We start from the raw sequence: 461,373 nt of genomic DNA, 5'->3' as shown, positions 1-461,373 counted from the left end.
TTAACCCACTTCAAAAATTAAAGCGTAATCTTATCGATTCGTTTGTTAAATTAGACTCAGCTGGTCATATGCTTGTGTTAAAGACATTGCCAGGTAACGCAAATGCTCTTGGTGCACTTATTGATCATTTAGAATGGGATGAAATTATTGGCACAATTTGCGGTGATGATACGTGTTTAATTATTTGCCGTACATCTGAAGATACAGGAGTTGTATCGAATCGTTTTTTAAATATGCTGTAACAAAAAGAATCTTGTTTACTTTATTGCTCAGAAGAGTGAAAAGTAAGCAAGATATTTTTGTTATGAAGAAATATAAAGTGAAACTTCCATCAATGGGGAAGGCTTATTGCCTGTTAATGTGGGATAAAAATCCAAAATTGCACGTGAAAATGCACATCTCCATATCAAAATATCATTATTGTTACATTGACCGTAAAAACAAATGTTTGGTACAATGAAGCAGGTTACATGACATATTCTTCATTAAGAAGAGAATCAACAGAAGAATGTATGTGAGAATAGTTTAAGCCTCCAGTGCGGAGTGTGAATTAGATAACGAGGTGAATGAGGCATTGTTATCAGAATTATCGATTAGAAACTTTGCTATTATTGAATCATTGAATATTTCTTTTCAAAAAGGGCTGACTGTTTTAAGTGGTGAAACGGGTGCAGGGAAATCCATTATTATTGATGCGATTAGTCTTCTTGTTGGAGGACGCGGTTCTGCGGAATTTGTTCGCTATGGGACAGAGAAAGCTGAAATTGAAGGGTTATTTTATATTGAGGATGAAAATCATCCTTGCGTTATGAAAGCAGAAGAACTTGATATTGAAATTGAAGATGGCATGATGATTTTAAAACGAGATATTTCTGTGAATGGGAAAAGTGTATGCCGCGTAAACGGAAAGTTGGTTACATTAAGTGTATTAAAGGAAATTGGGAAAACGCTTGTTGATATTCATGGGCAACATGAAACGCAAGATTTAATGAATGAAGACCGTCATTTATTTATGCTTGATCATTTTGATGGGGACCATATCTTAGTTCAGTTAGAAAAGTATCAAAATGTTTATAGAGAATACGAGCAATTAAAAAAACAATTGCTCTCTTTAACGGAGAACGAGCAACAAATGGCGCATCGTTTAGATTTGATTCAATTTCAACATGAAGAGATTCGGAATGCAGACTTGAAAATAGATGAAGAACAAAACTTATTAGAAGAACGATTGAAGATTTCAAACTTCGAAAAGATTTATAAGGCGCTGGGTGATTCGTATCGTTCTTTAACTGAAGACCGTTCTGGTTTAGATCATGTTCGAAATGCAATGAATCAAATGGAGAGCATTACGGATTTAGATATTGCATATCAAGAAAACTATGATGCAATTGCAAATAGTTATTATTTATTGGAAGAGGTCGCTTATCACCTGCGTGAAAAGTTAGATATGATGGAGTATGATCCTAATCGTTTAGATGAAATTGAAACGCGTTTAAATGAAATTCGTATGTTAAAACGTAAATATGGAAATACTGTAGAAGAGATTTTAGCGTATGCGGATGAAATTGAACAAGAAATATTTACCATTGAAAATAAAGATGTACACATTGAAACGACAAGAAAGAAATTAAAAGAAATAGAACAGCTTATATTAAAAGAAGCAAAATCCTTAAGTGATATGCGCCACAATCTTGCGAACCGATTAACAACGGCAATTCATCAAGAGTTAAAAGAGCTGTACATGGAAAAGACAAAATTCGAAGTAATGATAAAGAAAAAAGAAGGGACAATTGACGATCCTCTTGTCGAAGGAGCTCCTGTAAAAATGAACCAAGATGGATATGACTGTGTGGAATTTTATATTTCTACAAATCCAGGAGAACCGCTAAAGCCGCTTTCTAAAGTAGCTTCAGGGGGAGAATTATCCCGTATTATATTAGCGTTAAAGAGTATTTTCTCTAAACATCAAGGTGTTGCTTCTGTCATTTTTGATGAGGTAGACACTGGGGTAAGTGGGCGTGTTGCACAGGCAATTGCTGAAAAGATTTATCGTGTTTCTGTCAATTCACAAGTGCTATGTATTACGCATTTACCGCAAGTTGCGTCTATGGCAGATTCTCATTTGTTTATTCGTAAACAAATTGTCAATGAGCGAACAGTTACATCTGTTACTGTACTGAATCAGGAAGAAAAAGTAACAGAAATTGCTCGTATGATCTCTGGTGTGGAAATTACTGATTTAACAACAGAGCATGCAAGAGAGCTGCTCTCGCAAGCGCATCGTTTTAAACAAGCAGCAGAGGCTATCCAATAATGGATAGCTTTTTTGGTAACAATAATGATTTCTTAATTCTTCCGGTTATAAAGAAAGGGTAGCAAGGAGAGATTAAAAAGTGAAGCCGCATGGCTGAATGTGGGTTAGGAGCGAGGAGAGTGAAAAGATTGAAATTAGAGCAATTTCGAAAAATCATAGGAATCTGTCTCCTTGTTTCGCTTGTCTTTATTGGGTGTTATAAACCGCTCCGTGAGTTTATTTCACTTCCAAAGCAACTTGTTATGTTTCAAAATCAAGATTCACAAGTATCTTCTTTACCTGTATTTCAAACAAAATCAACAGATGAAGCGATTTTTACAATTGCTTCTCAATATGCTGGCGAAAAAACAATTGCAGTAAATCCTCATCAAAGTGGAGAAGCTGATATGGTTTATGAGCTTGCAGGATTGCCGGTGAAAAAAGTAAATGTAAAAGTACTAAAAGATTTTAGGGTGGTTCCAGGCGGACAATCAATAGGAGTAAAGTTAAATGCAAAAGGGGTACTTGTTGTAGGGCATCATTTAATACAAACAGAAAAAGGAAAAGTATCTCCGGGTGAACTTGCAGGTGTACAAGTAGGAGATATGATTACTGAAATAAATGGTAAGACAATTGAAAGAATGAGTGACATTGCACCATTTATTCATGATAGCGGGAAAACAGGAGAATCGCTTAATCTTGTTTTATTGCGAGATGGAAAATATATTCGAACAAAATTAACGCCACAAAAAGATGGGGGAGAACAGTCGTATCGAATTGGATTGTATATTCGTGACTCAGCTGCAGGCATTGGAACGATGACATTTATTCATCCAGAGTCAATGAAATACGGTGCACTTGGTCATGTTATTTCTGACAATGATACGAAGAAACCAATTCAAGTTGAAGATGGACAAATTGTCCGTTCGACGGTAACATCCATTGAACGTGGTAGTAATGGTGATCCCGGGGAAAAACTAGCAAGATTTTCACCAGATCATGAAATTATTGGTAATATCACAACAAATAGTCCATTTGGTATTTTTGGTAAATTAAATACAGGAATGAAAAATGGAATTATGGATGAAGCAATTCCGATTGCCCTTTCGTATCAAGTAAAAGAAGGACCTGCAAAAATTTTGACAGTTATTGATCAAGATAAAGTGGAAGCGTTCGATATAGAAATCGTAAGCACAGTTCCGCAAAAATTCCCTGCAACAAAAGGAATGGTTGTTAAGATTACAGATAAACGTCTATTAGAAAAAACAGGTGGAATTGTACAAGGAATGAGTGGTAGTCCTATTATACAAGATGGGAAATTAGTTGGTGCTGTAACACACGTATTTGTCAATGATCCAACATCTGGATATGGTGTTCATATTGAGTGGATGCTACATGAAGCGGGTATTAATATTTATGCCGATCAGAAAAAAGCAAGCTGAATAAGTTCAGCTTGTTTTTTTCTGATCTATTCCGCTATTCGCGGACAGTAAGAGCCTGATTGGTTCAACTAACTTTTCATGAAAAGAGCATTCATGAAAGGAAGTTTCAATTTACCCCGCTCAAACGGTTGGTAAGAAGTATAAGCAAGAAGAAGTTCAAACCACCCGTAAGAGCCCGATTGGTTCAACTAACCTTTCATGAAAAAAAGCGTTCATAAAAGGAAGTTTCACTTTATAAAGTCGTTGAAAATTTACAAAAGTTTCGCAATGGTTGTTTTTTGTTGTAAAATAAAAGTAAAGTATGTATATTCGGTTGTAATCATATGATGGAATATGTAAAAGAAAACTAAGAAATGAACGATAAAGATGTTTTTTTTGTGATTTTTTCGGAATTTAAGAAAGTTTTAAAGGGGATTTTCACATAATTGTCGAACAATTCATGTAGTCTAGAAGCTAATACTTTATGTCGGGAGAAATCATTAGTAGGGAGGAAAAGTTGTGGAGAAAATTAAAGTGTGTCTCGTGGATGATAATAAAGAACTTGTATCTATGTTAGAGAGTTATGTTGCCGCTCAAGATGATATGGAAGTGATTGGTGTAGCTTACAATGGTCAAGAGTGCTTAAATTTATTAAAAGAGAGACAACCGGATGTGCTCGTGCTCGATATTATTATGCCACATTTAGATGGACTTGCAGTGCTAGAAAAAATGCGTCATATTGACCGTTTCAAACAGCCGAATGTTATTATGCTAACAGCGTTTGGACAAGAGGATGTGACAAAAAAGGCTGTTGATTTAGGTGCATCATATTTTATTTTGAAACCATTTGATATGGAAAACTTAACTAGTCATATTCGTCAAGTGAGCGGAAAATCAAGCGCTACAATTAAACGTCCACTGCCAGCTTTTCGTTCTGCCACAATGTCTGATGGGAAACCAAAAAATTTAGATGCGAGCATTACGAGTATCATTCATGAAATTGGTGTACCAGCTCATATTAAAGGGTATATGTATTTGCGAGAAGCAATTTCTATGGTATATAACGATATTGAATTGCTTGGTTCAATTACCAAAGTACTATATCCAGATATCGCAAAGAAATATAATACAACAGCAAGTCGTGTAGAACGTGCAATTCGTCATGCGATTGAAGTTGCATGGAGCCGAGGTAATATTGAATCCATCTCTTCTTTATTTGGTTATACGGTATCTATGTCAAAAGCGAAGCCTACAAATAGTGAGTTCATCGCGATGGTGGCAGATAAGTTGAGATTGGAACATAAAGCTTCGTAAAGATTGATATTGTAAGTTTTTTAATGCTTGGCGGTAATGTAAAGTTATCAACAAACTTCTTTTTGTACTAATAAATAACGTTAATTTTAATAAGAGCCGTCTTTTATTGGTTTGTGAAAATACAAATTAATGGAAGGTGGTTTTTATTTTTGACGAATTTAACATTATCGCCTGGAAAATCCTAAAAATTAAATATATAGTCGGAAACCTTTTGTTTAATAAATGAATCCCAAGTTATGTCTAAAAAGATTGGTCGCTACAATAGATGAATGCGAAAGATGAGCATAAGTTGCTTGTTAACGAATAAGTCATTCATATATAAAGTGAACCTTCTATCAATGGAATTTTTGTTATTTCAGTGGTGGTATCGGAGGTTTTCTTTGAGTAGATAGAATACTTAAGTGTTACATGTCATTTTGGTAATAAAAGAGAGATAAGATGTGTTAGTGGATTGGAACCTTATAAGAAAAGTCCTGTACACAACAGGACTGTCTATTCTTTATCTTGATTTTGTTTTTCTAATTCAACAAGTTTTTGGATTAAAATATGCTGAGGCATATGCATAAGCTGTTCAAGTGGAACACCGAGAGCTTTAGATAACTTAATAGCTGTTTCTGGTGAAAGTTGTAATGGTTTCATAAAAGTACCTCCTTTTTGTATAGTATAACATAAAGTGGAGCATCCATCGGTGGAGACTTGCTGATGGCAGCAACTCGTAAGGTTAGTAACTTGTAATGATTTCTTGCTAGCCAATAGAGCAGATAAGATTTGAGGTGATAAGATGACGCTTATTTTTGGGCATCGCGGGGCTGCGGGAGCATATCCGGAAAATACAATGGTTTCTTTTCAAGCGGCGGAGCAGTTTGGAGCCGATGGAATTGAATTGGATGTTCAGTTCACAAAAGATAGCAAAATTGTTGTCATTCATGATGAAACAGTAAATCGAACGACGAATGGAAAAGGAGCAGTCCGGAGTTATTTATATAAAGATTTGCGTGTATTGGATGCCAGTTATACATTTTATAATAAGGTTGGTGTGTGCCGCATTCCTTTATTAGAAGAGGTGTTAGAATGGCTAGGAACAAACAATCTTTTTCTTAATATTGAATTAAAGAATAATAAGGTGCCGTATCGAGGTTTAGAAGAAGAGGTGATTACACTTATTCGGAAATATCGTATGGAGGACCGAATTATTCTATCTTCTTTTAATCATCATAGTATGAAAAGGTGTCATATGATGGCTCCTGATATTGAAACAGCGATTTTATATAAAGAAGGGTTGCATAGTCCTTGGGCTTATGCGAAAAAGATGGGCGCCAGTGCCATTCATCCGAACTATCGTTATATTTCGGATGGGATTATAGAATTAACAATGATAAATGGTGTAGCGGTGCGTCCATATACGATTAATGATGAAGAAGTGATGAGAAAGTTTTTGGAGATGAATGTGACCGCTATTATTACAGATTTTCCAGAGCTTGCAAAAAGGCTATTGCAAGGTGAAAAATGAGACCTTTCTTCAGAGAAGGTCTCATTTTTGTGTGAACGTTTGATATTGTGGAGTGTTTCAAGTTGAAGAATTCTATCTCGCTATTTGCGAGTAGTAAGAGCCCGCTGATGGAAGTTTCACTTTATCCCGCTATTCACGGGCAGTGAGCCCCCGCCTAAAGATGGAGAGAGAAGCGAAGAAGATAGGTGGGGGCTTACTGCTGGCATGCGCTTGATTGATTTAACTAATCCTCAACGGGAAAATCGTTCGTTGAGGAAAGTTTCATTTTATCTTCGAAATCGAGCTTGTACTTTATTTCGCTTTCGATCACGATATAAAACGAAGCCGCCAAAAATATAAAAACCAATCGCAAAACAGAGTGCTCCAATTAAAAATTGCAACCATAATGTAGGGATTGGAGAGAAAAGAATGCCGAAAACGGTATCTCTCATCAGTTTAATGCCTACTACAGCTAGTAAAATAGGGATAACTGCTAAAAGAAGAGCGAGGTAACGCTGCATGCAGAAAACTCCTTTTCAGACAATTTAGTATATATAAAATGATGTTATAATTTGTATTCATTTGTCAAGGGGTTTTGTAAGAAGTAAGATAGAAGTGTGAAAAATTTTGCAGACTTGCTGCGGAAGGAGTGATGACATATGAGACAAAGAGCATTAATTATTGGAGCAGGTGCTGGAGGCAGTGCGATTCTAAGTCTGTTGCAAAAATCGAATATATTTGAAGTGGTTGCAATTGTGGATATTAATGAAAACGCAAAAGGTATACAACTTGCAAAGGGTCTTTATATTTCTACAGGGAGTGACTGGGAAGCCTTTATACGAGAGGATATTGATGTCATTTTTGATATGACAGGTGATTACAGTGTGTATGAAAAGGTTTTGGTGAAGAAAAAAGAAGATGTACTGCTTGTCCCGGGGGATGTTGCGAATATTGTTGTTAAGCTTGCACATGAAAAAGAAATGTTGATTGGGCAGTTAAAAGAACAAACGCAGCAGCGTGATCTGATTTTAAATTCAACGCACGACGGTATGATTGTTGTTAATAAAGATGGGAATGTACTGTTATTCAATAAAAGTGCGGAAAGAATGATAGGGTATAAAAGTGAAGATGTTGTTAATAAATACATATTAGAAGTAATTCCAACAAGTAAGTTGCTTCGTATTATTCGTACGAAGCAAATTGAGATTAATCAAGAATTAACATTACACAATGGAAAGAAAATTATTTCAACGCGCATTCCGATATTAAATGAAGTTGGAGAAGTGCAAGGGGCGTTTGCGGTTTTCAAAGATATTACCGAAATTGTAAATTTAGCTGAAGAAGTAACGGATTTAAAAGAAATTCAAATGTTGTTAGAAGCGATTATCCATTCTTCTGAAGAAGCGATTTCCGTTGTTGATGAACAAGGGCGAGGGCTTGTTATTAATCCAGCCTATACAAAATTAACGGGCCTTTCTGAAGAAGATATTATTGGTAAACCAGCGACAACGGATATTGTAGAAGGGGAAAGTATGCATATGAAGGTGCTTCGGACGCGCAGAGCGGTGCGTGGTATTCATATGAAGATTGGTCAAAAAAAGAGAGATGTTATTGTAAACGTAGCTCCGGTTATTGTTGATGGGATTTTAAAGGGAAGTGTTGGTGTCATCCGTGATGTATCCGAAATTCAAAAGTTAACAAATGAACTAAATAGGGCGAGACAAATTATTCGTACGTTGGAGGCAAAATATTCATTCGATGATATTGTTGGAACGTCTGAAGGGATTGTAGCGGCAATTGAACAAGCGAAACTAGGAGCGAATACACCAGCGACGGTACTCCTGCGCGGAGAGTCAGGAACTGGAAAGGAATTATTTGCACACGCCATTCATAATGGCAGCAATCGGAAGTACAATAAGTTTGTTCGGGTAAATTGCGCGGCAATTTCCGAATCGTTATTAGAAAGTGAACTATTTGGTTACGAAGAAGGGGCATTCTCCGGTGCGCGCCGCGGAGGGAAGCGAGGTTTTTTTGAGGAAGCAAATAATGGAAGTATTTTCTTAGATGAAATAGGCGAATTGTCTGCGAATACACAGGCGAAATTACTCCGTGTTTTGCAAGAGAAAGAAATCGTGAGGGTGGGAGGTACAAAGCCGATTCCTATTAATGTTCGAGTCATTGCCGCAACGCATGTAAATCTAGAAAAAGCAATTTTGGATGGTAATTTTCGGGAAGATTTATATTATCGTTTAAATAAAATTCCCATCTATATTCCATCACTCGGCCAGCGCAAAGGGGATATTGCTGAAATTGCTGATCGGTTGATTCAAAAAATTAATCAAGATTATGGGCGTAATGTTGAAGGGCTAACGGAATCGGCCGTACAGTATTTGCAGTCGTATGATTGGCCTGGAAATGTTCGTGAGCTTGAAAACATTTTAGGACGAGCAATTATTTTTATGAATTATAATGAAATGTATATTGATGTACATCATTTACCTCCGTTACATCCAGAGGATCAATCTGAACTGAAGGGGAGTAATTTACTTCCTGAATTAGAAGAAAAGCCTCTTGAGGATTTAGTAGCTGAATTTGAAGGGAATATTATACATGAGTATTTATCTAGATTTGATGGGAATAAAACAAAAACAGCTCAAGCATTAGGGGTTTCAGTTCGGAATTTGTATTACAAGCTAGAAAAATACGAACGTGCAAAAAATAGCATGCAATAAATTTCATACCGTGCAATAAATTGCACGGTAAATATAATGCGACAGAATTAGACAGAATTTTTTATTTAGTTACAAAATGTTGATTTTTCTACGTTTTGAAGGCGTTTTCAAAAATATTTAAAAGGAATTTAAAAGTTGGCACGATATTTGCTTTAATATATAAGCGAGGGACGACGAGGAAGGGTTGATTACAAAATATGAAGTTACAAACTTTAATTGATCAGGCAGCGGAGCAGCCGAAAAAAACAGTTGCTGTTGCAGTAGCTGAAGATCATGAAGTAATTGAAGCAGTTGCAAAGGCTGTTCAATTACAGTTAGCTCAATTTCGTCTATATGGAAATCAAGAAATAATTATGAATATGTTACAGGAACATGGATTACAGCCTTCAGAACATATTGAAGTGATTTCCGCTACATCGGATGCAGAAGCTGCTGAATTAGCAGTAAAAGCTGTAAGAGGCGGAGAAGCGGATGTACTTATGAAGGGCAACATTCCAACAGCTAACATTTTGAAAGCGGTATTGAATAAAGAGTGGGGTCTTCGTAAAGGCAGTGTGCTATCACACGTTGCAGCTTTTGAAGTACCAAATTATGATCGCTTTATCCTCATAACAGATGCAGCGATGAATATCGCTCCAGATGTACAGCAAAAAGCGGCGATTGCACAAAATGCAGTTGAAGTTGCCCGAGCAATAGGAGTAGAGGTACCGAAAGTAGCTCCAATTGCTGCTGTAGAAGTTGTAAATCCAGCAATGCAAGCAACAATTGATGCAGCGATGTTAACGCAAATGAATCGTCGAGGACAAATTAAAAATTGTATCATTGATGGACCACTTGCTTTAGATATTGCTGTTTCACAAATTGCAGCAGAGCATAAAGGAATTCAAAGTGATGTAGCTGGTAAAGCAGATATTTTACTCGTCCCAACAATTGAAGCTGGAAATGTATTATATAAATCGCTTGTATACTTTGCAAATGCAAAAGTAGGAGCGATTATCGCCGGAGCAAAAGCACCGATTGTGTTAACATCTCGCGCAGATTCAGCAGAAACAAAAGTGTATTCATTAGCATTGGCAGTTGCGACTGCTTCTAAATAAACTTTCTTGCAGTACATGTTTTATTTTCATTAATGATTAAGGAAATGAGTCCAATATAACGGGCTAAAATTGAAAATGGTAAACATATCGAGGGGGAAATTACAATGACATTAGAAATTTTCAAATACTTAGAAACTTACGATTACGAGCAAGTAGTATTCTGTCAAGATAAAGAATCAGGATTAAAAGCAATTATTGCAATTCATGATACAACTCTTGGACCAGCTCTTGGCGGAACAAGAATGTGGACATACGATTCTGAAGAAGCTGCAATTGAAGATGCTCTTCGTCTTGCAAAAGGAATGACATATAAAAACGCAGCAGCTGGTTTAAACTTAGGCGGTGCAAAAACAGTTATTATCGGTGATCCACGTAAAGATAAGAGCGAAGCAATGTTCCGTGCATTAGGTCGTTACATTCAAGGGTTAAATGGCCGCTACATTACAGCAGAAGATGTTGGTACAACTGTAGATGATATGGATATTATTCATGAAGAAACAGATTTCGTAACAGGTATTTCACCTTCATTCGGTTCTTCTGGTAACCCATCTCCAGTAACTGCTTACGGCGTATACGTTGGTATGAAAGCAGCTGCAAAAGAAGCGTTCGGTACAGATAGCTTAGAAGGTAAAGTAATTGCTGTTCAAGGTGTAGGAAATGTAGCTTATCACTTATGTAAACACCTACATGCAGAAGGTGCAAAATTAATTGTTACAGATATTAATAAAGAAGCGGTACAACGTGCTGTAGAAGAATTTGGTGCAACTGCTGTTGAACCAAACGAAATTTACGGTGTAGAATGTGATATCTATGCACCATGTGCATTAGGAGCAACAGTAAATGATGAAACAATTCCACAATTAAAAGCGAAAGTAATTGCTGGTTCTGCAAATAACCAATTAAAAGAAGATCGTCATGGTGATATCGTTCATGAAATGGGTATCGTATATGCACCAGACTATGTAATTAACGCAGGTGGCGTAATTAACGTAGCGGATGAGTTATATGGATACAATAGAGAGCGTGCATTAAAACGCGTAGAAGCAATTTATGACACAATTGCAAAAGTAATCGAAATTTCAAAACGTGATGGCGTGCCAACATATGTAGCGGCAGATCGTCTTGCTGAAGAGCGCATCGCAAGCTTAAAAAATACACGCAGCACATTTTTAAGTAACGGCCATAACATTTTAAGCCGTCGCTAATTAATAGAAAAAGTAAATGTGAAAGCAGTGGCGGCTTCATTTAGAAGTTGCTGCTGTCTTTCTAAATAAATGGTGGAGGGAGCAGCCTTGTCCGTGAATCGAATTCTTGTCATTAATCCTGGTAGTACATCTACGAAGATTGGTGTTTTTGATAACGAAAGACCTGTTTTAGAAGAAACAATTCGTCATGACGAAGAACAGATTGGGAAATATAAGCGTATTATTGATCAATATGAATTTCGTAAGCAAACTATTTTAGAGGTGCTTCATTCTCATGGTATTAATATTTCTAAGTTAAATGCTGTATGTGGGCGTGGAGGATTACTTCGTCCGATTGAAGGTGGTACGTATACAGTAAACGAAGCTATGCTAGAAGATTTAAAAAATGGTTATAGTGGTCATCATGCTTCCAATTTGGGAGGTATTTTAGCATATGAAATCGCTTCTGGACTTAACATTCCAGCGTTTATTGTTGATCCAGTAGTTGTAGATGAAATGGATGATATTGCCCGTATTAGCGGAATAGCTGGCATGGAGCGAAGAAGTATTTTTCATGCACTAAACCAAAAAGCAGTAGCTCGTAAAATTGCGAAAGAACTTGATCGTAAATATGAAGATTTAAACTTACTAATTGCACATATGGGCGGCGGTATTTCAGTTGGTGCTCATAAAAAAGGAAAAGTTATTGATGTAAATAACGGTTTAAATGGAGAAGGGCCATTCAGTCCAGAACGTGCAGGAACAGTTCCGGTAGGTCAGCTTGTAGAAATGTGCTTCTCTGGTGACTATTACCGTGACGAAATGATGAAAAAAATCGTTGGACAAGGAGGCTTAGTAAGCTTACTTGGTACAAATGATGCAATTAAAGTAGAAAAGATGGTAGAACAAGGTGATCCAGAAGCAACACTTGTTTATACGGCAATGGCATATCAAATTGCAAAAGAAATCGGCGCGGCAAGTGCAGTTCTTCATGGCAAAGTAGATGCAATTGTTTTAACTGGTGGACTTGCATATAGTAAAATTCTTGTTGATGAAATTAAAGAGCGTGTTCATTGGATTGCCGATGTCATTGTACATCCAGGAGAAGATGAACTACAAGCATTAGCAGAAGGTGCGCTTCGTGTACTTCGTGAAGAAGAAGCTGCAAAAGAGTATGTTGTAAGGGAAAAAGAAACCGTAGCTAGGGGTTGAGAAATATGGCAAAAGAGTACGATTTAGTTATTGTTGGCGGCGGTACAGGCGGATATGTTGCTGCTATTCGTGCATCACAATTAGGACTAAAAACAGCGCTTGTTGAAAAGGAGAACCTAGGTGGTACTTGCTTACACAAAGGTTGTATTCCAAGTAAAGCGTTGCTTCGCAGTGCTGAAGTTTTTGCAACTGCGAAAAAAGGTGAAGAATTCGGTGTTGTAACGAGCAATGTAGAATTAAATTTTGCAAAAGTACAAGAACGTAAAGAAAAAATTGTTAGCCAGCTTCATAAAGGTGTTCAGCATTTAATGAAGCAAGGGAAAATCGATGTGTATGAAGGAATTGGTCGTATTCTTGGCCCATCTATTTTCTCACCGATGCCAGGAACGATTTCTGTTGAATTAGCGAGCGGAGAAGAGAATGAAATGCTTATTCCGAAAAATGTAATCGTTGCAACAGGATCACGTCCAAATTCTTTACCAGGACTTGAACTTGATGGTGAATATGTTATGTCATCTGATCATGCGCTAAAAATGGAAGCGCTTCCTGAATCTGTCATTATTGTTGGCGGCGGTGTAATCGGTATTGAGTGGGCATCTATGCTTGCTGATTTCGGTGTGGAAGTAACTGTACTTGAATATGCAAAACATGTTCTTCCACTTGAAGATCAAGACGTTTCTAAAGAAATGCAACGTTTGCTTAAGAAAAAAGGCATTAAAATTGTAACTGGTGCAAAAGTATTACCAGAAACTTTAGTAAAAGACAATGGTGTTACGATTCAAGCGGAACTTAACGGTGAAAATAAAGAATTTAAAGCTGAAAAAATGCTTGTATCTGTTGGAAGACAAGCAAACACACAAAATATCGGCTTAGAAAATACAGATATCGTTGTTGAAAAAGGTTATATTCAAACGAATGAATATTATCAAACGAAAGAATCGCACATTTATGCGATTGGCGATGTAATTGGTGGCTTGCAACTTGCGCACGTTGCTTCTCATGAAGGAATTGTAGCAGTTGAACATATTGCTGGAAAAGAGCCGATGCCAATTGATTACTCTATGGTATCTAAGTGTGTATATAGTAGCCCAGAGGTTGCTTCTGTCGGTTTAACAGAGCAAGAAGCAAAAGAAAAAGGCTACAAATTAAAAGTAGGTAAATTTTCATTCCGTGCAATCGGAAAAGCGCTTGTGTACGGAGAGTCTGATGGTTTTGTAAAACTTGTTGTTGATAAAGAAACAAATGATATTCTTGGTGTTCACATGATTGGACCACACGTAACTGATATGATCTCAGAAGCAGGTCTTGCAAGAGTATTAGATGCAACGCCTTGGGAAGTTGCACATACAATTCATCCGCATCCATCATTATCAGAAGCAATTGGCGAAGCTGCATTAGCAGTTGATGGAAAAGCGTTACACGGGTAAAAGCGAACCAGTGGGAATGGATAGTGTATCGTTCTTGCTTTATAATAGAGCGTGGTAAAAAGGATTTAGGAGGGTGTTAAAATGGCTGAAGTAAAAGCAAAGCGCCATGAAGAGCTTGGCTTAAGCGATGAGCAAGTATTAGAAATGTATCGCACGATGTTACTCGCACGTAAAATTGACGAGCGTATGTGGTTATTAAACCGTGCAGGGAAAATTCCTTTTGTAATTTCTTGTCAAGGGCAAGAAGCTGCACAAGTAGGCGCAGCATTTGCACTTGATCGCGAAAAGGACTACGCATTACCATATTACCGTGATATGGGTGTCGTGTTAGCATTTGGTATGACGGCAAAAGAGCTTATGCTATCTGGATTTGCAAAAGCAGAAGATCCAAACTCTGGCGGACGTCAAATGCCTGGACACTTTGGACAAAAGAAAAATCGCATCGTAACAGGTTCTTCACCAGTTACAACGCAAGTACCGCACGCAGTAGGTATTGCATTAGCAGGACAGATGGAAGGAAAAGATTTAGTAACGTTTGTTACATTTGGAGAAGGTTCTTCTAACCAAGGTGACTTCCATGAAGGTGCAAACTTTGCAGGAGTACACAAATTACCAGTTATTTTCATGTGTGAGAATAACAAATATGCAATCTCTATCCCAGTTGAAAAACAATTAGCTTGTAAAAATGTATCTGATCGTGCAATCGGTTATGGTATGCCAGGATACACAGTAGACGGAAATGACCCGCTTGAAGTATATAAAGCTGTAAAAGAAGCGGCAGATCGTGGCCGCCGTGGTGAAGGTCCAACATTAATTGAAACGGTATCTTATCGTTTAACAGCACACTCTAGTGATGATGATGATCGTGTGTATCGTGATAGAGAAGAAGTAGAAGAAGCAAAGAAAAAAGATCCAATCTATACATTTGCAAACTACTTAAAAGAAGTAGGCATTTTAACAGAGGAATCTGAAAAACAAATGTTAGATGACGTGATGCATATCGTAAACGAAGCAACAGAATATGCAGAAAATGCTCCGTATGCGGATCCAGAATCTGCATTAAAGCACGTATACGCGGAATAAGGGGGAACGTTTCATGGCTGTAATGTCTTATATTGACGCGATTACATTAGCGATGCGCGAGGAAATGGAACGCGATGAGAAAGTATTTGTATTAGGAGAAGACGTTGGTAAAAAAGGTGGCGTATTTAAAGCGACAACTGGATTATATGATCAATTTGGTGAAATGCGCGCGCTTGATACACCACTTGCAGAATCGGCAATTGCTGGGGTAGCAATCGGTGCAGCGATGTATGGAATGCGCCCAATTGCAGAAATGCAATTTGCTGACTTCATTATGCCAGCGGTAAACCAAATTGTTTCCGAAGCAGCAAAAATTCGTTACCGTTCTAACAATGACTGGACTTGTCCAATCACGATCCGCGCACCATTTGGCGGCGGTGTTCACGGTGCATTGTATCATTCTCAATCTGTAGAAGCACTTTTTGCAAATCAACCTGGTTTAAAAATTGTTATTCCTTCTACACCGTATGATGCAAAAGGTTTATTAAAAGCAGCAATTCGTGATGAAGATCCAGTATTATTCTTTGAACATAAACGTGCATACCGCTTAATTAAAGGTGAAGTGCCGGAAGATGATTATGTATTACCAATCGGAAAAGCAGACGTAAAACGTGAGGGTGACGATATTACTGTTATCACATACGGATTATGTGTTCATTTTGCTCTTCAAGCTGCTGAAAAATTAGCACAAGATGGCATTTCTGCTCACATTCTTGATTTACGTACTGTATATCCGTTAGATAAGGAAGCAATTATTGAAGCAGCTTCAAAAACAGGTAAAGTTCTTCTTGTAACGGAAGATAATAAAGAAGGAAGCATTATGAGTGAAGTAGCAGCAATTATCGCAGAAAATTGCTTATTCGACCTTGATGCACCAATTGCTCGTCTTGCAGGTCCAGACGTTCCAGCAATGCCATATGCACCAACAATGGAAAAATTCTTTATGGTAAATCCAGATAAAGTTGAAAAAGCAATGCGCGAACTTGCGGAATTTTAATCGGGGGGACTATACATGGCTGTAGAAAAAATTACGATGCCTCAGCTTGGGGAGAGTGTAACGGAAGGTACAATTAGTAAATGGCTTGTTTCTGTTGGTGATCATGTAAATAAATATGATCCGCTTGCAGAAGTAATGACAGATAAAGTAAACGCAGAAGTACCATCTTCTTTCACTGGGGTTGTTACTGAGTTAATCGCTGGCGAAGGTGAAACATTAGCTGTCGGTGAAGTGATTTGTATGATTCAAGTTGAAGGTGCGGATGAAGTAGCTGCAACAGCTGTAGAAGAAAAAACAGAAGAGGCGCCAAAAGCAGAGACAGCTGCATCAGCACCAGTAGCGCCAAAAGCGAAGCAACCAACTGATGGTAAGCCGCGCTTTTCACCAGCTGTATTAAAACTTGCAGGTGAACATAATATTGATTTAGATGCAGTAGAGGGTACGGGAACAAATGGCCGTATTACGCGTAAAGATATTTTAAAATTAGTGGAATCTGGAAATATTCCACAAGCAGGTGCGAAGAAAGAAGCAGCAGCTGCACCAATTACACAAGAAGCACCAAAGGCTGCGGCTACACCAGCAGCTCCAAAAACAGAAGCGGCAAAACCAGTATCTGTACCAACAATGCCTGGAGATATTGAAATCCCAGTGACTGGTGTGCGTAAAGCGATTGCTGCAAACATGCTGCGCAGTAAGCATGAAGCACCGCATGCTTGGATGATGATTGAAGTGGATGTAACAGACCTTGTTTCATACCGTAATTCAATTAAAGGCGAATTTAAAAAGCGTGAAGGCTTCAACTTAACATTTTTTGCATTCTTTGTAAAAGCTGTTGCACAAGCGTTAAAAGAATATCCACAAATTAATTCTATGTGGGCTGGCGATAAAATTGTTCAGAAGAAAGATATCAACCTTTCTATCGCAGTTGCAACTGACGATGAACTATTCGTTCCAGTTATTAAGCATGCTGATGAGAAAACAATTAAAGGTATCGCTCGTGAAATTACTGAGCTTGCAACGAAAGTACGTACGAAGTCATTGAAAGCTGACGAAATGCAAGGTGGAACATTTACAATTAATAATACAGGATCATTCGGTTCTGTTCAGTCTATGGGTATTATTAATTATCCACAGGCGGCAATTTTACAAGTGGAATCTATCGTGAAACGTCCAGTAATTATGGATAACGGTATGTTCGGTGCACGTGATATGGTTAACTTATGTCTATCTCTTGACCATCGCGTACTGGATGGATTCATTTGTGGTAAGTTCTTAGGCCGTGTGAAAGAAATTCTTGAAAATACGTCTGCAGATAATACTTCTGTATATTAATAAAAAAGGCTCGCGCTTGCGAGCCTTTTTTATATGCTATGATTTGCTGTAAAAGGAATTTTTTTCTTCTATCCAATTTCTTTCTTTCAATGTTAATCTTACAATGAACGTTTATGTATTATAAATTTTCTACAATACATTGCCAATATCTCATATATAGAGCTAAAATAAATAACGGTTGTTTTTTTATTTGTTTGGCCCTACAGAATAAAAGTATTCCTATTTTGATAGATAAAGAGTACAAGCATGAAAGTTTCATTTTATGTGTGACGTTGATTCAGGAGGATATCATGAAGGCTATTGCAGAATTTCAGAAAAGTTTGGATAAGAAATTGCTTTTCATCTTAGGTATTTTATGTGTAACAAGTTTAGTTGCTATATACAGTAGTCAACAAACAGGACAGTATGGAACAACAAATTTCGCGTTGCAACAAGGAATTAATTATATAATAGGAACTGTATTACTATTACTTGTTGCAAGTATGGATACGGATCAAATTCAAAAGTTAGCTTGGCCTTTTTACATTGTTGGGTTTGCTTCTATTGTAATACTTCGTATATTACCAGTATCAAAATTTACACCGGAAATTTTAGGTGCAAAAAGATGGTTTAGATTCCCAATTTTAGGGTCGATACAACCTTCTGAATTTTTTAAGATTGCCTTAGTTGTTTTAGTTGCAAGTTTAGCAGTAAAGCATAATGAAAAATATATGGTAAGAACATTTAAAACTGACTTATTGCTTGTAGGGAAAATTGTATTAGTAGCAATTCCGCCATCGCTTTTTGTGTATCAGCAACCTGATACGGGGATGGTTTTCTTATATGGTTCAGCAATTGTTTGTATTATTTTTATGTCAGGTATTCAGAGGAAGCTGCTTGCACTATTGACAGTTGTTCCAAGTGTAATAATAGGTACATTAATATATATTTACTTTGAATATCCAAGTATTCTTTTTAATAAGTTAATTCCTTTGCTAAAACCACATCAACAGTCACGAATCTTAGGTTGGTTGGCACCTTTTGACTATACAGATCAAGGATATCAAACACAACAATCAATTTTAGCAGTTGGTAGTGGTGGTATGGAAGGGAAAGGAATTGGGCATGGAAGTGTCTATATTCCAGAAAAACATACAGACTTTATTTTTGCTACTATTGCTGAAGATGGAGGATTTATTTTTGCAGCTTTCATTGTATTTATATTTCTTCTTCTTATTTATCGAATAACCATAGTGGGATTTGCAGCAGATAACCTATTTGGTACATTAGTATGTGCGGGAGCAATTGGTATTTTAGCACTGCAGATTTTTCAAAACATTGGAATGATTGTTGGATTAATGCCAGTAAAAGGAATATCTCTTCCGTTTTTATCATATGGAGGAAGCTCCTTGTTCTCTAATATGATGCTAGTGGGACTCATATTAGCAGTAAGAAAGACATACAAAAAGTATATGTTTTCTGTTAGCTAAAGAATATATAGATTAAAAAACTGATCCGTTTGTATGCGGATCAGTTTTTTTACATAGGTATCCTCAATAAACATAAACTAAAGAGAATGTAGTAGGTTATTCAGTTTTTGTAATAATGTTTACTTGAGGAGTGCGATTTATGCATATACATATTTTTGAAGGGGCACGTTACCTTTCAAATGGAGAGTGGATGTTGCGTGCCATATTGGCATATATGTTTTTGATTATTGTTGCAAAGGCAATGGGACAGCGCTCTATTGCTCAGCTTCGTTTTTTAGATCTTGTGCTAGTGCTATTATTAGGCGGAAATATATCGAACGCATTATCTGATGAAAGAGTAGGCCTTCTCGGTTCTCTGATTACAACATTTGTTCTCGTAGTACTTCATATAGTAAGTTCTATTTTGACATTAAAGGTGGATTGGTGGAGACGCTTTTTAGAACCTGCTCCTATTATTCTTATACATAATGGTTCCGTTCAATTTAATAATTTAAAGAAAGCACGGATTACAGTAGAATATTTGTTTTCTGAGCTGAGATTGCAGGGGATTACGGATATTCAAACGGTAAAGTTAGCTTTATGGGAAGCGAGTGGAGTCGTTTCAGTATTTCAATATGCAGCACATGAAACAATTTCTCGAAAAGATATGAAAATATACGTAGAACAATCACCTATTACATTTGTCTTGGTAAAGAATGGGAGTATCCAAAAAGATGTTCTTGCTTTAATAGAAAAAACAGAAGAGTGGGTAAAAGACGAGTTAAAGCAAAGAGGACCTATTCAATTGATTGAATTAGCGACGGTAGATGAAAAGGGACAAATAAATATTTTGCTTAAAAAGTAAAAAAATTACGCATTTTTCCATTTTATACATATGATACAATGGTGTGGACAAGGAAATAAAAAAGAAAGGTTTGTTGGAATGGGATATGTGGAGGAGTTACGGAAAATAGTTGGTCATCGCCCTTTAATTTTAGTCGGTTCAGTTGTTCTCGTATTGAATAAAGACGGGGAAGTATTATTACAACAAAGACAAGAACCGTATGGGAAATGGGGACTTCTTGGGGGATTAATGGAGCTGGGGGAATCACCAGAAGAAACTGCATACCGTGAGGTGTATGAAGAAGCTGGCATTCGTGTGAAGAATTTGCAGCTCATTAATGTGTTTTCAGGTGCAAAACATTTTGTGAAACTAGCAAATGGTGACGAATTCCAAGCAGTAACGACTGCATATTATACGCATGATTATGAAGGGGAACCTATTGCAAACAAAAAAGAAGCAATACAATTAAAGTTTTTTCCGGTTACAGAATTACCAGAGTATATTGTAGGATCGCATAAAAGAATGATTGAAGTATATGTAGAAATGATACAAAATAAGTAAAAATGTAATATAATGGAGAGAGAAATGTGAAAACACAGTTCCGGTTGGTAGTCCGGACGCATAATTTCTATGTCAGTAACCTTCCCCTCCGGGATGTCCAGCATTTCTGAATAAGTTTGTAAAGGAGGGGCTGTCAATGAAATTGACAGTATATCATGACGGTCAGTATTTTGTAGGAATGATTGAAAGAGAAGAAAATGGAAAGTTGTATGCAGTACGGCACATTTTTGGTACTGAACCGTCTGATGAAGAAGTGCTTTTGTTTGTAAATGATACGTTGTTACCGTATTTTGATCGTTTTGCTAAATGTGGAGTAGAGATTAAACAGCAAAAACGTCCGAAAAATGTAAAGCGCATGATTCGGCAAGCCGCAAGAGAATTAAAAACTTCAAAATTTACGAAAGCACAAGAAGCGATTCAGTTATCGTATGAAGTGCATAAACAAGAGAAGCAAGTGCAATCGAAAGAAATGCGAGAAGTAGAAAAACGGAAAAAACGTGCGTTAAAAGTGCAGAAAGCGAAACAGAAGCATCGTGGTCACTAAGAAAAACGTCTTAGAGCAAGGTCTCTAAGACGTTTTTCTTAGTAAATGATAACTACACAAAGCAAGTAAGTTTACTTGTATTTTAGAAAGGGTTATTGGTAAGATACAGATAGAGATATGTAAGGAGGGAAAACTTTGATTAATTTCAACTTTTTTATGAATGATGTTGTCCGTCAAGCACGCGAAGAAATCGTGGCAGCTGGTTATACAGAATTAACAACTCCAGAAGCTGTAGATGAAGCGCTGCAAAAGAAAGGTACAACACTTGTAATGGTAAACTCTGTATGCGGCTGTGCAGGGGGAATTGCCCGTCCAGCAGCAGCGCATTCTGTTCATTATGATAAACGCCCAGATAATCTTGTTACTGTATTTGCAGGCCAAGATAAAGAAGCAACAGCACGTGCTCGTGAATATTTTGAAGGATATCCACCGTCATCTCCGTCGTTTGCATTATTAAAAGACGGTAAGATTGTGACAATGGTTGAGCGTCATGAAATTGAAGGTCATGAACCAATGCAAGTTATTGCTAAATTACAATCGTACTTTGAAGAACATTGTGATGAAATGTAATATACGTTTTTAGAACCGTTAAGAATGAAATCTTAACGGTTCTTTTTTATACATAAAATCAGTTGTTTATGCATAAAATTATGCAGTTTATATACTGGTAATGATATGTAGGGAGAATAAAATTAATTTATTTTTATTTTATTTATTGCATAAAAATAAATTAATTGCTACAATACATTCAACGAATAAAAATTCTATAAAAATATTAAATATACAACTTTTAGGAGGAGAAGTAATGAAGAAATTTTTATCAATTTCACTTGCACTTATATTAATCGTAAGTATATTCGGAGCTTGTAGTAAGCGTGAAGAAGCAGGAAGTACTAATAAAAATAAAGTTTTAGTAATGGGAACTTCTGCAGATTATAAACCATTTGAATATGTCGATGCGAAAAAGAGTGACGACATTATCGGTTTCGATATTGATGTTATGAACTATATCAGTAAAGAATTAGGCTATAAAGTTAAAATCAAAGACATGGATTTTAGCGGATTGTTAGCATCATTAGAAGCTGGAAAAGTTGACTTTGTAATGGCTGGGATGACACCGACAGCAGAACGTAAGAAAAATGCTGATTTTACGGACATTTATTTTACTTCTAAAAACTTGATTATTTCTAAAGCAGGTTCAAATATTAAAACATTGCAAGATTTGCAAGGTAAAAAAGTAGGAGTACAAACAGGATCAATTCAAGAAGAAAAGGCAAAGAATTTACAAAAACAAGTATCGTTCCAATTTGAAGGACGTGACCGTATACCAGAACTAATTCAAGAAATTCAAGCAGGCCGTTTTGATGCAATTATTTTAGAAGATACAGTAGCAAAAGGGTATTTAGAAAAAAATAAAGAGTTAAAGAGTGTAGAAATTCCGGAAGCTGCGGATGAAGCTGGTTCAGCAATTGCGCTTCCGAAAAATAGTGATAAGACAGCGGAGTTTAATAAGGTGATTAAGAAAATGAAAGAAAATGGAGAAATGGATAAATTAGTGAAGAAATGGTTTGGCGGCGAGAAATAAGCCGCCTTTCCATCTTCTGGAGAGGGCTGACTTAGGATGAACTTGGATTTTTCGCAAATTACGCCATCAATACCGTATATATTAAAGGGATTAGAAGTAACGTTAAAAATTGTTTTTGTAGCTTCTTTGCTTGGTTTTGCGCTAGGTACGCTTTTGGCGCTTTGTAAAATTGCTAGAGTTAAAGTTTTAGGTATTATTGCTGATTTCTATACATCTATTTTCCGTGGTACACCGCTTGTACTACAATTAATGCTTATTTATTATGGTCTCCCTCAACTTACAGGATATGATATTTCGGCATTTTTAGCAGCAGTTTTAGCATTTAGTTTAAACTCAGGTGCGTATATGTCGGAAGTTATTCGCGCCGGAATTCAGGCGGTTGATAAAGGACAAACAGAAGCAGCGATGGCACTCGGTGTTCCATATGGAAAAATGATGCGAAATATTATTTTACCGCAAGCATTAAAGAACATTTTACCAGCATTAGTAAATGAATTTGTTACATTAACGAAAGAGTCAGCAGTTGTTACTGTGATAGGCGCAACAGATTTAATGCGCCGCGCATATATTGTTGGCGGAGAGACATTGTCATATTTTGAACCACTTTTATTTGTCGGTATGATTTATTACATTCTCGTTATTATTCTTACATTCATTGGAAAAGCGGTTGAAGGGAGAATGAAGAAAAGTGATTAAAATTAAAAACCTTCATAAATCATTTGGAAATAACGAAGTATTAAAAGATATTACAACAACAATTGGACAGGGCGAAGTAGTAGCGATTATTGGGCCGTCTGGTTCAGGGAAATCAACGTTTTTACGTTGCATGAATTTATTAGAAGTACCATCGAACGGACAAATTTGGATTGGCAATCAAGAGGTAACAAATACGAATACAGATATTATGGAAGTTCGTCAGCATGTTGGGATGGTATTTCAGCATTTTCACTTATTCCCTCATATGACAGTGTTAGAAAATATTACGTATGCTCCTCTTACAGTAAAAGGTATCTCAAAGGATGAGGCAGTAAAAAAGGCTGAAGAATTATTAGAAAGAGTGGGATTACTTGAGAAAAAGGATGCATATCCAAATCGCCTTTCTGGTGGACAAAAACAGCGTGTTGCAATTGCAAGAGCATTAGCAATGGAACCGGACGCTATGCTTTTTGATGAACCGACTTCAGCACTAGACCCAGAGATGGTAAAAGAAGTACTAGAAGTTATGAAATCTCTTGCAACGACAGGAATGACGATGGCGATTGTAACACACGAAATGGGCTTTGCCAAAGAAGTGGCCGATCGTGTGCTCTTTTTAGACGGGGGAAAACTTGTCGAAGATGCGAAGCCAGAGCAGTTTTTTACAGCACCGGAAAGCAAGCGTGCCCAAGAATTTTTGCAAAAAATGTTGTAATATGTAAAAGTTGCGTGAATAATAATGGAAAAAGGATGACATTGCGTCATCCTTTTCTTTATCCCGCATTAACGGGCAGTAAGTCCCCACCTCAAAATTCAGAGAGAAGCAAGGAAGATAGGTGGGTGATAACTGCCCGTAAAAGCCCGATTGGTTCAACTAACCATCAGTGGGGGATGAAAAAATCCCCCACTGATGGAAGTTTCACTGTATACTTATTTTAAAAGTAGTTCGTACATAATAGGAGCGTTAATATGTTTAAAATTGGATATCGAACAGTGAAAACAGCAGCTGGAACTGCCTTGGCTGTGTGGATTGCTCAATTCTTTCATTTGGAGTTTTATAGCACAGCCGGCATTCTTGTTATTTTATGTGTACAAAATACAAAAAGAAAATCATTAGAAGTATCTATTCATCGCTTTTTAGCTTGTTTACTTTCTATGGTGTTTGCATTTTTTATTTTTGAATCGATAGGGTATACACCGCTAGCACTTGGACTTTTATTACTTCTGTTTATTCCAACTGCAGTTATGCTGAAGATTCAAGAGGGGATTGTTACAAGCTCTGTTATTGTTATGCATTTATTTTCATTGCAAAAAATTACGTGGTTAATTGTTGGAAATGAGATTGCAATTTTAACAGTTGGAATTAGTGTTGCTTTGTTAATTAACTTGTATATGCCAAGCGTTGAAAGTGAATTAAAAGAGTATCAACAAAAGGTAGAATCTAATTTTAAGACGATTCTTTTTGAAATGGCTGCATATTTAAGAAATCGTGATAGTGTGTGGAATGGAAAAGAGTTAATTGAAACGGAAGAATTACTTGAAAAGGCAAAAGATTTGTCTTTCAAAAAGTTAGAAAATCAATTTATGCGTGAAGATGATTACTACTATCGTTATTTTCAAATGCGCCAGCAGCAGTATGAAATTTTAGAAAGAATCATGCCATTAGCCGCTTCGTTATCTTGGTCATATGAACAAGCGGGTATGGTGGCGGATGTAATTGAAAATATTGGGACTGCAATTAGCCCAGAAAGTACGGGGGTTATTTCATTAAGGCAACTGCAGGAGATGCGAGAAATCTTTCGGGAAATGCCGCTTCCAAAAACGCGAGAAGAATTTGAAACACGTGCTAAGCTCTTTCAACTCGTCTATGAAATAGAGCAATATTTACTCATTAAAAGCCGATTTAAAGGGAAATATAATATCAAAGAATTAATATAAGAAGGAAGGAATGAGATATGCCATATCTTCTTTCATTCATATTATTTATTTCCCTATCGCCGCTTTGGCCGCTTGGTGAAAATCCACGTGTTGGTGATCCGCTTATTATCGTCAATAAACAAACGAACCAACTTGCATATATTCATGATGGAAAGATACAAAATACATTTCCAGTTGGAACAGGTAAAACGAATGATTTGACGCCAGAGGGTACATTTGATGTTGTGATGAAAGTAAAAAATCCATATTATATTGCAAAGAATATTCCAGGTGGTTCACCGGAAAATCCACTCGGTTCTAGATGGATTGGGTTTAATGCCCGAGGTACGGATGGCAGTAAATATGGAATACACGGAACGAATCAGCCAAGCTCGATTGGCAAATATGTTTCGCAAGGGTGTATTCGCATGTATAAAAAAGATGTAGAGTATTTATACGATCAGGTTCCAATTGGAACAAAAGTATGGATTGTTAAATCAAAAAAATCATTTGAGCAGCTTGCAAAAGAAAAAGGCGCGATTGCTTACGAAAAAGGCCAGCAGTATATGTTGGCTTTTTATTGTATTGAATCTTGTCTTGATACGTGTACATATAGAATGCGTTTATGAAGATAAATTGAAGTTTCCTTTCTTGAGGGAGGTTTATCCCGCTATTCGCGAGCAGTAAGACCCCTACTGATGGAAGTTTCACTTTATTGTTCGTTAATGGGAGCTTAAATAAAGGTTTGGTGAAAAGGGGTTGCTGTTATGTATATAAATCAGAGCTTACCATACATTCAATTTTTGGTAGCATTTCTTTCTGTTATTGCTTTTATATTGGCTATTTTTAATATCTTTCCGTTCACTATAGCTATCTTTTTTATTTCTCTTCTCAATTTTACTTTTGCAATAGCCGCTTTTTATCAGAAACATTACAGCAGCTTTGTACTAGCACTCGCGATGGGACTTGCGTTTAGTATCGCTGGTATTGTGATTATTATAAAATAACAAGGACAAAGCAGTCCTTGTTTACCAAAACATACTTATCCCAGTAAGCAATGTTGTTATAAGCATTGTAATTAACATAACATAAACCATAATTTTTTGAGTTTTTTTATTCATATTGATCCTCCTTACGAATCTCTTCTATTTATCCCGTTATTCGCGGGCAGTAAGACCCCCAACTCAAGATTTAGAGAAAAGCGAAGAAGATAAGTGGGGGATAACTGCTGGCATGCGCCCGATTGGTGAGAGCTTTCCATCAGTGGGGGGATGAAAACCCCCACTGATAGAAGTTTCACTTTATTGTAACGAGAAATAAAAAAGGAGACAAGGGATTTACTAAGACAAAATTGAAAGTAGTAAGGTTATTGTGATTATAAAATAATGTGAAAAACATCTTGTACCATCTCTTTCGAAAATTTTACGAAATTCTGCTATAATAGTCATTGTTACATACATAATGCAGGAGGCGCATTCTCATGATTAATCAAGAACGTTTAGTGAATGAATTTATGGAACTTGTGCAAGTAGACTCTGAAACAAAATACGAAGCTGAAATTTGCAAAGTATTAAAAGAAAAATTCTCTTCTTTAGGCGTTGAAGTATTTGAAGACGATACAATGGGTGAGACTGGTCACGGTGCTGGTAACTTAGTTTGTACATTACCAGCAACAAAAGAAGGCGTAGATACAATTTACTTTACTTCTCATATGGATACAGTTGTTCCTGGTAAAGGAATTAAGCCGTCTATTCAAGACGGTTATATCGTATCAGACGGTACAACGATTTTAGGTGCTGATGATAAAGCTGGACTTGCATCAATGTTTGAAGCAATTCGCGTGTTAAAAGAGAAAAATATTGCACACGGAAAAATCGAATTTATCATTACAGTTGGTGAAGAATCTGGTCTTGTAGGTGCAAAAGCATTAGACCGTGAACGTATTACAGCGAAATATGGTTATGCATTAGACAGCGATGGAAAGGTTGGAGAAATCGTTGTTGCAGCGCCAACACAAGCAAAAGTAAATGCAATTATTCGCGGTAAAACAGCTCATGCAGGTGTAGCACCAGAAAAAGGTGTATCTGCAATTACAATTGCAGCAAAATCTATTGCAAAAATGCCACTTGGCCGCATTGATTCTGAAACAACTGCAAATATCGGTCGTTTTGAAGGCGGTACACAAACAAATATCGTTTGTGACTATGTAGAAATTTTTGCTGAAGCACGTTCCTTAGTAGACGAAAAAATGCAAGAGCAAGTTCGCAAAATGAAAGAAGCATTTGAATCTACAGCTAAAGAAATGGGCGGACAAGCGGAAGTAGAAGTAAAAGTAATGTACCCAGGATTCAAATTTGCTGATGGTGATCATGTTGTAGAAGTTGCAAAACGTGCTGCTGAAAAAATCGGTCGTACACCATCTCTTCATCAAAGCGGTGGCGGCAGCGATGCAAACGTAATTGCTGGACATGGTATTCCAACAGTAAACTTAGCAATTGGTTATGAAGAAATTCATACAACAAACGAAAAAATTCCTGTTGAAGAATTAGTAAAAACAGCAGAAATGGTTGTTGCGATTATTGAAGAAGTAGCGAAGTAATGTGGAAATAGAGGTTAGCATAAAAGCTAGCCTCTTTTTATTTTGATTCCAACGCCTTCACGAGGCGAATAAACCAATACAGAAAAATCCATGGGAGGATGTATAAAGTTGAAAATGGTAATAGAGACGAAAGAAGCACTTGAGCATCGATACCTATGACTGGAAGTAGTAAATAGATGATCAACAAGCAGAAAACAGATAGTGAAATTAGATAAAGGGGTTTTACACGTGTAGTCATGTTTTCTCCTTAACCTCCTTGAAATTTCCATGTGGACATACTTCTATAAATTAACAATTTCCTCCTCTATAAAATTGATTTTTTTATAATGTTTTTGATAAAATAAGAACGAATGTTCCTGTGAGGTGAGAACGATGCGTGAAATGTATCCGAAAAATGGCCGCGTCATTTTGCATGTTGATATGAATTGTTTTTATGCATCTGTAGAAATCGCACATGATGCATCATTGCAAGGTAAAGCGTTAGCGATAGCTGGGGATGCGAAGGAACGGAAAGGAATTATTGTAACGTGCAGTTATGAAGCAAGGGCGAAGGGAATTCGTGCGACAATGCCTGTTTGGGAAGCAAAACGATTATGTCCGGAACTTGTTATAAAACATCCAAATTTTGAGTTATACAGAGAGGCTTCTTTTGCATTGTTTCAAATTCTTGCGCGGTTTACTGAAAAAATTCAACCTGTTTCAATTGACGAAGGGTATTTAGATATTACAGAGTGTTATGGACTCGGTTCACCGTTAGAAATTGCTCAAATGATTCAACGAACATTACTAACAGAATTACAGCTTCCGTGCAGCATTGGGATTGCTCCGAACTTATTTCTAGCAAAAACAGCCTCTGATATGAAAAAACCTCTAGGTATTACAGTGCTTCGTAAACGAGATGTACAAGAGCTTCTTTGGCCGCTTCCAGTTGAAAAGATGCATGGAATTGGAAAGAAAACAGCAGAAAAATTAAAAGATGTACATATACATACAATTGGAGATTTAGCTATTGGAAAAGCTCATATTATTCGTTCTGTAATTGGAAGTCATGGATTGGATTTACAAAAACGTGCAAACGGTATAGATAATAGGGATGTTGATCCAAGTCAAATGGGACAATATAAAACAATCGGAAATTCTATTACGTTGCCAAAAGATGTGGACGAAGAGAAGGAATTGCTGGATATGTTAGAGCGCTTATCTCAATCTGTGAGCCGAAGATTACAAAAACGTGCTCTCGTTACATATAATATTCAAATTATGATTAAATACTATAATCGCCGAACGATTACGCGCAGTAAATTGTTAGAAAATGCAATTTGGGAATCACCAGATATTTTTCAAGCAACAATAAGGCTATGGAAAAAACATTGGGATGGTGACCCTGTTAGATTACTTGGCATTACTGCTTGTGAATTGGAATGGAAAACAGAAGCGACTAAACAGCTTGATTTATTTTCTTTTGAAGAAGATGCGAAGGCAGAGCCGCTTTTGACAGTGATGGAACAACTAAATAGTAAGTATGGTACGAAGGTTATTCAGCACGGCAGTCAATTGTTTCGACAACAAGAGAGAACATTTCAGCAAAATTTAGAGAATAAATTCATATGAAAAATTGCCATGTAATAAATTAAATTTCATTGATAATGTAAAGTATCAGATTCCTACAAAAGCAGCGAAGGATTTAAATGAAATGATTAAGCAATTTGCAACAATACATGACAAATGATAGGCGTTTTGTATTTAAACCAGCCGTTTTGCTTATTCATCCCAACATAAAAAGGTATCGGAAGCCGATACCTTTTTATGTTTTAATACGTAAATATATTATGAGATATAAGGACTTTCGTAAATCACAATGTCTGTATTAGTCGTCGTAGAAATGCGTTGTGCATAATATGTGATGGAAGAAGAGATGTATTCTGGTACCGCTTGAACTGTATGCAATGCAATATATTCATGAATTAATTCTTTTAATGTAGACCATTGTAATTCTGCTGGTGTTTCAGAAATAAATGAACTTACCCAGCGATCAAAAGAAGAAGAAAAGTCAGTTTGTAAACGAAATACTTCTTTCATTGTTTCAGCCACCTTGTATAAATGATAGTATCATTTTACTACAAAAAAACGAACGAGTGTAAAGTTTTTTGTGGTAAACGTTCGCATTATATAGTTGTCTAGATGAATGATTTGTACAAAGTATATTTGCCATTTTTGTTTATATTCCGTAAGATAGCGATAGATATTATGAAATGCTTGGAGGATGCAACGTGGAATTTGTATTTTTAGGAACGGGAGCTGGTGTTCCTTCAAAGGGAAGAAACGTATCAGCGATAGCTTTGCAATTATTAGAAGAACGAGGTGCAACGTGGCTGTTTGACTGCGGTGAGGCAACACAGCATCAAATTTTACATACATCAGTGCGTCCGCGTCGCATTGAGAAAATATTTATTACGCATTTACACGGGGATCATATTTTTGGATTACCAGGTTTGTTAGGCAGCCGTTCTTTTCAAGGAGGAACAACTCCGTTAACTGTATATGGCCCAAAAGGGATTAAACAGTTTATTGAAGTAGCATTGGCAGTGAGTACAACACATGTGAAATACCCGATAGAGATTATAGAAATTACCGAAGAAGGTATTGTATATGAAGATAAGCAATTTCTTGTGGAAACGAAACGGTTGTCACATGGAATTGAATGTTTTGGCTATCGTATTGTAGAAAAGGATATTCCAGGGCATCTTCTCGTAGATAAATTATTAGAGGAAGGAATTAAACCGGGACCAATCTTTAAGCGGTTAAAGGATGGAGAAACAGTAGAGATTGAGGATGGACGTATACTTTGCGGAAAGGATTTCATTGGACCACCTCAAAAAGGACGAATTATTACAATTTTAGGCGATACACGTTATTGCGAAGCCAGTATTGAATTAGCGCAGGATGCTGATGTACTTGTACATGAAGCGACGTTCGGCGCGGAAGATTCACAGCAAGCTCATGATTATTATCATTCTACAACACAGCAAGCGGCGAATATTGCGCTGCAAGCAAATGTAAAACAAATGATTTTAACTCATATTAGTTCTCGCTATCAAGGTGAAGCATGTAACATGCTCGTTGAAGAAGCGAGACAAGTATTTCCAAACACGGAAATTGCAGCAGATTTAAAAAGTTTTCCTGTATCAAAATAATGAAAAAACTATGACAGAGATAACGTATGTATCTGTCATGGTTTTTTATTGTATCGTTTTCGTAAAATAGAGAAGAATTACTTATGGTAAAATACTATTGAACTGAATGTGTGAAAAATTCGTCTTTAGTTTGAAATATTAAAAAATTTAAATTCTGTAAAAAAAGAGATATAATGAAAGCGTATTCAAGTTGTTTGTACGTAATAAATTTATGTTTTGTTTGTTTTTGTAAAAAAATAAAATAAATCAAGAAGTGACAAGATGACTCTTATATATTATGATAGCTGATGGTATGTATCAGTTTATTAAATTGATTCTATAAATTTATTAGTACAAATAGAAAAACAAAAAAGCGACAGATTAATAGATTATTAGTAGGTAACTTTTTCATAATGAAGATTTAGGGGGAACTATTATGAAATATCGCTCAGTTTTTGATATTATTGGTCCAGTTATGATTGGTCCATCTAGTTCACATACAGCAGGTGCAGCAAGAATGGGGCAAGTTTCTCGTCAGCTGTTCCGTCATGAACCTGAGAAAATTATCATTTCTTTATATGGTTCGTTTGCGAAAACGTATCGAGGTCATGGTACAGATGTAGCGCTTGTTGGGGGCATACTAGGATTTGAAACGGATGATCCTCGTATTCCGCAGGCACTTGAAATTGCAAAAGAACGTGGAATTGATGTTACATTTATTGAAGAAGAAGCACAAGCAGTACATCCAAATACAGCGAAAATTCGTTTGTATAAAGCTGAGGATGAAATTGAAGTGGTTGCTTGTTCAATCGGCGGTGGGAAAATTGAAGTTGTGGAGCTAAATGGATTTGATTTGCAATTAACAGGTACAAGTCCGGCACTTCTTATCGTAAATAATGATCGTTTTGGAGCAATTGCCTCAGTTACATCTATTCTTGCAAAGCACGAAATCAATATTAGTATGATGAGTGTTTCACGTAAGGAAAAAGGAAGAAAAGCGTTAATGGTCATTGAAACGGATGAGTTGTTAGCAGATGAGATAATCGATGAAATTAACGCGCAGTCAAATATTTGTCAAGTAACCATCATGGATTAATAGCAGGGGGGACACAACATGTTTCGGAACGCAGCGGAACTAGTTGCACAAGCAGAAGAGAAAAACGTAAAAATCGCAGAGATTATGATTCAATGTGAGATGGAAACAAGAAAACTTTCTCGTGAAGATGTAATCGCTGGTATGGAAAGAAATTTAGTTGTAATGGAAAAAGCAGTAGAGCGTGGAATTCAAGGCGTAAAATCTCCGACTGGACTTACTGGCGGAGACGCAGTGAAAGTACAAGCGTACATGAAAAGCGGAAAAGGGTTGTCTGGGGATACAATTTTAGATGCGGTAAGTAAAGCTGTCGCAACGAATGAAGTAAACGCTGCTATGGGTATTATTTGCGCAACGCCAACAGCTGGTTCAGCTGGAACAGTACCAGGTGTACTATTTGCGCTAAAAGAAAAATTAAACCCAACACGTGAAGAAATGATTGAATTTCTATTTACAGCTGGTGCGTTCGGTATGGTAGTAGCGAATAATGCTTGTATTGCCGGGGCAGCTGGTGGGTGCCAAGCGGAAGTCGGTTCAGCAAGTGGTATGGCAGCGGCAGCAGCTGTTGAAATGGCTGGGGGTACACCAGAGCAAGCAGCAACAGCGATGAGTATCGCACTTAAGAATATGCTTGGTTTAGTATGTGATCCTGTTGCTGGGCTTGTAGAAGTGCCGTGTGTAAAACGTAATGCAGCAGGTGCATCAAATGCGATGATTGCAGCTGATTTATCATTAGCTGGTGTAACGAGTGCTATTCCTTGTGATGAAGTAATTGAAGCGATGTACCGCATCGGACAATCGATGCCAAGTGCGCTTCGTGAAACAGCAGAAGGCGGTCTTGCGGCAACGCCAACGGGGCGTCGTTTGCAAGAGGAAATTTTTGGAAAGAAAAGTGAATAAGAGAAAAACCTTGCTTACTCAGCAAGGTTTTTTATTTTTCATTTACAAATTTCTCTAACGTTTCACCAAGCTCGTGAGAACGTTTTGTTGCTTCTGTAATACATTGAATAAGTGCTTCTTGAAATTGAAAGCTTTTCAATATTTCAATGCCAGCTTCCGTCGTTCCTCCTGGTGATGTAATTTCTTTTCGTAATATGGAAGGGTGCTTTGTATTTGTTTTTAACATCTCTGCGGCACCAATCATTGTTTGGAGAATAAGTGATTTTGCAACAGTTTCCTCTAGGCCGATTTGTTTTGCAGCATTTTCCATCGCTTCGACAACGTAATAAATATAAGCTGGTCCACTTCCTGATAAAGCGGTGACAGCATGCATGTGCTTTTCTTCTACAACAGAAACAAGACCAATTGTTTCAAAAAGCGTTTTTGCAAGCATGATATGTTCTTCTTTTGCGTGAACGGAAGGAGAAATAGCGGTAGCGGATTTTAAAATTGCTGATGATGTATTTGGCATTGCACGGATGATAGGAACATTTTTTTGTAATAAATTAGTAATGGATGTCGTAGATACACCTGCTAATAATGAAATGATTAATTGATTCTCTGTAATGTAATCCCGTAATGGAGTAAGAGCTTCCACAACATCTTTTGGTTTCATTGCTAAAAATATAATATCGGCATGAGCAAGCAGCTCTTTTTTATCATGTGTACCATGTACTCCGTAGCGATGATGTAACTCTTGCAGTCTTCTTTCATTAGAGCGATTACTGACAGTAATTTGTTCCCCTTTTACAACGTGAGCTTGTAATAAGCCGGCAAGCGTAGCTTCGGCAATTGAACCTGCACCGACAAAAGCAATTTTTCGTAGTGACATGATGAGTCCTCCTTTTACTGTGTATATGAGAATAACTTATAAATTTACATACATTCGGTTTTGTATAGAAAATCCCTTCTTTTTGTCTGAAAATAATGACAAATTTTTATATAAGATGTAAACTGAAGGAAGATTCATTTTTTGAAACGGAAAGAAAGAGGGGCGAATATGTATGACAGTCATTCATCGAATGGAAATTCCTGTTCCATTTGCGGTTGAAACAGTCAATGTTTTTTTAGTAGAGGGAGAAACACTTACATTAATTGATACAGGAACAAATACAAAAGAATCGAGACTTGCACTGGAGAAACAACTAGCTGCATTAGGATATAAAGTAGAAGACATTGAAACGGTTGTTCTTACACACCACCATGCAGATCATTGCGGATTGCTGGATATATTTTCTGAACGTACAAATATTGTCGGTCATCCATGGAATGAGCCGTGGATTACACAAGATCCGCAATTTATAAAGCGTTATCAACAGTTCTTTTTAGAAGCATCTGTACAGTTTGGAGTTCCAGAAGTCTTGTTACCACAAGGTGCATTGTTAACGAAAACAATGATTTACTCCTGTAAACGTTCGCTTACACATACTGTACGAGAAGGAGATCGTATTGCTTCTTTATCGGAGTTTATGGTGATTGAAACACCGGGTCATGCTTCTACCCATATTTCTTTATATCGTGAAAGAGATGGGGTGTTAATTGGCGGGGATGCGTTGATTGGGCATATTTCTTCTAATCCAATTCTAGAACCGCCATATGAGGGAGAAACAGAACGAGCACAACCGATGCTGCAGTACAATGAAACATTAAAGCGCTTAGCTCGTATGAATATTTCACGTGTTCTATCAGGGCATGGAGAAGATGTTCTTGATGTGGCAGGACTAGTAAATGAGCGATTACAAAAACAAGAGGCACGGGCTTTTAAAGTATTAAATTTATTAAAAGCACAACCGATGACAGCATTCGAGGTGTGTGTCAAACTATTTCCTACGCTATATGAAAAGCAGTTACCGCTTACCATCTCTGAAACAGTTGGACAATTAGACTTTTTAGCATATAATCAACAAGTGATGATTGACAAGTCATCTAAACAATGGATTTACTATGCAAAGTAGGTGACATCTATGAATCGGCGTTTACAAGATAAAGTAATCGTCATTACAGGAGCTTCCAGTGGAATTGGAGAAGAGATAGCGTTGCAAGTAGCGGAGCAAGATGCAACTCCTGTATTAATTGCCCGTACAGAAGAAAAATTACGAGCTCTTAAACAAAAAATTGAAAGCACATATCGTAAGCCTTGCCATTACTATGTTTTGGATGTTAGTAATGAAGAAGAAGTGGAGGTTGTTTTTACACAAATTCTTCAGGATATAGGATGTATTGATATATTAGTCAATAATGCTGGTTTTGGTGTTTTTAAAACATTTGTTGATGCATCCGTGCAAGAGGTAAAGGATATGTTTGATGTAAATGTATTTGGTTTAGTAGCATGTACGAAGGCGGTTTTACCTTATATGATTAAACGAAATAGTGGACATATTGTGAATATTGCTTCACTAGCAGGGAAAATTGCAACACCGAAATCAAGTGCATATGCAGCAACAAAGCATGCAGTATTAGGGTTTACCAATAGTTTGCGCATGGAACTTGCAAATACAAATATTACTGTAACAGCTATTAATCCAGGTCCAATTGATACAAACTTCCATACGATAGCAGATCAATCTGGTACATACGTAAAAAGTGTGGAACGTTACATATTAAAACCAAACTATGTAGCGCATCAAGTTGTAAAAGCAATTGAAATGAAAAAGCGTGAAGTAAATTTACCCAAGTGGATGAGTTTAGGGCCGATTATTTTTTCATTGTTTCCAGGGTTATTTGAGCGTGTAGCTGGAAAATCATTAAGTAAAAAATAGGAGATTCTCTTTTTGAGAATCTCCTATTTTTTATTCATTAAATTTTCTATTGCTGATTCTAGTTCAGTATTTTTTTTGTAATAATATCCGTTAATTTCAGAAGTCGTGAAACGACCTACTTCTTCGTCCTTGTTATACATCTTTACGGAATATAAATATCCGACTATTTTTTCTTGGTTTTTTTCTAGTGTGAATGTAATAGACTGCATGCGATTGATCCATTCCTCAATATGTGTTTGATTTGTGATAATCGTATTTTCTCCATTACCTTTCGTTACTTCTATTTTTGTTACATGAATATGAGGGTAAATGTCTGGAAAGTTTATGGCGCTATCTTGGCAAGCTGTTAAAAAGAAAGTAAGTAATCCGAGAAGAATAAAAATTTTTTTCATTTTTTATAATCTCCTTTTCATGCTTCCTACTCCTTTAACATGTTATAAGTTTCTCAATCTCTACGATAGCGTAATGTATTCATATACAACATCCTCTATAGCCTCATACAAATCAATCTCTGTATTATTAGAAATCATGTTTTGAATACGTTCTACAAGCATTTTATAGTCTTCTTGTGAAGTTGGCGTACATTGATATTGTTGAAAACTTTTTATAATCATTTTTTGAATTAGTTTTTCATTCATGATTTTTCCCACCTACATGTATATATGTATTGTTTTTATTGTACTTGAATTAGAAAAGAAAGTCTCTATATTGTTAATTTGCATAAAAATTCATGTGTTTTAAAAGTTTTATTAGTAAAACAACTTTTTATATCAATTTTTATTATTAAAAAATTTATAAATATTTAATTGACTTCATAAATATACAATATTATAATCATACTTAAATCTAAAAGGTAATGAGGAGGAATTATGAAAGCGGCAATTATTGGGGCAACTGGATACGGAGGACTTGAGCTTTTACGGTTATTAACACATCATCCAAGCATTACAGTGACATCGGTACATTCTTTTTCGCAAATTGGAGAAGTTATGACAACACCTTATCCTCATTTATCTACTTTTATTTCTCATACATTAGAAGAAGTAGATGTTGAAGGAATTGCAAAAGAAGCAGATCTTGTATTTTTAGCAACACCGGCTGGGGTATCAGCTAATTTGACTCCAAGTTTACTAGAGTCTGGTATGAGAGTTATTGATTTATCAGGAGATTTTCGAATCAAAAAGCCATTTACATATGAAGAATGGTATAAAAAACCAGCTGCGAAAGAAGAAGTGTTACAACAAGCTGTTTATGGATTACCAGAGTGGAAAAAAGGCGAGATTGCAACAGCAGACTTAATTGCGAATCCAGGATGTTATGCAACAGCAACATTGCTGGCGGCAGCTCCGTTAGTGAAAAATGGAATAATTGAAGTGGATTCACTTATTATTGATGCAAAATCAGGGGTTTCTGGAGCTGGAAAGACACCAACAAGTATGACGCATTTTCCAGAAATTCACGATAATTTATACATTTATAAAGTGAATGAACATCAGCATGTCCCGGAAATTGAGCAAATGTTACAAGAGTGGGATGAGAGCATGAAACCAATCACATTTAGTACACACCTTATTCCAATTACAAGGGGAATTATGGTAACGCTCTATGCAAAGGTAAAGCAGGAAATAACAGATGATGTACTTCAACAGGTTTATGAAGAGAGTTATTGCCACTCACCGTTTGTAAGAATACGAGAAAAGGGAATTTTTCCAAGTCCGAAAGAAGTAAGGGGATCTAACTTTTGTGACATTGGAACGGCTTATGATAAGCGGACAGGACGAATTACAATTGTAGCAGTTATTGATAATGTAATGAAGGGTGCAGCTGGGCAGGCTGTGCAAAATGCAAATATATTGGCAGGAGTGGAAGAAACGAAGAATTTACACTTTATGCCGTTGTATCCGTAAGGGGGAAGAATCATGATTGAAACATTAGTATGCACAAAGATAGAAAACGGTTCGATTGTAACACCGAAAGGATTTGCAGCAATTGGAATTCATGCGGGGTTAAGAAAAGAGAGAAAAGATATGGGCGCAATTGTGTGTGAAGTGCCAGCTAGCTGTGCAGCTGTTTATACACAAAATCAATTTCAAGCAGCTCCTCTTATTGTTACGAAAGAAAGTATTGCTGCCAAGGGAAAATTACAAGCTATTGTTGTCAATAGCGCAAATGCAAATTCTTGTACAGGCGAACAAGGGCTACAAGATGCATATGAAATGCGTTCATTAGCAGCTAAGGAGTTTCATTTAGAGGAGCATTATGTTGCGGTAGCATCTACAGGAGTCATTGGAGAGCCTCTACCGATGGAAAAAGTGCGAAGCGGTATTTCTATTTTACAGCCATCAAAAGAGGTAGAGATTGCGGCATCATTTTATGAAGCGATTTTGACAACAGATTTAGTTGCGAAACAATCGTGCTATAAGCTCTCTATTGAAGGAAAAGAGGTTGCAATTGCCGGGGCTGCAAAAGGATCAGGGATGATTCATCCGAATATGGCAACGATGCTTGGGTTTATTACGACTGATGTGAATATTGAAAGTGAAGCATTGCAAAGAGCTTTATCCCAAATTACGAATCAAACATTTAATCAAATTACAGTTGATGGTGATACATCTACAAATGATATGGTACTTGTTATGGCAAGCGGCCTATCAAATACAACCGCAATATGTGAAGGGCATCCAGAATGGGAGAAATTTTTGATGGCGCTTGGAAAGGTTTGTGAAGATTTAGCAAAACAAATTGCAAAAGATGGAGAAGGAGCAACAAAGTTAATTGAAATAAATGTGCATGGCACACGAACTGTAGAAGAAGCAAATATGATTGCGAAGCAAATTGTTGGTTCCAATCTTGTGAAAGCAGCTGCATTCGGTGAGGATGCAAACTGGGGTCGTATTATTAGCGCAATTGGACAAAGCGGCATTGTCATTGAGCCAAGTACAGTTGATATTTATATCCAGTCCATTGCGGTATTAAAAGGTAGTGAACCGCAACATTTTTCAGAAGAAGAGATGAAACAGCTGTTACAGCAATCAGAGATTGTTATAGATGTATATGTACATCTTGGTAAAGCCAGTGGAAGAGCATGGGGATGCGATTTAAGTTATGAATATGTGAAAATTAATGCTTGTTATCGCACATAAGGAGAGAAGAAATGAGAGAGCGTATTGTAATAAAGTGTGGCGGTAGTATGTTAGCTCGTTTAGGCGAAACATTTTTTCAATGTATGAAACAAATGGCACAAATATATGATGTGATTGTTGTTCATGGCGGTGGACCTGAAATTGATGCAATGCTAAACAAACTAAGTATCCCAATTGAAAAGAAAGATGGACTACGTGTGACAACTGCAGAGGTAATGGAAGTTGTGCAAATGGTATTATGCGGTAGTACGAACAAGACATTGGTTTCAAAGTTAAATGAACAAGAACTTGGAGCGATTGGATTATCCGGTTGTGATGGAATGCTATTGCAAGTTACTCCATTAGAAGAGAAATTTGGCTTTGTCGGTGAAGTGCAATATGTTCAAACAATGCTGTTAGAACATTTGTTGGCAAATCGATTTGTTCCTGTTGTTGCGCCTGTTGGAGTAATGGATGGGCAGGTATACAACGTCAATGCAGATACAGCGGCAGCAGCAATTGCGACAGCAATGAATGCGAAAAATTTAATTTTTATTACAGATGTAGATGGTGTCCTATATAAGGAGGAGCTTCTAGAGCAAGCAGAGGAAAAGCAGCTTCTAGAGCTTATAGACAATGGAATTATTACTGGGGGAATGATTCCGAAAGTAAAAGCAGCACTGATGTCATTGGAACTAGGTGTGAAGGATGTTGTAATTGTAAACGGTACACAACGTTTTCTGACAAATAAAGGAGAGTGGGTTGGTACAACAATAAAAAAGGGGGGGATCTATAATGGGACAGCATGTTTTTCCAACATACAGTAGACGAAACATTGAAATTGTGAAAGGCAGCGGCACAAAGGTTACAGATAAACAAGGAAAGCAATATTTAGATTTTACTTCTGGAATTGCAGTATGCAATTTAGGACATTGTCATCCAGCGGTCGTAAATGCTGTAGAAAAGCAATTAAAAACAATATGGCATATTTCAAATTTATTTCCGCATACAGTGCAAGAAGAAGTAGCCGCGTTATTAACGAAAGATCGAGAATTAGACTACGCATTTTTTTGTAATAGCGGAGCTGAAGCGAATGAAGCAGCGCTGAAGTTAGCCCGTAAGTATACAGGGAAATCAGTCGTAATTACGTGTAAACAATCGTTTCACGGACGAACGTTTGGAACAATGAGTGCAACAGGACAATCTAAAATCCACGATGGATTCGGCCCGCTCCTCCCAAGTTTTCTGCATCTACCTTTTAATGATATTGTTGCATTTCGAGAGGCAATGAATGAAGAGGTTGCAGCTGTTATGGTAGAAATTGTGCAGGGAGAAGGTGGTGTTCTTCCTGCAGATATCACATTTTTACGTGAAATCGAGAAGTTGTGTCATGTATACGGAGCACTTTTTATCATTGATGAAGTGCAAACAGGAATCGGGAGAACAGGGACGTTATTTGCATATGAACAAATGGGAATTTCACCTGATATTGTGACAGTCGCAAAAGCACTTGGAAATGGTATTCCAGTTGGAGCGATGCTTGGTAAGAAAGAGTTAGGGTCTGTTTTTTCTCCAGGAACACATGGTTCGACGTTTGGTGGGAACTTTATTGCTATGACAGCAGCAAAAGAAGTATTACAAATCATTTCACAGTCTTCTTTTTTGCAAGAAGTACAAGAAAAAGGTACATATTTTTTACGAAAATTACAAGAAGAATTGCAGGATATAGATTGGATTATTGATATTCGCGGGAAAGGGCTTATGATTGGGGTTGTTTGCAAGGGAGAAGTTAGTGCTATGGTGGCCGCGCTAGAGAAAGAAGGGCTGCTTGTTTTGCAAGCCGGGCCCAATGTACTGCGTGTATTACCGCCACTTATCGTAACGAAAGAGGAAATAGATGAAGCGGTGCATATGATGAATCGTGTATGCAAACAAACATTGATTAAATAGAGGGGGAATTTTGTATGAAAACAACGGCTGTACCTAAACTTCAAACAAAGGATATTTTAACATTAGAAGAGTTAACGCAAGAAGAAATAATTGCAATTATCGAATTTGCGATGTATGTAAAAAAAGAAAAAACATTACCGTTTTTAAATGGGAAAATTTTAGGATTAATCTTTGATAAACATTCTACTCGTACACGTGTATCATTTGAAGCTGGCATGGTTCAGCTTGGTGGGCATGGCATGTTTTTAAGCGGTAAAGAATTACAGCTCGGCAGAGGAGAAAGTATTGCTGATACGGCTAAAGTGTTGTCACAGTATATTGATGGAATTATGATACGAACATTTTCACATGCAGAAGTAGAAGAATTAGCAAAAGAGGCAACAATTCCAATTATTAATGGATTAACAGACGATCATCACCCATGTCAAGCGCTTGCGGATTTAATGACAATTTATGAAGAAGCGAATACATTCCAAGATATCAAACTTGCTTACGTTGGGGATGGAAATAATGTTTGTCATTCATTGCTGCTTGCGAGTGCGAAAGTAGGAATGAATATTACAGTTGCAACACCTCCAGGATATGAAGCGGATGAAGCGATTGTAAAACGTGCGATAGAAATTGCAAAAGGAACAGGTGCGAAAGTTGAAGTTACGTATAATCCAAAAGAAGCTGTTGAAGAAGCAGATTTTGTTTATACAGATGTTTGGATGAGTATGGGTCAAGAAGATAGTAAGGAGAAATATGAATTATTTCAGCCGTATCAAGTAAACGAGCAGCTCACTCAGTTTGCAAAATCAACCTATCATTTTTTACATTGTTTGCCAGCTCATCGTGAAGAAGAAGTAACTGCAGCAATTATTGATGGGCCACAATCAATTGTATTTCAGCAAGCCGGCAATCGTTTGCATGTACAAAAGGCATTATTAGTTAGTTTATTACAAGAAAAACAACCTTCTTAAATAAGAGAAGGTTGTTTTTTATTTAAAATGTCTTATCTAGGCTTCGCATTTTCTCTTTTTATACTTTATAATAGTATAAACAATAGAAAAATATAAGAGAGTTGATTCAGATGCGAGTAAATAAGAAAACGTATTCACTCCTTCAGCGTATTTGGCGAGGAATGAAGTTAAATTATTATAAATTATTGCGTGCACCAGAAGGCGCGAAAATTGTATCAAGAGGATTTGCTGTTGGTTTTGGAATAGAAATGCTAGTCATTCATACGGCTTCTCTTATATACCTTGTTTTTTATCCGCTTGTTCGATTGCTGAAAGGTTCGTTTCCGGCGGCTGTCATTGGTAATATTATTGGGAAAGTATCATTTTTACCTGTTCTTTTAATTCCTTTCGCACATGCATTGGGGAAATTTATTTGTCCATTTAAGATAAAAAAAATTCACCATCAGCATTATACAATAGGAGACTTTTTTTCCTGGAATGCACTAACAATGTTAAAAAGCCTGTTACAAAATGAAGTATATGTATTAATAGGTATGACAATTTTAGGGATCGTACTCGGCATAATTGCCTATTTTGTTATGTACTATTTATATGAGAAAAACCGCAAACTGAGATTGACGAAAAGAAAGAAACAAATAAAAAGACCAATTGCACAAATATAATGAATGCACATCAAATTTCCTTTTTGAATATGCTTCTAAAAAGGGGGAAAGTTGATGTTTTTTTCTTATTATGCTCCTAGGTACTATCAGCGTATTGTATATTATCCTGTCCCGTACGTAAGACAGATTCAACCATTACAAGAAAGTAAACCGTATTTAACTACTTGGCCGTATTCCAATGTATATTATGGAAACTATTACGAAACATAAAGCTGCTTCTGTCTAGAAGCAGCTTTATATATTTGCTTTCATAATTAAGTTTTGAATTGTTTGTAGCGAATGGGTCAGTTGTTCCCGGTCGCTTGATGATAACGTTTGTAAATTTTCCTTCAGTTTTTCTAAAAGGAATTGTTTGTATTGATTTACCAATAATTTTCCTTCGGCTGTAAGAGACATTAAAATAACACGCCGATCTTTTTCGCTATAATGGCGCTCTACAAGTTCTTCTTGAATGAGTTTATTTAGCAATGGTGTCATATTCGGTCTTGAAATAGCTAACCGTTTTCCGATTTCTGAAACTGCTAATGTATCTCGTTCATGCAATAACAATAACACCTGTGTATGTGATGGTGGCATATGTCTACGAGAAGAGAACTCTCCAGGAAGCATAAACTTGCGATAAAAAAGAGGCACTAACGAAAGAAGATGATCAACGATACGCTCCCACTCACGTGACTCCATATAACAGGCCCCCTTCTATTCTTATTGTAACAAAAAATTATGATGTATAAAAATAGAATTATTTGCTTGTATCTTGATTCCGTCCAAACAAGCGGTATGTGTGAGCGGTACAAGAGGGAATCCTGTCTGTAAGGGCCCGATTGGTTCAACTAACCATAAGTTGGAAGTCCGCCTACTTATGGAAGTTTCACTTTATCCCGCCCAAACAGGCGGTAGTTTAGGGGAATCTAAGACGTAAAACCGCCTGTAAGGGCCCGATTGGTTCAACTAACCATAAGTAGGAAAACCACCTACTTATGGAAGTTTCACTTTATATGACAACACTTGCTGTATAAAGGATTCTGCAATTTTTTCATATCCTTTATCATTCGGATGAACTTGGTCGTATAGTAAGTCTTTTTGATCATTTGGTAATAATTTACGAATCGGTAATACGAGTGAAGGCTGATTTTCTTTTGAAATTGAATATATTGTTTTATTCCAGCTATCTAAGAAAACACTTGCGTAAGAAGCAATGGAATCTTCGAGCTTTAATGGGTTATAGAGCTCAGAGAAAATGAGGAGTGCATTCGGATTAGACATACGAATGGTTTTTACAATGTTTTGTAAATCTCGTTCAAAACGATCTTTTTCTTCATTTAATAATTTCATTCCTTCTATAATACCGACATTTCTGTTTATGTGTAAAACGTTATTCCCACCAATACTAATTGTAATAATGTGAGCATCTTTTATTTTTTGTTTTACTTCTTCTGTTTGTATCATTTGAAGTAAACCATCTGTTGTTAAGCCGTTTACAGCAAGGTTATCGACGATAATATGTTTTTGTAATTGCTCTTCTAATCTATGAGAAGCAATTTGTGTATATCCACCTTGTGTAGAGCCGTAGCCCTTTGCAAGAGAATCGCCTAAGACAAGATGATGAAGTGTTGCACCTGTTTGAGTATCAATCCAGTGCGGAACAGCAGCAGCTGAAGATTCTTTTTGAACATTTGTCTCATGATCCTGATCATAATACAGAAGTGTAATGATAAGAAGGAGGAGACAAAGTGCAGATAAAATGACCTTTTTCATCGTTATACTCTCCTTATAGATGCTTATTGTACCATATTCATTAGGGGGAGTAATGGGATAGGCATTATGCCTTCAAAAAAATTTACATTATTTTTACGGAAGATTTGTAGAAATCTGTCAAATTACATTGACGATATAAATTCCTGTTCGTTATGATAGATGTCAGACAGGTAGATTTATCATGTTCTCAGAAGAAGTAAGACACCTAACTTCTTTCAGAATTTGACGGTGTGAAGGGATACACACTACTATTCTATTTTGTCGCTTGGGATTATTTTACAAGGGGGATTTTATGTGAAAAAATCGACAAAAACGTTAGCTGGTGCTGCACTTGCATTGGGAGTGATTGCTCCGCAAGTATGGCCTACACCTGCATATGCAGAGGGGGAGGAAAGTACTGTAAAACTAAGAATATTAGAAACTTCTGATATTCATGTAAACTTAATGAATTATGATTACTATCAAACAAAAACAGATAATAAAGTAGGATTAGTTCAAACAGCGACTCTTGTGAAGCAAGCGAAGGAAGAATCAAAAAACTCTGTTTTATTTGATGATGGAGACGCACTGCAAGGAACACCGCTTGGCGATTATGTAGCAAAAGTAAAAGGGCTAGATGGAAACTATGTGCATCCATTATATCGTTTAATGAACATGATGAAGTATGACGTTATTTCTCTTGGAAACCACGAGTTTAACTATGGTTTAGACTTTTTAAACAAAGCGATTAGCAAAACAGAGTTTCCTGTAATTAACTCTAATGTATATAAAGATGACGAAGATAGTAATGAAGAAAATGACCAAAATTACTTCAAACCGTATCATATATTTGAAAAAGAGGTAGAAGATGAGTCCGGTCAGAAACATAAAGTGAAAATTGGTGTAATGGGCTTTGTTCCACCGCAAATTATGAGCTGGGATAAAGCAAATTTAGAAGGAAAAGTAAAAGCGAAAGATATTGTAGAGACAGCGAAAAAAATGGTTCCAAAAATGAAAGCTGAAGGTGCAGATATTATTGTTGCATTGGCCCATTCTGGTATTGATAAGAGTGGATACAATATTGGAATGGAAAATGCTTCGTTCTATTTAACGAATCTTCCAGGTGTCGATGCGGTATTAACAGGACATTCCCATACGGTTGTAACTGATACATTTAATGGCGTTCCGGTTGTAATGCCTGGTGCTTTTGGGAGTAACTTAGGAATTATTGATATGGAATTGAAGCAAGTTAATGGAAAATGGGAAGTGCAAAAAGATAAATCTAAACCTTCTGTTCGTCCAATTGCAGACAGTAAAGGAAATGCTTTAGTAGAATCAGATAAATCTTTAGTAGAAGCAGTGAAAGATGATCATGAAGCGACAATTAAATATGTGAATACACCAGTTGGTGAAACAACAGCACCAATCAATAGTTATTTTGCGCTTGTACAAGATGATCCATCTGTTCAAATTGTAACAAATGCACAAAAGTGGTATACAGAGCAGAAAATGAAGGGGACAAAATTTGAAGGTATGCCAATTTTATCGGCGGGTGCACCTTTTAAAGCAGGTGGACGTAACGGATCTACATATTATACAGATATTCCGGCTGGAACACTTGCAATTAAAAACGTTGCGGACTTATACGTATATCCAAATACATTATATGCAGTGAAGATAAATGGTACTCAGTTGAAAGATTGGTTAGAGATGTCTGCTGGTCAATTTAACCAAATTGATCCAAGTAAAACAGATGAGCAAAAATTAGTAAATATAAATTATCCAACATATAATTTCGATGTATTAGATGGTGTTAAATATGAAATTGATGTAACGCAGCCAGCTAAGTTTGACAAAGATGGAAAAGTTGTAAATGAAGCTGCCAATCGTATTGTGAACTTAACGTATAATGGAAAACCAGTAACAGACAATCAAGAGTTTGTTGTAGCAACAAATAATTACCGTGGTAGCAGTCAAACATTCCCAGGTGTAAGTAAAGGAGAAGTAATTTTGCAATCTCCTGATGAAACGCGTCAAATTATTGTAGAATATATGAAACAAATGAAAACAATTAACCCAACAGCCGATAAAAACTGGGCGTTTAAAACAGTTACCGGTGAGAAATTGAATGTCACATTTGATTCTTCTCCGAACGCCCAAAAATATATAGAAAAAGACGGGAATATTTCTTATGTTGGTCCATCAGAAAATGAATTTGCAAAATACGCAATTGATTTAACGAAAAAGAATGAATCAACTGGTGGAGATAACGAGAATGATAAACCAACAACGCCGACAGATCATAATAACGGTGGAGATCAGCCGAAAACACCAGAAGATAATAAGAATGGCGAAGAGAAGTCAACAACAGTAGATTCAGTCCAAGATCAAGAAAAAACAGATCATAGTTTGCCAAATACAGGAACGAATGTGTTTACGACATTAGCAGCAGGACTAGCATGTATTGGTGCAGGTGCGCTAGCACTATTTAGAAGAAAGAAATTAAATAAATAATGAAGAACAGTCCACTGCTAAGCAGCGGACTGTTCTTCATTCCATGAAAGGCTAATGCCTGTGAATCCAACAAGTAAAGTGATGATTGGACAAAGTAAACAGAAAACGGTGTATGGAAGGTAGCTCATTGTTGGTACTTTTAGGACACTTGCGAGAAATACACCACTACCCACAGTACGAGCGAATTAATAACTGTACCGGCATCTTCTAATACACGTGATAGATTGCGACGTGTTAATCTCAGCTCATCGTATTTTTCTGCAAATGCTTGACCGGGTAAGATAATTGATAAGTATTGTTCACCGAGTAAAAAGTTAATTTTTATTATAAATAAGAGAAGAATGTCGATAGTTATTTTTAAATGTATACGATAGGAGTAATATAAAGAAAATTAACACAAATTATAATAATTTGTTCGTTATAATGAATGCGAGAGAAAGAGAAAATATGAAGATGAAAATAATAATTGTTTCTATGGTGTTCATAGTCGTCGGCGATGCTGGAATTTATAAAGCGGTTGCGGTATCTCCTAATTTAATAAAGACAAGTGCTGAAAGACTGAAAGAAACGATACAACAAAGTAAAAAAGAAAAGAGCATAAGTGAAGAAGAGAAAATGCATAAAACAGCTAATAAATTAGGAGTTTCTACAGAAGGGAAAACAAAAGAACAAATAGATGCAGTGCGCTCTAAAAAGCGCCAAGAGCTTCTTCGAGAGTATGCAAAAGAGCTAGGAATTGAAATAGAAGGCAAAACAGATGAACAATTCATTCAGGAGATTGATAAAATCCAGCATAGTAAATAGGGCGGCTTATCATTTGATAAGATGTTCTTTTTTGAGAATATTGTTGTTTGAAAAAGAATTGACAGTGTTTCCTCTCTAATGTTAACTTTAAATTAAAATAAGTTAACATTAGAGGTGACAATCATGACTGTAAGGAGTATTGATCAAACTTTTACATATGAGGAACTAGCTCAAAAAAATAAGGACTATGTATGGCATCCATTTACCCAAATGAAAGATTACTTGGAGGATGATCCCGTCATTATTGAACGAGGAGAAGGAAGAAAATTATACGATGTGAATGGAAAAGGCTACTGGGATGGTGTATCTTCCATTTGGCTCAATGTTCACGGCCATCATGTACAAGAGCTAGATGACGCCATTCGTGAGCAATTAAATAAAATAGCACACTCTACATTGCTAGGTATTGCGAATGTACCAAGTATTTTGTTAGCCGAAAAAATTATTGAAATTGTACCAAATGGACTGAAGAAAGTTTTTTATTCTGATTCTGGTGCCACATCGGTTGAGATTGCAATTAAAATGGCATTTCAATATTGGCAGCATAAAGGAAAACCTGAAAAGAAAAAATTTATTACGATGAAAGAAGCTTATCATGGCGACACAATTGGAGCGGTATCTGTTGGAGCTATTGATATGTTTCACCAAGTGTATAGTACACTTCTATTTGATACGTTAAAAGTACCATATCCGTATACATATCGTTCTCCTTATGGGGAAAATCAGCAAGTTATTGTGAAAAAACATTTAGAAGAAATGGAAGAGTTGTTGCGACAAAATCACGAGGAAGTAGCAGCTGTTATTGTAGAACCTCTTGTACAAGGAGCGAGCGGCATTATTACCATGCCAGAGGGCTATTTAAAAGGATTGCGAGAACTTTGTACAGCTTACAATGTTCTTCTTATTACAGATGAAGTAGCCACAGGATTTGGCAGAACGGGTAAAATGTTTGCATGTGAACATGAGGGCGTTACACCGGATATATTAACAGCTGGAAAAGGGTTAACAGGAGGATATTTACCAGTTGCAATTACAGTAACGACAGATGAAATTTATAATGCTTTTTTAGGTGACTATGAGGAGCAAAAAACATTTTTCCATGGTCATAGTTATACAGGGAATCCATTAGGTTGTGCAGTAGCACTTGCGAATTTGAAATTATTTGAAACTACAAATCTTATAGAAGCTGTTGCTCATAAAGCGGAATATATTGCAAAACGGTTAGAAGTTTTTCATGAATGTAAACATGTGGGAGATATTCGTCAGCGTGGTTTTATGATTGGTCTTGAGCTCGTACAAAACAAAGAAACGAAAGAAGGATATTCTTGGCGGGAACAGATGGGTGTGAAGGTTTGTAGAAGAGCACGTGATTTAGGTATGATTCTTCGTCCGTTAGGAAATGTTGTTGTATTTATGCCACCGCTCGCTTCTACAATAGAAGAACTTGATGATATGATTATGATTTTACATCAAGCAATTCAAGAGGTAACGGAGGGCGAATGATGAGTGGTTTCTTTGTAACAGCAACTGATACTGAAGTTGGTAAAACGGTTGTAACAGGTGCATTAGCAGGTGTGCTTCGTCAACTTGGATATAATATCGGTGTCTATAAACCATTGCAAAGCGGTCATCTTTCTTCCCATCCAGAAGGTGATGCTGCTCGGTTGAAAGCAGCTGCTGGTGTAACAATATCATGCGAAGAGATTTGTCCTTACTCAGTTGAAGAACCGCTTGCGCCTCGTCTAGCAATGAAGCGAGCAGGGCGACAAGTATTATTATCAGATATTACAAGTCATTATGAAGAATTATCGAAACAATTTGACTCTTTATTTATAGAAGGTGCTGGCGGACTTGTAGTTCCTTACACAGACGATGCCCTTGTTGTAGATTTTGCGAAACAGCTGCAACTACCATTGCTTATTGTAGCAAGGCCAACACTTGGTACAGTGAATCATACTGTCTTAACTATTTCTTATGCAAAAGCACACGGTCTATCAGTCGCAGGTGTCATTTTTTCCGGATGCCAACAAAATGAAAAAGAGAGAGTGCTAGAAAATAAAAAAATGATTGAAGAGTTAAGTGACGTACCGGTTATTGGATTATTACCAGCACTTCGTGAAGGCTTTACGCGAAAAGAATTATTACAAGCAGCAGAAGAGAGCATTGCTATCTCAAGGTTAGAGGAGTTTTTGCGCCATGAATCCAGTGTGGGAAGCACATTTTCAGTCTAAATTAATGAGTCTTACAGAAACATCACAACACCGAACATTATTCATGACGGAACACGCAGAAAAAACGTGGCTCGTTCGAAATGGAAAGAGGATGCTAAATTTAGCTTCAAATAATTACTTAGGATTAGCTGGAGATGAACAGTTAAAAGAAGCGGCAGTGGAAGCAACAAAAAGATATGGAACCGGAGCAACGGCGTCCCGTCTTGTTGTAGGTAACTATCCGTTGTATGAAGAAATTGAACAACGTATATGCGCATGGAAAGAAACTGAAAAAGCACTAATTATGAATAGCGGCTACACGGCAAATGTTGGAGCAATTTCTTCACTTGTAGGCAGGCATGACATGGTGTTTAGCGATAAGCTCAATCATGCAAGTATTGTAGATGGCATTGTATTAAGCGGTGCAGAGCATAAGCGCTATCGTCATAATGATTTGGAACATTTAGAGAGATTGCTGAAATCTGCTCCAGCAGAAAAACGAAAGCTTATTGTTACAGATACTATTTTTAGCATGGATGGAGATAGGGCTCATCTAGAGAACCTAGTAATACTGAAAGAAAAGTACGGAGCACTTCTTATGGTTGATGAGGCGCATGCTGGCGGAGTATACGGCAAGAATGGAGCAGGCCTTGCTCATAACCATCCAGAATTAGCAAAGCGAATAGATATTCATATGGGTACATTTAGTAAAGCGCTGGGCTGTTACGGTGCTTATATTACCGGAAATGCTGTTTGTATCGATTATATGATTAATACTATGCGTGGTTTTATTTTTACAACTGCTTTACCTCCAGGAGTGCTTGGAGCAATCGGGAAAGCAATTGAAATTGTTAGCAAAGATGAAACATATGGTCAAAGGTTAATAGAAAATGGCGGATATTTTCGCACTGCGTTGCTAGAGGCTGGTTTTTATATTGGAGATAGCACTACGCATATTGTTCCTGTTATCGTGGGTTCTAATGAGGCAACGCTTCGTTTTAGTATGAAATTGCAAGAAGCGGGAATAGCAGCAATTGCCATTCGTCCCCCTACTGTTCCGCAGTATAGTTCACGCATTCGGTTTGCTGTGACAGCGCAGCATACGAATGATGATTTACAATGGGCAGTTCAGCGAATTGTACAAATTGGAAAGGAAGAAGGGATGATTTCATGAAGCAACTTAGCATTGTGCTTATTCCTGGATGGGGCATGGAAGAGCAAGTTTGGGAATCATTCTTTCCATATTTACATGAATTTCCGGTACATATTGTTCATTGGCGGAACGCTGAAGACCAAAAGGATTTCAGGCAACGAATTATAGAGGTAGCTAAAGATAAAGAAGTGATTTTAGTTGGCTGGTCACTTGGAGCGTTGGCAGCTCTTCAAGTGTATGATTCATTGCAAACGAAAGGGATTGTTTTGTTAGGAGGAACAGCGAAATTTACAATAGACTCCGATTATGTACATGGGTGGAAAGGGTCTTTTGTTGAAAGAATGAAGCGAAGTCTCCTCAATCAAAAAGATGCTACCTTGAAACGATTTTATGTAAGCATGTTTTCAAAGACGGAGCAGGAAATTGGAGAGCAAATTGCATTTTTAAAGGTAGCTGAGCAGTTTCAAGGTGATTCAATTTATTCTTTGCAATGTGGACTTGATTACTTAATAGAAACAGATGCTAGAGAACAGCTGCAGCAAATAGATGTTCCGTTATTACTTCTTCACGGAGAGGCTGATACCATTTGTCCTCTGTCTGCAGCACAATATATAAATGAAAAAACAAATGCATTGCTAACGATTATAGAAGAAGCTGGACATGCACTTTGTTTTACATATGCAGAACGATGTGCTAAAGAAATTCTACAGTTTGTAAGGGGGATACAACAAAATGATCAACAAGACGTTATTACAAAAACGATTTAATCAAGCTGCTGTATCCTATGATCAATATGCAAATGTACAAAAAAAAATGGCAGACCAGCTGCTTGCTTATATGAAGGAACATTACGATGCAGCGGCGCAAATTCATATTTTAGAGCTTGGATGCGGCACAGGTTACGTAACAGAGAAACTAGCGACATCTTTTCCGAATGCGACGATTACAGGTATTGATTTTGCAGAAAGCATGATTGCGAAAGCAAAAATGCATTGCAATATGGAGTCTGTTACATTTCGATGTGAAGACATTGAACATATTAAACTTTATGAAAAATATGATGTGATGATATCTAATGCAACGTTTCAATGGTTAAATGATTTATCAGCTGTATTAGCGAATTTATATAAAAATTTATGTGAAGATGGTGTGCTGCTGTTTTCAACATTTGGATATAAAACGTTTCATGAGCTGCATACGTCATTTCAACGTGCAAAAATAGCATGTGCAATAGAGGATGAAACAGCTGTTGGTCAAAGCTTTTTAACAGGACAGCAGTTGCAAGGATTATGTAAAAGAATAACAGGGGATATACATGTTGCTGAAACATGTTACATAGAAACCTTCGCTACAGTTCGTGAGTTTTTACAATCCATTCGTAAAGTTGGGGCTACGAACAGTAACGAAGGAGCTTATTGCCAAAGTCCTTCCATTTTTCGTAGTATGCTTCGCATATATGAACAAGATTTTATGGAAGATGGAAGAGTTGCAGCAACATATCATGCTTTATTTTCTTATATGAAAAAAGAGGGGAAGAGAACAAATGAAACATGTACAAACGAAAACAAATTGGAAGCAAATCGCATCTGAGGTAGTGCAAGGACGAGCTGTAACGAAAGAAGAAGCACTAAATATATTGCAAGCAAATGATGAAGAAATTTTAGAAATTATGAATGCTGCGTACGTGATTCGTCATCATTATTTTGGAAAAAAAGTAAAACTAAATATGATTATTAATACGAAGTCTGGTTTATGTCCAGAAGATTGTGGATATTGTTCCCAATCAATCGTATCAGAGGCTCCAATTGATAAGTATGCTTGGTTAACGCAAGAGAAGATTGTAGAAGGTGCACATGAAGCAGTTCGCCGTAAAGCAGGTACATATTGTATTGTTGCTTCCGGTCGCCGTCCAACTAATAAAGAAGTAGAACATGTCATTGGAGCGGTAAAAGAAATCCGTGATACGACTGATTTGAAGATTTGCTGTTGTTTAGGCTTTTTAAATGAAGATCAAGCGGAGCGTCTTGCAGAAGCTGGTGTGCATCGTTACAATCACAATTTAAATACGCATGTAGATAATTATGAGAGTATTTGCTCAACTCATACGTACGACGATCGTGTTGATACAGTTGAAAAAGCGAAGCATGCGGGTATATCACCATGTTCGGGTGCTATTTTCGGAATGGGGGAAACAAAGGAGCAACGTGTAGAAATTGCCTTTGAATTAAAACGCTTAGATGCGGATTCTATCCCATGTAATTTCCTTGTTGCTGTAAATGGAACGCCGTTAGAAGGGCAAAAAGAATTAACACCAATAGAGTGCTTGAAAGTATTAGCAATGATGCGCTTTGTGAATCCGTCAAAAGAAATTCGGATTTCTGGTGGACGTGAAATTAACTTACGCTCTGTTCAACCGCTTGGTTTATTTGCTGCAAATTCAATCTTTGTTGGTGATTATTTAACGACAGCTGGTCAAGAACCAACAGCAGATTGGGGAATGATTGAAGATTTAGGATTTGAGATTGAGGAATGTGCGTTGTAATAAATATATGTGCGGGGTAGTTGTGAGAAATCAATAAATATTAGGGAAGAAAGCTCTTGATATAGGAGCTTTCTTTTTTGTAAATAAAATGTAATAAAACGTATATAACCCTCATGGTCATTCAATTTGTAAGAAGATAACCATAATACGTGACCGAATTTCCCACTCCGCAATTGTACATAGTAAGAGAGATATTAGCAATGGTTTGGAGGGATTTGCATGCATAAATATGTATTAGCAGTTATGAGCTTTCTTATTTTTTTAAAAGCAATTAGTGCAGACCCAGTGAAAGCAATTGAAAATCCTGAACAGAAAGGTATACAAGCGAGAATTGAACAGCATTTTCAGTATCAAGCTGAGCATTTTGGAATTGAAGCAGAGGGAAATGATTTAAAAGAAGTGGGTAGAGAGCTTCGTATTGTGCAAGAGGAACAGAGAAAATAAAAAATAAGAAAACAAAAAGAGGCCAAAGCCTCTTTTTGTTGTTTGCTCGAAACCTAACCAGCCATAAGAGCCCGATTGGTTCAACTAACCTCTTGTGAGGAAAAGCCCCTCACAAAAGGAAGTTTCACTTTATGCCCACTGGCGGGATAGGTTTGCCATTTCAATAGCTGAAACAGCAGATTCCCAGCCTTTATTTCCAGCTTTTGTACCAGCACGTTCAATTGCTTGTTCAATTGTTTCTGTTGTTAATACGCCGAAGATAACTGGGATTTCTGTTTGTAACGAGAGAGAAGCGACACCTTTTGCAACTTCATTACAAACATAATCATAATGCGTTGTTGCACCGCGAATCACTGTTCCAAGTGTAATAACTGCATCGTATTTTCCGCTGTTTGCCATTTTTTTTGCGATTAATGGAATTTCAAATGCACCAGGAACCCAAGCGACATCAATATTATTTTCTTCTACTCCATGACGCTTTAAACCGTCTAATGCACCGCCTAATAGTTTGCTTGTAATAAATTCGTTAAAACGACCAACGACAATACCTACTTTTAATCCTGTACCAACTAAATGACCTTCGAATACCATAATGTATCTCTCCTTTAATCTATTATAAATTTAATAAGTGACCTAATTTTGTTGATTTCGTTTGTAAATATGCCTTATTTTCTTCTTTTGTTGGCATTTGCAATGGTACGCGCTCAACAACTTCTAAATCATAACCTTGTAAACCTGCGATTTTACGAGGATTATTTGTTAAAAGACGAAGTTGCTGTAATCCTAAATCTTTTAAAATTTGTGCACCTATACCATAATCGCGAAGATCAGCTGCAAAGCCAAGTTTTTCATTTGCTTCTACAGTATCGTAACCTTCTTCTTGCAGCTTATATGCGCGTAATTTATTAAGCAGTCCAATGCCGCGTCCTTCTTGACGCATGTATAGAAGAACCCCTTTTCCTTCTTGTTCAATTTGAGCAAGGGCTGCATGAAGCTGCGGACCACAGTCGCAGCGGCAAGATCCAAATACATCGCCAGTTAAACATTCGGAATGGACGCGTACAAGAGTTGGTTCACCTGTGGAGACATCTCCTTTTATAAGAGCGATATGTTCTTTATCGTCAAGAGAATTAGAGTAGCCAATTGCTTGGAATGTACCAAATTCCGTTGGTAAAGTAATTTCCACTTCACGCTGTACTAACGTTTCATGATGACGGCGATATGCAATTAAGTCTTCGATTGTAATCATTTTGAGATTAAATTGCTTTGCGATCTCTAATAAATTAGGAACGCGTGCCATCGTACCATCTTCATTTATAATTTCACAAATGACACCTGCTGGTTCTGCGCCGCATAATGTTGCTAAATCTACAGCAGCCTCTGTATGCCCAGCGCGGCGGAGGACACCACCTGCTTTTGCGATTAATGGAAAAATATGTCCAGGACGCTTAAAATCACTTGCTTTCGCCTTTGGGTTTAGTAGCTCACGTACAGTTGTTGCACGTTCATGAGCACTAATACCAGTTGTTGTTGAAATGTGATCGATGCTAACTGTAAAGGCAGTGCCGTGAGAATCTGTATTATTTGAAACCATTGGCTTTAGTTCCAAACGATCGGCATATTCTTCTGTAATCGGAACACATACAAGACCGCGCCCGTGTGTAATCATGAAATTGATTGTTTCCGGTGTAATGTACTCACCTAAGGCAATAAAATCCCCTTCGTTTTCTCTATGTTCATCATCACATACGATAACAACTTTTCCTTGCTTTAAATCTTCTAGTGCTTCTTCAATACGATGAAACATTTCATTTCCTCCCTTATAGGAATCCGTTGTCTTGTAAAAAGCTTTCTGTAAGTGAACTTTTTTTAGGTGTTGGCTGCGTAATAAAACGTTCAATATATTTTCCAATCATATCGCACTCGACATTCACGATATCGCCGACAGTTTTCTCTCCGATTACTGACTGACTTAACGTGTGTGGAATGAGGGAGATTGTGATAGAAGAGTCATCAACACCAAAAATTGTAAGACTTGTACCGTCAATGGCAACAGATCCTTTTTGTAAACAATAGCGAAGTAGTTCATTTGGTAATTGTATTTTGTAATATACGGCATTATAGCTCCGCCTTTTATCAACAATTGTTCCAATACCGTCAATATGCCCTGTAACGAAATGTCCACCGAAGCGGCCGTTTGCACTCATAGCACGCTCTAAATTTACTTTTGAACTGCGGCTAAGAGTTTGCAGTGAAGTTGCTCGCATCGTCTCTGGCATGACATCAACGGTAAAAGAGTGTGTTGTAAAAGAAGTGACGGTTAAACATATCCCGTTTACAGCAATACTGTCACCTAAGTTTACGTCTGACAAAATTGTTTGTGCCGAAATTGTAAGTTGCATTGCTTCACCGGTTTGTTGCATGTTAGCAATTGTTCCGAGTTCCTCAACAATTCCTGTGAACATAAGGCACCTCTTTTCTTGGGGTGGCAACTACTTTTATATCATCGCCGATTTGTTCCATCGATTGAATGTGCAAGGTAAGTGCATCTTGCAGTTTTGTGAAACCATTTCCGCCAAACCATGTTGGAGCTTCTTTACCACCAATTAGTTTTGGACTAATATACGTAATCAGTTCATGAAAACATTTTGCTTCTAAGAAACTTGCATGAACAGTTTGTCCGCCTTCGACAAAGAGAGAAAGAATATTTTTTTCTCCAAGAAGATCGAGCAGTTGGTTTATTTCGATATGATTCGTCTTCATTTGTAATACAGATACCATATTAGATTGAAATTTTGCTATTTTCTCGTTGGAAACACCATTTCCGACGATTATCCATGTCGGAGCTTCTCCGTCTTTAATTACATGAGATGAAAGTGGCGTTCGCAAATGCGTATCAAGTACGACGCGAATCGGATTTTTCCCGCCATTTACAAGGCGCGTTGTTAAATGTGGATTATCGGTAATGATTGTATTTACACCAACGAGAATGGCATCGTGTGTATGGCGATAACGATGTACATCAGCGCGTGATGATTCACTTGTAATCCACTTACTTTCCCCTGTACGAGTAGCAATTTTTCCATCGAGACTCATTGCTGTTTTTAATGTTACAAATGGACGCTTTGTTTTCATGTAGTGAAAAAAGTAACGATTTAATTCTTTTGCTTCTTTTTCGAGTACACCAATTGTTACGTCAATTCCAGCATCTTGTAAACGCTTGACACCTTGACCTGAAACGAGCGGATTACTATCGAGCGCTGCAATGATCACTCGGCTTACGTTCTTTTTTATGAGTAAATCACAGCAAGGTGGGGTTCTTCCATGATGACTGCACGGTTCCAACGTTACATATACCGTTGCACCATGAGCGTTTTCACCCGCCATGTGTAGAGCGTGAACTTCAGCGTGTTCAGTTCCTGCTCGTAAATGGGCTCCTACTCCAATGATATTTCCATCTTTTACAACAACAGCACCGACCATTGGATTAGGACTTGTTTGACCTGCTGTACTTTTTGCTAATTGCAGAGCAAGTGCCATATATTCTTGATCTGTCATAAACTCACCTCTCTTAAAAAAATCAAAAAACCCCAAGGAAATAATCCTTGGGGTGAGAGAGACGATGTTTCTAGAAATATAAGAAGGATACGAGAGTATACTTAAGAAACCTAGCAATTATCGATTTTTTCACATGCTAGTGTTATCGTGTTATTTCAGCAGAGAAACAAATGGTATACGAAAAGAAACATATGTATGTCTAAAAATAAACAATACAAATGTGTATGCTGAAATAAGCGTATCCTATTATACGTACTAGAAAACATATCCTTCTCCCATCCAGACTATACTGTCGGTTCTAGATTCTCACTAGATCCACCGTTTTCAACTTGAAAGCGGGTCACGGACTTAGAAGCGTACACTTCATCACCGCCGGTTGGGAATTTCACCCGACCCCGAAGGATGCTGTTTGCTCACATTATAGCACAAAAAAGACAAAAGGCTATAAAAAATATTCGAATGTGAAGAATTATATGAAAGTAAAGGAGAGGTGAAATTTTACATTAACGAGGAGAATGAATTTGTTATACTAGTGTAGAAAAATTATATAGTGTTTAAAACGAGGTGAAAGTATGAAATATATTGCTGTAGGAATAGGTGGCATTATTGGAGCCTTAGCTCGCTATGGAGTAGGTCAGCTCTTTGAAACAACATCTTCTGCTGTTTTTCCATTAGCAACATGGTTAGCCAATATGAGTGGCAGTTTTTTATTAGCATTTTTAACGATGTCTGTTTTTCGGATGAAACAAGTTTCACCGCTTATGATAAGTGCCGTTGGTACAGGGATAATTGGGGCGTTTACAACATTTTCAACGTTTAGTGTGGAAACACTGAAGCTACTACAGCATGAAGCATTCACAATGGCATTTTTATATATGGGCGCAAGTATGATAGGGGGATTACTTTTAGCTTTTAGTGGATTTTATGCTGGGAATATGCTGTATGAACGCAGGTTGAAGGAAGAAGGAAACATATGAATATTCTACTTGTCAGTATTGGGGGCTTTTTCGGTGCCATTACACGTTTTTTTATTAGTACTGTAGCGAAAGAAAAGTACAGAAATGCTTTTCCATATGGAACATTTTTTATAAATATAATCGGCTCATTTTTACTCGGCATGTTATTTGGTGCTAAAGTAGCTAAAATGTGGATATTGTTATGTGGTACAGGGTTTATGGGGGGATTTACGACGTTTTCGACATATCAACTAGAAATGATACAACTTATACATAAACGAGAAGGGCAAAAGGCGTTACTATATTTTGTTATGAGTTATGCAATAGGTATCGGTAGTGCTTTTGCTGGTTTTTATATTGGGAGCATGTAAAAAACACGCGCACATTTTTTGTGCGCGTGTTTTTTTATTCTTTCGGTGCACGTACAACAGATTCAAATTTTCCTTTATGTGAACCATCGCAATACGGCATATTTTGGGATAACCCACAACGGCATAGAGAAAATGCTGGTTTAGCTGGAAATACATTCCCTTCAGCATCGATTAGTTCTACATCCCCTGTAATACGGAACGAACCATTATTATTTACTTTAATTTGTACCTTCTCCATTATTACACCTCCTTACCAAACGCTTATGTCTATCATATACTTACTAGAATTACTTGACAATGTTTAGAAACAATGCTTTTTGTGAGAAACTAGAAATGATATAATAAGTTATATACTGAAAAGATATTAAGGTGAACATAAACATGAACAAACAATTACGTACATTACAAAACATTGCACAAGAGCGAACGTGGGTATCGTTTTTAAACGATAATCACCCATACAGCTTACTTCATTGGTCGATTGCTGGTGTACAGCAAGAAGTGAAAGATGTGTGGTTATTACAAGATGAAGTCACATTTCAAACAACAGAGTTCCTATCACTAGATGAAGCGGTAAAATGGATTTCTGAAAATATGGATCAAGTTACAGACGTATTGGCGTAACATAGGCTGCTATTAGTAGGTATTCGTTTCTAATAAAATGATTTTTACTGTTGGCTGAGATAAGAAAAAGGCAAACTCATAGGGAGATGAGTTTGCCTTTTTTATGTAATCATGCGGATGACTCATTTGTATTTTTACTTATAGATTAGATCTTCCATGTGCATAAAAATGCGCATTGTGTACATCATACAACCGATAGAAACAGCAAAGAAGGTGGAAGTTGTTGCGGAAACGATTGAGCATAATAAGTATCATTATATGCTTTTGTATTGCCGGATGTAATAGAGAGGAACAGGTTAATAAATCAAGTGTCAAAGGGGTTTTATCCGCCCATCAAATAGAATTTGATATTAAAAATATAAGTCGTGAAGTGCATTATGATGTGTGGACTGCGAAACAAAACCACACGCTTCTTGTTATAAACTTTTCTTTAAAAAACAATAGAAACAAAAGTATTGTTGTGAAACCTGCTCAGTTTAATGTTATTTCAATGACTGGAAAAATATATGGGGTATTTCAAACAAAAAGGAATCCAAATATATTGCATGATAGAAGGCTAAAATCATACGATTCATTGCAAGCGAGCATCGTATTTGAAATGCCTAAAGAAGAGGTGGAATCTGAATTGTTATTTGCTCCCGACTTTGCTAAAGATGAACCAATTGTTATTTCACTAAAATAAAAACAGGCTTATGAAAGCCTGTTTTTTGTTTCGTTTATGTATGTTGTTAAAAATTGGTCAACTGCCATTTCATATTCCTCTTTATTTTCTGCATATGAACAAGCATGAGCGCCTTTTTCAGCAATATAGAGTTCTTTTGCGCCTTCTTTTGCTTCATACAATGCTTGCGTCATCTTGCATAAAATGTATTCATCGTCTTTACTATGGATGAACAACACAGGATTTTTAATATTTTTTACACAATCAATTGGAGAAATTTCATGAAGTGTATAACCATCACGCATTTTTAAAAGTGTGTTAGCTATTGGTAGAAGAGGCCACTTTGGTAAATGAAACTCAACTTTTAAACGGTAATGAAGCTGCTCATAAAAGTCAGAGAATGGACAGTCGGCAATGTAAAAGTCAGCGCCATCTTCAACCATTCCTGCATATTGTAATAATGTCGCAGCTCCCATCGATTCACCATGAATACCAAGTGTAATATTTGAACCAAATCGTTGTTTGAGCCAATCTACTACCGTTTTTAAATCGTGTTTTTCATAATAGCCGTAACTCGTTGTTTTTCCTCCTGTTTGTCCGTGACGACGATGATCGTAAATAACTACATTGAATCCTCTGTTCAAAAATAAATTCGCATATTTTACCGAGTTCATTTTGTTGACGGTTACGCCGTGACAAAAAATCATGAACTTATTTGAATGGCCGCTAGTAGGAATATAGTAACCATGAATGTTATAACCATATTGAGAAGAGAGGTATACTTCTTCCTTTGAGAGAGCTTCAAAGTCCTCTAAGCGAAAATGCTGTTTTGTTTCACGTTCTAAAATTTCTTTTTCGGTTTTTTTCTTTAAATACATGACTTTATTCGTGAAGAAAATGCCAATGCCAATAAGAGTACCCACTATCGTTAATAATACCTTCAAAAACGCTTTCATACTCCATCCTCCAAGCTACAATACATATGATACAATTATATTGTATCATAACAATATGTAAAGGTGAGAGAAATGAGTATGGTGAGAATTCAAAATATAAAAGCAGAGATGCAAGAAGAAATTAGTCAATTTATGAAAGAAAATTGGGGAAGTACTGTAATGGTTTCAAAAGGACATGTCCATCAATTAGATCAATTACCAGGATTTATTGCAGTTGAAAATGACAGAATAATAGGAATTGTCACATATTATGAATAAAAATTGTGAAATTGTATCACTTGACAGTTTCAAAGAAAAAAGAGGGATTGGTACACAGCTTGTAGGGTGTGTAATAGATGTGGCAAAGAAACAATTTTGTGAAAAGGTTTGGCTTATTACGACGAATGATAATGTAAATGCGATTCGATTTTATCAAAAACGAGGATTTACTATGACAAATTTATATATAGATGCCGTGCAAGAAGCCCGTAAGCTGAAGCAAGAAATTCCGATTATTGGTTATGATGGGATTTCAATCTTACATGAAATTGAGTTTGAAAAAAAGTTATGTAAGATTAAAGGTTAGATAGGTTAATATGTGCCCTTATTTTATAAATAGGAAGGTTTTTTGTTGAAGGAATTTATTGGGAGAAAATGAGTGGGATAATTATATAAATGTGCTAATTTGATAATTTCACAGACTGGTATACATCATATATAATTATAATGATTCTAATGATTAGGATGAGAAAAGGAGAGATGAGATGATATTTTTCTTTCAATTAGCAGTAATTTTGCTAAGTACAAAGCTTGCGGGTGACTTAAGTGTCAGGCTAGGGCAACCGTCTGTACTTGGAAAACTTATTGTTGGTATTATAATTGGTCCAGCAGTATTAGGATTAATTGATAATACGGATTTACTGAAGCAATTAAGTGAGGTTGGGGTTATTCTCCTCATGTTTATGGCTGGTTTAGAAACGGATTTAAAGGAACTAAATGAAAATCGCAATTCTTCTTTAGCAGTAGCAGTTGGTGGAATTATTATGCCGTTTTTAGGTGGCTATGTTGCCGGTCTGATTATGGGAATGGAGCAAGCAAATGCAGTCTTTTTAGGCTTACTTCTTTGTGCAACTAGCGTTAGTATCTCTGTGCAAACGCTTCGGGATTTAGGGAAAATGAAAACGCGCGAAAGTACAACAATGCTTGGCGCAGCTGTGTTTGATGATATCCTCGTTGTTATTTTACTTGCATTTGCCATGAGTTTTTTAGGTGCAGGTGATGTAAATTTAACAATGATTATTTTGAAAAAGGTTGTCTTCTTCGCAGCTATTATCCTGATTGGGTGGAAAGGTGTTCCGATGATTATGCGCTTACTTTCTCCGCTTCGTGTGTCAGAATCTATTATTAGCGCAGCCCTTATTATTTGTTTCTCCTTTGCTTATTTTGGAGAATTATTAGGAATAGCGGGAATTATCGGAGCGTTTGCGGCAGGGATTGCTATCTCCCAAACAGATTATAAACATGAAGTTGAGAAGAAAGTTGAACCAATTGCCTATGCAATGTTTGTTCCTATTTTCTTTGTAAGTATTGGAATGAATATTACGTTTGCGGGAATTGGAGATAAAATTTGGTTTATCGCCATTTTAACAGTAATTGCTGTTTTAACGAAATTGGTTGGTTGTGGCCTTGGAGCACGTATGACAGGTTTTGATCTTCAGTCTTCTACAATTATTGGATCTGGAATGGTTTCACGTGGCGAAGTAGCCCTAATTATTGCAGGACAAGGTTTGTCTTCAGGATTATTAGCGCAAGATTACTTTACAGCGATTGTTATTATTGTTATTTTGACAACGATGATTACACCGCCGATGTTGAAGAAAGCTTTTGCGATAAAAGACAAGCAATTGAAAGAAGAAAGAAGTGCTGTGTAAGCATTTCTTTTTTTCATGTAACAATTTTCAGAAATATGCGATAATAACCTTGACGTAGACTTTATTTTGCTTTACGGTAAAATTGTAAACCATTTCCATGTTGAGGGGTGAAGATGTGGCAACGATACGCGATGTTGCAAAGTTGGCAGGAGTTTCAGTCGCAACAGTTTCACGAGTATTAAATGAAAAAGGGTATGTACACGAAGATACGGTTAAGCAAGTGAAGAAAGCAATTGAGGAGTTGCAATATAAACCAAATGCGGTGGCCAAGGCGCTATTTAAAAAATCTTCTACGATGATTGCTCTGCTTATACCTGATTTACAAGACCCGGCATCCTTGCCATTACTTACAGTTATTGAAGAAGAAGCCTACAAAAAAGGGTATCAAATTGTTATATGCAATATGAAACATAAGCGTGGTTACATGGATGTATTGGAGCAAAATAATATTGCAGGTGTTATTATGACACGTGATGTATATGAAAGCTTGCAAAAAGAAATAGTATCAGTTCCGTTTGTAATTGTCGATTCGGTCGAGCGGGTTGCCTTACATTATTATAATGCAGCGATACAAGCTGTTTCTGTTTTAGAAGAGAAAGGATGTCAGTTTCTTGCCTATATTCATGAAGATACAAGTAATGAAGCGATGGAAGAACATTTCACTGGTTTTTTAGACGCGGTTTGGGAGAAGAAGATATCTTACCGAGTTATAGAAATGCATAGGAAAGAGATAGATTCAGAACAAATAGCTGCGGAGGTATTACAAAAACATCCATACATAGATGGAATCGTTACTTGTAGCGATATTGTAGGAATTGACTTTATTCGTGCTGCCCAAAAACTTTATATCTCCATTCCGAAACATTTACAAGTTATTGGCTTGAGTGGAAGTGTACAAGGAGAGTGGTCCACGCCAGCTTTAACGACAATTGCTCCCCCGATAACAAGTGTAGGAGCACTTGCTATTCATAAGTTAATTGCAAAAATAAAAAAGGTGGAATATAACCAAGAGGTAGCTGATTTAGATTTCGTTCTAATTGAGAGAGGATCAACAAAGTAAAAGGTGCGTGAGAATACGCACCTTTTTTCTATTTTGTTACTCGTAGGCAGTAGGAGTCTGATTGATGAAAGTTTCACTTAATCAAGGGTGCAGTAAGAAGTGTTCTTGTTTAATATCAAGTAACGTTGCTGCAAAACGTTCATGTTCTTCAAAATTTGGAGAATGAGCTGAATTTGGAAACCAAATCATTTTTTTTATAGGTGCGTTAAGAACATCACAATATTGTTGGACAAGTGCATAAGGCGTTTGATAGTCATAGCGTCCAGAACAAAAATATACAGGAAATGAAACGCTTGGAACTTGTGAAAAGAAATCAATCTTCAACATTTCCCTCCATAATTCTCCGGATTTCATATTTCCACTAAAAAATTTAATCCAATCTATCCATGTATATTCTGGGGATCGAAACCCTTTTCGAATGAAAGAAAAAAATGTCCCCTTTTGAATAGCGCCCCCAAAGATACCGAGCCATTTCCTTTGGATAAGTAGTCGTCTCTTATCTAAAAATGGAGGCTTTCCAAGTTTTTTTAAAGAGGCCAGTGCACTGTCATGTCCGCGCTGCTTTGCGGATCGAATTAAATGTTCAAAAAGCAGTTCCTCATTTTGCTTCATATGCACAATTTGGCCAACTCCGATATATGCTTCGATGTATTGGGGAGATTGCTGTGCAGCAAATAATCCAATGATGCTGCCCCAAGAGTGCCCAAGAAGGAATAATTTCCTTTTTTGAAACTTTGTTAGAAGATAATCAATTATTTGATGTGTGTCTAAAATGAATTGTTCAATTGTTAGTGGTTCTTTGAAATCTCGCCATGAAAAGGATTTTCCCGCTCCGCGCTGATCCCAGTTGACAACAATAAAATGTTTCTCAAGTTCTGTTTGGAAATGGCGTGCAAAGCCAATTTGAGCCATTCCTGGTCCACCGTGTAAGCATAATAAAAGAGGTTGATTGAGATCTTGCCCACGAATGAGTAATGATTGTTTGCGATTATTGATAAGAACATTTTCAATTGTAGCAATACTATTTGCGATGTGTTTTTTATTTTTATCGTAAAAAGAGGGGGTGCTGCTGCGAATGAACATGAGGACGACCTCCTTTTGATTGCGATATATTGAACAGTGCTGTTATTTTCATCATATACTAAATATACTAATAAGAAATTATTGTATCATAACATAATAACTTTATCCCGCATTAACAAGCAATAGGCTCCCGTTGATGAAAGTTTCACGTTATCTTATGTTTAATAGAGAGGAGGGAGGAGGTGGAAATTGGTGAAATTATTGATCGTTTAAATAATCGTGAACCGATAGCGATTGTTGCGAAACGATTGGAAATGAGTCCATATGCACTATCAAAAAAATTACGATTACTCGGATATGAATATGATGGTGAGCAGAAAAAAAGGGTATTTGTTGGAGAAGGGGAAGAACCTCGTCATTTACAATTAAAAGAAGCTGTGAGTTTACAACAGGAAAAAATAGATTATCAGCGCCTCATTTATGAGCAATTGCAACATATTTATGAGTTGTTGCAAAAGCGAGAATGTGGAATATGTATTACGTCTGTGGAGCAAGGTGAGAAAAAAAAACGTACATTTTCTCTTTCTAAACAAGTACTAGAACAATTAGATTGTTTTTCTATTAGAAATGGTGTACACAAGTCTAAACTTGTAGAAATTGCACTGAAAGAATATTTAGAAAGACATTATGAAAGATAATAAAAGCGGGATTTCCCGCTTTTATCTTACATTTGCAGGCAATAAGATCTAAAAGGGGACCTGCATGTAAAAGTTTGATTTCTTATGCTTATGAAAGTTGTATATTTTAATGGTTAATTTATTTTTTGAATACGCCCTTCAATTTTTGCTTCGATCGGTGATTTTGCTTGCTTCACATAATCTACTAACGCATCTAAATCATTTGGTCCTGTTTCTGTATTTGTTCCATTTTTAAATGAAATAAAACCGTCCCCACCAGAAGCTAAAAAGGCATTTGCTACGACAGTATATGTTTGCGAGTCAACAAGAGCTTCGCCGTTTGATAAGTGTATATCAACTACTTTTTCACCATCTGCTTTGTTAGCGTCCCATTTGTATGTGATGCCAGAGATTTGGAGCATACGTGTTTTATCTTTTTGCCACTGCTGATTTAAAATGTCCCGGATATCTTTTCCAGTCAATGTTGATTTTATTAATTGGTTGCCAAAAGGTTGAATGCCATATAGTTCTCCCCATGTAATATCCCCTGCATCTAAATCGTTACGAATACCACCAGGATTCATAAGAGCAATTTGTCCATTCATCGCACTACGCTGTGCATCTGCAATTAAGTTACCAAGTGTTGACTCTCCAGCAGGTGATTCTTTTCTGTCTAAAGCAGTTGCAGCTTTACCGACAACTTCATTTACAAGTGGAGCAACTTTTTCAGCATACTGCTCGACTTTTTTCTTAATTTGTGGATCAGGTTGAATGCCATCGTGAAATGTTGTAACAATCTCAGCCTTTTTCTCTACAATATCTTTTGTTTTTTTATCAATTTTTAAGTCAACATCTGCGAATGCTGTACCGTACGAATAAGCTTGTACAACAAGTTTTCCATTTACAGTTCCATTTACATATGCATGGTTATGACCGCCAAAAATGACATCTACCTCTGGATCGGTATTTTGAGCTAAGCGAGCGAGATCACCATCTGTAATTCCTTTATCATCCGTTGTACCAGGATTGTGTGCTAATACAACAATTGCTTTTACACCTAATCGTTTTAATTGTTGTGCAGATTTGTTAATGGCTTCTACTTCATCTGTGAACTTTACGTTTTCAACCATTTTAGGCATAACGATGCTTGGTGTTTCTGTAGTGACGACACCAATAAAGCCGACTGGAACTCCCTGTACCATCTTTACTGTAAATGGTGGTAAAAATAAGCGTCCTGTTGTCTTATTATAGACATTGGCTGCAACGTAAGGGAACTGAGCACCTTTGAAGTTTCCAGTTTTTTCATGATAACCACCGTAAATAAGGCGGCGCATTTCGTCCATACCTTCGTCAAATTCGTGGTTTCCAATTGTTGCAACATCAAATCCAAGGTCATTGAAAATGTCAATTGTTGGCTCATCTTGTAATAAAGCAGAAATTGGTGGACTTGCCCCGACTGCATCTCCGGCATGAACAAGCAGCGTATTTGGGTTTTGTTTTTCGCGATCCCGCAAGTATGTGGCTAAGTAATCGACCCCGCCGGCTTCCTTATTGTTTATTTTTTTTACTGTGTTTAATTGACCGTGGAAGTCATTAATGCCTAGTATTTGAACATCAATGTAACGATTTTCCTGTGTTGGTGTAGATGTTGGCTGAGCTGCACATACACTTGAAAATGTGACCGTACTCAAAACAGCAACTGCAGGTATAATTTTTTTCCACATGTTTTTTGTTTCTCCCCTTTATATAAATCTGACATTACACGACATCATTTTAATAGATTATGAGAAAACAATCTATATAAAATACTATATTTTAAGAAAATTTACAAAAAACTATCTTTTTGTTTTTATATAGAAAATATATAACTAATTATTAATGATTAACTGTTTTGTATCTTCATATGGAATGGGGATTCGAGTAATTTAATAGTAATAGGGATGCGGCTCTTGTGGTTGCTGGTAAATTACATTTTCTACTATAATAAAGAAAAAAGTAAAAGGTGATTTGATTATGGCGAAGAAAAAGCAAAAGCAAGCACAGAAACAAACAGGGATGAAGTTGGAAAAAGAAACAGTAACAATTGGAGATCAATTGAACGAAGCATTAATGAAGCAGCTGAAAAGTAAACAAAGAGAGCTAAAAGAGCAAGAAGAACAGAAAAAAGAAGCAGAACTAGAGAGAAAGCGTAAAGAACAGCGTGAGCGTGAAAAAAATAAATCGTTTGAAGAATTATTAGGTGAAAGTAGTTTGTCATGGAAAGACTTTAAGTAAGAAACAATTTACATACGATATAGAGCGGTATATTGAAGGGAAAGATGCATTTGTTCGTGATAGGGAGCAAAGAGCTATAGAATGGATGAAGAAAAAATAACGTGCCACGTATATGCGGCACGTTATTTTTATAATTGTTTTATGGAAGTAATAAAATTTTCCCTGTGCTTTTTCTACTTTCTAAATAATGGTGTGCTTTTGCTCCTTCGCTTAAGGAAAATGTAGTTGGCTCAGATAATTTGATCTGTCCTTGTTGAATCCATGTAAATAGCTCTTCAGAACGAAGAACGCGTTCTTTATGAGAAGTGAGTACATTCCATAGATCCCCGCCGGTTAGCGTCTTAGATGTATCCATAAGCATGCGCGGGTCTACAGGTGCTGGATCGCCTCCTGCCATTCCGTAAAACACAACGGTTCCTCCAATACGTGTTGCTTCAAAGCTATCCATCAGCGTAGAGCCAACAGATTCATATACGACATCTACACCTTTTCCATTAGTCACATGCATGACTTCCTGTTTCCAATCATCCTCATACAAAAAGGCCCAGTCTGCGCCAACTTCTTCGGCAGTTTTTGCTTTTTGGATAGAAGAAGTGAGGGCAATCACTTTACCGCCTAGTAATTTTATGATTTGTACAAGAAGCTGTCCTACACCACCAGCAGCAGCGTGTACGAGTACAATGTCTCCTTCCTTTACTGCATAGCTATCACGAGTTAGATAGTGAGCTGTTAAACCTTGCAGTAAAATAGAAGCAGCTGTTTCATATGAAATATGATTTGGAAGCGGAATTGCTTTCTCCTCTGGAACTGCTACGAGCTCTGCATTTGCATATGGAACATCTGCAAATGCAATAGAATCTCCTTGCTTTATGGTCGTAACATTATTTCCTACCATTTCTACAATTCCGGCGCCTTCGTAACCTAAAATGTATGGTGGTTGGCCAGCAAGGTGATAATTTCCTTTTCTTCTATAGACATCCGCAAAGTTTAAACCAATTGCCTTCATTTTTACAAGAATGTCATTAGGTCCAATAAGGGGATCGGGAATTTCTTTATATTGTAATACTTCTGGTTCTCCAAATGTGTCAAATACAAGAGCTTTCATCATTTTCCCTCTACTTTGTGTATTTTGTTTTACGCTTACACTGTAAGATAAAAGAATGAAGAAAGCAAGGAATTACTCTTTGAAAAAAGAAGTAATGAAAGGAGCGGCTAACATACAGAGAAATTGTAATTATTTTTTCTCGCTACTAACGGGCGTTAAGCCTCCCGTAGCTGGAAGGTTTACTTTATTTGATTTTTTAACATAACGAGATTATGTAAACAAATCGTTTTTTTAGACTTTTTATTTTTTTCTTGTTGAAACGGATTGTATTTTATATAAATTTCTACATTATAAATACATTTGACTATATTTTGGTTCATCACCGTAGGGGGTGTTATTATAAAATTGAATAATTTCACATTTAAGGATATGAAACAACCGAAAACTCACGTATCGTAATTGTTGTTCAAACAAACCATCAGAGGAGCCTTTGCTTAGAAACAGGGAGTTAATTTTGTCACCACCGATTTATGGTGATGAACCTATATTTTAATAAGGAGGAGTTTTTTATGCATATTCCAACAACAACACTTCATAATGGTGTAAAAATGCCAATGTTAGGCTTAGGAGTATATAAAGCAAAAGAAGGAGAGGAAGTAAAACGAGCGGTACATACTGCGTTAGAGGTCGGATACCGTGCAATTGATACAGCTACTATTTATGAAAATGAAAGCGGTGTCGGAGAAGCAATTCGTGAATTTGGAATTGCTCGCGAAGAGCTTTTTATTACAACAAAAGTATGGAACGATGAACAAGGATATGAAACGACGCTTAAAGCATTCGAAACAAGTTTAAAGAAGTTACAGATGGATTATGTGGATCTATATTTAATCCATTGGCCAATACGCGGAAAGTACGTAGATACATATCGCGCTCTTGAAAAATTGTATGAAGAAGGAAAAGTACGTGCGATTGGTGTGTCAAACTTCCATATTCATCATTTAAAACATTTATTGGCGAATTGTCATATTAAACCAATGGTGAATCAAGTCGAGCTTCATCCAATGTTAGCACAATTTGAACTTCGTAATTTTTGTCAGCAAGAACAAATTCAAATGGAGGCATGGAGTCCGCTTATGCGAGGTGGAGAGGTATTTGAACATCCGGTTATTCAAGAGATTGCTAAAAAATATGGGAAAACACCTGCTCAAGTTATTTTACGCTGGGATATTCAAAGTGGGATTGTAACAATTCCGAAATCTGTTACACCTTCTCGCATTGCAGAGAATTTTCATATTTTCGATTTTTCATTAACGGAAGAAGAAGTAGGACAAATTGATAAACTAGACTGTAATAAGCGTTCAGGAACAAATCCAGAGAAATACGATACGATGTAAAAAAGCTACCGGTTTTTCGGTAGCCTTTTTTATCGATGAGATTCATATGTATCTAATTTTGCAATTGCTTGAATGTGTGTGTATTGTTCGTCTGTCAATGAATTTGTAGTGCCTGCTTTTACGTTCTCACGTAATTGGTCAATTGAACTCGCGCCTGGAATGAGAGCTGCAGTTGCCTGGGTATGCAGGCAATATTGAAGCGCGGTTTCTGTTAGAGAGCGATTATTTGTTATTTCTTTCACACGAGATACGATGAGTTTTACTTCATCATAATTGTAAGAGAGATAGTCTTTTTCTTTCACTTTAGCTAATTTCTGTTCATTGTTACTAGTTAATAAGCCCTTTGCGAGTGGACCGCGGGCAATTACGCTAATATTATGTTCTTGCAAGAATGGGAACCATTCTTCTGGGCGGCGGTTTAATATGTTATATTCCATTAAAACACTTACTATATTAGAACGCTCTGCATATTGGCGAATGACATTAGGACGGATGGAAGAAATTCCGTAATGACGAATGATTCCTTCTTGTTTTAGTTCTTCAAATGTTTCAATGACTTCGTCTATATTATCTTCAATTGTTCCGCCATGTAGCTGATATAAATCGATATAATCCGTTTTTAATCGGCGTAAGCTCTCTTTTATTTCCTCTTTTATATATGCCTTAGAAGGGTCCCAAGACCAACCGTTTTTTTCTTCTGTCCAGCGGTTCCCAACTTTTGTAGCAAGTACAACTTGCTCTCGTTTTCCTTGCAGTGCTTTTCCGACAAATTCTTCATTTAATCCATAATTGTATAAATCGGCCGTATCTAAAAAATTAATGCCTAAATCTAACGCTTCATGAGTAATCCGAATGGCTTCTGTTTCATTTGTCCCCAGTGACATGCATCCAAGTCCAATTTCACTTACATATAAATCTGAATTTCCTAATTGACGTGTTCTCATAATTACCCTCCTTGCTTTCATTGTACGAAAGCGTAAGGAGTTTCACAAACACTTTACCTTTGTGTATTTGTAATCCAGTCATGAACAGTTTTATAACGTTGTTCATATTGTTTTAGCATATGACGGATTTCCCAAGCTTTTCCGACTAACGTTACTCGATTTGGTAAAATATACACTTTCATTTTCGTCTCGCTCCTTTCAATGTGATAGAATGTATGAAGAAAGACTAGGAAATAGAACAGGGAGATGAAGTCTTATGAGTAATCTTGAAGAAAGAACGATTGCGACTGAGCCTATTTTTGATGGAAGAGTAATTAAAGTTCGTGTTGATGAAGTAGTATTGCCAAATGGTGAAACGAGTAAACGTGAAATTGTGAAGCATCCTGGTGCGGTAGCAATTATTGCAATTACAGATGATGAGAAAATTGTGTTAGTTGAACAGTATCGCAAAGCGATGGAAAAAGCGCTTGTAGAAATTCCTGCTGGAAAGTTAGAACCAGGAGAAAAACCTGAAGCAACAGCAATTCGTGAATTAGAAGAGGAAACAGGGTACATATGTGAGAACATGAAGCTCATTACGTCATTTTACACATCACCAGGGTTTGCAGATGAAATTGTGCATGTATATGAAGCGACTGGCTTGAAGAAGAAGGAAGACAAAGCGGATCTTGATGAGGATGAGTTCGTTGAGTTAATGGAAGTATCATTAGAAGAAGCGCTGCAACTAATAAAAGGGCAACGTATTCATGATGCGAAGACAATGTTTGCAATTCAATATCTACAGTTGAAAAAATAAAAACACTCGCGTAAAGCGAGTGTTTATTTTTGTGAAATTTAAAGATGACTAGCTGTAGCATCTTTTTTTATCCCGTTATGCGCGGGCAGTAAGACTCCCACCTTAAGATTCAGAGAGAAGCGTTGTCCAGCTCCAACGTCCTGCGATTCTGGGCGCTCCGCTTCCGCTTTTCTACAGAAGATAGGTGGGGGATAACTGCTGACATGCGCCCGATTGGTTCAACTAACCTTTTATGAGGAAAAACGTCTCACAAAAGGAAGTTTCACTTTATTGTATTTTTGCATATACACATGTATCACGTAAACTACCATCAGGAGCAAGAAAATCATTTTCTAGCGTACCTTCTAGAATAAACTCTAGGCGCTCTGCTACTAATCGTGCATTTGTATTGTTGGCATCACAGCGAATTTCAAGTCGTTTTGCTCCCAGTTTATCGAAGGCGAATTGAACAGCTCCTTTTAATGCTTCTGTCATATACCCTTGTTTTGTGTAAGAGCTATGAAGCCAAAAGTTGATAGAAAACTTTGGAATATCCCAGTTTTCTGGGTGAAGGGTGAGCGCACCGATGAATGTACCTGTTGTTTTATCATATAGATGAAACGGTAATGTTTCACGAAGTAAAAACTTTCCATGCGCGGCTCTTACTGCTGATTCTGCTGATTCTTCAGTTTCATGTGTAATAGACATCCATGGCTGTAGATCCTCTAAAGAAGTTTGAATTGCTTCATAAACTTCTGCCCCATCGCCAGGGAACGGTTTACGTACCTGCAAACGCTCGGTCTGAAATAATGTTGGAAAATCTAATAATAGTTGTTTCAAATGAAATCCCTCCTATTCTCTACTTTTAAGTTTAGCAAAGTGACGTGGAATTTCAATGTTAATTCGTCATACTTTTTTCTTTCTATCATACATTCTAGTAAGAGGAAGAACGGGGGGACGTAATATGCTAAGGAAATCGTCTTGGCAAGATCGTGTAACATATCATGTACAGGAACATTCTTCATTATATGTATTTGTAGCTGTACTTTTATTAATGGGAGTTATTTTTGGGGCGATTCTTGTGAATAGTTTACAAATGAGTCAAAAACAAGATTTGTATTTTTATTTAAGTCGGTTTTTTGGACAAGTCTCCAAAGGGCAATTTGCAAATGCAGGTGAAATGTTTTGCGAAAGCTACTTATCGCAACTGAAATATATTGGTTTTATTTGGATTTTAGGCATCTCCATTATTGGTTTGCCACTTATTTTTATTTTATTATTTTTAAAAGGAGTTGTTGTTGGTTTTACAGTAGGTTTCTTAGTAAGTCAACTTGGATGGAACGGTTTATTATTAGCATTTGTGGCTGTACTTCCACAAAATTTAATCATTATCCCAACATTTCTTATTATGACGACGATTGCCGCTAACTTTTCCTTGCGCATGATTCGTCATCAATTTATCCGAAAAATAAATGAGCCCCTATTACCACTTTTTATCCGCTACACTTGCTTTTTTCTTATTATCGGTGCAGTGTTAGCGATTGCTTCAGGGATTGAAGCTTATGTATCACCAATGTTTATGAAACAAGTCATGGATACTATTAACAAAAAATAATTACACTTTGAGAATTATTATCAAGTAATTTTGATTACTTTTCTTTTGACAGTTCTCCTTCTTCTGATATAATGGGGTAAGAGTGGCGAGGGAGGGAGTAGTACCGAATGGAAGAAAGAATTGATCGAATTAAAAAGCAATTACATGCAGCGAGTTACAAGTTAACACCACAGCGTGAAGCTACGGTTCGCGTGCTGCTAGAAAATGAAGAAGACCATTTAAGCGCGGAAGATGTTTACCTCCTTGTAAAAGAAAAGTCGCCAGAGATCGGACTTGCAACCGTTTATCGGACTTTGGAATTATTATCCGAGTTAAAGATTGTCGACAAGATTAATTTCGGTGACGGTGTTTCGCGCTATGACTTAAGACAAGAAGGAGCATCACGTTTTCATCATCATTTAATTTGTACAGAATGTGGTGCAGTAGAAGAAATTCAAGAAGATTTACTTTGTGAAGTAGAAAAAAGAGTAGAAACTGAGTGGTGTTTTAAAGTAAAAGACCATCGCTTAACGTTCCATGGGATTTGCAAAAATTGTCAAGAAAAATTAACAGAAGAAAGTTAACCTTTTCCTATTTAGTTAGGAAGAGGTTTTTTTGTTTTTTTTTAAGTATACAAATAGAAACGTACGTTCTCTTTTGGTATACTTTGTTTATATAAAACAAGAAAGGAGTGTGTTCAATGAAAAAAGCATATTTTTCAATTCGTATCTATAAGAATGCACTGAATCCGAAGTATGTTGAAGCGATTGGACATGCTCTTTTCGTATTTAATCGTGCGAAGCATTTTGCTTTTCAAACGCAAGTGTTAGAAAAACGTTCTGGCACCTCCAGACGTTCTGAGAGTATGCAAATGACTGTAAAATCACGATTTAGTTTGAATGACTATTATGCAAATAGTGCTGTGCAGGAGGCCAATGCACTGTTTTCTTCTCAGACAGAATTGAAGAAAATGTATATCGAAAATAAAAATGAACAGATGAAAGCTGTAAAAAAGAAGATTAAGAAAACTAAGTCAGATTTGACAGTGCTGAATAAAATCAAAACATCTTTTATCAAAGGGGAGCCAAAGTTCAATAAAGCGTCCAAAGAACAACAAATGGGACGATATTTTGTTGTGCAATTTAAAAAGAGAACGGATATTTACTATCATGCCTATCAATTTGAGCATGAATATTTAAATGTGCGTATTCAAACACTTCGTTCTCGTTTAGGTAGCCTTGAATTTCGGTTGGATAGACTACAAAAACTACTTCATAGTTTAAAAAACAAAATTTCTTCTGTTGTATTTGGGAGTAAAAAACGATTCAAAGCACAACATACTGTAGATACATATGTTCAAAATCATACACTCTGGGTTTAGGATTTTGAACAGGCTCGTTACAATCAAATGTTGATTTCAGGTCGAAAAGACGCGAAATCAGGAAACTTTGTATTTACCTACAATACACAATCACAATCTTTACACTTTACAACACCAAACAGTGTTGCAGTTGAAATTCCGAACCTTACATTTCCGTATGGACAAGAACAAGTGAATGCAGCTGTTCAAAACCAATGGAATTGCAAAGATAAAAAGAATGCAGGAAAACCAATCAGTTGGGCAATTGAAGACCATGGGGATTACTACATTTTTAAATGTTTAATAGATATGGAAGAAAACCAACATAAAAACTTCAGCAAATCCGATGGTGTCATTGGAGTAGACTGTAATTTTGATCACTTTGCTTGGTCAAACATCAATCAACAAGGGCAACTCATAAAAACGGGTGTATTATCCTTTGATATTTTAGGGAAAACGTCAGAACAAATTACTAAAGTTATGGAAGCAGAAGCCATTGCATTAGTTGATATTGCTGTAAAAGCAAACAAACCGATTGTTGTAGAAAAATTAAACACAACAAAAGCAAAAGTTAAGAATCCTTATGGCAACAAAAAAACAAACATGATGATGAGCATGTTTGCTTACAAAAAGATGATTTCAGCTATTAAAAGCCGTGCTGAGAAGATGGGGATAGCAGTATTTGAGATAAATCCAGCGTACACTCCTCAAATTGGTAAAATCAAATATATGAAACGTTTTGGTATCAGCATTCACCAGGCAGCTTCTTACGTCATTGCTAGAAGAGCGATGGGATTTAAAGAAAAACTTCCACCAATTTTGTATTCACTATTACCGGAGAAGATGGTAGGTCTGCATCATTGGGCGCAATGGAAGTGGCTGTCTGGCATCCTGTCTGATTTGCGTGTTCACACATTCTATCAGATGGAACTTTCGAACCATAACAAGATTCGTTCTGTGAACGAACTTTTTCCTCCAGGAGCTCTTACAGACTTGGAAGTAAAAGGTTTGTCTAAGTTTGAAAGCAGAAAACCCATACCTTGTTGAATGGGTATGGTACGCTAGGCATTTTGTCTTAGTTGTCCCTTTTGGGAATCCCCTTCCTCAAAAATTCGTTAGGATTTTAGGTGGGGGTAGTTCAATGAAAATGGATAAAACTTCTTAACTTAAGGTTTTAGAGAGAAGTGGCGGGTGTTTTCAATAATTAGGTATAAATGATGAAAAGCTTGGCATATGTTGTAATAACATAAACTTTGGAGGAATTCACAATGCGCCGAGCAATTCAAGTTATTTTTGATGGTATGAAGGTATTTTTATTGTTTATCGGTTGTACCATTTTGTTTTATTTCGCTATACTATGGATAAATGAAGAATATGAAAGTTATCATCGTTATGAAAAACCTAAAGAAGGAATGGTAGAAAAGGTATCTGGAACAGAGGAGCCTGCAAAGGATGCTTTCGTCAACAGAATGATTTTTTTCTATGAAAATGGGGAGTAGAGAAGATTGGAAGATCAATTACAAGACTTTATTCATTATATGGTTGTTGAAAAAGGGTTAGCTCAAAATACAGTTGTATCATATGAGCGCGATCTAAAAAGCTATACGAAGTATTTACAAAAAGTAGAACAAATTACATCTTTTCATGATGTGGCGCGTATGCATATTGTGAATTTTTTACATCATCTAAAAGATAATGGGAAATCTTCGAAAACAATGGCGCGTCACATTGCATCTGTACGATCGTTTCATCAATTTTTATTACGTGAACGTGTTGTGGAACATGACCCATCTGTACATATTGAAACGCCTCAAGGTGAACGTAAATTACCGAAAGTGTTATCAATCAATGAGGTAGAAGCACTATTGCAAACACCGAAAGGAACAAGTGCATTTGGAATTCGTGACAAGGCTATGTTAGAGTTATTATATGCAACAGGATTACGTGTTTCTGAATTAATTGAATTAAACTTATCAGATGTACATTTAACAATGGGCTTTGTTCGTTGCGTCGGAAAGGGAAATAAAGAAAGAATTATCCCTCTTGGCAGTTTAGCGACAGAAGCGATTCAGTATTATATTGAAAAAGGAAGACCGGAACTATTAGGAAAGAAAATGGTTGAAGCGCTTTTTTTAAATCATCATGGGAACCGTTTATCTCGCCAAGGGTTTTGGAAGATTTTAAAGAGACTTGCACAAGAAGCAAATATTCAAAAAGAACTTACACCGCATACGTTACGTCATTCTTTTGCAACGCACTTATTAGAGAATGGTGCAGATTTAAGGGCAGTACAAGAAATGCTTGGTCATGCTGATATTTCGACAACACAAATTTATACACATGTTTCAAAAGCTAGATTAAAAGATGTATATAAACAGTTTCATCCAAGGGCATGAGTATTCATGCCCTTTTACTTATTGTAAAGTGAAACTTCCATCAGTGAGGGGCTTATTACCCGTGAATAGCGGGATAGAATGAAAGTACTTCACAAAAACTTCACAAACATTTCGTACATTGTTTTCAGCAGATGGCTAGAATATGAACACATATTTCCTCTATACTAAGATAGGAAGAAGGAGGAAGTTATGATGAAAAAACTTTTAATTACATTATTTATCGCAATACTAGCGTTAGCTGGTTGTAATACGAAATCAGATGAGAAAGCGAAAAAAGATAAACCGCTTGAAGAAGTAAAAGTAGAAGTGAAGACAAATCCTGAAACTTTAAAGCCGAATGAAAACGTAGAAGTACAAGCAATTGTTACACAAGGGAAAGACAAAGTAACAGATGCAGATGTAAAGTTTGAAATTTGGAAAGATGGCGAAGAGAAAAAAGAAATGCTAGACGCGAAGCATAAAGGTAACGGTGTTTATGCAATCGATAAAACATTCCCATCTGATGGTGTTTATCATATTATCGCACATACAAATGCACGTGATATGCATGTGATGCCAGAAGTAAAAGTGGCTGTTGGAAATGCAAAAGTTGAGGATACAAAAAAAGCAACAGATGGTCATCATGACGATCATGCTCATGGTGATACAATGATTCATCTGATGGCAGATGGCATGAAAGCAAATACAGAATCTACACTGACAGCACATGTACAACAAAAAGAAGCAGCACTAACTGGTGCGGAAGTTCAACTTGAAATTTGGAAAGACGGTGCAGAAAAGCATGAGTTTATTCCAGCAAAAGAAGGTAACAAAGGCGAGTATACAAGTACTTATACATTTAAAGAAGCAGGAACATATAATGTAAAGGTTCATGTGAAAAAAGGTGATCTTCATGATCATAAAGAAGAAAAAGTTGAAGTGAAGTAAGGGACAGCTCTTTTAAAGAGCTGTTTTTTATTTGTATGTCGGGCAACATATATCGATTTTATTAGCGCTTCTAGGTAGAATGTATTACAATGAAAATGTGAAAAAAAACGAAATGTGATAAAAATTCCTTAAAAAGAAAGCGTCAACATGTTATGATAGCAACATAAGATGTCTGACATCTGACTTAGAAGAAAAGGAAAGTTTTTACATCAATTTGAACATACTACATAAGTAGCATATATAGGAGGTTACAGTTGTGAATAAATATAAACGTATTTTTCTTATCGTAATGGACTCCGTAGGAATTGGAGAAGCACCAGATGCTGAGAAATATGGTGATAAAGGTTCTGACACACTTGGCCATATTGCAGAGCATATGAACGGATTACAAATGCCAAACATGATGAATTTAGGTCTTGGTAACATCCGTGAAATGAAAGGGATTGCAAAAGCAGAGAAGCCGCTTGCATATTATACAAAAATGCAAGAAAAATCTATGGGAAAAGATACAATGACAGGTCATTGGGAAATTATGGGTTTATATATTGATACGCCATTCCAAGTGTTCCCAGAAGGATTCCCGAAAGAATTACTGGATGAGCTAGAAGCGAAAACAGGGCGTAAAATTATTGGGAATAAACCAGCGTCTGGAACAGGAATTCTGGATGAACTTGGACAAGAACATATGGAAACAGGCGCATTAATTGTGTATACATCTGCTGATAGCGTACTGCAAATTGCTGCTCATGAAGAAGTTGTACCACTTGAAGAATTATATAACATTTGTAAAATTGCACGTGAGTTAACACTTGATGAAAAATATATGGTAGGTCGTGTTATCGCTCGTCCATTCGTTGGGGAGCCAGGAAACTTCACACGTACGCCAAACCGTCATGACTATGCTTTAAAACCGTTTGGACGCACAGTTATGAACGAATTAAAAGATTCCAATTATGATGTAATTGCAATCGGTAAAATCTCTGATATTTATGATGGAGAGGGCGTAACACAATCTCTTCGCACAAAATCTAACATGGATGGCATGGATAAGCTTGCAGACACAGCGGGTATGGACTTTACAGGTTTAAGCTTTGTAAACCTTGTTGACTTTGATGCATTATTCGGTCATCGCCGTGATCCTCAAGGTTATGGAGAAGCATTGCAAGAATATGATGCACGTCTTCCTGAAATACTTGAAAAGTTAAAAGAAGACGACTTATTAATTATTACAGCTGACCATGGTAATGACCCAATTCATCACGGTACAGACCATACACGTGAATATGTACCATTATTAGCATATAGTCCAAGTATGAAAGAAGGCGGAAAAGAATTACCGCTTCGTCAAACATTTGCTGATATCGGTGCCACAGTTGCAGAAAACTTCGGTGTAACAATGCCAAAATACGGACAAAGCTTCTTAAACGAGCTAGATAAATAAGGAGGAATATCAAATGAATCGCGAGTTAATTTCAAAATCTGCTACATATTTAAAAGGGAAATTTCAAGAAACACCAACAGTAGGGTTAATCCTTGGTTCAGGTCTAGGTGTATTAGCTGATGAAATCGAAAATGCAGTAGCTGTACCGTACAGTGAAATTCCTGAGTTTCCTGTGTCTACTGTAGAAGGTCATGCTGGTCAACTTGTATTTGGTACACTTCAAGGTGTTACAGTTGTAGCAATGCAAGGTCGTTTCCATTACTATGAAGGGTACGATATGCAAAAAGTAACATTCCCAGTTCGTGTTATGAAAGAGTTAGGTGTAGAAGCAGTTATCGTTACAAATGCTGCTGGCGGTGTAAATACATCATTTGAGCCAGGAGATTTAATGTTAATTTCAGACCATATTAACTTTATGGGGCATAATCCATTAATCGGACCAAATGATTCTGAGATGGGTGTACGTTTCCCTGATATGTCTGAAGCATACAATAAAGACCTTCGCAAAATGGCAAAACAAGTTGCTGCTGACTTAAATATTAAAGTACAAGAAGGTGTGTATGTTGCGATGACAGGTCCTGTATACGAAACACCTGCAGAAATTCGTATGCTTCGTACAGTTGGCGGTGATGCAGTTGGAATGTCAACTGTACCAGAAGTTATTGTAGCTGGTCATGCCGGTATGAAAGTGCTTGGTATTTCTTGTATTTCAAATATGGCAGCTGGAATTTTAGATCAGCCGCTTCATCATGATGAAGTAATTGAAACAACAGAGCGTGTAAAAGCAAACTTCTTATCGCTTGTAAAAGCAATTGTAAAACAAATGAAGGGGTGAGTTCCCAATGAGAATGGTGGACCTAATTGCAAAAAAACGTGATGGTAAAGCTTTAACGACAGAAGAAATTAATTTTATCATTAAAGGTTACACAAATGGTGATATTCCAGATTACCAAATGAGTTCACTTGCAATGGCAATTTTCTTCCAAGATATGAATGAGCAGGAACGTGCTGATTTAACAATGGCAATGGTAAATAGCGGCGATACAATTGATCTATCAGCGATTGAAGGAGTTAAAGTTGATAAACATTCAACAGGTGGTGTTGGTGATACAACTACGCTTGTGTTAGGTCCATTAGTTGCTGCTTTAGGTGTACCAGTTGCGAAAATGTCTGGTCGCGGTCTTGGACATACAGGTGGTACGATTGATAAATTAGAAGCAGTTCCAGGATTTCATGTGGAAATTGAAAATGAGGAATTTATTCGCCTTGTAAATGAAAATAAAATTGCTGTTATTGGTCAAAGTGGCAACTTAACACCTGCTGACAAAAAGTTATATGCACTTCGTGACGTGACGGCAACGGTAAACTCTATCCCGTTAATTGCAAGCTCTATTATGAGTAAAAAAATTGCAGCTGGTGCGGATGCAATCGTACTTGATGTTAAAACAGGTGCAGGTGCATTTATGAAAACGGATGAGGATGCGAAGCAATTAGCAGAAGCGATGGTTCGCATCGGTAACAATGTTGGCCGTAAAACGATGGCTGTTATTTCTGATATGAGTCAGCCGCTTGGTGAGGCAATCGGTAACGCTTTAGAAGTGAAAGAAGCGATCGATACATTGCAAGGAAAAGGACCAAAAGACTTAGAAGAGTTATGTTTAACGCTTGGAAGTCAAATGGTATATCTTGCTGGACAAGCTTCTTCTTTAGAAGATGCGCGTGAAAAGCTAATCGAAGTCATGAACAACGGGAAAGCACTAGAATCATTTAAAACGTTCTTAGCAGCACAAGGCGGTGACGCTTCAGTTGTAGATGATCCTTCTAAATTGCCGCAAGCACAATATAAGATTGAAGTAGAGGCAAAAGAAGATGGATATGTATCTGAAATTGTTGCAGATGAAATTGGAACAGCAGCGATGCTTTTAGGAGCAGGCCGCGCAACGAAAGAATCAGAAATTGATTTAGCAGTTGGACTTATGCTTCGTAAAAAAGTAGGCGATAGCGTGAAAAAAGGTGAATCACTTGTCACGATTTACGCGAACCGTGAAAATGTAGAAGACGTAAAACAAAAAATTTACGAAAACATGAAGGTATCTGCAGAACGCGTAGATGCACCAAAGTTAGTACATGGCATCGTTGAGAAATAAGATAAAGTGACAATTTGTTCACGAATTGTGAGATAAAAAAGCTAAGGAGTTTTCTCCTTAGCTTTTTTTGCTTATAATAATAACGGGTGAAACTATGATAAGAATTTGTGCAGTAACAAAAGAAAATGAAATATTATATGATTTGTCATTAGAAGAAACAAAGCGAGAAGATATTGTGTGGTTTTGGCTAGATTTATGTAAACCGACAAAAGAAGAGTATACATATATTTTACAAGACTATTTCAACTTTCATCCCCTTGCGATTGAAGATTGTTTAGAGTATGTACAGAGGCCGAAAGTTGACTTTTATGAAGGGTATAATTTTTTAGTTCTTCATGCTTTTAGTGAAGAGGGATTAGAGCCACACGAAATTGATTTATTCGTTAGTGATCATTTTGTTGTATCCTTTCACTTTTCGCATAATAAGGCAATTGAACGAGCGTGGAATAAACTTGGGGAAAGACAGCGAATAAAGAGAAGTACTCTTCATGTGACCCATATGATTATTGACCAAATTGTCGATGATTATTTTGCTCCAGTATATTATATTGAAGATCATTTGAATGCAATTGATGATAATTTAACAGGAAATATAACAAGTACTGTATTAGAAGAGGTATTTGATATTCGTACTGATTTATCAAAATTGCGAAGAACAATTGTACCAATGCGTGATTTATTGTATCGTATTTTAAATTCAACACGTTTTTATGGTGGGAATGATCATGAAATTTATTTTAAAGATATTTATGATCACCTGTTAAAGCTGTCTGAGATGATTGAAACAAACCGAGAGCTAACAGCGGATATCCGGGATAGTTACTTTTCGCTAAACTCTCATCATATGAATAACATTATGAAAACATTAACGGTTTTTTCAACCATTTTCATGCCATTAACATTTATTGTTGGTGTATATGGAATGAATTTTGACAATATGCCAGAGTTAAAATGGGCGAATGGTTATTATGTTTGTTTAGCCATAATGGCTCTTATTGGTGGTGGAATGATGGTATGGTTTTATAAGAAGGGCTGGTTTAAATAAGGTGAAGCTCCGTGAGTGGGGGGGAGAAAACCCACCCATTCGGGCTTTTACGGGCAGTTGTCTGCTATCTAGCTTCTTCGTTTCTCTCTACATCTGGAGATGGTAATTTTATTGCCTGTTAATGAGAGATAATAAAAACCCCCGGGAATTCCCGGAGGTTTTTATTTAGCCGATGGCGTGTAACACAAACATGAGTAAGAACAGACATGTGATAGTATAAAGAGGTTTTGCAACTTCTTTATGTTTACCAAGTGCTACTTTTAAGATTGGGTATGCAATGAATCCAAAAGCGATACCATCAGCAATGCTATATGTGAGCGGAATCATAATGATAATTAAAAACGCTGGAAATCCTTCTGAAAAATCGTTCAGAGGAATTTGTTGAATGTTTGTAATCATTAAACCGCCAATAATAATTAAGATTGGAGCGATTGCACTATCTGGAATCAGCTTTACAAACGGCAAAGCAAACAATGAGGCGAAGAATAATCCGCCAGTGACGATAGACGTCAGACCTGTTTTACCGCCCGCCGTAATACCAGCAGCACTTTCTACTGTAGAAACAGTTGGACTTGTTCCAAATAGACCGCATGTCATCGCTGAAATTGCATTTGCCTGATAAGCACGAGGAAATTTACGCTGATCTTCTAATAAACCATGTAAAAGGCCCATGTTTTCAAAAATGAGCACCATACTCAATGAGAACGTTGCGATTAAAAATGGTAAAGAAGCCAGTTTCCCAAACGACATTGCGCCAAAAACATCACCATAGTTAGCAAATGAAAAGGTGCTATTGCCGACTTGACTTGTATCAACAATACCAAACAACCAGGAGATTCCGGTTCCAATTGCAATTGTCCATAAAAAGTTTCCACGTATATTACGAATAAATAAAACTAATGCCACAATAAGAGTAAGAAGTGTCGCTAGAACAACTGGACTACTTAACTTTCCTAATGTAACAGCCGTATTTGAATTCGCAACGACAAGGCCACCTTTTTGTAAGCCGATAAATGCTAAAAATAGCCCGATACCGACTGTAATCGCTTCTTTTAACGACTTTGGAATTGCAACAGAAAGCGTGCGAGCAATTGGTGTAAATGCGGCAATTGTAAAAATAATACCAGCGATAAAGACCGCTGCTAATGCTTCTTGCCAAGTTAAACCAAGCGTATGCACTGCTGTGTACGTAAAAAACGCGTTTACTCCCATACCTGGTACAAGGATCGCTGGTGCATTTGCCCAAAATGCCATTAATAGACATCCGACAAATGAGCTGAATACAGTTGCTAAAATTCCTGCTTCAAGAGGAATACCAGCATCTGATAAAATAGATGCATTCACAATCATAATATAAACAATCGTGAAAAATGATGTTACACCAGCAAGTACTTCTTGTTTTGGCGATGTGTGATGTAGGTCTAATTTAAATGTTTTTTCAAGGATTCCTTTCATGTTAAACCTTCTTTTTTATATCCCTCTCCCGCCCGTGATATCCCTATGCAGGACTCACCATTTTTAATTATAACAAAACAAAAGGTTTTTACAATAACTAAAATGAGAACGGTTACTTCTTTTTATTGGATATAATTAAATATAGGTAAAAACAGCACGTACCGTTGAAATGATTTCCAATTCTCCTGATTGAATAGGGGGGGCACCACTATGGACAGCGGAATAAGCAACAAATTCCCGCGGCATTTGAGAGGACTCTTCAACGAGAGAAATGGGAATGGGATTTATATTTAGACTATATGTACCAGCAATCGTCCTTGCTTTTTCTTGGGCATTTTGCACAGCGAGTACTAATGCTTGTTTGTAGTAAGCGTTTGGATCTGAAACGCGAAATACAAGTCCTTTGGCGACATTTGCCCCGTTTGCTACAGCTGCTTCATATACTTCTCCTGCTTTTTGTACATTCAATACAATAATTTCATATAAATGCTCAACTTGATAACCGCGTAAAATAGCCTTTTCGTTCACGTGTTCATATTGCGGTGTAATGGTGTAAGAAAGCGTTTTGATATTTTGCTCTGTAATTCCAAGCTGTTTTAAAGATGCAAGCAACTGAGTAGAAAGAGCAGCATTTTCTTCTTGTGCTTGCTTTACATTTGGACCTTCAGTACGAACACCAATTGTTAAAACAACAACATCGGGTTTTGCTTTTACGACACCTTCACCTTGTACAGTAACAGTTGCTTCCTTACCATTACGTAAATCATGTACATATGGTGGCATTCCAATTTGCATAACTGTTCACCTTCCTTACTTCATTTATATGAAGGAAGGAAGTCCATTTTTTCTTTAAATTTAGAAATATATTGGAAAATCTAAGTAGAAAGAAAATATATACAATTAAGGTATTCATGCATTATAATATGTGTAAATATTATAAAAAAGGATCGAGAACAGTGAACGAAAAACGAGAAGCACTTATTTTAGACTTATCTATTTCCTTTCGAAAAATGATTCGTTTATTACAAAATGATATTAATGAACTCTTTTCTGAGTATATGCCATGGAATGAGTTTTCTGTACTGCGTGCATTATATTGGAAAAGCCCGCAAATGGCATCTCAAATTGCAAGTGAAGTGAACGTTACATCGAGTCATATTACAGCGGTTACAGATCGTCTTGTTCGTAAGGGACTTGTAATGAGAAAGCGCTCTGATTCAGACAGGCGTATTGTTTATTTAGAAATTACGGATAGCGGAAAAGAAGTTGCCGAAAAGCTTGAAAATGTTCGAAAAGAATATTATAGAGAGAAGTTCCAGGACTGGAGCGATCAAGAAATTGAAATGGTATTGGAACTCTTTGGCAGAGTGCTATAAAAAATAGAAAAGCAACTTTTGCTTTTCTATTTTTTATAGCTTCATCATCCTATGGAACAGTTACGTTGCATAAAAATTAACCTAAACTCCTATACTTTACCTATATGGAATAGGAGGTAGGCTATGAAACGTATCGTTTCTTTTGGAATTATCGGTATATGTTTATTATGTTACAGTATACAAATAAGTGCAGCATCTCCGAAACAAATTGTACAAAAGGAACTGCAATATATTTCGAATAATGAATCTGTTTTATATGCGCAATTATGGGTACGTTCCATGCAAAATTCGGTGTTATTTTACCATAGTGATCAGATTCATCATCAAGATACTTTACATAATGTGAAACGTTCTTCTCTTGTCAACGTAAAACAAATATCATTGACCAAAGCTTCAGTGTATATTCCGCGAGTTTCTCAGTATGTAGCTAAATTTGGAAAAGAAAACGTACAAGTCTATTATTTAGCTGCGCGGTATGATGTGAAAAAAGAAAATCCGTATCAGCTAAATGGAATGAACTATTTCTTACAAGTGTTTGTGCAAGAGCACGGAGACTGGAAAGTTGCTGAAAGTGTTGTCGCACCGACGGATCAAATCGTGACAAATGGGGATGGATTTGGGACGGATGAAGAGAAGAACTATAGTGGAAGACGAAACAACGTGAAAAAAGCCTCCTGACTAGGAGGCTATTTTGCATATAAAGAAAGTTTATGTTTTAACATTCGTTGCAAAATGGCATATGTCAAAATGCTAAACCCTATAACATACATATAGTGAAGCTGGATAGATTTACTGCCATTAGTGAAAATTTCGCTGCCAAGAAGTCCGAAACAAATGGAAGTACATATTGAGAAATAGACATGAAGTCTTTGATATAGCAATATCTTTCCATTATGTTCATTAGGTGAGCGTGCATATAAATAGGTTCCTAGTGGAAGACAGATAAGTATATAAATTGCAGGACTTAGTATTGTCCAAGCAGATGGAATATGGTGATAAGCAGGTCCTGCATGTAGGTCTCCGTATTCATCTTTTGTAGCTTCTCTTTGCGGATGATAGTCATAGTTAATTTTAAAATGCGTAAGAGGAGCTAATGTACTTGTATTTTCTATATACATGGAACTTTTACCATAGACATTGTTATATTCTTTTTTTGATAAATCAACATGTAATGCAAAGAAAGGAAAAACAAGCTGAAAAATGTAAATAGGTAAAATCATTAAGATATAACTTAGCGCACCTTGTGAAACAATATTTCCGGTAATGGTTCCGATAAAAAGAGCTAGTGTATAAACTGCAATTAATGTCATGATTGTATAGGCAAAGTATAGATGAAATGGTGTAAATGATTGATATTCAGCATGTATCGTCGTTTTATAGACGATATACATAAGGAACCAGCTTACGCTAAGTGCACTTACGATATGAGCCATACCGAATAACCACTTTGATAAAAATAAGTGTGACCGTTTAAATGGCATAGCCCAAAGAAAATCGACCGATTGATTATTTCGTTCCCAACCTATTAATAGGGTAGCTAATGCAATTAAAATGAGGGCAGGAAATATGATAGGGTCACTGCCTCCAAAATAATAAAAATAATCACTATCTTTAATATTCATCTGAAAGTAATGAACCGTATTTTGAGCTTCTACATAATATTTATAAGGTAAAGCGTATAGTGTAATGAACCAAAAGAGCAAAATGACATATTTCCCTTGCTTCCAGTTTCGCACCCATAATGCTTTATGGAACATGTAATTCACCTCGATTTAAATGTATATTTTTCTTGGGTAAAAAAATTGTTATCTTCCTATGAAAGAGAATTTCTGTTTTAGTAGACGAGATAAAATGAGATAACAGATGGATCCTATACCTAGAAAACCTATATAATAGCTCGCTAACGAATTGATTCCTCCTAGTAAACGAGCACCAAGCAAGGCAAAGCACGTTACCGTACAAACGATAAAGAGCTTTTGCAGCTTTGGAAAAAGTAGTATTTTTCCGTTCTGTTCGTTAGGTGACCGAGTATATAAGTACGTGCTTAATGGTAATAAAATCAGTGTATATAGAATAGGGCTTATTAATGTCCAGGGAGACGGAATTGAGCTAAAGTTAGGCTCATTAATTCGTTTTCCTGTTTTATCTGTATAGGCAGACTGCGGATCGTAATTAAAATGAATTTGAAAATGTATCATAGGTGAAAAGGTAGTAAGTTTTTCAACTTTATTCATATATGCATTTTCTTGTTCGTAAGTGTTAGAATACGATTTATTCGTATGAACAGAAATGAATCCAGCAATCAAAAGAGACAATACGAAAGGTAAGATAAGAACAATTGTAGTTAAAAGACCTTGTGATACAACATTTCCAGCAATTGTTCCGATACATAGCGTTAGCGTATAGATTGCAATGAGTACGATGGTTGCATATAGAAAATAATAGTGAAACGGTGAAAATATTTGATATTTATTATGAAAAGTTGTTTTTTTCAAAATAGCGAAAATTCCCCAGTTCAATACTAGAACACTAATAATATTACATACACCGAAAAGCCATTTTGTAAGAAAGATATGCATTCGCTTAAATGGCATCGACCAAAGTAGATCGATAGATTGATTGTGACGATCCCAGCCAATGAGTACACAACCTAAAACAATAACAAGTGCACCCTGTATTACTATAGTTTCTTCAGGGAAAATATAGTGGTAATGAAAACGATAATTCCATTTCATATTATCGTGAAAATAGTTTAGCTGTTCTGCAGCTGCTAAATAATATCTGCACGATAGTAGATAGAAATTAATGAGCCAAAATAGTAAAATAGTATATTTTCCTTGTTTCCAGTTTCGCATCCATAGTGCTTTATGAAACATGTAATTCACCTCGATTTATAAGGATTTCCTACTTGATTAAAACAGTAACGTTTATCTTCTACCAAAAGAGAATTTTCGTTTTAGTAAACGAGTTAAAATGATATAACTGATAATCCCTGATCCTAAAACGGTTATATAATATCCCCATATAGAAAAGTGCATTCCTAATATGCGTCCACTTAACAATGCAAAGCAAATGACAGTACAAGCAATAAACCATTTTTGTAACTGCGGAAACAAGAGTATTTTTCCGTTTTGATCGTTAGGAGAATATTTATATAAAGTAATTGCTAACGGGAGAAATATGATAATGTAAGCAATCGTGCTGAGGAGCTTCCAAGCAGACGGAATGGATACATTCTCCATTGGATTTAACCTCGGTGATTCAGAAATTTTATTACCATGCTGATCAAAATTCTCGATAGGATGGTAATCATATATAATATAAAATTTGTCTAATGGTGCCAATACGCTTGTCTGTGTTAAGTAATCACTAATCTTATTTCCTGTTTTATACAATTCTTTTGTTGAATCTCCTATATGAGCGTGAAGAAACCCAAATATTAATATTATTAAAATGTATGGAAGATATAAAATCATTGCTGTTAAGGCGCCCTGTGAAAGAATATTTCCTGTAATGGTGCCAATAAATAGAGCGAATGTATAAACAGCAATGAGTATGATTGTAGCGTACAAAAAGTAAGTATGGAACGGGCTAAATATTTGATACTGGTCATGGAAAGATATTTTTTTGATGCCATACATACTAGCCCAGCAAACAATGTTTGCGATTATAATATTTAAAATACCAAACAACCATTTTGTGAGAAAAATATCTTTTCTTTGAAATGGCATGGAGAAAAGAAAATCGATAGATTGATTGCTGCGTTCCCATCCAATTAATAGACAAGCAAGTGCAATGAGAATGATGCCTTGTATCATGACTGGATCTAATGTTTGAAAAGAATAGGCGTAGTAATATACATAACCATCAAATTTCATTGTTGATTGAGCAAGTTCAGATTGTGCTCCGTTGTAATATTGATAAGGAAGCATATATAAACTGCTTAACCAAAATAATAAAACAATATATTTTCCCTGTTTAAATGTTCGCATCCATAACGCCCTATGAAACATGTGAGCCCTCCTCGAATGCCGTAACAAATACATCCTCAAGTGACATTGGCAACTCTTCTAATAAGAGTGGCTGCTCTTTATGAAATTTTTCTAACGTAGTAGCTACATTGCCTTCGATTAAGACGGTATAAACTTTTCCTATTTGGTTTAATACTTTCACATTACATAAATTCATCAGCTTTTGTGGTAGGGAGCGCTCGTAAGCTACTTGAATTTTTGCATAGCGTAATTTTGTATCATCTAAAGCTGTGATCGATGCGATTGTATGATCTTTTAAAATGATGACTGTGTCTGCAATTTTTTCCACTTCATCTAGGTGATGCGTAGAAATGAGAACTGTGATTTCGCGCTCTGCCACTTCTTCAATTAAAAATTGAAGGATTTGTCTTTTCACGATTGGATCTAGTCCATTTGTTGGTTCATCTAAAATAATGTATTCTACGCCAGTAGAAAAAGCTAGGATCATCGCTAGCAAAGCTTTCATTCCGCGGGAGTAGGTGCGAATGCGTTTCTCTGGTAAGTTAAAGCGTTCTAGTAGTTTATAAAAATAGTCTGCATTGAAATTATGATAGACTGCTTTATAAAATTTTGCGATTTCTTTTACTGTATATCCGCTGAGTACATTTGTAGAGTCTGGAACATATACGACCATTTGTTTTACTTCAGGATGTTTGTGCACGTCAATTTCGTTATATGTAACAGTGCCTTCATCTGGATTTAAAATTCCAACGAGTGTGCGTAATAATGTTGTTTTCCCAGCTCCGTTTCTTCCGAGTAATCCGACGATGCTTCCTTTTTTTAAAGTAAATGAAATATCTTCTAATATTGTTTGGTTATCAATTGTTTTCTTTACGTTCGTCACCTTCAGCATGAGTATTTCCCCCTAATTCTTTATAGTATGAATCAATCCAATCATGAATTTTTTCTTTTGAAATACCGAGATAAGAAGCTTCTAGTAATAGTTGATGAAATTGTTTTTCCACCATAGCAATTTTCCTTTCATCTTGTGTTGGGGTAATCGATTGTGATACAAATGTTCCTTTGCCGCGCAGTGTTTCAATAATTCCTTGTCGTTCTAATTCTTGATACGCTTTACTCACCGTATTTGGATTAATTACAAGTGAAGAGGCAAGTTCCCGAACGGAAGGGAGTTTATCGTTTGGTGCGAGTATCGCTTTTAAAACTAGTTCCTTTACGTTATGAACAATTTGTTCCCATATCGGAGTGTTGCTTCTTGGATCAAGTTGAATGTGCAAGAGCAATGTCTCCTTCCTGATGAAATTTTAAGTGTACTACTAGATGTAATACACTTAATACAATAAATAATGCACTTCTGTTTGTCAATTCTATTTTTAGAAAAAGATGGTATAAAAACCCTTCATTTGGAAAAGATAGGTGTGATATAGAATGGAGGGTTAGTCATGAAGCGATTGATTGGAATACTTGTTTGTTTCATGTTATTGCTTTCCGCTGTTCCAATTGGTTTTGCGCAGTCTGAGAAAAAAGAAGCAGAAACAAAACCAAAGCTAGCGGAACAAGCATCGTCAGCGATTGTTATTGAACAGGATACGGGAAAAGTTTTATTTGAAAAAAGCCCAAATGAAAAGTTGCCACCTGCTAGTATGACAAAAATTATGACCATGCTACTCATTATGGAGCAAATTGAAAAAGGAAAACTAAAATTGCAAGATAAAGTGAGAACGAGTGAACATGCAGCTTCTATGGGCGGATCGCAAATTTTCCTTGAGCCTGGTGAAGAAATGACAGTCAATGAAATGCTAAAAGGCATTGCAATTGCATCTGGAAATGATGCATCAGTTGCAGTTGCTGAACATATTGCTGGGTCAGAAGAAGGATTTGTAGATATGATGAATAAAAAAGCAAAAGATTTAGGACTTAAAAATACTCATTTTCAAAATCCAACAGGTCTTCCAGCCAAGAACCATTATTCAACAGCATATGATATGGCAGTTATGGCAAAGGAATTAATGAAGTACCCGTTAATTCGTAAATATACAGGTAAATATGAAGATTATTTACGAGAAGATACGGATAAGAAATTTTGGCTTGTCAATACAAACAAGCTTGTTCGGTTCTATCCAGGTGTTGATGGCGTGAAAACAGGCTTCACAACAGAGGCAAAATATTGTTTGACAGCATCTGCAGAGCGAAATGGCATGCGCGTCATTTCTGTTATTATGGGGTCTCCAACATCAAAAGAACGGAATGCGGAAGTAACGAAGCTTCTTGATTATGCATTTAGTCAATATATGACGAAAAAAATGTATACAAGAGGAGAAAAAATTCAGACAGTAAAGGTTGGAAAAGGAAAAAAAGAAACTGTCGACTTAGTTGCATCTGACAATGTTTCTCTACTGATGAAAAAGGGAGAAACGATGAAAAATATTAAAAAAGAAGTAGTGGCTGAGGAAAAAGTGAAAGCTCCAATTAAAAAAGGAGATGCTTTAGGTACACTTGTCATAAAAAAAGATAATCAAGTATTACTCAAACAGACAATCGTTGCGAAAGAGGATGTCGCAGCAGCGAGCTGGTGGGAGTTATTTAAACGAAGTTTTGGGATGTTTTCGACATCGAAATAGCGGCAATTTTGTTGCCGCTTTCTCTTTTGTTGTTGAGTCAGTTGTTATCTTAATGGTAAGAGATGCCGCTAGAAGGTTCATTTTATGACGAAATAATACTTCTTTTGTCAGGTGGAAGGATTCTACATTTATTTTAGAGAAAAACTTCTTATATGTTTTGCGTGTATGCGCGAATTTTGAATGTAAGGAGGAAATAGAGTGAGTCTTTCTATTCATTTAGAAGTAAAGCGTGATGTCTTATGTGTTCGTTTAGCAGGCGAACTGGATCATCATACTGCTGAAGAGTTGCGAGCGAAAGTTACTGATATGATTGAGACGCATCATGTTCATCATATTATTTTAAATTTAGAGCAATTAGCATTTATGGATAGCTCTGGCCTTGGTGTTGTGTTAGGAAGATATAAACATGTCAAAAGCTTAGGCGGCGAAATGGTTGTATGTGCAATTTCTCCTGCTGTAAAACGCTTGTTTGAGATGTCAGGGCTATTTAAAATTATTCGTTTAGAAGAAAATGAAGCGCATGCGCTCGCGACATTGGGGGTGGCGTAGATGAGAAATGAAATGAACCTTCAATTTTCAGCATTAAGTCAAAATGAATCGTTTGCTCGGGTTACAGTTGCAGCTTTTATTGCGCAGCTTGATCCAACGATGGAAGAGTTAACTGAAGTGAAAACAGTTGTGTCTGAGGCGGTAACGAATGCCATTATCCATGGGTATGAAGGACACCCAGATGGCATTGTGTATATTACGGTTATTTTGGAAGAGGATATGGTAAAGTTAACGATTCGTGATGAAGGGATTGGAATTTTAGATTTAGATGAAGCAAGGCAACCCCTTTTCACAACAAAACCCGAATTAGAGCGTTCCGGAATGGGATTTACCATTATGGAAAATTTTATGGACGAAGTAGAGGTTATTTCCAATGAATCTTTCGGGACAACGATCCATTTGACGAAGTATCTATCAAAAAGTAACGCTCTATGCAATTAAGGAGAATTGCCTATGGACATAGAGGTCAGAAGTGAAAAAGGAAAAGGCCAGTTAAAGGATCAAGAGTTAAAAGAATTAATTCAAAGAAGTCAAGATGGTGATCAAGGAGCGAGAGATTTAATTGTACAAAATAATATGAGACTTGTTTGGTCGGTTGTACAACGTTTTTTAAATCGCGGTTATGAACCGGAAGACTTGTTTCAAATTGGTTGTATTGGTTTGTTAAAATCTGTCGACAAATTTGATTTATCTTTTGATGTAAAGTTTTCGACATATGCAGTCCCAATGATTATTGGAGAAATTCAACGTTTTTTACGTGATGATGGGACAGTGAAAGTAAGTCGTTCTTTAAAGGAAACTGGAAATAAAATTCGCAAAATGAAAGATGAATTATCAAAAGAGTATGGCCGTGCACCGACAGTTACCGAGATAGCTGAGGCGTTAGAATTAACGCCAGAAGAAGTGGTAATGGCGCAAGAAGCAAGTCGGACACCGTCATCTATACATGAAACGGTGTATGAAAATGATGGTGACCCTATTACCATTTTAGATCAAATTGCGGATCGTTCTGAAACGAAGTGGTTTGATAAGATTGCTTTAAAAGAAGCGATTCGTGAATTAGATGAACGTGAACGACTGATTGTATATTTGAGATATTATAAAGACCAAACGCAATCAGAAGTAGCGGAGCGTTTAGGGATTTCTCAAGTACAAGTGTCACGACTAGAAAAGAAAATATTAAAGCAAATGAAGGAACGAATAGGCGAATAGTCTATTCGTTTTTTTATTTTAAAAAAGTTGTATTAGAAAATTTTCCAATATCCATACTACAACTACGAGGAATAGTTAAGAGGTGATTGGAGTGGAGCAAACGATTTATGTAAAGATGAGAAGTCGTCTTCAAGTGTCTCCTGCTTATGAGATTACAGTTGGTGATGTTGCACAAGTAGTTGGGGATTCACATATTGTCGACGAAATAAAACGACAGGCTGTATACAAAATTACAAAGAAAGATAAAACGCATGTGGTAATTGATGTGATGAAAGTTATTCAGCGCATTCAACAGTATTCTAGCAATTTACAAATTAATTTGCTTGGTTCAGCACAAACTATTGTTGAAATCGTATATGAGAAAAAACGAGTAAATCCTTTTTTCTTTGGAATGGTTTGGCTATTACTATTTGTGGGGGCTGCCCTTGCTATTATTTATTTTCATGAAGATGTTAGTATGCAGCAAGTACATCAACGCTTGTATTACATGATTACAGGAGAAAACAACAAAAAGCCACTTTTATTTCAAATCCCATATTCGTTAGGACTTGGGCTTGGAATGATTCTTTTTTTTAATCATGTTTTTCAAAAGCGCATTAATGAGGAGCCGAGCCCATTAGAAGTTGAAATGTTCCAATACCAGCAATCTCTCGATCAATATGTAATGATGAATGAAAATAAAGAAATGATAAAGAAAATCCCAAATGATTGAATATATCGGGGTAATCTTTATTGGATTTGCTGGTGGAATTGCTGTTGGAGGAGGATACGTTGCATTTTTAACTGTATTAGGTGTGATTCCAAGGCTTGCTCAGTTAACGAAAAGTGGTCATCGTGTTCAATATTATGAATGGGCTGTTGTGAGTGGCGCATTAAGCGGCGCATGGTGCAGTTTACGCGAGATCACATTGGTGGCTTCACCGTATTGGCTTTTGCTCCTTGGATTGTTGTGTGGCACATTTATTGGAATGCTTGCCGCTGCCTTAACAGAAGTGCTGAATGTACTTCCGATATTGGCAAAACGTGTTGGGGTTGATGGGAAAATTGTTATTCTTCTCATCGCACTTGTTCTTGGTAAGGTGGTAGGTTCTTTATTTCATTGGATTTATTTTGTGAAATAGGAGGTATGTAAATGACACCGCGAAAATTGAAAGATGATTATACAAATAACGTGAAAAAGTATCAACCAAAACCTAACTATGTTATGAATTGCGTCAAGGCTTTTGTTGTTGGAGGACTTATTTGTACATTAGGTGAAGCTTTGATGAAGATGTACATACACTATTTTGATTTTACGGAGAAAAATGCGGGAAATCCAGTAATCACAACATTAATATTATTGTCGGCTATTTTAACGGGGGTTGGTGTATATGATAAACTTGGACAATTTGCAGGGGCAGGATCAGCAATCCCAGTTACTGGATTTGCAAATTCAATGGTGAGTGCAGCGATGGAACACCGCAGCGAAGGGATTGTTCTTGGGATTGCCACCAATATGTTCAAGATTGCTGGAAGTGTAATTGTATTTGGTGTTGTTGGAGCGTATGTTGTCGGTCTCATTCGGTATACATGGAAGCTGTTTATCTCACCCTAATAGCAGTAATCTCTCACCTTAAGATTCAGAGAAAACGAAGAGGACAGGTGGGGAAAATCACTAAGGGAAGTTTCACTTTATGTAAGTAAAGGAGAAGACAGATGAGATTAACTGGGAAACAAACGTGGGTATTTCAAAACGATGTATATGTGAATGCGACAGGAACGGCTGTTGGACCGGAAGAAGCGGAGGGACCGCTTGGAGATAGTTTTGATATTACATATGATGATTTGCATTGCGGAGAAGAGAGCTGGGAGCTAGCAGAAAGACGATTAATGAGGGATTCAATTCAACAAGTATTGCGAAAAGAAAAGCTGCAAACATCTGATATCGATTTTTTTTTAGCTGGAGATTTATTAAATCAAACGGTTACAGCAAATTATGTTGCTAGAGAACTTTCGATTCCATTTTTAGGAATGTTTGGAGCGTGTTCAACTTCTATGGAGACGCTCGCTGTTGGCGCTGCATTTATTGATGGTGGATTTGCAAATCGCGTATTAGCAACAGTTAGTAGTCATAATGCCACTGCTGAAAGGCAATTTCGTTATCCAACAGAGTATGGAGGGCAAAAACCAACTACAGCGACATTCACTGTTACAGGAGCTGGTACAGCTTTAATTAGTCGTGAAAGAAGTTCAATTAAAGTAACATCAGCAACCATTGGAAAAGTTCAAGATTTAGGCATAACAGATCCGTTTGATATGGGATCTGCTATGGCGCCTGCTGCAGCCCATACAATTCAACAGCATTTTGAAGATTTAAAAAGAAGTGCTGTAGATTATGACTTAATTGTGACGGGTGATTTATCTGCAGTTGGAACACCAATTACGCGGCAACTTTTGTTAGATGAAGGCTATGACATAGGTAATGTCTATAATGATTGCGGTTTAATGATTTACAGAGATGACCAGCAAGTATTTGCAGGTGGGAGTGGCTGTGCCTGCTCTGCAGTTGTGACATATGGACATTTAATGAAAGAAATGAGAAAGGGGAATTTACAACGGATTTTTGTTGTAGCAACTGGTGCCTTGTTAAATCCGATTATGATTCAACAAAAAGAAACGATTCCAACGATTGCACACGGTATCGTATTTGAAAGAATAAAAGGGGTGTAATATGTGGAATTTATATATGCGTTTGTAGTTGGAGGTGCGATTTGTGTCATCGGACAACTACTGTTAGATTTTACAAAATTAACACCTGCACACGTTATGGCAATCTTCGTAGTAGCTGGCGCTATTTTAGATGGATTTGGAATTTATGATAAATTGATTCAGTTTGCAGGAGCAGGAGCAACTGTTCCTATTACAAGTTTTGGTCATTCTTTATTGCATGGTGCGATGGAAGCTGCAGAAAAGCATGGTTATCTTGGGATTGGAATGGGAATGTTTAAGTTAACATCTGTTGGAATTTCAGCATCAATTTTATTTGCATTTTTAGCAGCACTTATTTTTAAACCGAAAGGATAAACAAGATGAGAAGACGGGTTATTTTGGTGACAGACGGAGATGAATATGCACAGCGAACAATCGAGTTACTATCAAAGGAGTTTGGGGGACGATGTATTTCGGCATCGCAAAGTAATCCAACGAAATTAACAGGGAGAAAGATTGTTGAGCTTATCATGCAAACACCACATGACCCAGTTTTTGTTATGTTTGATGATAGTGGATATATTGGAGAAGGTTCAGGAGAAAAAGCACTAAAATATGTAGCAACAAATAAACAAATTGATGTGCTTGGCGTATTAGCTGTCGCCTCTAATACACATCATTGGGAATGGGCCCGCGTTGATGTAAGCATCGATCGGGAAGGACGGTTAACCGAATATGGTGTTGATAAGTTTGGGTTAGCGGATGTTGAAATAGGAAGGATTAATGGTGATACCGTTTACTGTTTAGATGAACTACATGTTCCCATTATTGTTGGAATTGGGGATATTGGAAAAATGCGCGGAAATGATGACTGCAAGCGTGGATCACCGATTACAAAAAAAGCAATTCAAGTAATTTTAGAAAGGAGTGGGTTTTATGACCAATCAAAAAAAGACTAGTATACCAATTTCTTCATTTTTAAGCGATAATGAAAATTATTTAAAACAAACGGTTGGACTTGGGGTTACGTTTGATGTGGGAATTCGTAAATTTCAAATTTTAGATAAAGAAATTGGTGTTTTCTATGTGAACGGTTTATGTGATTCAAACTTCATTATACACATTTTGGATGAGGTTGTTGATACGAATGAAATACAAAGGTATGAAGACAATACTGTAAAGCTGTTAGAAAATCGTCTTATTCATCAGCAAGTAAGTAAAATAAAGACGATGGAAGATGTTATATTTCAGGTTTTGTCAGGTTTAATCGTTATTTTTGTTGAGGGAGAAACAGAAGCATTTGTAATAGATGTTCGTAGTTATCCGGGACGAACTCCGACAGAGCCGGATACAGAGAAAGTTGTTAGAGGGGCCCGCGATGGATTTGTTGAAAATATTATTGTGAATACGGGTCTTATTCGGCGGCGTATTCGTGATCCTCGCTTGCGGTATGAGATGATGCGGGTAGGTGACCGATCAAAAACTGATACTTGTATCGCATATATACAAGATATTGCGAATCCAGACTTAGTGAAAATAATAAAGCAAGAGTTAGAAAGTATTCAAATCGATGGTGTGACGATGGCTGATAAAACCATTGAAGAGTTCCTTGTTAAACAAGGATATAATCCTTTTCCACTTATTCGATATACAGAAAGACCAGACGTTGCTGCGAATCATTTGCTAGAAGGACATGTTTTGCTATTGACAGATACTTCTCCTAGCGTAATTATTACACCAACAACATACTTTCATCATGTACAGCATGCTGAGGAGTTTCGGCAAAATCCAGCTGTCGGAACGTTTTTACGTTGGACTCGATTTATTGGACTATTGTTTTCACTGTTTTTATTACCACTTTGGCTTGCGTTTGTACTTGATCCTACTTTATTGCCAGAAAAACTTGCGTTTATTGGACCAAATAAAACGACAAATTTACCAATTTTCTTGCAAATTATTTTAGCAGAAGTAGGATTGGAATTTTTGCGACTGGCATCTATTCATACACCAACACCATTGTCATCAGCAGCCGGGTTAATTTCAGCTATATTAATTGGTCAAATAGCAATTGATGTCGGTCTATTTGTACCAGAAGTTATTCTATATACTGCCATTTCTATGATTGGATTATTTGCAACGCCAAGTTATGAATTAGGATTAGGGAATAAAATTGCTAAATTATTCCTCATCGTATGTATAGCTATATTTGGAGATACAGGATTTGTTATTGGAATGACATTGTTAATTTTATTTTTAGCATCGACTAAAAGTTTGCAAACACCATATCTTTGGCCGTTTCTTCCATTTGATTGGGGAGCATTCGTGAAAATTTTGATTCGACCGTCTATTCCTAATTTGAAAGTGCGTCCAAGTATAGTTCATCCACAAGATAAAAGACGACAAAAATGAGTAGAAGGAAACTTCTGCTCATTTTTATTATAAATTTATATGTTTTTAACAAAAACATAACATTTCTTTTGTACACTAGAAGTACATATGTTGTATGGAAGGGGAGATTACATGATTAAGTTATTTGTGAGTGATTTAGATGATACACTCGTTTATAATGTGAACCGGATTCATCGAGAGGATGAAAAAGCATTATGCTGGCTGGCAGAGAAGGGAACGGATATTTGTTTTGCTTCTGGCCGTTTTACTCATCGTATTCATGATGCTGTGAAGCAATTCGCTTTCCCTTATTATACAACAGGGTTAAATGGTGCGGTCTTATTAACGAAAGAAGGGGAAAAGCTCCACGAATCGACTTTTAATGGTGAAATTGCCCGGGAAATATATAAATATATACATGAAAAAGAGATGGCGGATATTGTATGTGCGAAGGAGCACCGATATACGAAAAAGAAAAATGAGCATCATCGTATGTTTGAAGAATCTATTCAAGTGAAAATCGCAGAAGTGGAGACATTAGAGGAAGAGTTTGGACAAACTATTCATCCCTCAAAATTATTTGTATATGGAGAAGAAGCAAAAGTTACAATGTTAGATGAAGAGCTGCGAAACAAGTTTCGAGGCAAAGCAGAAGTAGTGATTTCAGGAAAGAGATATGTGGATATTATGCCAGTTGGAATTAGTAAAGGAAGTGCGCTGCAAATTTTAATGGAACACTTACAAGTAGAGGCACCTGAAGTAGCGTGCATTGGGGATTCTTTTAATGATGTTTCAATGTTTTCTGTGACGCCGCATTCTTTTACGTTGCATCATGCTCATCCATATGTAAAAGAAAAAGCGAATCATGTTGTTCGTTCTGTAGAAGAAGCAATTATGAAACTTCCATTGTTAGCATAAAAAAGCTCGTCAATGACGAGCTTTTTTTAGTTAAATAGTGATTTAATAAAGTCAATAAAGCTAGAGAATACACCTTTTAGCTTTTCTAAAAAGCCTTGACCTTGTTCAGAACCTAGAAACGCGGAAACATGGTCTTTTGCTTTATTTAATTGGTTACTAACTTGATTCCAATCAATATTTAAATTTTTCATTTTTTCAAAGAGTGCTACTAAGTTATTGAGTTGTTCATCAGTTAATGTAATTCCAAGTTGATCTGCAACCTTTTTAATGAGTGAACGTAAATCTTCTGTTGTTTTTGGCTGTTCTTTTGCTATTTCTTGTTTAACGTTCGCAACAAGTTGTACAGCTTTATCATTCCCGATTTGGTCACCAAGTTTTGCAGTTTGAACCATTTCTTCGTTTGCCACTTTTTTTACTTCGTCTGGAATTTCTTTTTTCGATGTTGTTTCGTAAGCTTTCATTAAACCTGTTAAAGCTGCAGTTCCTGATACTTTAAATGGTGCTGTAATGTGTATATTCGCATCTTTTACACCTGCTGTAATTAATGCGTTAGTATACATTGCATCCGTTACCCAATTAATATTATGTGCTTGTACAACAAGACCAGATCCTTTTTTTGTATACGTAATCATAGAAGAAGAAATTGCTTTTGTGCCGATTTGTGCGTTTGGTACAATTCCATCTAAATATTTATGTTCTTCCGCATTTGATACCGTAATAATTTGTGCATCTTTTGGCGCTTTCATTTCTTCAAGAAGCTGTTGTTTTTGCTGCTCTGTTAAATTTTCTCCTAATGTAACAATAGACTCTCCCTCAATCACGTCTGCATATGAAGCTGTTGGAATTAAAAAGACCATCATAGCTAATAGCAGCGCTAATAGTTTCGTTTTCACGAAAAATCGCTCCCTTTCTCTTTCTAAAATTTTCGGGCAACAAAGTAATTATAGTATATTTTCTGTATTTGTCATCCGTCTTCAGATTGATTTGTTAAAGAAACAGCAGGATTGTCGGATTTTATAAAGGTTTTTGCAATAATATTTTTGTTTATTACAGTGATTGTGGTAATATAAGGCTGAGATTGTTGAAAGGAGCTTATTATACATGAAAACTTTAGGATACATATTAATGGAAAACGGTGAAAAAATCGAACTAGAATTTTTCCCAGAAGAAGCACCAAAAACAGTAGATAACTTTAAAAAACTAGCAAACGAAGGCTTTTATAATGGTGTTACGTTCCACAGAGTAATTCCTGGCTTTGTAAGCCAAGGTGGCGATCCAACAGGAACAGGAGCAGGTGGTCCTGGCTACTCCATTCCTTGCGAAACAGATGGAAACCCTCATAAACACGGTGTAGGCGCACTTTCTATGGCACATGCAGGAAGAAATACTGGAGGAAGCCAGTTCTTTATTGTACATGAACCACAACCGCATTTAGATGGTGTTCATACTGTATTTGGAAAGGTAACAAGTGGTATTGAGCCAGTATTAAATATGCGTCAAGGCGATGTTATGAAAGAAGTTAAAGTTTGGGAAGAGTAAAATGTGAGGAGGGAGCAAAATGCTCTCTCTTTTTTTGTAAAAAAGGAATGTGTAAGTTAAGAGCGGTAAAAGATACGTATGGGAGAATTTATGTTTTTATGTACCATTTAAGCTAAATGCGGACAATATTATTATAAACAGAATATCTATATTTGACTTCCTCTTTCCCTCTTTGTATGATTATAAAGTTGTTTTTGGGCAACCCTTCTCAGCTAATTAGAAATATTGTAAAATAGACATGATGTAAGATTTAAATTGCTGGTTTAGGGGATATATGATTTGTAACTTTTGTAAGAAGGGATAAATTTCATGTTAATTCGTTTTAAAAAAAGTTATGAAAAAATTGCAATGGGACTTCTTTCTTTTATGCCAATGGAAAAAGATATAAAACGTTTACAAGCAACGATGAAGGATTATGAAAAAAATGATAATTGGCAGCTCTATTTATGGAAAGAGGACGATGCTATTGTTGGGATTATTGGTACGGTAAAACAAGATGAAGATGTATTAGAAATTCAGCATATTAGTGTGAACCCTTCGCATCGTCACGTGGGAATTGGAACAAAAATGGTACAAGAATTACAAACAATGCTGCCGAATGTTACGATATGCGGCAATGAACAAACTTCTGGCTTTTGTGAGAAATGCAAAGAAGTCGAACATAATGTGCATTAATAAAGTGAAACTTTCTTCAGTGGGGATTATTTTCATCCATCACTGAGGGAAAGCTCTCACCAATTGGGCGTATGCCCGTAGTTATCTCCACCCTATTTTCTTTCTTTTTTCTGAATTTTGAGGTTGAGATTTTACTGTTCAAAAGTAGCAGGATAAAAGCAGAGATAATGTTATCTCTGCTTTCTTTTTTGTAATTGCACATTTCGTTCAGCAATCACATCTTCACGATTGCGGCGAGAATGTTTATGAATAATATCGTCATTTGGAGTAGAAGAAGTATCTTTCCAAGAAAGTCCTTTGTTTTTACATAATTGTATGCATATGTTTTCTAGATTCGGATTAGAAAAAGGAAGAAATAGTGCTGTATAAGGTTTATGATTTTGAATGATGTGCAGTCGTTCCTCAAGGAGCAATAATAGGTTGGGATAGTCTAAATCTAAAGCTTCTATGTGTTGTTTTTCATTTTGTAAAATGAAGAGCGCGCTCTTCATCATTCGCTGAGCGCCATTCCAATTACAACGTCTATGATGATATAAAGCAACGGCAATTTGAATGAGACCTACCCAATGTTGCTCACGTTCTCCGCGAGGTTTTGTTTTCCAATGTTCTTCTAAAATTTCGTGACATTCAAAGTAGTCGTAATCACTATGAAAATGAATTAAAAACTGTATGTATGCTTCATGATACATGCTTTTCACTCCTATTCTAAGCAGCGTACATATATAGTGTATCATAAAGTGAAACTTTCAACAGTGGGGATAAATATAAAGCGACTAGAGATTGTTCTAGTCGCTTTATGTCAGTTAACAGAAGCAAGCTGCACCGACAATAATTAATAAAATAAACAAGACAACGAGTAGAGCGAATCCGCCGTGGAAACCTCCAATATGTCCTCCCATAGTTTGTAACCTCCTACAATGTACTCATTACACTGTTATCATATGAACACGATGGGCATTGTGGCATAGGTATACGTCTATTTTTGATTAAATTTCTGAAAAAGGTTGGATAGTGTATGAGTATGCTCTATACTTATGGAGTGACAGAAAAAATGTGGTGGGATGATTTGTGCAATATAATTTTAAAGTTGAGGCATTTGAGGGCCCTTTAGATTTGTTATTACATTTAATTAATCGTTATGAAATTGATATATATAACATTCCTGTAGCGGAAATTACAGAACAATATTTATCATATATCCATGCGATGAAAGAATTGCAGCTTGATGTTGCAAGTGAATATTTAGTTATGGCCGCGACGCTATTACAAATTAAAAGTAAAATGTTACTTCCAAAGCATGAAGAAGATGAACAGGATAGCAGTGAAGAATTTATAGAAGATCCTCGGCAAGAGTTAATGGAACGCCTGATTGAGTATAAGAAATATAAGCAAGCCGCTACCCAATTAAAAGAAAAAGAACAAGAACGAGCACAGCTATATACACGCCCGCCTCTTGATTTTATGATGTTTCAAAAAGAGGATGATGAAAAGCTGCCGATTGATGTTACGCTATATGATATGCTAGCAGCATTTCAAAAGCTAATGCGTCGAAAGAAAATACAACGTCCGGTAACAGCTACAGTTGCTCGGCAAGAGATCCCGATTGAACAACGAATGGGTGATGTTTTAAAACAATTAGAAATGGCGGGAGGTCGTCAAAGTTTTTATGATTTATTTGCAGATGACGACCGGGAAATTGTTGTTGTTACATTTTTAGCAATTTTAGAGCTTATGAAACATCAGCAAATTGTCATTGAGCAAGAGCATAATTTTGATGAGATTTTCTTATTGAAATCATAGTTATACAGTTTGGCCGAACGCAATATATTGTTGTTCGGTCTTTATGATGTATATGGATACAAGGAATGTGAGAAAGGAGCTTTTATCGTTGGATAGACAAGAACAAAAGGCAGTTATAGAAGGACTGCTGTTTGTAGCAGGTGATGAAGGGATTTATCCGGAACAAATCGCAAAAGTGTTAGAAATAGAAGTGAAAGCTGTAATAGAGCTTGTAGAGGAATTACAGACGGAATATGAGCAGTTGCAACGAGGCTTGCAAATTGTTCAATTTGCAAAGGTGTATCGTTTTACAACGAAGAAAGAACACGCCTCGTATTATCAAAAATTGATGGATGCACCAACAGCTGCATCTTTATCGCAAGCGGCATTAGAAACATTAGCAATTGTTGCTTATCGTCAGCCAATTACGAGAACAGAAATCGAAGAGATTCGCGGTGTAAAAACAGATCGCGCTTTGCAAACACTTGTGTCTCATTTGTTAATTAAAGAAGTAGGGCGTGCAGAAGGACCAGGACGTCCCATTTTGTACGGCACAACAAAAGAGTTTTTAGATACATTTGCATTACAAACATTAGATGAATTACCTGCTTTATCAGAAGAGGGCGAAGGAATGAATGAAGCGGATTTATTCTTTGGTTCTTTACAAGAAATTTCGAAGTGAAAGCTTGGCATTTTGCCAAGCTTTTTGTATATGAAATGAAAGCTGCGTCATACTAAATAGAAAAAGGAGAAGGTGTATGAAAGATGTGCGTATCGCTCTTTTTCTATTTTCAATTGTATTATGTATAACTTTAAATAGTGCATCCCCTATACGTCAGCATAATTCTATACATACGGCTTCTTCCTTTTCAAGTCAGCGTACGCATTTAGGTAAGATGACTGTAAACTTTTTAAAAGTTGGGCAAGGGGATGCAACAATTATTTCTTTACCGAACGGGAAAACAATTTTAATTGATGGTGGACCGTATGAAGCAGGAGAGCCTATTATTGATACATTAATTAAAAAAGGGATTAAGCGTTTAGATGTTGTTATTGGTACGCATCCTGACATGGATCATATCGGGGGATTAATTCCAATTATTGAACAAATGCCAGTTTCACTTGTGTTAGATAGTGGAAAACTATATAGTTCATTTACATATCATACGTACATAAGAAGTATTAAAAAAAGAGGTGTACCATTTTTACGAGTAAAAGAAAAGCAATATATCCCTCTAGATCCTCATATTTCTATTCAAGTGTTAAATGATGGGAAAGCGAAGCGAGAAAATAATGAATCCTCTATTGTATTGAAAATTCGTTATGGTAAGGCTGATTTTTTATTTATGGGAGATGCAGATACAAATACAGAGGAAGAAATGATAAAACGATATGATGTACATGCAGATGTATTGAAAGTTGGTCATCACGGCTCGTATACATCAACGAGTGAAAAATTTATAACGGCTGTTGCACCGCAGTTTGCTGTTATTTCATATGATAAAAAGAATCCGTATGGTCATCCACATCGAAGTGTGATGAAACGACTATATCGGCATGGCATTACTGTATATACTACAGTAAAACATGATGTTGAAATTGAGACAGATGGAGAGCGTATTGTTATTCAGCATCAGTTACCTTTACCGTTGTTAAAATAGTGTATGTATCAGCTAACTTCAGCAGCGGGTATATAAGTTGCTGAAGTTACAAATATAGTTAATTACGTTTATATACAGTAACGTTCCAAAGCTTTTCTTGATATCCGTTTAATAAAATATCTAAGTCATGCATAACACGATGTATTTCTACAAGTGTAGTTGCTTTTTTCTCTTTACGGGCTTGTTTCGTGTAAGAAACAATATTTTGAAAGTCTTTTTGTAAATCCCCTTCAACTGACGGTGTGTATTGTAAGAATTGTTCTTCAATTTGTTTTAAGGTAGCATCATGCTCAGTCCATAAAGAAGAGGAAGGGGTCCAGTTTTTATATTGGTCATAACAGACCAATTTGTTTAGTAATTCATGCTTTTTATGAATTGATTTGTAAATAGTTGCAGTTTGAGCATCTTTTGGAGGTTCTGGAGGTGTTGAGACTTGTTTAGATATATTCATTTTCATCATAATATAATACGTTCCACAGCCAATAAGAACTACTGTTATAAAGATAGTGAATGAAATAATTGCGGATTTCTTCATGAGATTATTAATCTCTCCTTTTGAATAAAATGAATGTTATATATTATAATTAGAGAAGAAAAGTGAATTACCTGTTTCTTTTATCAAAAATTTATCTATATTGTATAGACAACTACTCGTGTATATATTATGATGAAAATAGGCAAATAGGTAATAATACAAGTAGTATTATATGGGAAAGGATCGATGGAAATGAAAACGCAAGTTGTCATCAATGCCAAAATTTATACAGGTCATGAAGTGCTAGAAAACGGTTTTATTCGTTATACAGATCAAATTCAAGAACTGGGATTGATGGCTCAGTATGTACCACAAGAAAATGAAGAGATTCATGATATAAAAGGGAATATTGTAATTCCAGGAATGATTGATGTTCATATTCACGGTGGATACGATATTGATGCAATGGATGCAAATAGCGATGGGTTAGTAACTCTCGGTAAACAGATGTTACAAGAAGGAGTTACAACTTTCTTTCCAACAACAATGACGCAGTCTCCTGAAGCAATTGAAGCAGCTCTAAGTGCTGCAAAAGAAGCAAAGGGAAAAGGTGCACATATTGAATATATTCATTTAGAAGGCCCGTACGTTTCAAAAAAACGAGCAGGTGCACAGCCGCTTGAATACATTGTTCCTGCAAATATTAAACAATTTAAACAATGGCAAGAAACAAGTGGAAATTTAATTAAACTGGTAACATATGCTCCTGAAGAAGAAGGGGCGCGTGAGTTTGAACAATACCTCGCAGAAACTGGTGTTATCGGTACAATCGGACATACAGATGCAACTGATAAGCAATTAACAGGTAGAAATTTTACACATGCAACACACCTTTATAATCAAATGCGTGGTTTGCATCATCGGGAGCCGGGTGTAGTTGGTCATGTGTTATTAAACCCAGACGTAATGGTTGAAGTGATTACAGATGGTATTCATATTCATCCAGACATGGTGAAATTGGCATATAAATTAAAAGGTCCTAAAAAAGTAAGTGTTATTACTGACGCAATGCGTGCAAAGGGTCTAGAAGATGGATTATATGAACTTGGCGGACAGCCTGTACATGTAAAAGATGGTAGTGCTCGATTAGAAGATGGAACATTAGCTGGTAGTATTTTGAAAATGGACCAAGCGTTCCGAAATGTAATTGAATTTACAGGATGTTCAATTGAGGATGCTGTACTTATGACATCGGTTAACCAAGCGGAAGAATTTGGATTAAATAACAAAGGTGCATTAGCGGTAGGTAAAGATGCAGATTTTGTTGTTATGACAGAAGATTTACATGTATATGATACCGTTCGATTAGGAATCCATATGAAAGAAGGGAAGTAAATAGATGAATATCCTTGTTGTAAAAACTCCAGAAGAATTAGCAGAAGCAGGCTATAAAATAATTGAAGAAATTGTAAAATCAAAAGAAAATCCAGTGCTAGGAATGGCTACAGGAAGCTCTCCATTAGGGATTTATGCATTAATGAGAAAAAATAAACTTGATACAAGCCGTGTAACCACTGTAAACTTAGATGAGTACGTACATTTACCACACGAAGACAAAAACAGCTATCATTATTTTATGCAAGAACAGTTGTTTGATCATCTTCCATTTAAAAAAACTTATGTACCAAATGGAATGGCAGGCGATTTACAACAGGAATGTAAACGTTATGAAAACATTATTGATGCCAATCCAGTTGATTTGCAAATTCTTGGAATCGGTGAAAACGGTCACATCGGATTTAATGAGCCGGGAACACCACTTGATTCTGCAACTCACATTGTTGAGTTAACAGAATCTACTCGTCAAGCAAACCGTCGTTTCTTCGAAAAAGAAGAAGATGTGCCAACTCATGCCATTACAATGGGAATTGGTAGCATTATGAAAGCGAAGCAAATTTTACTTGTTGTTTCTGGCTTGAAAAAAGCAGAAGCGATTAAGGAAATGCTACAAGGGAACGTAAACGAAGGTTGTCCGGCTACAGTTTTACAACGTCATCCAAATGTAACCGTAATCGCAGATCAAGAAGCTCTATCTTTATGCAGTGAGGCGATTGCTGATGAACATCGACAAGTATTCACCATTTCCGATCTATTATCAGATTCAAGAGTGGGTGAAACAACTAATTGAAGACGGTGAATGGAAGCCGGGAGATAAAATTCCATCTGAAAATGAATTATGTGATAAGTTTGAAGTAAGTCGAATGACAATCAGACAGGCAATTAATAACTTAGTTGAACAAGGATATTTATACCGAAAGCGTGGAATTGGAACTTTTGTACAACTTCCGAAAGTTGAACAAAAGCTGCAAGGCATGACTGGATTTACAGAGGATATGCTCTCTCGTGGAATGGAACCTAGTAGTGAGTTATTAAGCTTTTGCCTTGTTCCGGCTACTGCTAAAGTAGCAGACAGACTTAGAATTCAAGAGGGAGAATCAGTTTATGAAGTGAGACGTATTCGCTTAGCTGATGAAGAACCAATTGCGTTTGAGACAACGTATTTGTCACCATCTCTTGTAAAAGATATTAACGAAGAAATTTTGCAGCAATCATTGTATGAGCATTTAGAAAAAAAACTAGGTTTTAAGCTAGTTCGTGCTACGCAATCTATTGAAGCATCTATTGCAACGGATGAAGAGGCTGAGCATCTTCATATTCCAAAGAAAGCACCTGTGCTTGTAATGAGACAATGGTCGTATGCAGAAGGTGAGTTACCGCTGGAATACGTAAAATGTATTTACAGAGGAGATCGCTATAAGTTTATTACAAATATTTCACGCAATAAATAGGAAAATAATGTTTTATGGAGTGAAATTAAGTGAAACTTCCATCAGTGGGGATGAAGAAAATCCCACTGATGGAAAGCTCTCACCAATCGGCTTTTTACTCCTCGCGAATAGAGGGATAAAAATGCGACTCATCCTTATAGGGAGTGAGTCGTATTTTTATGTTCTTCATTATAATGAAGAACATATTCAATCGCATCTTTAACAGAAGAAACTGTATGAGTTGCGTGTTGTCTGACTTCATCATCTGCGCCCGCCATCGCAAAGCTATGAGGTGTTAAAGCAAACATTGGGATATCATTGTAAGAATCACCAATACAAGCTATTTCATTAGGGTGAATGTTAAATTCCTCTAATAAGACAGAAATAGCAGAACCTTTACTAATGTTAGGTGGCATCACATCTAAACACTGCTCGGCAGAAATAAAGGTGCTTATTTTTCCTTTAAAAGTTTCATCAATTTGTTTTTGAAGAGTAACTAAATCTTCTTTGGTACCCCCAATTGAAATTTTATTCGGGAAAATTGTCTTATCGATTTTTTCGAGCAAATTTGGTTCTGCAACGGAAGTCATTTTTATTTGCTTCTCGAGCTCATGAATAAACGGTGTTTTTTCCTCAATATAATAATTATATTCATCACTTACATAGCGAAAGAATGGTTCTTTATTTGTTATAGACAATAGCTCTGGTAAAATAGTAGAATCAAATGTTGCTGATAGCAATTGTTTATTTTCGTGTGTATATACAAATACACCATTTACACTAATACGATGAAAGTTCATATCAACTTTGTTCATTAACTCGGCAATTTCATTATCAAGTCTTCCAGAAGCGAAACAAAGGATTATATTTTGGTCAGCAAGGCTACGCAGTGCCTCTATATCTTGTTCATTGATTACACCTCCGTGTTGCATCATTGTGCCATCAATATCGCTTATGAACATTTTAATCATGGTGTTGCTCCTTTCTACTAGGCGTATATCATTACATTATACGCATCTCATACAATCATGTCTAAAAAACGACATTTTCAAAATGGTAGATGTTTTACATTGACGAAAAATAAGATTGTTCTGTAACATGAAAGAAGACCTTTTTACGTGCAAGGGTGGTGTTGAATGAATAATTGTCTCGAAATTAAAAAAGTTTTAAATAATAACGTTATTATTGCTGGCCATCCAGAACATGAAGAAGTAGTTGTTATTGGAAAAGGAATTGGGTTTGGCAAAAAAGCAAAAGAAATGTTAGAAGTAGAACAGATTGAAAAAATGTTTGTGTTAACAAATGAACGTGAGCGTGAACAATATAAACTTCTTGTTCCGCATGTGAGTGAGAAGTTAATTGAATTAATGAATGATCTTATGTTTTATATTCAAGATCGAGTAGCTACACCGTTAAATGAGCATATTCATATTGCTTTAACGGATCATATTGCTTTTGCTATTAAGCGATTAAAGCAAGGATTTACAGTAGATAATCCATTTTTAGTAGAAACAAAAGTACTGTATCCAAACGAATATAAAATTGCAGAGGAAGTTGTAGAATTAATTAACTCTCGTTTAAATATTCATCTTCCAGAAGGGGAGATTGGATTTATCGCATTGCATATCTATAGCTCTATTACAAACTCTGAAGTGTCTTCTATTAATCAAAATTCTAAATTGATTGCTCATCTCATCTCTTTAATTGAAGCAAATTTACAGATCGTGTTAGATAAAGAGAGCATTCATTATTTACGTCTTGTTCGGCATTTGCAATACGCAATTGAACGTGTGAAAAATGGTGAACAAGTGGAAGAATCACAACATTTTGCAGCCCTATTAAAAGCTGAATTTCCAGAGTGCTATAATTTGGCATGGAAGCTTGTTAAAGTAATGCAAAAACAATTGCAATTGCCTGTGTATGAAGCGGAAACAATTTATTTAACGATGCATTTACAGCGCCTTGTGAAGGTAGAACAAGTATAGGAATTGTTTGATTTTGTCGAAAATGTAAACGTTAAAAAAAGTTGTTGAATCGCTTACATGACTTATGTATAATAAACTTACAGAAAGTTATTACTTTCGACAAATTTTGCGTATCGATAAACGGAAACGTTTGCGTGAACTGAATATCGCACTTATTTCATTACGATTCGACACGTGTTACTGATTCGATCAGGCATGAGTGAAGAAGAGGTTGGAATGGTAGCTATTGAAAGGGACATACTACTCCTTGATAGCTATTTTCTACCTTTTTTTAACTCATGCCTTTTTGCATTTGCCGAAAGTAAAAATAAAAAAGAAAGGGAGGAAGAATCCAAATGTTTAAAAAGATTTTTGGTGTTCTTCAAAAAGTCGGAAAAGCATTAATGCTTCCAGTTGCTATCCTTCCGGCGGCAGGTATTTTACTTGGATTTGGTAATGCATTTCAAAATCCACAGTTAACAAATATAATCCCTGCTTTAAAAGCAGACTGGTTTGTTCAAGTAGCAAAAATTATGGAACAATCTGGGGATATTATTTTCGCAAACCTTGCATTATTATTCGCAGTAGGGGTTGCTATCGGGTTAGCAAACGGAGACGGAGTAGCTGGATTAGCAGCCTTCGTTGGATATTTAATTATGAACAAAACGATGAGCGTCTTCTTAGGAGTAGACAAATTCGTTACAATTGTAAGTGATAAAGTTCCAGTTAAAACTGGTTTTACAGATCCCTCTTATGCAAATGTATTAGGTATTCCAACACTTCAAACCGGAGTGTTTGGTGGTATTATTGTAGGGATATTAGCAGCATATTGCTATAACAAATACTACAACATCGAATTGCCACCATATTTAGGATTCTTTGCTGGTAAACGTTTCGTGCCAATTGCAACAGCAACATTCTCTTTACTTTTAGGGATTCTAATGTGCTTTGTTTGGCCACCAATTCAAGGCGGCTTGAATGCATTTTCGCATCAAATGATTGATACAAATAAAACATTAGCGGCATTTATATTTGGTTTAATTGAGCGTTCTTTAATTCCGTTTGGACTACATCATATTTTCTATGCACCATTTTGGTTTGAGTTTGGTCAATATACAAACTCGGCGGGTGAAATTATTCACGGTGACCAAAAGATTTTCATGGCACAATTAAAAGACGGTGTCGCATTAACAGCTGGTACATTTACAACAGGGAAATATCCGTTCATGATGTTCGGTCTTCCAGCAGCAGCATTAGCAATGTATCATGAAGCACGTCCGGAAAACAAAAAAATGGCAGCTGGTATTTTAGGGTCTGCTGCGTTAACATCTTTCTTAACAGGTATTACAGAACCGATTGAGTTCTCATTCTTATTCGTAGCACCTGTATTGTTTGGAATACATGCTGTGTTTGCTGGTTTGTCATTTATGACTATGCAAATTTTAGGTGTTAAAATTGGGATGACATTCTCAGGTGGTTTTATTGACTTTATGCTATTTGGTGTCTTACCAGGCCGTACCGCTTGGTGGTGGGTAATTATTGTTGGTCTTGTATTAGCAGTAATTTACTACTTCGGTTTCCGTTTTGCGATTCGTAAATGGGATTTAAAAACACCAGGTCGTGAGGTAGTAGAAGACACTGATGGGGCAGAAAAAGTAGAAGCAGGCGAGCTTCCAGGTGAAATTTTAGTAGCACTTGGCGGAAAAGAAAACATTGGTTCTTTAGATGCTTGTATTACACGTTTACGTGTTCAAGTAAAGGATCAAAAGGATGTAAATAAAGATCGTTTAAAAGAGCTTGGAGCAGCAGGTGTTCTTGAGGTTGGTAACAATATTCAAGCGATTTTTGGCCCAAAATCTGATACGTTAAAATCACAAATTCAAGATATTATGGCAGGTCGTGCAGTGCATGTTCCAAAAGAAGCGCCTGCAAAAGTAGAAGAGCCTGTACAAAAAGTAGATGTAAATGAAGTAATTGCGATTCCGATTGAAGGTAAAATTTTACCGATTACAGAAGTGCCGGACCAAGTGTTTTCTGGAAAAATGATGGGAGATGGCTTTGCAATCGAGCCAACGGAAGGTACAGTAGTATCTCCGGTAAATGGTGAAATTGTGAACGTATTCCCAACAAAACATGCAATCGGTATTCAATCAGAAGGCGGAAAAGAAATTTTAATTCATTTCGGTATTGATACAGTGAAATTGAATGGAGAAGGCTTTGAAGCGCTAGTTTCTCAAGGAGATAAAGTAACGCAAGGCCAATCTTTATTAAAAGTAGATATAGCGTTTGTAAAAGAAAATGCGCCTTCTATTATTACGCCAATTGTTTTCACAAACTTACAAGAAGGACAGAAAGTTGAAATCAAAAAGCAAGGTAATGTCAAGAAAGGTGAGACAAGCGTTATTGACATTCAGTAAAATTTAGACGCAAAATGTTTATAATTATAATAGGCGATGTAGTTGACCGAACATTGCCTATTATATACAATAGAGTGTGTAGTGCTAACGTCTATACAACCTAAAATATACTGTAGTTTAAAGGAGATAGATTATTATGGAAAAAATCTTTAAAGTAACTAGCGACTCAGGAATTCATGCTCGTCCAGCAACTTTACTTGTAAATACTGCAAGCAAATTTGGTGCTGATATTAACTTAGAGTATAATGGAAAAACTGTAAACTTAAAATCAATCATGGGTGTTATGTCTTTAGGTATTCAACAAGGCGCAGAAATCAAAATCACTGCAAACGGTGATGATGCAGCTCAAGCAGTAGCAGCTATCGAAGAAACTATGAAAAACGAAGGATTAGGAGAATAATGACTCTTAACATTAAAGGAATCGCCGCGTCAAGTGGTATTGCAATTGCAAAGGCGTTCCGTCTAGAAAATCCTGAATTTAACATTGAAAAGAAAACGATTACGGATGAAGCTGCGGAAATCGCACGCTTAGAAGCTGCGCTTGGGAAATCAAAATCTGAATTAGAAGCAATTAAAAATCACGCTTTTGCTGAGCTTGGTGCTGATAAAGCAGCTATCTTTGAAGCACATTTACTAGTATTAAATGATCCAGAACTAGTAAATCCAGTAAAAGATAAAGTAAAAAACGAAAAAGTAAACGCTGAATTTGCGATGGATGAAGTTGCATCAATGTTCATTACTATGTTTGAGAGCATGGATAATGAGTATATGAAAGAACGTGCAGCGGATATTCGTGACGTGACAAAGCGTGTTATTGCACACTTACTTGGAATTAACTTCTCAAATCCTAGTACAATTTCTGAAGAAGTAATCATCATTGCAGAAGATTTAACACCGTCTGATACAGCACAGTTAAATCGTAAATATGCAAAAGGTTTCACAACTGATATTGGCGGACGTACATCTCACTCTGCAATTATGGCTCGTTCAATGGAAATCCCAGCTGTTGTTGGTACAAAAGTTGTTATGGAGCAAATCCAAAACGGTGATATCGTAATCATCGACGGTTTAGATGGAGAAGTAATTGTAGATCCATCTGAAGAAACTCTTCGTGTTTATGAAGAAAAGAAAGCACAATTTGAAGAGCAAAAAGCAGAATGGGCAAAATTAAAGAATGAAGCGACAGTTACAGCGGATGGCCACCATGTTGAACTTGTAGCAAACATCGGTACACCAAAAGATGTAAAAGGTATTATTGACAATGGTGGTGAAGGTGTTGGTCTATATCGTACAGAATTCTTGTACATGGGCCGTGACAACCTTCCAACAGAAGAAGAGCAATTTGAAGCATACAAATCTGTTCTTGAAGGTGTAGGAGAAGGTCAGCCAGTTGTTGTTCGTACACTTGATATTGGCGGCGATAAAGAACTTCCATACTTACATTTACCAAAAGAAATGAACCCGTTCTTAGGCTACCGTGCAATTCGCCTATGCTTAGAAGAACAAGATATGTTCCGTACACAACTACGTGCATTACTTCGTGCAAGTGTATATGGTAACTTGAAAATTATGTTCCCGATGATTGCAACTCTTGATGAATTCCGTCAAGCGAAAGCAATTTTATTAGAAGAAAAAGAAAAACTTGTGCAAGCTGGTACAGTAGTGTCTGATAGCATTGAAGTTGGTATGATGGTAGAAATCCCAGCTTCTGCGGTGTTAGCTGATCAATTTGCAAAAGAAGTAGATTTCTTCTCTATCGGAACAAATGATTTAATTCAATACACAATGGCAGCGGATCGTATGAATGAACGCGTATCTTACCTATACCAACCATATAACCCAGCAATTTTACGTCTTGTAAAAATGGTTATTGATGCAGCTCATAAAGAAGGGAAATGGGCTGGTATGTGCGGTGAAATGGCAGGAGATGCTCTAGCAATTCCGCTATTAGTTGGATTAGGATTAGATGAATTTAGTATGAGTGCAACATCTATTCTTCCAGCGAGAACGCAAATTCGCAAGCTTTCAAAAGCACAAATGGAAGAGTTAGCACAAAAAGCTGTAAACATGTCAACTGCTGAAGAAGTAGTAGAACTTGTAAAAGGCATTTAATGAAAAAACCCTGAGCTGAGTGAAATCGGTCTCAGGTTTTTTTATAACGTAAAAAATTTTCTAGGTAGATATTTTTTCTCGCAAGTACAAAATAAATAAAACCAGGAAAGCGATAGCTTTCCTGGAAGGTAATGACTTCTATTAGATAACGATAGCTACAACATCTTCTGGGCAAACACGTAATAAACCACCTGTTGTTCCTACACCTGCAGTAGCTCCTGAGAAAAGTGCTACGCCATTTGAGAAGCCTTCAAATACAACGTTAGTGAAAGTACCATTATTTCTTACTATTAATTGAGCGATTCGAGTACCAATTGAAACATTTCTAAGAACGTTGCAAAAACGATTTCTATGACCAGTACGGCAGTCGTTGCGTTTAAAGCTACGGCGGTCGCTGCGTACACAGCGGTTGCTGCGTACACCGCTGCGGCGATCGCAGCCATCAAATCCGAAACATCCGAACATAATTCTCACCCCCTTCACATTAATAAGATATGCTCTAGGTACATGCTTTGTTTGGACACATTGCAGATTTTTTTAAAAGATTTTTTCCTATTTTGTAGGAAAAGAATAAATGTTTTAGGTAGACTGTTGCGATTCTTCTTATAACATATGAGAAGAGGGAAATGAGAGTTTGGACAAAAAGCTGGTATGGAAATAAAAAAGACTGCCTCTTTTTTAAAGGCAGTCTTTATATTTTTTTGCTTTTATATAAAACAATGATATACACAGGAAGTGCTAATAGTAGTGGTGCAACAGATCGAGAAGCATGCTGACCAATTTCGGACTGAAGCGCTGTTTCTTTTGAAAACTGTAGCATCGCAATATTTGTCATATCTCCAACGAAGTACAGAAGCAGTACTGTGACTAGGTAGCACAATATCGCGATAAAGCTTCCATATAAATTCAACGAAAATCCCTCACTTGTTATCAATTTGTTACTATTGTATCATAATTGTAACAAAAAAGCATCTTTAGATTCTATCCTTTGAGTAGCTGGATAAAGTAGTGATAATTACTGGCTTGCTATAGATGTGGATTAAAAAAGACGAAGGAAAATCCCTTCGTCTTTTATCCTGCTATTCGCGGGCAGTTTTACTTTATTTTGCCCATTCTGTTACTTGTTCTACGCTCATGCGTGGTGCTGGATGCCCCGCTAATGTAGATTCGCCAATTGTAATTAGCATAATTGGAAGGTAACGAGAAGACACATTAAACTCTTCCATTAATGCTTGCGGGTTAAAACCGCCAATTGCACATGTGTCCCAACCAGTTGCTTTTGCTGCAAGCATAAGTTGCATTGCTGCTAAAGATGCATTAGAGAATGCAGCATCACGTGGGTATTGTTCACGTTGATATGCACCTTCAATGTTTTGTGCCAAACGATTTTTTGCTTCTTCTTGCATAAGTCCTTGTTCTACAAGTGGGCCGTATACAGCATCAACATTTTTATTTGCTTCTAAGTCACCTAATATAGCGACAACTGCAGATGCATCAAGAATTTGTTGCTGGTTATATGCAATTGGATGTAAGCGGCGTTGTACTTCTTCACCTTGGAATACAAGAAATTTCCAGTGTTGTAAATTCCATGCTGATGGTGCTTGACCAGCAGCTTTTAAAATATTATATAGTTCCTCTTTTGAAATTTCTTTTTCAGGATTGAAAGCACGATTAGATGTACGTTCGTATAAAACAGTAAAGAAATCTTGCTGTGTCATTATAATTCCTCCAAGCTTTGTTTCTATTTATAAATGAGACGAATGTAAAAATGTTCTTAACTTACATTTTGTAAGTATGTACTGTAAAAGAATATAATATATGTAGTTATATTGTCAAGTGTTTAAAAAAAGATAGGAATAAAAGAAGATATTCGCACAAACGCCTCACTTATTGTTGTCATACAATAAAAAGATGATACAGGACTTCAAGAGGTTTATATAACGTGAAACTGCCATGTGATGGGTTGTCGAACAAATCAAGTTCTTATAAGTGACGAACTCTATTACTCTATCGTAAGGGGGTTCTTAAGCTTGTAAGAATGAGATAAATGAAGTGAGTGAAAGCCTAGTGGTGAACATTCTGCATTTTTTATTAGAACATACAGTTTTTCAAAATGTATTACAGGATCTCGATATGAATGTATTGTATATTGAAGAAGGTCATAATCAAGAACATACAGTAGCAGCGTTAAAGCCAAAGTGCTTGTTTTTAGCACATGATTTTAAGGAAGGGAAAATATTGTTTGAAAAAGTTCAACCACAAATCGTAATTATATATATTTCTCATTCTTCCCAAGTCGAATTTGTAAAAGAATTATTTACTTCAGATATTTCTTTTATCATTGTATGGAGTGAACAAGTTACATCTCAATTTGTTGACCTTATTAAACTTGGGGTGCGAAATATTGTATTGCCTCCAATTACGCCTCAATCTATACTTGCTGAAGTGCAAAAGAGTGTGTATGAGTTGTCACTATTAAAACAAGTTATATTACAACAAGAGCTACTTCAAATGATATTTGATTTTCAGAATGATTTGTTGTTTATTCTAGAAGATGATGAAATTATAGATTGCAATACAAATTTTTTACGTTTCTTCGGATATGAAGATCTTATGTCATATCATGAGGATCACATGACATTTGTTGAACATTTTGCAAGGGAGAACGGGTATTATATTGCAGAAAATGATATGATGTGGATTGATGATTGCTTAACGCAATCAAGAAAAATCAAAATGTATAACGACGCTGAAGAAGCAACTGTGTTCTTGTTACGTATTGCTCCTTTGCCGGATGATGTATCGAGATTCATCGTTACATGTACAGATATTACAGAATTAGAAGAAGAATATAAAGAGCAAGAGCGTTTAGCGACCATTGATTCCTTAACAAATATTTATAATCAGTTGAAGTTTCAAAGACTATTTTCACAAGGTTGGGAAACTGCTATACGAATGAGTCAATCATTTGCTCTTATTCTATTTGATCTTGATGATTTCAAAAAGGTAAATGACACATATGGTCATGATTTTGGAGATTTAGCATTGTCACAACTAGCAGAACTTGTGACAGCAAAATTACAGCCGCATCATGTTTTTGCTCGGTGGGATGGAGAAGAATTTATTATTTTTTTGTCTCATACAACAGAAAAAGAAGCATTTCAAATTGCAGAATCACTTCGTTTTTTTATCGAAACAAAAAAATTTTCTGGAATTTCAAAGATCACAGCAAGCTTTGGTGTTGCTGCATACGAAAATGGAATTACGAAAGAAATATTGATGCATCGAGCACGTATTGCATTATATGAAGCGAAAAACAAGGGGAAAAATCAAGTGTGTTTATATAGAAAAGAAAAAATGTAACACTTTTTCGCAACAAATTGTTGCGATTTTTTTTTATTGTCGGATAATGGTGAAGAGGGGAATAATTATTTAAGATGCGACGGAGGATTTTTAGTAATGAAGACGTTATGGAGTACCATTATTTTTTTGCTTTCTATTTTATTAGTTGGGAGCTATTTCTTTTTTAAAGTACCTGCTAAAAAAGAAGCAAAGTCAACAAAAACAATACCCTCTACTGAAACAATAAAAGAAAGAGAAAAAGAAAAAGAAATTGATTATACGGCTGTTACGCAAAAACTAGAACAATATTTAAAAGATAAACAATTTAACGGCTCGGTTCTCGTTTCATATCAAGGTCGTACAATATTAAATAAAGGGTATGGCTTCGCGGATGTACAAAAACAAATTGAAAATACGCCGCAAACAAAATATCGAATTGGTTCTATTACAAAAACGACAATTGCGGTATCAATTCTACAGTTGCAAGAACAAGGGAAGGTAAATATACAGGATAATGTGAATAAATATATTCCTTCTTTTCCTGCTAGTAAAAATATTACGTTGTATCATTTATTAACGCATACATCGGGACTCCCTGAACATGGAAAAGGGAAAGTAAATGCGTCATCGCGCCTTCATTTAGTGACATGGCTCGGACAACAACCAACTGCCTTTCAACCTGGAAATGGCTGGTTATATTCGGATTATAATTATATGGTGCTAGCTTATATTGTAGAAAAAATCTCGGGTCAATCTGTAGCACAATATGTTACAAATCATATCTTTATTCCCGCAGGAATGACGGAGTCGGGGATGGGAGAGACACCAGCAGGAGATGTGAATTTTTCAAAAGGATATAAAAGGAAAGAGCAAGAGCTTGTGTTAGCACCTAAATTAGCAATGAATTGGTTGTATGGATGCGGAGAGATGTATACAACGGTGCAGGATATGAAAAAGCTAGATGAAGCAATTATGACAAATAAGCTTATTTCTGCTGAAAGTTTAAAGTTAATGTTAACACCATCCTCAGAAAAAAAATATGCATTTAGCTTATATATATATCCTGATTATTATCATAATCATGGTGTACTTTCGGGATGGAATACATTTAACAATTTTAATTGGGATAAACAATTATTTGTGATTGCATTTTCAAATGTGCAAAATGGAATTGATGATGGGTTTAATAATGAGTTTCGTAAACTTGTGAGTGATTTATTAGAGAAAAGGGGATAAGAAGATGAATCAGATATTGCCACCGGCTTCTATTGGTTTTGTTGGTACAGGTGTTATGGGAAAAAGTATGGTGCGTCATTTAATAAAAGCTGGTTATATTGTTTATGTATATAATCGTACAAAAGAAAAAACAGCAGCACTGATTGAAGAAGGTGCACACTGGTGTGATTCTCCTAAAGAAATTGCAAAAAAAGTAGATGTTGTAATGACTATGGTTGGTTATCCGCACGACGTGGAAGAAGTATATTTCGGTGCAGAGGGGATTCTTACTCATGCCAAGCAAGGGACGATTACGATTGACTTTACAACATCAACACCAACTCTTGCGAAGCGTATTTATGAAGAAGGGAAGAGCAAAGGAATTCATGTATTAGATGCCCCGGTATCGGGCGGCGATATTGGAGCAAAAGAAGGGCGTCTTGCGATTATGATCGGTGGGGATGAAGAAGTATATGAAGCATGCTTACCTTTATTTGAATTGTTAGGTAAAAACATTATGTTGCAAGGAAATGCAGGTAGTGGACAACATACAAAAATGTGCAACCAAATTGCAATTGCATCTAATATGCTTGGTGTATGTGAAGCACTTGCTTATGCAAAAAAGGCAGGTTTACATCCAGAAAAAGTGTTACAAAGTATTTCTACTGGTGCAGCAGGTAGCTGGTCATTAAGTAATTTAGCACCGCGTATGTTACAAGGTGACTTTGAACCAGGATTTTATGTGAAACATTTTATAAAGGATATGAAAATTGCGTTAGCAGAAGCAGAACAGCTTGGATTATCTGCACCTGGCTTAGCTCTTGCGCGAGAATTATATGAACAATTGATGCAAGACGGTGAAGAAAATAGCGGCACACAGGCATTGTATAAACGATACATAAAGGAGTGAGTGTATGGGCTTGGAGAAATTTGATAATATCATTGATACAGTGCAGCGTGCAGAAACAATTCATATTAATGATAAGCAACTGGCTGCGTTTAAAAAGAAGTATAATTTTGAACCGGTATTTGAATATGGTAGAGATGAAACAGGTCGTTATGTCATTCGAACAACGAAAGAAATGCTAGAAGAGATGGAATTTTATTTAGCATTAAAGTACGAACGTGATCTTATTGATGTATATATGAATGCAGAAGTAGCTGGGAAATTTTATGTTTCGGTTAGTTATGGAGAGGATGCACTTCATTTACAGGAGCTATTTCAATTCTTAGAAGAAAATAAATAAAAAAGTCCTCATATGAGGACTTTTTTTATTTAAGAAAGGCCTGTTGCGCGGCGTGCTTTTTCAATTGGAAAGGGAATGACTTCACCCATTCTAGTTCGAGTAAATCGTTTTGTGCGAGAATGACGTAATATATATAGTGCAAACAGTATAGAAACAGGAATTGCACCATATAAACCAAAAAATAAAGCGCTTACAGAAGATGCGACAAAACCAATCATACCGACCTCTAATTCCTCCATAATAGCTCCCACAACAGCAGGTATAGACCCGCAAACGACACCGAAAAGAATGGCTAAAATTAACTCCATGTATTCCCTTCCTCCTTTTTACAATTTCCCTTGTTTTTTCTATTATTTGTATTATAACACATTTTAAACAGAATATTCAGAAAAAATTCACAAAATGTTCATAAAATTGTAAAAAATTATTCAACAAAAAATGCAGGTTTATCTCCTGAATAGAGATAAACCTGTCTATAGGAGGATGTATATATGTAGAGTGAATAAAAGGAAGGAAAAGGGGACCATCCTTTTTATTCAACATACTACCTTAGTAAATAGGAACCCAACCTTCAGTTGTCACAAAAATACGAATCGCCACCACCTGACGATCATCTTGAAGTGTAAAATAATGTCTCGTATTTTCAGGAACTGAGATTAAATCCCCTGGTTCAAGTTCAATATCAAAAAATTGACCATCTTTTCTTTGGATGGCAAAAATGCCATGTCCGCTGACGATAAAGCGAACTTCATCATCAGTATGATGGTGCTCTTGTTTAAAGTTTACTAACAATTCATCTAAATTCGGTGTTGCGTTAGAAAGTGAGATAACATCGCTCGCTTGATAGCCGCGGCGCTTAGAAACATCAGCGACCTCTTCTGCGAACACTGCTAAAATTTCTTTCTTATTTTCATCAGTTAATGCATAATTTTCTTGTAAATGAACAGGGAGCTTTGTAATATTCCATTTTTCATACAAAACATCTTCATTTTGCAGAAACTGTTGTACTTCTATTTCTTTTTCAATACGAGTGTTAACTTCATGAATACGAATTTGCGCCATGCTGAACGCCTCCTCTAATTGATAAAAGTTTAATATGGAACTGGAATAAAAACTCATATGCTTCTAATCTTTTTTTAGTATCAAAGCTGTCTTTTCCCCATACTGTAATACCGTGATTACGAATTAAAATAGCTCCTGTATCTTCGTAAATATGATTGCGGAAGTTCTCGCCTAACGTTGGAATATGAGCGTAATTTTCAATGATTGGAATCCGAATCGAGGCGCCTTCATCCCAAATATTGAGAGCTTTAATAATTTCTTGATTACAGAGTACAACTTCTTTATCGTATACGTTTGTAATGACATTATTATCGGTTGTATGGACGTGCAAGACACATGCAGCGTTTGTATTGTTATAAATGTGAGTATGCAACAATGTTTCCGCAGAAGGGCGTAAATCGGTTTCTAAAACAGGACTTCCATTTTGATCGACTAACAGAAAGTCGTCGGGTGTTGTTTTTGTTTTATCTCTTCCGCTTGCTGTAATGAGAAAGGTAAGTGGATTGTCACTCACTTTTATTGAAATATTTCCGCTTGTTGCTGGAAACCAATTCCGGTCAGTTAATTCTTTTTTCAGGTCACTTAGTTCTTGCCATTGACGAAATAACTGTTTCACTTCATCACCCCTAACAATTGCTTGACTTCGTTTTGGATATCATGAAATGTTTCAAAAGGTGTATAAGTAATGTGATGTTCTTTACATTTTGTAATAAGAAAGTCACGAGCAAATACTTTGTCAGCAAGATTTGCTGCTTGCAAATCTGTAATAGAATCACCAATTACAATTTTAAAATCATTTTGTGAACTTAAGTGACGAATAAGTGTTGATTTGCAAAGACCACATTTATTTTCACAATGCGCATCACACGGATGCGGCCAGTTTATTTGAATTGTTTTACCAGAAAAATCAGTTGTATTACAGTAAATTTGCGTAGAGTCAACAAGTCCTTCGAGAAGAGGATAAACAAAAAAGTCCATTCCTCCTGATATGATATAAAGTGAGATATTGTTTTCTCGTAAAAACTGTACAAACTCTGTAAAACCGGTGCGAATGACTGCAGTTTTTTTTATGAAAGCTGTAATCTCATCTCGTAAACTTGTAGGTAAGAGACAAAAAAGTTTTTCTACACCTTCTTGAATAGAAAGTTCTTGTGATAAAATTTGTTGTTTAATTGTTTCCGCTTTTGGCGATGCAAACTTTTCCATAATGGCAACAATATTATCGTTATTTGTAATTGTGCCATCGAAATCGCAAAAAATTTGAATACTCATGCCTTCACCTCTTTAGAAGGATTACCCCATAAACGTAAGGCTGCTTGTAAATAAGAATCATTAACTGCATGAAGCGGTGTGTTTGTTTGAACTGCATCGATGGCAGATCGAAATGCTTTTCCGCCTCCTTGTGCACCGGATGGGTGTCCGTGAATACCGCCACCAGCATTAATAACACATTGCTGACCAAAATCGCGAATAAGAAGCGGAACAAGTCCTGGGTGAATTCCAGCAGACGGAACTGGAAAGCTGCGTTTAAATGGTTCGTTTTCATCTGTAAGTGCTTTTGCTACATAAAGCGTCTCTTCTTTTTTAAAAGAAACAGTTCCATAAGGCGATGGAAATAGTGAGAAATCTGCACCCGCATAGCGAAGTAGTTTGCCAAGTAATAAGGAAGATGAAAATCCGTATAATTCAGAGGCTATGTAAGTTCCACTTACAGCTGGATGTGCCATAAGTGGGATAGAAATATCATCGTCTTCCGCTAAAGCTTGTAAAACATCAAGCCCATAAGCAAATACATTGAAGAGTAATATATCAGCTCCAGCTGCAACTGCTTGTTTTGCCTTTTCTTTCAAATCATAAGTTCGTCCAGATAAGTTAACAGCGTATAACGTCTTATGACCGTATGTTTCATATACAGACTGCAATACTTCTTTTCCAGCTCGAATGCGTTCTGACAGTGGTGTTAACGGATTGTCAAATAAAATTTCATCATCTTTTACGATGTCTACACCGCCGCTTGCTTGATCACGAAGCTGTGTTTTTAAATACCCGATATTACGGCCAATCATTCCTTTAAAAATACTCATGAGAAGAGGGCGATCGTGAACATTCAAACTGTTTCGTATCCCATCGATACCGAATTTAGGACCTGGGAAGCGCTCTTTTAGATCATCAGAAAATGTCAAATCAATTAATTTAATTTCTCCATCCAGTGATAATTTTCCGAAAACGGTTGTGAAAATCGCTGGTAAATCAGTGCTGAAATTAGCAGATGGATAATGAATTTTAATAAGACCGCGTTTTACTTTTTTATCAAGGTATATATTTGTTCTTTCATTGCCTTCTAATTCTTCTACACTAATGACTGAGCCTTTATGTTGTTTCAATTGTTCTTGTAGTAAGTGCGGTAAGTGTGTCCAGGAACCAACTGTTAAGCCGAGAGCGATTTGCTCTGCCTTTTGAATTAAACTTTGAGAATCATCATGAATTAAGTATGTTGCTGTTATTCCGCTCATTTTTATAACCTCCTAGTTGAATAAAAAAACCTCTCAGCTAAGGAGAGGTTTTTTTACAACCAGCTCCTTATCTGTCAGCTTAATGCTGCGAGAATTAGCACCGTGCCTACATAAAGTAGATCGGTTGCCGGGTTTCATCGGGCTCGTCCCTCCACCTGCTCTTGATAAGAAGTATTCAGAAATGTTTTCATTTTTTGATAACTGAATTTTGACAGAGATTTTTTATGTTGTCAATGTTTTTTTGAAAATTTTTAATTGATCAATTCTATGAACTGCTTCATGAAGGCGTTCCTCTGTATGTAATAAGCCAACGCGAATATAGCCTTCACCGTGTTCACCAAAGCCGATACCTGGGGCGACCGCGACATGCGCTTGCTGTAATAGTACGTCAGCAAATTGTTCTGACGTATATCCATCTGGTATTGGAAGCCATGCGAAGAAAGATCCTTTTGGTGCAGCAACATTCCAGCCAATAGAACGACAAGCAGTAATGAAAGCGTTTCTTCGAGATTCATAGCGTTCTACTAGTTCATCTACGCAAGTTTGTGGACTTAATAATGCTTCGCGAGCAGCTTCTTGTACGGCACCAAAAATACTGACGTACATATGATCTTGTAATAAGTTGATCGCTTCAATGATCCTTTCATTCCCAACGGCAAATGCAATACGCCACCCAGCCATATTATATGTTTTTGATAACGTATAAATTTCAATACCAACATCTTTTGCTCCATTAACTTGTAAGAAACTAATTGGTTTTTTAGCGTCAAAGCCAATGGCACCATAAGCGAAATCATGACAAACTAAAATGTCATGTTTGTTTGCAAATGATATCGTTTCTTCGAAGAATTCTGTTGTTGCAACGGCTCCTGTTGGATTGTTCGGGTAGTTTAAAAACATTAATTTTGCTTGTTCAGCAGTTTGTAAATCAATCTTTGTATAATCAGGTAAAAAATGATTTTCTGCTAATAATGGCATTGTTGAAAGTTTTGCTTTCGCTAAGGTAACACCTGATAAATAATCTGGATAACCAGGATCAGGAACGAGAATTGTATCGCCTGGATTGGTAAAACAAAGCGGTAATTCAACTAATCCAGCTTTTCCACCAAATAAAACAGCTATTTCGGTTTTGGGATTTAACTGTACACCGTATTCACGTTCATAAAACGTAGCGACAGCTTCTTTTAAGTTTTCGTGTCCGCGAAATGGCGGATATTTATGATGAATTGGTTGTTCTGCTGCACGCTGTAATGCTGTTACGATATGCGCTGGCGTTGGCTGATCTGGATTTCCTTGTCCTAAGTTAATAACATCATGACCAGCTTCCATGGCTTTGTTGACTTTTGTGACAAGTGCAGCAAAAAATTGTGTCGGTAATGATGTTAATACCTCAGAAGGTTGAAAATGTTTCATACTTTCCACCTCTTTTGAAAATTGTTGCAATTATAGTGACAAATGATATAATCTTTTCAACTTTTTGTAAAGGAAAAAATAAAAGGGAGTAGGGAGAAATCAATGAAAATTGCTTGTATTCAAATGGATATCACTTTTGGTGATGTAGAGAAAAATATAGAACATGCTGAAAAAAAAATAAAAGAAGCAATGAAGGAAAAGCCAGACGTTATTGTATTACCAGAGCTATGGACAACAGGTTATAATTTGGATCGACTTACTGAAATTGCTGATCCAGATGGGGAATACACGAAACAATTATTATCCAAGTGGAGTAAGCAAAATTGTGTAAATGTTGTTGGAGGATCGATTGCTAAGCAAACAGAGAAAGGTGTTACAAATACAATGTATATTAGTAATCGAAGCGGCGAAATTGTGAGTGAATATAGTAAAGTACATTTGTTTCAACTGATGGATGAGCATAAATATTTAATTGCTGGAAATGAAACTGGGCATTTTCTATTAGAGGATATGCCGTGTGCAGGAACAATTTGCTATGATATTCGTTTTCCAGAGTGGATACGCGTTCATGCTGCACATGGGGCAACAGTATTATTCGTTGTAGCAGAGTGGCCACTTGTTCGCTTAGCACATTGGCGGTTATTACTTCAAGCAAGGGCAATTGAAAATCAATGTTATGTTGTAGCTTGCAATCGTGCGGGGCGTGATCTAAATAATGTTTTTGCAGGGCATTCGCTTATTATTGATCCTTGGGGAGAAGTCGTGAATGAGGCAGATGAAACAGAAATGATTTTGTATGGAATGTTAGATGTAAAGAAAGTTGCTGAAGTGCGTAAAGGGATTCCAGTCTTTTTTGATCGCCGTCCAGAACTGTATAAGTGAAAAAGTATTGACAAACAATTTTTATTCTTGGTATAGTCAACAACAGAAACTGAAAAATTCAGATAACTATATACTCTTATCAAGAGCAGGTGGAGGGATTTGGCCCGATGAAGCCCAGCAACCGACCGTAATACCATTGTGAAATGGGGCGCATAATTCGCGCCTAGTAAGGCACGGTGCTAATTCCAACAGAAAGAGAGACTTTCTGATAGATAAGAGGGGAGAAGTGAATCTTCAAACCTCTTTCGTCATCGAAAGGGGTTTTTCTTATGATGAAAAGCCCCGATACATTAAGGGGGAATCAGAGTGGGATATAAAGAGTTAACAGAAAAAACAGCCGTTACATATGCGAAAGAAAATAGTTATTTTCCAGAAAAGGCAGTTGTCACTTGTGAAGAAATTGGTGATGGAAATTTAAATTATGTGTTTCGTTTACATGATGGGAAGAAGGGATTGATTCTTAAGCAGGCTCTTCCATATGCAAAGGTAGTAGGAGAAAGTTGGCCGCTCTCTTTACGCCGTGCAACCATTGAAAATCATGCGTTGCAAATTTTTGCAAAATATGTACCAGAGTATGTGCCGAAAGTATACGGGCATGATGAAATACTAGCGATTATTGCTATGGAAGATTTATCAACATCAACGATCACGAGAAAAGGATTGATAAACGGGGAAGACTATCCTCTATTATCCAAGCATATCGGGCGTTTTTTAGCTCATGTTCTTTTTTATACATCTGATTTTGGACTACAAGCAGAAGAAAAAAGAGTGCTAGATAGTCAGTTTGCAAACCCTGATTTATGTAAGATTACGGAGAATCTTGTATTTACTGATCCATTTGCAAACTATGAAACAAATGAGTATGAAGAAGAATTACAGGATGTTGTTGACGAACTTTGGTTTGATAAAAATTTGAAGCTACAAGTAGCGCAGTGTAAGTATAAATTTTTGACGCGAAAAGAAGCATTAATTCACGGTGATTTACATACTGGAAGTATATTTTCATCATCTTCAGAAACGAAAGTGATTGATCCAGAATTTGCGACATTTGGTCCGTTTGGATTCGATTTAGGCCAATTTATTGCAAATTTATTATTAAATGCGCTCTCACGTGAAGAAAATAAACGCGGTGTGTTATTTTATCATATTGAGCAAACATGGAGCGTTTTCGTAGAAACATTTACGAAGTTATGGGTGCTCGAAGGCGTGGAACCGTATACAAAAGAAAAGCAATGGTTACCAATTGTACTGAACAATATTTTCATTGATGCAGTTGGATTTGCAGGATGTGAAATCATTCGCCGTACAATTGGATTAGCGCATGTCGCAGATCTAGATGGGATTTCTCATAACGAAACAAGGTTACAAGCAAAAAGGCATGCATTACGGTTAGGAAGAAAATTACTTTTACATAAAACAGAAAATGCGGATGCCCGCTTGTTCCATATATTATTTAACTCTATTATTCTTGAGAAGGAAGTGAAAGCATAGGTACAAGCGTGTTAGTACCTTGTTCTGTTAGTTGGAAGGGAGATTTCATCGCCCTTTTGAATGAAACGAAGTTGCCGACTATTGTTGAATATAAGGCATTAACTACAATTGAAGATATTCGGAAAAATAGGCTGAAATGATTTAGCCTGTTTTTATTTACCACTTTTTTGGAGTTTCACTTACTTATAATAAGAAGGGAGGAGAGACTATGGAGGAATGGATATCGGTTATTGGCAATGTTGGCTTTCCGATTGTCGTTACGCTATACTTACTGCATAGAATTGAAAGTAAGTTAGATGGCGTTATTGTCGCGATTGAGAAGTTACCAAAGCAGATGCAAAGATATGATGCTCCAAAATAAAGTGAAACTTCCCTCAGTGGGGGTCTTACTGTCCAAAAGTAGCGGGATAAAATATGTGATGAAAACGGATTGTGTGGTAAAGGCACAATCCGTTTTTGTATATATAATAGAAGAAAAAGATGCTGAACTTTACTGTGCGGTATAACCACCATCAATGACAACAGCTTGTCCTGTAATGCCTTTCGCTTTTTCACTTGCCAAAAATAAGGCGTAGTCTGAAATTTCTTCCACGCTGAGCAATCGCCTTTGTGGTACAAGCGGGTAAATTACATCTTCTAATACATGTTCAAGCGGGACATCCCTAGTTATCGCTAAATCTTGAAGTTGATTGCGAACAAGAGGTGTATCAACGTAACCAGGACAAAGTGCATTTACTGTAATATTATGTTCGGCACCTTCTAACGCTGCTACTTTTGTGAGCCCAATTACTCCGTGTTTGGCACTGTTATATGCAGATTTGCCAGCAAATCCAACAAGACCATTAATAGAGGCTATATTAATGATGCGTCCGTATTTTTGTTTTTTCATAATAGGAAAAGCATGTTTTATCGCAATAAATGGTGCAATTTGCATAATCTTAATAAGCATTTCAAACTTTTCAGTTGGAAAATCTTCAATTTGGGAAACGTATTGCATGCCTGCGTTATTAATTAATATATCAAGTGAACCAAAACGTGTAACTGTTTCAGAAATAGCTTGTACAATCTCTTGTTCTACTGTTACATCACATTGCATTCCAAACACTTTATATCCTTCATTTTGTAATTGTTTCGCTGCCGTTTGTGCCTTGTCTTCTAAACGATCTGTAATCATTACAGTTGCGCCTTCTTTTGCAAAGGCTTTTCCCATTTCGTATCCAATTCCGCTTGCAGCACCTGTTAAAAATACAACGCGATTTATAAACATTTTCGATTCCATCTCCTTCATAAATATAGTTAGCTCTAGTGCTCTATTTAGAGAAATAAGGATGGAAATCCTGCAATCTTTTGGAAAAAATGATCAAGCTATCTTGTAAAGCAAGATACTTATACTTATCTATCTTGTAAAACAAGACGGAAGGGGGATTTGAATAATGTCGACGAGTCAAATGCTAAAAGGTATTTTAGAAGGATGCTTGCTATTATTTCTGAAGGAGAAATATACGGATACGAAATGAGTGAAAAATTGGCACAGTACGGTTTTACAATGGCAAGTGAAGGGAGTATTTATTCGTTACTAATTCGCATGCAAAAAGAAGAATTAATTACAAGCACGATGAAGGAGTCGCAATCTGGCCCAAAGCGAAAATATTATACATTAACAGAAAAAGTTGAAGATTCATTAGATGATTTCATGGAAAGATGGGAAGCGATGCAAAGTAGTGTGCAGCGGTTGTTAGAGGGAAAGGAAAGCAGACGGTAAAGTTTGTATTTCTAACGCTGAAACAATGAAAGTATATTTATTAACAAAAGGAATAAAAGAAGAAGATATAAAATCTTTTGGGATAGAAGAGAGGGATTACTCATATAAATTCATGATGATTTTTCAATATATAGGTCGCTGCTATGCAGAGTACAACATGACCTGTACTCGTTTTCTCCTTTTGTTTTAAACCTTGTATGTGGTAGGAAAAGGCCCTGACCGTTTCTATGTGCGGTCAGATGCTCTCGTCCTCCTAAAAATAGTTTTTTAATTTGTATATATAGAAGTAACTGTAACGGTTACTTTTTTTCTTTGCGTAATAAGGGGCTTTTTAAAGATAATTCTCTTTGGGTATTTGTTAATAAGGAATCTATTTGTGATTTATAAGGGGTAGGAATGATGTAATGCATAAGGTTTGTGGGAGAAGGATGATGCTCGGAACCGTTTGGGCATTCGGGATCTGCATTTGTAAGCTTGTCCTGTACACGGCGCGTGAATAAAATGTGACCAATTTCATGTGCAAGTGTGTACATGTTCTTCCAAGCTGAAGCGGAGTTTGTTAATATAATGTAACCTTTAATTTGTTTATTAGTTGATAAAGAATAGGCACAAGCGATAACAGAGTGTTCTTGAAAATAATCACTACCGATATAACAAATATAAATATCACTTTGCGATGCACGTTCGGTACATTCAGCAAATAAGGAAGTCAACTTTGGTTGTGATTTTAGTGAAGACATGTAACTAATTTCGCCGTCATTAAAACGATATGCTTCATCTAACGTGCTGATATCTTCAATTTGAAATACAATAGGATGCCAAATATATTCAGCAATTGTAATATCCCTAGCAATCCGGTCTTCATTAATATTCGCTCCAGGAGCAATGCAAATACATATGTTAACATAAGGATACATATGGGACACCTCAAATATAGTGAATTTTTAGGGAGAGATAAAAAGAAAATATATTTAACGATTGAAAAAAGGAGGGATAAATGTTTTTAATGTATCTACAGTATTTTTTGAGCGCATCTTGTATGGGGAATATTCTTTATTTGATAAAAGGTGCGGCAACATATCATCATCTTTGGTAAGTAAATTGCTAAAATTTGTTAGCATATGAGTGAATTGTTCATCCGTAATCATACCGCTCGTGTGCCAATAGCACATCATCGCATAGGCAATGGAGCTTGTATCGACGTTTACGTTTATATTAACATGAGAGTTTCCGCTGTTTGAAATATTTGAGCCGTTTTTTGGTAACATGATAAAACCTCCTTACAAAAATAGGCTACGTTTTAGTAGCCTAATCGTATATGTCTCGATTATGGTAATTCTGATTATGGTAATTCTGATTTTGGTAATTCTGATTTTGGTAATTCTGATTTTGGTAATCTTGATTTTGGTAATTCTGATTATGGTAATTCTGATTTTGGTAATTCTGATTTTGGTAATTCTGATTTTGGTAATTCTGATTTGGATAATTTTGATTTGGATAATTTTGATTTGAATAATTTTGATTTTGATAATTTTGTGGGGGTTGAGCGGCATTATTTAATGCATTTGTTAAAAATGGAAGCAAAGCCGCTAATAGTTGGTTTGTAACATCTGTATTCAACTGTCCTTGTCCTTGTGATTGTCCTTGCCCTTGTCCTTGTGATTGTCCTTGCCCCTGTGGTTGTCCTTGCCCTTGCCCTTGCCCTTGTTCTTGTGATTGACCCTGCCCCTGACCCTGACCTTGCTCCTGTCCTACATCAGTAGACTGCTGATTCGAAGAAGCTGTTTCAGAATCCAAATCAGAGTCTACATTTAAACTTACGCGGGAATTTCCACTATCTGAAATCTGAGCAACATTGTGATTGTGTGTATGTTTTTTTGTAATTTCTTCTTGTGAGTCAGATCCATATCCAGATCCATATCCATCAGATCCACCAGATCCAGATCCAGATTCAGATCGGTTCTCAGATCGGTTTTCGGATCGGTTTTCAGTGTACTGGGATTTTCTTCGATAACGATCATAATAATAAAAACACAACAATACCCTCTCCTTTATAAACTATAGAAAATGTTTATATCACTACTTTATGTGAAAATAGAGAATGTGCATGGACAAATGAACTATCATTTAGTATAGTTTTTTATCGTGTCACAACATAAGTTGATAAGAAATTATTATATTTGTATTAGGGTAATTTGTGGGAAATTACAGTATCAAGGTATGTATATATAGTGTTCATGTTGCTGGTTTTTTTTAGCGGTGTGATTGTTATGTAATGAGATGATTAGAAATGCAGCGATTATAAGTACTTTCTTTGAAACCACTTGTTTACCTCTTCACTGATGAGACTTCATTTTATCCCGCTATTCGTGGGCAGCAAGACCCTCACCTCAAGATTCGGAGAAAGCAAAGAAGATAGGTAGGGGATGAGGAAAACCCCATGATGGAAGTTTCACTTTATCACGCTATTCATGAGCAGTAAGCCTCCCACTGATGGATTATTAGCAGCTGTGTGTTAGCCGCGAAAAAAATGTTTAAAAGAAGTCAGAAAATAGTCACACTTCGACACGTTTATATACTCATTTTTTGTTATAGTAAAAAGAAAAGGGGGAAAAAACATGTATACATTTAAAATTGTTTCAGATCGTGAAGCTATTTATCAATTTGCAAGTTATGCTCAAGTTGTACAAGGGGTAGAGAATGTATATGTGGAAGTAGGTGAACCTTTGTATGAGCGTCCACTTATGAAGTTTTATGTTCATGTTTCTATAAAACAAGAGTATGAACAAGCAAAAGCATTGCGTGAAATCGCACGTTTAATAGAATTAGGGCGTTTTACATACGTACATTACCGTGATGAAGAAATTGAAAGAGCATTTGAAGAAGTAAAATATGAGAGCCGCGTGGGCTAAATAATAAATAAGGAAGGAGCTAATGTGAATTAGCTTCTTTTTTTGTTTATGAAATATTTTTATATGCATCAAACAAATAAAGAAGGAATTTTGCTATGATAGGAGAGGAAAAGAAAGGGGAGTTATATAATGGGGTATATACAGGAATTAAGGGAATTAGTTGGAACAAAACCACTTATTATAGTAGGATCAGCAATTATTGTTTTAAATGAAAAGAATGAAGTATTATTACAACTTCGTTCTGATACATATGATTGGGGATTGCCAGGGGGAGCAATGGAGTTAGGAGAAACAATTGAAGAAACAGCAGGGAGAGAATTAAGAGAAGAAACAGGTTTAAAAGCAGATTTCTTACAATTTCTTGGTGTACTCTCTGGGCAGGAATTATATTATCGTTATCCGCATGGAGACGAAATTTATAATGTAATCAATGTATTTCAAGCGCATCATGTATATGGTGAAATAGAATGCGATGAAGAAGGGTTAGACATCCGATATTTCCCAATTGATAAATTACCAAAATTAAATACAACAACAGAAAAAATCCTTCAAAAATTTTTATTGGCATTAACAGAGTAGAGAGAAGAATGAACCTTCTTTCTATTTTTATTATATTAAATATTTTGATTTTTTGGTTACTTAATAATATAATTGATATAGACATACATCTTATGGTATTCCATCCAAAAACTTATCAGGGTACATAAGAGAGGGGAAAGTACACGATGCGCAATGTAGTCATTACAGCTGCAGTTCGTTCACCAATTGGAACATTTGGAGGAGCTTTCAAAAATGTAAAACCGACTGAACTAATGGTTCCTGTATTGCAGGAAGCTGTAAAAAGAGGCGGTGTTTTACCGCATGAAGTAGATGAAGTGATTTTAGGTCACTGTATTCAACGAACAGATGAGGCAAATACAGCAAGAACAGCAGCACTTATGGCGGGATTTCCTGATACAGTTACAGGTTACACAATTCAACGTCAATGTGCTTCAGGTATGCAGGCATTAATTTCAGCAGCAATGCAAATTCAATTAGGTGTAAGTGATGTTGTTGTTGCAGGAGGAGTAGAAGCGATGAGCTCTAGTCCATATGTATTAAAGGAGAACCGCTGGGGACAACGACTACAACACGGAGAAATTCGTGATGTGGTATGGGAGGTACTAGAAGATCCAATTCATCATATTATGATGGGTGAAACTGCAGAAAACCTCGCTGAGCAATATGAAATTACTCGTGAAGAACAGGATGAAGTAGCGGTGTTAAGCCATCAACGTGCTCTTCATGCAATCGAAGCGGGCTATTTTGACGAGCAAATTGTACCGATCACGATAAAAGAACGTAGAAAAGAAATTGTTGTTTCTAAAGATGAACACCCTCGTGGGGATATTACGTTAGAAAAACTTTCAGGTTTAAAAGCAGCTTTTCGTAAGGGTGGAACAGTAACTGCAGGAAACGCATCGGGTATTAATGACGGAAGTGCAGCGTTAGTATTAATGAGTGAAGAAAAAGCGAAAGAAAAAGGGCTGCAACCGTTAGCAAGAATCGTTGGATACTCTATGGCCGGGGTAGATCCTAAAATTATGGGAATCGGTCCAGCGCCAGCGATTCGAAAAGGATTGGAAAATATAAATTGGTCAGTAAATGATGCGGATTTGTTTGAAATTAATGAAGCATTTGCTGCGCAATATTTAGCAGTAGAAAAAGAGTTAGGCTTAAATCGTGAAAAGGTGAATGTAAATGGTAGCGGAATCAGTCTTGGACATCCAATTGGATGTACAGGAGCACGCATTACAGTAAGCTTGATTCATGAATTAAGAAGACAAGGACTAGAAAAGGGTATTGCTTCTCTTTGCGTCGGCGGCGGCATGGGAGCAGCGTTATTTATAGAAGCATTATAAGAAATAAAACCAGCCAGTGTGCTCACTGGCTGGTTTTATTTATGGACGGAATTGTTTGTAAAAAAGGTTGTTTCTCTTTCAATATAAGAACCTCGCTTCAAAATATATAAATCCATTTTGATTTTTTAACATATAAGTCGCTGCGGTGCAGGTTAAAACATGACATGTACTTACTTTCTTCTTTCTTGCATATGACAGGAAACTTTCTAAGCATGGCTAAATACTCTTATCTACTTAAAAAGAAAGGGTTATCTATGTTGTTTTTTTATTTGTATTTAAATATTAACAAAAATTGAAAGAAACTTTACTTTATATTCATAGAAAAAATAATTAATATAAAAGTAATTCAATCGTTGTTTTAAAGCATAGAAGGAGAAAGACAATGAAAATATGGAACGTATTTTGTATTTTGTGTAGTTTTGTTATTGTTTTAAGTGGTTGTACTCACCAAGGAAAAGTGAAACAACCGAAGAAACAGGCCATTCCAGAAACGAATGAGTACGGCGGTATACAATTAACAAAAGCTGGGCAAGAAATCAAAGAAAAAAACTGGGGTACTCTAAAATTAGAACAAATCAAACATGTAAATGAAACATTTACAGTTGGAACGATGAAAATCTATGTAGAAAATGTGAGAGTTATCACGTTATCGAATATGGAAGATGAAACAAAAGAGACGCTGAAAATGTATACAAAATTAAATCCAGAAGAAGTACAAAGTCGTTTAGGTAAGACAATGGACCAAGCAGAGGCAGAATGGTATGCTTCATTAAGTGGACAAGATATTGGTGATACCGCTAAATATGTTGAAATTACATATAAGGTTGAAAATACTGGCGATAAAGAAATGCAGTTCTTTTCTATGAATGATGTAACTGTAAATGAAACACAACAATTTCATGTGCCAACGAAAAATTTCTTATATGCAGAAGATACGCTTGTTGGTACAAAAAGTGTATCGAGAGAGGATTATAGTTCTGGAGAAACAAGAGAAGGATTAATTGGACTTTTACTAAGTGATAATCATGAAAAAGTAAATACAGTTTCTTTTACAACAGATGTACTTGCAATAGGCGATACACATGAAAAAATAGCAGAACCACAAACGTTTACCATTTCACTATAATAGTGAAATGGTTTTTTCTTCATTGCTAGTAGGACAGGAAATATGTCGTTTTGTAGAGAATTTATACACATATAGCGTTTAGGAGGGAAATGAAAATGAATAAGGGATGCTACATATGTGGTAGTAAAGAAATAGAAAAAGGCACTATGTCACCTTATATAGAAAGTAATGTTGGAAGTTATATTGTTCCGCTTGCAGAAATGACAGCAGAGGTGGAAGTATGTAAGAGCTGCGGAGCTGTTATAACGATGAAACGAGAACATATAGAGTATAATCAAAGGGGAGAGAAGTAAACGTCATGTATATTGTCAAAGCAAATATAAATGATGCAAAAGAGCTTGCACGTGTTCATGTTGATAGTTGGAGAGAAACATATGAAGGCATTATGCCGAAAGAAGTGTTAGATAAAAAATCGTATGAGAAACGAGAAGCGTTGTGGAAACAAATATTACAGAAGCAGCAGTCATATGTTTATGTTGCCAAGATAATTGATGGGAAAATAGTTGGTTTTGCAGATGGCGGGAAAGAGCGAACTGGTATATATGAGTATGACGGAGAGTTATATGCAATATATATTTTACAGGCATATCAGCGTAACCAACTTGGGAAAAGATTGATAAAAGCAGTGGCAGCAGATTTGTATAAGAACGGATACTGTTCTATGCTTGTTTGGGTAGTAGCAAACAATCCGTCTAAATACTTTTATGAAGCGTTACAAGCTTCTTTTTTAGATGAGAAAGAAATTGAAGAATTACACGTAAAAGAAATTGCGTACGGTTGGAAAGATATACAAACTCTTTTCATGTAATAGCAATTCCCGGCAATGGCCTGCTCGTTTTATCACTTCGTGAATATAATGAAGTGAATAGAATGAAAGGAGAGACAATCCGTGAGAGTGTTCACGGTTTTGGTCGGGTTTATTATAGCTGTTTGCTTTCAAATAGGATTATTATATATGTTACAACGAATCGAGCAACTATCACTTACTCATCTTCTATATGAAATTGTATATATAGGAGTACTATTTGGATTTGGAATGGGTATTGCACATTATTTCTATAAATATAAAATCTATATACTTATAGTCGTATTCGTCTTTTTATACGGATGGGGATACTATAACTATCATGATAATGTTCAAACCATTTTACAACTGCATCTTGTATTAATTCAACAGGCATTACTGTTGTTATTTTGTATTATGTTTGGAACCATTGTTTATAGAATGTTGTTTTATAAAGAAAATACAGAGGAAAAGGTCAGATGAAATGTTTCATTTGACCTTTTTTTAAGATGTTTTTTTTTCTTTTGTAAAGTAAGTTTTTATATTTTGTAATTGAACTTGTTTAGGGATACGAAATTCTTGTTTTTGTTCTTCAAATTGTTTTTTTGTATAGGGACCAAATCTGCGGTTATTTTTTAAATCGATAATCCAATAATTTTCTGTCGTTTCATTTGTAATAGAAGCATCAGGGTTATTAGGATCATCTATTTTTTCTATCTGCTTTGCTAAAATATAGGTGTCGTTCCAAGCAATTTCTACAATTTCTGGTGGGATATATTGGGAGGCGTATAAAGCGTCTGCTTTAGGAAAAAGTTCTAGTGCATTGCCTGAAACATTAATGAGCTCATATTCATCTCCAACGCTGTAATGAGATGGATTAAAATTTGTTGAACAACTAGTTAAAAATATGAGAGAACAAATGATGATGAAGCGTTTCAATATGAGCTCCTCCTTCCGGAATATGATTGATACATATTTTACAGGAAAAGAAAATAAAACACCAATTTATGAGTTGTTTACAACTGTTTTTAGACATGATACGATGAAACAGTTAATAAAGGATAGAAAAAAGGAGTCGGCACAACATGAAGTTGAAAATACATCAACCAGCGATTGTTATGAATCGTCTAGGGGCTGCAATAATCGATATGTTTTTCATTTCTGTTTTGTATGGTGCTGTTGTTGCAATTACAACAGGAAACTATAAAGCGATTTTGAATCGTTTTAATGTGAGTTCAGGAGACATCCGTTATGATCTTGGGCTTGTATTTTTATTAATGGCGCTTTATTTTATTATTCTACCATTTATTTGGAATGGATATACACCAGGGAAAAAAATTACACGTACAAAACTTGTATCGCTTACAAGTGAAAAGTTAACGTTAGGAATATTAATAATGAGGTTTATTGTATTGCTAGTACCAAACATATTACTACTTGGAATCCCAGCAATATGTAATATATACATGATGTTGTTTAGAAGTGATAATAGTGGTTTCCATGATCTTATAGTAAAAACGAAAGTTATGAGTATTGTGTAGGGAGAGAGGGAAGAGATTGCCTCTCTCTTTTAAATTCGAAAAAATTTTTGTGTAATTTGGTAAAGATGAAATGTTTCAATTTTATAGAGATACAAGTAATAACTCAAGTGAAATAACTGATTATACTATTATCAGAGATTTTTGTTAGTATAATGAAGGACACTATGGGTTTTTTATTGAATAGGAAATATATGTTGTGAAAATTAACATTTTGTAAAAATATTTTTATTAAGTCTAAATTTTTACAAAATTCGATATCTTCAATTGGTATAATAGAATTTATATAGGACAGGCATCTCCTATATAGTACCCTCCATATTGATGGCGCGTCACGGAAAGACGCGCTTTTTTTACGGTAAATAGACGGAATATTAAGATGATACTAAATATTCACAATAAAGAGTTTGTATTTTTTATATGGGGAGGAAGTGAAATGACAGGAGAAAGTTTATTGTTTTGGGGGATTCTTATTTTTGTTGGTTTAGTTTTTGATCAGTATAATAGTAAGAAAAAATAGAAATCTCGAAAGTAAACGATTATATTATATCTATCTATCTATATATCTATCTATCTATCTTTTTCTGCTTGCGGATGCTAAAAAAAAAAAGAGTATACTGTATGACGTTGAGACTAACCAGAAGGGGTAATGACGATGAAGCTAGCAGGAAAAGTTGCCGTTGTAACAGGTGGAGGCATCGGCATTGGCCGTAATACGGCTCTTTTGTTGGCAGGACAAGGTGCAAAGGTAATTGTGACCGATATTGATGAGGAAAACGGACAAGCAACAGTGGAGGAAATTGTAGATTTAGGTGGAGCTGCACTTTTTGTTACTCACGATATGAGTAAGCAAAGTGATTGGCAACATGTTTTAGAAGTTGCAATTGAAACCTATAGCAGAATAGATATGTTGTTTAATAATGCGGGATTATATAAAATAGCCCCAATTTTTTCTTATGAAAAAGAGAACGATTCCAATGCGCTTTGCATAAATGACGTCTGGATAGAAATAAAACAATTGAGGTCATCTTTTATAGGGCAGCAAGAAGAAGTGAGATTGAGTGATCTACCTATTTTGGGTGTTATCAGTACAAAGGAACAGTCACTTCATACAGTAGAATCTTTAGTATAATAAGTTGAAAACCGTCCACGTATAAATTGAGGACGGTTTCTTTTTTATCCCGCTATTCGCGGGCAGTGAGGTCCCCCACCTCAAGGTTCAGAGAAAAGCATTGTCCAGCTCTAGCGGCTCCAACGTCCTGCGATTCTGAGCGAGCCGCAGAAGATAGATAGGGGATGAAAAAACACTGATAGAAGTTTCACTTTATTTAGCGAATGCGTTTTTCAGTTATTACATCAAAGAAGTGTGCTTTGTTCATATCAAAAGCAAGCTTGATATGATCGCCATGTGTAAAAGTATGTCTTGCATCAACACGTGCTGCAAAATTTTGATCTCCAAGTTTCATATATAAAATAGATTCTGCACCTAATAGTTCAGCAACATCAATTTTTGTTGTAAATGTTGTATCTTGTGAAGCTTCTAAAAATAAGAGTTCATCATGAATATCTTCTGGGCGAATTCCTAAAATAATTTCTTGGTTGATATAGCCTTGTTCACTTAGTAGTTTCATTTTCCCTTCAGATACTTTAATTTTTATCTTATTGTCAATTACAAAGTGATTTTCTGTTAACTGACCACGGAAAAAGTTCATCGCAGGAGAGCCAATAAATCCGCCAACGAAAACATTTTCTGGTGTTTCATATACTTCTTTTGGTGTTCCAATCTGTTGTATCTTTCCGTCTTTCATAACAACAAGGCGTGATGCCATCGTCATAGCTTCTGTTTGGTCATGTGTTACATAAATGGTTGTTGTTCCTAGTTTTTGATGAAGCTTAGAAATCTCTGATCGCATTGTTACGCGTAATTTTGCATCTAGGTTTGATAACGGTTCGTCCATTAAGAAGACTTTTGCATCACGAACAATGGCACGTCCTAATGCAACACGTTGCCGTTGACCTCCAGATAATGCTTTTGGTTTTCGATTTAAATATTCTTCTAGTCCTAAAATACGGGCTGCGTCCTTCACACGGCGATCAATTTCGTCTTTTGGTATTTTGCGAAGTTTTAAGCCGAATGCCATGTTATCATAAACACTCATATGAGGATAGAGTGCATAGTTTTGAAAGACCATAGCAATGTCGCGATCTTTTGGAGGAACATCATTCATTACTTTGCCATCAATTGAGAATTCCCCTTTAGAAATATCCTCTAAACCAGCGACCATTCGTAATGTTGTTGATTTTCCGCATCCAGATGGACCAACAAATACAATAAATTCTTTATCTTGTATGTGCAAATTAAAATCTGTTACTGCTGTTACATTATTATCGTATATTTTATAAATATTTTCTAATTTTAGTTCTGACATGACTTTTCCCCCTAGCAAAATTGTGCAAACGTTTTCTTTGTTTTTATTATAAATTAATGCATAAAAAAAAGAAATAAAAAATTAAAACGTTTTCATAAATTTAAGAAAGTGTGCGCATAAATAGCGTGTTTTTATATTAAAAGAGCTTTAATTTTATTTTTTAGTCAATACAAAGAATGTAAGCATTGTTTTCATTTTATTTAAAATCTGTTATCATTCACTAATGAAAACGTTTGCGCCTGTTTTGCGATTAAATAATGAAATGGGGTAGCATGATGGAGAAACAATGGTGGAAAGAAAGTGTTGTATATCAAATTTATCCGCGTAGTTTTATGGATAGTAATGGTGATGGAGTTGGTGATCTTCGCGGAATTATTTCAAAGCTTGATTATTTACAAGAACTAGGGATAGATGTAATTTGGTTATCACCGGTTTATGAATCTCCAAACGACGATAACGGTTATGATATTAGTAATTATCGTAAGATTATGGATGAGTTTGGGACGATGAACGATTGGGATCAATTGTTAGATGAAATGCATAAACGTAACATGAAGTTAATGATGGACTTAGTTGTTAATCATACTTCAGATGAACATAATTGGTTTGTTGAATCCCGGAAGTCAAAGGATAATCCATATCGAGATTACTATATTTGGCGTAAAGGAAAAAACGGAAAAGAACCAAATAATTGGGGAGCTGCTTTTAGTGGGTCTGCTTGGCAGTATGATGAAACCACAGATGAATATTACTTACATTTATTTTCAAAAAAGCAACCAGATTTAAATTGGGATAATGAACATGTACGAAAAGAGATTTATGAGATGATGAAATTTTGGCTGGATAAAGGAATTGACGGCTTTCGTATGGATGTCATTAACTTTATTTCAAAAGTTGAGGGATTACCAGCTGTGAATACAGAAGCAGAGGGGTATGTATCAGGTCATCAATATTTTATGAATGGACCTAATATTCATACGTATTTACATGAAATGAATCAAGAAGTGTTATCTCAATATGATATTATGACAGTTGGTGAAATGCCTGGTGTAACAACGGAAGAGGCGAAGCTTTACACAGCTGAAGATCGTCAGGAATTACAAATGGTTTTTCAGTTTGAGCATATGGATTTAGATTCTGGGGAAAGCGGTAAATGGGATGTAAAGCCATGTTCGCTTGTTACATTAAAGGAGAATTTAACAAAGTGGCAAAAGGCATTAGAACATACAGGATGGAATAGTTTGTATTGGAACAATCATGATCAACCTCGTGTTGTCTCTCGCTTTGGTAATGATAAAACTTACCGTATTCCATCAGCGAAAATGTTAGCGACGGTACTTCATATGATGAAGGGAACCCCTTATATTTATCAAGGTGAAGAGATTGGAATGACAAATGTCCGATTTACTTCAATTGATGAGTACCGCGATATTGAAACACTGAATATGTATCGTGAAAAAGTAAGTGAACGTGGTGAGAATCATGAAATAGTGATGCAATCTATTTATGCTAAAGGACGCGATAATGCTCGGACGCCAATGCAATGGGAAGACAGTGAACATGCTGGGTTTACAGCAGGTAAGCCATGGATGCAAGTAAATCCTAATTATAAAGAAATTAATGCGAAACAGGCATTACATGATTCAAATTCTATTTTTCATTATTATAAGAAATTGATTGAACTTCGTAAAAAGTACGAAATAATTGTGTATGGTACATATGATTTAATTCTAGAAGATCATCCATCTATTTTTGCTTACGTAAGAACATGGAAAGGTGAGAAATTACTTGTCATTGCAAACTTTACGGAGGATTCATGTGTATTTGAATTAACGGAAGAGATAGAGTACAGTAATGTAGAGTTATTGATACACAATTATGATGTGCAGGATGAAACAATTGAAAATATTATTTTACAGCCTTATGAAACGAGGGTGTATAAATTGAAATGAGAAATATGTAAGTAGATAATAGAGAGGCTTGGAGACAGGTCTCTCTTGTTTCTCGATTAGAATGGCAAGTAACAATAGGGGCGATATGTTAGTACATAAAACGATACATTGGATAATACAATCTACATCAGTTTCTGGAGTGGTTGCTGACCATGATAGATTCGTTAAAATGCTTGCTGCTTTGTCACGGATAAATATAGTAAAAGCCTTGTGTAATTTTTTGCACAAGGCTTGTTAATTTCACCATTTTAAAATGGAAAATCCATATGGTAGAAGTGTAATTTGTAATAAGTTTGTTTCTGCGGAAAACTCTTCTTTTGTATACAGATCTACAATTTTTTTGCCAGCCATATCAAAAGGGATAGGAGCTGTAATTTTATTATTTGTTGGATTTAAAACAAATAATATCGTTTCTTTTCCATATGTTTTTGTATAAGAAATATAATTGTGTTTGTTATTAGCTTCAATCCATTGAAAGGAACCATGTCCGCCAAAGGCTTTATATTGTTTTCGAAGTGAAATTAATGTTTGTATATGTTGAAATAATTCTTTATCCTGTTTATCCTCATCCCAGATCATACATTTTCGACACCCTGGGTCCATTTCGCCTTCCATTCCAATTTCATCACCGTAATAAATGCAGGGTGAACCGATAAAAGAGAGTTGGAATACATAGAGTAATTTTACTTTTTCTTTATTACCGTTACAGGTTGTTAAAATTCGTGGTGTATCATGGCTATCTAATAGGTGAAAAGCAACTTCGTTTACATTCATAGAATATGAATGTAAAGATTCAGTAATTTGGTACATAAATTCATTCGCCCTAATGGTTTCATTTGCAAAATAAGAAAGAAGAGCGTTTGTAACTGGATAACTCATAACGGCATCAAATTGATCGCCTTGTAACCATGGAAGAGCATCATGCCAAATTTCGCCTAAAATGTAGACATCAGGATTGATCGCCTTTATTTCACTGCGGAATTCACGCCAAAAGCTATGATCCACTTCATTTGCTACATCAAGTCGCCAGCCGTCAATGTGAAACTCTCGTACCCAATAACGTCCCACTTCTAGTAAGTATTCTTTTACAGCTGGATGAGTGGTATTTAATTTTGGCATATGCGGTGTAAAAGCGAATGTATCGTAATTAGGCAAAGGTTCTGTTACAATTGGAAATTCATGAATGTGAAACCAGTCTTTGTAGGAAGAGTTTTCTCCTTTTTCAAGAACATCTTGAAATTTATCAAAAAAGTATCCACTATGATTAAAAACGGCATCTAGCATTATTTTTATCCCACGTTGATGACATGCTTCCACAAGCTTATGAAATGTTTCTTTCGTCCCGAATTGAGGATCAATTTCCATATAGTCAATCGTGTCATATTTATGATTAGAATGTGCTGTAAAGATTGGAGTAAAGTAAATGCCGGAAATACCAAGTTCTACAAGGTAATCAAGGTGATTCATAATGCCGACGAAATCCCCGCCAAAAAAAATTGTTGCAGTTGGATCTGTACTGCCCCAAGGAAGAGTGTTTGCTGGATTACATGTACAATCTCCATTAGCAAATCGTTCTGGAAAAATTTGATACCATACTGTATCTTTCACCCATGAGGGAGCCGTAAAAACATCCTTTTCATGTATAAATGGGAAGCAAAAGTAATAGCCGACGTCGTCAGCTGGTGCTTCAGAGAAAAAGCCTCTTTCTGTATAAGTGATAGCTTCAGTACTGCTTTTCAGTTCGAATCCGTATCGTAAACGCTTAAATTTTGGTTCAATTGATACAAACCAATAATCAAATAAATCCGTCGAGCCACTCTTTTTCATTGGTATTTTTTGTGTTACCCATTTTCCCTCTTGCCATTCATATGGATCGCCATGAATGAAGGATACTACATTTGCGTCATTTTTTTTCGTACGTAGCCGAATATGAATTGTTCTTTCATTGTAAGCGTATGCGTAATTATCTTTTGGTCTATGGTATATTGCTTCTTTCAACATATAAAAACCCTCCTCTACTAGTTCTTAAAATAAGGATATATTGCAAACGATTGCTTTTTATATAATTTTAATATTGCTTATAAGGGTAGTACGCATTCCATATAAAGTCAATGAATATAAAGAATAACTGCGTAAATTTTTTGAAAAATAATATTTGCAAAACATCTAAATGTATGTATAATAATAGACAAATAGCGCAAACGTTTTCATAGATTAGAAAGTTGTTTGTGCTTCTATTAAACTATTAGTTGCAAACGTTTTCATTAATTAGAGTACCATATACATAATTTGGGGAGGTATTTAGGGATGAAGAAAAAAGCGTTATCTTTATTAACGATTTCAGCTTTGGCAATCGGTATGTTATCGGCATGCGGACCGAAAGATTCAGGAAAAAAGGAAGCGAGCAAGGAGAAGAAAGATTATGATCTTCTTGTTTGGGAAGATCAGAAAAAAGGTGTTGGTTTAGATCCAGCCGTAAAAAGTTTTGAAAAGAAATATAATGTAAAAGTAAAAGTTGTTGAGATTCAGATGACAGAACAAGTAAAAAAACTTCGTCTTGATGGTCCAGCTGGTACAGGACCGGATGTTGTAACATTACCGCATGATCAAATCGGGGATGCAGCAACAGAGGGGTTACTTTCTGAGATAAAAGTGGATGATTCTGTTAAAAATAGGTTTACTGATTTGTCGCTAAAAGCGCAAACGTATGATGGAAAATTATATGGGTTACCGAAAGCGATTGAAACACCTGTATTCATTTACAATAAAAAATTAATGCCAAAAGCACCAGAAACGATGGATGAACTATTTAATTTTTCAAAAGGATTTACGAAGGACGGGAAATATGGATTTTTAGCATTAGGAGATAACTTCTATTTTGCGAATGCATTTATGGCTGGTATGGGCGGTTATGTATTTGGTGAGAAAGACGGACAACCAAATGTAGCTGATATTGGATTAAATAATAGCGGTGCAGTACAAGGTGCAGAATATATTCAAAAATGGTATAAAGAAAAACTATTTCCAGAAGGAATTATCGGTGAGTCTGGGGGACCAGCTGCAGATGGATTATTTAATGAAGGAAAAGCTGCTTCTATTATGAATGGTCCATGGGCATTCCAGGCGATGGAAAAAGCAGGAATTGATTATGGTGTAGCTCCAATGCCAAAATTACCGAATGGTCAGCCGATGAAAACATTTGTTGGTGTAAAAGGATGGCATGTAACAAGCTTCTCAAAAAATAAAGATTTAGCAACAAAATTTACTGATTGGGTAACAAATGAAGAAAATGCAAAAATTCGTTTTGAAAAAACAAAAGAAATTCCGCCAGTGAAATCAGTTATGGAAGATCCGGTTATTAAAAATAACGAAGCTGCAAAAGCAGTAGTGACACAAGCCGAAAATGGTATTCCAATGCCGAATATTCCAGAAATGCAAGAAGTTTGGAAACCAGCTGGTGATGCGCTGCAATTAGTTGTAACAGGTAAACAAGAACCAAAAGCGGCACTTGATGAGGCTGTGAAACAAATTAAAGGAAATATTGAAGCAAATCATAGCAAGAAAAAATAATATAGAATTCGTGTCTTTTGTAAACAAGAGGCACGAATTCTCCTCCTTCCAAGGGGAAGAAAAAAGGGGGAAGAACTATGCAAACATCCTTTGAACCAACACATGCAGTAAACGGTTCAAAACACCGAAAAACAGCGGCAGCGTTGTCTATTATTCCAGGTATTGGTCAACTGTACAATAAACAATATGTAAAAGGTATTATTTTTCTAGTATTAACTTGTTCCTTTTTTGTAGCATTTGCTGATTTGTTAAATATCGGTTTATGGGGAATTGTAACGCTCGGTACAGAAGTTCCTCGTGATCACTCTATTTTTCTATTAGTAAAAGGTATTTTAGCGCTTATCGTTATTGCGTTTGGACTAGGTGTATATACCTTTAATTTATATGATGCGTATCAAAACGGGAAAAAGCGTGATGTAGGAATACCACTGAACTCTGTGAAAGAGCAATATCATCATTTATTAGATCAAGGTTTTCCATATTTGATGGTTTCACCAGGTTTTCTTCTATTAATTTTTGTTGTTGTACTTCCAATTATTTTCGTCCTATTAATTGGATTTACCAATTATGATTTATATCATTCTCCTCCTGCAAAACTTGTAGAGTGGGTTGGGTTTAAAAACTTTGTTGATATTTTTACATTGCCAATGTGGCGAGACACATTTGTAAGTGTATTTTCTTGGACTGTGATTTGGACCTTTGTGGCAACGACATTACAAGTTGCACTTGGTATTTTCTTAGCCATTTTAGTTAATCAACCAAGTATTAAAGGAAAAGCAGTAATTCGTACAATTTTCATTTTACCTTGGGCTGTTCCGGCGTTTGTATCTATTCTCGTATTTGCTGGTATGTTTAACGAATCATTTGGAGCAATTAATAATCAAGTGTTAGCTCTATTTGGAATTGAAAACATTGCTTGGATGACAGATCCATTTTGGTCGAAAATCGCTTTAATTTTTATTCAAACATGGCTCGGATTTCCCTTTATTTTTGCGATGACGACAGGTATACTGCAATCGATTCCAGGTGAATTGTATGAAGCTGCTACGGTAGACGGTGCGACAGCTTGGCAACAATTTCGTAAAATTACATTGCCGCTTGTTTTATATGCGACTGCTCCTATTTTAATTACACAATACACATTCAACTTTAATAATTTCAGTATTATTTATCTGTTTAATGGTGGTGGTCCAGCTGTAGCGGGACAAAATGCAGGTGGAACGGATATTTTAATTTCCTGGATTTATAAGTTAACGATGACATCAGCTCAATATGGAAAAGCAGCAGCATTAACGATGATATTATCGGTAATCGTTATTTCAGTTGCTTTATGGCAATTTAAAAGAACAAAATCATTCCAAGAAGAGGATATGATGTAAATGAATATAAAACGACAGAAGATGTTACGTCTTTCATTAAGTTATTTCGTAATTTTCATGATGTGTGTTATTATTTTCTATCCATTATTATGGATTATAGGCTCCTCGTTTAACCCAGGAGATAGTTTGTCGGGATCAAGCATAATTCCTAAAAATGCAACGCTGGATCATTACAGAAAACTATTGGACCTTTCACAAAGCAACTATGTACTTTGGTATAAAAATACATTGAAAGTTAGTATTTTGACAATGATTTTCTCTGTATTGTCAATTAGTTTTACAGCATATGCGTTTTCGAGATATCGTTTTGTCGGGAGAAAGAATGGGTTACTAACCTTTTTAATTCTTCAAATGGTTCCAAACTTTTCAGCATTAATTGCATTGTATATATTAGCACAGCTGACAGGATTAATTGATACACATCTAGCATTGATTTTAATTTATGTTGGCGGTGCAATTCCAATGAATACGTGGCTCATGAAAGGGTACTTTGATACAATTCCAAAAGAATTAGACGAGTCAGCCCGTATGGACGGGGCAGGGCATTTTCGGATTTTTTGGCAAATTATTATGCCTTTGGCAAAACCAATTATTGCGGTTGTAGCATTATTTACTTTTATCGGCCCATTTACTGATTTTATTTTAGCGAGTATTATATTACGCACACCAGAAAATTATACGTTAGCTGTTGGGCTATATGAAATGGTAGCGAAAAAATTCGGTAATGAATTTACAACATTTGCGGCAGGATCGGTATTAATTGCGATACCAATTTCAATTTTATTTTTATCTTTGCAAAAATACTTTATTTCTGGTTTAACAGCTGGGGGAACGAAGGGGTAAATGGGACATTATGTTCCATTTATCTTTTTTTAATAGGAATATCGATTTAGATAACATAAGAACAGGGTAATTTTTTAAAAAATAGTATATAGTATAGGAAAATAAGGCTCTATCCCTTACAATACATGAAGAGGGAGAATATAGATATAGATTTACATTAATAGAAATTTTTATGAATGGAATAAAGTGAAACTTTCATCAGTGAGGGTCTTATTGTCGCCAATAACGGGATAAAAATAAAGGTAACTTGTATAAATTATGTAGATAAAAAAGAGAGGAGGAACAAATTTATGACAGTTACAATTAAAGACGTGGCAAAAAAAGCAAATGTTGCTCCTTCTACGGTTTCGCGTGTAATTGCTGATAATCCGAGCATTAGTGAGAAAACAAAACGACGCGTTCGTAAAGTAATGGCTGAATTAGGATATCATCCGAATTTAAATGCGAGAAGCCTTGCAAATCAAACAACGAAAACGATTGGACTTGTTATGCCAAGCTCTGCGAGTAAAGCGTTTCAAAATCCATTTTTCCCAGAGGTTATTCGAGGAATTAGTTCATTTGCACATGGAGAAGAATATTCATTGTATATGTCAACGGGAGAAACGGAAGAAGAAATTTTTAATGGTGTTGTGAAAATGGTGCAAGGAAGGCAAATCGGTGGCATTATTCTTTTATATTCACGTATGAATGACCGTATTTTAGAATATTTGTACAGTCAAAATTTTCCATTTGTTCTCATTGGAAAACCATATGAAAGAAAAGAAGAGATTACATATATTGATAATGATAACTATGTAGCCGCACGAGAAGTAACGGAATATTTAATTTCACTTGGACATAAACGAATTGCTTTTATCGGTGGTGATTCGGATTTACTTGTTACGAAAGATCGCCTCGCTGGAATGGCAGATGCATTAAAACTAGCTGATATACCTTTGCCAGCTGAGTATGTTTTAAATCTTGGATTTTTACGAGAAAGTGGTCAAAAAGCGGTAGAAGAACTTATGACACTTGATGCACAGCCAACAGCTATTATAGCAACGGATGATTTAATTGGATTAGGTGTATTAAGTGCTTTATCAGAAAAGGGAATTTCTGTGCCGGAAGATATTTCTATTGTTAGCTTTAATAACGTATTATTGTCTGAAATAGCAAATCCACCATTAACAACAGTCGATGTAAATATTTATCAGCTAGGTTACGAAGCAGCGAAATATTTAGTTGATAAAATTGAGCATTGTGAAACTTCACCGAAGTGTATTATTATCCCACATAAATTGGTGAAACGCCAAACATGTAATGAAATATTGAAATAGAATCTAAGATGGACTAATCCATTTCATTCAATATGTAGTGACATTAGTTGGCTGGATAACAGTTGGATTATTTGGTTTTTTTATCATAAGAGATGGTTGGAAAGAGAAGAAAAGATAGTATAAATGCAAAAAAACTAAGGGGAAAGGATATTCCTCTTAGTTTTTTTGTTGTATAAACATTTCTAAACGGTCACAGCCTTCTCTCAGCATTTCCATACTATAAGCATAAGAAATACGAATGTACCCTTCACCGTACTCAGAAAATGCTGAGCCTGGAACAACTGCAAGTTTAGCTTCTTTCACAAGCTCCAATGCGAAATCAAAAGAAGAGGAGGTTGAGTTACCGATATAAGGGAATAAATAAAATGCTCCTGTTGGCTTTTCAACAGTTAATCCCATTTGTACAAGACGGTTGTATACATAATCACGACGCTTTTTGTATTGATGACGCATCATACGGGGTGCGTCCTTTGCTGCTGTTAATGCTTCAATTGCTGCATACTGAGCAATTGAGGTTGCACATGTAACGTTGTATTGATGGACTTTTAAAATTTGACTAGCTAAAAAGTTTGGTGCAAATAAAAAACCAATACGCCACCCTGTCATAGAATGAGATTTTGATAAACCATTAATTACAATCGTTTTATTTCGCATTTCTGGGAAATTTGCAATAGATATATGTTTATTCTCGTATACGAGTTCGCTGTAAATTTCGTCGGAAAGAACAAAAATGTTCTTATCCTTTAATACTGTAACAATCTCTTTGAGTTCTTCTTCTGATAACGTTACACCAGTTGGATTTGATGGATATGGTAATACGATGCAACGGGTTTTGTTTGTAATTGCTTTTTCGAGTGCTTTTGCTGTTAAGCGGAATCCTGTGTCACGGACGTCTACAAAAACAGGTTTTGCACCGCATAGACGAATAATAGGTTCATAACCTGGATAGACAGGAGCTGGTAAGATTACTTCAGTTCCTTCTTCCAAAATCGTACGAAAGGCGATATCGATTGCTTCACTTGCCCCGATCGTTACAATTGTTTCATCTTCCGGGGAATACACTAAATCATAGCGTTCTTTTAAAAAATCACAAGCAGCTTGTCGAAGCTGTAATAGACCCGCATTATGCGTATAACTTGTAAAGTTTTCTGTAATAGCACGCTTAGCAGCTTCTTTCACTAAAGAAGGAGTTGGGAAATCAGGTTGTCCAATAGTTAATGAAATAAGGTCATCATAATTTTGAATCATGTTAGAAAATTGGCGGATTCCGGAAATTTGAATATCCTTTACACGAGGGTTAATAAATTGTTCCATTTTGTCTCCCTTTCTTCCGTTGCAAAATTTCTTTTTATTGTATCATATTTATCATACAATCGCTTTGAAAAGCTATAAATAAAAAAGATCGCCAAGGCGACCTTTTGTTTAATACCCGTATTCCCAATCGATTTCGTCTTCACTCCAAAGGACGGAAGAAACTTTTCCTAGATGTATTACTGAGTTGTTTATAGAGCATGCACAATTGTTTGTACCTGTTTGCTCTTGTAATTTTTTATACACCGATTTCTCAACGTTTTCTAGTACAACAAGATTTTCCTCGTTTAAGACGAGCGCAGTTCCTGTCATTTTATTTTCCTCCAATCGATTTCTTAACCTGTATTTATTGTATCTTGTGCAAGGACAATTTGATACATAGTTTACAATCATTTTGAAAAGTTGTAACATTTGTGAATTAATTTCCACAAATTGTTTACAGTAATATTGAGAATAGTCTAAAAAATAAAACAAATTTGTCAATAAAATGGTATAATCATATCAAAATGAATATAGGGGATGAGGGGATGGTACTTATCCATGATTTAATGATTCAAGTCGCTATCATCATTTTGCCGTTATTTTTGTATGAAGCAATTCGTTTAAATCGCTATCAAAGCATGCTTCAAAAGCGCAATCGCTATTTTATTGTATTATTATCAACAACTACGCTTATCCTTTCGATGACATATCCGGTTTGTGCTTGGGAAACCTGCAATTATGATTTTCACCAAATTCCAATAATTAGTGCATTTTTGTATGGTGGCTCAGTTGGTATGATTCCAGCTGCGATGGCTATTTTATATGATGGATTTCTGCATGGTTTAAACTGGTTGTGGCTACTGGAAATTATTTGTATCTCTATAATCCCTTTTTTATTATCTAAAAAGTGGAGTGCATTTCCAAGAAATAAAAAAATTATTTTATCTTTTATGTTGGTATCTTTTTATACACTCATTTCTTTAGGGGTTAAAATAGTTAGTTTGTTGTTAGAGAAAGGCTTTACGCCAATGGTATCTTATTTGTATAGTGAATACATATTTGCCTCTTTTATTATGATTATGACGATGACATTCCAAGTGTATTTAACAGAGTATTTATATGAAAATGCAATGTTACGAACTGAAATGCAAAAGTCTGAGAAATTAAATATTGTCAGCGAGTTAGCAGCAAGCGTGGCCCATGAAGTTCGTAATCCACTTACAGTTGTGCGTGGATTTATTCAATTGTTAGAAAGTACAGAAGATGTTAAGAATAAAGAATACATGCGCCTTGTTTTGGCCGAATTAGACCGGGCGGAACAAATTATTTCAGACTATTTAAATTTAGCTCGGCCGCAAATTGATAAGAAAGAACATATTTGTTTATCTGCACAGCTTATTGAAATGACGACGTTAATGTCTTCCTTTGCTGCAATGCGAGGTGTATATTTACAGGTTGAAATTGCAGAGAATTTATATACGATAGGTGACAAAACAAAATTAAAACAAGCGATTATGAATGTTGTAAAAAATGGAATTGAAGCAATTCAAGAAAATAAAGGGTATTTAAAAGTGACTGCATTGCAAGAGGATGAATCTATTGTTATTCGTGTTAAAGACAGCGGTGTTGGAATGACAAAAGAGCAACTAGAGAGACTTGGACAACCATACTATTCATTGAAAGAAAAGGGAACAGGACTGGGATTAATGGTTACGTTTAGTATCTTACAAGCTCACAATGGTACACTTGTATATAAAAGTGAAATTGGAAAAGGAACAGCAGCGATTATTACCTTACCGGCTGTGTTGCAAAACATAGTATATAAAGAATAAAAGTTACCGAGGTACGGTAACTTTTATTTATTTACTTCTCCTGTTTTTTCAGATTTAAATCGAATGAATAAACTTTTAAATGATTTAAATAAACTTTGCTCTTGTGAAGCAGCAACTAATCGTTTTGTTTCTTGAATTTCTCGAATGACTTGCATAAGTTGAACATCCCGATTGTTTTCCTTATTATAAACTTGATTCATAAGTTTGTTCATTTTTTCTTCTTGTTTGGATTCGCGTTTATACATATGATTCATGAGTAAATCCATTTTTTCTTTTTGCAACGCATCAGTTTCTGCTGCGTGATCTACAAGATTTTGTAACATTTCCTCTTGCTTTGATTCTTTTACATATACTTGGTGCATTAATTCGTTTAGCTTTTCATCTTTTAAACGATTCTGCGTAATAAGGGTAGAATTTTGATGAATAATTGCTTCGTTTAATTGAGCAAGCATATCTAACTTGTGCATAAATTCTTCAAACTTTTGGTCTTTCTCTTTTAATTGTAGGTCTGTATTTTCCTCTACAATAGCAGGGGAATCTGGTGGAGATTCCTTTTCTTTTAGTATAAATGAAATCGTTTCCATAATGTCTTCTTCCAATGCAGCGGCTCGCTCGTGAATCAGTTTTAGTAGTCGTAAATCATCCATTTTATACGCGCGAGATTCAGCAGTTTTATCAATTAAATAGCCATGTTGTTCTAAAAGTTGGCTATATTTACGAACCATATTTTTTGGAATTCCCGTTTTATTTGTGACATCTTTCGTTTTATATGTTCCGCTCATGACATTTCCTCCCTAAAAAGTATCATGTATACCAATTCCATTTCTTGTTTTGGACTTCCTTTGAAAAAAAATGTCGTAAGGTTGAAAGTTTTCTACATGTTTAGTGGAAAGTTGCACAAAATGGCATGTTATTGATGGAAAAGAAGATAGGAATATAGAATAATGTCTGAAAACATAGGAATATGAAGTTTGTTATAATGAAAGAGTAAGAGGAAGAAAATGGAGGATGTAAGCTGGATGAAACAAGTAAAAGGCATTTTGATTACAATAATTGCAATTCTGTCCTTATTAATTGGGGTATACAAAGTTCTGATAACGCCAGCATCAGAAAACAAGAAAGAGGTAGCGTACGACCGCATTCTTGAGTTTCCGAAAGAACGATATCCGGAAACAGGGAAACATATTGCAAACGCAATACAAGAAGGGCATTCTAACATTTGTACCATTGATCGAAATGGTGCTGCAGATAGAAGGAAACAATCGCTAGCTCCATACCCGCCAAAGAAGGGCTATGACCGTGATGAATGGCCGATGGCGATGTGTAAAGAAGGTGGAAAAGGAGCGCACATTGAATATATTAATCCCGCAGATAATCGAGGTGCTGGCTCGTGGGTTGGTAATAAATTAGATCAATATCCAGATGGAACACGGGTGAAATTTGTTGTGAAATAATATATTGCTTCGCATCACTTAATAGAAAAAGGAGTGAAAAGAGTGGAGTTAACAATTTCTTATGCACAATTGATAGTAATGAATCAAGATAGGACATCTCCGTATGTAGATTGGACGGATACAGATTTTGAAAGAGGCTATGCTAGGGCAGAAGGAACGATTATATTTGAAGCCTTATCTGATTATACGTGTGAAGTAAGGGTATTTACTCAGAAATTTGTAGAAAAGAAAGAAGCAATACGAACAGTATCAGTTCCGTTTACAGTGTTACAAGAAGGAGTGTTTATAAGCAGTGTACTAGCAAATCGATTTCATTTTCTTGTTCCATCAGGAGAGTATATAGTGACTATGCAAGCAATTCTCCTAGAAGAACCTTCAGCAGATGGCTTGTATAAGGTAAGATATGAAGTGTTTTTTGAAGAGAACCTACATTAGTAAATTGGCTTTTCAAGGGCGTAAGTATATTGTTGATTATGAATGTAGGGTAAGCCTTTCGTTGTTTTGTTAAGTAGTATAGCGTTCTTTTAATAAGGTGAAACTTCCATCAGTAGGGGGCTTCATCCCCCACAGATGGAAAGCTCTCACCAATCGGACTTTTACTGCCCACAAGTAGCGGAATAAAATTAGAAAACTACTGTCCTTAGGACAGTAGTTTTCTAATTTTGATTATCATACATTTGCTTGCAAAAGTTGACGAGCTTTTACAGCCGCCTTTACCATATGTTCTAATGCAGGAATAACTTCTTCTGTTTTTCTTGTTTTTAAGCCGCAATCTGGATTAATCCAGAAATATTTTGGATCGCACACCTTTAATGATTGTTCTGCAATTGTATACATTTCATCTATACTTGGAATACGTGGACTATGAATGTCATATACACCAAGTCCAATTCCCTTTTCATACGGATGTTCTTTTAATGTATCAATAAACTCCCCGTGGCTTCTTGATGTTTCAATAGAGATAACATCTGCATCAAGCTGACGGATCGCTTCCACAATATCTTCAAAGTTACAATAACACATATGCGTATGAATTTGCGTTTCGTTTTCCACTGAAGAAGTAGAAAGGCGGAATGCTTGAACAGCCCATGTTAAATATGTGTCCCAATCTTTCTCTTTTAACGGCAGTCCTTCACGCAGTGCAGGTTCATCAACTTGAATAACACGAATACCAGATGATTCAAGTAATTTAATTTCATGTCGAAGTGCCAGTGCAATTTGGTAAGCAACTTCTTTTCTCGGAATATCATTACGAACGAAAGACCAATTTAAAATAGTGACAGGACCAGTTAGCATACCTTTGACCACTTTATTGGTACAACTTTGTGCAAATACTGTTTCTTTTACTGTCATACCATTAATAAACGCAACGTCACCATAAATAACAGGAGGTTTCACACAGCGAGAACCGTACGATTGTACCCAGCCATTTTTCGTAAAGGAGAAACCAGCAAGTTTTTCACCGAAATATTCTACCATATCTGTTCGCTCAAATTCGCCATGAACGAGAACGTCAAGACCAATTTCTTCTTGATATTGAATCCATTTTTTTGTTTCTTCTTCAATAAATCGTTCATACTGTTCATTTGAGATGTCACCACTACGCCATTGTTTTCTAGTTTGACGAACTTCTTCTGTTTGCGGAAAGCTACCAATTGTTGTTGTTGGAAGTAACGGTAAATTCAGTGCTTTTTGCTGTAAGTCGTAGCGATCTTTAAATGAAAGAGGACGAGAAAAGTCTTCTTCTTGTAATGCTGATAGTGTAGATTGTACATCTTTTTGATTACGAGCCGCTGAAGTCCGAATTACTTCGTGAGCATTTCGATATGTTTGTAATTCATCAGAAATATTTTCTATTCCATGAACGAGAGCTGTTTTTAAAATAGTAAGCTCTTCTAATTTTTGATTTGCAAAAGCAAGTACATCATATAATTCATTTACAAGGTGTGTTTCAATTGTCTTGTCAACAGGAGTATGAAGTAAACTACAAGAAGGTTGTACAATCCATTCTTTTGGTTGTATAGTTTCTTGTAATGTATTGAAAAGAGAAAGGGTTTCATCCAGGTTTGCTCTCCAAATGTTACGACCATCTATACAGCCAAAACCTAATACTTTATCGGATGGGAATCCATGTTGTAGTAGGGCGCGCAAATTACCTTCTTTACCGTGTACAAAATCAAGTCCAATACCAGTAACCGGGAATGAAATAATCTCTTCATAGTTTTCTTCTATACTATCAAAATACGTTTGCAGCATAATAGATATATTTGGAACAGCATTACGAATCGTTTCATATAATTCTTTCGCTATACCAATTTCTTGTTTTGATAGGGATGTAAAGATAGGCTCATCAATTTGAACCCAGCGTACGCCAGCATCTTGTAATTCTTGTAACAATTGAATGTATGGTTGTATTAACTTTTGTAAAATGTTTGAGAAATGTTCTTTTTTATAACCCTTTGCTAAGCTTAAAAACGTATACGGTCCTAATATAACTGGTTTACCATCAACGCCAAGCTCTTGTTTTGCTTCTTCATATAAACGAAGGGGACGATTGTCTTTAAGAGAAATATGTAAGCCTTCCTCATATTCTGGAACGATATAATGATAATTTGTATTAAACCATTTCGTCATTTCACAAGCAACGTGATCTTTTGAACCGCGTGCCATACCAAAGTATACGTCAAGCTCTGATGTATACTTTGAAAAACGAGATGGGATAAATCCAAGCATACATGCTGTATCAAGGACATGGTCATAATATGTAAAGTCACCAATTGGGATGAGATCGATTCCTTTTTCTTGTTGTACTTGTACATGTTGAAGGCGAATTTCTTTCATTTGTTTCATAAATTGTTGTTCATCCACTTTGTTTGCCCAAAAAGCTTCTAAAGATTTTTTCCATTCGCGATGTAATCCAATTCGTGGATACCCTAAGTTACTTGTTTGAATTGTCATTGTGATTTCCTCCCCTAAATATAAGTAAGCATTTCCGTTTACTCGGAAATGCCTTTAACGAAAAGTAGGCAAATGCTTCTCTTTCGTTAAAAACACCTCCTCATCATCCGTGAGTCTATCAGTGCCGTTAAAATAGGCAGGTCTCCTGGCTCATGCATCAACGATTTCTATCACCTTCCCGTTTTCACAGTGGTATATCGAAAGAAATCTTTGCATTTACAGTGGCGGGACCGCATTGGATTTTCACCAAACTTCCCTTTTAAACACGAAATGATCTTTTCGTGTACCTATCTCCTTTTGGAAAGGAATGTAACTAGCGTATATGATATTGAAACAAATTCTAACATAATATTTTAAATTTTGTCTACTATTTTGAAATATGAATATTTTAAAAATTTAGAAAAAACTTTATTTAATTACATTAACATGAAAATTTTTCTAAATGCCACCACCAATGTGATGATGGGTATGTATGGGAGATATTATAGTAATAAGACTGTATACGTTTATATATATCGTGAGCATGATGAAAGAGTAAGCGGTCATAGGAGAGTAGTTCTAGTTGTTCATTTGGATGTAATGTATGAGATTGAAAGGCAATTTCACTGCGAAGAATTAGGATGTATAAGAGCTGTTTTTGTAAATTGGAATGGTAGTATACAGAGAATCCATATTGTTTAATTAAATTATTCTTCATAAGATGCCACCTCCTTTATTCCGCTATACGCGGGCAGTATCAACTAACCATCAGTGGGGGATGAAGAACTCTCCACTGATGGAAGTTTCACTTTATATATTCGTATTGTAATGAAAAAGGGAAGAGGTTACAAATAAGAAAAAAGGAAAAAAACGTTTAGGAAAATCCATTTTTATGAATACAAAAAACAGTCACTCCTTGGTGACTGTTTCGATGTTTAATTATCTAATTCTGTATTGATTTCTGAAAGCTTTCCTTCTAGTGCGTCTTTATACAGTTGTTTCAGCCAACGAAATTCAACAGAAGCATGATCAATAACATTTTCTAAAATATAAAGCTGTGCACGAGGGATGCTAGTTTTATTATTTATATATATGTTTTGCATCGTTGTTATAAATGTCTGTGTTTCTTCAATTTTCTTTTTAAGAATTGGAACAATGCGTTGATTGTCACTGAAATGACTAAAGGAAAGACCGGCGTAGATTGGTTTATATATATGATTTTTTGCTTGAATTTGCTCGAGTACAAGAGTATGAAAGAGTTCTTTTCCTTTTTCTGTAATATGGTAAATTGTTTTATCAGGACGATTTGAATCACGTACGATATGTGTAACAGCGATAGCTTCCTGTTTTTCTAGCTGCTCAAAGGCGTAATATAAAGACCCTTTTGCATATTTAATATAACAATCCATTTGTCTTTCTTTCATAATGTGCTGCACCTCGTAAGGGTGCTTCTCTCCTTCGAAAAGTAAACCAAGAATGACTAATTTCATGCTCATCTTGCTTCAACTCCAATAACATCAAACTACTAAATTTAATATAACCTCCTCTCTATTCAGAAGAGGAGGCCCATATTAACTAACTTGTTTTTGTTTCTTATTTGTTGGTACAATCAGTCGCTCTTTTCCCATTAATAAGATGCATATAATACTAAGTACGGCAGGAATAAGCGCCCATAAAAATGTGTCAGCGATAGAGGTTGCTAGTGCATGTTTAATACCATCTAAAATTTGTGGTGGTATTTTCTCAGCCGCATTTGGAGATAATAAGAAACTTGTATCGCCGCCTTTTGGAGCCATCTTTGCTAGTTCTGGCGGGAAAACAGATTTTAGTTTATCTGTAAATACATGATTTTGAATCGTACCAAAAATTGTCACACCAAGTGTCATACCAAGTGAACGGAAGAAAGAGTTTGTGGATGTAGCAGAACCTCGTTCTCTCATACTTAAATTATGAATAGAAGCCATACTTAAGACAGAGAAAGAAAACCCGACGCCAAATCCAGCTAAAATCATAAAGACTGTAACCATTGTACGTGACGTATCGACTGTTAATGTACTTAATAAATACATACCAAGAATAAAGAAAAGACCAGAGATGATCATAATGTTACGGTAACTTGTACGAGTTGATAACTGTCCACCTATTTGGCTTCCAATAACGGACCCGACCATCATCGGTGTTAAAATTAATCCAGCATTTGCTGCGGATCCACCAAGAACACCTTGGATGAAAATGGGAATGTACATTGTACAAATAATAAATGTTGCACCGTATAAGAAGGCAACGCCTTGACTTGCTGCAAATAAACGTTTTTTGAATAAATGGAAAGAAATAATCGGTTCTTCCACTTTTCGTTCAATAAAGAAAAAGATAATAAGCATAATAGCAAACGTAGCAAATAAGCTCACAATTACGCTTGAATCCCAAGCATACTGTTTACCCCCGAGTTCTAAAGCAAACATGAGACAAACGATACCAATAATTAAAGTAACAGCGCCTGCCCAATCAATTTTTTGTTTACTATATTGTAAAGATTCTTTATAGTATTTTGTAATTAAAAAGAGCGAGATAATCCCTAATGGAATATTAATATAAAATACCCAGTGCCAGTTAATATAGTCAGTAATATAAGCGCCTAGAAGCGGCCCGAACACACTTGACGTTCCAAAAACAGCTCCAAATAGTCCTGTCATTTTACCTCGTTTTTCTGCTGGGAAAATATCATACATAATGGTAAATGCGATTGGCATAAGAGCACCGCCGCCAATTCCTTGAATTGCACGGTATACACTTAATTGTTCAATGCTAGATGCAGTGCCGCAAAGTATTGATCCAACTAGAAAGAGAAGTAATCCTCCTATATAAAAACGTTTACGTCCGTACATATCTGATAGTTTTCCGAAGATAGGCATTCCGGCCATTGTAGCTACCATATAGGCAGAAGTGACCCATACAAATTTATCAAAACCACCTAAATCACCTACAATAGTAGGCATTGCAGTAGCAACAATTGTGTTATCCATTGCTGCTAGTAGGATTCCCAGTAACAATCCTGTTACAACGAACTTTGTATTACTTGCTTGCTTTTGAGTTATTTGTTCCTCCAAGCATAACCCTCCTTTGTATATCAACAATAAATTATATTATAGTCAAATTTGACTAAATGACAAATAATTTTTTTTCGGCAAAATTATTTTGTGGTACATATGTATCTTTTAGTCAAAGAATATAAACATATTCCCTGATTAAATAATATACATACAACTTATTCAATTAGGGGGTATATGGAAAAAGTGCTATCGGTTACTTATTTATAAAAAGTGTAGAAATGAAGAAATATAAAATGTCTTAAACAAAACATATTATTGAAAATGATTCATAATATAGGAAGTGACAAAAGGAAATGGTACGTACTTATAAGAATTAGAGAGAGCAGGAAACTGTCTATGTATCGTCGTAAAATATAGAGGGAATTGAAAAAATAATAAATATATAAAGTGAAAGTTTTATCAGTAGGAAAGTTTTTCATATGCCACTTATGGTTAGTATAAGATAAAAGAATACATGGGACCTTATCAGCAAAGCTGTACATAATGTACAGCTTTTTTAGAATGATTTTTTCTTTCGCTTATCGAATACTATATAAAGTAAAGGATAGAAAAGGTTAAGTTTTTGTCGAAGGCCGCGAAGAAAAAAGTAGGGAGTGTGAAATTTATATATTTAATATTAGAGTGGGGTGAATTTGTATGGTGAAATATTGGGGGGAGTTAGAAAATCGTGAAAAGTTTTCTTTGTGTATACAACCTTCTTTATGGTCAGGAAGTAATGATAAGGATTTAGCTTATAAGCAATATACTCCTCATATAGAAGTAACGCTTACGGTGTATAATATGGAACAACAGTCTTCGTTTTCAGACACTATTTATTATGAACTGCAAGATATAATTGCGATTCAAATTGAAGTGGATAATAAAGGGGAAGAGGCTGTTTCTCGTATATGCGTAAGTCATATGATTAGAGATCAATTATCGTATATACCAAATACATTAACGTCCAATAATGGAGAATACGAATTTCTTTTTCAACTTGTTCGCTGGCGTATTGATAACTTATCGCCCAAAGAAAAAGCATGTTTAGTATTGCAAGTAAAAGCTGAGCGAAACAATATATCACCTTCTTTACCTCTTCGTGCTACGTATACATTCCAACACAACCAACAAATGTATGGGCCATTGCAAACAAAACAGGCCCTGCTGATAAAACGATAAAAACGAATTTATTTTAAGTAATTGAATATCGTCTTATATGAGTACAAATAAAAAAGAAGGAAATTATCCATATGCAATAGATAATTTCTTTCTTTTTTGTTGAAATAAACTTTTTAAATGTCATCTCACATTAACGGGCAGTAAGACCCACACCTCAAGAATGAGAGGAACTAAAGATTAGTATTTTAGAACCAAACCTAGAGCGAATGGTTCTAAAAGTAGAACAAACATTGGTGCAGACAGTTCGAAAAAGAGAGGTTATAACATGCTGGAAAGAAAATAAATATGTAATGATTGCAGCAGATAAGGGGCACGAACAATCAACATTAATGAATCGAATTACTAAAAAATTTAACAAAAATATTGCAAGATAATATTGTATACATCACATTTATATTTGGTGGAGCAACATATCCAATAGGGGGAGAATCATTTGAAGTGCTATTAGAGCTAGCACAAATGCGATTATATTAAAATAGAGTCATGTAACAACTGAAATTACAACATTATTATTTCGATACATTTTTTTCATTTTTGTTACAATATATTGTGTGTTTTGTAACAAATCCCTTTAAAAATATGGTTAATCATCATATAATTAACGATGGATGTGTCAGTACATTTTGCACAATGATTTCTCATTAAAAGTGTAGAGCAGGAAAAATCTCTACACTTTTCCTTTTGAAGACAATTGGAGAATAATCGGAAAATATTGCATCGATTCCTTTGTACTGTGTAAAATGAAACAAGTAGAGATAGAAAGATAGAAAGATAGAAAGGGAATGATAGAATGATAGACGTTACGAACCGCCGCTCTACAGTAATTAAGCGGTTGGTTATTGTTGTTATTGCAATCTGTGCTGTAGCAGCAGGGTTTTTTATGTTTCAATCAATTACTTCTCCTGCAAAAGCGGTTGCGAATCAAAAAAATTCCGTTCAGTTTGCAAGTGAACAGCCAAAGGTAGAAATGAAAAAAGTAGCGCCCGAAAAATATAACGGTCAAGTACGTAAAGTAGTATATTTAACATTTGATGATGGACCAAGTGAATTTCAAAAAGAAATTTTAGATATTTTAAAGAAAAATGATATAAAAGGAACATTCTTTATGATTGGTGGGAATATTCCAGCCTATAAAGAGAGTGTGAAGCGCTTAGTAAAAGAGGGGCATTATCCAGGTGTTCATAGTATGACACATAATTATACAAAACTGTATAAAGAAGGTAAGTTTGTTGAAGAAATGAAACAAGCACAAGATATTATGAAAGAGGTAACAGGCATTCACCCAAACCTTGTTCGCTGTCCATATGGAAGTATGCCTGGACTTACTCAAGCGCTGCGCGATCAAATGGCATCTGCTGGTATGAAAGAATGGGATTGGACTGTTGATTCATTAGACTGGAAATTACCGGGGAATCCAAACGGAGTTATCCAAAATGTTGTCTCACACGTTAATACAGAACGAGAAGTTGTTTTAATGCATGAGAAAAAGCAAACAGTGCAAGCTTTACAAACAATCATTGATGATCTTCGTAAAAAAGGGTATGAATTCGAAGTATACGATGAAGCAGATCATTTTCCATTAAATTTCTGGCATGATAATCGCATATAAAATAGGAGGAATTGAAGTTGAAATATAAAAAGGTAGCACTAGTAGCAGTTATATCAATGAGTTTACTTGCAGGTTGCTTCGGACCTAAACCAGAAGAAGAACTATACGTGGCATTTGAGAATGCTGCAAAACAAGAAAAAACAATGTTTGAAGATGCGAAAACATTGGAAACATTAGAAAAGCAAGGACAAGAATTGTACAACCAGATTGTAAAGGACGGAAAAGATAGCAATCAAGTCGTAAAAGAGAAATTAGATCAAGCTATAAAAGTCGATGCAGATCGTGAAAAAGTATTAGATAAAGAGAAAGAAACGTTAGATAAAGCACAAAAAGAAGTAAAAGATGTTGATAAAAATATAAAGAAACTGGAAGATAAAAAACTACAAGAACAAGCAAAGAAAGTACAAGATGCGTATAAAGGCCGTTATGATGCTTTTAACAAAATGTATGATAGCTATAAAAAATCATTAAAATTAGAAAAAGAATTGTATACGATGCTGCAAGCACAAGATGAAAAATTAAAAGCGATTAGTGAGAAAGTAAAAGCTGTAAATCAATCTTATCAAGATATTGATTCTCCAAAAAATAAATTTAATGAATACACAAAACAATATAATCAAGAAAAATTGTCCTTTTATAAGCAAGCAAACATTAAAATAAAAGAAGATAAAAAATAAAGAAGCTTTGGCCAAAACGGCCAAAGCTTCTTTATTTTTTTGTGTAAGTACGACGATACCAAGGAATGGATTCGTTTAATTTTTTTTCTTGTTGAAATGCTTCTTCCCCAATATACTGCTGGAGCATTTTTTTAGCAGATGTTAAGGATAGATGTGTTTTTGGATTTCGATATGCACAATCAAGGCTACCGAGATGTGGAAGATTACGGAAATCATCTTTCGTAGGAGGAATGTGGAAGTAATAATTACCTGCTCGGACAAGAACGTCAGATTGTTGCTGGCTAAAGCGTGGGTTTTTGGAAAAGTGTAAACCTTCTTTCGTAGCTTGCTTTTCTGAAATTAATCGTTCTAAAGCTGTCTTTTTTAACCAATATAAATATTTCGGATTTGTAGCTGATTTTGCATGTCGGTTGACACTGAAAATTGCTTCAGCAAGTTGATGGACCGAAAATTGATTGTAGGAACGAGACTGGGATTGTGAAGATTTCATCTTAGCACTCCTTTCCTGTTTACAGTATCATAATTTAATAAAAGCTAGCAATTCTTCTATATAGAAAGCTATTATATGTATTTTCAATATTAAAGCAATGTTGTGAATAAAAACAACTATTTTGTATAATAGTTATATCTTTCTTTGAAGTAAGGTAATACTTTATTTTATGTAGAGGAAAATATCTGGAAGAATCTCTTATTCATGAACTTAAGTGCTCTTACACTATGTTGGACAGGCCTTTAAAACTTTAAATGATGATATAATGATGCAGAGAAAAGGATGACGAGAGTGTTGAAACAACAATATGGGATTATTGATATTGGATCAAATACGATGAGATTAGTTATTTATGAAAAACAAAATGGTGGCTTTTACAAAGAAATTGAAAATACGAAGGTAGTTGCTCGCTTACGCAACTATTTAGTAGATGGTGTTCTAACTGAAGAAGGAATCCATGTATTGTTACATACTTTGCTACAGTTTCAAGAAAGCACGCGGTTTCACCAGTTACATAAAGTATTGTGCGTAGCAACCGCAACAGTTCGGCAAGCTAAAAATCAAATGGAAATTAAACGTCTTGTTGAAGAACACACTGATTTTCAGATTCGGGTATTGTCTGAGTATGAAGAAGCACGTTATGGATATATGGCGGTTATGAACTCCACCTCTTTCACAGAAGGAATTACTGTTGATATTGGAGGCGGAAGTACAGAAGTTACTTATTTCCAAAATCGAGAAATTATCGAATATTATAGTTTTCCGTTTGGAGCGTTGTCATTAAAGCAACAATTCATTCGTCATGATACACCAACTTCAGAAGAACTTGAGGAATTAAGAAATTATTTATGGTATGAGTTTCAATCGCTTCCATGGCTCAAAGGTAAGAAATTACCGTTAATTGCAATTGGAGGTAGTGCACGGAATATGGTGAACATTCACCAGAATCTAATCTCTTATCCGATTTCTGGATTACATTTATATAAGATGAAGCCAGCTGATATTGAATATGTGCACGAACATTTATTAAGGCTTTCATTTACAGAACTGCAAAAGTTAGAGGGTCTTGCAAAAGATCGAGCTGATACCATTATTTCAGCAGTAGAAGTGTTTAGGATGTTAACAACTATTATAGAAGCACCATCTTTTGTGTTAAGTAGAAAAGGACTACGAGAAGGTGTTTTTTATGAAGAATTAACAAATTCACTTGGGATTACTTATTATCCCAATGTTGTGGAAGAAAGTTTACATTTACTTTCTTATGAATATGAGATGGATATGAATGTTGTGATGCAACTTATGAAAAATGCTATGACTATTTGTAAAGAATTAGAAAAAAGGGGGGTTATTTCCTTTACGCAAGAAGATTGGACTCTGATTCATAGGGCAGCAAAAGTATTTAATATTGGAAAATATATTGATGAAGAGTCAAGCAGCCAGCATACGTTTTATTTGTTAGCAAATAAAACAATAGATGGCATGATGCATAAAGAAAGAATTAAATTAGCATTAATTGCTTCATATAAATCGAAATTGTTGTTTAAACAATGTATCGAACCATTTACAGATTGGTTTGAAAAAGACGAACAAAGAAAAATACGATTATTAGGGTCTATTTTACAATTTTCTGCAGCATTAAATGTGACAAATCGTAATCTTGTCGAATCCATTCATATTGTAAATAACGAAGATGCTCTTGCTTTTTATATTTGCTGTAAGCAATCAGCATTATCCGAAAAAGTACAGGCAGAAAAACAGAAAAAACAGCTGGAAAAAGCTTTAAAAGCAAACATTGAACTATATTTTCACGAAAAACGTTAATTTGTACGAACTTCTTTACAAAAAAATTACATTTCCTTCAAAGGATATTTGGTAAAATGAATATAATGAAATTATATTGATAAAGCTTTAGAGGGAAGTGTGATGGGGAGATGGAAACGGTGAAGAATAGTCTTATAAACTTCAATGATACGGCTTATTATAACAATCGTGAATTAAGTTGGCTTGCCTTTAATGAGCGAGTATTACAAGAAGCGCAAGGTGACTGTAATCCATTATTAGAGAGATTAAAGTTTATCAGTATTTTCAGCTCAAATTTAGATGAGTTTTTTATGGTGCGTGTTGCAGGATTGAAAGATCAGGTAAGAGCTGGATTTAATCAACCAGAAAATAAAGCTGGATTAACGCCGAAACAACAGTTGAAAAAGATTTCAACTAAGGCACATGAATTAATGAAAGTACAGTATGATACCTATCAAAATATTGTACTTCCTGCGTTGAAGGAAGAAGGAATAGAATTATTATCTTTTCACGATTTAACGAAAGAACAACGGGAATTTATTGAAGAATATTTTGATGAGCAGATTTTTCCAGTGTTAACACCTGTGGCAATTGATGCGTACCGACCGTTTCCAATGTTATTGAATAAAAGCTTAAATTTAGCTGCTATTTTATATGATGAAAGACAAACAGTAGAAGAAAATCGAACCAAGCTTGGCATCGTTCAAGTTCCATCATTATTAGAGCGATTTATTTTTTTACCGAATGAAGATAATAGGCAAAAATTCATTTCTTTAGAAGATGTGATTAGTAACTTTACTCATAAATTATTTACGGGATATATGGTATCTGCTGTTACGCGTTTTCGCATTACACGTAATGCGGATTTGACTATTCATGAAGAAGGAGCACGTGATTTATTAAAAGTAATTGAGAAAGAATTAAAAAAACGAAAATGGGGCGCAGCGGTTCGTTTAGAGGTAGGAACAGATAACTTAGATGAACGAGTATTATCTTTATTATACGAAGCGTTAGAAGTAAAAGATGAAGATGTATATATGATTGATGGCCCACTTGATTTAACATGTTTATTTGCGCTTTATAAGAAGTTAGCATCTACATATGACAATTTAATCTATCCAGCACTTATTCCACAGCCACCTCAAGATTTAGGTGATGAAGAAGATGTATTTGAAAAAGCTCTAGAACAAGATATCCTATTGCATCATCCATTTGAATCATTTCAACCTGTCATTGATTTTGTAGCAGATGCAGCAGAAGATCCTGATGTGTTAGCGATTAAACAAACGCTGTATCGTGTAAGTGGAGATTCCCCCGTTATTAAAGCTTTAAAAACAGCGGCAGAAAATGGGAAGCAAGTGACAGTACTTGTAGAGTTAAAGGCTCGTTTTGATGAAGAAAATAACGTTCACTGGGCAAAAGAATTAGAAAAAGCAGGTTGTCATGTGATTTATGGTGTTAGTCATTTGAAAACACATAGTAAGATTACGCTTGTTGTAAGACGAAAATATGGGAAGATTGAACGTTTTGTTCATTTAGGCACAGGTAATTATAATGACGCAACAGCGAAATTATATACTGATTTTGGATACATTACATCACGTAAAGATTTCGGTATTGATGCGACAAACTTTTTTAATTATTTAAGTGGGTATACCATGAAACCCCATTTTCATCAATTATCCGTTGCTCCGTTTGATATTCGTGAGCAATTTATTGAACTCATTGATGAAGAGATTCGTTATCATAAACAATATGGAAATGGTTATATTATTGCGAAAATGAATTCGTTAACAGATAAGCCGCTTATTCAAAAGCTATATGAAGCATCACAAGCTGGCGTGAAAGTTGACCTCATTGTAAGAGGAACTTGTTGTTTACGTCCCCAAATTCCAGGTGTAAGTGAAAATATTCGTGTCATTAGTGTAGTAGGCCGTTATTTAGAACATAGCCGCATTTACTATTTTCACCATAACGGAGAAGAAAAGTTATTTTTGTCGTCAGCCGACTGGATGACGCGCAATATGGAAAAACGTGTGGAAATTTCATTTCCGATTTTAGGGTTCGATATGAAAGCGCGAATTAAAGATATTTTACAACTCATTTTAGATGATAATGTAAAAGCGCGTGAACAAAATGAGTATGGAGAATATCATTATGTAGTAAATGATGATACGCAAGAAATGGAAAGTCAAATGAGACTCTTTCAAATGGCATATACACACACAGAGGAAGAATAAAGTGAAACTTCCTTCTGGGAGCATTTTTTTCCCAGAAGGTTAGTTGAATCAATCGGGCTTTTACGGGCAGTTATCCCCACCTCTCTTCTTAGCTTTTCTCTGCATCTTGAGGTGGGGGGTCTTACTGCCCGTTAATGCGGGATAAAGTGAAACCCCCAACAGTGGATGTTGAATTCTCTATTGATTAAAAGTTTTCACCAATTAGGCGCATATTAGCAATTAACTCTTACCTATCTTCTCGGATTTCTTACAATCTCGAGATAGGAGTTTTACTGTCTAAAAGTAGCGAAACAATAGATTTATATCCTTATATTCTGATGTTTTTAAGTTGTTTATATAATATAGAGAAAAGGCCTCAATATGAGGCCTTTTTCCATAGTTGTTTCTATTTACATTAGTAAAAATACGGTGTTGGATAAGGACCAAAGCAAGGATATGGTGGATAACATGGTCTAGGGCCAAATAGCAATGCTCCACCGAGTACACCCCCTGCAAGACCAGCTAAAAAGGGGAATCCGATAAATGGTAGAAATCGTGAGTCTCCGACTGGACCAACTGGTGCTGAGCGGAACGGAATCGGCTGGTATAGTGGATACATGTTTAAACCTCCTTTATTGAACTCATTGTTATCATATGGAAAAGATAACGTGGATGAGCGAGTACAAGAGAGAATGGTGCGGAAAATAGGCGAAATAAGTTTGGATATTATGTCGATTGTAATGTAAAGAGCGTAATTTCCGGTTTTGCTAAAAATCGAAATGGTACACGGGTTGTTCCAAGACCTCGATTAACATACAATAACAAGTCATAGTTTTTCTTAATATGATAAAAACCTTCAATATAATGTTTTGCAAATGTAGGGGTGATAATGGCGCCAAAGAAAGGGATTTGTACTTGTCCACCATGACTATGTCCAGAGAGTAGTAAATTGACAGGGAAATTTGCAATATGCGGTGCAATATCAGGTTCATGCACGAGAGCAATTGTATACAGATTATTTTGTGCTTGTTGTAAGGTTCCGTGTATGTCAGGTTTTCCAAGCAAGATATCGTCAATACCAAAAATGGAAATTTCACTTCCATCTAATAGGCGGATACGTTTTTCGATATTTTGTAATATTTCAAAACCAGATTGCGTCATGATGTGATGATAGTAATCAGTCCCATATCCACCATGATCATGGTTGCCGAAAATTGCAAATTTACCAAGCGGAGCAATGATATTTTGCAAAATTGATGCAACAAGTGGGGTATTTTCATATGTTTGATAATTATCGATTAAATCTCCAGTAAAAAACACGATATCAGGCTTTTTTTCATTTATTTTTGTTACTACCTTAGAAAGTTGTTGAAGCGAGTAGTAATATCCTAAATGTAAATCACTAAATTGAACCATTTTAACACCGTTAAATCCACGTGGGATAAGTGGAGAACGAATCGTATGATACGTAAAAGAGAGAAGGGATGGTTCAATATATTTTGCATAATAGTAACCCGTTCCGGTCGTTATACAAGTATATAATAGTGTGCGAATACCTTTTTTGATAAAGTTTCTTCTTGTTATATGATTCATGTTTATATGATTCATATTTATATGAGCGAGATGATAGGAATTAATCGTAGTAGAAAGGTGTGATTTGTTAGAATGAGTCGCTACTTATTTTCTCTCCTTTCATTGTTAACGATAGAATAGTATATTTTATTAAAAGATATCAGAAAAATTAAAATTTATAAAGAATTCTGGTGAATAAAGTGATAAAATGAATATGTATTCATTTTTGGGAGGGGATATTGTGAAAGAAAAAGTAGTTGTAATTACAGGTGGTTCAAGTGGAATGGGCAAAGGAATGGCGACTCGTTTTGCCAAAGAAGGAGCGCGTGTTGTTATTACAGGACGCACAATAGAACGATTAGAAGAGGCAAAGAAAGAAATTGAGCAATTTGAAGGACAAGTATTACCTGTACAAATGGATGTGCGTAATACTGAGGATATAAAAAGAATGATTGAAAAAATCGATGAAGAATTTGGACGCATCGATGTACTCGTAAATAATGCAGCGGGAAATTTTCTTTGTCCGGCTGAAGATTTATCGCCAAATGGTTGGAATGCTGTTATTAATATTGTGTTAAATGGTACATTTTATTGTAGTCAAGCAATCGGGAAGTATTGGATTGAAAAAGGGATAAAAGGAACAATTATTAATATGGTTGCAACTTATGCATGGGATGCAGGTCCTGGTGTTATTCATTCTGCATCAGCTAAAGCTGGTGTATTAGCGATGACAAGAACGCTTGCTGTTGAGTGGGGACGTAAATATGGCATTCGTGTTAATGCAATTGCTCCAGGGCCAATTGAGCGTACAGGTGGGGCTGACAAGCTGTGGATATCTGAAGAAGCAGCAAAGCGAACATTGCAAAGTGTACCGCTAGGAAGACTTGGAACACCAGAAGAAATTGCTGGTCTGGCTTTTTATTTATGCTCTGAAGAAGCTGCGTACATAAATGGGGCTTGCATCACAATGGATGGTGGCCAACATTTACATCAATATCCGTTTTAAGGGATGGGATATTTGTGACAAATTTGTGACATATAGAAAGATGGCCTTTACAAGGAACTTGTTTATGGGGTATATTTAAGACCTCTTTTTTCTTCATAGTAGAATTGCTAATTCCCCTTAGCATTTTACCCCTCTAATCCCTTCAGGAAAACTGAAGGGATTTTTTTGTTATTTTTTCTACATAACGTGTTATAATTTTTGAAAAGTAAAAGGAGGGAGTACTATGGTAGATGCATTAGATGTGATGAGTAATTTGGATCAAGTCCTTCCTTATTATCAAGCTATTTTTAGTGCAGATGAACATACTGTAATTGGATATGAAGTAGTAGGACGCATACAAACAGAAGAAGGAATTCACAGTCTTGCTTCCTTCTTTCATGATGATTCGATTCCAGGTGAGTTTCAACTTGAAGTAGATAATATTATTTCAGGAAAAGCATTAGATCGATATTTAGAAACGGATCAATCATTTTTATTATTTTTGCATCGTAATGCAAATATACTGATGAGCGATGAAAGTGAAAGTTTACTACACTTATTATTAACGTATGAAAAGAAAGGATTACGTTTAAATCGTATCGTACTAGAAATAACAGAACATGACTTTAAAGAAGATATTGAACAATTTAATCATTTACTTATGTATTATCGTACATATGGCATTCAGGTTGCAATTAATAAAGTAGGAACAGGAACAAGTAACCTTGAAAGAATTAGCGTGCTAGCTCCTGATATTTTAAAAGTAGATTTAACAAATTTACGTCAAACGGCACTATTACAATCGTATCAGGATATTTTATATTCATTATCACTGCTAGCGAGACGTATTGGTGCAACATTATTGTATGAAGATATTGATGCGTTCTATCAGTTGCAATACGCTTGGAAAAATGGTGGGAGATACTATCAAGGGGATTATTTAAAAGAATTTTCTGAAAATTTGATCGATAAAGACATCTTGAAAGAGCGTCTTGGCAATGAGTGTCATCAATTTATTCAGCATGAAAAACGAAAATTGCAAAAAGTTTATAAACTGACTGAAACGCTTCGAGAATATGTTGGAAATGTATTAGCAAAACAAAGAAAAATAGAAGATTTTAATAAGTGGCTAGTGAATTTTAGTCAACAAGTAACGCATTGCAGCTTCCGTACCTATATTTGTAATGAAGATGGCTTTCAACAGTCAGGAAACGTCATGAAAAAAGACGGAGAATGGGTGTTAATGCCAGAATATTATATGAAGAATTGGAGTTGGCGTCCATACTTTTTAGAAAACATTATGAAACTGCGCTTTGAACAAAAAGGAAGATTGTCTGATTTATATGGGGATCTTGAAACGGGTGAATTGGTTCGAACATTCTCGTTTCCTATTGATGATGAGCATTATTTATTTATTGATTTGTCTTATGAATTTTTATATGAAGAAGATGTTTTATTATAATGCACGAAATATTTCGTGCATTTTTTTGTTTGTTTTTATCATAAATTGGTAATAGTGACAACTATGATAAGAATGATGTCTATCGTTGTAAAGATTTTACGAACGAAAGGTACGCTGTCATTATATAATCATTGCTACAATGAATACTAGAAGGACAAGCTCTTTTTACAAGGAGGGTGCGAGAATGAAAAAGTATGGGATTTGGATTGTGCTATTTCTTTTTGTTGCATTTGTAATTGGACAAAGTGTAACAACTGTTCTTGGAAAAGAAGAAACAAAATTTGATCAAAATGAAATATTTGAAACGATTCGAAAGGGATATGAAGCACAATTTTCTATTCGTGGTAAGCGACTGTCAATGGATAAAATGATTGATACATTATCTCCTTATTTCACAGAAAATTTCCTTCAAGTTTTTACGGATGAAAATAGTCAGGATGAAAAACGAAGTGCTCAATATTTATTGCCTACAAAAGAAGCGCCATTTACTTTTTCATCAAAAACAAAAATTGTATACAATCAAGAGTATAATTTGTTATATGTGTATGAACATAATATAACAAATGACCAATATCAAATTATCACACTGCAAAAAGATGGTGATAAGTGGAAGTTAGCGGGGTATCACGAAAATAAACAGCTTTTATCTGAGATTAGACAATTTGAAAAAGAATAAAAAGGGGCTTACTGCACGTAAAAGTCCGATTGGTGAGAGCTTTCCATGAGTGGGGGATGAAGAAAACCCCCACTCATGGAAGTTTCACTTTATTGTTCTAGTTCTAAAAGCTGTTGTAATTTTTCAATTTGAAAGCCTGCTACAACTTCTCCATCTACAACAACAGTAGGGGTAGAATAGGAATCGTAATCATAGAGAAGGCGATTGCGAGCCGCAGTATCTTTTTTCACGTCATATTCTGTAAATGTAATATGATTATGTTTTAAAAATTCTTTTATAATTTGACATGGTGGACAATCTGGTTGTGTATATACATCTACTTTCTTCATGTAAATCCTCCTCTTCAACTCATTTCTATTATATTCTCGTGTGTAAAAAACTTCAATAAAGTGAAATTTCCTTAAATAGAAGCGCATTGAGATAAAGTTTTTTGGCTGTTGAGCGTGGGAGAAACGGAATAAAGGCATTTATTTCGGCCTTTTGTACGTTTTTTCGACAAATTTTAGTTGAGTTTCTTGCTCATAACCATTATCCTAGGGTGTGGGACATTTTTTCAGTTATGACGGATAGAATGAGTATTGCTGTAAAACCTATTCGTAGGAAGATTAGAGAAAGGGGAGATTTCATGTCTCTGCTCCAAGGAATTTTAACTCGTCTTGTTAGTCTAAAAGAACAAGCTGAAAGCGGCGAAGTAGCACAACGCTATTTTGAAGTGAACGGTGAACGCAAATGTAGCGTTAAATATTTTGATAAAAGCGATATGTACGAGCTAGAAGTGTATCAACAAGGAGAAAAACCACAAGTATATCAATTTGATAATATTGATATGGTTGCAATCGAGATTTACGATATTCTTTCTTGATACATAAAAAGAAGGTGCCTGAGAATAAAGGCATCTTCTTTTTTTATGTAAGCTGAATAATATTAGCTCTCTGTTCCTACACTGATAATGCATTCTAGAAAATGAAACTTTTATCAATTGGACTCTTATTGTCCACGATGAGTGAGATAAAGAGGTGAGAAAAATGAAGAAAATACCTGTTGTTGTATGTCCGGAATGTCATAGGGAGTCAGAAATTACACATGTATTAACAGCGCAATCTAATCAAAATGTTATTTTCAAATGTCCATTTTGTACATATTTGATCCGGAATATCGAAACGAGTAAAGGATAAGTAAGACATATTTTGTTATTCTGTCCCATACAATGAGAATACGAAAGTCTGTCTATGAGAAGGGACGTGACTGTATGGACGGAAAATATCAATTTTACAATTTATCAGAGCGCCATATGAACTTTGAGACCGTATTCTCACGAATTTGTCATTTTATTCAAAGTGCACCTCGTAATATGTATCGATTGTCAATTGGAACAGATTCACAAGTGCATCAAAATGATACTCGTTTTATTACAGCAATTCATCTGCACCGTGTTGGAAAAGGTGCGTGGGGTTGTTTATACCATCAGACAATCCGGAGAAAGCCCCCGAGTTTGCGAGAAAAAATCTATTTAGAAACACAGTTTAGTCAAGAGATTGCTTGTTTATTTACACCTGAGCGAATACAACAGTTGTGGGAACTTCTTTATCCGTACCGCGGAGAAGGTGCTGAATTTGTTATGGAAATTCATTTAGATATTGGGAAAGACGGTTTGACGAGAGAGTTTATTTTAGATATGACAAATAAAATTACAGCGATGGGGTTAACGCCTAAAATTAAGCCTGATGCATATGCGGCGTCTAGCTATGCAAATCGGTACACGAAATAATTTCTGTACTGAATTTTCAATCTATTAAATAGGGGAAATATTTTATATAATAAAGAATAAGGACAGTTGAATAAGGAGAGGAGAAAATGAGTAGAGAAATTGATTTAACAAAAGAGGAACAAAGCTTATTGCTAGATGTTTTGTTTCGGCAAAATTATGCGAGTGAAATACTTGCCGTTGAACTTTCTGATATCGAAACTGGGCGAAAGAAAACAGATATATCTCATTACAAACAAATCACAAACTTATTTGCTCGTCTAAAAAATGAAGGATATTAAGGCTGCCAGAATGGTAGTCTTTTCTTTTGTTTCTATGGTAAAATGAACTGTGGTTATTTATTTTATATGAGAAACAAAAGGACAAATAATAATATGTAAACGTTGTCATAAACTGAAAATAGAAGTGAGAAAATAAAGAATTACTTGAACAAATTGGTTTTTTACGATTAGTTTACAATTGCTACTTGTTAGAATGGGATAAAGTGAGGGATAACAATATGATTAGTATTCCAAAAGAGGAGTTTCAGCAAGTTTTTGTAAAAGACTTAATGATTTCATCTGAAAAAGTAGCACATGTTCAAATTGGAAATAATCTTGAGCATGCTTTGCTTGTCTTGGTGAAGTCTGGCTATTCTGCTATTCCAGTACTAAATCCGATGTACAAATTGCATGGATTAGTGAGTACGGCAATGATTCTAGATGGTATTTTGGGACTAGAACGTATTGAATTTGAAAAGTTAGAGGACATGAAAGTAGAAAGTGTGATGAAAGGTGATATTCCACGCCTAAAGTTACAGGATTCATTTGCAAAAGCATTAGAGATTACGATTGATCATCCGTTTGTATGTGTTGAAAATGAGGAAGGATATTTTGAAGGGATTTTGACGCGACGTGCAATCTTAAAATTACTAAATAAAATGGTAAGACGGTTTAATCGATAACTTTGAAAAAGGCGACTTCAAATGAAAGAAGAAGTCGCTTTTATCGTTCAGTTGTAACGAAGGAAGGAGAAAACATTGCAAATTGATGATTTTCAAATGATGGTTATCTTAGCCCAAGAGCTAAATATGCGAAAAGCTTCTGAGCGCTTATTTGTGTCACAACCAGCGCTTAGTCAAAGACTCCAATCGATGGAAAAACAATGGGGGATGAAATTTTTTATTCGCTCGCAAAAAGGCTTAACGATTACACCAGAAGGCGAGAAAGTAGCGAATTATGCTAAAGATATGTTACAGAGAGAAGAAGCAATTAAAAGTGAATTAGCAACATTTCAGACGGAAACATATGGTACTTTAAAACTTGCCGTGGCTTCTGTTATTGGACAATACTGGTTACCGCCAGTTTTAAAGATGTTTGTACAAAGGTATCCATTTGTGAAAATTTCTCTTTTTACAGGTTGGAGTAGTGAGGTGCAAAATCATTTTTACGAAGGTGACGTTCACGTTGCGATTTTGCGAGGAACACAAGAATATAAAGGGTATAAACAGCAATTATTTGAAGATGAGTTATATTTAGTTGATACGGAGATTAAGGATATTTCCATGTTAAAAGATACGAATAGACCGTTCATTCAATTTAAAAGTGATTCGACATATTATGGACAAATACAGAATTGGTGGTATGGTTTATTTTCTAATCCGCCTAAACGTACAATTGTTGTTGATCAAATTGAAACGTGTAAGCAGCTTGTTTTAAATGGTATTGGTTATGCCCTTTTGCCCTCTACTGTTTTAAAAGAAGTAAAGCAAAAAACATATAAAACTCCAGTACAACTGACGAGAGAAACATGGCTATTAACAAGTGAATCGGCTAGACAGTTAAAACAAGTGCAGGCATTTTTAGAAATTATTGAAGAAATTCAAGAGGGAAAATAAGATTATTATCTTGCGAGGAGCCTTTTCGTTTGGTAGAGTAACATTATAAATGGATTTAGGAGGCAACAAGCATGAAAATGATGGATGCAAACGAGATTATTTCGTTTATTCAAAAAAGTGAGAAGAAAACTCCTGTAAAGGTATACATAAAAGGGGATTTAAAAGAAATTACATTCCCGGAAACAGTACAAGCATTTGTAAATAAAAAATCAGGTGTATTATTTGGAGAATGGTCTGACATTAAGGCAATTCTTGATGAAAATAAAAAGCATGTTGTAGATTATGTTGTAGAAAATGATCGTCGTAACTCTGCAATTCCAATGCTTGACTTAAAAGGCATTAAAGCACGTATTGAACCAGGTGCAATTATTCGTGACCATGTTGAAATTGGTGATAATGCAGTTATTATGATGAATGCAACAATCAACATTGGTGCTGTAATTGGTGAAGGTTCAATGATTGATATGAATGCAGTACTTGGTGGACGTGCAACAGTGGGTAAAAATTGTCACGTCGGAGCTGGAGCTGTACTTGCAGGCGTTATCGAGCCGCCTTCTGCAAAGCCGGTTATCGTTGAAGATGATGTTGTAATTGGCGCAAATGTAGTGGTTCTAGAAGGTGTTACAGTAGGTAAAGGTGCAGTTGTTGCAGCGGGTGCAGTTGTAACAGAAGATGTACCGCCATACACAGTTGTTGCAGGAACACCAGCACGCGTCATTAAAGAAATTGACGAAAAAACAAAAGCGAAAACAGAAATTAAACAAGAACTTCGTCAACTTAATCCAGAAAAATAAAAAAGAAAGCGTAAGGGCTTGCGAGCTCTTACGCTTTTTATCAATGGTGGTGAAAAGATGATGATAAATAAATTTATACAAATGCGCAGAGATTTACACCGAATTCCAGAGCTTGGTTTTCAAGAGTGGAAAACACAACAATATATTTTAAATTATATAAATACTCTTCCAAGTGAATATATGGAAGTAAAAACGTGGAAAACGGGTGTCATTGTAAAAGTACATGGTCGAAATCCGGAAAAAACAATTGGCTACCGTGCTGATATTGATGGGCTTCCAATTACGGAAGAGACAGGATATGAATTTGCTTCATTACATGAAGGTATGATGCACGCATGCGGCCACGATATTCATACAACAATCGGTCTTGGATTATTAACAGCTTTTATAACAGAGCGAATTGACGATCATCTCGTTTTTATTTTTCAACCAGCTGAGGAAGGGCCGGGCGGTGCTCTTCCGTTATTGCAAAGTGAAGAATTTCAAGCATGGAAGCCGGATATGATTCTTGGGCTTCATATTGCACCTGAATATCCAATTGGATCAATTGCAACAAAAGAAGGGTTGCTTTTTGCAAATACATCGGAGTTATACATTGATTTGAAAGGTAAAGGTGGGCATGCAGCATATCCACACACAGCTAATGATATGATTGTTGCGGCAAGCCATCTTGTTACACAGCTCCAATCTGTTATTAGTCGAAATGTGAATCCGCTAGATAGCGCAGTTATTACAATTGGGAAAATTACAGGTGGGACAGTACAAAATATTATTGCGGAAAAGGCTCGTTTAGAAGGAACGATTCGTACATTATCTGTTGAGTCTATGAAACGAGTGAAGGAACGCATTGAAGCAATTGTTGGAGGGATTGAAGCGTCTTTTCAATGTACAGCGCATATTGATTATGGAGCGAGGTATCACCAAGTATATAATCATGAAATGTTAACGCAGGAATTTATGAAATTTACGTCCGAACATACAGATATGGATGTTATTACCTGTACGGAAGCGATGACAGGAGAGGATTTTGGATACATGCTTCGTGATATTCCAGGTTTTATGTTTTGGCTCGGAGTAGAATCTGAATATGGTCTACATCATGCGAAATTACAGCCGAATGAGTTGGCGATTGAAAAAGCGATTACTTTTTTAACAACATACGTAAAATGGAAAGGGAACAGAGCGTAATGCGTGTTCCCTTTTTATATAAGAAAATTTTTATGATCTATCGTGCATTTTTTTTGTAATTCTAGCACAATACTTTATAATGGTAGGTAGAGGAAAAAGTTAATAGTTAGTTATTTTATAATAATTATTAAATAACATTGACTAAAAACTGATTCTTCATATATAATACAAGAGTAGATAACATATGACAAAAAATTTAACGGAGGTTGATACATATGGCAGAACGTATGGTAGCAAAACAGGCTCCACGCTTTGAGATGGATGCTGTTATGCCAAACAAAGAATTTGGTAAAGTAAGCCTTGAAGAGGTTATGAAACAAGATAAATGGACAGTGCTTTTCTTCTATCCAATGGACTTCACTTTCGTATGTCCAACAGAAATCATCGCACTTTCTGATCGTTATGATGAGTTTGAAGACTTAGATGCAGAAGTAATTGGTGTATCAACTGATACAATCCATACTCATTTAGCATGGATTAACACTGACCGTACGAAAAACGGCTTAGGTGAATTAAAATATCCATTAGCTGCTGATACAAATCATGTAGTATCTCGTGAATATGGCGTATTACTTGAAGAAGAGGGTATCGCACTTCGCGGTCTATTCATCATTAGCCCAGAAGGCGAATTAATGTATCAAGTTGTACATCATAATAACATTGGACGTGAAGTTGACGAAGTAATCCGCGTTCTTCAAGCTCTTCAAACTGGTGGACTTTGCCCAGCAAACTGGAAACCAGGTCAAGCAACTTTAAACGTTTAATTTTTTGACTGAGTGAAAAAAGGTCTAACAAATCGTTGTTAGGCCTTTCTCTACATATATAAGGAGGAAATGTAATGAAGTTACGTGAACCAATGCCTTCCTTAGAAGGAGCAACAACTGTACTAAATGGAGAAGTAGTAAGGGAAGCGCTAATTGGCGATAAACCAACATTGATTCATTTTTGGTCTGTTAGTTGTCATTTATGTAAAGAAGCGATGCCGAGCATTAACGAGTTCCGTGATGATTATAAAGACAAATTAAATGTAATTGCTGTACATATGCCGCGTTCAGAAGAAGATTTAGATCTTGAAAAAGTGAAAGAAGTGGCAGAGGAGCACGGTATTGTACAGCCGATTTTAGTAGACAATAAGCATGCAATTACAGATTCCTTTGAAAATCAATATGTGCCAGCATATTATGTTTTTGATAAAAATGGTGTGCTGCGTCATTTCCAAGCTGGTGGTAGCGGCATGCAAATGCTAACAAAACGAGTTAATCGTGTTCTTGATGAAGCTGAAAAAACAGCTGAATAATAGAAAACCTCCCTCGTGATAGGGAGGTTTTTAGTTTACATTTCATATACAAAATGTGTAAAATCAATTTGTTATATAGAGAAAAAGGGTAGGGGATAGTGTGCAAATCGGAAGTACTATACTATGTTTCTTTTTATATACATATGTAATCATAGCTGCGACATATTTCGGTGTTAGTTTCTATACATATTGTTTAGCGAAAAAAGAAAGCTATGCAAGCACATATGAGTGGATGAGATTGTATTTATCGCCTGTTGTAGAAATTATGAATGCGTTTGTACTATTCTTATTTGTTGGATTGATTGCTTTTTCAACGAGCTTAGTTGGAAATAAAATGACTTTATTTATCCTTGGTGCCATTATTTTTATGTTATTAGGAATTCGAATTGGTAATATGGTGTTTTGGAACAAAGCTCTAGTTGAAGGATATACTGGTATATGTATTCCAGGTTTGATAGCTGCAATTGTTACAAATATAGAAAATGAGTATTATCAGCTTCATTTTTGGTTAATTATTGTTCTGACAATTGTATCGCTTTTATATATAAGTGCGGCTTTTTTAACGTATTGCGCGTATAAACGAGAAGACAGGCAAGCGGTATTACTCTTTCGAAAGTGGGCTTTGTTTTGGAGTGTTCCAACAATGTTTGTTATAGGAGCAATTGCTATTATTGTGAACGGATATGAGCTAACAGGGTGGCAAAAAATGATTGAAATATGGTGGGTATTTATTGTTTCTTTTATTGGTTTTTTAGGAGCTACTCATTATTTATTTCATCAGCAGCACTATCAATTTGCATTGTTATTTGCTTTTATACAGTTATTATTTGCTTTTTTTGGACAAGAAACTTTAGTATTTGTATTTCAGACGTTTAGTTCATTTGGAAATGTATTTATTTTCGGTATGTTAATATGTATGCTTGCGTTTTATTTACAACAATTTTTCTATATTCAAAAACAAAAATAAAGATAGAAAGGAAATTGTTGTAACGTTTATCCCGCTATTTGGGAGCAGTAAGACCTCCACCTCAAGATTCGGCGAAAGCATTGTCCAGTTCCAGTGGCTAGAATGTTCGGTGGCTTCACTTCTTCCTACGAGGTAAAAAACATCTCTCTGTCTTAGGCGCGGGCGTCCTGCGATTCTGGGCGAGTCGCTTCCGCTTTTCTACAGAAGATAGGTGGGGGATAACTGCTGGCATGCGACCGATTGGTGAGAGCTTTCCCTCAGAGGGAGAGGAAGAAAATCCCCTCTGAGGGAAGTTTCACTTTATAAAGTATGCTACAATGATAGTTGATCCTAATTAAACGGCAGTAAAGTCTTTGTATCTAGTTTTTAAAGAGAAAAAGAATGAATAAGAGAATAACTGCTTATAAGAGCTTGATTCGTTCAATTAACCATGAGTGGGAGATGAAAAACACTGATGGAGGATTTACTTTATACGATTCGATATTATTGGAGGAATTTGTGTGAGTACGAAGGAAAAAGAGTTTGCTGTTATTGGTCTTGGCCGATTTGGCGGCAGCATTTGCCGGGAATTAGCGCAGCTAGGAATAGAAGTTATGGCAATTGATATGAATGAAGACCGTGTAAATGAATTTGCAAATATTGCATCCCATGCTGTAATTGCCGATTCTACAGATGAAATGGTATTAAAAAGTTTAGGAATCCGTAATTTTGATCATGTTGTGGTAGCGATTGGTGATAATCTGAATGCAAGTATTTTAACGACTCTTATTTTAAAAGAATTAGGCGTGAAAAATATTACTGTGAAAGCACAAAACGATTATCATGAAAAAGTTTTAACTAAAATTGGTGCCGATCATATTGTTCATCCTGAGCGTGATATGGGGAAACGAATTGCGAATAATATTGCTTCAAGTAGTGTCTTAGACTATTTAGAACTCTCAGATGAACATAGCATCGTTGAGATTATTGCGAATGAAAAGATTGATGGTCATTCGTTAATTGAATTAGATATCCGTGCGAAGTTTGGATTAAACATTGTGGCAATTAAACGCGGAAAGGAAGTTCTTGTTTCACCGCGTGCGACAGAAAATATTCAAATCGGAGATATTTTGATAGTCATTGGTCATGATAATGATGTGGATCGCTTTGAAATGTTTTTAGCAAAATAATAAAAAGGACAATGCAGCTTGGCATTGTCCTTTTTATTTAAATTTCCATAATGATTGGTAAGATCATTGGACGACGTTTTGTTTTTTCGTATAAGAATGGAGCTAACGTATCTGTAATTTCATTTTTGATTTCAGACCATTGTGTCGTTTTGCGCTCCATTACTTTTTCTAAATGACTTGTAATCAATGTCTGTGCATCGTTAATTAAATCACTGCTTTCACGCATATAAACGAATCCACGAGAAATAATATCTGGTCCAGCTGCCACTTTGAATTCCTTCATATCGATGCTAACAACAACGATAACAAGTCCTTCTTCTGAAAGAATACGGCGGTCTCGAAGTACGATATTACCAATATCACCAATGCCGTTTCCGTCGATATAAACAGAACCAGAAGGGATCTTTCCTGCGATTGTTGCTTCATCTTCACGAAGCGCAAGTACATCACCGTTATCAATTATGAAGCAATTTTCTTCAGGAATACCACAATCATTCGCTAATTTTGCATGCATACGTTGCATACGATATTCACCGTGAATTGGCATGAAATATTTTGGTTTAATGAGACGCAGCATTAATTTCTGTTCTTCTTGTCCACCATGTCCGCTTGTATGAATGTCAGTCAGTGGTCCGTGAATTACATCAGCACCTGCACGATACAACATGTTGATTGTACGGCTTACACTTACCGTGTTCCCAGGAATCGGAGAGGACGAGAATACGACGGTATCACCAGGGATAATTTGAATTTGACGGTGGGTACCATTGGCAATGCGAGATAATGCAGCCATTGGTTCACCTTGACTTCCTGTACATAAAATCACAACTTGGTTTGCTGGTATACGATTTAGTTGTGATGGTTCAATAATTGTATCTTTCGGACAGCGAATGTAGCCAAGATTTTGTCCGATTTCCATTGCTGCTTCCATGCTTCGGCCAAAAACAGCAATCTTTCGATTGTTTGCTACTGCAGCTTCTACCACTTGTTGCAGTCGATGGATATTTGAAGCAAACGTTGCGAATATAATACGGCCTTCTACTTTACGGAAAATATCCTGAATGCTATCACCTACGCGACGTTCGGACATTGTAAAGTGAGGGACTTCACTATTCGTGCTATCAGATAGCAAGCAAAGGACACCTTCTTTTCCGATTTCAGCCATTTTTGTTAAGTTTGCTGGTTCACCAACTGGTGTGAAATCAAATTTAAAGTCTCCTGTATGAACAACCTGACCCTGTGGTGTTTTCACGACGATACCGTACGAATCTGGGATGCTATGCGTCGTGCGGAAGAAAGAAACGGATGTTTTTTTGAATTTAATTACATCGTCTTCTTTAATCTCATACAGTTGTGCTTTTCGCAGTAATCCGTGCTCTTCTAGTTTATTTTTAATCAGTCCGAGCGCAAGTTTTCCACCATAAATTGGAATGTTTACTTGACGCAATAAATAAGGGATTCCACCGATATGATCTTCGTGACCATGTGTAATAAAGAGTCCTTTAATTTTTTCTTCGTTACGTACCAAATACGTGTAGTCAGGGATGACATAATCAATCCCGAGAAGTTCGTCTTCTGGGAATTTAATCCCAGCGTCAATAATAATAATTTCATCTTGAAATTGGACAGCATATGTATTTTTGCCGATTTCACCGAGTCCGCCAAGCGCGAAAACAGCAGTTTGATCATTTTTTAAGAATTTCATAAATTAGACGTTCTCCGCTAATTTGAAATCTGCATATTGCTTTTCATATTCAAGATGAGCACCAGTTACAGACTGGATAAACTCGATATTATATGCGAACTTGTGTAACTTTGTGCGAACTTCTCTTTCAGACCCAGCTTCTAGATAAAGTACCTTAGTATTTTCACGTACAGGTACCTCTAGCATTTTTTCTTGATAAAATACTTTAAAAATCATTAAAACAATCTCTCCTTGTTTATGTTTTAGGCTATCTTTTACCTATTATAAAGCAAACGGTTATGATTTTCATGTTTTTTCGAATAAGAATGAAGAAAAAAGCCCGAAATGGGCACGATTTAAGCAATTGTTTTTTTACGAAGTAAATCGTTCCAATATACTTTTAACTTTTTCTTCAGTTTCTTTAGCACGATTGTCCCTTCCTTTCTTCGTTCAAAACATGCATGTAATCTTATTCTGATGTGCAATAAGAAGTGAATTTTAGAAAATGAACTACTATTAAGAAGATATTTCGTTCAAATTATAGTATGAGATAGAATAGAAAAGAAAATTCATGTGTTGAATTGCAGTGCCATTTTTATTTCAGTATATGCATAGTTAGGTAAGATGGTTAGATGCTGAGCGCTTTCTTCATAGATGTTTTATATGTTATACTTTTTTAGTATTTGAGAAGAGATTTAAACGATGAAGTGAGATGTTTAACTTGATGTAGTAGAAAGGATTATGTAAATGAATGATAAAATTGTCTTTTTTGATATTGACGGAACTTTACTAGATCATAACAAAGAAATACCACAATCTACAAGAGAAGCTGTACGTCGCCTTCAAGAAAATGGGGTACATGTAGCAATTGCAACAGGACGTGCACCATTTATGTTTGAAGATATTCGTAAAGAGCTAAATATTCATAATTACGTAAGTTTTAATGGACAGTATGTTGTATTTGAAGATGAAGTTGTATATAAAAATCCTTTACACCCAGATACATTACATGCCTTCACGAAGTTTTCAGAAGAGGAAGGCTATCCTCTTGTTTATTTGGATCATAAAGACATGAAGGCGACAGTGGCATCACATAATTATGTAGCGGAAAGCTTTGCTAGTCTTCGCATGAGTCATCCCGTGTTTGAACCTAGTTTTTATGAAAAGCGTGACATCTATCAAACGCTTCTATTTTGTAAAGCAGGGGAAGAAGAAAAGTTTATCAACGACTATCCGCAATTTCATTTTATTCGCTGGCATGCTTATTCTATGGACATTATTCCGATGGGGGGATCGAAAGCGAAAGGAATTGAAAAATTTATTGAAAAGCTTGGATTCACTCGAGAACAGGTTTATGCATTTGGGGACGGGTTGAATGATTTCGAAATGATTGAAACTGTAGGGACAGGAATTGCTATGGGAAATGGACATGAAGATTTGAAGAAACTTGCTAATTATGTAACGAAAGATGTTGCAGAAGATGGTATCCTTCATGGATTGCAGTGGGCAGGATTATTGTAAAGGATCAGTATGAAAACCATTTCATGTAAAAATTAGTCTGTTTTCATTAAGTTTAATGAAAACAGACTAATTTTTTTATCCTTCTATTGGCGGACAGCAAAGGCCCTTACTGATAGGAGTTTCATTTTATCCCGCTATTCGCGGGCAGTAAGACCCCCATCTCAAGATTTGAAGAGAAACGAGGAAGATATAGCGAGGGATAACTGCCCGTAAAAGCCCGATTGGTGAGAGCTTCCAATAGTAGGGGGGATGAAAAAAACCACTGTTGGAAGTTTCACTTTATCTTTCTAAAGGTGTTGTATTTTCTGGGATTAAAAATGGATTGTCTTTATTAATATGGTCATAAAACATAACACCGTTTAAGTGATCAATTTCATGTTGGAAGACAATAGCTGGTAAACCTTTTAAACGTAGTTTCACTTCTTCACCGTTTATTGTTGTTCCTTTTACAGTGATGCGAGTGTAACGAGGCACATAGCCAGGAACTTCGCGATCTACCGATAGACAACCTTCGCCACCTGATAAGTACGTACGTTCTACAGAGTGACTGATAATTTTCGGGTTAAATAAAGCGTAGCTATATAACGTTCCATCTCTATCGGTTACATGAACAGCAATCATTTTTTTAGAAACACCAATTTGAGGAGCTGCTAAACCAATTCCAGGACGTAAATTATATTTTTCAACCATTTCGGGGTTTTGACTATTAATAACAAATTCGATCATTTTTCGTAATATATGTACATCTTCTTCGCTCGCTGGTAGAGCTATCTCCTCAGCTACTGCTCGTAAAATTGGATTTCCTTCACGAATCACATCATTCATTGTAAGCATATGCAATCTCTCCTTTCATCTTTAGTCTACCAAAGGTCGTGGGAAAAGTCATGACAAAGAACAAGGTAGTCAAACCGCCTTGTTCTTTTATAATTGTTTCATTTTACATTAACAGATGCAAGAAGCACCGACGATAATTAAAAGTATAAACAATACAACGATTATAGCAAATCCGTGTCCGAATCCGCCGCAACCACCATATCCACCATATCCATACGTAGGATATGCGCAAGCAGTTGGGTAATAACAATGAGTGTATCCGTACATGGTGTAACCTCCTTTACCATTTCCGCGAATGCTGCGGTTAATATAATGTATGGAAGAAAGAAGAAAAATGTTATAGTTATTTGCCTAAAAGGCGATAAGGGCTGCATATTTTTATTAAAATGGGACAAAAGATAAGAGTGAAATAAATCGTTTACATATTATTCTATGATCAAAATATGTGTGAAAAGGGAATAATATAACAGGTGAGGTTCACTCACTAATACAGATAGTATTTTGAAAATGTGTATTTGTTAAGAAAACCTCGTTAAATTCCGAAAAAATTTCGAAATCAAAGTGATTGACAGGGTGATTAGAATAGTTGTAAACTTAAAAACGTGATCAAGATTGTATTAATTTGTTTAAATAAAAACATTAGTACAGATTGTTAGGTGCACAAATTATTCAATAACTGACGAATGGTGCGTCAGTTTTCGTGCTTATGCTTTTATCTTAGCAAGGTGCTAGTGAAAGCGTTTAAGAATATGGTTCAAGAGAGGAAGAGGTGAACGGAATGGGTACTAAAACAAAAAAGGCCCTATTTAATGTTGATGAGCAAATGAAAGCTATCGCAGCTCAATTTGAAACATTACAAATCTTAAATGAAAAAGGCGAAGTTGTGAATGAAGCAGCTATGCCAGAATTAACTGATGATCAATTAAAAGAATTAATGCGTCGTATGGTGTATACTCGCGTATTAGACCAACGTTCTATTTCTTTAAACCGTCAAGGTCGCTTAGGTTTCTATGCGCCAACAGCTGGACAAGAAGCTTCTCAATTAGCAAGTCATTTTGCTCTTGAAAAAGAAGATTTCATCTTACCAGGGTACCGTGATGTTCCGCAATTAGTATGGCACGGTTTACCACTATACCAAGCATTCTTATTCTCTCGCGGACATTTCATGGGTAACCAAATGCCTGCAGATGTAAATGCACTTTCTCCACAAATTATTATCGGTGCGCAAATCATCCAAACTGCTGGTGTTGCGTTAGGTATGAAATTACGTGGTAAAAAATCTGTTGCAATTACTTACACTGGTGACGGCGGAGCGTCTCAAGGTGACTTCTACGAAGGTATGAACTTTGCGGGTGCATTTAAAGCTCCAGCAATCTTCGTTGTTCAAAACAACCGTTATGCAATCTCTACTCCAGTAGAAAAACAATCTGCAGCAAAAACTGTAGCACAAAAAGCAGTTGCAGCAGGTATTTATGGAATTCAAGTAGACGGTATGGACCCATTAGCTGTATACGCAGCAACTGCTTTTGCTCGTGAGCGCGCAGTAAACGGTGAAGGCCCTACTTTAATCGAGACTTTAACATTCCGTTACGGTCCACATACAATGGCTGGTGATGACCCAACTCGTTACCGTACAAAAGATATCGAAAACGAATGGGAACAAAAAGACCCAATCGTACGTTTCCGTGCGTTCTTAGAAAACAAAGGTATCTGGTCTCAAGAAGAAGAAGAAAAAGTAATCGAACAGGCTAAAGAAGATATTAAAGAAGCGATTGCTAAAGCAGACCAAGCTCCAAAACAAAAAGTTACTGATTTGATGGAAATCATGTACGAAACAATGCCTTACAACTTAGCTGAACAATATGAAATTTACAAAGAAAAGGAGTCGAAGTAAGCCATGGCTCAAATGACAATGATTCAAGCAATCACTGATGCTTTACGCGTTGAAATGAAAAATGATCCTAACGTACTTGTGTTTGGTGAAGACGTTGGTGTAAACGGCGGTGTATTCCGTGCTACTGAAGGTTTGCAAGCTGAATTCGGTGAAGACCGTGTAATGGATACTCCACTTGCAGAGTCTGGTATCGGTGGACTTGCAGTTGGTTTAGCACTTGAGGGCTTCCGTCCAGTTCCTGAAATTCAATTCTTCGGTTTCGTTTTCGAAGTAATGGATTCTATTTCTGGTCAAATGGCTCGCATGCGCTACCGTTCTGGTGGACGTTGGACTGCTCCAATTACAGTTCGTTCTCCTTTCGGTGGTGGTGTTCATACGCCAGAATTACACGCTGACAGCTTAGAAGGATTAATGACACAACAACCAGGTTTAAAAGTTGTAATTCCATCTACTCCATACGATGCGAAAGGTCTTTTAATTTCTGCAATTCGTGATAACGATCCAGTTATTTACTTAGAGCACATGAAATTATACCGTTCTTTCCGTCAAGAAGTACCAGAAGGTGAATACACAATTGACCTTGGTAAAGCTGATGTAAAACGTGAAGGTACAGATGTATCTGTTATCACATACGGTGCAATGGTACATGCTGCATTAAAAGCTGCTGAAGAACTAGAAAAAGAAGGCATCTCTTTAGAGGTTGTTGACTTACGTACAGTTCAACCATTAGATATCGAAACAATTATTGCTTCTGTTGAAAAAACAGGCCGCGTTGTTGTAGTTCAAGAAGCTCAAAAACAAGCTGGTATTGCAGCTAATGTTGTAGCAGAAATCAATGACCGTGCAATCTTAAACTTAGAAGCTCCAGTTGTACGTGTTGCAGCTGCTGATACAGTATTCCCATTCTCTCAAGCAGAGAGCGTATGGTTACCAAACCACAAGGATATTGTTGAAGCTGTTAACAAAGTAATGAACTTCTAATTTTAATTTTACTTTTATGTGCAAAAGAAGTCAGCGCATGCTGATTTCTTTTGCGATACTTAATAATAATGATATGAATCAGGGGGCTGAATTCCGTGGCATTTGAATTTAAACTACCAGATATCGGTGAAGGTATCCACGAAGGTGAAATCGTAAAATGGTTTGTTAAACCAGGCGATGAAGTAAACGAAGATGATGTACTTCTTGAAGTACAAAATGATAAAGCTGTTGTAGAAATTCCTTCTCCAGTTAAAGGTAAAGTACTTGACATTCTTGTAGAAGAAGGTACAGTAGCAGTAGTAGGAGATGTTCTTGTTAAATTTGACGCTCCTGGTTATGAAAACCTTAAATTTAAAGGTGACGATCATGACGAAGCTCCAAAAGCTGAAGAAGTAAAAGAAGAAGCTCCAGCAGCAGCGGCTACTCCAGCAGCAACTGCAGAAGTAGTTAACGAGCGCGTAATTGCTATGCCATCTATTCGTAAATATGCACGCGAAAAAGGTGTAGACATTCGTCTAGTAGCTGGTACTGGTAAAAACGGTCGTGTTGTAAAAGCTGACATCGATGCATTTGCAAACGGTGGACAAGTAGCAGCAGCAACTGAAGCTCCAGTAGCGAAAGAAGCTCCAGCAGCAGCGAAAGAAGAAGCTCCAAAAGCACAACCAATTCCAGTTGGTGAATTCCCAGAAACTCGTGAGAAAATGAGCGGTATCCGTAAAGCGATTGCAAAAGCAATGGTTAACTCTAAACATACAGCTCCTCACGTAACATTAATGGACGAAGTAGATGTAACTGAACTTGTTGCTCATCGCAAGAAATTCAAAGCTGTTGCAGCTGAAAAAGGTATTAAATTAACTTACCTTCCATACGTTGTAAAAGCATTAACATCTGCATTACGTGAATACCCAATGATGAACACTTCTTTAGATGATGCATCTCAAGAGATCGTTCACAAGCATTACTTCAACATTGGTATCGCTGCTGATACAGACAAAGGTCTTTTAGTACCAGTTGTAAAAGATGCTGATCGTAAATCTATCTTCACTATCTCTAACGAGATCAATGAGCTTGCAACTAAAGCACGTGAAGGTCGCTTAGCTCCAGCAGAGATGAAAGGTGCTTCTTGCACAATCACAAACATTGGTTCTGCAGGTGGACAATGGTTCACTCCAGTTATTAACCACCCAGAAGTAGCAATTCTTGGTATCGGCCGTATTGCTGAGAAAGCAGTTGTGAAAAACGGTGAAATCGTTGCAGCTCCAGTATTAGCATTATCTTTAAGCTTTGACCATCGCTTAATCGACGGTGCAACTGCTCAGAAAGCATTAAACCAAATTAAACGTCTATTAAACGACCCACAATTATTAGTAATGGAGGCGTAATAAACAATGGTAGTAGGAGATTTCCCAATTGAATTAGATACAGTCGTTGTTGGTGCAGGTCCTGGTGGATATGTTGCAGCAATTCGTGCAGCACAATTAGGACAAAAAGTAGCTATTATTGAAAAAGCTAACCTTGGTGGTGTATGCTTAAACGTTGGATGTATTCCATCTAAAGCATTAATCAATGCAGGTCATCGTTATGAGAATGCAAAACATTCTGATGACATGGGTATTATGGCAGAAAACGTAACAGTTGACTTCACAAAAGTTCAAGAATGGAAAAACGGCGTAGTTAAGAAATTAACTGGCGGTGTAGAAGGCCTTCTAAAAGGTAACAAAGTTGAAATCATTCGCGGTGAAGCTTACTTCGTAGATGCAAACACATTACGCGTAATGACTGAAGATGCAGCTCAAACGTATACGTTTAAAAATGCTGTTCTTGCAACAGGTTCTACACCAATTGAAATTCCTGGATTCAAATATTCTAAACGTGTTATCAACTCTACAGGTGCATTAAGCTTACCTGAAATTCCGAAGAAACTTGTTGTAATCGGCGGCGGTTACATCGGTATGGAATTAGGAACTGCATATGCTAACTTCGGTACAGAAGTTACTGTAGTAGAAGCTGGCGATGAAATCTTAGCTGGTTTCGAAAAAGCAATGAGCACAGTTGTTAAACGCGCTCTTCAGAAAAAAGGTAACGTAACAATCCATACGAAAGCTATGGCTAAAGGCGTTGAAGAAACTGAAAACGGCGTAAAAGTTAGCTTCGAAGTTAAAGGCGAAGTACAAACTGTAGAAGCAGATTACGTATTAGTAACTGTAGGTCGTCGTCCAAACACTCAAGAAATTGGTCTTGAGCAAGTTGGAGTTAAAATGACTGACCGCGGTCTAATCGAAATCGATGAGCAATGCCGTACAAACGTACCAAATATCTATGCAATTGGTGATATCGTTCCTGGACCACCATTAGCTCACAAAGCTTCTTACGAAGGTAAAGTAGCTGTTGAAGCAATTAGCGGTCACGCAGCGGCAATCGATTACATTGGAATTCCAGCAGTATGCTTCACTGATCCAGAATTAGCATCTGTTGGTTACACTAAGAAACAAGCTGAAGAAGCTGGAATGAGCGTAGCAGTGTCTAAATTCCCATTCGCTGCAAACGGTCGTGCATTATCATTAAACAGCACAGACGGTTTCGTACAACTTGTAACACGTAAAGAAGATGGTCTTCTTGTAGGTGCACAAGTTGCAGGCGCAGGCGCTTCTGATATTATTTCTGAGATTGGTTTAGCTATCGAAGCTGGAATGACAGCTGAAGATATCGCTCAAACAATCCACGCTCACCCAACATTAGGTGAAATCACAATGGAAGCAGCTGAAGTTGCTCTTGGAATGCCAATTCACATTGTAAAATAATATAAGCTAAATAAAACAACCGTCCCCTAGTATCTAGGGAGGCGGTTGTTTTATTTAGAAAAAATGAGTCTAAGTCTAATTTCAGATTTAGGCAGTAATATTCTATTAAAATTGTTTTATATTTTATTTACTTAATGGTTTGGAATTTGAGCATACCATCCAAAACATTTGTATTATTATATAAAAACGTTACTATATCAGCTTTTTGTTCGACTAACTGATATTGAGCACCTTTTTTGTTGGATAATGGAGATCAATAAATGTTATTTGGACAAATAGGATTTGTGACAGGATTTAAAGGAAAAATGGTATACGTACAAGATATAATACATGGACAGTACATACAAAGTCCTTCTAAATCCTATAGGCAAGTGAAGATGTCAGATATGGAGCGTATACACCATACAAACAATTGGAAGTTTTTACAAATCAGTTAGGCTATGCCTAACCGAAATTCATCCCCACCTTACCGCTGGGCTTTTGTCCGTTACGCGCTTGAAGATGGGGGCTTCTTTCGGAAATATGTTAAAAATAGGCTCTGTTCTTAAAGATTGTTGCTTTAGGAGAATAGATTTATATGTTAAAATAAAAGGAAAATTTTTCATTATTAGGAGGCATCGATATGAAATATTATGTAGCTTCAAGCTTCGGAAACATACATACAGTAAGGTCAGTTGCTTCTTCATTAAATGAAAAAGGGTTTGTTCAAACATATGATTGGACAAAGAATCAACGAGCAAATACATTGAAAGATTTGATAGAAATCGGAGAACAGGAAAAACAAGCCGTTCTAGATTCCGATTTTCTCATTGTTTTGAGTCCAGCAGGTAAAGGAAGCCACATAGAGCTCGGTATTGCTCTAGGGGTAGGAAAACCAATTTACTTATACTCTGAACATACTGACATACTTGACTTTGAAACGACTAGCACCTTTTATCATGTGAAGGGAGTTAAAACATTTGTCGGTGAATTATCGTCTTGTATTGATTTGGTATTATCAGAACAGAACATTATCAATCGTTAAATCCCAGAGATGGACTTTGCCATCTCTATTATGCAATTATTCCCATTTTTTCTACTGTTACCCCTGATGCACGTCGGAATCCCTCTAAGAACATATCCTCTGTCTGTATTTGTTTCTTGGCTTTCTTCCGTCTATACAAGAATTGATGCCAGTAGAGATAGTTATCTAGATACTTCGTCGCCACCCCGCGAAAACGGAATAACCATCCTTTCAATTGGTTATGGTAGCTATTGACATGTTGTATATGGTACAAGCCACGTTTCTCATATTCTTTCTTGCGAGTATTAATTGTGTGATGTTCCAAGCTTTTTAGCTCCGCAAACCGTTTGTAGTTGGTAGCTTCATTCGTACATAGGGAAAGAGAGCCACCTAACAGATGACCCATGACTTCATCAATTTCCGTTGCTGTAATGCGTCCGTATCCTGCCCTTTTAGACAAGAGGGTGCCATTACAGTCATGTGCGACCAATACGCAAACTTGTTCCTTACTGATACCGCGTTTGGATGCACTTCCGCCACGTTTCCGTGCTTTTCGATGAGAAATGTCACGTTTTCCTTTCTCTGACTCTAAGAAATAGGTTTCGTCCGACTCTCCAATTCCTTGCAACGGCTGAAAGCCTATCAATCGAAGGGCATACAATACCTTATGACGCCAATAAAAGGCGGTGGAAAGATGAATATCAAGATGTTCCGCAATCTTTCCAAGAGAGATTCCTTCGACCATGTATTGAATGTAAGCCAACCATTTGTTTGGATAACGAGTGCCTGCCATTGGACTTTTGGTGCAGTCATTGAAGCTGCGACCGCAATCATGACAGAGATAACGTTGGCGAGCACGATACGTTCCATTACGTTTCACAGCTTTACTTCCACAATGCACACAGGCTAGACCGTCATGAAAACGCGTTTCCCGAATGTCTCGAATCAATTGGGAACTTGGTGGGTCCGTATCTTCGAAATCATGCCCTAATGCTAAGTGCAATTTCTTTTGTTCCTCTAAGGAAAGTTGCCTCACAAACTCATATGCATCTTTCAAATACATATATGACGTCCCTTTACCGTATCATTTTTATATATTTTTGAGTGATTAGATATATAATTCATTGTATATTCATATGCATAAAATGCACCTTTCATATTCCAATGATGATCTGTTTTAAAATATAAACTTTCTAGTTCTTCATGATTAAATTCTTTCTGGAGAAATGGAAGAATATCAATTAATAAAACGACGAATTCCTTCGGAGAATTTATCTGCATCAACAGTTCGTGTATGTAATTGATGAGAAATTGTATTATAACGAACAATTGGTCCAGCAACTAATTCATGTATCCAATTTGCAGAGTTATTCATCAGCGGGGGATGGGTATCATCACTGATGAAAATTTCACTTTATTTTAATCCTGTATATACTGTTAGTTACATATGATAGTTAGATTAAAAAAGTAAAAAACACCTTACTTGTCCTTATTTTTAGGATAGTTAAGGTGTGTTTCTTTATATTATGTAATGATTTCATATGGTGCCCATATATTGTAATATAATAGGACGTGCGAAAGGAGGCAATGCCATGAGAATAACAGTGGTTTCATTCCTCCATTTCATTATATGGAGCGGATTTTCAATTGTGTTATTATTATCGGACCGTGATAAGTTGCATTACAAAGTGTTGCTCTTTTTTGTATTTTTTTATTTAGCTTATGTTATTGCTCATATTATATTGCATGCTAGAAAAAAGGCATTTTTTTTCACTATTGCAAATAGCATGCTTTTTTTTATAAGTAAGCTATTCTTTTTTACTAGTTAACGTTTATAAAAGTACATTGTTCTTCCATTAAAAAGTTGTAATTCCCCTTCTAATTTTTTTGCTAGAAATCTAGAAAATTCATTAGCTTTTCCTTTATCCCCAAATGTTGCAGAAGGCGGCAATGTAATTTGCACAAAAGATTGTTCGTTTTCTATACCTATTCCTACATAAATAGAATGATAGCGTTCATGATTAGCTTTTAAATAGAGAGTTGTCTCAGATGTATCAACTATTTCGTATGGAAAGGCAGTACTTGAGTATGTAAAGCCTATTTGTTGGCCTGTTTGAGCTGTAATCGTTTTATAATAATGAAAGAGTTGTTTTACATCGTCTAATGAGATAGATTGTTGTTTTGACTTTGGGACAAGTTTAATGAATGCGTCTTGCATAATAAGCCTCCTAATGACATGATATATCACTATTTTAACATTGTTATGAATTTTTTTACAATTGAAAAGGGATATCCCTTTTTTTGTTTAATATATACAATATGGAAAGACCAAGAAGAAAGGAGAGCGAGAGACGGTGTTTGAGAAATTATATGATGAACATGAAAAAGCAAAAGTCCGCTTTCTTGGTTTCATGACAAATGAGACTCGGTATGATTTTGGTGTAGTGTATACAACTATGTTTTTTGGTAAACCACTTGTTGTTTGTATGCAAACTGGTCGATCAACCCTCCTTGGACAGGATGATATTGAGGATGTGCAACATTTACAAGCTGTCTTTAAATTAAAAACGAGTGAAGAAGCAACGGATCTTGCGGAGTTTTTTAAGTTTCTGCTGCCACCAACATCTGTGCATGCTGAATATGAGGAATAATTGTTAAAAAGCAGTCGTAATTTAAAATATGCGGCTGCTTTTTAATTATAAATGTTTCATACTAATAAAATTAAAAAATAATTAATGTGTCATACTTAAAAACTATTGACGAAAAAAGTATAACATATTAAAATAAAGACAGAAAGTTAAGCGGTTACAAAAAAGGTCTTGGGGATTACAATAATAGGGGGAAATTTAAAATGGGAACTATCGTATGTCAAGTTTGTGAGAGCACAATTGCACATTTTGAGGATGAAAAAGTAACGGTATTATACGGAAAATGTAGCTCTAAATGCGATTGTGAGCATAAAGAGCATACTAAAGCCCAATAAATAATGAAGCGCCTGCATATGCAGGCGTTTTTTAGTGAATTGAAGTTGTATGACCAACTGTTGCAATAATGGCATCATCTCGAATCGGAATGAGTTCAAGTTGTGTTTGTATTTTCTTAGCAGAAGCAAATTGACTCATCATACGACTATCTATACGTGTTAGAAAGTCTGTTAAGTATGCTGATAAAAAAGCGAAAGGAATACGTCGTTGATTAAGCAAATCAATAACTTGATTTTCTGTTTTTACACCGACACCATGCCCATAAAAAAAGAAATTTCCTAAGTAAATTGCATTCTCTCCTTGCCATTCAATTGTTGCCGGGTTTACTTGTGGGTTTTTAAAATAAACAAGGTCACCGGGGACAATTTCTCCTCCGGTTTTTGTAATTAGTTTCAAATCCTTATCATAGTCCCACGTATATAAAAGCAAGTTTGCAAATAAACGATTAAACGTTTCTTCATCGTATAGTGCTAATAGTGACTTATAGAAGATAATAATCATCGCAGTTGCACATTCTGTTCCGTATTTTTTACCATTTGCAAAAATATCACGAATTGCGAAAGAGGGTAGCACATTAGGGCGAAGTTGAAATCCCCCTAAATGAGTGCGTTCCCAAAATTCAGGATTACAGTAAGATTGCCCAAATGTACGGAATTGAAGTCCGCTTTGAAATAACTCTAGGGCAGAAGTGATGATATAAACACGAATGTTTATATCAAAATTTAACTCATCTAATGTTTGAAAGTTATATACTTCTTGATTTCCTGTCATTATCTCTAAAATTTTTTGTTTTTCCGAAAAGAATGGTTCGGTTTCATTTTTTATATATGGATGTACAATGGAACGCCCAATTACAATCATAAGATCCCACCTATACGTTTACGGTCTTTTTCTTTTGTACTCACATACAGTAAAGACTCCCACCTCAAAATTTTAATGTGATAAAGAAGTTAGGTAGGAGAGACATTGCCTGTAAGAGTCCCATTGGTAGGGCTAACCATCAGAAAAAAAGCAAACTGATGGAAGTTTCACCTTATATCGTATGAATAGGCGAGTAAAGAGTGCATAAGAAAAATACTGTGAAAACAAAGAGGGATATGATTGTAAAGAAAAAATCCCACTTCAAAAATATGAAGTGGGGTGGGTGTTATTCGCTAATTGGTTTATATTCTTTAATAACACGTAATGTTTGTAATGTCATATCTTCAGGGCCTTGTACTGGTAATCCTGCTTCTAAGTTTTTTTGAATATAGTCTAAGTTTTCTTGTGTAATAATTTCACCAGGAGTAAAAATTGGGATGCCTGGTGGATAGACCATAACGAAATCTGCTATAATGCGGCCTGCAGCTTCTGCAAAAGGAACAACTTCTGTTTCAGAATAAAAGGCATCACGTGGAGATAATGCAAGAACAGGAATTGCTGGAATTTCGACTTGTACTTGTACGCCTTTTTCTGCACTATCTTTAAATGTAGTTGACAAATCATGCAGAGCGTGAACCAATAAATTTGTTTCTTCTGCTGTATCTCCAAGTGTAACAAGGCACAAGATATTATATAAATCAGAAAGCTCTACCTCTATATTATAATGCTCTCTTAACCATAGCTCGGCATCGTGACCTGTAATTCCTAATTCTTTTACAGAGATGATGAGCTTTGTTGGATCGTAATTAAAAGTGGCATCTGTTCCTAGTAGTTCTTTACCAGGACAATATAGATGTTCAATCTCATTTACTTGTTTTCGAACTTTTTCTGCTAATTGAATTGTTTTTGTAATAATCTCACGTCCTTCTGTTGCAAGACGCTTTCTTGCAACATCCAGCGAAGCTAGTAAAATGTAAGACGTTGAAGTTGTTGTAAGCATACTAATAATAGATTGAACATGCTTTACATTTACAAGCCCTTCTTTTACATTCAAAATAGAGCTTTGTGTTAATGAACCGCCTAATTTATGAACACTCGTTGCTGCCATATCGGCACCAGCTTGCATTGCTGACATTGGTAGTTCATCATGAAAATGAATATGAACACCATGAGCTTCGTCCACTAAAACAGGTATATTATAGGAATGAGTTAACTCGACAATTTGTTGCAAGTCGGCTGCAAAACCAAAATATGTTGGATTAATGACAAGTAATCCTTTTGCATCAGGATGCTCTTCAAGTGCTTTTTTTACAGAAGGAATTGTAATTCCATGTGAAATTCCTAATGTTGGATCAATTTCTGGATGAATAAAAATCGGTTTTGCACCTGAAAAAATAATCGCTGACATAACAGATTTATGAACGTTACGTGGTACAAGAATTTTATCGCCAGGACCACAAACACTCATCACCATTGTCATAATTGCTCCGCTTGTTCCTTGTACGGAAAAAAATGTATGATCAGCGCCAAATGCCTTCGCGGCTAAATCTTGCGCTTGTTTAATCATACCTTTTGGGTGATGTAAATCATCGAGCGGTGCAATATTAATTAAATCAATTGATAATGCATTATGCCCAATAAATTCGCGGAATTCAGGATCCATTCCTTGACCTTTCTTATGGCCTGGGATATGGAATTGGATTGGATTGCGCTTGCTGTGCTCTATTAAAGCAGTAAACAATGGTGTTTCGTATTGGGACAACTTATACACCCCTTCTTCTTAATTATTATTAATATTTATTAGTTTTGTTTTATGTTTATCCTGTTTTACTAAACGATAGTAGAGAGAAGATCTATACTACTAATTGAAGGATCACTTTATGTTCTACAAAACAAAAGCATTATATCACCTATATCGAAAGATGTATAGAAAAATAATAATGGTAATTATCATTTTTATGTAGGAAGATCAACGCGTGGCAAAACAGGAAATAGTGTATAATGCAAAGAGGGGTGGCTATGAAAAGGAATTTAGGTGTATTAACTTGGATGATGCAGAAGAGAATGGCTTGGAGTACTAAAGCATAGAGCAAGATGATCTTGTATGGGTTAGATAAGTGATGGAAAGAATGAAAGATATCCCAACTGGGCAAGAAATTATCATGATATTCGACAATAGTAATACCCAAAATCAAATGGTTTTGAGAAAATAAAGAGGGGCTATATGAGCTATTGCTCGTAAAAGCTCGAACTAAAGTTTCGCTTTATAGTACCTATGATTATGAAGAGGAACAAATACAAATTAGGGTGAAATGGAATAAATGAGGTGTTATCATGGAATATCAATATCCAATTGATTATGATTGGTCAACGGAAGAAATGGTTGCAGTAATTAAATTTTATGAAGCAATTGAACAAGCTTATGAGAAAGGATTAAAGAGAGAAAATCTTATGAGCTTGTATCGCAATTTTAAAGAGATTGTACCAGGGAAAGCAGAAGAAAAGAAAATCGACAAAGAATTTCAAGAAGTGAGTGGTTATTCCATCTATCGAACAATTCAAAAGGCGAAAAATTTAGAAGAAGAAGATATTGTTAAAATGTAAAAAAATTTTGAAAAATAAATTATGAAGTGTTATAATGTAATAACAACTAAAAACGGACAATACATGTATTGTCCGTTTTGCTTTATCGATTACAAATTTTATATAAAGTAAGGAGTGAGTGCAGCGTCGTTTCGATTTTTTTAATAAATTGTTCATCAGTAAGATTTGTAAACTCTTCTGGAGGCATATGAATTCCTACTAATAACTCTGCCTTTTTTACGGTAGATAGCCGCTCGATCATTTCCTGTAACTCTTCTAATTGAAGGGTATCATGAAATTTTACATCAGGCTTAGTATGGTCAATGGACCAAACGAAATCATTTGGTATATTCGTTTTTAAATCATTTAAATGTTTTAAAAAGGCATGAGCCGCTTCCATTTTTTGTGGGCACTCATAAATTAATCCAAAGTATATAAAAGCATGTGTACCCCATAATCCAATTTGAAAATGTGGCAACATTTTATATCCGCGTTTATTTGTTGAAAATGCAACCCAAGTATCGTTTGGTGGATTGACTTTACGACGTGCGTGTTTTGCTACATGATAGAAAAAGGATTCACCTGTTTCTTTCGTTAAGAAATGAGCAAATTGTTCACCGAGTGCTTCTAACTTCGGATGAATGTTCATTTTAATTCCAGCCATTCTTTCTTCTAGACCATCCACAGAGAACACTGTAAAATCTTTTTCTTTGAAAGTTTTTGATGTCATGGTTGTTCCTCCAACTCCTAGTTTGTTTCTATTCTAGCATAGTTTGTACAATTCATAAAAAAGAAGCTTATAAAAAATTTTCAGATAAAAATATAAATTAGTTGCATAGATGATTTATCCCACATAATATAGTATAAAACAAAAAATCAGAAAATTAAGTAAATTTTAGTTGAGGGCAAACGAATATTGGGAGGAGGCAAACGAATATGAGACAGGTAATTAATGCATTAAAAAGAACAGATGCGGAGAAGAGAATTCCGGTGCTGCGTTTAGAACTAGATTATGAATTAGCAACTCTATATGATGCAATGATGGAAAATGATGATATGAAAAAAGAAGAATGTATGAAAAAATTAGAAGTGTTAAGACTTGAAATGATTCGATTAGAAGCGTAATAATAGTGTATGTATAAAAATTTAGTTGGTGCGAACCTTATAAAGGGTTCGTTTTTTCTGTGAACTGTACAGATCGGAGTGTTTAAATATGCAAGAGGTGTGGAAAGAAATTGATGTGCACGCAAAACAATGGATAAAAGAAGCTGGACAGCACCTTGTTTCATCGTTGAAGCAATCTCTTATTATCGAAACGAAGTCAAATGCCTCGGATTTAGTAACGAATATGGATCGGGAAATTGAACAGTTTTTTATCGAGAAAATTAAAGATACCTTTCCAGAACATTATATTCTTGGAGAAGAAGGATATGGAGATGAGTTAGCTTCATCAGATGGAATTGTGTGGTTAATTGATCCGATTGATGGCACGATGAATTTTGTTCATCAAAAGCGAAATTTTGCAATTTCAATTGGCATCTATGAGAACGGTATCGGAAAAATTGGTCTCGTATATGATCCAGTTCATGATGAGTTATATCATGCCCAAAAAGGTGCAGGAGCATTTTGTAATGATATAGAAATTCCATTGTTGCAGCCAAGTCAAGTGTCTTTAGGGGTTGTTGCTGTAAATGCAACGTGGCTTACTGATAATCCTCGTCTTGATATGAGAAAGATGGCACAGCTTGTAAAAAGGGCAAGGGGAACACGTTCGTATGGTTGTGCAGCACTTGAAATGGTATATGTAGCGACAGGGAGATTGGATGCGTATGTGACGCCTCGGTTATCTCCATGGGATTTCGGCGGAGGAATGATTATTGTAGAAGAGGTTGGAGGCAAAGTAACGACCTTTAATGGCGATCCACTTCGAATTATTGAGAAGAGCAGCGTTCTTGTTGCAAGACCAGGCGTATATGAAGAGGTATTGCAATATGTACAATAAGAGTATAAAATCCATAGAAAAAACAAAAAAGTAAGAGGCATAGAAAATCGCTTCTTACTTTTTGTTGTTATCGTAGCTTACGCATTTTTCGTTTTGTTATAAATCCGTATCCGATTGTAAAAATCGTACCGATAATGCAAATAATAACACCGATTGGGCTGTTCTCAGCAATCATAATTCCTATACCAATCATAAAAATAACGCCAATGATAGCCGTGAATAAAAAGCGATATTGAATCTGTTCCATATATTTCACCCTCCAATTTCATTGTACTTTCACAAAAGTGAGAATACAACTATATTTTCATTCTTGATTTTATTTTGATTGCCATTGTATCCCCTTCGCTCTTATAATAGAGAAGGATTAAAAAGACACTAGGAGTTGGACATGTTGAAAAAACGAGAAGATTTACGAAATATAGCAATCATCGCCCACGTTGACCATGGTAAAACAACACTTGTTGACCAATTATTACGTCAAGCGGGGACGTTCCGTGCAAATGAACACGTTGAAGAACGTGCAATGGATTCAAATGATTTAGAAAGAGAACGCGGTATTACTATTTTAGCGAAAAATACAGCGATTCATTATGAAGATAAAAAAATTAACATTTTAGATACACCTGGACACGCTGACTTCGGTGGTGAAGTAGAACGTATCATGAAAATGGTAGATGGTGTTTTACTTGTTGTTGATGCATATGAAGGTTGTATGCCACAAACACGATTTGTTTTAAAGAAAGCTCTTGAGCAAAATTTAACTCCAATCGTTGTAGTAAATAAAATTGACCGTGACTTTGCTCGTCCTGATGAAGTTGTTGATGAAGTAATCGATTTATTCATTGAACTTGGTGCAAACGAAGAGCAATTAGAGTTCCCTGTTGTATTTGCTTCAGCAATGAACGGAACAGCGAGCTTAGATTCAAATCCAGCAAACCAAGAAGAGAATATGAAATCATTATTTGATACAATTATTGATCATATTCCAGCACCAATTGATAACAGTGAAGAGCCACTTCAATTCCAAGTAGCGCTTCTTGATTATAATGATTATGTAGGTCGTATCGGAGTTGGTCGTGTATTCCGCGGTACAATGAAAGTAGGACAACAAGTTGCATTAATGAAGGTTGATGGAAGTGTAAAACAATTCCGTGTAACAAAATTATTTGGTTACATGGGATTAAAACGTCAAGAAATTGAAGAAGCAAAAGCTGGAGATCTAGTAGCTGTTTCTGGTATGGAAGACATTAACGTTGGTGAAACGGTATGTCCAGTTGAACATCAAGAGGCATTGCCATTATTACGTATTGATGAGCCGACACTACAAATGACATTCCTTGTAAATAACAGCCCATTTGCAGGTCGTGAAGGTAAATATATTACATCTCGTAAAATTGAAGAGCGCCTTCGTTCACAATTAGAAACAGATGTGAGCTTACGTGTAGATAATACAGAATCTCCTGATGCATGGATTGTATCTGGACGTGGAGAGTTACACTTATCTATCTTAATTGAAAACATGCGTCGTGAAGGTTATGAACTTCAAGTATCTAAGCCTGAAGTAATTATTAAAGAGGTTGATGGCGTAAGATGTGAGCCTGTAGAGCGCGTACAAATCGATGTGCCTGAAGAATACACTGGTTCTATTATGGAATCAATGGGTGCACGTAAAGGTGAAATGTTAGACATGGTGAATAACGGAAACGGTCAAGTTCGCCTTACTTTCATGGTTCCGGCACGTGGTTTAATTGGTTACACAACAGAATTCCTAACATTAACTCGTGGTTATGGTATTTTAAACCATACATTTGATTGCTACCAACCAGTACATGCTGGACAAGTTGGTGGACGTCGCCAAGGTGTTCTTGTTTCACTTGAAACAGGAAAAGCATCACAATACGGCATTATGCAAGTTGAAGATCGCGGTGTAATCTTCGTTGAACCAGGTACAGAAGTATATGCTGGTATGATTGTTGGAGAACATACACGTGAGAATGATTTAACAGTTAACGTTGTAAAAATGAAACAACAAACTAACATTCGTTCTGCGACGAAAGATCAAACTTCAACAATGAAAAAACCACGCTTAATGACTTTAGAAGAGTCATTAGAGTACTTAAACGATGATGAGTTCTGTGAAGTAACCCCAGAATCAATTCGTCTTCGTAAAAAGATTCTTGATAAGAGTGAGCGCGAAAGAGCTGCTAAGAAAAAGAAATCTGTAGAAGCTTAAGTAATGTAGAGCTGCCTTTTGATAAAAGGCAGCTCTTTTATTGTGATTATTTTTTGAAAATTCGATTTTTGTTGTGGACAGTACTTTTTTTGCAGGGTACTCTTATAGTAGGTAAATTGGAAATGAAATAGAAAAAGTTGTTATTCATCTGCGTGAGTAAGGGGGAAAGTGTAGTGTTTGAAAAAATGTCATTTTTTGCAAAGTTGTACAATGTAGATGTCAATCCAGAAGTGGGGATGTGGTTGCTTTACGGTACCATTATTATATTTAGCATTATTGTTTATAATTTAGGGTTTGCTAGAAAATTACCTTTATTAAAGAATGTAGTAATTTATACTGTATTAATACTTGGTTGTACTATTTTAACGTTTTTTGCTATCTTTCTACCAATAGGAGAGGGACTTGTTGTAGCAATTATTATACTTGGTATGTATAAATTACGTTTACGTCAAGCGAAACAACAAAAAGCAAGCTAAAGGGGTAATGTAAAATGCGTTTTGTGCAAGATGCATTATATAATTGGTTAACGATTAAAATTGTTGCAGAAGCTCGCCCATATGATGAGGCTGCGCAAGAAACATATATGTTTTTTCATAATATGTTACTTGAAGATTATCAGTTGAAACATGTTACGGTAGAAAAAAAAGAAGATATGTATTTTGTTACATATGAAAAAGAAGGGGAAAAGAAATCAACTCGGTTTCCACTTGAACTGATCGATTGTTTTTTAGATCAGATGAATCGTGAGCCGGAAAAATATAAATAAGCTCTTATCATATTTGATAAGAGCTTATTTATATGGTGCACATAGTTATCGCGTCACATAGTAAATGGCCATCAGTCTACTATAGAGTGATGTTTGTTTTTATATTTCGGATAGCAAGGGCCTGAGTGGTCCAACTAACCATTAGTGAGGGATGAAAAAACTACTGATGGAAGTTTCATTTTATTATTACCATTGTTTAAGAGGAATAGAGAAAGGTGGTAAAGAGAAAAGTTATCTAGGAAAACGAATGGCCCTAACGATAGGAATAAAGTCTACAATAAAGACAGGTATTATATGATATGCGCAATTATTTTTAGTAAAATTTCTATAGTTATTCTACTTGTAATTACAGCATATACTCCTTTTAGTAGATTACCATTCATCCTCTATTGTTTTATCGCGATACAGTCTAAAGTGCCCTGTTGCTTTTCGTTCCAAAGTACGTTCTGTAATACGATCGGTACATTGTTTGCACATATATGTATGAATAGGACGGTTACGAAGCCGTTTCGCTATTGGATTTTCGTCATTTAAATCTTCTTTTTTATCGCAAAGAATACATTTGACTCTCATTTCGTCACCTCAGCACAAGTTCTATCGTACTTTAGTATATCATGTGTGTTAGATATTTTTGAACTATAGAAGAAAAAATAAATATTTTCGCAATTCGAAAAATAGGTTATTATATAAAGTGAAACAACTATTAGCAAGGAGCTTGAATTCTTGCTGATGGTTAGTTGAACCGTATAGGTATAGTCCCACCTTCTTGTAGTGGGAGTCTTCTTGCCTGTTAGAGCGGAATCAGTATAGATGATTATGGAGGTGGAAATATGGCAAACATAGTAGAACCAACATTAACAGCTATCTTAATGCAAGCGTTGCGTGAAGAACGTATTGTAACAATTGCAACGACTGATTTTGAAAAAGGTGTTCCAAATGTAAATGCAATTTCATGGGTATATGCAATGGATGAAAAATCTATCCGTTTTGCAGTGGATCAACGCTCGCGCATTGTAGAGAATTTACGTCATCATGCAGGACTGGTTCTTACCGTTATGGCGAATGAATCTGTATATTCTATTAGTGGTGAAGCGATTATAAAATCAGAGCGGATGGAAGGTGTGCCGCTTAAATTAACGTTAATTGAAGTTTCTGTGCAAGAGGTGCGTGACGTAATGTTTTACGGTGCGAAACTTGCTATTGAACCAAAATATGAAAAAACATACGATCTTCGCGCTGCAGCAAAATTAGATAACCAAGTTTTATCAGCGATGAAAGATGTGTGAAAAAAGGGTGGGCAGCAAAGAAAGTTGTTCATCCTTTTTCTTTATCCCATTAATCGCGGGTAGTAAGTCTCTTGCTTTAAGGTTTTGAGAAAACGAAGAAGGTAGGTGAGGTACCTGCTAGCATATATCTGATTTGTTCAACTCACTATAAGTGGGGGGTGAAAAAATCCATTTATGGAAGTTTCACTTTATATTTCAAGTGATTTCTATTCTATCTCGTTTGTACCGTACATATAATTATAACAATGGTTCGTCCATAATATGGATGAAACCCTTGTTCTACAAATTTTATGGTGGAGTCAGGGGGGGAAAGGTTGAATAAAATTTATGTGTTAGATACGAATGTGCTTTTGCAGGATCCGTTATCTATTTTTTCTTTTGAAAATAATGATGTAGTCATCCCAGCTGTTGTGCTAGAAGAAGTAGATTCAAAGAAACGTTATATGGATGAAGTGGGAAGAAATGCACGCTACGTATCAAAACTAATAGATAAATTTCGCGAACTTGGAAAACTGCATGAAAGTATTCCTCTCGAAAACGGGGGGACGTTTCGGATTGAGCTAAATCATCGTTCATTTGTTCAGTTACAAGATATTTTCGTAGAGAAAACAAATGATAATCGTATTTTAGCTGTTGCCAAAAATTTATCATTAGAAGAGCAAGAAAAAGAAGATGGAAAATCTGTCATCCTTGTAAGTAAAGATGTGCTTGTAAGAGTGAAAGCTGATGCGCTAGGTTTACAAGCTGAAGATTACTTGAGTGATCGCGTTACTGAAGTAGAAAATATATATACGGGTTTCTTAGAGTATTACATACAAAAAGAGATTTTAAATCGTTTTTATGAAAAAGGAGAACTGCCTCTTTCTGAAATTGCAAATCACCCTTTTTATCCAAATCAATTCATTGTGATGAAGGATGCTTTAGGGGGATCTAGTTCAGCTCTTGGCATTGTTGATCATTCGGGGAAAAAAATGAAAAAGCTTATTTTTCCGAATGAGCAAATTTGGGGGATTCGTCCTCGAAATGTACAGCAAATTATGGGGATGGAATTATTACTACGTGAAGATATTCCTCTTGTTACATTGACTGGAAAAGCAGGAACCGGGAAGACATTATTAGCATTAGCTGCGGGGCTTATGCAAACAGAAGATTTGGGGATGTATAAAAAGCTACTTGTAGCAAGACCGATTGTTCCAGTTGGAAAAGATATTGGATATTTACCAGGAGAGAAAGAAGAGAAGTTAAGGCCTTGGATGCAACCTATTCACGATAATTTAGAATATTTATTTAATACAAAAAAACCTGGAGAATTAGATGCAATTTTAGCGGGGATGGGTTCTATTGAAGTGGAAGCTTTAACATATATTCGCGGACGGAGTATCCCAGAGCAGTTTATTATTATAGACGAAGCTCAAAATTTAACAAAACATGAAGTAAAGACAATCCTAACGCGTGTTGGAGAGAAAAGTAAAATTGTTTTAATGGGAGATCCGCAACAAATTGACCATCCATACTTAGACGAATATAATAACGGCTTAACATATGTGGTAGAAAAGTTTAAAGAACAAAAAATTAGTGGACATGTGAAATTTGTGAAAGGTGAGCGTTCTAATTTAGCACAACTAGCAGCGGATTTATTGTAGGGGAGAGTGGTGAAAAGCCACTCTTTTTTGTTTATCCCACATTAACTGGCAGTAAGCCCCACCACCTCAAGGATGAGAGAAAATCGTTGTCCGGCCCTAGTGACTAAAATCTCCGATCGTTTCGCCTCGTCCGAGGAGGCGGGCGTCCTGCGATTCTGGGCGAGCCGCTTACGCTTTTCTACAGAAGATAGGTAGGGGATAACTGCTGGCATGCGCCCGATTGGTGAGAGCTAACCATCAGTGGGGAATAAAAAAACCCCCACTGATGGAAGTTTCACTTTACACAATGGTAAACTTTCGGATATATCGAATTGGATCATTGACATTAGAGCTATCTCCAAAATAAAGATGAACAGGACCATCTTCTTTTAGCGGTTTTCCGTTTTTAGAAAAGCCGAGAATAGCATCCTTTGCTTTTTGTAATGGAATAGTTGTAATGCCGGTTTCTGTATGAATTTCTACATGAGTTGCATCGCTGGAAATTTCAGTATTTTGTAAAAAAGGTAAGAATGGTATACCGAATGTCCCTGTAATAATTTTCTCTTTTTCAAATCTTGCAATGCTTTTATTGACAGGCGGGAAAATAGCTCCTTCTCTAATTTCACGATCCCAATGTTTAGATGCTTGCTCAGTATAATGTGCTAATTCATTTTTTGTTTCTTGTGGATTTGTAAAGTATGTTGTTAAGTCTACTTTTCGATCATCAAAAATCCAGACACTTGGATCAATTGTAATTGGAAAGCGTACATTTCCGTTAATAAATAATATTTCACTCATTATTGTTCCCCCATTTGTCTTATACTCCCACTTTTCAGTATAATAGGACTAAGGACAATTGTCACAGGAAATGTTTCTATTGCAATTTATGAAAACTATCGCTAATATTAGTAGATAGGATAGGAGAGTAGGACGGAAACGGAGGGAATCAATTTGACGTCTGAGACAGTAACAAATCATCAGGAAAAGGCACTTGCCCTTCTACAAGCTGATGCAGAGAAAATTCTAAGACTTATTAAGGTGCAAATGGATCACCTTACGATGCCGCAATGTCCATTATACGAAGAAGTGCTCGATACACAAATGTTTGGCTTATCCCGTGAAGTTGATTTTGCGGTTCGTCTTGGTCTCATTGCGGAAGATCAAGGTAAGGAAATATTAGGAGAATTAGAACGAGAGCTATCGGCACTGCATGAAGCTTTTACAAACAAACAATAATAGCTGGTTCAAATAAGGAGCTCAAACTGAATCAGTTTGAGCTTTTTTTGTGCAAAAAATGATTTTCCTGAAAAGCAGGAAGAACACAAATACATATGGAATACAACTGTTAAAAAAGAAAAGAGAAAGAGGATTTTGAATGAAAAGAGTTTGGAAGTCCATAGATTATTCTTTAGTGCTTCCTCTTGTTATCGTATGCGTGCTTGGAGTCATTATGGTGTATAGTGCCAGTTCTATCGTTGCGATTACAAAATATGGATACGCGAGCGATTACTTTTTTCGTTCGCAACTTAATAAACAAATACTAGGGACAATCATATTATGTGTTGTTATGTCCCTTCCTTTTCAATTCTGGAGAAAACGAATTGTTAACGTTTTTATTGTTTTTGGTAGTATTCTAATGCTCTGTTTAGTATTGTGGAAAGGAAAGGTTGTAAACAATGCTCAAGCATGGATATTTGGAATGCAACCAGCTGAGTTTATTAAAGTTGGTGTTATCATTGTATCAGCTCGCTTTTTGGCAAAACGTCAAGAGACGAATACACCAATTTGGCATGGAGCAGGTAGTACGGCTATTTTTTTACTTTTAACCTTTTTATTAATTTATAAGCAGCCAGATTTAGGAACAGCTTTGTTAATTTTAGGGACAGTTGGAATTATGTTCCTCTGTTCGGGTATACAAATTGGACGCTGGCTAAAGCGTGTGACTTTTTCATCTGTTATTTGGGCACCGCTATTATATTTTATTGGTAAACATAGTTTATCACCTGTTCAGATTGCCCGAATTACAACAGCAATCAATCCCTTTAATGATCCGCAAGGTAAAGGCTTCCAATTGGTTAATTCATTTGTTGCAATTGCTTCAGGTGGAGTTGGTGGACGAGGATTAGGAAATAGCATTCAAAAGTACGGCTATTTACCAGAGCCGCATACAGATTTTATTATGGCAATCGTTTCGGAAGAACTTGGTTTTATAGGCGTGGCGATTATCTTAATCGCATTATTAGTGATTGTAATTCGTTCTTTCCGAATTGCTCAAAAATGTAAAGATCCATTTGGGAGTTTTTTGGCGATTGGTATAGGAAGTATGATAGGTGTGCAAACTGTTGTAAATTTAGGTGGAATTACAGGGTTATTGCCTCTTACTGGTGTACCGGTTCCGTTTATCAGTTTCGGAGGAAGTTCTTTATTAGCGAATTTACTAGCAATGGGGATTTTGTTAAATGTAGCTAGTTCTGTAAAACAACAAGAAATAAGAGTTGAGCAACAGCCTAAACAAGAGAGACATCTCGTTGTTGTAAAATAAAGAAGCTTTGTATAAGTGTACAAAGCTTCTTTTTTTGCATAATTTCACAAAAAAAGAACTTATTCAGATGGTTTTTAACAAAATAGTATGTCACATTTAATCAAATGTGTTTATAAAAGGCTTGGTTGCTTCTTGAAATTTATGCTATACTAATTTTGTGAGACAAATTGAACAGAAAGCTTATCATTTGCCAAAAAATAAGGTATGATGAATAAAAATAAGGTGAAGCTTTTGGATAGTGAATATCACACTGCTAGAAGTGAAGTACTTATTTCTGCTAAGGCAGGGCAAATCTTTGCTGCTATGAATGGTAGGAAAATAGAGGGGGAAAATCATGAAAAAGCTGCAACGTATTCAAAAAGTATTAGTAGCTAACCGCGGTGAAATTGCGATTCGTGTGTTTCGTGCTTGTACAGAATTAGGACTACGCACAGTTGCGATTTACTCAAAAGAGGATAGCGGTTCATATCATCGATATAAAGCAGATGAAGCGTATCTGGTAGGAGAAGGTAAAAAACCAATCGATGCATATCTTGATATTGAAGGTATTATTGATATTGCAAAACGTAATCATGTTGATGCGATTCACCCAGGATACGGTTTCTTATCAGAAAATATCAAATTTTCAAAACGTTGCGAAGAAGAAGGCATTATCTTTATTGGTCCAAAGAGTAAGCATTTAGATATGTTTGGGGATAAAGTGAAGGCAAGAACACAAGCGCAACTAGCGAATATTCCTGTCATTCCTGGTAGCGATGGCCCAATAAGTGGAATTGAAGAAGTAGAAAGCTTTGCTAAAACATATGATTACCCGATTATAATTAAAGCAGCTCTTGGTGGCGGCGGTCGAGGAATGCGTATCGTACGCAGCGCAGATGAATTAAAAGAAGCGTATGACCGTGCGAAATCCGAGGCGAAAGCAGCGTTTGGTAATGATGAAGTATATGTTGAAAAGTTTGTTGAGAATCCAAAGCATATTGAAGTACAAATATTAGCAGACGAACATGGTAATGTTGTTCATTTATATGAGAGAGATTGTTCAGTGCAGCGCCGTCATCAAAAGGTTGTAGAAATAGCACCAAGTGTGTCTCTTCCAGAAGAACTTCGCAATCGTATTTGTGAAGCTGCAGTTCAATTAACGAAAAATGTCGATTATGTGAACGCGGGGACAGTTGAGTTTCTTGTAAAAGGAAACAATTTCTATTTTATTGAAGTAAATCCACGTGTCCAAGTTGAACATACGATTACAGAAATGATTACAGGTATTGATATTGTTCAATCACAAATTTTGATTGCTGATGGCTATGCTTTACATAGCGAAAAAGTAAGTATTCCAGAACAAGAAGATATAATTACACACGGATTTGCGATTCAATCGCGTGTGACAACAGAAGATCCGCTTAATAACTTCATGCCAGATACAGGGAAAATTATGGCATATCGTTCTGGTGGTGGTTTTGGTGTACGTTTAGATACAGGAAACAGCTTCCAAGGTGCAGTTATTACACCATATTATGACTCATTACTTGTAAAAGTAACCACTTGGGCGTTAACGTTTGAACAAGCAGCAGCCAAAATGGAACGTAATTTAAAAGAATTCCGTATTCGTGGTATTAAAACAAACATTCCATTTCTGGAGAATGTTGTGAAGCACAAAAACTTTTTAACAGGAAAATATGATACATCGTTTATCGATTCTTCACCAGAACTATTCGTATTTCCAAAACGAAAAGACCGCGGTACAAAAATGCTATCGTATATTGGTACAGTAACGGTAAATGGATTTCCTGGAGTGGGAAAACAAGAAAAGCCGATTTTTGCAGAAGCTCGCATTCCAAATGTTGAATATTCTGAACCGTTTCCAACTGGTACGAAGCAAATTTTAGATGAGCGCGGAGCCGATGGGTTAGTAAAATGGGTTCAAGAACAAAAACAAGTTTTGTTAACGGATACTACATTCCGTGATGCGCATCAGTCATTATTAGCAACGCGTATTCGTACACAAGAGCTAAAACACATTGCTGAACCAACAGCGAGAATGTTGCCGAACTTATTTTCAGCGGAAATGTGGGGAGGAGCAACGTTTGATGTTGCGTATCGTTTCTTGAAAGAAGATCCATGGGAACGTTTATTACAATTACGCGAGAGAATGCCAAATGTATTATTCCAAATGCTTCTGCGTGCATCAAATGCAGTAGGATATAAAAACTATCCAGATAACTTAATTCAAAAATTTGTAGAGTGTTCTGCACAAGCTGGTATTGATGTATTCCGTATTTTTGATAGTCTAAACTGGGTAGAAGGTATGCGTGTTGCGATTGATGCTGTGCGTCAAAGTGGTAAGATTGCAGAGGCAACAATGTGTTATACAGGTGATATCCATGATCCGATGCGCAGTAAATATGATTTGAATTATTATAAAAACTTAGCAAAAGAGCTAGAGGCATCAGGTGCGCATATTTTAGGGATTAAAGATATGGCGGGATTATTAAAACCAAATGCAGCATATGACTTAGTATCTGCATTAAAAGAGGCGGTATCGATTCCGGTCCATCTTCATACGCATGATACGAGCGGAAACGGTGTATTAACATATGCGAAAGCAATTGAAGCTGGAGTTGATATTGTAGACGTTGCGGTAAGCTCTATGGCAGGATTAACATCTCAACCAAGCGCTAATACGTTGTTCTATGCATTAGAAGGAAATGAAAGACAACCGAATGTGGATGTGAAATCTTTAGAGAAGCTCTCTCATTATTGGGAAGATGTTCGTAAATATTATTCTTCATTTGAAAGTGGCATGAATGCACCGCATACAGAAGTGTACATGCATGAAATGCCAGGTGGCCAATATAGCAATCTACAACAACAAGCAAAAGCTGTCGGTTTAGGAGATCGTTTTGATGAAGTGAAAGTAATGTATCGCCGCGTCAATGATATGTTTGGTGATATTGTTAAAGTAACTCCATCGTCAAAAGTAGTGGGTGATATGGCCCTATTTATGGTACAAAATCATTTAACAGAGAAAGATATTTATGAGCGTGGTCATGCATTAGATTTCCCAGGATCAGTTGTGGAAATGTTCTCTGGCGACCTTGGACAACCGTATGGTGGTTTCCCGAAAGAGTTGCAGGAAATTATTTTAAAAGGAAAAGAGCCTTTAACGGTAAGACCAGGTGAATTGTTAGAACCAATTGATTTTGAAGGGGTAAAAGAAGAGTTATTCCATAAACTAGGTCGTGAAGTAACGATGTTTGATATTGTAGCGTATGCGTTATATCCGAAAGTATTTATGGATTATCAAAAAGTTGCAGACCAATATGGAAATATTTCTGTTCTTGACACACCAACATTCTTCTATGGTATGAGACTGGGTGAGGAGATTGGTGTAGAAATTGAACGTGGTAAAACGCTAATTGTGAAATTAATTTCGATTGGAGAACCACAATTAGATGGAACACGTGTTGTATATTTTGAATTTAACGGACAGCCTCGTGAAATTGTTATAAAAGATGAAAGTGTTAAAGCGACAGTTTCCCAACGAGTGAAAGGGAATCGCGAAAATCCAAATCATATTAATGCAACAATGCCAGGGACTGTAATTAAAGTAGTAGTAAATGAAGGAGATACAGTGAAAAAAGGTGATTCCATGGCAATTACAGAGGCGATGAAAATGGAAACAACTGTACAAGCCCCATTTACTGGTACTGTGAAAAAAGTATATGTGAAAGATGGAGAGGCAATTCAAACAGGTGATTTGCTAATTGAATTGGAACAATAATATAAAGTGAAACTTCCGTCAGTTGGATTCTTACTGTCCGTTAATGCGGGATAGAACAGCTGTTAGTCAGATTTTTTACACACCGTTCTCATTCAGGATTATTTCAAAAAACAAAAAGAGCTGCATGAAAGCAGCTCTTTTTGTTTTTTTTGAAAGTAATAGGAAAGTTATTATAATAGTTTCTTTTGCTGTGTAGTACGATTCATTTCTGTTTTTTGTATGTTTGTTTTACTGCGTGTTACTAGCATAACTAAATAGCATAATACAGCAAACAAGCATGCTATAAAGAGTGAATGAAGAAGTGACATGACTAAGCTTGCATCTGTGAATACAACTAAAATACCAGAGATTGCTTGACACATCACAAGGCTAAATGCAGTAATCCATCCATAATATATAACAGCTTGTTGTTTATATTGCCGGACAGCTATAATCATTGCGTATAAAATCCAAACAAAAATTAATGTAGCGGCAAATCGATGTCCCATTTGTACCCATTCATGAAATTGCGTTGGAAATGGACTGTTTTTGCTGCATAATGGAAAAGTTGGACATGCTAAGCTTGCGTGTTCATGGCGCACCAATGCTCCTGTATAGACAACAATGTAACTGTAAATTGTTACACCGTAAATATGAAATCTCATCTTCTTATCAATATTAAGTGAGTGGACATCAAACTTTTTATCAATTTCAAAGATGAGGAGTGTCAATAAAATAACAGCAGCAAACGAAATAAGAGAGATACCGAAGTGAATTGCTAATACAGCCGGAACTTGTCCCCATACAACTGCAGCTGCTCCCATAAGTGCTTGAGCTACTAAAAATGCGAAAGACAGAATGGCAAGGGTTTTTGTTTCACGAACGTGCCCGTAGTATTTCCAAGCTAAGACACATAGTAGTGTAACAAGAACTCCTGCAGAACCTGAAGTAAGGCGATGACTCAGCTCAATAATTGTTTGTATTGATAGGTCCGAGGGAATAAGTTGCCCATTACATAGCGGCCAAGATTTACCACAACCTTGGCCTGAACCAGTCTTAGTAACCAATGCTCCGCCAAGAAGAACAAGGAATAAATCAAGACTCGTAATGACTGCTAACCATTTTATAAAACGTTGCAATCCTTTTCACCAGCTTTCTATTCTAAAGTTATTGTGCAATATTTTGATGAAATAAATATTATAGAAACTGAACTGCACTACAGTCCTATGATATATAAAATCTTATAAAATAGCAAAGGCGGACGGCAAAGGGGAAGATGGGATAAAATAATACTAAAATCCAGAAAATAAATTACTGATTTTAACAAAAACAGCGGATTTTATAAATAAATAAACGGAAATACATGCGAAATTTGACAAAATGGTTTATTATAAAAGGTAATTACGTGCTATTATGAAGAGAGTAGGGAAAAACTTTTTAATGGCAGACACAAAAAGTTCATGTTTTCTTCACAAATTTTTCATGAAATATGTTTTAATATATTCGAGTGAGAAGTGTATATTAATAGCAGAAGCAAAAAACAACATTTCTACTGTAATAATATTGCTATATAGAAGCTAAAGAGCGTTTTATTTCAAAGAGAATGCTCATTGCAGAGTAATTATGATGAAAGTTTTAGAGGGGGTTGAAACGATGAGCCATGCAACAAGTCAATTGCATGAGGAATCAACCGTAACGGATGTGCCGGAAACAAGTCGTGTACAAGATTTATTAGCGCTTGTAAAAATGGGAATTGTAAATTCAAATACATTAACGGTATTTACTGGTTTTTGGTTGGCTCTACATTTTAATGGATTAAACTTTGTGGATCAGCTGGATAAAATGTTTTTCACAATTGTTGGTTCTGCACTTATTATGGCAGGATCATGTAGTTTGAATAACTACATTGATCGTGATATTGATCATTTAATGGAACGAACAAAAAATCGTCCGACAGTAACTGGGAAAATGAAACCGAGTTTTGTATTAACATTTGGTATTGTATTATTACTATTAGGTTTCGTATTCTTGCTTCTTACAACGCCGATGGCTGCATTTATTGGTTTTATTGGAGCATTCACATATGTTGTTCTTTATTCATTATGGACAAAAAGAGCATATACGCTTAATACAGTAGTAGGTAGTGTATCAGGAGCGGTTCCACCTTTAATTGGTTGGGCAGCTATTGATCCAAGTTTGGATCATCCTATTGCTTGGATGTTATTCTTAATTATGTTTATATGGCAAATTCCACACTTCCTCGCTCTTGCGATGAAACGTGTTGAAGAATATCGCAATGCAGGTATTCCAATGCTTCCTGTAGTATATGGATTTGATATAACAAAACGTCAAATTATGATTTGGACAGTCTGCTTATTGCCACTTCCATTTTATATGAGTGCGCTTGGAGTAACATTTATGGTAATTGCAACAGTGCTTAACATCGGTTGGATCGCGTTAGGGTTTTATGGCTTCCGTAAGAAAGACGACATCAAATGGTCCGTGCAAATGTTTGTATACTCCTTGAATTACTTAACAATCTTATTTATTTCAATGATTGTTGTAACATTCTTCTAAGACAACGACATCAAGAGACTTCTTTACGTTGAGATTTACTTTACTTACTATAAAGTACAATCTAATTAACAAAGAAAGTGGGGGTTGTTTGCATGAAGAAACAGTGGCGATTGCTTTCGCTCGTTTCACTAGTGGCTTTACTGTTAGGGGGATGCGGTAAAGCCTTTCAATCTACTTTGATTCCACAAGGTGAAGTAGCAAAAATGCAATACGATTTATTGTTGTTAGCCAGTGCAATCATGATTGGTGTCGTTCTTGTTGTTACGATTATTTTCTTGTATGTAATTGTGCGTTTCCGTCAAAGAAAGGGACAGGAAAACTATATTCCGAAGCAAGTAGAAGGAAATCACAAGCTAGAAATTATATGGACAGTCATTCCAATTTTACTTCTATTGGTATTGGCTGTCCCTACTGTTACATATACGTTTAAACTTGCTGACGTTAGTGCTATTGAGAAAAAGAATATTGATAAAGACACAATCGTTGTTGATGTAACAGCGAATCTTTATTGGTGGGAATTTTCTTACAATAATGAAAAATTAGTAACTTCGCAAGATTTAGTCATCCCTACAGGTAAAAAAGTGTATTTAAATTTAAAGGGTTCTGATATTAAACATTCATTTTGGGTTCCGTCTTTAGCTGGAAAAATGGATACAAATCCAGATAATACAAACAAAATGTGGATTAAAGCGGATAAATCAGGCACATATAATGGTTTTTGTGCAGAATTTTGTGGACCCTCTCATGCTTTAATGCAGTTTAAAGTGAAAGCTGTTGATGAAAGCGAGTACAAAAAATGGGTTGCTAGTATGAAAGACTTAGATGGTAAGAAAGCTGTTGCTTCTACGCAAGAGCAGGAAGGTAAACAAATTTTTGAAAAGAGTTGTATCGGTTGTCATGCTGTTGGATCAAACGATAACAGACCACCTTCTGCACGTATTGCACCGAATTTAGCCAACTTCGCAGATCGTGATATGGTTGCAGGTATTGCTGAAAATAATGAAGAAAATGTGAAGAAATGGTTAAAAGACCCTGAAAGCATGAAACCAGGCAACAAAATGGCTGGAAAGTATGGTAATCTTACTGACGATCAAGTAGATGCATTAAATGCGTATTTACAAACATTAAAAGTTGAAAAGTAAAGAGAAACTATTTGCGAAGGGGAGGTTGAAAACGTGAGTTCTGTAGCAAAAAAACAGGGAGTGGGTTCTGTAATTTGGGATTATTTAACGACAGTAGACCATAAAAAAATTGCCATTCTCTATTTAATTGCAGGTGGGTTATTTTTTATCATCGGAGGAATAGAAGCATTATTTATTCGGCTTCAATTAGCGATTCCAAACAATGATTTTCTCGTTGGAGATATGTACAACCAAGTGTTAACAATGCACGGAACAACAATGATTTTCTTAGCAGCAATGCCACTTATATTTGCAATGATGAATGCGGCGGTACCACTTCAAATTGGTGCACGAGACGTTGCGTTTCCATTTATTAATGCTCTTGGATTTTGGTTATTTTTCTTTGGAGGCGTATTTTTAAACTTAAGTTGGTTTTTAGGCGGGGCGCCTGATGCAGGGTGGACATCATATGCATCGTTATCACTCGCATCCAAAGGACACGGTATAGATTTCTATGTTCTTGGTCTGCAAATTGCAGGTATTGGTACATTAATAGGAGGAATCAACTTCCTTGTTACTATTATTAATATGCGGGCACCTGGGATGACATATATGCGGATGCCGATGTTTACATGGACTACTTTTGTAACATCTTCACTTATTTTATTTGCATTCCCACCGCTTACAGTAGGTCTAGCTTTGTTAATGTTGGATCGTTTATTTGGCACAAGCTTCTTTAACCCAGCTCTAGGAGGAAATACGATTATATGGGAGCATTTATTCTGGATCTTCGGTCATCCAGAGGTATACATTCTTATACTCCCTGTTTTCGGAATATTCTCAGAAATATTCGCTACATTCTCTAAAAAACGTTTATTCGGATATTCATCTATGGTCTTTGCAACGGTATTAATTGGATTTTTAGGATTCATGGTTTGGGCACATCATATGTTCACAGTAGGTCTTGGACCAGTAGCGAATGCAATTTTTTCTGTAGCTACAATGGCAATTGCTGTTCCAACAGGTATTAAAATTTTCAACTGGCTCTTTACGATGTGGGGTGGAAGTATTCGCTTTACAACACCAATGATGTGGGCTGTTGGTTTTATTCCATCATTTGTTATGGGTGGTGTAACAGGCGTTATGCTTGCATCAGCTCCTGCTGATTATCAATTTCATGATAATTATTTCGTTGTAGCTCATTTCCATTATGTAATCGTTGGTGGTGTTGTGTTTGGCTTATTTGCAGGTGCTCATTATTATTGGCCACTTATGTTTAATAAAGTTTTAAATGAGACACTTGGTAAAATTACATTTTGGTTGTTCTTTATTGGCTTTCATTTAACGTTCTTTATTCAGCACTTCCTTGGTTTAATGGGTATGCCGCGTCGCTATTTTACGTATTTGCCAGGACAAGGATTAGAAGTTGGTAACTTAATTAGTTCAGTAGGGGCAGTATTTATGGCTCTCGGAACAATTGTACTGCTAGCTAATGTTGTAAAAACATCCTTTTCTAAAAAACAAGCTGGTCGCGACCCTTGGGATGGTCGTACATTAGAATGGTCAATTCCAGCGCCGACACCTGAGTATAACTTTAAGCAATTACCGTTTGTGCGTGGATTGGATCCATTATGGATTGAAAAACGTGAAGGGAAAAACGAAATGACACCAGCAGAACCGATTGGTGATATTCACATGCCAAATGCATCTTTCCTGCCATTTGTCATCTCTTTAGGCTTATTTATTGCAGCATTTGGAGCGATGTATATGCATGCAGGGAAAGAGAAAATGTGGCTAGTAGTAGCGATTATTGGTCTGATTATTACTTTTGGAGCAATGCTCTTACGATCTGTAATTGATGATCATGGATACCATATTCATAAAGAAGATTTAGAAGATAAAGGGGGCAAGGCATAATGCATGCAGAGGAAAAATTAACAAATGAAACCTTTCCAGCAGAGCCTGAAAAAGCAACCCTTGAGGGAAAGAATAAATTTATTGGATTTTGGTTGTTTCTAGGAGGCGAGACAGTACTGTTTGCGTCCTTATTTGGAACATATTTAACACTGAAAAATTCAACAAATGGTGGAGCGTCATCACAAGAGATGTTTCAAATGCCGCTTGTGTTCATTATGACAATGCTTCTGTTAACGAGTAGTTTAACTAGTGTATATGCAATGTATCATATGAAGAATTTTAACTTTAAGCAAATGCAGCTTTGGCTTATTGTCACTGTATTGCTTGGGATTGGATTTTTAAGTTTTGAGATTTATGAATTTAATCATTATGTTCATGAGTTTAAACATACGATGAGAAGTAGTGCATTCGGTTCTGCATTTTATGCGTTAGTTGGTACGCACGGGTTACACGTACTATTTGGATTACTTTGGATTTCAACTTTAGTAATCCGTAATGCGAAGCGTGGTTTGAATTTATACAATGCTCCAAAGTTTTACGTGGCATCAATTTACTGGCACTTTATCGATGTAGTTTGGGTGTTTATTTTCACTGTAGTATATTTAATGGGAATGGTGGGATAAACAATGGCAATTAAACAAACAAATATAAGTAATCCTAAAGTCGATCTTGCTTATCGCAGAAAAAAAAGTGCGGAAGAAATGAAGCATCAAGTCGTTACTTTCGGATTAATGATTTTTTTAACAGTCATTGCATTTGCAGCAGTCGCATATCCTAAAACATTTGGTCCGCTTTTTTCCGTACCATTTATTATATTGTTAGCTGTTGTGCAAGTTATTTTTCAATTGTATTATTTTATGCATATGAGCCATAAAGGGCATGAAGCACCTACATTTTTCTTGTATGCTGGTCTGATAGTCGGCTTAATTACAATTTTAGCTTTTATGACAATTGTTTGGCTTTAAAAAGAAAGGGGATTGAATGTTTCATCAATCCCCTTTTACATATGAAAGGGAGGGTGAAAAAAAGTGAGCAACTTATGGATATTCGGTTTTGAAGCACTGTGGAGCCCATTCTTTTTTCTTTTTATGTTAGCTATTGTGATTGGTTATCTTTTAATTATTGGAAAGTATCGACATCGCTTTCCGAATGGAGAAAAAGTAAGTAAACGAAAAATTTTTTATTTTATAAGTGGTATGTTCCTTTTGTATTTTGTTAAGGGGGGGCCAATTGATTTACTTGGACATATTACGTTTAGCGCACATATGTTAGAAATGGCAATCATGTGTATCGTTGTACCTCCACTGTTATTACTTGGATTACCGGATTGGTTGTTTCAATACATAACATCATTTCGATTTATTCGTATGATGTTACGTATATGGGCAAATCCTATTGTAGCTTTATTTGTTTTTAACGGGCTATTTTCTATGTATCACTTGCCTGTCGTATTTGATGCAGTAAAGCAAAGCCAAATAGGGCATCCAGTCGCTCTTGCCCTATTATTCTTTATGGCGATGATGCTATGGTGGCCTATATTTAATCCATTACCAGAATATCAAACATTAAGTGATATTCAAAAAATTGGTTATATGTTTGCCAATGGTATGTTATTAACGCCATCTTGTGCACTTATTATTTTTGCCACAGGGCCATTGTTTGCTACCTATACAGATCCAAGTGCATGGATGAAGGCAATGGCACTTTGTGTACCAGCTGGAACATTATCTAACTTAAATATTACAGGTCCTGATTTCTTGCATTGGCTTCCTGCTTTAGAGGATCAAGAAACAGGAGGTATTGTAATGAAGATTATACAAGAAATTGTGAACGGCACAGTGATTGGATATGTTTTCTTCTCGTGGGCACGTAAAGAACGAAAAAAGGATGCAGAACAGCTTCATGCATTACCCCCGTATTTACAGACAAAATAAAATGAAACTTCTTTCAGTGGGAGGTTTGTCACCCTCCATTGATGGAAACTTCTTACCTATTGAGCTCATGTCAGTGGTTATCTCTGACATATTTTCTTTGTTTTTCCTGAGTCTTGAGTTGGGAGTTTATTGTCTACGAATAGTGAGGTGAATTTACAAAGCAAAAAGAAGGTGTATCATTGTGTACACCTTCTTTTTGCTTTATTATTCTATAATCGCTAAATCTTGCAATTCTTTTTCGATATTTTGAAGTAACTGCTCACTTTTTTGAAGAACATTTTTCGGGAAATTTTCGTCCTCCCCGTACTCTACACCATGTGGATAATAATGTTTACCAAGAAGCGGTGTCAATAATTTAATATGGGCATGTCTGCCTCCAATGTCTCCTTCTATGGCAAAACCTTGTATACGTAAATAATACACATCTTTTAGCATTTCAAATTTATAGTCGTATGTAACCCGCTCGTAATCCCATTGCCCGGCTAGTACAAAATGATGCTTGTCCATTACCTCAGTTAGAAGTGTGAAGTCAACAACTGTACCTTCAAGTTTCGTATTTGTAAATCGCATGAAATATCCTCCTTATTTTAAACGTAAGATCTCCTTGATTTTATAATAGTACGAATAGTGAGAAAATACAATTCATATAGAGAGAAAAGGGATAATGTCTACTTTCATGCAAGAAATATGATATAGTGAACATAGTGTGGTACACACAAAATAGAGAAAAACAGTTTTGTTTGTGTATACCTCAATTTTATGGGTATTCAGGAGGTATATAATTTGAAACAATTGTTCCGTATCATAGTAATTACTATTCTTATTTTAGCGATTGATTTATACGGGAAATTACTCGTTTCTCAATATATATTACAATCTCCGCATTCAAAACCAGAGCATAAAATCGTAAAAATGAAAAAAGAAAATCTAGGTGTGCCAGAAGTAATTCCGCAGTTACTTGGTAGTGACCCTGAAAAATTGTTAGTGAAGTGGGGCGAACCGGCGCGAATTGAACCATCTGCATATGGTTATGAATGGTGGATATATAATCAAGATTTATCACAATATGTGCAATTTGGGATTTTGGATCATAAAATTGTTACGATTTATGTTGGCGGAGAGAAAGTGAATATTTCTCCATTTCGTATCGGTGAAAGATATGAAGATGTTTATAAAAGGAATCCGTTTTCATATGAAATTTCACTTAGAATGGGGAAAAACAGTTATCAATTTGAATTGTCTGATGTTGAAGTAGCAGAACAACCACTTGTTTCTATGGAAGAAGGGTGGGCGCAATTATATTTTGATCATTTTACACATAAGCTTGTCGGTGTTCGTTATATGGATGATGAAACGTTAATAAAACAAAGGCCATATCAAATTGTATCTTCTGGGGAATTAACGAATCCACAACCATTATCGCCAGAGCAAGTGAAGCAAGTTGAACAAGGAAATGCACAACAAATTTTAGATTTGACAAATGTAATTCGTAGTAGTTACCACCTTCCATTATTAGTATGGGATCAACAAACGGCGGTAGTAGCATATGAACATAGTAAAGATATGAAAGATAACAATTATTTTTCGCATGACTCACCTTCATTTGGCACTTTAGGGGATCGTTTGCAAAAAGGAAATGTATCATTCCAACTAGCGGGAGAAAACATCGCAGCCCAGTATGGTGATGGAATTGCAGCAGTGCAAGGATGGTTAAATAGTGAGGGACATCGAAAGAATTTACTAAACGAACAATTCACTGATTTAGGAATTGGAGTGTATGATAAATTTTATACGCAAAATTTTATTCAAAAGTAAGGTGTATGAATTGCCTAAAAATAGGCGAACCATGCGCCTTTTTTTTCTTACAATATAGTAGAAGATACATCTGGTGAGGTGATTGTAATGACAGCGGTGAAAGGAGATTTACATCCTTCTATTCAACAATTCAAAGAGTTTGTACGCCAGCATCCAAAGATGGTTCATGACGTTCGAAATGGAAAGAAATCGTGGCAACAATTTTATGAAGAGTGGTATTTACTTGGAGAACAAGATGATGTATGGAATCATTACAAAGTGAACGGGGAGATTATTCCTCCTTCTGTACAAGAAGATCGCGGAGAAAAGTCTGAGGACTTTATGGGGCAAATGGTATCGTTTTTTAAAAAGTTAGATGTGGACCAGGTGCAGCAACATTTAGCAAATATGACCACTGCACTTGGAAGCGTGCAGCAAGTTATTCAACAGTTTCAAGGGAACCGAGCACCAAAACAGCAGCGTAATTCGGAAAATAATCCGTTTTTCTTTCAAAAAGATTAGGAGGAAAAGTGATGAGAAAAGAACTCATCGAATTTGTGAGATCGAATGAAGATTTACAGAAATATATTCGGGAGCAGCCGTATTGGTATCGGAAACTTTCTAGAAATCCAAGTGAAAAGGAATCATTTGAACTGGCAGCTATGCAATATTTTAAAAAGACAATTCCAGACAAGGTAGCTAAGTTTCAAAACCAGTTATCGGTTGCTTCTCTAATGATAGATATGTTTCAATATATGAAACAGCAAAACGTTGATTAAGTTGATTAATTGGAAGTAAAAACTGTGTCCGTCATGCGAAACTTTTGTTACAATAAAAAAGAATTCTGGAAAAAGGAGTTACAGCATGACGGAAATTTGTTTAGTACGACATGGACAAACTGATTGGAATTTTCAAGAGATTATTCAAGGGAGAGAAGACATTCCTTTGAATGAGATTGGAAAACAACAAGCAGCGCAGAGTGCAGAAGTATTACGATCTGGAACATGGGATGTAATCATTAGCAGTCCTTTAGTGAGAGCGCACGAAACGGCACAAACAATTGCTGATGCGATTGGGATAAATACAATTCATCTTGATGAACGTTTTATAGAACGCAATTTTGGTGCAGTATCAGGGAAACCAGTTGATGAAGTAAGGCAGCTCATTGCTGATGGGAATGTCGAGGGCATGGAAACAGAGGAAGAAATTGTAGAGCGTTGTTTTTCTGCATTAAAAGATGTTGCTTGTCAGTATGATGGGAAACGAATTATTATTGTTGCGCACTCTCATGCTATTAAAGCGATTCTTCATGCGATTGTTCCAGGTGAAATTACGTTTAAAACGTCTTTAAAAAATGCGTGTATGAGCTATGTGAAACAATCAAAAGGAAAATGGACCGTATTAAGATATAATATTGGAGAACATATCTCTTTATAAGTTGTTTTTAAGTGGGAATGCAAAGTTAGAAGTTCCGTTATAAATGTGATATGATTAGTATTCGGAGGTGTCTCTTATGATACTAGCGACGCTAGAGAGCGTAATGATTCTAGATGAAGCCGAACAATTAGCGAAAGCAGTTGTTTGTTCAGATATAGCTGAGCGTTATCGCGAATGCCATCATGCATTGCAGCAAAATCAAGAAGCACAAACGTTAATTAAACAGTTTATAGCTCTGAAGGAACGATATGAAGAAGTGCAGCGTTTTGGGAAATATCATCCGGATTTTACTTCAGTTTCTGCGCAAATGCGAGAATTGAAACGGGCGGTAGATTTGCATGAAGTGATAGCTGCTTTTAAAAAAGCAGAAAATGAATTGCAAAAGCTATTAGATGAAGTCAGTACAGTGATTGGGATGGAAATCTCAACTTCTATTAAAGTTCCAACAGGGAACCCGTTCTTTGATGCAGGGGGATGTGGAGGAGGTTGTGGTTCTGGTGGTAGCTGTGGGTGCAAAAAAACGGGGTGATTTGCCCCGTTTTTTAGGATATAGAAGAAAATAGATACAAAAAACACCCACTAATATCCTTTGGTGTTTGAAAAACTGATCAGGACTTGTATGTAAAGTTATAAATTTCTGTGTGTGTTTGTAAAATAGAAAGAATGAAATTATATAAAAGGAGAAAATTATGTTTGGGCAACGACAAAGTATGATTGTCTATCTACATTCCTTAAAACACGCTAAAATTTTAAGGAAATACGGAAACATTCATTACATATCGAAGCGGTTTAAATATGCCGTTGTGTATTGTGATATGGAGCAATTGGAACATATGATGCAAAAATTAAATAAGCTTCCGTTTGTAAAAAAGGTAGAGCCATCTTATCGCCCATTTTTAAAAACGGAGTTTGAAAATTCTAGGCCAGATCGTGCAAAAGAATATGATTATAATAAGATTGATTAAAAACCCACCAAAATTTGGTGGGTTTTTCTTGTATTATTTGCATGTAGAACTAGTGAGATTTTCTTAGTGGAAATTTCACTTTATTGCATTGGCGGGATGAAATGGTTCATTCGCAATATACCAATGAGATGGTTGAAATATAATTCTTTTTCTGGAAACATTGTCGATGGTTTGACTGTGAAAGAAACGACTTGTTTACCAATTTCTGAAGCGGTATTTTCAAACAAGGCAATGCGTTTGCTTTGTTTATCTTTTTCCACAGGAATTCCTTCTAGACATATGTATAGTGGCTGAAAATTGCCTACTGCTGTTGGATGTAGAACAACAGCAAGAGAACAAACTGATTTATTATCTTTTAGTGTGTGGAATTGTAACATATGAGATACACGGTGTTGGTTTGCCTTTGCGATTTCTAGTAATTCATATAAATCGGAGTAACCTTCACCCAGTTGAATAAAACGTTGAATCATGTCTTTCCCTCCTTCTTCTTTTACTGTATCATTTCATTTTTGAAATGAAAAGAAGGCAAAGAAAAAACCCTGCCGAAGCAGGGCCCTTCTTACACTAGTATGACTAGCAAGAAGGCAAAGGGAGAGGAGAAACCGGAGGAAGAACTTATGGGGAAACGTAAGTCTTCTCCGCGGTTGGCAACAACATCGAAGGTGATGTTGTTATCTTTATTTATGTCCAAACTATATAAAGATATACATTGTAAAATTAAAATTTCTCTTTTGCTTTTTATTTTTCTTTCATATGTTTTATGATAGGATAAAAAAGATGAATATACATAAAGTGAAGCTTCCGTTAATGGAAGTCTTACTGTCCGCGAGTAGTAGGTAACATTGAGCTTGCGCAAGAATGATTTATATGAACAATCTGTTAGAAAGAGATAAAGGTAGTGACAAATTATGAGAGTAGTTTCAGGAAAGTGTAAAGGTCATCCTTTAAAAGCTGTACCAGGTAATACAACGCGCCCGACTACAGACAAGGTGAAAGAAGCCATTTTTAATATTATCGGTCCTTATTTTGAAGGTGGTTTAGCCCTTGATTTGTTTGGAGGAAGCGGTGGTCTTGGTATTGAGGCTCTTAGTAGAGGGATAGATAAAGCTATTTTTGTTGACCGCGATGGAAAGGCTATAAAGGTTATCCATCAAAATTTAGAAAGTTGCAGGTTAGAAGCGCAAGCTGAAGTATATAGAAATGATGCGGAACGTGCTGTAAAGGCGCTTATGAAACGTGAAATATCATTCGATCTTGTACTATTAGATCCGCCGTATAAGGATCAAAAGATTGTCTCTTTAATTAGTATAATGGATCAACATGGTCTGTTGAAAGAAAACGGAATTGTTATGTCAGAACATGGGGTAGATGTAGAATTACCTGAAACAATTGGAAGACTTGTGAAGGTGAGAGCTGAAAACTATGGTATTACAGCGATTTCGATTTATAAGTATGAAGGTGAGGGGACCGAATGGCAAGCATAGCAATTTCTTCGGGAAGTTTTGATCCGATTACGCTTGGACATTTAGATATTATTAAGAGGGGGGCAAAAGTCTTTGAAGAAGTATATGTTGTTGTTTTAAATAATTCATCAAAGACACCACTTTTTACGGTAGAAGAGCGTTTAGAATTAATTCGCGAGGCAACAAAAGATATTCCGAATGTAAAAGTTGATTCACACAGTGGTTTATTAGTAGAGTATGCGAGGATGCGTAATGCAAATGCGATTTTACGTGGTTTGCGCGCCGTATCTGATTTTGAATATGAAATGCAAATTACATCCATGAATCGTAAATTAGAAGAGAATGTAGAAACATTTTTTATTATGACAAATAATCAATATTCCTTTTTAAGCTCAAGTATTGTAAAAGAAGTAGCGCGTTATGGTGGTAATGTCGCTGGACTCGTTCCGCCAATTGTAGAACGTGCCTTAAAAGAGAAGTTTCAAACCCCGTTATGATGAACGGGGTTTTTTGCTATTGATAAAACGCATGAATAGTAACATAACATATAAATATAAACAAAACAGTGTAAAGATTGGACCATATGTAACTAGTAAGGCCCATCCTTTTGTTAGTAGGGTAGATTGTTCAGGTAAAAAGACTGGTATATCATATTGGGTAGGTGAAAAAGAATGTAATCTTTCATAAAGTGGTCCCCAAAATATATATGTATAGATTGGAGCAAGGATACTTTGAATAATTCGTGCGATAAAATATGGTTTAAAACGAATGTCTGTTTCTGCTAAAATACTGGCAACTTGAGCTTGAATTGAAAGACCGCTAAATGCTAAAACGAAACTTGTCATCATGGCTTGTTGTAAAATAGAAGTGTGCTCTGTTTGACTAATCATTTGGCTCCCGAGTGTCATTTCAAAAAGACCAGACAAAATAGGGAAACTAAAGTAAGGCGAAAGTTGAAATACAATTAATATTTGTTTCATAATAAGAGCAAGGAAAGTTGTAATATGAAAAACAGTTAGCATTTTATTGAAAACAGAGAATAAAATAATAAACCCGCCAATCATAAGTAATGTTTGAATTGAAGAAGTAATAGCGTCACCGATTAATTTGCCAATGGGGCGTTTTTCTTGTAATCGAGTTTTATGAAGAACGGAAAAGGCGTGCCGTAATGGAATGGACGTTGAATGTTTCTTCGTTTTTGTTTGTGTGTGTCTATCTTGGTAAAAGCGCATGAGCAGTCCAACTGTGAAGTTACTGACATAATGGGCAGCTGCTAAAATAAGTCCTAGTTTTGGATTGTCAAAGAAACCAATTGCTACAGCGCCAAAAATAAATAATGGATTAGAAGAGTTTGTGAAAGATACAAGGCGCTCTGCTTCAATTTGTGTAAGTTGATTTTCCTGGCGTAACCGAGCACTTAATTTTGCACCAGCAGGAAAGCCAGAGGCCATCCCCATTGCCCATACAAATCCTCCGATACCAGGTACACGAAAGAGTGGACGCATAAGGGGTTCTAATAACACGCCGATGAACTTTACAATCCCTAGTCCAATTAGAAGTTCTGCAATAATAAAAAAAGGTAGTAATGAAGGAAAGACAACCTCCCACCATATATTTAACCCTCGAATAGATGATTGTAGTGCCGCTTGGGGGTGGAGTACGAGAGAAACTGTAAAAAAAGTTACCGATATGGTGAGAAAGCCGGTTTTCCATTTTTCGTACATTTTGTATCCCCCTTTGTCCCAAATGTTCATTTCAGTATACGAGGATACATGGTGAAATTAGACCATAAGTATAAAAAGAGAGTGAAAAAATTTTGAGGGTGAAGAAGATGAGAGAGCCAAAAATTGGATTAGCACTTGGGTCAGGCGGTGCGAAAGGATTTGCACATGTAGGTGTTATTAAAGTGTTAAGAGAGGCGGGGATACCCATTCATATGATTGCTGGGAGCAGTATGGGAGCACTAATAGGTACGTTTTATGCTGCAGGATGTAACGTGGACCGTTTGTATCGTTTAGCAACAGTATTTAAGCGAAAATACTATTTGGACTTCACTGTACCTAAAATGGGGTTTATTACTGGCAAACGTGTGAAGGATATGATTAAAATGTTTACATATAATAAAAAATTAGAAGAACTGGATATCCCGACAGCGGTTGTAGCAACGGATATTCTAAATGGTGAAAAGGTTATCTTTACACAAGGTTCTATTGCAGATGCTGTCAGGGCAAGTATTTCTGTACCCGGTATATTTGTTCCAGAGAAAATAAATGGAAGGCTACTAGTTGATGGGGGAGTGATTGATCGTATTCCAGTATCGGTAGTGAAAAAATTAGGGGCTGATATTGTCATTGCCGTTGATGTATCCCCTATTAAGGTCAATGGAGAAGTTACATCTATTTATGATGTCATTATGCAAAGTATTGAAATTATGCAGCATGAACTTGTAGTAAATAGACAAATTGCATCAGATCTTATGATGCATCCAGCTGTAGAACAATTTAGTTCACGGGCCTTTACGAATATAGAAGATATTATTCGTGTTGGAGAAGAAGAAGCGCAGCGGCATATTCAAACAATTTATACGTTGATTGAACAGTGGAAGGAGAAAAAAGATGTTTAAAAAGTTTCGGTATTTATATGCATTACTCATTGGAGTTATAGTTGCAATGTTGATTGTGTTTGTTCCTCTGCCATACTATATTACAAAGCCAGGTATGGCAGAGAAATTAGAGCCGTACGTACAAGTTGAAGGAGGGAATAAAGAGAAGGGTGATTTTATGCTCGTTACGGTTTCAATGGGACGAGCAAATGTTGTTAACTTTCTTTCTGCTAAATTTAACAAGTATGCTGAAATTTTAAAAACAGAAGAAATTTTACAAAAAGGTGAAAGTGATGAAGAGTATCAATTTCGCCAAGTGTATGCAATGAAAGATTCGCAAGATGCGGCAATTTATAATGCATATAAACGAGCAAACTACCCTGTTTCGTTTGAAAATCAAGGGGTACTCGTAGTAGGACTTGCAGATGGTATGCCGGCTGCTGAGAAGTTAAAGCTTGGCGATCGTATTGTTGCTGTAGATGGACAACCATTTCAAACAGCAGAGCAGTTTATTGCGTACATGAAAACAAAAAAACAAAATGATGAAGTAAGTATTAAGTATGTGCGTGAAAAGAATGAGAAAGAAGACAAATTTGTACTAAAGCCAATTCCGGAAGATAAAAGTCGTGCCGGCATTGGGATTTCTATTATTACGGATAAGAAACTTACAGTAAGTCCTAACGTGAAAATTGATGCTCATAAAATTGGAGGACCTTCTGCTGGGCTTATGTTTACATTAGAGATTTATAATCAGCTTGTAAAAGAAGATATAACAAAAGGACACGAAATAGCTGGGACTGGAACAATAAATGAAAAAGGAGAAATCGGGCCAATTGGAGGTATTTCTCAAAAAGTAGTTGCCGCTAATAATGCAGGTGCAGAAGTATTCTTTGCTCCAAATGAGAAGGGAGCAAAGAATTCAAATTATAAAGAAGCAGTGAAAACAGCTAAAGATATAAATACAAAAATGAAGATTATACCTGTGGATACGTTAGATGATGCAATAGCATATTTGAACAAAATGCCAGAAAAAAAGTAAATCCTCTCGTTTAAGAGAGGATTTTTTATTATGCTACTTGCAGGTAGTAAGACCTACCGGATGAAAGTTTCACTTTATAAAAACATACGTTGCGTTTCGTCATACCGAATCGGATGCTGCGTTATATCACGCTTTATCATTTCACCGCAAAGGGGCTCTTGTAAGATAGAGTAATAAACAGCGCTTGCTTTTCGATCTATATCTAGAAGGGGATGCTGAAACGTTTTTGCATGAGAAAGCAAAGGAAGAGCTATTTGTTTTTTCATACTGGATATATATGTTTGTCCTTTCTGGGACATGCCGAGTAAACGGATATATTGTGCGTGCTGTTCTATGTGAGCTTTTTGCATCTCTTCTTTCGTTGTGTTTGTTAAAATATGAGTACAAATACGCTGCAGTCGTGTCCATGTGTAACGTTTTGTTTTTAATGCTTTCATAAATATCGTGAATGAAGTTGCTTCCCGAATAGAAGACAAAATCCGATGCTCCAATCCTTCCTCTACTTCATATATACGTTGTAATTGAGAGGGGGACATTGTTAAGAGTTTATATTTTAGTAAGTGAAAATAATGTTCCCAGTTATGTAGTAGATGATAGGAATGTTTATATTGCTCTAAAAGTAGCTTTGTTATGTTTGGAACAAATGGAGCAATTGCTGAAAAAGTTTTCTGTTCATGAAATAATTGTTTACGTATGCTCGTTGCACTGGCAATTCGTTCATCTTGAAATGTTTCATCATGGTAATGCGAAGCAAAACGCTTAATTGTACTTGCTTTCATTGAACTTTTTTGCTCAATAATTGCTTTTGTGTAATGGAGTCCTAAAATATTATTTGGCTCTGAGACATCAATAGTAGCTACGTTTTTTTGTAAGGATGAAAATGCCTCAGAAGTGGCTTTTGCGTAACTCATTCCAGTTTTTATGTATTGTTGTACAAGCTGATTAAATAAATCCTGCTCAGACTGGTGTATCGTAATTGTATTGTGGAAATGTTCGATATTACCACTTTCGCTTCCAAAGCAAATTTCAGAGACGTGAAGAGCATTTAATATCGAAATAGCACCGTTTGCAAATATTTCAGCTTTTTGTGTTGCAAAGGCATAAGGAAGTTCAACGACAATATCTATTCCGTTTGCTAATGCCATTTGTGTTCGCGCCCATTTTGAAACTAGGGCTGGCTCTCCTCGCTGTAAAAAGGATCCGCTCATAACAGCAATAATTATATCGGCATTTGTTAACTTTTTGGTTTGTTGCACATGATAAGCATGACCGTTGTGAAACGGATTATATTCAACAATAATGCCGCTAGCTTTTATAATAATCTCTCCTTTCAGTGTAGCATCTTTTCCTAAAACATGATAATCTATATATTATTTCCTATAATGACTCCATTATAGTGTAAAGAAAAAATATTGACAAATATACAACAGCTAGCTATAATTTTGTTTGTTGCCTTGAGGTGATATGATATGAAATGGTCCATCCATGAATTGAACAAATATCGACATAAAGGACTAACGTTGGATGAGATGGTAGATGTAAGTGAGCTGAAAAATGTTGAGAAAGATGTTCGAGACATTAATCCTGTTCATGTGACAGGTAGAGTTGATTTTGGCTCCAACAAATTTACGTTCCATCTACATATAACAGGAAGCATGGTGTTACCATGTTCTAGAACGTTAGTAGATGTAACATTACCATTTGACATTGAAACAACTGAGGTGTTCTTAGTTTCCAAAGAAGATTACGAAACCGAAGCAGATTTTCATTACTTAGAAGGAGAAGTACTTGACTTACTCCCTGTAATTAAGGAAAATATACTATTGGAGATTCCAATGCAAATTTTCAGTGAGGATGTTTCTGAAGGAGCACCGATGCAAGGTCGAGACTGGCAAGTGATTTCGGAAAAAAGCGAAGAAAAGCCTGTTGATCCAAGATTAGCAGGACTTGCGAAGTTTTTTGACAAATAACCAGAAGACCGGTTCAGGCCTTCGTATGAAAATAACTTTCTCTTTTAAGGAGGTGGGAAGAATGGCTGTACCTTTTAGAAGAACTTCTAAAACAGTAAAAAGAAAGCGTCGTACGCATTTCAAATTATCAGTACCTGGTATGGTAGAGTGCCCAAGCTGTGGTGAAGCGAAATTAGCTCACCGTGTATGTAAAGCATGCGGTACTTACAAAGGTAAAGAAGTAATCAGCAAGTAATTGCGAAAATAAACGCAGAAGGGAAACCTTCTGCGTTTATTTTTTTTAACTTTTTCTTTACATGTTATTCTTCTATCTTTTCTAGTAACTGCATATGTTTAATAAAAAATGCATAAGGAGGACTAGAGAGATGGCAACAACAAGACAAGATGCATGGACTGATGACGAAGATTTACTTCTGGCAGAAGTAGTGCTCCGGCATATTCGTGAAGGGGGAACGCAACTTTCTGCCTTCAAAGAAGTAGGAAGACATTTATCACGTACACCTGCTGCTTGTGGATTTCGCTGGAATTCTTACGTGCGTAAACAATATAAAGAACGTATTGAAGAAGCAAAGCGAATGAGGAAAACTGAAAATAATGAAGTGCAAGAACAAAAGAAAGAGAAAATAAATTCTCTTTCATTAACATTAGAAGATGTAATTGTGTTTTTACAAAGATATAAAGCAGAAGAAGAAAAAACGGATTTATATAAAAAGATTGAAGTGTTGCAAAAGGAAAAAGAGGGGCTTTTGCAGCAGTTGTCGTTGTATGAAGAAGAGTATCGCACCTTATTTGATTATATTGACAGAAAAAGAAGTGCAATGGTATTAGAGCCTTCCGAAAAAGAGAGAAAACGGGAAAAAGGAATACTTGAAAAAACATCAAAATAAAAACAGCTGAATTACAGCTGTTTTTATTTTTAAGCAGATTCACTGTTTGTAACCGCATTCAAATTTGCGTTTGGATGCCAGATGTAAAAATCTCCATCATCAATAGTTACCTTTTCGAAGTGTAATTTTTCCCAGAAATCGGCAGATTGTACGCGAGCAATTGTTTTGATAGGAAGGTGCAATTGTTTTGCGTAATTGACCAGCATCTTACCAAATCCTTGTTTTTGGAATGTTGGTAACACTTCAAGTTTAAAAAGTTCTACATAAGGTCCAGTAAACAAATTATTAACGGACTGTTGTTTCGTATACAAGCTCATGCGTGCTATAAGAGAGCCGCCGTAATAAATTCCATAAAAAGGAGATTCACTATCATTTTCGATGATATTTGCTTGTAAATCTTCCAACATAGATAATTCTTCAGCACCGCAACCTTTAAACTTTTTAAATTCTTCTAACGTTTTATAATTGATGAGCAAGCGCTCAACTTTGGGAAAGTGCATGTAATCACATCCTTTTCTAGGTGTAGAAAAATAAAGAAAAGTATAAATATTTATAATAGTATTATAACGCATTTTTTCATTTTTATGAAGAAAAGAGATAATTCTTTCAGGATTTTTTTGAAAAGTCTGCTAAAATTATTCTATAAACTATAAAGTAAAACTTTCATGAGTGGGGTTTCTTTCCTACTGATGAAAATTTTTCGATAATTGGGCTTTTACGGACAGTTATCCTCAGTATATCGCCTTCGCTTCTTCTGAACCTTAAGATGTGGGGTATACTATCCGTGAATAGCGGGATAAAAATGGGGGCCTTTGTAGATGGAGATTGGTATAGTTGGACCGGGAGCAATCGGGCTCCTTTTTGCATTTTATTTAGAAAAAAATCAGCAGACTGTTACACTATATACCCGAACAATAGAACAAGCTGAGCGATTGAACGAGTGTGGGATTACGTGTGTGCACAACGGTGCAAGAGAAACTGTATATCCGTTTGTAAGTCCTTTAGAGACTATAAATAACAAAACACATGATTATATATTTGTCGCTGTGAAGCAATATCATTTGGAAGGGATATGGCCGTATTTGCAAGCGGAAAACCGGCTTATTTTCTTGCAGAATGGAATGGGACATCTTCATGTATTACAGCAGATTCAAAGTGCCGGTGTTGCGGTAGGGATTGTAGAGCACGGGGCGAAAAAAGAAAATGTTAGCACCGTCCATCATACTGGAATAGGCAGTACGAAATTTGGGCTTATACATGGAAAAGAGGAAGAATTTGAATCTCTATTTGCTGTATTCTCTGCCAGTCAATTTCCGTTAGTGATTGAAAAAGATTGGAAACAAACAATGCTTTATAAACTTGTCGTTAATGCATGCATTAATCCCTTAACTGCGTTGTTTGGTGTCCAAAATGGTGAGTTATTAACAAATCCATCGTTTTACAAAGTGATGAAGCAAGTGTTTTCGGAAGTGATGGAAATTGTAGGTGATTCGAAATGTGATGAGTATTGGGAACGTGTATGTACAGTATGTGAAAATACGGCTCATAATACTTCATCTATGTTAACGGATGTACAGAATAATAGAAAAACAGAAATTGATGCAATTATTGGTTATTTAATTCGGGAGGCAGAACAGTATCAAAAATCAGTTCCGACGCTCTCCTTTTTGTATCATTCTATAAAAGGATTAGAAAGATAAGAGATATTCTTTGCTTTTATAACGAACATTGACTACAATTTGGTTGGTGAGAGATCAGGATATGAAAGGAAGAAGTATATGGAGATAAAAGAAATCTCTGTCCCACTTCAAGGCGTTGTTGGGGACTATTTGAAACATAAAAAAGAGATTCAAGAATGCTTTGATTATCCGATAACGGAAGAGGGCTTTGTAAGACGTATACATGATTTACGAAATAGACAGTATCCAAAGCAAGAGTTAGTATCACATTTATTGCAATATAATCAAGAATTGAATGCGGGAGAAAAAACACTTCAAAATATCCATGCTTTGTTAGAGGACGATACATATGTTGTTATTGGGGGACAACAAGCAGGGTTATTAACTGGGCCTCTTTATACAATTCATAAAATTATATCTATTTTACAACTTGCAAAGGAAAAGGAAGCGTCGCTGGGGGTACGGGTTGTTCCTGTTTTTTGGATTGCTGGAGAAGATCATGACATTGATGAAATTAACCATGCTTTCGTTACGAAAAATGGAAAGGTGAAAAAGACAATTTTTCACGAGCGTCATCCATATAAAGCGAGTGCTTCTGAAATGGAGATTTCCATTGAGGATTGTAAACGATGGATAGAAGAAATATTTAAAACATATCCAGAAACAAAATATACAAAGGATGTATTGCATTTTGCAGATGAATGTTTACAGCAATCGCGGACATATGTTGATTTCTTTGCGCATCTTATTACAAAGTTATTTACACAATCAGGTTTAATTCTTGTAGATTCTCATCACTCAATCCTTCGAACTATGGAAGTGCCCTTTTTCAAAGAAATATTAGCACGCTATAAAAATGTGCAAGAAGGACTTAACGATCAGCAACGTGTGTTACGTGAGCAAGGATATAAACCGATTATTGAAACAAAACAGAATGCTGTTCATATTTTTATGAACATCAATGGAGAGCGTCTGCTGTTAGAAGAAGAAGAGGGCCGTTTCATCTGTAAAGAGGGGATGTATTCATTTTCGTATGAGGAGCTCCTAGAAAGAATAGAGAGTCACCCTGAACAATTTAGTAACAATGTTGTAACAAGACCGCTTATGCAAGAATATGTTTTCCCTACGCTCGCATTTATTGGTGGGCCAGGAGAAATTGCGTATTGGAGCGAACTACAACAAGTGTTTCATGCGATGGATTTCCAAATGCCACCGGTTGTGCCGCGTTTGACAATTAGCTATTTAGCGCGCGATATTGAAACTGATTTACAAGATTTGCAGCTGCAGGAAAGTGAAGTGTTCAATAAAGGTATTACTGCACTCCGAGAACAGTGGCTATCTATGCAAGTTGAAGAGCCGATAGACGATCAATTTACTCATGCAGCGGAGCAAATTGGAGCGATTCATACATCTTTACAACAATTTGTACAAAAAGTAAATCCAGGTCTGCGAGATTTTGCAAAGAAAAATGAGTTGAAAATTATGCAACAACTTGAATTGTTAGAGCGAACACTTCAGGCGGATTTTGAGAGAAAACATGAAGTGCAGCTTAATAAATTTCGTCGAATTGAAAATTCTTTACAACCTCTATATGCACCGCAAGAACGAGTATGGAATATTTGTTATTACTTAAATGTTTATGGACTTGATTTTGTGGAACGAGTTATGAAGCAAACTTTTAGTTGGACTGGAAAACAGCATATTATAAAATTATAAAATCTTGCTCTTAAGAGCAGGATTTTTTTTTTATTTCGTGGAATTATCTGTAAAACAATTTTATTTACTATGTAAATCTTAACGTGTAAAAGCTGAGAGTGCTCTTTTTTTGAAGAACAGTACTTTTTTTGACAAAATGAAACAAAACGAAAGTAGATTATTATCTTTTTCGACATGTTTTTATGTATTTTCCCGCAAAAGATGATAAAATTTAGTATATAATAAGGTGACATTACCATTAGTAGGGAGTTATGTTCCCGCTAATTGTCAATCATACCAATCAGACTCTTAGGGGCAGTTATCTCAATTCCGCATAATTTTGTGGATGACTATTAAAGCGGGATAAAAAGATGCGTCAAGAGGATTATTTTGCAAAAAGTAGGTGCAACAATGTTTAAACACGTAACAGTTCTTTTAAAAGAAACAGTAGATGGCTTAGAAATTAAACCAAACGGTACATATGTAGATTGTACGCTAGGAGGTGGAGGTCATAGTGCTTATTTACTATCTCAACTTTCTGAAGAAGGAAGACTAATTGCATTTGATCAAGATGAGATTGCAATCCAAAATGCAAAAGAAAAATTCTCTTCTTATAACGGCCAATTTATAACTGTAAAAAGTAACTTTCGCTATTTGAAAGAAAGATTATATGAATTAGGAATTACAGAAGTAGACGGTATTTTATTTGATTTAGGTGTTTCTTCCCCGCAATTAGATACACCAGAACGTGGATTTAGTTATCATCACGATGCTCCGCTTGACATGCGCATGGATCAAGATGCTCCGTTAACAGCATATGACGTTGTAAATAGTTGGTCATATGAACAACTTGTAAGAATCTTTTTTCAATATGGTGAAGAAAAATTTTCGAAGCAAATTGCAAGGAAAATTGAAGCGTACCGTGAGACAAAGCCAATTGAAACAACTGGAGAGTTAGTGGAATTGATTAAAGAAGGGATTCCAGCTCCAGCACGTCGGACTGGTGGGCATCCTGCAAAGAGAGTATTCCAGGCAATTCGTATTGCAGTTAATGATGAATTAAAAGTATTTGAGGAAGCGTTGGAAGCGGCGATTGATATAACAAAAACAGGTGGGCGAATTAGTGTTATTACATTCCATTCATTGGAAGATCGCATTTGTAAAGTGACATTTAAAAAACATAGTACAACACCTCAGCTTCCACCAGGATTACCAATTATTCCCGATGAATATAAACCGAAATTGAAGCTAATTACAAGAAAGCCAATTTTACCTTCTGATGTGGAATTAGAAGAAAATAATCGAGCACGTTCTTCAAAACTACGAATTGCTGAAAAATTATAAAAAGGAGAGAGAGGTATGACAAATTTAGCCGTTAAGTATAAAAAGCAGCAAGTAGAAGTACAATCTCAAGCTCCGCAGCAAGTAATACAGCCAGGTGTGAAAACAAAAATTACAAGAATTGAAAAATTATTGTACGTTGCATTTATTGGCTTTTTATTATATGCATGTGTAGCATTTATTGGTAATAAAGCGGCGTTATATGAAGCTGATGCTAAAGTAACAGAAATGGAAAGCACAATTACAAAACAACAAAAAATGAATCAAGAATTACAGGCTGAAACTGAAAAGCTAACACGTTATGATCGCATTGCAGAAATTGCAAAAAAACATGGGCTTGAAATTAATGCGAATAATGTAAAAGGCTTAAATTAATACAATAGGTGTGAAGAAGAGATGAATACACGTAAATTTCATACCAACAAAGGAGCAGGGTTCTTCATCAAGGTTTTTCTCCTGCTCTTTTTTCTGTTGTTAGCCCGCTTTCTTTATATTCAAACCACGAAAACAGTGCATGGAGTAGATTTAGAGACAATTGCACAGCAAAAACATAATAAAAATGGGGTGCTCGAAGCAAATCGAGGAACTATATATGATCAAAATGGTTATGTACTTGCTCAAGATACAAATTCATATAAGATGGTCGCTGCTTTAAAAGGACAAAATCATATAAAAGACAAAGAAGATGCTGCGGCGAAAATATCGAAAGTACTTGATGTAAGTAAAGAAGAAATTTTGAAGTACTTAAATAAAGACCTGACACAAGTAGAGTTCGGATCAATTGGAAAAAATTTAACGAAAGAACAGATGGAACAAATTAAAAGTTTAGGTATAAAAGGAATTTCTTTTGTTACAGAAAAAGCAAGGGTATATCCGAACGGAGATTTTGCTTCTTATGTACTTGGATATGCTAAGCCAAATGATCAAGGAATTGGAGTAGGGCAGTTCGGTCTTGAACAAAGTTTAGATAAATATTTACGTGCTTCTAACGGAAGTATGACGTATACAGGTGATACGAAAGGTGTCTCACTAGATGATAAAAAAAGTGATGTGAAGCCTCCTAAAAATGGAGATAATGTATATTTAACAATTGACCAACGCATTCAAAGTTTTCTAGAAGATGCGATGGCAGAAGCAGAAAAACATTATGATCCATCAATGTTAATTGGAGTTGTAGCGGATCCAAAAACAGGAAAAATTTTAGCGATGTCTAGTAGACCAAGTTTTGATCCAAATAAACCAGAAATTAAAAACTATTTAAATGATCCGATTGCTAATGCGTATGAACCGGGTTCGACAATGAAAATCTTTACGTTAGCGGCTGCGATTAATGAAGGTGTATACAATGGCCAAGAGTATTATCAATCGGGTAAGTACAAAGTAGGGAATTCGGAAATTAAAGATCATAATAACGGTGCAGGATGGGGCTCGATTACGTTTGATGAAGGTGTTGAGCGTTCATCAAACGTTGCTTTCGCTATTTTAGGAAATGAAAAGCTAGGACCTGATCGTTTCCATCAATATATTCATAAATTTCACTTAGATCAACAGACAGGAATTGATTTGCCTGGAGAAGGTAAAAATAGAATTTTATTTGATAAGCAAATTCAGCAAGTAACAACGGCATTTGGACAAGGTTCTACTGTAACTCCAATTCAACTTGTACAAGCGGCTACTGCAATTGCTAACGACGGAAAAATGATGAAACCTTATGTAGTTGATCGAATTGAAGATCAATTGAATGATAAAGTTGTTAAGCAAAATCATCCAGAAGAGGTAGGGAAACCAGTTACAAAAGAGACTGCAGCACAAGTAAGGCAATTGTTAGAACGAGTTGTAACATCGCCGAAAGGAACGGGAACGGCGTATAAACTTGATGGCTATTCTGTTGGTGGTAAAACCGGAACAGCACAAATTCCGGATGGAAACGGTGGGTATATGACAGGGAAACAAAATTATATTTTCTCATTCCTTGGTATGGCACCAATAGATGATCCGCAGCTTGTGGTATATTTAGCAATTAAGCAGCCTAAATTAAAAGACACTGAAAATGGTGCACAACCGTTAGCTGAAATATTTAAATCTGTAACGAAAAATAGTTTGGAGTATTTAAAGATTAAACCGAATGAAGTAAAAGATGTGCAAAAACAAGTAAAACAGCAGCAAGCCGCTGTTCCAGATGTAGCAGGTAAAACGATGGAAGAAGCCAAGGGAATATTAGAAAAGGCGAAGTTCCGACCTGTTATATTGGGAGAGGGAACGGTCAAACAACAAGTGCCAAAAGCGGGTGAAAAAACATTAACGGGCGATCGAATATTCTTAGTAGGAGATCAACCGAAAATGCCGAATATTAATGGTTGGGCACTTCGTGATGTGATGAATTTAGCGGAAACATTAAATCTAGATTTGAAACTTTCAGGTACAGGATATGTAACCGAGCAAAGTATTGCTGAAGGTACTCCATTAAAAGAGAAAATGCCGCTGGAAGTAAAACTTGTTCCGCCCCTTGAACCGCAGCAAGAAGCGGAGACGGAGCCGGACAAAAAAGCCGGTACTTAATATAGGAGAAGTGCTCGTGTTCTAATTAAATAAGTACAAGCATATATTGGAACAAGTTAAGCGTAAAGGAGGCTTGTTCCAATATGCGTGTATCGAATGTAACAGTAAGAAAACGACTTATTTTTGTGCTTATATCTGGTATACTGATTTTTACCATTATCGATATTCGTCTTGGATATGTGCAGTTTTTTCTTGGAAATATGTTAACAAATCGTGCGAAAGATTCATGGAGCCGTAATATTACATTTGAACCTGAGCGAGGAAAAATTGTAGATCGAAATGGTGTAGAGCTCGCAACAAATAAAAGTGCACCAACTGTCTTTGTGGTACCGAGGCAAATTGAAAAACCAGCAGAGACTGCAGAGAAATTAGCTGCAGTTTTAGGTGTGTCGAAAGAAGAAATTTATCAGCGTCTTACGAAAAAAGAGTCCATAGTCAGATTAGACAAAGGTGGACGGAAAATTTCTCATGACAAGGCAAAAGAAGTTAGGGCTTTAAGTTTAAAAGGGGTATACATTGCTGAAGATTCAATTCGATATTATCCGTTTGGAAAATATCTATCACATGTACTTGGATTTGCTGGGAGTGATAACCAAGGTCTTATGGGACTGGAGTCATACTATGACAAAGAATTAAATGGTGACAAAGGGTATGTACGTTTTTTTGCAGATGCGAAAGGACAACGTATGCCGAACATTGGTGATGATTATAAAGAACCTGGAGATGGCTTGGATTTAAAGTTAACAATCGATTCACGTATTCAGACGATTATGGAGAGAGAATTAAATATTGCGGATTCGACGTATCATCCAGACGGAATGATAGCAATTGCTATGAACCCAAATAATGGTGAGATTTTAGGTATGTCTAGCCGTCCAAGTTTTGATCCAGCAGATTTCAGAAGTGTTTCACCGGAAGTATTTAACCGAAATCTCCCTGTATGGAGTACATATGAACCAGGGTCCACATTTAAAATTATTACACTTGCAGCTGCTTTAAATGAAAAATTAGTAGACTTGGAGAAAGATACGTTTTATGATGATGGAGCAGCAGAAGTTGGCGGTGCAAGATTACGTTGCTGGAAAGCAGGGGGGCACGGTAGCCAAACATTTTTAGAGGTTGTTCAAAACTCTTGTAACCCAGGTTTTATAGAGCTTGGAGAACGTTTAGGAAAAGAAAAGCTGTTTCAATATATTCGTGATTTTGGATTTGGTCAAAAAACGGGTATTGATTTACAAGGAGAAGGTAAAGGGATTTTATTTGATCTAAAAAAAGTAGGACCTGTTGAACAAGCGACGACAGCATTTGGTCAAGGGGTGTCTGTTACCCCTATTCAACAAGTTGCGGCAGTAGCTGCTGCTGTAAACGGCGGCACGTTATATCAGCCATATATAGCGAAAGAATTTATTGATCCGACTACGAATAAAGTGATCAGTAAAAAAACGCCCGTAGCAAAGAGACAAGTTATATCCAAGGAAACATCTGAAAAAGTACGTTATGCACTTGAAAATGTTGTTGCAAAGGGTTCGGGTAAAGGAGCTTATATTGATGGTTATCGTGTTGGAGGAAAGACTGGTACAGCCCAAAAAGTAAAAGATGGGAAGTATTTGGATAACAACTATATTGTATCGTTTATTGGGTTTGCACCAGCAGATAATCCACAAGTTGTTGTGTATGTTGCTGTAGATAATCCAAAGGGGATTACACAATTTGGCGGAGTTGTAGCTGCACCAATTGTTGGGAATATTCTTCGTGATGTCTTGCCAGTGATGGGAGTAGAGCCTAGAAAAGGACAAATTGAAAAGAAATTAGCTTGGGATGAGACGCCTTTAATAGAAGTTCCTAATGTAGTAGGCATGGATCGAAAGGAATTACAAAATCAACTTGTTGATTTACAATTGGATGCTAGCGGCGAAGGAGACAAAGTGGTCGAACAATCTCCAAAGCCCGGCACGAAAGTAAAAGCAGGATCAAAGGTTCGCATATACTTTCATTAAGTATGAAGTGCTTATTTACGATATAATAACATTCAACTAACTCGCAGTGAGACACTTGTTTCTCACTGCCTGTTAATTAATAAATTATGCTCTTATGTATGGAGTTCTTTGAAACTATCCATTTATAAGAGATAAATAAAAGAGTAGAGAGGGTTTAAAGAAATGAAGTTGCATACACTCGTATCAAGTTTGCATGGTTTTCCGGTTGTTCCAAAAGAAAATCCGGAAATTACATCTATTGAAGCGGATTCGCGTAAAGTGACAAATGGAAGTTTATTTGTATGTATAAAAGGTTTCACGGTTGACAGCCATGAATTTGCTAAGCAAGCAGCCGCGCAAGGTGCGGCTGCTATTGTTGCGGAAAGACCAATTGATGTTGACGTTCCAGTTGTACTTGTTAAAGATACAGTACGTTCTTTAGCGGTGTTAGCTGATTATTTTTATGGGCAGCCAACACAAAAGTTACATTTAATTGGAATTACAGGTACAAATGGAAAGACAACAACATCGCATATAATGAACGAAATTATGCGTGCGCATGGACATAAAACAGGATTAATTGGAACAATTAATGTGAAAATAGGTGACGAAACGTTTGAAGTGAAAAACACAACACCAGATGCATTAACATTACAAAAGACGTTCCATAAAATGATTGAACAAAATGTAAATAGTGCTGTTATGGAAGTATCTTCACACGCATTGCACCTTGGTAGAGTACATGGATGTGACTATGATGTAGCAGTGTTTACGAATTTAACGCAAGATCATTTAGATTATCATAAAACGATGGAAGAGTATAAACATGCAAAGGGCTTATTATTTGCACAACTTGGTAATAGCTACAATCATAATCGTGTAAAATATGCTGTATTAAACAATGACGATGCTGCAGCAACAGATTATATGAAAAGTACGGCAGCGACAGTGATTACGTATGGTATTGATACGAAAAGTGATGTAATGGCGAAAAATATTGAGATGACAAGTGCTGGCACGACTTTTACGCTTGTAACTCCTAATGAAAGCATCAAGATTACGATGAAGTTAATTGGAAAATTTAATGTCTATAATGTATTAGCTGCAACTGCAGCATGTCTCGTTTCTGGTGTAGCATTGCAAACGATTATTGATGTTTTGCAAGAATTGAAAGGTGTACCTGGGCGTTTTGAAGTTGTTGAAAGAGGTCAAGATTTTACAGTCATTGTTGATTATGCACATACACCGGATAGTTTAGAAAATGTATTGATAACAACGAAACAATTTGCAAAAGGAAATGTGTATTGTCTCGTTGGTTGCGGTGGGGATCGAGACCGTACGAAACGACCAATTATGGCGAGGGTCGCATCTCAGTATGCAACGCATGCAATCTATACATCAGATAATCCACGCAGCGAACAGCCACAAGCCATTCTTGATGATATGATAGAAGGTATAAAAGGAAATAATTATGAAGTGATTGTTGATCGTAAAGAAGCAATTTTTCATGCCGTTGCTGAGGCGAAAGCTGGTGATATTATTGTAATTGCAGGTAAAGGTCATGAAACGTATCAAATTATTGGTACAGAAGTACATCATTTTGACGATCGTGAAGTTGCTGGGGAGGCAATTGCACAACGTTTAAGCATGAAAGAATAGCAACAAGAGAGGGGGACTAAATATGCTTGAACAAGGATTATTAATTACAGTTGGGGTGGCCTTTTTAATTTCAGTTGCGTTGTCACCAATTTTCATTCCATTTTTACGCCGTTTAAAGTTTGGACAGAGTATTCGTGATGAAGGTCCGAAGTCACATCAAAAGAAATCAGGAACACCAACCATGGGCGGAATTGTTATTTTTATTTCAGTTATGATTACGTCTATTATTATGATGTTTAAGTTTCAAAAGAGCGCTGAGACATATTTATTGCTTCTTGTTACATTTGGTTATGGTTTAATCGGATTTCTTGATGATTACATTAAAGTTGTTAAAAAAAGAAATCTTGGTTTGACATCAAAACAAAAATTGATAGGACAATTTATTATTGCAGTAGCTTTCTTTATTATTGCAAAGGGACAAGGATTTGACACACATTTAAATATTCCAGGAACGGAAATTAAGTTTGACTTACACTGGGCGTACTTTGTTCTTGTTCTCTTTATGTTAATAGGAGCTTCAAACGCAGTTAACTTAACAGATGGTTTAGATGGATTATTAGCGGGAACAGCCGCAATTGCATTTGGTGCGTATAGCATTATTGCCTTTGCTCACGAGCAGTACACAATTGCTATTTTTTGTATGGCAGTTGTTGGAGCGGTGTTAGGATTTTTAGTATTTAATGCTCATCCAGCAAAAGTATTTATGGGAGATACAGGATCTTTAGCACTCGGTGGTGCTTTAGCTGCTGTTTCAATTTTAACTAAAACGGAATTATTATTAGTCATCATTGGTGGAATGTTTGTTATTGAAACACTTTCTGTTATTATTCAAGTTGTTTCGTTTAAAACAAGGGGAAAGCGTGTATTCAAAATGAGTCCGCTTCATCACCATTATGAATTATGCGGTTGGTCAGAATGGCGAGTGGTTGTAACATTCTGGTCAGTAGGGCTTTTATTTGCAGTGTTAGGAATTTATATCGGGGTGTGGATGTAATTGAAAACGATAACTGACTATCAAAATAAAAATATTCTTGTATTAGGTATGGCAAAAAGCGGTTATGCTGCAGCCATTTTATTAAAAAAACTTGGAGCAAATGTAATTGTAAATGATAGCAAGCCGCAAGCTGAAAATCCGTTAGCGACAGAGTTGCAAGGTCAAGGAATGGAAGTTGTATGTGGCGGTCATCCCTTAGAATTATTAGAAAAAAATATTTCTCTTGTTGTAAAAAATCCTGGGATTCCGTATTCTAACCCGTTACTTGTAGCGGCAAAAGAAAAAAATATTCCGATTGTAACAGAAGTAGAATTAGCATATCGTATTTCGGAAGCACCGTTTATTGGAATTACAGGATCTAACGGAAAAACAACGACAACAACATTAACATTTGAAATGTTAAAAGAAGGGGAAAAACATCCTGTTATTGCTGGAAATATCGGTACGGTAGCATGTGAAGTTGCACAAGATGTAACTGAGCAGCAAGCGGTTGTAACAGAACTGTCTTCCTTTCAATTAATGGGTATTGAAACGTTTCAACCGAAGATTGCGGTGCTTTTAAACTTATTTGAAGCACATTTAGATTATCATGGGACAAAGAAAGAATATGGTTTAGCAAAAGCAAATATCTTTAGAAATCAAACTGAAAATGATTACAGTATTATTAATGCTGATGATGAAGATGTAATGATGCTGGCTGAGCAAAGTAAAGGGCAAAAAGTGTACTTTTCTACGACAAAAATGATTGAAGACGGCGCTTGTGTAAAAGATGGTGCTCTTTACTTTAAAGATGAAAAAGTTATTGATATTCAAGATATCGTATTACCGGGTAAACATAATTTAGAAAATATACTAGCTGCTATGAGCATTGCAAAGCTTATGGGTGTTGCGAATGAAGCGATTATAGCAGTCTTAAAACGTTTTACAGGTGTAAAGCATCGTTTAGAGTATGTAACAACGATTGGAAATCGTAAGTTTTATAATGATTCAAAAGCAACAAATATATTGGCGACAGAAAAGGCATTGTCTGCATTTACGCAACCAGTAATTTTATTAGCTGGTGGATTAGATCGCGGTAATGAATTTGATGATTTAATCCCATACTTCGGGCATGTGAAGGCGCTGCTTACATTTGGACAAACTGCACCTAAGCTTGTTAAAGCTGCAGAAAAGGCTGGAATGAAAGTTATTAAACGTGTCGATAATGTGGAACAAGCGGTACAAGAAGCATATGCTCTTTCAGAAGAGGGAGACGTGATTCTTTTATCTCCTGCATGTGCAAGCTGGGACCAATTTAAAACATTTGAAGAAAGAGGAGACATGTTTATACAAGCTGTGCATAAGCTAGTATAAAGTGAAAGAATCATCAGTGGATTGTTCCTGCTGATGATTCTTTTATAGGTAGATAAAGTGAACCTTCTATTAGAGGGGGGATTGCTTCGTCTCCGATTGATGAAAAGCTTTCATCAATCGGGTTCTTACAGGTAGTTATCTCACACCTATCTTCTTTGATTTCCTGCGACCTTGAGGTGGGAGTCATACTGTCTGCAAGTAGCTAGATAATGCTACTTCATTTGTGAAAAGGTATGGCGAACGAAAAGCTGCTTTCAAAGAGGTGATGCTCATTGCCAACAAAGAAGACTCCTGATTTTATTCTTATTATTGTGACATTGTTGCTTTTGACAGTAGGAATGGTGATGGTATACAGTGCTAGTGCTGTATGGGCTTCGTATAAAATGGGGGATTCATTCTTTTTTGCAAAACGTCAATTGTTATTTGCTGGGCTCGGTGTCGTTGCTATGTTTTTTATTATGAAGATTGATTATTGGGTGTGGCGTACATACTCCAAAGTGATTTTGCTTATTTGTTTTGTTCTCCTTATTTTAGTTTTAATTCCTGGAATTGGACTAGTACGAGGCGGGGCTCGAAGCTGGATTGGTGTAGGGGCATTCTCTATTCAGCCTTCAGAGTTTATGAAGTTTGCGATGATTATTTTTTTAGCGAAATTTTTATCGGAAAATCAAAAAATGATTACGTCTTTTAAACGAGGGTTACTTCCTGCGCTTAGCTTCGTGTTTGTTGCATTTGGTATGATTATGTTACAACCCGATTTGGGAACAGGAACCGTAATGGTTGGAACTTGTGTTGTTATGATTTTTGTTTCGGGAGCACGTATTTTTCATTTTGCAATGTTAGGGTTAATTGGAGTTGGAGGATTTGTTGGGCTTATTGCATCAGCACCGTATCGAATAAAGCGTATTACATCATATTTAGATCCATGGTCGGATCCGCTTGGTAGTGGATTTCAGATTATTCAATCGCTACTTGCAATCGGACCGGGGGGATTATTTGGACTTGGTCTTGGACAAAGTAGACAAAAATTCTTTTACTTACCAGAGCCGCAAACAGACTTTATTTTTGCGATTCTATCCGAAGAATTAGGTTTTATTGGTGGTTCGTTTGTGTTATTATTATTTAGTCTGTTGTTATGGCGTGGGATTCGCGTAGCGTTAGGAGCGCCAGACTTATACGGTACTTTTTTAGCAGTCGGGATTGTGGCGATGATTGCGATTCAAGTGATGATTAACATTGGCGTTGTAACTGGATTAATGCCAGTTACAGGAATTACCTTGCCATTTTTAAGTTATGGTGGGTCTAGCTTGACCCTTATGTTGATGGCGATTGGAGTATTACTAAATATAAGTCGTCATTCTCGCTACTAAACCCTGTTTTTATGACAGGGTTTTTCATATGTGAAAACGGAAACAAAGCGATTGGTATATGAATGGCATACATAAAGTGAAACTTCTATCAGTAAGGTTTAGTTGAATCAATCAGACTTTTACTGCCCGTGAGCAGCGGGATAATAGAAAAAAGAAGCGGAGGAACAGGCAGTGCGAGTATTAGTCAGCGGTGGCGGAACAGGTGGGCATATTTATCCAGCTCTTGCGTTAATTCGAGAAATCAAAAAAATTCATCCTGAAGCGAGATTTTTATATATTGGTACGGAAAATGGTTTGGAAAGTAAAATTGTTCGCAAAGCCGGCATTCCATTTCAATCCATTGTTATTAGCGGATTTAAACGGAAATTATCAGTTGATAATGTGAAAACGGTGATGCGTTTTGTAAAAGGTGTACAAGATAGTAAACGTTATATTCGCCGTTTTAATCCAGATGTTGTAATTGGAACAGGTGGTTATGTATGTGGTCCAGTTGTATATGCAGCTGCCAAACTTGGTATTCCAGCAGTTGTGCATGAACAAAATAGTGTACCTGGTGTAACAAATAAATTTTTGAGTCGCTACGTGAATAAAGTAGCAGTTTGTTTTGATGCGGCAGCAGAACATTTTCCGCAAAATAAAGTTGTGATGACAGGAAATCCTCGTGCTTCGGAAGTAATGAACCAAAATGGTATGAAAGGCAAGCGTTCCGTAGGGTTATCTCTTTCAAAAAAATCAGTGTTAATTTTTGGAGGAAGCCGAGGCGCTAGACCGATTAATGATGCATTTTTAGAAGCAATTGAACAATTTGGTAATAAAAATTATGACGTATTGTACGTTACGGGTGAAGTACATTATGATAAAGTAATGGAAGCTGTGAAACAAAAGGGAAATCCACAGAATGTTATTATTAAGCCGTTTATTGATAATATGCCAGAAGTACTTACTGGGGTAGATCTTGTTGTTTCGCGTGCGGGTGCTACAACTTTAGCGGAGCTAACAGCTTTAGGGAAACCAAGTATTTTAATTCCGAGTCCTTATGTAACCAACAATCACCAAGAGAAAAATGCTCTTTCTGTTGCTGATAAAGGGGCAGCAAAAATGCTTCTTGAAAAAGATTTAACAGGTGAAACGCTTATTGGTAATATTGATGAAATTTTACTAGATGTACAAAAACTACAAAATATGAAACTAGCTGCAAGGCAATTAGGAATTCCGGATGCAGCAAACAAGCTGTTCGAAGTTATGAAAAAACTTGTAGAAAATAACGTTAGGTGAATGCCCTGCATACTACTGTAATAAGGAGACTAAATATGGGGGAGAGCATCATGAAACAATTAGCAAAAGAACTTATGGAAGCACAGGTAGGCAAAGTATTGGAAAATGAATCGCTGGCTCGCTATACAACTATGAAAATAGGTGGTCCAGCGGATATTTTAGTGGTTCCAAGTAGCGTTGAAGGTGTGGAAAAATCGATAAAGCTTGTGAAAAAGCATGGGACAAAATGGACTGCAATTGGTCGTGGTTCCAATCTTCTCGTATCGGATAAAGGCATTGAAGGAGTTGTGATTCGATTAGGAGAAGGACTAGATCATTTAGAAGTAGATGGTGTTACTGTACGAGTAGGTGGAGGGTATTCTCTCGTTAAGTTGTCAACTTTATTAAGCCGCCAAGGGTTAGCTGGATTAGAGTTTGCTAGCGGTATTCCCGGAAGCGTGGGCGGAGCTGTATATATGAATGCAGGTGCTCATAAATCGGATATGTCTGAAATTTTAACGAGAGCTCGTGTTATGTTTGAAGATGGAACGATTGAATGGCTAACGAAAGAAGAGCTAAAATTTTCTTATCGCACATCTGTTTTACAAAAGAAGCGTCCTGGTATTGTATTAGAGGCGGAGTTACAATTAAAAGCAGGTAATCGTGAAGACATTATCGCGATTATGCAAAAGAATAAAGATTATCGCCGTGATACACAACCTTGGAATCACCCATGTGCAGGCAGTATTTTTAGAAATCCACTACCAAACTATGCTGGTAATTTAGTTGAAAAGGCTGGATTACGCGGTTATCAAATTGGTGGTGCAAAAATTTCTGAAATGCATGGGAACTTTATTGTTAATACAGGTACTGCTTCTGCGCAAGATGTTCTTGATTTAATTGCTTTTGTGAAGAAAACAATTAAAGAACAATTTGCTGTTGATATGCATACAGAAGTAGAGATTATTGGAAGATAATAGTTGTTTGTCCCGTACATTGTCATTTATGATATAATAGAAAGAGAAGAACGGCATGCATAACATGCCGTTCTTTATGTTACATAGGGGGATCGTACATGAAGAATAGTAAAGTTATTAAACTACAAGATCGTGTACCAAAATTAAAAAATCAAAAGAAGAAGAAACAGGTAAATAAACGATTAATTTTATATGTATCGATTTTATTTTTATTGGTGCTTTTTTTAATCTATTTTCGATCTCCGCTTAGCAATATAAAGAAAATTACGGTTCACGGCAATCACTATATGACGGATGAACAAATAATGGAGCAAGCGGGCATTACATATAAAACAAGCTATTTTCGTGTAATGACTCAGCAAGCAGAAACAAATTTAAAGAAGCAAAAAGAGATTAAAGAGGCTCATGTAAAGAAACAATTTCCAAATCAAATTGTTATTGATGTTGAGGAGTATGTGACAATTGGCTACATTAATAAAGAAGGAAAACTGTATCCGCTTTTAGAAAATGGAAAGTCACTAGATGCTCTTCCGAATGGGAAATTGCCAATTGCCGCACCGATTTTCGTTCCATTTGAAGAAAAGAAAATGAAAGAATTGATTGCTGAATTAGAAAAATTAACACCAACTGTTCTTCGATCTATTTCTGAAATTCATTATAAGCCAACAGATTTGTATGCAGATCATCTTACATTATATATGAATGAGGGATATGAAGTAAGTACAGTTATTCAAGATTTTGCAAAACGAATGGAAGCTTATCCTCTTATTATTAAAAACTTATCACCAGATAAAAAGGCAATTATTCATTTAGAAGTAGGAGCATATACGGAATATCTGAATTAATCAATAAGGGTGTAATAAAGCGGATATTTTAACTGTAAAATAGTTGTTTCTAGGAAAGATAGAAACTTACTCTTAGAAATTATGTAATTAAGTCATATTTTTCTCTATTTTCTTTTTTAATATAATCTTAGCTGTAAGTTTAGCTTTTCTAGGAGTACATCTTGGTGTAGACTTATATTTGGCAGCAATCTTTGTAGTCGGGTAAGATTGTTTCAAATTATAGCAGTGATTTACATATTACTGTTAGAAAAATGAATGAGTGCCAAATAAAAATAAGAAAAATATACCGTTAAAAAAGGGAAACACATAAATACGTTGAATATTTTTCTTATAACATAGTAAAACAACGATTGTTGTTCCATATATTGAATTTTGTGGTATAAATAAAGAAGGAGGTGCCAAAGAATGAACAGCAATGAAATATACGTTAGTCTTGACATCGGTACATCCAATGTTAAAGTCATCATTGGCGAGATGGTCAATGACGCTTTAAACATTATTGGTGTTGGAAATGTAAAGTCAAATGGTTTGAAAAAAGGCTCCATTGTTGACATAGATGAGACTGTGCAATCGATTAAAAAGGCGATTGAACAAGCTGAACGTATGGTAGGGATACACATCGAACGTGTTGTTGTAGGTGTAAACGCAAATCAAGTACAGCTTCTTCCTTGTCATGGAGTAGTCGCTGTTTCAAATGAAGATCGTGAAATCGGAAACGAAGATGTGCTTCGTGTACTTGATGCAGCGCAAGTTGTGTCAATTGCACCAGAGCGTGAATTTATTGATGTGGTACCTCGACAATTTATCGTAGACGGTCTCGATGAAATTAATGATCCGCGCGGAATGATTGGTGTACGTTTAGAAATGGAAGGCACATTAATTACAGGCTCGAGAACATTGTTACATAATTTGCTTCGATGTGTAGAAAAAGCGGGTCTTGAAATAATTGATATTTGTCTTCAACCATTAGCGGCATCAACAGTTGCTTTGTCAAGTGATGAAAAAAACCGAGGTGTTGCTCTCGTTGACATCGGTGGAGGTTCAACAACGTTATCAATTTTCCAAGATGGAGAATTACAAACGGCAAGCATATTACCAATTGGCGGAGATCATATTACAAAAGATATAGCCATTGGATTGAAAACATCAACGGAAAATGCCGATCAAATTAAACTAAAATATGGACATGCTTTTTATGATACAGCATCTGAGGAAGAATTATTTACTGTTTCAATTATGGGCAGTGATCAAACAGAGCAATATTCTCAAGTAGAGCTATCAGATATCATTGAAGCTCGTGTAGAGGAAATTCTTATGTTTGTACAAGATGAGGTACAAAAGCTTGGTGTGAAACAGTTGCCGGCTGGATATGTACTTACTGGCGGTGTTGTTTCTATGTCAGGTATTCTTGATCTTGCTTACGATATTCTGCATCAAAATGTTCGTATTGCGACGCCGGATTATATTGGTGTACGCGAACCACAATATACGATTGGTGTTGGACTTATTAAAAATGCTTATCAAAAAGCGAAGTTACGAGGAAAAAGTGTTCAGGAGAAGCAAGAAAGCTATGAATTACAACATGCACCAGTACCTGCTGCAGTGCAACAACCTGTAAAGCAAAAGCCACGTAATGACAATAACAATAACAATAGTAATAATAATGAACGAATGATGTCAAAAGTGAAGCGTGTATTCCGATATTTATGGGAATAGATTTAAGCGCGAAAAATGAGGTTCTAGGGGGATTTCGACATGTTAGAGTTTGATACTACTCAAGATCAAATGGCAAATATAAAAGTTATCGGTGTTGGCGGCGGCGGAAACAATGCTGTCAATCGTATGATTGAGCATGGTGTACAAGGTGTAGACTTTATTGCAGTAAACACAGATGCACAAGCTTTAAATTTATCAAAAGCTGAAACAAGAATGCAAATTGGCGGCAAATTAACGCGCGGGCTTGGTGCTGGTGCAAACCCTGAGGTAGGGAAAAAAGCTGCTGAAGAAAGTAAAGAGCAAATCCAAGAAGCACTTCGCGGAGCGGATATGGTTTTCGTAACAGCTGGTATGGGCGGAGGAACTGGGACTGGTGCAGCTCCAGTTATCGCACAAGTTGCAAAGGAGTTAGGAGCACTAACAGTTGGTGTTGTAACACGTCCATTTACATTTGAAGGCCGTAAGCGTGCAACGCAAGCTGCATCTGGTATCGCGGCATTTAAAGAAAATGTAGATACATTAATCGTAATTCCAAATGACCGTTTGTTAGAAATCGTTGATAAAAATACACCGATGCTGGAAGCATTCCGTGAAGCGGATAACGTATTACGTCAAGGTGTTCAAGGTATTTCTGATTTAATTGCTACACCAGGTTTAATTAACTTAGACTTTGCAGATGTAAAAACAATTATGTCTAATAAAGGTTCTGCATTAATGGGTATTGGTGTGGGAACTGGTGAAAACCGCGCTGCGGAAGCTGCAAAACGTGCAATTTCTAGTCCATTGCTAGAAACATCTATTGATGGTGCACAAGGTGTTATTATGAACATTACAGGTGGCACAAACTTAAGTTTATATGAAGTACAAGAAGCAGCAGATATTGTAGCTTCAGCTTCAGACCAAGAAGTAAATATGATCTTTGGTTCTGTAATTAATGAGAGCTTAAAAGATGAAATCGTTGTAACAGTGATTGCGACAGGTTTTGATGATAGCATTTCAATGCAGCCACCAAAGCCGATTATTCGTCCTACCGCGACTACTAAAAATGTGCAACAGCCAGTACAACCAGTTAAACAACGTGAAATAAAGCGTGAAGTAAAGCGCGAAGAGCCGGTTGTAAATGAGCGTAGTGCAGATGTAGATGACATTGACATTCCAGCATTTTTACGTAACCGTCGTAGACGATAATTGAATTGAAATTTTACCGTGACTAATAGTCTGTTAAATATTTTGATTTTAAATAAAAAGAAGGCCTGTTTAGGCCTTCTTTTTTTATGCCTACAAATCTTTTTTATTCAGGATTTCAGGAATAATTTGTATTTTTTTCACACGACAAATTATTCCTGAAAGCTTCAAAATAACAAAAAATCCCTTCCGTCAATTGACACACTTTTCCATAGGATATGCATTATACTAGTCTAAACTTTATAAAAAAGAGGTGAACCGTTTGGTCGTTTACGCCGATATTATTTGGTTATTAAACGTCTGCATTGATTTCCTTTTACTTTTATTAACAGCAATTGTTTTAAAGCGAAAAGTAAAAAGGTGGAGACTTGCACTTGGCGCATGTATCGGTTCAACAATTGTTATTTTTGCATTCACACCGTTAGCGTCTGTGATGACACATCCTGTGATGAAATTATTATATTCATTCCTCATTGTTTATACCGCATTTGGTTTTATTCGTTTTCGTACATTTTTACAGACTGTTTTAACGTTTTATTTTGTAACATTTATGGTAGGAGGCGGCCTTGTTGGAGCGCACTTTTTTCTTCAAACAAATGACATGGTCAATGGACTTGTTTCTACAAAATCCATTTCATATGGTGATCCTGTAAGTTGGGTGTTTGTTATAATTGGTTTTCCGATTATGTACTATTTTTCTAAAAAGAGAATTGCAGATGTAGAAGTGACAAAAATCCATTATGAGCAAATTGTGAAAGTAGATATCAAAATTGATATAAATGATATTCAACTAGATGGATTGATTGATAGTGGAAATCAATTGTATGACCCACTTACAAAAACACCAGTTATGATTATACCTATTTCTTCTTTAGAACATGTGCTTCCAAAGTGGTTAATAGAGCAAGTTCAAATGAAAACAGCAATTCCGTATATACCAGATGAAGAATCACAGTGGGCAAGGCGTTTGAGGTTGATTCCTTATCGTGCTGTAGGTGTTAATCAACAATTTTTGTGGGCAATTAAACCTGACATTGTACGAGTTTATCATGAAGGCACTACAGTTACCGTAAATAAAGTATTAATTGGTTTGAATACACAGCAACTATCACCAAATGGTGAGTATCAATGTATTTTACATCCAAAAATGTTATTGTCTCAAGAAGTGACAATTGCTTAATACAAAAGGGAGGAATTTTATGTTGAAATTAAAATTTCGTTTAACTTATCTTTGGTATAAATTATTACTAAAACTTGGAATTAAGACCGATGAAATTTATTATATTGGTGGAAGTGAAGCACTGCCGCCTCCATTAACAAAAGAAGAAGAGGAGATATTACTGCAAAAACTGCCAAAGGGAGATGAAACGGCACGATCGCTTTTAATTGAACGTAATTTACGTCTTGTTGTATACATTGCTAGAAAATTTGAAAATACAGGAATCAATATTGAGGACCTGATTAGTATTGGAACCATTGGTTTAATTAAAGCGGTTAATACATTTAATCCAGAAAAGAAAATTAAACTTGCAACATATGCTTCAAGGTGTATTGAAAATGAAATTTTAATGCATTTGCGAAGAAATAATAAAAATCGTTCAGAAGTATCATTTGATGAGCCTCTTAATATTGATTGGGACGGAAATGAATTATTGCTATCAGATGTTCTTGGAACGGATGAAGATATTATTACAAAAGATTTGGAAGCAACTGTTGACCGCCATTTACTGATGAAAGCATTGCATCAATTAAATGATCGAGAGAAGCAAATTATGGAACTTCGTTTTGGATTAGATGGCGGAGAAGAAAAAACGCAAAAGGATGTTGCAGATATGCTTGGTATTTCACAGTCTTATATTTCCCGTTTAGAAAAACGGATTATTAAAAGGCTTCGTAAAGAATTTAACAAAATGGTATGAAGATAAGCATCTTCTAGCAAATACGTTTTTTATTTAAAGCGCTTGATCGATTGCTTTTTTATGAGTAATGTAAGTTACATTTTAGAAAAGCAATCGTTGGATTTAGTGATGCGGGATAAATGAATATATGCATAAAATTCCCTCCAAAGGAGATACTTTACACTGTACAGCAACTCCCGATAGGAGGGAACACTTTGACGAGAAACAAAGTAGAAATTTGCGGTGTTGATACATCTAAACTTCCAGTACTAAAAAATGAAGAAATGCGACGGCTATTTCGAGAAATGCAAAGCGGCGATATAAGCGCAAGGGAGAAACTAGTAAACGGAAACTTACGTCTTGTACTGAGCGTCATCCAAAGATTTAACAACAGAGGGGAGTTTGTTGATGATTTATTTCAAGTTGGCTGCATAGGACTTATGAAATCCATTGATAACTTTGACCTAAGCCAAAATGTTAAATTTTCAACGTATGCTGTACCAATGATTATTGGAGAAATTCGAAGATATTTGCGTGATAATAACCCGATACGCGTCTCGCGTTCATTACGTGATATTGCGTATAAAGCATTGCAAGTACGAGAGAAGCTTATTGCTGAGAATTCAAAAGAGCCAACAGCGATGGATATAGCAAAGGTACTTGATGTGACGCACGAAGAAATTGTGTTTGCACTTGATGCGATTCAAGATCCAGTTTCATTATTTGAGCCGATATACAATGATGGTGGGGATCCGATTTTTGTGATGGATCAGCTAAGTGATGATAAACAAAGGGACGAGCAATGGGTCGAAGAACTTGCATTAAAAGAGGGAATGAAGCGATTAAATGAACGAGAAAAGATGATTATTCGCAAGCGTTTCTTTCAAGGAAAAACACAAATGGAAGTAGCGGAGGAAATTGGGATTTCTCAAGCGCAAGTGTCACGTCTTGAAAAATCAGCAATTAAACAAATGAATAAAACAATTCAAGGCTAAGGTCTCATCATTTATGATGAGACCTTTTATAGTTTTAAAGGGAGATTCTGCTCATAGGGAGGGTGATGTGTTCATATAATGGCTATATAGAAAAGACTTTGTACGTGAAGGGTAATGGAGTGTCACTTTGTTTATGCTTTGCGGTGAATTGTGATTATCAGTTAAGTATGAAACAAAGGAGAGGATAGCAATGATACGTATTTCGGAATTTCAAATGAAAGATGTTGTCAATGTGTCAGATGGGAAGAAACTTGGAAATATTGGAGATATCGATATCGATATGAAGACGGGAAAGATTCAAGCAGTTATTATTACAAAACAAGGAAAAATGCTAGGTTTATTTGGAAAAGAAGAAGAGTTTGTAATTCCTTGGAGACAAATTGTGAAAATAGGAGAAGATGTTATCTTAGTTCGAGCAGATCATGCGAATACAATTACAGAAACAATACAAACACCGACAATTTCTTAAAGAATGTTACAAATTCCTCTTTTTTTAATGTTGTCATTATGGAAAAATAAAAGTATGGTAAAATAGACAGGAAGTACCATACTTTTTATGTTATTTTATTATAAGGAGCCTTTTTATGAGAGAACCATTTACATATAAGGACGATATGTTACATTTACAAGCGTGGGAACAACTGGGGCCCATCATAGCTGGATTTACGACCAAAGAAGGCGGAGTGAGTACCGGATCGTTTCATACAATGAATTTAGGGCTACACGTCCATGACAAAGTGGAAGATGTTCATGAAAATCGCCGTCTTTTAGCAGAAAAGTTACATGTTTCATTAGAAAATTGGATTTGTTCTGAACAGGTTCATGACTATCATGTTGCAAAAGTAGGAAAGCAAGAGAAGGGAAAAGGGGTCTTTTCCTATGAAGATGGTATCTCGAATACAGATGGCATATATACGACAGATACTGACGTGTTATTAACATCTTGTTATGCAGATTGTGTTCCGTTATACTTCTATTCCCCATCTTATAAAATGATTGGACTTGCACATGCTGGTTGGAAAGGAACCGTAAAGGGAATTGCAAGTGAAATGATTAGAAAATGGAAAGACGAAGGTGTATCACTTGATGATATACATGTTGCTATCGGACCGTCTATTGGTGCGTGTTGTTATGTTGTTGATGAACGTGTGTTATCTGCAGCTAAACAAGTGGTTCATGGTTCCGTTCCATATGAAATGATTTCTGATGGACAATATGCAATTGATTTAAAAGAAATAAATCGTTTGCTTTGTTTACAAGCTGGGATTAAAGAAGAGCATATTATCATGTCATCTCTTTGTACAAGCTGTGAAACGCAATTATTTTTCTCACATCGTCGCGATTATGGAAAGACGGGAAGAATGCTTAGTTTTATCGGCTTTAAGGAGGAGTGAAAATAGTGACAGTACAAGAAAATTTAATATACGTTCAACAAGAAGTAGAAAAAGCATGTCAACGAGTGAATAGATCTTTAGATGAAATTACACTTGTTGCTGTTACAAAAACAGTAGGCATTGAAAAAACAAATGAGGTGTTACAAGCCGGGCTTATACATCTTGGTGAAAATCGTAATGAAGGCTTTTTGCAGAAATATGAGTATTTTGGAAACAAAGCAACGTGGCATTTTATCGGTTCGTTGCAGTCTAGAAAAGTAAAAGAGATTGTAAATGAAATTGATTATTTACACTCACTTGATCGTCTTTCACTTGCAAAAGAAATTCAAAAACGAGCAACTAAACCAATTCGCTGCTTTGTACAAGTGAAAACTTCAGAGGAAGAGTCCAAACAAGGAATAGCTATAGATGAAACAATTGAGTTTATTCACAATTTACAACAGTTGGATAAGATTGAGGTTGTTGGACTTATGACAATGGCACCTTACACGGATGATGAAATGCAAATTCGTAGTTGTTTTCAAATGTTGCGTAAACTGCAAAAGCAAGTACAAGATTTAAAGCTAACATATGCTCCATGTACGGAGTTATCAATGGGAATGTCAAATGATTATACAATTGCAATTGAAGAAGGTGCTACATTTATTCGTTTGGGGACGATTTTAGTAGGAAAAGAATAGAAGGAAGGAGAATCTTATTATGAGTTGGTCAAAAGTAAAGTACTTCTTTTTTGACACACCAGAAGAGCGAGAAGCACACTATGCTTATGAAAAGGAGCAAAAAGAAATGAAAAAACAGCAGGAACCGGAACAGGAACAGGATATTCCGCTTACAAAGGTACAACCGAAACAAAACGTGGTAAGTATTGAAACAGCAAAACACCCTTCAAAAGTTGTTTTATTAGAGCCACGTACGTATTCAGAGGCACAGGGTATTGCAGATCATTTAAAAGGTCGCCGTGCGGTTGTGATTAATTTACAGCGCATGTCTACAGATCAAGCATTACGTATCGTTGATTTTCTAAGCGGCACTGTATATGCAATAGGCGGAGACATTCAAAAATTAGGTCCAAAAACATTTATATGTACACCTGATAATGTGGACATTGTTGGAGCAATTTCTGAATTGTTCGGTGAAGAGGAAGATACAAATATAAAAAGGTGGTAATACGCCATGACAATGATTTTACAAATATTGCTCTATGTAATACAAATTTATTCCTGGGCGCTTATTATCTATATCCTACTATCTTGGGTTCCGGGAGCAAGAGAGTCGACGTTTGGTGATTTCCTTGCCCGTATTTGCGAGCCATATTTAGAACCATTCCGGAGGTTTATCCCACCGATCGGAGTAATCGATATTTCTCCAATCGTAGCAATCATTGTACTACGCTTAGCTAGTTCAGGATTGATCCGTGTATTTGAATTTTTTGTGAGGTAAGAGGATATATACATGAGCATCTATGAACATTTTAGACCTGAAGAAACGGTTTTCGTTGATAAAGTGTTAGAATGGAAGCAAGCGGCAGAAGAATATCATCAAGTGAAACTGACTGATTTTCTTGACCCGCGTGAACAACAGATTGTTTCTATGATTGTTGGACATCAAGGAGATGCTATGTTTCAATTTTATGGAGCTACTCCTAATGCAGAAAGAAAACGGGCGTTAATTTATCCAAATTATCTTATGCCGAATGAAGAAGAGTTTCAAGTAGGAGTATTAGAAATTGACTATCCTTCTAAATTTTACACGCTGGAACATCGTCAAATATTAGGGGCATTTATGTCTCTTGGGTTAAAGAGAGAAAAATGCGGAGATATTTGGCTCCAAGAAAATCGTGCCCAAATTGTAGTTGCAAAAGAAGTTGTTTCGTATATAAAAATGAATTTACAATCGATTGGAAGAACAAAAGTGTCTTTGGCACCTGTGTTATTGGAAAACGTATTACATATACAAGAACAGTGGGACGAGAAATCGGGAACTGTTTCGTCGCTTCGATTAGATGTACTGATAGCAGAAATGTTTCATATATCTCGTCAGAAAACACAGCTGTTTATTAAAAATGGTCTTGTGAAAGTAAATTGGAAAGTAGTTGAGCAATCTGCTTATGACTGCTTTCCGGGAGATGTATTTTCTGTCAGAGGTTATGGGAGGAGTAAATTACTCACTGTTGATGGAAAAACAAAACGCGATAAATGGAGAATTTTGTATGGAATCTTAAAATGATTTCTTTTTTTAGAAGGAAAATCTCCCATTTTGTCGAAGAAAAGATATAATTAAAAAAGGAAATTTTAGATAACCTACTTGGAGGTGGCGTTTGTGCCGTTAACACCGTTAGATATTCATAATAAAGAATTTAGTCGTGGCTTTCGCGGCTACGATGAGGATCAAGTAAATGAATTTCTTGATCAAGTCATTAAAGATTATGAATTAGTAATTCGTGAGAAGAAAGCGTTAGAAGAAAAGGTTGCACAACTAGAAGGGAAATTAGAACATTTCTCTAATATCGAGGATACATTAAATAAATCTATTGTTGTAGCGCAAGAAGCAGCAGAAGAAGTAAAACGTAATGCACAAAAAGAAGCAAAGTTAATTGTTCGTGAAGCAGAGAAAAATGCGGACCGTATTATTAACGAAGCGTTAGTAAAGTCAAGAAAAGTAGCATTTGATATTGAAGAATTGAAAAAGCAAGCGAAAGTGTTCCGTACACGTTTCCGTATGCTAATAGAAGCACAGCTTGAAATGCTAAACAATGATGACTGGGACAAGCTAATCGAGTTGGAAGAAGAAGTAGATGAGCTTCTTAAGAAAGAAGAAACAGTGTAAGCTTGACGTTTTTCTTATTATTACATATAATTCTATACAACATAAATTTTTAGAAAAACGAAGATAGGGATAAGTACTTTTTTCAACCTTATATAGCGAACTGAGGACGGTGGAAGCTCAGGATAAGGAGAGAATGGGAATATCACCCTGGAGTTCCTCGCTGAACAACAAAGTAAGCAGAGGCGTGTATTCGCGTTAAGAATATAAAGAGGATTGCTATATGTAGTAGTCTACTAGGGTGGTACCGCGGGAGACCTTCTCGTCCCTTTTTTGGGGATGAGAAGGTCTCTTTTTTATTCCATTTATTTAGAAAAAATGTCTTTTTTTATATATTTAAGGAGGAATTAAGCATGGATTACAAAGATACTTTATTAATGCCAAAAACAGAATTTCCAATGCGTGGAAATCTACCGAAACGTGAGCCTGTAATGCAAGAAAAATGGGTGGAAATGAACATTTATGAAAAAGTACAAGAACGTACAAAAGGGCGTCCGCTATTCGTACTACATGATGGACCTCCATATGCGAATGGTGACATTCATATGGGACATGCTTTAAATAAAGTATTAAAAGATTTTATTGTGCGCTATAAATCAATGAATGGTTTTTCAGCACCATATGTACCAGGTTGGGATACGCATGGATTACCAATCGAGCAAGCTTTAACAAATAAAGGTGTTAAGCGTAAAGAGATGACAGTTGCTGAGTTCCGTAAACTTTGTGAAGAATACGCATATGAGCAAGTAAGCCGTCAGCGTGAGCAATTTAAACGTTTAGGTGTACGTGGTGATTGGGATAACCCATACATTACATTAGAGCCAGCATACGAAGCACAGCAAATTAAAGTATTTGGTGAAATGGCGAAAAAGGGTTACATCTATAAAGGACAAAAACCTGTGTACTGGTCTCCGACAAGTGAATCTGCATTAGCAGAAGCGGAAATAGAATATAAAGATAAAAAATCAGCATCTATTTATGTAGCATTCCCTGTTAAAGATGGAAAAAATGCTTTAGAAGGCGACGAGAAGTTCATCATTTGGACAACAACACCTTGGACATTGCCAGCTAACTTAGGTATTTCTGTTCATGCAGAACTTGAATACAGCATTGTAAAAGTAGATGATGCAAAATATATCATTGCTTCTGAGCTATTTGAAGCAGTTTCAAAAACATTAGAGTGGGAAAATGCGGAAGTTGTAAAAACAGTAAAGGGTAGCGAACTTGAGTATACAGTGGCTAAGCATCCATTCTATGACCGTGATTCTCTCGTTATGCTTGGTGAGCACGTTACAACAGATGCTGGTACAGGTTGTGTACATACAGCACCAGGACACGGGGAAGATGACTTCCTTGTTGGGAAACAATATGGATTAGAAGTTCTTTGTCCAGTTGATGATAAAGGTGTATTAACAAGTGAAGCACCTGGATTTGAAGGGTTATTCTACGATAAAGCAAATAAACCAATCACGGAAAAATTAGAAGAGGTTGGTGCATTATTAAAATTAACATTTATTACGCATTCTTATCCACATGACTGGAGAACGAAACAACCAATTATTTTCCGCGCAACTGCACAATGGTTTGCATCTATTGAAGCGTTCCGCAGTGAATTATTACAAGCTGTAGAGGAAACAAAATGGGTACCAGCATGGGGTGAAACACGCCTTCATAATATGGTTCGTGACCGCGGTGATTGGTGTATTTCTCGTCAACGTGCGTGGGGTGTTCCGATTCCTGTATTCTATGCAGAAAACGGTGATCCAATCATTACAGATGAAACGATTAATCATGTAGCAGCCTTATTCCGTGAACATGGTTCGAACGTATGGTTTGAACGTGAAGCGAAAGACTTATTACCAGAAGGCTTTACACATCCATCTAGCCCAAATGGCGAATTCCGTAAAGAAACGGACATTATGGATGTATGGTTTGATTCTGGTTCTTCTCATCAAGCTGTATTAGAAGAGCGTGATGATCTGCAACGTCCAGCTGATTTATATTTAGAAGGATCTGACCAATATCGCGGTTGGTTTAACTCTTCATTATCAACAGCAGTTGCGGTAACAGGTAAAGCACCGTATAAAGGTGTCTTAAGTCACGGCTTCGTACTCGATGGTGAAGGTCGTAAAATGAGTAAATCTATTGGAAACATTGTTGTGCCGAAGAAGATTATGGATCAATTAGGCGGCGATATTTTACGTTTATGGGTATCTTCAGTTGATTATCAATCTGATGTACGTATTTCTGATGATATCTTAAAACAAGTAGCAGAAGTATATCGTAAAATTCGTAACACATTCCGCTTCTTATTAGGAAACTTAGCTGATTTTGATCCAAGTAAAGATGTGGTACCAGCTGCAGAACTTCGTGAAGTAGACCGCTACATGTTAGTGAAATTAAACGACTTAATTGCGAAAGTAAAAGATGCTTATGAAACGTATGAATTTGCAGCTGTATATCATGCGATTCACAACTTCTGTACAATTGATTTAAGTTCATTCTATTTAGATTTTGCAAAAGATATTTTATATATCGAAGCAGAAAATAACCATGATCGCCGTGCAATTCAAACGGTACTGTATGATGTTCTTGTTGCATTAACAAAACTTGTAACGCCAATTTTACCTCATACAGCGGATGAAGTATGGCCATATGTTCCTGGTGTAATAGAAGAAAGCGTTCAGTTAACTGATATGCCGGAAGCTGTAGAAGTAGAAGGCGCTGAAGAGTTAAAAGTAAAATGGGATGCATTTATGACACTTCGCGATGATGTATTAAAAGCGTTAGAAGTGGCACGTAATGAGAAAGTAATTGGTAAATCGTTAAATGCGAGCATTACCCTATTCCCAACTGCAGAAATGAAACAAATGTTAGAGTCTATTAGCGAAGATTTAAAACAGTTGTTTATTGTCTCTGAGTATAAACTTGGTGGAACGATGGAAGAAGCGCCAGCTGATGCACCGAAATATGAACATACAGCTGTCGTTGTAGCACAAGCAACTGGTGAAACGTGTGAACGTTGTTGGGTTGTATCTGAAACAGTAGGAAGTAATGCAGACCATCCAACATTATGTGAACGCTGTGGAGAAGTTGTAAAAGAACATTATGTAAAATAATGAAATGAGGAAAATCGACTGCCTTATATGCAGTCGATTTTTTCTTCCTTGGAAGGAAAAATGTGTGTGCGGTAATCGCGTGCTTTTCGGATAAACTAACGATACATTCCAGCCGGGAGGGACGCGCTTGTGACTGACACATACATGGAGATTCAAGAAGAGCTGCAATTGATGAAACGAGAACTACAGGAGCGACTAGCAAAGGAAGAGACGTATGCGTATGATGTAGAATTTGGACAGGAATTTTTAGGTATAGATAATACTAATGGGAAAAATAAATTATTATTGCATGATATGAGAGAAGATTTAAAAGATGTAGAGCGAGCACTTTTGAAAATGGAAATTGGTATGTATGGGATTTGTGAAGAAACAGGGCAAAGAATGACGCTTAGACAATTAAAGGCTATGCCAACAGCACGTACAGTTTATGAATGTTTTTATGAAAAAGTAAAAACAATTTAAAGACAACAATATTATATTACCTATTTCATTTTATTTTATGCTCCCATGCGATGCTTCATTGTGAAAACATAGCAGCTATGCTAAAATTTTGAGGTACACTGTCATTGTGGGGGAAACGAAAATGATATATTATTTGATAGCATTATTTGTGATTGTCATTGATCAAGTATCAAAATGGATTATCGTAAAGGAAATGGAGTATGGCCAGAGCATTCCGATTATTGATAATGTGCTATACATAACGTCTCACCGTAATACTGGGGCTGCATGGGGCATTTTAGAAAATAGAATGTGGTTCTTTTATGTTATCACAGTCATCTTTGTTATTTTTATTGTGATTTATATGCAAAAATATGCAAAGACAGACAAGCTTCTCGGCATTTCGCTTGGACTTATTCTAGGCGGAGCAATTGGTAATTTTATTGATCGTGTATTCCGAAAAGAAGTTGTTGATTTTATTCATACGTATATTTTCTCATACAACTTCCCGGTATTTAACATTGCAGATTCGGCATTATGTGTTGGTGTTATGTTAATTATTATTCAAACATTACTAGAAGGAAAGAAAACAAAGGAGTAAATAATGAGCGAAGTAGTGCAAGTAACAGTTACAGAAGAGCAAAAAAACGAACGGATTGATAAATTTGTTGCAGGGGTGAACAATGAATGGTCGCGTTCACAAGTACAACAATGGATTAAAGATGGTGTTGTAACCGTAAATGGAAAAGACATCAAAGGGAACTATAAAGTAAAAACAAATGATGAAATTACAGTTACCATTCCAGAACCAGAATCATTAGATATTCTTCCAGAAGATATGAATTTAGAGATTTATTATGAGGATAGTGATGTACTTGTCGTAAATAAGCCGCGTGGCATGGTTGTACACCCTGCGCCAGGTCATACGAGCGGTACGCTAGTGAACGGTTTAATGTATCACTGTAAAGATTTATCGGGTATTAACGGTGTAATGCGCCCAGGAATTGTGCACCGCATTGATAAAGATACCTCTGGATTATTGATGGTGGCAAAAAATGATATGGCACATGAAGCACTTGTAAATCAGCTTGTGGCAAAAACAGTGACAAGACGCTACCAAGCCATTGTTCATGGTGTTATTCCGCATGATAAAGGAACGGTTGATGCGCCAATTGGACGCGATAAACAAGACCGTCAAAGTATGACTGTTGAGGAAAATGGAAAACATGCTGTAACTCATTTCCGTGTATTAGAACGTTTTAATAATTTCACTCATGTGGAATGTCAACTGGAAACAGGTCGTACGCATCAAATTCGTGTACATATGAAATATATTGGGTACCCACTTGCAGGTGACCCGAAATATGGTCCAAAGAAAACATTTGATATAAATGGTCAAGCATTACATGCAGGTATTTTAGGTTTCGTTCACCCGCGCACAGGTGAATATTTAGAATTTGAAGCACCAATTCCACAAATTTTTGCAGATCTTTTGGATGAATTGCGAAAATAATATTGACAATCGTTATAAAAACTGCAATAATAACAGCAGTTGAATAAGTCCTTTAACACAGCCCCGTGAGGTTGAGAAGGTAACGGTTTGAAATACGTAGGGTACGTATACCCTTTTTCAAAAAATCCTCTCGCACACGACGAGAGGATTTTTTTATACCATTCCTCTCATGCAAGAAAAAAGCCTGGAGGTGAAGAACGTGAAAGAAAAAGCAGTGGTACTAGATGATCAAATGATTCGCCGTGCTTTAACACGCATTAGTCACGAAATTGTAGAACGTAATAAGGGTGTTGAAAATTGTGTTTTAGTTGGGATTAAAACACGCGGTATTTTTATCGCACAGCGCTTAGCGGAACGAATTAGTCAAATTGAAGGGAAAGAGATGGCAGTTGGTGAATTAGACATTACATTATATCGTGATGATTTAACGCTGCAATCAAAAGATAAAGAACCGCTTGTAAAAGGTTCAGATATTCCTGTTGACATTACAAATAAAAAAGTTATCCTCGTTGATGACGTATTATATACAGGAAGAACAGTAAGAGCTGCCATGGATGCATTAATGGATATCGGTAGACCATCGCAAATTCAGTTAGCTGTTCTTGTAGATAGAGGTCATCGTGAACTACCAATTCGCGCTGATTATGTAGGGAAAAACATTCCAACATCAAGCGAAGAGCGTATTGAAGTAGGACTTCAAGAAACAGACAAACAAGATCGAGTAAGCATATACGAAAAATAAAGCCCTTTTAAATGTAGTCCTGTGAGGCTGCCAAAGGGTCTTGGCTTTCATATGTCTAATTTGACATACGAAAGTATAGGACTCTTTGCGCATAGGGCGCAAAGAGTTTTTTTATTGCAAGTTTTCAACATTGGAGGAGATAATAATGGAGCAAAAGCCAGTGTTAGACATTCATGAAGTACCGAAACCAGGAAAATGGTTGTTGTTAAGTATACAACATTTATTTGCTATGTTCGGAGCAACGGTGCTTGTTCCATTTTTAACTGGACTAAGCCCAGCAGTTGCTTTAATTTCGAGCGGAATAGGAACATTAGCATTCCTGTTAATCACGAAAGGGCAAGTTCCAGCTTACCTCGGATCATCATTTGCATTTATTACGCCTATTATTACAGTAAAAACAGCAGGCGGCCCAGGAGCAGCAATGCTGGGTGGAATGCTAGCAGGACTTGTTTACATGTTGATTGCACTTGCGATTAAAAAATCTGGATCTAACTGGATTATGAAGCTTTTACCACCAATCGTCGTAGGTCCAGTCGTTATGGTAATTGGACTTTCACTTGCGAATGTAGCAGTAGGCATGGCAATGAATAATGCAGATGGAAAGTATAGTTTTACACACTTTTCAGTTGCACTCGTAACATTAGCAATTACAATCATCTGCACAATCTTTGGAAGAGGATTTTTCAGTATCATACCAGTTTTAATAGGAATCATAGGCGGTTACATCTTTGCTTACTTCCAAGGTTTAGTTGATTTAAAACCAGTAATAGAAGCGAAATGGTTTGCTGTACCAGATTTCGTAGTACCATTTGTCACATATACACCGGAATTTTCGTGGAAAATAGCATTAGTAATGATACCTGTTGCAATCGTTACAGTTTCAGAACATATTGGACATCAAATTGTACTTGGAAATGTTGTGAATAAAGACTTAATTGAAAAACCAGGTTTACATCGCTCTATTATGGGAGACGGAATTGCAACATTTATTGCTTCACTAATTGGAGGGCCGCCAAATACGACTTACGGTGAAAATATTGGGGTGCTTGCAATTACAAGAGCATACAGTGTATATTTATTCGTCGGATCAGCAATATTTGCAATCATGTTCGGATTCATTGGTAAAATCTCAGCTCTTATTCATTCGATCCCAACACCAGTTATGGGAGGAGTTTCAATCTTACTATTCGGTGTTATCGCATCAAGCGGTTTACGCATGATGGTAGATGAGAAAACAGATTTAGGTGATAAACGAAACTTAGTAATAGCATCAGTCATACTTGTAATTGGCATCGGCGGTGCCGTGCTTCATATCGGTCAATCATTCCAAGTAGAAGGCATGGCTCTTGCAGCAATTGTAGGGGTAATCCTAAACTTAGTACTACCTGAACTGAAACAACAAAAACAACAAAAACAATCAAAGCAAATTGCTTCATAAAGGCAACTTTTTAATTCAGTCCTGTGAGACGGAAAAGGATGTGTAGTTTGTTACACCCTAGTCTCAAATGGTTAGGGTATTTTTATGCAGTTATTGTTATATAAATACAAAGGTGTTAAGATAAAAATCAGAAAGATGAGGGATGACAATGAACCATTTGTTAACGATGAGTGAATTATCGGAGCAGGAGATTTCAGAAATCCTAAAAGATGCAGAAGATTTCGCGAGTGGAAAAGGAATAAGAACGACAGAGCAAACGTTTGTTGCAAACTTATTCTTTGAGAATAGTACGAGAACACGTTTTAGCTTTGAAGTAGCAGAGAAGCGATTAGGGCTTGATGTTCTGAACTTCTCAGCAGAGTCTTCTAGCGTACAAAAAGGAGAAACACTATACGATACGATAAGAACACTCGAATCAATCGGAACAAAAGCAGTAGTCATCCGCCATCAACAAGATCGCTACTTCGATGAGCTAAAGGATCAAGTAAACATTCCAATCTTGAATGCTGGAGATGGATGTGGAAATCATCCAACGCAATGTCTTCTAGATCTTCTAACAATTAAACAAGAGTTTGGAAGATTTGAAGGAGTAAAGATTGCGATTGTTGGAGATATTCGCCATAGCCGAGTAGCACGTTCTAATGCTGAAGCTTTAACAAAACTAGGAGCAACGATTTACTTTGCTAGTCCTGAAGAGTGGAAAGATGAAACGAACACATTTGGAACATACAAAAGTTTAGATGAGCTTGTTCCAGAAGTTGATGTGATGATGTTACTTCGTGTGCAACATGAACGTCATGATCATTATGAAACAGATATCATGAAACAGTATCATGAGCAACACGGATTAACAATTGAACGAGAAAAGCGTATGAAACAGGGAAGCATTATTATGCATCCAGCTCCTGTAAATCGTGATGTAGAAATTGCAAGTGAACTCGTAGAGTGTGAGCGTTCACGCATATTCAAACAGATGGAAAACGGAGTTTACGTAAGAATGGCTGTACTAAAACGCGCATTACCAAATGTATTAGGAGGAATGAAACATGAACTATTTGTTTAAAAATGGACGTTATTTGAATGAAGAAGGAAAAATCGTAGCAACAGATCTTCTCGTACAAGACGGTAAAATTGCGAAAGTAGCAGAAAATATTACGGCAGATCATGCTGAAGTAATCGATGTAAACGGAAAATTAATTGCACCTGGATTAGTAGATGTACACGTTCATCTTCGTGAACCAGGTGGTGAGCATAAAGAAACAATTGAAACAGGTACACTTGCAGCAGCAAAAGGTGGATTTACAACAATTTGCGCAATGCCAAATACACGTCCAGTACCAGACAGCAGAGAACATATGGAAGACTTGCAAAAACGAATTAAAGAAAAAGCACATGTAAATGTATTGCCGTATGGAGCGATTACAGTACGCCAGGCAGGTTCTGAAATGACAGACTTTGAAACATTAAAAGAACTTGGAGCATTCGCGTTTACTGATGATGGCGTAGGCGTACAAGATGCAAGCATGATGCTGGCAGCGATGAAGCGTGCAGCAAAATTAAATATGGCAGTTGTTGCACACTGTGAAGAAAATACGCTTATTAATAAAGGTTGTGTACATGAAGGGAAGTTTTCTGAGAAGCACGGCTTAAACGGTATCCCATCAGTATGTGAATCTGTACATATTGCCCGGGACATATTACTTGCAGAAGCAGCAGGTTGTCACTATCACGTATGTCACGTAAGTACAAAAGGATCTGTACGTGTGATTCGTGATGCAAAGCGTGCTGGAATTAAAGTAACAGCAGAAGTAACACCGCATCACTTAGTACTATGTGAAGATGATATCCCATCGGTTGATCCAAACTTTAAAATGAACCCACCGCTTCGAGGAAAAGAAGACCATGAAGCATTAATTGAAGGATTACTAGATGGAACAATCGACATAATTGCAACAGATCATGCACCGCATGCAGCAGAAGAAAAAGCACAAGGTATTGAAAGAGCGCCATTTGGAATTACTGGTTTTGAAACAGCATTCCCATTACTATATACAAACCTTGTGAAAAAGGGAATTATCACATTAGAACAGTTAATTCAATTCTTAACAGAAAAACCAGCTGACACATTCGGTTTAGAAGCAGGCCGACTGCAAGAAGGAAGAGCAGCTGATATTACAATTATTGATTTAGAACAAGAAGAAGAGATTGACCCAGCAACATTCTTATCAAAAGGAAAAAATACGCCATTTGCAGGTTGGAAGTGCCAAGGATGGCCGGTTATGACATTAGTTAGCGGTAAGATCGCATGGCAAAAGGAGAGTGCATTAGTATGAAAAGACAGCTTATCTTAGAAGATGGAACAGTATTAATTGGAAAAGGCTTTGGCGGAGAAATTGAAAAATCAGGTGAAGTCGTATTTACAACAGGGATGACGGGATATCAAGAGACATTATCTGATCCATCATATTGCGGTCAAATCGTAACATTTACGTATCCATTAATCGGAAATTACGGTATTAATCGTGATGATTTTGAATCAATTCATCCATCTGTAAATGGTTTAATAGTAAACGAAATTTGTGATCACCCATCTAACTTCCGTAATGAAATTTCGTTAGATGAGTATTTAAAAGAAAGAAACATTCCAGGATTAGCAGGGATTGATACAAGAAAATTAACACGAAAAATTCGTCAATATGGAACTTTACGCGGACGTCTTTGCGACATGGATGCGGATGTAGAGTACATCGTTAGCCAATTAAAAGCGACAGTCTTTACAGATCATGTGAAACACGTTTCAACAAAAGATCCATATCCAAGTCCAGGCCGCGGCCATCGCGTTGTACTTGTAGACTTCGGTATGAAGCATGGTATTTTACGAGAACTAAATAAACGTGATTGTGATGTAATTGTTGTACCATACAATACAACGGCTGAAGAGATTTTACGCCTTAGCCCAGATGGAATTATGTTAAGTAATGGACCTGGGGATCCAAAAGATGTACCAGAAGCAATTGAAATGCTAAAAGGCATTATCGGAAAAGTACCATTATTCGGGATTTGCCTTGGACATCAATTGTTCGCTCTAGCATCTGGTGCAAATACAAGCAAGTTAAAATTCGGTCACCGTGGTTTAAATCATCCAGTAAAGAATCTTGCAACTGGAAAAGTAGCCATTACTTCTCAAAACCATGGTTACGCAGTAGAAGAAGAGTCAGTTAAAAGTACAGATCTTGAGATTACACATGTAGCTTTAAATGATGGAACAGTAGAAGGTCTTCGTCATACGAAGTTCCCAGCATTTACAGTACAATACCATCCAGAAGCTTCAGCAGGGCCAGAAGATGCAAATGATTTATTCGAAGATTTCTTAACAATGATTGAAAACTTCAAGAAAGAAGGGGAAGAGTTATGCCAAAACGCCTAGACATTAACACAATTTTAGTAATCGGATCAGGACCAATTGTAATTGGGCAAGCAGCGGAGTTTGATTACTCTGGTACACAAGCTTGTCAATCTCTTAAAGAGGAAGGTTACAAAGTAATCCTTGTTAACTCTAACCCAGCAACAATTATGACAGATACTGCAACAGCAGATAAAGTATACATTGAGCCATTAACATTAGAATTCGTAAGCCGTATTATTCGTAAAGAACGCCCAGATGCAATCCTGCCGACACTAGGCGGACAAACGGGACTAAATATGGCTGTTGAACTTGCAAAATCAGGCGTACTAGAAGAGTGCGGAGTTGAAATTTTAGGAACGAAATTATCAGCAATTGAGCAAGCGGAAGATCGTGATTTATTCCGTACATTAATGCAAGATTTAAATGAACCAACACCACCAAGTGAAATTATTCATAACCTTGATGAAGCATATGAGTTTGTAAAAGAAATCGGTTATCCAGTAATCGTTCGTCCAGCATTCACATTAGGGGGAACGGGCGGTGGTATTTGCCATAACGAAGAAGAGTTAATTGAAATCGTAACAAGTGGTTTAAAACATAGCCCAGTAACACAATGTTTATTAGAGAAAAGTATTGCTGGCTGTAAGGAAATTGAATATGAAGTAATGCGTGATTCAAATGATAACGCAATCGTAGTATGTAACATGGAAAATATTGATCCAGTTGGAGTTCACACAGGTGATTCTATCGTTGTAGCACCGAGCCAAACGTTAAGTGACCGTGAATATCAAATGTTACGTAACACATCATTAAGAATTATTCGTGCATTAGGAATTGAAGGTGGATGTAACGTTCAGCTTGCACTTGATCCACATAGCTTCCAATACTATGTAATCGAAGTAAACCCACGTGTAAGTCGTTCATCTGCACTAGCATCTAAAGCAACTGGATATCCAATTGCGAAATTAGCAGCGAAAATTGCAGTCGGCTTAACATTAGATGAAATTGTAAACCCAGTAACACAAAAAACATACGCTTGTTTCGAGCCAGCATTAGACTATGTTGTTTCAAAAATTCCACGTTGGCCATTTGATAAGTTTGAATCAGCGAACAGAACGCTTGGTACACAGATGAAGGCAACTGGTGAGGTTATGTCAATCGGACGTAACTTAGAGGAATCCTTATTAAAAGCGGTTCGTTCTTTAGAGCTTGGTATTTATCACCTAGAGTTAGATCACTTAAAAGAGCTTGATAAAGAAACGATGAAAAAACGCATTATTAAAGCAGATGATGAGCGTCTGTTCGTTGTAGCAGAAGCAATTCGTCAAGGTGTAACGAAAGAAGAAATTAATGCATGGTGTGAAATGGACTTCTTCTTCTTACAAAAAGTTGAAAACATCGTAAACATGGAACGTAAAGTTAAAAACCATGTAGGCGATATGGAAGTGCTGCAAGAAGCAAAAGAAATGGGCTTCAGTGATCATTACATCGCAGCTGCTTGGAACAAAACAGAGCGTGAAATTTATGAAACACGTAAAGAAAACAGTATGACGCCAGTATTTAAAATGGTAGATACTTGTGCGGCAGAGTTTGAATCTGCAACACCGTATTACTACAGCACATACGCTGATGAAAATGAATCAATTGTAACAGATCGTAAGAGTGTAGTTGTACTAGGATCTGGTCCAATCCGTATCGGTCAAGGTGTTGAGTTTGACTACGCAACAGTTCACTCTGTATGGGCAATTAAAGAAGCTGGATATGAAGCAATTATCATTAACAATAACCCAGAAACAGTTTCAACAGACTTCAGTATTTCGGACAAATTATACTTTGAACCATTAACAATCGAAGATGTAATGCACATCATTGATTTAGAACAGCCAGAAGGTGTTATCGTTCAATTTGGTGGACAAACGGCAATTAACTTAGCGGCGAAATTAGAAGAACACGGTGTGAAAATTTTAGGAACATCACTTGAAGATCTAGACCGTGCAGAAGATCGTGATAAATTCGAAGCTGCATTAACACAGCTTGGTATCCCGCAGCCAGTTGGTAAAACAGCAACAACTGTAGAACAAGCGGTAGCAATCGCTGAAGAAATTGGTTACCCGGTATTAGTAAGACCATCTTACGTACTAGGTGGACGTGCGATGGAAATCGTATATCGTCAAGAAGAACTACTGCACTACATGAAAAATGCAGTTAAAGTTCATGCAGATCATCCGGTACTAATTGACCGCTATATGGTTGGTAAAGAAATTGAAGTAGATGCAATTTCAGACGGTGAAAATGTGTTCATTCCAGGTATTATGGAACATATTGAACGCGCAGGTGTTCACTCCGGTGACTCAATTGGAGTATACCCACCGCAAAGCTTATCTGCAAAACTGAAAGAACAAATTATTGAAAATACAATTGCACTTGGAAGAGGATTAAACATTGTTGGATTATTAAATATCCAGTTTGTAGTATTCAAAGATGAAGTGTATGTAATTGAGGTAAACCCACGTGCGAGTCGTACAGTACCATTCTTAAGTAAAATTACAGGTGTACCGATGGCGAATATCGCAACAAAAGTTATTTTAGGTCAAAATCTTGTAGAACAAGGATATGGAACTGGCTATCACCCAGAAGAGAATGAAGTGTATGTAAAAGCTCCAGTATTCTCATTTGCAAAACTACGTTCTGTTGATACAACATTAGGGCCTGAAATGAAATCAACAGGGGAAGTAATGGGTAAAGACCTAACACTTGAAAAAGCATTATACAAAGGGCTAGTTGCTTCTGGAATTAACATTCCAACGCATGGATCAGTAATCATTACTGTAGCGGATAAAGATAAAGAAGAAGCGATGGAAATTGCAAAACGCTTCCATGAAATCGGCTATAACTTATTAGCAACAGCAGGAACAGCACAATCGTTAACAGAGCAAAACATTCCGGTGCAAGTTGTAAACAAAATTGATTCTGAAGACTACAACTTACTTGATATTATCCGTCAAGGAAAAGCACAGTTTGTTATCAATACATTAACAAAAGGAAAACAGCCAGCGCGTGATGGTTTCCGTATTCGCCGTGAATCTGTAGAAAATGGAGTAGCATGCTTAACATCACTAGATACAACAAGAGCAATCTTACGTGTACTAGAATCCATGACATTTTCAGCTCACGCAATGAAAGAATTTGCGCCAACTGAGCGTCACGAGGTGGTACGTGCATGATGCAAAAGCAAAATATGATCGTCGTTAACCAAAAAGAAATCGCAAAAAATATTTATGAACTAGTGCTTCAAGGTGATCTTGTACAGCAAATGAACGAACCAGGGCAGTTTGTACACATTAAAGTAGCAGAAGGCATTGCGCCTCTGCTGCGCCGCCCAATTAGTATTTGTAATGTTGATCAAGAAAATAACGAGTTTACAATGCTATATCGTGCGGAAGGACAAGGAACAAAAACATTAGCAAAGAAAAAACAAGGTGAACTTGTAGACGTATTAGGACCACTAGGTCATGGATTTCCTGTAGAAGAAGCAGAAGCAGGGCAAATGGCTCTTTTAGTAGGGGGCGGAATTGGTGTGCCACCACTTTATGAGTTATCACAACGCCTTGTTGCAAAAGGAGTACGTGTCATTCACATCTTAGGTTTCCAAACAAAAGATGTTGTCTTCTACGAAGAGAAATTTGCAGAGCTTGGCGATACGTATGTTGCAACAGTCGACGGTACACATGGTACAAAAGGATTTGTAACAGATGTAATCGATACGTATGGAATTGACTTTGACATTTTATACTCATGTGGACCTTTAGCAATGCTTCGTGCATTAGAAGGCCGCTATAAAGAGAAAAAAGCCTACATTTCACTAGAGGAACGTATGGGTTGTGGTATTGGAGCGTGTTTCGCATGTGTATGCCACTTGCAAGAAGATCCAAGTGGACATTCTTACAAGAAGGTGTGTAGTGACGGACCAGTATTTCCAATCGGGGAGGTTGTACTATGAACAGATTGCAAGTTGAATTACCAGGATTATCATTAAAGAATCCAATTATCCCAGCATCTGGTTGCTTCGGGTTTGGTCGTGAGTATGCGCAGTTTTATGATTTAAGTGTACTTGGATCAATCATGATTAAAGCAACAACGGAACAACCTCGTTATGGAAATCCAACACCTCGTGTTGCCGAAACACCAGGCGGAATGCTAAATGCAATCGGGCTTCAAAACCCGGGGTTAGAGAAGGTAATGACGTCTGAATTACCATGGTTAGAGCAATTTGATCTTCCGATTATTGCGAACGTTGCGGGCTCACAAGCTGAGGATTATGTAGCAGTAGCAAAGGAAATTTCGAAAGCTCCAAATGTTCATGCGTTAGAGTTAAATATTTCTTGTCCAAACGTAAAAACGGGTGGTATCGCTTTTGGTACAGTTCCAGAAATTGCTGCTGATTTAACGAAGCGAGTAAAAGAGGTTTCTGAAGTGCCGGTATATGTGAAATTGTCACCGAACGTGGCAAACATTGTAGAGATTGCAAAAGCAATTGAAAACGCTGGTGCGGACGGATTAACGATGATTAATACATTGCTTGGCATGCGTTTAGATTTAAAAACAGCAAAACCAATTTTAGCAAACCGTACAGGTGGACTATCTGGCCCAGCGATTAAGCCGGTGGCAATTCGTATGGTGCACGAAGTGAGTCAAGCTGTGAACATTCCAATTATCGGAATGGGTGGTATTGAATCAGCGGAAGATGTAATTGAGTTCTTCTACGCTGGTGCAAGTGCAGTAGCAGTTGGAACAGCAAACTTCGTTGACCCATTTGTATGTCCAACAATTATTGAAGAATTACCAGCACTTTTAGATGAATTAGGATTTGAACACATTTCGGAATGTCAAGGAAGGAGCTGGAAGCAAACATGTCACAATCTTTAATTATTGCACTGGATTTTCCAGGTAAAGCAGAGGTAGAACAGTTTTTAAGTCACTTTGAAGGGGAACGATTATTTGTCAAAGTTGGTATGGAACTGTTTTACAAAGAGGGACCTGCGATTATTACGTACTTAAAAGAAAAAGGACATCAAATCTTTTTAGATTTGAAGCTTCATGATATTCCGAACACAGTGAAAAGCGCGATGCGTAATTTAGCTAGTTTAGATGTTGATATGGTAAACGTTCATGCTGCTGGGGGAAGCAGTATGATGAAAGCGGCGCTTGAGGGATTAGAGGAAGGTAAGAAAGAAGGAAAAGAGAGACCGATTTGTATTGCAGTTACACAACTAACAAGTACATCGGAAGAAGTAATGAAAAAAGAGATCGGCATTGAGAAAACGTTAGAAGAAGCGGTTGCTCATTATGCGAAATTAACGAAAGAAAGCGGTCTGGACGGCGTTGTTTGTTCAACGCTGGAAGTACCAAAATTGCGTGAAGTATGCGGAGATGCTTTCGTAACAGTAACACCGGGGATTCGTCTTGCAAGTGATGATGTAAATGACCAAGTACGCGTAGCGACGCCTAAACGTGCGCGTGAACTAGGCTCTAGTTATATCGTAGTAGGACGTAGTATTACAAAAGCAGAAAATCCGCGCGCAGCGTATCAAATTGTAAAAGAACAGTGGGAGGGTGTAACAGTATGAAAAAACAAATCGCATCTCATTTATTAGATATTGGAGCAGTATTTTTACAACCCAATGATCCATTTACATGGTCTTCTGGAATGAAATCACCAATTTATTGTGATAATCGTTTAACATTATCATACCCAGAAGTACGTCAAGCGATTGCAGCAGGGTTAGAAGAATTAATTCAAACACACTTCGGGGCTGTTGAGGTTATTGCAGGAACAGCGACAGCAGGTATTGCACATGCTGCTTGGGTAAGCGATCGTATGAACTTACCAATGTGTTATGTACGCAGTAAAGCAAAAGGTCATGGTAAAGGAAACCAAATCGAAGGTAAAGCAGAAAAAGGCCAAAAAGTTGTTGTAGTAGAAGATTTAATCTCAACTGGTGGCAGTGCAATTACTTGTGTAGAGGCACTTCGCGAAGCAGGCTGTGAAGTATTAGGAATCGTATCAATCTTCACATACGAACTTGAAGCAGGAAAAGAAAAATTAGCAGCAGCAAACGTTGCATCATACTCTTTAAGCGACTACAGTGCACTTACAGAAGTAGCAGCAGAAAAAGGTATGATCGGTGAAGCTGAAACGAAAAAACTACAAGAATGGCGCAAAAATCCAGCTGATGAGGCTTGGATTACAGCATAATAATAAAGAAAGCACGACCGCGGGGGGAAACTCGGTCGTGTTTTTTTATGCAATTATACGATTATTGCTTTTTATCTACCTCCCTATTTCCTTTTACAAATAATAGCGTCATATAAGAAACAAGAAACGAAAAAATACTATACATCCCTACCCAAAAGAAAAATGATCGATTAAATAATGTTACTGCTACAATAAGAAAAATCGCAAATGTAATAATAGGCATTATATAATACGTCTTTGTAATTCGTGTACCCATAACAGAAAAAATAAAGACAAGTAACGGACAAATAAATAATGTGAATATAAATTCACTCATGCGCTGTCCTCTTTTCCTATAAGTTTGTTATTTTCCTGTTAAACGTTTTTCTGCACTCGTTTCTTTTCCCTCTAATCGCTTCGTAAATGTATTACGCCAGCTTTCTGATAAAGAATCAACTGCTAATATGCTTTGTATTCCTTCTATATTATGTTTATCATGGTGCATCATTTCATTTGCGAAGGCAATTGTTATATGATGTTCATTTTGTTCTATTCGTTTAATTTCATCAGAAGGGGAAACGGTTCCTTCTTCTAATACTCGTACGTAAAAACCAGTGAAGCCTGTGTTTTGAACAAGAAGGGGGAAATCTTTTCTATGATAGCGATATGCTAGCTTATAACAAGGTTGTCTTGGCTGCGTTACTTGTACGAATGCTTCTCCTATTTTATATATATTGCCAATACATACATCAGATTCTAGTAATCCTGTAATTGTTAAATTTTCTCCAAATGCTCCATATGGAAGCTGTTGTGATAACTCTTTTTCCCAATATGGATAATGTTCAAATGCATATACACAAACAGCTTTATCTTTACCGCCGTGGTGTTTCAAATCCGCTTGCCCATCCCCTTCAAAGTTGAGTAATGATAAATATAAAGGTTTATTAACACTTTCTTTAAACAGACCTGTTTCAATTTCTTTCCCTTGAAACTGTAATTTTTGCGGTGTTCCGATATTGAGGGAAATGATGTGTGGCATAAGTATCGCACCCTTCTGTTATATATATGGTTTATATTACCATAAATAATCTGGAGAATTACGGATTTCATGTAGTATTCTCAAACATAGTTTTGATGAGAAACTATGTTTGAGAATGGAGTATAAGAGAAACATCACTACAATCGTTGTTACAATGAGCCTGATAATAACCCGAAAAAGTAGCTATTGTTAACAGAAAATTACAGGAATAAAAAATATTGATTTTTTGTTACATTTATTATAAGATACTTTATAAGTAAATAAGATAAGCGATGAATGGAATAAAGTAGTGTATGTTCTCCCTGTTAAAGAGAGCTGGCGGTTGGTGTAAGTCAGTACAAAGAACAGCATGAATTACAGTCCAGGAGCATCTTCTTCGAGCGAATTGTAAGGGGAAGACGGTGAAGAGCCGTTATAGAGAATGAAGAGATTGACATATAAAGTTTGTCAATAATTAGGGTGGTACCGCGAATAAAATCGTCCCTACTGATTAATTTCAGTAGGGATTTTTGTATTTTCATAACAACTAAATAATAGATAAGCGATGAATGGAATAAAGTAGTGTATGTTCTCCCTGTTAAAGAGAGCTGACGGTTGGTGTAAGTCAGTACAAAGAACAGCATGAATTACAGTCCAGGAGCATCTTCTTCGAGCGAATTGTAAGGGGAAGACGGTGAAGAGCCGTTATAGAGAATGAAGAGATTGGCATATAGAGTTTGTCAATAATTAGGGTGGTACCGCGAATAAAATCGTCCCTACTGATTAATTTCAGTAGGGATTTTTGTATTTTCATAACAACTAAATAATAGATAAGCGATGAATGGAATAAAGTAGTGTATGTTCTCCCTGTTAAAGAGAGCTGACGGTTGGTGTAAGTCAGTACAAAGAACAGCATGAATTACAATCCAGGAGCATCTTCTTCGAGCGAATTGTAAGGGGAAGACGGTGAAGAGCCGTTATAGAGAATGAAGAGATTGGCATATAGAGTTTGTCAATAATTAGGGTGGTACCGCGAATAAAATCGTCCCTACTGATTAATTTCAGTAGGGATTTTTTATTTGCTTTTAAAAGTAGAAGTATCTAAATGAAGGATTGATGATTATGTTTTTAGGAGGTTTATAGGCCTTTATTTTTAAAAATTTGATTTAGATAAAATCAATTCATTCACCAAGTCAAAATGGTGTTGTAAAGGAGGTGAATAGCCATGGAAGATGGCTATTACTATGTAACATTACTTGCAAAACAATTAAAAAAATTAGGAACAGAAAGAGGAAAAAAGAATGAAGAAAGATGGCTTAAAAAAAGAGTTATTACCTAGACATGTTCAATTTTTAGCGTTAGCGGGAATGATTGGTACGGGCATTTTCAAAGGGAGTGGAGATACTCTAGGGATTGCCGGGCCTGGTGTAATTGTTTCGTACTTACTTGGTGGATTATTAATGATGATTGTTATGGTGGCTTTAGCTGAAATGGCTGTTGTTTATCCAAATCATAATGTTCAACATTTAGTTCATAAGGCTTTTGGATTTCATGTATCATTTGTAGTTGGATGGCTATACTGGATTAACTGGACACTTGTTACAATTGTAGAAATATTAGCGGCAGGCTCTTTTTTACAATTTTGGTTTTCAAATGTACCTCTTTGGTTATTAAGTGCTATTTGTGCGCTTTTAGTTGTGGGGATTAACAGCTTTCAGGTAAAATTCTATGGCGAAATGGAATTTTGGTTTGCTAGTATAAAAATTCTAGCACTGGTATTATTCATCCTTTTAGGTGGAGCAGTCTTATTCGGACTAACGAGTTTTGCTCCATCGACACCAACGGAACATTTATTTGGTCATGGGGGATTCTTTCCAAATGGTATTAAAGGGGTATTTAGTGCTTGTTTTATTGTAATGTTCTCATTTGGAGGATCTGAGTTAATAGGGGTAGCAATTTCTGAAACAAAAGACGTTGAAAAGGTTTTACCTAAAGTGATAAAGGGTGTTGTTTGGCGCGTTATCATATTTTATATCTTGCCCATTACAATTATTGCTGGATTAATACCTTGGAATCAAGTTGCAGGAAATGAAAGTCCATTTATACAAGTAATGAATGCCATTGGTATCCCAGGTGTTGCACATATCATGAATTTTGTTTTATTAACTGCAGTTCTTTCAGCTGCGAATTCAGGAGTTTTTGCTACTTCTAGAACAATGGTTGCGTTAGCTGAAAAAGGAGAAGCTCCAAAAATATTGAAAAAAACTGCGAAATCAGGTGCACCAATTATTGCAATCTTTTTGAATGGCTTATTATTATTGATAGGTGCAGGGCTAGCATTCTTTGCTCCAGATAGTATTATTGGAACAATGATGACAATTCCAGGATTTACAATGTTATTGCTTTGGCTAAGCATTTGCTTTGCGCAACTTAAATTACGCCCTAATTATTCAACAATGCCTAATTTTAAAATGAGTTTTTTTCCAACTACGACTATTATTGGAATCGTGGGATTATGTATTATTTTCATAGGTTCAACGTTTAGTAATGGAATTTCAGTCGGAACAGTGGTTTGTTTTACAACTTTAGCAATTTTAATTGGTTTTGCTTTACTTAAAGGACGGAATAGAAAGAAAGAAGACACACAATTAAAGCATATAAGTTAAATTCATGAGGGCAATAAGTATAGCCTATTTTAAAACTTGATAGGGTAGGGACATTAATCCAATAACCATCAGAGCACGCTTCTATTGAATAGGTGTGCTCTGTCATGTTTGAAGATAAAGAGTGTGAATCTGGGGCAAAAAAAAGTATATAATTTCATTTACCAAAATAAAAATGTCTTTTACTTAAATGAAAGAAAGTGAAACTTCCATCAATGGGGGCTTCATTCCCCACTGATGGAAAGCTCTCACCAATCGGAATCGTATTGCTAAAAAGTAGCGGGATAAATCAAAGTCATAATAAAAAGATGTACTACTTCACGTATACAGTAATACATCTTTTTGTATATTATTTTACGGAATGAGCTTGTTGCATCTTTTTAATAATTCGAATTTGTCCACGATGACTCAATTCATCTTCAAACACATGAAACCATTTAAAATAATTATTTGCTGACTTACCTTCCCAAAATGGAGTTGTTTTAAATAACCATTCGTTTGGAAGGGATTGGAATGTGTCGATGGTTTTATTGCGTACTTCTTGTAATGTGTTAATGTAGAAGTCTAATGATTGGTTTTTAATTTGTTGGCGACCAAGATTCCCTAGTTCAACGCCTGGTAACCAGCGTTCTAGTTCTTCCTCTGTTGGTTCTCTGTCTTCGAACGTATGAATTTGATAATAAAATTCAATAGCCGCCATGTGATATAGAAGCATACCAATTGAATTTGCGTTTTCATCATATAAATAGTCTAATTCTTCAATTGTTAAATCTTGAACAGCACGTAGTGTCGAGAAGCGTGCATAGTTCATCATAGAAACAAGTTTAGAAAAATCATCGCTTAATCCGTCAATCTTATCAATTAAAAATAAATTTTCCATTACAATCCTCCTGTTATGAAATACAACCTTTTAATTTAGTTCTCGAAATAGGAGGAGATTCCTGTTTTTATATAAAATAAAGTGAGACTTCGATCAGTAGGGGCTTCATCTCGAGACTATTTTCTTCGTTTTCTCTGAATCTTGAGATGGGGGTCTTACTGCCCGCAAATAGCGAGATAAAACGAAAGCACCTCTATAATTCGTATTTTTGAGGTGAACCCAAAAAGTTAGACACATATTTTAAGCAACTAATGAGGAATGCGTTCTGTATTGTACAGGACTCATTCCTTTTAATTTTGTTTTAATTCGGTCATGATTGTAGTAGTGAATATATTTTTCTAATTCTAATTTAAAATGTTCCATACTTTCGAACTCTTGTAAGTAGAGTAATTCAGACTTTAATAAGCCAAAGAAATTTTCGATGACTGCGTTATCTAAACAATTCCTTTTACGAGACATACTTTGTGTAATTCCTTTTTCTTTCAATACATGTTGGTATTCCTTCATTTGATAGTGCCATCCTTGATCCGAGTGGAGGATAGGAAATTCACCATTTTTTAATTGTTGAAAAGCCTTATTCAACATCTTTGAGACTAATGGGTAAACAGGACGTTTCTCTATGTTATACGCAATAATTTCACCATTATATAAATCAAGTATCGGGGATAAATACAACTTCTCACCATGTATGTGGAATTCTGTCACATCTGTAACCCATTTCTCATTTGGTTTCGTTGCTCCAAAATCACGTTTTAGTATGTTTGGTGCAATATTACCAACTTTCCCACGATATGAGCGATACTTCTTCATACGGACAAGAGATTTTAAATTCATTTCGCTCATTAAGCGACGAACTGTTTTGTGATTTAATATGATACCTTGATTGCGTAATGTCCATGTAATACGACGATAGCCATATCGACCTTGGTGCTTATGAAAAATCTGTTGGATCATTTCTTTCACTTCGTGATATTTATCTGGGCAATCCATTCGTTTCACCCAGTAATAATAGGTACTGCGCGGAATATCAGCGACTTTTACTAAGTCAATGATTTTAAATTCGTGCCTCAACTCATAAATTATTTGCGCTTTGTCTTGTTCTGTGACTTTTCCTTTTCTTGAATTAAGGCATGTAACTTTTTTAAATACGCATTCTCCATACGTAATCTCTCAATTTCCGCTTTTAATGCTTCTTCTGATCCTTCTACTTGTTGATTGTTCTCTGGCTTCTTTTTCATAGGTGGACGCCCCTTTTCCTTTGGTTGAAGAGCGTCAATCCCTTGTGTTTCAAATAAATGTTTCCACTTCCACACAGTGCTAGAAGTAGGAATATTAAATACCGTAGTAGCTTCTGCGATGGACGCTCCCATCTCGCTTATAAATTTAAGTACGTCCATTTTAAACTCAACAGAGTAATTTGTATATGTCTTTTGAAGACCTGCCAATCCATGTTTTTTAAACTTAGCTACCCATTTTTTTAACATCGTCATATCTACACAATGTTTTTGAGCTATATCTTTAAAGGATTCTACGCTGTTAAGATAATCGGTAACGGCAGATAACTTGGTTTCTAAAGAGTATCTTGTCATAAAAAAACTGCACCTCCAATTGTTAGACTGTGTCTAACAATTGGGGTGCAGTTCATTTTAGTATGAATTATAGAGGTGCTTTTTCCTATATTCAGGGTTATTTCAGACGAAATAAGTGTTAGTTAGTGTTCGATCTATATATAATTGGATACTTTTTGCACGATGTATTGTATCGTTGATTTCATTTTTTCATCATCTACATGGCCTCTATGTTCATGGTGAATGACTTGATGTTTTTTTAACATGTAATAATCAAAGAGTGCTTGATATAAAGTCATATTGTTTTGAATTAAGATTGTAGGTTCAAAGAACTTCCGTAGTAGTACATCGTCTTGGATTAGAATGAGTGCTGGATTTATAGCGTTGAACACTTCTTTTTCTATATGCTCTTCATAGAATTTTTTTAATTGATTATTTCGTTCGTTTTGAGCTTGTATGATTTGTTCATATAGTACTGGAGCATTATGTTTTAAATCTGATAGAAAGGCATCAGATATGTAAAAAGAAATGAGTAATGATTGTTCAAATGTTTTTTGAAATCGCTCTCCAAACGGAACTGTTTCTTCAAAAATTGTTTGATCAATACTAGTAATATATTCGGCATATATTTTGACGATATATTGGATAATCTCTTCTTTTGATGAGAAATATTTGTACATAGTTGCTTTACTAATATCCATATAACGAGCAATATCATCTGTTCGTAAAGGGCTTATTCCTTGTTTTTTTACGATCGGTAATAATTTGAAAATGAGCTTTTTTCTCATTTCTACTTGATTATCAATATTTTTATTTAACATAACAACCCTCCTTGCAATTCATTTATTATAAATAAATTTATGAATTTATACAAATTAAACTAATTGAACTAAAAAAGTAAAAATAGTTTACTCATTTTCTATTGTATGTTATTCTCTTTTTACATTACCTTTTCGAAAGAAGGCGAACTTATGAAAAAGAAGAAATTAGGTTCACAAGGATTAGAAGTATCGGAAATGGGATTAGGTTGTATGGGAATGTCTGAATTTTATGGTCAGACAGATGAGATAGAAGCGACCAAAACAATTCATCGCGCTCTCGAGCTTGGAATCACAATGTTCGATACGGCTGATATTTATGGATATGATGAAGAGGGAATGGGAACAAATGAAAAACTAGTAGGGAAAGCATTAAGGGGATTTCGGCATGATGTGAAAATTGCAACGAAGTTTGGAGCACTGCGAAATGCAACAAAAGCGTTAGGATACAACGGTTCGCCTCAATATGTGAAGGAAGCATGTGAAGCAAGTTTAAGAAGATTAGGGACCGATTACATCGACTTATATTATTTACATCGCGTTGATCCCAATACACCAATTGAAGAAACTGTAGGTGCGATGGCAAAGTTAGTGCAAGAAGGAAAAGTACGTTATATCGGACTATCTGAAGTAACAGGTGAGCAATTAAAAACAGCTCATGCAATTCATCCAATTTCAGCTGTTCAAACTGAATATTCTCTTTGGTCTCGCGATCCAGAGAAAGATATTTTACATGGTTGTCGTGAATTAGGCGTTGGATTTGTTCCATATAGTCCACTTGGCCGCGGATTTTTAACGGGGAATTTAACAAGCCGTGATCAATTAACACCTGATGATTGGAGATACTATAATCCACGCTTTTCAGAAGATGCATTTGCTTCTAATATGAAAATTGTTGAAGGAATTAAACAGCTTGCATTAGAGAAAGAATGTACGCCTGCACAATTAGCGCTTGCTTGGGTCGTTGCACAAGGTGAAGGAATCGTACCAATTCCAGGTACAAAGCGAGTGAAGTATTTGGAGCAAAACGTAGCGGCTCTTGAAATAACTTTAACAAAAGAAGAACTAGCATACTTAAATACGATTGCACCTATTGGTGATACGTTTGGTAATCGATATTAAGATTGGTAATCTATAATAATTAATTGAAAAGGAAAAGGATGGGATGATGTGTATACAGAAAGCAATCATTTGATCAATAAATCATTTGCTAGAACGTTAGTAAAATCATTACGGGGAGAACGTGGGCATATTCTGATTAAAAATGCAATTGCAGATATTGATTGGAAACTATCAGGAAAACAAGTAGAAAACATTCCGTATTCCATCTACCAACTAGTGATGCATATGAAGTATTGGCAAGAATTCCTCTTACGTGGTTTACATGGAGAAAAACCACAACTTCCAGCGCACGTGAAGGAGAGTTGGCCAGTTGAAAATATGGCGAAAAATCAAGAAGAATGGGCGGAGATTATAAGACAATTTCTAGCGGGAATCGATACTGCTTGTACAATTGCTCAAACTACAAAACTTGATGAGCCTTTAGGGCAGTATCCAGATGTAACGCGGGCGGATACGTTACGTAATATTGCTTCGCATAATAGTTATCATTTGGGGGAAATTGTATTGCTGCGTCGTTTATTTGAGGCGTGGCCTCCACCTAGTGGCGGTTATCCAATTTAAGAAAACAAAAGAATATAGCTCTTCTCACTAAGTCATAGTGAAAGAAAATGGATTCTGATGATTTGTTGGTATGGAACAAAAATAACAGGCTTCTTTATATTGAAAGATGCCTGTTATTTTTTATGATTATTTTCCCTAATAGTAATCGACCATCTCAAAGTTATGCAAAAAAAAGAAGATAGGTGAGGAAGTCCGTAAAAGTTCGATTGATCAGATTTCATGAATAGTGGAGTGAAAAACCCCCCACTATTCAAAGTTTTGCTTTACCCCAGAACAATAAGTTCTCTATTAGCGTGTGTAATCACTTCATAACCAGTTTTCGTAATGACAATATCATCTTCAATTCTACAACCACCCCAATTCGGGATATAAATACCTGGTTCTACGGTAACAACCATTCCTTCTAGCAGTGTGTCTGTACTATCTTTTGATAATCTAAGAGGTTCATGAAGTTCTAATCCAACGCCATGGCCTGTTGAATGACCGAAGTATTCACCGTAGCCATGTTCAGTAATGTAATTTCTTGTAACATCATCAATCTTTTTTGCGGATTCACCTGGGCGAATTGCTTCAGTACCGCGTTTTAAAGCTTCAAGTACAATGTTGTAAATTTTTACAAATTCTTCAGAACAACTCCCAATTGCAACAGTCCGTGTTAAATCAGAACAATATCCGTTATAAAGTGCACCAAAATCTAATGTAACAATATCCCCATCTTCAATGATTTTACTTGTAGCTACCCCATGCGGGAGAGAAGAGCGAGTACCGGAAGCTACGATAATGTCAAATGATGAAGAGGAAGCACCTTGCTTTCGTATGAAAAATTCTAATTCATCTCTTATATCCCATTCAGATACACCGGGTTTTAGGAAAGTTGTAATATGTTGAAAGGCATTATCCGCGATGCGAGCTGCAATTTTAATCATTTCAATTTCGGACTCTTCCTTCACGGTACGAATTGTTTCTATTATTTCATTTACATGAACAAGTTCGATATTTATATAATTTTTTAACGCTGTATATTGTTTCAGCGTCATATTATTTTCTTCTACACCTAATTTGTTTATTTGTAATCTGTCTATTTGCGCTGCAATTTCTTGTTCTATATTGCCTTTATGCATAATGATTTCTGCTTCGTGTACTTGTGCTTTCGCTTGATCTGTATAACGGAAATCTGTAATAAATACTGCATTTGTAGGAGAGATTAAGACAACTCCAGCAGTACCTGTAAATCCAGTTGCATATCGGCGATTTTCTTTTTTTGTAATCAGTAATCCGTCTATTTCGTATCGATGTAGCTGTTCTTGTATTTTCTTGATTCTTGAAACCATTTTAATTCCTCCCTTTCATCTCCTTATATAAAGCAATAAAGGTGCCAATATTTTTTATTCCGCTATTTGCGGGCGGTAAGAGCCGCACCTTAAGATGTAGAGGGAAGCTTTTTTTATTGATGTCAAATAATATAGACACACAAGACTATTTTGTGTCTATATTATTTGACATTAAAAATGATTGTGTAAATTTTTTTAAACAGTTTTAGAGTATTATAAATGTTCAATGGAATATTAAAATTCACTAGTGTGTTTCGTGAGCGGTTGCTTATTTTTTATTGGAAAATTACTTTTTTTGAAAGGTATAGCGGGAAAAGATAACGTATTTTATGAAGAAGTAAATAGTGAAAAATGAACGAAAAAGAGATGATTACGGTTCGTTACATACCATAATCATCTCTTCGTATTTTAAACCTTTAATTTCATCACAGTATCTGCATCTGGTGTAACATATACTGTTTGTTGATTATCATATGTAACAAATCCAAGCTTCGCTCCACTCGGCTTTTTCACATGACGAATTTTTGTATAATCGACTGGAACAGAGCTAGATTCTTTTGCTTTACTAAAGTAAGCAGCCAGCTTTGCCGCTTCAACTAATGTTTCATCGCTTGGCTCTAATGAACGGATGACTACGTGTGAGCCTGGAATGTCTTTCGTATGAAGCCAAATTTCATCACGGCGTGCGAGTTTATTTGTTAAATAGTCGTTTTGTTTGTTATTTTTCCCGACTAAAATTTCAGTTCCATCACTTGCGATATATTTATCTAATACAGGTTTTGATGGTTTCTTTTTTGTGTTTTTCGCATTGCGATTACGCATATATCCTTCTTCAGCTAGTTCTTCACGAATTTCCTCAATATCTTTAGAAGAAGCAGCTTCCATTTGCTGTAGTAAGCTATCAAAGTATCGTATTTCTTCATTTGTTTTTTCGATTTGTTCTTCAACGATTGCTACAGAATTTTTTGCTTTTTGATATTTTTGGAAATAACGCTGTGCATTTTCTGATGGTGTGCGTAATGGATCTAGGGTAATCTTTACAGTTCCATTATTTTCATCATAGTAATTGATAACCTCAACTTCTTTGTCGCCTTTTTTCACTGCATACATATTGGCTGTAAGCAATTCGCCAAATAATTGATATTTATCTGCTTTACTTGCGTCTTCTAAAGTCTTTTGCAATTTAATTAATTTTTTTTCGTTTTTTGTTTTTTCATTTTGCATAAAACGTTCTAAATCATGGGCCTGTTGTTTCACTCGGTCGCGTTCTGCTTTACCGAAGAAGAACCGATCTAGTAATTCGCTTACAGATGAGAATGCTTTCTCTTCACCTTTTAAGTGTGAAAGTGGGAATAAATAAAAGAATTCTTTCCCATTAGCAACCATCATCGAAGGCGTATACTGATGCTGTAGCAACGGTTTTTGTAATGTGAAAAATGCTTCGGATAATGCAAGTTCATTGACCATACCAGCCTTTGCAACCACTTCTTTTGCAAATAATGGAGAGATCCCTGTAAAAGCTCCTACGAGTTGCTTATCCATATTTCCTACTAAAAAGTCGAGTGGTCGAATAAATTCTTCTTGCCTTTCAATTTGCAGTGGATTGATTTTCTGTTGCGTTGGCGGTGCAATATATTCAGCTCCAGCATATACAGTACGGTGCCGGTTTACCGCTAAGGAAACGTGTTTTAGGCTATCCAAAATTATATTTGTTTTGGAGTCTACTAAAATGATATTGCTATGACGCCCCATGATTTCAATGATTAATGTTTTTAATGATTCATCACCAATTTCATTACGGCTGCGAATCGTAATTTGAATAATCCGCTCCAAATCAATTTGTTCAATCTTCTCAACAAATCCACCTTCTAAATGTTTGCGAAGAAGCATGCAAAACATTGGCGGTAATGCAGGAGAATCATAATTTTGTGTTGTAAGATGCATACGCGCGTACGTTGGGTGCGCGGAAAGAAGTAGTTTTTGATTTTTTCCGTGTGCCCGAATATGTAACAAAATTTCATATTTTGACGGTTGATATATTTTTGAAATTCTTCCTGTTTGAAGAGAATTTGCAATCTCATGTGTGATCGCTCTTGTAAATAATCCATCGAATGCCACTTTGAACACTCCTTTCTCACTAAAAGTTAATTATAGCATTTTTTCGGACGAGGCTGAATAAGCTTTCATTAGAGCATGTCTGCAATCAGGAGGTAGATGGCGAGATGAATTGGTATGAACTGCGTGCACATGAAGTTGAAGAGCGAACGAATACAAATGTAAAAACAGGATTGACGGAGCAAGAGGTGGAAATTCGGCTGAAAAAAATTGGCCCAAACGAACTCCAAGAAGCAAAACGGCCTTCTGCACTTGTTGTGTTCTTAGCACAATTTAAAGATTTTATGGTACTTGTTTTGTTTGGTGCAACAATTATTTCTGCTTTTTTAGGAGAATATGTTGATGCAATTGCTATTGTTGCAATTGTCATTATCAATGGAATCCTTGGTTTCTTTCAAGAGAGAAAAGCAGAAAAATCGTTGGAAGCATTAAAAGAGCTTGCCGCCCCGCAAGTAATTGTACTTCGAAATGGAAAGTGGATGAAAATTCCTTCGAAAGGTCTTGTGCTTGGAGATATTATTAAATTTTCAAGCGGGGATCGTATCGGTGCTGATGTGCGTCTCATTGAAGCTTCGAGTCTATATATTGAAGAGTCAGCATTAACAGGAGAATCCGTGCCGGTACAAAAGAAAATTGATGTTCTGCATGGAGTGGATGTTTCAATTGGTGATCAAACAAATATGGCGTTCATGGGAACGATGATTACAAGGGGATCCGGCATTGGAGTTGTTATTGGAACAGGAATGAATACAGCAATGGGACAAATTGCAAACATGTTACAAAATGCGGAGCAAAATGAAACGCCGCTGCAGCGAAGACTTGAGCAGCTTGGAAAAATTTTAATTGTCGTTGCATTAATTTTAACGGCACTCGTTGTATTGGTTGGTGTTTATCAAGGGAATGAAATATATCATATGTTTTTAGCGGGTGTTTCGCTTGCTGTTGCAGCGATTCCTGAAGGATTGCCAGCCATTGTGACAGTAGCACTCTCACTTGGTGTTCAGCGTATGATTAAGAAAAAGGCAATTGTAAGAAAGCTGCCTGCGGTTGAAACATTAGGATGTGCATCAGTCATTTGTTCAGACAAAACAGGGACAATGACGCAAAATAAAATGATGGTCACACATGTATGGTCGAGTGGTGAGATGTGGAATATAACGGGGCAAGGCTATGAACCAAAAGGTGAATTTCTGAAAGGTGATAAGAAAATAAATCCGACAGCGGTTCGCTCTTTATATCAGCTTCTCACATTTGGATGCTTATGTAACAACGCAAATATTGTAAAAAAGAAAAAAACGTATGTATTAGACGGTGATCCGACAGAAGGTGCACTCGTCGCAGCAGCGATGAAGGCTGGTATTTCAAGAGAAGGGATAAAGGATCAATTTGAGGTCATTCACGAGTTTCCGTTTGATTCAACGCGGAAAATGATGAGTGTAATTGTTCGTGACAAAGCAGGTAAAAAATTTGTGATAACAAAGGGAGCACCCGATGTTTTATTAAAAATGAGTCAAACCATTTTATGGGGAAATAAACAGCAGCCATTCACAGAATTGTATAGAAACGAAGTGCAAACAGCGATTTATCATTTAGGAAGTCAGGCACTTCGTACAATTGCAGTTGCTTTTAAACCGTTAAAAACAACTGATCATATTCAAAGTGAACAAGAAGCAGAAAGAGATTTAATGTTTATTGGGCTGCAAGGAATGATTGATCCTCCAAGACCGGAAGTAAAGCGAGCGGTGCAAGAATGTAGAGATGCAGGCATCAAAACAATTATGATTACAGGAGACCATAAAGTAACAGCCATGGCTATTGCTGAACAGCTCGGGATTTTACCACCTGGTGGCCGCGTTGTGGAAGGGATTGAACTCGCAAACATGTCGGTTGAAGAATTGGAAGATATTGTAGACGAAACGTATGTCTTTGCACGTGTTTCTCCGGAACATAAATTGAAAATTGTGAAGGCTCTGCAAAATAAAGATCATATTGTAGCGATGACTGGTGATGGTGTGAACGATGCGCCTGCTATAAAAGCAGCTGATATTGGTGTGGCAATGGGGATTACTGGGACAGATGTTGCAAAAGAGGCATCATCTCTTGTGTTATTAGACGATAACTTCGCTACTATAAAAGCAGCAATTAAAGAAGGAAGAAATATTTACGAAAATATTCGGAAGTTTATTCGTTATTTATTAGCATCAAATGTTGGGGAAATTTTAGTAATGTTATTTGCAATGATATTAGCATTACCATTGCCGCTCGTACCAATTCAAATATTATGGGTGAATTTAGTAACAGATGGTTTACCGGCAATGGCTCTCGGACTTGATGCACCAGAAGGTGATGTTATGCGTAGGAAACCGCGCCACCCGAAAGAAGGGGTATTTGCGAGAGGACTTGCATGGAAAATTGTTAGCCGCGGTTTTTTAATCGGTGTTATGACGCTATTAGCATTCATTATTGCGCACAATCAAAATCCAAATGAATTAAGGTATGCGCAAACAGTTGCGTTTGCAACACTTGTTTTAGCTCAGCTTATTCATGTGTTTGATTGCCGCAGTGAGCATTCTGTATTTCACCGTAATCCATTTGGAAATATGTACTTAGTAGGAGCGGTGCTTATTTCGATTTTACTAATGTTAGTAGTGATTTATTATCCGCCATTGCAGCCAATTTTTAGTACTATGCCAATTCAAGCGAGAGATTGGCTCTTGATTGTTGGGCTTTCTTCTATTCCAACATTCTTATTAGTGGGATCTTTACTAACCGGAAAATCTGAAAAGAAGAAACCAATTGTATATAAAAGAGGTGTAAACTTGAAATAGTAAATGAGATAAAAGTATGATATAATTTCAAAAGGTAGTAGAGTAGAGTCTCTATTACCTTTTTCATTGAGTAAGATCATGGCTTGGATGTGATAAAATGATTTCGAGTATGACAGGGTTTGGACGCGCAAAAGTAGAAAATGATGCGTTTCAAATTACAGTAGAAATGAAGTCGGTCAATCATCGCTTTTTAGAGATGAATATTCGTCTTCCGAAGCAAATGATGGTGTTCGAGGATAAAATCCGCAAATTAATTGCAGAACAAGTTGGCCGCGGACGTATTGAAGTATCGATTATTGTTGAAGGGGAAGGGCTCGTTGAACGGAAATTACGAGTGGACTGGTCCCTTTTAGAGCAATATAAGCTCATTATGGAAGAAGCAAAGGATAAATTTCAATTACAGGATTCGATTACATTGCAGCAGCTTATTGCTATGCCAGAAGTGACAGCAATTGAAGAGGTTGAAAATGTAAATGAAACGTTTGAACATAGTTTGTATGAAGCGGTTCGCCGCGCAGCTAGTATGTTAAAAATGATGCGTGATGGTGAAGGAGAACGACTACATAAAGATTTGGAGCATCGTTTGCAAGAAATTCACACGTGCATGCATGCCATTGTTCCCTATGCGCCGTCAGTCATTCAAAAATATCGTGAGCGTTTGGAGAACCGTTTGAAAGAATTACATAATCAAGAATTAGAGGAACAACGATTACTTACAGAAATAGCGGTGTTTGCAGACCGCTGTGATATTCATGAAGAGTTAGTTCGTCTGCAAAGTCATTTAGAACAATTTCAAGAGGCGCTGCAAAGTATAGAACCGGTTGGAAGAAAGATGGACTTTATTGTACAAGAGATGCATCGTGAAATAAATACAATTGGTTCGAAAGCAAATGACTTAACAATTTCAAAATATGTTGTTGAAATGAAAAATAATCTTGAAAAAATTCGTGAACAAGTACAAAATATTGAGTAGTTGTCAATTGTATACGAAGTTATACGAGACGGAGAAATCGGATAGACTTACTAGGAGGCGCAAACTATGGCCATGCGGTTTTTAAATATTGGATATGGAAATATCGTATCTGCACATCGAATTATTTCCATTGTAAGTCCGGAATCAGCACCGATTAAAAGATTGGTACAGGAAGCTCGCGAACAAAATGTGCTGCTTGATGCTACTTATGGTCGAAAAACACGAGCAGTTATTGTTATGGATGATGGACATATTGTATTAAGTCCAATACAACCGGAGACGATTGCTCATCGATTAAATAATAAAGAAGATTTAAGTGACGAAGGGTAGGTTTAACATATATATGAGAAGTAGAAGAGGGTTGCTCATTGTTCTTTCAGGGCCTTCTGGTGTTGGAAAAGGAACAGTTCGAAAGGAATTGTTCAGTCAAGAAGATACAAATTTACAGTATTCTATTTCTGTAACAACGCGTAAACCGCGTGAAGGAGAAGTAGATGGTGTTGATTATTTCTTTAAAACGAGAGAAGAATTTGAAGAGATGATTCGTAACAATAAACTGCTTGAATGGGCGGAATTTGTTGGAAACTATTACGGAACACCAATCGATTATGTAGAACAAACATTGCAGCAAGGGAAAGATGTTTTCTTAGAAATCGAAGTGCAAGGTGCGATTCAAGTAAAGAAAGCTTTTCCAGAAGGCGTATTTATCTTTTTAGCTCCTCCAAGTTTATCGGAACTGAAAAACCGTATTGTTGGTCGCGGTACAGAAACAGAAGAAGTAATTCAAAATCGTTTAACAGTAGCAAAAGAAGAAATCGAAATGATGGATGCTTATGACTACGTAGTAGAAAATGATGAAGTGGAACTTGCTTGCGAACGTATTAAGGCAATTGTGATAGGTGAACATTGTCGCCGTGAGCGAGTAGCAAAATACTATAAAGAAATGACGGAGGAAATATAATATGTTAAACCCATCTATTGATTCATTGTTACAAAAAATTGATTCTAAATATACGCTAGTTACAGTAGCTGCAAAGCGTGCTCGTGAAATGCAAGAGCATAACGATTGTGGTGTTGAGCAACCAGTATCTCATAAGTGTGTAGGAAAAGCATTAGAAGAGATTAATGCACAATTATTAAACTACGAACCAAGTGAAGATAACAACCAAAAATAAAGCTTTCTTTTCGACAAATAGAGGCATAGATACTATACTTTTCTATGTAACAGTAACAACCTATTTACAAGTAGGTTGTTATTTTTTTACGATATAGGATGGAGGAGAGCGGCAGCTTTTATTCCGCTGCTTTTGGGCAGTAAGGCTCCCGCCTCAAGAGTGAGAGAGAATCGTTGTCCAGCTCTAGCGGCTAGAATCGCAGGTCGTTTCACCCCGTCGGACGAGGCAAAAAGCGCCTCTCTGCCTTGGGCGCGGGCGTCCTGCGATTCTGAGCGAGCCGCTTCCGCTTTTCTAAAGACGATAGGTGGGAAATAACTGCCCGTAAGAACCCGATTGGTGAAAGCTTTCCATCAGTGGGGGATGAAGAAAAAATCACACTGATGGAAGTTTCACTTTAATTGTATGTTTGTGATTATGAATGATTTGAAGTTCGAATAGGACTAAGTTTCATGAAAGAAAGAGGACGAGACCTATGCTAAAAGGGAAAAAAATACTTTTATGTGTTACAGGAGGCATTGCTGTTTTTAAAGCAGCTGCGCTAACAAGTAAATTAACACAGGCAGGTGCGCTTGTGAAAGTAATAATGAGTGAATCGGCAATGAAGTTTGTTACACCGCTTACATTTCAAGCGCTTTCTCGCCATGATGTATATACAGATACATTTGATGAAAAAGATTCAGCAGTCATTGCTCATATTGATTTAGCAGACTGGGCTGATGTTGTCCTTGTTGCACCAGCGACAGCAAACATTATTGGTAAATTCGCAAATGGTCTTGCAGATGATATGATTTCAACGACGCTTCTTGCAACAACAGCTCCAGTGTGGATTGCACCTGCGATGAATGTTCATATGTACGAAAATCCAGTTGTTCAAAAAAACATGCAAACATTAAAAAAATTAGGTTATACATTTATTGAGCCTGGAGAGGGCTTTTTAGCTTGTGGATATGTTGCGAAAGGTCGGTTAGAAGAACCAGAAAACATTGTAGCAATGTTAGAAGTACATTTTTCACAAGGAAAGCCACTTCAAGGAAAACGGATACTAGTGACAGCAGGACCAACGCGTGAGAAGATTGATCCAGTTCGTTTTATGACAAATTTCTCATCTGGAAAAATGGGCTATGCGCTTGCGGAAGTTGCGGCAAGTCTTGGAGCAGAGGTCATTCTTGTTTCTGGTCCAACGGCGTTAACGCCACCTGCGAATGTAACCACAATACAAGTACAATCAGCACAAGATATGCTAGAGGCAGTTTTACATCATTATTCTAGTATGGATGTTGTAATCAAAACAGCAGCCGTTGCAGATTATCGGCCGAAAATCGTTTATGATGAAAAAATGAAAAAGAAAAATGGCGATACGGTTATTGAACTTGAACGCACGATCGATATTCTTAAAACATTAGGTGAAAAAAAAGAGCACCAATTACTCATTGGTTTTGCAGCAGAAACAACAAACGTTGAAGAGTATGCAACGAAAAAATTACGTGAGAAAAATGCTGATATGATTGTTGCTAATGATGTAAAAGCAGAAGGTGCAGGATTTGGTACGGATACAAATATTGTGACAATGTATAAACGAAATGGCGCCATGGTTGAATTGCCGCTACTAGCAAAGCACGAAGTAGCGAGAGAGATTTTACTACAAGTTGAAACAATGTTGGAAGAGGATCATGCATGAAATTTGCAAGTGTAATTGTCGATGTTCCAGCAAGACAAACGGATAGGCCATTCGATTATATTATTCCTCAGCGTTGGGAAGATCTTGTTCAAACGGGTATGCGAGTTGTTGTTCCATTTGGGCCGCGAAAATTACAAGGATTTGTCATCGGGATAAAAGATACAGTAGATGTAGATGTAAATAAGTTGAAAACGTTGCATGAATTATTAGATGTAACACCTGTATTAAATGAGGAATTACTACAGCTTGGAAGTTGGCTTACAGAAGAAACACTTTGCTTCAAAATTTCAGCGTTCCAAGTTATGTTGCCAACAGCAATTAAAGCGACATATAAAAAACAGCTACGTCTTCATCGACCGGAAGACGTAGCGGCCAATATGAAATTGCTCTTTCAAGGAAAAGAAAGCATCGATTGGAATGTGCTAGATGAACAACCACAGTTGTACCGTGCAGTGCAAACAGAAATTGCGAAAGGGACTGTGGAAGTTGTTTATGAAGTAAAGGATAAGGCGCAAAAGAAAAAACAAAAAATGATTCAACCTGTTTTGCCTTACGAAGAATTAGAGGAAACGGCCTTTCATCTAAAGAGTAAAAAGCAGCAAGATGTATTGTATTATTTTATGGAACACTATCGGTCTGTACCGTTAAAAATAGTATTGGAAGAATTACAAATGACGGATGCTCCCATTAAATCTCTTGTGAAAAAAGGTTTGTTAGCTGAAAAATATGTGGAAGTGTATCGAAATCCGTATGATGATGATGCTTTTGAGCGCACAAAACCATTGCCGCTTACAGAAGAGCAACAACAAGTCATTACACCGATTTTAACTTCTATTACAAAAGAAAAGCATGAGACGTTTTTACTGTACGGTGTAACAGGGAGCGGAAAAACAGAAGTTTATTTACAGTCAATTGAAGAAGTGCTTAGAAAAGGAAAAGAAGCCATTGTACTTGTACCTGAAATTTCATTAACCCCGCAAATGGTGGATCGTTTTAAAGGACGTTTTGGCTCGCAAGTTGCAGTTCTTCATAGCGCATTATCTGTTGGGGAAAAATATGATGAATGGCGTAAAATCTTGCGGAAAGAAGTCAAAGTAGTTGTAGGGGCGCGTTCAGCAATTTTTGCACCATTTGAGAATTTAGGAATTATTATTATTGATGAAGAACATGAATCGAGTTACAAACAAGAGGACAATCCACGCTACCACGCACGTACTGTTGCAATTCGGCGGGGAGAATATCACAATTGTCCCGTCGTATTAGGAAGTGCTACACCTACACTAGAATCGTTTGCTCGCGCAAAAAAAGGTGTATATGAGCTCCTTACAATGACAAAGCGTATGAATGAAAGAGATTTGCCGGCAGTTGAGATTATTGATATGAGAGAAGAACTTCGTGTCGGGAATCGTTCTATGTTTTCTCAGCTTCTTCATGAGAAAATGGCGGATCGGTTAGAGAAAAAGGAACAAATGGTACTCTTTTTAAATAGAAGGGGCCATTCAACATTTGTCATGTGTCGTGATTGTGGCTATGTAGTACAATGCCCACACTGTGATATTTCACTTACATATCACAGGATGAATAATCGCTTGAAATGTCATTATTGTAGTTATGAGGAAAATTTACCAAATGCTTGTCCTGCTTGTAATAGTTCCTATATCCGCTTCTTTGGAACAGGAACACAAAAGGTTGAAGAAGAAATTACAAAATTGTTCCCTGAGGCACGTGTCATTCGTATGGATGTTGATACGACAAGTCGTAAAGGGATGCATGAAAAGCTCCTGAAATCATTTGGTGCAGGAGAGGCAGATATTTTACTTGGAACACAAATGATTGCCAAAGGTCTTGATTTTCCAAATATAACACTTGTAGGTGTATTAACAGCAGATACGATGCTACATTTGCCGGATTTCAGGGCGAGTGAAAAAACATATCAGCTTTTAACGCAAGTGAGCGGTCGGGCTGGACGTCATGAACTTCCAGGTGAAGTCGTTATTCAAACGTATACACCCGAACATTATAGTGTAGAATTAGCGAAACAGCAGCAGTATGATACGTTCTTTGAACGCGAGATGTATATGAGGAAAATTCGGCAATATCCACCATATTATTATGTGGCACTAGTTACAGTATCCCATCCAGAATTATTAAAAGCGGTGCAGGTAACAGAGAAAATTGTTGGTTTCTTACGACAACATTGTGCCCAGCAAACGATGATTTTAGGTCCGGTTGCTTCAGCAATTCCTCGTATAAAAGATAGATATCGCTATCAATGCATGATAAAATACAAACGGGAACCAAACTTAAAGTACGTGCTCAAAATGGTAAATGAACATTATCAGGCAGAAATGCAGAAAGATTTGCAAATCTCAATTGATTTTAATCCAACCATGTTAATGTAGCAGTCAAATTCAGAGGCAAATGGATAAAATAAAGTGAAACTTATACAAGTGGAAGGCTTTATTTCACTACTTTTGGAAAGATCTCACCAACTGAACTCTTATCGCCTTCGATTAGCAGGATAAGAATATGCACCTTTATTTGAATCTCATTGTATGTTGAGAGGGAGAGAAGTATGGCAACGTTAGAAATTGTAAAACATCCAAATGAAGTATTAGAAACGCCGTGTGAACGTGTTATAAACTTTGATAAAAAGTTAGTGAAACTGTTAAAAGACATGCACGAAACAATGTTGATCGCAGATGGTGTTGGTTTAGCAGCACCGCAAGTTGGTGTAAGTTTGCAGGTTGCTGTTGTAGACATTGATGATGATAACGGGAAAATTGAGTTGATTAATCCTGTTATTTTGGAACAACGTGGTGAACAAGTAGGTCCCGAAGGTTGCTTAAGTTTTCCGGGGCTTTTTGGTGATGTAACACGTGCCGAGTATATTAAAGTACGTGCTCAAAATCGCCGTGGAAAAGTATTTTTACTAGAAGCAGACGGATTTTTAGCTCGTGCAATTCAACATGAAATCGATCATTTACACGGTGTATTATTTACATCTAAAGTAACGCGATATTATGAAGAAAACGAATTAGAAGAGATGTAAAAGGAGAGTTTTGTGAATGGTGAAAGTTGTATTTATGGGAACACCGGACTTTTCAGTGCCGGTGCTTCGTCGTCTTATTGAAGATGGATATGATGTGATTGGTGTTGTGACACAGCCGGATCGTCCAGTAGGTAGAAAAAAGATTATGACACCAACACCTGTTAAAGTGGAAGCAGAAAAACATGGTATTCCGGTGTTACAACCGTTAAAAATTCGTGAAAAAGATGAATATGAAAAGGTGTTGGCGCTAGAGCCGGATTTAATTGTAACAGCTGCGTTCGGACAAATTGTACCAAACGAAATTTTAGAAGCACCGAAGTACGGATGTATTAATGTCCATGCTTCATTACTCCCAGAACTTCGCGGCGGTGCACCTATTCATTATTCCATCATGCAAGGAAAAGAAAAAACAGGTATTACGATTATGTATATGGTTGAAAAATTAGATGCCGGCGATATTTTAACGCAAGTAGAAGTAGAAATTGAAGAACGTGAAACAACTGGTTCATTATTTGATAAATTAAGTGAGGCTGGAGCGCACTTATTATCAACAACTGTTCCGCAGTTAATACAAGGAAAGTTGGAACCAATTAAACAAAATGAAGACGAAGCAACATTTGCTTACAATATTAAACGTGAGCAAGAAAAGATTGATTGGATGAAAACAGGTGAAGAGGTTTACAATCATATTCGTGGTTTAAATCCATGGCCAGTTGCTTATACGATTTTAGCAGGACAAGTTGTAAAAGTATGGTGGGGAGAAAAGGTTTCTGTAAAGGCGCAAGCCGAAGCCGGAACAATTATAGCAGTTGAAGAAGATGGTTTTATTGTGGCAACAGGAAATAAAACGGCAATTAAAATTACCGAGTTGCAACCATCTGGTAAAAAGCGCATGAGCTGTTCACAATTTTTGCGTGGAACAAAGCCTGAAATTGGTACGAAGTTAGGAGTAGACGCATGAAACAAAACGTTCGTGAATTAGCTCTTGACGGTTTATTGCAAGTTGAAAAAAGCGGTGCATACAGTAATTTGCTTTTAAACAATCTTATTGAAAAAAGCAATATTGATAAAAAAGATGTTGGATTGTTAACAGAAGTTGTATATGGAACAATTCAAAGACGTGATACACTTGATTACTATTTACAGCCGTTTTTGCGGAAAAAGATTGAATTGTGGGTAAAAGTGCTACTTCGCTTATCTTTGTATCAAATGTTATATTTAGATCGTGTTCCAGAGCGAGCGGCAATTCATGAAGCGGTTGAAATCGCAAAGCGCCGTGGACATAAAGGAATTGCAGGTCTTGTGAACGGAGTACTCCGTTCTATTCAGCGTGAAGGTGTTCCGTCGTTAGATGAGATTAAAAGTCCTGAAAAACGCCTTGCAATTGCGACAGGCCATCCAGAATGGCTTGTAAAAGAATGGGTAGAAACATACGGAATTGAAACGGCACAAAAAATGTGTGAAGTAAACTTACTTCCACCAGTTCCAACTGCTCGAGTGAATGTGGCGAGAGCATCTGTAGAAGAGGCGCTTCAAATGCTAGAAACAGAAGGAATTCAAGCAAAACATGGTGATTTGTCAGAAGATGCAATTCAAATAGAAAAAGGAAATGTAGCTCATACAAAAGCATTTCAAGAAGGATTGTTGTCTATCCAAGATGAAAGTTCCATGCTTGTGGCTCGTGCACTTAATCCGGAAGCGGGAGATATTATTCTTGATAGCTGCGCTGCTCCTGGTGGGAAAACAACGCATATTGCAGAACGCTTACAAGGAACAGGGAGAGTCATCTCTCTTGATTTACATCCACACAAGGTGCGTTTAATTCAGCAACAAGCAAAGCGTCTTCAATTAGAAAATGTAGAAGCGAAAACGCTCGATGCCCGGAAAGTACAAGAACATTTTGAACAGGAGAGTTTTGATAAAGTATTAGTGGATGCTCCGTGCTCTGGATTTGGTGTAATTCGCCGTAAACCAGATATTAAAATTGGAAAACAAAAAGAAGATAGTGAAAGACTTGCAAATATTCAGCTATCTATTTTAGAAAAGGTAGCTCCTTTGTTGAAAAAGGGAGGACGCCTTGTTTATAGTACGTGTACAATTGAAAAAGTAGAAAATGAACAAGTGGTAGAGCTGTTTTTACAATCACATCCTGAATTTGAATGGGATATAACAATGAAAGAACGATTGCCAAAAGACGTGCATCCGTATGTAGTAGAAGGTGGAGTGCAAATTTTACCGCATTACTTTGCGACGGATGGATTTTATATCGCTTGTTTAAGAAAGAAGGTGTAGCATCATGGAAACAACTGTAAAAAAACAAAAAAAAGAATTAGAAACAAAAAAACCGTCTATTTATTCCCTGCAGCTTCATGATATGGAACAATGGTTAAAAGAACAAGGAGAACCTAAATTCCGTGCTGGTCAAATTTTTGATTGGTTATATAAAAAACGTGTAACAACTTTTGAGGATATGTCAAACCTTTCTAAAGGATTGCGTGAAAAATTGTCGAATTCCTTTGATATTACAACTTTAAAAACATTGGTAAAGCAAACATCTTCAGATGGAACAATTAAATTCTTATTCCAATTGCATGATGGGTATTCTATTGAAACGGTATTAATGCGCCATGATTATGGAAATTCAATTTGTGTAACAACACAAGTTGGTTGCCGAATTGGCTGTACGTTTTGCGCATCAACACTTGGCGGCTTAAAACGCAATTTAGAAGCTGGTGAGATTGTTGCACAAGTTGTCGAAGTACAACGTGAGCTAGATAATACAGATGAGCGTGTAAGCTCTCTTGTTGTTATGGGAATCGGAGAACCGTTTGATAATTATGATAGCTTAATGGCGTTTTTACGTATCGTGAATCATGAAAAAGGGCTTCACATTGGAGCGCGTCATATGACTGTATCAACAAGTGGAATTATCCCGAAAATTTATAAGTTTGCTGAAGAAAATATACAAATTAACTTTGCGGTTTCTTTACATGCTCCAAATACAGAGCTGCGTTCAAAATTAATGCCAATTAACCGGGCATACAAGCTACCAGATTTAATGGAAGCTATCAAATATTACATCGAGAAAACAGGGCGCCGTGTTTCATTTGAATATGGCTTATTTGGAGGAGAAAATGACCAAGTCGAACATGCTGAGGAATTAGCTCAGCTGTTAAAAGGTGTGAAATGTCATGTTAACTTAATTCCAGTTAACTATGTACCAGAACGCGATTATGTAAGAACACCGCGCGAACAAATTTTCTTGTTTGAAAAAACATTAAAAGATCGTGGTGTTAACGTAACGATTCGTCGTGAACAAGGTCATGATATTGATGCAGCCTGCGGTCAATTGCGTGCAAAGGAGCGCAAAGAAGAGACGAGGTGAGATGATGAAAACCGTGTTTCTATCAGATAAAGGAAAAGTTCGTCAACATAATGAAGATAGTGCAGGAGTATTTCATAATCTAGATGGAGCTGTTTTAGCGGTTGTAGCAGATGGAATGGGAGGTCATCGAGCGGGCGATGTTGCCAGCTCGATGGCAATCCAATTGTTCCATGACTATTGGGAACAAACGTATAATATGGATACGCCTAAAAAAGCAGAACAATGGTTACATAATCATGCTCAAATTATTAATGAACGTGTATACAAATATTCTGGTGAACATCCAGAATGTAGTGGAATGGGGACAACAATTGTTGCGGCTATATGCACAGCTACTTTTGTTACAATTGGTCATATTGGAGATAGTCGCTGTTATATGTTATCGGATGATTATATGTCACTTATAACCGAAGATCATTCCCTTGTAAATGAACTCGTTCGACATGGAGAAATTTCAAAAGAAGATGCTGAATATCATCCACGAAAAAATGTTTTATTAAGAGCACTTGGTACGGAAGAAACCGTTATATTAGATGTGAAAACTTTAGTATTAGAAGATGGAGATCAGTTGTTGCTCTGTTCCGATGGGTTATCTAATAAAGTTGCAATGAGCCGTATGAAAGAGGTTTTACAATCTGATGAACTTTTGCAAACAAAAAGTGAACAACTTGTGCAGCTTGCAAATGACCTTGGCGGCGAAGATAACATTACTCTTGTCATTATTGATTATGCGGATTCGGCGAACGAAAGTAGGTGAATTACAACGTGATGATTGGAAGACGCCTAAATGACCGTTACAAACTGCTTAAAATGATTGGTGGCGGGGGAATGGCCAATGTATATTTGGCGCATGATGACATACTTGATCGTGATGTAGCTGTAAAGATGTTACGCCTTGATTATTCAAATAACGAGGAGTTTATTAAGCGTTTCCATCGAGAAGCTCAATCGGTCACAACGTTATCTCATCCAAATATTGTTAATATGTATGATGTCGGAGAAGAAGATGGAATTTATTATCTTGTTATGGAATATGTGCCTGGTCAAACGTTAAAGCAATACATACAACAGCGAGGTCTTCTTCCTGTAGGAGAAGCGCTTGATATTATGGAACAATTAACTGCTGCGATGGCTCATGCGCATCATTTTGAAATTGTTCACCGTGATATTAAGCCTCATAATATTTTAATTCGAAGTGATGGTGTTATAAAGGTCACAGACTTTGGTATTGCAACAGCGACAAGCGCAACGACGATTACACATACAAATTCTGTTCTTGGTTCGGTTCATTATTTATCTCCTGAGCAGGCAAGAGGCGGTGTTGCTAATAAGCAATCAGATATTTATTCACTTGGAATTGTGATGTTTGAACTATTAACAGGAAGGCCGCCGTTTTCTGGAGAATCTGCTGTTTCTATTGCTCTTAAACATTTACAAAATGAAACACCATCTCCGAAAAGATGGAATCCTGATATTCCGCAAAGTGTAGAAAATATTATTTTGAAAGCAACAACGAAAGATCCATTTCATCGCTATCAATCTGCTAATGCAATGAAACGTGATATTGAAACAGCATTATATCCAGAACGAATAAATGAACAACCTTTCCATATACCTGAAGATATGGAAGCAACAAAGGCAATTCCTATCATTCAGCAGGAGCAATTGATAAATACAAATAGCGAAGAAACGATTGTTTTATTTGGAAATTCGAAAGAAGAAAAGCAGCAAAATGAAGTAAAACAAGAAGAACAACCAAAAAAGAAAAGCAATCGATGGCTCAAAATTTTACTTACGACTTTCATATTTTTAGTTGTGTGTGGAATATTGGCAGTGACAGTTATTCCAGGTTTCTTTATTCCAAAGGAAGTCAAAGTGCCGGATGTGTCTGGTATGACCTATGAAAAAGCTGTCAATACACTTGTTGATAAAGGGTTCGAATTGACGACACCGCAAGTTGTATATACAGATGAAGTGGAAGAAGGTAAGGCCATTAAAACAAATCCAGCGGCAGGACGGATTGTGAGAGAGAATACAAAAATCACGATTTTTCAATCAGGTGGAAAACAAAAGAAAAAAATGCCTAATTTAATTGGGAAAGAATATAATCAGATTAAAGATGAATTAACTCAATATAAGGGCGTTGTACCTTATTATATTGAAAGCGAAAAGCCGAAAGATGAAATTGTAGAACAAATTCCTGAAGCAGGACAATCTATTGTCGAGGAAGAACAAGAAATAAAAGTGTGGATTAGTAAGGGGCCGAAACAAATTCGACTTGTTGATTTTTCTGGTTGGACAGAAAATAGTGTGAATAGCTATTTAAATGATAAAAAGCTTGTGCCAGAAATAAAGAGAGAGTATTCAAATACAGTTGATAAAGGGCTTGTTATTTCGCAATCACCAAAGCCAGATACGAACTTAAAAGAAGGGACAAAAGTAACAATTGTTGTCTCTGATGGACCTAAAGAAAAGCCGACAAAAACTGTAAAAGTCGACAATATCCCAATCGAGTATCAAGCATCGGCAACTGGAGAGAAAAAACCACAAACAATTGAAATATATAAAGAAGATATGCAGAATACTATGGATAAGCCGTTTGAAACGAGAACGATAACAGAGTCTACGACAATTTCTCTTGAGTTTGTTATTCAAGAAGGAAAAAAAGGGCGTTATAAAATTGTTCGTGACGGAACGACGTTAATCGAAAAAGAAGTTCTGTATCCAACAGGGTAAAGTGAAACTCACGTTAGGAACTTATAAATGGTGAGTTGAACGAATCTCGTTCTAAAGTCTATTATGAATATCTATAAAAAGAAATTGGTTTTTTATGTTCTTTAGAACAAGATAAATGAAGGAGAGAATGTATGCCAGAAGGGAAAATTATAAAAGCTTTAAGTGGATTCTACTATGTGCAGCATGAAGAGGGGGTAACGCAGTGCCGAGGACGTGGTGTATTCCGTAAACATAAAATTACACCGCTTGTTGGCGATCAAGTCGTATTCCAAGCTGAAAATCCGAGCGAAGGATATGTTCTAGAAATATTAGAGCGAAAAAATGAACTTGTGCGCCCGCCGATTGCGAACGTTGATCAAGCGCTGCTTGTATTTTCTGCAGTAGAACCAGAGTTTAATCCATTGTTATTAGACCGTTTTTTAGTTTTAATCGAGTTTCATAATATTAAACCCATTATTTGTATCAGTAAGATGGATTTAATAGATGAGAAAACACGTGAAACAATTGAATCGTATGCACGGGATTACATTGCAATTGGTTACGATGTGGTATTTACTTCAACGACAACCTCAGAGAGCATAGAAGTATTAAAGCCGTTTTTACAAGGTTGTGTTTCTGTTGTAGCGGGTCAATCTGGTGTAGGGAAGTCTTCTCTTTTAAACGTATTACGTCCAGATTTAGCGTTAAAAACGAGTGGAATTTCAGCTCATTTAGGGCGAGGTAAGCATACGACAAGACATGTGGAATTAATTGAAGTAGGAAGCGGCCTTGTTGCAGATACACCTGGGTTTAGTTCGCTGGATTTTATCGATATAGAAGTAGAAGATCTCACATATTGTTTTCCAGAATTGAAAGAACAGAGTCAATACTGTAAATTTAGAGGTTGTACACATCTTTCTGAGCCGAAGTGTGCGGTAAAAGATGCTGTAGAAGAAGGTGGCATTACACGCTATCGTTACGAGCACTACATGCAATTCGTTGAAGAAATTAGAGATAGAAAGCCGAGGTATTAATGATGATTAAAATTGCACCATCGATTTTATCAGCAGACTTTTCAAGATTGGGAGAAGAAATTAAAGATGTAGAAAAAGGCGGAGCGGATTACATACATGTCGATGTAATGGACGGGCATTTTGTTCCAAATATTACAATTGGTCCGCTGATTGTAGAAGCAATTCGTCCCATTACTTCTTTACCATTAGATGTTCATCTGATGATTGAAAATCCGGATCAGTACATTCCTACTTTTGCAAAAGCAGGAGCGGATATTATTACAGTACACGTAGAAGCGTGTCCGCATTTACATCGTACGATTCAATTAATCAAGTCGCATGGTATTAAAGCGGGTGTTGTTTTAAATCCACATACACCAGTTTCAATGATTGAGCATGTATTAGGAGATATAGATATAGTGTTACTTATGACGGTAAACCCAGGCTTTGGTGGTCAAAAGTTCATTCATTCTGTATTACCAAAAATTAAACAAGTTGCTGATATGGTTCGTGAACGCAATTTACAAGTAGAGATTGAAGTTGATGGCGGCGTTAATATAGAAACTGCGAAATTATGTGTAGAAGCAGGAGCGAATGTTCTCGTTGCAGGATCCGCTGTATACAATCAAAAAGATCGCGGGGCAGCAATTGCGGCTATTCGTGGATAAAGTGAAACTTCCATCAGTGTGGGTTTTACTGCCCGCAAATAGCGGGATGAAAATGAGTCTGTAGATAGGTAAAATAGTTAAAGGAAAAGGTAATCTAGCTATTGGTAGATTGCCTTTTTTCTATAAGAAGGAGAGAGAACATGATTATTCATATTTTAGCTGGAGGTCCAGTAGAGTGTTGGGCAGATTTTTCAAAATATGAGAGTGAAGAGGTTGTATGGGCAGCTGTTGATCGAGGAGTATATCGTTTGTTACAGCTTGGAATAACACCACAAGTAGCTTTTGGTGATTATGATTCTGTTACAGAAGAAGAGTTAGTATGGATGCAAAAACAAAAAGAAGACTTGCATATTGTACCGAAAGAAAAGGATCAAACGGATTTAGAGATTGCAATTAATTGGGCTTTAGAGCAAGAACCAGAACAAATTCGTATTTTTGGTGCAACAGGTGGAAGATTGGATCATAGTTTAGCAAACACTCAAATGCTACTAAAGGCCTTACGAGCAAATGTGAACATGAGCATTGTAGATTATAAAAATGAAATTTTTGTTAAAGAATCAGGTACATATACAATAGAAGAAAATTCATCATTTCCTTACATATCTTTTGTTCCTGTTACAGAAATAGTATCGGGAATTACACTTCGCGGTTTTAAATATCCTCTTACAGATAAAACGATAGAATGGGGATCAACACTTTGTATTAGTAATGAACTCGTTGCGGAAAAAGGTACTTTTTCATTTACTTCTGGCATATTAATGGTGATAAGAAGCACTGATTGAAGAACTACTTTTGTTGCTACGTCATATAGTAAACAAGTGGAGTAATGGGGATTAGGAGGGAAACCATGAGATTTTATACAATTAAGTTGCCGAAATTTCTTGGTGGAATTGTTCGCGCGGTGTTGAATACCTTTAAAAAGGAATAAAAAAAGCACCTGTTACCGGTGCTTTTTTCATGAGGATAATAAAAAAAGAGCCAAAAGGCTCTCTTTTTTATTATTAAACACGTTCGATTTTGCCAGATTTTAATGCTCTAGCAGAAACGTAAACACGTTGAACTTTACCGTTAATGCGTACGCGAACTTTTTGAAGGTTAGCGCCCCATTTACGTTTTGTAGCGTTCATTGCGTGAGAACGAGAGTTACCAGAACGAGCTTTTCTTCCAGTAATAGCACAAACACGAGCCATCTATATTTCCCTCCCTTAACTACCGTAACCTACGTAATTTTCAATGTTAGTCTTTTATGCGATGCTAAAAACACTACTATAATTTAACACAACTAAAAAGAGAATGCAACAGTGTATAAGAAAGAAATCAAGAAAAATTACTTGACACTATATGTAAGAAAAGCGGAAATCAAGAAAAATCACTTGACATATTATATGGATATGTGTTGTATAATAAAAATGGACTATTGTGCTCATCATAAAAAGAATTGCTATATTATTCTATAAATACGAGAGCGAAAGTAAAGAACGTTGGAATTTTTTTTGAAAAGATTATATGATAGTAATTAAAGTAGTCTAGCTCACTTTCACCATTTCTAAAGGGGGAAACGAGATGTCAATTGAAATCAAAACAAAGTTCGGTCAAATTGATATTAGTACAGATGTAATTGCAACAATTGCTGGAGGCGCTGCAGTAGATTGCTACGGCATCGTTGGTATGGCGTCAAAAAATCAATTAAAAGATGGATTAACAGAAATCTTACGAAAAGAAAATTTCACAAGAGGCGTTATTGTTCGTAAAGAGAATGATGAAGTACATATTGACATGTATATTATCGTGAGCTATGGTACAAAAATTTCAGAGGTAGCACACAATGTTCAAACGAAAGTGAAGTATACATTAGATCAAACAGTAGGACTAGCAGTAGATTCTGTAAACATCTACGTGCAAGGAGTAAAAGTAACAAACTTGTAATGTGCATTAAGGAGGAAAATCTGTGTCAATTCAAAAAATTGATGGGAAGCGTTTAGCCCAAATGATTCTGCAAGGGGCAAATAATTTAACAAATAACGTCAAGCTAGTTGATGCTTTAAACGTTTTTCCAGTTCCAGATGGCGATACCGGTACAAACATGAATTTATCGATGACTTCAGGAGCGCGAGAAGTAAAGAGAAATCCTTCTGAGCATGCTGGGAAAGTCGGAGTGAGCCTAGCGAAAGGATTATTAATGGGAGCACGTGGGAATTCTGGCGTAATTTTATCTCAGCTTTTCCGTGGTTTCTCAAAATCTATTGAGCAAAAAGAAACGTTAACAACAGTTGATTTTGCTGATGCTTTAGAAGCTGGTGTAGAAACTGCATATAAAGCAGTTATGAAACCGATTGAAGGAACGATTTTAACTGTTGCAAGAGAAACGAGTAAACATGCAGTCACAGTTGCGAAAAAACAACGCGACTTTGTTTTGTTTATGGAAGAAGTTGTGAAAGAGGCGAACGCATCTTTAAATCGTACGCCGGATTTATTACCTGTATTAAAGCAAGTTGGTGTTGTAGATAGCGGTGGTAAAGGCCTTGTTGTTGTGTATGAAGGCTTTTTAGCTGAGTTAAAAGGTGAAACAATTACTTCTGATGAGCCAGCGCAACCATCTATGAATGAAATGGTACGTGCAGAACATCACCGTAGTGTACAAAGCCAATTGAGTACAGAAGATATCACATATGGCTACTGTACAGAATTTATGGTCAAACTAGACGAAGAGAAGATGAAAGAACATAACTTCTCTGAGCAAAAATTCCGTGAAGATATTAGCGTGTACGGTGATTCATTGCTGGTTGTATCTGATGATGAAATCGTGAAAGTTCACATTCATGCAGAGCATCCTGGAGATGCAATGAACTACGGACAACGTTATGGTAGCCTAATTAATATTAAAGTAGAAAATATGCGTGAACAACATACTGCTTTATTAGATGAGCCTGCAGTGATGCATGAAGAAGTGAAACAATCTGCAGAGAAGCAGCCTTACGGAATCGTAACGGTAGCGATGGGATCTGGTATTAAAGAATTGTTTGAAAGCATCGGCGCGACGGTAGTTATTGAAGGCGGTCAAACGATGAATCCAAGTACGGAGGATATTGTAAAAGCAATTGAAGAAGCAAATGCAGAAAAAGTTATTATTTTACCAAACAACGGTAATATTGTAATGGCTGCAGAACAAGCTGCTTCTGTATTGAACCAAGAGGTAATCGTTGTTCGTTCGAAAACAGTTCCGCAAGGTATGGCAGCGATGCTAGCATTCAATCCAGTAGGAACGCTGGAAGAAAATGCAGCAAATATGAATGAGGCGCTTACTCATGTGAAGACAGGCCAAATTACGTATGCGGTTCGTGATACAGAGATTGATGGTGTAACAATTCATAAAGATGATTTCATGTGCATTGCCGATGGGAAGATTGTATCAACGGATGCAAAGAAATTAGAAGCTGCGAAAAAGCTGTTAGAAAATATGCTTGATGAAGATGCAGAAATCTTAACGGTTTTACAAGGTGAGGATGCATCGGAAGAAGAGGTAGCTGCATTGGTAGCATTTGTAGAAGAAAAATTTGAAGATGTAGAGGTAGAGGTTCATAACGGAAATCAACCTATATATTCCTTCATTTTTTCTGTCGAATAAAGTGAAACTTCATCCCTGCTAGTGGTTAGTTCCGCTGATCGAACTTTGTATGTAGCGTATCTCCTTCGAAAATGGGATTGCTCTGCATAGGGTGAGACAATATAAATAATGAGAGGGCCTTACTAGCTAATGCAGTGAGGCTCTCTTTCTTGTTTATCCCGCATGAACGGGCAGTAAGCTCCCACCTCAAGATTCGGAGGAAATCGTTGTCCAGCTCTAGCGGCTAGAATCTCCGGTCGTTTCGCCCCCTCGGACGAGGCAAAAAGCACCTCTCTGCCTTGGGCGTGGGCGTCCTGCGATTCTGGGCGAACCGCTTCCGCTTTTCTACAGAAGATAGGTGTGGGATAACTGCCCGTAAAAGTCCCATTGGTGAGAGCTTTCCATCAGTGGGGAATGAAGCACCCCCCTCCCCGCTGATGGAAGTTTCACTTTATCCCGCTATGCGCGGGCAGTAAGACCCCGTTGATGGAAATGCCGCTTTATAATTAGTGCTGTATATGAAGAATGTGGTAGGAAATGGAAATAGGTAGCTGGAATTTGGATTGGTATATGCGGCTAGATAAGGGGGAAACGACTGTTCCGCTTTACTGATGCTATGGTAGAATAGGAGAGGTAGAGATTGCGTATTTAAAATGCGAATGGAGATATGTAGTCATTATGATGATATAACGTACAAGTAAAGAAGATACGTATTGTATGTGAAGAGTTAGGAATAAGATTTAACGGAGCGTGAAGATCTTGAATGAAGTTGTGCAAGTTCCGATTACGGATGTGAAAGGAATTGGAGAAGAAACAGCTGTATTATTAAATGAGATGGGGATTTTTACGGTTTCTGATTTACTAGAGCATTTTCCATATAGATACGAAGATTATGCGATGAAAGATTTAGCTGAAGTTAAGCACGAAGAACGTGTAACGGTGGAAGGTAAAGTACATAGTGCGCCGTTGTTGCAGTATTATGGAAAGAAGAAATCTCGTCTCACTGTACGTGTTCTCGTTGGGCGTTATTTAGTTACAGCCGTATGCTTTAATAGACCGTACTATAAGCAGAAATTAAATATTGATGAAACAATAACGATAACTGGGAAATGGGATCAACATCGTCAAACAATCTCGGTATCTGAACTGCACTTTGGTCCTATTGTCCGTCAACAAGAAGTAGAACCGGTATATTCGGTTAAAGGGAAATTGACGGTAAAACAGATGCGGCGCTTTATTGCACAAGCATTTAAAGAATACGGTTCTTTTGTGAAAGAAGTACTGCCAGATGGACTGTTGTCTCGTTATAAATTATTATCTCGTTACGAAGCGCTATATGCCTTGCATTTTCCTAGTGGACAAGAAGATATGAAACAGGCGCGCCGGCGCTTTGTATATGAAGAATTTTTCTTGTTCCAATTGAAAATGCAAGCACTTCGTAAAATGGAACGAGAAAGTTCAAAAGGGATAAAAAAAGATGTCTCTCTTGAGTTGCTAGAAGAGTTTATAGGTGCACTTCCTTTTCCTTTAACGAATGCGCAACATCGTGTAGTTTTGGAAATTATGAAAGATTTGCAGTCACCGTATCGGATGAATCGCTTACTACAAGGGGATGTAGGTTCAGGGAAAACGGTAGTTGCTGCCATTGCTTTATATGCGGCGAAATTAGCTGGATATCAAGGAGCATTAATGGTACCGACAGAAATTTTGGCTGAGCAACATTATCAATCGCTCGTATCTACGTTTGCTCATTTTAATATGAATATTGAATTATTAACAAGTTCTGTAAAGGGAGCGCGTCGTCGTGAGGTATTAGCTAGACTAGAACAAGGAGAGATTGATATTCTTGTTGGAACGCATGCTTTAATTCAAGATGAAGTCATATTTCATAGGCTTGGACTTGTTATTACGGACGAACAACATCGTTTTGGTGTAGCGCAGCGCCGGGTTTTGAGAGAGAAAGGTGAAAGTCCAGATGTTTTATTTATGACGGCAACACCAATTCCTCGTACATTGGCGATTACTGCGTTTGGTGAAATGGATGTATCAATTATTGATGAGATGCCGGCAGGTCGTAAAGTAATTGAAACGTACTGGGCGAAACACGATATGTTTGAGCGTGTTCTTGGATTTGTTGAGAAAGAAGTGAAAAAAGGACGACAAGCATATGTCATTTGTCCGCTAATTGAAGAATCAGAGAAACTGGATGTGCAAAATGCAATTGATTTGCATAGTATGCTGACTCATCATTATCAAGGGAAATTTCAAGTTGGATTAATGCATGGACGCCTTTCTTCTCAGGAGAAAGATGAAGTAATGCAACAATTTAGTGAAAATAAAGTACAAATTCTCATTTCGACAACAGTTGTAGAAGTTGGTGTGAACGTACCGAATGCAACGACAATGGTTATTTATGATGCGGAACGTTTTGGATTATCACAACTTCATCAACTTCGTGGTCGTGTAGGGCGTGGAAGTGAACAATCTTATTGTATTTTAATTGCTGATCCGAAATCAGAAACGGGAAAAGAGCGCATGCGTATTATGACAGAGACAAATGATGGCTTTGTGTTATCAGAAAAAGATTTGGAGCTGCGTGGTCCTGGGGATTTCTTTGGAAGTAAGCAAAGTGGTTTACCTGAATTTAAAGTAGCTGATATGGTACATGATTATCGAGCATTAGAAACAGCTAGGCAAGATGCTGCTTTACTTGTGGATTCAACTGCATTTTGGCAAAGTGGGCAGTATGAAATGCTACGGAAATATTTAGAGAAGTCAGGTGTTTTTCAAGGAGAAAAGCTGGATTAAAGCGGAAGAAACAAAAAAATGTTGCATTCTGTATTTAATGCTTATATACTACTGTTAGTACCTAGTCATAAAAATGGATGGTGCGGAATGAAAAAAAGAAGGAAAAAAGAAAGACAAGAGTTGTTACAACATACAATAGAAGCAAATCCGTTTATTACGGATGAAGAATTAGCTGAACAATTTCAAGTGAGTATTCAAACGATTCGTCTCGATCGTATGGAACTTTCGATTCCGGAATTGCGAGAACGAATTAAACATGTAGCAACGAAACAACATGAAGAAGATGTAAAATCTTTACCGCTTGATGAAGTGGTAGGAGAAATTATTGATATAGAATTAGATAGACATGCGATTTCAATTTTTGAAGTGAAGGTAGAACATGTCTTTAAACGTAATCAAATTGCTCGTGGGCATCATTTATTTGCACAAGCGAACTCATTAGCTGTTGCTGTTATTGATGAAGAACTAGCTTTAACTGCAAAGTCCACCATTCGATATATTCGTCCTGTAAAATTAGGAGAGCGTGTTGTTGCAAAAGCGCGTGTTGAAGATGTGGAGAATGATAAAGGACGGACGGTTGTAAAAGTGCAAAGTTTTGTCGGAGATGAACTTGTTTTTAAAGGCACTTTTGAAATGTATCGATCTAGTAATTATAGTGAGGAAGGTAACAACTTATGAGAATCGCAATAGATGCAATGGGTGGCGATCATGCGCCAAAATCTGTCGTACTCGGAGCAATGAAGGCAATTAAACAATATTCAGATTTACATATTACATTAGTAGGAAAAGAAGACGAAATTCGTAAGTATTTAACAAGTGAAGAGCGTATTACTGTACTGTATACAGATGAAGTAATCGAAGGGACAGATGAGCCGGTACGAGCGGTACGTCGCAAAAAACAAGCTTCCATGGTACTTGCTGCGCAACAAGTAAAAGAAGGTGCAGCTGATGCTTGTATTTCCGCAGGGAATACGGGGGCTCTTATGGCAGCTGGATTATTTGTAATTGGACGTATAGAAGGGATTGAACGCCCTGCTCTTTCTCCTACTATGCCAACAGTAGACGGTAAAGGCTTTGTTATGTTAGATGTTGGAGCAAACGTTGATGCAAAAGCGATCCATTTATACCAATATGCTGTAATGGGATCTGTGTATGCAGAGAAAGTGAGAGGAATTGCTAATCCTCGCGTAGGTCTTTTAAATGTTGGAACTGAGGATGGAAAAGGAAACGAGCTTTCTAAACAAGTTTTTGCAATGCTAAAAGATGCACCGATTAACTTTGTTGGAAATGTAGAATCACGAGACTTATTAAACGGCGTAGCTGATGTGGTTGTTTGTGATGGATTTACCGGAAATGTTGCCCTTAAAACGTTAGAGGGTACTGCACTTGCATTATTCTCGATGCTAAAAGAGCAATTGATGAGTTCGTTTACAAGTAAACTAGCGGCGGCGGTATTAAAACCAAAGCTTATGGTGTTAAAAGATAAAATGGATTATTCAGAGTATGGAGGAGCGGCTTTATTTGGATTGAAAGCTCCTGTCATCAAAGCGCACGGTTCCTCCAATGACCAATCGATTTTTAGTGCGATTCGTCAAACTAGAGAAATGGTAGCGAAGGAAGTTATTCCTACTATTACGAGTGTAATAGAGGAGGAGCCGCTTCAATAATGAGGAGGGTTTGAAATGGGAAAACTGGCATTTCTTTTTCCAGGACAAGGTTCACAGGCAGTTGGAATGGGAAAACAATTAGCAGAAAGTCATGAAGAGGTTGCGAAAGTATTTCATCAGGCTGATGAAATTTTAAAAGATTCTCTTTCATCACTTATTTTTGAGGGGCCTCAAGAAACGTTGACGTTAACAACAAATGCACAGCCAGCATTATTAACGACAAGTATTGCAATTTTAAAGGCATTGGAGCAGTATGAGATTAAACCTGACTATGTTGCAGGACATAGTTTAGGTGAGTATAGTGCACTGGTAGCAGCGGGTGCTATGTCATTTGAAGATGGGGTATACGCTGTAAGAAAACGCGGTGAGTACATGGAAGAAGCTGTGCCAAATGGCGAAGGTGCAATGGCAGCTATTCTGGGAGCGGATCCAGATATGTTAAAGCAGGTGACCGAAGAGGTGACACAGGAAGGATATGCTGTACAAGTTGCGAATATGAACAGCACGAAGCAAATTGTCATTTCTGGAACGAAGCAAGGTGTGGAATTGGCTTCAGAAAGAGCGAAAGAAAATGGTGCAAAACGCGCAATTCCATTACGCGTTAGCGGTCCGTTTCATTCATCGCTTATGAAACCAGCGGCTGAGAAGTTTCGCGGTGTGTTAAATGAAATTTCAATTCAAGATGTGAAGGTTCCCGTTGTTGCAAATGTAACAGCAGATTGTATTACTCGTAAAGAGGATATTCAAGAAAAATTAATTGAACAACTCTATTCCCCTGTATTATGGTACCCATCCATTGAACGGATGGTAGAACTTGGTGTGGATACATTTATTGAAATTGGGCCTGGAAAGGTTTTAGCTGGTCTTATGAAATCAATCGCTCCATCTGCGAAAGTATATGCGATATATGATGAAGAGACGATGAAGGATACCATTTCAAAACTGAGAGGAGAAGGCTAATGTTATTAAAAGATAAAGTCGCATTAGTAACGGGAGCATCTCGCGGAATCGGTCGTGCAATTGCATTAGATTTAGCAAAACAAGGTGCGAAAGTAGTTGTAAACTATGCAGGAAACGAATTAAAAGCAAATGAAGTTGTGGATGAGATTAAAAAATTAGGATCAGAAGCAATTGCAGTAAAAGCAAATGTTGCTAGTAGCGAAGAAGTGACTGATATGGTAAAACAAACAGTTGATACATTTGGTCAAATTGATATTCTTGTAAATAACGCTGGTATTACGAAAGACAATTTACTAATGCGTATGAAAGAAGAAGAATGGGATGCTGTTATTGATACAAACTTAAAAGGTGTCTTTTTATGTACAAAAGCTGTATCTCGCTATATGATGCGTCAACGCCATGGTCGTATTATTAATATCGCCTCTGTTGTTGGGGTTACTGGAAACCCGGGTCAAGCAAACTACGTTGCAGCAAAAGCAGGTGTAATTGGGTTAACAAAAACTTCAGCAAAAGAGCTTGCAAGTCGTAATATTACAGTAAATGCAATTGCTCCTGGATTTATTGTAACAGATATGACAGATGTATTAGCAGAAGATGTGAAGAATGAAATGCTAAAATTAATCCCGATTGCAAAATTTGGAGAAGCAGAAGATATTTCAAATGCTGTAGCATTTTTAGCATCAGATGCGAGTCGTTATATCACTGGACAAACACTTCATGTTGACGGCGGTATGGTGATGTAAAAGGAAAAACTACAGAAATAGGTTGATTTCATCTAGCTTTTCTGTACAATATTAAATATAATGGCTTGAGAAGATCGGAAAAATAGTGATCTAATCTATAAATAAAATTAAAAAGTGATTGATTGTCAATACTCTTTAAAGGAGGTGAATGAATATGGCAGACGTTTTAGAGCGTGTAACGAAAATTATCGTTGATCGTCTAGGAGTAGACGAAACAGAGGTAACAACAGCTGCAAACTTTAAAGAAGATTTAGGTGCTGATTCTCTAGATGTAGTAGAACTTGTAATGCAACTAGAAGATGAGTTTGAAATGGAAATTTCTGATGAGGAAGCAGAAAAAATTGCTACTGTTGGCGATGCTGTGACTTACATAGAGAGTCATCTATAATGCTTGATGAAGTCCCGTTTATATACGGGGCTTTCTCAGCATATATATCTGGAGGGACCTATGCCGTACAGAAAGTATAGAGATAAGAAGTATGAAGCGAAATATCGCGAGGCTTTTAAAAAGTTTCAAGCGAAAATAGGTATTACATTTACAAATGAAAAATTGTTGATTCAGGCATTTACGCATTCATCGTATGTGAATGAGCATCGGAAAAAGCCACATGAAGATAATGAGCGTCTTGAATTTCTTGGTGATGCGGTATTAGAACTGACGGTTTCGCAATATTTGTTTCAAAAATATCCGACAATGAGCGAGGGAGAATTAACAAAACTTCGCGCGGCTATCGTATGTGAACCTTCTCTTGTTCGTTTTGCGAATGAGCTATCATTTGGTAATCTTGTCCTTTTAGGAAAAGGGGAAGAAATGACAGGAGGTCGCGAACGTCCAGCGTTATTAGCGGATGTCTTTGAAGCGTTTATTGGGGCACTTTACTTGGACCAAGGTTTAGACAAGGTATGGGGATTTTTAAAAGCAGTTGTTTATCCGAAAATTAATGAAGGTGCTTTTTCTCATGTGATGGATTTTAAGAGTCAACTACAAGAATTAATTCAGCGTGATGGTAGTGGTAATATAGAGTATCAAATTTTGCAAGAAAAAGGACCAGCCCATAATCGAGAGTTTGTATCGCGTGTTACATTAAACGGCGAAGCATTAGGACTTGGAAGTGGAAAGTCTAAGAAAGAGGCAGAACAACATGCCGCCCAAGAAGCGTTAGAAAAATTAAAAGAGCATTCATAGGAATCCCCCTTATACTTAGGGGGATTCCTTGTGCATAAAGGGGGAAGGTCTTTCGTGTTTTTAAAACGGTTAGAGATAGCAGGATTTAAATCTTTTGCAGAACGTGTATCGATTGACTTTGTACCAGGTGTAACATCTGTAGTAGGTCCAAATGGAAGTGGAAAAAGTAACATTACAGATGCCATTCGTTGGGTACTTGGTGAGCAATCTGTAAAGTCGCTGCGCGGTGCGAAAATGGAAGATATTATTTTTTCAGGCAGTGATACACGTAAAGCGTTGAATGTTGCTGAGGTAACATTATCATTAAATAATGAGGATCAGCGTTTGCCGATTGAATATAACGAAGTAAGTGTAACAAGACGAGTATATCGTTCAGGTGATAGTGATTTTCTGATTAACAAACAATCTTGTCGTTTAAAAGATATTGTAGATTTATTTATGGACTCTGGTATGGGACGTGAAGCATTTTCTATTATCAGCCAGGGGAAAGTAGAAGAGATTTTAAGTAGTAAATCAGAAGACCGTCGTAGTGTTTTTGAAGAAGCAGCTGGTGTACTGAAATATAAAATTCGTAAAAAGAAAGCGGAAGGGAAATTAGCGGAGACACAAGATAATTTAAATCGTGTAGAAGATATTATTCATGAATTGAGTGCTCAAGTTGAACCTCTTGAAAGACAAGCTTCTATTGCAAAAGATTATCTTGAGAAAAAAGAAGAATTAGAAAAAGTTGAAGCGGCATTAATTGTATATGAAATTGAAGAGTTACATGAAAAATGGGAAGCGCTTCGCGAGCAATTTAAACATAACAAAGATGAAGAAGTGAAATTATCAGCACATCTTCAAAAAAATGAAGCGGATTTAGAAGAAGTGCGTGGAAACGTACAAGCCATTGATGAATCTGTTCAATCTTTGCAAGAGGTTCTTCTTCTTTCTAGTAAAGAACTTGAAAAATTAGAAGGGCAACGTGAGCTGCTGAAAGAAAGAAAGCACAATGCGACAACGCATTGTGCACAGTTAGAAGCACTCATTCATGAATTAACAGACAAGGTTTCTGCATATGAAGGAAGTGTTGTGCAAGGAACTGACGAATTAATGAAATTAACAAATCATGTGAAAGAGTTAGAACAGAAACTGCATGATAGTGAAAGATTGTTGTCTACATATGTACAAAATTTAGATGAGCAAATCGAGTATTTAAAAGGTGATTATATTGAGCTTTTAAATCAACAGGCAAGTTACCGAAATGAACTTTCTATGTTAGAGGAACAATTTAAACAAAGAGATTTCAAAAATCAGCGTCTTGACGAAGAAAATGAAAAATATGTGCAGATGCGCATAGAAATTGCGCAGAAAAAATCAACGTTCGTTGAAAAATATGAACATATAAAAGAGCAAATTACAAATCTGCTGTCAAGTATGCAGCAAACGGACATTGCACTTGGGAAATGTAAAGAACAATATAGCGAAAATGAGAGCAAGTTGTACCAAGCATATCAATATGTTCAACAAGCTCGTTCTCGTAAAGAAATGCTTGAAGAAATGCAAGTGGATTATTCGGGATTTTATCAAGGAGTTCGTGAAGTATTAAAGGCACGTGATAGCCAGTTGCATGGTATTGAAGGTGCAGTTGCAGAACTTCTGACTGTGCCGAAAAAATACGAAGTGGCAATGGAAATTGCGCTTGGAGCAGCAATGCAGCAGGTTGTTGTACAAACAGAAGAACATGCGCGCCGAGCAATTGCATTTTTAAAGCAAAATCGCCATGGACGTGCGACCTTTTTACCGCAAAGTGTAATTAAAGGGAGAGCACTTAATGCAGAGCAACTTCGTATTGTAAATCAGCACGCATCATTTATAGGAGTAGCATCAGAGCTTGTGCAGTACAATAATAAATATGAAAATGTTATTACAAATTTATTAGGTACGGTAATTGTTGCTCATGATTTAAAAGGAGCGAATGAATTAGCAAAGCAGCTACAATATCGTTATCGCATTGTTACATTAGAAGGTGACCTTGTAAATCCGGGGGGGTCAATGACGGGTGGTGCCGTGAAGCAAACGAATTCCTCTCTATTAGGACGTCAACGTGAATTAGAAGAGTGGAATGAAAAGTTGGCAGATATGGAAGAAAAGACGGCAAAATTAGAAAGCTACGTCAAAGCGCTAAAACAAGAAATACAAGAAAAAGAAGTGCAGATGAAAGAAATTCGACAAAGTGTCGATGAAAAGCGTGTAGATGAACAAAAATGCAAGGAAGAGATTAATCAGCTAGAACTAGAAGAGCATCGTATTAATGAGCGCTTATCTATTTATGATTTAGAGCTAGAAGGATTTTTGCAAGATCAAGTGAAGATACAAGGGCGGAAAACAGAGCTAGAAGAAACGCTTACTGAGCTGCAAGAAAAAATTATGCAACTTGATACAACAATTAAAGAATTAACGAAGCAAAAGAGTGAGCAACATTCTTCGAAAGAAAAAGTGCAGACAGAAATTACGGAGTTAAAAGTACAAGCAGCTGAAAAGCAACAACAATTATCAAATCAAAAAGAGACAGTAGACCGCCTCATGAAAGAACAAGATGAGACAAAAAAGAATCTTATAAAGACAAAAGAAGATTTAGCATTCTTGAAACAAGAAATGACATCGAATTCCAGTGGCGAAGAGCAAATTACAAGTATGATTCAAAAGAAAACCCACGATCGAAATCAAACAGTCGAACTAATTAGTTCACGCCGTGAGCAGCGTCTTGATTTACAAGGGCGACTAGAATATTTAGATTTAGAAGTAAAAGAAGCGAAACGTCAACATAAATATTTGCTCGATGTATTAAAAGATGAAGAAGTAAAAATCAATCGTTTAGACGTGGAGTTAGAAAATCGCTTGCAGCACTTACAAGAAACATATACCATTTCTTTCGAAGCTGCGAAACAAAAGTATACGATGACAATGTCTGGTGATGAAGCTCGTAAAAAAGTGAAATTAATTAAACTATCCATTGAAGAACTCGGAACAGTAAACTTAGGTTCGATTGATGAATACGAGCGCGTATCTGAGCGTCATACGTTCTTGCTAGAGCAGCGTGATGATTTGGAAGAGGCGAAAACAACACTGCATCAAGTAATTGATGAGATGGATGAGGAAATGAAAAAACGCTTTTCGTATACGTTCCAAGCAATTCGTACAGAATTCCAGCTTGTGTTTAGTGAATTGTTTGGCGGAGGGCGAGCGGATTTAGTTATGACGAACCCGCAGGATTTATTAAATACAGGAATTGATATTGTTGCACAGCCACCAGGAAAGAAGTTGCAAAATTTAGGTCTTCTTTCTGGAGGAGAACGAGCATTAACAGCTATTGCATTACTGTTTAGTATTTTAAAGGTTCGTCCTGTACCGTTTTGTGTACTTGATGAGGTCGAAGCAGCGCTGGATGAAGCGAACGTTGCTCGTTTTGCGCAGTACTTGAGAAAGTTTAGTGATGAAACACAATTTATAGTCATTACACATCGAAAAGGAACGATGGAAGAATCAGATGTACTATATGGTGTAACGATGCAGGAATCTGGTGTTTCCAAGCTTGTATCTGTTCGTTTAGATGACGGAGCAGAAGTTGTGACAAGTGAATAGAGAGGATGGGAAAGAATGAGCTTTTTTAAAAAATTAAAAGAAAAAATTTCAAAGCAAACAGATACAGTAACAGAAAAGTTTAAACACGGTTTAGAGAAAACGAGAAACTCTTTTGCTGAAAAGGTAAATGACTTAGTATATCGTTATCGCAAGGTTGATGAAGATTTCTTCGAAGAGTTAGAAGAAATTTTAATTGGTGCGGATGTGGGTGTGTCCACAGTAATGGAATTAATTGACCAATTAAGAGATGAAGTGAAACGTCGTAATATCCAGGACCCAAGAGAAGTACAAGCTGTTATCTCTGAAAAATTAGTTGAGATTTACAAAGGCGATGGTAATTTTAATAATGAATTAAATGTACAAGATAACACATTGACGGTTATTTTATTTGTTGGGGTAAATGGTGTTGGGAAAACAACAACAATTGGAAAGATGGCTCATAAATTTAAAGCAGACGGCAAGTCTGTATTATTGGCGGCGGGTGATACATTCCGTGCCGGAGCGATTGAACAGCTAGAAGTATGGGGCGAACGTGTTGGTGTAGATGTAATTAAACAAGGATCAGGTTCTGATCCGGCAGCTGTTATGTACGATGCAATTCAGGCCGCAAAATCGCGAAAAGTTGATGTTTTATTATGCGATACAGCAGGTCGTTTGCAAAACAAAGTCAATTTAATGAAAGAGTTAGAGAAAGTAAAACGAGTAATTGAGCGTGAAATTCCAGGTGCTCCTCATGAAGTGTTACTTGTTATTGATGCGACAACTGGACAAAATGGTTTAAGTCAAGCAAAAACATTCCGCGAGGCGACAAATGTAACAGGAATTGTACTGACGAAATTAGATGGAACTGCTAAAGGTGGAATCGTATTAGCAATTCGTAATGAGATGGATGTACCGGTGAAGTTTGTCGGCCTTGGAGAAAAAATGGATGACTTGCAAGAATTTAACCCAGAACAATATGTATATGGACTATTTGCAGACTTTGTAGAAACAGAAGTAGAATAAAGTAAGGTTTTCATTAGTGAGAGACTTTATATGTTCCTAATAGTTTGCTCAATTCCTCCATGCTCTTACGTATATCTAAGTAGGAAATGTTTTTGGTAGGTATGTGGTAAAAAAAGAAGAGGCGGTGCTTGCCGCTTCTTCTTTTTAAATTAAAATAAGATGTTAAGAAAAAAACTTGACACTCTTTTCTACTCCATGTAAACTAATTCATGTAAAGGTAATTCACTTAACAAAGGGTGATTCAACATGCTCGAAAAAACAACGAGAATGAATTATTTATTTGATTTTTATCATTCGTTGTTAACGCCAAAACAAAGAAGTTATATGTCACTTTACTATCTTGATGATCTCTCGCTTGGTGAAATTGCAGAAGAATTTGAAGTGAGCCGCCAAGCAGTGTATGATAACATTAAACGGACAGAAGCGATGCTTGAAGAATATGAAGAAAAGTTATTGTTACTTCAAAAGTTTCAAGAAAGGCAGCAACTTGTTGAAAAGTTAAAGCAGCTAATCAGCGAAGAAGAGCATGTAGATGAACAAGTGAAACAAGTTGTTGAAGCTATCGAAAATTTAGATTAGGAGGGCGGCAATATGGCATTTGAAGGATTAGCCGACCGACTTCAACAGACAATGCAAAAAATTCGCGGCAAAGGGAAAGTAACTGAAGCCGACGTAAAAGAAATGATGAGAGAAGTTCGTCTTGCTCTTTTAGAGGCAGACGTTAACTTTAAAGTAGTAAAAGATTTTGTTAAGCGTGTGTCTGAACGTGCTGTCGGACAAGATGTAATGAAAAGTTTAACACCTGGACAGCAAGTTATTAAAGTAGTACAGGAAGAACTTACAGAATTAATGGGTGGAGAGCAAAGTAAAATTGCTGTCTCTAACCGTCCGCCAACTGTTATTATGATGGTTGGTTTGCAGGGTGCAGGTAAAACGACGACAACAGGTAAGCTTGCGAATTTGCTTCGTAAAAAGCATAATCGTAAACCGATGTTGGTCGCGGCTGATATTTATCGTCCAGCAGCAATTAAACAGCTTGAAACACTTGGTAAGCAATTGGATATGCCAGTTTTCTCTTTAGGAGATAAGGTAAGTCCTGTTGAAATTGCAAAGCAAGCGATTGCGAAAGCTAAAGAAGATCACCATGATTATGTTCTGATTGATACAGCAGGTCGTCTGCATATTGATGAGGAGCTCATGGCTGAATTAGCACAAGTTAAAGAAGTAGCCAATCCGGATGAAATTTTCCTTGTTGTTGATGCAATGACAGGACAAGATGCGGTAAATGTGGCTCAAAGCTTCCACGAACAGCTTGGTTTAACAGGTGTCGTATTAACAAAATTAGATGGTGATACGCGCGGAGGTGCAGCACTATCTATTAAAGCTGTTACAAACACACCGATTAAATTTGCTGGTATGGGTGAGAAATTAGATGCATTAGAGGTATTCCACCCAGAACGTATGGCATCTCGTATTTTAGGTATGGGTGATGTTCTAACGTTAATTGAAAAGGCGCAGGCGACAGTTGATGAAGAAAAAGCAAGAGAACTTGAGCAAAAAATGCGTACACTTTCCTTTACGTTAGATGATTTTCTAGAGCAATTAGGACAAGTGCGTCAATTGGGACCGCTTGATGAACTTCTTAATATGCTTCCTGGTGCCGGGAAAATTAAGGGATTAAAAAATGTTCAAGTTGACGAAAAGCAAATTGGACACATTGAAGCGATTATTCGCTCAATGACGAAATTAGAGCGTGAACAACCGGAAATGATTAACGCCAGTCGTAAGAAACGTATCGCTAAAGGTAGCGGTACAACTGTACAAGAGATCAATCGTCTTTTGAAACAATTTGAAGATATGAAAAAGATGATGAAAACGATGTCTGGTATGCAAAAAGGTAAGAAAAAAGGACTAGGCGGCTTGAAGTTTCCATTTATGTAAGGAAAAAAAGATGGCTCTGTTAAGAAAAAATACTTTACAAAGGGTCACTCTTTTTGCTAATATTATTATCTGTGTGAAATATATTCGGAGGTGCTTTATAAATGGCAGTTAAAATTCGTTTAAAACGTATGGGAGCTAAAAAATCTCCTTTCTATCGTGTAGTTGTTGCAGATTCTCGTTCTCCTCGTGACGGACGTTTCATCGAGGAAATCGGAACTTACAATCCAGTTGCTCAACCAGCTGAAGTTAAAATCAACGAAGAAGCAGCATTAAAATGGTTAGGAAACGGTGCGAAACCATCTGATACAGTTCGTAACCTGTTCTCTAAACAAGGTATCATGGAGAAATTCCACTTATCTAAACAAGGTAAGTAATTCGAACAATGGCTATGACAGGGTTAATCGAAACAATTGTTAAACCCCTTGTGGATCATCCTGAAGATGTAAAGGTTACACAGGAACTGTACAACGGAGAGATGAAGTATCGATTAATCGTACATCCTGAGGATGTGGGTAAAGTCATTGGGAAACAAGGGCGAGTTGCAAAAGCAATTCGAACGATCTTATATGCAGCGGGACATCATCAAAATGAGAAAGTAACGCTGGAAATTCAATAAGCATAAAAAGGGCGAGGATCTGTTCCTCACCCTTTTTTAACATTTTAAGATAAATCGCATCTTCAGCAAAGAGAATGGAGATGCTAACGACATATAACAAACAGGGGTGACGTGCTGTTTATGACAAAATGGTTTAATGTAGGGAAAATTGTAAATACTCAAGGTGTTAAAGGAGAGGTACGTGTAATCTCTCGGACAGATTTTCCGGAAGAGCGCTATAAAGTAGGAAACATATTATACATATGGCAAGAGAAAGTGGCTGAGCCACTAGCTGTAAAGGTAACTTCTCATCGTCAGCATAAATCTTTTGATTTACTGAAATTTGAAGGTTATAACAATATAAATGAAGTAGAGCAATTGAAAGGCTCTTTATTAAAAGTCCCAGAGGAGCAGCTTGGAGAATTGCCTGAAGGAGAATATTATTATCACGAAATTATTGGTTGTACCGTTGTAACGGAAGACGGAGAAACAATTGGTACGATTAAAGAAATTCTTTCTCCTGGCGCAAACGACGTTTGGGTCATCAAACAACCAAAAGGCCAAGATGTTTTAATCCCATATATCGAGGAAGTTGTCTTACAAGTAAACATTGATGAAAAGCTTGTAACCATTCAAGTAATGGAAGGATTACTGTAATGAAAATCGATATTTTAACATTGTTTCCAGAAATGTTTACGGGTGTTTTTGGTTCTTCTATATTGAAAAAAGCACAAGAAAAAGAAGCTGTACAGCTAAGAGTTGTAAACTTTCGTGATTATTCAACTAATAAACATAATAGTGTCGATGATTATCCGTATGGCGGGGGAGCTGGAATGGTGTTGACACCACAGCCGATTTTTGATGCGGTAGAACAGCTTACGAAGGAAACAGAGCGTAAACCACGTGTTGTGTTAATGTGTCCGCAAGGAGAGCGTTTTACGCAAAAGAAAGCTGAAGAGTTAGCGCAAGAAGAACATGTAATTTTTATTTGTGGTCATTATGAAGGGTATGATGAGCGTGTTCGCGAGCATCTTGTAACAGATGAAATTTCAATAGGAGATTATGTATTAACAGGCGGAGAGCTGGCATCTATGGTTATTACAGATAGTGTTGTCCGTCTATTGCCTGATGTCCTAGGAAATCAGCAATCGCAAATAGAAGATTCATTTAGTACAGGCTTACTCGAGCACCCGCATTATACAAGACCAGCGGATTTTCGTGGAATGAAAGTACCGGATGTACTTATATCTGGTAATCATAAATATATTGAAGAATGGCGTCATAAAGAATCACTTCGCCGCACGTATATGCGCCGTCCTGACTTATTAGAGGAACGTAGTTTATCAAAACAAGAAGAAAAATGGTTAGCAGAATTTAAAGAAGAGAAGTAAAAAAATGCTATTGCAACAGAACGAGCAATATGCTATTATAACACTTGTGCTACTTATAGAGAGTAGCCGTTAACAACGGTGTTCCGCTGTAATTTATGAAATGACTTTGCATGAGCATCTGTTTGGAAGGAGAGAATTGAATATGCAACAATTAATCGCAGAAATTACAAAAAATCAATTAAAAACTGATTTACCTTCATTCCGTCCTGGTGACACTTTACGTGTACACGTAAAAGTAGTAGAGGGTACTCGTGAGAGAATTCAGATTTTTGAAGGTGTTGTAATTAAACGTCGTGGTGGCGGAATTAGCGAAACATTCACAGTTCGTAAGATTTCTTACGGTGTAGGTGTTGAACGTACATTCCCAGTTCACACGCCAAGAATCGCGAAAATCGAAGTACTTCGCCGTGGTAAAGTACGTCGTGCTAAGTTATACTACTTACGCAACCTTCGCGGTAAAAAAGCACGTATTAAAGAAATTCGATAAGACATGTATGGGAGCTTGTATTTGCAAGCTCCCTTTTTCCAATCTGGCTGTATATTGCTCGTATACAAACAGCTTACATAATTGTGGAGGGGAACCGCATGACGAAACAAAAAAGTACGCTTTGGGAATGGATAAAAGCCATTTTGATCGCTGTTGTTTTAGCTTGGGTTATTAGACAGTTTTTCTTTGCCCCGATTCTTGTAGATGGTGTATCTATGTCACCAACTCTTCATGATCGTGATCGAATGATTGTCAACAAAATTGGGTACCACATTGGAGAACCGAAACGCTTTGATATTATTGTGTTTCAAGCAACGGAAGATAAAGATTACATTAAACGTGTTATTGGTTTGCCGGGTGATCAGGTAGAATATCGAAATGACACACTCTATATTAACGGAAAGCCGTATAAAGAGCCGTATTTAGATGAGGAAAAAAAGCAGCTTTCTGAAGGTCCTCTAACATATGATTTTAAGCTTGAAGAAATTACAGGGAAGACAACAGTTCCAAAAGGGCAATTATTTGTATTAGGAGACAATCGCCGTTTTAGTAAAGATAGTCGTACAATTGGAACAGTTTCAATGGACCAAGTGATTGGGAAAGCTAATATGTTATATTGGCCATTAAAAGATGCTCGTATTGTAAAATGAACGTAGAAAAGAAGGTGGAAATATGGTAATTCAATGGTTTCCAGGTCATATGGCCAAAGCAAGGCGACAAGTAACAGAAAAGTTAAAATTAATTGATGTTGTAATTGAACTTGTTGATGCAAGATTGCCCTTATCATCACGAAATCCGATGATTGATGAAATTATTACGCATAAGCCAAGGCTAGTCGTTTTAAATAAAGCAGATATGGCAGATGATCGTGTAACAAAGGCATGGATTGCGTATTTTGAGGAAAAAGGTCATAAAGCAATTTCTATTAATGCACAAGCTGGACAAGGTATGAAAGAAATTACAGCAGCATGTAAGGAGCTTGTGAAAGAAAAGTTTGATAAGATGGTTGCAAAAGGTATTAAACCGCGAGCAATTCGCGCTTTAATTGTTGGCATTCCGAATGTTGGAAAATCAACATTAATTAATAAATTAGCAAAGAAAAATATTGCAAAAACAGGCGATCGTCCGGGTGTAACGACTGCACAGCAGTGGATTAAAGTAGGAAAAGAAATGGAATTACTAGATACACCGGGTATTTTGTGGCCGAAATTTGAAGATGAAATGGTTGGACTTCGTCTTGCAACGACTGGTGCAATTAAAGATTCGATTTTAAATTTACAAGATGTGGCTGTATATGCACTTCGATTTATGGAGAAACAGTACCCAGAACGTTTGAAAGAGCGTTATAAGTTAAATGACATTCCAGAAGATATTGTGGAATTATTTGACGCAATTGGAAAGAATAGAGGCTGTTTAATGGGTGGGGGACTTGTTGATTATGACAAAACATCAGAACTTGTTCTTCGTGAACTTCGTGGTGGTAAACTGGGGAAAATGACCTTTGAAACACCAGAAGAAACAATAGAAGAAGCGTAAAGTGAAACTTCTATCAGTTGGAATTGTCTTCATCCTCCGCTGATGGAAAGCTCTCACCAATCGGGCACATGCCAGCAGTTAGTCCTCACCTATCATCTTGGCTACTCTCTGAAATTTGAGGTGGGGGAAGCGACATAAAGCCGGACTTCTAGTTGGTTCGTTGCATTCATTGAATTTTTACTGGTAGTTATTTTAAGCTCGGTGTCTTTCATTCTGCTGAATACAGAGATAAGGCTTGCTACTTGTTAAACGGGAAAGAAAAGGCGCGCTTTTGCACGCCTTTTCTTATTTGGAGGAGGAACTGCGTATGTCTAAAAAACAAACAATTCAAGAAATAGAAGCTCTATTACAAGAAGTTGTACAAGAAGACGACGAGCGTTTTGTTATGTTATTAGAAGACGAACGAAAAGGTGTGCAAAGACTCATTACAAAATGGAAAAAACAAAAAGGGGATAAAGAAAAAGAAAAACAAAAATTTATTGAGATGTCGATTTATGAAAGTGCGCTCCGTCAAAAAGGAATTGTATCTATTGCGGGTATTGATGAAGTGGGAAGAGGACCGTTAGCAGGACCTGTTGTTACTGCTGCTGTTGTGCTTCCGGAGGATTTCTATATACCAGGTTTAAATGATTCGAAAAAGTTGAGTGAGGCGAAGCGTGAGCGGTTTTATGATGAAATTCAAGAGAAGGCATTAGCAATCGGGATTGGGATTATCCCACCTAATGTAATTGATGAAATAAATATTTACCAAGCGACGAAACAAGCGATGTTAGATGCTGTTGCAAATTTATCTTGTACGCCAGAACATTTACTAATTGATGCGATGGAACTTCCTACTTCAATTCCTCAAACGTCTATTATTAAAGGAGATGCGAAAAGCATTTCTATTTCGGCTGCATCTGTAATTGCGAAAGTAACACGTGATCGTATGATGAAGGAGCTTGGAAAACGATATCCGCAGTATGGATTTGAGCAACATATGGGTTATGGAACGAAACAGCATTTACAGGCGATTGAAACTTACGGTGTGTTAGATGAACATCGAAAATCGTTTGCTCCAATTAAAGATATGATAAAAAAATAAGCTAATCTACAGCTTATTTTTTTATTTTTGTATATTAACATTACTATTTTTAAAAAAAGAATAAAGCGATTTCAGTTTTCTGACACTTTATTGTAGACAGCGTGGCAATCATTTTATACAATGACTAATGTAGTGTTTAAAAACATTAAAAAACTTTTCGAGTAAAACAGGAAAATAGGGGAGGATGGGACCATGAATATCCACGAGTATCAGGGGAAAGAAGTCCTTAGAAACTATGGGGTAAGCGTTCCGAACGGGAAGGTTGCCTTTACAGTAGAAGAAGCTGTAGAAGCAGCGAAAGAATTAGGAACGAGTGTATGTGTAGTAAAAGCACAAATTCATGCTGGCGGACGCGGCAAAGCTGGCGGTGTAAAAGTAGCGAAGAACTTAGAAGAAGTTCGTACATATGCAGAGGAAATTCTGGGGAAAACGCTTGTAACTCATCAAACAGGTCCTGAAGGTAAAGAGGTAAAGCGCTTACTTATCGAAGAAGGATGCGACATTAAAAAAGAATATTATGTTGGTCTTGTATTAGATCGTGCAACTTCTCAAGTTGTATTAATGGCGTCTGAAGAAGGCGGCACAGAAATTGAAGAAGTAGCAGAGAAAACACCAGAAAAAATCTTTAAAGAATATATTGATCCAGCGGTAGGTTTACAAGGCTTCCAAGCGCGTCGTATTGCATTTAATATCAATATTCCAAATGAGCTTGTTGGACAAGCTGTGAAGTTTATGATGGGCTTATACCGTGCGTTTATTGAAAAAGATTGCTCTATCGCAGAAATTAACCCGCTTGTTACAACAGGCGACGGAAAAGTTATGGCGTTAGATGCAAAATTAAACTTCGATTCTAATGCTTTATATCGTCATAAAGATATTTTAGAACTTCGTGATCTTGATGAAGAAGATCCAAAAGAAGTGGAAGCTTCTAAATATGACTTAAACTACATTTCATTAGATGGAAATATCGGTTGTATGGTAAACGGTGCTGGACTAGCGATGGCAACGATGGATATCATTAAACATTATAGCGGTGACCCAGCTAACTTCTTAGATGTTGGTGGCGGCGCTACAGCTGAAAAAGTTACAGAAGCTTTCAAAATTATTCTTTCTGACAAAAATGTAAAAGGTATTTTTGTTAACATTTTCGGTGGAATTATGAAATGTGATGTAATTGCAGAAGGTGTTATCGAAGCAACGAAACAAGTGGGCCTTGAATTACCGCTTGTAGTTCGTCTTGAAGGTACAAATGTGGAATTAGGAAAGAAAATTTTAAATGAATCTGGTTTAAATATTGTTGCAGCAGAATCTATGGCAGACGGTGCACAAAAAATTGTTTCACTAGTAGGCTAATAGAAAGCGGGGGAGAAGAAATGAGCGTATTAGTTAATAAAGATACAAAAGTTATTGTACAAGGTATTACAGGTTCTCAAGGTTTATTCCATACAAAACAAATGATTGAATATGGTACAAAAATCGTCGGTGGTGTAACGCCTGGTAAAGGTGGTACTGAAATCGAAGGTGTACCAGTATTTAATACAGTAGAAGACGCTGTAAAAGCAACGGGTGCAAACGCTTCTGTTGTGTACGTTCCACCTGCTTTTGCTGCTGATGCAATTATGGAAGCTGTTGATGCGGAGCTTGATTTAGTAGTATGTATTACAGAGGGTATCCCTGTATTAGACATGGTAAATGTTAAGAAATACATGGAAGGTAAAAAAACACGTCTTCTTGGACCAAACTGCCCAGGTGTTATTACGCCAGATGAGTGTAAGATTGGTATTATGCCAGGATACATTCATAAAAAAGGTCATGTAGGTATCGTATCTCGTTCAGGTACGTTAACATATGAAGCTGTACATCAATTAACACAAGAAGGAATCGGCCAATCAACAGCAGTTGGTATCGGTGGTGACCCTGTAAATGGTACAAACTTCATCGATGCATTAAAAGCATTTAACGAAGATGAAGAAACACATGCTGTTATTATGATTGGTGAAATTGGTGGAACAGCAGAAGAAGAAGCTGCTGAGTGGGTAAAAGCGAACATGACGAAACCTGTTGTTGGCTTTATCGGTGGTCAAACAGCACCTCCAGGAAAACGCATGGGCCATGCTGGTGCGATTATTTCTGGTGGTAAAGGTACAGCTGCTGAAAAAATCAAAACAATGGAAGCATGTGGTATTAAAGTTGCTGAAACACCAGCTGTTATGGGTGAAACTTTAATTTCTGTTTTAAAAGAAAAAGGTTTATTTGAAACTTGTAAAAATTATTAATAGTTTAGAAAGACACCTTCTGTAAAAGAGGGTGTCTTTTATACCTTTCATTGTTTACATAATGTTAATTATGGGTAAGGAGAATAAATATGAAACGTGAGAGATTGTTACATCTTCACTACTGTTTGGCGGATCAGTGGAAAGTACTCCGGCGTTTACTTTATATCGATCCTCAGTTAACTGACATTTATTCCTTTCAAGTTCCTCAAATTGAAAAATATCTTGGGCTGTCTATGCAAAAAGCCTCTGCACTTTTTTCTTATCTTCAAAAAACACATCCTTCTTTCTGTATTCAAAAATTACAAGATGAACACATTTTTTATATAACGATATGGGATGATGACTATCCGAATTTATTGCGCGAAATTCCTGATCCTCCGTTTGTTTTATATGGAAAGGGAAAAAAAGAATTGCTACAACAGGCAAAAAAAATAGCTGTTGTTGGGACGAGAAACCCGTCTTTATACGGAAAAGGCAACATACAATCTATTTTACAACCGCTTATGAAAAATGAATGGTTAATTGTGAGTGGGCTTGCAAGTGGCATTGATACAATTGCGCATGAAATTGCCGTAGAGCACCGTTTTGCGACAATTGCAGTATTAGGACACGGCTTACAATATATGTATCCAAAGAAGAATCAATCTTTTTATGAAAAATGGAAAGAACAAATCGTACTTGTAACGGAGTATCCCCCGCATTATGCACCGCAAAAATGGTATTTTCCGAGGCGAAATCGTATTATAAGTGGACTTTGTCAAGGTGTTCTCGTAGTAGAAGCGAAAGCTCGGAGTGGTTCTCTTATTACAGCGGACTTTGCTTTAGAACAAAATAGAGAAGTGTTTGCTTTGCCGGGACCCAACTATATTGAGAGTGCGATTGGAACGAATCAGCTCATCCAGCAAGGGGCGAAATTAGTTCAATGTGCCAAAGATGTGATAGAAGAACTTTCAAATTGCTAGTATATTTCATGTTTTTATTAAACAATTATTGACAAATAGTAGATTGTCACTGTATGTTATATTCATTGTTGATTGACAAAAATGAGGGAAATCAATAATATTAGTCAATAATCCATCCAAAAAGTTTTAGGGACTTTGAGGAAGGAGCATCTGTGTAAGTGAAGATGAAGACTTGAATCCACCTCTTAAGGAGGCACTAGCATGTCAGATTACCTTGTAATCGTGGAGTCGCCTTCTAAGGCGAAAACGATTGAAAAATATTTAGGGAAAAAATACAAAGTAGTCGCGTCTATGGGCCATGTTCGCGATTTACCTAAAAGCCAAATGGGAATAGAAGTGAAAAATAATTTTACTCCCAAATATATTACCATTCGTGGTAAAGGGCCTGTTTTAAAAGATTTGAAGACAGCGGCAAAAAAAGCAAAAAAAGTCTATCTCGCAGCCGATCCAGATCGCGAAGGAGAAGCGATTGCTTGGCATTTAGCTAATACGCTGAATGTAGATGTAGAATCAGATTGCCGTGTTGTATTCAATGAAATTACAAAAGATGCTATTAAAGAATCTTTTAAACATCCTCGTGCGATTAATATGGATTTAGTGGATGCGCAGCAAGCAAGACGCGTGCTTGACCGACTTGTCGGTTATAACATTAGTCCTTTATTATGGAAGAAAGTAAAAAAAGGATTAAGTGCAGGCCGTGTGCAGTCTGTTGCAGTACGCCTAATTATAGAGCGCGAAAAAGAAATTCAAGCGTTTATACCAGAAGAATTCTGGACGATTAAAACTGAATTTGTAAAAGGAAAAGAGACGTTTGAAGCATCCTTCTATGGAATAAACGGGGAAAAAGTAGAGTTAACAAATGAACAGCAAGTAAATGAAGTTATTGAAAAAATGCAAGGGAATGCATTTTCAGTTGAAAGTGTAACGAAAAAAGAACGAAAACGTAATCCTGCATTACCATTTACGACATCTTCTCTGCAACAAGAAGCTGCGAGAAAGTTAAATATGCGAGCAAAGAAAACGATGATGCTTGCACAGCAGCTGTATGAAGGAATTGACATTGGAAAGCAAGGAACAGTCGGATTAATTACATATATGAGAACAGATTCAACGAGAATTTCAGAAACAGCGCAGCAAGAAGCACGTTCTTATATTGAAGAAGCATTTGGGGCAGACTACATAGGGACACAAAAAAAGAAAGAGTCGAAAAATGCAAATGCACAAGATGCGCATGAAGCGATTCGCCCTTCATCTGTTTTGCGTAAACCAGATGAATTAAAAAGCTGTTTGAGCCGTGACCAATATCGTTTATACAAACTGATTTGGGAGCGATTTGTTGCAAGTCAGATGGCATCTGCTATAATGGATACCGTTACAGCTACATTGATAAACAATTCTGTTCAATTTCGTGCGAATGGATCTGTTGTGAAATTCCCAGGATTTATGAAAGTATATGTGGAAGCAAAAGATGATGGAGCTGAAGAGAAGGATAGAATGTTACCTAAGTTGGACATAGGAGAAACAGTTTTTTCTAAAGATGTCGAACCGAAACAACATTTCACTCAGCCACCACCACGTTATACAGAGGCGCGTTTAGTAAAAACGTTAGAGGAACTTGGAATTGGTAGACCATCTACATATGTACCGACGCTAGAAACGATTCAAAAACGTGGATATGTAGGGTTAGACAATAAGAGATTTATTCCGACTGAGCTTGGCGAAATTGTAATTGAACTTATTTTAGAGTTTTTCCCAGAAATTATTAATATCGAGTTTACAGCTAATATGGAGCAAAATCTTGATGAAGTAGAAGAGGGAAAAGCAAATTGGGTACAAATTGTTGATGATTTCTACAAAGAGTTTGAACCGCGTTTAGAGAAAGCGGAGAAAGAAATGCGCGAAATAGAAATTAAAGATGAGCCTGCCGGAGAAGATTGTGAGCTGTGCGGTAACCCAATGGTCTTCAAAATGGGTAAATTCGGAAAGTTTATGGCTTGTTCTAATTTCCCAGATTGCCGAAATACAAAACCGATTGTTAAAGAAATCGGTGTTACATGTCCGAAGTGTAACGAAGGACAAATTATTGAGCGTCGAAGTAATAAAAAGAAACGTCTTTTTTACGGCTGCGGCACATATCCTGAGTGCGACTTTGTTTCTTGGGATAAGCCAATTGGCCGGAAATGTCCAAAGTGTGAAGGGATGCTTGTTGAGAAGAAGTTGAAAAAAGGCGTTCAAGTACAGTGTATTTCTTGTGATTATGAAGAAGAACAACAAATGTGAGCCTACCAGCTCACATTTTTTTCGGGAAATGAAAAAAGAAAGGTGAGACAAATGACAACACAAGTAGTAAATGTAATTGGTGCAGGTCTTGCAGGAAGCGAAGCAGCTTACCAAATTGCAAAACGTGGCGTTCAAGTAAGATTATATGAAATGAGACCAGTAAAACAAACACCAGCTCATCATACAGATAAATTTGCTGAGCTTGTATGCAGTAACTCGCTTCGTGCGAATACATTAACAAATGCGGTTGGGGTAATTAAAGAAGAGATGCGCCGTATGGATTCTGTTATTATTCGTGCAGCAGATGAGTGTTCTGTACCGGCGGGTGGTGCTTTAGCTGTAGACCGTCATGAATTTGCGGCGAAAGTAACAGAATATGTGAAAAATCATCCGAACGTAACGGTAATGAATGAGGAAATTACAGAAATTCCAGAAGGAACTACTGTAATTGCAACAGGGCCGCTTACTTCACCAGCGCTATCAGCACAACTAAAAGAACTAACGGGTGAGGACTATTTTTACTTCTATGATGCGGCAGCACCTATTGTGGAAAAAGATAGCATTGATATGGAGAAAGTCTATTTAAAATCTCGCTATGATAAAGGTGAAGCAGCATATTTAAACTGTCCGATGACAGAAGAAGAATTTAACCGTTTTTATGATGCGTTAATTGCTGCAGAAACAGTGCCATTAAAAGAGTTCGAGAAGGAAGTTTTCTTTGAAGGGTGCATGCCTGTAGAAGTAATGGCAAACCGTGGGCGACAAACATTGCTGTTTGGACCAATGAAACCAGTTGGATTAGAAGATCCGAAAACAGGGAAAACGCCATATGCGGTTGTTCAATTACGTCAAGATGATGCGGCGGGAACATTATACAATATTGTTGGTTTCCAAACTCACTTAAAGTGGGGACCACAAAAAGAAGTGTTACAACTAATTCCTGGATTAGAAAATGCAGAGATTGTACGTTACGGTGTGATGCATCGTAATACATTTATTAATTCGCCAAAACTACTGCGTCCAACATACCAATATAAAAATCGAAATGATTTATTCTTTGCTGGACAAATGACTGGAGTAGAGGGTTATGTAGAATCAGCCGCTTCAGGCTTGTTGGCAGGTATAAATGCAGCTCGCCTTGTGAAAGGTGAAGAGCCGGTTGTTCTACCGCCAGTAACAGCAATGGGGAGTATGGCGAATTACATCACAACAACGAATGTGAAAAACTTCCAACCGATGAACGCAAATTTCGGATTGTTTGCACCGCTAGAAAAGAAAATTAAGAAGAAGCAAGAACGTAATGAAGCGTATGCAAATCGCGCTTTAGAAACAATTCAAAATTTTGTAAATATTTAGTTAAATTTCTTGCAAAGGCTACTAAATTGTGATACGATTTAGTAGCCTTTATTGAGGTGAAGAGTATGGATGAACATGTGAATAAAATGTTACAATTATTCGTCGGATATTTACAAATTGAAAGAAATTATTCAAAATATACAATTGAAAGTTATCAGAATGATTTAGAACATTTTGTGCAATTTATGAAGCGAGAGGGTATTTCCTCTTTTGCGGATATTACGTACGTTGATGTTCGTTTATATTTAACCACTTTGCATAATGAAAAGTTAGCAAGAAAATCTGTAGCGCGCAAAATCTCGAGTTTACGAAGTCTGTACCGTTTTTTGATGCGTGAAGGATATAGAGAAGATAATCCATTTGCACTTGCGTCACTCCCTAAAAAAGAGTGGTCAATCCCCAAATTTTTGTACGCCGAAGAATTAGAGCGGTTATTTGAAGTTTCCGATACTGCCAAACCGTTAGGGCAGCGAGATCAAGCTTTATTGGAGCTCATGTATGCGACGGGTATTCGTGTCAGTGAATGTGTGAATCTTCAACTTACCGATATTGATTTTTCAATTGGGACGATTTTGGTGATGGGGAAAGGAAAGAAACAGCGTTATGTTCCCTTTGGGAGTTATGCACAAGATGCTTTACTAACCTACATAGAAAATGGGAGAAAACGATTAGAGAAAAAATCGGAGAAACACTCCCAAATGGTGTTTTTAAATGTGAAAGGTACACCGTTAACAGATCGGGGTGTTCGATATATTTTAAATGAACTAATAAAAAAAACTTCCCTTACAATGCATATAAGCCCTCATATGTTAAGACATACATTTGCGACTCATATGTTAAATGAAGGGGCAGACTTACGAACTGTACAAGAGCTATTAGGACATGAAAATTTATCGGCAACACAAATTTATACGCATGTCTCAAAGGAAAGGTTACGTTCTGTTTACATGATGCATCATCCTCGCGCATAAATTGCTTTTAGAAGCTATAAAAACAAATAAAGGAGTTTTTTCTATGGGAAATTTCCATGCTACAACGATATTTGCAATTCACCATAATGGAGAATGTGCAATGGCTGGTGACGGGCAAGTTACGCTTGGAAATGCTGTTGTTATGAAGCATACAGCTCGTAAAGTGCGAAAGTTATTTCACGGTAAAGTGTTAGCTGGTTTTGCGGGTTCTGTCGCAGATGCTTTTACGCTTTTTGAAATGTTCGAAGGGAAGCTTGAAGAATACAACGGTAATTTGCAGCGAGCTGCTGTAGAAATGGCAAAGCAGTGGCGGGGAGATAAAATGCTTCGCCAATTAGAGGCAATGTTAATCGTTATGGACAAAAGTACGTTATTACTAGTTTCAGGAACAGGTGAAGTGATTGAACCTGATGATGGCATTTTAGCGATTGGATCTGGTGGGCATTATGCACTTGCAGCAGGGCGTGCTTTAAAACAGCATGCAGGTGATCATTTTAAAGCAAGAGACATTGCGAAAGCAAGTTTAGAAATCGCTAGTAATATTTGTGTATATACGAACGAAAATATTATTGTGGAAGAATTGTAGAACTGTAAGGGAGGCATTTTATATGCATTTACATTTTACTCCGCGACAAATTGTAGAGAAGCTAGATCAATATATTATTGGTCAAAAAGACGCGAAGAAAGCGGTTGCAGTGGCGCTCCGAAATCGTTATCGCCGCAGTAAATTAGCGGAAGAACTTCGCGATGAAATTGCACCCAAAAATATTTTAATGATTGGGCCGACTGGGGTCGGGAAAACAGAAGTGGCGAGACGAATTGCAAAGCTCGTAGGTGCTCCTTTTATTAAAGTAGAGGCGACAAAATTTACAGAAGTAGGTTATGTTGGCCGTGATGTTGAATCTATGATTCGTGATCTTGTGGAAACTTCTGTTCGAATTGTGAAAGAAGAGAAAATGGTTCATGTTAAGGATAAAGCGGAAGAGCAAGCAAATCAGCGAATTGTTGAAATTTTAGTACCGCATAAACAAAAAGAATCAGGATTTAAAAATCCGTTAGAAATGTTATTTGGTGGGTATCAAAATCAAAATACAACTTCAGTATCGGAACAGCAGGATGAGCGGGAAATTGAACAGAAACGAAAAGAAGTAGAAAAGCAGCTTGCTGCAGGTTTACTAGAAGATGAAGCGATTACAATCGAAGTGACAGAACAACAATCATCTATGTTTGATATGCTTCAAGGTACAGGAATGGAACAAATGGGCATGAATTTTCAAGATGCGCTTGGAAGTTTTATGCCGAAAAAGACGAAGAAACGTAAACTTTCTGTAAAAGAAGCGAGAAAAGTCTTGACAAATGAAGAAGCACAGCGCTTAATTGATATGGATGAAGTTACACAAGAGGCTGTTTATCGTGCTGAACAGCTTGGTATTATTTTTATTGATGAGATTGACAAAATTGCTGGTAAACAATCGAATAGCGTTGATGTATCACGTGAAGGCGTACAGCGGGATATCTTACCAATTGTGGAAGGATCGACTGTTGTGACAAAGTATGGACCGATAAGAACGGATTACGTTTTATTTATCGCAGCGGGCGCTTTTCATATGTCAAAGCCGTCAGATTTAATTCCAGAACTACAAGGAAGATTCCCGATTCGAGTAGAATTAACGAAATTGTCAGCAGACGATTTTATAAAAATTCTTGTAGAGCCAGATAATGCTTTAGTAAAACAATATATAGCATTATTGGAAACGGAAGGTATAGAAATTGAATTTTCTGACGAAGCTATTCGTAAGATTGCCGAGATTGCCTATCAAGTCAATCAAGACACAGATAATATTGGAGCAAGAAGGCTTCATACCATCATGGAAAAACTTCTTGAAGATTTATCGTTTGAAGCATCTGAAATTACGTTAGAAAAGGTAACGATAACACCTCAGTATGTAGAGGAAAAGTTAGCGACGATTGCTAAAAATAAAGATGTGAGCCAGTTTATTTTGTAATAGTATCATCAGGTGACTCGCCCTAGTTTCCAAGTGATTAAAATTATGTGAATAATATGTAGGAGGAAATTTTGAAATGGAATTATTAGCAAAAACAAGAAAGCTGAATGCGTTATTACAGAGCGCAGCAGGTAAACCAGTAAACTTTAGAGAAATGGCTGACACGATGTGTGAAGTAATCGAAGCGAACGTGTTTATTGTAAGTCGTCGCGGAAAATTATTAGGATATGCAATCCACCAGCAAATCGAAAACGAGCGCATGAAACAAATGCTTGCTGAGCGTCAGTTCCCAGAAGAATATACAAAGAACTTATTCAATGTAACTGAAACATCTCCAAACTTAGAAGTAAACAGTGAGTATACAGCGTTTCCTGTAGAAAACAGAGAGTTGTTTGGTCAAGGTTTAACAACAATCGTACCAATCGTTGGTGGCGGTGAGCGTCTAGGTACATTAGTATTAGCGCGTCTTGGTCAAGAATTCTTAGATGATGATTTAATTCTTGCTGAATATAGTTCTACGGTAGTAGGTATGGAAATTCTACGTGAAAAAGCAGAAGAAATTGAAGAAGAAGCACGTAGTAAAGCGGTTGTACAAATGGCAATTAGCTCATTATCATACAGTGAACTAGAAGCAATTGAGCATATTTTTGAAGAGTTAAATGGAACAGAAGGATTGCTTGTTGCAAGTAAAATTGCTGATCGTGTAGGTATTACACGTTCTGTAATCGTAAACGCACTTCGTAAGTTAGAAAGTGCTGGTGTAATCGAATCTCGTTCTTTAGGTATGAAAGGAACATACATTAAAGTATTGAATGATAAATTTTTACATGAACTTGCAAAATTAAAAACAAACTAATGTTAAGAGAAAAAGAGCTCTTCTGTATTGTGCAGAAGAGCTCTTTTTTAATGTGCTCAGCAGAAAAAAATCTTAATGAGAGGAACGTTTTATTATTAAAATAGCTTAAAAATAAGGGAGAATGGCAATACTGTAATATGATTCGATAGTAAAAATAAGTAACTGAAAAGAAAGTTTCATAATGTATGTATTTTCGACTTGATTGTGATATTTTGTTGTGATATAGTTGTCAGTGGTGTCAGTACAAAGTACACACGTTCATTGATTTAAGTGTTGGTGCTACGCTTGTAGTTTCGCTTAAAGATGAAGTGAACGGAGGATATCAAAAACCATTTAGGAGGAACTAAATTATGTCAGTAATTTCTATGAAGCAATTGCTTGAAGCTGGTGTTCACTTCGGACATCAAACTCGTCGTTGGAACCCAAAAATGAAACGTTACATTTTCACAGAGCGTAACGGTATCTACATTATCGACTTACAAAAAACTGTGAAAAAAGTTGAAGAAGCATTCAACGTAATGAGAGACATCGCTGCTAACGGCGGTAACGTATTATTCGTAGGTACAAAAAAACAAGCACAAGATGCTATTAAAGAAGAAGCAACTCGCGCTGGTATGTACTTCGTTAACCAACGTTGGTTAGGTGGTACGTTAACAAACTTCCAAACAATTCAAAAGCGTATTAAACGCCTTAAAGACATCGAAAGAATGCAAGAAGATGGCACTTTCGAAGTACTTCCTAAGAAAGAAGTTGTACAACTTAAGAAAGAATTAGAGCGTCTTGAAAAATTCTTAGGCGGCATTAAAGATATGAAAGGTCTTCCAGATGCATTATTCGTAGTAGACCCTCGTAAAGAGCGTATCGCAGTTGCTGAAGCACGCAAATTAAACATTCCAATCATCGGTATCGTTGATACAAACTGTGATCCAGACGAAATCGATCACGTAATTCCAGCAAACGATGATGCAATTCGTGCTGTAAAACTTCTTACATCTAAAATGGCAGACGCGATCCTTGAAGCAAAACAAGGTGAAGAAACTGTTACTGCGTAACAAATTTGGAAAGGTGATAAGGGGTTCGGCCTTTTATCACCTTTTTTAAGGTATATATACATATTTTAGGAGGATGAAAAGTATGGCAATCACTGCACAAATGGTAAAAGAACTTCGTGAAAAAACTGGCGCAGGTATGATGGACTGCAAAAAAGCTTTAACAGAAACTAACGGCGACATGGAGAAAGCAATTGATTTCTTACGTGAAAAAGGTATTGCAAAAGCTGCTAAAAAAGCAGACCGCATCGCTGCTGAAGGTTTAACTTTCATCGAAACAAACGGTAACGACGGTTTAATTTTAGAATTAAACTCTGAAACTGATTTCGTTGCGAAAAACGAAGGTTTCCAAACATTAATTAAAGAATTAGCTGCTCACTTATTAGCTAACAAACCTGCTAACATTGAAGAAGCAATGGCTCAAACAATTGCAAACGGCAAAACAGTAGAAGAGCACATCAACGAAGCAATCGCTAAAATTGGTGAAAAACTTACACTTCGTCGTTTTGAAATCGTATCAAAAACTGATGCAGATGCATTCGGTGCTTACCTACACATGGGTGGACGCATTGGTGTATTAGCAGTTCTTGAAGGTTCTACAGATGAAGCGGCTGCTAAAGATGTAGCAATGCACATTGCAGCAGTTAACCCTAAATACATCGACCGCGATGCTGTAACAGCTGAAGAAGTTGAGCATGAGCGTCAAGTATTAACACAACAAGCTTTAAACGAAGGCAAGCCTGAAAAAATCGTTGCTAAGATGGTTGAAGGTCGCCTAGGTAAATTCTTCGAAGAGATTTGCTTACTTGACCAAGCATTCGTTAAAAATCCTGATATGAAAGTTCGTCAGTTCGTTGAGTCTAAAGGCGGCACATTAAAAGGATTCGTTCGCTACGCTGTTGGTGAAGGTATTGAAAAGCGTCAAGACAACTTTGCTGAAGAAGTAATGAACCAAGTAAAAGGCAGCAACTAATAAAGATTGGGGGACACATTGTGTTCCCTTTTTTAAAATAAAGATGTAGGCAATGGAGGTTCATTATGAGTAAGCCAAAATATAATCGTGTAGTATTAAAGCTAAGCGGTGAAGCTTTAGCTGGAGATAAAGGATTTGGAATTAATCCGTCTGTTATTAAATCTGTTGCTGAGCAAGTGAAAGAAATTGCTGAGTTAGACGTAGAAGTTGCAGTTGTTGTTGGCGGTGGTAACATTTGGCGCGGTAAGATTGGTAGCGAAATGGGAATGGATCGTGCAACGGCTGACTATATGGGAATGTTAGCAACGGTAATGAATTCTTTAGCTCTTCAAGACAGCTTAGAGAATTTAGGAGTTCAAACACGAGTGCAAACTTCTATTGAAATGCGCCAAGTAGCGGAACCTTACATTCGTCGTAAAGCAAATCGTCACTTAGAGAAGAAACGTGTTGTAATTTTTGCAGCAGGTACAGGTAACCCTTACTTCTCTACCGATACAACAGCAGCACTACGTGCAGCTGAGATTGAGGCAGATGTTATTTTAATGGCGAAAAATAATGTAGATGGCGTATATAGTGCGGATCCAACAATTGATGAAACAGCAACAAAATACGAATCACTTACATATTTAGACGTCTTAAAAGAAGGCTTGGGTGTAATGGATTCTACAGCTTCTTCTTTATGTATGGATAATGATATTCCGTTAATTGTATTCTCTATCATGGAAGAAGGAAACATTAAACGTGCCGTTCTGGGCGAAAATATTGGAACAATTGTGAGGGGGAAATAATAATGGGACAACAAGTGTTAAGCAATGCAAAAGAGAAAATGGAAAAAGCAGTTGCAGCATATTCTCGTGAACTTTCAACAGTTCGTGCAGGTCGTGCAAGTGCTTCTGTATTAGATAAAGTACAAGTAGATTACTACGGTGCACCAACTCCGGTTGTACAATTAGCAAACATCACAGTTCCTGAAGCACGTTTGCTAGTTATTCAGCCATACGATAAGACATCTATCGGTGATATTGAAAAAGCAATTTTAAAAGCTGATTTAGGATTAAATCCTTCTAATGATGGTACTGTTATTCGTATTGCATTCCCTGCATTAACAGAAGAACGTCGTCGTGAACTTGTGAAAGTTGTGAAAAAATATTCTGAAGATGCAAAAGTAGCTGTTCGCAACGTTCGTCGTGATGCAAACGATGAATTGAAAAAACTTGAGAAAAACGGCGACATTACAGAAGATGATTTAAGAGGATATACAGAAGATATCCAAAAAGAAACAGATAAATATATCGCAAAAGTTGACGATGTTACAAAAAACAAAGAAAAAGAAATTATGGAAGTGTAATCGCGAAGCTTTCGCAAATATGACCCTCTTCTTAAGGGGGTCTTTTTACACTTTTAGGCATATGTCTGCTCGTTGGAGGGTTTGAATGATGTTTAGAAAACTTCCTTTTTTTAAAGGCAATAAGATCGCGTCGTTTGATCATCTCGTAGAAGAAGCAAAAAAAGGAGAAATCCCAGCGCATATTGCAATCATTATGGATGGTAATGGAAGATGGGCAAAAAGAAGGGCGATGCCTCGCATTGCAGGTCATCATGAAGGAATGCAAGTCGTAAAGAAAATTACGAAGTTTGCTAGTAAACTCGGTGTCAAAGTACTGACTCTTTACGCCTTTTCTACAGAGAACTGGAAAAGACCAAAATTAGAAGTGGATTATTTAATGAAACTTCCTGAAGAATTTTTAGGTGCATTTTTGCCAGAGCTTATTGAAGAAAATGTACAAGTACGTGTCATAGGACAAAAGGATCGCCTTCCAACTCATACGCGCAGAGCGATGGAAAAAGCGATTGAGGATACGAAAGATAACACGGGATTAATCTTAAATTTTGCGTTAAACTATGGAAGTCGTGATGAAATTGTATCTGCTGTGCAAAATATGGTTAAGGATAGTGAAGAAGGAAAACTTCGTTCTGCAGAAATAACAGAAGATACTATTTCTTCGTACTTAATGACAAGAACATTGCCTGATCCTGATTTACTAATCCGAACAAGTGGTGAAATCCGTATTAGTAATTTTATGCTGTGGCAAATTGCTTATACAGAATTGTGGTTTACTGATGTAAATTGGCCGGATTTTACAGAAGAACATTTATTACAGTCCATTACTGACTTCCAAAATAGAGGTCGCAGATTTGGAGGCGTGTAGAAAGAGAGGGTTTGGTAGTGAAACAGAGAATAATTACTGGAGTGATTGCTGCCGCGCTGTTCATTCCCATCGTATTTTACGGTGGCGTGCCTTTTACAATTTTAGTGTATGCATTAGCTTCCGTTGGATTATATGAATTAATTCGAATGAATAAACTAACGGTTATCTCTATGCCTACAGTTTTAGCAGCATTATTGCTTTGGACTATTTTAGTTCCAAGTAATGTAACGGGTGTATTTGAAACAATTGGTTTAACAAAAGTAGAAATTACATTTGTAATTGTTTTATTACTTTTATCATATACTGTCCTTTCTAAGAATACATTTACTTTTGACAATGCTGCGTTTTTATTGATGGCAACAACTTATGTTGCGATGGGTTTCTTTTATTTGAATGAAACTCGTCTTGCAGGAATTCAATATGTATTTTATGCATTGTTTGTGATTTGGGCAACGGATTCCGGGGCTTACTTTATTGGAAAAGCGATCGGGAAACGAAAGCTTTGGCCAGAAATTAGTCCAAATAAAACGATAGAAGGTTCTATCGGCGGTATTTTATGTGGAATTGTTGTCGCTCTTGTGTATAATGTATTTTTACCGGTTCATTCGAATATAGCTGTTCTTATTGCAGTTACCATTGCAATATCGGTATTTGGTCAAATCGGAGACTTAGTAGAGTCGGCATTTAAACGTCATTATGGTGTAAAAGATTCGGGTACAATCTTACCAGGACACGGTGGTATTCTCGATCGAACTGATAGCTGGTTATTTGTATTACCATTATTACATTTCTTACATTTCATTTAATGAACGAACGAGGAGTTGGAGTAATGAAAACCATTAGTTTATTAGGTGCAAGTGGATCAATTGGAACGCAAACATTAGATGTATTGCGCTCGCACCAAGACCAATTCCGTCTCGTTGCTTTTTCTGTGGGGAGAAACATTGAGTTTGCTCAGCAAATCATTCAAGAATTTTCTCCTGAGATTGTGTCTGTACAACAAAAGGAAGATGCTTGGCGATTACAAACAGTTTGTGGAAATACGAAAATTGTATATGGAGATGAAGGGCTGCTTGAAGTTGCACTTCATCCGGATGCAGAAATACTTGTAAACGCTGTTGTTGGTAGTGTCGGATTACTACCGACGTTACGAGCAATTGAGGCGAAAAAAACGATTGCAATTGCAAATAAAGAAACATTAGTAACAGCAGGGCATTTAGTTATGGAAGCTGCAGAAAAGCATAACGTATCTTTACTTCCTGTAGATAGTGAACACTCTGCTATTTTTCAATGTTTAAACGGAGAAAATGAGAAGCGTATTTCTCGATTAATATTGACAGCATCAGGTGGAAGTTTCCGAGATAAAACGAGGAATGAACTTCAATATGTAACAGTAGAAGATGCACTTCGTCATCCAAACTGGTCTATGGGTTCGAAAATTACCATTGATTCTGCTACAATGATGAATAAGGGATTAGAGGTTATTGAAGCGCATTGGCTTTTTAATATCCCTTATGAGCAAATCGATGTTGTATTACATAAAGAAAGTATCATTCACTCAATGGTTGAGTTTGAAGATCGCAGTGTAATGGCGCAACTTGGTACACCAGATATGCGTGTTCCAATTCAATATGCACTTACTTACCCTGATCGTTTTTCACTTCCAAACGCTAAACAGCTGAATTTATGGGAAATTGGAACATTACATTTTCAAACAATGGATATGGAACGTTTCCGCTGTCTTCAATTTGCATATGAAGCTGGGAAAATGGGAGGAAGTATGCCAACTGTGATGAATGCAGCTAATGAAGCCGCTGTAGAAGCTTTTCTGCAAAAGAAAATCAGTTTCTTAACAGTAGAAGACCTCATTGAAAAAGCAATGCACCATCACAATGTCATTGCGCGTCCAAGCTTAGAAGAAATTCAGGAAATCGATGCTGCCACAAGACGATTTGTGATGGAACAAATTTAGCAAAGGTGGTTATGGAACTTGAATACAGCGATTGTCTTTATTTTAATTTTCGGTGCACTCGTGTTTTTCCATGAACTTGGACATTTGTACTTTGCCAAACGTGCTGGTATTTTGTGTCGTGAATTTGCCATTGGTTTTGGTCCAAAATTGTTCTCGTTTGAAAAAAATGAAACAGTTTATACAGTTCGTTTACTTCCGCTTGGTGGTTATGTACGAATGGCTGGGGAGGATCCAGAAACCATTGAACTAAAGCCTGGTACAAAAGTTGGACTTGTTTTAAACGAAAAAGAAGAGGTTACGAAAATTGTTTTGGATAATCGTGAAAAATATCCAAATGTTCGTGTTATTGAAGTGGAACAAGCTGACTTGGAACACAAGTTAATCATATCTGGATATGAAGAGTACGAAGAAGATTTACAAACATTTCGGATTCACGAGAAAGCTCGTTATGTTTCAGCAGGAGAGGAAACGCAGATTGCGCCGTATAATCGACAATTTGGCTCAAAAACGTTAGGACAACGAGCGCTTGCTATTTTTGCAGGTCCTGCAATGAACTTTGTTCTTGCTTTCGTTATATTTGTTATGATTGGTTTTATACAAGGGATTCCTGTGGATAAACCGATAATTGGAAAAGTGGTATCTGGTAGCGTGGCACAGAAAGCTGGATTACATGAAGATGATAAAATTTCGTCAATTAATAATAAACCGACAAATAGTTGGCAAGATGTAGTAAATATCGTTCGTGAAAATCCAGGAAAAGAAATTAAGATGGATGTAACTCGTGATAGTAAAAAAATGACGATACAAGTTACGCCTGCTGCTGAAAAAGAGGGCAATGTTACGGTTGGTAGACTCGGGGTACAATCGCCTGTTGAGAAGTCCCTGGTTGGTTCTATTAAAGCGGGATTTGATGAAACATACAGATGGACAAAACTTATTTTTGTTTCCCTTGTTCAGCTCGTTACAGGACATTTTTCGATTAACGACTTATCTGGCCCAGTAGGGATTTACAACTTAACAGGCCAAGTTGTAGAATATGGTACGATTCGTGTTCTTAGCTTAACAGCTGTTCTAAGTATAAATCTTGGCTTGTTTAACTTATTACCTGTTCCTGCATTAGATGGGGGACGCCTTTTCTTCTTCTTAATTGAAGCGCTCCGCGGGAAACCGATTGACCGTCAAAAAGAAGGAATGGTTCACTTTATTGGTTTTGCTTTATTAATGTTACTGATGTTAGTCGTAACATGGAATGATATACGGAAGTTTTTCTTATAAAAGAGGTGCTATAGAATGAAACAAAGTATAATATTTAGTCCTACATTGCGTGAAGTACCAGCTGATGCGGAAATTAAAAGCCATCAGCTTCTACTACGCGCAGGATTTATGCGTCAAAATGCTTCAGGTATATATAGCTTTTTGCCGCTTGGTCTGAAAGTGTTGCATAAAGTAGAGCGTATTGTTCGTGAAGAAATGGAGAAAGCTGGTGCTGTAGAATTATTAATGCCAGCTCTTCAGGCAGCTGAATTATGGCAAGAATCTGGACGCTGGTATTCATATGGTTCAGAATTAATGCGTATGAACGATCGAAATAATCGTGAGTTCGCTCTAGGAGCAACACATGAAGAAGTGATTACTGATCTTGTACGTGACGAAATTAAGTCATATAAAAAATTACCTTTAACACTTTATCAAATTCAAACAAAATTCCGCGATGAACAAAGGCCGCGTTTTGGTTTGTTACGCGGAAGAGAGTTTTTAATGAAGGATGCATATTCCTTCCATGCAACGCAAGAGAGTTTAGATGAAGTGTATAACCGTCTTTTCCAAGCTTACTCTAATATTTTTGTGCGCTGTGGTTTAAACTTCCGTGCTGTTATCGCTGACTCTGGAGCAATGGGTGGAAAAGATACACATGAATTTATGGTGTTATCAGATGTAGGAGAAGATACAATTGCATATTCTGATACATCTGATTATGCTGCAAATATTGAAATGGCACCTGTTATTGCTTCTTATGAAAAGAGCGATGAGGTAGAAAAAACACTTGAAAAAGTTGCAACGCCAGATCAAAAATCAATTGAAGAAGTATCTGCGTTCTTAAATATCGAGGCATCAAATTGTATTAAGTCTATGGTCTTTAAAGCAGACGAGAAATTTATTGGTGTTCTTGTTCGCGGAGACCATGAAGTGAACGATGTTAAGGTGAAAAACCTATACGGTGCTTCTGTTGTCGAACTTGCATCTCATGAAGAAGTAAAAGAATTATTAAACTGTGAAGTCGGTTCTTTAGGTCCAATTGGTGTAACAGGAGTAGAAGTAATTGCTGATTATGCTGTACAAGCTATCGTAAATGGATGTTGCGGAGCAAATGAAGAAGGCTTCCATTACGTGAATGTAAACCCAGAACGTGACTTTAAAGTAAGCCAATATACAGATTTACGCTTCATCCAAGAAGGAGATCTTTCTCCAGATGGCAAGGGAACAATTCGCTTTGCTCGCGGTATTGAAGTGGGACATGTATTTAAACTTGGTACACGCTATAGTGAATCTATGAATGCGACATTCTTGGACGAAAACGGTAAAACACAACCGATCATTATGGGTTGCTACGGAATTGGTGTATCTCGTACAGTTGCAGCGATTGCTGAGCAATTTAACGATGAGAATGGCTTAGTTTGGCCAAAGGCAGTTGCGCCATTTCATGTACATGTGATTCCAGTAAATATGAAATCTGATGCACAGCGTGAAGTCGGTGAAAATATCTACAATTCATTACAAGAGCAAGGATATGAAGTATTATTAGATGACCGTGCAGAACGTGCAGGCGTAAAATTTGCTGATGCAGATTTATTCGGTCTTCCAGTTCGAGTAACAGTTGGTAAAAAAGCCGATGAAGGCATTGTTGAAGTAAAAGTACGTGCAACAAATGAATCTGCAGAAGTGAAAGTGGAAGAACTTCACACATACATTGCTAATATTTTATAATAAGAAGAGGTACCTCGTTATGAGGTACCTTCTCTTGCTATGAGAAGAGCAATGGAAGTTTCTTGATATGATGAAAGGAGGCTGCATATGTCGTTAACAAACGAACAACAAGAGCGTTTTCGAATTTTGCTTGAGCAATTACAAATTCCTGAAAATCTTGTACATGAATATTTGCAAGGTGGCGGTATTCAAAAATTACTTGTTGATAAAGCGAATAAGAGCTGGTGTTTTTATTTGCAAGTTCCACGTATTTTACCAGCGCAAGTATATGAAATATTAGAAGCGCAATTGGAACGGTCATTTTCACATATTGCAAAAACATCGTTTATGATAGACACAGAAAATAAGAACTATACAGAAGCAGATGTCCAAGCGTATTGGCCAATTTGTACAAATAAAATTACGTTTTCTCCAATGTTTGCTTATTTAAAAGAGAAGCCGCCACAAACGAATGGTGTCAAATTATTATTAGATGTAAATAACGATTTAGAAGCACAGACGGTTAAGAAAAATCTTGCGAAACCAATTGGAGATCAATATGAGGTGTTTGGGTTTCCGCGTTTTCAACTTGAGACAAATGTGAAGCAAAATGATGAGGAAGTGCAAAAGTTTCGTGAACAAACACAGCAAGAAGATCGTCAGCGTGTAATGCAAGCGATGGAAGAAATGGCAAAACGACAGGCGGAAGAACAAAATGAAATGGTACATGAGGGACCTATTGTTCTTGGTTATTTAATTAAGCCTGATGAAGAAATTACATCGCTTCGTGAAATTCAAGATGAGGAAAGAAGAAAAACAGTACAAGGTTATGTATTTGATGTTGAAACGAAAGAACTGCGAAGCGGACGTACGTTATTGACATTAAAGATAACTGATTATACCGATTCCATTATGATTAAAATGTTCTCACGCGATAAAGAAGATATTCCACTTCTACAATCGTTGAAAAAAGGAATGTGGGTAAAAGCGCGTGGATCTGTTCAAAATGATACATTTGTTCGAGATTTAGTCATGATTGCAAACGATATTAATGAAATAACAGGACCGTCTCGGAAAGATAAAGCACCTGAAGGAGAAAAAAGGGTAGAGCTTCATATGCATACGCCTATGAGCCAAATGGATGCTGTAACATCTGCATCTGCACTTGTGAGTCAAGCGGCAAAATGGGGACATGAGGCAGTAGCTGTGACAGACCATGCTGTTGCACAATCTTTTCCTGAAGCGTATTCTGCTGGGAAAAAAGCGGGAATTAAAGTGATTTTTGGTGTAGAAGCAAATCTTGTGAATGATGGTGTTCCAATTGCTTATAATGAGGAACATCGATTACTCGCAGATGAAACATATGTTGTATTCGATGTCGAGACGACAGGGTTATCAGCCGTATATGATACAGTTATTGAGCTTGCTGCTGTAAAAGTAAAAGGCGGAGAAATTATCGATCGTTTTGAATCCTTTGCAAATCCACATCAGCCGTTATCAGCAACAATCATTGAATTAACGGGTATTACAGATGATATGCTAACGGATGCACCAGAAGTAGAAGAAGTGTTTAAAAAGTTTGAACAATGGATTGGTAATCATACACTTGTAGCCCATAATGCGAGCTTTGATATGGGATTCTTAAATGTTGGATTTAAGAAAAGCGGTTTAGAAAAAACGAAAAACCCAGTTATCGATACGTTAGAGTTAGCTCGTTTCTTATTTCCAGAGATGAAAAATCATCGTTTAAATACGTTGTGTAAAAAGCTGGATATTGAATTAACGCAACATCACCGTGCCATTTATGATACAGAAGCAACTGGTTATTTGCTTGTGAAAATGCTAAAAAGTGTAATCGAAAAGGGATTTGAATATCACGATCAGTTAAATGACAGTATGGGACAAGGTGATGCGTATAAACGTGGGCGTCCAAGTCATGTGACACTGCTTGCAACGTCGGATGAAGGGCTGAAGAACTTATATAAACTTGTTTCTTACGCGCATCTTCAATACTTCTACCGTGTACCGCGTATTCCGCGCTCTTTATTAAAGAAGTATCGTGAAGGTATATTAGTTGGTACAGCTTGCGATAAAGGTGAAGTATTTGAAGCAATGATGCAAAAGGCACCAGAAGAAGTAGAGGAAGTTGCACAGTTTTATGACTACATTGAGGTTATGCCTCCAGAAGTGTTACGACATTTGGTGGAGCTTGAGCTCGTTCGTGATGAGGGTCAATTAAAGACAATTATTTCTAATCTAGTAAAGTTAGGTGAGACGTTAGACAAGCCTGTTGTTGCAACAGGAAATGTACATTATCTAAATCCTGAAGATGCAATGTATCGTAAAATTTTAGTAAGTTCGCAAGGTGGAGCAAATCCATTGAATCGTCATTCATTACCGCCTGTGTATTTCCGAACAACAGATGAAATGCTAGACTGCTTCTCCTTCTTAGGAGAAGAGAAAGCAAAAGAAATTGTTGTAACAAATACGCAAAAAGTTGCATCGATGATCGGTGAAGTAAAGCCTGTAAAAGATGACCTTTACACTCCAAAAATTGAAGGTGCAGACGATGAAACGCGGGATATGAGTTACGAAATGGCGCGGAGTATTTACGGGGATGAGCTTCCAGAAATTGTAGAAGCCCGTTTGGAAAAAGAATTGAAAAGTATCATTGGACATGGATTTGCTGTTATTTATTTAATTTCACATAAGTTAGTAAAGAAATCTCTTGTTGATGGCTATCTTGTTGGTTCACGTGGTTCGGTTGGTTCGTCATTTGTTGCGACAATGATGGAAATTACAGAGGTAAATCCTTTGCCGCCGCATTATGTTTGTCCAAATTGTAAACATTCACAGTTTTTTAATGATGGGTCGGTCGGTTCCGGATTTGATTTACCTGATAAAGATTGTCCAAACTGCGGAACTGCATATAAAAAAGATGGTCATGATATTCCGTTCGAAACGTTCCTAGGTTTTAAAGGAGATAAAGTTCCCGATATTGATTTGAACTTCTCGGGAGAATATCAGCCTCGCGCTCATAACTATACGAAAGTGCTGTTTGGTGAAGATAATGTATATCGTGCCGGAACAATTGGTACAGTTGCTGAAAAAACAGCGTATGGTTATGTGAAAGGCTATGCATCAGATCATAATTTAACGATTCGAGGCGCAGAAGTTGATCGCCTTGTAGCGGGTTGTACGGGTGTTAAGCGGACGACAGGACAGCATCCAGGTGGTATTATTGTAGTACCAGATTACATGGACGTCTTTGATTTTACACCTATTCAATATCCAGCAGATTCTTTAGATGCGGAATGGAGAACAACACATTTTGACTTCCATTCCATCCATGATAACTTATTAAAACTTGATATACTTGGACACGACGATCCGACAGTTATCCGTATGTTGCAAGATTTGAGTGGAGTTGATCCAAAGACAATACCGACTGATGATCCAGAAGTAATGAAAATTTTCTCAGGTACAGAATCGCTTGGCGTAACAGAAGAGCAAATTAACTGTAAAACAGGGACACTTGGTATCCCGGAATTCGGTACAAAATTCGTTCGTCAAATGTTAGAAGAAACGAAGCCAACGACATTCTCCGAGCTTGTCCAAATTTCTGGATTATCTCACGGTACAGATGTATGGCTTGGAAACGCAAATGAGTTAATCTATGATGGTACATGTACACTGAGTGAAGTAATCGGTTGTCGTGATGATATTATGGTATATTTAATTTACCAAGGTTTAGAACCATCTTTAGCGTTTAAAATTATGGAATCTGTACGTAAGGGGAAAGGTGTGCCTCCGGAGTGGGAAGAGGAAATGCGCAATAATAATGTGCCGGGATGGTATATTGATTCATGTAAAAAGATTAAGTACATGTTCCCGAAAGCCCATGCGGCGGCATATGTCCTAATGGCTGTACGTATCGCATATTTCAAAGTGCATTTCGCACTCTTATTCTACGCAGCATATTTTACTGTTCGTGCAGACGATTTTGATTTAGATGCGATGGTAAAAGGTTCAGTGTCCATTCGTGCTAAAATTGATGAAATTACGCAAAAAGGATTAGATGCATCGCCGAAAGAGAAAAGTTTACTAACAGTATTAGAGATGACATTAGAAATGTGTGAACGTGGTTATTCATTCCAAAAGGTTGATTTATATCGCTCTAGTGCAACTGATTTTATTATTGATGGGAATACATTAATTCCACCATTTAATGCAATACCTGGCCTCGGTACAAATGCTGCGCTAAATATCGTAGCAGCACGTGAAAATGGTGAATTCTTATCCAAAGAGGATTTACAGCAGCGCAGTAAGATTTCAAAAACAATTATTGAGTATTTAGACAGTCAAGGTTGTTTAGGAGAACTACCAGATCAAAACCAGCTGTCACTGTTCTAATAGGTAGGAAAAGTCTTTGCAAAACCATGGTTGCTATGATATACTAGTAAGCGAGATAACCATGTCATGTATATTTTTTTAAAAAAAGAGTGGGGAAACCCACTCTTTCGTGTTACTATCTATGTTTCTGCGCCAAGACGATAGATGAGGCGCTTCTGTCGTATATACATATTTTGTTACAAGTTTTACTTCTTAAATTTGGTAATACTAAGACAGATATTCCCTGCTTATTGGCAGGGGCTTTTGTTAGCTAACGAGAAAGAATATACAAGCTGCGTTGGTTAACTATACGCAGAGTGAAATCTTTCAAACGGTACATGGCGGCAGAAAGGAGGCTGTTTATGGATAAGAAAGTTACAGAAGTTGTTGAAGCACTTGCGCAGCCAATTGTCGAAGAGCTTGGTCTTGAGCTTGTAGATGTAGAGTATGTGAAAGAAGGAAAAGATTGGTTTTTACGCGTATCCATTGACTCTGATACAGGAGTAGATATTGAGGAATGCGGTGCGGTAAGTGAGCGATTAAGTGAAGCTTTAGATAAAGAGGATCCAATTCCTCATCTTTACTTTTTAGATGTATCCTCTCCAGGAGCGGAACGTCCATTAAAGAAAGAAAAAGATTTTCAGCAAGCAGTTGGAAAACAAGTTGCGATTAAAACGTATGAGCCAATCGTTGGTGAGAAAATGTTTGAAGGAAAACTACTCGCGTACGATGGAACAACAATCACATTACTATTAACAATTAAAACACGTAAAAAAGAAATCCAAATTCCAGTGGATAAAGTTGCCAATGCGCGACTTGCAGTTACGTTTTAGTAAGAAGGGGGATCTTCATGAGCACTGAGTTGTTAGATGCTTTGCTCGTATTAGAACAAGAAAAAGGTATAAGCAAAGATATTATTATTGATGCTATTGAAGCAGCTTTAATCTCTGCTTATAAACGAAATTTTAACCAAGCGCAAAATGTTCGCGTTAGCTTCAATCCTGAAGTTGGATCTATTCAAGTACTAGCGCGTAAAGATGTAGTGGAAAATGTATTTGATCCACGTCTTGAAATTTCTGTTGAAAAAGCAAGACAAATTAATCCGAACTATCAAGAGGGCGACGTACTAGAAATTGAAGTTACGCCAAAAGATTTCGGACGCATTGCAGCGCAAACAGCAAAACAAGTTGTAACGCAACGTGTACGCGAGGCAGAGCGTGGCGTTATTTATTCTGAGTTTAGCGATCGTGAAGAAGACATTATGGTTGGTATTGTACAACGTCAAGATGCTCGCTTTATTTATGTAAGTTTAGGAAAAGTAGAAGCACTTTTACCTGTAAGTGAGCAAATGCCAAACGAACAATATAAACCGCATGATCGCATTCGTGTTTTCATTACAAAAGTAGAGAAAACAACAAAAGGACCGCAAATTTATGTATCTCGCACACATCCAGGTCTTTTAAAGCGTCTGTTTGAAATTGAAGTGCCAGAGATTTATGATGGAACTGTAGAAATTCGTTCTGTAGCACGTGAAGCTGGAGATCGTTCTAAAATCTCTGTGTACTCTGAAAACATAGATGTAGATCCAGTAGGCTCTTGTGTAGGGCCGAAAGGACAACGTGTACAACGCATCGTAGATGAGCTAAAAGGTGAAAAAATTGATATTGTTCGCTGGTCAAATGATCCAGTTGAATATGTAGCAAATGCATTGAGCCCATCACAAGTTGTAAAAGTGCTTGTAAACGAAGAAGAAAAGGCAACTACTGTCATTGTTCCAGATCATCAACTTTCTTTAGCGATTGGTAAGCGTGGTCAAAATGCACGACTTGCAGCGAAGTTAACTGGCTGGAAAATTGATATTAAAAGTGAGTCTGATGCGAAACAAATAGGACTTTTAACAGAAGAAGATATGATGATCGCATTCGATTCTCCTGAAGACGAAATCGAATAGAGGTGATGAACGTGAGCAATCGAAAAGTTCCGTTACGAAAATGTGTTGTAACACAAGAGATGAAATCAAAACGCGAGCTCATTCGCATTGTTCGTTCCAAAGAGGGAGTCGTGTCTATTGATTTAACAGGCAAACAGTCAGGACGCGGTGCATACTTATCGAAAGATAAAGAATGTATTTCTCAGGCGAAAAAGAAGAATGTCTTGGAACATCACCTAAAAGCGAAAATTGATGACTCTCTTTATGAAGAGCTAATCGAGCTTGTTGAGAAGGAGTCGAAGTAAGTGTCCAATTGGAAATCGTTTTTAGGGCTAGCTAATCGGGCTCGAAAGATTATATCGGGTGAAGAGCTTGTTTTAAAAGAAGTTCGAGGCGGTAAAGCAAAGCTCGTATTGCTTTCTGAAGATGCGTCTGCAAATACAACAAAGCGTATTACGGACAAAACAACGTTCTACAACGTACCAATGAGAAAAGTCGAAAATCGACAAGAGTTAGGGCATGCGATTGGGAGAGAAGAACGAGTCGTTGTAGCGGTGTTAGATGACGGCTTTGCTAAGAAGCTGCTTAGCATGCTCGATACAACTTACCGGGGGTGAAGGTATGAGTAAAATTCGAGTATATGAATATGCAAAAAAACACAATATCTCAAGTAAAGATATTATTACAAAACTAAAAGAAATGAATATCGAGGTTTCTAATCATATGGCGATGTTAGATGATGAAGTAGTAAACAAGTTAGATAATCAATATAATGATGGAGCAGAAAAAACTTCTGTTGCAGATGAGTTTGAAGTAGAGGAAAAAGTTGTTCGTAGCAAAAAGAACAGCAATAAGAATAAGAAAAAAGGTAAAGGGAATCAAGACAAACGTCAAGAGAACTTTGCTGGAAGACAACAAACGCAAACGGTAGAAACGCCAGATAAAGTTACTTTCTCTGGTTCGCTTACTGTAAGCGAACTTGCAAAAAAATTAAGCAAAGAGCCGTCTGAAATTATTAAAAAGCTCTTTATGCTTGGAATCATGGCAACAATTAACCAAGATTTAGACAAAGATACAATTGAGCTAATTGCTGGTGATTACGGTATTGAAGTAGAAGAAGAAGTAATTGTTAGTGAAACAGAATTTGAAACATTTATGGATGAGCAAGACGATGAAGAAAACTTAAAAGAACGTCCGGCTGTTGTTACAATTATGGGACACGTTGACCATGGTAAAACAACATTACTTGACTCTATTCGTAATTCAAAAGTAACTGCTGGTGAAGCGGGCGGAATTACACAGCATATTGGTGCATACCAAGTTGAAGTAAACGACAAAAAAATTACGTTCCTAGATACACCAGGTCACGCAGCGTTTACAACAATGCGTGCACGCGGTGCGCAAGTTACGGATATTACAATTCTAGTTGTAGCAGCTGATGACGGTGTTATGCCACAAACAGTTGAAGCGATTAACCACGCAAAAGCAGCGGGAGTACCAATTATCGTTGCTGTGAATAAAATGGATAAACCATCAGCAAATCCAGACCGTGTAATGCAAGAGTTAACTGAATATGAGTTAGTTCCAGAAGCTTGGGGCGGCGATACAATTTTCGTACCGATTGCTGCGATTAAAGGCGAAGGAATTGACAACTTATTAGAAATGATTCTTCTTGTAAGTGAAGTAGAAGAATATAAGGCAAATCCAAATCGCTATGCAACTGGTACAGTAATCGAAGCACAGCTTGATAAAGGTAAAGGAACAATCGCGACATTACTTGTTCAAAACGGTACACTTCGAGTAGGAGACCCAATCGTTGTTGGTACATCATTCGGCCGTGTTCGTGCGATGGTAAATGATATTGGTCGTCGTGTAAAAGTTGCTGGTCCGTCTACTCCTGTTGAAATTACAGGCTTAAACGAAGTACCACAAGCTGGCGATCGCTTTATGGCATTTGCTGACGAGAAGAAAGCACGTCAAATTGGTGAATCACGTGCACAACAAGCATTGCTTGCACAGCGCGGTGAAAAATCTAAACTAAGCCTTGAAGATTTATTCCAACAAATTCAAGAAGGCGATGTAAAAGAAATTAACCTAATTGTGAAAGCGGACGTACAAGGTTCTGTAGAAGCAATGGCAGCATCACTTCGTAAAATTGATGTTGAAGGCGTAAAAGTGAAAATCATCCATACTGGCGTAGGTGCAATTACAGAATCTGATATTATTTTAGCTTCTGCATCAAATGCAATCGTAATCGGATTTAACGTACGTCCTGATGTAAACGCGAAACGTACAGCTGAATTAGAAAATGTTGATATTCGTTTACACCGTATTATTTACAAAGTAATTGAAGAAATTGAAGCAGCAATGCAAGGTATGCTAGATCCTGAATTCGTAGAAAAAGTAATCGGTCAAGCAGAAGTTCGTCAAACATTCAAAGTAACGAAAGTTGGAACAATTGCAGGATGTTACGTAACTGATGGTAAAATCACACGTGATAGCGGTGTACGTATCATTCGTGATGGCGTAGTTATTTTCGAAGGACAGCTTGATACGTTAAAACGCTTCAAAGATGACGTAAAAGAAGTTGCACAAAATTATGAGTGTGGTATTACAATTGAAAGATATAATGATCTTAAAGAAGGGGACATCATTGAGGCGTACATTATGGAAGAAGTGAAGCGATGATTATCGCTTCACTCTCATTCGAATGTATGATTTATGATGTGCATTCTTTAAAAGAGAAACGAGCAATTTTACAGCGTATTTTAACTCGTGTGAAACAGCGTTACAATGTATCTGTTTCAGAAGTTGGACACCAGGATGTATGGCAACGTACAGAAATTGCAATCGTTTCCGTATCCTCAAATCGTGTTGTCTGCGAAAAAGAAATGAATCGTGTACTTGAGTATATTGACTCATTTCCTGAGATTGAACGTACGATAACACAATTGGAATGGTATTGAATGAGGTGATTAGTTATGAAGCTACGTGCAAATCGCGTGGGCGAGCAAATGAAGAAAGAATTAGGCGAAATTATCAGTCGCAAAATTAAAGATCCACGTATCGGTTTTGTGACGGTAACAGATGTGCAAGTAAGTGGGGATTTACAGATTGCCAAAGTATATATTTCTGTTTTAGGAGACGAAGAGCAGAAGGAAAATACGTTAAAAGGCTTAGCAAAGGCGAAAGGCTTTATTCGTTCCGAAATTGGACAACGTATTCGTCTTCGTAAAACACCTGAAATCTCCTTTGAATTTGATGAATCGATTGGATATGGTCATCGAATTGATACGCTTTTACATGAAATTAATAAAGAAGATAAACGTGAAGAATAATGGATAGACATTTGTCTATCCATTTTTTCAATCTGAAGTAAATTTGACATACAAAAGTATAACAATGAGGTGAACATATGGAAGGTGTAGTGTTATTACATAAACCAAAAGGAATGACATCGCATGATTGCGTATTTAAGTTAAGAAAAATATTAAGAGAGAAACGCATAGGGCATACAGGAACTTTAGATCCGGATGTGACAGGTGTATTACCGATTTGTGTAGGACGTGCTACAAAAATCGCTCAGTTTTTAACGAGTGAAACAAAAACATATGAGGGCGAAGTTACGCTGGGCTTTTCGACGACTACAGAAGATGCTTCGGGTGAAATTGTAGAAAAACAGGATGTAAATCGTATGATTACACGTAAAGAAGTAGAATCCGTATTGGAGAATTTAACAGGAACACTTGAACAAGTACCACCGATGTACTCTGCTGTAAAAGTAAATGGAAAGAAATTATATGAATACGCAAGGGCAGGAATAGAAGTAGAGCGTCCGGTTCGTACCATTACGATTCATGAATTCACATTACTTGATGACCGTGAAGTGTTTGAGGGGGCAACAATTTCCTTCCGTTTTCGAGTGACTTGTAGTAAAGGCACATACGTAAGAACATTAGCTGTGATGATTGGTGAAAAGCTTGGATTCCCGGCGCATATGTCAGATCTTGTACGAACAGCATCAGGAGAGTTTCACTTAGATGATTGCATATCATTTGAAGAAATTGAGCAAAACGTGCAAAATGGAACAGTGGAATCTATCTTTATTTCCATTGATGAAGCATTACATAAGTTTCCAAAGATAATTGTTAATGAAGAACAAGCAGAAAAAGTAAAAAATGGTATGTTCTTACCAAATAAAGAGCAATTGACAGCGCCATTTATTACAGTCTTTGATGAAAATAAACGCTGTTTAGCGATTTATGAGCATCATCCAAAACGTCCAGGGATGTTGAAACCGATGAAAGTACTTGTGAATAATCAAGAATTACAGCTATAATGAATAATTAGAAGGATTATTATAGAAAAAGGTGAATTTAAGCGTGAAACTCATTCATTTAACTCATCCTCATGCATTAGACAAAGCGGAAATAGAGCCTACTGTAATGGCATTAGGGTATTTTGATGGTATTCACTTAGGTCATCAACGTGTCATTCATACTGCAAAAAAGGTAGCGGAAGAACGAGGGTTTAAAAGTGCTGTTATGACTTTTCATCCGCATCCGTCTGTTGTATTAGGGAAAAAGGAAGCGCATGTAGAGTATATTACGCCTTTACGAAGTAAAGAAAAAGTAATTGCAAGTTTAGGAATTGATATTTTATATGTTGTGAAATTTGACGAAGCATTCGCAAATTTATTACCACAACAATTTGTAGATGATTATATCATTGGGCTGAATGTACAGCATGTTGTAGCGGGCTTTGATTATTCATATGGACGTTTAGGAAAAGGGACGATGGAAACTTTGCCATTTCATGCAAGAGGGGAGTTTACACAAACCGTGATTGAAAAAGTAGAATTTCAAGAAGAAAAAGTAAGTTCCACATTATTGCGAAAACATATTCGCAATGGAGAAATGGAACAAATACCATCTATTTTAGGCAGACCATATACTGTTGAAGGAACAGTTGTTCATGGAGATAAGCGCGGACGCCAAATTGGTTTTCCGACAGCAAATATTGCTCTAAATGATGAATACCTTTTACCGCCTGTTGGTGTATACGCCGTTCGAATGAAAGTAAATGATGAGTGGCATGAAGGTGTATGTAATATCGGATATAAACCGACTTTTAAGGAAAGTGAAAAGCAGCTTTCTATTGAAGTACATCTATTTGAATTTCAGCGTGATATATATGATGAATCTGTTGTTGTAGAGTGGCATATGCGAATTCGTGAAGAAAAGAAATTTAATGGTATTGATGAATTAGTTGCACAAATTGCAAAAGATAAAAAAGTAGCAGAAGATTATTTTAACCGTGCAAATAATATACTTGCTTTTTCGAATGAAAAGTAGTATTCTATCTTATGTACTTTAAAATAACCATTGCTTGGCATTACGACTCACCGACGTTTGCTAGGTAATTGGGGATATATTACTTAGGAGGTGAAATAGGATGGCTTTAACACAAGAGCGTAAAAATGAAATCATTGCACAATTTAGAACTCATGAGACTGATACTGGTTCTCCAGAGGTTCAAGTTGCTGTCCTAACAGAGCAAATTAACACTCTAAATGAGCACTTACGTACTCACAAGAAAGATCATCATTCACGTCGCGGTCTTTTAAAGATGGTTGGTAAACGTCGTAACTTACTTACTTACCTTCGTAACACAGACATCACTCGCTACCGTGAACTAATCACAAAGCTTGGATTACGTCGATAGTCAAAAAAGCGGGAATATTCCCGCTTTTTTGTTAGGTAAAAATATATCTTTGACTCTTGATAGCTTACTGAATTTTCGGTAATACTAGAGGAAGGATATTGTGATATATTATTCATTTACATAGAAGAACTGAATATTTTAAATTGAGAGGGGTACTTAAATGAGTCACGAAAAGCAAGTCTTCTCGATAGATTTGGCTGGTCGTCAGCTAACAATTGAAACAGGTCAGCTTGCAAAACAAGCGAACGGAGCAGTATTAGTAAGATATGGCGATACAGCGGTTCTATCTACAGCAACTGCATCAAAAGAGGCAAAAAATGTAGACTTTTTTCCACTTACAGTAAACTATGAAGAGCGTTTATATGCAGTAGGGAAAATTCCAGGCGGTTTTATTAAACGTGAAGGCCGTCCGAGTGAAAAAGCAATTTTAGCAAGTCGTTTAATTGACCGACCAATTCGTCCGCTTTTCGCAGATGGTTTCCGTAATGAAGTACAAGTTGTCAGCATCGTAATGAGTGTTGATCAAGATTGTTCTTCTGAGATGGCAGCTATGCTTGGTTCTTCATTAGCGTTATCGATTTCAGATATCCCATTTGAAGGTCCAATCGCGGGTGCAACAGTTGGTCGTATTGACGGCGAATTCATTATTAATCCAACAGTAGAACAACAAGAGAAAAGTGATATCCATCTTGTTGTAGCTGGTACGAAAGACGCAATTAACATGGTAGAAGCAGGGGCAGATCAAGTGCCTGAAGAAACGATGTTAGAAGCAATTATGTTTGGTCATGAAGAAATTAAACGTCTAATTGCTTTCCAAGAAGAGATTGTACAAGCTGTAGGTAAAGAGAAAACAGAAGTACAACTTTATGAAGTGGATGCTGAACTTGATCAAGCTGTACGTGAAATGGCAGAACAAGATATGCATTCAGCAATTCAAGTGCACGAAAAACATGCACGTGAAGATGCAATTAATAAAGTGAAAAAACGTGTTATTGAGCATTATGAGGCACAAGAAGCTGATGCTGAAACATTAGGACAAGTAAATGAGATTTTATATAAAATTGTAAAAGAAGAAGTACGTCGTCTTATTACAGTTGAAAAAATCCGCCCAGATGGACGTAAAGGTGATGAAATTCGTCCTTTAGCATCAGAGGTAGGTATTTTATCTCGTACGCACGGTTCAGGTCTATTTACACGTGGACAAACACAAGCATTAAGTATTTGTACATTAGGTGCATTAGGCGATGTGCAAATTTTAGATGGTCTTGGTGTAGAAGAATCAAAACGTTTTATGCATCATTATAACTTCCCGTCCTTTAGTGTTGGAGAAACAAGACCAATGCGTGGACCAGGTCGTCGTGAAATCGGTCACGGTGCATTAGGTGAACGTGCTCTTGAACCTGTTATTCCATCTGAAAAGGACTTCCCGTATACAGTTCGTCTTGTATCTGAAGTTTTAGAATCGAATGGTTCTACTTCACAAGCAAGTATTTGTGGTAGTACTTTAGCGATGATGGATGCTGGTGTACCACTGAAAGCGCCAGTTGCTGGTATTGCAATGGGACTTGTGAAGTCTGGTGAACACTACACAATTTTAACAGATATCCAAGGTATGGAAGATCACTTAGGTGATATGGACTTTAAAGTAGCAGGTACAGCTAAAGGTGTAACAGCACTTCAAATGGATATTAAAATTGAAGGCTTATCTCGTGAAATTTTAGAAGAAGCATTGCAACAAGCAAAAGTTGGACGCATGCATATTCTAGATCATATGCTATCTGTTATTGCTGAGCCGCGTACTGAGTTATCTGCGTATGCTCCAAAAATTATTACAATGACAATTAATCCGGATAAAATCCGTGATGTTATTGGACCAAGTGGTAAACAAATTAACAAGATTATTGAAGAAACAGGCGTGAAAATTGATATTGAACAAGATGGTACAGTCTTTATTTCATCTGTTGATCAAGAAATGAACGAAAAAGCGAAGAAAATTATTGAAGATATCGTTCGTGAAGTACAAGTAGGTGAAATTTACTTAGGAAAAGTAAAACGAATTGAAAAATTCGGTGCTTTTGTTGAATTATTTAGTGGTAAAGACGGTCTTGTTCATATCTCTGAACTAGCACTTGAGCGTGTAGGCAAAGTAGAAGATGTTGTGAAAATCGGTGATGAGATTTCAGTAAAAGTTGTCGAGATTGACAAACAAGGTCGTGTAAACTTGTCTAGAAAAGTACTGCTTAAAGAAGAGCAAGAAAAAGAAGCGGCAAAGCAAGAACAAGAGCAAAAACAAGAACAGGAACAAGAATAAACGAAAAGCCAAGGAACTCCTTGGCTTTTTTACTATGTATAAAGCCTTGAGATATATCTCAAGGTTTTTTTGTATATAACAGAGTATAGTTTTAGCGAGAACGTTTAAATTAACAATGAAAAGAAAAAGGAGATTTTTACTATTCTGCTTTAACGAGAAGTAAATCCGTCTCAGTATTTAGGGGAAGAGAAGAAGTGAGATCGGGCTAAATAGCAGTGGCGGATGTAGGTCACGCCTAATGATAGAAGTTTCATTTTATTGGAGGGTATTTTTATGAAAACTCGCATTATTTTACTTATAGTTATATTATTGTTCTCTGCTCAGCATGTTTCCCATATATCATATGCAAAAGACCGTTTGTACGAAGAAATTGAAGAAAAAGCTGAAGGATATAAGATTCCAGCACAAAATGCATGTATTGATAAAATATGGAAAGCAACGCCAGGTTACAATGGAAAAGAAGTAGATATAAGAGCTTCCTATGATAACATGAAGAGGAAGGGGAGTTTCGATGAGAAACAGTTGGTATATCGGGAAGTATCACCTCAAGTACATTTAACAAATTTATCTCCTGCTCCTATTTATAGAGGAAATCCAAGCAAAAAAATGGTTGCCCTTACTATTAATGTTGCTTGGGGGAACGAATATCTTTCTCGGATGTTAGAAGTACTGCAAAAACATCAAGTTAAAGCAACTTTTTTTCTTGAGGGAAGATGGGTAAAGGAAAATTTACGTTTTGCAAAAATGATTGCAGATGCAAATCAGGAAGTGGGAAATCACTCATATACGCATCCTGATATGAAAACTTTATCGGTTGATGCGATTTATGAACAATTACAAAAAACAAATCAAGTCATTGAAGCAGCAACGAATCAAAAGGTACGCTGGTTTGCACCGCCAAGTGGGAGTTTTCGCGATGATGTTGTGCATACTGCTGCAAAATTAAAAATGGGAACCATTATGTGGACGGTAGATACAATTGATTGGAAACGGCCAGAACCGCACGTATTGCTACAACGAGTGTTAAGTAAAGTACATCCTGGTGCCATTATTTTAATGCATCCTACTTCTTCTTCAGCAGAATCACTGGATACATTGATTTCAAAGCTGAAAGAGAAAGGGTATACGGTAGGGGACGTATCTGCTTTAGTAGACGAAAAGCGTATTGATTAAACACATTTGCATGACAATCGCTGTTAAACTTGTTATGATTATATAATAGAATCTTTTTACAGAGAATTTGTCAATAGGAGGAAGGCATTTGATCAAAAAATATACGTGTAAAAATGGAGTAAGAATCGTAATGGAAAATATTCCAACAGTACGTTCTGTTGCAATTGGAGTATGGATTCATGCGGGATCACGAAATGAAAATGTAAAGAATAATGGGATTTCTCACTTTTTAGAACACATGTTTTTTAAAGGAACGAAAACACGTAGTGCTAGAGAAATTGCAGAATCCTTCGATAGCATTGGCGGACAGGTTAATGCGTTTACATCAAAGGAATATACATGTTACTATGCGAAAGTATTAGATGAGCATGCGAAATATGCGCTTGATATTTTAGCGGATATGTTCTTTAATTCAACGTTTGTTGAAGAGGAATTGAAAAAAGAAAAGAACGTTGTGCTCGAAGAAATTAAAATGTATGAAGATACACCGGATGATATTGTTCATGATATGCTAACGAAAGCGACGTATGAAACACATCCGCTAGCATATCCGATTTTAGGAACAGAACAAACCCTTGATACATTTACAGGTGATACGCTTCGTCAATATATAAAAGATCATTATACGCCAGAAAATGTCGTTGTTTCCATCGCTGGTAATATTGACGAATCCTTTGTTCAAATCGTCGAACAATATTTTGGGAATTATGAAGGAACGACAAATCGCGAACAAGTACATAACCCTATTTTTCACCCAAATAAAGTAGCGCGCAAAAAAGAAACAGAACAAGCGCATTTATGTTTAGGATTTAAAGGATTACAGATGGGTGACGAAAGTATTTATAATTTAATTGTATTAAATAATATTTTAGGTGGCAGCATGAGTAGCCGCCTGTTCCAAGAAGTACGTGAGCAACGAGGGTTAGCATATTCTGTCTTTTCTTATCATTCTTCTTATGAAGATACAGGGATGTTAACAATTTACGGAGGAACGGGTAGTCAGCAGCTGGATACATTATATGAAACCATTCAACAAACGCTGGATGCACTAAAAGATAAAGGAATCACAGAAAAAGAGTTACTTAACAGTAAAGAGCAACTAAAAGGAAATCTTATGTTAAGCTTAGAAAGTACGAATAGTCGTATGAGCCGCAATGGTAAAAATGAGTTGCTGTTGAAAAAACACCGCTCATTAGATGAAATTATTGAAAGTGTAAACAGTGTTACAAAAGCGGATGTAGACACGCTAATTCGTAATATGTTTACAGACGAGTTTTCAGCAGCGCTTATTAGTCCAAATGGAGAACTTCCAAAAGGGATAAGAACAAAATAAATATATCTATGAAACCGTTTCTTATTAAGGAGAAACGGTTTTTTTATACAAGGTGGCAAAACTTGTGGGTATTTTTTTTGCAAGACTAGAATAGGTACTTAATATAAAGTGAAACTTCCATCAGTAGGGGGCTCCATCCTCCACTGATGGAAAGGCTAGCAGTTATCCCTCACCTACCTTCTTCGCTTTCTCTTAATCTTGAGGTGGGAGTCATACTGTCCAAAAGTAGCGGATAAAAGAAACTTTTTAATTAGAATGTTACATAAGGAGAGGATGGAATGCGATTAAGTGAACTAAGTGGGAAAGAAATTGTTGATTTACAACGTGCGGAAAGAATGGGAGTGCTTGGACATGCGGATTTAGAGATTGATGAGAAAGATGGTAAGGTTCAAGCGCTCATTATTCCTGTCGGGAAATGGGGAGGATTCAAACGAGGGCAACAAGAAGTGCGAGTGGAGTGGAGTAGAATAAAAAAGGTGGGGCAGGATATGATTATTTTTGATCTTGCTAATTATTCTGATTCTGTTTAAAAGATGACCATTGTGGTTGTCTTTTTTTATTGTAGGAATCCATAGATGTAAATCATCCGTACTTTTTGTTTTTCAATCACCTTATACTCGTATATTACATATGATGTGGAGGAAAATGAAAAAAGTAGGCGCTTTTCTTATAATGAGAGAAAAAGAAGGTGAAGTAAAGGATGTTGACTGATATCCATATTGCTGTCATAGGAGGAGATGCACGGCAGCTTGAAGTTATTCGTAAGCTAGTTGAGCTTGATGCAAAACTCTCATTAGTAGGCTTTGATCAACTTGATCATGGATTTACAGGAGCAGCAAAAGAGAGTATGCAGAATCTCGATTTTACTTCTTTAGATGCCATCATTTTACCAGTAGCTGGAACTGATGCAAACGGACAAATCGATACAATTTTTTCTAATAAAAAAGTAATTATTACGAAAGAACAAATTGAAAAAACACCAGCACATTTTACGATATATTCAGGTATTAGTAATACTTACTTAGATACGATTGCTTCTTCTACGAATCGAAAACTTATCAAATTGTTTGATCGTGATGATGTGGCAATTTATAATTCAATTCCAACGGTTGAAGGGACTATTATGATGGTCATTCAACATACAGATTATACAATTCATGGCTCTAAGGTAATGGTATTGGGATTTGGGAGAACTGGAATGAGCGTAGCAAGAGCATTTCAGTCGCTAGGAGCGAAAGTGAAGGTAGGTGCCCGGCGCTCTGAACATATCGCTCGTATCTCAGAGATGACATTTACGCCATTTCAAATGCGAGATATAGATCAAGAGGTGCAAGATGTCGATATTGTAATTAATACAATTCCGCACCTTATTGTAACGGCAAGTGTAATTTCAAAAATGCCAGCTCATACATTAATTATCGATCTAGCTTCTAAACCAGGCGGAACAGATTTCCGCTATGCTGAAAAGCGAGGCATTAAAGCGTTATTAGCACCTGGACTGCCAGGAATTGTTGCACCAAAAACAGCCGGGCAAATTCTTGCGAATGTCCTTTCTAATTTATTAAAGGCAGATATAGAAGTGAGAAAGGAGAATAAAAAATGAGTGTGAAAGGCAAACGAATTGGTTTTGGATTAACAGGTTCGCATTGTACGTATGCAGAAGTTATGCCGCATTTAGAAAAGCTTGTTGCGGAAGGAGCTGAAGTGTTACCTGTTGTATCGTATACATTGCAAACGACAAATACGAGGTTTGGTGAAGGGGCAGAGTGGATTGAAAAGATAGAAACTATTACAGGTCATAAAGTAATTGACTCTATTGTAAAAGCAGAGCCGCTTGGTCCGAAAATTCCGCTGGACTGTATGGTTATAGCGCCGTTAACAGGGAATACGATGAGTAAATTTGCAAATGCAATGACAGATTCTCCTGTACTAATGGCAGCGAAAGCGACATTAAGAAATGGTAAACCTGTTGTATTAGCTATTTCGACAAATGATGCTCTCGGATTAAACGGAGTGAATATGATGCGTCTGATGGCAACAAAAAATATTTATTTTGTACCGTTTGGGCAAGATGCACCGCATAATAAACCGAATTCTATGGTAGCGCGTATGGAATTGTTGCAGGATACAATGATTGAAGCGATGGAAGGGAAACAACTGCAACCTGTAGTTGTAGAAAAATTCAGATACATGAATTAACAAACAAAAAACAGACAATTTTTTTCATGAAACCATCACTCTTATCCCAGAATATGATAAAATTAATTCTATTAAGAATTAGAAGGAGTATTTGTTACTCCTTTTTATTCTAACTATAGAAAGATTGGTACCTAGAAAGGGGCATAGTGATGGAAAAGAAAAAATCTTTTCATGTCGCTGTAGTTGGAGCAACCGGCGCAGTTGGTGAACAAATGTTAAATACTTTAGAGAAACGTGATTTTCCAATTGAAAAATTAACGTTACTTTCATCTAAACGTTCTGCAGGCAAAACGCTTTTATTTAAAGGAGAAGAAGTAATCGTGCAAGAGGCTACTCCTGAAAGCTTTGAAGGAGTGGATATTGCGCTCTTTAGTGCGGGTGGATCTGTATCAAAACAATTAGCACCAGAAGCAGCAAAGCGCGGTGCAATCGTCGTTGATAATACTAGTGCGTTCCGCATGACAGAAAATGTTCCGCTTGTTGTACCAGAAGTAAACGAAAAAGATTTATTAGAACATAACGGAATCATTGCAAATCCGAATTGTTCTACAATTCAAATGGTAGTTGCTCTCGAACCAGTTCGTCAGCACTTTGGTTTAAAACGAGTAATCGTTTCCACATATCAAGCTGTATCAGGTGCAGGTGCTGTTGCAATTGAAGAGCTTCATGAACAATCACAAGCTATTTTAAACGGTGAAGAAGTAAAAGCAAATGTTTTACCTGTAAAAGGTGATGAAAAACATTATCAGATTGCATTCAATGCGATTCCGCAAATTGATAAGTTCGAAGATAATGGCTTTACATTTGAAGAAATGAAAATGATTAATGAAACGAAGAAAATTATGCATATGCCAGAACTTGAAGTAGCGGCAACATGTGTACGATTACCAGTTGTATCAGGTCACTCTGAATCTGTTTACATTGAAGTAGAAAAAGAAGGTGTAACGGTAGAAGAACTGCGTAATTTGTTAGCGAACGCAGAAGGAATTGTACTGCAAGATAATCCAGCAGAACAAGTATACCCAATGCCAGCAACTGCAGTTGGTAAAAACGAAGTATTCGTTGGTCGTATTCGTAAAGATTTAAACAATGATAAAGGATTCCATCTTTGGGTCGTATCTGATAACTTATTAAAAGGTGCTGCATGGAACTCTGTTCAAATTGCAGAACGATTAGTGAAATTACAATTAGTGTAAACGGCTAAAAGAAGGTGCAAAAATGAAAATTATTGTCCAAAAATTCGGTGGTACATCTGTGCGTGATGAAAGTGGTCGAAAGCATGCTCTTCATCACATTCAAAAATCATTAAAAGAAGGCTATAAATCTGTAGTTGTTGTATCTGCTATGGGCCGCAAAGGTGAGCCTTATGCCACGGATACATTATTAAGTCTTGTAAATGAAAAACAATCGTTCATTTCAAAACGTGAACAGGACTTACTATTATCTTGCGGTGAGTTAATTTCGGCAATTGTGTTTTCAAATATGTTAAATGAAAATGGCGTAAAGGCCGCAGCGTTTAACGGTGCACAAGCTGGATTCATTACAAATGATGACTTTACAAATGCAAAGATTATTGAAATGGATTGTCACCGTATTTTGAAGGAATTAGAAAAATTTGATGTAATTGTTGTAACGGGTTTCCAAGGGCAAACGAATGAGGGCGATACGACAACACTTGGGCGCGGGGGTAGTGATACATCAGCGTCAGCGTTAGGTGTTGCACTTCATGCTGAGTATATTGACATTTTTACAGATGTAGAAGGTGTGATGACTGCTGATCCACGTATTGTAAAAGATGCGCGTCACCTTGAAAATGTAACATATAATGAAATTTGTAATATGGCATATCAAGGTGCAAAAGTTGTTCATCCGCGTGCAGTTGAAATTGCGATGCATGCGAAAGTACCTCTGCGTGTGCGTTCAACATATTCTGATAGCGAAGGAACTCTAATTGCAGCGTATGATGGCGCAACAAAAGGTCGCGATGTACAAGAGCGTCCTGTAACTGGTATTGCTCATGTTTCCAATGTAACGCAAATTAAAGTGTTGGCGAAGGACGGGGCATACGATTTACAAACAGAAGTGTTCAAAGAAATGGCAAAAGAAAAGATTAGCGTAGATTTAATCAACATTTCTCCTACTGGTGTAGCGTACACAGTTAGTGATGATGTTGCAGGTCGCGCTGTTGAAGTGCTGCATAAGCTTGGATATCATCCAATTGTAACTGAGCACTGCGCGAAGGTATCCATTGTTGGAGCTGGTATCGCAGGTGTTCCGGGAGTTACTGCAAAAATTGTAACAGCGTTAGCTGAAAACGGTGTTCAAATATTACAATCTGCAGATAGCCATACAACAATATGGGTGCTTGTTAAAGAAGAGAAACTTGTAGATGCTGTAAATGCGCTTCATCGCGCATTTGAGCTTTCAAAAGAAAAGCAACTGGAATTATAAGGAGTGAGACCATGATAGATTTTGGGACAATTGCAACGGCGATGGTCACACCATTTGATAAAAATGGAAATATCGATTTTGTAAAGACAACAAAAATGGTAAATTATTTAATTGATAACGGCACAACAGCGATTGTTGTAGGTGGAACAACAGGTGAGTCTCCTACATTAACATCTGAAGAAAAGGTAGCGTTATATCGCCATGTCGTATCTGTTGTCGATAAAAGAGTGCCTGTAATTGCTGGAACTGGTAGCAACAATACACATGCTTCTACGGAGCTTACGAAAAAAGCAGAAGAAGTAGGTGTAGATGCAATTATGCTAGTTGCACCGTATTACAATAAACCAAGCCAAGAAGGTATGTATCAGCACTTTAAAACAATTGCTGAAAGTACAAAACTGCCGGTTATGTTATACAATGTTCCAGGCCGATCTATTGTACAAATTTCTGTTGACACAGTTGTTCGTTTATCGCAAATTCCAAACATTGTTGCAATTAAGGATGCAGGCGGCGATGTATTAACAATGACAGAAATCATTGAAAAGACTGATGATAGTTTTGCTGTATACAGCGGCGATGATGGCTTAACATTGCCAGCGATGGCGATTGGAGCGAAAGGTATTGTATCTGTTGCATCGCATGTAATTGGTAATGAGATGCAAGACATGATTGCAGCATTCCAAACTGGTGATATGAAAACAGCACAAACGCTTCATCAATTGTTAGTAAGAGTGACGAATGCGCTCTTTATGGCACCAAGTCCGACTCCTGTCAAAACGGCACTGCAAATCGTAGGATTAGACGTTGGTTCTGTTCGTTTACCTCTTCTACCATTAACTGAAGCAGAAAGAATGCAATTACTTGAAGTTATACAATCTATTCCTCGTTAATAGAAAAAGTGGCTTAGTGGAATGTACTAAGTCACTTTTTTATGTTTCCTACTCCATCTCACTACTTTAGGGCAGTGTAAAATCCTCTGTCTACAGAGAAAATCTCCACAGATGAAAGTTTCGCTTTATTACTTAGAGGAAATGATGAAATGACTTCAGTTTATCATCTGATACATATTCTTCTCTTTTCTTTCTTATAATTTAGCTTGTGTTCTATTTCTTGTATCAGTTATAATATGGCTAAGTAGCTTTGTACGGGTACACTTAGCAAAAATGGGAAAACTTTACGGATTATCGGATTTTAAATGAAATTACATAAAATATTTGATTTATATAATGAAAGAGAGGTGGAACCTGGTTTAAAAACGAAAAAACGTGATATCGCATAGCGATAAGACCTTCGTTTTAGATGCTGAAAAATGATGGTGGAGTTTCCCCTGGTTTCTCTACAATGTTAGTGGGATCAGTTTTTACAACATTTTTAAACCAGGCAACAACATGAAGAAAAAAGAGATAGATACTGTAAAAGTATTCGCTCTCGGTGGAGTGGGCGAAATAGGAAAAAATATGTACTGCGTTGAAATTGATTCTGAAATTTTTATTGTGGATGCGGGACTTATGTTTCCGGAAGAAGAGATGTTTGGAATAGATATTGTTATTCCTGATATTACATATTTAGTGGAAAATAAAGAGCGAGTTAAAGGACTATTTTTAACACACGGTCATGAAGATCATATTGGTGGTATTGTCTATGTGTTAAGAAAATTGGATATTCCAGTTTATGGAACGAAGCTAACGAATGGCCTTGTGAAAGAAAAATTAGGAGAAGCGGGTATGTTAGGTCGTGTGGATTTAAAAACGATCGATTCTAATACTACGGTAGAATTTGACACAACGACCGTTTCCTTCTTTAAAACGACACACAGTATTCCAGATGCAGTAGGGGTTTGCTTCCATACTTCGCAAGGTGCAATTGTATATACTGGTGATTTTAAATTTGACCAAACTCCTATTGGAAATAATGGTTCAGATATTGGGAAGATGGCGCAAATCGGAAATGAAGGTGTGCTTTGCTTATTATCTGATAGTACCAATGCAGAACGTCCTGGCTATACTGGATCCGAGAGAGAAGTTGGTTTGGAGATTTCTAAAGTATTTTATAATTCAGAGGGCCGTATTATTGTAGCTTCATTTGCTTCTAACGTTCATCGTATTCAACAAGTTTTTGATGCAGCGTATGAAACTGGGCGTAAAGTAGCAGTAGTTGGACGAAGTATGGTAAAAGTTGTTGATATTGCGAATAATCTAGGGTATTTAAATATTCCAGAAGGTATGTTAATTTCACTACAGGATGTTGATAATTATCCTGAGAAAAAGGTAGCAATTTTAACGACTGGTAGCCAAGGTGAGCCAATGGCAGCTCTTTCTAGAATGGCAAGACAAGCCCATAAACAAATTGCAATTCGTAAAGGTGATACGGTTATTATTGCTGCATCGCCGATTCCAGGGAATGAAACATCTGTCTCAAGGACAATTGATTTATTGTTTAGAGCAGGTGCTGATGTAGTGTATTACGGTGAAAAGAAAGTTCATGTATCAGGTCATGGTAGTCAAGAAGAATTGAAACTAATGTTGAACTTAATGAAACCGAAATATTTCTTGCCTGTACATGGTGAATTCCGCATGCAAAAGGCGCATGCCCGTTTAGCTCAAGATGTTGGTATTCACTCAGACCGTATTTTTATCACGGAAAAAGGTGAAGTGATTTCCTTCACAGCTGGAGAGGCAAAACCTGCCGGTAAGGTTCCAGCGGGAAATGTGTTGATTGATGGATTAGGCGTTGGTGATGTTGGAAACATCGTTTTACGTGATCGTAAAATGTTATCACAAGATGGTATTTTAGTCGTTGTTGTAACGCTTGGGAAAGATGAGAAAAAGATAATTTCTGGACCAGAAATTATTTCACGAGGATTTGTTTATGTTCGTGAGTCAGAAGCTTTAATTGAAAAATCAACTGATATTGTACGCACAATTGTAGAACAATCTATTAAAGAATATTCTATTGAATGGTCAACGTTAAAACAAAATATTCGTGAGTTACTCGGACAATTTTTATTTGAAAAAACAAAGAGAAAACCGATGATTTTACCAATTATCATGGAAGTATAAGAGAAAGTTGCCTATTTGTAGGCAGCTTTTTCTTTTTTTCTCCGTCGAATGAAATTCACAACTTAACAAATAATAGTTGTATACGTGAGAAAGGGGATACGATATGGTAGAGCGTGATGAAATGAAAAATGAAGAAAAAGAGGCCGAGACAAAAGAAGAAACGAAAGAAGCTTCTGTGCTAGAGAAAATTCAGCAACTTGGACAGACAAATGTTCCACAATTAAATGAATCGCGTATTCATTGTTTAACAATTGTAGGGCAAATTGAAGGGCATGTACAATTGCCACCGCAAAATAAAACAACGAAATACGAACATGTAATTCCTCAAATTGTAGCGATTGAACAAAATCCTAAAATTGAGGGGCTATTAATTTTGTTAAATACAGTTGGAGGAGATGTAGAAGCGGGTCTAGCGATTTCTGAAATGATTGCTTCTCTTTCAAAACCAACAGTATCGATTGTTCTTGGTGGAGGTCATTCAATTGGTGTGCCGATTGCTGTATCAACAGATTATTCATTCATTGCAGAAACAGCAACAATGACGATTCATCCTATTCGTCTTACAGGCCTTGTGATAGGTGTTCCGCAAACATTTGAGTATTTAGATAAGATGCAAGAGCGTGTCATTCGTTTTGTAACAAAGCATTCAAAAGTAACGGAAGATCGTTTTAAGGAGTTAATGTTTGCGAAAGGGAATTTGACTAGAGATATTGGTACAAATGTTGTAGGTGGAGATGCGGTGAAGTATGGTTTAATTGATGATGTTGGAGGAATTGGTCAAGCGGTCAAAAAATTAAATGAATTAATTGATGCGAAAGCATCAGCTGAACAAAGCGGGGCGTTATTACAATGATTTTGTATACTATTATGCCAGAACAACTCATATATCCGATGGATCATACAGAATTTACAAGGCAGAAACTTGTACATGTAGATGGTATTGATATGGTTGTTGAAATGGGGAATGAAAATGATTATTCTGTTGTACGTGTATTAAGTACAGATCCCCAGCATTTTTTACAATATGAGCCAGGGCAGAAAATATCCTTTTCGTAAAAGCAGGATTTTGTTTATGAGCTATGGTATAATATAAAAAACAAGAAGGTGGAGCAGCCGTGTATAGGCTGCTTTCTTCAATTTATCCCGCTATTCGCGTGAAATTATCATCTACCTCAGAATTCTAAGAAAACAAAGAAGATAGGAGCGGGATAATTTCCAGTGAAATCTCGATTGTTCGGGCTAACGATGTGAGGGATGAAACCTTGCATTCATGGAGATTTTACTTTATTTGTATTTGGTTTAAAATTATCCATTGGTAAGATAACGTGAAGAAGATTTACAGCCAATAGAGCGGGATGGAAACTACACTTGTTTTACAAAAAGTTATATTTTGAATTGGAATTTGAGGTGAAGAAATGGCAAAACAAAAGCAAAGAGGGACGAAAACAAAAGCAAGACGTACCATAAAGCCAACTTTGTACTACGAAATCGTCGGTTTGACTCTTTTTGCGCTCTCCATCATTACAATTATGCAGCTAGGTGTTGTCGGAAAAGCATTCGTGCTATTTTTTCGCTTTTTCTTTGGGGAATGGTACATACTTGGAGTACTCGGAGTTATTGCTCTTTCTATAGCGTTTGTTATAAAACGAGGGTGGCCAAATTTATTGCACAAACGATTGATTGGTATATATTTAATCACATTAGCTGTGCTCATGTTTAGTCATATTACACTAGTCAACCTCCTAACAAAAGATGGAGCGGTACAAAGTTCATCTGTTATTGTGACTACGAAAGATTTGTTTTTTCATGAAATGAAAAAAGGAGTCGACACGGTTCATTTAGGCGGGGGAATGTTTGGGGCTATTATGTTTGCGACATGTTACTTTTTATTTGATGAGGTTGGCGCATACATAATTGGAATGATTCTCATTTTACTTGGTGTACTATGTATTACAAATAAACATATAGGCGAGGTGCTTGCACCGATTGGGCGTATACTCAGAGGGCAATTTGAAACGATGCAAGGCGATTACAAAGAGTGGCAAACAAAACGTGCTGCTGAAAAAACAGAAAAGAAAAAGATTGCTCGTACGCGAAGTGAACGTCATGTGCAAGAAGTACCGGAGTTAGAAGAGAGTGTAGAAGAGGTTGATGTAGTGCCGCCAATTATATCAAACTTTACTGAAAACTATGCAACACCAGATCCAATAAGAAATGAATCGCTTATTTCTGAAACAAATCTAGAAGAATCTCTGCCTATGCAAGAGGAGCAGCCGAAGCAGAAGAAAGGCGGGAAAATTGTTGAGTCTCTTGCTGGAGAGACAGCAGCACCGCCAATGCATTTTTCAGATGTTGAAAATAAAGATTATAAATTGCCTTCTTTAGAGCTATTAAAGTTTCCGAAGAATAAGCAAGTGACCAATGAAAATGAAACGATTTATGAAAATGCACGTAAGTTGGAACGAACATTCCAAAGCTTCGGTGTGAAAGCGAAAGTAACAAAGGTTCATAGAGGACCAGCTGTTACAAAATATGAAGTGTATCCTGATATGGGAGTTAAAGTAAGTAAAATTGTTAGTTTAAGTGATGATTTGGCATTAGCTTTAGCGGCAAAAGATATTCGAATTGAAGCCCCAATTCCGGGGAAATCAGCTATCGGGATTGAAGTGCCAAATTCAGAAGTTGCAATCGTTACGTTAAGAGAAGTGTTAGATTCAAAAGCAAATAATCATCCAGAAGAAAAGTTATTAATTGGACTTGGGCGTGACATTACAGGAGAAGCTGTACTAGCTCGTCTGAATAAAATGCCTCATTTACTTGTAGCAGGAGCAACTGGTAGCGGAAAGAGTGTATGTATAAACGGAATTATTACTAGTATCTTAATGCGCGCTAAGCCGCACGAAGTGAAACTAATGATGATTGATCCGAAAATGGTAGAGTTAAATGTATACAATGGTGTTCCGCATTTATTAACGCCTGTTGTAACAGATCCGAGGAAAGCGTCACAAGCGCTAAAAAAAGTGGTCAGTGAAATGGAACGTCGCTACGAATTATTTGCTCATAGTGGAACGCGTAATATTGAAGGTTATAACGAGTATATAAAGCAACATAACGAACAATCCGAAGCGAAGCAACCCGAACTTCCTTATATTGTTGTTATCGTGGACGAGTTGGCGGATTTAATGATGGTTGCTTCTTCAGATGTAGAGGATGCGATTATGCGTCTTGCACAAATGGCACGTGCAGCTGGTATTCATTTAATTATTGCAACGCAGCGTCCATCTGTGGATGTTATTACTGGTGTTATTAAAGCGAATATTCCATCGCGAATTGCTTTTGCAGTTTCTTCTCAAATTGATTCAAGAACGATTCTTGATACAGGGGGAGCAGAAAAATTATTAGGACGCGGTGATATGCTGTTTGTACCAATTGGTGCTTCTAAACCGGTTCGTGTGCAAGGAGCGTTTCTATCGGATGAGGAAGTAGAGAAAGTAGTAGAATACGTTGTTACGCAGCAAAAAGCGCAGTACCAAGAGGATATGATCCCGCAAGATGTACCAGAAACAACACAAGAAGTAGAGGATAGCTTATATGATGAAGCAGTTCAGCTTGTTGTCGATATGCAGACAGCATCAGTTTCTATGTTGCAGCGGAGGTTCCGTATTGGGTATACAAGGGCAGCACGTTTAATTGACGCGATGGAAATGAATGGTGTTGTCGGGCCGTATGAAGGAAGTAAGCCCCGTGAAGTATTAGTAAAAGATATTCAAGAGAAAAGTTCGTAATAAAGTGAAACTTCTATCAGTAGGAGAGATTTTATTCCCCGCTGATGAAAATTCTGCCCAATCGGGCTCTTATGGGCAGTTATTCTCCATCTATTTTCTTCGTTTTCTCTGAATCTTGAGATGGGGGTTTACTGCCCGTTAGTGCGGGGTAAGGTGAAACTTCCATGAATGGGGGATAATTGCCTGTTCATGCGAGATAATAAAGCCGATTAGAAATACTTCTAGTCGGTTTCTTTATTAAATAAAAATGATAACGCTTACTAATGGCGTGTTTTGATGAGAATACGAATGGTTATAAATTATTTAATTCCAACGTTCGATTTTTTTGTTGGATTGTATTGACAGCAATCATATCAAGTGGTACGATTACTTCGGAATCAAAATAAACCTCATATAATCTTGGAAATAAGGTCCATAAGTTTCTACCTAGCAACCATAAATTAGCTAGACTATGAGGAAAAAGTGTAAATACAAGGTGTATTATAACTTTGTCCCTGACTTTTTCAGCATATGAGAAATGTAGGTGTACAAAGTTTTTTTTATGGGTTGAAGAAAGAAAATTTCACCTAAAAAAACTATTAGGATTTATTCGACAAATTTAAATTTTCTTATTTTTAATTAAGGGCATCCATGATATAGTAATTGTGGAAAAAAGAGAAAAGAGGTCTTACATCAGAGGTCGAATAAGTGAAGTGCGAGGGGAGTCTTATGTCAGTAAAGTCAGATAGTCGACATTTATATTTACGAGTGATTGACCACATTAAAGAAAAGATTAAAAACGGGGTGTATAAAGAGAAGCAAAAGCTACCATCCGAATTTGATCTAGCAAAAGAGTTAGGCGTCAGTAGAGCCACATTGCGAGAAGCACTTCGAATCTTAGAAGAAGAAAATGTTGTTATTCGTAGGCACGGTGTAGGGACGTTTGTAAATGCAAAACCTTTGTTTTCTTCAGGTATTGAACAATTATCTAGTATTACAGATATGATTACTAGTGCAGGGAAAACGCCAGGTACAGTATTTTTATCATCATCCATAGGTAATTTAACAGAAGAAGAAAAAGAGAAATTTCATAGTGAAGATGATTTTGAAACAGTTATGATTGAACGCGTTCGTACAGCAGATGGGGAACCTGTTGTATATTGTGTTGATAAGCTGCCGAAAGAGGTTCTTCCTGATTTGTCAGAATACAAAGAAGAATCATTACTTACGGTTATTCATAAAAACACAAATAAACGCATTACGTATGCTGTTGCTCATATTGAACCGATTGGCTATCATCCGAAAATATCACCAATTTTAGAGTGTGAGCCAGAAACAGCACTACTTGTACTAAAGCAAATGCACTATGATCAAAATGATGAACCGATTTTATATTCTATTAACTATTTCCGAGCAGATAAATTTAGCTTTCATGTGTTAAGAAAACGAATGTAAAGTGTTTCCTTTTAGGGAGGTGACAGCAAGGAAGCGGGGACATGGTTATATAAATGAAAGATACATATTTTAGGAGGGGATTTTACTATGAAGAAAAAAGCTGGAATTTTATTATCATTAACATTAGCAGCAAGCACACTTTTAGGAGCTTGTGGTAACACGAATAAGGAAAGTGACAAAAAAGAGGGAAAAGAAAATAAGAACTTTAAGGTTGGTATGGTTACAGACGTTGGTGGAGTAGATGATAAATCATTTAACCAATCCGCTTGGGAAGGTTTAACGCAGTTTGGTAAAGATAGTAAATTGAAAGAAAACGAAGGGTATCGTTACCTACAATCTGCTAAGGAAGCAGACTATATTCCTAACTTAACAAAATTCGCAGAAACAAATTATAACTTAACATTCGGAATTGGATTCTTAATGCAAAAATCAATTGAAAAAGTGGCAGATCAATTTCCGAAAAGTCAATTCGCACTTGTTGATGCAGTAGCGGACAAAAAGAATGTAACGAGCATTGTATTTAAAGACCATGAAGGTTCCTTCCTTGTTGGTGTAGTTGCAGCAATGACAACAAAATCAAATAAAGTTGGTTTTATCGGTGGTGTAAAAAGCCCGTTAATTGAAAAGTTTGAAACTGGTTTTAAAGCTGGAGTGAAAGCTGTAAATCCAAATATTGAAGTTGTATCTCAATATGCTGAAGCATTTGATAAACCAGAAAAAGGGTCTGTATTAGCTTCTGCAATGTATGGCCAAGGCGTTGACGTAATTTATCATGCATCTGGTGCAACTGGTAACGGTGTATTCACAGAAGCGAAAAACCGTAAGAAAAAAGGTGAAAATGTTTGGGTAATCGGTGTTGACCGCGACCAAAACCAGGAAGGTATGCCGGAAAATGTAACATTAACTTCAATGGTAAAACGTGTTGATGTTGCAGTAGAAAAAGTTTCACAAGAAGCAAAAGATGGCAAGTTGACAGGCGGTAAAACAGAAGAGTTTGGTTTAAAAGATGACGGTATCGGGATTGCAAAAACAACTGATAATGTGAAAAAAGTAAATCCAGAGATTTTAACAAAAGTAGAAGAATATAAAAAGAAAATCATAAACGGTGAAATTAAAGTACCATCTACTCCAGAAGAGTACAAAACTTACGAGGCTTCTCTTAAAAAATAATGTTAGAGAAATAACAAAGGTTAGTTCTTAGAACTAACCTTTGTATATATAAAGAACTTTGTCCTGTCAAGGAGGAATAATATGGAATACGTAATTGAAATGAACAATATTACAAAAGTATTCCCGGGGATTGTAGCGAATGATAATATCACGCTGCAAGTGAAACAGGGAGAAATTCATGCTTTACTTGGAGAAAATGGTGCTGGAAAATCGACACTTATGAATGTTTTGTTTGGATTGTATCAACCAGAACAAGGAGAAATTAAAATTAAAGGGCAGCCTGTAAAAATTACAAATCCGAATGTGGCGAATGACCTCGGGATTGGAATGGTACATCAGCACTTTATGCTTGTTCATAATTTTACAGTCACAGAAAATATTATTCTAGGAAATGAACCGAAGAAAAACGGTAAAATTGCTATTGATGAAGCGGCGAAAGAAATTAAAAAATTATCTGAGCAATACGGATTAGCGGTAGACCCATATGCGAAAATAGAAGATATTTCTGTTGGAATGCAACAACGTGTAGAAATTTTGAAAACGCTCTATCGCGGGGCGGAGATTTTAATTTTTGATGAACCTACAGCTGTATTAACACCGCAGGAGATTCAAGAGCTTATTCATATTATGAAAAAGCTTGTACAAGAAGGGAAATCTATTATTCTTATTACACATAAGTTGAAAGAAATTATGGAAGTGTGTAATCGTTGTACAATTATTCGTAAGGGAAAAGGGATTGGTACGGTAGACGTTGCAAATACAGATGAAAACAAGCTTGCAGAATTGATGGTCGGACGTCAAGTGAATTTTAAAACTGAAAAGTCAGACGCCAAACCATGTGAAGATGTACTTAAGATTTCTAATCTTGTTGTGCACGATGCACGTCAATTACCTACCGTAAAAGGACTTGACTTAACTGTTCGTGCAGGAGAGATTGTTGGTATTGCAGGAATCGATGGAAATGGACAAAGTGAATTAATAGAAGCGATTACTGGTTTACGAAAAGTTGAGTCAGGCTCTATTACGCTAAGAGAGAAGGACGTGACGAATTGGCCGGTTAGGCGCATTACAGAAGAAGGCGTTGGACATATTCCAGAAGATCGTCATAAACATGGGCTCGTTCTTGATTTTTCTATTGGAGATAATATGGTACTTCAAACATATTATAAAAATCCGTATTCCAAAAAAGGTGTTTTGAATTTTTCGAAAGTATATGAAAAAGCAAAGTCGTTAATTCAACAGTTTGATGTTCGTACACCGAGTGAGCATACACCGGCACGGGCGTTATCTGGAGGAAATCAGCAAAAGGCAATTATTGCTCGTGAAGTGGACCGTGATCCGGATTTATTGATTGCTGCACAGCCAACACGCGGTTTAGATGTCGGGGCAATTGAATTTATTCATAAAAAGCTAATTGAACAGCGTGATAAAGGAAAAGCAGTGCTACTACTCTCGCTAGAGCTAGACGAAATTTTAAATGTAAGTGACCGCATCGCTGTTATTTATGAAGGGAAAATTGTGGACATTGTGAATGCGAAAGAAACAAATGAACAACAGCTAGGTCTATTAATGGCTGGGGGAAAGAAGAAAGAGAAGGTGAATACAAATGGCTAAAAAGTTTTTAACGGAGCGAACGATTAATATTTTAGTACCTGTATTATCCGTTATTTTTGGTTTACTTGTTGGAGCCATTGTTATGATTACGACCGGATACGATCCAATCGCCGGCTATGCTGCATTATGGGATGGAATGGTTGGAAATCCACGCGCGATAGGAGAAACACTGCGAACGATGATTCCACTTGTTCTTGCGGGTTTATCGGTAGCATTTGCGTTTCGTACAGGTTTGTTTAATATCGGGGTAGAAGGACAATTATTAGTTGGTTGGCTCGCTGCTGTTTGGTTCGGTTATGCCGTTTCTCTGCCAGCCTTTCTACATATTCCGTTATCGATATTAGTTGCAGCCCTTGCTGGCGGACTGTGGGGATTTATTCCTGGATATTTAAAAGGGAAATACAAGGTGAACGAAGTTATCGTTACAATTATGATGAACTATATCGCGCTTTATGTAACTTATGATATTATTAAACGTTTTTTACATGAAGGAAATGAAAAATCGTATGATATACAAGCGAGTGCATCTCTAGCTTCTTCTTGGTTATCATCTTTAACAGGCGGTTCTCGCCTGCACTGGGGAATTATTGTAGCAATTATTATGGCGATTATTATGTGGTTTTTATTAGAACGAACAACATTAGGTTACGAGCTAAAATCAGTTGGATTTAACCAACATGCCTCCAAATATGCAGGGATGAAAGTGTCGCGTAATGTTATATTGTCAATGACAATAGCTGGTGCGTTTGCTGGAATTGGCGGTGCGATGGAAGGGCTTGGAACATTCCAAAGTATGACAGCGATGACTTCTTTTACAGGAATAGGATTTGATGGTATTGCTGTTGCTCTTCTTGGTGCAAATAATGCATTTGGTATTTTGCTAGCAGCACTTTTATTTGGCGGGCTGAAAAGTGCAGCGCCGCAAATGAACTTTGAAGCGAATGTTCCATCTGAATTAATTAATGTCATTGTTGCTTGTATCATTTTCTTTGTAGCATGCAGCTACGTTTTACGATGGGCACTTTCTCGTTTTAGCAAGGAGGGGAAATAAATGAGTTTCCTAGATATTGTAGCCATTCTTGTCACAGGTACGTTATATACGGCAGCGCCGCTTATTTTTACGGCGCTTGGCGGCGTGTTTAGTGAGCGTTCCGGGGTTGTTAACATTGCATTAGAAGGTTTAATGTTGTTTGGGGCGTTTATTGGTGTTATTACAACTTTATTAATGGGGGATACGTGGGGAGCGATGACGCCGTGGATTGCGCTGATTTTTGCAGCAATTGGCGGAGGGTTATTTGCACTTCTTCATGCTGTTGCGACGATTACATTCCGTGCTGATCAAGTTGTTAGTGGAGTAGCGATTAACTTTTTATCATTAGGAGTAACAGTGTTTGCAATTAAAAAGATTTTCGGAAAAGGTCAAACTGACTTTATCAAATACCGTATTGAAAAAATTGATCTTCCTGGTCTTTCTGACATTCCAGTTATTGGTAAGATTTTCTTTTCTGATGTACCATTAACTTCTTATATTGCAATTATTTTAGCATTTGTTGTTTGGTATGTGATTTATAAAACACCATTTGGTTTACGGTTACGTGCAGTTGGAGAGCATCCGATGGCAGCTGATACAATGGGAATTAACGTATATAAAATGCGTTATGTTGCAGTTTGTATATCAGGTATGTTTGCAGGTGTCGGTGGTGCTGTATTCGCGACATCTATTTCAAATAATTTTTCGGGTGCTACAATTACAGGACAAGGATTTTTAGCGTTAGCGGCCATGATTTTTGGGAAATGGCATCCAATTGGAGCCTTAGGTGCAGCGTTATTTTTCGGATTCGCACAATCACTTGGCGTTACAGGCGGTACAATTCCAGGTTTAGATCAAATTCCAAGTGTCTTTTTAACGATATTACCATATGTATTAACAATTTTTGCACTTGTCGGTTTTGTTGGACGTTCCGAAGCTCCAAAAGCGCTTGGAACACCATATGAAAAAGGGAAACGATAAAAGCTTGCACATTAGTGCAAGCTTTTTTACATACAATAACGTTAATACATGAGAAAAGTTGCAATTTCTTTTGTGAAAACTGTATATTGAAGAAGAAAATTCCTTTTTAGAGGAGGTTTACCAATGGAGCTTATAAAACAAGAAAGACATGAATTAGGTGGATTACGCGTACATATGATTCCAACAGACAAGTATAAAACGAATACATTTGTATTGCGCTTGAAGGCGCCGTTATGTGAAGAAACAGTAACAGAGCGAGCATTACTTCCTTATGTATTACAAAGTGCTACAGAAACACACCCATCTGTTATTCGTGTTCGGCAATATTTAGAGGAGTTATATGGCTCTTCATTAGCTGTAGACGTAAGTAAAAAAGGTGAAGATCATATTATTTCTATTTATATAGACATTGCCAATGAAACGTATTTACAAGAAGCGCCGCCGCTCTTTGAAAAAGCGCTTGCTATGCTTGCTGATATTTTACTAAAACCAGCAACAGAAGGAAATGGTTTCTTACAAACGGTTGTGGAAAGTGAGAAACGTGCGCTTGTGCAGCGTATTGAATCTACGTTTGATGATAAAATGCGTTATGCTAATGAACGCCTTATTGAAGAGATGTGTAAAGTAGAGTCATATCGATTAAGTGCGAATGGTCAAAAAGAACGTGTTTCTGCTATTACAAGTGAAACGCTGTATCAATATTATAAAAAAGTGTTAGAAGAAGATGAAATGGATTTATATATTATAGGTGATATTGAAGAGGGGGCTCTTGACCTTGTGAAACAGTATTTCTCTATTTCTAAACGTGAGGTGAAAGAAAGAAATATACTGTTGCATAAGAAAAATGAAGAAGAACAAGAAGTTGTAGAAAAACAAGAACTAAAACAAAGTAAATTAAATATTGGATACCGCACATATATTACGTATCGTGATGAAGACTATTTTGCATTGCAGTTATTCAATGGTTTGTTTGGTGGTTTTTCACATTCAAAATTATTTGTTAATGTACGTGAGAAAAACAGTTTGGCATACTATGCTGCTTCTCGTTATGAAAGTCACAAAGGACTTCTGTTCGTGATGTCTGGAATTGAGGGTAAAAATTATGAAAAAGCTGTTACGATTATTAAAGAACAAATGACAGCGATGCAAAATGGTGATTTTACTGATGAGGAAGTCGTACAAACAAAAAGTGTAATTAAAAATCAAATTTTAGAGACAATTGATACACCGCGCGGTCTTGTGGAACTTCTATATCATGAAGTAATTGCAAATTATGAACGCCCTGTAGAAGAATGGTTAACAGGGGTTGAACGGGTAACGAAAGATGCAATTGTTAAAGTGGCTAAAAATATCCAGCTAGATACAATTTACTTCTTACACGGAACGGAGGGTGTTTAAGATGGAAAAAATCGTATACGAACAATTAAAAGAAACGTTATGTTACGAAAAACTTTCGAATGGTTTAGAAGTATATATCCTTCCGAAGCAAGGTTTTAATAAAACGTATGCAACATTTACGACAAAGTATGGTTCTATTGATAATATGTTTGTGCCGCTTGGAAAAGATGAGATGCTCCGTGTACCGGATGGAATTGCACATTTTTTAGAGCATAAATTATTTGAAAAAGAGGACCATGATGCGTTTCAATTATTTAGTAAACAAGGAGCTTCTTCAAATGCATTCACATCTTTTACAAGAACTGCATATTTATTTTCTTGCACATCAAACGTTGAAACAAACCTAGAGACATTATTGGATTTTGTGCAAGAACCGTACTTTTCTGAACAAACGGTTGAAAAAGAGAAGGGAATTATTGGCCAGGAAATTCAAATGTACCAAGATAATGCTGATTGGCGTTTATATTTTGGATTAATTGACGGCTTATATAGGAAACATCCTGTAAAGATTGATATCGCCGGAACAATTGATTCTATTAGCAAAATTACGAAAGATTTACTGTATGAGTGCTATCATACATTTTATCACCCAAGCAATATGTTATTATTTATTGTCGGTTCTATTGATCCAGAGAAGACAATGAATTTAGTACGTGAAAATCAAGCGAAGAAAAATTATACCGCTCAATCTGAAATTGTTCGGTCTTTTGATGAAGAACCAGAACAAGTAAACGAGAAAAAAATGGTTATTACAATGCCGGTACAAACACCAAAATGTTTAGTTGGTGTGAAAACACAGGACTTAAAGCAAGAAGGAAAAGATTTGCTGAAACAAGAAATTGCTTTAACCCTTCTATTAGATTATTTATTTGGAAAAGGTTCCACTCATTATGAAACATTATATAATGAAGGTTTAATTGATGATACATTTTCGTACGACTATACAGAAGAAAGCAGTTTCGGTTTTGCGATGATTGGCGGAGATACGAAACAACCGGATGAATTAGCAAAGCAAATCACAAATATTTTATTGCAAACAAATTATGATGAGTTATGCGATGAAACGTTAGAGCGTGTGAAAAAGAAAAAAATAGGTGGTTTTTTACGTTCGTTAAATTCACCTGAATATATTGCAAATCAATTCACACGCTATGCATTTAATGGCTCCAGTTTATTTGATGCATTATCTGTTTTGGAAAGTTTATCAGTTGAAGATTTACAAACAGCCGCGAAGGACTTTTTAAAAGAAGAACGGTTAAGTGTTTGCCAAGTTCTTCCCAAAAAATGATGTAGTAGAGAGAGGAAAAGAATGAAGAAATATGCAGTAGTTACCGGGGGAAGCGGAGGAATCGGTTCTGCCATTGTAAGGCGGTTAGTGAAAGATGGGTATACGGTATATGTCCATTATAACCGAAGTGAAAATAAAGCTCTGGAGTTACAGCTTGAACTAGAAGGTATTATTCCAATTCAAGCTAATTTATCAGAAGCGGATGGTGCTGAGCGTCTATGGTCTCAAATTCATTATCCAATTGATACTATAGTATATGCAGCTGGAAAAAGTATCTTTGGATTAACGACCGATATTACAGATGAACAATTAAATGAGATGGTGGAGCTGCAAGTGAAAAATGTATATAAACTTGTTTCATCTGCACTGCCTTCAATGATTCGAAATCGAAGTGGAAATATTGTCATTATCTCCTCCATATGGGGACAAATAGGTGCTTCATGTGAAGTGTTATATTCTATGGTAAAAGGAGCGCAAAATTCGTATGTAAAAGCTTTGGCAAAAGAAGTTGCACTAAGCGGTGTACGAGTGAATGCTGTTGCTCCTGGTGCAATTGAAACGGAGATGCTATGTGTGTTTTCGGATGAGGAAAAGAAAGATATTGCAGAAGAAATTCCGCTTGGGCGATTAGGAATGGCAGAAGAAGTTGCAAATACGGTAGCGTTTGTCATTTCTCCACAAGCATCTTATATAACAGGTCAAATTATTGGGGTTAATGGGGGCTGGCATTGTTAACAATTACTAAAGTAAGGAATATTGTATTGTGCTTTTTGTTCATACATAAAAAAGAACATAATAGCAAATAGTAAACATGACTCCATTACTTTATAGTGAGGTGCTTAATAATGTCAGTATTAGAAAACTTTGAACAATGGAAAGGCTTTTTAGGAGAGCGTTTAGAACAAGCGCAAGGAAAAGGGCTAGATGGCGGAGCGATTAATGACATGGCTTATCGCATTGGTGATTATTTAGCAAATGAAGTAGAAGCGCGTAATGACCAAGAAAAATTATTGGCGGAGCTTTGGAAAGTTGCAGATGAGCAAGAGCAACATACAATCGCAAACTTAATGGTGAAAATGGTAAACCATAAGTAAGAAAAGGGAGGAGGAATCCTCCCTTTTTTGTCGATGTTAAAAATCTCTAGATTAAATCGAGTTCTATTATACATTTCGCTTTCCTATTAGAGGAAAATCATATAATATAGTACGTAGGTGTAAAGTAAGCAAGGGGAGTGTCATCAAATGATTGAATGGTATTTTGAGTATGAAATACATAAAAACCGACCTGGCTTGCTTGGTGACGTTTCTTCGTTAATCGGTATGCTTGGTATTAATATCGTAACAATTAATGGGGTAGACAACGCTAGGCGTGGACTATTGTTAATGTGCGATAATCAAGAACAAATTTCTAGACTTGAATCAATTCTAAATACGATGGATAATATAACCGTAACGAAATATCGTTCACCGAAGCTTCGTGATCGGTTAGCAGTTCGACATGGAAGGTATATACAGCGAGATGCGGATGATAAGAAAACATTTCGTTTCGTTCGTGATGAACTAGGCTTGCTTGTGGATTTTATGGCGGAACTCATGAAAAAAGAAGGCCATAAATTAATTGGAATTCGCGGAATGCCGCGTGTTGGAAAAACAGAGTCTATTGTTGCGGCGAGTGTTTGTGCGAATAAACGGTGGCTTTTTGTATCATCGACTCTCATTAAACAGACGGTGCGTAGTCAATTAATTGAAGATGAATATAATGATAATAATATCTTTATTTTAGATGGAATCGTTTCAACGAAGCGCGCAAATGAACGGCACTGGCAGCTTGTTCGCGAAATTATGAGATTGCCAGCGACAAAGGTTGTAGAGCATCCAGATATATTTGTGAGTCAGTCAGAATATACCCTTGAGGATTTTGATTACATTATTGAGTTACGAAATGATTACGATGAAGAAATTCAATACAACCTAGTAGATGAAATTGAACAAGGAAATCAAAATAATTTTTCCATGTTTGACTTTTAAAGAAATATTGAGGTGTTAGCATTGACGGAATTAGGACAAAAGCTGAAAGAAGCACGAGAACAGAAAGGTTTTTCCATCGATCAGCTGCAAGAAGTTACGAAAATTCAAAAACGTTATTTGATTAGTATCGAAGAAGGAAATTTCAGTATATTGCCTGGGGATTTTTACGCGCGTGCCTTTATAAAGCAATATGCAGAAGCGGTCGGTCTTAATGGAGAGGCAGTATTAGAAGAGTATAAGCATGAGATACCGCAGTCAGCTTCTCAAGATGTTCCGCAAATTTCAAGAGGACAAAAAACGCAGGAAACTGTACAAAGAGCAACTTCATCACCGATTGCAGATCATATGCCTAAAATTTTAATTACAGTGCTTATCATTGCAATTGGTGTTGCAATTTGGTTTGTTTTCCGATTTGTATCAAACAAAGACAGCGGCCAAGTAAAACAAGCGCAAAGTGCACAAACAGAAGTAGAGAAAGCGAAAAATTCACCTCTTGATCAAAAGAAAGAAGATCAAAAGAAAGAAGGGGAAACTCAACAAATGCAGCAACAGCCGAAGCAACAACAACCAGCTACGGGTCAAGAAGAGGTTAAATTTGTTGAGACAAAAGATAACGTATCTACATTGGAACTTCGCAATAACAAAGCATTCAAATTAGAAGTTACTGCAAAAGGTACAAGTTATGTGGATATTAAAGATGAAAATAATAATGTACTCTATAAGGGTACTTTAACAGAAGGGCAAACTCAACAACAGGATTTATGGTCAAAAAATGTTGTGCGGTTAAACATTGGTAGTGCTCCAAATGTTGACATTAAAATTAATGGGCAAGTTGTTGCTTACCCAATTAAGCCAGAAGACACGTATCATCAAATTTGGGTGATTAAAAACTTAGGAGAACAACCTGCGCAATAATAGTCATCGTTCCGATGACTTTTTTCAATGCACAAACCGTTTTTGACATGATGGAGGAATAGCTGTGAATTTACCAAATAAAATTACTGTATCAAGAATTTGCTTAATTCCTATATTTTTAATTATTATGCTCGTTCCATTTGATTGGGGTGCATACACAATTGGAGATGTAGAATTGCCAATTCAACACTTAGCTGGAGCTATCGTTTTTATTATTGCTTCTGCTACAGATTGGATTGATGGGCATTTAGCAAGAAAACATAATCTTGTAACGAACCTAGGGAAATTTTTAGATCCTTTGGCGGATAAATTATTGGTATCTGCAGCATTAATTACGCTTGTAGATTTACATTTTGTATCAACTTGGATAGCAGTTGTTATTATTAGTAGAGAATTTGCCGTTACAGGCTTGCGTCTCGTATTAGCTGGCACTGGGGAAGTATCGGCTGCAAAAATGCCTGGGAAAATTAAAATGTGGATGCAAGTTATTGCAATTTCTGCCTACTTGTTGCATGATGTTCCATTCAATTTAATTCATATTCCAATTGCAGAAATTTCAATATGGATTGCGCTTATTTTTACGATTATTTCAGGATGGGATTATTTCTGGAAAAATAGAGAGGTTTTTGTCAATTCGAAATAACGGCTTATGGGGGAATAGCAGATGAATGCAGAGATTATTGCGGTTGGTACAGAGTTATTGCTTGGACAAATTGCGAATACGAATGCCAAATTTTTATCAGAAAAGCTGGCAGCTATCGGAATTGATGTATACTATCACACTGTTGTAGGAGATAACAATAATCGCTTGCGTCAAGCAATTGAAATTGCTCAAAAACGTGCAGATATATTGATTTTTACAGGTGGATTAGGACCAACAAAAGACGATTTAACGAAAGAAACAATTGCTTCTTCTCTGCAGGAAGAGCTTGTATATGATGAAGTAGCGCTCGCTTCAATTGCGGACTATTATAAACGAACAGGAAGAGAGTTTACGGAAAATAATAAAAAACAAGCTCTTGTTTTAAAGGGTTCAACTGTGTTTGCCAATGATCATGGAATGGCTCCAGGGATGGGATTATGCAAAGATAGCAAGGTGTATATTTTACTTCCGGGACCACCTAAAGAAATGAATCCAATGTATACAAGTTATGTAGAAACTTGGCTACTTCCTTTTACATCTGGTGAGAATCTATATTCTCGTACTCTTCGATTCTTTGGAATTGGGGAATCACAATTAGAGGCAACGATTCAAGACTTAATAGATGCTCAAACGAATCCAACGATTGCTCCCCTTGCTTCTGAAGGAGAAGTAACGCTTCGTTTAACTGCAAAGCATCATGATGCAAAAGAGGCTGAAACGCTAATAAATGATATAGAAAAATTGATTTTACAAAGGGTAGGACAATTTTTTTATGGATATAATCAAGATCTTCTTCATAAAAAAGCAATTACGTTGTTAAAACAAAGAGGTTTGATGGTTGCATGTGCTGAAAGTTTAACAGGCGGATTATTTGGTGAGCGTATTACTGAAGTTGCTGGTGCGTCTTCTGTGTTTACTGGAGGCGTAATTTGTTACAGCAATGACGTAAAGCAACATATTTTACATGTCCCAGAAGAGATTTTACAAACGGATGGAGCTGTTAGTGAATCATGTGCTCGCTATCTTGCTGAAAATGTAAAAAAACTTATGCAAGCGAATATCGGAATTAGCTTTACTGGAGTAGCAGGGCCAGAGGCGTCTGAAGGAAAAGAGCCTGGGACAGTATTTATTGGATTAGCAATGGATGAACAGCCGACGATTGTTATACCGCTTACATTAAGTGGAAGTCGCCAGCAAATTCGTGAACGAACTGTCAAATATGGATTTTATCATCTGTATAAGAAGCTAGAAGAGATATAAATCTCTTCTAGCTTCTATTATTTTATATGGAGGAATACAGGTTTTCGTCTACTGGAAAATAAAAAATCGAATAAACGTTCGATTTTTGTTGGCATAATGGAAAGAAGATATTATAATAAGATTAGCATTTAAGTTAAGGAGGAATTTTTGAATGAGTGATCGTCAAGCGGCATTAGATATGGCGTTAAAACAAATAGAAAAACAATTCGGTAAAGGCTCTATTATGAAACTAGGAGAGCAAGCGGAACGAAAGATTTCTACTGTACCAAGTGGTTCGTTAGCACTTGATGTTGCCCTTGGAGTGGGTGGTTATCCACGTGGCCGTATTATTGAAATTTATGGACCTGAAAGTTCAGGTAAAACGACAGTTTCCTTACATGCGATTGCAGAGGTACAACGCCAAGGTGGACAAGCAGCGTTTATTGATGCAGAACATGCAATGGATCCTGTATATGCACAAAAACTAGGTGTTAATATTGATGAATTATTATTATCTCAGCCAGACACGGGAGAACAAGGATTAGAAATTGCAGAGGCATTAGTACGAAGCGGTGCAATTGATATTATTGTTATTGACTCTGTAGCAGCACTTGTTCCAAAAGCGGAGATTGAGGGAGAAATGGGTGACTCTCACGTCGGTTTACAAGCACGTTTAATGTCACAAGCTCTTCGTAAATTATCTGGTGCGATTAACAAGTCAAAAACAATTGCAATCTTTATTAACCAAATTCGTGAAAAAGTTGGGGTTATGTTTGGAAATCAACAAATGGTTGCTTAATCTTTATAGATTAAGGAGTTTACTATGGGTTTCCCTTGCTAGTGATAGCATGTTCAAAAACCTTGTGAACCTTATTGCCTAAGGGTGTAGCTATATAGCTGCTAACGGTGAAGCCCTCCAAATAATAGGGTAATACCGTGCCAAGCTTCATGTTTATTTGAAGAAGGTGTAGAGACTACCGAAAAGAACTTTTAAAGTTAACTGAGTAGGGTACGGCAGAAGATAGGCTCCTGCTGGAAGTGCAAGGCTCTCTGTAAAGAGATGAAGAGATAGTCCACGCTATAGAGATGGAAAATCTATAGAATTATGCCAGAAACAACTCCAGGTGGTCGTGCGTTGAAATTCTATTCAACAGTACGTCTTGAAGTGCGTCGTGCTGAGCAGTTAAAGCAAGGCAATGACATTGTTGGTAATAAAACAAAAGTGAAAGTAGTAAAAAATAAAGTAGCACCTCCTTTCCGTGTAGCAGAAGTTGATATTATGTACGGAGAAGGAATTTCAAGAGAAGGCGAAATTTTAGATATGGCTTCTGAACTTGATATCGTTCAAAAGAGCGGAGCTTGGTACTCTTATAATGAAGAACGCTTAGGACAAGGGCGTGAAAATGCGAAGCAATTTTTAAAAGAAAATCCAGAAGTTACAGATGAAATTGCATTCTTTATTCGTGAACATCATGGCATTGGTGAAGAAGCGGCATCTGGAAGCGGAGAAGATATGAATCTTCTTGATGGTTAAAAGACACGGTTTCGTGTCTTTTATTTTTTTGCAGAGGTAAAGAAAGTAAAAGTAGACAACGCTTGACAATGAAAATAGCGGTAGATACAATGATAATGTATATTTTTTCTTGTAATATATACGATACACTCTTCTCAAGAAGAGAAGTAACATTCGGATAGGACTTATACTTTCCGAAATAAGCATATGTCTATTTTAATTGTGAAATGAAGAAAGTCCCTTGAAAAGGCGGGACGACAGTCATTGCTGTACGTTGCAAGTGCAAACAATGTACATCCATGCAGTCTTTTTTCATTCATAGCAAGAGGAGGTGAAATTATGAGTAATGTAGTTTGGATACTCATCTCCATTTTGCTGGCCATCGTCAGTGCAGTTGTTGGATTTTTTGTTCGAAAGTCCATTGCAGAAGCGAAGATTAACGGTGCGGCCAATGAAGCGAAGCGTATTGTAGAAGATGCAAATCGTCAAGCAGAAGCACTGAAAAAAGAAGCGCTGTTAGAAGCAAAGGATGAAATTCATACACTTCGTACAGAAGCGGAATTAGAAATTCGTGACCGAAGAAGCGAGTTACAAAAACAAGAAAATCGTTTAATGCAAAAAGAAGAGAACCTTGATCGAAAAGACGAATCGCTTGAGAAAAGTCAACAATTGATAGAGAAGAAAGAGGAATCTCTTGTAGTAAGACAACAGCAGATTGAAGATTTGGAAAGCAAAGTGGGAGAGTTAGTACAAAAACAGCAAGATGAATTAGAGCGTATTTCTAGCCTAACACGTGAGCAAGCAAGAGCCATTATCCTAGAAAAAGTTGAAAATGAAATTTCGCATGAAATCGCTGTTATGGTAAAAGAAACTGAAGTACGTGCAAAAGAAGAAGCAGATAAGAAAGCGAAAGAGATTTTATCTTTAGCTATGCAAAGATGTGCTGCTGATCACGTTGCTGAAACTACGGTTTCAGTTGTAAATCTTCCAAATGACGAGATGAAGGGACGTATTATCGGACGTGAAGGTCGTAATATTCGTACGCTAGAAACGTTAACAGGTATTGATTTAATCATCGATGATACACCAGAAGCGGTAATCTTATCAGGCTTTGACCCAATTCGTCGTGAAACTGCTCGTATTGCTCTTGATAAACTTGTACAAGATGGACGTATTCACCCGGCACGTATTGAAGAAATGGTTGAAAAATCAAGACGTGAAGTGGATGAGTATATTCGTGAAGTTGGAGAACAAACGACTTTTGAAGTAGGAGTACACGGGTTACATCCAGATTTAATTAAGATTTTAGGTCGTTTGAAATTTAGAACAAGCTACGGTCAAAATGTCTTAAAGCATTCTATGGAAGTTGCTTATTTAGCTGGACTAATGGCAGCTGAACTAGGTGAAGACGAAAAACTTGCTCGTCGTGCTGGCTTATTACATGACATCGGAAAAGCAATCGACCATGAGGTTGAAGGCAGCCACGTTGAAATTGGTGTTGAGCTTGCGACAAAATATAAAGAGCATCCTGTTGTTATCAATAGTATTGCATCTCATCATGGTGATACGGAACCGACTTCTATCATCGCAGTTCTTGTGGCAGCGGCGGATGCACTGTCAGCAGCAAGACCTGGGGCACGAAGTGAGACGCTTGAAAATTACATTCGTCGTCTTGAAAAGCTTGAAGAGATTTCTGAGTCTTATGAAGGTGTTGAGAAATCCTATGCAATTCAAGCTGGACGTGAAGTTCGTATCCTAGTGAAACCAGATACAATTGATGATTTAGAGGCTCATCGTTTAGCGCGTGACATTCGAAAACGTATTGAAAATGAACTAGATTATCCAGGGCATATTAAAGTTACTGTTATTCGTGAAACACGTGCAGTTGAATACGCAAAATAAAGTGGTGGTGTTACACCACTTTATTTTTTTGTGCCGGGAATGGACACAATATAGAAAAGCCTGTAGAATCGGAAACAATTTATGAAAAAAGATAATGAGAGTACATCTGTATTTTTTATAAATTGAGTTTACAGCTTAGGAACATAAACTACGAAGAATGTATAGATAGAAAGGGTAAGAAATATGAGAATTTTATTTGTTGGGGATGTAGTAGGCTCACCAGGAAGAAAAATGATTCAAGATTACGTGCCTGCATTAAAGAAAAAGTATACACCTACAGTTACAATTATTAACGGAGAAAATGCTGCAGGTGGACGTGGAATTACAGAGAAAATTTATCGTAACTTTTTAGAGTGCGGTGCACAGGCTGTTACACTTGGAAACCATGCATGGGATAACCGCGAAGTTTTTGAATTTATCGATGATGCAAAGTATCTTGCAAGGCCAGCAAATTTTCCAGAAGGAACACCAGGAAAAGGACTTATTTTTGTAAACTGTAATGGTATAGAAGTTGCAGTGATTAATTTACAAGGCCGTACATTCCTTCCGCCAATCGATTGTCCATTCCGTAAAGTGGATGAATTGATTAAGATTGCGAAAAAGCGTACAAACATTATTTTTGTTGATTTTCATGCTGAAACAACGAGTGAAAAACAAGCACTTGGCTGGTATGTAGATGGACGCGCTACAGCAGTTGTTGGAACGCATACACATGTTCCGACTGCTGATAATCGTATCTTGCCAGAGGGAACAGCTTATATTACAGATGTTGGCATGACAGGTCCATATGATGGGATTTTAGGGATGGAACGCGAAGCTGTGCTGAAGAAATTTTTAACAAACCTTCCAGTACGATTTGAAGTGACGAATGGAAGAACACAGTTAAGTGCCGTTTTAATTGACGTGGATCCAAATACAGGAAAAGCTAAGAAAATTGATCGTATTTTAATTAATGATGATCAGCCATTTTTTGAATAAAAAACAAGAAAAATTAGAAAAGAAAATATATTTTAATTTTTTAGAAAAATCACAGGGTTTTAGCAGGAATATGAACCATTGCTCGTGAATATAAGTTAAAAGTGAATTCAATCGCTAATACTTTTTTAAAGAAACGAGGAGGAAACGTGCAATGGAAATATTAAAAGTTAAAGCAACTTCGGTACCTAACTCTGTAGCTGGTGCACTTGCTGGAGTTATTCGTGAGCGTGGCTCAGCAGAAATGCAAGCAATCGGCGCAGGTGCATTGAATCAAGCCGTGAAGGCAGTAGCAATTGCGAGAGGATTTGTAGCGCCGAGTGGTGTGGACTTGATTTGTATCCCAGCTTTCACAGATATTATGATTGATGGTGAAGAACGCACAGCGATTAAATTAATTGTAGAGCCTCGTTAAATTGGATGACCTGTTTGCATTTGCAAACAGGTCATTTTTATCCTATATTAACGGGCGGAGTAAGCTCCTTCACTGATGGAAGTTTCACTTTATTATTTTTTGTGAGAAGAGATTTACTTCCAACTGTAAAAATATAATAGAAAATAATGCCACCTCAAGAAGGAAGGATGACGAATCTTGAAAATTTTTGATGCGCATTGTGATGTATTATGGCAGTTATGGATGGGGAAAGGGAAAAAAAACTTTCAAAATGAATCTTCTTTACATATTACGTACAATCAGTTAAAACAAAAGGCCGGCAGTGTTCAGTGTTTTGCCATTTATGTGCCGGAAGAAGTGCCATATGGACAGCGATTTGTAGTTGCATTAGAGATGGCAAATATATTTCACGAACAAATTTTGACACTGCCGAATATAAAATGGATTCGGACAAAAGAAGATATTCAGCAATTAGGTACAGATGATATAGGAGCGCTTTTAACTTTAGAAGGATGCGATGCAATTGGAAAAGAATTAACAAAGCTACAAACGTTGTACTATCTTGGTGTTCGTTCTGTTGGACTTACTTGGAATTACGCGAATTTAGTTGCTGCTGGAGCGTTAGAGTCTCGAGCTGGTGGTCTAACACTGTTTGGAGAAAAAGTAGTGGAAGATTTAAATCGTTACAAGATATGGACAGATGTTTCTCATCTGTCAGAGAAAGGGTTTTGGGACGTGATGGAACTTGCAAATCATCCCGTTGCTTCTCATTCGAATAGCTACGAGTTATGTCCGCATCCAAGAAACTTAACGAATGAACAAATAAAAGCATTGATCCAAAAAGATGGAATGATTGGGATAACATTTGTACCGATGTTTTTAGCAGCAAACAAGTCTGTTTGTGTGGATGATATATTATGCCATGTTGAGCATGTATGTATGCTTGGTGGAGAAAAGAATGTTGGATTTGGATCAGATTTTGATGGAATAACAGAAACAGTGGTACATGTAGAACGGTATGAACATTATGAATATGTCATAAATGAACTATTAAAACGATATAAAGAAGAGCAAGTGAACAATTTCATATATCGTAATTTTATACATCATATTTCATTCTAAGTTTTTATTATATAAAAGATTATAGAAGGAAAGAATAAATATTAGAAAATTTGAAAAATACACAATAAAATTGTATCAAATTCTTGCAATTTTACTGTGGTAGAGCTAGAATTGTAAACGAATTAATATTATACAAAACATTTACTGAAATCAGAAGAGGTATTATTTGTGTCCATTGTAGTTTCTTGTCTTAAAAAGTGCTAAACTAGTACTGTAAAAAAATACACTACAATGTATGCAGTTAAAGGGGTGTAGGAAATGATTAGTCAACTTTCATGGAAAGTTGGGGGCCAACAAGGTGAAGGAATTGAAAGTACAGGAGAAATCTTCTGTATTGCATTAAACCGACTAGGTTATTATTTATATGGTTATCGCCATTTTTCATCACGAATTAAAGGTGGGCATACAAACAATAAAATTCGCGTAAGTACAACAGAGGTACGTGCGATATCAGATGATTTAGATATTTTAATTGCATTTGATCAAGAAACTATTGATTTTAATTTCCACGAACTACGTCCTGGTGGAATTGTTGTTGCAGATGCAAAATTCAATCCAAGCATTCCTGAAGGAACGGATGTACTTTTATATGCAATTCCATTTACGGATATCGCTTCTGAGCTAGGTACATCTTTAATGAAAAACATGGTTGCGGTTGGAGCATCTAGTGCGGTATTAGGGCTAGATGAAAAAGTGTATTTAGAAGTTGTAGATGGAATTTTCGGTCGTAAAGGAGAGCAAGTTGTTCAGAAGAACATGGAAGCAATTCAACGTGGCTCTCAATATATGAAAGAGTTGCTCGGTGAAAAAGTAAATATGATGCAACTTGAAAAAGCAGATGGAAAAAAACGTATGTTTATGATTGGGAATGATGCAATCGCATTTGGTGCAGTAGCTGGCGGTGCTCGTTTTATGTCTGCTTATCCAATTACACCTGCTTCTGAGATTATGGAATATTTAATTAAGAAGCTTCCAAAAGTAGGAGGAACTGTTATTCAAACTGAGGATGAAATTGCTGCTTGTACGATGGCAATTGGTGCAAACTATGCTGGTGTACGTACATTAACAGCTTCAGCAGGTCCTGGTTTATCACTCATGATGGAAGCAATTGGATTAGCTGGGATTACAGAAACACCTCTTGTAATTGTTGATACACAGCGTGGTGGACCAAGTACAGGGTTACCAACAAAACAAGAACAATCTGATTTAATGGCAATGATTTACGGAACGCATGGTGAGATTCCGAAAATCGTTATGGCACCAAGTACTGCTGAAGAGGCGTTCTATGATATTGTAGAAGCATTTAACTTAGCGGAAGAATATCAAGTCCCTGTAATCTTTTTAACAGATTTACAACTTTCTTTAGGTAAACAAACAGTAGAACCGCTTCAATTAGAAAAAGTTGAAATTCGCCGCGGTAAACTTGATTTACAGGCGGAGTTGCCAGAGCGTGAAAATAAAGCATACTTCAAACGTTATGAAGTAACAGAAGATGGGATTTCACAACGTGTTGTACCTGGTATGAAAAATGGTATTCACCATGTAACAGGAGTAGAACACGATGAAACAGGTAAACCATCTGAGTCGGCACTTAACCGAAATGCACAAATGGACAAACGTTTCCGTAAAATGGAGAATATCAAGTTTAATACCCCTGTATACAAAAATGCAAAATATGATGACGCTGATGTATTATTAGTAGGCTTTAACTCAACTCGTGGTGCGATTGAAGAAGCGATGGAACGTTTAGAGCAAGAAGGATTAAAAGTAAATCATGCTCATGTTCGCTTAATTCATCCGTTCCCAACGGCTGAAATGCTGCCGCTTGTGAAAGATGCAAAACGTGTTGTCGTTGTAGAAAACAATGCAACTGGACAGCTTGCTAATATTATGAAGATGAATCTTGGCTATGGTGAAAAAATTTCTAGTCTGTTGAAATATGACGGAAACCCATTCTTGCCAAAAGAAATTTACAACGAATGCAAAAAAGGGGTTGTTTTAAATGGCAACATTTAAGGACTTTCGGAATAGTGTAAAACCAAACTGGTGTCCAGGTTGCGGTGACTTCTCAGTACAAGCAGCAATTCAGCGTGCTGCTGCAAATGTAGGTTTAAATCCTGATGAACTAGCGGTTATTTCTGGTATCGGTTGCTCTGGTCGTATCTCTGGTTATATTAACTCTTACGGTGTTCATAGTATTCATGGACGTGCCCTTCCAATTGCACAAGGTGTAAAAATGGCAAATCGTGATTTAACAGTTATCGCATCTGGTGGTGACGGTGATGGTTTTGCAATCGGTATGGGACATACAATTCATTCTATTCGTCGTAATATTGATATTACGTACATTGTTATGGATAACCAAATTTACGGTTTAACGAAAGGGCAAACTTCACCACGTAGTGAAGCGGGCTTTAAAACGAAAAGTACGCCGCAAGGATCGATTGAGCCAGCGCTATCTGTAATGGAAATGGCATTAACTGCTGGGGCAACGTTTGTGGCACAAAGTTTCTCTAGTGATTTAAAAGAATTAACACAGCTAATTGAAGCTGGTATTCAACATAAAGGGTTCTCACTTATTAACGTATTTAGCCCATGTGTAACATACAACAAGGTAAATACGTATGATTGGTTCAAAGAGAATTTAACAAAACTTAGCGAAGTAGAAGGATATGATCCATCTAATCGTATGGTTGCTATGCAAACATTAATGCAAAACAAAGGTTTAGTAACAGGTTTAATTTATCAAAATACAGAGCAGCCTTCTTACCAAGAGCTTGTAAAAGGATATAGTGAAAAACCATTAGTTCATGCTGATTTGCAAATGGACCAAAAAATGTTTGATGAACTTATAGCAGAGTTTATGTAATATATGAAAGGCTATCGAAATTTCGATAGCCTTTTCTAATGCACAATTATGATAAAGTGATTGCGTGATGGGTTATACTTTCTTTACTAAGAAAATTCAGAATGATAAAATAATAAACAAGAGTTACATTAAATATGAGCTCTTCCCTTCCTTTTAGTATCAAGTAAAATCGTTCATGAATGCAAGGTCTCTCTATTGTTTAATTTGACTGAACGCTTTATACTATAATAATGTGTATAGGAATGAAGCGATAAGCTTTTTTATAAGGACAAAATAAACAACAACTAAAAATCAAAACTGTGTATATGTAAGGTTGAAAGGAGATTATTCATGAACGAAGAGCAACGATTAGCAGGGCAACAAGCAACTTCAACTACTAAAAAAGCAGAAAAAGATTATAGTAAATATTTTGAAAGTGTATATCAGCCACCTTCTTTAAAGGATGCGAAAAAACGCGGAAAAGAAGAAGTTAAAATTGAACGTGATTTTGGCTTACCAGAAGAGTTTCGCAATTTTGGTGCAGGAAGAAAGTTTTATATCCGTACTTATGGATGTCAAATGAATGAACATGACACAGAAGTAATGGCTGGTATCTTTACAGCTCTTGGATATGAACCAACATTCTCTACAGAAGATGCAGATGTGATTCTATTAAATACATGTGCTATTCGTGAAAATGCTGAAAATAAAGTATTCGGGGAACTTGGTCATTTAAAATCCTTAAAACAAAGAAATCCTGATCTTTTAGTTGGTGTATGCGGTTGTATGTCACAAGAGGAATCTGTCGTAAACAAAATTATGCAAAAACATCAGCATGTAGATATGGTATTTGGTACACATAACATTCACCGTTTACCATACATTTTAAAAGATGCTATGTTCTCGAAAGCGACAGTTGTTGAGGTATGGTCAAAAGAAGGAGATGTCATTGAGAATCTTCCAAAAGTACGCCGCGGGGATATTAAAGCGTGGGTAAACATTATGTACGGATGCGACAAATTCTGCACGTACTGTATTGTACCGTATACTCGTGGTAAAGAGCGAAGCCGCCGTCCTGAAGATATTATTAAAGAAGTACGTCATTTAGCGGCAAATGGTTATAAAGAAATTACGCTACTAGGTCAAAACGTAAATGCATACGGAAAAGACTTTGAAGGTATGGAATATGGTTTAGGAAATCTTATGGATGAACTTCGTAAGATTGACGTAGCACGTATTCGTTTTACAACAAGTCATCCGCGTGACTTTGATGACCATTTAATCGAAGTACTTGGAAAAGGCGGCAATTTAGTTGAACACATTCACTTACCAGTGCAATCTGGAAGTACGGATATGTTGAAAATTATGGCACGTAAATATTCACGTGAGCATTATTTAGAACTTGTACGTAAAATTAAAGAAGCGATTCCAAATGTAGTATTAACGACTGATATTATTGTCGGTTTCCCAAATGAAACAGATGAACAATTTGAAGAAACGATGTCGTTATATCGCGAAGTAGGTTTCGATAGCGCATATACATTTATTTATTCACCACGTGAAGGTACACCAGCTGCAAAAATGGTAGATAATGTACCGATGGAAGTGAAAAAGGAACGCTTGCAACGTTTAAATGCGTTAGTAAATGAATTTTCTGCGAAGAAGAATAAAACGTATGAAGGACAAATTGTTGAAGTGCTTGTTGATGGAGAAAGTAAAAATAATCCTGAAGTACTTGCAGGTTATACACGTGCCAATAAGCTTGTAAACTTCGTAGCTCCAAAATCTGTAATCGGTCAGCTTGTAAAAGTGAAAATAACAGAAGCAAAAACTTGGTCTCTAAACGGGGAATTGGTTGAGGAGCCGATCGAGGTGAAATAATAGATGAAAATCTTTACAAAAGATGAAATTGTAGAGCAAGCGAAAGAATTAGCAAAAATGATTTCTGAAACAGAAGAAGTAGATTTCTTTAAACGTGCAGAAGCGCAAATTCATAAAAATGAGAATGTAAAGCGTACGATTGATGAAATTAAAGCTTTGCAAAAACAAGCAGTGAATCTACAACATTATGGGAAATGGGAAGCGCTAAAAAAAGTAGAATCAGAAATTGATGCGTTGCAAGATAAACTGGATGAAATTCCAGTTGTACAGCAGTTCAAATCTTCTCAAACATATGTAAATGATTTATTGCAGCTTGTTGCAAGTACAATTTCAAACACAGTCACAGATGAAATTTTAATTTCAACTGGTGGAGATGTGTTAAAAGGAGAAACAGGTGCTGAAGTAGCGAATAAAAAAGGCACGTGTGGCTGTTAAAAGAGATGTCGGATTCGACATCTCTTTTTGTTTCATTTTAGCAGGTAATCATGTATTGTATTCTTCTGGAAAATAGAAGCTTCATGTTACATAATGAGCAGGACAGGTCATTTTAAAAAAAGAATAACACATTCCGCATTTGTCCCGCATATAATGAATTGAACATTCATTGAGGAGGGGTTCGTATGCCTGAATTTAGAGAGATTATTACGAAAGCAGTTGTGGGCAAAGGCCGTAAGTATATGAAAGAAACTCACACTGTTGCACCGAATCATCCCCCGACAAGTATTTTGGGGTGCTGGGTTATTAACCACGCATATGAAGCAAGGAAAAATGGGAAGTATGTAGAAATCGAAGGATTCTACGATATTAACACATGGTATTCGTATGAAGAAAATACGAAAACAGAAGTTGTGACAGAACGCGTACATTACACAGATGATGTGAACATCGGCTATCGTGATAAGAATTTTTCTGGGGAAGATCAAGAAATTATTGCACGTGTCATACAACATCCAAATTGTTTAGAAGCTGTTATTTCACCAAATGGAAATAAAATGGCTGTCACTGTGGAACGGGAATTTGTAACCGAAGTCGTGGGCGAAACAAAAATTTGTGTGAGTGTGAATCCAGAGGGCTGTCAAGAAGATGATGATCAATTTGAAGCTGAAGTTGAAGATGAAATTGAAGTGAATGATGAAGAGTTTGAAGAACTTGATCCGAACTTTATCGTAGAAGCGGAAGAAGAATGAGTTGAAGCTAGGGAGAACCTCTTCCTAGCTTTTTCTATGTGTTTCAGATGATGGTTCAAAATCATTCGTGTATAATTGTGTTATAATATATTTTTAAAGTGAAAAAGAAAGACGTATGGAGGATCAAAATGGCACAGTACACGCCGATGATGCAGCAATATTTAAAGATCAAGGCAGATTATCAAGATGCCTTTTTATTTTTTCGATTAGGCGATTTTTATGAAATGTTCTTCGAGGATGCTGTAAAAGCAGCACATGAACTTGAAATTACATTAACGAGTCGCGATGGGGGCGGGAGCGAACGGATTCCGATGTGCGGTGTACCGTATCACGCTGCGAAAAACTACATTGAACAATTGATTGAAAAAGGATATAAAGTAGCAATTTGTGAACAAGTTGAAGACCCAAAAACAGCAAAAGGTGTTGTGCGCCGCGAAGTTGTTCAGTTAATTACACCAGGAACGATGATGGAAGGTCGTACAATAGATGAAAAGGAAAATAATTTTCTTGCAGCACTAGCACATTTTGAAGATGGTTCATATGCATTGGCTTGTAATGACTTAACGACAGGTCAAAATACAGTAACATTGTTAACCGGAACACTTGAAGATGTATTACTAGAAGTATACGCAACAGGTGCGAAAGAAATTGTCGTATCTTCCACGTTCTCTAAGGAAGAATTGGACAAGATGTTAGCAACATTGAAAATGACAGTTTCATATGAGGAAGAAACGAAAGTTCCAGAGAGTCTTATGCACCTCGTTCAAAATGTAACGCAAACAAAATTAATTGCAGCAGTTGGACGTTTATTTAGCTATGTTTTACGAACACAAAAACGTTCACTAGATCACCTGCAACTGGTTGAAATTTATTATACAAATCAATTTATGAAGATTGATGTTCACTCTAAACGTAACTTAGAGTTAACGGAAACCATTCGAACAAAAGAAAAAACAGGTTCCTTATTATGGTTGTTAGATAAGACGAAAACAGCGATGGGGGGACGCATGCTAAAACAGTGGATGGAACGTCCGCTCATCCAAAAAGAAAAAATTGAAGAACGTTTAGAAATGGTTGAAACATTTGTGAATGACTACTTCTTACGTGAAGATTTGAAAGAAAAGCTAAAAGAAGTGTATGATTTAGAACGTTTAGCAGGAAAAGTTGCATATGGTAGTGTCAATGCGCGTGATTTACTGCAATTAAAGCGTTCCTTATTGCAAGTTCCGGCTATTTTAGAGGCAGTTAGTCTTTTAGATAATTCCTATGCTGCAAACTTAATTCAAGGTGCCGATCCATGTGAAAGTTTAACAGTGTTATTAGAGAGAAGTATTCAAGAAAATCCACCGCTTTCTATAAAAGATGGTGACATTATAAAAGACGGTTATAGCGAGAAATTAGACCAATATCGCTATGTAAGTAAAAACGGAAAAACGTGGATTGCAGAGCTTGAAAAACGTGAGCGTGACATAACAGGAATTAAATCATTAAAGATTGGTTACAACCGTATTTTTGGTTACTATATTGAGGTTACGAGAGCAAACCTTGCTGCACTTCCAGAAGGACGTTATGAACGGAAACAAACACTTGCGAATGCAGAGCGGTTTATTACAGATGAGTTAAAAGAAAAAGAAACGTTGATTTTAGAAGCAGAGGAAAAAATCGTTCAGTTAGAATATGATTTATTCACGGCTCTTCGCGAAGAAGTAAAAGTGTTTATTCCGAAATTGCAGCAATTAGCAAAAATTATTAGTGAGCTAGATGTACTTCAAAGCTTTGCAACTGTAAGTGAAGAAGAGCAATTTGTAAAACCAACATTAACAAGTAAACGAGAAATCTTTATTAAAGATGGTCGTCATCCAGTTGTGGAAAAAGTATTAAACGGCAAGTTATATGTTCCAAATGACTGTATAATGCCTGAAAATATGGATGTTTTTTTAATTACCGGTCCAAATATGTCTGGTAAAAGTACGTATATGCGTCAATTAGCATTGATTACTGTTATGTCGCAAATCGGTTGTTTTGTACCAGCAGCAGAAGCTGTACTTCCTGTGTTTGACCAAATTTTTACGAGAATTGGGGCAGCTGATGATTTAATTTCAGGCCAAAGTACGTTTATGGTCGAAATGTTAGAAGCAAAAAACGCGATTGCGAATGCATCAGAAAGAAGCTTAATTTTATTTGATGAAATTGGCCGTGGTACATCTACGTATGACGGTATGGCATTAGCGCAAGCAATCATTGAGCATATTCATGATCAAATTGGTGCAAAAACGTTATTTTCAACACATTATCATGAATTAACAGTGTTAGAAGAAAGTTTAGATCAGCTTAAAAATGTACATGTTTCAGCAATTGAGGAAAACGGCAAAGTTGTGTTCTTGCATAAAATTCAAGAAGGAGCAGCAGATAAGAGCTACGGTATTCACGTTGCTCAACTTGCAGAGCTGCCAGATAGCTTAATCGCTCGTGCTAAAGAAGTATTAGCACAGCTTGAAGGACAAGAGGAGATTACGATTCCGAAACGAACGGAAGTAAAAGTTCCAGAAGAAATCGTACAAGAACCTGTAGTCGTGAAAGAAGAACTAGAGGTATTGCCGCAAGAAGAAGTGGAAGAAGAATCGCAGCTATCCTTCTTTGCAGCGGAACAACAAGTGAAAAAAGAAGACAAACCTGTACTTGATTCAAAAGAAACAGCGGTATTAACACAAATTAAAAAAATTGACTTACTTGATATGACACCGTTAGAAGCGTTAAATGAACTGTACCGTTTACAGAAAAAGTTGAAGAAAGGATGAGTAAGTAGATGGGGAAAATTCGCAAACTCGATGATCAACTTTCTAACTTAATTGCGGCAGGGGAAGTAGTAGAACGACCTGCTTCGGTTGTAAAAGAACTTGTCGAAAATTCCATCGATGCGAATAGTACATCTATTGAAATCCACTTAGAAGAAGCTGGATTATCGAAAATTCGCATCATCGATAATGGAGATGGCATTGCTGAAGAAGATTGTATCGTTGCCTTTGAACGACATGCAACAAGTAAAATTAAAGATGAAAATGATTTGTTTCGTATTCGGACGCTTGGTTTTCGCGGTGAGGCATTGCCGAGTATTGCATCTGTTAGTGAATTAGAGTTAATCACGAGTACAGGGGATGCACCAGGAACACACCTTGTTATTAAAGGTGGCGAGATTTTGAAACAAGAAAAAACAGCGAGCCGTAAAGGAACAGATATAACGGTTCAAAACTTGTTTTTTAACACACCAGCACGCTTAAAATACATGAAAACAATTCATACAGAGCTTGGAAACATTACGGATATTGTATATCGCATTGCATTGTCACATCCAGAAGTCTCATTGCGTTTGTTTCACAATGAGAAAAAATTACTTCATACATCAGGAAATGGTGATGTAAGACAAGTTCTTGCTGCAATTTACAGCATTCAAGTTGCGAAAAAACTAATTCCAATTGAAGCAGAATCGCTAGACTTTACTATTCGTGGTTATGTAACGTTACCAGAAGTAACACGTGCATCTCGTAACTATATGTCAACGATTGTAAATGGTCGTTACGTTCGAAACTATGTCTTAATGAAAGCTGTGCAGCAAGGCTATCATACATTGCTACCGGTTGGACGCTATCCAATTGGCTTTTTATCAATTGAAATGGATCCAATGTTAGTTGATGTGAACGTTCATCCGGCAAAACTAGAGGTTCGCTTTAGTAAAGAACAGGAACTATTGCAACTTATTGAAAAAGCATTACAAGATGCATTTAAAAAAATTCAACTCATTCCTGATGCCGGTGTTACGACAAAGAAAAAAGAAAAAGATGAAAGTGTCCAAGAGCAGTTTCAGTTTGAGCATACAAAAACGAAAGAACCATTGATGCCAAATATCGTTTTGCCAAGTGGAATGGATGAGCCAGAGGAAAAACCGAAGTCACAGCTGCTGCTTTGGAATCCACCAAAACAAGAATGGCAGCCGCCACAATCTCTTGTAAAAGAAGAAAATAATTGGCAACCGTCCAAGCCGGTTGTAGAAGAACCACTTCCACAAGAGAATGAGTGGGAAGAGAATAAGGAAGACTTTGAGTTAGAAGAACTGGAAGAAATGCAAGAAATCGAAATGAACGGAAACGATTTACCACCCCTGTATCCAATTGGACAAATGCACGGTACGTACATTTTTGCTCAAAATGATAAAGGGTTATATATGATTGACCAGCATGCCGCTCAGGAGCGTATCAATTATGAATATTTTCGTGATAAAGTAGGACAAGTTGCACCAGAGGTACAAGAATTGCTCGTTCCATATAGAATTGACTTATCACTCAATGAATTTTTACGAGTAGAAGAACAACTAGAAGAGCTAAAAAAAGTAGGATTATTCCTAGAACAGTTCGGCCATCAATCGTTCATTGTACGCTCACATCCAACATGGTTTCCAAAAGGACAAGAGATGGAAATCATTGATGAAATGATGCAGCAAGTATTGAAATTGAAAAAAGTCGATATCAAAAAACTGCGCGAAGAAGCAGCTATTATGATGAGCTGTAAGGCATCAATTAAAGCGAATCAATATTTAACGAATGATCAAATCTTTGCATTACTAGAAGAATTGCGAACAACAACAAATCCATATACATGTCCGCACGGTAGACCTATACTTGTGCACCATTCGACGTATGAACTGGAGAAGATGTTTAAGCGGGTGATGTAGGGTGTTATAAAAAGATAAAAAAATTGTTTACTGAATAAAAAAGTTTTTTACTATATAGTAAAATCCTATGAAAGCTAAATGTAGATTTGGAATAAAGTTTAATTAAATTAACCTAATAAACCTTAATAAAAGAGGCAAATAGAAAAAGCGTGTTTTGAAAAAAAGATTGATCAAAACACGCTTTTTCTATATTCAATTGAATCATCCTTTTATAAAAAAGTTTGATAATTTTTGTTATCCTTGCTCAATTAAAGCGCCCTTTAACAGAACAACTGTTTTTTAATGATTTTAGGTAAACCATCTTTATCGTTTGACAAAGGCTAAATTTGCCATTATCATCAATTCAAACTTATTTACGGGGAGAGATTAAGATGAAAATTTATGTTGATGCAGATGCTTGTCCGGTAAAAGATATCATTATCTCTGAAGGTACGAATGCTAAAATTCCTGTTATCCTTGTTGCTAGTTTTTCTCATTTTTCTAATGCGGAACAACCATCAGGAGTGGAAACCATTTATGTTGATTCTGGAGCAGATGCTGCGGATTATCGGATTATGAAGTTAGCAGAAAAAGGAGATATAATCGTTACGCAAGATTATGGTCTTGCTTCGCTAGGATTAGCAAAAGGGTGTGCAGTACTTCACCATAATGGGTCTAGCTATACAAATGAAAACATTGACCAATTATTACAAACACGTTATTTGAGTGCAATGGCTCGAAAAAGCGGAGAGCGTACAAAGGGGCCAAAACCATTTACATCAGAAGATAGGGAGAATTTTAAGGAGCTTTTTAAAAGAGCGATTTCACATTAAAAAAGAACCGTTCATTTTTAAGGAAAAACTAGAAAAAAATTGTGACAAAAATTAAACTAACGAGGAGGGGTATGGATGGAATTGCAAGTAGGTGAAAAAATCACCTTTGAGCGAACGTTTACAAAAGAAGATGTTGTCTTATTTACGAAGATATCTAAGGATCAGGGGATTCATCATGTTACACCAGATGAACAAGGACGATTTGTTGTACAAGGACTTTTAACATCAACACTCCCTACGAAAGTTGGCGGTGATTATAATGTATTGGCTCGTAAGATGGATTTTGAATTCTTACGCCCCGTCTTTAGTGGTGATACGATCCGTTGTGACGTAATTATTGAACAATTTGAACTGGATGAAAAAAATCGCACAAAAATTACTGCGGCGTTTACATGTATGAATCAACTTGAAAAAGAAGTATTAAAAGGAAGTTTCTCAGGCATAATTCTTTAATCATTTATAAAAATATGTAGTATAACTTTTAACAGGGTTGAAAAATCAAATAAGATAGATGTGCAATTTTGTACTATAGAAACTTAAACAATCGATGTAATAATTCAATGAGAGAAACTTGAAAAGAGTTTGTTTCATGAATATTACATCTTTTTTGATTTACTGTTTTATTATTACGTTTACGCCAGGACCGACAAATTATAAAATCAACGTCCTTAACATACCGTTAATCAGAATTTATTCCAAATCAGCATAAATTTGATGATGGAGGTTGCTATACAGCAGGAGATAAAAAAGATCTTTACTCATTCGAGAATGTAATGATTAAGCGGTTTGCTAGTAAAGAACTTTTTTATATAAGTTACCATTTAGTTGTAAAGGCCGAAAATAGTGAAGTAAACAAAAGGTAACTCTAAAATCAATCTTTATGGTATTTTTTGGGTTTTATTAACATTTACGGTATAGACATAATGATGTAATATATTGAATGAAATGAAGTGAATACATGAAGGATGGACATAAAATGGGAGATTTATTATTGATGATGATTGAACGCGTTGGTTTAATCGTTATTTTAGGATATTTACTTTCGCATATTAAGACGTTCCGTTGGCTGCTACATAAGCAAGATGGCTATAAAGGTAGCTTTATGTTAATTGGCATATTTTCATTATTTACAATTGTAAGCAACTACACAGGGATTGAGATTTCTGGTAATACGATTATGAATGATAACTGGCTACAGGGTGTCTCTTCTTCTAGTACGATTGCGAATACGCGTATTATGGGAATTGGAATTAGCGGGTTACTTGGAGGTCCAATTGTTGGAATAGGAGTAGGATTTATAGCTGGTATTCATCGTTTTGTGCTAGGGGGAACGACTGCAGTAAGCTGTGCAATCTCTTCTATTTTAGCTGGGATTGTGACAGGTTATATTGGCTATTTATATCAAAAACGGAATCGCGTTGTAACCCCAAAGTTTTCTGCAGTGCTTAGCATCTGTATGGTATCGCTGGAAATGCTTATGATTCTTTTCATAATTGATGACGGCTGGAGCATTGTGAAAACAATTGCACTCCCAATGATTCTCGTAAATGGTTTTGGAAGTTTTATTCTATTGTCAATGATTCAGTCCATTTTACGACAAGAAGAACATGCGAAGGCATTACAAACGCATAAAGTATTGCGCATTGCTGATAAAACGCTTCCGTATTTTCGCCAAGGATTAACGGAAGAATCATGTACGCAGGTGGCACAAATTATCCATCGCTTTACAGGAACAGATGCAGTATCTTTAACAGATACAGAAAAAATATTAGCACATGTTGGATTAGGATCTGATCATCATATTCCTTCCCATAGCTTAATTACTGAATTGTCAAAAGAGGTGTTAAAGACCGGGAAAATTATGAAAGCAAAGTCGCGCGAAGGGATTAATTGTCAGCATGAAGGGTGTTTATTACAAGCGGCAATCGTGATTCCACTCACATCTCGTGGAAAGACCATCGGTACGTTAAAGCTTTATTTTAAAAATCCCAATTCATTAAGTCCCGTAGAGGAAGAGCTGGCAGAAGGATTAGCGAAAATCTTTTCAACGCAGCTTGAACTTGGAGAAGCAGAACTGCAAAGTAAATTATTGCAAGATGCGGAAATAAAAGCGCTGCAAGCACAAATTAACCCTCATTTTCTCTTTAATGCGATTAATACAGTCTCTGCTTTATGTCGTACAGATGTAGAGAAAGCAAGGAAATTATTGTTACAGCTAAGCGTGTATTTTCGCTGCAATTTACAAGGTGCAAGGCAGCTTCTCATTCCATTAGAACAAGAATTAAATCATGTGCATGCGTATTTGTCGTTAGAACAAGCAAGATTTCCGAATAAATATGAAGTGAAAATGTATATTGAAGACAAACTACATACTATTCTGCTGCCACCGTTTGTGCTGCAATTATTAGTAGAAAATGCTCTTCGTCATGCATTTCCTAAAAAACAGCCTCTATGCCAAGTTGAAATTCATGTTTATGCCAAGAAAAACAGCGTGCATTTCAAAGTAAAAGATAACGGTCAAGGAATTGAGCCGGAGCGATTAGAGCGGTTAGGAAAAGCAATTGTATCGTCAAAAAAAGGGACGGGAACAGCATTATATAATATTAATGAACGGTTAATGGGGTTGTTTGGAAAAGGTACAACGCTTTATATTGTCAGTGAACTGGAAACAGGGACGGAGGTTTCCTTCACGATTCCAATTCAAAGAAAAGGAGGCAGCGATATTGAAAATATTAGTAGTCGATGATGAAATGTTGGCGCGGGACGAATTAAAATATTTATTATATCGAACGAAAGAGGTCGATATAATCGATGAGGCAGACAGCGTAGAAGAAGCGTTAGAGAAGTTGATGGAAAGTAAACCGGATCTTGTTTTTTTAGATATTCAGTTGTCGGATGATAATGGATTTGAAATTGCTAATATACTAAAGAAGATGAAAAAGCCACCTGCTATTGTATTTGCAACGGCCTATGATCAATATGCCATTCAGGCATTTGAAGTAGATGCTTTAGATTATATTTTAAAGCCGTTTGACGAAGAGCGCATTGTCCAAACGATTAAGAAATTTAAAAAACGAAAACAGCATGAAATGGCGGAGAAACAAGAAGTACATGTGCCGGATGTATCTAGCAGAATGGAAAAATTAGCGCTGCCGATTGATGAATCGATTGTATTAGTGAATATAGAAGATATCGTATATGCTGGATTGTTAGACGGAAAAGTAATTGTGAAAACGATTTGTGATACGTATGTGACGTACGATACGCTTGCTATATTAGAAAAGAAATTGCCACAAATGAATTTTATGCGTGTACATCGCAGTTTTATCGTAAATGTAAATCATATTTCTGAAATCCAGCCGTGGTTTAACTCTACGTATAATTTAATTATGAAAGAGGATTCAAAAGTGCCTGTAAGCCGTACTTATGCAAAAGAATTAAAGAAGCTGCTTCGTATTTAACAAGCAGCTTTTTGCATTTCATCCTTCTTTTTCTGTAACTGATTTCATATATTTGACGCTCTGTGTTGTAAGTGCTTATGCAATCATTTACATCCTATACAATAAAGCTATCAAATCGAAAGAGGTGGAAGGATAGTATGAAACGTTCATCTATTAATCCATGGCTTGTTGTCCTCGGTACAGTCATTGTCCAAATGGGACTTGGAACGATATATACATGGAGCTTATTCAATCAACCTTTAGTGAGTAAATATGGCTGGAGTCTTAACGCTGTTGCGATAACTTTCTCAATTACTAGCTTTTCTTTAGCATTTTCAACTTTGTTTGCGGGTAAATTACAAGAGAAATTGGGACTTCGTAAACTCATTATGATAGCCGGGTTAGCCTTAGGAATTGGCTTGATGCTTAGTTCGCAAGTGTCCTCATTACCAATGCTCTATGTACTAGCAGGAGTTGTTGTAGGTTACGCAGATGGTACAGCCTATATTACTTCACTATCCAATTTAATAAAGTGGTTTCCAGAGCGTAAAGGTTTAATTTCTGGTATTTCTGTCTCCGCATATGGAACGGGTAGCCTAATTTTTAAATACATTAACGCAAAGTTCATTGCTTCAGTTGGTGTATCACAAGCGTTTTTATATTGGGGCTTAATTGTCGCGGTTATGGTAGTGATAGGCGCTTGTTTAATCCATAAAGCCGCTGAAGAAGATACAGTTCATGAAACAAAAAGTCATGACTTTACAACAAGAGAAATGCTAGGCACAAAAGAAGTTTATCTGTTATTTATTATGTTATTTACATCATGTATGAGTGGCTTATACTTAATTGGGATGGTAAAAGATATCGGTGTTCAACTCGTAGGACTCAGCGCAGCAACAGCAGCTAATGCGGTCGCTATGGTTGCGATTTTTAATACGCTTGGCCGAATCATTTTAGGACCGTTGTCAGATAAAATCGGCCGTTTGAAAATTGTTACCGCAACGTTTGTCGTTATAGCTATGTCTGTCTTTGTTCTTAGTTTTATGAACTTAAATTATGGCATTTATTTCGCTTGTGTAGCAAGCGTTGCTTTTTGTTTTGGTGGAAATATCACGATTTTCCCAGCCATTGTTGGTGATTTCTTCGGTCTAAAAAATCATAGTAAAAACTACGGAATCGTGTATCAAGGCTTTGGTTTTGGAGCACTCGCAGGTTCCTTTATCGGTGCACTTCTAGGTGGATTTAAACCAACTTTTATGGTGATTGGCGCATTGTGTGTCGTGTCATTTATTATCGCTATTTTAATTCGACCACCTAGTCAGCAAAAAGAAAAACAAGAAAATTATCGCAGCGTAGCGTGAGCATTTTAAATTTTTATTACATTCTAAAAGTAAACGTAAAGTAACTCCAAAAATATGATTTAAATAATGTTCTATTAAAAACAGATAATTGCTGAAAAGCAACTATCTGTTTTTTTATTTAATATATTAATGAATTTTTATATAGGATAGGAGAAGTATTTTTGTTAGGAAGTGTAAAGTGTACCTATTAAAATGATTACTTTAATTATATGAAATTACCTATATTATTATATTTTCCGTAAGTTATTTTGTGCTTTACGGCACGATTGCTCCCTCAATGGCTCATTACCTGATTTCAATAAAATTCGATAGTGCTAGAACGAATTGCCAAATTGTCCATTACCATTTTTAAATCCTAAACATATTCTATCGTAAAGAGTAGTGATAAATTGAGTTACAAAGACTTTTTCACTACTTTTTAAATTTATAAAAGAAAGGAAGTTGTAAATGGGAGAGCGTCATGAAGATGAAATCCGTGAATTGTTACGGGCATTTCAATTAGTAGGAGCAAGGGTGGTACTATTTTTACCATCGTTCCATGTAGAAGGTTTTATTACTCGAATTGAAAAAAACTTTGTTACTCTTCGTCGTGGTAATGGAGAGGGTGTTGAAGTAGAAAGTAATGATTCTGGTATAACTCTTGAAAATCCAAACCAAATTAGCGTGAAAATTAGCGACATTCTATCAGTTAGTGATGATCGAGGAGCATAATAGCAAATAAACGTCAAAAAATGCACTGGGGTTATTAAACGCCCAGTGCATTTTTTTGTGGTTTAAGGAAAATGCAAAATAAAAAAGCATAAATTTTATCCCATATTAATGGGCAGTAAGACCCCCGCTGATGGAAGTTTAACTTTACATGAATACAGTATAAAACCTTGATTTAAATAGAAAATATAAAATTATATATGAATCAAGCTAAAAATTGTGTACCATATTTATTACATGTAATAAATATGGTACACAATTTTTAGGTGTTTTTTTATGCTTTTATTGTCACCTTTTCACAGCTTGTGTTTATTATATAATACAACCTTTTCATTATAGGGGGTGTTTAAGTGTGTCTGTTATGCTCAAATCAAGAAAATAGTAAACCTAGATTTAGATTGTTTGACATAAACCCTATTCCTCTTATTGTTTCATTGGAACCTCAAACATCTTTTGATGATTCATCAGAATTTCAAAAATCACCCAATGAATTATCAAAACCACCAAAACCTTTTGGTGACTCATTAGAATCCCCAAAAGCTTCTAATGTTTTATTAAAATTACCAAAGCTTTTTGGTGATTCATTAGAATCCCGAAGATTTATATTGACAAAAGATCATTCACAGTTGCTATTAACTGAAGAATCTTCTCATTATCCAAAAAGTTTGTCTAGTGATATGAAAGAAATAACAAATGAAATTAGAGAACTTTTATATGATTACCAGTTAGTCCATTTACGTATCACATTATTTTTAAATCAAATCCATATTAAAGGTTTTATAATGCATATCGGCAAAGATCTAGTTACGATTAGTGGGCAAAATGTTACAGTGAATAGTAATTCGACTGGTAACATTATAGAATCACCAAATAGAATCAATGTAAAAATTGATTCAATTCAAGCAATTAGTGATGGAAAGAAGCCTTCAAGTAATATAAGAAACTAGTGAGTGATTATCACCTTGATTAATAAATGATTTTAAACCTAAGAGATTGATGTTTATCTTCATTAATCTGTGAACGTTAAATTAATAGGAGTTGTAAGCTTTTCAGCAAACGCTTCGATTTTATATCCTGGTGGGACTAAAATATCTTCTAGTTTAATAATTCTTTTAATCGTATCCCCCCTTAGAAAAGCTTCTATTTTTAATTATTCATAGAAGAGTAGTCTTCATTCCAAGTGATTGAAAAGTATGACTAGTAGGTAATACTGCATAAAACATAAGGCAGTGAATATTATAGGAAGTGGCAAATGGGAGATTTTGAGGAGGGGTTTCCATGAAACGGTTTGTTCGTTATTGGTGTAAACCGATAATAGAGACAGGTTCAAATTCTCTTCATGTAAGAAAGATGGCACTTGCAACCCAGTTGGTAATCACAGCCTTATTGAGTACATTTGCTGCCATGTTTCAATCAGCAGGGGGTATTATGCCAGGGGTAGGGTTTCTGATTAGTTGTTTAGCAACATTACCCATTTTTTTAGTCACTTACTTTTCAATTCGTCAAGGAATCCTTTCTTATATCCTTACGATTTTCCTCTTATTTATTATCCAGCCGAGTGAACTTATTATCTTTCCCTTTACAACAGGTTTATTAGGAGTAGCGCTGAGTGTAGCTTTTTTACAATTGAAGAGGAGAATTGCAGTTGTTTCTTTTTCAGCAGCATGTTTACTTGTGGGGATTATGATAAATCTGTACGTATTCCGTTTTCCAGTTTTAGGTCCTACGGTTGATACAACTATGGATCTAAAGGTTATTGGATTCATATGTATATTAAGTTTTCTTTACTGTTGGATCTTCGCAGAGCTTTGTAGAATGTTCATAAATAGGTTGTGTCAGGTGTTGTCTTAAATTTGGGTAGAAATCTTTTTAAACGAACAAGAATTGTAATAATCTAGAAAGGTCCTTTTAGAAATCTAAAGGGACTTTTCATTTACATAATTAATGCTATCAATAGTTTATATAAAAATATAGAAAACGAAACTTTCTACAATTTTATACAAAAAACGACTAAAAAGATGGAATTTTCTGATTTTTTTGTTGTAACATGACGATTTTCATGTTAGTATAAAAGCAATCACACAGAAGGTGGTGATATACCTTAAAAATTAACGGAATATTATAAATTTAGTAATCGTGAGTCGTTATTGTTATTTACTTTCTTCTTGTATTTCCCTTTAAAGAATGTTTTTTTGCCATCAACTCTAAATAAGCAGTAAAAAAGCACTTGGAAAAGTGCTTTTTTACCTTTTCTTTCATTTTTTTACAAATAATTAGGGAGGGATAAAAGATGTGGATCTCTACACTACTATTAAATACATTCATTATTATAATTTGTATCCTTGGTTATCAAGTGTTTTGGTTAGACAAAACTGAAAAAAAAGCATGTAACAATATATTAATTTCTTTTCTTTCATCCATTGCAATTATTCTTTGTATGACCTTCCCGATTCATTTTCACGCTGGGTATATTTATGATCTGCGCTTTATTCCTATTCTTTTAGTTGTACTATATGGAAACACAGGAAGTCTAATTTTTATCAGTATTGTATATTTTTTATATAGATTTTACTTAGGTGGAACTGGTTTTTTTTCATCAGTTGTTATATACGGTATTATTATAATTACTATTACAATATTTCATAAGTTTTTCCTCATTCATTTCGAAAGAAAAAAAATAGTATTCAACATACTACGTATTTTAATTTGTACCAGTTTTCTTTCAGTTTTTGCTGTAATAAATCAGATTGAAATAATTGGTAAAATAGAAGTTGGTTTTATTAAATTATTAGCTAATTATATAATAATTAATATTTTCACAGGATTATTATCTATTTATTTAGTAGAAGGAATGATAGAAAAGTTTAAGATGAAAGAAAAAATTCAAAGAGCAGAGAAATTTTGTCTAATTAGCGACTTGGCCGCATCTATTGCACATGAAATCTATAATCCAATCACTACTGTATATGGATTCACTCAATTATTTCATAAAAATGAACTCACAAAAGCATCTCAGAATAATTACTCGGAAATTATGTTAGTTGAACTGGAAAAAGTACAATTTATTATTAATAATTATTTATCTTTAACAAAGCCGCAAAACATAGTTAACGAATCAATACATATTAAGCAGCTTTTTCATCAAGTAAAAAATATAATTTTACCATTTGCACTTTCACACAATGTTGAAATAAAAAGTAACATTGAAAATTCCCTATATATAAATTCTGATCCAGAAAAGCTAAAACAATGTTTAATCAACATTGTACAAAACGGAATTGAAGCTATGCAAAATGGTGGAGTATTACAAATTAATATACAAAAAATAAAAAATAATATTGTAATTGATATTATTGATTCAGGAATAGGAATGTCTTCTCAAGAAATGAAAAGAATTGCAATGTCATTTTATTCAACTAAAGAAAAAGGAACAGGACTTGGCACTATGATCGCTTATAGCATCATTAAAGAATTAAACGGAGATATAGAAATAAAGAGTAAAAAAGGAAAGGGAACACATTTTTCTATCATTATACCTTGCTAATACAAAAGTAAGTTGATGAAATGTTACCAATTAGTATTTTTGTTTTATAGCGTAGAGTAGAGAAACAATCTAAATAGCATAGAAAATCGAGTGTGAAATCGCATAGATTTTATACTCGATTTTTATATTTTTATAAGGGTGTATTGCATTTCAACTATTAAAATAGCATTCGAAATAGTAGTGCTGTTAATAAGTTAACGATTTCTGTTGTCATATCTACATTTAATATGTAATTTAGGGTATTAATTTAGATATTAAGAAGAAAAGATAAGGGTAATTAGGAAATTTATGTTAAAATATTCATGAGATTATGAAGATACTTATTCAACAAACGGACCGGATTGTTGAATAAGTAGTATCGGTTATTGGTATAAGTGTATATGAAAAGAGTAGATGTTGCATATGTACTTTTCATTGATGAAAATAATGAAAAAATAAGAAAATTACTTTTTAGATAGATTTCATTAGAGTAATTTTTATGAAATAAAGTGGGGGAGTTAATAGATGAAATCTGAAAGTATGACACACTATTTCCAAACATTAAGACAGCAACGGCATTGTTTTTTTCAAAAAGTACAATTTATTTCAAATGATAAACTATGGGATCAAAAAGAAGGAAAATGGTCTATTGGTGAGCATATTTATCATCTATATTTAATTTTAAGAATGGTTAAAGTTGCAACAAAATTTTCTTTTGTTCTTATTCCGTATGCAAAAATGAGAAGAAAGAAAGCATTTGCTAATCAAATACATGATATTTATGCAGAATATAAAGAAAAGCATGGAAGAGGGATGAAAGCGCCTTTCATTTTAGTGCCACCGAAAAAAGTGATTCATACTATGGATAAAGAAGAGTTAAAGAGATTGCTGTTAAATGAAACGGATAAATTGAGAGAGTTAGTTATAAATATTGAAGAAGACATTGCTGGGCATATTGTTTTTTTTGATCCAATGGCCAACTATCCTAACTTAATTCAGGCTATTCAACTTTTAGCGATACATGAAGAGCATCATTATGGAATTATTGAAAGTTATTATAGTGACATAATGAAAGAGTTTGCTGCTGAAGGTGCAAGATAGGAGATATTTTTATTACTAATATTTGAAAGGGAAAAGGTTATAGTTTATCTTGCTGTAGAACAAAGAGACAGAAATACATTTTAGTTGAATTCTTAAATTGATTGGCATGGGGGATTTGTAGACATTATTATATTTTTTTGATATAACGATTATATGGGGGCTTTTCGTAATGTGGCTTATGGCTAAAAGAGAAAGGGGTTATATTATGAATGATATAAATGATAGACAGGATTTATCCACTGATGAGGCATTAGATCGCTTAGTTATGAAAGCGATGGAGCGAAATCTTGCGATTATTCGCTTTAACGTTAATCGTCGAGTTGCTTATGTTAACGATCTTTTTGCAAGAACGATGGGATAATTTCCAACTAAAATAGTTGGAAAATTGCATAAATAATTTCGCTTCCCTGAGTTTACTAACAGTCCTAGTTACGAAGAAATTTGGGATGATTTGTTAAACGGAAAAAGTTATCAAGATAAAATTGAACGTATGGATGCAGCAGGAAATCGAATTTGGTTGGAAGCTACATATATGCCTATTTTTAAGGATGATGGGAAAACAGTGGTGGGGATTTCGAAAATTGCTACAAATATAACGAAAAGACAAAATAGTATTTTACGTACAGCTAATGAAGTCCAAGTTTTATCGGAAACACTTTCTCAAAAATCTGAAGTTGGAAAAGAGAGAAGTTTGGCCCTGCTCAGTAAGATGCAGCAAATTAATCATGAATCTGATGAAAACGTAACGAATTTATCTCAACTTCATGAACAAGCGAATTTAATATCAGGAATCGTTAAAACTATTCAAGATATTGCAGCACAAACAAATATGTTGGCTTAAAATGCAGCAATTGAGGCGGCGCGTGCAGGAGAGTATGGTAGAGGATTCGATGTTGTGGCTAAGGAAGTACGGAGTCTTTCTGATAAAGTTCTTTCCATTGGTGAAGTTAAAAACACTGTTGAAGGCATTACATTAGAAATTGATCGAATGTCAAAGCGTGTAGAGGCTGTTTCGTTAAGTGTGAAAGAAGGAAAAATGCTACTTGATGAAACAGTTAATGAATTTGAATCTATTTCTGAATCGGCAAGTGCTCTAGATCGACAGGCTAAGCAATTCGTAGAAATTTTATAATAGATTTTAATTTGATAAGTAATTGAGCAAAGATTTATTTTGGGGCAAGGATGGTATTTAAAATAGTTGATGCATTACTTCTATTATTTTGCAAAGAGTTGATTTAGCTGTACGAAAAAATGTAATCCTAACATCCAATTAGTATTATCTCTATTCCATATAAAATAAGCTGAATTTTCTATTTTAAGTAAAATTCAGCTATTATTTCAAACTAGAGTAGGGTACTACTGCCTAATTTAAGTTGTTTTATATGGTTCATATAAATCCCAAAATCTTTTTTTTCTTTTCGATTAATGCAACTTCTTCTGTTTTCACATATTTTTCGAATTTTTCCCCGACATGTGAGTGCATTCCAAATTCACGCCCTATTTTAGAATCAATGGAATATAGTAATACGGTTCCTTCTTCTTCATTTACTCTTATTATTTGAAATTCAATTCCTTTATACTGTGCAAACGGTATGACATCATATGCTGTTTCTAAATCGGTTGTTTTTACTTTTTTGTAGTATAAATCTGAATTTAGTTTAAAAGGTAGAAACCCATTTTCGACATCTTGTTTATCTTTAGAAATTAATCTTAAGTGACCACCCATTTTAACAATTCTATATTCTTTCCCTTTGTAAATTGCATATTTGTTATGTCTACTCATTATTCATTCTACTCCTCTCTTTTTTAGGTCTAGCTAAGTTGCATATTTCTTAAGGTTTATTTTCTATTCGTGTACTGTTTGGCTTTCTATGAGGCTATTATGGAATGTAAAACTGAGATGAACCTGAATTGAAACTGAAAATTAGCTGAAAATGAAATAGCATATTTTGGAATTGAACTGAAATGTATTGAGTAGGGATTTTGCAAACTTTCAGATTTCATTCAGACCAATTTAATATTTTTATCAGAATAAAAAATAAGATGTAGTGCATGTTTTGGTTCAAATATTAGCGATATATGTCCTCATCAAATTAAAAAATTCTTTGTTCTCTAAACGAAAAGACGAACTAGATTCTTATAGGTAACCGAAGCAGGAGTAAACTCATAATTTAGAGGTACTTTAAAATGTTAATTTGATGGGTATCGGACAGCGTGTTACTATTATGGAATGATAGTTGTATTAATTAGGAGTTTGTATTATTTGCATAGGTGGGGGATTTTTTATAAAAAAATTAACTGTATATACAAAAAAGAAACGTGTATTAGATCCATCATCTATTTAGAGTAAGAATCTAATACACGTCTGCACTATAAGAAACAATTGATATAATAGTGAACTATTGAGTTATTACTAATTATTATTTTTAATTTGAACATGTTTATTCCGCATTGCAAAGTAAATGGGAAGACCTAAAGCAGTTAAGCCTATACCACATAATGCTAGCAACGTTTGTGTGAAAAGTGTATTAATAACGATAAATGATCCGCCTATAATAGATATCATTGGTATAATAGGGTATAGAGGTACTTTGTAAGGACGCACAAGTTCTGGTTCCCTTTTACGTAAAATGAATACCGCTATAAATGTCATTGTATAGAATATCCATATAACAAACACTAACATATCTGTTAAAGTATTAAATCCACCGATAACCATCATAATGATAGAAACAAATAAGATAAATAATCCAGAATTATAAGGGATTCGACTATTTTTAGATAATGTCGCAAACCATTTACTAAAAGGTAGTTTGTTTTCTAATGCCATTGCATAAGGGATACGCATTCCTGTCATGATATATCCATTGATTGTTCCAAATACGGAAATTAAAATACCGATTGTAACTAATTTTCCTCCCATTGCTCCAAACAGAATTGTCGCTACTTCAGATGCAGGTGTATCAGTTCCTGCAAGTGCTGTTGCAGACATAACCATAAGGAAAGCAATATTAATAAGTAAGTAAACAACCATGACAGTAGATAATCCGATTACGATTGCTTTAGGTAAGTCTTTTTTAGGATTTTTCATTTCTCCAGCGATATTCCCTACATGAATCCATCCATCATAAGCAAACATTGTTGCAAGTAAGCCCGATCCAAGTGCAGATATAAGTGATTTACCTGGTCCTGCTTCAACTGGAAACAGTTGTAGAGTTACGTCGCCTTTGTGGAATAATCCAAAAATAATAAGTAAGGCTAAAGGCAATAGTTTACATATAGTCGATACAGTTTGAATTCCTCCGGCTGCTTTCGCGCCTAAGAAGTTCATCAAGGTTACGAATGTTGCGGTAACAACAGCAATTCCAATAATCATCATTTTATGTTCATTTGCATTTAATCCAAATAAACTAACTGCTTGTGTTCCAAAAATAATAGCAAGTGCTGCAATATTAGCTGGGAAGTAAATGACTGTTTGTGCCCAGCCTAGTAGGAAAGCAGTTAAGTTTCCATAAGTACGCTTTAAATATGCCATCATTCCACCAGTTTCAGGAATAGCTGCCGATAATTCAGCAGCAGTTAAACCTGCGCAAACAGTTAGTATTCCACCTATTACCCATGCAAGTAAGCCTAAACTCGCTGTTCCAGTTACACCGTATAAGGCAGTAGGCTTAAAAAATACACCTGCTCCAATAACGGTACCAATAACAGTGGTTAATGCAGCAAAGAAGCCGATTTCTTTTTTTAGTTGTTCTTGTGACATAATTATCACTCCTGTTTGGAAAAATACATGCACTCTCTGATGAATTCATTTTTATCTCAATTTTAAATAGTATATCCTCTCATTTTTTTAATAGTGCTTTATATTGATAAAATTTAATTTTATTTGTGATATAATTCACAAAAATCACTACAAAGTATTTCTACGTTCATATGTGAAAAAAATCACAAAAGTAAGTAAAAAAATAAAATTGCATTTCATTTGAATTCATAAGAGATGTTACTCGTGACAAAGTCTAGCACAAGCTGAAAACGGATTCAATGCTTATTTGAACGAAAAAAATATTTCAAAATAAATAAAAACATTTTGTGAAATATTTCACAAAATGTTGACTCATTATTTTTCTGAGTGCTATCTTGTAGGTGTAAACAGGCGATTCAGACAAATAAGGAAATATTGAAACGTTTAATATATTCCGCAATTTTATTTGGATCGTATAACAAATAATGTAATGAATATTACATTTAAAAGGATGTGTCAACATGAAAATAGGCGTAGTAAAAGAGATTAAAAAAGGTGAAGCACGTGTTGGGATGACACCAGAAAATGCCCAGAAATTAATTAAAGCTGGACATGAAGTTTTAATAGAAAAAGATGCTGGTGTAGGATCAGGTTATACAAATGAAGAATATACGAATGCAGGTGCTACTTTAGTAAATCAAGAGCAAGCTTGGGATGTTGATATGGTAGTAAAAGTAAAAGAACCTTTAGCGGAAGAGTATAAATATTTTAAGAAAGATTTAATTGTTTGGGGGTTTTTACATCTAGCAGCTTCAAAAGAGTGTGTTGAAGTGATGAGAAAAGCGGGAACAACCGCTATTGCTGGAGAAACAATTAGTGAAAATGGAGTTTTAACGTTATTAAAACCGATGAGTGCAATTGCTGGACGCCGGGCAGTATTTATGGGAGCTTACTATTTAGAAAAACAACATCAAGGAGAAGGTATTTTATTATCAGGAATAGATGGTATTCCCGCTGGTAATGTTGTCATTTTGGGTGGCGGTAATGCAGCAATTAATGCTTGTGATATGGCTGTTGGAATTGGTTGCCATGTAACGATTTTAGAGTTAAACAAAACACAGATTACTTATTTACAAGAAAAATATGCAAATGCTCCAGTTGAAATCATGGAATCTAATACTGAAAACTTAGAGAAAACAATTAAAAATGCAGACCTATTCATTTCAACCATTTTAATTCCGGGTTCCAGACCACCAAAAATTGTGAAAGAATATATGGTTCAGTCTATGAAACCAGGAAGTGTTATCGTTGATATTGCAATCGATCAAGGCGGAACAGTTGAAACGATTGATCACTATACAACACATAATGATCCTATATTTATTAAGCATGATGTCATACACTATGCTGTACCAAATATGCCTGGAGCAACACCGCGTACTTCTACTATGGCGTTAGCGAATGGAAACATCGATTATTTATTAGCGATTGCTAACGATGGTTTAGAAGAGACTCTACAAAATAAACCGGCATTAGTACACGGTATCAATATTTATAAAGGAACCATTACCTATGAAAATTTAGGAACAACGTTAGGATTAGATTATAAACAATTGAAAGAGGTGTTAGTATGATTACCGAAACCTTGCCGCTAAACATTGTTGATATAAAAAAAGCCAAACAAGTTCTTGATAGAAATGCTCGAAAAACACCCCTTGTTAAATCTTTTTATTTAACAAGCAAAACAGGCGGGGAAATATATTTAAAATTAGAAAATATGCAATTAACAGGATCGTTTAAATTTCGCGGGGCATTTAATAAAATTTCTAATTTAACAGATGAGGAAAAAGCTCGCGGAGTTATTGCTTGTTCAGCTGGAAATCATGCACAAGGTGTTGCACTATCTTCACATTTACTAGGAATTAAAAGTAAAATTGTGATGCCAACTTCTGCTCCAAAAGCAAAAGTTGAAGCAACGAAAGGATATGGTTCAGAAGTCATTTTATATGGTGATACGTTTGATGATGCAAAAGCAAAATGTGAAGAAATTATAAAAGAAACGAGAGAAACATATTTACATCCATATGATGATGTAGAAGTAATGGCAGGTCAAGGAACAATTGGCTTAGACATTCTTGATGATATGTGGGATGTTGATACAGTACTTGTACCAATTGGTGGTGGCGGAATTATTGCCGGAATCGCGGTAGCACTTAAATCCTTTAATCCTTCTATCAATATAATTGGTGTGCAAGCTGATAATGTTCATGGAATGAAAGCTTCGTATGATAAAGGTGAAATCGTAGAGCATTATGAAGCACCTACTATCGCTGATGGATGCGCAGTAAAAATTCCAGGAACTTTAACTTTTGAAATTGTGAAAGAGTTAGTGGATGACATTGTAACTGTATCAGAAGATGAATTAGAAGTAGCAATGAAAGATTTATTACAACGTGGAAAAGTTGTTGTAGAAGGTGCTGGAGCATTAGCAACAGCTGCTCTTCTTGCAGGTAAAGTTGATCCATATATAAAAGGGAAAAAAGTAGCAGCGATTATTTCTGGTGGAAATGTTGATTTAACTCGTATTTCTAGTGTATGTGAGCATTTCTTTGCAAATGAAGTAAAATAAAAAATGAAACTGAGCGATAGTCTCATAGAATATGAGAAGAGCTAAGAGAGAATCTCTTAGCTCTTTTACGTAAAAGGATATACCAATAGTAGTTGTAATAGTTCAATATTTTTACATTTATGGATGAGAACTATTTGTCTTTTTTTGATTATTAAACTTGTAATGAGGTATAATACAATATGGTAAATAAATAGGACTTCTTCAATGCATATTGTTTGTCGGTAATGTGAAATATAACGAACTTTTTATATTTAGTTTGAAAAAGTGTTGAAGAAGTAGCATATTTCATATTACTATTTTTATGTAGATTCAAAGCTGAAAGAGAGTGAAAGAAATATGGGCCGTAAATGGAACAATATTAAAGACAAGAAAGCGTCAAAAGATGCAAATACAAGCCGCGTCTATGCAAAATTTGGACGTGAAATTTATGTAGCAGCAAAACAAGGTGAACCAGATCCAGAATCCAATCAGACTTTAAGAGTGGTACTTGAGCGTGCAAAAACGTATAACGTACCGAAAACAATTATTGATCGTGCGATTGAAAAAGCAAAAGGTGGTTCAGAAGAAAATTATGATGAACTTCGTTATGAAGGATTCGGACCAAATGGATCAATGGTAATTGTAGATACATTAACAAATAACGTAAATCGTACTGCAGCAGATGTACGTGCTGCATTTAGTAAAAATGCTGGTAACATGGGCGTAAACGGATCAGTAGCGTATATGTTTGATGCAACAGCTGTAATTGGTCTTGAAGGTAAAACAGCAGACGAAGCACTTGAAATCTTAATGGAAGCAGATGTAGATGTGCGTGATATTTTAGAAGAAGAGGAATCTGTTATCGTTTATGCGGAGCCAGACCAGTTCCATGCAGTGCAAGAGGCATTCAAAAATGCTGGTATAACTGAATTTACAGTTGCAGAACTAACAATGCTTGCACAAAGTGAAGTAACACTTCCAGAAGATGCACAAGTGAAATTTGAGAAAATGATTGATGCATTAGAAGATTTAGAAGATGTTCAACAAGTGTACCACAATGTTGATTTAGGTGAATAATATAGGAAAGCAGACCTTGTTTTTATAACAAAGGTCTGCTTTTTTTTGAGTGTTCAATGAAATATAAAAGATAAAGCCAAAAGAAATAAAAAAATTTGTAATAAAGGCTTATAATAAATAAAGATGGATAAAAAAGGAGTGTAGTAGAATGAAACAGGAAATTATAGAGCGCTTTACAAGATATGTTCAGGTGGATACACAATCTGATGCAGAAAGCCATACTGTACCATCAACACCTGGCCAAATTGAGTTTGCAAAACAACTAGTAGAAGAGTTGAAGTCGATTGGATTATCAGAAGTAACGATGGATGAGAATGGCTACGTAATGGCAACGCTTCCTGCTAACACGGACAAGCAGGTTCCTGTAATCGGTTTTTTAGCTCACTTGGATACAGCTACAGATTTTACAGGGAAAAATGTTAAGCCGCAAATTCATGAAAATTTTGATGGTAAGGCAATTACGTTAAATAAGGAACTTGGTATTGTTTTAACGCCGGAATTATTCCCAGAGCTTCCATCTTACAAAGGACATACATTAATTACAACTGATGGAACAACACTTCTTGGTGCAGATGACAAAGCAGGAATTACAGAAATTATGACAGCAATGAATTATTTATTACATAACCCACAAATTAAACACGGGAAAATTAGAGTGGCATTTACGCCTGATGAAGAGATTGGTCGTGGTCCATCTCACTTTGATGTGGAGGCTTTCGGAGCTGCATTTGCTTATACAATGGATGGAGGTCCACTAGGTGGATTAGAATATGAAAGCTTTAACGCTGCTGGTGCTAATCTAGTTTTTAAAGGGAATAGCACTCATCCTGGTACAGCTAAAAATAAAATGGTCAATGCAACCAAATTGGCAATGGAATTCCATAGACAACTACCAGTAGAAGAAGCACCAGAACATACTGAGGGGTATGAAGGTTTCTACCATCTTATTTCTCTAAATGGTGATGTTGAGCGAAGTCAATCTAACTATATTATTCGTGATTTTGACCGCGCTCATTTTAATACTAGAAAAGAGAATATAACAGCTATTACAAAACAGATGCAAGAGAAGTATGGTGAGGAAAATATCATTCTTGAGATGAATGATCAGTATTACAATATGCTTGAAAAAATTGAACCAGTGAAAGAAATTGTTGATATTGCTTATGAAGCAATGAAAAATCTAGATATCGAGCCGAATATCCAACCAATTCGCGGTGGAACAGATGGTTCTCAATTATCATATATGGGTCTGCCGACACCAAATATTTTTACGGGCGGAGAAAATTACCACGGTAAATTTGAATATATTTCTGTAGATAATATGGAAAAAGCTGTTCAAGTTATTATCGAAATTGCACGGTTATTTGAAGAGAAAGCTTAAAAGAAATAAACCCGGATAGTAATGCTTTTTCCCATTAATTATTGGTGTTTATCGTATAAACATTGTATGAAAGTTTGTTATCCCTATTAAGTAGAAACTTGCTATATAGAATAATTTTTTTATATGATAAAGTAGGCTTATGTTTAAATAAAAAAAGGAGAGTGACCCAGATGACAAACCAAAATGAAACGAACGCTTTACCGCCAAAAACATGTACGATTGAACGTCTTATCACGATTCAGGAGGACATTGAAAAAGTGCTTGCAGGACAGAAAACGGCTACTCGACGCAACGGGAGATATGCAGATGTCGGGGAAGTGATGGAGCTTCAAGGTCACCGGTACGTTGTGGAGAAGGTCTATTCGCAGTCACTTGGCGAATTGACTGATGAGCATGCCCGTCAAGAAGGTTATGCGAATGTGGAGGAATATAAGCAATCTATCCTGTCTCTTCACCCTGGCATGCCGTGGCTGCCAAATATGAGAGTTTGGGTTCATGAGTTCCGTCCCATCGAAGGTTAATGTGATATAAGGATGGGCATGTTGTATCGACTGCTTCTGTATGTACATATTTTCAGTGTAATCTTATCCATCGGCCCGTTTTTTGTATTGCTTCCGCTCATCAAAAAACTGCGGGCTTCAGAGACCCACGCGCGGCAGGCTTATCTGGATGTATTCCGATTTTCGGTCAGGCTGGCCAAGCATGCCGGGCATGTGCTGGTTGCATCCGGGGTTCTGCTTGTACTGGCGGGCCCTTGGACTTGGAAGACCCCTTGGATAGTGATGACCCTTATTCTCATGGCGAGTTCATTATTTTTCCTGGCCCGCGCCTTTTCGCCGACCATTCGGAAATTCAGCGAAACGGGCCAAGACAAGGACGCCTTGATTCAATTGTTGCGGCGTTCTGTTTGGATTTACATTGTTCTTTTAATGGCGATGTTATGGTTCATGGTGACAAAGCCTGCGTTGTGGCAGGGGTGATAGATCTAGGGCGAATAGCGGCTTTGTGTGATTGCCGTTTGAATTCGCCGGGTGACATGGAACAAGGACAAGCCTACTCTGTAAAATAAATAAGTGATATTATCTATCTTTATTCATAAAGATAAGAGGTCATATATAATGTTACACATTATATATGTATTGGTACATTGCTCAATAAGAGTGATGTACTTTTTTATTATATATACCCCTCTATGACCTTATATACAACAACAACAATTTCAAAAAAGGGTGTTTACAACAACATAGCTTTTGAATTAACAAGATACACAATAATTGGCATTAAAATTGCTCAGGACATAAAAGCTCTGAGCGTTTATTATACATTGGAAATAACAACTAACTTTCGGGAGGTGAACCCATATGAATAAATATAGTGTTTTTTCACTTGCTACTTTAGTAATCTTCATTATTTTGTTTTATACAATGTTGAGTGGTGTGTCGTTAGGAACATTAGGTAAACCATTTATTATTGCAATGTTTCTGTTCCCCTTATTAGGAACCTTTTTGGGACTAAAAGCAAAAAAAGGTTCAATGAAATGGCTACTAATAATACTTAACATTATTGCAATTTTTATAATCGGGTATCTTTCATTACTTGCTTTTGGTATGGGTGAAAGATAATTAAAATAAAAGAGAATAAGTCGTGGTTAACAAAAGAATATGATAAAAAGAAAAATAGGATAAAATTCAACTTCCGCAATCAAATTTTACGTCAACTAGCCCCTCGAAAGAGGGGCTAGTTGTTTTTTACAGTAGCAAAGATGAAATTTCATTTTTAGAAACTGTCTTAGCGTATGTTTTCGTTAAAATGTGGCGAGACCCCATGCCTATCAATCTAAGATTTTGAAGTATCCCCAAAATGAAAATTTTATCTCCTTAATAGTCATCTATAGGAATTCAGTCCATTTTTTCATTTTGGAAAACAATGAATTTCTTAACTTGATAGCGATGGGGCGGTACTCCTAATAATTATTGTATAGTTAATATACGTTAAGATACTTTCCAGTTTTTATTAGATTACTTGTACACTAGCGCTATACATCGTATTCGATATTTGATTTTTACAAATGCATTATATTTTTTGGTTTTGTATATCTTAAATCTGCTTGGGCAAGAGTATATTTTGTAATGCTTTTCCAAATAAATTTAAGGGCACACGTTCTCCACTAATATAATAAAATATGGCCATACCATTTTCTAATGAAAGAATCGTCCATGCCATTTCGTCCGCAGATAGTGTAGATTCATTCTCCTTCGACATCAATTTCTCGATGGCTTTGGAAATTTGTTCTACCGATTCTGTTATCATATTAGACCATTTATGGCGCACCGATTCTTCACGCATCGCATAAAGAAGAAATTCCATGTTAAGCATGCTCCATGTTCGATTTTTCTGCCTAATTGAAAGGGAATATTCATCCATAGTTTCAATAAAATGTGATAATGAATGCTGTTGGTCTATTATTTGATGGATGTTATGCACGTGTAAATGCATTTGTTTTTCCAATATGGCTAGAAAGAGCTCTTCTTTGGAATTAAAATGAGCATAAACGGCTCCCTTACTAAACCCGGCATACTCTGCAATTTTATCAACAGAAGCTCCGTGAAAGCCTAATTGAGCAAAGACCTCAACAGCTGATTCTAAAAGCAATTGCCGTGTTTCCTTTTTTCTTTCTTCTTGAGTTAATCTTCGTCTAATCATTTTTCTTCCTCCATATCTTGACAATTATACCATATAGAACTAACATACCATATAGTATATAAATTCTATATGGTATTTAAAATACGAAAGGTATCTATGTATTAAATAATCAGAAATAATGTCATTTTAGATTAAAGTATGAAAATTATAGATAATCTAGTAAAAGGAGAGGCGGGAAATAATGCAGAAGATAGAAACCCTTAAAATACCGAAACAGACTCCGGTAAAAATTTTAGCGCAAACAGTTAAGACCGGGATTATTAAATCAAATCTGATTCCAATGTTTGCTGGATTGACATTGGCATTATATACATATCAGATTAGCTTGTTTGAGAAACTTCCAGAAATAATATTTGCTTTGATTGGCTCTATTTTAGTAATGGGTGCAGCAGGAGCTTTTAATAACTTGTATGATCGTGATATTGATTCTATTATGGAGAGAACAAAAAATAGACCAACTGTGACAGGAGAAATAAAACCCAAAGCTGTATTATGGCTAGGCACTTTAATGACCATCTTGGGGTTGTTTTCTCTTGCATTAACAACACTGCTAGCAGCATTCTTAGGGTTTTTAGGCTTATTTTTTTATATTGTCCCATATACAATGTGGAGTAAAAGAAGAACAATTTATAATACGGAGGTTGGAAGTATTTCAGGAGCAATGCCCCCCCTCATTGGATGGGCTGCTATTTATCCAGACATTACACATCCTGCTATTCTTGGTCTTTTTGTGATTACAGTTATTTGGCAAATGCCTCATTTCTATGCCGTAGCTATTCGCAAACACGATGAGTATAAGGCTGCTAAAGTTCCTATGCTTCCAGTAGTCAAAGGTGTCAAAAGAACATATATGCAAACTAATATTTATTTAATCATTTTAATTGCAATGAGTTTCCTTTTTAGTTCTTTAAGCCTCGGCCTTATGTTAGTAGCACTTCTTTTAAGTATTTTATGGCTCGCCTTAAGTATCTTCGGTTATAAAAAAATGGATTCAGAGAAATGGGCAAAATCAATGTTTGTTTATTCCCTTCTTCATATGACTATCTTGTTTTCGACTGTAATTATATATTCCCTTATGGGCATTTTTTTTGATTTATAAAAATAATAATTTTGTAGTCATAACACGAAAAAACACTATTCTTTCGGTAGAGTATAGGAAAGGATGGTGTTTTTGATATGAATTTATCGATTGTTGATGAACTAGAATTGTTTTCTAAAGAGTTGTAACAATATATGTCATCACATGCTTTGGAGCAGTTAGCTAGAAAAGTAGGATTTGTTAAACGAAAAAGTAAATACCGCGTACAAGATTTAGTGGCCCTATGTATTTGGTTAAGCCAAAACATAGCTCATACTTCATTGACACAATTATGTAGTCGCTTAGAAGCTAACACAGGCATTTCTATGAGTCCAGAAGGACTCAATCAACGTTTTAATCCCCAAGCTGTTCGGTTTTTACAACAACTCTTAGCACATATACTTCACCAACAATTTTGTTCTTCTAGCAAGATTCCAACTTTATAAACAAACTATTTTCGGCGTATTCGTGTATTGGATTCTACACATTTTCAGATTCCGGATAAATTCGTTTCTACATATCAAGGTTCCGGTGGTAGTGGTCAAAATGCTGGCGTAAAAATTCAATTAGAGTATGATTTATTAAGTGGTCAGTTTCTACATGTTCATGTAGGATCAGGAAAGCTCAATGATAAAACGTATGGTTCTACTTGTTTAACGTTTCTTCAACCGGACGATGTATGTATACGTGATTTAGGATACTTCGATTTAAAAGACTTACATACTATAGAAGAGTGTAATGCTTATTTTATTTCAAGATTAAAGCTCAATACATGTATATATCAAAAGAATAATGAGCCTGAATACTTTCAAAATAGAAGGAGTATCTCAACTAGCAAAAATTTGGTTGTAATCTTGATTTTTTCCCTAAAAAAATTTTTTCGTTTTTCATATAATCGCCCCTGAAATCAGTATATCCTGAATAGAGTGTTTATGTACGGATTTGTGAATATAAGAGCAAGATTCCAAAGATGAAAATGTAAAAAAATGTAAAATATTTTTCAAAAAAGATGTATGGGTGATAGGGATTTTTTCTTTTTATTAAAATGATTGTATTCTAGGCACATATGTAATTAATAATAATCACTCTTATTTGATGAGAGGCTGAAAGGTACCATGTGTAATAAGGGAAGTAAAGGAAATGAATTTCTATATTGGCTAAGTGGAGATCAAGCGATAAGGGGAATGCCATTATATGTAATCCCTATTGTCATAGTGAATATAAAATATTTTTCTTGACTTTTTATACGAACACGAGGAAAATAGGGAAAAAGGAAGGGAGGGGTAACGTTGGAGGAATATGTGCTAGATGTATATAATTTTTTGAGTACAACTGACTGGGAAGATATCATTTCAATTGTAAATATTTTATTATGTCTCCAATTCGTCTTTTTATATGCACAAATGAATGGCGCTGATTTTTCTTTAACGTCCCCATCCGACGTACAAGGGAAAATATCGTTAAAGCAAACAAATATAAAACATGTATATTTCCCTTTAATCGTTATTTTCTTTATTCGTTATATTACTGCTGTTGTAAAGAAAAAAGAAGGAGACGACCACTGTAATCCGATTTGTCATTTAGATTTTAAATAAATGATACAAGGAGGAGATTCGTATGTGGATTCGTTTCGTATTAATTGGATTCTTTTCATTAACAGCAATGTCTCTTATAGGATTTCAATTAACTGAGATTTTTCAAGCGTATACTGATATGTTTTTAAATAAAAACTAAAATAGACGTTACAATTTGAAATGTTTAATGTGAAACGGTACAATCCTTCTTAAGTGGTAAAAAACTTAAGGAGGATTTTTTATTTTTATCCTGCTATTCGTGGGCAGTAAGATCCCCGCTGATGAAAGTTTCACTTTATATAATTATTTCAAACATTTGTCACATTTACACTGTTGATAATATGTTAAAATAATGAAGCTACTATATACTTTAAGAAGAATGAGGGAGTGAACAATTTGACTGATCGTTCTGTTAAACAGAAGAGCTATGCTCCTGTTGTAATAACGCTTTCTGTGGTCGTCAATGCAATTATTTTGTTCTTATTTTTTGGACCGGTTGGTTACAAAGGACAAGTACATTTTGATGTAAAAATTTTGCCGATGTTAAATGCGATTTTTAATAGTTTTACATTTGTGTTTTTAATTGCAGCATTGTTTTCAATTATTAAAAAGAATGTGAATCTACATAGGGGATTTATTCTTGCAGCATTTACAACTACATTGTTATTTTGTGTTTCGTATTTAACGTATCATTATTTAGCACCAGCAACGCACTTTGGTGGAGAAGGAATCATTAAATATGTATATTTCTTTATTTTAATTACACATATTTTCCTTGCTGCTATTATTGTACCGCTTGCATTATTTTCTTTAGTATTTGGATTTACAAACCAACTGACTCGTCATCGTAAAATTGTACGTTGGACAATGCCAATTTGGTTATATGTAAGTCTTTCAGGTGTTATCGTATACTTAATGATTTCACCTTATTATTAAAAAGAGTCTCAGTTTTAGCTGAGATTCTTTTTTTTGTGTAAGCAAATATTTTTGTGAAAAGCTAAATATATGATATATAAAAGTATGGTTACTTTTAGTTAGGAAGGATGAAAAGTATGCAAAATTTCGTGTTTCGTAATCCAACAAAGCTTATTTTTGGAAAAGGTCAATTAGAGCAATTAAAAACAGAGGTGCCACAGTATGGGAAAAAAGTTTTACTCGTATATGGCGGCGGAAGTATTAAGCAAAATGGAATTTATGATAACGTGATATCTATGCTAAAAGAAATGAATGCAGAAATTTTTGAGTTAAGTGGTGTCGAACCTAATCCGCGTTTATCAACAGTAAACAAAGGAGTTCAAATTTGTAAAGAAAATGATATCGATTTTATATTAGCTGTGGGTGGTGGCAGTGTAATAGACTGCACAAAAGCTATTGCGGCCGGCAGCAAATACGATGGAGATGCGTGGGATCTTGTTACGAAAAAAGTTATTGCAAAAGAAGCATTGCCTTTTGGAACAGTGTTAACTCTTGCGGCAACAGGTTCTGAAATGAATGCAGGTTCTGTTATTACAAATTGGGAAACAAACGAAAAGTATGGCTGGGGTAGTCCAGTAACATTCCCGCAATTTTCTATTTTAGATCCGAATCATACAGTATCTGTACCACGCAACCAAACAATTTACGGGATTGTTGACATTATGTCGCACGTACTCGAGCAATATTTCCATCAAGGTACGAATACAATGCTGCAAGATCGCTATTGTGAGTCTATTTTACAAACGGTTATTGAGACAGCTCCGAAGCTGCTACATGATTTAGAAAGTTATGAGCACCGTGAAACGATTTTATATTGCGGTACAATGGCGTTAAATGGTATTTTAGCGATGGGTGTACGCGGAGACTGGGCAACGCATAATATTGAGCATGCTGTTTCGGCGGTGTATGATATTCCGCATGGCGGTGGCTTAGCAATTTTATTCCCAAATTGGATGAAACATGTTTTACATGAAAACGTAGATCGTTTTAAACAATTTGCGATTCGAGTATTTCATGTTCAAACAGAAGGTAAAACTGATGTTGATATAGCATTGGAAGGAATTGAAGCATTGCGTCAATTTTGGACATCTATTGGAGCGCCATCTCGCTTAGCTGATTACGAGATTGGTGAAGACCAAATTGATATTATGGCAGAAAAAGCAATGGTATATGGTGAATTTGGGCAATTTAAAAAGCTAAATAAACAAGATGTTTTAGATATTTATCAAGCATCATTATAAGCAAATAAAAAACACTTCTTTATTATTGAAGTGTTTTTTATTTGTTAATTTTTCCCCCAACATATATTTGCATTGGTAGAAAGCACACCAGCAACTATTAAGGAAGCGCTTATTGTAATAGAGATAGCCTTATATGGAAACAATTTCTTCAGTTCGTTTTCTTAAATATGCAAAAGTTGTTGTGAAGGGAGAAGGAACTGGAAAGGTTATTGTTTATTTACAGGGACAAATGTTAGTGTAATATTTAAATATCAATGAAAATTCACTATAAAATGAAAGACTGATGATAAAACGGAAATTAGTGAAGAGAAGTCAATATTATTATAAATTATGTTTATAAAGCAGCAGGAGGGGGTATTCACAGCAGAGATATGATTTAGAATGGATATATCGTTCGCCCTGTCACGATGTTATATGCGGAGCAAAATTGTGTTTGTGTATATTCGGTAGTTTTAGCATCTGTCTCATCACTTACAAGCATCGTATGAAACGAACGCAGTAAACAATTTAGTGCGAAGTATAATTCTTCCTGAGAGCAATTTTTTTCTTTTGTTGCTGTTGCTAAAATTAAATCCTCTAGTAACGAGCAAAAATCAATAGTAACTTGTCCAACTTTCATAGTATCATCTCCGTTTTCATTTTTAACATGTATATGAAGTGGTTGGACAAAACATGCAAAATAGATTATATTTTTAACGAATACATGTAATTTCAATTACCGTAATAAGATAACTTGCATTTTGACTATTAAAATTGGTAAGATTGGATATAATAAGCAGATGGATAACTTTACATAAAGAGAGTTGAAGTATATGGGAGAAGAAAAACGGGACAAAGTTATTGTTATTATTGGGCCAACAGCAGTTGGAAAGACTAAGCTTAGTATTGAACTGGCAAAAGCGTTAAATGGAGAAATTATTAGTGGCGATTCAATGCAAATCTATCGCAATATGGATATAGGTACGGCGAAAGTTACAGAAGAAGAAATGGATGGAATCCCGCATTATATGATTGATATAAAAAATCCAGAAGACTCATTTTCCGTTGCTGAGTTTCAAGAACTTGTGCGTGGTCATATAGCAGATATTACAAAACGTGGTAAACTTCCTATTATTGTTGGTGGAACAGGTTTATATATACAATCGGTGTTATATGATTACCAATTTTCTGACGAGCCGGGAGATCCTGTGTATCGTAAACAGTTAGAACAACAGGCTGAGGAATATGGTGTAGAGTATGTACATAGGAAGTTAGAAGAGGTTGATTCGATAAGTGCAAAGCGAATTCATCCAAACAATGTAAGACGTGTCATTCGTGCTTTAGAAATTTTTCATACAACGGGACAGACGATGAGCGATCAATTAGAACAACAGGAAAATGAGTTGCTTTATGATGTTGCTTTAATTGGTTTAACGATGGATCGAGGTTTATTATATAGTCGCATTAATTTACGTGTAGATATTATGATGGAGCAAGGTTTATTAGCTGAAGTTGAATATTTGTATGGAGATGGAGTTCGTGATTGTCAATCTATTCAAGCCATTGGTTACAAAGAATTGTATGAGTATTTTGAAGGGAAAACTTCGTTAGAAGAAGCCGTAACGGCTTTGAAAACAAATTCACGCCGCTACGCCAAACGGCAGTTAACTTGGTTCCGTAATAAAATGGATGTTAATTGGTTTGACGTTACAAGTGGTGAAAAAACCATAGAAATTTTAGAGTATATAGAAGGAAAGCTACAACTTAAGTCGAATAATAAGTAAGTAGAGAAAAAGAGGAGGATTCGACATGAAGCAATCAATCAATATTCAAGATCAATTTTTAAACCAACTCCGTAAAGAGAATACGTTTGTCACGCTGTACTTATTAAATGGTTTCCAACTTCGTGGTCTGATTAAAGGCTTCGATAATTTTACTGTACTGTTGGAAACGGAAGGTAAGCAACAGCTTATTTATAAACATGCTATTTCTACATTTGTTCCGCAAAAGAACGTTTCAATCGAATTAGAATAGTACAGAATTGTACATAGCAAAAAGAGCGAATCATTCGCTCTTTTTTTATGCTCAAAATATATAGGGATCTTAATGGGAAATCTTTTAATGGATATATAAGCTAAAAAGATTACACTGTTTGATGGCGAGGAAGCTATATCTGGTTGTTCGAGAGTATCTGGTTAATTTAGAAGCTCCGGCTGTTCGAGAATATCTAATTGAACAAGAGGTTCAGGTTGTTCGGAAATATCTGATTGAACCAGAAATCCTAGTAGTTCGTGAAGAGCTTGTTGAACAAGAGGTTCTGATGGGTCAAGAAGAGCCTGTTGCTCGAGAAGTTCAGGTTGTTCGAAAGTATCTGGTTGATTTAGAAGTTCAGGTTGTTCGAAAGTATCTGGTTGATTTAGAAGTTCAGGTTGTTCGAAAGTATCTGGTTGATTTAGAAGTTCAGGTTGTTCGAAAGTATCTGGTTGATTTAGAAGTTCAGGTTGTTCGAAAGTATCTGGTTGATTTAGAAGTTCAGGTTGTTCGAAAGTATCTGGTTGATTTAGAAGTTCAGGTTGTTCGAAAGTATCTGGTTGATTTAGAAGTTCAGGTTGTTCGAAAGTATCTGGTTGATTTAGAAGTTCAGGTTGTTCGAAAGTATCTGGTTGATTTAGAAGTTCAGGTTGTTCGAAAGTATCTGGTTGATTTAGAAGTTCAGGTTGTTCGAAAGTATCTGGTTGATTTAGAAGTTCAGGTTGTTCGAAAGTATCTGGTTGATTTAGAAGTTCAGGTTGTTCGAGAGTATCTGGTTGATTTAGAAGTTCAGGTTGTTCGAAAGTATCTGGCTGATTTAGAAGTTCAGGCTGTTCGAAAGTATCTGGTTGATTTAGAAGCTCAGGCTGTTCAAGGATATCTGATTGAACGAGAAGTTCAGGTTGTTCGAGAATATTTGGTTGAACAAAAAGCTCTAGTAGTTCGAGAAGAGCTTGTTGAACAAGAGGTTCAGGTTGCTTAAGAATATCCTGCTGAACCAGAAGCTCTGTTTGCTCGAGAAGCTCAAGTTGAACGAGAAATTCCGGTTGTTCGAGGATATCTAATTGAACGAGAAGTTCCTGTTGCTCGAGAGTATCTGATTGAACGAGAAGTTCCTGTTGCTCGAGAGTATCTGATTGGACAAGAAGTTCTGGCTGTTCGAGAAAATCTGATTGAATTAGAGATTCTGAATGTTCGAGAAGCTCAGGTTGTTCAAGAATATTTGATTGAATTAGAGGTTCAGGTTGCTCGAGAAAAACCTGTTTACTTTGAAATTGGCCATTCATTCCGATTGGCGTAATTTGTAGTAAAGTTACTTGTAATTCCTCTGTTTGCTCAATGATATTTTCGAATTCATGATGATTCATCATGGATAATTTTGTAATATGCAGTGAAAAGTTGAATAAATTTTGTAATTCAATATATACTGTATTTGCTGCAAAAGGTTTCTCGTTCAAAATAGTAATTAAATTTTCGACAATCGCAATGCCAGTTTCTTGCTGTGTAAGTGTTAAGCTTAAATGTTTCAGACCCCCCTTTATTGTTTTTAAGGTGTTTATAAGTTTTTTCGTGTTATATTGTGATGGGTTTGAAAATGCGGATGGAATTATATCAGTTAAGTCACTTAATGCTTTTGAAAAAAGGGTGCCGTACGATTCTCGATTAGGGGTATAATGAACAGCTGGAAGTCGGCGAGGTTGTTTTGGAAAATAAGGTTTTGAGATTTTTTTCTGATTATCTCTAAAATTAGACATTGAAAGTCTCCTTCCTGATAGGGATAGTTAAAAACCTATCATAGTAGATGCAAGTAGTATATAAAATGGGATAGGAGAACGAGCCGTTTCTATGAAAAATAACAAAAACGCCTATTATGAGGCGTTTTCTTTTTGTTTTGCATAGTTATAATATCTTTTTAATGAAATCTTCGATTTAAAACCAATTCGTTTTATAATTTCTTGTTCTGGAACATGGTTTTGGATGAGGCGTAAAATAAATGTATTTCTTAAATGTTGACCAGAAATTCCTTTTCGCAGCCCGGCGCGTGCAACTTCAAGACGAATCATTTTTTGTACAGCGATTTCCGTTAATGCTTTTGGGGCGTCATTTTCGTATACCCAGCGAAATGTATTTCGGTTAAAATCAAAAGCTATAAATAATGGGTCTGTGCTATGGTATCTCGGACGTACGGGTTCGGGAATTTTCTTGTAGTAATGATATAGCTTTTTTTTATCTTCTTCTGTTAATGTAATAATTCGTTCTATTCCAGATACAGCGGGAATAGATAATGTATTATTTTCAAAATGAACGTGGTGCATATTTAGTGAAACGAGCTCTTGTAACGATAAACCGTAATCAAGCAAAATCATAATAATGCATACGTTTCGATCCATGAGTAACGGACGTACAGGACGTTGTTTGTCTGAAAGTCCTTCTAAAGAAGTTAAAATATGTTTTAAACCCTGTTCCTCTTGTGTTGAAATGAAGTCTTCATCTCGCAATGCTCGATCTGGCTGTATAACAAGTTCCATATCTTTTAGTGGGCTAGGTAGGTTTAAAAAATAATATAGTCGATTTAGCACAATAAAAACACGGTGCATTGTTTTTTCGGAGTAATGACGCTTCATTTTTAAGTCTGAAAAATAATCTTCATAGTCTTTTGTACAAAGAGTCCGCCATATATTATTAGAAGAAATTTTTTTGTTCTTTTGTAACCAATGAACAAAATCTTCAATGTCATAGACGTATCGCTTAATAGTTGAAGGCTTCCGTCCCTTGTTGATTAAATACGCAGAGAAAGCTTGTACTGTATCATCAAGTTCTTTTGTTGTCATAATCCCACCACCCTAGTTTTCTTACATTATACCAAAAATTTTCAGAAAAGGTTTATTTCTTGGGAAAGCGCAAATTTTGACAATAATCGTCAATGGAATGATAAAGGTGAGGTGATTGTATGGAACAGTCGATGCGAAAGAAGAATAATAATCAAATTAACATTGTGCTAAATCACCGAAAGAAAATTTCTGCTTCTTCGCCAGAACAAAAGCCAAATCTTTCAAGTGAAACTGTTACAAAACATGAAATGTTGCAACGGATTGAAGAAGAAATGAGCAAGCTTGTTGGAATGCAGGAAATTAAAAAAATTATAAAGGAAATTTATGCATGGATTTATGTAAATAAAAAACGGCAAGAAATGGGGCTGAAATCAGAGAAGCAAGTCCTTCATATGTTGTTTAAAGGTAACCCGGGAACAGGGAAAACAACTGTTGCTAGAATGATTGGGAAATTATTGTTTGAAATGAATGTTCTATCGAAAGGGCATTTAGTTGAAGCGGAACGAGCTGACTTAGTTGGTGAATATATTGGGCATACTGCACAAAAAACACGTGATCTTATTCGGAAAGCAATGGGGGGAATTTTGTTTATTGATGAAGCCTATTCGCTTGCGCGTGGCGGCGAAAAAGATTTTGGAAAAGAAGCGATTGATACGCTTGTTAAACATATGGAAGATAAGCAGCATGCTTTTGTACTTATTTTAGCAGGGTACTCACGTGAGATGAACCATTTTCTGTCACTGAATCCAGGGCTGCAATCTCGTTTTCCTTTCATTATTGAGTTTTCTGATTACACGGTCAATCAATTACTAGAAATCGGAAAACGTATGTATGATGAACGGGAGTATCAATTATCCAAAGAGGCAGAGTGGAATCTTCGTGAGCATTTAAATGCGGTAAAATATTCATCGCAAATTACTTCTTTTAGCAACGGACGTTATGTTCGTAATATTGTGGAAAAATCCATTCGTACACAAGCGATGAGATTACTTCAGGAAGAAGCGTATGATAAATACGATTTACTTACAATTTCAAGTAGTGATTTAACGCTTGAAGAAGAAGGGCACGGTTTATAAAGTGAAGCTTCCATCGGTGGGGGCTTTATCCCCGCTGATGGAAAGCTCTCACCAATCGGGCTTTTACTGCCCGTTAATGCGGGATAAATTGTTTAAAATAAAGCCCGAAGCGTTACGCTTTGTGCTTTATTTTGTATTCTTTGTTTTTGCGCGTTGTTCTAATTTACTTTTTGGACTTTGATCTGCTACATCTGATGCGATTCCTTGTGGATTAACGCTACTGTGTTGTCCTCGATTGCTTTTGTTGTTTCCTTTTGCCATCCAATATCACTCCTAATCTTCTTTGACTTTTTGTTGGTACGCTCTATGATATTTCCCCATTTTTTTACTTTTTTCGTGAGCGGAATTTAAATCATGTCCAAATTGATCTACGGAGCTTCTTTGTGCACCTTTATTTACATGTTTTGTCACTTATCTCACCTCTCTTTAAGAAATAGTATTTACGGATAAGTACAAAAAACATGCAATAAAGTACAACTTCTATTAGTGGTATTTTTTTGTCTTTATGGATGGTCAGCACTATTAATTAAGATTTCACATATGGTTAGGACGGAGTAAAATAGAAAAACCCTTTACAAAAGTAAAGGATTGATCTGTTATTTATGCCGTTATTCGTTGATAGTAAGACTACTTCGCTGATTAAAGTTTCGCTTTATCACTGAAATGTTCTATCTTTTCTGCACTACGATGTGGTAGATGCCATTTGTAATGAATAGAAATCATACGGAAACATACGATAAGAACGAATAAAACATAGAATGCCCAGTCGCTTGTAACAATTTTAGCTCCAATTAAAAATCCAGCTAAAATCGTCCAAAATGCATAAACTTCAGCTCGTAGTACGAGTGGTTTACGACGTGCCAATAAATCACGAATAATACCGCCGCCAATTCCTGTTAGTACAGCTGCGACAATGGTTGCGCTAATTGGTAGATTTAGTTTTTTTGCATATAATGCACCTTGAATTGCAAAAGCAGATAAACCGATTGCATCGGTAATATTTTCCCAGCGTTTCCAATGTTTGATGAGTTTGTTTGGGAATAAAAATATAATAGTCATTGATAAGATTGCGATTTCAAATAACATATCTTGTTTCCAAAACGCATCAATTGGATAGCCGATCAATAAATTACGCAGTGCTCCTCCCCCGAATGCGGTTGCCATTCCTAAAATATAAACCCCGAAAATATCGTATTCTTCTTCCATTGCGATGATTGCTCCGCTTAAAGCGAATGCAATTGTACCAATGATGCTAAATAAATCCCATGCCATGAAATTCTCCCTCACTAACTAGATGAAATGTTCTTACTCTGCTATTATATTAGAAGGTTTAATTTTCGAAAAGGATGAGTGAGTATATTTGATAGAAGAAAAAGAAAAAGTGATACTAGTTGGCTGTCAATTGCCGCAAGATGATAATGAACGTTTTGAACAATCGATGGAAGAATTAGCATCATTAGCGAAAACAGCACAAGCAGAAGTGTTGGTTTCAACGATGCAAAAGCGTTCTAAGTTTCATCCGGCAACGTATGTTGGGAAGGGAAAGTTAGAAGAACTTTCTCTACTTGCAGAAGAACTAGAACCAGATGCTATCATTTTTAATAATGAATTAACACCAAGTCAAATTCGAAATTTATCAGCACAGTTAGACGCGAGAGTCATTGATCGTACACAGCTTATATTAGATATTTTTGCTCAGCGCGCGAAGTCAAGAGAAGGTAAATTACAGGTGGAACTTGCGCAGCTCCAATATGCGTTGCCTCGTCTTGTGGGACAAGGACAAGCTTTATCTCGCCTTGGCGGTGGGATTGGTACAAGAGGTCCAGGGGAAACGAAGTTAGAAACAGATCGTCGTCATATTCGCTCTCGTATCGATGAGATTAAAAGGCAGCTTTCTGGTGTGGTAGAGCACCGTAAGAGATATCGTGAACGTCGTAAAGAAAATCAGGTTTTTCAAGTTTCTTTAGTTGGATACACAAATGCTGGGAAATCTACGTTATTTAACAGGTTAACGGCTGCTGATACATTTGAGGAAGATTTACTGTTCGCCACACTTGATCCGACGACGCGTAAAATGCAGTTGCCGTGTGGGTATACAGTGTTATTAACAGATACAGTTGGATTTATTCAAGATTTACCGACATCGTTAGTCGCGGCGTTTCGTTCCACGTTAGAAGAAGTAAACGAAGCGGATGTTATTTTGCATGTTATCGATTCAGCTGATCCAAATTACATTGGGCATGAGGAGACAGTGAAAAAATTACTGCAAGATCTTGAGTTTGACCAAATTCCGATGATTACAGTGTACAATAAAAAAGATAAGTTACATCCGAACTTCATCCCATTCCCAAACAATGATTTTATTATGACGAGTGCTTTTGATGCGGCGGATTTAGAGAAATTAAAAAAAGTTGTAGAAATAGAAATGATGAAGCGGATGGATTCATATGAATTAATGATTCCGGTAAGCGAAGGTAGATTGTTGACGCTTTTAAGAACAGAAACAGTATTAACAGAAATGGCGTTTCAGGAAGAGAAGCAAGCATACGAATGTACAGGGTATATTTTTGCTCATTCTCCGCTAAACGGACAAATCAATAGATATTCAGCAAGAAAAGGAGAAGAGAAAGAAGATGTTTAATCGATTGAAGAATGGGGAAAAGATTGCTCCAATTGTAAAAGAAGTTGAAATGCAAATTACAAACATACATAAACGTATTGATGAAGTAATTGAAAGTAATCAATTTCGTGTGTTAGAAAGTTTTCGTAGTCATAAAATTAGTGATTCACACTTTATTCCGACAACAGGATACGGCTATGATGATATCGGTCGTGATACGTTAGAAAAAGTGTATGCTGATGTGTTTGGAGCAGAAGCAGGTCTTGTACGGCCGCAGATTATTTCTGGAACTCATGCAATTTCTACAGCGTTATTTGGAATTTTACGCCCTGGTGACGAATTGTTATATATAACCGGGAAGCCGTATGATACGTTAGAAGAAATCGTTGGTGTTCGCGGGAAAGGTGTTGGCTCATTTAAAGAGTATAACATCGGTTACCAGGCGGTTGCTTTAACGGAAGAGGGACGTGTCGATTTTACTGCAGTGCAAGCGGCGATTCATGAAAATACAAAAATGATTGGTATTCAACGTTCGAAGGGATACGCAACTCGTCCATCATTTACAATTGCTGAAATTAAAGAAATGATTGCATTTGTAAAAGAAATTAAGCATGATGTTGTTGTGTTCGTAGACAACTGTTACGGAGAATTTGTAGAAGAGCTTGAACCATGTCATGTCGGTGCAGATTTGATGGCGGGTTCACTTATAAAAAATCCAGGTGGCGGCATCGTGAAAACTGGCGGTTACATTGTTGGGAAAGAGCAATATGTAGAAGCGTGTGCATATCGTTTAACATCTCCAGGTATCGGAGCAGAAGCTGGTGCATCTTTATATAGTTTGCAAGAGATGTATCAAGGGTTTTTCTTAGCGCCTCATGTTGCTGGTCAAGCGTTAAAAGGTGCAATCTTTACAGCAGCCTTTTTAGAAAAGCTTGGTATGAATACATCGCCAACTTGGAATGCACCGCGAACAGATTTAATACAATCTGTTCAATTTGATGATAAAGAACGCATGATTGCATTTTGCCAAGCGATTCAATATGCATCACCAATTAATTCGCATTTTACGCCGTATCCGAATTATATGCCAGGATATGAGGATGATGTGATTATGGCTGCAGGTACATTTATTCAAGGTGCGAGTATTGAATTATCAGCAGATGGACCGATTCGTCCGCCTTATGTTGCGTATGTGCAGGGTGGTTTAACATATTCGCATGTGAAGATTGCGATTTGTTCTGCTATTGATGCGCTTATTGAAAAAAATCTATTAGTAATTTCTTAAATGAAAGCTGCCAATTTTGGTAGCTTTTTTTGTATATAAGTAGGTAATTGAGACATTTTAATTAAGAGTGAAAAAAATTTTAAAAAAATCATGTAAGAAAATCTAACATCTGTTGACACAATACATAACATGATATAAAATGAGAATCAAGTTAAGGCGAAGGAGGAACTGAAGTGACACAACAAGATCGACGTTCTGCCCCGCTGTTTCCAATAAGTATAGTTATGGATTTAACACAGTTATCTGCGCGTCAAATTCGTTACTATGAAGAACATAAATTGATTTCCCCAACCCGTACAAAAGGAAATCGCAGATTATTTTCATTTAACGACGTAGATAAATTGTTAGAAATTAAAGATTTGTTAGATCAAGGTTTAAACATGGCTGGTATTAAGCAAGTACTACAAATGAAGGAAAATCAATCAGAAGTAATACAAGTAAGAGAAGAAGTGAAAGAAATTTCGAAATCTGAGCTTCGTAAAATTCTTCGAGATGAACTGCAACATACAGGCAGATTTAATCGAACGTCTTTACGACAAGGTGATATTTCAAGGTTCTTTCATTAATGATTGATAATTTTGAACATGTTTAGAGGGACTAAGGAGGAATTTAAAATGGCAAAGTACACAAAAGAAGATATTTTCCGCTTGGCGAAAGAAGAGAATGTAAAGTATATCCGTCTACAATTTACGGATCTTTTAGGAAGTATTAAAAACGTAGAAATTCCAGTTAGTCAGTTAACAAAAGCTCTAGATAACAAAATGATGTTTGACGGATCTTCTATTGAAGGATTTGTTCGTATTGAAGAATCTGACATGTACTTATATCCAGACCTAGATACATGGGTAGTATTCCCGTGGACTGCTGAAAAAGGAAAAGTAGCGCGACTAATTTGTGACATTTACAATGCAGACGGCACGCCGTTTGATGGTGATCCACGTAACAACTTAAAACGTATGTTAAAAGAAATGGAAGAATTAGGATTTACTGATTTCAATCTTGGACCAGAACCAGAATTCTTCTTATTCAAAGTTGATGAAAAAGGAAATCCAACATTAGAATTAAATGATAACGGTGGATACTTTGACCTTGCTCCGATGGATTTAGGAGAAAACTGCCGTCGTGATATCGTTCTTGAACTTGAAGAAATGGGCTTTGAAATCGAAGCATCTCACCATGAAGTTGCACCAGGACAACACGAAATTGACTTCAAATATGCAAGTGCAATTAAAGCGTGTGACGACATCCAAACATTTAAACTTGTTGTAAAAACAATTGCGCGTAAACACGGTCTGCACGCAACATTCATGCCAAAACCACTATTTGGTGTAAACGGCTCTGGTATGCACTGTAACTTATCACTATTCAAAGGTAGTGAGAACGTATTCTATGATCAAAACGGTGATTTACAATTAAGCGACGATGCTCGCCACTTCATCGCAGGTATTTTGAAACACGCATCAAGCTTTACAGCGGTAACAAACCCAACTGTAAACTCTTATAAACGTTTAGTACCTGGATATGAAGCACCTTGTTACGTAGCATGGTCTGCGCAAAACCGTAGTCCATTAATCCGTATCCCTGCATCTCGCGGTGTAAGTACACGTGTAGAAGTACGTAGCGTTGACCCAGCTGCAAACCCATACTTAGCAATGGCTGTATTATTAGCAGCAGGTCTTGACGGAATTAAAAATAAACTAGCGGTACCACCTGCAGTAGATCGCAATATTTATGTAATGACACCAGAAGAACGTGAACAAGCAGGTATCATTGACTTACCAGCTACATTAGCACAAGCATTAAATGAATTAAAATCAAATGAAATCATTTGCGGTGCATTAGGTGAACATTTACTTGAGCATTTCATCGAAGCAAAAGAAATTGAGTGGGATATGTTCCGCACACAAGTTCACCAATGGGAACGCGATCAATATATGACTCTTTATTAAGAGTGAGAGGCCTTGATACTACTGGTATTGGGGTCTTTTTCTTTTTGTGTATTAAACACCTTTTAATATGATAAAGCTCATCTACCCACAATTCACCCACAAAAATAGCAAAAATAAACTTCATTTCCAAATGTCATTTATATATGCTTCAAATTCAGTGATAGATCTTCTATCGATTTTATAGCTAATATGGGAATAGAGATTTGATATTAGCGAACTGTTTGAAATGCAAAAGGATTTGGACAAGCGTATGAATACGAGTGATTTATAACAAAATCCTTATTTGAATAGAAGGTGACAGCTGAAATGTTCAGTAGATATACTTTAACATTTTAGCTGGTACTAAACGTTATAGGGTTTAGAAGCCAATTTTTTTAAATCTCATCCAATAGGTTATTCCAAGGACAGTTTGTGCAATTAGGAATAGTGAACCAGTAAATAATTTGAGGTTATGACCTAGTGCACCTAATATTGCCATAACTAATCCAGTTAAGATGAAAATCAAACTTAGGAAAGGTGTAATTTTCATTAATATCTTAAGTCTTTTATTCATACGTCAACCTCCTATTTTCAATGTAGTTTAACTGTTAAATACATTTTACTATATTATACTTTTGAAATGTAAATGGGAGCAAAGGATTAGCAGTTATAAAAATAAACAAAAACGCTATTTTAGTAGCAAGGAGGAATAAACAGATTGTTAGTACATAAAAGAAGCTATGATAATGATCGGTGTGATTTAGGTGCAGCAATTGAACATTTTTATGATAGTTTTCCGGAAGAATGGGTTTGTAAAGCATACAAAGTTGGTTAATAAAAACTTCATTCTAATATAAAACAAGCCCTGACTGGATGAGGGGGCGTCAGGGCTTGCGGGGTTTTTGAACAAGGATTATTAATTGGTTTATGTAATGATTTTAACATATACATTAACACAACTGTATATGTTAAATTTTACGATATCGTGAACAAAAATTTCATTTTGTAGCAAAGGAAACCCCGCCTATCAACGGGGCTTCTAAAGGTATTTTGTCAAGTAACGACGTACTAGACTAAATTACCATAACATGAATTTTATAGAAAAATATTGGTAAATGTGTCCAATTGGAAAGGGGATGGATATGAAATTTACGAAACATGAAACACAAGAGCAATTTGATCAGTTACAAAAGGGAGATGTTGTAATTGTCAAATGGAGAGAAGGAGTAAAGCAATTTAAGGAATTAGGTGAAATTACTCATCACAATGTTTGTGAAATTAACAGATTGAATGAGTTGATATTGAATAAGCGTAGAAACGACTTTTTTTCAATTAGGCATTATTTAAAATACACTTCATACGCAGAAGAAGTTTATGTAGTAACCCAATAAAAACAAAAGAGCAGCTAGCAAAAGCTAACTGCTTACCCTTGAAGAGGAAAGATGACCACAAGATGTGATTTCATGGAGGTAGCCTGTTTGTAGTATGTACAGGGAAGTATTGATTCACTAAGAAAAGACACTCAAATTGAGTGCCTTCTCTTAGCAGCATCCGTAGCCGTATCCACCACCATATCCGCCGCCCCAACAAGCGCAACCGATTATGATTAATAAGATAAATAACACAATTATTAAGGCGAATCCGCCACGGAAGCCTCCACGACCACCATCAAAACCCATATTATATTCCTCCTTTTGATGAGGAAACAAACAATGAGAGCAAAAGTTGTAATTTTCACGGCGAATTTACATTACATTATGTGGTGTGGAATTAAAAAGTGCGTGTATATTGTCAATAAAAAATCGGCTTTTTAAACAAAATAATCCTTTTATAGAAATGGAGAAATTAACAGTGGGAAAAAGTCAGCGAGATAAAGGAAAGACGTGAACGAGAATTTGCTAGTTTGATAGGAGGGACTCGTGTACCTCTCTCTGATGCGGTAGATGGGTACTCAAATGATGTGAAGGGATTAGGACTTGAGTGCGAAGTAAAGGCGAGGAAGGACGGATTCAAGACACTCTACAATTGGTTGGAAGATGATGGGGACAGCCAGATGCATTAGCGATTAAGGCAGATAGAAAACCGTGGTTGGTGGTTATGCCGTTGGATACGTTTTTGAAGATGGCGAGATAGACCTTTGATAGAAATTTTATTTCCTCTGTTTTGAAGTATTAAACATTTTTGGAAGAGTCACAAAGCGTGCACCTTTAGATGTAAGGTCAGGAATAAATTGATCAAGGGCATTTACAGAACCTTGCAGTTTCCCGCCTGGTGCAGCGTGTTGCAAGACAATACTTCCAGGGAAAGTATTTCCTAATACTTTGTTAGTAACTTCCACGGCGTTTAAGCCTTTCCAATCTAACGTATCTACACTCCATTGAATGATCATAAAGTTTTGTTCAGTAGCCCACTTAACTTGATTTTCATTTATAATGCCATAAGGCGGACGGATGAATTTAGGGGAGTAGCCGGTTAGCTTTTGAAGTATTTTTTCTGTTTTTAAAATCTGTTCATGATATTGCTCATCACTTATTTTTACTAAATTAGGATGATTATAAGTATGATTCCCCACAATGTGTCCCTCATTAACAATTTGTTTTACAACTTCAGGATATCTTTCGGCATTTTCACCTAGCAAAAAAAATGTAGCTTTTACACCATGTTTTTTTAGCTTATCTAATACTTGTGGAGTATATATGAGATCGGGACCGTCATCAAATGTGAGAGCGACTTCGGCTTTATTGTAAGGTCCTGCAAAAGCGTATGCGTATTTTTCAACCCAAGGAAAAGGAGTCCATGATCCTCTCGTTGCTTCTTCCTTGGATTGAATCTGAAAAGGAAACGGGGCTTGTGATGAAACAGGAACTGATTTCATATAATCTAAAGGATAAAATGCATTCTGAATTGATGAATATGAAACCATTGAAGGAAGAAAGCAAGGCGACATATGATTGTAGGGATTGCTTTGATTGGGAAATACGACTTTGAGTGGATGAAAAGAATACATGATTGAGATACCTCCTTAGGGAATATAGAAATCCCTTTAAAATTTTTATATGCCAACGATTACAGTTTGGTTATGGAGGAACAAGTGTGAGTAGTTTGTTTATCACCCGTATTAATGGATGATAAGATCTATATTTCAATCAGGCGGGAGAGATAAAAATTACATAATTTTCATTTTGTTTATAAAAATGGCAATGGTACCTTGTAATATTCAGTACTAAATGGTATATTATGGTTAATAAAGTACCTTGCATTAAATAGTACTGAATGGGAAGGAGGATTGCCTTTGAATGTTCAATTTAAAAAAGGTGTATTGGAGCTTTGCGTTCTTGCGCTTGTAAGGAAACGAGATTGCTATGGCTATGAATTAGTTCAGCAAATTTCAAATAAGTTTTTAATATCAGAAGGATCAGTGTACCCATTGTTACGTCGGCTAACGAATGAAGGGTACTTTCAGACATATTTAAAGGAATCATCGGAAGGACCTCCGCGGAAATATTATCAGTTAACAAATCAAGGTGCAGAGCAACTCTATGCGCTTATGACAGAATGGCGTGATTTTGCAAGGGGAGTACAAGAAATTATTGAAGAGGTGTAGCAAATGACTAAAGAACAATTTCTTCATGAATTATCAGAACACCTTAGAAGGCTGCCAGAAGAAGAACGAAACGATATTTTATATGATTACGAGGAACATTTTCAATTTGGAATAGAAGAAGGGAAAACAGAAGCGGAAATTATAAAAGCGCTTGGTTCACCTAAAACAATTGCTAAGGAGACGTTAGCGTCCCGTCGTTTAGAGCAGGTGAAGCATAATCCAACTTTTTCTAATGTAACAAGAGCGATTGTAGCAATCATTGGACTTAGCTTTCTAAACTTGGTTATTATGTTAGCTCCGTTATTAGCGATCGGAAGTCTTATTTTCGCTCTTTGGATGGTTAGTACTGTATTTGTTTTATCACCTTTACTTTTGCTAACAAAAATTATTTTTGCTCAAATTTTTATTTTATCTGATGTATTTGCTTCTATTATACTCTTCGGTATTGGTTTACTTTTAGGGATAGGTGCGTATTATTGTACAATTTGGTTTAAAACGCTTTTTGTCAAATACGCCAATTGGAATTTGAAAGTAATTAAAGGGGAGTAGATGAGATGAGGAAAATTGTATTCATAGCATTTGTTTGTATTGCGATTGGAGGAATCGGATTATTTTTTACAGGATCAGCCTTTTTTATGAAATCTGTGACTGGGTCAGCAGAAGCAAAGGAATTGGAACAGAAACAATTTAAAAATCAACAAATTAAAAACATCCATGTTGACAGAGATGTAGGAGATGTTGTGATTGAAAAAGGAAAAACTGATTCATTTGAAGTTCGGTATAGCGGTGATCAGGAAAAACGAAAGTTAGACATAAATGAGAACGGCGAAACGCTGCAAGTGGAAGTGAAAACAAAAACGAAACATATATTTGATTTTTCTTTTTCACCATTTAGTTTTAAAAATGAAAGCTTAACAGTTATCGTACCTGAACGCGTATACAATAAAATTGAATTAGAGACAGGAGCAGGAAAGATCCAAGTACAAGATATTCAAAGTGAAGATATATCTGCACATACAGCAGCAGGGAATGTGGAAATGAAGCAAATGAAAGCGCAGAAGATAAAAGCTTCATCTAGTGCGGGAAAGATTGTTCTTCATAAAGTAGAAGGGAAAGTGCGTGCAGAGACGGCAGCAGGAAGAATAGAAGTAACGCAGCACAACCCGCAATATAGTATTGATGCGGAGTCAGCAGCAGGAGATGTCGATATTCAACTTCTGGAAGTACCGAAAGATGCTGTTGTAAAAGGTTCTTCTCATGCAGGAAATGTAAAGATTTTCGGGAAAGAAAATAAAGAAGTTACTTTAGGGAACGGAAATGTACAAATTAGGGGGGAAACAGCAGCAGGATCTGTAAAAATCGACGCGGATTAAAAACAGACCAGCTAAGCTGGTCTGTTTTTAATGTAAATGACGATAGACACCAATTACTTTTCCAATAACAGAAACGTTATCTAAAATAATAGGCTCTAAAGAAGAGTTTTCTGGCTGCAAACGGAAGTGATCCTTTTCTTTGTAAAAACGTTTTACCGTAGCTTCGTTATCTTCTGTTAAAGCGACAACGATCTCACCATTGTAAGCAGATTGCTGTTGGCGAACAACCACTAAGTCTCCATCAAAAATACCAGCTTCAATCATACTGTCTCCAGAAATGCGTAACATAAATACTTGATCTGAGCCTGAAACGAGGTTTGCCGGAAGTGGGAAATGTTCTTCTACACTTTCAACTGCTGTAATTGGTGAACCAGCTGTAACTTTTCCGACAATCGGTACATGAACGACTGGTTGTGTATCCGTTTCGGTGCTAGCGTCTCCTAAAATTTCAATAGCTCTCGGTTTTGTTGGATCGCGGCGAATGTATCCTTTTTCCTCTAAGCGAGATAAATGTCCGTGCACAGTAGAGCTAGAAGCAAGACCGACTGCTTGACCGATTTCACGTACGGAAGGCGGATAACCTTTTTCTTGTACTTTTTGTTTAATGAAGTCGAGAATGTCTTGCTGTCGTTTCGTTAACTTCTCCATGTTTTTCACACCTCGTTTTCTTTAAATTTTCTTACTTGTATTATAACATGCGAAAAAATATTCTACAAACATAAGTTCGAACAAATGCTTTGTTTGTGATACACTATGATGTGAAAAGTGAGATAGAGAAGAGGGTATGAAATGAATGCGATTATTTATGCACGTGTGAGCACGACGAAAGAAGCGCAGGAAACATCATTAGCACGCCAAAAGGATGAATTATTGCATTTAGCTAAACAGTATCAAATGAATATTGTAAGAGTAGTAGAAGAGAAAGCAAGTGGGTATAGTATAGAACGAGATGGTATTTTAGAAGTGTTAGATACTATTCGCGATGAATATGTTGATGTGCTTCTCATTCAAGATGAAACACGTCTTGGGAGAGGGAATGCGAAAATTGCCTTAATGCATTGTTTACATAAAGAAGGAGTAAAAGTATATACCCATGCGCATAATGGTGAATTACAGCTTTCTGACTCAGATTCAATGGTACTTGATATTATTGGTATCGTAGAAGAATACCAGAGAAAGATTCATAATTTAAAGATTAAACGCGGAATGAAGCGAGCCGTAGAGAATGGATTTCGTCCAGAGAAAAATTTAAAGAATCGTCATTTAAGTACCGGTCGGGAGAAAAAAGAAGTGCCTATTGAAGAGATTGTTCGTCTGCGCCGCAATGAATTGACATTTGAAGAAATTGCGGCAACGCTCCGTGGTTTTGGTCATGAAGTATCAAAAGCGACTGTACATCGCCGGTATGTAGAGTACACGAAGCAATTGCTTGATAAACAAGAGTAACTATTGTATGATAATAATCAGTTTTTAGTAGAAAGGGGATTCGAGATGCTAAGTCACGAACTCATTGAACGCATTAATTTCTTAGCGAAAAAAGCAAAAACAGAAGGTTTAACTGAAGAAGAGCAACGTGAGCGTCAATCGCTCCGTGAACAATATTTAAAAGGATTTCGCCAAAATATGTTAAACGAATTGAAAGCAATCAAAGTCGTTAACGAAGAAGGCAAAGATGTAACACCGAAGAAATTAAAAGAATTAAAAAAGCAAAATCGTGCAAAGTTAAATTAAAAAGATGGGCGTCGCCCATCTTTTTTGAGTTTGATAAAAAATTGTTAGTTGATCACTTTCCAATTATAATTAGTCGTCGCTTCGATCGTTTTTCGTTCTAATATGTAATTCGCAATGAGCTCAGACATATCAATTGGTATATCTTTTATAATAGGCTTATTTTGATACATGAAATAATTTCCGCCGCCACTTGCACGATAATTATTCATGACCACATCGTATTCTTGATGAAATTGAATCGGAGATCCCTCATATTGTAAGGAAACAACCCTTTCCCCAACTGGTTTTGAAATGTTTAGTATGTATGAAATCCCTTCCCACATATCGTAATTATAATGCTGTGGTTTTGGTTCGATATATGCAGGGTTTACAATGATATTTCCATCTGTATCTAATGAGAAATATTCAGCAGATAGTTCAAGTGCCTCTTTTATATCTTTTCCTGTAACACGAACGACCTTTAACGTATTGGGATATACATAATTTGAAACAATATCTCTCATTGTAATGTGATTGGGAAAGCCGGTAGAATCATTATGAAACAGGCTTGTACAAGAAATAGTAACTCCAGCTACATCCATTTGTACTTTATTGATAAATTCGATAAAGGCAGAATCTTGTAAACGTGTTTGCATCGCATCGTGAACTAGCATATCCCCGGTAATGGTACCGATTGGCTTGTCTAACCATTGTTGCGTTTGTTTTTCATAGGTAGATACGAGTGAAAGTACTGTTTCATCTGCGGGAATGCCTGCAGCGGACAACAATTCTGAATTACACTCTTTTACAATCCATTGATTTTGTTTTTGCTGTAAGGTGACATGGATTTTTCCTAATGATTGTCCATTAGATCCAGTTTGTAAAACAGTTACTCCATTTATTTTCGTATGAGCAATATAGCGATGTTGATGCCCGGTTAATAATATATCGATTCCTTCAATTTCCTGACACATGGCATATCCTTGATTTTCCCCTGTTAACATTTCCGTTGGTTCTCCCGTTTGTAAATCACGTTCAAAACCGCCGTGATAGGATACGATCAGTAGATGTGGTTGTTCCTGTTCACGAATATAGGTAACCCATTGCTTCGTTGTTTCCATTGCGTCTTCAAATATTAAATCTTCAATATGATGCGGTTGTTCCCAGTTTGGGATGTAATGCGTTGTTACGCCTAGAATAGCAATTTTTAGATTGGGATGGATATGTTGGATGATATATGGCTTTCCAAAATAAGGCTTCATTGTGCGCCGATTCAAAATATTGGCGGCTAAATAGGGCATATGTGCATTTTCAACAGCTTTGTTTAATACATCCATTCCGTAGTTAAATTCGTGATTGCCGATAATTGCTGCGTCATAACCGATATGATTGGCGATGATGGCCATTGGGTTCTTTTCTTGTTGCATATATTTGCTGTAGTAGTAAGTGAACGGAGTACCTTGTATAAAGTCTCCGTTATCAATTAGGATGACATGATCATTTTGGGTGCGCTCTTGTGCAATCCGTGTTGCGAGTTTTGCAAGCCCGAAGTCTGCTTTTTCGTTATTTCCATAGTGAATAGGATAAACCGTACCATGTACATCACTTGTTAGCAAAATATTTATATTTACGACATTATTTGGATTCAATAGTATCAACCTTCTTTATTGTTATCTTATGATAAATCATAACAAATAATCTTAATAAAATATTTTCTGAATGTTTTAAAAGTGTAAAGTTTCTGTAAATTACAGTCAATGTAAGAAATAATGTGCTATATTTCTAAATGTTTACAAAAATTGTTTATAATTTAGAAAATTGGAGGATTTGACATGTTTAAGAAATTTTTCGCAATGGGTGCAACAGTTGTATTAGCAGTTGGTCTATTAAGTGGTTGTGGGACAAAGGAATCGAGTGCAAGTAAAAGTGAAGATACGAAAAAAGGGTATGTTCCTAAAACATTAAATGTTCAATTTGTTCCTTCGCAAAATGCTGATACGTTAGAAGCAAAAGCAAAACCGTTAGAAAAATTATTAAGCGATAAACTCAATATTCCTGTGAAAGTTAGTGTTTCAACGAATTACAACACAATTGTAGAAGCGATGGCATCTAAGCAAGTGGATGTAGGCTTTTTACCTCCAACTGCATATGTGCTGGCTCATGAAAAGAAAGCAGCAAATGTGATACTGCAAGCACAACGATTTGGGGTCGATGATGCAACAGGGCAATCAACAAAGGACTTGGTAGATTATTATAAGTCTGAGTTTGTTGTAAAGAAAGATTCGAATATTAATAGTATTAAAGATTTAAAAGATAAAAAGATTGGTTATCAAGATGTGACATCGTCAGCTGGATATGTATGGCCTGCGGCGCTTTTAATGAAAGAGGGAATTGATCCATTAAAAGATGTGAAACCTGTAACATTAAAGGGTCATGACCAATCTATTATCGCTCTTCTTAATGGCGATGTGGATGCGGCAGTTGTGTTCCAAGATGCTCGTAACGTTGTGAAAAAAGATTATCCAAATGTATTTGATCAAACGAAAGTTGTAAAGTTCACAGAGAAAATTCCAAACGATACAATTTCTGTACGATCTGATATGGATGCTGATTGGGTGAAAAAGCTACAAGATGCGTTTATTGAAATTGGAAAGAGTGAAGAAGGTCATAAAATTATCAAAGAAGTATACTCACATGAAGGGTATGTAAAGTCTGATGATAGCAAATTTGATATTGTTCGTGATTACGGAAAGAAAGTAAAAACGCAGTAATCGACCGGTCGTTTTGAAATGATGGCTGAAGATGGCGAGCTGGCTGAAATGATTTTCACTTTCTGCTAGTTAGCCGTTTTTCAGTTTTTTCTTCTATAACATTGAGAAAGTAGGTAAGGTTTGTGATAGAGTTTCACAATGTTTCTAAAGTATATTCCAATGGCACAAAAGGATTAAAAAATATCAATATTAAGATACGCAGAGGGGAATTTGTTGTTACTGTTGGGTTATCTGGTGCAGGGAAGTCGACGTTACTTCGCTCTATTAATCGTCTTCACGAAATTACAGATGGAGAAATTTTAATTGATGGACAGTCTATTACAGCAGCGAAAGGAAAAGAGTTGCGCCATCTTCGCCGGGACATCGGGATGATTTTCCAAAGTTTTAATCTTGTGAAGCGGTCTACTGTGTTAAAAAATGTATTAGCTGGACGTGTTGGATATCACTCGACACTTCGGACAATATTTGGACGTTTTCCAAAAGAAGATGTGGAGCTAGCATTCCGTGCATTAGACCGTGTCAATATTTTAGAAAAAGCATATTCACGAGCTGATGAGCTATCAGGTGGACAACAGCAGCGTGTTTCTATTGCTCGGGCATTAGCACAAGAAGCCAAAATTATTTTAGCTGATGAACCGGTTGCTTCTTTGGATCCACTCACAACGAAACAGGTGATGGACGACTTAAAGAACATTAATCAAGAGTTCGGGATTACAACGATTGTAAACTTACATTCTATCGATTTAGCAAGAGATTATGCAACTCGTATTATTGGATTACATGCAGGTGAGATCGTTTTCGATGGCCCGGTAGAAGAAGCAACGGATGAGAAATTTGCAGAGATTTATGGTCGTTCTTTGCAAGAAGAAGAGTTTTTAGGAGTGGCAGCAAAATGAATGATGTGACAATAAAAGCCCAAACAATCCCAAAGCCTCCAAGTAAATTGAAACATATGTTGACCTTTATTCTTTTGATGCTATTGTTCTGGGGAAGTAGTGTGCAAGTTGAGGCATCTTTTTCGAAGCTTGTAACCGGTTTTCCGAATATGATGGATTTACTGAAAGAAATGGTACCACCAGACTGGAGTTACTTCAGCACGATTACACCTGCTATGTTAGATACGATTCGAATGGCAATTATCGGAACAACTTTAGGTGCGATTCTTGCCGTTCCGCTTGCTTTACTGGCAGCGAGTAATGTGTTTTCATCTGTTTTTTTTTATGGACCAGCTCGGTTTCTTTTAAATTTGATTCGGACGATACCCGATTTGCTACTCGCGGCAATTTTTGTTGCGATTTTTGGGATTGGACCACTTCCAGGTATTTTGGCTCTTACTTTTTTTTCTGTTGGAATTGTCGCGAAATTGTTGTATGAATCGATTGAATCGATTGATCAAGGCCCACTAGAAGCAATGACGGCAGTGGGGGCGAATAAAGTACAATGGATTGTTTATGCGGTTATTCCGCAAGTAGCAGCTCATTTCATTTCTTACGTGTTGTATACATTTGAAGTAAACGTAAGAGCAGCAGCTGTTTTAGGTTTAGTTGGTGCTGGAGGAATTGGTTTATATTACGACAGAACGCTCGGTTTTTTACAATATCAACAAACTGCTTCTATTATTATTTATACACTAATTGTTGTATTAATCATTGACTATATAAGTACAGTGTTACGGGAGAAATTATTATGAGTAGGGCGTTACGGGAGAAATTATTATGAGTAGGGCGATATACGTAATTTCAAAGCCAAAGAAACTAAGTTTATATCGCTGGATCATCATAGGTGCATTAGCGATGATATACATATGGGCATTTTCAGGTGTTCCAATGGAGGGGATAAAAGAAACTGCTGGTCAAATTACAAAAGCAATCATGACGGGGATAATCAATCCTGATTGGGATTATGTCTCTTTGCCAGACGGAGAGGATTTGCTGCACGGGCTTGTTGATACGCTAGCAATCGCTGTGTTAGGAACATTCATATCCGCTTTCCTTTGTGTGCCGTTTGCCTTTTGGGCAGCAACGAATATGAGTACAGGAAAAGTAACTTCTGGCTCGGGAAAATTTGTATTAAGTTTTATTCGAACATTCCCTGAATTGGTCATGGCGCTTCTTTTTATAAAAGCGGTTGGCCCAGGTTCTTTTGCGGGAGTGTTAGCGTTAGGATTACATTCAATTGGAATGCTTGGGAAATTATATTCGGAAGGCATTGAGAATATCGATAAAGGGCCTACAGAAGCATTAGTTGCTACTGGAGCAAATCGTTTTCAGGTGCTTTGGTATGCTGTATTACCACAAGTATTACCCGACTTTTTCTCGTATACGCTATATCGCTTTGAAATTAACGTCCGCTCTGCTTCTATTTTAGGTATGGTTGGTGCAGGCGGAATTGGGACACCATTAATTTTTGCATTGAGCTCTAGAAATTGGTCTCGTGTAGGAATTATTTTGCTAGGAATTATTATAATGGTAATTGTCATTGATTTTATTTCTAGCTCAATTCGAAAGCGGATTGTATAAAGTTCAGCTTCTATCAGTAGGATTGCAAATGGTGGGAGATTGGTAGTCCATTGAAAACACCTTCTATTTCATGTGAATGAATAGAAGGTGTTTTTTTATATTTTTATATTGACCCTAACGCTACGTTATACTTTATTGTAGGAAATGAGGGAGGGCAAAGTGATGACAATGAAAGTGAAAGAAGTAGCAGATTTAGTTGGTATTAGTGTGCGCACACTGCATCATTATGATGAAATTGGGTTATTAACCCCGGAGGAGACTACCGAATCTGGTTATCGCCTTTATTCCAACAATAATTTGGAGACATTGCAACAAATCCTGTTTTTCAAAGAACTAGGCTTCCCTTTAAAGAAAATTAAAGAAATTATCAATGATCCTTCATTTAATCGAGAAGAGGCACTTGTTTTGCACCGTAAAATGCTGCTTGAGAAGCGCTCTAGACTAGATAAAGTGATTGCGACGATTGATAAGACGATTCAACATTCGAAAGGAGAAATTCAAATGACGAACAAAGAAAAATTTGAAGGGTTTGATTTTAGTAAAAACCCATATGAGCAAGAAGCACGTGAAAGATGGGGAAATGAAGCTGTTGACAAAGCAAATGAAACAGCAGCAAACATGACGAGAGAAAAACAAGAAGAATATAATGCAATCTATAGGAAACTTGCGGCACTTCGTAACGACTTACCTGAATCAGAGCAGGCTCAAAAAACAATTAAAGAATGGTATGATTATTTGCAGAACTTTGGTCATTATTCATTGGATGCATTTAAAGGTCTAGGACAAATGTATGTCGATGATGAACGTTTTACAAAAAATATTGATCAATTCGGTGAAGGCTTGGCGGAGTTTATGCGTGATGCGATGGCAGTGTATGCAGAGCGTAATAAGAAGTAAAATGTATATTTACAATTTTAAAGGTCCTATTCTTCATTTGGGAGAATAGGACCCTTTGTTTGTGAAATAAGAAACAATTGGATTTTCCATTAGAAGATGTAGTGTGGTTATGAATTATAATTAAAATACGATCGTTTAAATCATAAAAAAATACGGAAAAAATATGTGTATCATTTCGGATGCAATGTTTAAAGATAATGAGGAATTATATGTAAGTATTGATTAGTGTAAGAAATAAAGAATTCAGGGGTATAAGAAAGGTTTGGACATAAGAGTATAGCTGATATACATCATCAATTTTAGTACGTTTTTTGAACAAATCCGAAAAAACATCAACATATTTGTCCGTACATGTTGTATAATCTTGCAAGGAAAGATATCATATAGATGTGTAAAACGAAAACGTTTA

The 461,373-nt window shown here is 36.4% G+C and carries 467 protein-coding genes, 12 pseudogenes, 5 riboswitches and 4 other annotated features (1 of these 488 only partly in view); of the genes and pseudogenes, 375 read left to right on the top strand and 104 right to left on the bottom strand.

All coding sequences use genetic code 11. The annotated features are described in order from the left end of the window. The 4 genes from argR to spo0A all read left to right on the top strand — a co-directional run. Positions 1–242, top strand: the 3' portion of a protein-coding gene (gene argR, locus AB1284_RS16120; RefSeq protein ID WP_429753927.1) for an arginine repressor ArgR. Its footprint begins 208 nt before the window's first position; only the last 242 of its 450 coding nucleotides appear in the window; its start codon lies off the left edge, out of view; the stop codon is at positions 240–242. 332 nt (positions 243–574) lie between these two features. Then, entirely contained in the window at positions 575–2,314 is a 1,740-nt protein-coding gene (gene recN / locus AB1284_RS16115; protein ID WP_429753928.1) for a DNA repair protein RecN, read from the top strand. A 119-nt stretch (positions 2,315–2,433) separates the two neighbouring features. Further along, positions 2,434–3,735 carry a SpoIVB peptidase gene (gene spoIVB / locus AB1284_RS16110; protein ID WP_429753929.1) on the top strand — a complete coding sequence of 434 codons (1,302 nt, stop codon included), beginning with the start codon at positions 2,434–2,436 and terminating at the stop codon, positions 3,733–3,735. 498 nt (positions 3,736–4,233) lie between these two features. Then, a complete protein-coding gene (gene spo0A / locus AB1284_RS16105) occupies positions 4,234–5,028 on the top strand; it encodes a sporulation transcription factor Spo0A (RefSeq protein WP_429753930.1) in 795 nt (264 codons plus the stop codon). Positions 5,029–5,520: 492 nt separating this feature from the next. Here spo0A and AB1284_RS16100 read toward each other — a convergent pair whose 3' ends face one another. Then, positions 5,521–5,667: a YycC family protein gene (locus AB1284_RS16100; protein ID WP_429711776.1), complete on the bottom strand. Its 147-nt coding sequence runs from the start codon at positions 5,665–5,667 to the stop codon at positions 5,521–5,523. A gap of 142 nt (positions 5,668–5,809) precedes the next feature. On the opposite strand from AB1284_RS16100, the gene AB1284_RS16095 reads away from it, so the two are divergent. Next, entirely contained in the window at positions 5,810–6,538 is a 729-nt protein-coding gene (locus AB1284_RS16095) for a glycerophosphodiester phosphodiesterase (protein ID WP_429753931.1), read from the top strand. Positions 6,539–6,804: 266 nt separating this feature from the next. Here AB1284_RS16095 and AB1284_RS16090 read toward each other — a convergent pair whose 3' ends face one another. Continuing rightward, a complete protein-coding gene (locus AB1284_RS16090; protein ID WP_429753932.1) occupies positions 6,805–7,038 on the bottom strand; it encodes a DUF2627 domain-containing protein in 234 nt (77 codons plus the stop codon). A 138-nt stretch (positions 7,039–7,176) separates the two neighbouring features. Here AB1284_RS16090 and AB1284_RS16085 point away from each other — a divergent pair, with 138 nt between their 5' ends. From AB1284_RS16085 to AB1284_RS15995, 19 genes are all read left to right on the top strand, one after another. Beyond that, positions 7,177–9,249, top strand: a complete 2,073-nt coding sequence (locus AB1284_RS16085; RefSeq protein WP_429753933.1) for a sigma 54-interacting transcriptional regulator — start codon at positions 7,177–7,179, stop codon at positions 9,247–9,249. A 197-nt stretch (positions 9,250–9,446) separates the two neighbouring features. Beyond that, the gene (gene yqiS / locus AB1284_RS16080) at positions 9,447–10,346 is read left to right on the top strand and encodes a phosphate butyryltransferase (RefSeq protein WP_429753934.1); all 900 of its coding nucleotides are present in this window, start codon (positions 9,447–9,449) and stop codon (positions 10,344–10,346) included. Between the two features lie 104 nt (positions 10,347–10,450). Next, positions 10,451–11,551 (top strand): leucine dehydrogenase, encoded by a 1,101-nt coding sequence (locus AB1284_RS16075; RefSeq protein WP_377880645.1) that lies wholly within the window; start codon positions 10,451–10,453, stop codon positions 11,549–11,551. Between the two features lie 87 nt (positions 11,552–11,638). Next, positions 11,639–12,742, top strand: coding sequence for a butyrate kinase (buk, locus tag AB1284_RS16070; protein WP_429753935.1), 1,104 nt, complete (start codon positions 11,639–11,641; stop codon positions 12,740–12,742). 5 nt (positions 12,743–12,747) lie between these two features. Beyond that, entirely contained in the window at positions 12,748–14,169 is a 1,422-nt protein-coding gene (gene lpdA / locus AB1284_RS16065; RefSeq protein ID WP_429753936.1) for a dihydrolipoyl dehydrogenase, read from the top strand. An 81-nt stretch (positions 14,170–14,250) separates the two neighbouring features. Next, complete coding sequence (bfmBAA, locus tag AB1284_RS16060; RefSeq protein ID WP_098310600.1) at positions 14,251–15,252, top strand: 3-methyl-2-oxobutanoate dehydrogenase subunit alpha; 1,002 nt, start codon at positions 14,251–14,253, stop codon at positions 15,250–15,252. A gap of 13 nt (positions 15,253–15,265) precedes the next feature. Continuing rightward, positions 15,266–16,249: a 3-methyl-2-oxobutanoate dehydrogenase subunit beta gene (gene bfmBAB / locus AB1284_RS16055; RefSeq protein ID WP_098310601.1), complete on the top strand. Its 984-nt coding sequence runs from the start codon at positions 15,266–15,268 to the stop codon at positions 16,247–16,249. A 15-nt stretch (positions 16,250–16,264) separates the two neighbouring features. Continuing rightward, complete coding sequence (locus AB1284_RS16050; RefSeq protein WP_429753937.1) at positions 16,265–17,581, top strand: dihydrolipoamide acetyltransferase family protein; 1,317 nt, start codon at positions 16,265–16,267, stop codon at positions 17,579–17,581. A 290-nt stretch (positions 17,582–17,871) separates the two neighbouring features. Next, positions 17,872–19,050: an FtsW/RodA/SpoVE family cell cycle protein gene (locus AB1284_RS16045; RefSeq protein ID WP_429753938.1), complete on the top strand. Its 1,179-nt coding sequence runs from the start codon at positions 17,872–17,874 to the stop codon at positions 19,048–19,050. 139 nt (positions 19,051–19,189) lie between these two features. After that, the gene (locus AB1284_RS16040; RefSeq protein WP_429753939.1) at positions 19,190–19,894 is read left to right on the top strand and encodes a DUF421 domain-containing protein; all 705 of its coding nucleotides are present in this window, start codon (positions 19,190–19,192) and stop codon (positions 19,892–19,894) included. Positions 19,895–19,972: 78 nt separating this feature from the next. Beyond that, positions 19,973–20,434, top strand: a complete 462-nt coding sequence (locus tag AB1284_RS16035) for an NUDIX hydrolase (RefSeq protein ID WP_429753940.1) — start codon at positions 19,973–19,975, stop codon at positions 20,432–20,434. A 136-nt stretch (positions 20,435–20,570) separates the two neighbouring features. Then, positions 20,571–20,978 carry a YjdF family protein gene (locus tag AB1284_RS16030; protein WP_429753941.1) on the top strand — a complete coding sequence of 136 codons (408 nt, stop codon included), beginning with the start codon at positions 20,571–20,573 and terminating at the stop codon, positions 20,976–20,978. 156 nt (positions 20,979–21,134) lie between these two features. Then, positions 21,135–21,548: a BrxA/BrxB family bacilliredoxin gene (locus tag AB1284_RS16025; RefSeq protein WP_429754442.1), complete on the top strand. Its 414-nt coding sequence runs from the start codon at positions 21,135–21,137 to the stop codon at positions 21,546–21,548. A gap of 235 nt (positions 21,549–21,783) precedes the next feature. Then, the gene (locus AB1284_RS16020) at positions 21,784–22,563 is read left to right on the top strand and encodes a transporter substrate-binding domain-containing protein (RefSeq protein WP_429753942.1); all 780 of its coding nucleotides are present in this window, start codon (positions 21,784–21,786) and stop codon (positions 22,561–22,563) included. A gap of 36 nt (positions 22,564–22,599) precedes the next feature. Beyond that, positions 22,600–23,259, top strand: a complete 660-nt coding sequence (locus AB1284_RS16015; protein WP_429753943.1) for an amino acid ABC transporter permease — start codon at positions 22,600–22,602, stop codon at positions 23,257–23,259. After that, positions 23,252–23,974 (top strand): amino acid ABC transporter ATP-binding protein, encoded by a 723-nt coding sequence (locus AB1284_RS16010; RefSeq protein WP_429753944.1) that lies wholly within the window; start codon positions 23,252–23,254, stop codon positions 23,972–23,974. Before AB1284_RS16015 ends, AB1284_RS16010 begins: the two co-directional genes overlap by 8 nt. A gap of 254 nt (positions 23,975–24,228) precedes the next feature. Then, positions 24,229–25,197: an aromatic acid exporter family protein gene (locus AB1284_RS16005; RefSeq protein WP_429753945.1), complete on the top strand. Its 969-nt coding sequence runs from the start codon at positions 24,229–24,231 to the stop codon at positions 25,195–25,197. 17 nt (positions 25,198–25,214) lie between these two features. Next, on the top strand, positions 25,215–25,805 hold the full coding sequence (locus tag AB1284_RS16000; protein ID WP_429753946.1) for a L,D-transpeptidase: 591 nt from the start codon (positions 25,215–25,217) through the stop codon (positions 25,803–25,805). Between the two features lie 138 nt (positions 25,806–25,943). Then, positions 25,944–26,183: a DUF3894 domain-containing protein gene (locus tag AB1284_RS15995; RefSeq protein ID WP_429753947.1), complete on the top strand. Its 240-nt coding sequence runs from the start codon at positions 25,944–25,946 to the stop codon at positions 26,181–26,183. Positions 26,184–26,204: 21 nt separating this feature from the next. Here AB1284_RS15995 and prli42 read toward each other — a convergent pair whose 3' ends face one another. Continuing rightward, entirely contained in the window at positions 26,205–26,297 is a 93-nt protein-coding gene (gene prli42, locus AB1284_RS15990) for a stressosome-associated protein Prli42 (RefSeq protein WP_336481567.1), read from the bottom strand. Between the two features lie 359 nt (positions 26,298–26,656). Between prli42 and AB1284_RS15985 the strand changes: the two genes are divergently transcribed. Continuing rightward, entirely contained in the window at positions 26,657–27,775 is a 1,119-nt protein-coding gene (locus AB1284_RS15985) for a tripeptidase T (RefSeq protein WP_429753948.1), read from the top strand. Between the two features lie 37 nt (positions 27,776–27,812). Here AB1284_RS15985 and AB1284_RS15980 read toward each other — a convergent pair whose 3' ends face one another. Next, positions 27,813–28,013: a hypothetical protein gene (locus tag AB1284_RS15980; protein ID WP_429753949.1), complete on the bottom strand. Its 201-nt coding sequence runs from the start codon at positions 28,011–28,013 to the stop codon at positions 27,813–27,815. A gap of 134 nt (positions 28,014–28,147) precedes the next feature. On the opposite strand from AB1284_RS15980, the gene AB1284_RS15975 reads away from it, so the two are divergent. Both AB1284_RS15975 and AB1284_RS15970 read left to right on the top strand, forming a co-directional pair. Next, positions 28,148–29,386: a DNA polymerase IV gene (locus AB1284_RS15975; RefSeq protein WP_429753950.1), complete on the top strand. Its 1,239-nt coding sequence runs from the start codon at positions 28,148–28,150 to the stop codon at positions 29,384–29,386. Then, a pseudogene (locus tag AB1284_RS15970) lies at positions 29,382–29,504 on the top strand (alpha/beta fold hydrolase); the annotation flags it as partial. The gene AB1284_RS15975 and the pseudogene AB1284_RS15970, both read left to right, overlap by 5 nt. Positions 29,505–29,602: 98 nt before the next feature. Here AB1284_RS15970 and AB1284_RS15965 read toward each other — a convergent pair. Further along, entirely contained in the window at positions 29,603–29,854 is a 252-nt protein-coding gene (locus AB1284_RS15965; protein ID WP_429753951.1) for a DUF3932 family protein, read from the bottom strand. Positions 29,855–30,045: 191 nt separating this feature from the next. On the opposite strand from AB1284_RS15965, the gene rnz reads away from it, so the two are divergent. From rnz to sdaAA, 3 genes are all read left to right on the top strand, one after another. Next, positions 30,046–30,969, top strand: a complete 924-nt coding sequence (rnz, locus tag AB1284_RS15960) for a ribonuclease Z (RefSeq protein ID WP_429753952.1) — start codon at positions 30,046–30,048, stop codon at positions 30,967–30,969. Between the two features lie 415 nt (positions 30,970–31,384). Beyond that, positions 31,385–32,044, top strand: a complete 660-nt coding sequence (gene sdaAB, locus AB1284_RS15955) for an L-serine ammonia-lyase, iron-sulfur-dependent subunit beta (RefSeq protein ID WP_336481559.1) — start codon at positions 31,385–31,387, stop codon at positions 32,042–32,044. A gap of 18 nt (positions 32,045–32,062) precedes the next feature. Next, the gene (sdaAA, locus tag AB1284_RS15950; RefSeq protein WP_336481558.1) at positions 32,063–32,941 is read left to right on the top strand and encodes an L-serine ammonia-lyase, iron-sulfur-dependent, subunit alpha; all 879 of its coding nucleotides are present in this window, start codon (positions 32,063–32,065) and stop codon (positions 32,939–32,941) included. Between the two features lie 31 nt (positions 32,942–32,972). Here sdaAA and proI read toward each other — a convergent pair whose 3' ends face one another. Then, positions 32,973–33,812 carry a pyrroline-5-carboxylate reductase ProI gene (proI, locus tag AB1284_RS15945; RefSeq protein ID WP_336481557.1) on the bottom strand — a complete coding sequence of 280 codons (840 nt, stop codon included), beginning with the start codon at positions 33,810–33,812 and terminating at the stop codon, positions 32,973–32,975. Between the two features lie 172 nt (positions 33,813–33,984). Here proI and AB1284_RS15940 point away from each other — a divergent pair, with 172 nt between their 5' ends. Beyond that, a complete protein-coding gene (locus tag AB1284_RS15940; protein WP_429753953.1) occupies positions 33,985–34,935 on the top strand; it encodes an MBL fold metallo-hydrolase in 951 nt (316 codons plus the stop codon). 9 nt (positions 34,936–34,944) lie between these two features. Next, positions 34,945–35,739, top strand: coding sequence for an SDR family oxidoreductase (locus tag AB1284_RS15935; RefSeq protein ID WP_429753954.1), 795 nt, complete (start codon positions 34,945–34,947; stop codon positions 35,737–35,739). Positions 35,740–35,762: 23 nt separating this feature from the next. Here the strand turns inward: AB1284_RS15935 and AB1284_RS15930 are convergent, their stop codons facing one another. Together AB1284_RS15930 and AB1284_RS15925 are read right to left on the bottom strand one after the other, a co-directional pair. Continuing rightward, positions 35,763–36,131, bottom strand: coding sequence for a hypothetical protein (locus AB1284_RS15930; RefSeq protein ID WP_429753955.1), 369 nt, complete (start codon positions 36,129–36,131; stop codon positions 35,763–35,765). 60 nt (positions 36,132–36,191) lie between these two features. Next, positions 36,192–36,377 carry a YqzH family protein gene (locus AB1284_RS15925; RefSeq protein WP_336481553.1) on the bottom strand — a complete coding sequence of 62 codons (186 nt, stop codon included), beginning with the start codon at positions 36,375–36,377 and terminating at the stop codon, positions 36,192–36,194. Positions 36,378–36,608: 231 nt separating this feature from the next. Here AB1284_RS15925 and argC point away from each other — a divergent pair, with 231 nt between their 5' ends. The 7 genes from argC to AB1284_RS15890 all read left to right on the top strand — a co-directional run bounded on the left by argC (position 36,609) and on the right by AB1284_RS15890 (position 42,645). Continuing rightward, complete coding sequence (argC, locus tag AB1284_RS15920) at positions 36,609–37,646, top strand: N-acetyl-gamma-glutamyl-phosphate reductase (RefSeq protein WP_429753956.1); 1,038 nt, start codon at positions 36,609–36,611, stop codon at positions 37,644–37,646. A 12-nt stretch (positions 37,647–37,658) separates the two neighbouring features. Continuing rightward, positions 37,659–38,882, top strand: a complete 1,224-nt coding sequence (gene argJ / locus AB1284_RS15915) for a bifunctional glutamate N-acetyltransferase/amino-acid acetyltransferase ArgJ (RefSeq protein ID WP_429753957.1) — start codon at positions 37,659–37,661, stop codon at positions 38,880–38,882. Positions 38,883–38,893: 11 nt separating this feature from the next. Further along, on the top strand, positions 38,894–39,688 hold the full coding sequence (gene argB, locus AB1284_RS15910) for an acetylglutamate kinase (RefSeq protein ID WP_429753958.1): 795 nt from the start codon (positions 38,894–38,896) through the stop codon (positions 39,686–39,688). Next, a complete protein-coding gene (locus tag AB1284_RS15905) occupies positions 39,657–40,811 on the top strand; it encodes an acetylornithine transaminase (protein WP_429753959.1) in 1,155 nt (384 codons plus the stop codon). Before argB ends, AB1284_RS15905 begins: the two co-directional genes overlap by 32 nt. A gap of 14 nt (positions 40,812–40,825) precedes the next feature. Further along, the gene (gene argF / locus AB1284_RS15900; protein ID WP_429753960.1) at positions 40,826–41,773 is read left to right on the top strand and encodes an ornithine carbamoyltransferase; all 948 of its coding nucleotides are present in this window, start codon (positions 40,826–40,828) and stop codon (positions 41,771–41,773) included. Positions 41,774–41,883: 110 nt separating this feature from the next. Next, positions 41,884–42,435: a DUF2062 domain-containing protein gene (locus tag AB1284_RS15895; RefSeq protein WP_429753961.1), complete on the top strand. Its 552-nt coding sequence runs from the start codon at positions 41,884–41,886 to the stop codon at positions 42,433–42,435. 54 nt (positions 42,436–42,489) lie between these two features. Beyond that, a complete protein-coding gene (locus tag AB1284_RS15890) occupies positions 42,490–42,645 on the top strand; it encodes a hypothetical protein (protein WP_429753962.1) in 156 nt (51 codons plus the stop codon). Between the two features lie 24 nt (positions 42,646–42,669). On the opposite strand, the gene AB1284_RS15885 is transcribed toward AB1284_RS15890, so the two are convergent. After that, on the bottom strand, positions 42,670–43,116 hold the full coding sequence (locus tag AB1284_RS15885; protein ID WP_336481546.1) for a MarR family winged helix-turn-helix transcriptional regulator: 447 nt from the start codon (positions 43,114–43,116) through the stop codon (positions 42,670–42,672). Positions 43,117–43,410: 294 nt separating this feature from the next. Further along, positions 43,411–44,190, bottom strand: a complete 780-nt coding sequence (locus tag AB1284_RS15880) for a GDSL-type esterase/lipase family protein (protein ID WP_429753963.1) — start codon at positions 44,188–44,190, stop codon at positions 43,411–43,413. Between the two features lie 294 nt (positions 44,191–44,484). Here AB1284_RS15880 and AB1284_RS15875 point away from each other — a divergent pair, with 294 nt between their 5' ends. Beyond that, the gene (locus AB1284_RS15875; RefSeq protein WP_429753964.1) at positions 44,485–46,683 is read left to right on the top strand and encodes a bifunctional 2',3'-cyclic-nucleotide 2'-phosphodiesterase/3'-nucleotidase; all 2,199 of its coding nucleotides are present in this window, start codon (positions 44,485–44,487) and stop codon (positions 46,681–46,683) included. Positions 46,684–46,700: 17 nt separating this feature from the next. Here AB1284_RS15875 and AB1284_RS15870 read toward each other — a convergent pair. Then, positions 46,701–47,008, bottom strand: a pseudogene (locus tag AB1284_RS15870) (Na+/H+ antiporter NhaC family protein); the annotation flags it as partial. Positions 47,009–47,130: 122 nt separating this feature from the next. Here AB1284_RS15870 and AB1284_RS15865 point away from each other — a divergent pair. From AB1284_RS15865 to AB1284_RS15830, 8 genes and pseudogenes are all read left to right on the top strand, one after another. Next, a complete protein-coding gene (locus tag AB1284_RS15865; protein ID WP_429753965.1) occupies positions 47,131–47,487 on the top strand; it encodes a hypothetical protein in 357 nt (118 codons plus the stop codon). A gap of 123 nt (positions 47,488–47,610) precedes the next feature. Further along, entirely contained in the window at positions 47,611–48,990 is a 1,380-nt protein-coding gene (gene bioA, locus AB1284_RS15860) for an adenosylmethionine--8-amino-7-oxononanoate transaminase (protein WP_429753966.1), read from the top strand. Next, positions 48,990–49,718, top strand: coding sequence for a dethiobiotin synthase (gene bioD / locus AB1284_RS15855; protein ID WP_429753967.1), 729 nt, complete (start codon positions 48,990–48,992; stop codon positions 49,716–49,718). Before bioA ends, bioD begins: the two co-directional genes overlap by 1 nt. Then, positions 49,684–50,871 (top strand): 8-amino-7-oxononanoate synthase, encoded by a 1,188-nt coding sequence (bioF, locus tag AB1284_RS15850; protein WP_429753968.1) that lies wholly within the window; start codon positions 49,684–49,686, stop codon positions 50,869–50,871. The genes bioD and bioF overlap by 35 nt, the downstream gene beginning before the upstream one ends. Next, on the top strand, positions 50,868–51,617 hold the full coding sequence (locus AB1284_RS15845) for an alpha/beta fold hydrolase (protein ID WP_429753969.1): 750 nt from the start codon (positions 50,868–50,870) through the stop codon (positions 51,615–51,617). The genes bioF and AB1284_RS15845 overlap by 4 nt, the downstream gene beginning before the upstream one ends. Then, positions 51,583–52,440, top strand: coding sequence for a malonyl-ACP O-methyltransferase BioC (gene bioC / locus AB1284_RS15840; RefSeq protein ID WP_429753970.1), 858 nt, complete (start codon positions 51,583–51,585; stop codon positions 52,438–52,440). Before AB1284_RS15845 ends, bioC begins: the two co-directional genes overlap by 35 nt. Beyond that, positions 52,394–53,392: a biotin synthase BioB gene (gene bioB / locus AB1284_RS15835; protein WP_429753971.1), complete on the top strand. Its 999-nt coding sequence runs from the start codon at positions 52,394–52,396 to the stop codon at positions 53,390–53,392. Before bioC ends, bioB begins: the two co-directional genes overlap by 47 nt. Positions 53,393–53,611: 219 nt before the next feature. Further along, positions 53,612–53,833: pseudogene (locus tag AB1284_RS15830) on the top strand (hypothetical protein); the annotation flags it as partial. A 132-nt stretch (positions 53,834–53,965) separates the two neighbouring features. On the opposite strand, the gene ribH reads toward AB1284_RS15830, so the two are convergent. The 4 genes from ribH to ribD are packed head-to-tail and all read right to left on the bottom strand — an operon-like array spanning position 53,966 to position 57,394. After that, positions 53,966–54,427: a 6,7-dimethyl-8-ribityllumazine synthase gene (gene ribH / locus AB1284_RS15825; RefSeq protein WP_429753972.1), complete on the bottom strand. Its 462-nt coding sequence runs from the start codon at positions 54,425–54,427 to the stop codon at positions 53,966–53,968. 22 nt (positions 54,428–54,449) lie between these two features. Further along, positions 54,450–55,643 carry a bifunctional 3,4-dihydroxy-2-butanone-4-phosphate synthase/GTP cyclohydrolase II gene (locus AB1284_RS15820; protein ID WP_429753973.1) on the bottom strand — a complete coding sequence of 398 codons (1,194 nt, stop codon included), beginning with the start codon at positions 55,641–55,643 and terminating at the stop codon, positions 54,450–54,452. A 13-nt stretch (positions 55,644–55,656) separates the two neighbouring features. Continuing rightward, positions 55,657–56,301 (bottom strand): riboflavin synthase, encoded by a 645-nt coding sequence (gene ribE, locus AB1284_RS15815; RefSeq protein ID WP_429753974.1) that lies wholly within the window; start codon positions 56,299–56,301, stop codon positions 55,657–55,659. After that, the gene (ribD, locus tag AB1284_RS15810; RefSeq protein ID WP_429753975.1) at positions 56,282–57,394 is read right to left on the bottom strand and encodes a bifunctional diaminohydroxyphosphoribosylaminopyrimidine deaminase/5-amino-6-(5-phosphoribosylamino)uracil reductase RibD; all 1,113 of its coding nucleotides are present in this window, start codon (positions 57,392–57,394) and stop codon (positions 56,282–56,284) included. The genes ribE and ribD overlap by 20 nt, the downstream gene beginning before the upstream one ends. 263 nt (positions 57,395–57,657) lie before the next feature. Beyond that, a riboswitch (FMN riboswitch) is annotated at positions 57,658–57,801 on the bottom strand. Between the two features lie 165 nt (positions 57,802–57,966). Between ribD and AB1284_RS15805 the strand changes: the two genes are divergently transcribed. After that, a complete protein-coding gene (locus AB1284_RS15805) occupies positions 57,967–58,371 on the top strand; it encodes a fluoride efflux transporter FluC (protein ID WP_429753976.1) in 405 nt (134 codons plus the stop codon). Continuing rightward, a complete protein-coding gene (gene crcB / locus AB1284_RS15800; RefSeq protein WP_429753977.1) occupies positions 58,368–58,721 on the top strand; it encodes a fluoride efflux transporter CrcB in 354 nt (117 codons plus the stop codon). Before AB1284_RS15805 ends, crcB begins: the two co-directional genes overlap by 4 nt. A 34-nt stretch (positions 58,722–58,755) precedes the next feature. Here the strand turns inward: crcB and AB1284_RS15795 are convergent, their stop codons facing one another. Further along, a complete protein-coding gene (locus tag AB1284_RS15795) occupies positions 58,756–58,959 on the bottom strand; it encodes a CDGSH iron-sulfur domain-containing protein (protein ID WP_098310653.1) in 204 nt (67 codons plus the stop codon). A 143-nt stretch (positions 58,960–59,102) separates the two neighbouring features. Here AB1284_RS15795 and AB1284_RS15790 point away from each other — a divergent pair, with 143 nt between their 5' ends. Together AB1284_RS15790 and AB1284_RS15785 are read left to right on the top strand one after the other, a co-directional pair. Next, positions 59,103–59,345 (top strand): DUF2552 family protein, encoded by a 243-nt coding sequence (locus AB1284_RS15790; RefSeq protein WP_336481529.1) that lies wholly within the window; start codon positions 59,103–59,105, stop codon positions 59,343–59,345. Positions 59,346–59,565: 220 nt separating this feature from the next. Then, positions 59,566–60,027: a DUF4352 domain-containing protein gene (locus AB1284_RS15785; RefSeq protein ID WP_429753978.1), complete on the top strand. Its 462-nt coding sequence runs from the start codon at positions 59,566–59,568 to the stop codon at positions 60,025–60,027. A gap of 8 nt (positions 60,028–60,035) precedes the next feature. Here AB1284_RS15785 and AB1284_RS15780 read toward each other — a convergent pair whose 3' ends face one another. Then, a complete protein-coding gene (locus AB1284_RS15780) occupies positions 60,036–60,962 on the bottom strand; it encodes an alpha/beta hydrolase (RefSeq protein WP_429753979.1) in 927 nt (308 codons plus the stop codon). A gap of 78 nt (positions 60,963–61,040) precedes the next feature. Between AB1284_RS15780 and AB1284_RS15775 the strand changes: the two are divergent. The 3 genes and pseudogenes from AB1284_RS15775 (at position 61,041) to AB1284_RS15765 (ending at position 63,932) form a co-directional block, all read left to right on the top strand. After that, a pseudogene (locus AB1284_RS15775) lies at positions 61,041–61,527 on the top strand (GNAT family N-acetyltransferase). A 178-nt stretch (positions 61,528–61,705) separates the two neighbouring features. Then, the gene (locus AB1284_RS15770) at positions 61,706–62,872 is read left to right on the top strand and encodes a cation:proton antiporter (protein WP_429753980.1); all 1,167 of its coding nucleotides are present in this window, start codon (positions 61,706–61,708) and stop codon (positions 62,870–62,872) included. 115 nt (positions 62,873–62,987) lie between these two features. Continuing rightward, complete coding sequence (locus tag AB1284_RS15765; protein ID WP_429753981.1) at positions 62,988–63,932, top strand: LacI family DNA-binding transcriptional regulator; 945 nt, start codon at positions 62,988–62,990, stop codon at positions 63,930–63,932. Between the two features lie 81 nt (positions 63,933–64,013). On the opposite strand, the gene AB1284_RS15760 is transcribed toward AB1284_RS15765, so the two are convergent. Then, complete coding sequence (locus tag AB1284_RS15760; protein ID WP_429753982.1) at positions 64,014–65,015, bottom strand: alpha/beta fold hydrolase; 1,002 nt, start codon at positions 65,013–65,015, stop codon at positions 64,014–64,016. 182 nt (positions 65,016–65,197) lie between these two features. Here AB1284_RS15760 and AB1284_RS15755 point away from each other — a divergent pair, with 182 nt between their 5' ends. Then, positions 65,198–65,653 carry a ribbon-helix-helix domain-containing protein gene (locus AB1284_RS15755; RefSeq protein WP_429753983.1) on the top strand — a complete coding sequence of 152 codons (456 nt, stop codon included), beginning with the start codon at positions 65,198–65,200 and terminating at the stop codon, positions 65,651–65,653. 113 nt (positions 65,654–65,766) lie between these two features. On the opposite strand, the gene AB1284_RS15750 is transcribed toward AB1284_RS15755, so the two are convergent. After that, a complete protein-coding gene (locus AB1284_RS15750) occupies positions 65,767–67,356 on the bottom strand; it encodes a bifunctional metallophosphatase/5'-nucleotidase (RefSeq protein WP_429753984.1) in 1,590 nt (529 codons plus the stop codon). Positions 67,357–67,645: 289 nt separating this feature from the next. Between AB1284_RS15750 and AB1284_RS15745 the strand changes: the two genes are divergently transcribed. Beyond that, complete coding sequence (locus AB1284_RS15745; RefSeq protein WP_429753985.1) at positions 67,646–67,906, top strand: YqkE family protein; 261 nt, start codon at positions 67,646–67,648, stop codon at positions 67,904–67,906. A 139-nt stretch (positions 67,907–68,045) separates the two neighbouring features. On the opposite strand, the gene AB1284_RS15740 is transcribed toward AB1284_RS15745, so the two are convergent. After that, on the bottom strand, positions 68,046–69,011 hold the full coding sequence (locus AB1284_RS15740; RefSeq protein ID WP_429753986.1) for a quinone oxidoreductase family protein: 966 nt from the start codon (positions 69,009–69,011) through the stop codon (positions 68,046–68,048). Positions 69,012–69,520: 509 nt separating this feature from the next. On the opposite strand from AB1284_RS15740, the gene AB1284_RS15735 reads away from it, so the two are divergent. Then, positions 69,521–70,348 carry an aldo/keto reductase gene (locus AB1284_RS15735; protein ID WP_429753987.1) on the top strand — a complete coding sequence of 276 codons (828 nt, stop codon included), beginning with the start codon at positions 69,521–69,523 and terminating at the stop codon, positions 70,346–70,348. Between the two features lie 29 nt (positions 70,349–70,377). Here the strand turns inward: AB1284_RS15735 and AB1284_RS15730 are convergent, their stop codons facing one another. Both AB1284_RS15730 and mciZ read right to left on the bottom strand, forming a co-directional pair. After that, the gene (locus AB1284_RS15730; RefSeq protein WP_429753988.1) at positions 70,378–71,292 is read right to left on the bottom strand and encodes an aldo/keto reductase; all 915 of its coding nucleotides are present in this window, start codon (positions 71,290–71,292) and stop codon (positions 70,378–70,380) included. 53 nt (positions 71,293–71,345) lie between these two features. Beyond that, positions 71,346–71,474, bottom strand: a complete 129-nt coding sequence (mciZ, locus tag AB1284_RS15725) for a Z-ring formation inhibitor MciZ (protein WP_230573253.1) — start codon at positions 71,472–71,474, stop codon at positions 71,346–71,348. Between the two features lie 74 nt (positions 71,475–71,548). Between mciZ and AB1284_RS15720 the strand changes: the two genes are divergently transcribed. Further along, entirely contained in the window at positions 71,549–72,088 is a 540-nt protein-coding gene (locus AB1284_RS15720; protein ID WP_429753989.1) for an NUDIX domain-containing protein, read from the top strand. A gap of 267 nt (positions 72,089–72,355) precedes the next feature. Here AB1284_RS15720 and AB1284_RS15715 read toward each other — a convergent pair whose 3' ends face one another. Then, positions 72,356–72,907: a GNAT family N-acetyltransferase gene (locus AB1284_RS15715; RefSeq protein WP_429753990.1), complete on the bottom strand. Its 552-nt coding sequence runs from the start codon at positions 72,905–72,907 to the stop codon at positions 72,356–72,358. A 124-nt stretch (positions 72,908–73,031) separates the two neighbouring features. Here AB1284_RS15715 and spoIIM point away from each other — a divergent pair, with 124 nt between their 5' ends. From spoIIM to corA, 11 genes are all read left to right on the top strand, one after another. Then, a complete protein-coding gene (gene spoIIM / locus AB1284_RS15710; RefSeq protein ID WP_429753991.1) occupies positions 73,032–73,682 on the top strand; it encodes a stage II sporulation protein M in 651 nt (216 codons plus the stop codon). A gap of 107 nt (positions 73,683–73,789) precedes the next feature. Further along, positions 73,790–74,245 carry a Fur family transcriptional regulator gene (locus AB1284_RS15705; RefSeq protein WP_429753992.1) on the top strand — a complete coding sequence of 152 codons (456 nt, stop codon included), beginning with the start codon at positions 73,790–73,792 and terminating at the stop codon, positions 74,243–74,245. Between the two features lie 116 nt (positions 74,246–74,361). Continuing rightward, positions 74,362–75,042, top strand: a complete 681-nt coding sequence (locus tag AB1284_RS15700) for a hypothetical protein (RefSeq protein WP_429753993.1) — start codon at positions 74,362–74,364, stop codon at positions 75,040–75,042. 27 nt (positions 75,043–75,069) lie between these two features. After that, positions 75,070–76,068 carry an IS200/IS605 family accessory protein TnpB-related protein gene (locus AB1284_RS15695; protein WP_429753994.1) on the top strand — a complete coding sequence of 333 codons (999 nt, stop codon included), beginning with the start codon at positions 75,070–75,072 and terminating at the stop codon, positions 76,066–76,068. A gap of 221 nt (positions 76,069–76,289) precedes the next feature. Continuing rightward, entirely contained in the window at positions 76,290–76,520 is a 231-nt protein-coding gene (locus AB1284_RS15690; RefSeq protein WP_429753995.1) for a YqzK family protein, read from the top strand. A 6-nt stretch (positions 76,521–76,526) separates the two neighbouring features. Then, on the top strand, positions 76,527–77,417 hold the full coding sequence (gene xerD / locus AB1284_RS15685) for a site-specific tyrosine recombinase XerD (RefSeq protein ID WP_429753996.1): 891 nt from the start codon (positions 76,527–76,529) through the stop codon (positions 77,415–77,417). Between the two features lie 189 nt (positions 77,418–77,606). Further along, positions 77,607–78,344: a FixH family protein gene (locus AB1284_RS15680; RefSeq protein ID WP_429753997.1), complete on the top strand. Its 738-nt coding sequence runs from the start codon at positions 77,607–77,609 to the stop codon at positions 78,342–78,344. Between the two features lie 256 nt (positions 78,345–78,600). Continuing rightward, complete coding sequence (deoB, locus tag AB1284_RS15675; protein ID WP_429753998.1) at positions 78,601–79,785, top strand: phosphopentomutase; 1,185 nt, start codon at positions 78,601–78,603, stop codon at positions 79,783–79,785. Between the two features lie 13 nt (positions 79,786–79,798). Then, the gene (locus AB1284_RS15670) at positions 79,799–80,620 is read left to right on the top strand and encodes a purine-nucleoside phosphorylase (RefSeq protein ID WP_429753999.1); all 822 of its coding nucleotides are present in this window, start codon (positions 79,799–79,801) and stop codon (positions 80,618–80,620) included. Positions 80,621–80,627: 7 nt separating this feature from the next. Continuing rightward, positions 80,628–81,932 carry a pyrimidine-nucleoside phosphorylase gene (locus AB1284_RS15665; protein WP_429754000.1) on the top strand — a complete coding sequence of 435 codons (1,305 nt, stop codon included), beginning with the start codon at positions 80,628–80,630 and terminating at the stop codon, positions 81,930–81,932. A gap of 94 nt (positions 81,933–82,026) precedes the next feature. After that, the gene (gene corA / locus AB1284_RS15660) at positions 82,027–82,977 is read left to right on the top strand and encodes a magnesium/cobalt transporter CorA (RefSeq protein WP_429754001.1); all 951 of its coding nucleotides are present in this window, start codon (positions 82,027–82,029) and stop codon (positions 82,975–82,977) included. Between the two features lie 165 nt (positions 82,978–83,142). Here the strand turns inward: corA and AB1284_RS15655 are convergent, their stop codons facing one another. Beyond that, positions 83,143–84,432, bottom strand: a complete 1,290-nt coding sequence (locus AB1284_RS15655) for an NCS2 family permease (RefSeq protein ID WP_429754002.1) — start codon at positions 84,430–84,432, stop codon at positions 83,143–83,145. Between the two features lie 135 nt (positions 84,433–84,567). Continuing rightward, entirely contained in the window at positions 84,568–85,227 is a 660-nt protein-coding gene (locus AB1284_RS15650; protein WP_429754003.1) for an SIMPL domain-containing protein, read from the bottom strand. Positions 85,228–85,388: 161 nt separating this feature from the next. Here AB1284_RS15650 and AB1284_RS15645 point away from each other — a divergent pair, with 161 nt between their 5' ends. Together AB1284_RS15645 and AB1284_RS15640 are read left to right on the top strand one after the other, a co-directional pair. Next, a complete protein-coding gene (locus AB1284_RS15645; protein WP_336481501.1) occupies positions 85,389–85,808 on the top strand; it encodes a MarR family winged helix-turn-helix transcriptional regulator in 420 nt (139 codons plus the stop codon). Positions 85,809–85,931: 123 nt separating this feature from the next. Then, a complete protein-coding gene (locus AB1284_RS15640; protein WP_429754004.1) occupies positions 85,932–86,486 on the top strand; it encodes a hypothetical protein in 555 nt (184 codons plus the stop codon). Between the two features lie 8 nt (positions 86,487–86,494). On the opposite strand, the gene AB1284_RS15635 is transcribed toward AB1284_RS15640, so the two are convergent. From AB1284_RS15635 to AB1284_RS15615, 5 genes are read right to left on the bottom strand one after another with little or no spacing between them, the layout of a single operon-like run. Continuing rightward, positions 86,495–87,565, bottom strand: coding sequence for an ABC transporter permease (locus AB1284_RS15635; protein WP_429754005.1), 1,071 nt, complete (start codon positions 87,563–87,565; stop codon positions 86,495–86,497). A gap of 48 nt (positions 87,566–87,613) precedes the next feature. Beyond that, a complete protein-coding gene (locus tag AB1284_RS15630) occupies positions 87,614–88,684 on the bottom strand; it encodes an ABC transporter permease subunit (RefSeq protein ID WP_429754006.1) in 1,071 nt (356 codons plus the stop codon). A gap of 51 nt (positions 88,685–88,735) precedes the next feature. Continuing rightward, entirely contained in the window at positions 88,736–89,821 is a 1,086-nt protein-coding gene (locus AB1284_RS15625; protein ID WP_429754007.1) for an ABC transporter permease, read from the bottom strand. After that, on the bottom strand, positions 89,811–90,692 hold the full coding sequence (locus AB1284_RS15620; protein WP_429754008.1) for an ABC transporter ATP-binding protein: 882 nt from the start codon (positions 90,690–90,692) through the stop codon (positions 89,811–89,813). The genes AB1284_RS15625 and AB1284_RS15620 overlap by 11 nt, the downstream gene beginning before the upstream one ends. Continuing rightward, the gene (locus tag AB1284_RS15615) at positions 90,658–91,077 is read right to left on the bottom strand and encodes a GntR family transcriptional regulator (protein WP_429754009.1); all 420 of its coding nucleotides are present in this window, start codon (positions 91,075–91,077) and stop codon (positions 90,658–90,660) included. Before AB1284_RS15615 ends, AB1284_RS15620 begins: the two co-directional genes overlap by 35 nt. Positions 91,078–91,242: 165 nt before the next feature. On the opposite strand from AB1284_RS15615, the gene AB1284_RS15610 reads away from it, so the two are divergent. The 12 genes from AB1284_RS15610 to AB1284_RS15555 all read left to right on the top strand — a co-directional run bounded on the left by AB1284_RS15610 (position 91,243) and on the right by AB1284_RS15555 (position 100,176). Next, positions 91,243–92,421, top strand: a complete 1,179-nt coding sequence (locus AB1284_RS15610) for a D-alanyl-D-alanine carboxypeptidase family protein (protein WP_429711672.1) — start codon at positions 91,243–91,245, stop codon at positions 92,419–92,421. A gap of 198 nt (positions 92,422–92,619) precedes the next feature. Beyond that, the gene (spoIIAA, locus tag AB1284_RS15605) at positions 92,620–92,970 is read left to right on the top strand and encodes an anti-sigma F factor antagonist (RefSeq protein ID WP_098914605.1); all 351 of its coding nucleotides are present in this window, start codon (positions 92,620–92,622) and stop codon (positions 92,968–92,970) included. Next, on the top strand, positions 92,971–93,411 hold the full coding sequence (gene spoIIAB / locus AB1284_RS15600; protein WP_429754010.1) for an anti-sigma F factor: 441 nt from the start codon (positions 92,971–92,973) through the stop codon (positions 93,409–93,411). Positions 93,412–93,423: 12 nt separating this feature from the next. Continuing rightward, positions 93,424–94,182 (top strand): RNA polymerase sporulation sigma factor SigF, encoded by a 759-nt coding sequence (gene sigF, locus AB1284_RS15595; RefSeq protein WP_429754011.1) that lies wholly within the window; start codon positions 93,424–93,426, stop codon positions 94,180–94,182. A 91-nt stretch (positions 94,183–94,273) separates the two neighbouring features. Then, positions 94,274–94,894: a stage V sporulation protein AA gene (locus tag AB1284_RS15590; protein ID WP_429754012.1), complete on the top strand. Its 621-nt coding sequence runs from the start codon at positions 94,274–94,276 to the stop codon at positions 94,892–94,894. Continuing rightward, complete coding sequence (locus AB1284_RS15585; protein WP_429754013.1) at positions 94,887–95,303, top strand: stage V sporulation protein AB; 417 nt, start codon at positions 94,887–94,889, stop codon at positions 95,301–95,303. Before AB1284_RS15590 ends, AB1284_RS15585 begins: the two co-directional genes overlap by 8 nt. A gap of 11 nt (positions 95,304–95,314) precedes the next feature. Further along, positions 95,315–95,776: a stage V sporulation protein AC gene (gene spoVAC, locus AB1284_RS15580; protein ID WP_429754014.1), complete on the top strand. Its 462-nt coding sequence runs from the start codon at positions 95,315–95,317 to the stop codon at positions 95,774–95,776. A gap of 101 nt (positions 95,777–95,877) precedes the next feature. Then, the gene (gene spoVAD, locus AB1284_RS15575) at positions 95,878–96,891 is read left to right on the top strand and encodes a stage V sporulation protein AD (protein ID WP_429754015.1); all 1,014 of its coding nucleotides are present in this window, start codon (positions 95,878–95,880) and stop codon (positions 96,889–96,891) included. 3 nt (positions 96,892–96,894) lie between these two features. Continuing rightward, a complete protein-coding gene (gene spoVAE, locus AB1284_RS15570) occupies positions 96,895–97,245 on the top strand; it encodes a stage V sporulation protein AE (protein ID WP_429754016.1) in 351 nt (116 codons plus the stop codon). 5 nt (positions 97,246–97,250) lie between these two features. Further along, entirely contained in the window at positions 97,251–97,829 is a 579-nt protein-coding gene (locus tag AB1284_RS15565) for a stage V sporulation protein AE (protein WP_429754017.1), read from the top strand. Next, entirely contained in the window at positions 97,807–99,279 is a 1,473-nt protein-coding gene (locus AB1284_RS15560; RefSeq protein ID WP_429754018.1) for a spore germination protein, read from the top strand. The genes AB1284_RS15565 and AB1284_RS15560 overlap by 23 nt, the downstream gene beginning before the upstream one ends. 90 nt (positions 99,280–99,369) lie before the next feature. Continuing rightward, entirely contained in the window at positions 99,370–100,176 is an 807-nt protein-coding gene (locus AB1284_RS15555) for an HAD family hydrolase (RefSeq protein ID WP_429754443.1), read from the top strand. Positions 100,177–100,202: 26 nt separating this feature from the next. On the opposite strand, the gene AB1284_RS15550 is transcribed toward AB1284_RS15555, so the two are convergent. Then, positions 100,203–101,069, bottom strand: coding sequence for a DUF1002 domain-containing protein (locus AB1284_RS15550; RefSeq protein ID WP_429754019.1), 867 nt, complete (start codon positions 101,067–101,069; stop codon positions 100,203–100,205). Between the two features lie 208 nt (positions 101,070–101,277). Here AB1284_RS15550 and AB1284_RS15545 point away from each other — a divergent pair, with 208 nt between their 5' ends. Further along, a complete protein-coding gene (locus tag AB1284_RS15545) occupies positions 101,278–101,715 on the top strand; it encodes a peptidylprolyl isomerase (RefSeq protein ID WP_429754020.1) in 438 nt (145 codons plus the stop codon). Between the two features lie 309 nt (positions 101,716–102,024). Further along, positions 102,025–102,390 carry a GNAT family N-acetyltransferase gene (locus tag AB1284_RS15540; protein ID WP_429754021.1) on the top strand — a complete coding sequence of 122 codons (366 nt, stop codon included), beginning with the start codon at positions 102,025–102,027 and terminating at the stop codon, positions 102,388–102,390. Between the two features lie 170 nt (positions 102,391–102,560). Here the strand turns inward: AB1284_RS15540 and AB1284_RS15535 are convergent, their stop codons facing one another. Together AB1284_RS15535 and AB1284_RS15530 are read right to left on the bottom strand one after the other, a co-directional pair. Continuing rightward, entirely contained in the window at positions 102,561–103,079 is a 519-nt protein-coding gene (locus tag AB1284_RS15535; RefSeq protein ID WP_429754022.1) for a DUF309 domain-containing protein, read from the bottom strand. A gap of 114 nt (positions 103,080–103,193) precedes the next feature. Continuing rightward, positions 103,194–103,289 carry a YjcZ family sporulation protein gene (locus tag AB1284_RS15530; protein ID WP_336481478.1) on the bottom strand — a complete coding sequence of 32 codons (96 nt, stop codon included), beginning with the start codon at positions 103,287–103,289 and terminating at the stop codon, positions 103,194–103,196. A 169-nt stretch (positions 103,290–103,458) separates the two neighbouring features. On the opposite strand from AB1284_RS15530, the gene AB1284_RS15525 reads away from it, so the two are divergent. The 3 genes from AB1284_RS15525 to AB1284_RS15515 all read left to right on the top strand — a co-directional run bounded on the left by AB1284_RS15525 (position 103,459) and on the right by AB1284_RS15515 (position 105,830). Beyond that, complete coding sequence (locus AB1284_RS15525; RefSeq protein WP_429754023.1) at positions 103,459–104,190, top strand: segregation/condensation protein A; 732 nt, start codon at positions 103,459–103,461, stop codon at positions 104,188–104,190. Positions 104,191–104,278: 88 nt separating this feature from the next. Then, positions 104,279–104,851, top strand: coding sequence for an SMC-Scp complex subunit ScpB (gene scpB, locus AB1284_RS15520; RefSeq protein ID WP_429754024.1), 573 nt, complete (start codon positions 104,279–104,281; stop codon positions 104,849–104,851). A 76-nt stretch (positions 104,852–104,927) separates the two neighbouring features. Continuing rightward, complete coding sequence (locus tag AB1284_RS15515; RefSeq protein WP_429754025.1) at positions 104,928–105,830, top strand: ComEC/Rec2 family competence protein; 903 nt, start codon at positions 104,928–104,930, stop codon at positions 105,828–105,830. Positions 105,831–105,888: 58 nt separating this feature from the next. Here the strand turns inward: AB1284_RS15515 and AB1284_RS15510 are convergent, their stop codons facing one another. After that, complete coding sequence (locus tag AB1284_RS15510) at positions 105,889–106,365, bottom strand: hypothetical protein (protein ID WP_429754026.1); 477 nt, start codon at positions 106,363–106,365, stop codon at positions 105,889–105,891. Positions 106,366–106,557: 192 nt separating this feature from the next. Between AB1284_RS15510 and nagA the strand changes: the two genes are divergently transcribed. Genes nagA through phnF form a run of 3 tightly spaced genes read left to right on the top strand, consistent with a single transcriptional unit; the run spans position 106,558 to position 109,154 of the window. Beyond that, complete coding sequence (gene nagA, locus AB1284_RS15505; protein ID WP_429754444.1) at positions 106,558–107,700, top strand: N-acetylglucosamine-6-phosphate deacetylase; 1,143 nt, start codon at positions 106,558–106,560, stop codon at positions 107,698–107,700. A 4-nt stretch (positions 107,701–107,704) separates the two neighbouring features. After that, the gene (locus tag AB1284_RS15500; RefSeq protein ID WP_429754027.1) at positions 107,705–108,493 is read left to right on the top strand and encodes a glucosamine-6-phosphate deaminase; all 789 of its coding nucleotides are present in this window, start codon (positions 107,705–107,707) and stop codon (positions 108,491–108,493) included. Then, a complete protein-coding gene (phnF, locus tag AB1284_RS15495) occupies positions 108,423–109,154 on the top strand; it encodes a phosphonate metabolism transcriptional regulator PhnF (RefSeq protein WP_429754028.1) in 732 nt (243 codons plus the stop codon). Before AB1284_RS15500 ends, phnF begins: the two co-directional genes overlap by 71 nt. A 134-nt stretch (positions 109,155–109,288) precedes the next feature. Here phnF and AB1284_RS15490 read toward each other — a convergent pair whose 3' ends face one another. Next, entirely contained in the window at positions 109,289–110,104 is an 816-nt protein-coding gene (locus tag AB1284_RS15490) for an HAD family hydrolase (RefSeq protein ID WP_429754029.1), read from the bottom strand. 165 nt (positions 110,105–110,269) lie between these two features. Here AB1284_RS15490 and glcT point away from each other — a divergent pair, with 165 nt between their 5' ends. The 4 genes from glcT to ptsP all read left to right on the top strand — a co-directional run bounded on the left by glcT (position 110,270) and on the right by ptsP (position 115,626). Beyond that, the gene (gene glcT, locus AB1284_RS15485; protein ID WP_429754030.1) at positions 110,270–111,118 is read left to right on the top strand and encodes a glucose PTS transporter transcription antiterminator GlcT; all 849 of its coding nucleotides are present in this window, start codon (positions 110,270–110,272) and stop codon (positions 111,116–111,118) included. A 335-nt stretch (positions 111,119–111,453) separates the two neighbouring features. Continuing rightward, positions 111,454–113,514 carry a glucose-specific PTS transporter subunit IIBC gene (ptsG, locus tag AB1284_RS15480; protein ID WP_429754031.1) on the top strand — a complete coding sequence of 687 codons (2,061 nt, stop codon included), beginning with the start codon at positions 111,454–111,456 and terminating at the stop codon, positions 113,512–113,514. A 136-nt stretch (positions 113,515–113,650) separates the two neighbouring features. Continuing rightward, on the top strand, positions 113,651–113,914 hold the full coding sequence (gene ptsH, locus AB1284_RS15475; protein WP_020059386.1) for a phosphocarrier protein HPr: 264 nt from the start codon (positions 113,651–113,653) through the stop codon (positions 113,912–113,914). After that, positions 113,914–115,626, top strand: a complete 1,713-nt coding sequence (gene ptsP, locus AB1284_RS15470) for a phosphoenolpyruvate--protein phosphotransferase (RefSeq protein WP_429754032.1) — start codon at positions 113,914–113,916, stop codon at positions 115,624–115,626. Before ptsH ends, ptsP begins: the two co-directional genes overlap by 1 nt. A gap of 141 nt (positions 115,627–115,767) precedes the next feature. Here ptsP and AB1284_RS15465 read toward each other — a convergent pair whose 3' ends face one another. The 3 genes from AB1284_RS15465 to AB1284_RS15455 all read right to left on the bottom strand — a co-directional run bounded on the left by AB1284_RS15465 (position 115,768) and on the right by AB1284_RS15455 (position 117,344). After that, entirely contained in the window at positions 115,768–116,091 is a 324-nt protein-coding gene (locus AB1284_RS15465) for a DUF3915 family protein (RefSeq protein WP_429754033.1), read from the bottom strand. A gap of 226 nt (positions 116,092–116,317) precedes the next feature. Further along, positions 116,318–116,536 carry a hypothetical protein gene (locus AB1284_RS15460; RefSeq protein ID WP_336481465.1) on the bottom strand — a complete coding sequence of 73 codons (219 nt, stop codon included), beginning with the start codon at positions 116,534–116,536 and terminating at the stop codon, positions 116,318–116,320. Between the two features lie 190 nt (positions 116,537–116,726). Next, entirely contained in the window at positions 116,727–117,344 is a 618-nt protein-coding gene (locus AB1284_RS15455; RefSeq protein ID WP_429754034.1) for a nitroreductase family protein, read from the bottom strand. Positions 117,345–117,696: 352 nt separating this feature from the next. On the opposite strand from AB1284_RS15455, the gene AB1284_RS15450 reads away from it, so the two are divergent. From AB1284_RS15450 to AB1284_RS15435, 4 genes are all read left to right on the top strand, one after another. Continuing rightward, entirely contained in the window at positions 117,697–118,989 is a 1,293-nt protein-coding gene (locus AB1284_RS15450; protein WP_429754445.1) for a diguanylate cyclase domain-containing protein, read from the top strand. A 96-nt stretch (positions 118,990–119,085) separates the two neighbouring features. Next, positions 119,086–120,204: a serine hydrolase domain-containing protein gene (locus AB1284_RS15445; RefSeq protein ID WP_429754035.1), complete on the top strand. Its 1,119-nt coding sequence runs from the start codon at positions 119,086–119,088 to the stop codon at positions 120,202–120,204. Positions 120,205–120,208: 4 nt separating this feature from the next. Continuing rightward, a complete protein-coding gene (locus AB1284_RS15440) occupies positions 120,209–121,093 on the top strand; it encodes an NAD(P)-dependent oxidoreductase (protein ID WP_429754036.1) in 885 nt (294 codons plus the stop codon). A gap of 4 nt (positions 121,094–121,097) precedes the next feature. After that, positions 121,098–121,430, top strand: a complete 333-nt coding sequence (locus tag AB1284_RS15435; protein WP_336481460.1) for a DUF3909 family protein — start codon at positions 121,098–121,100, stop codon at positions 121,428–121,430. A gap of 29 nt (positions 121,431–121,459) precedes the next feature. On the opposite strand, the gene AB1284_RS15430 is transcribed toward AB1284_RS15435, so the two are convergent. The 6 genes from AB1284_RS15430 to AB1284_RS15405 form a co-directional block, all read right to left on the bottom strand. Continuing rightward, on the bottom strand, positions 121,460–121,738 hold the full coding sequence (locus AB1284_RS15430) for a hypothetical protein (protein ID WP_429754037.1): 279 nt from the start codon (positions 121,736–121,738) through the stop codon (positions 121,460–121,462). 241 nt (positions 121,739–121,979) lie between these two features. Continuing rightward, positions 121,980–122,492, bottom strand: a complete 513-nt coding sequence (locus AB1284_RS15425) for a 1,2-dihydroxy-3-keto-5-methylthiopentene dioxygenase (RefSeq protein WP_429754038.1) — start codon at positions 122,490–122,492, stop codon at positions 121,980–121,982. Beyond that, positions 122,470–123,108, bottom strand: coding sequence for a methylthioribulose 1-phosphate dehydratase (locus AB1284_RS15420; protein ID WP_429754039.1), 639 nt, complete (start codon positions 123,106–123,108; stop codon positions 122,470–122,472). Before AB1284_RS15420 ends, AB1284_RS15425 begins: the two co-directional genes overlap by 23 nt. Next, positions 123,105–123,764 (bottom strand): 2-hydroxy-3-keto-5-methylthiopentenyl-1-phosphate phosphatase, encoded by a 660-nt coding sequence (locus AB1284_RS15415; RefSeq protein ID WP_429754040.1) that lies wholly within the window; start codon positions 123,762–123,764, stop codon positions 123,105–123,107. Before AB1284_RS15415 ends, AB1284_RS15420 begins: the two co-directional genes overlap by 4 nt. After that, on the bottom strand, positions 123,761–125,005 hold the full coding sequence (mtnW, locus tag AB1284_RS15410; protein WP_429754041.1) for a 2,3-diketo-5-methylthiopentyl-1-phosphate enolase: 1,245 nt from the start codon (positions 125,003–125,005) through the stop codon (positions 123,761–123,763). The genes AB1284_RS15415 and mtnW overlap by 4 nt, the downstream gene beginning before the upstream one ends. Before the next feature lie 64 nt (positions 125,006–125,069). Beyond that, positions 125,070–125,176, bottom strand: a riboswitch (SAM riboswitch). Positions 125,177–125,227: 51 nt separating this feature from the next. Further along, positions 125,228–126,418, bottom strand: a complete 1,191-nt coding sequence (locus tag AB1284_RS15405) for a pyridoxal phosphate-dependent aminotransferase (protein ID WP_429754042.1) — start codon at positions 126,416–126,418, stop codon at positions 125,228–125,230. A gap of 102 nt (positions 126,419–126,520) precedes the next feature. Between AB1284_RS15405 and AB1284_RS15400 the strand changes: the two genes are divergently transcribed. The 3 genes from AB1284_RS15400 to AB1284_RS15390 all read left to right on the top strand — a co-directional run bounded on the left by AB1284_RS15400 (position 126,521) and on the right by AB1284_RS15390 (position 129,152). Then, positions 126,521–127,300: a carbon-nitrogen family hydrolase gene (locus AB1284_RS15400; RefSeq protein ID WP_429754043.1), complete on the top strand. Its 780-nt coding sequence runs from the start codon at positions 126,521–126,523 to the stop codon at positions 127,298–127,300. Positions 127,301–127,373: 73 nt separating this feature from the next. Then, positions 127,374–127,519: riboswitch (SAM riboswitch) on the top strand. Positions 127,520–127,606: 87 nt separating this feature from the next. Beyond that, positions 127,607–128,791, top strand: coding sequence for an S-methyl-5-thioribose kinase (gene mtnK / locus AB1284_RS15395; RefSeq protein WP_429754044.1), 1,185 nt, complete (start codon positions 127,607–127,609; stop codon positions 128,789–128,791). Positions 128,792–128,999: 208 nt separating this feature from the next. After that, positions 129,000–129,152, top strand: coding sequence for a YvrJ family protein (locus AB1284_RS15390; protein ID WP_429754045.1), 153 nt, complete (start codon positions 129,000–129,002; stop codon positions 129,150–129,152). Positions 129,153–129,281: 129 nt separating this feature from the next. On the opposite strand, the gene AB1284_RS15385 is transcribed toward AB1284_RS15390, so the two are convergent. Next, positions 129,282–130,058: a 3-hydroxybutyrate dehydrogenase gene (locus AB1284_RS15385; RefSeq protein ID WP_429754046.1), complete on the bottom strand. Its 777-nt coding sequence runs from the start codon at positions 130,056–130,058 to the stop codon at positions 129,282–129,284. Between the two features lie 166 nt (positions 130,059–130,224). Here AB1284_RS15385 and AB1284_RS15380 point away from each other — a divergent pair. After that, positions 130,225–130,553, top strand: a pseudogene (locus tag AB1284_RS15380) (PadR family transcriptional regulator). A gap of 299 nt (positions 130,554–130,852) precedes the next feature. Here AB1284_RS15380 and AB1284_RS15375 read toward each other — a convergent pair. From AB1284_RS15375 to AB1284_RS15365, 3 genes are read right to left on the bottom strand one after another with little or no spacing between them, the layout of a single operon-like run. Then, entirely contained in the window at positions 130,853–131,470 is a 618-nt protein-coding gene (locus tag AB1284_RS15375; RefSeq protein ID WP_429754047.1) for an ImmA/IrrE family metallo-endopeptidase, read from the bottom strand. A gap of 54 nt (positions 131,471–131,524) precedes the next feature. After that, positions 131,525–131,821 (bottom strand): hypothetical protein, encoded by a 297-nt coding sequence (locus AB1284_RS15370; protein ID WP_429754048.1) that lies wholly within the window; start codon positions 131,819–131,821, stop codon positions 131,525–131,527. 40 nt (positions 131,822–131,861) lie between these two features. After that, complete coding sequence (locus AB1284_RS15365; protein ID WP_429754049.1) at positions 131,862–132,590, bottom strand: hypothetical protein; 729 nt, start codon at positions 132,588–132,590, stop codon at positions 131,862–131,864. Positions 132,591–133,171: 581 nt separating this feature from the next. Between AB1284_RS15365 and AB1284_RS15360 the strand changes: the two genes are divergently transcribed. From AB1284_RS15360 to AB1284_RS15330, 7 genes are all read left to right on the top strand, one after another. Beyond that, positions 133,172–133,465, top strand: a complete 294-nt coding sequence (locus tag AB1284_RS15360; RefSeq protein WP_429754050.1) for a DUF3928 family protein — start codon at positions 133,172–133,174, stop codon at positions 133,463–133,465. 129 nt (positions 133,466–133,594) lie between these two features. Continuing rightward, positions 133,595–134,044, top strand: coding sequence for an NUDIX hydrolase (locus AB1284_RS15355; protein ID WP_429754051.1), 450 nt, complete (start codon positions 133,595–133,597; stop codon positions 134,042–134,044). Positions 134,045–134,190: 146 nt separating this feature from the next. Continuing rightward, positions 134,191–135,366: an acetyl-CoA C-acetyltransferase gene (locus AB1284_RS15350; protein WP_429754052.1), complete on the top strand. Its 1,176-nt coding sequence runs from the start codon at positions 134,191–134,193 to the stop codon at positions 135,364–135,366. A 382-nt stretch (positions 135,367–135,748) separates the two neighbouring features. Next, positions 135,749–136,492, top strand: a complete 744-nt coding sequence (locus AB1284_RS15345; protein ID WP_429754053.1) for a hypothetical protein — start codon at positions 135,749–135,751, stop codon at positions 136,490–136,492. 95 nt (positions 136,493–136,587) lie between these two features. Continuing rightward, positions 136,588–136,785, top strand: a complete 198-nt coding sequence (locus tag AB1284_RS15340; RefSeq protein WP_429754054.1) for a hypothetical protein — start codon at positions 136,588–136,590, stop codon at positions 136,783–136,785. Between the two features lie 5 nt (positions 136,786–136,790). Beyond that, complete coding sequence (locus AB1284_RS15335) at positions 136,791–137,300, top strand: N-acetyltransferase family protein (protein ID WP_429754055.1); 510 nt, start codon at positions 136,791–136,793, stop codon at positions 137,298–137,300. A gap of 147 nt (positions 137,301–137,447) precedes the next feature. Next, positions 137,448–137,759, top strand: coding sequence for a hypothetical protein (locus AB1284_RS15330; protein WP_429754056.1), 312 nt, complete (start codon positions 137,448–137,450; stop codon positions 137,757–137,759). A gap of 21 nt (positions 137,760–137,780) precedes the next feature. Here the strand turns inward: AB1284_RS15330 and AB1284_RS15325 are convergent, their stop codons facing one another. Further along, positions 137,781–138,215: a DUF3997 domain-containing protein gene (locus AB1284_RS15325; protein WP_429754057.1), complete on the bottom strand. Its 435-nt coding sequence runs from the start codon at positions 138,213–138,215 to the stop codon at positions 137,781–137,783. A gap of 146 nt (positions 138,216–138,361) precedes the next feature. Between AB1284_RS15325 and AB1284_RS15320 the strand changes: the two genes are divergently transcribed. The 3 genes from AB1284_RS15320 (at position 138,362) to AB1284_RS15310 (ending at position 139,946) form a co-directional block, all read left to right on the top strand. Next, positions 138,362–138,817 (top strand): RDD family protein, encoded by a 456-nt coding sequence (locus AB1284_RS15320; protein ID WP_429754058.1) that lies wholly within the window; start codon positions 138,362–138,364, stop codon positions 138,815–138,817. Between the two features lie 433 nt (positions 138,818–139,250). Further along, positions 139,251–139,334: a flagellar motor protein gene (locus AB1284_RS15315; protein WP_429754446.1), complete on the top strand. Its 84-nt coding sequence runs from the start codon at positions 139,251–139,253 to the stop codon at positions 139,332–139,334. Positions 139,335–139,469: 135 nt separating this feature from the next. Beyond that, on the top strand, positions 139,470–139,946 hold the full coding sequence (locus AB1284_RS15310; protein ID WP_429754059.1) for an SDR family NAD(P)-dependent oxidoreductase: 477 nt from the start codon (positions 139,470–139,472) through the stop codon (positions 139,944–139,946). Between the two features lie 196 nt (positions 139,947–140,142). Here AB1284_RS15310 and AB1284_RS15305 read toward each other — a convergent pair whose 3' ends face one another. After that, complete coding sequence (locus AB1284_RS15305) at positions 140,143–141,243, bottom strand: ABC transporter ATP-binding protein (protein WP_429754060.1); 1,101 nt, start codon at positions 141,241–141,243, stop codon at positions 140,143–140,145. A 275-nt stretch (positions 141,244–141,518) separates the two neighbouring features. On the opposite strand from AB1284_RS15305, the gene AB1284_RS15300 reads away from it, so the two are divergent. Continuing rightward, complete coding sequence (locus tag AB1284_RS15300) at positions 141,519–143,195, top strand: glycoside hydrolase family 13 protein (RefSeq protein WP_429754061.1); 1,677 nt, start codon at positions 141,519–141,521, stop codon at positions 143,193–143,195. A 240-nt stretch (positions 143,196–143,435) separates the two neighbouring features. On the opposite strand, the gene AB1284_RS15295 is transcribed toward AB1284_RS15300, so the two are convergent. Then, entirely contained in the window at positions 143,436–145,196 is a 1,761-nt protein-coding gene (locus tag AB1284_RS15295; RefSeq protein ID WP_429754062.1) for an alpha-glycosidase, read from the bottom strand. Positions 145,197–145,502: 306 nt separating this feature from the next. Here AB1284_RS15295 and AB1284_RS15290 point away from each other — a divergent pair, with 306 nt between their 5' ends. The 4 genes from AB1284_RS15290 (at position 145,503) to AB1284_RS15275 (ending at position 150,303) form a co-directional block, all read left to right on the top strand. Then, positions 145,503–146,765: an extracellular solute-binding protein gene (locus AB1284_RS15290; RefSeq protein WP_429754063.1), complete on the top strand. Its 1,263-nt coding sequence runs from the start codon at positions 145,503–145,505 to the stop codon at positions 146,763–146,765. Positions 146,766–146,842: 77 nt separating this feature from the next. Then, complete coding sequence (locus AB1284_RS15285) at positions 146,843–148,144, top strand: carbohydrate ABC transporter permease (RefSeq protein ID WP_429754064.1); 1,302 nt, start codon at positions 146,843–146,845, stop codon at positions 148,142–148,144. After that, positions 148,145–148,987 carry a maltosaccharide ABC transporter permease MalD gene (gene malD / locus AB1284_RS15280; RefSeq protein ID WP_429754065.1) on the top strand — a complete coding sequence of 281 codons (843 nt, stop codon included), beginning with the start codon at positions 148,145–148,147 and terminating at the stop codon, positions 148,985–148,987. Between the two features lie 290 nt (positions 148,988–149,277). Then, on the top strand, positions 149,278–150,303 hold the full coding sequence (locus AB1284_RS15275) for a LacI family DNA-binding transcriptional regulator (RefSeq protein WP_429754066.1): 1,026 nt from the start codon (positions 149,278–149,280) through the stop codon (positions 150,301–150,303). A gap of 156 nt (positions 150,304–150,459) precedes the next feature. Here AB1284_RS15275 and AB1284_RS15270 read toward each other — a convergent pair whose 3' ends face one another. Both AB1284_RS15270 and AB1284_RS15265 read right to left on the bottom strand, forming a co-directional pair. Next, the gene (locus AB1284_RS15270) at positions 150,460–151,617 is read right to left on the bottom strand and encodes an aminotransferase A (protein WP_429754067.1); all 1,158 of its coding nucleotides are present in this window, start codon (positions 151,615–151,617) and stop codon (positions 150,460–150,462) included. Positions 151,618–151,725: 108 nt separating this feature from the next. Beyond that, on the bottom strand, positions 151,726–151,926 hold the full coding sequence (locus tag AB1284_RS15265; RefSeq protein ID WP_098305747.1) for a hypothetical protein: 201 nt from the start codon (positions 151,924–151,926) through the stop codon (positions 151,726–151,728). 215 nt (positions 151,927–152,141) lie between these two features. On the opposite strand from AB1284_RS15265, the gene AB1284_RS15260 reads away from it, so the two are divergent. Then, positions 152,142–153,428 carry an ATP-binding protein gene (locus tag AB1284_RS15260; RefSeq protein ID WP_429754068.1) on the top strand — a complete coding sequence of 429 codons (1,287 nt, stop codon included), beginning with the start codon at positions 152,142–152,144 and terminating at the stop codon, positions 153,426–153,428. A gap of 23 nt (positions 153,429–153,451) precedes the next feature. Here the strand turns inward: AB1284_RS15260 and AB1284_RS15255 are convergent, their stop codons facing one another. Continuing rightward, a complete protein-coding gene (locus AB1284_RS15255; protein ID WP_429754069.1) occupies positions 153,452–154,210 on the bottom strand; it encodes a DUF3967 domain-containing protein in 759 nt (252 codons plus the stop codon). 237 nt (positions 154,211–154,447) lie between these two features. Here AB1284_RS15255 and AB1284_RS15250 point away from each other — a divergent pair, with 237 nt between their 5' ends. Together AB1284_RS15250 and comJ are read left to right on the top strand one after the other, a co-directional pair. Further along, complete coding sequence (locus AB1284_RS15250; protein WP_429754070.1) at positions 154,448–154,882, top strand: NucA/NucB deoxyribonuclease domain-containing protein; 435 nt, start codon at positions 154,448–154,450, stop codon at positions 154,880–154,882. Between the two features lie 42 nt (positions 154,883–154,924). After that, on the top strand, positions 154,925–155,317 hold the full coding sequence (gene comJ / locus AB1284_RS15245) for a competence protein ComJ (protein ID WP_429754071.1): 393 nt from the start codon (positions 154,925–154,927) through the stop codon (positions 155,315–155,317). Between the two features lie 234 nt (positions 155,318–155,551). Here comJ and metE read toward each other — a convergent pair whose 3' ends face one another. The 4 genes from metE to AB1284_RS15225 form a co-directional block, all read right to left on the bottom strand. Beyond that, on the bottom strand, positions 155,552–157,840 hold the full coding sequence (gene metE, locus AB1284_RS15240) for a 5-methyltetrahydropteroyltriglutamate--homocysteine S-methyltransferase (RefSeq protein WP_429754072.1): 2,289 nt from the start codon (positions 157,838–157,840) through the stop codon (positions 155,552–155,554). 118 nt (positions 157,841–157,958) lie between these two features. Beyond that, positions 157,959–158,146: riboswitch (cobalamin riboswitch) on the bottom strand. A gap of 115 nt (positions 158,147–158,261) precedes the next feature. Further along, positions 158,262–158,537, bottom strand: coding sequence for a hypothetical protein (locus tag AB1284_RS15235; protein WP_429754073.1), 276 nt, complete (start codon positions 158,535–158,537; stop codon positions 158,262–158,264). A 217-nt stretch (positions 158,538–158,754) separates the two neighbouring features. Next, positions 158,755–159,315, bottom strand: coding sequence for a PadR family transcriptional regulator (locus tag AB1284_RS15230; protein ID WP_429754074.1), 561 nt, complete (start codon positions 159,313–159,315; stop codon positions 158,755–158,757). Positions 159,316–159,390: 75 nt separating this feature from the next. Further along, entirely contained in the window at positions 159,391–160,926 is a 1,536-nt protein-coding gene (locus AB1284_RS15225) for an MDR family MFS transporter (RefSeq protein WP_429754075.1), read from the bottom strand. 639 nt (positions 160,927–161,565) lie between these two features. Between AB1284_RS15225 and AB1284_RS15220 the strand changes: the two genes are divergently transcribed. From AB1284_RS15220 to AB1284_RS15210, 3 genes are all read left to right on the top strand, one after another. Continuing rightward, positions 161,566–162,087 carry a hypothetical protein gene (locus AB1284_RS15220; RefSeq protein ID WP_429754076.1) on the top strand — a complete coding sequence of 174 codons (522 nt, stop codon included), beginning with the start codon at positions 161,566–161,568 and terminating at the stop codon, positions 162,085–162,087. Between the two features lie 790 nt (positions 162,088–162,877). Beyond that, entirely contained in the window at positions 162,878–163,696 is an 819-nt protein-coding gene (locus AB1284_RS15215; RefSeq protein ID WP_429754077.1) for a peptidoglycan-N-acetylglucosamine deacetylase, read from the top strand. 56 nt (positions 163,697–163,752) lie between these two features. Beyond that, on the top strand, positions 163,753–164,373 hold the full coding sequence (locus AB1284_RS15210) for a YkyA family protein (RefSeq protein ID WP_429754447.1): 621 nt from the start codon (positions 163,753–163,755) through the stop codon (positions 164,371–164,373). A gap of 31 nt (positions 164,374–164,404) precedes the next feature. Here the strand turns inward: AB1284_RS15210 and AB1284_RS15205 are convergent, their stop codons facing one another. Continuing rightward, a complete protein-coding gene (locus AB1284_RS15205) occupies positions 164,405–164,863 on the bottom strand; it encodes a YkyB family protein (RefSeq protein ID WP_336481413.1) in 459 nt (152 codons plus the stop codon). A 282-nt stretch (positions 164,864–165,145) separates the two neighbouring features. Here AB1284_RS15205 and AB1284_RS15200 point away from each other — a divergent pair, with 282 nt between their 5' ends. Next, the gene (locus AB1284_RS15200) at positions 165,146–166,684 is read left to right on the top strand and encodes an exopolyphosphatase (protein WP_429754078.1); all 1,539 of its coding nucleotides are present in this window, start codon (positions 165,146–165,148) and stop codon (positions 166,682–166,684) included. Between the two features lie 110 nt (positions 166,685–166,794). Further along, on the top strand, positions 166,795–168,903 hold the full coding sequence (locus AB1284_RS15195; protein WP_429754079.1) for an RNA degradosome polyphosphate kinase: 2,109 nt from the start codon (positions 166,795–166,797) through the stop codon (positions 168,901–168,903). A gap of 394 nt (positions 168,904–169,297) precedes the next feature. On the opposite strand, the gene AB1284_RS15190 is transcribed toward AB1284_RS15195, so the two are convergent. Further along, positions 169,298–169,501 carry a hypothetical protein gene (locus tag AB1284_RS15190; RefSeq protein ID WP_429754080.1) on the bottom strand — a complete coding sequence of 68 codons (204 nt, stop codon included), beginning with the start codon at positions 169,499–169,501 and terminating at the stop codon, positions 169,298–169,300. A gap of 107 nt (positions 169,502–169,608) precedes the next feature. Next, positions 169,609–170,475: a metallophosphoesterase gene (locus AB1284_RS15185; RefSeq protein ID WP_429754081.1), complete on the bottom strand. Its 867-nt coding sequence runs from the start codon at positions 170,473–170,475 to the stop codon at positions 169,609–169,611. 220 nt (positions 170,476–170,695) lie between these two features. Here AB1284_RS15185 and fadH point away from each other — a divergent pair, with 220 nt between their 5' ends. The 3 genes from fadH (at position 170,696) to AB1284_RS15170 (ending at position 173,577) form a co-directional block, all read left to right on the top strand. Further along, positions 170,696–171,460, top strand: coding sequence for a 2,4-dienoyl-CoA reductase (fadH, locus tag AB1284_RS15180; protein ID WP_098305717.1), 765 nt, complete (start codon positions 170,696–170,698; stop codon positions 171,458–171,460). 223 nt (positions 171,461–171,683) lie between these two features. Then, positions 171,684–172,901, top strand: coding sequence for an EAL-associated domain-containing protein (locus tag AB1284_RS15175; RefSeq protein ID WP_429754082.1), 1,218 nt, complete (start codon positions 171,684–171,686; stop codon positions 172,899–172,901). 184 nt (positions 172,902–173,085) lie between these two features. Further along, the gene (locus tag AB1284_RS15170; RefSeq protein WP_429754083.1) at positions 173,086–173,577 is read left to right on the top strand and encodes a DUF3993 domain-containing protein; all 492 of its coding nucleotides are present in this window, start codon (positions 173,086–173,088) and stop codon (positions 173,575–173,577) included. 89 nt (positions 173,578–173,666) lie between these two features. Here the strand turns inward: AB1284_RS15170 and AB1284_RS15165 are convergent, their stop codons facing one another. Beyond that, complete coding sequence (locus tag AB1284_RS15165) at positions 173,667–173,906, bottom strand: glutaredoxin domain-containing protein (RefSeq protein WP_336481405.1); 240 nt, start codon at positions 173,904–173,906, stop codon at positions 173,667–173,669. A 296-nt stretch (positions 173,907–174,202) separates the two neighbouring features. Between AB1284_RS15165 and AB1284_RS15160 the strand changes: the two genes are divergently transcribed. The 12 genes from AB1284_RS15160 (at position 174,203) to AB1284_RS15105 (ending at position 182,633) form a co-directional block, all read left to right on the top strand. Further along, entirely contained in the window at positions 174,203–174,439 is a 237-nt protein-coding gene (locus AB1284_RS15160) for a YkuJ family protein (protein ID WP_020059327.1), read from the top strand. Between the two features lie 163 nt (positions 174,440–174,602). Next, a complete protein-coding gene (locus AB1284_RS15155; protein WP_429754084.1) occupies positions 174,603–174,752 on the top strand; it encodes a hypothetical protein in 150 nt (49 codons plus the stop codon). Between the two features lie 74 nt (positions 174,753–174,826). Further along, positions 174,827–175,345 carry a ribonuclease H-like YkuK family protein gene (locus AB1284_RS15150; RefSeq protein ID WP_336481403.1) on the top strand — a complete coding sequence of 173 codons (519 nt, stop codon included), beginning with the start codon at positions 174,827–174,829 and terminating at the stop codon, positions 175,343–175,345. 86 nt (positions 175,346–175,431) lie between these two features. Then, positions 175,432–175,623 (top strand): antirepressor AbbA, encoded by a 192-nt coding sequence (gene abbA / locus AB1284_RS15145; RefSeq protein WP_336481402.1) that lies wholly within the window; start codon positions 175,432–175,434, stop codon positions 175,621–175,623. A gap of 218 nt (positions 175,624–175,841) precedes the next feature. Next, positions 175,842–176,285, top strand: a complete 444-nt coding sequence (cbpB, locus tag AB1284_RS15140; RefSeq protein WP_429754085.1) for a cyclic-di-AMP-binding protein CbpB — start codon at positions 175,842–175,844, stop codon at positions 176,283–176,285. Between the two features lie 75 nt (positions 176,286–176,360). Beyond that, on the top strand, positions 176,361–177,218 hold the full coding sequence (locus AB1284_RS15135) for a LysR family transcriptional regulator (RefSeq protein ID WP_336481400.1): 858 nt from the start codon (positions 176,361–176,363) through the stop codon (positions 177,216–177,218). A gap of 71 nt (positions 177,219–177,289) precedes the next feature. After that, positions 177,290–178,012 (top strand): 2,3,4,5-tetrahydropyridine-2,6-dicarboxylate N-acetyltransferase, encoded by a 723-nt coding sequence (dapD, locus tag AB1284_RS15130; protein ID WP_336481399.1) that lies wholly within the window; start codon positions 177,290–177,292, stop codon positions 178,010–178,012. Between the two features lie 57 nt (positions 178,013–178,069). After that, a complete protein-coding gene (locus tag AB1284_RS15125; RefSeq protein ID WP_429754086.1) occupies positions 178,070–179,200 on the top strand; it encodes an N-acetyldiaminopimelate deacetylase in 1,131 nt (376 codons plus the stop codon). Positions 179,201–179,415: 215 nt separating this feature from the next. Beyond that, positions 179,416–179,964, top strand: coding sequence for a peroxiredoxin (locus tag AB1284_RS15120; protein ID WP_090914271.1), 549 nt, complete (start codon positions 179,416–179,418; stop codon positions 179,962–179,964). Positions 179,965–180,038: 74 nt separating this feature from the next. Further along, the gene (locus AB1284_RS15115) at positions 180,039–180,497 is read left to right on the top strand and encodes a TlpA disulfide reductase family protein (RefSeq protein WP_336481397.1); all 459 of its coding nucleotides are present in this window, start codon (positions 180,039–180,041) and stop codon (positions 180,495–180,497) included. Positions 180,498–180,597: 100 nt separating this feature from the next. After that, positions 180,598–181,464, top strand: coding sequence for a cytochrome C oxidase assembly protein (locus tag AB1284_RS15110; protein ID WP_429754087.1), 867 nt, complete (start codon positions 180,598–180,600; stop codon positions 181,462–181,464). A 500-nt stretch (positions 181,465–181,964) separates the two neighbouring features. Next, positions 181,965–182,633, top strand: a complete 669-nt coding sequence (locus tag AB1284_RS15105; RefSeq protein WP_336481395.1) for a potassium channel family protein — start codon at positions 181,965–181,967, stop codon at positions 182,631–182,633. A gap of 37 nt (positions 182,634–182,670) precedes the next feature. On the opposite strand, the gene rnjA is transcribed toward AB1284_RS15105, so the two are convergent. Then, positions 182,671–184,338 carry a ribonuclease J1 gene (gene rnjA, locus AB1284_RS15100; RefSeq protein WP_429754088.1) on the bottom strand — a complete coding sequence of 556 codons (1,668 nt, stop codon included), beginning with the start codon at positions 184,336–184,338 and terminating at the stop codon, positions 182,671–182,673. A gap of 3 nt (positions 184,339–184,341) precedes the next feature. Next, positions 184,342–184,554, bottom strand: coding sequence for a DNA-dependent RNA polymerase subunit epsilon (locus tag AB1284_RS15095; protein WP_035429230.1), 213 nt, complete (start codon positions 184,552–184,554; stop codon positions 184,342–184,344). Positions 184,555–185,064: 510 nt separating this feature from the next. Between AB1284_RS15095 and AB1284_RS15090 the strand changes: the two genes are divergently transcribed. Then, complete coding sequence (locus tag AB1284_RS15090; RefSeq protein WP_429754089.1) at positions 185,065–185,838, top strand: Cof-type HAD-IIB family hydrolase; 774 nt, start codon at positions 185,065–185,067, stop codon at positions 185,836–185,838. A 279-nt stretch (positions 185,839–186,117) separates the two neighbouring features. Here the strand turns inward: AB1284_RS15090 and def (AB1284_RS15085) are convergent, their stop codons facing one another. Both def (AB1284_RS15085) and AB1284_RS15080 read right to left on the bottom strand, forming a co-directional pair. Continuing rightward, positions 186,118–186,672, bottom strand: coding sequence for a peptide deformylase (def, locus tag AB1284_RS15085; protein WP_429754090.1), 555 nt, complete (start codon positions 186,670–186,672; stop codon positions 186,118–186,120). 108 nt (positions 186,673–186,780) lie between these two features. Further along, positions 186,781–186,885: pseudogene (locus tag AB1284_RS15080) on the bottom strand (YjcZ family sporulation protein); the annotation flags it as partial. Between the two features lie 565 nt (positions 186,886–187,450). Here AB1284_RS15080 and pdhA point away from each other — a divergent pair. The 6 genes from pdhA to AB1284_RS15050 all read left to right on the top strand — a co-directional run bounded on the left by pdhA (position 187,451) and on the right by AB1284_RS15050 (position 193,372). Continuing rightward, positions 187,451–188,566, top strand: coding sequence for a pyruvate dehydrogenase E1 component subunit alpha (gene pdhA, locus AB1284_RS15075; protein WP_429754091.1), 1,116 nt, complete (start codon positions 187,451–187,453; stop codon positions 188,564–188,566). A 3-nt stretch (positions 188,567–188,569) separates the two neighbouring features. Next, on the top strand, positions 188,570–189,547 hold the full coding sequence (gene pdhB, locus AB1284_RS15070; protein WP_429754092.1) for a pyruvate dehydrogenase complex E1 component subunit beta: 978 nt from the start codon (positions 188,570–188,572) through the stop codon (positions 189,545–189,547). A gap of 95 nt (positions 189,548–189,642) precedes the next feature. Further along, a complete protein-coding gene (locus tag AB1284_RS15065) occupies positions 189,643–190,929 on the top strand; it encodes a dihydrolipoamide acetyltransferase family protein (protein WP_429754093.1) in 1,287 nt (428 codons plus the stop codon). A gap of 6 nt (positions 190,930–190,935) precedes the next feature. Continuing rightward, complete coding sequence (gene lpdA, locus AB1284_RS15060; RefSeq protein ID WP_429754094.1) at positions 190,936–192,348, top strand: dihydrolipoyl dehydrogenase; 1,413 nt, start codon at positions 190,936–190,938, stop codon at positions 192,346–192,348. Between the two features lie 260 nt (positions 192,349–192,608). Further along, a complete protein-coding gene (locus tag AB1284_RS15055; protein ID WP_429754095.1) occupies positions 192,609–192,785 on the top strand; it encodes a hypothetical protein in 177 nt (58 codons plus the stop codon). A 185-nt stretch (positions 192,786–192,970) separates the two neighbouring features. Continuing rightward, the gene (locus AB1284_RS15050; RefSeq protein ID WP_429754096.1) at positions 192,971–193,372 is read left to right on the top strand and encodes a group-specific protein; all 402 of its coding nucleotides are present in this window, start codon (positions 192,971–192,973) and stop codon (positions 193,370–193,372) included. Positions 193,373–193,400: 28 nt separating this feature from the next. Here the strand turns inward: AB1284_RS15050 and AB1284_RS15045 are convergent, their stop codons facing one another. The 3 genes from AB1284_RS15045 to AB1284_RS15035 are packed head-to-tail and all read right to left on the bottom strand — an operon-like array spanning position 193,401 to position 194,726. Beyond that, positions 193,401–194,414 carry an IS1595 family transposase gene (locus AB1284_RS15045; RefSeq protein WP_429754097.1) on the bottom strand — a complete coding sequence of 338 codons (1,014 nt, stop codon included), beginning with the start codon at positions 194,412–194,414 and terminating at the stop codon, positions 193,401–193,403. Continuing rightward, complete coding sequence (locus AB1284_RS15040) at positions 194,405–194,632, bottom strand: DHHW family protein (RefSeq protein WP_429754098.1); 228 nt, start codon at positions 194,630–194,632, stop codon at positions 194,405–194,407. The genes AB1284_RS15045 and AB1284_RS15040 overlap by 10 nt, the downstream gene beginning before the upstream one ends. After that, complete coding sequence (locus AB1284_RS15035; RefSeq protein ID WP_429754459.1) at positions 194,589–194,726, bottom strand: hypothetical protein; 138 nt, start codon at positions 194,724–194,726, stop codon at positions 194,589–194,591. The genes AB1284_RS15040 and AB1284_RS15035 overlap by 44 nt, the downstream gene beginning before the upstream one ends. 217 nt (positions 194,727–194,943) lie before the next feature. Between AB1284_RS15035 and AB1284_RS15030 the strand changes: the two genes are divergently transcribed. Beyond that, positions 194,944–195,180 (top strand): hypothetical protein, encoded by a 237-nt coding sequence (locus AB1284_RS15030; RefSeq protein ID WP_429754099.1) that lies wholly within the window; start codon positions 194,944–194,946, stop codon positions 195,178–195,180. On the opposite strand, the gene AB1284_RS15025 is transcribed toward AB1284_RS15030, so the two are convergent. Then, positions 195,177–195,569 carry a DUF1885 family protein gene (locus tag AB1284_RS15025; protein WP_429754100.1) on the bottom strand — a complete coding sequence of 131 codons (393 nt, stop codon included), beginning with the start codon at positions 195,567–195,569 and terminating at the stop codon, positions 195,177–195,179. The genes AB1284_RS15030 and AB1284_RS15025 overlap by 4 nt on opposite strands. A gap of 136 nt (positions 195,570–195,705) precedes the next feature. On the opposite strand from AB1284_RS15025, the gene AB1284_RS15020 reads away from it, so the two are divergent. Both AB1284_RS15020 and AB1284_RS15015 read left to right on the top strand, forming a co-directional pair. Beyond that, complete coding sequence (locus tag AB1284_RS15020) at positions 195,706–196,002, top strand: DUF3055 domain-containing protein (protein WP_429754101.1); 297 nt, start codon at positions 195,706–195,708, stop codon at positions 196,000–196,002. Between the two features lie 200 nt (positions 196,003–196,202). Next, complete coding sequence (locus tag AB1284_RS15015; RefSeq protein WP_098305665.1) at positions 196,203–196,334, top strand: GapA-binding peptide SR1P; 132 nt, start codon at positions 196,203–196,205, stop codon at positions 196,332–196,334. Between the two features lie 31 nt (positions 196,335–196,365). On the opposite strand, the gene AB1284_RS15010 is transcribed toward AB1284_RS15015, so the two are convergent. Beyond that, complete coding sequence (locus tag AB1284_RS15010; protein WP_429754102.1) at positions 196,366–197,196, bottom strand: protein-glutamine gamma-glutamyltransferase; 831 nt, start codon at positions 197,194–197,196, stop codon at positions 196,366–196,368. Between the two features lie 286 nt (positions 197,197–197,482). After that, complete coding sequence (locus tag AB1284_RS15005) at positions 197,483–198,967, bottom strand: aminotransferase class I/II-fold pyridoxal phosphate-dependent enzyme (RefSeq protein WP_429754103.1); 1,485 nt, start codon at positions 198,965–198,967, stop codon at positions 197,483–197,485. Between the two features lie 563 nt (positions 198,968–199,530). Here AB1284_RS15005 and AB1284_RS15000 point away from each other — a divergent pair. Then, positions 199,531–199,800, top strand: a complete 270-nt coding sequence (locus tag AB1284_RS15000; RefSeq protein ID WP_336483235.1) for a UPF0223 family protein — start codon at positions 199,531–199,533, stop codon at positions 199,798–199,800. 82 nt (positions 199,801–199,882) lie between these two features. Here AB1284_RS15000 and AB1284_RS14995 read toward each other — a convergent pair whose 3' ends face one another. Then, positions 199,883–200,509: a YktB family protein gene (locus AB1284_RS14995; RefSeq protein WP_429754104.1), complete on the bottom strand. Its 627-nt coding sequence runs from the start codon at positions 200,507–200,509 to the stop codon at positions 199,883–199,885. A 206-nt stretch (positions 200,510–200,715) separates the two neighbouring features. On the opposite strand from AB1284_RS14995, the gene AB1284_RS14990 reads away from it, so the two are divergent. Continuing rightward, the gene (locus AB1284_RS14990; protein WP_035429204.1) at positions 200,716–200,904 is read left to right on the top strand and encodes a hypothetical protein; all 189 of its coding nucleotides are present in this window, start codon (positions 200,716–200,718) and stop codon (positions 200,902–200,904) included. A gap of 88 nt (positions 200,905–200,992) precedes the next feature. Next, positions 200,993–201,781, top strand: a complete 789-nt coding sequence (locus AB1284_RS14985; protein ID WP_429754105.1) for an inositol monophosphatase family protein — start codon at positions 200,993–200,995, stop codon at positions 201,779–201,781. Positions 201,782–201,848: 67 nt separating this feature from the next. Here AB1284_RS14985 and AB1284_RS14980 read toward each other — a convergent pair whose 3' ends face one another. Beyond that, entirely contained in the window at positions 201,849–202,028 is a 180-nt protein-coding gene (locus AB1284_RS14980; protein WP_098305653.1) for a DUF5325 family protein, read from the bottom strand. Between the two features lie 141 nt (positions 202,029–202,169). Here AB1284_RS14980 and typA point away from each other — a divergent pair, with 141 nt between their 5' ends. From typA to AB1284_RS14965, 3 genes are all read left to right on the top strand, one after another. Then, positions 202,170–204,014 carry a translational GTPase TypA gene (typA, locus tag AB1284_RS14975; RefSeq protein WP_429754106.1) on the top strand — a complete coding sequence of 615 codons (1,845 nt, stop codon included), beginning with the start codon at positions 202,170–202,172 and terminating at the stop codon, positions 204,012–204,014. A 173-nt stretch (positions 204,015–204,187) separates the two neighbouring features. Further along, the gene (locus tag AB1284_RS14970; protein ID WP_429754107.1) at positions 204,188–204,490 is read left to right on the top strand and encodes a YlaH-like family protein; all 303 of its coding nucleotides are present in this window, start codon (positions 204,188–204,190) and stop codon (positions 204,488–204,490) included. Positions 204,491–204,504: 14 nt separating this feature from the next. Further along, positions 204,505–204,780: a hypothetical protein gene (locus AB1284_RS14965; RefSeq protein WP_429754108.1), complete on the top strand. Its 276-nt coding sequence runs from the start codon at positions 204,505–204,507 to the stop codon at positions 204,778–204,780. Positions 204,781–205,152: 372 nt separating this feature from the next. Here AB1284_RS14965 and AB1284_RS14960 read toward each other — a convergent pair whose 3' ends face one another. Next, positions 205,153–205,353 carry a YlaI family protein gene (locus AB1284_RS14960; protein WP_429754109.1) on the bottom strand — a complete coding sequence of 67 codons (201 nt, stop codon included), beginning with the start codon at positions 205,351–205,353 and terminating at the stop codon, positions 205,153–205,155. A 257-nt stretch (positions 205,354–205,610) separates the two neighbouring features. Between AB1284_RS14960 and AB1284_RS14955 the strand changes: the two genes are divergently transcribed. Further along, positions 205,611–206,066, top strand: coding sequence for a pyridoxamine 5'-phosphate oxidase family protein (locus AB1284_RS14955; protein ID WP_429754110.1), 456 nt, complete (start codon positions 205,611–205,613; stop codon positions 206,064–206,066). A 314-nt stretch (positions 206,067–206,380) separates the two neighbouring features. Then, the gene (locus AB1284_RS14950) at positions 206,381–207,709 is read left to right on the top strand and encodes a PhoH family protein (RefSeq protein ID WP_336483227.1); all 1,329 of its coding nucleotides are present in this window, start codon (positions 206,381–206,383) and stop codon (positions 207,707–207,709) included. Between the two features lie 279 nt (positions 207,710–207,988). Here AB1284_RS14950 and AB1284_RS14945 read toward each other — a convergent pair whose 3' ends face one another. After that, positions 207,989–208,486, bottom strand: coding sequence for a peptidyl-prolyl cis-trans isomerase (locus tag AB1284_RS14945; protein WP_429754111.1), 498 nt, complete (start codon positions 208,484–208,486; stop codon positions 207,989–207,991). Between the two features lie 153 nt (positions 208,487–208,639). Between AB1284_RS14945 and AB1284_RS14940 the strand changes: the two genes are divergently transcribed. The 4 genes from AB1284_RS14940 to pyc all read left to right on the top strand — a co-directional run bounded on the left by AB1284_RS14940 (position 208,640) and on the right by pyc (position 214,011). Continuing rightward, on the top strand, positions 208,640–208,924 hold the full coding sequence (locus tag AB1284_RS14940) for a YlaN family protein (protein ID WP_429754112.1): 285 nt from the start codon (positions 208,640–208,642) through the stop codon (positions 208,922–208,924). Between the two features lie 139 nt (positions 208,925–209,063). Continuing rightward, a complete protein-coding gene (locus tag AB1284_RS14935) occupies positions 209,064–210,230 on the top strand; it encodes an FtsW/RodA/SpoVE family cell cycle protein (protein WP_429754113.1) in 1,167 nt (388 codons plus the stop codon). A 207-nt stretch (positions 210,231–210,437) separates the two neighbouring features. Beyond that, positions 210,438–210,605, top strand: coding sequence for a hypothetical protein (locus AB1284_RS14930; RefSeq protein WP_429761857.1), 168 nt, complete (start codon positions 210,438–210,440; stop codon positions 210,603–210,605). Next, the gene (gene pyc / locus AB1284_RS14925; RefSeq protein WP_429754114.1) at positions 210,565–214,011 is read left to right on the top strand and encodes a pyruvate carboxylase; all 3,447 of its coding nucleotides are present in this window, start codon (positions 210,565–210,567) and stop codon (positions 214,009–214,011) included. The genes AB1284_RS14930 and pyc overlap by 41 nt, the downstream gene beginning before the upstream one ends. 170 nt (positions 214,012–214,181) lie before the next feature. Here pyc and AB1284_RS14920 read toward each other — a convergent pair whose 3' ends face one another. After that, on the bottom strand, positions 214,182–215,129 hold the full coding sequence (locus AB1284_RS14920) for a COX15/CtaA family protein (protein ID WP_429754115.1): 948 nt from the start codon (positions 215,127–215,129) through the stop codon (positions 214,182–214,184). Between the two features lie 514 nt (positions 215,130–215,643). Between AB1284_RS14920 and cyoE (AB1284_RS14915) the strand changes: the two genes are divergently transcribed. From cyoE (AB1284_RS14915) to ctaG, 6 genes are all read left to right on the top strand, one after another. Continuing rightward, a complete protein-coding gene (gene cyoE, locus AB1284_RS14915; RefSeq protein WP_336483221.1) occupies positions 215,644–216,567 on the top strand; it encodes a heme o synthase in 924 nt (307 codons plus the stop codon). Positions 216,568–216,659: 92 nt separating this feature from the next. After that, positions 216,660–217,709: a cytochrome c oxidase subunit II gene (gene coxB, locus AB1284_RS14910; RefSeq protein ID WP_429754116.1), complete on the top strand. Its 1,050-nt coding sequence runs from the start codon at positions 216,660–216,662 to the stop codon at positions 217,707–217,709. 33 nt (positions 217,710–217,742) lie between these two features. Beyond that, on the top strand, positions 217,743–219,605 hold the full coding sequence (gene ctaD / locus AB1284_RS14905) for a cytochrome c oxidase subunit I (RefSeq protein ID WP_429754117.1): 1,863 nt from the start codon (positions 217,743–217,745) through the stop codon (positions 219,603–219,605). Next, positions 219,605–220,228, top strand: a complete 624-nt coding sequence (locus AB1284_RS14900; RefSeq protein ID WP_429754118.1) for a cytochrome (ubi)quinol oxidase subunit III — start codon at positions 219,605–219,607, stop codon at positions 220,226–220,228. The genes ctaD and AB1284_RS14900 overlap by 1 nt, the downstream gene beginning before the upstream one ends. A gap of 3 nt (positions 220,229–220,231) precedes the next feature. Next, positions 220,232–220,570 carry a cytochrome c oxidase subunit IVB gene (ctaF, locus tag AB1284_RS14895; protein WP_429754119.1) on the top strand — a complete coding sequence of 113 codons (339 nt, stop codon included), beginning with the start codon at positions 220,232–220,234 and terminating at the stop codon, positions 220,568–220,570. A gap of 63 nt (positions 220,571–220,633) precedes the next feature. Further along, on the top strand, positions 220,634–221,539 hold the full coding sequence (gene ctaG, locus AB1284_RS14890; RefSeq protein ID WP_429754120.1) for a cytochrome c oxidase assembly factor CtaG: 906 nt from the start codon (positions 220,634–220,636) through the stop codon (positions 221,537–221,539). A 204-nt stretch (positions 221,540–221,743) separates the two neighbouring features. Here ctaG and AB1284_RS14885 read toward each other — a convergent pair whose 3' ends face one another. Further along, positions 221,744–222,109 (bottom strand): YugN family protein, encoded by a 366-nt coding sequence (locus AB1284_RS14885; RefSeq protein ID WP_336483215.1) that lies wholly within the window; start codon positions 222,107–222,109, stop codon positions 221,744–221,746. A gap of 213 nt (positions 222,110–222,322) precedes the next feature. Here AB1284_RS14885 and AB1284_RS14880 point away from each other — a divergent pair, with 213 nt between their 5' ends. From AB1284_RS14880 to AB1284_RS14855, 6 genes are all read left to right on the top strand, one after another. Beyond that, positions 222,323–223,354 (top strand): CAP domain-containing protein, encoded by a 1,032-nt coding sequence (locus tag AB1284_RS14880; RefSeq protein ID WP_429754121.1) that lies wholly within the window; start codon positions 222,323–222,325, stop codon positions 223,352–223,354. 87 nt (positions 223,355–223,441) lie between these two features. After that, positions 223,442–223,855 carry a YlbD family protein gene (locus tag AB1284_RS14875; protein WP_429754122.1) on the top strand — a complete coding sequence of 138 codons (414 nt, stop codon included), beginning with the start codon at positions 223,442–223,444 and terminating at the stop codon, positions 223,853–223,855. A gap of 11 nt (positions 223,856–223,866) precedes the next feature. Then, a complete protein-coding gene (locus AB1284_RS14870; RefSeq protein ID WP_336483212.1) occupies positions 223,867–224,112 on the top strand; it encodes a YlbE-like family protein in 246 nt (81 codons plus the stop codon). Between the two features lie 85 nt (positions 224,113–224,197). After that, a complete protein-coding gene (locus AB1284_RS14865; protein WP_429754123.1) occupies positions 224,198–224,770 on the top strand; it encodes a histidine phosphatase family protein in 573 nt (190 codons plus the stop codon). 76 nt (positions 224,771–224,846) lie between these two features. Continuing rightward, entirely contained in the window at positions 224,847–225,299 is a 453-nt protein-coding gene (locus AB1284_RS14860; protein WP_429754124.1) for a YlbF family regulator, read from the top strand. A gap of 160 nt (positions 225,300–225,459) precedes the next feature. Then, positions 225,460–225,735, top strand: a complete 276-nt coding sequence (locus AB1284_RS14855; RefSeq protein ID WP_154710709.1) for a YlbG family protein — start codon at positions 225,460–225,462, stop codon at positions 225,733–225,735. 80 nt (positions 225,736–225,815) lie between these two features. Here the strand turns inward: AB1284_RS14855 and AB1284_RS14850 are convergent, their stop codons facing one another. Then, positions 225,816–226,205, bottom strand: coding sequence for a DUF7147 family protein (locus AB1284_RS14850; RefSeq protein ID WP_336483209.1), 390 nt, complete (start codon positions 226,203–226,205; stop codon positions 225,816–225,818). Between the two features lie 438 nt (positions 226,206–226,643). On the opposite strand from AB1284_RS14850, the gene rsmD reads away from it, so the two are divergent. Together rsmD and coaD are read left to right on the top strand one after the other, a co-directional pair. Beyond that, complete coding sequence (gene rsmD / locus AB1284_RS14845; RefSeq protein WP_429754125.1) at positions 226,644–227,219, top strand: 16S rRNA (guanine(966)-N(2))-methyltransferase RsmD; 576 nt, start codon at positions 226,644–226,646, stop codon at positions 227,217–227,219. Next, the gene (gene coaD, locus AB1284_RS14840) at positions 227,207–227,695 is read left to right on the top strand and encodes a pantetheine-phosphate adenylyltransferase (protein ID WP_336483207.1); all 489 of its coding nucleotides are present in this window, start codon (positions 227,207–227,209) and stop codon (positions 227,693–227,695) included. The genes rsmD and coaD overlap by 13 nt, the downstream gene beginning before the upstream one ends. Here coaD and ylbJ read toward each other — a convergent pair. Continuing rightward, positions 227,690–228,922 carry a sporulation integral membrane protein YlbJ gene (gene ylbJ, locus AB1284_RS14835; RefSeq protein WP_429754126.1) on the bottom strand — a complete coding sequence of 411 codons (1,233 nt, stop codon included), beginning with the start codon at positions 228,920–228,922 and terminating at the stop codon, positions 227,690–227,692. The genes coaD and ylbJ overlap by 6 nt on opposite strands. Positions 228,923–229,029: 107 nt before the next feature. Between ylbJ and AB1284_RS14830 the strand changes: the two genes are divergently transcribed. Both AB1284_RS14830 and AB1284_RS14825 read left to right on the top strand, forming a co-directional pair. Further along, on the top strand, positions 229,030–229,821 hold the full coding sequence (locus tag AB1284_RS14830; RefSeq protein ID WP_429714188.1) for a patatin-like phospholipase family protein: 792 nt from the start codon (positions 229,030–229,032) through the stop codon (positions 229,819–229,821). Continuing rightward, a complete protein-coding gene (locus AB1284_RS14825; protein WP_429754127.1) occupies positions 229,814–230,839 on the top strand; it encodes a SepM family pheromone-processing serine protease in 1,026 nt (341 codons plus the stop codon). Before AB1284_RS14830 ends, AB1284_RS14825 begins: the two co-directional genes overlap by 8 nt. A gap of 74 nt (positions 230,840–230,913) precedes the next feature. On the opposite strand, the gene AB1284_RS14820 is transcribed toward AB1284_RS14825, so the two are convergent. Beyond that, positions 230,914–232,155, bottom strand: coding sequence for a nucleotidyltransferase (locus AB1284_RS14820; protein ID WP_429754448.1), 1,242 nt, complete (start codon positions 232,153–232,155; stop codon positions 230,914–230,916). Between the two features lie 153 nt (positions 232,156–232,308). Here AB1284_RS14820 and AB1284_RS14815 point away from each other — a divergent pair, with 153 nt between their 5' ends. The 3 genes from AB1284_RS14815 to AB1284_RS14805 all read left to right on the top strand — a co-directional run bounded on the left by AB1284_RS14815 (position 232,309) and on the right by AB1284_RS14805 (position 233,696). Further along, positions 232,309–232,809 (top strand): YceD family protein, encoded by a 501-nt coding sequence (locus AB1284_RS14815; RefSeq protein WP_429754128.1) that lies wholly within the window; start codon positions 232,309–232,311, stop codon positions 232,807–232,809. A 61-nt stretch (positions 232,810–232,870) separates the two neighbouring features. After that, positions 232,871–233,044: a 50S ribosomal protein L32 gene (gene rpmF, locus AB1284_RS14810; RefSeq protein WP_001984764.1), complete on the top strand. Its 174-nt coding sequence runs from the start codon at positions 232,871–232,873 to the stop codon at positions 233,042–233,044. Between the two features lie 130 nt (positions 233,045–233,174). Next, entirely contained in the window at positions 233,175–233,696 is a 522-nt protein-coding gene (locus tag AB1284_RS14805) for an RsfA family transcriptional regulator (protein WP_429754129.1), read from the top strand. A 29-nt stretch (positions 233,697–233,725) separates the two neighbouring features. Here AB1284_RS14805 and AB1284_RS14800 read toward each other — a convergent pair whose 3' ends face one another. Continuing rightward, positions 233,726–234,196 carry an N-acetyltransferase gene (locus AB1284_RS14800; RefSeq protein WP_336483201.1) on the bottom strand — a complete coding sequence of 157 codons (471 nt, stop codon included), beginning with the start codon at positions 234,194–234,196 and terminating at the stop codon, positions 233,726–233,728. 318 nt (positions 234,197–234,514) lie between these two features. Here AB1284_RS14800 and AB1284_RS14795 point away from each other — a divergent pair, with 318 nt between their 5' ends. The 40 genes and pseudogenes from AB1284_RS14795 (at position 234,515) to pyrE (ending at position 278,324) form a co-directional block, all read left to right on the top strand. Then, positions 234,515–235,396, top strand: coding sequence for a 2-dehydropantoate 2-reductase (locus AB1284_RS14795; RefSeq protein ID WP_429754130.1), 882 nt, complete (start codon positions 234,515–234,517; stop codon positions 235,394–235,396). A 78-nt stretch (positions 235,397–235,474) separates the two neighbouring features. Then, on the top strand, positions 235,475–237,091 hold the full coding sequence (bshC, locus tag AB1284_RS14790; RefSeq protein WP_429754131.1) for a bacillithiol biosynthesis cysteine-adding enzyme BshC: 1,617 nt from the start codon (positions 235,475–235,477) through the stop codon (positions 237,089–237,091). Between the two features lie 390 nt (positions 237,092–237,481). Further along, positions 237,482–238,414 carry a 16S rRNA (cytosine(1402)-N(4))-methyltransferase RsmH gene (rsmH, locus tag AB1284_RS14785; protein ID WP_336483249.1) on the top strand — a complete coding sequence of 311 codons (933 nt, stop codon included), beginning with the start codon at positions 237,482–237,484 and terminating at the stop codon, positions 238,412–238,414. A 15-nt stretch (positions 238,415–238,429) separates the two neighbouring features. Beyond that, the gene (gene ftsL / locus AB1284_RS14780) at positions 238,430–238,786 is read left to right on the top strand and encodes a cell division protein FtsL (protein ID WP_429754132.1); all 357 of its coding nucleotides are present in this window, start codon (positions 238,430–238,432) and stop codon (positions 238,784–238,786) included. A 21-nt stretch (positions 238,787–238,807) separates the two neighbouring features. Beyond that, positions 238,808–240,970: a penicillin-binding protein gene (locus tag AB1284_RS14775; protein WP_429754133.1), complete on the top strand. Its 2,163-nt coding sequence runs from the start codon at positions 238,808–238,810 to the stop codon at positions 240,968–240,970. Positions 240,971–241,053: 83 nt separating this feature from the next. After that, positions 241,054–242,967 carry a stage V sporulation protein D gene (locus tag AB1284_RS14770; RefSeq protein ID WP_429754134.1) on the top strand — a complete coding sequence of 638 codons (1,914 nt, stop codon included), beginning with the start codon at positions 241,054–241,056 and terminating at the stop codon, positions 242,965–242,967. Between the two features lie 162 nt (positions 242,968–243,129). Then, a complete protein-coding gene (locus AB1284_RS14765; RefSeq protein WP_429754135.1) occupies positions 243,130–244,605 on the top strand; it encodes a UDP-N-acetylmuramoyl-L-alanyl-D-glutamate--2,6-diaminopimelate ligase in 1,476 nt (491 codons plus the stop codon). 22 nt (positions 244,606–244,627) lie between these two features. Continuing rightward, positions 244,628–245,599: a phospho-N-acetylmuramoyl-pentapeptide-transferase gene (gene mraY, locus AB1284_RS14760; protein WP_336483194.1), complete on the top strand. Its 972-nt coding sequence runs from the start codon at positions 244,628–244,630 to the stop codon at positions 245,597–245,599. Then, positions 245,600–246,952 (top strand): UDP-N-acetylmuramoyl-L-alanine--D-glutamate ligase, encoded by a 1,353-nt coding sequence (murD, locus tag AB1284_RS14755; protein WP_429754136.1) that lies wholly within the window; start codon positions 245,600–245,602, stop codon positions 246,950–246,952. A gap of 272 nt (positions 246,953–247,224) precedes the next feature. Then, on the top strand, positions 247,225–248,322 hold the full coding sequence (gene spoVE, locus AB1284_RS14750) for a stage V sporulation protein E (protein WP_429754137.1): 1,098 nt from the start codon (positions 247,225–247,227) through the stop codon (positions 248,320–248,322). Between the two features lie 171 nt (positions 248,323–248,493). Then, positions 248,494–249,597 (top strand): undecaprenyldiphospho-muramoylpentapeptide beta-N-acetylglucosaminyltransferase, encoded by a 1,104-nt coding sequence (murG, locus tag AB1284_RS14745; protein WP_429754138.1) that lies wholly within the window; start codon positions 248,494–248,496, stop codon positions 249,595–249,597. Between the two features lie 50 nt (positions 249,598–249,647). After that, complete coding sequence (murB, locus tag AB1284_RS14740) at positions 249,648–250,553, top strand: UDP-N-acetylmuramate dehydrogenase (RefSeq protein WP_429754139.1); 906 nt, start codon at positions 249,648–249,650, stop codon at positions 250,551–250,553. Positions 250,554–250,651: 98 nt separating this feature from the next. Further along, a complete protein-coding gene (locus tag AB1284_RS14735) occupies positions 250,652–251,398 on the top strand; it encodes a cell division protein FtsQ/DivIB (protein WP_429754140.1) in 747 nt (248 codons plus the stop codon). A gap of 91 nt (positions 251,399–251,489) precedes the next feature. After that, positions 251,490–251,653: pseudogene (locus tag AB1284_RS14730) on the top strand (DUF1290 domain-containing protein); the annotation flags it as partial. A 150-nt stretch (positions 251,654–251,803) separates the two neighbouring features. Further along, complete coding sequence (gene ftsA / locus AB1284_RS14725) at positions 251,804–253,114, top strand: cell division protein FtsA (protein WP_429754141.1); 1,311 nt, start codon at positions 251,804–251,806, stop codon at positions 253,112–253,114. A gap of 39 nt (positions 253,115–253,153) precedes the next feature. Beyond that, positions 253,154–254,302: a cell division protein FtsZ gene (gene ftsZ / locus AB1284_RS14720; RefSeq protein ID WP_098305556.1), complete on the top strand. Its 1,149-nt coding sequence runs from the start codon at positions 253,154–253,156 to the stop codon at positions 254,300–254,302. Positions 254,303–254,561: 259 nt separating this feature from the next. Next, positions 254,562–255,479, top strand: coding sequence for a sigma-E processing peptidase SpoIIGA (gene spoIIGA, locus AB1284_RS14715; RefSeq protein WP_429754142.1), 918 nt, complete (start codon positions 254,562–254,564; stop codon positions 255,477–255,479). A 19-nt stretch (positions 255,480–255,498) separates the two neighbouring features. Further along, positions 255,499–256,218 carry an RNA polymerase sporulation sigma factor SigE gene (sigE, locus tag AB1284_RS14710; RefSeq protein ID WP_098305552.1) on the top strand — a complete coding sequence of 240 codons (720 nt, stop codon included), beginning with the start codon at positions 255,499–255,501 and terminating at the stop codon, positions 256,216–256,218. Positions 256,219–256,412: 194 nt separating this feature from the next. Further along, entirely contained in the window at positions 256,413–257,192 is a 780-nt protein-coding gene (sigG, locus tag AB1284_RS14705; protein ID WP_090914402.1) for an RNA polymerase sporulation sigma factor SigG, read from the top strand. A 190-nt stretch (positions 257,193–257,382) separates the two neighbouring features. Next, entirely contained in the window at positions 257,383–257,661 is a 279-nt protein-coding gene (locus AB1284_RS14700; protein ID WP_429754143.1) for a YlmC/YmxH family sporulation protein, read from the top strand. A 115-nt stretch (positions 257,662–257,776) separates the two neighbouring features. Beyond that, positions 257,777–258,586 carry a peptidoglycan editing factor PgeF gene (gene pgeF, locus AB1284_RS14695; protein ID WP_429754144.1) on the top strand — a complete coding sequence of 270 codons (810 nt, stop codon included), beginning with the start codon at positions 257,777–257,779 and terminating at the stop codon, positions 258,584–258,586. Between the two features lie 5 nt (positions 258,587–258,591). Beyond that, complete coding sequence (locus tag AB1284_RS14690) at positions 258,592–259,266, top strand: YggS family pyridoxal phosphate-dependent enzyme (protein ID WP_429754145.1); 675 nt, start codon at positions 258,592–258,594, stop codon at positions 259,264–259,266. 19 nt (positions 259,267–259,285) lie between these two features. Further along, positions 259,286–259,753: a cell division protein SepF gene (locus AB1284_RS14685; RefSeq protein WP_429754146.1), complete on the top strand. Its 468-nt coding sequence runs from the start codon at positions 259,286–259,288 to the stop codon at positions 259,751–259,753. A gap of 6 nt (positions 259,754–259,759) precedes the next feature. Next, positions 259,760–260,026: a YggT family protein gene (locus AB1284_RS14680; RefSeq protein WP_336483181.1), complete on the top strand. Its 267-nt coding sequence runs from the start codon at positions 259,760–259,762 to the stop codon at positions 260,024–260,026. 12 nt (positions 260,027–260,038) lie between these two features. Further along, the gene (locus AB1284_RS14675; RefSeq protein WP_429754147.1) at positions 260,039–260,812 is read left to right on the top strand and encodes an RNA-binding protein; all 774 of its coding nucleotides are present in this window, start codon (positions 260,039–260,041) and stop codon (positions 260,810–260,812) included. A 93-nt stretch (positions 260,813–260,905) separates the two neighbouring features. Beyond that, positions 260,906–261,412 carry a septum site-determining protein DivIVA gene (gene divIVA / locus AB1284_RS14670; RefSeq protein ID WP_098305536.1) on the top strand — a complete coding sequence of 169 codons (507 nt, stop codon included), beginning with the start codon at positions 260,906–260,908 and terminating at the stop codon, positions 261,410–261,412. Positions 261,413–261,463: 51 nt separating this feature from the next. Then, positions 261,464–261,682, top strand: a binding site (T-box leader). A gap of 80 nt (positions 261,683–261,762) precedes the next feature. After that, the gene (gene ileS, locus AB1284_RS14665; protein ID WP_429754148.1) at positions 261,763–264,528 is read left to right on the top strand and encodes an isoleucine--tRNA ligase; all 2,766 of its coding nucleotides are present in this window, start codon (positions 261,763–261,765) and stop codon (positions 264,526–264,528) included. Positions 264,529–264,657: 129 nt separating this feature from the next. Beyond that, the gene (locus AB1284_RS14660) at positions 264,658–264,990 is read left to right on the top strand and encodes a molecular chaperone DnaK (protein ID WP_429754149.1); all 333 of its coding nucleotides are present in this window, start codon (positions 264,658–264,660) and stop codon (positions 264,988–264,990) included. Between the two features lie 121 nt (positions 264,991–265,111). Continuing rightward, positions 265,112–265,570, top strand: coding sequence for a signal peptidase II (gene lspA, locus AB1284_RS14655; RefSeq protein WP_336483176.1), 459 nt, complete (start codon positions 265,112–265,114; stop codon positions 265,568–265,570). Between the two features lie 3 nt (positions 265,571–265,573). Further along, on the top strand, positions 265,574–266,482 hold the full coding sequence (locus AB1284_RS14650; RefSeq protein ID WP_429754150.1) for an RluA family pseudouridine synthase: 909 nt from the start codon (positions 265,574–265,576) through the stop codon (positions 266,480–266,482). A gap of 199 nt (positions 266,483–266,681) precedes the next feature. Further along, entirely contained in the window at positions 266,682–267,224 is a 543-nt protein-coding gene (gene pyrR, locus AB1284_RS14645; protein ID WP_336483174.1) for a bifunctional pyrimidine operon transcriptional regulator/uracil phosphoribosyltransferase, read from the top strand. A gap of 145 nt (positions 267,225–267,369) precedes the next feature. Next, positions 267,370–268,662, top strand: coding sequence for a solute carrier family 23 protein (locus tag AB1284_RS14640; protein WP_429754151.1), 1,293 nt, complete (start codon positions 267,370–267,372; stop codon positions 268,660–268,662). Positions 268,663–268,810: 148 nt separating this feature from the next. Next, positions 268,811–269,725: an aspartate carbamoyltransferase gene (gene pyrB, locus AB1284_RS14635; RefSeq protein ID WP_429754152.1), complete on the top strand. Its 915-nt coding sequence runs from the start codon at positions 268,811–268,813 to the stop codon at positions 269,723–269,725. Beyond that, a complete protein-coding gene (gene pyrC, locus AB1284_RS14630; protein ID WP_429754153.1) occupies positions 269,709–270,995 on the top strand; it encodes a dihydroorotase in 1,287 nt (428 codons plus the stop codon). The genes pyrB and pyrC overlap by 17 nt, the downstream gene beginning before the upstream one ends. Continuing rightward, complete coding sequence (locus AB1284_RS14625; protein ID WP_429754154.1) at positions 270,992–272,089, top strand: carbamoyl phosphate synthase small subunit; 1,098 nt, start codon at positions 270,992–270,994, stop codon at positions 272,087–272,089. The genes pyrC and AB1284_RS14625 overlap by 4 nt, the downstream gene beginning before the upstream one ends. Beyond that, positions 272,074–275,292, top strand: coding sequence for a carbamoyl-phosphate synthase large subunit (gene carB / locus AB1284_RS14620; RefSeq protein ID WP_429754155.1), 3,219 nt, complete (start codon positions 272,074–272,076; stop codon positions 275,290–275,292). Before AB1284_RS14625 ends, carB begins: the two co-directional genes overlap by 16 nt. Further along, entirely contained in the window at positions 275,289–276,068 is a 780-nt protein-coding gene (gene pyrK, locus AB1284_RS14615; protein WP_429754156.1) for a dihydroorotate oxidase B electron transfer subunit, read from the top strand. The genes carB and pyrK overlap by 4 nt, the downstream gene beginning before the upstream one ends. Next, positions 276,065–276,994: a dihydroorotate oxidase B catalytic subunit gene (pyrD, locus tag AB1284_RS14610; RefSeq protein ID WP_098305512.1), complete on the top strand. Its 930-nt coding sequence runs from the start codon at positions 276,065–276,067 to the stop codon at positions 276,992–276,994. The genes pyrK and pyrD overlap by 4 nt, the downstream gene beginning before the upstream one ends. Then, positions 276,979–277,695 carry an orotidine-5'-phosphate decarboxylase gene (gene pyrF, locus AB1284_RS14605; RefSeq protein WP_429754157.1) on the top strand — a complete coding sequence of 239 codons (717 nt, stop codon included), beginning with the start codon at positions 276,979–276,981 and terminating at the stop codon, positions 277,693–277,695. Before pyrD ends, pyrF begins: the two co-directional genes overlap by 16 nt. Next, positions 277,692–278,324: an orotate phosphoribosyltransferase gene (gene pyrE / locus AB1284_RS14600; RefSeq protein WP_429754158.1), complete on the top strand. Its 633-nt coding sequence runs from the start codon at positions 277,692–277,694 to the stop codon at positions 278,322–278,324. The genes pyrF and pyrE overlap by 4 nt, the downstream gene beginning before the upstream one ends. A 61-nt stretch (positions 278,325–278,385) precedes the next feature. Here pyrE and AB1284_RS14595 read toward each other — a convergent pair whose 3' ends face one another. Then, positions 278,386–278,640, bottom strand: coding sequence for a YbeF family protein (locus tag AB1284_RS14595; protein ID WP_429754159.1), 255 nt, complete (start codon positions 278,638–278,640; stop codon positions 278,386–278,388). 27 nt (positions 278,641–278,667) lie between these two features. Further along, positions 278,668–279,342 carry an MOSC domain-containing protein gene (locus AB1284_RS14590; protein WP_429754160.1) on the bottom strand — a complete coding sequence of 225 codons (675 nt, stop codon included), beginning with the start codon at positions 279,340–279,342 and terminating at the stop codon, positions 278,668–278,670. 263 nt (positions 279,343–279,605) lie between these two features. Beyond that, positions 279,606–279,830, top strand: a binding site (T-box leader). A 47-nt stretch (positions 279,831–279,877) separates the two neighbouring features. Continuing rightward, positions 279,878–280,102, top strand: a binding site (T-box leader). 47 nt (positions 280,103–280,149) lie between these two features. Continuing rightward, positions 280,150–280,374, top strand: a binding site (T-box leader). Between the two features lie 248 nt (positions 280,375–280,622). On the opposite strand from AB1284_RS14590, the gene AB1284_RS14585 reads away from it, so the two are divergent. After that, entirely contained in the window at positions 280,623–281,987 is a 1,365-nt protein-coding gene (locus AB1284_RS14585; protein WP_429754161.1) for an amino acid permease, read from the top strand. Positions 281,988–282,333: 346 nt separating this feature from the next. Here AB1284_RS14585 and AB1284_RS14580 read toward each other — a convergent pair whose 3' ends face one another. The 3 genes from AB1284_RS14580 to AB1284_RS14570 form a co-directional block, all read right to left on the bottom strand. Continuing rightward, entirely contained in the window at positions 282,334–282,864 is a 531-nt protein-coding gene (locus AB1284_RS14580) for a DinB family protein (RefSeq protein ID WP_429754162.1), read from the bottom strand. A gap of 240 nt (positions 282,865–283,104) precedes the next feature. Further along, positions 283,105–284,453 (bottom strand): IS3 family transposase gene (locus AB1284_RS14575; RefSeq protein ID WP_429754163.1). Its coding sequence is split into 2 segments (ribosomal slippage): positions 283,105–283,997 and positions 283,997–284,453, totalling 1,350 coding nucleotides; the frame shifts between segments, so codons are not numbered across the junction. Between the two features lie 134 nt (positions 284,454–284,587). Continuing rightward, positions 284,588–285,253, bottom strand: a complete 666-nt coding sequence (locus AB1284_RS14570) for a TetR/AcrR family transcriptional regulator (RefSeq protein ID WP_429754164.1) — start codon at positions 285,251–285,253, stop codon at positions 284,588–284,590. A 150-nt stretch (positions 285,254–285,403) separates the two neighbouring features. Between AB1284_RS14570 and AB1284_RS14565 the strand changes: the two genes are divergently transcribed. Both AB1284_RS14565 and AB1284_RS14560 read left to right on the top strand, forming a co-directional pair. Then, positions 285,404–286,372 carry an aldo/keto reductase gene (locus AB1284_RS14565; RefSeq protein ID WP_429754165.1) on the top strand — a complete coding sequence of 323 codons (969 nt, stop codon included), beginning with the start codon at positions 285,404–285,406 and terminating at the stop codon, positions 286,370–286,372. 48 nt (positions 286,373–286,420) lie between these two features. Then, positions 286,421–286,933: a DinB family protein gene (locus tag AB1284_RS14560; RefSeq protein ID WP_429754166.1), complete on the top strand. Its 513-nt coding sequence runs from the start codon at positions 286,421–286,423 to the stop codon at positions 286,931–286,933. 263 nt (positions 286,934–287,196) lie between these two features. On the opposite strand, the gene AB1284_RS14555 is transcribed toward AB1284_RS14560, so the two are convergent. Both AB1284_RS14555 and AB1284_RS14550 read right to left on the bottom strand, forming a co-directional pair. Continuing rightward, positions 287,197–288,264, bottom strand: a complete 1,068-nt coding sequence (locus AB1284_RS14555; RefSeq protein ID WP_429754167.1) for a M24 family metallopeptidase — start codon at positions 288,262–288,264, stop codon at positions 287,197–287,199. A 408-nt stretch (positions 288,265–288,672) separates the two neighbouring features. Beyond that, complete coding sequence (locus tag AB1284_RS14550) at positions 288,673–290,382, bottom strand: Rqc2 family fibronectin-binding protein (RefSeq protein WP_429754168.1); 1,710 nt, start codon at positions 290,380–290,382, stop codon at positions 288,673–288,675. A 104-nt stretch (positions 290,383–290,486) separates the two neighbouring features. On the opposite strand from AB1284_RS14550, the gene AB1284_RS14545 reads away from it, so the two are divergent. From AB1284_RS14545 to spoVM, 17 genes are all read left to right on the top strand, one after another. Then, entirely contained in the window at positions 290,487–293,207 is a 2,721-nt protein-coding gene (locus tag AB1284_RS14545; RefSeq protein WP_429754169.1) for a calcium-translocating P-type ATPase, SERCA-type, read from the top strand. Positions 293,208–293,304: 97 nt separating this feature from the next. Continuing rightward, the gene (locus AB1284_RS14540; RefSeq protein ID WP_429754170.1) at positions 293,305–294,180 is read left to right on the top strand and encodes a YicC/YloC family endoribonuclease; all 876 of its coding nucleotides are present in this window, start codon (positions 293,305–293,307) and stop codon (positions 294,178–294,180) included. A 66-nt stretch (positions 294,181–294,246) separates the two neighbouring features. After that, a complete protein-coding gene (remA, locus tag AB1284_RS14535) occupies positions 294,247–294,510 on the top strand; it encodes an extracellular matrix/biofilm regulator RemA (protein WP_020059206.1) in 264 nt (87 codons plus the stop codon). Positions 294,511–294,523: 13 nt separating this feature from the next. Then, complete coding sequence (gmk, locus tag AB1284_RS14530; protein ID WP_377883924.1) at positions 294,524–295,141, top strand: guanylate kinase; 618 nt, start codon at positions 294,524–294,526, stop codon at positions 295,139–295,141. Position 295,142: 1 nt separating this feature from the next. After that, entirely contained in the window at positions 295,143–295,355 is a 213-nt protein-coding gene (gene rpoZ / locus AB1284_RS14525; RefSeq protein ID WP_429754171.1) for a DNA-directed RNA polymerase subunit omega, read from the top strand. Between the two features lie 472 nt (positions 295,356–295,827). After that, positions 295,828–297,033 carry a bifunctional phosphopantothenoylcysteine decarboxylase/phosphopantothenate--cysteine ligase CoaBC gene (gene coaBC / locus AB1284_RS14520; protein WP_429754172.1) on the top strand — a complete coding sequence of 402 codons (1,206 nt, stop codon included), beginning with the start codon at positions 295,828–295,830 and terminating at the stop codon, positions 297,031–297,033. Further along, positions 297,030–299,435 (top strand): primosomal protein N', encoded by a 2,406-nt coding sequence (gene priA, locus AB1284_RS14515; protein ID WP_429754173.1) that lies wholly within the window; start codon positions 297,030–297,032, stop codon positions 299,433–299,435. The genes coaBC and priA overlap by 4 nt, the downstream gene beginning before the upstream one ends. Positions 299,436–299,608: 173 nt before the next feature. Further along, positions 299,609–300,085, top strand: a complete 477-nt coding sequence (gene def / locus AB1284_RS14510) for a peptide deformylase (protein ID WP_090912690.1) — start codon at positions 299,609–299,611, stop codon at positions 300,083–300,085. A gap of 16 nt (positions 300,086–300,101) precedes the next feature. Next, positions 300,102–301,046 carry a methionyl-tRNA formyltransferase gene (gene fmt / locus AB1284_RS14505; protein ID WP_429754174.1) on the top strand — a complete coding sequence of 315 codons (945 nt, stop codon included), beginning with the start codon at positions 300,102–300,104 and terminating at the stop codon, positions 301,044–301,046. Continuing rightward, positions 301,043–302,377 (top strand): 16S rRNA (cytosine(967)-C(5))-methyltransferase RsmB, encoded by a 1,335-nt coding sequence (rsmB, locus tag AB1284_RS14500; protein ID WP_429754175.1) that lies wholly within the window; start codon positions 301,043–301,045, stop codon positions 302,375–302,377. Before fmt ends, rsmB begins: the two co-directional genes overlap by 4 nt. Positions 302,378–302,381: 4 nt before the next feature. Continuing rightward, the gene (gene rlmN, locus AB1284_RS14495) at positions 302,382–303,470 is read left to right on the top strand and encodes a 23S rRNA (adenine(2503)-C(2))-methyltransferase RlmN (RefSeq protein WP_429754176.1); all 1,089 of its coding nucleotides are present in this window, start codon (positions 302,382–302,384) and stop codon (positions 303,468–303,470) included. A gap of 4 nt (positions 303,471–303,474) precedes the next feature. Next, a complete protein-coding gene (locus AB1284_RS14490) occupies positions 303,475–304,227 on the top strand; it encodes a Stp1/IreP family PP2C-type Ser/Thr phosphatase (RefSeq protein ID WP_429754177.1) in 753 nt (250 codons plus the stop codon). Between the two features lie 8 nt (positions 304,228–304,235). Beyond that, positions 304,236–306,206 (top strand): Stk1 family PASTA domain-containing Ser/Thr kinase, encoded by a 1,971-nt coding sequence (gene pknB, locus AB1284_RS14485; protein ID WP_429754178.1) that lies wholly within the window; start codon positions 304,236–304,238, stop codon positions 306,204–306,206. A gap of 131 nt (positions 306,207–306,337) precedes the next feature. Continuing rightward, complete coding sequence (gene rsgA / locus AB1284_RS14480; RefSeq protein WP_429754180.1) at positions 306,338–307,219, top strand: ribosome small subunit-dependent GTPase A; 882 nt, start codon at positions 306,338–306,340, stop codon at positions 307,217–307,219. Between the two features lie 2 nt (positions 307,220–307,221). Beyond that, positions 307,222–307,866: a ribulose-phosphate 3-epimerase gene (gene rpe / locus AB1284_RS14475; RefSeq protein WP_429754181.1), complete on the top strand. Its 645-nt coding sequence runs from the start codon at positions 307,222–307,224 to the stop codon at positions 307,864–307,866. A 140-nt stretch (positions 307,867–308,006) separates the two neighbouring features. Then, positions 308,007–308,648, top strand: a complete 642-nt coding sequence (locus AB1284_RS14470) for a thiamine diphosphokinase (RefSeq protein ID WP_429754182.1) — start codon at positions 308,007–308,009, stop codon at positions 308,646–308,648. 65 nt (positions 308,649–308,713) lie between these two features. Continuing rightward, complete coding sequence (gene spoVM / locus AB1284_RS14465) at positions 308,714–308,794, top strand: stage V sporulation protein SpoVM (protein ID WP_098309662.1); 81 nt, start codon at positions 308,714–308,716, stop codon at positions 308,792–308,794. Between the two features lie 73 nt (positions 308,795–308,867). Here spoVM and rpmB read toward each other — a convergent pair whose 3' ends face one another. Continuing rightward, complete coding sequence (gene rpmB, locus AB1284_RS14460) at positions 308,868–309,056, bottom strand: 50S ribosomal protein L28 (protein WP_012094952.1); 189 nt, start codon at positions 309,054–309,056, stop codon at positions 308,868–308,870. A gap of 373 nt (positions 309,057–309,429) precedes the next feature. On the opposite strand from rpmB, the gene AB1284_RS14455 reads away from it, so the two are divergent. The 101 genes and pseudogenes from AB1284_RS14455 to AB1284_RS13955 all read left to right on the top strand — a co-directional run. After that, entirely contained in the window at positions 309,430–309,792 is a 363-nt protein-coding gene (locus AB1284_RS14455) for an Asp23/Gls24 family envelope stress response protein (RefSeq protein WP_336483141.1), read from the top strand. Between the two features lie 22 nt (positions 309,793–309,814). Further along, positions 309,815–311,491, top strand: a complete 1,677-nt coding sequence (locus AB1284_RS14450; RefSeq protein WP_429754183.1) for a DAK2 domain-containing protein — start codon at positions 309,815–309,817, stop codon at positions 311,489–311,491. 738 nt (positions 311,492–312,229) lie between these two features. After that, on the top strand, positions 312,230–314,278 hold the full coding sequence (gene recG, locus AB1284_RS14445; protein WP_429754184.1) for an ATP-dependent DNA helicase RecG: 2,049 nt from the start codon (positions 312,230–312,232) through the stop codon (positions 314,276–314,278). 87 nt (positions 314,279–314,365) lie between these two features. After that, positions 314,366–314,956 carry a transcription factor FapR gene (gene fapR, locus AB1284_RS14440; RefSeq protein WP_336483138.1) on the top strand — a complete coding sequence of 197 codons (591 nt, stop codon included), beginning with the start codon at positions 314,366–314,368 and terminating at the stop codon, positions 314,954–314,956. Continuing rightward, positions 314,953–315,945: a phosphate acyltransferase PlsX gene (gene plsX, locus AB1284_RS14435; protein WP_429754185.1), complete on the top strand. Its 993-nt coding sequence runs from the start codon at positions 314,953–314,955 to the stop codon at positions 315,943–315,945. The genes fapR and plsX overlap by 4 nt, the downstream gene beginning before the upstream one ends. Positions 315,946–315,960: 15 nt before the next feature. Next, complete coding sequence (fabD, locus tag AB1284_RS14430; RefSeq protein WP_336483136.1) at positions 315,961–316,905, top strand: ACP S-malonyltransferase; 945 nt, start codon at positions 315,961–315,963, stop codon at positions 316,903–316,905. Continuing rightward, a complete protein-coding gene (fabG, locus tag AB1284_RS14425) occupies positions 316,905–317,648 on the top strand; it encodes a 3-oxoacyl-[acyl-carrier-protein] reductase (RefSeq protein WP_429754186.1) in 744 nt (247 codons plus the stop codon). Before fabD ends, fabG begins: the two co-directional genes overlap by 1 nt. A gap of 154 nt (positions 317,649–317,802) precedes the next feature. Further along, positions 317,803–318,036, top strand: a complete 234-nt coding sequence (acpP, locus tag AB1284_RS14420) for an acyl carrier protein (RefSeq protein WP_098309669.1) — start codon at positions 317,803–317,805, stop codon at positions 318,034–318,036. Positions 318,037–318,096: 60 nt separating this feature from the next. Next, complete coding sequence (gene rnc, locus AB1284_RS14415; RefSeq protein ID WP_429754187.1) at positions 318,097–318,834, top strand: ribonuclease III; 738 nt, start codon at positions 318,097–318,099, stop codon at positions 318,832–318,834. 54 nt (positions 318,835–318,888) lie between these two features. Further along, complete coding sequence (gene smc / locus AB1284_RS14410; RefSeq protein WP_429754188.1) at positions 318,889–322,458, top strand: chromosome segregation protein SMC; 3,570 nt, start codon at positions 318,889–318,891, stop codon at positions 322,456–322,458. Between the two features lie 15 nt (positions 322,459–322,473). Further along, entirely contained in the window at positions 322,474–323,463 is a 990-nt protein-coding gene (gene ftsY / locus AB1284_RS14405) for a signal recognition particle-docking protein FtsY (RefSeq protein WP_429754189.1), read from the top strand. A gap of 246 nt (positions 323,464–323,709) precedes the next feature. Then, positions 323,710–324,042, top strand: coding sequence for a putative DNA-binding protein (locus AB1284_RS14400; protein ID WP_154711789.1), 333 nt, complete (start codon positions 323,710–323,712; stop codon positions 324,040–324,042). 12 nt (positions 324,043–324,054) lie between these two features. Then, positions 324,055–325,404 (top strand): signal recognition particle protein, encoded by a 1,350-nt coding sequence (gene ffh / locus AB1284_RS14395; protein ID WP_429754190.1) that lies wholly within the window; start codon positions 324,055–324,057, stop codon positions 325,402–325,404. Between the two features lie 101 nt (positions 325,405–325,505). Beyond that, positions 325,506–325,778: a 30S ribosomal protein S16 gene (gene rpsP, locus AB1284_RS14390; RefSeq protein ID WP_090912726.1), complete on the top strand. Its 273-nt coding sequence runs from the start codon at positions 325,506–325,508 to the stop codon at positions 325,776–325,778. A gap of 14 nt (positions 325,779–325,792) precedes the next feature. Beyond that, positions 325,793–326,020, top strand: coding sequence for a KH domain-containing protein (locus AB1284_RS14385; protein ID WP_336483130.1), 228 nt, complete (start codon positions 325,793–325,795; stop codon positions 326,018–326,020). 120 nt (positions 326,021–326,140) lie between these two features. Then, on the top strand, positions 326,141–326,656 hold the full coding sequence (gene rimM, locus AB1284_RS14380; protein ID WP_429754191.1) for a ribosome maturation factor RimM: 516 nt from the start codon (positions 326,141–326,143) through the stop codon (positions 326,654–326,656). Then, positions 326,656–327,390 (top strand): tRNA (guanosine(37)-N1)-methyltransferase TrmD, encoded by a 735-nt coding sequence (trmD, locus tag AB1284_RS14375; protein WP_429754192.1) that lies wholly within the window; start codon positions 326,656–326,658, stop codon positions 327,388–327,390. Before rimM ends, trmD begins: the two co-directional genes overlap by 1 nt. 142 nt (positions 327,391–327,532) lie before the next feature. Continuing rightward, a complete protein-coding gene (gene rplS / locus AB1284_RS14370) occupies positions 327,533–327,877 on the top strand; it encodes a 50S ribosomal protein L19 (protein ID WP_035428999.1) in 345 nt (114 codons plus the stop codon). A gap of 98 nt (positions 327,878–327,975) precedes the next feature. Next, positions 327,976–328,527, top strand: a complete 552-nt coding sequence (gene lepB, locus AB1284_RS14365) for a signal peptidase I (RefSeq protein WP_429754193.1) — start codon at positions 327,976–327,978, stop codon at positions 328,525–328,527. Positions 328,528–328,549: 22 nt separating this feature from the next. Further along, entirely contained in the window at positions 328,550–329,413 is an 864-nt protein-coding gene (gene ylqF / locus AB1284_RS14360; protein WP_429754194.1) for a ribosome biogenesis GTPase YlqF, read from the top strand. Between the two features lie 307 nt (positions 329,414–329,720). Then, positions 329,721–330,497 (top strand): ribonuclease HII, encoded by a 777-nt coding sequence (locus AB1284_RS14355; protein ID WP_429754195.1) that lies wholly within the window; start codon positions 329,721–329,723, stop codon positions 330,495–330,497. 192 nt (positions 330,498–330,689) lie between these two features. After that, on the top strand, positions 330,690–331,850 hold the full coding sequence (sucC, locus tag AB1284_RS14350; RefSeq protein ID WP_429754196.1) for an ADP-forming succinate--CoA ligase subunit beta: 1,161 nt from the start codon (positions 330,690–330,692) through the stop codon (positions 331,848–331,850). 20 nt (positions 331,851–331,870) lie between these two features. Next, a complete protein-coding gene (gene sucD, locus AB1284_RS14345; RefSeq protein ID WP_377883949.1) occupies positions 331,871–332,773 on the top strand; it encodes a succinate--CoA ligase subunit alpha in 903 nt (300 codons plus the stop codon). 89 nt (positions 332,774–332,862) lie between these two features. Then, positions 332,863–333,735, top strand: a complete 873-nt coding sequence (gene dprA / locus AB1284_RS14340) for a DNA-processing protein DprA (protein ID WP_429754198.1) — start codon at positions 332,863–332,865, stop codon at positions 333,733–333,735. A 201-nt stretch (positions 333,736–333,936) separates the two neighbouring features. Further along, the gene (gene topA, locus AB1284_RS14335) at positions 333,937–336,015 is read left to right on the top strand and encodes a type I DNA topoisomerase (RefSeq protein ID WP_429754199.1); all 2,079 of its coding nucleotides are present in this window, start codon (positions 333,937–333,939) and stop codon (positions 336,013–336,015) included. A 51-nt stretch (positions 336,016–336,066) separates the two neighbouring features. Beyond that, on the top strand, positions 336,067–337,371 hold the full coding sequence (gene trmFO / locus AB1284_RS14330) for an FADH(2)-oxidizing methylenetetrahydrofolate--tRNA-(uracil(54)-C(5))-methyltransferase TrmFO (RefSeq protein WP_429754200.1): 1,305 nt from the start codon (positions 336,067–336,069) through the stop codon (positions 337,369–337,371). A 65-nt stretch (positions 337,372–337,436) separates the two neighbouring features. Continuing rightward, on the top strand, positions 337,437–338,342 hold the full coding sequence (gene xerC, locus AB1284_RS14325; RefSeq protein WP_429754201.1) for a tyrosine recombinase XerC: 906 nt from the start codon (positions 337,437–337,439) through the stop codon (positions 338,340–338,342). A gap of 43 nt (positions 338,343–338,385) precedes the next feature. Continuing rightward, positions 338,386–338,928, top strand: coding sequence for an ATP-dependent protease subunit HslV (gene hslV, locus AB1284_RS14320; protein ID WP_336483120.1), 543 nt, complete (start codon positions 338,386–338,388; stop codon positions 338,926–338,928). Between the two features lie 22 nt (positions 338,929–338,950). Further along, positions 338,951–340,348, top strand: coding sequence for an ATP-dependent protease ATPase subunit HslU (hslU, locus tag AB1284_RS14315; RefSeq protein WP_429754202.1), 1,398 nt, complete (start codon positions 338,951–338,953; stop codon positions 340,346–340,348). A 76-nt stretch (positions 340,349–340,424) separates the two neighbouring features. Continuing rightward, the gene (gene codY / locus AB1284_RS14310; protein WP_020059163.1) at positions 340,425–341,204 is read left to right on the top strand and encodes a GTP-sensing pleiotropic transcriptional regulator CodY; all 780 of its coding nucleotides are present in this window, start codon (positions 340,425–340,427) and stop codon (positions 341,202–341,204) included. A gap of 350 nt (positions 341,205–341,554) precedes the next feature. Beyond that, positions 341,555–342,256: a 30S ribosomal protein S2 gene (gene rpsB, locus AB1284_RS14305; RefSeq protein ID WP_090912758.1), complete on the top strand. Its 702-nt coding sequence runs from the start codon at positions 341,555–341,557 to the stop codon at positions 342,254–342,256. A gap of 82 nt (positions 342,257–342,338) precedes the next feature. Next, positions 342,339–343,226 carry a translation elongation factor Ts gene (gene tsf, locus AB1284_RS14300; RefSeq protein WP_429754203.1) on the top strand — a complete coding sequence of 296 codons (888 nt, stop codon included), beginning with the start codon at positions 342,339–342,341 and terminating at the stop codon, positions 343,224–343,226. A gap of 65 nt (positions 343,227–343,291) precedes the next feature. After that, complete coding sequence (pyrH, locus tag AB1284_RS14295) at positions 343,292–344,014, top strand: UMP kinase (RefSeq protein WP_154711805.1); 723 nt, start codon at positions 343,292–343,294, stop codon at positions 344,012–344,014. Between the two features lie 2 nt (positions 344,015–344,016). Continuing rightward, positions 344,017–344,574 (top strand): ribosome recycling factor, encoded by a 558-nt coding sequence (frr, locus tag AB1284_RS14290; protein ID WP_429754204.1) that lies wholly within the window; start codon positions 344,017–344,019, stop codon positions 344,572–344,574. A gap of 85 nt (positions 344,575–344,659) precedes the next feature. Continuing rightward, on the top strand, positions 344,660–345,436 hold the full coding sequence (locus AB1284_RS14285; protein WP_429754205.1) for an isoprenyl transferase: 777 nt from the start codon (positions 344,660–344,662) through the stop codon (positions 345,434–345,436). 17 nt (positions 345,437–345,453) lie between these two features. Next, a complete protein-coding gene (locus AB1284_RS14280) occupies positions 345,454–346,242 on the top strand; it encodes a phosphatidate cytidylyltransferase (RefSeq protein WP_429754206.1) in 789 nt (262 codons plus the stop codon). Positions 346,243–346,265: 23 nt separating this feature from the next. Then, positions 346,266–347,408: a 1-deoxy-D-xylulose-5-phosphate reductoisomerase gene (gene dxr / locus AB1284_RS14275; protein ID WP_429754207.1), complete on the top strand. Its 1,143-nt coding sequence runs from the start codon at positions 346,266–346,268 to the stop codon at positions 347,406–347,408. Positions 347,409–347,426: 18 nt separating this feature from the next. Continuing rightward, entirely contained in the window at positions 347,427–348,683 is a 1,257-nt protein-coding gene (gene rseP, locus AB1284_RS14270; RefSeq protein WP_429754208.1) for an RIP metalloprotease RseP, read from the top strand. Positions 348,684–348,698: 15 nt separating this feature from the next. Next, entirely contained in the window at positions 348,699–350,393 is a 1,695-nt protein-coding gene (locus tag AB1284_RS14265) for a proline--tRNA ligase (protein WP_429754209.1), read from the top strand. A gap of 87 nt (positions 350,394–350,480) precedes the next feature. After that, positions 350,481–354,785 (top strand): PolC-type DNA polymerase III, encoded by a 4,305-nt coding sequence (locus AB1284_RS14260; RefSeq protein ID WP_429754210.1) that lies wholly within the window; start codon positions 350,481–350,483, stop codon positions 354,783–354,785. Between the two features lie 341 nt (positions 354,786–355,126). Next, positions 355,127–355,597 carry a ribosome maturation factor RimP gene (gene rimP, locus AB1284_RS14255; RefSeq protein ID WP_429754211.1) on the top strand — a complete coding sequence of 157 codons (471 nt, stop codon included), beginning with the start codon at positions 355,127–355,129 and terminating at the stop codon, positions 355,595–355,597. A gap of 17 nt (positions 355,598–355,614) precedes the next feature. Then, positions 355,615–356,715, top strand: coding sequence for a transcription termination factor NusA (gene nusA / locus AB1284_RS14250; protein ID WP_429754212.1), 1,101 nt, complete (start codon positions 355,615–355,617; stop codon positions 356,713–356,715). Between the two features lie 11 nt (positions 356,716–356,726). Further along, positions 356,727–356,999, top strand: a complete 273-nt coding sequence (gene rnpM, locus AB1284_RS14245; protein ID WP_020059150.1) for an RNase P modulator RnpM — start codon at positions 356,727–356,729, stop codon at positions 356,997–356,999. Continuing rightward, positions 357,000–357,311 carry a YlxQ family RNA-binding protein gene (locus AB1284_RS14240; protein WP_020059149.1) on the top strand — a complete coding sequence of 104 codons (312 nt, stop codon included), beginning with the start codon at positions 357,000–357,002 and terminating at the stop codon, positions 357,309–357,311. A gap of 4 nt (positions 357,312–357,315) precedes the next feature. After that, complete coding sequence (gene infB, locus AB1284_RS14235; RefSeq protein ID WP_429754213.1) at positions 357,316–359,382, top strand: translation initiation factor IF-2; 2,067 nt, start codon at positions 357,316–357,318, stop codon at positions 359,380–359,382. Then, positions 359,379–359,660, top strand: coding sequence for a DUF503 domain-containing protein (locus AB1284_RS14230; RefSeq protein ID WP_098309700.1), 282 nt, complete (start codon positions 359,379–359,381; stop codon positions 359,658–359,660). Before infB ends, AB1284_RS14230 begins: the two co-directional genes overlap by 4 nt. A gap of 15 nt (positions 359,661–359,675) precedes the next feature. Further along, positions 359,676–360,032, top strand: coding sequence for a 30S ribosome-binding factor RbfA (gene rbfA / locus AB1284_RS14225; RefSeq protein WP_336483109.1), 357 nt, complete (start codon positions 359,676–359,678; stop codon positions 360,030–360,032). Positions 360,033–360,109: 77 nt separating this feature from the next. Beyond that, the gene (gene truB, locus AB1284_RS14220; RefSeq protein ID WP_429754214.1) at positions 360,110–361,033 is read left to right on the top strand and encodes a tRNA pseudouridine(55) synthase TruB; all 924 of its coding nucleotides are present in this window, start codon (positions 360,110–360,112) and stop codon (positions 361,031–361,033) included. 43 nt (positions 361,034–361,076) lie between these two features. Next, positions 361,077–362,048: a bifunctional riboflavin kinase/FAD synthetase gene (ribF, locus tag AB1284_RS14215; RefSeq protein ID WP_429754215.1), complete on the top strand. Its 972-nt coding sequence runs from the start codon at positions 361,077–361,079 to the stop codon at positions 362,046–362,048. A 100-nt stretch (positions 362,049–362,148) separates the two neighbouring features. After that, positions 362,149–362,418 carry a 30S ribosomal protein S15 gene (rpsO, locus tag AB1284_RS14210; RefSeq protein WP_090912790.1) on the top strand — a complete coding sequence of 90 codons (270 nt, stop codon included), beginning with the start codon at positions 362,149–362,151 and terminating at the stop codon, positions 362,416–362,418. Positions 362,419–362,578: 160 nt separating this feature from the next. Further along, positions 362,579–364,729 carry a polyribonucleotide nucleotidyltransferase gene (gene pnp, locus AB1284_RS14205; RefSeq protein ID WP_429754216.1) on the top strand — a complete coding sequence of 717 codons (2,151 nt, stop codon included), beginning with the start codon at positions 362,579–362,581 and terminating at the stop codon, positions 364,727–364,729. A 273-nt stretch (positions 364,730–365,002) separates the two neighbouring features. Then, positions 365,003–365,902 (top strand): polysaccharide deacetylase family protein, encoded by a 900-nt coding sequence (locus AB1284_RS14200; protein WP_429754217.1) that lies wholly within the window; start codon positions 365,003–365,005, stop codon positions 365,900–365,902. 88 nt (positions 365,903–365,990) lie between these two features. Further along, on the top strand, positions 365,991–367,235 hold the full coding sequence (locus AB1284_RS14195; protein WP_429754218.1) for a M16 family metallopeptidase: 1,245 nt from the start codon (positions 365,991–365,993) through the stop codon (positions 367,233–367,235). Between the two features lie 278 nt (positions 367,236–367,513). Next, complete coding sequence (locus AB1284_RS14190; RefSeq protein ID WP_336483104.1) at positions 367,514–367,765, top strand: YlmC/YmxH family sporulation protein; 252 nt, start codon at positions 367,514–367,516, stop codon at positions 367,763–367,765. Positions 367,766–367,935: 170 nt separating this feature from the next. After that, a complete protein-coding gene (gene dpaA / locus AB1284_RS14185; protein ID WP_429754219.1) occupies positions 367,936–368,838 on the top strand; it encodes a dipicolinic acid synthetase subunit A in 903 nt (300 codons plus the stop codon). Beyond that, positions 368,835–369,434, top strand: coding sequence for a dipicolinate synthase subunit B (locus AB1284_RS14180; RefSeq protein WP_429754220.1), 600 nt, complete (start codon positions 368,835–368,837; stop codon positions 369,432–369,434). The genes dpaA and AB1284_RS14180 overlap by 4 nt, the downstream gene beginning before the upstream one ends. A gap of 149 nt (positions 369,435–369,583) precedes the next feature. Further along, positions 369,584–370,630 carry an aspartate-semialdehyde dehydrogenase gene (asd, locus tag AB1284_RS14175; protein WP_429754221.1) on the top strand — a complete coding sequence of 349 codons (1,047 nt, stop codon included), beginning with the start codon at positions 369,584–369,586 and terminating at the stop codon, positions 370,628–370,630. Between the two features lie 22 nt (positions 370,631–370,652). Then, positions 370,653–371,885 carry an aspartate kinase gene (dapG, locus tag AB1284_RS14170; RefSeq protein WP_429754222.1) on the top strand — a complete coding sequence of 411 codons (1,233 nt, stop codon included), beginning with the start codon at positions 370,653–370,655 and terminating at the stop codon, positions 371,883–371,885. Positions 371,886–371,896: 11 nt separating this feature from the next. Continuing rightward, positions 371,897–372,775, top strand: coding sequence for a 4-hydroxy-tetrahydrodipicolinate synthase (gene dapA / locus AB1284_RS14165; RefSeq protein ID WP_429754223.1), 879 nt, complete (start codon positions 371,897–371,899; stop codon positions 372,773–372,775). 498 nt (positions 372,776–373,273) lie between these two features. Then, positions 373,274–374,944, top strand: a complete 1,671-nt coding sequence (locus AB1284_RS14160) for a ribonuclease J (protein ID WP_429754224.1) — start codon at positions 373,274–373,276, stop codon at positions 374,942–374,944. A gap of 103 nt (positions 374,945–375,047) precedes the next feature. Then, positions 375,048–375,797 (top strand): ClpP family protease, encoded by a 750-nt coding sequence (locus AB1284_RS14155; RefSeq protein WP_429754225.1) that lies wholly within the window; start codon positions 375,048–375,050, stop codon positions 375,795–375,797. Beyond that, positions 375,794–376,000, top strand: coding sequence for a YlzJ-like family protein (locus AB1284_RS14150; RefSeq protein WP_429754226.1), 207 nt, complete (start codon positions 375,794–375,796; stop codon positions 375,998–376,000). The genes AB1284_RS14155 and AB1284_RS14150 overlap by 4 nt, the downstream gene beginning before the upstream one ends. A gap of 359 nt (positions 376,001–376,359) precedes the next feature. After that, entirely contained in the window at positions 376,360–378,729 is a 2,370-nt protein-coding gene (locus AB1284_RS14145; RefSeq protein ID WP_429754227.1) for a DNA translocase FtsK, read from the top strand. 369 nt (positions 378,730–379,098) lie between these two features. Beyond that, positions 379,099–379,201, top strand: a riboswitch (purine riboswitch). A 236-nt stretch (positions 379,202–379,437) separates the two neighbouring features. Continuing rightward, positions 379,438–380,163 carry a GntR family transcriptional regulator gene (locus AB1284_RS14140; RefSeq protein ID WP_336483095.1) on the top strand — a complete coding sequence of 242 codons (726 nt, stop codon included), beginning with the start codon at positions 379,438–379,440 and terminating at the stop codon, positions 380,161–380,163. Between the two features lie 87 nt (positions 380,164–380,250). Then, on the top strand, positions 380,251–381,333 hold the full coding sequence (locus tag AB1284_RS14135; RefSeq protein ID WP_429754228.1) for a BMP family lipoprotein: 1,083 nt from the start codon (positions 380,251–380,253) through the stop codon (positions 381,331–381,333). Positions 381,334–381,414: 81 nt separating this feature from the next. Next, positions 381,415–382,947: an ABC transporter ATP-binding protein gene (locus AB1284_RS14130; RefSeq protein WP_336483093.1), complete on the top strand. Its 1,533-nt coding sequence runs from the start codon at positions 381,415–381,417 to the stop codon at positions 382,945–382,947. Then, positions 382,940–383,998, top strand: a complete 1,059-nt coding sequence (locus AB1284_RS14125; RefSeq protein ID WP_336483092.1) for an ABC transporter permease — start codon at positions 382,940–382,942, stop codon at positions 383,996–383,998. Before AB1284_RS14130 ends, AB1284_RS14125 begins: the two co-directional genes overlap by 8 nt. Next, positions 383,999–384,958 carry an ABC transporter permease gene (locus AB1284_RS14120; protein WP_429754229.1) on the top strand — a complete coding sequence of 320 codons (960 nt, stop codon included), beginning with the start codon at positions 383,999–384,001 and terminating at the stop codon, positions 384,956–384,958. Between the two features lie 123 nt (positions 384,959–385,081). Continuing rightward, positions 385,082–386,356: an EF-P 5-aminopentanol modification-associated protein YfmF gene (gene yfmF / locus AB1284_RS14115; RefSeq protein WP_429754230.1), complete on the top strand. Its 1,275-nt coding sequence runs from the start codon at positions 385,082–385,084 to the stop codon at positions 386,354–386,356. 1 nt (position 386,357) lies between these two features. Further along, positions 386,358–387,644, top strand: a complete 1,287-nt coding sequence (gene yfmH / locus AB1284_RS14110; protein WP_429754231.1) for an EF-P 5-aminopentanol modification-associated protein YfmH — start codon at positions 386,358–386,360, stop codon at positions 387,642–387,644. A 21-nt stretch (positions 387,645–387,665) separates the two neighbouring features. Further along, complete coding sequence (ymfI, locus tag AB1284_RS14105) at positions 387,666–388,379, top strand: elongation factor P 5-aminopentanone reductase (protein WP_429754232.1); 714 nt, start codon at positions 387,666–387,668, stop codon at positions 388,377–388,379. 110 nt (positions 388,380–388,489) lie between these two features. Continuing rightward, the gene (locus tag AB1284_RS14100; RefSeq protein ID WP_429754233.1) at positions 388,490–388,738 is read left to right on the top strand and encodes a DUF3243 domain-containing protein; all 249 of its coding nucleotides are present in this window, start codon (positions 388,490–388,492) and stop codon (positions 388,736–388,738) included. Positions 388,739–388,885: 147 nt separating this feature from the next. Continuing rightward, positions 388,886–389,671 carry a DUF3388 domain-containing protein gene (locus tag AB1284_RS14095; RefSeq protein ID WP_336483086.1) on the top strand — a complete coding sequence of 262 codons (786 nt, stop codon included), beginning with the start codon at positions 388,886–388,888 and terminating at the stop codon, positions 389,669–389,671. Between the two features lie 21 nt (positions 389,672–389,692). After that, complete coding sequence (locus tag AB1284_RS14090) at positions 389,693–390,586, top strand: helix-turn-helix domain-containing protein (protein ID WP_429754234.1); 894 nt, start codon at positions 389,693–389,695, stop codon at positions 390,584–390,586. 64 nt (positions 390,587–390,650) lie between these two features. Then, positions 390,651–391,229 (top strand): CDP-diacylglycerol--glycerol-3-phosphate 3-phosphatidyltransferase, encoded by a 579-nt coding sequence (pgsA, locus tag AB1284_RS14085; RefSeq protein ID WP_429754235.1) that lies wholly within the window; start codon positions 390,651–390,653, stop codon positions 391,227–391,229. Positions 391,230–391,250: 21 nt separating this feature from the next. Next, positions 391,251–392,489, top strand: coding sequence for a competence/damage-inducible protein A (locus AB1284_RS14080; protein ID WP_429754236.1), 1,239 nt, complete (start codon positions 391,251–391,253; stop codon positions 392,487–392,489). A gap of 151 nt (positions 392,490–392,640) precedes the next feature. Continuing rightward, positions 392,641–393,255 (top strand): annotated as a pseudogene (recA, locus tag AB1284_RS14075) (recombinase RecA); the annotation flags it as partial. Positions 393,256–393,576: 321 nt separating this feature from the next. Then, positions 393,577–394,002: pseudogene (locus AB1284_RS14070) on the top strand (recombinase RecA); the annotation flags it as partial. Positions 394,003–394,320: 318 nt separating this feature from the next. After that, positions 394,321–395,883, top strand: a complete 1,563-nt coding sequence (rny, locus tag AB1284_RS14065; RefSeq protein ID WP_429754237.1) for a ribonuclease Y — start codon at positions 394,321–394,323, stop codon at positions 395,881–395,883. Positions 395,884–396,066: 183 nt separating this feature from the next. Beyond that, positions 396,067–396,861, top strand: a complete 795-nt coding sequence (locus AB1284_RS14060; protein WP_429754238.1) for a TIGR00282 family metallophosphoesterase — start codon at positions 396,067–396,069, stop codon at positions 396,859–396,861. Positions 396,862–397,012: 151 nt separating this feature from the next. After that, positions 397,013–397,273 (top strand): stage V sporulation protein SpoVS, encoded by a 261-nt coding sequence (spoVS, locus tag AB1284_RS14055; RefSeq protein WP_020059065.1) that lies wholly within the window; start codon positions 397,013–397,015, stop codon positions 397,271–397,273. 177 nt (positions 397,274–397,450) lie between these two features. Beyond that, positions 397,451–398,374: a dipeptidase gene (locus AB1284_RS14050; RefSeq protein ID WP_429754239.1), complete on the top strand. Its 924-nt coding sequence runs from the start codon at positions 397,451–397,453 to the stop codon at positions 398,372–398,374. Between the two features lie 258 nt (positions 398,375–398,632). Beyond that, on the top strand, positions 398,633–400,390 hold the full coding sequence (locus tag AB1284_RS14045) for a 2-oxoacid:acceptor oxidoreductase subunit alpha (RefSeq protein WP_429754240.1): 1,758 nt from the start codon (positions 398,633–398,635) through the stop codon (positions 400,388–400,390). Next, positions 400,377–401,243: a 2-oxoacid:ferredoxin oxidoreductase subunit beta gene (locus AB1284_RS14040; RefSeq protein WP_429754241.1), complete on the top strand. Its 867-nt coding sequence runs from the start codon at positions 400,377–400,379 to the stop codon at positions 401,241–401,243. Before AB1284_RS14045 ends, AB1284_RS14040 begins: the two co-directional genes overlap by 14 nt. Before the next feature lie 330 nt (positions 401,244–401,573). Then, complete coding sequence (gene miaB, locus AB1284_RS14035; RefSeq protein ID WP_429754242.1) at positions 401,574–403,103, top strand: tRNA (N6-isopentenyl adenosine(37)-C2)-methylthiotransferase MiaB; 1,530 nt, start codon at positions 401,574–401,576, stop codon at positions 403,101–403,103. Positions 403,104–403,106: 3 nt separating this feature from the next. Beyond that, positions 403,107–403,538 carry a RicAFT regulatory complex protein RicA family protein gene (locus AB1284_RS14030; RefSeq protein WP_377884002.1) on the top strand — a complete coding sequence of 144 codons (432 nt, stop codon included), beginning with the start codon at positions 403,107–403,109 and terminating at the stop codon, positions 403,536–403,538. A gap of 185 nt (positions 403,539–403,723) precedes the next feature. Further along, entirely contained in the window at positions 403,724–404,290 is a 567-nt protein-coding gene (gene cotE / locus AB1284_RS14025) for an outer spore coat protein CotE (protein WP_429754243.1), read from the top strand. A gap of 128 nt (positions 404,291–404,418) precedes the next feature. After that, complete coding sequence (gene mutS / locus AB1284_RS14020) at positions 404,419–407,088, top strand: DNA mismatch repair protein MutS (protein ID WP_429754244.1); 2,670 nt, start codon at positions 404,419–404,421, stop codon at positions 407,086–407,088. 8 nt (positions 407,089–407,096) lie between these two features. Beyond that, positions 407,097–409,016, top strand: a complete 1,920-nt coding sequence (gene mutL, locus AB1284_RS14015) for a DNA mismatch repair endonuclease MutL (protein WP_429754245.1) — start codon at positions 407,097–407,099, stop codon at positions 409,014–409,016. 371 nt (positions 409,017–409,387) lie between these two features. Continuing rightward, positions 409,388–409,828, top strand: a complete 441-nt coding sequence (locus AB1284_RS14010; RefSeq protein ID WP_429754246.1) for a YaiI/YqxD family protein — start codon at positions 409,388–409,390, stop codon at positions 409,826–409,828. Positions 409,829–409,903: 75 nt separating this feature from the next. Beyond that, on the top strand, positions 409,904–410,281 hold the full coding sequence (locus AB1284_RS14005; protein ID WP_429754247.1) for an enoyl-CoA hydratase: 378 nt from the start codon (positions 409,904–409,906) through the stop codon (positions 410,279–410,281). A gap of 523 nt (positions 410,282–410,804) precedes the next feature. After that, positions 410,805–412,574 carry a LytS/YhcK type 5TM receptor domain-containing protein gene (locus AB1284_RS14000; protein ID WP_429754248.1) on the top strand — a complete coding sequence of 590 codons (1,770 nt, stop codon included), beginning with the start codon at positions 410,805–410,807 and terminating at the stop codon, positions 412,572–412,574. Then, positions 412,549–413,289 (top strand): LytR/AlgR family response regulator transcription factor, encoded by a 741-nt coding sequence (locus AB1284_RS13995; RefSeq protein WP_429754449.1) that lies wholly within the window; start codon positions 412,549–412,551, stop codon positions 413,287–413,289. The genes AB1284_RS14000 and AB1284_RS13995 overlap by 26 nt, the downstream gene beginning before the upstream one ends. Positions 413,290–413,426: 137 nt before the next feature. Beyond that, a complete protein-coding gene (locus AB1284_RS13990; RefSeq protein ID WP_377884016.1) occupies positions 413,427–414,629 on the top strand; it encodes an L-lactate MFS transporter in 1,203 nt (400 codons plus the stop codon). Between the two features lie 447 nt (positions 414,630–415,076). Next, on the top strand, positions 415,077–415,340 hold the full coding sequence (locus AB1284_RS13985) for a hypothetical protein (protein WP_429754249.1): 264 nt from the start codon (positions 415,077–415,079) through the stop codon (positions 415,338–415,340). Positions 415,341–415,687: 347 nt separating this feature from the next. Continuing rightward, positions 415,688–416,284, top strand: coding sequence for a hypothetical protein (locus AB1284_RS13980; protein WP_429754250.1), 597 nt, complete (start codon positions 415,688–415,690; stop codon positions 416,282–416,284). A 331-nt stretch (positions 416,285–416,615) separates the two neighbouring features. After that, entirely contained in the window at positions 416,616–417,188 is a 573-nt protein-coding gene (locus tag AB1284_RS13975) for a hypothetical protein (protein ID WP_429754251.1), read from the top strand. Between the two features lie 439 nt (positions 417,189–417,627). After that, on the top strand, positions 417,628–418,881 hold the full coding sequence (locus AB1284_RS13970; protein WP_429754252.1) for an ATP-binding protein: 1,254 nt from the start codon (positions 417,628–417,630) through the stop codon (positions 418,879–418,881). A gap of 504 nt (positions 418,882–419,385) precedes the next feature. After that, the gene (locus AB1284_RS13965; RefSeq protein WP_429754253.1) at positions 419,386–419,961 is read left to right on the top strand and encodes a DinB family protein; all 576 of its coding nucleotides are present in this window, start codon (positions 419,386–419,388) and stop codon (positions 419,959–419,961) included. 169 nt (positions 419,962–420,130) lie between these two features. Next, complete coding sequence (locus tag AB1284_RS13960) at positions 420,131–420,322, top strand: hypothetical protein (RefSeq protein ID WP_429761856.1); 192 nt, start codon at positions 420,131–420,133, stop codon at positions 420,320–420,322. 441 nt (positions 420,323–420,763) lie between these two features. Then, positions 420,764–421,093, top strand: a pseudogene (locus tag AB1284_RS13955) (methyl-accepting chemotaxis protein); the annotation flags it as partial. Between the two features lie 255 nt (positions 421,094–421,348). Here AB1284_RS13955 and AB1284_RS13950 read toward each other — a convergent pair. Both AB1284_RS13950 and AB1284_RS13945 read right to left on the bottom strand, forming a co-directional pair. Next, positions 421,349–421,744, bottom strand: a complete 396-nt coding sequence (locus tag AB1284_RS13950) for a hypothetical protein (RefSeq protein ID WP_429754255.1) — start codon at positions 421,742–421,744, stop codon at positions 421,349–421,351. 630 nt (positions 421,745–422,374) lie between these two features. After that, on the bottom strand, positions 422,375–423,724 hold the full coding sequence (locus AB1284_RS13945; protein ID WP_429754256.1) for an APC family permease: 1,350 nt from the start codon (positions 423,722–423,724) through the stop codon (positions 422,375–422,377). A gap of 500 nt (positions 423,725–424,224) precedes the next feature. On the opposite strand from AB1284_RS13945, the gene ald reads away from it, so the two are divergent. The 7 genes from ald to AB1284_RS13910 all read left to right on the top strand — a co-directional run bounded on the left by ald (position 424,225) and on the right by AB1284_RS13910 (position 430,391). After that, positions 424,225–425,337, top strand: a complete 1,113-nt coding sequence (gene ald, locus AB1284_RS13940; protein WP_429754257.1) for an alanine dehydrogenase — start codon at positions 424,225–424,227, stop codon at positions 425,335–425,337. Then, positions 425,334–426,332, top strand: a complete 999-nt coding sequence (gene tdcB, locus AB1284_RS13935) for a bifunctional threonine ammonia-lyase/L-serine ammonia-lyase TdcB (protein WP_429754258.1) — start codon at positions 425,334–425,336, stop codon at positions 426,330–426,332. Before ald ends, tdcB begins: the two co-directional genes overlap by 4 nt. Before the next feature lie 336 nt (positions 426,333–426,668). Then, positions 426,669–427,388 (top strand): YebC/PmpR family DNA-binding transcriptional regulator, encoded by a 720-nt coding sequence (locus AB1284_RS13930; RefSeq protein ID WP_429754259.1) that lies wholly within the window; start codon positions 426,669–426,671, stop codon positions 427,386–427,388. A 148-nt stretch (positions 427,389–427,536) separates the two neighbouring features. Next, on the top strand, positions 427,537–428,769 hold the full coding sequence (gene pepT / locus AB1284_RS13925) for a peptidase T (protein ID WP_429754260.1): 1,233 nt from the start codon (positions 427,537–427,539) through the stop codon (positions 428,767–428,769). Positions 428,770–428,939: 170 nt separating this feature from the next. Further along, a complete protein-coding gene (locus tag AB1284_RS13920) occupies positions 428,940–429,290 on the top strand; it encodes an ASCH domain-containing protein (RefSeq protein WP_016115601.1) in 351 nt (116 codons plus the stop codon). An 18-nt stretch (positions 429,291–429,308) separates the two neighbouring features. Next, a complete protein-coding gene (locus tag AB1284_RS13915; protein ID WP_429754450.1) occupies positions 429,309–429,749 on the top strand; it encodes a hypothetical protein in 441 nt (146 codons plus the stop codon). Positions 429,750–430,130: 381 nt separating this feature from the next. Further along, positions 430,131–430,391, top strand: a complete 261-nt coding sequence (locus AB1284_RS13910) for a hypothetical protein (RefSeq protein WP_429754261.1) — start codon at positions 430,131–430,133, stop codon at positions 430,389–430,391. Positions 430,392–430,866: 475 nt separating this feature from the next. On the opposite strand, the gene AB1284_RS13905 is transcribed toward AB1284_RS13910, so the two are convergent. Next, complete coding sequence (locus AB1284_RS13905; protein WP_429754262.1) at positions 430,867–431,472, bottom strand: TetR/AcrR family transcriptional regulator; 606 nt, start codon at positions 431,470–431,472, stop codon at positions 430,867–430,869. Positions 431,473–431,653: 181 nt separating this feature from the next. Between AB1284_RS13905 and cyoE (AB1284_RS13900) the strand changes: the two genes are divergently transcribed. From cyoE (AB1284_RS13900) to AB1284_RS13880, 5 genes and pseudogenes are all read left to right on the top strand, one after another. Then, entirely contained in the window at positions 431,654–432,571 is a 918-nt protein-coding gene (cyoE, locus tag AB1284_RS13900) for a heme o synthase (RefSeq protein WP_429748362.1), read from the top strand. A 134-nt stretch (positions 432,572–432,705) separates the two neighbouring features. Beyond that, a pseudogene (locus AB1284_RS13895) lies at positions 432,706–433,365 on the top strand (IS4 family transposase); the annotation flags it as partial. A gap of 474 nt (positions 433,366–433,839) precedes the next feature. Beyond that, positions 433,840–434,145: a hypothetical protein gene (locus AB1284_RS13890; protein ID WP_429748364.1), complete on the top strand. Its 306-nt coding sequence runs from the start codon at positions 433,840–433,842 to the stop codon at positions 434,143–434,145. A gap of 375 nt (positions 434,146–434,520) precedes the next feature. Further along, a complete protein-coding gene (locus tag AB1284_RS13885) occupies positions 434,521–435,060 on the top strand; it encodes a DUF420 domain-containing protein (RefSeq protein WP_429754264.1) in 540 nt (179 codons plus the stop codon). A gap of 116 nt (positions 435,061–435,176) precedes the next feature. Further along, the gene (locus AB1284_RS13880) at positions 435,177–436,340 is read left to right on the top strand and encodes an iron-containing alcohol dehydrogenase (protein ID WP_429748366.1); all 1,164 of its coding nucleotides are present in this window, start codon (positions 435,177–435,179) and stop codon (positions 436,338–436,340) included. A gap of 376 nt (positions 436,341–436,716) precedes the next feature. Here the strand turns inward: AB1284_RS13880 and AB1284_RS13875 are convergent, their stop codons facing one another. Continuing rightward, on the bottom strand, positions 436,717–436,959 hold the full coding sequence (locus AB1284_RS13875) for a hypothetical protein (RefSeq protein ID WP_429748367.1): 243 nt from the start codon (positions 436,957–436,959) through the stop codon (positions 436,717–436,719). A 193-nt stretch (positions 436,960–437,152) separates the two neighbouring features. On the opposite strand from AB1284_RS13875, the gene miaA reads away from it, so the two are divergent. Continuing rightward, positions 437,153–438,103: a tRNA (adenosine(37)-N6)-dimethylallyltransferase MiaA gene (miaA, locus tag AB1284_RS13870; RefSeq protein ID WP_429748369.1), complete on the top strand. Its 951-nt coding sequence runs from the start codon at positions 437,153–437,155 to the stop codon at positions 438,101–438,103. A gap of 25 nt (positions 438,104–438,128) precedes the next feature. Then, a complete protein-coding gene (hfq, locus tag AB1284_RS13865) occupies positions 438,129–438,353 on the top strand; it encodes an RNA chaperone Hfq (protein WP_000813896.1) in 225 nt (74 codons plus the stop codon). A gap of 161 nt (positions 438,354–438,514) precedes the next feature. Here hfq and AB1284_RS13860 read toward each other — a convergent pair whose 3' ends face one another. Both AB1284_RS13860 and AB1284_RS13855 read right to left on the bottom strand, forming a co-directional pair. Beyond that, complete coding sequence (locus AB1284_RS13860) at positions 438,515–440,104, bottom strand: collagen-like repeat preface domain-containing protein (protein ID WP_429748370.1); 1,590 nt, start codon at positions 440,102–440,104, stop codon at positions 438,515–438,517. A gap of 114 nt (positions 440,105–440,218) precedes the next feature. Continuing rightward, the gene (locus tag AB1284_RS13855) at positions 440,219–441,181 is read right to left on the bottom strand and encodes a tyrosine-type recombinase/integrase (protein WP_429748372.1); all 963 of its coding nucleotides are present in this window, start codon (positions 441,179–441,181) and stop codon (positions 440,219–440,221) included. A gap of 119 nt (positions 441,182–441,300) precedes the next feature. Between AB1284_RS13855 and spoVK the strand changes: the two genes are divergently transcribed. Next, positions 441,301–442,257 carry a stage V sporulation protein K gene (gene spoVK, locus AB1284_RS13850; protein ID WP_429754461.1) on the top strand — a complete coding sequence of 319 codons (957 nt, stop codon included), beginning with the start codon at positions 441,301–441,303 and terminating at the stop codon, positions 442,255–442,257. 126 nt (positions 442,258–442,383) lie between these two features. Here the strand turns inward: spoVK and AB1284_RS13845 are convergent, their stop codons facing one another. The 3 genes from AB1284_RS13845 to AB1284_RS13835 form a co-directional block, all read right to left on the bottom strand. Then, a complete protein-coding gene (locus AB1284_RS13845) occupies positions 442,384–442,518 on the bottom strand; it encodes a hypothetical protein (RefSeq protein ID WP_255258187.1) in 135 nt (44 codons plus the stop codon). A gap of 12 nt (positions 442,519–442,530) precedes the next feature. After that, positions 442,531–442,668: a hypothetical protein gene (locus AB1284_RS13840; protein ID WP_429748639.1), complete on the bottom strand. Its 138-nt coding sequence runs from the start codon at positions 442,666–442,668 to the stop codon at positions 442,531–442,533. 228 nt (positions 442,669–442,896) lie between these two features. Continuing rightward, positions 442,897–443,529, bottom strand: coding sequence for a trimeric intracellular cation channel family protein (locus tag AB1284_RS13835; RefSeq protein WP_377884058.1), 633 nt, complete (start codon positions 443,527–443,529; stop codon positions 442,897–442,899). A 91-nt stretch (positions 443,530–443,620) separates the two neighbouring features. Between AB1284_RS13835 and hflX the strand changes: the two genes are divergently transcribed. The 4 genes from hflX (at position 443,621) to glnA (ending at position 448,111) form a co-directional block, all read left to right on the top strand. Continuing rightward, the gene (gene hflX / locus AB1284_RS13830; RefSeq protein ID WP_429754267.1) at positions 443,621–444,898 is read left to right on the top strand and encodes a GTPase HflX; all 1,278 of its coding nucleotides are present in this window, start codon (positions 443,621–443,623) and stop codon (positions 444,896–444,898) included. Then, positions 444,891–446,162, top strand: coding sequence for an aminotransferase class I/II-fold pyridoxal phosphate-dependent enzyme (locus AB1284_RS13825; protein ID WP_429748641.1), 1,272 nt, complete (start codon positions 444,891–444,893; stop codon positions 446,160–446,162). The genes hflX and AB1284_RS13825 overlap by 8 nt, the downstream gene beginning before the upstream one ends. 224 nt (positions 446,163–446,386) lie before the next feature. Next, positions 446,387–446,728, top strand: a complete 342-nt coding sequence (locus tag AB1284_RS13820; RefSeq protein ID WP_098311113.1) for a MerR family transcriptional regulator — start codon at positions 446,387–446,389, stop codon at positions 446,726–446,728. A 48-nt stretch (positions 446,729–446,776) separates the two neighbouring features. Continuing rightward, the gene (gene glnA / locus AB1284_RS13815) at positions 446,777–448,111 is read left to right on the top strand and encodes a type I glutamate--ammonia ligase (protein WP_429748643.1); all 1,335 of its coding nucleotides are present in this window, start codon (positions 446,777–446,779) and stop codon (positions 448,109–448,111) included. 358 nt (positions 448,112–448,469) lie between these two features. Here glnA and AB1284_RS13810 read toward each other — a convergent pair whose 3' ends face one another. Further along, positions 448,470–448,664, bottom strand: coding sequence for a hypothetical protein (locus AB1284_RS13810; RefSeq protein WP_429748645.1), 195 nt, complete (start codon positions 448,662–448,664; stop codon positions 448,470–448,472). Positions 448,665–449,232: 568 nt separating this feature from the next. Between AB1284_RS13810 and AB1284_RS13805 the strand changes: the two genes are divergently transcribed. Then, positions 449,233–449,481 (top strand): hypothetical protein, encoded by a 249-nt coding sequence (locus AB1284_RS13805; protein ID WP_429748646.1) that lies wholly within the window; start codon positions 449,233–449,235, stop codon positions 449,479–449,481. 150 nt (positions 449,482–449,631) lie between these two features. Here AB1284_RS13805 and AB1284_RS13800 read toward each other — a convergent pair whose 3' ends face one another. Further along, on the bottom strand, positions 449,632–449,769 hold the full coding sequence (locus AB1284_RS13800) for a YjcZ family sporulation protein (RefSeq protein WP_429748647.1): 138 nt from the start codon (positions 449,767–449,769) through the stop codon (positions 449,632–449,634). A gap of 172 nt (positions 449,770–449,941) precedes the next feature. On the opposite strand from AB1284_RS13800, the pseudogene AB1284_RS13795 reads away from it, so the two are divergent. After that, positions 449,942–450,223, top strand: a pseudogene (locus tag AB1284_RS13795) (hypothetical protein). 16 nt (positions 450,224–450,239) lie between these two features. Here AB1284_RS13795 and AB1284_RS13790 read toward each other — a convergent pair. Beyond that, positions 450,240–451,097 (bottom strand): peptidoglycan-N-acetylglucosamine deacetylase, encoded by an 858-nt coding sequence (locus tag AB1284_RS13790; RefSeq protein ID WP_429748649.1) that lies wholly within the window; start codon positions 451,095–451,097, stop codon positions 450,240–450,242. A 285-nt stretch (positions 451,098–451,382) separates the two neighbouring features. On the opposite strand from AB1284_RS13790, the gene AB1284_RS13785 reads away from it, so the two are divergent. From AB1284_RS13785 to AB1284_RS13775, 3 genes are read left to right on the top strand one after another with little or no spacing between them, the layout of a single operon-like run. After that, on the top strand, positions 451,383–451,694 hold the full coding sequence (locus AB1284_RS13785) for a PadR family transcriptional regulator (protein WP_429748651.1): 312 nt from the start codon (positions 451,383–451,385) through the stop codon (positions 451,692–451,694). Between the two features lie 3 nt (positions 451,695–451,697). Next, the gene (locus tag AB1284_RS13780; RefSeq protein ID WP_429748652.1) at positions 451,698–452,243 is read left to right on the top strand and encodes a DUF1700 domain-containing protein; all 546 of its coding nucleotides are present in this window, start codon (positions 451,698–451,700) and stop codon (positions 452,241–452,243) included. A 5-nt stretch (positions 452,244–452,248) separates the two neighbouring features. Further along, positions 452,249–453,067 (top strand): DUF4097 family beta strand repeat-containing protein, encoded by an 819-nt coding sequence (locus AB1284_RS13775; protein WP_429748653.1) that lies wholly within the window; start codon positions 452,249–452,251, stop codon positions 453,065–453,067. Between the two features lie 27 nt (positions 453,068–453,094). On the opposite strand, the gene lexA is transcribed toward AB1284_RS13775, so the two are convergent. Beyond that, positions 453,095–453,715 carry a transcriptional repressor LexA gene (gene lexA, locus AB1284_RS13770; protein ID WP_429748655.1) on the bottom strand — a complete coding sequence of 207 codons (621 nt, stop codon included), beginning with the start codon at positions 453,713–453,715 and terminating at the stop codon, positions 453,095–453,097. A 141-nt stretch (positions 453,716–453,856) separates the two neighbouring features. On the opposite strand from lexA, the gene AB1284_RS13765 reads away from it, so the two are divergent. Both AB1284_RS13765 and AB1284_RS13760 read left to right on the top strand, forming a co-directional pair. Next, complete coding sequence (locus AB1284_RS13765) at positions 453,857–454,513, top strand: YneB family resolvase-like protein (protein WP_429748657.1); 657 nt, start codon at positions 453,857–453,859, stop codon at positions 454,511–454,513. A 45-nt stretch (positions 454,514–454,558) separates the two neighbouring features. Continuing rightward, on the top strand, positions 454,559–454,798 hold the full coding sequence (locus AB1284_RS13760; RefSeq protein ID WP_429748659.1) for a DUF896 domain-containing protein: 240 nt from the start codon (positions 454,559–454,561) through the stop codon (positions 454,796–454,798). A gap of 44 nt (positions 454,799–454,842) precedes the next feature. On the opposite strand, the gene AB1284_RS13755 is transcribed toward AB1284_RS13760, so the two are convergent. Continuing rightward, a complete protein-coding gene (locus tag AB1284_RS13755; RefSeq protein WP_429748661.1) occupies positions 454,843–456,426 on the bottom strand; it encodes a bifunctional metallophosphatase/5'-nucleotidase in 1,584 nt (527 codons plus the stop codon). Between the two features lie 183 nt (positions 456,427–456,609). Between AB1284_RS13755 and AB1284_RS13750 the strand changes: the two genes are divergently transcribed. The 5 genes from AB1284_RS13750 (at position 456,610) to AB1284_RS13730 (ending at position 460,964) form a co-directional block, all read left to right on the top strand. Further along, positions 456,610–457,548 (top strand): phosphate/phosphite/phosphonate ABC transporter substrate-binding protein, encoded by a 939-nt coding sequence (locus tag AB1284_RS13750; RefSeq protein ID WP_429748662.1) that lies wholly within the window; start codon positions 456,610–456,612, stop codon positions 457,546–457,548. A 122-nt stretch (positions 457,549–457,670) separates the two neighbouring features. Continuing rightward, positions 457,671–458,444, top strand: a complete 774-nt coding sequence (gene phnC, locus AB1284_RS13745; protein ID WP_429748664.1) for a phosphonate ABC transporter ATP-binding protein — start codon at positions 457,671–457,673, stop codon at positions 458,442–458,444. Further along, the gene (phnE, locus tag AB1284_RS13740; RefSeq protein WP_429748665.1) at positions 458,441–459,238 is read left to right on the top strand and encodes a phosphonate ABC transporter, permease protein PhnE; all 798 of its coding nucleotides are present in this window, start codon (positions 458,441–458,443) and stop codon (positions 459,236–459,238) included. Before phnC ends, phnE (AB1284_RS13740) begins: the two co-directional genes overlap by 4 nt. Before the next feature lie 25 nt (positions 459,239–459,263). Further along, a complete protein-coding gene (phnE, locus tag AB1284_RS13735; RefSeq protein ID WP_429748667.1) occupies positions 459,264–460,067 on the top strand; it encodes a phosphonate ABC transporter, permease protein PhnE in 804 nt (267 codons plus the stop codon). Between the two features lie 162 nt (positions 460,068–460,229). Next, positions 460,230–460,964, top strand: coding sequence for a MerR family transcriptional regulator (locus AB1284_RS13730; RefSeq protein WP_429748669.1), 735 nt, complete (start codon positions 460,230–460,232; stop codon positions 460,962–460,964). The last annotated feature ends 409 nt before the right edge of the window (positions 460,965–461,373 follow it).

Origin of the sequence: Bacillus sp. S2(2024) (genome assembly GCF_050474045.1) — a bacterium.
Lineage (GTDB): Bacteria > Bacillota > Bacilli > Bacillales > Bacillaceae_G > Bacillus_A > Bacillus_A yunxiaonensis.
The sequence above is the reverse complement of the archived record's forward strand: the minus strand, read 5'-3'. Positions and strand labels throughout refer to the sequence as shown.

Bases quoted from the DNA above. Each gene is read 5' to 3' on its own strand.
- tsf (WP_429754203.1), top strand. From the start codon at position 342,339: ATGGCAATCACTGCACAAATGGTAAAAGAACTTCGTGAAAAAACTGGC.
- spoIIM (WP_429753991.1), top strand. From the start codon at position 73,032: ATGCTAAGGAAATCGTCTTGGCAAGATCGTGTAACATATCATGTACAG.
- AB1284_RS15290 (WP_429754063.1), top strand. From the start codon at position 145,503: ATGAAGAAAAAAGCGTTATCTTTATTAACGATTTCAGCTTTGGCAATC.
- AB1284_RS14150 (WP_429754226.1), top strand. From the start codon at position 375,794: ATGATTTTGTATACTATTATGCCAGAACAACTCATATATCCGATGGAT.
- AB1284_RS14935 (WP_429754113.1), top strand. From the start codon at position 209,064: ATGAAAAGAGTTTGGAAGTCCATAGATTATTCTTTAGTGCTTCCTCTT.
- lpdA (WP_429753936.1), top strand. From the start codon at position 12,748: ATGGCAAAAGAGTACGATTTAGTTATTGTTGGCGGCGGTACAGGCGGA.
- gmk (WP_377883924.1), top strand. From the start codon at position 294,524: ATGAGAAGTAGAAGAGGGTTGCTCATTGTTCTTTCAGGGCCTTCTGGT.
- rpe (WP_429754181.1), top strand. From the start codon at position 307,222: ATGATTAAAATTGCACCATCGATTTTATCAGCAGACTTTTCAAGATTG.
- rsmB (WP_429754175.1), top strand. From the start codon at position 301,043: ATGAAACAAAACGTTCGTGAATTAGCTCTTGACGGTTTATTGCAAGTT.
- ftsL (WP_429754132.1), top strand. From the start codon at position 238,430: ATGACAAATTTAGCCGTTAAGTATAAAAAGCAGCAAGTAGAAGTACAA.
- cyoE (WP_429748362.1), top strand. From the start codon at position 431,654: ATGCAGAAGATAGAAACCCTTAAAATACCGAAACAGACTCCGGTAAAA.
- miaA (WP_429748369.1), top strand. From the start codon at position 437,153: ATGGGAGAAGAAAAACGGGACAAAGTTATTGTTATTATTGGGCCAACA.
- nusA (WP_429754212.1), top strand. From the start codon at position 355,615: ATGAGCACTGAGTTGTTAGATGCTTTGCTCGTATTAGAACAAGAAAAA.
- AB1284_RS15930 (WP_429753955.1), bottom strand. From the start codon at position 36,131: ATGAAAAAAATTTTTATTCTTCTCGGATTACTTACTTTCTTTTTAACA.
- AB1284_RS15890 (WP_429753962.1), top strand. From the start codon at position 42,490: ATGTTTTTTTCTTATTATGCTCCTAGGTACTATCAGCGTATTGTATAT.
- AB1284_RS15340 (WP_429754054.1), top strand. From the start codon at position 136,588: ATGAATAAGGGATGCTACATATGTGGTAGTAAAGAAATAGAAAAAGGC.
- dapD (WP_336481399.1), top strand. From the start codon at position 177,290: ATGAAAATGATGGATGCAAACGAGATTATTTCGTTTATTCAAAAAAGT.
- fabG (WP_429754186.1), top strand. From the start codon at position 316,905: ATGTTATTAAAAGATAAAGTCGCATTAGTAACGGGAGCATCTCGCGGA.
- AB1284_RS14870 (WP_336483212.1), top strand. From the start codon at position 223,867: ATGAGAAAAGAACTCATCGAATTTGTGAGATCGAATGAAGATTTACAG.
- dpaA (WP_429754219.1), top strand. From the start codon at position 367,936: ATGTTGACTGATATCCATATTGCTGTCATAGGAGGAGATGCACGGCAG.
- pyrB (WP_429754152.1), top strand. From the start codon at position 268,811: ATGAACCATTTGTTAACGATGAGTGAATTATCGGAGCAGGAGATTTCA.
- AB1284_RS16005 (WP_429753945.1), top strand. From the start codon at position 24,229: ATGTTTAAAATTGGATATCGAACAGTGAAAACAGCAGCTGGAACTGCC.
- spoIIAB (WP_429754010.1), top strand. From the start codon at position 92,971: ATGAGAAATGAAATGAACCTTCAATTTTCAGCATTAAGTCAAAATGAA.
- pyc (WP_429754114.1), top strand. From the start codon at position 210,565: ATGAAAAAGCTGCAACGTATTCAAAAAGTATTAGTAGCTAACCGCGGT.
- AB1284_RS13960 (WP_429761856.1), top strand. From the start codon at position 420,131: ATGTGGCTTATGGCTAAAAGAGAAAGGGGTTATATTATGAATGATATA.
- AB1284_RS15640 (WP_429754004.1), top strand. From the start codon at position 85,932: ATGAAACGTATCGTTTCTTTTGGAATTATCGGTATATGTTTATTATGT.
- AB1284_RS14400 (WP_154711789.1), top strand. From the start codon at position 323,710: ATGCTCGAAAAAACAACGAGAATGAATTATTTATTTGATTTTTATCAT.
- AB1284_RS14040 (WP_429754241.1), top strand. From the start codon at position 400,377: ATGGCAACATTTAAGGACTTTCGGAATAGTGTAAAACCAAACTGGTGT.
- AB1284_RS15355 (WP_429754051.1), top strand. From the start codon at position 133,595: ATGGGGTATATACAGGAATTAAGGGAATTAGTTGGAACAAAACCACTT.
- topA (WP_429754199.1), top strand. From the start codon at position 333,937: ATGTCAGATTACCTTGTAATCGTGGAGTCGCCTTCTAAGGCGAAAACG.
- AB1284_RS14355 (WP_429754195.1), top strand. From the start codon at position 329,721: ATGTCTAAAAAACAAACAATTCAAGAAATAGAAGCTCTATTACAAGAA.
- AB1284_RS14540 (WP_429754170.1), top strand. From the start codon at position 293,305: ATGATTTCGAGTATGACAGGGTTTGGACGCGCAAAAGTAGAAAATGAT.
- AB1284_RS15050 (WP_429754096.1), top strand. From the start codon at position 192,971: ATGAAATATTATGTAGCTTCAAGCTTCGGAAACATACATACAGTAAGG.
- AB1284_RS15530 (WP_336481478.1), bottom strand. From the start codon at position 103,289: ATGGGAGGACATATTGGAGGTTTCCACGGCGGATTCGCTCTACTCGTT.
- proI (WP_336481557.1), bottom strand. From the start codon at position 33,812: ATGTCACTACGAAAAATTGCTTTTGTCGGTGCAGGTTCAATTGCCGAA.
- AB1284_RS14765 (WP_429754135.1), top strand. From the start codon at position 243,130: ATGAAGTTGCATACACTCGTATCAAGTTTGCATGGTTTTCCGGTTGTT.
- AB1284_RS13810 (WP_429748645.1), bottom strand. From the start codon at position 448,664: ATGAATAAAAGACTTAAGATATTAATGAAAATTACACCTTTCCTAAGT.
- AB1284_RS15305 (WP_429754060.1), bottom strand. From the start codon at position 141,243: ATGTCAGAACTAAAATTAGAAAATATTTATAAAATATACGATAATAAT.
- AB1284_RS14490 (WP_429754177.1), top strand. From the start codon at position 303,475: ATGAAAACCGTGTTTCTATCAGATAAAGGAAAAGTTCGTCAACATAAT.
- AB1284_RS14200 (WP_429754217.1), top strand. From the start codon at position 365,003: ATGAAAACTCGCATTATTTTACTTATAGTTATATTATTGTTCTCTGCT.
- AB1284_RS15295 (WP_429754062.1), bottom strand. From the start codon at position 145,196: ATGTTGAAAGAAGCAATATACCATAGACCAAAAGATAATTACGCATAC.
- ftsA (WP_429754141.1), top strand. From the start codon at position 251,804: ATGAACAGCAATGAAATATACGTTAGTCTTGACATCGGTACATCCAAT.
- AB1284_RS15880 (WP_429753963.1), bottom strand. From the start codon at position 44,190: ATGAAAAAGGTCATTTTATCTGCACTTTGTCTCCTCCTTCTTATCATT.
- AB1284_RS15285 (WP_429754064.1), top strand. From the start codon at position 146,843: ATGCAAACATCCTTTGAACCAACACATGCAGTAAACGGTTCAAAACAC.
- fabD (WP_336483136.1), top strand. From the start codon at position 315,961: ATGGGAAAACTGGCATTTCTTTTTCCAGGACAAGGTTCACAGGCAGTT.
- fmt (WP_429754174.1), top strand. From the start codon at position 300,102: ATGGTGAAAGTTGTATTTATGGGAACACCGGACTTTTCAGTGCCGGTG.
- miaB (WP_429754242.1), top strand. From the start codon at position 401,574: ATGAACGAAGAGCAACGATTAGCAGGGCAACAAGCAACTTCAACTACT.
- AB1284_RS15270 (WP_429754067.1), bottom strand. From the start codon at position 151,617: ATGGAACAATTTATTAACCCTCGTGTAAAGGATATTCAAATTTCCGGA.
- pnp (WP_429754216.1), top strand. From the start codon at position 362,579: ATGAGTCACGAAAAGCAAGTCTTCTCGATAGATTTGGCTGGTCGTCAG.
- AB1284_RS15330 (WP_429754056.1), top strand. From the start codon at position 137,448: ATGTTACAACGAATCGAGCAACTATCACTTACTCATCTTCTATATGAA.
- AB1284_RS15545 (WP_429754020.1), top strand. From the start codon at position 101,278: ATGAAAACTTTAGGATACATATTAATGGAAAACGGTGAAAAAATCGAA.
- pyrC (WP_429754153.1), top strand. From the start codon at position 269,709: ATGAACTATTTGTTTAAAAATGGACGTTATTTGAATGAAGAAGGAAAA.
- AB1284_RS14775 (WP_429754133.1), top strand. From the start codon at position 238,808: ATGAATACACGTAAATTTCATACCAACAAAGGAGCAGGGTTCTTCATC.
- AB1284_RS14805 (WP_429754129.1), top strand. From the start codon at position 233,175: ATGGCAACAACAAGACAAGATGCATGGACTGATGACGAAGATTTACTT.
- AB1284_RS15320 (WP_429754058.1), top strand. From the start codon at position 138,362: ATGAAGTTGAAAATACATCAACCAGCGATTGTTATGAATCGTCTAGGG.
- argJ (WP_429753957.1), top strand. From the start codon at position 37,659: ATGATTGAAACATTAGTATGCACAAAGATAGAAAACGGTTCGATTGTA.
- AB1284_RS14795 (WP_429754130.1), top strand. From the start codon at position 234,515: ATGGAGATTGGTATAGTTGGACCGGGAGCAATCGGGCTCCTTTTTGCA.
- AB1284_RS15430 (WP_429754037.1), bottom strand. From the start codon at position 121,738: ATGGAGTTAATTTTAGCCATTCTTTTCGGTGTCGTTTGCGGGTCTATA.
- ctaF (WP_429754119.1), top strand. From the start codon at position 220,232: ATGGCAATTAAACAAACAAATATAAGTAATCCTAAAGTCGATCTTGCT.
- AB1284_RS15235 (WP_429754073.1), bottom strand. From the start codon at position 158,537: ATGAAGAATAATTTAATTAAACAATATGGATTCTCTGTATACTACCAT.
- AB1284_RS14590 (WP_429754160.1), bottom strand. From the start codon at position 279,342: ATGCCACACATCATTTCCCTCAATATCGGAACACCGCAAAAATTACAG.
- AB1284_RS15455 (WP_429754034.1), bottom strand. From the start codon at position 117,344: ATGACACAGCAAGATTTCTTTACTGTTTTATACGAACGTACATCTAAT.
- AB1284_RS14995 (WP_429754104.1), bottom strand. From the start codon at position 200,509: ATGACATCAAAAACTTTCAAAGAAAAAGATTTTACAGTGTTCTCTGTG.
- AB1284_RS14855 (WP_154710709.1), top strand. From the start codon at position 225,460: ATGTTTGGGCAACGACAAAGTATGATTGTCTATCTACATTCCTTAAAA.
- priA (WP_429754173.1), top strand. From the start codon at position 297,030: ATGAAATTTGCAAGTGTAATTGTCGATGTTCCAGCAAGACAAACGGAT.
- AB1284_RS14815 (WP_429754128.1), top strand. From the start codon at position 232,309: ATGAAATGGTCCATCCATGAATTGAACAAATATCGACATAAAGGACTA.
- AB1284_RS13835 (WP_377884058.1), bottom strand. From the start codon at position 443,529: ATGGCATGGGATTTATTTAGCATCATTGGTACAATTGCATTCGCTTTA.
- pyrH (WP_154711805.1), top strand. From the start codon at position 343,292: ATGAGTAAGCCAAAATATAATCGTGTAGTATTAAAGCTAAGCGGTGAA.
- AB1284_RS15090 (WP_429754089.1), top strand. From the start codon at position 185,065: ATGAATGATAAAATTGTCTTTTTTGATATTGACGGAACTTTACTAGAT.
- AB1284_RS15435 (WP_336481460.1), top strand. From the start codon at position 121,098: ATGGGCTTGGAGAAATTTGATAATATCATTGATACAGTGCAGCGTGCA.
- AB1284_RS15760 (WP_429753982.1), bottom strand. From the start codon at position 65,015: ATGTTCATTCGCAGCAGCACCCCCTCTTTTTACGATAAAAATAAAAAA.
- AB1284_RS14595 (WP_429754159.1), bottom strand. From the start codon at position 278,640: ATGAGTGAATTTATATTCACATTATTTATTTGTCCGTTACTTGTCTTT.
- AB1284_RS14865 (WP_429754123.1), top strand. From the start codon at position 224,198: ATGACGGAAATTTGTTTAGTACGACATGGACAAACTGATTGGAATTTT.
- AB1284_RS15905 (WP_429753959.1), top strand. From the start codon at position 39,657: ATGGGACAGCATGTTTTTCCAACATACAGTAGACGAAACATTGAAATT.
- glnA (WP_429748643.1), top strand. From the start codon at position 446,777: ATGGCAAAGTACACAAAAGAAGATATTTTCCGCTTGGCGAAAGAAGAG.
- AB1284_RS13910 (WP_429754261.1), top strand. From the start codon at position 430,131: ATGAATAAATATAGTGTTTTTTCACTTGCTACTTTAGTAATCTTCATT.
- AB1284_RS15805 (WP_429753976.1), top strand. From the start codon at position 57,967: ATGAAATATATTGCTGTAGGAATAGGTGGCATTATTGGAGCCTTAGCT.
- murB (WP_429754139.1), top strand. From the start codon at position 249,648: ATGAAACAATTAGCAAAAGAACTTATGGAAGCACAGGTAGGCAAAGTA.
- sdaAB (WP_336481559.1), top strand. From the start codon at position 31,385: ATGAAATATCGCTCAGTTTTTGATATTATTGGTCCAGTTATGATTGGT.
- AB1284_RS13990 (WP_377884016.1), top strand. From the start codon at position 413,427: ATGAAACGTTCATCTATTAATCCATGGCTTGTTGTCCTCGGTACAGTC.
- AB1284_RS15995 (WP_429753947.1), top strand. From the start codon at position 25,944: ATGTATATAAATCAGAGCTTACCATACATTCAATTTTTGGTAGCATTT.
- ftsY (WP_429754189.1), top strand. From the start codon at position 322,474: ATGAGCTTTTTTAAAAAATTAAAAGAAAAAATTTCAAAGCAAACAGAT.
- spoVAD (WP_429754015.1), top strand. From the start codon at position 95,878: ATGAGATTAACTGGGAAACAAACGTGGGTATTTCAAAACGATGTATAT.
- AB1284_RS14145 (WP_429754227.1), top strand. From the start codon at position 376,360: ATGGCAAAACAAAAGCAAAGAGGGACGAAAACAAAAGCAAGACGTACC.
- ribH (WP_429753972.1), bottom strand. From the start codon at position 54,427: ATGGTATTCGAAGGTCATTTAGTTGGTACAGGATTAAAAGTAGGTATT.
- AB1284_RS15985 (WP_429753948.1), top strand. From the start codon at position 26,657: ATGATTAATCAAGAACGTTTAGTGAATGAATTTATGGAACTTGTGCAA.
- AB1284_RS15740 (WP_429753986.1), bottom strand. From the start codon at position 69,011: ATGAAAGCTCTTGTATTTGACACATTTGGAGAACCAGAAGTATTACAA.
- acpP (WP_098309669.1), top strand. From the start codon at position 317,803: ATGGCAGACGTTTTAGAGCGTGTAACGAAAATTATCGTTGATCGTCTA.
- AB1284_RS15115 (WP_336481397.1), top strand. From the start codon at position 180,039: ATGAAGTTACGTGAACCAATGCCTTCCTTAGAAGGAGCAACAACTGTA.
- AB1284_RS15625 (WP_429754007.1), bottom strand. From the start codon at position 89,821: ATGTTTCATAGGGCGTTATGGATGCGAACATTTAAACAGGGAAAATAT.
- AB1284_RS15925 (WP_336481553.1), bottom strand. From the start codon at position 36,377: ATGAATGAAAAACTAATTCAAAAAATGATTATAAAAAGTTTTCAACAA.
- mtnW (WP_429754041.1), bottom strand. From the start codon at position 125,005: ATGAGCGGAATAACAGCAACATACTTAATTCATGATGATTCTCAAAGT.
- def (WP_090912690.1), top strand. From the start codon at position 299,609: ATGGCAACGTTAGAAATTGTAAAACATCCAAATGAAGTATTAGAAACG.
- AB1284_RS15165 (WP_336481405.1), bottom strand. From the start codon at position 173,906: ATGAAGAAAGTAGATGTATATACACAACCAGATTGTCCACCATGTCAA.
- bfmBAB (WP_098310601.1), top strand. From the start codon at position 15,266: ATGGCTGTAATGTCTTATATTGACGCGATTACATTAGCGATGCGCGAG.
- AB1284_RS15975 (WP_429753950.1), top strand. From the start codon at position 28,148: ATGCGTGAAATGTATCCGAAAAATGGCCGCGTCATTTTGCATGTTGAT.
- ald (WP_429754257.1), top strand. From the start codon at position 424,225: ATGAAAATAGGCGTAGTAAAAGAGATTAAAAAAGGTGAAGCACGTGTT.
- AB1284_RS16090 (WP_429753932.1), bottom strand. From the start codon at position 7,038: ATGCAGCGTTACCTCGCTCTTCTTTTAGCAGTTATCCCTATTTTACTA.
- AB1284_RS13805 (WP_429748646.1), top strand. From the start codon at position 449,233: ATGAAATTTACGAAACATGAAACACAAGAGCAATTTGATCAGTTACAA.
- cotE (WP_429754243.1), top strand. From the start codon at position 403,724: ATGCCTGAATTTAGAGAGATTATTACGAAAGCAGTTGTGGGCAAAGGC.
- AB1284_RS14120 (WP_429754229.1), top strand. From the start codon at position 383,999: ATGAGTTTCCTAGATATTGTAGCCATTCTTGTCACAGGTACGTTATAT.
- mciZ (WP_230573253.1), bottom strand. From the start codon at position 71,474: ATGAAAGTGTATATTTTACCAAATCGAGTAACGTTAGTCGGAAAAGCT.
- AB1284_RS14190 (WP_336483104.1), top strand. From the start codon at position 367,514: ATGCGATTAAGTGAACTAAGTGGGAAAGAAATTGTTGATTTACAACGT.
- crcB (WP_429753977.1), top strand. From the start codon at position 58,368: ATGAATATTCTACTTGTCAGTATTGGGGGCTTTTTCGGTGCCATTACA.
- AB1284_RS15490 (WP_429754029.1), bottom strand. From the start codon at position 110,104: ATGATTAAAATGTTCATAAGCGATATTGATGGCACAATGATGCAACAC.
- ileS (WP_429754148.1), top strand. From the start codon at position 261,763: ATGGATTACAAAGATACTTTATTAATGCCAAAAACAGAATTTCCAATG.
- AB1284_RS15055 (WP_429754095.1), top strand. From the start codon at position 192,609: ATGTTATTTGGACAAATAGGATTTGTGACAGGATTTAAAGGAAAAATG.
- trmD (WP_429754192.1), top strand. From the start codon at position 326,656: ATGAAAATCGATATTTTAACATTGTTTCCAGAAATGTTTACGGGTGTT.
- AB1284_RS14565 (WP_429754165.1), top strand. From the start codon at position 285,404: ATGAAAAAGAAGAAATTAGGTTCACAAGGATTAGAAGTATCGGAAATG.
- AB1284_RS15445 (WP_429754035.1), top strand. From the start codon at position 119,086: ATGAAGACGTTATGGAGTACCATTATTTTTTTGCTTTCTATTTTATTA.
- AB1284_RS15700 (WP_429753993.1), top strand. From the start codon at position 74,362: ATGAAAAAAGCATATTTTTCAATTCGTATCTATAAGAATGCACTGAAT.
- AB1284_RS14230 (WP_098309700.1), top strand. From the start codon at position 359,379: ATGATTATCGCTTCACTCTCATTCGAATGTATGATTTATGATGTGCAT.
- AB1284_RS14000 (WP_429754248.1), top strand. From the start codon at position 410,805: ATGGGAGATTTATTATTGATGATGATTGAACGCGTTGGTTTAATCGTT.
- AB1284_RS14930 (WP_429761857.1), top strand. From the start codon at position 210,438: ATGAATAAAAATAAGGTGAAGCTTTTGGATAGTGAATATCACACTGCT.
- AB1284_RS15620 (WP_429754008.1), bottom strand. From the start codon at position 90,692: ATGCTGAAGGTGACGAACGTAAAGAAAACAATTGATAACCAAACAATA.
- AB1284_RS15820 (WP_429753973.1), bottom strand. From the start codon at position 55,643: ATGTTTCATCGTATTGAAGAAGCACTAGAAGATTTAAAGCAAGGAAAA.
- pyrF (WP_429754157.1), top strand. From the start codon at position 276,979: ATGTCACAATCTTTAATTATTGCACTGGATTTTCCAGGTAAAGCAGAG.
- AB1284_RS15965 (WP_429753951.1), bottom strand. From the start codon at position 29,854: ATGAAAGAAGTATTTCGTTTACAAACTGACTTTTCTTCTTCTTTTGAT.
- tdcB (WP_429754258.1), top strand. From the start codon at position 425,334: ATGATTACCGAAACCTTGCCGCTAAACATTGTTGATATAAAAAAAGCC.
- AB1284_RS15260 (WP_429754068.1), top strand. From the start codon at position 152,142: ATGGTACTTATCCATGATTTAATGATTCAAGTCGCTATCATCATTTTG.
- def (WP_429754090.1), bottom strand. From the start codon at position 186,672: ATGCTTACAATGAATGATGTGATTCGTGAAGGAAATCCAATTTTACGA.
- mutS (WP_429754244.1), top strand. From the start codon at position 404,419: ATGGCACAGTACACGCCGATGATGCAGCAATATTTAAAGATCAAGGCA.
- bioF (WP_429753968.1), top strand. From the start codon at position 49,684: ATGAATCCAGTGTGGGAAGCACATTTTCAGTCTAAATTAATGAGTCTT.
- AB1284_RS14100 (WP_429754233.1), top strand. From the start codon at position 388,490: ATGTCAGTATTAGAAAACTTTGAACAATGGAAAGGCTTTTTAGGAGAG.
- malD (WP_429754065.1), top strand. From the start codon at position 148,145: ATGAATATAAAACGACAGAAGATGTTACGTCTTTCATTAAGTTATTTC.
- AB1284_RS14285 (WP_429754205.1), top strand. From the start codon at position 344,660: ATGATGTTTAGAAAACTTCCTTTTTTTAAAGGCAATAAGATCGCGTCG.
- AB1284_RS15185 (WP_429754081.1), bottom strand. From the start codon at position 170,475: ATGAATCATATAACAAGAAGAAACTTTATCAAAAAAGGTATTCGCACA.
- AB1284_RS14555 (WP_429754167.1), bottom strand. From the start codon at position 288,264: ATGGTTTCAAGAATCAAGAAAATACAAGAACAGCTACATCGATACGAA.
- AB1284_RS14945 (WP_429754111.1), bottom strand. From the start codon at position 208,486: ATGAGTGAAATATTATTTATTAACGGAAATGTACGCTTTCCAATTACA.
- sigE (WP_098305552.1), top strand. From the start codon at position 255,499: ATGTTGAAATTAAAATTTCGTTTAACTTATCTTTGGTATAAATTATTA.
- AB1284_RS15375 (WP_429754047.1), bottom strand. From the start codon at position 131,470: ATGTATCCTTATGTTAACATATGTATTTGCATTGCTCCTGGAGCGAAT.
- AB1284_RS13760 (WP_429748659.1), top strand. From the start codon at position 454,559: ATGCTAAGTCACGAACTCATTGAACGCATTAATTTCTTAGCGAAAAAA.
- xerC (WP_429754201.1), top strand. From the start codon at position 337,437: ATGGATGAACATGTGAATAAAATGTTACAATTATTCGTCGGATATTTA.
- AB1284_RS14580 (WP_429754162.1), bottom strand. From the start codon at position 282,864: ATGGAAAATTTATTTTTAATTGATAAGATTGACGGATTAAGCGATGAT.
- cbpB (WP_429754085.1), top strand. From the start codon at position 175,842: ATGATTAGTATTCCAAAAGAGGAGTTTCAGCAAGTTTTTGTAAAAGAC.
- AB1284_RS16095 (WP_429753931.1), top strand. From the start codon at position 5,810: ATGACGCTTATTTTTGGGCATCGCGGGGCTGCGGGAGCATATCCGGAA.
- AB1284_RS15630 (WP_429754006.1), bottom strand. From the start codon at position 88,684: ATGTTTCATAAAGCACTATGGATGCGAAACTGGAAACAAGGAAAATAT.
- AB1284_RS15650 (WP_429754003.1), bottom strand. From the start codon at position 85,227: ATGCAAATTGGAATGCCACCATATGTACATGATTTACGTAATGGTAAG.
- AB1284_RS15750 (WP_429753984.1), bottom strand. From the start codon at position 67,356: ATGTGGAAAAAAATTATACCTGCAGTTGCTGTTTTGAGTACGGTCACA.
- AB1284_RS15300 (WP_429754061.1), top strand. From the start codon at position 141,519: ATGGAGAAACAATGGTGGAAAGAAAGTGTTGTATATCAAATTTATCCG.
- AB1284_RS15415 (WP_429754040.1), bottom strand. From the start codon at position 123,764: ATGAGTATTCAAATTTTTTGCGATTTCGATGGCACAATTACAAATAAC.
- remA (WP_020059206.1), top strand. From the start codon at position 294,247: ATGGCCATGCGGTTTTTAAATATTGGATATGGAAATATCGTATCTGCA.
- AB1284_RS14470 (WP_429754182.1), top strand. From the start codon at position 308,007: ATGATTATTCATATTTTAGCTGGAGGTCCAGTAGAGTGTTGGGCAGAT.
- AB1284_RS13905 (WP_429754262.1), bottom strand. From the start codon at position 431,472: ATGATTAGACGAAGATTAACTCAAGAAGAAAGAAAAAAGGAAACACGG.
- AB1284_RS15125 (WP_429754086.1), top strand. From the start codon at position 178,070: ATGATGATAAATAAATTTATACAAATGCGCAGAGATTTACACCGAATT.
- AB1284_RS15565 (WP_429754017.1), top strand. From the start codon at position 97,251: ATGAGAAGACGGGTTATTTTGGTGACAGACGGAGATGAATATGCACAG.
- ribD (WP_429753975.1), bottom strand. From the start codon at position 57,394: ATGACAGATCAAGAATATATGGCACTTGCTCTGCAATTAGCAAAAAGT.
- pepT (WP_429754260.1), top strand. From the start codon at position 427,537: ATGAAACAGGAAATTATAGAGCGCTTTACAAGATATGTTCAGGTGGAT.
- AB1284_RS13975 (WP_429754251.1), top strand. From the start codon at position 416,616: ATGAAACGGTTTGTTCGTTATTGGTGTAAACCGATAATAGAGACAGGT.
- ftsZ (WP_098305556.1), top strand. From the start codon at position 253,154: ATGTTAGAGTTTGATACTACTCAAGATCAAATGGCAAATATAAAAGTT.
- AB1284_RS15690 (WP_429753995.1), top strand. From the start codon at position 76,290: ATGCGCCGAGCAATTCAAGTTATTTTTGATGGTATGAAGGTATTTTTA.
- AB1284_RS15015 (WP_098305665.1), top strand. From the start codon at position 196,203: ATGGGAACTATCGTATGTCAAGTTTGTGAGAGCACAATTGCACATTTT.
- trmFO (WP_429754200.1), top strand. From the start codon at position 336,067: ATGACAACACAAGTAGTAAATGTAATTGGTGCAGGTCTTGCAGGAAGC.
- AB1284_RS15865 (WP_429753965.1), top strand. From the start codon at position 47,131: ATGAAGATGAAAATAATAATTGTTTCTATGGTGTTCATAGTCGTCGGC.
- dapA (WP_429754223.1), top strand. From the start codon at position 371,897: ATGATAGATTTTGGGACAATTGCAACGGCGATGGTCACACCATTTGAT.
- AB1284_RS15795 (WP_098310653.1), bottom strand. From the start codon at position 58,959: ATGGAGAAGGTACAAATTAAAGTAAATAATAATGGTTCGTTCCGTATT.
- AB1284_RS13970 (WP_429754252.1), top strand. From the start codon at position 417,628: ATGTGGATCTCTACACTACTATTAAATACATTCATTATTATAATTTGT.
- AB1284_RS16000 (WP_429753946.1), top strand. From the start codon at position 25,215: ATGCCATATCTTCTTTCATTCATATTATTTATTTCCCTATCGCCGCTT.
- phnE (WP_429748667.1), top strand. From the start codon at position 459,264: ATGAGTAGGGCGATATACGTAATTTCAAAGCCAAAGAAACTAAGTTTA.
- yfmH (WP_429754231.1), top strand. From the start codon at position 386,358: ATGGAAAAAATCGTATACGAACAATTAAAAGAAACGTTATGTTACGAA.
- AB1284_RS14800 (WP_336483201.1), bottom strand. From the start codon at position 234,196: ATGCACTTTCCCAAAGTTGAGCGCTTGCTCATCAATTATAAAACGTTA.
- AB1284_RS15540 (WP_429754021.1), top strand. From the start codon at position 102,025: ATGTTAATTCGTTTTAAAAAAAGTTATGAAAAAATTGCAATGGGACTT.
- ptsP (WP_429754032.1), top strand. From the start codon at position 113,914: ATGACTCTTAACATTAAAGGAATCGCCGCGTCAAGTGGTATTGCAATT.
- rpsB (WP_090912758.1), top strand. From the start codon at position 341,555: ATGTCAGTAATTTCTATGAAGCAATTGCTTGAAGCTGGTGTTCACTTC.
- AB1284_RS14155 (WP_429754225.1), top strand. From the start codon at position 375,048: ATGGTAGAGCGTGATGAAATGAAAAATGAAGAAAAAGAGGCCGAGACA.
- AB1284_RS13915 (WP_429754450.1), top strand. From the start codon at position 429,309: ATGTTGTATCGACTGCTTCTGTATGTACATATTTTCAGTGTAATCTTA.
- AB1284_RS14885 (WP_336483215.1), bottom strand. From the start codon at position 222,109: ATGCGATTTACAAATACGAAACTTGAAGGTACAGTTGTTGACTTCACA.
- AB1284_RS15940 (WP_429753953.1), top strand. From the start codon at position 33,985: ATGACAGTCATTCATCGAATGGAAATTCCTGTTCCATTTGCGGTTGAA.
- AB1284_RS14960 (WP_429754109.1), bottom strand. From the start codon at position 205,353: ATGAGAGTCAAATGTATTCTTTGCGATAAAAAAGAAGATTTAAATGAC.
- AB1284_RS13965 (WP_429754253.1), top strand. From the start codon at position 419,386: ATGAAATCTGAAAGTATGACACACTATTTCCAAACATTAAGACAGCAA.
- AB1284_RS14260 (WP_429754210.1), top strand. From the start codon at position 350,481: ATGTCGTTAACAAACGAACAACAAGAGCGTTTTCGAATTTTGCTTGAG.
- AB1284_RS14570 (WP_429754164.1), bottom strand. From the start codon at position 285,253: ATGTTAAATAAAAATATTGATAATCAAGTAGAAATGAGAAAAAAGCTC.
- prli42 (WP_336481567.1), bottom strand. From the start codon at position 26,297: ATGAATAAAAAAACTCAAAAAATTATGGTTTATGTTATGTTAATTACA.
- AB1284_RS14640 (WP_429754151.1), top strand. From the start codon at position 267,370: ATGGAGCAAAAGCCAGTGTTAGACATTCATGAAGTACCGAAACCAGGA.
- AB1284_RS15040 (WP_429754098.1), bottom strand. From the start codon at position 194,632: ATGCAGATAAATTCTCCGAAGGAATTCGTCGTTTTATTAATTGATATT.
- AB1284_RS15790 (WP_336481529.1), top strand. From the start codon at position 59,103: ATGAACAAACAATTACGTACATTACAAAACATTGCACAAGAGCGAACG.
- lpdA (WP_429754094.1), top strand. From the start codon at position 190,936: ATGGTAGTAGGAGATTTCCCAATTGAATTAGATACAGTCGTTGTTGGT.
- glcT (WP_429754030.1), top strand. From the start codon at position 110,270: ATGAATAATTGTCTCGAAATTAAAAAAGTTTTAAATAATAACGTTATT.
- plsX (WP_429754185.1), top strand. From the start codon at position 314,953: ATGAGAATCGCAATAGATGCAATGGGTGGCGATCATGCGCCAAAATCT.
- AB1284_RS14770 (WP_429754134.1), top strand. From the start codon at position 241,054: ATGCGTGTATCGAATGTAACAGTAAGAAAACGACTTATTTTTGTGCTT.
- bioD (WP_429753967.1), top strand. From the start codon at position 48,990: ATGAGTGGTTTCTTTGTAACAGCAACTGATACTGAAGTTGGTAAAACG.
- pdhB (WP_429754092.1), top strand. From the start codon at position 188,570: ATGGCTCAAATGACAATGATTCAAGCAATCACTGATGCTTTACGCGTT.
- AB1284_RS15585 (WP_429754013.1), top strand. From the start codon at position 94,887: ATGATTGAATATATCGGGGTAATCTTTATTGGATTTGCTGGTGGAATT.
- AB1284_RS15780 (WP_429753979.1), bottom strand. From the start codon at position 60,962: ATGAAAGCGTTTTTGAAGGTATTATTAACGATAGTGGGTACTCTTATT.
- argB (WP_429753958.1), top strand. From the start codon at position 38,894: ATGAGAGAGCGTATTGTAATAAAGTGTGGCGGTAGTATGTTAGCTCGT.
- AB1284_RS15025 (WP_429754100.1), bottom strand. From the start codon at position 195,569: ATGCAAGACGCATTCATTAAACTTGTCCCAAAGTCAAAACAACAATCT.
- AB1284_RS14095 (WP_336483086.1), top strand. From the start codon at position 388,886: ATGATTGAATGGTATTTTGAGTATGAAATACATAAAAACCGACCTGGC.
- frr (WP_429754204.1), top strand. From the start codon at position 344,017: ATGGGACAACAAGTGTTAAGCAATGCAAAAGAGAAAATGGAAAAAGCA.
- AB1284_RS14160 (WP_429754224.1), top strand. From the start codon at position 373,274: ATGAAGAAAAAAGAGATAGATACTGTAAAAGTATTCGCTCTCGGTGGA.
- AB1284_RS14990 (WP_035429204.1), top strand. From the start codon at position 200,716: ATGAGACAGGTAATTAATGCATTAAAAAGAACAGATGCGGAGAAGAGA.
- metE (WP_429754072.1), bottom strand. From the start codon at position 157,840: ATGACAATTCAAACAAGTAACTTAGGGTATCCACGAATTGGATTACAT.
- AB1284_RS16100 (WP_429711776.1), bottom strand. From the start codon at position 5,667: ATGAAACCATTACAACTTTCACCAGAAACAGCTATTAAGTTATCTAAA.
- sucD (WP_377883949.1), top strand. From the start codon at position 331,871: ATGAGCGTATTAGTTAATAAAGATACAAAAGTTATTGTACAAGGTATT.
- AB1284_RS15885 (WP_336481546.1), bottom strand. From the start codon at position 43,116: ATGGAGTCACGTGAGTGGGAGCGTATCGTTGATCATCTTCTTTCGTTA.
- rpsO (WP_090912790.1), top strand. From the start codon at position 362,149: ATGGCTTTAACACAAGAGCGTAAAAATGAAATCATTGCACAATTTAGA.
- AB1284_RS16035 (WP_429753940.1), top strand. From the start codon at position 19,973: ATGGGATATGTGGAGGAGTTACGGAAAATAGTTGGTCATCGCCCTTTA.
- rsmD (WP_429754125.1), top strand. From the start codon at position 226,644: ATGAGAGTAGTTTCAGGAAAGTGTAAAGGTCATCCTTTAAAAGCTGTA.
- pyrK (WP_429754156.1), top strand. From the start codon at position 275,289: ATGATGCAAAAGCAAAATATGATCGTCGTTAACCAAAAAGAAATCGCA.
- AB1284_RS15120 (WP_090914271.1), top strand. From the start codon at position 179,416: ATGGCAGAACGTATGGTAGCAAAACAGGCTCCACGCTTTGAGATGGAT.
- mraY (WP_336483194.1), top strand. From the start codon at position 244,628: ATGCTTGAACAAGGATTATTAATTACAGTTGGGGTGGCCTTTTTAATT.
- spoVK (WP_429754461.1), top strand. From the start codon at position 441,301: ATGGAACAGTCGATGCGAAAGAAGAATAATAATCAAATTAACATTGTG.
- codY (WP_020059163.1), top strand. From the start codon at position 340,425: ATGGAATTATTAGCAAAAACAAGAAAGCTGAATGCGTTATTACAGAGC.
- carB (WP_429754155.1), top strand. From the start codon at position 272,074: ATGCCAAAACGCCTAGACATTAACACAATTTTAGTAATCGGATCAGGA.
- argC (WP_429753956.1), top strand. From the start codon at position 36,609: ATGAAAGCGGCAATTATTGGGGCAACTGGATACGGAGGACTTGAGCTT.
- phnF (WP_429754028.1), top strand. From the start codon at position 108,423: ATGAACATCGACAAGTATTCACCATTTCCGATCTATTATCAGATTCAA.
- AB1284_RS13775 (WP_429748653.1), top strand. From the start codon at position 452,249: ATGAGGAAAATTGTATTCATAGCATTTGTTTGTATTGCGATTGGAGGA.
- ffh (WP_429754190.1), top strand. From the start codon at position 324,055: ATGGCATTTGAAGGATTAGCCGACCGACTTCAACAGACAATGCAAAAA.
- AB1284_RS14265 (WP_429754209.1), top strand. From the start codon at position 348,699: ATGAAACAAAGTATAATATTTAGTCCTACATTGCGTGAAGTACCAGCT.
- AB1284_RS13765 (WP_429748657.1), top strand. From the start codon at position 453,857: ATGAATGCGATTATTTATGCACGTGTGAGCACGACGAAAGAAGCGCAG.
- AB1284_RS15200 (WP_429754078.1), top strand. From the start codon at position 165,146: ATGACGAGAGTGTTGAAACAACAATATGGGATTATTGATATTGGATCA.
- ptsH (WP_020059386.1), top strand. From the start codon at position 113,651: ATGGAAAAAATCTTTAAAGTAACTAGCGACTCAGGAATTCATGCTCGT.
- pyrD (WP_098305512.1), top strand. From the start codon at position 276,065: ATGAACAGATTGCAAGTTGAATTACCAGGATTATCATTAAAGAATCCA.
- AB1284_RS15705 (WP_429753992.1), top strand. From the start codon at position 73,790: ATGGAAGAAAGAATTGATCGAATTAAAAAGCAATTACATGCAGCGAGT.
- AB1284_RS13920 (WP_016115601.1), top strand. From the start codon at position 428,940: ATGACAAACCAAAATGAAACGAACGCTTTACCGCCAAAAACATGTACG.
- AB1284_RS13730 (WP_429748669.1), top strand. From the start codon at position 460,230: ATGACAATGAAAGTGAAAGAAGTAGCAGATTTAGTTGGTATTAGTGTG.
- AB1284_RS15400 (WP_429754043.1), top strand. From the start codon at position 126,521: ATGAAAATTGCTTGTATTCAAATGGATATCACTTTTGGTGATGTAGAG.
- AB1284_RS15175 (WP_429754082.1), top strand. From the start codon at position 171,684: ATGGTAGATGCATTAGATGTGATGAGTAATTTGGATCAAGTCCTTCCT.
- AB1284_RS13780 (WP_429748652.1), top strand. From the start codon at position 451,698: ATGACTAAAGAACAATTTCTTCATGAATTATCAGAACACCTTAGAAGG.
- bfmBAA (WP_098310600.1), top strand. From the start codon at position 14,251: ATGGCTGAAGTAAAAGCAAAGCGCCATGAAGAGCTTGGCTTAAGCGAT.
- AB1284_RS13930 (WP_429754259.1), top strand. From the start codon at position 426,669: ATGGGCCGTAAATGGAACAATATTAAAGACAAGAAAGCGTCAAAAGAT.
- cyoE (WP_336483221.1), top strand. From the start codon at position 215,644: ATGAGCCATGCAACAAGTCAATTGCATGAGGAATCAACCGTAACGGAT.
- AB1284_RS13875 (WP_429748367.1), bottom strand. From the start codon at position 436,959: ATGAAAGTTGGACAAGTTACTATTGATTTTTGCTCGTTACTAGAGGAT.
- AB1284_RS15265 (WP_098305747.1), bottom strand. From the start codon at position 151,926: ATGACAGGAACTGCGCTCGTCTTAAACGAGGAAAATCTTGTTGTACTA.
- lexA (WP_429748655.1), bottom strand. From the start codon at position 453,715: ATGGAGAAGTTAACGAAACGACAGCAAGACATTCTCGACTTCATTAAA.
- phnE (WP_429748665.1), top strand. From the start codon at position 458,441: ATGAATGATGTGACAATAAAAGCCCAAACAATCCCAAAGCCTCCAAGT.
- AB1284_RS15425 (WP_429754038.1), bottom strand. From the start codon at position 122,492: ATGGCGCAAATTCGTATTCATGAAGTTAACACTCGTATTGAAAAAGAA.
- AB1284_RS14825 (WP_429754127.1), top strand. From the start codon at position 229,814: ATGTTTAAAAAGTTTCGGTATTTATATGCATTACTCATTGGAGTTATA.
- AB1284_RS15350 (WP_429754052.1), top strand. From the start codon at position 134,191: ATGCGCAATGTAGTCATTACAGCTGCAGTTCGTTCACCAATTGGAACA.
- AB1284_RS13950 (WP_429754255.1), bottom strand. From the start codon at position 421,744: ATGAGTAGACATAACAAATATGCAATTTACAAAGGGAAAGAATATAGA.
- spoVS (WP_020059065.1), top strand. From the start codon at position 397,013: ATGGAAATATTAAAAGTTAAAGCAACTTCGGTACCTAACTCTGTAGCT.
- AB1284_RS14080 (WP_429754236.1), top strand. From the start codon at position 391,251: ATGAATGCAGAGATTATTGCGGTTGGTACAGAGTTATTGCTTGGACAA.
- AB1284_RS15745 (WP_429753985.1), top strand. From the start codon at position 67,646: ATGGCGAAGAAAAAGCAAAAGCAAGCACAGAAACAAACAGGGATGAAG.
- AB1284_RS14675 (WP_429754147.1), top strand. From the start codon at position 260,039: ATGAGCATCTATGAACATTTTAGACCTGAAGAAACGGTTTTCGTTGAT.
- AB1284_RS14980 (WP_098305653.1), bottom strand. From the start codon at position 202,028: ATGGAACAGATTCAATATCGCTTTTTATTCACGGCTATCATTGGCGTT.
- asd (WP_429754221.1), top strand. From the start codon at position 369,584: ATGGAAAAGAAAAAATCTTTTCATGTCGCTGTAGTTGGAGCAACCGGC.
- rpmF (WP_001984764.1), top strand. From the start codon at position 232,871: ATGGCTGTACCTTTTAGAAGAACTTCTAAAACAGTAAAAAGAAAGCGT.
- AB1284_RS15370 (WP_429754048.1), bottom strand. From the start codon at position 131,821: ATGTTACCAAAAAACGGCTCAAATATTTCAAACAGCGGAAACTCTCAT.
- AB1284_RS14385 (WP_336483130.1), top strand. From the start codon at position 325,793: ATGACAGGGTTAATCGAAACAATTGTTAAACCCCTTGTGGATCATCCT.
- AB1284_RS14735 (WP_429754140.1), top strand. From the start codon at position 250,652: ATGAAGAATAGTAAAGTTATTAAACTACAAGATCGTGTACCAAAATTA.
- AB1284_RS14140 (WP_336483095.1), top strand. From the start codon at position 379,438: ATGTCAGTAAAGTCAGATAGTCGACATTTATATTTACGAGTGATTGAC.
- ptsG (WP_429754031.1), top strand. From the start codon at position 111,454: ATGTTTAAAAAGATTTTTGGTGTTCTTCAAAAAGTCGGAAAAGCATTA.
- AB1284_RS15335 (WP_429754055.1), top strand. From the start codon at position 136,791: ATGTATATTGTCAAAGCAAATATAAATGATGCAAAAGAGCTTGCACGT.
- AB1284_RS15255 (WP_429754069.1), bottom strand. From the start codon at position 154,210: ATGAGCGGAACATATAAAACGAAAGATGTCACAAATAAAACGGGAATT.
- AB1284_RS15390 (WP_429754045.1), top strand. From the start codon at position 129,000: ATGGAGGAATGGATATCGGTTATTGGCAATGTTGGCTTTCCGATTGTC.
- sigF (WP_429754011.1), top strand. From the start codon at position 93,424: ATGGACATAGAGGTCAGAAGTGAAAAAGGAAAAGGCCAGTTAAAGGAT.
- AB1284_RS13750 (WP_429748662.1), top strand. From the start codon at position 456,610: ATGTTTAAGAAATTTTTCGCAATGGGTGCAACAGTTGTATTAGCAGTT.
- rnjA (WP_429754088.1), bottom strand. From the start codon at position 184,338: ATGAAATTCTTAAAAAATGATCAAACTGCTGTTTTCGCGCTTGGCGGA.
- AB1284_RS16040 (WP_429753939.1), top strand. From the start codon at position 19,190: ATGCATATACATATTTTTGAAGGGGCACGTTACCTTTCAAATGGAGAG.
- AB1284_RS14005 (WP_429754247.1), top strand. From the start codon at position 409,904: ATGGAATTGCAAGTAGGTGAAAAAATCACCTTTGAGCGAACGTTTACA.
- AB1284_RS15655 (WP_429754002.1), bottom strand. From the start codon at position 84,432: ATGAAAGGAATCCTTGAAAAAACATTTAAATTAGACCTACATCACACA.
- AB1284_RS15030 (WP_429754099.1), top strand. From the start codon at position 194,944: ATGAGAATAACAGTGGTTTCATTCCTCCATTTCATTATATGGAGCGGA.
- AB1284_RS14030 (WP_377884002.1), top strand. From the start codon at position 403,107: ATGAAAATCTTTACAAAAGATGAAATTGTAGAGCAAGCGAAAGAATTA.
- AB1284_RS15935 (WP_429753954.1), top strand. From the start codon at position 34,945: ATGAATCGGCGTTTACAAGATAAAGTAATCGTCATTACAGGAGCTTCC.
- AB1284_RS15635 (WP_429754005.1), bottom strand. From the start codon at position 87,565: ATGTTCCATAAAGCATTATGGGTGCGAAACTGGAAGCAAGGGAAATAT.
- AB1284_RS14045 (WP_429754240.1), top strand. From the start codon at position 398,633: ATGATTAGTCAACTTTCATGGAAAGTTGGGGGCCAACAAGGTGAAGGA.
- AB1284_RS14900 (WP_429754118.1), top strand. From the start codon at position 219,605: ATGCATGCAGAGGAAAAATTAACAAATGAAACCTTTCCAGCAGAGCCT.
- coaBC (WP_429754172.1), top strand. From the start codon at position 295,828: ATGCTAAAAGGGAAAAAAATACTTTTATGTGTTACAGGAGGCATTGCT.
- AB1284_RS15730 (WP_429753988.1), bottom strand. From the start codon at position 71,292: ATGAGAACACGTCAATTAGGAAATTCAGATTTATATGTAAGTGAAATT.
- lepB (WP_429754193.1), top strand. From the start codon at position 327,976: ATGACGAAACAAAAAAGTACGCTTTGGGAATGGATAAAAGCCATTTTG.
- AB1284_RS13820 (WP_098311113.1), top strand. From the start codon at position 446,387: ATGGATTTAACACAGTTATCTGCGCGTCAAATTCGTTACTATGAAGAA.
- AB1284_RS15160 (WP_020059327.1), top strand. From the start codon at position 174,203: ATGTCTCTGCTCCAAGGAATTTTAACTCGTCTTGTTAGTCTAAAAGAA.
- AB1284_RS15535 (WP_429754022.1), bottom strand. From the start codon at position 103,079: ATGTATCATGAAGCATACATACAGTTTTTAATTCATTTTCATAGTGAT.
- AB1284_RS14685 (WP_429754146.1), top strand. From the start codon at position 259,286: ATGAGTTGGTCAAAAGTAAAGTACTTCTTTTTTGACACACCAGAAGAG.
- AB1284_RS16025 (WP_429754442.1), top strand. From the start codon at position 21,135: ATGAATGATGTTGTCCGTCAAGCACGCGAAGAAATCGTGGCAGCTGGT.
- AB1284_RS16050 (WP_429753937.1), top strand. From the start codon at position 16,265: ATGGCTGTAGAAAAAATTACGATGCCTCAGCTTGGGGAGAGTGTAACG.
- spoVAC (WP_429754014.1), top strand. From the start codon at position 95,315: ATGACACCGCGAAAATTGAAAGATGATTATACAAATAACGTGAAAAAG.
- AB1284_RS14125 (WP_336483092.1), top strand. From the start codon at position 382,940: ATGGCTAAAAAGTTTTTAACGGAGCGAACGATTAATATTTTAGTACCT.
- AB1284_RS15735 (WP_429753987.1), top strand. From the start codon at position 69,521: ATGCATATTCCAACAACAACACTTCATAATGGTGTAAAAATGCCAATG.
- dxr (WP_429754207.1), top strand. From the start codon at position 346,266: ATGAAAACCATTAGTTTATTAGGTGCAAGTGGATCAATTGGAACGCAA.
- AB1284_RS13945 (WP_429754256.1), bottom strand. From the start codon at position 423,724: ATGTCACAAGAACAACTAAAAAAAGAAATCGGCTTCTTTGCTGCATTA.
- AB1284_RS15220 (WP_429754076.1), top strand. From the start codon at position 161,566: ATGGTGAAATATTGGGGGGAGTTAGAAAATCGTGAAAAGTTTTCTTTG.
- AB1284_RS14455 (WP_336483141.1), top strand. From the start codon at position 309,430: ATGTCAATTGAAATCAAAACAAAGTTCGGTCAAATTGATATTAGTACA.
- AB1284_RS13855 (WP_429748372.1), bottom strand. From the start codon at position 441,181: ATGACAACAAAAGAACTTGATGATACAGTACAAGCTTTCTCTGCGTAT.
- fapR (WP_336483138.1), top strand. From the start codon at position 314,366: ATGAAAAAAAGAAGGAAAAAAGAAAGACAAGAGTTGTTACAACATACA.
- ribE (WP_429753974.1), bottom strand. From the start codon at position 56,301: ATGTTCACAGGAATTGTTGAGGAACTCGGAACAATTGCTAACATGCAA.
- ylbJ (WP_429754126.1), bottom strand. From the start codon at position 228,922: ATGTACGAAAAATGGAAAACCGGCTTTCTCACCATATCGGTAACTTTT.
- AB1284_RS14625 (WP_429754154.1), top strand. From the start codon at position 270,992: ATGAAAAGACAGCTTATCTTAGAAGATGGAACAGTATTAATTGGAAAA.
- AB1284_RS14985 (WP_429754105.1), top strand. From the start codon at position 200,993: ATGCAAGAGGTGTGGAAAGAAATTGATGTGCACGCAAAACAATGGATA.
- AB1284_RS15665 (WP_429754000.1), top strand. From the start codon at position 80,628: ATGAGAATGGTGGACCTAATTGCAAAAAAACGTGATGGTAAAGCTTTA.
- AB1284_RS16020 (WP_429753942.1), top strand. From the start codon at position 21,784: ATGAAGAAATTTTTATCAATTTCACTTGCACTTATATTAATCGTAAGT.
- AB1284_RS16030 (WP_429753941.1), top strand. From the start codon at position 20,571: ATGAAATTGACAGTATATCATGACGGTCAGTATTTTGTAGGAATGATT.
- AB1284_RS15670 (WP_429753999.1), top strand. From the start codon at position 79,799: ATGAATCGCGAGTTAATTTCAAAATCTGCTACATATTTAAAAGGGAAA.
- rpmB (WP_012094952.1), bottom strand. From the start codon at position 309,056: ATGGCTCGTGTTTGTGCTATTACTGGAAGAAAAGCTCGTTCTGGTAAC.
- AB1284_RS14130 (WP_336483093.1), top strand. From the start codon at position 381,415: ATGGAATACGTAATTGAAATGAACAATATTACAAAAGTATTCCCGGGG.
- ymfI (WP_429754232.1), top strand. From the start codon at position 387,666: ATGAAGAAATATGCAGTAGTTACCGGGGGAAGCGGAGGAATCGGTTCT.
- AB1284_RS15440 (WP_429754036.1), top strand. From the start codon at position 120,209: ATGAATCAGATATTGCCACCGGCTTCTATTGGTTTTGTTGGTACAGGT.
- AB1284_RS15695 (WP_429753994.1), top strand. From the start codon at position 75,070: ATGTTGATTTCAGGTCGAAAAGACGCGAAATCAGGAAACTTTGTATTT.
- coaD (WP_336483207.1), top strand. From the start codon at position 227,207: ATGGCAAGCATAGCAATTTCTTCGGGAAGTTTTGATCCGATTACGCTT.
- yfmF (WP_429754230.1), top strand. From the start codon at position 385,082: ATGGAGCTTATAAAACAAGAAAGACATGAATTAGGTGGATTACGCGTA.
- rpoZ (WP_429754171.1), top strand. From the start codon at position 295,143: ATGTTAAACCCATCTATTGATTCATTGTTACAAAAAATTGATTCTAAA.
- typA (WP_429754106.1), top strand. From the start codon at position 202,170: ATGTTGAAAAAACGAGAAGATTTACGAAATATAGCAATCATCGCCCAC.
- AB1284_RS15895 (WP_429753961.1), top strand. From the start codon at position 41,884: ATGCGAGTAAATAAGAAAACGTATTCACTCCTTCAGCGTATTTGGCGA.
- AB1284_RS15310 (WP_429754059.1), top strand. From the start codon at position 139,470: ATGAAGCTAGCAGGAAAAGTTGCCGTTGTAACAGGTGGAGGCATCGGC.
- AB1284_RS14650 (WP_429754150.1), top strand. From the start codon at position 265,574: ATGAGCGAAGTAGTGCAAGTAACAGTTACAGAAGAGCAAAAAAACGAA.
- AB1284_RS15250 (WP_429754070.1), top strand. From the start codon at position 154,448: ATGAAACAAGTAAAAGGCATTTTGATTACAATAATTGCAATTCTGTCC.
- ylqF (WP_429754194.1), top strand. From the start codon at position 328,550: ATGGTAATTCAATGGTTTCCAGGTCATATGGCCAAAGCAAGGCGACAA.
- lspA (WP_336483176.1), top strand. From the start codon at position 265,112: ATGATATATTATTTGATAGCATTATTTGTGATTGTCATTGATCAAGTA.
- AB1284_RS15195 (WP_429754079.1), top strand. From the start codon at position 166,795: ATGGAAACGGTGAAGAATAGTCTTATAAACTTCAATGATACGGCTTAT.
- AB1284_RS14010 (WP_429754246.1), top strand. From the start codon at position 409,388: ATGAAAATTTATGTTGATGCAGATGCTTGTCCGGTAAAAGATATCATT.
- dprA (WP_429754198.1), top strand. From the start codon at position 332,863: ATGAAACGTGAGAGATTGTTACATCTTCACTACTGTTTGGCGGATCAG.
- bshC (WP_429754131.1), top strand. From the start codon at position 235,475: ATGGAGATAAAAGAAATCTCTGTCCCACTTCAAGGCGTTGTTGGGGAC.
- mutL (WP_429754245.1), top strand. From the start codon at position 407,097: ATGGGGAAAATTCGCAAACTCGATGATCAACTTTCTAACTTAATTGCG.
- AB1284_RS15385 (WP_429754046.1), bottom strand. From the start codon at position 130,058: ATGTTTATAAATCGCGTTGTATTTTTAACAGGTGCTGCAAGCGGAATT.
- AB1284_RS13985 (WP_429754249.1), top strand. From the start codon at position 415,077: ATGGGAGAGCGTCATGAAGATGAAATCCGTGAATTGTTACGGGCATTT.
- AB1284_RS13800 (WP_429748647.1), bottom strand. From the start codon at position 449,769: ATGGGTTTTGATGGTGGTCGTGGAGGCTTCCGTGGCGGATTCGCCTTA.
- nagA (WP_429754444.1), top strand. From the start codon at position 106,558: ATGAAAACGCAAGTTGTCATCAATGCCAAAATTTATACAGGTCATGAA.
- AB1284_RS14955 (WP_429754110.1), top strand. From the start codon at position 205,611: ATGGCAAACATAGTAGAACCAACATTAACAGCTATCTTAATGCAAGCG.
- infB (WP_429754213.1), top strand. From the start codon at position 357,316: ATGAGTAAAATTCGAGTATATGAATATGCAAAAAAACACAATATCTCA.
- AB1284_RS13845 (WP_255258187.1), bottom strand. From the start codon at position 442,518: ATGGCAAAAGGAAACAACAAAAGCAATCGAGGACAACACAGTAGCGTT.
- AB1284_RS14180 (WP_429754220.1), top strand. From the start codon at position 368,835: ATGAGTGTGAAAGGCAAACGAATTGGTTTTGGATTAACAGGTTCGCAT.
- AB1284_RS15360 (WP_429754050.1), top strand. From the start codon at position 133,172: ATGTATACATTTAAAATTGTTTCAGATCGTGAAGCTATTTATCAATTT.
- AB1284_RS14965 (WP_429754108.1), top strand. From the start codon at position 204,505: ATGCGTTTTGTGCAAGATGCATTATATAATTGGTTAACGATTAAAATT.
- AB1284_RS15170 (WP_429754083.1), top strand. From the start codon at position 173,086: ATGAAAAAGTATGGGATTTGGATTGTGCTATTTCTTTTTGTTGCATTT.
- rplS (WP_035428999.1), top strand. From the start codon at position 327,533: ATGCAACAATTAATCGCAGAAATTACAAAAAATCAATTAAAAACTGAT.
- AB1284_RS15150 (WP_336481403.1), top strand. From the start codon at position 174,827: ATGGACGGAAAATATCAATTTTACAATTTATCAGAGCGCCATATGAAC.
- rsmH (WP_336483249.1), top strand. From the start codon at position 237,482: ATGTTTAAACACGTAACAGTTCTTTTAAAAGAAACAGTAGATGGCTTA.
- AB1284_RS15465 (WP_429754033.1), bottom strand. From the start codon at position 116,091: ATGTTCGGATGTTTCGGATTTGATGGCTGCGATCGCCGCAGCGGTGTA.
- AB1284_RS15720 (WP_429753989.1), top strand. From the start codon at position 71,549: ATGAGTAATCTTGAAGAAAGAACGATTGCGACTGAGCCTATTTTTGAT.
- AB1284_RS15010 (WP_429754102.1), bottom strand. From the start codon at position 197,196: ATGATTGTAATTGGGCGTTCCATTGTACATCCATATATAAAAAATGAA.
- rbfA (WP_336483109.1), top strand. From the start codon at position 359,676: ATGAAGCTACGTGCAAATCGCGTGGGCGAGCAAATGAAGAAAGAATTA.
- AB1284_RS15230 (WP_429754074.1), bottom strand. From the start codon at position 159,315: ATGAGCATGAAATTAGTCATTCTTGGTTTACTTTTCGAAGGAGAGAAG.
- yqiS (WP_429753934.1), top strand. From the start codon at position 9,447: ATGAAGTTACAAACTTTAATTGATCAGGCAGCGGAGCAGCCGAAAAAA.
- AB1284_RS15510 (WP_429754026.1), bottom strand. From the start codon at position 106,365: ATGAAGAAATCCGCAATTATTTCATTCACTATCTTTATAACAGTAGTT.
- AB1284_RS15610 (WP_429711672.1), top strand. From the start codon at position 91,243: ATGAAGCGATTGATTGGAATACTTGTTTGTTTCATGTTATTGCTTTCC.
- AB1284_RS15205 (WP_336481413.1), bottom strand. From the start codon at position 164,863: ATGAAATCTTCACAATCCCAGTCTCGTTCCTACAATCAATTTTCGGTC.
- AB1284_RS14860 (WP_429754124.1), top strand. From the start codon at position 224,847: ATGATACTAGCGACGCTAGAGAGCGTAATGATTCTAGATGAAGCCGAA.
- AB1284_RS14680 (WP_336483181.1), top strand. From the start codon at position 259,760: ATGACAATGATTTTACAAATATTGCTCTATGTAATACAAATTTATTCC.
- AB1284_RS13790 (WP_429748649.1), bottom strand. From the start codon at position 451,097: ATGTATTCTTTTCATCCACTCAAAGTCGTATTTCCCAATCAAAGCAAT.
- AB1284_RS14830 (WP_429714188.1), top strand. From the start codon at position 229,030: ATGAGAGAGCCAAAAATTGGATTAGCACTTGGGTCAGGCGGTGCGAAA.
- coxB (WP_429754116.1), top strand. From the start codon at position 216,660: ATGAAGAAACAGTGGCGATTGCTTTCGCTCGTTTCACTAGTGGCTTTA.
- AB1284_RS15190 (WP_429754080.1), bottom strand. From the start codon at position 169,501: ATGTATCCACTATACCAGCCGATTCCGTTCCGCTCAGCACCAGTTGGT.
- AB1284_RS13825 (WP_429748641.1), top strand. From the start codon at position 444,891: ATGTTTAATCGATTGAAGAATGGGGAAAAGATTGCTCCAATTGTAAAA.
- AB1284_RS14135 (WP_429754228.1), top strand. From the start codon at position 380,251: ATGAAGAAAAAAGCTGGAATTTTATTATCATTAACATTAGCAGCAAGC.
- AB1284_RS16085 (WP_429753933.1), top strand. From the start codon at position 7,177: ATGAGACAAAGAGCATTAATTATTGGAGCAGGTGCTGGAGGCAGTGCG.
- AB1284_RS16075 (WP_377880645.1), top strand. From the start codon at position 10,451: ATGACATTAGAAATTTTCAAATACTTAGAAACTTACGATTACGAGCAA.
- AB1284_RS16015 (WP_429753943.1), top strand. From the start codon at position 22,600: ATGAACTTGGATTTTTCGCAAATTACGCCATCAATACCGTATATATTA.
- pgeF (WP_429754144.1), top strand. From the start codon at position 257,777: ATGAGAGAACCATTTACATATAAGGACGATATGTTACATTTACAAGCG.
- AB1284_RS15095 (WP_035429230.1), bottom strand. From the start codon at position 184,554: ATGATTTTTAAAGTATTTTATCAAGAAAAAATGCTAGAGGTACCTGTA.
- AB1284_RS15000 (WP_336483235.1), top strand. From the start codon at position 199,531: ATGGAATATCAATATCCAATTGATTATGATTGGTCAACGGAAGAAATG.
- AB1284_RS15560 (WP_429754018.1), top strand. From the start codon at position 97,807: ATGACCAATCAAAAAAAGACTAGTATACCAATTTCTTCATTTTTAAGC.
- AB1284_RS15315 (WP_429754446.1), top strand. From the start codon at position 139,251: ATGACAGGAGAAAGTTTATTGTTTTGGGGGATTCTTATTTTTGTTGGT.
- AB1284_RS15345 (WP_429754053.1), top strand. From the start codon at position 135,749: ATGAAAATATGGAACGTATTTTGTATTTTGTGTAGTTTTGTTATTGTT.
- sdaAA (WP_336481558.1), top strand. From the start codon at position 32,063: ATGTTTCGGAACGCAGCGGAACTAGTTGCACAAGCAGAAGAGAAAAAC.
- AB1284_RS15275 (WP_429754066.1), top strand. From the start codon at position 149,278: ATGACAGTTACAATTAAAGACGTGGCAAAAAAAGCAAATGTTGCTCCT.
- rimM (WP_429754191.1), top strand. From the start codon at position 326,141: ATGACAAAATGGTTTAATGTAGGGAAAATTGTAAATACTCAAGGTGTT.
- AB1284_RS16045 (WP_429753938.1), top strand. From the start codon at position 17,872: ATGAAGGCTATTGCAGAATTTCAGAAAAGTTTGGATAAGAAATTGCTT.
- AB1284_RS15210 (WP_429754447.1), top strand. From the start codon at position 163,753: ATGAGTTTACTTGCAGGTTGCTTCGGACCTAAACCAGAAGAAGAACTA.
- AB1284_RS15770 (WP_429753980.1), top strand. From the start codon at position 61,706: ATGATATTTTTCTTTCAATTAGCAGTAATTTTGCTAAGTACAAAGCTT.
- rpsP (WP_090912726.1), top strand. From the start codon at position 325,506: ATGGCAGTTAAAATTCGTTTAAAACGTATGGGAGCTAAAAAATCTCCT.
- rlmN (WP_429754176.1), top strand. From the start codon at position 302,382: ATGGAAACAACTGTAAAAAAACAAAAAAAAGAATTAGAAACAAAAAAA.
- bioB (WP_429753971.1), top strand. From the start codon at position 52,394: ATGAAACATGTACAAACGAAAACAAATTGGAAGCAAATCGCATCTGAG.
- AB1284_RS15980 (WP_429753949.1), bottom strand. From the start codon at position 28,013: ATGACTACACGTGTAAAACCCCTTTATCTAATTTCACTATCTGTTTTC.
- sucC (WP_429754196.1), top strand. From the start codon at position 330,690: ATGAATATCCACGAGTATCAGGGGAAAGAAGTCCTTAGAAACTATGGG.
- AB1284_RS15845 (WP_429753969.1), top strand. From the start codon at position 50,868: ATGAAGCAACTTAGCATTGTGCTTATTCCTGGATGGGGCATGGAAGAG.
- AB1284_RS14545 (WP_429754169.1), top strand. From the start codon at position 290,487: ATGAATTGGTATGAACTGCGTGCACATGAAGTTGAAGAGCGAACGAAT.
- AB1284_RS14875 (WP_429754122.1), top strand. From the start codon at position 223,442: ATGACAGCGGTGAAAGGAGATTTACATCCTTCTATTCAACAATTCAAA.
- bioC (WP_429753970.1), top strand. From the start codon at position 51,583: ATGATCAACAAGACGTTATTACAAAAACGATTTAATCAAGCTGCTGTA.
- AB1284_RS13860 (WP_429748370.1), bottom strand. From the start codon at position 440,104: ATGTCTAATTTTAGAGATAATCAGAAAAAAATCTCAAAACCTTATTTT.
- hslU (WP_429754202.1), top strand. From the start codon at position 338,951: ATGCATTTACATTTTACTCCGCGACAAATTGTAGAGAAGCTAGATCAA.
- hfq (WP_000813896.1), top strand. From the start codon at position 438,129: ATGAAGCAATCAATCAATATTCAAGATCAATTTTTAAACCAACTCCGT.
- hslV (WP_336483120.1), top strand. From the start codon at position 338,386: ATGGGAAATTTCCATGCTACAACGATATTTGCAATTCACCATAATGGA.
- rny (WP_429754237.1), top strand. From the start codon at position 394,321: ATGAGTAATGTAGTTTGGATACTCATCTCCATTTTGCTGGCCATCGTC.
- pyrE (WP_429754158.1), top strand. From the start codon at position 277,692: ATGAAAAAACAAATCGCATCTCATTTATTAGATATTGGAGCAGTATTT.
- AB1284_RS13880 (WP_429748366.1), top strand. From the start codon at position 435,177: ATGCAAAATTTCGTGTTTCGTAATCCAACAAAGCTTATTTTTGGAAAA.
- corA (WP_429754001.1), top strand. From the start codon at position 82,027: ATGATAAGAATTTGTGCAGTAACAAAAGAAAATGAAATATTATATGAT.
- dapG (WP_429754222.1), top strand. From the start codon at position 370,653: ATGAAAATTATTGTCCAAAAATTCGGTGGTACATCTGTGCGTGATGAA.
- AB1284_RS14585 (WP_429754161.1), top strand. From the start codon at position 280,623: ATGAAGAAAGATGGCTTAAAAAAAGAGTTATTACCTAGACATGTTCAA.
- argF (WP_429753960.1), top strand. From the start codon at position 40,826: ATGAAAACAACGGCTGTACCTAAACTTCAAACAAAGGATATTTTAACA.
- AB1284_RS15500 (WP_429754027.1), top strand. From the start codon at position 107,705: ATGAATATCCTTGTTGTAAAAACTCCAGAAGAATTAGCAGAAGCAGGC.
- AB1284_RS14850 (WP_336483209.1), bottom strand. From the start codon at position 226,205: ATGATTCAACGTTTTATTCAACTGGGTGAAGGTTACTCCGATTTATAT.
- bioA (WP_429753966.1), top strand. From the start codon at position 47,611: ATGACTGTAAGGAGTATTGATCAAACTTTTACATATGAGGAACTAGCT.
- spoVM (WP_098309662.1), top strand. From the start codon at position 308,714: ATGAGATTTTATACAATTAAGTTGCCGAAATTTCTTGGTGGAATTGTT.
- pdhA (WP_429754091.1), top strand. From the start codon at position 187,451: ATGGGTACTAAAACAAAAAAGGCCCTATTTAATGTTGATGAGCAAATG.
- AB1284_RS15680 (WP_429753997.1), top strand. From the start codon at position 77,607: ATGATGAAAAAACTTTTAATTACATTATTTATCGCAATACTAGCGTTA.
- rsgA (WP_429754180.1), top strand. From the start codon at position 306,338: ATGCCAGAAGGGAAAATTATAAAAGCTTTAAGTGGATTCTACTATGTG.
- rimP (WP_429754211.1), top strand. From the start codon at position 355,127: ATGGATAAGAAAGTTACAGAAGTTGTTGAAGCACTTGCGCAGCCAATT.
- AB1284_RS15035 (WP_429754459.1), bottom strand. From the start codon at position 194,726: ATGAATAACTCTGCAAATTGGATACATGAATTAGTTGCTGGACCAATT.
- AB1284_RS15405 (WP_429754042.1), bottom strand. From the start codon at position 126,418: ATGAAACATTTTCAACCTTCTGAGGTATTAACATCATTACCGACACAA.
- AB1284_RS15155 (WP_429754084.1), top strand. From the start codon at position 174,603: ATGAAGAAAATACCTGTTGTTGTATGTCCGGAATGTCATAGGGAGTCA.
- AB1284_RS15045 (WP_429754097.1), bottom strand. From the start codon at position 194,414: ATGTATTTGAAAGATGCATATGAGTTTGTGAGGCAACTTTCCTTAGAG.
- rnc (WP_429754187.1), top strand. From the start codon at position 318,097: ATGCCGTACAGAAAGTATAGAGATAAGAAGTATGAAGCGAAATATCGC.
- AB1284_RS15215 (WP_429754077.1), top strand. From the start codon at position 162,878: ATGATAGACGTTACGAACCGCCGCTCTACAGTAATTAAGCGGTTGGTT.
- abbA (WP_336481402.1), top strand. From the start codon at position 175,432: ATGAGTAGAGAAATTGATTTAACAAAAGAGGAACAAAGCTTATTGCTA.
- AB1284_RS14700 (WP_429754143.1), top strand. From the start codon at position 257,383: ATGATACGTATTTCGGAATTTCAAATGAAAGATGTTGTCAATGTGTCA.
- AB1284_RS15515 (WP_429754025.1), top strand. From the start codon at position 104,928: ATGAAAGATGTGCGTATCGCTCTTTTTCTATTTTCAATTGTATTATGT.
- AB1284_RS14060 (WP_429754238.1), top strand. From the start codon at position 396,067: ATGAGAATTTTATTTGTTGGGGATGTAGTAGGCTCACCAGGAAGAAAA.
- truB (WP_429754214.1), top strand. From the start codon at position 360,110: ATGGAAGGTGTAGTGTTATTACATAAACCAAAAGGAATGACATCGCAT.